This window comes from Sinorhizobium alkalisoli (genome assembly GCF_008932245.1).
GTDB lineage: Bacteria > Pseudomonadota > Alphaproteobacteria > Rhizobiales > Rhizobiaceae > Sinorhizobium > Sinorhizobium alkalisoli.
In genome coordinates this window covers 1308982-1763463 of the sequence record NZ_CP034910.1, presented here as the reverse complement: position 1 = coordinate 1763463, position 454482 = coordinate 1308982, and the positions used below count along the sequence as shown (strand labels likewise).

General features: G+C 62.2%; 416 protein-coding genes, 10 pseudogenes and 1 riboswitch (2 of these 427 cut by a window edge). Of the genes and pseudogenes, 203 read left to right on the top strand and 223 right to left on the bottom strand.

Features of this window, described 5'->3' with window-relative positions; all coding sequences use genetic code 11:
* The 4 genes from ppk2 to EKH55_RS26005 form a co-directional block, all read right to left on the bottom strand.
* On the bottom strand, window positions 1–363 hold the beginning of the coding sequence (gene ppk2 / locus EKH55_RS26020; protein ID WP_151613718.1) for a polyphosphate kinase 2. It extends 486 nt beyond the left edge of the window; the window shows 363 of its 849 coding nt (coding positions 1–363); its start codon is at window positions 361–363; the stop codon falls past the left edge of the window.
* A 67-nt stretch (window positions 364–430) separates the two neighbouring features.
* Window positions 431–2125, bottom strand: coding sequence for a SulP family inorganic anion transporter (locus EKH55_RS26015; RefSeq protein WP_151613717.1), 1695 nt, complete (start codon window positions 2123–2125; stop codon window positions 431–433).
* A gap of 16 nt (window positions 2126–2141) precedes the next feature.
* A complete protein-coding gene (locus EKH55_RS26010) occupies window positions 2142–3371 on the bottom strand; it encodes an HlyD family secretion protein (protein ID WP_151613716.1) in 1230 nt (409 codons plus the stop codon).
* A gap of 3 nt (window positions 3372–3374) precedes the next feature.
* A complete protein-coding gene (locus tag EKH55_RS26005; RefSeq protein WP_151613715.1) occupies window positions 3375–3872 on the bottom strand; it encodes a hypothetical protein in 498 nt (165 codons plus the stop codon).
* Between the two features lie 212 nt (window positions 3873–4084).
* Between EKH55_RS26005 and EKH55_RS26000 the strand changes: the two genes are divergently transcribed.
* The gene (locus EKH55_RS26000; RefSeq protein WP_151613714.1) at window positions 4085–5233 is read left to right on the top strand and encodes an AI-2E family transporter; all 1149 of its coding nucleotides are present in this window, start codon (window positions 4085–4087) and stop codon (window positions 5231–5233) included.
* An 85-nt stretch (window positions 5234–5318) separates the two neighbouring features.
* Here EKH55_RS26000 and EKH55_RS25995 read toward each other — a convergent pair whose 3' ends face one another.
* Window positions 5319–7073, bottom strand: coding sequence for a hypothetical protein (locus EKH55_RS25995; protein ID WP_151613713.1), 1755 nt, complete (start codon window positions 7071–7073; stop codon window positions 5319–5321).
* Between the two features lie 138 nt (window positions 7074–7211).
* Between EKH55_RS25995 and EKH55_RS25990 the strand changes: the two genes are divergently transcribed.
* From EKH55_RS25990 to EKH55_RS25980, 3 genes are all read left to right on the top strand, one after another.
* Entirely contained in the window at window positions 7212–7472 is a 261-nt protein-coding gene (locus tag EKH55_RS25990) for a hypothetical protein (RefSeq protein ID WP_151613712.1), read from the top strand.
* A gap of 61 nt (window positions 7473–7533) precedes the next feature.
* Entirely contained in the window at window positions 7534–8178 is a 645-nt protein-coding gene (locus EKH55_RS25985; protein ID WP_246231896.1) for a helix-turn-helix domain-containing protein, read from the top strand.
* Between the two features lie 47 nt (window positions 8179–8225).
* Window positions 8226–9674: a CYTH and CHAD domain-containing protein gene (locus EKH55_RS25980; RefSeq protein ID WP_069456435.1), complete on the top strand. Its 1449-nt coding sequence runs from the start codon at window positions 8226–8228 to the stop codon at window positions 9672–9674.
* A gap of 106 nt (window positions 9675–9780) precedes the next feature.
* On the opposite strand, the gene cax is transcribed toward EKH55_RS25980, so the two are convergent.
* From cax to EKH55_RS25945, 8 genes are all read right to left on the bottom strand, one after another.
* Window positions 9781–10926, bottom strand: a complete 1146-nt coding sequence (cax, locus tag EKH55_RS25975) for a calcium/proton exchanger (protein ID WP_069456436.1) — start codon at window positions 10924–10926, stop codon at window positions 9781–9783.
* A gap of 617 nt (window positions 10927–11543) precedes the next feature.
* The gene (locus EKH55_RS25970; RefSeq protein WP_246231894.1) at window positions 11544–13667 is read right to left on the bottom strand and encodes a copper-transporting P-type ATPase; all 2124 of its coding nucleotides are present in this window, start codon (window positions 13665–13667) and stop codon (window positions 11544–11546) included.
* Window positions 13668–13696: 29 nt separating this feature from the next.
* Window positions 13697–13864: a hypothetical protein gene (locus EKH55_RS29540; protein ID WP_192803828.1), complete on the bottom strand. Its 168-nt coding sequence runs from the start codon at window positions 13862–13864 to the stop codon at window positions 13697–13699.
* Window positions 13861–15327 (bottom strand): multicopper oxidase family protein, encoded by a 1467-nt coding sequence (locus EKH55_RS25965; protein ID WP_151613710.1) that lies wholly within the window; start codon window positions 15325–15327, stop codon window positions 13861–13863. The genes EKH55_RS29540 and EKH55_RS25965 overlap by 4 nt, the downstream gene beginning before the upstream one ends.
* 100 nt (window positions 15328–15427) lie before the next feature.
* On the bottom strand, window positions 15428–15787 hold the full coding sequence (locus EKH55_RS25960; RefSeq protein WP_151613709.1) for a hypothetical protein: 360 nt from the start codon (window positions 15785–15787) through the stop codon (window positions 15428–15430).
* Window positions 15788–15875: 88 nt separating this feature from the next.
* Complete coding sequence (locus EKH55_RS25955) at window positions 15876–16097, bottom strand: heavy-metal-associated domain-containing protein (RefSeq protein WP_151613708.1); 222 nt, start codon at window positions 16095–16097, stop codon at window positions 15876–15878.
* 265 nt (window positions 16098–16362) lie between these two features.
* Entirely contained in the window at window positions 16363–17379 is a 1017-nt protein-coding gene (locus tag EKH55_RS25950) for a 2-hydroxyacid dehydrogenase (RefSeq protein WP_151613966.1), read from the bottom strand.
* A 138-nt stretch (window positions 17380–17517) separates the two neighbouring features.
* Complete coding sequence (locus EKH55_RS25945; protein ID WP_151613707.1) at window positions 17518–18825, bottom strand: glucoamylase family protein; 1308 nt, start codon at window positions 18823–18825, stop codon at window positions 17518–17520.
* A gap of 359 nt (window positions 18826–19184) precedes the next feature.
* Here EKH55_RS25945 and EKH55_RS25940 point away from each other — a divergent pair, with 359 nt between their 5' ends.
* On the top strand, window positions 19185–19826 hold the full coding sequence (locus EKH55_RS25940) for a Spy/CpxP family protein refolding chaperone (protein WP_151613706.1): 642 nt from the start codon (window positions 19185–19187) through the stop codon (window positions 19824–19826).
* Window positions 19827–19857: 31 nt separating this feature from the next.
* On the opposite strand, the gene EKH55_RS25935 is transcribed toward EKH55_RS25940, so the two are convergent.
* Window positions 19858–20757 (bottom strand): LysR family transcriptional regulator ArgP, encoded by a 900-nt coding sequence (locus EKH55_RS25935; RefSeq protein WP_151613705.1) that lies wholly within the window; start codon window positions 20755–20757, stop codon window positions 19858–19860.
* A gap of 98 nt (window positions 20758–20855) precedes the next feature.
* Between EKH55_RS25935 and EKH55_RS25930 the strand changes: the two genes are divergently transcribed.
* Both EKH55_RS25930 and EKH55_RS25925 read left to right on the top strand, forming a co-directional pair.
* Complete coding sequence (locus EKH55_RS25930) at window positions 20856–21464, top strand: LysE/ArgO family amino acid transporter (RefSeq protein ID WP_151613704.1); 609 nt, start codon at window positions 20856–20858, stop codon at window positions 21462–21464.
* A 110-nt stretch (window positions 21465–21574) separates the two neighbouring features.
* On the top strand, window positions 21575–22210 hold the full coding sequence (locus EKH55_RS25925; RefSeq protein ID WP_069456991.1) for a LysE family translocator: 636 nt from the start codon (window positions 21575–21577) through the stop codon (window positions 22208–22210).
* A gap of 38 nt (window positions 22211–22248) precedes the next feature.
* On the opposite strand, the gene EKH55_RS25920 is transcribed toward EKH55_RS25925, so the two are convergent.
* The gene (locus EKH55_RS25920) at window positions 22249–23199 is read right to left on the bottom strand and encodes a LysR family transcriptional regulator (RefSeq protein ID WP_151613703.1); all 951 of its coding nucleotides are present in this window, start codon (window positions 23197–23199) and stop codon (window positions 22249–22251) included.
* A gap of 253 nt (window positions 23200–23452) precedes the next feature.
* Between EKH55_RS25920 and EKH55_RS25915 the strand changes: the two genes are divergently transcribed.
* A complete protein-coding gene (locus tag EKH55_RS25915) occupies window positions 23453–24691 on the top strand; it encodes a urate hydroxylase PuuD (RefSeq protein WP_151613702.1) in 1239 nt (412 codons plus the stop codon).
* Window positions 24688–26031: a guanine deaminase gene (gene guaD, locus EKH55_RS25910; RefSeq protein WP_151613701.1), complete on the top strand. Its 1344-nt coding sequence runs from the start codon at window positions 24688–24690 to the stop codon at window positions 26029–26031. Before EKH55_RS25915 ends, guaD begins: the two co-directional genes overlap by 4 nt.
* A gap of 46 nt (window positions 26032–26077) precedes the next feature.
* On the opposite strand, the gene groL (EKH55_RS25905) is transcribed toward guaD, so the two are convergent.
* From groL (EKH55_RS25905) to EKH55_RS25890, 4 genes are all read right to left on the bottom strand, one after another.
* Window positions 26078–27703 carry a chaperonin GroEL gene (gene groL / locus EKH55_RS25905; RefSeq protein WP_151613700.1) on the bottom strand — a complete coding sequence of 542 codons (1626 nt, stop codon included), beginning with the start codon at window positions 27701–27703 and terminating at the stop codon, window positions 26078–26080.
* 95 nt (window positions 27704–27798) lie between these two features.
* Entirely contained in the window at window positions 27799–28113 is a 315-nt protein-coding gene (locus EKH55_RS25900) for a co-chaperone GroES (RefSeq protein ID WP_069456963.1), read from the bottom strand.
* A 295-nt stretch (window positions 28114–28408) separates the two neighbouring features.
* Window positions 28409–28909, bottom strand: coding sequence for an Hsp20/alpha crystallin family protein (locus tag EKH55_RS25895; RefSeq protein WP_151613699.1), 501 nt, complete (start codon window positions 28907–28909; stop codon window positions 28409–28411).
* Window positions 28910–29019: 110 nt separating this feature from the next.
* Window positions 29020–29493, bottom strand: coding sequence for an Hsp20 family protein (locus tag EKH55_RS25890; protein WP_106407751.1), 474 nt, complete (start codon window positions 29491–29493; stop codon window positions 29020–29022).
* A gap of 299 nt (window positions 29494–29792) precedes the next feature.
* On the opposite strand from EKH55_RS25890, the gene EKH55_RS25885 reads away from it, so the two are divergent.
* On the top strand, window positions 29793–30098 hold the full coding sequence (locus EKH55_RS25885) for a DUF982 domain-containing protein (RefSeq protein ID WP_069456960.1): 306 nt from the start codon (window positions 29793–29795) through the stop codon (window positions 30096–30098).
* A gap of 77 nt (window positions 30099–30175) precedes the next feature.
* Here EKH55_RS25885 and pbpC read toward each other — a convergent pair whose 3' ends face one another.
* From pbpC to EKH55_RS25850, 7 genes are all read right to left on the bottom strand, one after another.
* Window positions 30176–32227, bottom strand: a complete 2052-nt coding sequence (gene pbpC / locus EKH55_RS25880; RefSeq protein WP_151613965.1) for a penicillin-binding protein 1C — start codon at window positions 32225–32227, stop codon at window positions 30176–30178.
* A gap of 125 nt (window positions 32228–32352) precedes the next feature.
* A complete protein-coding gene (locus EKH55_RS25875) occupies window positions 32353–37806 on the bottom strand; it encodes an alpha-2-macroglobulin family protein (RefSeq protein WP_486669408.1) in 5454 nt (1817 codons plus the stop codon).
* 120 nt (window positions 37807–37926) lie between these two features.
* Entirely contained in the window at window positions 37927–38664 is a 738-nt protein-coding gene (locus tag EKH55_RS25870; protein ID WP_151613698.1) for an aspartate/glutamate racemase family protein, read from the bottom strand.
* A gap of 5 nt (window positions 38665–38669) precedes the next feature.
* A complete protein-coding gene (locus EKH55_RS25865; RefSeq protein ID WP_069456958.1) occupies window positions 38670–39491 on the bottom strand; it encodes an ABC transporter permease in 822 nt (273 codons plus the stop codon).
* 1 nt (window position 39492) lies between these two features.
* Window positions 39493–40401: an ABC transporter permease gene (locus tag EKH55_RS25860; RefSeq protein ID WP_106407745.1), complete on the bottom strand. Its 909-nt coding sequence runs from the start codon at window positions 40399–40401 to the stop codon at window positions 39493–39495.
* A 93-nt stretch (window positions 40402–40494) separates the two neighbouring features.
* The gene (locus EKH55_RS25855) at window positions 40495–41793 is read right to left on the bottom strand and encodes an ABC transporter substrate-binding protein (protein ID WP_151613697.1); all 1299 of its coding nucleotides are present in this window, start codon (window positions 41791–41793) and stop codon (window positions 40495–40497) included.
* 75 nt (window positions 41794–41868) lie between these two features.
* Window positions 41869–42957, bottom strand: coding sequence for an ABC transporter ATP-binding protein (locus tag EKH55_RS25850; RefSeq protein ID WP_151613696.1), 1089 nt, complete (start codon window positions 42955–42957; stop codon window positions 41869–41871).
* Window positions 42958–43221: 264 nt separating this feature from the next.
* Here EKH55_RS25850 and EKH55_RS25845 point away from each other — a divergent pair, with 264 nt between their 5' ends.
* From EKH55_RS25845 to EKH55_RS25815, 7 genes are all read left to right on the top strand, one after another.
* The gene (locus EKH55_RS25845) at window positions 43222–43932 is read left to right on the top strand and encodes a GntR family transcriptional regulator (protein ID WP_151613695.1); all 711 of its coding nucleotides are present in this window, start codon (window positions 43222–43224) and stop codon (window positions 43930–43932) included.
* 168 nt (window positions 43933–44100) lie between these two features.
* Entirely contained in the window at window positions 44101–44832 is a 732-nt protein-coding gene (locus EKH55_RS25840) for a DeoR family transcriptional regulator (protein ID WP_069456987.1), read from the top strand.
* A 143-nt stretch (window positions 44833–44975) separates the two neighbouring features.
* Window positions 44976–45983: a deoxyribose-phosphate aldolase gene (gene deoC / locus EKH55_RS25835; protein ID WP_151613694.1), complete on the top strand. Its 1008-nt coding sequence runs from the start codon at window positions 44976–44978 to the stop codon at window positions 45981–45983.
* A gap of 4 nt (window positions 45984–45987) precedes the next feature.
* Window positions 45988–48372, top strand: coding sequence for an aldehyde dehydrogenase family protein (locus EKH55_RS25830; protein ID WP_151613693.1), 2385 nt, complete (start codon window positions 45988–45990; stop codon window positions 48370–48372).
* A 120-nt stretch (window positions 48373–48492) separates the two neighbouring features.
* A complete protein-coding gene (locus EKH55_RS25825) occupies window positions 48493–48948 on the top strand; it encodes an RbsD/FucU family protein (RefSeq protein WP_151613692.1) in 456 nt (151 codons plus the stop codon).
* A gap of 94 nt (window positions 48949–49042) precedes the next feature.
* Window positions 49043–49471: an OsmC family protein gene (locus EKH55_RS25820; protein WP_151613691.1), complete on the top strand. Its 429-nt coding sequence runs from the start codon at window positions 49043–49045 to the stop codon at window positions 49469–49471.
* A gap of 90 nt (window positions 49472–49561) precedes the next feature.
* Window positions 49562–50374 carry a dimethylarginine dimethylaminohydrolase family protein gene (locus EKH55_RS25815; protein WP_151613690.1) on the top strand — a complete coding sequence of 271 codons (813 nt, stop codon included), beginning with the start codon at window positions 49562–49564 and terminating at the stop codon, window positions 50372–50374.
* An 11-nt stretch (window positions 50375–50385) separates the two neighbouring features.
* Here EKH55_RS25815 and EKH55_RS25810 read toward each other — a convergent pair whose 3' ends face one another.
* Entirely contained in the window at window positions 50386–51444 is a 1059-nt protein-coding gene (locus EKH55_RS25810) for an adenylate/guanylate cyclase domain-containing protein (RefSeq protein WP_151613689.1), read from the bottom strand.
* Between the two features lie 245 nt (window positions 51445–51689).
* Between EKH55_RS25810 and EKH55_RS25805 the strand changes: the two genes are divergently transcribed.
* The gene (locus tag EKH55_RS25805; RefSeq protein ID WP_151613688.1) at window positions 51690–52145 is read left to right on the top strand and encodes an SRPBCC family protein; all 456 of its coding nucleotides are present in this window, start codon (window positions 51690–51692) and stop codon (window positions 52143–52145) included.
* Between the two features lie 113 nt (window positions 52146–52258).
* Here EKH55_RS25805 and EKH55_RS25800 read toward each other — a convergent pair whose 3' ends face one another.
* Together EKH55_RS25800 and EKH55_RS25795 are read right to left on the bottom strand one after the other, a co-directional pair.
* The gene (locus EKH55_RS25800) at window positions 52259–53635 is read right to left on the bottom strand and encodes an FAD-containing oxidoreductase (RefSeq protein ID WP_151613687.1); all 1377 of its coding nucleotides are present in this window, start codon (window positions 53633–53635) and stop codon (window positions 52259–52261) included.
* Complete coding sequence (locus tag EKH55_RS25795) at window positions 53632–54090, bottom strand: DUF4126 domain-containing protein (RefSeq protein ID WP_151613686.1); 459 nt, start codon at window positions 54088–54090, stop codon at window positions 53632–53634. The genes EKH55_RS25800 and EKH55_RS25795 overlap by 4 nt, the downstream gene beginning before the upstream one ends.
* A gap of 336 nt (window positions 54091–54426) precedes the next feature.
* Between EKH55_RS25795 and osmF the strand changes: the two genes are divergently transcribed.
* Window positions 54427–55344 (top strand): glycine betaine ABC transporter substrate-binding protein OsmF, encoded by a 918-nt coding sequence (gene osmF, locus EKH55_RS25790; RefSeq protein ID WP_151613685.1) that lies wholly within the window; start codon window positions 54427–54429, stop codon window positions 55342–55344.
* Window positions 55345–55691: 347 nt separating this feature from the next.
* On the opposite strand, the gene EKH55_RS25780 is transcribed toward osmF, so the two are convergent.
* Together EKH55_RS25780 and dmeF are read right to left on the bottom strand one after the other, a co-directional pair.
* Entirely contained in the window at window positions 55692–55967 is a 276-nt protein-coding gene (locus EKH55_RS25780; RefSeq protein WP_015886866.1) for a metal/formaldehyde-sensitive transcriptional repressor, read from the bottom strand.
* Window positions 55968–55990: 23 nt separating this feature from the next.
* On the bottom strand, window positions 55991–56989 hold the full coding sequence (gene dmeF, locus EKH55_RS25775) for a CDF family Co(II)/Ni(II) efflux transporter DmeF (RefSeq protein ID WP_151613684.1): 999 nt from the start codon (window positions 56987–56989) through the stop codon (window positions 55991–55993).
* 433 nt (window positions 56990–57422) lie between these two features.
* Between dmeF and EKH55_RS25770 the strand changes: the two genes are divergently transcribed.
* Window positions 57423–58091, top strand: coding sequence for a FadR/GntR family transcriptional regulator (locus tag EKH55_RS25770; RefSeq protein ID WP_069456943.1), 669 nt, complete (start codon window positions 57423–57425; stop codon window positions 58089–58091).
* A 572-nt stretch (window positions 58092–58663) separates the two neighbouring features.
* On the opposite strand, the gene EKH55_RS25765 is transcribed toward EKH55_RS25770, so the two are convergent.
* Window positions 58664–58912, bottom strand: coding sequence for a heavy-metal-associated domain-containing protein (locus EKH55_RS25765; RefSeq protein WP_069456985.1), 249 nt, complete (start codon window positions 58910–58912; stop codon window positions 58664–58666).
* A 174-nt stretch (window positions 58913–59086) separates the two neighbouring features.
* Between EKH55_RS25765 and EKH55_RS25755 the strand changes: the two genes are divergently transcribed.
* The 19 genes from EKH55_RS25755 (at window position 59087) to EKH55_RS25655 (ending at window position 81680) form a co-directional block, all read left to right on the top strand.
* Window positions 59087–61609: a heavy metal translocating P-type ATPase gene (locus tag EKH55_RS25755; RefSeq protein ID WP_151613683.1), complete on the top strand. Its 2523-nt coding sequence runs from the start codon at window positions 59087–59089 to the stop codon at window positions 61607–61609.
* A 2-nt stretch (window positions 61610–61611) separates the two neighbouring features.
* Entirely contained in the window at window positions 61612–62676 is a 1065-nt protein-coding gene (locus EKH55_RS25750) for a 2Fe-2S iron-sulfur cluster-binding protein (RefSeq protein WP_255642789.1), read from the top strand.
* The gene (gene cueR / locus EKH55_RS25745; protein ID WP_151613681.1) at window positions 62673–63146 is read left to right on the top strand and encodes a Cu(I)-responsive transcriptional regulator; all 474 of its coding nucleotides are present in this window, start codon (window positions 62673–62675) and stop codon (window positions 63144–63146) included. The genes EKH55_RS25750 and cueR overlap by 4 nt, the downstream gene beginning before the upstream one ends.
* Before the next feature lie 32 nt (window positions 63147–63178).
* Complete coding sequence (locus tag EKH55_RS25740) at window positions 63179–64684, top strand: multicopper oxidase family protein (RefSeq protein ID WP_151613680.1); 1506 nt, start codon at window positions 63179–63181, stop codon at window positions 64682–64684.
* A 442-nt stretch (window positions 64685–65126) separates the two neighbouring features.
* On the top strand, window positions 65127–66071 hold the full coding sequence (locus EKH55_RS25735) for an ABC transporter permease (RefSeq protein ID WP_069456938.1): 945 nt from the start codon (window positions 65127–65129) through the stop codon (window positions 66069–66071).
* Entirely contained in the window at window positions 66061–66975 is a 915-nt protein-coding gene (locus tag EKH55_RS25730; RefSeq protein WP_106407743.1) for an ABC transporter permease, read from the top strand. Before EKH55_RS25735 ends, EKH55_RS25730 begins: the two co-directional genes overlap by 11 nt.
* Window positions 66968–67972, top strand: a complete 1005-nt coding sequence (locus tag EKH55_RS25725; protein WP_151613679.1) for an ABC transporter ATP-binding protein — start codon at window positions 66968–66970, stop codon at window positions 67970–67972. Before EKH55_RS25730 ends, EKH55_RS25725 begins: the two co-directional genes overlap by 8 nt.
* Complete coding sequence (locus EKH55_RS25720; RefSeq protein ID WP_151613678.1) at window positions 67969–69036, top strand: ABC transporter ATP-binding protein; 1068 nt, start codon at window positions 67969–67971, stop codon at window positions 69034–69036. Before EKH55_RS25725 ends, EKH55_RS25720 begins: the two co-directional genes overlap by 4 nt.
* Before the next feature lie 107 nt (window positions 69037–69143).
* Complete coding sequence (locus EKH55_RS25715) at window positions 69144–70637, top strand: ABC transporter substrate-binding protein (protein WP_069456935.1); 1494 nt, start codon at window positions 69144–69146, stop codon at window positions 70635–70637.
* A gap of 150 nt (window positions 70638–70787) precedes the next feature.
* A complete protein-coding gene (locus EKH55_RS25710) occupies window positions 70788–72011 on the top strand; it encodes an MFS transporter (protein WP_151613677.1) in 1224 nt (407 codons plus the stop codon).
* A gap of 722 nt (window positions 72012–72733) precedes the next feature.
* The gene (locus EKH55_RS25695) at window positions 72734–73936 is read left to right on the top strand and encodes an ABC transporter permease (RefSeq protein WP_151613676.1); all 1203 of its coding nucleotides are present in this window, start codon (window positions 72734–72736) and stop codon (window positions 73934–73936) included.
* Entirely contained in the window at window positions 73933–74871 is a 939-nt protein-coding gene (locus EKH55_RS25690) for an ABC transporter ATP-binding protein (protein ID WP_151613675.1), read from the top strand. Before EKH55_RS25695 ends, EKH55_RS25690 begins: the two co-directional genes overlap by 4 nt.
* A complete protein-coding gene (locus EKH55_RS25685) occupies window positions 74871–75608 on the top strand; it encodes an ABC transporter permease (protein WP_151613963.1) in 738 nt (245 codons plus the stop codon). The genes EKH55_RS25690 and EKH55_RS25685 overlap by 1 nt, the downstream gene beginning before the upstream one ends.
* Window positions 75609–75797: 189 nt before the next feature.
* The gene (locus EKH55_RS25680) at window positions 75798–76958 is read left to right on the top strand and encodes a Gfo/Idh/MocA family protein (protein ID WP_151613674.1); all 1161 of its coding nucleotides are present in this window, start codon (window positions 75798–75800) and stop codon (window positions 76956–76958) included.
* 14 nt (window positions 76959–76972) lie between these two features.
* Entirely contained in the window at window positions 76973–77857 is an 885-nt protein-coding gene (locus EKH55_RS25675) for a carbohydrate ABC transporter permease (protein ID WP_151613673.1), read from the top strand.
* Window positions 77854–78711, top strand: coding sequence for a carbohydrate ABC transporter permease (locus EKH55_RS25670; protein ID WP_151613672.1), 858 nt, complete (start codon window positions 77854–77856; stop codon window positions 78709–78711). Before EKH55_RS25675 ends, EKH55_RS25670 begins: the two co-directional genes overlap by 4 nt.
* A 35-nt stretch (window positions 78712–78746) precedes the next feature.
* Window positions 78747–79970: an ABC transporter substrate-binding protein gene (locus EKH55_RS25665; protein WP_427915879.1), complete on the top strand. Its 1224-nt coding sequence runs from the start codon at window positions 78747–78749 to the stop codon at window positions 79968–79970.
* A 74-nt stretch (window positions 79971–80044) separates the two neighbouring features.
* Window positions 80045–81178: an ABC transporter ATP-binding protein gene (locus tag EKH55_RS25660; protein WP_069456780.1), complete on the top strand. Its 1134-nt coding sequence runs from the start codon at window positions 80045–80047 to the stop codon at window positions 81176–81178.
* A gap of 1 nt (window position 81179) precedes the next feature.
* A complete protein-coding gene (locus EKH55_RS25655) occupies window positions 81180–81680 on the top strand; it encodes a GNAT family N-acetyltransferase (protein ID WP_069456781.1) in 501 nt (166 codons plus the stop codon).
* Between the two features lie 27 nt (window positions 81681–81707).
* Here the strand turns inward: EKH55_RS25655 and EKH55_RS25650 are convergent, their stop codons facing one another.
* The 3 genes from EKH55_RS25650 to EKH55_RS25640 form a co-directional block, all read right to left on the bottom strand.
* A complete protein-coding gene (locus EKH55_RS25650; protein WP_151613670.1) occupies window positions 81708–82487 on the bottom strand; it encodes an SDR family oxidoreductase in 780 nt (259 codons plus the stop codon).
* 88 nt (window positions 82488–82575) lie between these two features.
* The gene (locus tag EKH55_RS25645; RefSeq protein ID WP_151613669.1) at window positions 82576–83763 is read right to left on the bottom strand and encodes an aminotransferase class V-fold PLP-dependent enzyme; all 1188 of its coding nucleotides are present in this window, start codon (window positions 83761–83763) and stop codon (window positions 82576–82578) included.
* Window positions 83760–84233 (bottom strand): RidA family protein, encoded by a 474-nt coding sequence (locus EKH55_RS25640; RefSeq protein ID WP_151613668.1) that lies wholly within the window; start codon window positions 84231–84233, stop codon window positions 83760–83762. The genes EKH55_RS25645 and EKH55_RS25640 overlap by 4 nt, the downstream gene beginning before the upstream one ends.
* 106 nt (window positions 84234–84339) lie before the next feature.
* Here EKH55_RS25640 and gcvA point away from each other — a divergent pair, with 106 nt between their 5' ends.
* Window positions 84340–85242: a transcriptional regulator GcvA gene (gene gcvA, locus EKH55_RS25635; protein WP_151613667.1), complete on the top strand. Its 903-nt coding sequence runs from the start codon at window positions 84340–84342 to the stop codon at window positions 85240–85242.
* A 181-nt stretch (window positions 85243–85423) separates the two neighbouring features.
* Here the strand turns inward: gcvA and EKH55_RS25630 are convergent, their stop codons facing one another.
* Both EKH55_RS25630 and EKH55_RS25625 read right to left on the bottom strand, forming a co-directional pair.
* On the bottom strand, window positions 85424–86896 hold the full coding sequence (locus tag EKH55_RS25630; protein ID WP_151613666.1) for a M81 family metallopeptidase: 1473 nt from the start codon (window positions 86894–86896) through the stop codon (window positions 85424–85426).
* A gap of 15 nt (window positions 86897–86911) precedes the next feature.
* The gene (locus EKH55_RS25625; RefSeq protein ID WP_069456787.1) at window positions 86912–87403 is read right to left on the bottom strand and encodes a hypothetical protein; all 492 of its coding nucleotides are present in this window, start codon (window positions 87401–87403) and stop codon (window positions 86912–86914) included.
* Between the two features lie 305 nt (window positions 87404–87708).
* On the opposite strand from EKH55_RS25625, the gene EKH55_RS25620 reads away from it, so the two are divergent.
* From EKH55_RS25620 to EKH55_RS25605, 4 genes are read left to right on the top strand one after another with little or no spacing between them, the layout of a single operon-like run.
* Complete coding sequence (locus EKH55_RS25620) at window positions 87709–88572, top strand: MurR/RpiR family transcriptional regulator (RefSeq protein WP_069456788.1); 864 nt, start codon at window positions 87709–87711, stop codon at window positions 88570–88572.
* Entirely contained in the window at window positions 88541–89365 is an 825-nt protein-coding gene (locus EKH55_RS25615; protein WP_192803825.1) for an SDR family oxidoreductase, read from the top strand. The genes EKH55_RS25620 and EKH55_RS25615 overlap by 32 nt, the downstream gene beginning before the upstream one ends.
* An 18-nt stretch (window positions 89366–89383) precedes the next feature.
* Window positions 89384–91303 carry a beta-N-acetylhexosaminidase gene (locus tag EKH55_RS25610; protein ID WP_151613664.1) on the top strand — a complete coding sequence of 640 codons (1920 nt, stop codon included), beginning with the start codon at window positions 89384–89386 and terminating at the stop codon, window positions 91301–91303.
* Window positions 91304–91310: 7 nt separating this feature from the next.
* Window positions 91311–92750 (top strand): M81 family metallopeptidase, encoded by a 1440-nt coding sequence (locus EKH55_RS25605; RefSeq protein WP_151613663.1) that lies wholly within the window; start codon window positions 91311–91313, stop codon window positions 92748–92750.
* 13 nt (window positions 92751–92763) lie between these two features.
* On the opposite strand, the gene EKH55_RS25600 is transcribed toward EKH55_RS25605, so the two are convergent.
* The 13 genes from EKH55_RS25600 to EKH55_RS25540 form a co-directional block, all read right to left on the bottom strand.
* Window positions 92764–92925, bottom strand: coding sequence for a Thivi_2564 family membrane protein (locus EKH55_RS25600; RefSeq protein WP_151613662.1), 162 nt, complete (start codon window positions 92923–92925; stop codon window positions 92764–92766).
* Between the two features lie 159 nt (window positions 92926–93084).
* Window positions 93085–94758 (bottom strand): urocanate hydratase, encoded by a 1674-nt coding sequence (gene hutU, locus EKH55_RS25595; protein ID WP_192803890.1) that lies wholly within the window; start codon window positions 94756–94758, stop codon window positions 93085–93087.
* Window positions 94759–94760: 2 nt separating this feature from the next.
* Window positions 94761–95576 carry an N-formylglutamate deformylase gene (hutG, locus tag EKH55_RS25590; protein ID WP_151613660.1) on the bottom strand — a complete coding sequence of 272 codons (816 nt, stop codon included), beginning with the start codon at window positions 95574–95576 and terminating at the stop codon, window positions 94761–94763.
* A gap of 1 nt (window position 95577) precedes the next feature.
* Entirely contained in the window at window positions 95578–97113 is a 1536-nt protein-coding gene (gene hutH, locus EKH55_RS25585) for a histidine ammonia-lyase (protein ID WP_151613659.1), read from the bottom strand.
* Complete coding sequence (hutI, locus tag EKH55_RS25580) at window positions 97110–98357, bottom strand: imidazolonepropionase (RefSeq protein WP_151613658.1); 1248 nt, start codon at window positions 98355–98357, stop codon at window positions 97110–97112. The genes hutH and hutI overlap by 4 nt, the downstream gene beginning before the upstream one ends.
* Window positions 98358–98570: 213 nt before the next feature.
* Entirely contained in the window at window positions 98571–99158 is a 588-nt protein-coding gene (gene phnN, locus EKH55_RS25575) for a phosphonate metabolism protein/1,5-bisphosphokinase (PRPP-forming) PhnN (RefSeq protein ID WP_151613657.1), read from the bottom strand.
* Complete coding sequence (locus EKH55_RS25570) at window positions 99155–100294, bottom strand: alpha-D-ribose 1-methylphosphonate 5-triphosphate diphosphatase (RefSeq protein ID WP_069456796.1); 1140 nt, start codon at window positions 100292–100294, stop codon at window positions 99155–99157. The genes phnN and EKH55_RS25570 overlap by 4 nt, the downstream gene beginning before the upstream one ends.
* A gap of 1 nt (window position 100295) precedes the next feature.
* On the bottom strand, window positions 100296–101003 hold the full coding sequence (locus tag EKH55_RS25565) for a DUF1045 domain-containing protein (protein ID WP_069456797.1): 708 nt from the start codon (window positions 101001–101003) through the stop codon (window positions 100296–100298).
* Window positions 101004–101120: 117 nt separating this feature from the next.
* On the bottom strand, window positions 101121–102632 hold the full coding sequence (gene phnE, locus EKH55_RS25560; protein ID WP_151613656.1) for a phosphonate ABC transporter, permease protein PhnE: 1512 nt from the start codon (window positions 102630–102632) through the stop codon (window positions 101121–101123).
* Window positions 102633–102641: 9 nt separating this feature from the next.
* Complete coding sequence (phnE, locus tag EKH55_RS25555; protein WP_151613655.1) at window positions 102642–103604, bottom strand: phosphonate ABC transporter, permease protein PhnE; 963 nt, start codon at window positions 103602–103604, stop codon at window positions 102642–102644.
* A 167-nt stretch (window positions 103605–103771) separates the two neighbouring features.
* Complete coding sequence (phnD, locus tag EKH55_RS25550) at window positions 103772–104677, bottom strand: phosphonate ABC transporter substrate-binding protein (RefSeq protein WP_151613654.1); 906 nt, start codon at window positions 104675–104677, stop codon at window positions 103772–103774.
* A gap of 89 nt (window positions 104678–104766) precedes the next feature.
* A complete protein-coding gene (gene phnC / locus EKH55_RS25545) occupies window positions 104767–105609 on the bottom strand; it encodes a phosphonate ABC transporter ATP-binding protein (RefSeq protein ID WP_151613653.1) in 843 nt (280 codons plus the stop codon).
* 274 nt (window positions 105610–105883) lie between these two features.
* On the bottom strand, window positions 105884–107374 hold the full coding sequence (locus EKH55_RS25540; protein ID WP_345790254.1) for a hypothetical protein: 1491 nt from the start codon (window positions 107372–107374) through the stop codon (window positions 105884–105886).
* Between the two features lie 434 nt (window positions 107375–107808).
* Here EKH55_RS25540 and EKH55_RS25535 point away from each other — a divergent pair, with 434 nt between their 5' ends.
* Window positions 107809–109248 (top strand): DUF4214 domain-containing protein, encoded by a 1440-nt coding sequence (locus EKH55_RS25535; RefSeq protein WP_151613652.1) that lies wholly within the window; start codon window positions 107809–107811, stop codon window positions 109246–109248.
* 162 nt (window positions 109249–109410) lie between these two features.
* Here EKH55_RS25535 and htpG read toward each other — a convergent pair whose 3' ends face one another.
* From htpG to EKH55_RS25520, 3 genes are all read right to left on the bottom strand, one after another.
* Window positions 109411–111297 carry a molecular chaperone HtpG gene (htpG, locus tag EKH55_RS25530; RefSeq protein ID WP_151613651.1) on the bottom strand — a complete coding sequence of 629 codons (1887 nt, stop codon included), beginning with the start codon at window positions 111295–111297 and terminating at the stop codon, window positions 109411–109413.
* Between the two features lie 137 nt (window positions 111298–111434).
* The gene (locus tag EKH55_RS25525; protein ID WP_151613650.1) at window positions 111435–112910 is read right to left on the bottom strand and encodes an NAD-dependent succinate-semialdehyde dehydrogenase; all 1476 of its coding nucleotides are present in this window, start codon (window positions 112908–112910) and stop codon (window positions 111435–111437) included.
* A 181-nt stretch (window positions 112911–113091) separates the two neighbouring features.
* The gene (locus EKH55_RS25520) at window positions 113092–114360 is read right to left on the bottom strand and encodes a 4-aminobutyrate--2-oxoglutarate transaminase (protein ID WP_151613649.1); all 1269 of its coding nucleotides are present in this window, start codon (window positions 114358–114360) and stop codon (window positions 113092–113094) included.
* A gap of 188 nt (window positions 114361–114548) precedes the next feature.
* Between EKH55_RS25520 and EKH55_RS25515 the strand changes: the two genes are divergently transcribed.
* The 5 genes from EKH55_RS25515 (at window position 114549) to EKH55_RS25495 (ending at window position 120898) form a co-directional block, all read left to right on the top strand.
* A complete protein-coding gene (locus EKH55_RS25515; protein WP_151613648.1) occupies window positions 114549–115376 on the top strand; it encodes a MerR family transcriptional regulator in 828 nt (275 codons plus the stop codon).
* Window positions 115377–115799: 423 nt separating this feature from the next.
* Complete coding sequence (locus EKH55_RS25510) at window positions 115800–116966, top strand: acyltransferase family protein (protein WP_151613647.1); 1167 nt, start codon at window positions 115800–115802, stop codon at window positions 116964–116966.
* Window positions 116963–118078 (top strand): glycosyltransferase family 2 protein, encoded by a 1116-nt coding sequence (locus EKH55_RS25505; protein ID WP_151613646.1) that lies wholly within the window; start codon window positions 116963–116965, stop codon window positions 118076–118078. The genes EKH55_RS25510 and EKH55_RS25505 overlap by 4 nt, the downstream gene beginning before the upstream one ends.
* A 28-nt stretch (window positions 118079–118106) precedes the next feature.
* Complete coding sequence (locus EKH55_RS25500) at window positions 118107–119111, top strand: glycosyltransferase family 2 protein (RefSeq protein WP_246232007.1); 1005 nt, start codon at window positions 118107–118109, stop codon at window positions 119109–119111.
* Window positions 119111–120898 (top strand): ABC transporter ATP-binding protein, encoded by a 1788-nt coding sequence (locus EKH55_RS25495; RefSeq protein WP_151613644.1) that lies wholly within the window; start codon window positions 119111–119113, stop codon window positions 120896–120898. The genes EKH55_RS25500 and EKH55_RS25495 overlap by 1 nt, the downstream gene beginning before the upstream one ends.
* Window positions 120899–121066: 168 nt before the next feature.
* On the opposite strand, the gene fba is transcribed toward EKH55_RS25495, so the two are convergent.
* Window positions 121067–122110, bottom strand: a complete 1044-nt coding sequence (gene fba / locus EKH55_RS25490) for a class II fructose-bisphosphate aldolase (protein ID WP_069456810.1) — start codon at window positions 122108–122110, stop codon at window positions 121067–121069.
* A gap of 828 nt (window positions 122111–122938) precedes the next feature.
* Between fba and EKH55_RS25485 the strand changes: the two genes are divergently transcribed.
* Genes EKH55_RS25485 through EKH55_RS25470 form a run of 4 tightly spaced genes read left to right on the top strand, consistent with a single transcriptional unit; the run spans window position 122939 to window position 128237 of the window.
* On the top strand, window positions 122939–124537 hold the full coding sequence (locus tag EKH55_RS25485; protein ID WP_151613643.1) for a peptide ABC transporter substrate-binding protein: 1599 nt from the start codon (window positions 122939–122941) through the stop codon (window positions 124535–124537).
* 50 nt (window positions 124538–124587) lie between these two features.
* Complete coding sequence (oppB, locus tag EKH55_RS25480) at window positions 124588–125511, top strand: oligopeptide ABC transporter permease OppB (protein WP_151613642.1); 924 nt, start codon at window positions 124588–124590, stop codon at window positions 125509–125511.
* Window positions 125504–126634 (top strand): ABC transporter permease, encoded by a 1131-nt coding sequence (locus EKH55_RS25475; RefSeq protein WP_069456813.1) that lies wholly within the window; start codon window positions 125504–125506, stop codon window positions 126632–126634. Before oppB ends, EKH55_RS25475 begins: the two co-directional genes overlap by 8 nt.
* A gap of 1 nt (window position 126635) precedes the next feature.
* On the top strand, window positions 126636–128237 hold the full coding sequence (locus EKH55_RS25470) for an ABC transporter ATP-binding protein (RefSeq protein ID WP_151613641.1): 1602 nt from the start codon (window positions 126636–126638) through the stop codon (window positions 128235–128237).
* 553 nt (window positions 128238–128790) lie between these two features.
* On the opposite strand, the gene EKH55_RS25465 is transcribed toward EKH55_RS25470, so the two are convergent.
* The 5 genes from EKH55_RS25465 to EKH55_RS25445 all read right to left on the bottom strand — a co-directional run bounded on the left by EKH55_RS25465 (window position 128791) and on the right by EKH55_RS25445 (window position 133348).
* Window positions 128791–129369, bottom strand: a complete 579-nt coding sequence (locus EKH55_RS25465; protein ID WP_151613640.1) for a helicase-related protein — start codon at window positions 129367–129369, stop codon at window positions 128791–128793.
* A gap of 263 nt (window positions 129370–129632) precedes the next feature.
* The gene (locus EKH55_RS25460; protein ID WP_069458496.1) at window positions 129633–130655 is read right to left on the bottom strand and encodes an IS110 family RNA-guided transposase; all 1023 of its coding nucleotides are present in this window, start codon (window positions 130653–130655) and stop codon (window positions 129633–129635) included.
* Window positions 130656–130972: 317 nt separating this feature from the next.
* Window positions 130973–132232, bottom strand: coding sequence for an extracellular catalytic domain type 1 short-chain-length polyhydroxyalkanoate depolymerase (locus EKH55_RS25455; protein ID WP_151613639.1), 1260 nt, complete (start codon window positions 132230–132232; stop codon window positions 130973–130975).
* A 30-nt stretch (window positions 132233–132262) separates the two neighbouring features.
* Window positions 132263–132682: a CopG family transcriptional regulator gene (locus tag EKH55_RS25450; RefSeq protein WP_151613638.1), complete on the bottom strand. Its 420-nt coding sequence runs from the start codon at window positions 132680–132682 to the stop codon at window positions 132263–132265.
* Between the two features lie 390 nt (window positions 132683–133072).
* Complete coding sequence (locus EKH55_RS25445) at window positions 133073–133348, bottom strand: hypothetical protein (protein WP_151613637.1); 276 nt, start codon at window positions 133346–133348, stop codon at window positions 133073–133075.
* Between the two features lie 687 nt (window positions 133349–134035).
* On the opposite strand from EKH55_RS25445, the gene EKH55_RS25440 reads away from it, so the two are divergent.
* Window positions 134036–134245, top strand: coding sequence for a cold-shock protein (locus EKH55_RS25440; RefSeq protein ID WP_069457508.1), 210 nt, complete (start codon window positions 134036–134038; stop codon window positions 134243–134245).
* 255 nt (window positions 134246–134500) lie between these two features.
* Here the strand turns inward: EKH55_RS25440 and EKH55_RS25435 are convergent, their stop codons facing one another.
* Window positions 134501–134881: a hypothetical protein gene (locus EKH55_RS25435; RefSeq protein ID WP_069457507.1), complete on the bottom strand. Its 381-nt coding sequence runs from the start codon at window positions 134879–134881 to the stop codon at window positions 134501–134503.
* A gap of 734 nt (window positions 134882–135615) precedes the next feature.
* Between EKH55_RS25435 and EKH55_RS25430 the strand changes: the two genes are divergently transcribed.
* The 4 genes and pseudogenes from EKH55_RS25430 to EKH55_RS25415 all read left to right on the top strand — a co-directional run.
* Window positions 135616–135843: a hypothetical protein gene (locus tag EKH55_RS25430; RefSeq protein WP_425353222.1), complete on the top strand. Its 228-nt coding sequence runs from the start codon at window positions 135616–135618 to the stop codon at window positions 135841–135843.
* 36 nt (window positions 135844–135879) lie between these two features.
* The gene (locus EKH55_RS25425; RefSeq protein WP_151613962.1) at window positions 135880–136122 is read left to right on the top strand and encodes a hypothetical protein; all 243 of its coding nucleotides are present in this window, start codon (window positions 135880–135882) and stop codon (window positions 136120–136122) included.
* Window positions 136119–136388, top strand: a complete 270-nt coding sequence (locus EKH55_RS25420; protein WP_151613636.1) for a hypothetical protein — start codon at window positions 136119–136121, stop codon at window positions 136386–136388. Before EKH55_RS25425 ends, EKH55_RS25420 begins: the two co-directional genes overlap by 4 nt.
* Before the next feature lie 2 nt (window positions 136389–136390).
* A pseudogene (locus EKH55_RS25415) lies at window positions 136391–136582 on the top strand (DUF1488 family protein); the annotation flags it as partial.
* A 5-nt stretch (window positions 136583–136587) separates the two neighbouring features.
* Here the strand turns inward: EKH55_RS25415 and EKH55_RS25410 are convergent.
* The 3 genes and pseudogenes from EKH55_RS25410 to EKH55_RS25400 form a co-directional block, all read right to left on the bottom strand.
* A pseudogene (locus EKH55_RS25410) lies at window positions 136588–137013 on the bottom strand (SLC13 family permease); the annotation flags it as partial.
* A 166-nt stretch (window positions 137014–137179) separates the two neighbouring features.
* A complete protein-coding gene (locus tag EKH55_RS30080; protein ID WP_106407803.1) occupies window positions 137180–137302 on the bottom strand; it encodes a hypothetical protein in 123 nt (40 codons plus the stop codon).
* 51 nt (window positions 137303–137353) lie between these two features.
* Window positions 137354–137695 (bottom strand): hypothetical protein, encoded by a 342-nt coding sequence (locus EKH55_RS25400; RefSeq protein ID WP_192803824.1) that lies wholly within the window; start codon window positions 137693–137695, stop codon window positions 137354–137356.
* 486 nt (window positions 137696–138181) lie between these two features.
* Between EKH55_RS25400 and EKH55_RS25395 the strand changes: the two genes are divergently transcribed.
* The 4 genes from EKH55_RS25395 to EKH55_RS25380 all read left to right on the top strand — a co-directional run bounded on the left by EKH55_RS25395 (window position 138182) and on the right by EKH55_RS25380 (window position 139305).
* Window positions 138182–138472 carry a hypothetical protein gene (locus EKH55_RS25395; RefSeq protein WP_151613634.1) on the top strand — a complete coding sequence of 97 codons (291 nt, stop codon included), beginning with the start codon at window positions 138182–138184 and terminating at the stop codon, window positions 138470–138472.
* A gap of 11 nt (window positions 138473–138483) precedes the next feature.
* Window positions 138484–138699, top strand: a complete 216-nt coding sequence (locus EKH55_RS25390; protein WP_151613633.1) for a hypothetical protein — start codon at window positions 138484–138486, stop codon at window positions 138697–138699.
* Window positions 138700–138746: 47 nt separating this feature from the next.
* A complete protein-coding gene (locus EKH55_RS25385; protein ID WP_151613632.1) occupies window positions 138747–138983 on the top strand; it encodes a hypothetical protein in 237 nt (78 codons plus the stop codon).
* A 118-nt stretch (window positions 138984–139101) separates the two neighbouring features.
* Window positions 139102–139305, top strand: coding sequence for a hypothetical protein (locus EKH55_RS25380; RefSeq protein WP_069456628.1), 204 nt, complete (start codon window positions 139102–139104; stop codon window positions 139303–139305).
* Between the two features lie 176 nt (window positions 139306–139481).
* Here the strand turns inward: EKH55_RS25380 and EKH55_RS29535 are convergent, their stop codons facing one another.
* Window positions 139482–139652: a Thivi_2564 family membrane protein gene (locus EKH55_RS29535; RefSeq protein WP_192803823.1), complete on the bottom strand. Its 171-nt coding sequence runs from the start codon at window positions 139650–139652 to the stop codon at window positions 139482–139484.
* A gap of 91 nt (window positions 139653–139743) precedes the next feature.
* Window positions 139744–140043 (bottom strand): hypothetical protein, encoded by a 300-nt coding sequence (locus tag EKH55_RS25375; RefSeq protein ID WP_131820454.1) that lies wholly within the window; start codon window positions 140041–140043, stop codon window positions 139744–139746.
* A 450-nt stretch (window positions 140044–140493) separates the two neighbouring features.
* Between EKH55_RS25375 and EKH55_RS29860 the strand changes: the two are divergent.
* Window positions 140494–140740 (top strand): annotated as a pseudogene (locus EKH55_RS29860) (hypothetical protein).
* Between the two features lie 768 nt (window positions 140741–141508).
* Here the strand turns inward: EKH55_RS29860 and EKH55_RS25365 are convergent.
* From EKH55_RS25365 to EKH55_RS25355, 3 genes are all read right to left on the bottom strand, one after another.
* A complete protein-coding gene (locus tag EKH55_RS25365; protein WP_151613631.1) occupies window positions 141509–142717 on the bottom strand; it encodes an MFS transporter in 1209 nt (402 codons plus the stop codon).
* A 58-nt stretch (window positions 142718–142775) separates the two neighbouring features.
* On the bottom strand, window positions 142776–143762 hold the full coding sequence (locus EKH55_RS25360) for an AraC family transcriptional regulator (RefSeq protein ID WP_151613630.1): 987 nt from the start codon (window positions 143760–143762) through the stop codon (window positions 142776–142778).
* Window positions 143763–143972: 210 nt separating this feature from the next.
* Window positions 143973–145163, bottom strand: a complete 1191-nt coding sequence (locus EKH55_RS25355) for an aminotransferase class I/II-fold pyridoxal phosphate-dependent enzyme (protein WP_210249918.1) — start codon at window positions 145161–145163, stop codon at window positions 143973–143975.
* 562 nt (window positions 145164–145725) lie between these two features.
* On the opposite strand from EKH55_RS25355, the gene ku (EKH55_RS25350) reads away from it, so the two are divergent.
* Window positions 145726–146568: a non-homologous end joining protein Ku gene (gene ku, locus EKH55_RS25350; RefSeq protein ID WP_151613629.1), complete on the top strand. Its 843-nt coding sequence runs from the start codon at window positions 145726–145728 to the stop codon at window positions 146566–146568.
* Window positions 146568–149045 (top strand): DNA ligase D, encoded by a 2478-nt coding sequence (gene ligD, locus EKH55_RS25345; protein WP_151613628.1) that lies wholly within the window; start codon window positions 146568–146570, stop codon window positions 149043–149045. The genes ku (EKH55_RS25350) and ligD overlap by 1 nt, the downstream gene beginning before the upstream one ends.
* Before the next feature lie 100 nt (window positions 149046–149145).
* Here the strand turns inward: ligD and ku (EKH55_RS25340) are convergent, their stop codons facing one another.
* On the bottom strand, window positions 149146–149958 hold the full coding sequence (ku, locus tag EKH55_RS25340) for a non-homologous end joining protein Ku (protein WP_151613627.1): 813 nt from the start codon (window positions 149956–149958) through the stop codon (window positions 149146–149148).
* 246 nt (window positions 149959–150204) lie between these two features.
* On the opposite strand from ku (EKH55_RS25340), the gene EKH55_RS25335 reads away from it, so the two are divergent.
* A complete protein-coding gene (locus tag EKH55_RS25335; RefSeq protein WP_151613626.1) occupies window positions 150205–151137 on the top strand; it encodes a VOC family protein in 933 nt (310 codons plus the stop codon).
* Window positions 151138–151257: 120 nt separating this feature from the next.
* Window positions 151258–151860 (top strand): alpha/beta hydrolase, encoded by a 603-nt coding sequence (locus tag EKH55_RS25330; protein WP_151613625.1) that lies wholly within the window; start codon window positions 151258–151260, stop codon window positions 151858–151860.
* Window positions 151861–151927: 67 nt separating this feature from the next.
* Here the strand turns inward: EKH55_RS25330 and EKH55_RS25325 are convergent, their stop codons facing one another.
* On the bottom strand, window positions 151928–152509 hold the full coding sequence (locus EKH55_RS25325) for a dienelactone hydrolase family protein (RefSeq protein WP_151613624.1): 582 nt from the start codon (window positions 152507–152509) through the stop codon (window positions 151928–151930).
* A gap of 304 nt (window positions 152510–152813) precedes the next feature.
* Here EKH55_RS25325 and EKH55_RS25320 point away from each other — a divergent pair, with 304 nt between their 5' ends.
* Both EKH55_RS25320 and EKH55_RS25315 read left to right on the top strand, forming a co-directional pair.
* Window positions 152814–153053 (top strand): type II toxin-antitoxin system Phd/YefM family antitoxin, encoded by a 240-nt coding sequence (locus tag EKH55_RS25320; RefSeq protein WP_151613623.1) that lies wholly within the window; start codon window positions 152814–152816, stop codon window positions 153051–153053.
* Window positions 153050–153436 carry a type II toxin-antitoxin system VapC family toxin gene (locus tag EKH55_RS25315; RefSeq protein ID WP_151613622.1) on the top strand — a complete coding sequence of 129 codons (387 nt, stop codon included), beginning with the start codon at window positions 153050–153052 and terminating at the stop codon, window positions 153434–153436. The genes EKH55_RS25320 and EKH55_RS25315 overlap by 4 nt, the downstream gene beginning before the upstream one ends.
* Window positions 153437–153439: 3 nt before the next feature.
* On the opposite strand, the gene EKH55_RS25310 is transcribed toward EKH55_RS25315, so the two are convergent.
* The 7 genes and pseudogenes from EKH55_RS25310 to EKH55_RS25280 all read right to left on the bottom strand — a co-directional run bounded on the left by EKH55_RS25310 (window position 153440) and on the right by EKH55_RS25280 (window position 160616).
* Window positions 153440–153670: a hypothetical protein gene (locus EKH55_RS25310; RefSeq protein ID WP_151613621.1), complete on the bottom strand. Its 231-nt coding sequence runs from the start codon at window positions 153668–153670 to the stop codon at window positions 153440–153442.
* Window positions 153607–153829: pseudogene (locus EKH55_RS25305) on the bottom strand (transposase); the annotation flags it as partial. The pseudogene EKH55_RS25305 and the gene EKH55_RS25310, both read right to left, overlap by 64 nt.
* Window positions 153830–154513: 684 nt before the next feature.
* Window positions 154514–155923, bottom strand: coding sequence for a hypothetical protein (locus tag EKH55_RS25300; RefSeq protein ID WP_210249917.1), 1410 nt, complete (start codon window positions 155921–155923; stop codon window positions 154514–154516).
* Window positions 155920–156930 (bottom strand): ABC transporter permease, encoded by a 1011-nt coding sequence (locus tag EKH55_RS25295; protein ID WP_151613620.1) that lies wholly within the window; start codon window positions 156928–156930, stop codon window positions 155920–155922. Before EKH55_RS25295 ends, EKH55_RS25300 begins: the two co-directional genes overlap by 4 nt.
* Window positions 156924–158450 (bottom strand): sugar ABC transporter ATP-binding protein, encoded by a 1527-nt coding sequence (locus EKH55_RS25290; RefSeq protein ID WP_151613619.1) that lies wholly within the window; start codon window positions 158448–158450, stop codon window positions 156924–156926. The genes EKH55_RS25295 and EKH55_RS25290 overlap by 7 nt, the downstream gene beginning before the upstream one ends.
* Before the next feature lie 63 nt (window positions 158451–158513).
* The gene (locus EKH55_RS25285; protein ID WP_151613618.1) at window positions 158514–159458 is read right to left on the bottom strand and encodes an ABC transporter substrate-binding protein; all 945 of its coding nucleotides are present in this window, start codon (window positions 159456–159458) and stop codon (window positions 158514–158516) included.
* 78 nt (window positions 159459–159536) lie between these two features.
* On the bottom strand, window positions 159537–160616 hold the full coding sequence (locus tag EKH55_RS25280; protein ID WP_151613617.1) for a LacI family DNA-binding transcriptional regulator: 1080 nt from the start codon (window positions 160614–160616) through the stop codon (window positions 159537–159539).
* 282 nt (window positions 160617–160898) lie between these two features.
* Between EKH55_RS25280 and EKH55_RS25275 the strand changes: the two genes are divergently transcribed.
* On the top strand, window positions 160899–161987 hold the full coding sequence (locus tag EKH55_RS25275) for a nucleotidyltransferase family protein (RefSeq protein ID WP_151613616.1): 1089 nt from the start codon (window positions 160899–160901) through the stop codon (window positions 161985–161987).
* A gap of 56 nt (window positions 161988–162043) precedes the next feature.
* On the opposite strand, the gene EKH55_RS25270 is transcribed toward EKH55_RS25275, so the two are convergent.
* The 10 genes from EKH55_RS25270 to EKH55_RS25225 form a co-directional block, all read right to left on the bottom strand.
* Window positions 162044–163156 carry an ABC transporter permease gene (locus tag EKH55_RS25270; RefSeq protein WP_151613615.1) on the bottom strand — a complete coding sequence of 371 codons (1113 nt, stop codon included), beginning with the start codon at window positions 163154–163156 and terminating at the stop codon, window positions 162044–162046.
* 1 nt (window position 163157) lies between these two features.
* Window positions 163158–164306 carry an ABC transporter permease gene (locus tag EKH55_RS25265; protein ID WP_151613614.1) on the bottom strand — a complete coding sequence of 383 codons (1149 nt, stop codon included), beginning with the start codon at window positions 164304–164306 and terminating at the stop codon, window positions 163158–163160.
* Window positions 164303–166045, bottom strand: a complete 1743-nt coding sequence (locus EKH55_RS25260) for an ATP-binding cassette domain-containing protein (RefSeq protein WP_151613613.1) — start codon at window positions 166043–166045, stop codon at window positions 164303–164305. The genes EKH55_RS25265 and EKH55_RS25260 overlap by 4 nt, the downstream gene beginning before the upstream one ends.
* On the bottom strand, window positions 166042–167049 hold the full coding sequence (hlyD, locus tag EKH55_RS25255) for a secretion protein HlyD (protein ID WP_151613612.1): 1008 nt from the start codon (window positions 167047–167049) through the stop codon (window positions 166042–166044). The genes EKH55_RS25260 and hlyD overlap by 4 nt, the downstream gene beginning before the upstream one ends.
* The gene (locus EKH55_RS25250; protein ID WP_151613611.1) at window positions 167046–167738 is read right to left on the bottom strand and encodes a CerR family C-terminal domain-containing protein; all 693 of its coding nucleotides are present in this window, start codon (window positions 167736–167738) and stop codon (window positions 167046–167048) included. The genes hlyD and EKH55_RS25250 overlap by 4 nt, the downstream gene beginning before the upstream one ends.
* A 118-nt stretch (window positions 167739–167856) precedes the next feature.
* A complete protein-coding gene (locus EKH55_RS25245; protein ID WP_151613610.1) occupies window positions 167857–169035 on the bottom strand; it encodes an HPP family protein in 1179 nt (392 codons plus the stop codon).
* Between the two features lie 271 nt (window positions 169036–169306).
* Complete coding sequence (locus EKH55_RS25240) at window positions 169307–170659, bottom strand: ATP-binding protein (protein ID WP_151613609.1); 1353 nt, start codon at window positions 170657–170659, stop codon at window positions 169307–169309.
* Window positions 170656–171330, bottom strand: coding sequence for a response regulator (locus EKH55_RS25235; protein ID WP_151613608.1), 675 nt, complete (start codon window positions 171328–171330; stop codon window positions 170656–170658). The genes EKH55_RS25240 and EKH55_RS25235 overlap by 4 nt, the downstream gene beginning before the upstream one ends.
* A 14-nt stretch (window positions 171331–171344) precedes the next feature.
* A complete protein-coding gene (locus EKH55_RS25230; RefSeq protein ID WP_151613607.1) occupies window positions 171345–171905 on the bottom strand; it encodes a cytochrome b/b6 domain-containing protein in 561 nt (186 codons plus the stop codon).
* Window positions 171905–172201 carry a PepSY domain-containing protein gene (locus tag EKH55_RS25225; RefSeq protein WP_069456604.1) on the bottom strand — a complete coding sequence of 99 codons (297 nt, stop codon included), beginning with the start codon at window positions 172199–172201 and terminating at the stop codon, window positions 171905–171907. Before EKH55_RS25225 ends, EKH55_RS25230 begins: the two co-directional genes overlap by 1 nt.
* Window positions 172202–172466: 265 nt before the next feature.
* Between EKH55_RS25225 and EKH55_RS25220 the strand changes: the two genes are divergently transcribed.
* The gene (locus tag EKH55_RS25220) at window positions 172467–174170 is read left to right on the top strand and encodes a phosphoethanolamine transferase (RefSeq protein ID WP_151613606.1); all 1704 of its coding nucleotides are present in this window, start codon (window positions 172467–172469) and stop codon (window positions 174168–174170) included.
* 73 nt (window positions 174171–174243) lie between these two features.
* Here EKH55_RS25220 and EKH55_RS25215 read toward each other — a convergent pair whose 3' ends face one another.
* Window positions 174244–175299 (bottom strand): chemotaxis protein CheB, encoded by a 1056-nt coding sequence (locus EKH55_RS25215; protein ID WP_151613605.1) that lies wholly within the window; start codon window positions 175297–175299, stop codon window positions 174244–174246.
* 228 nt (window positions 175300–175527) lie between these two features.
* On the opposite strand from EKH55_RS25215, the gene EKH55_RS25210 reads away from it, so the two are divergent.
* The 4 genes from EKH55_RS25210 to EKH55_RS25195 all read left to right on the top strand — a co-directional run bounded on the left by EKH55_RS25210 (window position 175528) and on the right by EKH55_RS25195 (window position 177948).
* A complete protein-coding gene (locus EKH55_RS25210) occupies window positions 175528–175908 on the top strand; it encodes a hypothetical protein (RefSeq protein ID WP_069456405.1) in 381 nt (126 codons plus the stop codon).
* Between the two features lie 271 nt (window positions 175909–176179).
* A complete protein-coding gene (locus EKH55_RS25205; protein ID WP_069456404.1) occupies window positions 176180–176845 on the top strand; it encodes a metallophosphoesterase family protein in 666 nt (221 codons plus the stop codon).
* A 96-nt stretch (window positions 176846–176941) separates the two neighbouring features.
* Window positions 176942–177646 carry an HAD family hydrolase gene (locus tag EKH55_RS25200; RefSeq protein WP_069456403.1) on the top strand — a complete coding sequence of 235 codons (705 nt, stop codon included), beginning with the start codon at window positions 176942–176944 and terminating at the stop codon, window positions 177644–177646.
* Between the two features lie 89 nt (window positions 177647–177735).
* Complete coding sequence (locus tag EKH55_RS25195; RefSeq protein ID WP_069456402.1) at window positions 177736–177948, top strand: hypothetical protein; 213 nt, start codon at window positions 177736–177738, stop codon at window positions 177946–177948.
* Between the two features lie 312 nt (window positions 177949–178260).
* On the opposite strand, the gene EKH55_RS25190 is transcribed toward EKH55_RS25195, so the two are convergent.
* The 14 genes from EKH55_RS25190 to EKH55_RS25125 form a co-directional block, all read right to left on the bottom strand.
* The gene (locus EKH55_RS25190) at window positions 178261–178941 is read right to left on the bottom strand and encodes a peroxiredoxin-like family protein (protein ID WP_069456525.1); all 681 of its coding nucleotides are present in this window, start codon (window positions 178939–178941) and stop codon (window positions 178261–178263) included.
* Between the two features lie 370 nt (window positions 178942–179311).
* Window positions 179312–180307: a dihydroxyacetone kinase subunit DhaK gene (gene dhaK, locus EKH55_RS25185; protein WP_151613604.1), complete on the bottom strand. Its 996-nt coding sequence runs from the start codon at window positions 180305–180307 to the stop codon at window positions 179312–179314.
* A gap of 143 nt (window positions 180308–180450) precedes the next feature.
* Complete coding sequence (locus tag EKH55_RS25180; protein WP_069456523.1) at window positions 180451–180861, bottom strand: hypothetical protein; 411 nt, start codon at window positions 180859–180861, stop codon at window positions 180451–180453.
* Window positions 180862–182484: a putative PEP-binding protein gene (locus EKH55_RS25175; RefSeq protein WP_151613603.1), complete on the bottom strand. Its 1623-nt coding sequence runs from the start codon at window positions 182482–182484 to the stop codon at window positions 180862–180864.
* Window positions 182468–182812: an HPr family phosphocarrier protein gene (locus EKH55_RS25170; protein ID WP_069456521.1), complete on the bottom strand. Its 345-nt coding sequence runs from the start codon at window positions 182810–182812 to the stop codon at window positions 182468–182470. The genes EKH55_RS25175 and EKH55_RS25170 overlap by 17 nt, the downstream gene beginning before the upstream one ends.
* Window positions 182812–183210 (bottom strand): dihydroxyacetone kinase phosphoryl donor subunit DhaM, encoded by a 399-nt coding sequence (gene dhaM / locus EKH55_RS25165; RefSeq protein WP_151613602.1) that lies wholly within the window; start codon window positions 183208–183210, stop codon window positions 182812–182814. The genes EKH55_RS25170 and dhaM overlap by 1 nt, the downstream gene beginning before the upstream one ends.
* Window positions 183207–183818 carry a dihydroxyacetone kinase subunit DhaL gene (dhaL, locus tag EKH55_RS25160; RefSeq protein ID WP_255642796.1) on the bottom strand — a complete coding sequence of 204 codons (612 nt, stop codon included), beginning with the start codon at window positions 183816–183818 and terminating at the stop codon, window positions 183207–183209. The genes dhaM and dhaL overlap by 4 nt, the downstream gene beginning before the upstream one ends.
* A 243-nt stretch (window positions 183819–184061) precedes the next feature.
* Window positions 184062–185696, bottom strand: a complete 1635-nt coding sequence (locus EKH55_RS25155; RefSeq protein ID WP_151613601.1) for a dihydroxyacetone kinase subunit DhaK — start codon at window positions 185694–185696, stop codon at window positions 184062–184064.
* 39 nt (window positions 185697–185735) lie between these two features.
* Window positions 185736–186743 carry an ABC transporter ATP-binding protein gene (locus EKH55_RS25150; protein WP_069456517.1) on the bottom strand — a complete coding sequence of 336 codons (1008 nt, stop codon included), beginning with the start codon at window positions 186741–186743 and terminating at the stop codon, window positions 185736–185738.
* Window positions 186736–187833 carry an ABC transporter ATP-binding protein gene (locus EKH55_RS25145; protein ID WP_069456516.1) on the bottom strand — a complete coding sequence of 366 codons (1098 nt, stop codon included), beginning with the start codon at window positions 187831–187833 and terminating at the stop codon, window positions 186736–186738. The genes EKH55_RS25150 and EKH55_RS25145 overlap by 8 nt, the downstream gene beginning before the upstream one ends.
* Window positions 187834–187836: 3 nt before the next feature.
* The gene (locus EKH55_RS25140; RefSeq protein WP_069456515.1) at window positions 187837–188049 is read right to left on the bottom strand and encodes a hypothetical protein; all 213 of its coding nucleotides are present in this window, start codon (window positions 188047–188049) and stop codon (window positions 187837–187839) included.
* Complete coding sequence (locus EKH55_RS25135) at window positions 188046–189002, bottom strand: carbohydrate ABC transporter permease (protein ID WP_069456514.1); 957 nt, start codon at window positions 189000–189002, stop codon at window positions 188046–188048. The genes EKH55_RS25140 and EKH55_RS25135 overlap by 4 nt, the downstream gene beginning before the upstream one ends.
* Complete coding sequence (locus tag EKH55_RS25130) at window positions 188999–189925, bottom strand: carbohydrate ABC transporter permease (protein WP_116288759.1); 927 nt, start codon at window positions 189923–189925, stop codon at window positions 188999–189001. Before EKH55_RS25130 ends, EKH55_RS25135 begins: the two co-directional genes overlap by 4 nt.
* 121 nt (window positions 189926–190046) lie before the next feature.
* Window positions 190047–191372: an ABC transporter substrate-binding protein gene (locus tag EKH55_RS25125; RefSeq protein WP_192803821.1), complete on the bottom strand. Its 1326-nt coding sequence runs from the start codon at window positions 191370–191372 to the stop codon at window positions 190047–190049.
* Between the two features lie 529 nt (window positions 191373–191901).
* Between EKH55_RS25125 and ytfQ the strand changes: the two genes are divergently transcribed.
* From ytfQ to EKH55_RS25100, 5 genes are all read left to right on the top strand, one after another.
* Window positions 191902–192864, top strand: coding sequence for a galactofuranose ABC transporter, galactofuranose-binding protein YtfQ (gene ytfQ / locus EKH55_RS25120; protein WP_151613600.1), 963 nt, complete (start codon window positions 191902–191904; stop codon window positions 192862–192864).
* 84 nt (window positions 192865–192948) lie between these two features.
* On the top strand, window positions 192949–194478 hold the full coding sequence (gene ytfR, locus EKH55_RS25115) for a galactofuranose ABC transporter, ATP-binding protein YtfR (RefSeq protein ID WP_151613599.1): 1530 nt from the start codon (window positions 192949–192951) through the stop codon (window positions 194476–194478).
* Entirely contained in the window at window positions 194465–195487 is a 1023-nt protein-coding gene (locus EKH55_RS25110) for an ABC transporter permease (RefSeq protein ID WP_069456526.1), read from the top strand. Before ytfR ends, EKH55_RS25110 begins: the two co-directional genes overlap by 14 nt.
* Window positions 195484–196452, top strand: coding sequence for a galactofuranose ABC transporter, permease protein YjfF (gene yjfF / locus EKH55_RS25105; RefSeq protein WP_151613598.1), 969 nt, complete (start codon window positions 195484–195486; stop codon window positions 196450–196452). The genes EKH55_RS25110 and yjfF overlap by 4 nt, the downstream gene beginning before the upstream one ends.
* 21 nt (window positions 196453–196473) lie before the next feature.
* Window positions 196474–197226 carry a FadR/GntR family transcriptional regulator gene (locus EKH55_RS25100; protein WP_151613597.1) on the top strand — a complete coding sequence of 251 codons (753 nt, stop codon included), beginning with the start codon at window positions 196474–196476 and terminating at the stop codon, window positions 197224–197226.
* Between the two features lie 108 nt (window positions 197227–197334).
* Here EKH55_RS25100 and EKH55_RS25095 read toward each other — a convergent pair whose 3' ends face one another.
* The 5 genes from EKH55_RS25095 to mctS all read right to left on the bottom strand — a co-directional run bounded on the left by EKH55_RS25095 (window position 197335) and on the right by mctS (window position 202889).
* Window positions 197335–198450 carry a TRAP transporter substrate-binding protein gene (locus tag EKH55_RS25095; RefSeq protein WP_069456509.1) on the bottom strand — a complete coding sequence of 372 codons (1116 nt, stop codon included), beginning with the start codon at window positions 198448–198450 and terminating at the stop codon, window positions 197335–197337.
* Window positions 198451–198535: 85 nt separating this feature from the next.
* Window positions 198536–200083 carry a TRAP transporter large permease gene (locus tag EKH55_RS25090; RefSeq protein WP_069456508.1) on the bottom strand — a complete coding sequence of 516 codons (1548 nt, stop codon included), beginning with the start codon at window positions 200081–200083 and terminating at the stop codon, window positions 198536–198538.
* Window positions 200084–200201: 118 nt separating this feature from the next.
* Entirely contained in the window at window positions 200202–200750 is a 549-nt protein-coding gene (locus EKH55_RS25085; protein WP_151613596.1) for a TRAP transporter small permease subunit, read from the bottom strand.
* Window positions 200751–200880: 130 nt separating this feature from the next.
* Window positions 200881–201513, bottom strand: a complete 633-nt coding sequence (gene mctR, locus EKH55_RS25080; protein ID WP_151613595.1) for a two-component system response regulator MctR — start codon at window positions 201511–201513, stop codon at window positions 200881–200883.
* Complete coding sequence (gene mctS / locus EKH55_RS25075; protein WP_151613594.1) at window positions 201510–202889, bottom strand: two-component system sensor histidine kinase MctS; 1380 nt, start codon at window positions 202887–202889, stop codon at window positions 201510–201512. Before mctS ends, mctR begins: the two co-directional genes overlap by 4 nt.
* Before the next feature lie 353 nt (window positions 202890–203242).
* Here mctS and EKH55_RS25070 point away from each other — a divergent pair, with 353 nt between their 5' ends.
* The 3 genes from EKH55_RS25070 to EKH55_RS25060 all read left to right on the top strand — a co-directional run bounded on the left by EKH55_RS25070 (window position 203243) and on the right by EKH55_RS25060 (window position 205615).
* Window positions 203243–204616, top strand: coding sequence for an ISNCY family transposase (locus EKH55_RS25070; RefSeq protein ID WP_151611216.1), 1374 nt, complete (start codon window positions 203243–203245; stop codon window positions 204614–204616).
* 457 nt (window positions 204617–205073) lie between these two features.
* Window positions 205074–205322, top strand: a complete 249-nt coding sequence (locus EKH55_RS25065; protein ID WP_151613593.1) for a CopG family ribbon-helix-helix protein — start codon at window positions 205074–205076, stop codon at window positions 205320–205322.
* Window positions 205319–205615 carry a type II toxin-antitoxin system RelE/ParE family toxin gene (locus EKH55_RS25060; protein WP_151613592.1) on the top strand — a complete coding sequence of 99 codons (297 nt, stop codon included), beginning with the start codon at window positions 205319–205321 and terminating at the stop codon, window positions 205613–205615. Before EKH55_RS25065 ends, EKH55_RS25060 begins: the two co-directional genes overlap by 4 nt.
* A 120-nt stretch (window positions 205616–205735) precedes the next feature.
* Here the strand turns inward: EKH55_RS25060 and EKH55_RS29855 are convergent, their stop codons facing one another.
* The 4 genes from EKH55_RS29855 to EKH55_RS25040 all read right to left on the bottom strand — a co-directional run bounded on the left by EKH55_RS29855 (window position 205736) and on the right by EKH55_RS25040 (window position 209900).
* The gene (locus tag EKH55_RS29855) at window positions 205736–205924 is read right to left on the bottom strand and encodes a hypothetical protein (RefSeq protein WP_151613957.1); all 189 of its coding nucleotides are present in this window, start codon (window positions 205922–205924) and stop codon (window positions 205736–205738) included.
* Window positions 205925–205958: 34 nt separating this feature from the next.
* The gene (locus tag EKH55_RS25050) at window positions 205959–207029 is read right to left on the bottom strand and encodes an acyltransferase family protein (protein ID WP_246231889.1); all 1071 of its coding nucleotides are present in this window, start codon (window positions 207027–207029) and stop codon (window positions 205959–205961) included.
* Between the two features lie 124 nt (window positions 207030–207153).
* Window positions 207154–208455: a polysaccharide pyruvyl transferase family protein gene (locus tag EKH55_RS25045; protein WP_151613591.1), complete on the bottom strand. Its 1302-nt coding sequence runs from the start codon at window positions 208453–208455 to the stop codon at window positions 207154–207156.
* Window positions 208452–209900, bottom strand: coding sequence for a glycoside hydrolase family 140 protein (locus EKH55_RS25040; protein WP_246231887.1), 1449 nt, complete (start codon window positions 209898–209900; stop codon window positions 208452–208454). Before EKH55_RS25040 ends, EKH55_RS25045 begins: the two co-directional genes overlap by 4 nt.
* A 242-nt stretch (window positions 209901–210142) precedes the next feature.
* Between EKH55_RS25040 and EKH55_RS25035 the strand changes: the two genes are divergently transcribed.
* Window positions 210143–211609 (top strand): lipopolysaccharide biosynthesis protein, encoded by a 1467-nt coding sequence (locus EKH55_RS25035; RefSeq protein WP_151613590.1) that lies wholly within the window; start codon window positions 210143–210145, stop codon window positions 211607–211609.
* Between the two features lie 27 nt (window positions 211610–211636).
* Here EKH55_RS25035 and EKH55_RS25030 read toward each other — a convergent pair whose 3' ends face one another.
* Both EKH55_RS25030 and EKH55_RS25025 read right to left on the bottom strand, forming a co-directional pair.
* Window positions 211637–212623 (bottom strand): glycosyltransferase family 2 protein, encoded by a 987-nt coding sequence (locus EKH55_RS25030; RefSeq protein WP_151613589.1) that lies wholly within the window; start codon window positions 212621–212623, stop codon window positions 211637–211639.
* Between the two features lie 27 nt (window positions 212624–212650).
* On the bottom strand, window positions 212651–213685 hold the full coding sequence (locus EKH55_RS25025; protein ID WP_246231884.1) for a glycosyltransferase family 2 protein: 1035 nt from the start codon (window positions 213683–213685) through the stop codon (window positions 212651–212653).
* 617 nt (window positions 213686–214302) lie between these two features.
* Here EKH55_RS25025 and EKH55_RS25020 point away from each other — a divergent pair.
* Both EKH55_RS25020 and EKH55_RS25015 read left to right on the top strand, forming a co-directional pair.
* A complete protein-coding gene (locus EKH55_RS25020) occupies window positions 214303–215364 on the top strand; it encodes an NAD-dependent epimerase/dehydratase family protein (protein WP_151613588.1) in 1062 nt (353 codons plus the stop codon).
* 6 nt (window positions 215365–215370) lie between these two features.
* Complete coding sequence (locus tag EKH55_RS25015; protein WP_192803820.1) at window positions 215371–216693, top strand: DUF4910 domain-containing protein; 1323 nt, start codon at window positions 215371–215373, stop codon at window positions 216691–216693.
* A 122-nt stretch (window positions 216694–216815) separates the two neighbouring features.
* On the opposite strand, the pseudogene EKH55_RS25010 reads toward EKH55_RS25015, so the two are convergent.
* From EKH55_RS25010 to EKH55_RS25000, 3 pseudogenes are all read right to left on the bottom strand, one after another.
* A pseudogene (locus EKH55_RS25010) lies at window positions 216816–217501 on the bottom strand (IS5 family transposase).
* A gap of 402 nt (window positions 217502–217903) precedes the next feature.
* Window positions 217904–218878 (bottom strand): annotated as a pseudogene (locus EKH55_RS25005) (IS91 family transposase); the annotation flags it as partial.
* Window positions 218823–219753, bottom strand: a pseudogene (locus EKH55_RS25000) (tyrosine-type recombinase/integrase). The pseudogenes EKH55_RS25005 and EKH55_RS25000, both read right to left, overlap by 56 nt.
* A 371-nt stretch (window positions 219754–220124) precedes the next feature.
* Between EKH55_RS25000 and EKH55_RS24995 the strand changes: the two are divergent.
* The 3 genes from EKH55_RS24995 (at window position 220125) to EKH55_RS24985 (ending at window position 223072) form a co-directional block, all read left to right on the top strand.
* Window positions 220125–220589, top strand: coding sequence for a nuclear transport factor 2 family protein (locus EKH55_RS24995; protein ID WP_151613952.1), 465 nt, complete (start codon window positions 220125–220127; stop codon window positions 220587–220589).
* 2 nt (window positions 220590–220591) lie between these two features.
* Complete coding sequence (locus EKH55_RS24990) at window positions 220592–221179, top strand: TetR/AcrR family transcriptional regulator (RefSeq protein WP_151613586.1); 588 nt, start codon at window positions 220592–220594, stop codon at window positions 221177–221179.
* Between the two features lie 480 nt (window positions 221180–221659).
* Window positions 221660–223072: a glutamate-1-semialdehyde 2,1-aminomutase gene (locus EKH55_RS24985; protein WP_151613585.1), complete on the top strand. Its 1413-nt coding sequence runs from the start codon at window positions 221660–221662 to the stop codon at window positions 223070–223072.
* Window positions 223073–223209: 137 nt separating this feature from the next.
* Here EKH55_RS24985 and rfbC read toward each other — a convergent pair whose 3' ends face one another.
* Window positions 223210–223749, bottom strand: a complete 540-nt coding sequence (rfbC, locus tag EKH55_RS24980) for a dTDP-4-dehydrorhamnose 3,5-epimerase (RefSeq protein ID WP_151613584.1) — start codon at window positions 223747–223749, stop codon at window positions 223210–223212.
* 318 nt (window positions 223750–224067) lie between these two features.
* Between rfbC and EKH55_RS24975 the strand changes: the two genes are divergently transcribed.
* Genes EKH55_RS24975 through EKH55_RS24965 form a run of 3 tightly spaced genes read left to right on the top strand, consistent with a single transcriptional unit; the run spans window position 224068 to window position 226825 of the window.
* Window positions 224068–225363, top strand: a complete 1296-nt coding sequence (locus EKH55_RS24975) for a class I SAM-dependent methyltransferase (RefSeq protein WP_151613583.1) — start codon at window positions 224068–224070, stop codon at window positions 225361–225363.
* On the top strand, window positions 225360–226175 hold the full coding sequence (locus tag EKH55_RS24970) for a sugar phosphate nucleotidyltransferase (RefSeq protein ID WP_151613582.1): 816 nt from the start codon (window positions 225360–225362) through the stop codon (window positions 226173–226175). Before EKH55_RS24975 ends, EKH55_RS24970 begins: the two co-directional genes overlap by 4 nt.
* Window positions 226172–226825: a PIG-L deacetylase family protein gene (locus EKH55_RS24965; protein ID WP_151613581.1), complete on the top strand. Its 654-nt coding sequence runs from the start codon at window positions 226172–226174 to the stop codon at window positions 226823–226825. The genes EKH55_RS24970 and EKH55_RS24965 overlap by 4 nt, the downstream gene beginning before the upstream one ends.
* A gap of 191 nt (window positions 226826–227016) precedes the next feature.
* Here EKH55_RS24965 and EKH55_RS24960 read toward each other — a convergent pair whose 3' ends face one another.
* The 3 genes from EKH55_RS24960 to treZ form a co-directional block, all read right to left on the bottom strand.
* Window positions 227017–227844, bottom strand: a complete 828-nt coding sequence (locus tag EKH55_RS24960; protein WP_151613580.1) for an alpha/beta fold hydrolase — start codon at window positions 227842–227844, stop codon at window positions 227017–227019.
* 102 nt (window positions 227845–227946) lie between these two features.
* Window positions 227947–228579: a UdgX family uracil-DNA binding protein gene (locus EKH55_RS24955; protein ID WP_151613579.1), complete on the bottom strand. Its 633-nt coding sequence runs from the start codon at window positions 228577–228579 to the stop codon at window positions 227947–227949.
* A 28-nt stretch (window positions 228580–228607) separates the two neighbouring features.
* On the bottom strand, window positions 228608–230377 hold the full coding sequence (gene treZ, locus EKH55_RS24950) for a malto-oligosyltrehalose trehalohydrolase (RefSeq protein ID WP_192803819.1): 1770 nt from the start codon (window positions 230375–230377) through the stop codon (window positions 228608–228610).
* Between the two features lie 170 nt (window positions 230378–230547).
* Between treZ and glgX the strand changes: the two genes are divergently transcribed.
* The 8 genes from glgX to EKH55_RS29530 all read left to right on the top strand — a co-directional run bounded on the left by glgX (window position 230548) and on the right by EKH55_RS29530 (window position 235911).
* Complete coding sequence (gene glgX, locus EKH55_RS24945) at window positions 230548–232617, top strand: glycogen debranching protein GlgX (protein ID WP_151613577.1); 2070 nt, start codon at window positions 230548–230550, stop codon at window positions 232615–232617.
* Window positions 232614–232898 (top strand): DUF2934 domain-containing protein, encoded by a 285-nt coding sequence (locus EKH55_RS24940; protein ID WP_151613576.1) that lies wholly within the window; start codon window positions 232614–232616, stop codon window positions 232896–232898. The genes glgX and EKH55_RS24940 overlap by 4 nt, the downstream gene beginning before the upstream one ends.
* A gap of 20 nt (window positions 232899–232918) precedes the next feature.
* On the top strand, window positions 232919–233341 hold the full coding sequence (locus tag EKH55_RS24935; protein WP_151613575.1) for a CBS domain-containing protein: 423 nt from the start codon (window positions 232919–232921) through the stop codon (window positions 233339–233341).
* Between the two features lie 364 nt (window positions 233342–233705).
* On the top strand, window positions 233706–234176 hold the full coding sequence (locus EKH55_RS24925; RefSeq protein WP_069456543.1) for a CBS domain-containing protein: 471 nt from the start codon (window positions 233706–233708) through the stop codon (window positions 234174–234176).
* On the top strand, window positions 234164–234433 hold the full coding sequence (locus EKH55_RS24920; RefSeq protein ID WP_069456544.1) for a DUF982 domain-containing protein: 270 nt from the start codon (window positions 234164–234166) through the stop codon (window positions 234431–234433). The genes EKH55_RS24925 and EKH55_RS24920 overlap by 13 nt, the downstream gene beginning before the upstream one ends.
* A 69-nt stretch (window positions 234434–234502) precedes the next feature.
* On the top strand, window positions 234503–235291 hold the full coding sequence (locus tag EKH55_RS24915) for an SDR family oxidoreductase (RefSeq protein ID WP_151613574.1): 789 nt from the start codon (window positions 234503–234505) through the stop codon (window positions 235289–235291).
* Between the two features lie 170 nt (window positions 235292–235461).
* Window positions 235462–235650, top strand: coding sequence for a DUF3008 family protein (locus EKH55_RS24910; protein ID WP_151613951.1), 189 nt, complete (start codon window positions 235462–235464; stop codon window positions 235648–235650).
* Window positions 235651–235749: 99 nt separating this feature from the next.
* Window positions 235750–235911 (top strand): hypothetical protein, encoded by a 162-nt coding sequence (locus EKH55_RS29530; RefSeq protein ID WP_192803818.1) that lies wholly within the window; start codon window positions 235750–235752, stop codon window positions 235909–235911.
* 19 nt (window positions 235912–235930) lie between these two features.
* Here EKH55_RS29530 and EKH55_RS24905 read toward each other — a convergent pair whose 3' ends face one another.
* On the bottom strand, window positions 235931–236452 hold the full coding sequence (locus EKH55_RS24905; RefSeq protein WP_151613573.1) for a sigma-70 family RNA polymerase sigma factor: 522 nt from the start codon (window positions 236450–236452) through the stop codon (window positions 235931–235933).
* 128 nt (window positions 236453–236580) lie between these two features.
* Entirely contained in the window at window positions 236581–236952 is a 372-nt protein-coding gene (locus tag EKH55_RS24900) for a hypothetical protein (protein ID WP_151613572.1), read from the bottom strand.
* Between the two features lie 211 nt (window positions 236953–237163).
* Between EKH55_RS24900 and EKH55_RS24895 the strand changes: the two genes are divergently transcribed.
* Complete coding sequence (locus EKH55_RS24895) at window positions 237164–237367, top strand: CsbD family protein (RefSeq protein WP_151613571.1); 204 nt, start codon at window positions 237164–237166, stop codon at window positions 237365–237367.
* A gap of 516 nt (window positions 237368–237883) precedes the next feature.
* Here the strand turns inward: EKH55_RS24895 and EKH55_RS24890 are convergent.
* Window positions 237884–238858, bottom strand: a complete 975-nt coding sequence (locus EKH55_RS24890; protein WP_151613570.1) for an SDR family oxidoreductase — start codon at window positions 238856–238858, stop codon at window positions 237884–237886.
* 200 nt (window positions 238859–239058) lie between these two features.
* On the opposite strand from EKH55_RS24890, the gene EKH55_RS24885 reads away from it, so the two are divergent.
* The gene (locus EKH55_RS24885; RefSeq protein ID WP_151613569.1) at window positions 239059–240213 is read left to right on the top strand and encodes a DNA topoisomerase IB; all 1155 of its coding nucleotides are present in this window, start codon (window positions 239059–239061) and stop codon (window positions 240211–240213) included.
* A 157-nt stretch (window positions 240214–240370) separates the two neighbouring features.
* Here EKH55_RS24885 and EKH55_RS24880 read toward each other — a convergent pair.
* The 3 genes and pseudogenes from EKH55_RS24880 to EKH55_RS24870 form a co-directional block, all read right to left on the bottom strand.
* Window positions 240371–240606 (bottom strand): annotated as a pseudogene (locus EKH55_RS24880) (glycine betaine ABC transporter substrate-binding protein); the annotation flags it as partial.
* 110 nt (window positions 240607–240716) lie between these two features.
* Window positions 240717–243230: a CoA transferase gene (locus EKH55_RS24875; protein WP_151613568.1), complete on the bottom strand. Its 2514-nt coding sequence runs from the start codon at window positions 243228–243230 to the stop codon at window positions 240717–240719.
* A gap of 27 nt (window positions 243231–243257) precedes the next feature.
* Window positions 243258–244952, bottom strand: a complete 1695-nt coding sequence (locus tag EKH55_RS24870; RefSeq protein WP_151613567.1) for a GMC family oxidoreductase — start codon at window positions 244950–244952, stop codon at window positions 243258–243260.
* Window positions 244953–245137: 185 nt separating this feature from the next.
* On the opposite strand from EKH55_RS24870, the gene EKH55_RS24865 reads away from it, so the two are divergent.
* Both EKH55_RS24865 and EKH55_RS24860 read left to right on the top strand, forming a co-directional pair.
* A complete protein-coding gene (locus EKH55_RS24865; protein WP_246231882.1) occupies window positions 245138–246037 on the top strand; it encodes a LysR family transcriptional regulator in 900 nt (299 codons plus the stop codon).
* Between the two features lie 33 nt (window positions 246038–246070).
* On the top strand, window positions 246071–246403 hold the full coding sequence (locus tag EKH55_RS24860) for a recombinase family protein (RefSeq protein ID WP_151613565.1): 333 nt from the start codon (window positions 246071–246073) through the stop codon (window positions 246401–246403).
* 42 nt (window positions 246404–246445) lie between these two features.
* Here EKH55_RS24860 and EKH55_RS24855 read toward each other — a convergent pair whose 3' ends face one another.
* The 3 genes from EKH55_RS24855 to EKH55_RS24845 form a co-directional block, all read right to left on the bottom strand.
* Window positions 246446–247174, bottom strand: coding sequence for a BON domain-containing protein (locus EKH55_RS24855; protein WP_069457547.1), 729 nt, complete (start codon window positions 247172–247174; stop codon window positions 246446–246448).
* A gap of 152 nt (window positions 247175–247326) precedes the next feature.
* Entirely contained in the window at window positions 247327–247524 is a 198-nt protein-coding gene (locus EKH55_RS24850) for a hypothetical protein (RefSeq protein ID WP_151613564.1), read from the bottom strand.
* A 16-nt stretch (window positions 247525–247540) separates the two neighbouring features.
* Window positions 247541–247735 carry a hypothetical protein gene (locus EKH55_RS24845; RefSeq protein WP_151613950.1) on the bottom strand — a complete coding sequence of 65 codons (195 nt, stop codon included), beginning with the start codon at window positions 247733–247735 and terminating at the stop codon, window positions 247541–247543.
* A 266-nt stretch (window positions 247736–248001) separates the two neighbouring features.
* On the opposite strand from EKH55_RS24845, the gene EKH55_RS24840 reads away from it, so the two are divergent.
* Window positions 248002–249972 (top strand): protein-L-isoaspartate(D-aspartate) O-methyltransferase, encoded by a 1971-nt coding sequence (locus EKH55_RS24840; RefSeq protein ID WP_151613949.1) that lies wholly within the window; start codon window positions 248002–248004, stop codon window positions 249970–249972.
* A gap of 11 nt (window positions 249973–249983) precedes the next feature.
* Here EKH55_RS24840 and EKH55_RS24835 read toward each other — a convergent pair whose 3' ends face one another.
* Entirely contained in the window at window positions 249984–250307 is a 324-nt protein-coding gene (locus EKH55_RS24835; protein WP_069457545.1) for a hypothetical protein, read from the bottom strand.
* Between the two features lie 142 nt (window positions 250308–250449).
* On the opposite strand from EKH55_RS24835, the gene EKH55_RS24830 reads away from it, so the two are divergent.
* From EKH55_RS24830 to EKH55_RS24815, 5 genes are all read left to right on the top strand, one after another.
* Window positions 250450–250734: a hypothetical protein gene (locus tag EKH55_RS24830; protein WP_151613563.1), complete on the top strand. Its 285-nt coding sequence runs from the start codon at window positions 250450–250452 to the stop codon at window positions 250732–250734.
* A 16-nt stretch (window positions 250735–250750) separates the two neighbouring features.
* On the top strand, window positions 250751–250924 hold the full coding sequence (locus tag EKH55_RS29525) for a hypothetical protein (protein ID WP_192803817.1): 174 nt from the start codon (window positions 250751–250753) through the stop codon (window positions 250922–250924).
* Between the two features lie 16 nt (window positions 250925–250940).
* Window positions 250941–251720, top strand: a complete 780-nt coding sequence (locus EKH55_RS24825; RefSeq protein WP_069457544.1) for a ZIP family metal transporter — start codon at window positions 250941–250943, stop codon at window positions 251718–251720.
* A gap of 103 nt (window positions 251721–251823) precedes the next feature.
* Window positions 251824–252171 (top strand): hypothetical protein, encoded by a 348-nt coding sequence (locus EKH55_RS24820; protein ID WP_151613562.1) that lies wholly within the window; start codon window positions 251824–251826, stop codon window positions 252169–252171.
* Window positions 252172–252218: 47 nt separating this feature from the next.
* The gene (locus tag EKH55_RS24815; protein WP_151613561.1) at window positions 252219–252410 is read left to right on the top strand and encodes a hypothetical protein; all 192 of its coding nucleotides are present in this window, start codon (window positions 252219–252221) and stop codon (window positions 252408–252410) included.
* 10 nt (window positions 252411–252420) lie between these two features.
* Here the strand turns inward: EKH55_RS24815 and EKH55_RS24810 are convergent, their stop codons facing one another.
* From EKH55_RS24810 to EKH55_RS24775, 8 genes are read right to left on the bottom strand one after another with little or no spacing between them, the layout of a single operon-like run.
* Window positions 252421–253191 (bottom strand): TIGR04290 family methyltransferase, encoded by a 771-nt coding sequence (locus EKH55_RS24810; RefSeq protein WP_151613560.1) that lies wholly within the window; start codon window positions 253189–253191, stop codon window positions 252421–252423.
* A gap of 2 nt (window positions 253192–253193) precedes the next feature.
* A complete protein-coding gene (locus tag EKH55_RS24805; RefSeq protein ID WP_151613559.1) occupies window positions 253194–254234 on the bottom strand; it encodes a UDP-glucuronic acid decarboxylase family protein in 1041 nt (346 codons plus the stop codon).
* Window positions 254235–254255: 21 nt separating this feature from the next.
* Entirely contained in the window at window positions 254256–255374 is a 1119-nt protein-coding gene (locus EKH55_RS24800) for a CgeB family protein (RefSeq protein ID WP_151613558.1), read from the bottom strand.
* Window positions 255371–256459, bottom strand: a complete 1089-nt coding sequence (locus EKH55_RS24795; RefSeq protein WP_151613557.1) for a CgeB family protein — start codon at window positions 256457–256459, stop codon at window positions 255371–255373. Before EKH55_RS24795 ends, EKH55_RS24800 begins: the two co-directional genes overlap by 4 nt.
* Entirely contained in the window at window positions 256456–257586 is a 1131-nt protein-coding gene (locus tag EKH55_RS24790) for a CgeB family protein (RefSeq protein WP_151613556.1), read from the bottom strand. The genes EKH55_RS24795 and EKH55_RS24790 overlap by 4 nt, the downstream gene beginning before the upstream one ends.
* A 2-nt stretch (window positions 257587–257588) precedes the next feature.
* Entirely contained in the window at window positions 257589–258740 is a 1152-nt protein-coding gene (locus EKH55_RS24785) for a glycosyltransferase family 4 protein (protein ID WP_246231878.1), read from the bottom strand.
* Entirely contained in the window at window positions 258737–259858 is a 1122-nt protein-coding gene (locus EKH55_RS24780; RefSeq protein WP_151613555.1) for an NAD-dependent epimerase/dehydratase family protein, read from the bottom strand. The genes EKH55_RS24785 and EKH55_RS24780 overlap by 4 nt, the downstream gene beginning before the upstream one ends.
* Window positions 259855–260961, bottom strand: a complete 1107-nt coding sequence (locus tag EKH55_RS24775; RefSeq protein ID WP_151613554.1) for an NAD-dependent epimerase/dehydratase family protein — start codon at window positions 260959–260961, stop codon at window positions 259855–259857. The genes EKH55_RS24780 and EKH55_RS24775 overlap by 4 nt, the downstream gene beginning before the upstream one ends.
* Window positions 260962–261297: 336 nt before the next feature.
* Here EKH55_RS24775 and EKH55_RS24770 point away from each other — a divergent pair, with 336 nt between their 5' ends.
* Complete coding sequence (locus tag EKH55_RS24770) at window positions 261298–262290, top strand: MDR/zinc-dependent alcohol dehydrogenase-like family protein (protein ID WP_151613553.1); 993 nt, start codon at window positions 261298–261300, stop codon at window positions 262288–262290.
* Window positions 262283–263290: a Gfo/Idh/MocA family protein gene (locus tag EKH55_RS24765; RefSeq protein ID WP_151613552.1), complete on the top strand. Its 1008-nt coding sequence runs from the start codon at window positions 262283–262285 to the stop codon at window positions 263288–263290. The genes EKH55_RS24770 and EKH55_RS24765 overlap by 8 nt, the downstream gene beginning before the upstream one ends.
* Window positions 263291–263309: 19 nt before the next feature.
* Here the strand turns inward: EKH55_RS24765 and EKH55_RS24760 are convergent, their stop codons facing one another.
* Window positions 263310–265133 (bottom strand): hypothetical protein, encoded by a 1824-nt coding sequence (locus tag EKH55_RS24760; RefSeq protein WP_246231876.1) that lies wholly within the window; start codon window positions 265131–265133, stop codon window positions 263310–263312.
* 66 nt (window positions 265134–265199) lie between these two features.
* On the opposite strand from EKH55_RS24760, the gene EKH55_RS24755 reads away from it, so the two are divergent.
* From EKH55_RS24755 to EKH55_RS24745, 3 genes are read left to right on the top strand one after another with little or no spacing between them, the layout of a single operon-like run.
* Window positions 265200–266303, top strand: a complete 1104-nt coding sequence (locus EKH55_RS24755) for an inositol-3-phosphate synthase (protein WP_151613551.1) — start codon at window positions 265200–265202, stop codon at window positions 266301–266303.
* A complete protein-coding gene (locus EKH55_RS24750) occupies window positions 266300–266938 on the top strand; it encodes a histidine phosphatase family protein (protein ID WP_151613550.1) in 639 nt (212 codons plus the stop codon). Before EKH55_RS24755 ends, EKH55_RS24750 begins: the two co-directional genes overlap by 4 nt.
* Window positions 266939–266940: 2 nt before the next feature.
* A complete protein-coding gene (locus tag EKH55_RS24745) occupies window positions 266941–267915 on the top strand; it encodes a glycoside hydrolase 5 family protein (RefSeq protein WP_151613549.1) in 975 nt (324 codons plus the stop codon).
* Here the strand turns inward: EKH55_RS24745 and EKH55_RS24740 are convergent.
* The 3 genes from EKH55_RS24740 to EKH55_RS24730 form a co-directional block, all read right to left on the bottom strand.
* Window positions 267852–269261, bottom strand: a complete 1410-nt coding sequence (locus EKH55_RS24740) for a Coenzyme F420 hydrogenase/dehydrogenase, beta subunit C-terminal domain (RefSeq protein ID WP_246231874.1) — start codon at window positions 269259–269261, stop codon at window positions 267852–267854. The genes EKH55_RS24745 and EKH55_RS24740 overlap by 64 nt on opposite strands.
* Window positions 269248–270312, bottom strand: coding sequence for a polysaccharide pyruvyl transferase family protein (locus EKH55_RS24735; protein WP_151613548.1), 1065 nt, complete (start codon window positions 270310–270312; stop codon window positions 269248–269250). Before EKH55_RS24735 ends, EKH55_RS24740 begins: the two co-directional genes overlap by 14 nt.
* Before the next feature lie 61 nt (window positions 270313–270373).
* Window positions 270374–270649 (bottom strand): hypothetical protein, encoded by a 276-nt coding sequence (locus tag EKH55_RS24730; protein WP_151613547.1) that lies wholly within the window; start codon window positions 270647–270649, stop codon window positions 270374–270376.
* A gap of 388 nt (window positions 270650–271037) precedes the next feature.
* Here EKH55_RS24730 and EKH55_RS29520 point away from each other — a divergent pair, with 388 nt between their 5' ends.
* Together EKH55_RS29520 and EKH55_RS24725 are read left to right on the top strand one after the other, a co-directional pair.
* On the top strand, window positions 271038–271202 hold the full coding sequence (locus EKH55_RS29520) for a hypothetical protein (RefSeq protein ID WP_192803816.1): 165 nt from the start codon (window positions 271038–271040) through the stop codon (window positions 271200–271202).
* Window positions 271203–271329: 127 nt separating this feature from the next.
* Complete coding sequence (locus tag EKH55_RS24725; RefSeq protein ID WP_151613945.1) at window positions 271330–272217, top strand: universal stress protein; 888 nt, start codon at window positions 271330–271332, stop codon at window positions 272215–272217.
* Here EKH55_RS24725 and EKH55_RS24720 read toward each other — a convergent pair.
* Complete coding sequence (locus tag EKH55_RS24720; RefSeq protein WP_151613546.1) at window positions 272214–272459, bottom strand: universal stress protein; 246 nt, start codon at window positions 272457–272459, stop codon at window positions 272214–272216. The genes EKH55_RS24725 and EKH55_RS24720 overlap by 4 nt on opposite strands.
* 187 nt (window positions 272460–272646) lie before the next feature.
* Here EKH55_RS24720 and EKH55_RS24715 point away from each other — a divergent pair, with 187 nt between their 5' ends.
* The 6 genes from EKH55_RS24715 to EKH55_RS24690 are packed head-to-tail and all read left to right on the top strand — an operon-like array spanning window position 272647 to window position 279319.
* Window positions 272647–273228, top strand: a complete 582-nt coding sequence (locus EKH55_RS24715) for a cytochrome c oxidase assembly protein (RefSeq protein ID WP_151613545.1) — start codon at window positions 272647–272649, stop codon at window positions 273226–273228.
* Entirely contained in the window at window positions 273219–274349 is a 1131-nt protein-coding gene (locus EKH55_RS24710) for a c-type cytochrome (RefSeq protein WP_151613544.1), read from the top strand. Before EKH55_RS24715 ends, EKH55_RS24710 begins: the two co-directional genes overlap by 10 nt.
* A complete protein-coding gene (locus EKH55_RS24705) occupies window positions 274346–275332 on the top strand; it encodes a cytochrome c oxidase subunit II (RefSeq protein WP_151613543.1) in 987 nt (328 codons plus the stop codon). The genes EKH55_RS24710 and EKH55_RS24705 overlap by 4 nt, the downstream gene beginning before the upstream one ends.
* A gap of 6 nt (window positions 275333–275338) precedes the next feature.
* Entirely contained in the window at window positions 275339–276409 is a 1071-nt protein-coding gene (locus EKH55_RS24700) for a sodium:calcium antiporter (protein ID WP_151613542.1), read from the top strand.
* A complete protein-coding gene (gene ctaD, locus EKH55_RS24695; protein ID WP_151613944.1) occupies window positions 276409–278931 on the top strand; it encodes a cytochrome c oxidase subunit I in 2523 nt (840 codons plus the stop codon). The genes EKH55_RS24700 and ctaD overlap by 1 nt, the downstream gene beginning before the upstream one ends.
* Window positions 278932–278938: 7 nt before the next feature.
* Window positions 278939–279319 (top strand): hypothetical protein, encoded by a 381-nt coding sequence (locus EKH55_RS24690; protein WP_151613541.1) that lies wholly within the window; start codon window positions 278939–278941, stop codon window positions 279317–279319.
* Between the two features lie 36 nt (window positions 279320–279355).
* Here EKH55_RS24690 and EKH55_RS24685 read toward each other — a convergent pair whose 3' ends face one another.
* From EKH55_RS24685 to EKH55_RS24675, 3 genes are all read right to left on the bottom strand, one after another.
* Window positions 279356–279907: a DUF1003 domain-containing protein gene (locus EKH55_RS24685; protein ID WP_151613540.1), complete on the bottom strand. Its 552-nt coding sequence runs from the start codon at window positions 279905–279907 to the stop codon at window positions 279356–279358.
* Between the two features lie 3 nt (window positions 279908–279910).
* Window positions 279911–280174 (bottom strand): hypothetical protein, encoded by a 264-nt coding sequence (locus tag EKH55_RS24680; protein WP_069457520.1) that lies wholly within the window; start codon window positions 280172–280174, stop codon window positions 279911–279913.
* 215 nt (window positions 280175–280389) lie between these two features.
* Window positions 280390–280884 (bottom strand): YciE/YciF ferroxidase family protein, encoded by a 495-nt coding sequence (locus EKH55_RS24675; RefSeq protein WP_069457519.1) that lies wholly within the window; start codon window positions 280882–280884, stop codon window positions 280390–280392.
* A gap of 188 nt (window positions 280885–281072) precedes the next feature.
* Between EKH55_RS24675 and EKH55_RS24670 the strand changes: the two genes are divergently transcribed.
* The 6 genes from EKH55_RS24670 to EKH55_RS24645 all read left to right on the top strand — a co-directional run bounded on the left by EKH55_RS24670 (window position 281073) and on the right by EKH55_RS24645 (window position 287338).
* On the top strand, window positions 281073–281246 hold the full coding sequence (locus EKH55_RS24670) for a DUF1328 domain-containing protein (RefSeq protein ID WP_069457518.1): 174 nt from the start codon (window positions 281073–281075) through the stop codon (window positions 281244–281246).
* 242 nt (window positions 281247–281488) lie between these two features.
* Entirely contained in the window at window positions 281489–281644 is a 156-nt protein-coding gene (locus tag EKH55_RS24665) for a DUF3309 family protein (protein ID WP_069457517.1), read from the top strand.
* A gap of 489 nt (window positions 281645–282133) precedes the next feature.
* Window positions 282134–283429, top strand: a complete 1296-nt coding sequence (locus EKH55_RS24660; RefSeq protein WP_151613539.1) for a cytochrome c — start codon at window positions 282134–282136, stop codon at window positions 283427–283429.
* 4 nt (window positions 283430–283433) lie between these two features.
* Window positions 283434–283925, top strand: coding sequence for a (2Fe-2S)-binding protein (locus EKH55_RS24655; protein WP_151613538.1), 492 nt, complete (start codon window positions 283434–283436; stop codon window positions 283923–283925).
* Entirely contained in the window at window positions 283922–286171 is a 2250-nt protein-coding gene (locus EKH55_RS24650; protein WP_151613537.1) for a xanthine dehydrogenase family protein molybdopterin-binding subunit, read from the top strand. The genes EKH55_RS24655 and EKH55_RS24650 overlap by 4 nt, the downstream gene beginning before the upstream one ends.
* A 99-nt stretch (window positions 286172–286270) precedes the next feature.
* Complete coding sequence (locus tag EKH55_RS24645; RefSeq protein WP_151613536.1) at window positions 286271–287338, top strand: AI-2E family transporter; 1068 nt, start codon at window positions 286271–286273, stop codon at window positions 287336–287338.
* 117 nt (window positions 287339–287455) lie between these two features.
* Here EKH55_RS24645 and EKH55_RS24640 read toward each other — a convergent pair whose 3' ends face one another.
* Complete coding sequence (locus EKH55_RS24640) at window positions 287456–288211, bottom strand: PRC-barrel domain containing protein (protein ID WP_151613535.1); 756 nt, start codon at window positions 288209–288211, stop codon at window positions 287456–287458.
* Between the two features lie 114 nt (window positions 288212–288325).
* Entirely contained in the window at window positions 288326–288637 is a 312-nt protein-coding gene (locus EKH55_RS24635; protein WP_151613534.1) for a hypothetical protein, read from the bottom strand.
* Between the two features lie 180 nt (window positions 288638–288817).
* Here EKH55_RS24635 and EKH55_RS24630 point away from each other — a divergent pair, with 180 nt between their 5' ends.
* A complete protein-coding gene (locus EKH55_RS24630; protein ID WP_246231870.1) occupies window positions 288818–289018 on the top strand; it encodes a hypothetical protein in 201 nt (66 codons plus the stop codon).
* 112 nt (window positions 289019–289130) lie between these two features.
* Here EKH55_RS24630 and EKH55_RS24625 read toward each other — a convergent pair whose 3' ends face one another.
* From EKH55_RS24625 to EKH55_RS24595, 7 genes are all read right to left on the bottom strand, one after another.
* Window positions 289131–291194, bottom strand: coding sequence for a recombinase family protein (locus EKH55_RS24625; protein WP_069456400.1), 2064 nt, complete (start codon window positions 291192–291194; stop codon window positions 289131–289133).
* Window positions 291184–291381: a hypothetical protein gene (locus tag EKH55_RS24620; RefSeq protein ID WP_069456401.1), complete on the bottom strand. Its 198-nt coding sequence runs from the start codon at window positions 291379–291381 to the stop codon at window positions 291184–291186. The genes EKH55_RS24625 and EKH55_RS24620 overlap by 11 nt, the downstream gene beginning before the upstream one ends.
* Before the next feature lie 474 nt (window positions 291382–291855).
* A complete protein-coding gene (locus tag EKH55_RS24615) occupies window positions 291856–294156 on the bottom strand; it encodes an AGE family epimerase/isomerase (protein ID WP_151613533.1) in 2301 nt (766 codons plus the stop codon).
* Between the two features lie 63 nt (window positions 294157–294219).
* Window positions 294220–295713, bottom strand: coding sequence for a phosphomannomutase/phosphoglucomutase (locus tag EKH55_RS24610; protein ID WP_192803815.1), 1494 nt, complete (start codon window positions 295711–295713; stop codon window positions 294220–294222).
* Window positions 295714–295831: 118 nt separating this feature from the next.
* Window positions 295832–296602 (bottom strand): response regulator transcription factor, encoded by a 771-nt coding sequence (locus EKH55_RS24605; RefSeq protein ID WP_151613531.1) that lies wholly within the window; start codon window positions 296600–296602, stop codon window positions 295832–295834.
* 337 nt (window positions 296603–296939) lie between these two features.
* Window positions 296940–297665 carry a Crp/Fnr family transcriptional regulator gene (locus EKH55_RS24600; RefSeq protein ID WP_151613530.1) on the bottom strand — a complete coding sequence of 242 codons (726 nt, stop codon included), beginning with the start codon at window positions 297663–297665 and terminating at the stop codon, window positions 296940–296942.
* Between the two features lie 662 nt (window positions 297666–298327).
* The gene (locus EKH55_RS24595; protein WP_246231868.1) at window positions 298328–299338 is read right to left on the bottom strand and encodes a glycosyltransferase family 4 protein; all 1011 of its coding nucleotides are present in this window, start codon (window positions 299336–299338) and stop codon (window positions 298328–298330) included.
* A 631-nt stretch (window positions 299339–299969) separates the two neighbouring features.
* On the opposite strand from EKH55_RS24595, the gene EKH55_RS24590 reads away from it, so the two are divergent.
* On the top strand, window positions 299970–301097 hold the full coding sequence (locus EKH55_RS24590) for a glycosyltransferase family 4 protein (protein WP_151613528.1): 1128 nt from the start codon (window positions 299970–299972) through the stop codon (window positions 301095–301097).
* On the opposite strand, the gene EKH55_RS24585 is transcribed toward EKH55_RS24590, so the two are convergent.
* Window positions 301087–302322: a glycosyltransferase family 4 protein gene (locus EKH55_RS24585; RefSeq protein ID WP_151613527.1), complete on the bottom strand. Its 1236-nt coding sequence runs from the start codon at window positions 302320–302322 to the stop codon at window positions 301087–301089. The genes EKH55_RS24590 and EKH55_RS24585 overlap by 11 nt on opposite strands.
* Window positions 302323–302821: 499 nt before the next feature.
* Here EKH55_RS24585 and EKH55_RS24575 point away from each other — a divergent pair, with 499 nt between their 5' ends.
* The 3 genes from EKH55_RS24575 (at window position 302822) to EKH55_RS24565 (ending at window position 305653) form a co-directional block, all read left to right on the top strand.
* On the top strand, window positions 302822–303712 hold the full coding sequence (locus tag EKH55_RS24575; protein WP_151613525.1) for a glycosyltransferase family 2 protein: 891 nt from the start codon (window positions 302822–302824) through the stop codon (window positions 303710–303712).
* Window positions 303713–303795: 83 nt separating this feature from the next.
* Window positions 303796–305160, top strand: coding sequence for a polysaccharide biosynthesis/export family protein (locus EKH55_RS24570; RefSeq protein WP_151613943.1), 1365 nt, complete (start codon window positions 303796–303798; stop codon window positions 305158–305160).
* A 226-nt stretch (window positions 305161–305386) separates the two neighbouring features.
* Complete coding sequence (locus EKH55_RS24565) at window positions 305387–305653, top strand: hypothetical protein (RefSeq protein WP_151613524.1); 267 nt, start codon at window positions 305387–305389, stop codon at window positions 305651–305653.
* A gap of 29 nt (window positions 305654–305682) precedes the next feature.
* Here the strand turns inward: EKH55_RS24565 and EKH55_RS24560 are convergent, their stop codons facing one another.
* On the bottom strand, window positions 305683–306555 hold the full coding sequence (locus EKH55_RS24560) for a sugar transferase (protein ID WP_427915855.1): 873 nt from the start codon (window positions 306553–306555) through the stop codon (window positions 305683–305685).
* A gap of 260 nt (window positions 306556–306815) precedes the next feature.
* Window positions 306816–308714, bottom strand: a complete 1899-nt coding sequence (locus tag EKH55_RS24555) for a Wzz/FepE/Etk N-terminal domain-containing protein (RefSeq protein WP_151613941.1) — start codon at window positions 308712–308714, stop codon at window positions 306816–306818.
* Window positions 308715–308976: 262 nt separating this feature from the next.
* Here EKH55_RS24555 and EKH55_RS24550 point away from each other — a divergent pair, with 262 nt between their 5' ends.
* The 3 genes from EKH55_RS24550 to EKH55_RS24540 are packed head-to-tail and all read left to right on the top strand — an operon-like array spanning window position 308977 to window position 312703.
* Window positions 308977–310473 carry a sugar ABC transporter ATP-binding protein gene (locus EKH55_RS24550; RefSeq protein ID WP_151613523.1) on the top strand — a complete coding sequence of 499 codons (1497 nt, stop codon included), beginning with the start codon at window positions 308977–308979 and terminating at the stop codon, window positions 310471–310473.
* Window positions 310474–310491: 18 nt separating this feature from the next.
* Window positions 310492–311556 carry an ABC transporter permease gene (locus EKH55_RS24545; RefSeq protein ID WP_151613522.1) on the top strand — a complete coding sequence of 355 codons (1065 nt, stop codon included), beginning with the start codon at window positions 310492–310494 and terminating at the stop codon, window positions 311554–311556.
* A gap of 46 nt (window positions 311557–311602) precedes the next feature.
* Window positions 311603–312703 (top strand): ABC transporter substrate-binding protein, encoded by a 1101-nt coding sequence (locus tag EKH55_RS24540; protein WP_151613521.1) that lies wholly within the window; start codon window positions 311603–311605, stop codon window positions 312701–312703.
* Between the two features lie 41 nt (window positions 312704–312744).
* On the opposite strand, the gene EKH55_RS24535 is transcribed toward EKH55_RS24540, so the two are convergent.
* Window positions 312745–313767, bottom strand: coding sequence for a LacI family DNA-binding transcriptional regulator (locus tag EKH55_RS24535; RefSeq protein ID WP_151613520.1), 1023 nt, complete (start codon window positions 313765–313767; stop codon window positions 312745–312747).
* Window positions 313768–313908: 141 nt separating this feature from the next.
* On the opposite strand from EKH55_RS24535, the gene EKH55_RS24530 reads away from it, so the two are divergent.
* From EKH55_RS24530 to EKH55_RS24520, 3 genes are read left to right on the top strand one after another with little or no spacing between them, the layout of a single operon-like run.
* Window positions 313909–314397, top strand: coding sequence for a TRAP transporter small permease (locus EKH55_RS24530; protein WP_151613519.1), 489 nt, complete (start codon window positions 313909–313911; stop codon window positions 314395–314397).
* Entirely contained in the window at window positions 314394–315674 is a 1281-nt protein-coding gene (locus EKH55_RS24525) for a TRAP transporter large permease subunit (RefSeq protein WP_151613518.1), read from the top strand. Before EKH55_RS24530 ends, EKH55_RS24525 begins: the two co-directional genes overlap by 4 nt.
* Before the next feature lie 16 nt (window positions 315675–315690).
* Window positions 315691–316668, top strand: a complete 978-nt coding sequence (locus EKH55_RS24520) for a TRAP transporter substrate-binding protein (protein ID WP_151613517.1) — start codon at window positions 315691–315693, stop codon at window positions 316666–316668.
* Between the two features lie 136 nt (window positions 316669–316804).
* Here EKH55_RS24520 and EKH55_RS24515 read toward each other — a convergent pair whose 3' ends face one another.
* The 5 genes from EKH55_RS24515 to EKH55_RS24495 all read right to left on the bottom strand — a co-directional run bounded on the left by EKH55_RS24515 (window position 316805) and on the right by EKH55_RS24495 (window position 320398).
* A complete protein-coding gene (locus EKH55_RS24515) occupies window positions 316805–317821 on the bottom strand; it encodes a LacI family DNA-binding transcriptional regulator (RefSeq protein ID WP_192803814.1) in 1017 nt (338 codons plus the stop codon).
* Window positions 317822–317927: 106 nt separating this feature from the next.
* Entirely contained in the window at window positions 317928–318260 is a 333-nt protein-coding gene (locus EKH55_RS24510) for a hypothetical protein (RefSeq protein ID WP_151613515.1), read from the bottom strand.
* Window positions 318257–319141: an NAD(P)-dependent oxidoreductase gene (locus tag EKH55_RS24505; protein ID WP_151613514.1), complete on the bottom strand. Its 885-nt coding sequence runs from the start codon at window positions 319139–319141 to the stop codon at window positions 318257–318259. The genes EKH55_RS24510 and EKH55_RS24505 overlap by 4 nt, the downstream gene beginning before the upstream one ends.
* Complete coding sequence (locus EKH55_RS24500) at window positions 319138–319674, bottom strand: gluconokinase (RefSeq protein WP_151613513.1); 537 nt, start codon at window positions 319672–319674, stop codon at window positions 319138–319140. Before EKH55_RS24500 ends, EKH55_RS24505 begins: the two co-directional genes overlap by 4 nt.
* Window positions 319643–320398, bottom strand: a complete 756-nt coding sequence (locus EKH55_RS24495) for an SDR family oxidoreductase (RefSeq protein ID WP_069460217.1) — start codon at window positions 320396–320398, stop codon at window positions 319643–319645. Before EKH55_RS24495 ends, EKH55_RS24500 begins: the two co-directional genes overlap by 32 nt.
* An 86-nt stretch (window positions 320399–320484) precedes the next feature.
* Here EKH55_RS24495 and EKH55_RS24490 point away from each other — a divergent pair, with 86 nt between their 5' ends.
* From EKH55_RS24490 to EKH55_RS24480, 3 genes are all read left to right on the top strand, one after another.
* The gene (locus EKH55_RS24490; protein ID WP_192803813.1) at window positions 320485–321432 is read left to right on the top strand and encodes a 2-hydroxyacid dehydrogenase; all 948 of its coding nucleotides are present in this window, start codon (window positions 320485–320487) and stop codon (window positions 321430–321432) included.
* A gap of 12 nt (window positions 321433–321444) precedes the next feature.
* On the top strand, window positions 321445–322476 hold the full coding sequence (locus tag EKH55_RS24485; RefSeq protein ID WP_151613511.1) for an L-idonate 5-dehydrogenase: 1032 nt from the start codon (window positions 321445–321447) through the stop codon (window positions 322474–322476).
* A 156-nt stretch (window positions 322477–322632) separates the two neighbouring features.
* Window positions 322633–323529: an SMP-30/gluconolactonase/LRE family protein gene (locus EKH55_RS24480; protein WP_151613510.1), complete on the top strand. Its 897-nt coding sequence runs from the start codon at window positions 322633–322635 to the stop codon at window positions 323527–323529.
* Window positions 323530–323556: 27 nt separating this feature from the next.
* Here EKH55_RS24480 and EKH55_RS24475 read toward each other — a convergent pair whose 3' ends face one another.
* Window positions 323557–324459: a GNAT family N-acetyltransferase gene (locus tag EKH55_RS24475; protein ID WP_151613509.1), complete on the bottom strand. Its 903-nt coding sequence runs from the start codon at window positions 324457–324459 to the stop codon at window positions 323557–323559.
* A 415-nt stretch (window positions 324460–324874) separates the two neighbouring features.
* Between EKH55_RS24475 and argE the strand changes: the two genes are divergently transcribed.
* From argE to EKH55_RS24440, 7 genes are all read left to right on the top strand, one after another.
* The gene (gene argE, locus EKH55_RS24470) at window positions 324875–326005 is read left to right on the top strand and encodes an acetylornithine deacetylase (RefSeq protein WP_151613508.1); all 1131 of its coding nucleotides are present in this window, start codon (window positions 324875–324877) and stop codon (window positions 326003–326005) included.
* Window positions 326006–326018: 13 nt separating this feature from the next.
* Window positions 326019–326942: a 2-hydroxyacid dehydrogenase gene (locus tag EKH55_RS24465; protein ID WP_151613507.1), complete on the top strand. Its 924-nt coding sequence runs from the start codon at window positions 326019–326021 to the stop codon at window positions 326940–326942.
* A gap of 23 nt (window positions 326943–326965) precedes the next feature.
* On the top strand, window positions 326966–327319 hold the full coding sequence (locus EKH55_RS24460; protein WP_151613506.1) for a cupin domain-containing protein: 354 nt from the start codon (window positions 326966–326968) through the stop codon (window positions 327317–327319).
* 329 nt (window positions 327320–327648) lie between these two features.
* Window positions 327649–328134 (top strand): bacterioferritin, encoded by a 486-nt coding sequence (gene bfr, locus EKH55_RS24455; protein ID WP_151613505.1) that lies wholly within the window; start codon window positions 327649–327651, stop codon window positions 328132–328134.
* A 362-nt stretch (window positions 328135–328496) separates the two neighbouring features.
* Entirely contained in the window at window positions 328497–329960 is a 1464-nt protein-coding gene (locus tag EKH55_RS24450) for an aldehyde dehydrogenase family protein (RefSeq protein WP_151613504.1), read from the top strand.
* A gap of 105 nt (window positions 329961–330065) precedes the next feature.
* On the top strand, window positions 330066–331109 hold the full coding sequence (locus tag EKH55_RS24445; protein WP_151613503.1) for a tartrate dehydrogenase: 1044 nt from the start codon (window positions 330066–330068) through the stop codon (window positions 331107–331109).
* 16 nt (window positions 331110–331125) lie between these two features.
* Entirely contained in the window at window positions 331126–332583 is a 1458-nt protein-coding gene (locus EKH55_RS24440; RefSeq protein ID WP_151613502.1) for an NAD-dependent succinate-semialdehyde dehydrogenase, read from the top strand.
* Between the two features lie 7 nt (window positions 332584–332590).
* Here the strand turns inward: EKH55_RS24440 and EKH55_RS24435 are convergent, their stop codons facing one another.
* Together EKH55_RS24435 and EKH55_RS24430 are read right to left on the bottom strand one after the other, a co-directional pair.
* Entirely contained in the window at window positions 332591–333538 is a 948-nt protein-coding gene (locus tag EKH55_RS24435) for a pyridoxamine 5'-phosphate oxidase family protein (RefSeq protein WP_151613501.1), read from the bottom strand.
* A 16-nt stretch (window positions 333539–333554) separates the two neighbouring features.
* Complete coding sequence (locus EKH55_RS24430) at window positions 333555–334166, bottom strand: glutathione S-transferase family protein (RefSeq protein WP_151613500.1); 612 nt, start codon at window positions 334164–334166, stop codon at window positions 333555–333557.
* Between the two features lie 120 nt (window positions 334167–334286).
* Between EKH55_RS24430 and EKH55_RS24425 the strand changes: the two genes are divergently transcribed.
* Window positions 334287–335222: a LysR family transcriptional regulator gene (locus EKH55_RS24425; RefSeq protein WP_151613499.1), complete on the top strand. Its 936-nt coding sequence runs from the start codon at window positions 334287–334289 to the stop codon at window positions 335220–335222.
* Here EKH55_RS24425 and EKH55_RS24420 read toward each other — a convergent pair.
* A complete protein-coding gene (locus EKH55_RS24420; protein WP_151613498.1) occupies window positions 335216–336490 on the bottom strand; it encodes an NAD(P)/FAD-dependent oxidoreductase in 1275 nt (424 codons plus the stop codon). The genes EKH55_RS24425 and EKH55_RS24420 overlap by 7 nt on opposite strands.
* Window positions 336491–336513: 23 nt before the next feature.
* Entirely contained in the window at window positions 336514–337182 is a 669-nt protein-coding gene (locus tag EKH55_RS24415) for a haloacid dehalogenase type II (RefSeq protein ID WP_151613497.1), read from the bottom strand.
* A 311-nt stretch (window positions 337183–337493) separates the two neighbouring features.
* Between EKH55_RS24415 and EKH55_RS24410 the strand changes: the two genes are divergently transcribed.
* The 8 genes from EKH55_RS24410 to EKH55_RS24375 all read left to right on the top strand — a co-directional run bounded on the left by EKH55_RS24410 (window position 337494) and on the right by EKH55_RS24375 (window position 346574).
* Window positions 337494–338330 (top strand): GNAT family N-acetyltransferase, encoded by an 837-nt coding sequence (locus EKH55_RS24410; RefSeq protein ID WP_069460195.1) that lies wholly within the window; start codon window positions 337494–337496, stop codon window positions 338328–338330.
* A 14-nt stretch (window positions 338331–338344) separates the two neighbouring features.
* The gene (locus tag EKH55_RS24405) at window positions 338345–339721 is read left to right on the top strand and encodes an aspartate aminotransferase family protein (RefSeq protein WP_151613496.1); all 1377 of its coding nucleotides are present in this window, start codon (window positions 338345–338347) and stop codon (window positions 339719–339721) included.
* Between the two features lie 256 nt (window positions 339722–339977).
* Window positions 339978–340661 (top strand): HAD-IA family hydrolase, encoded by a 684-nt coding sequence (locus EKH55_RS24400; RefSeq protein ID WP_192803812.1) that lies wholly within the window; start codon window positions 339978–339980, stop codon window positions 340659–340661.
* Between the two features lie 67 nt (window positions 340662–340728).
* Complete coding sequence (locus EKH55_RS24395; RefSeq protein WP_151613495.1) at window positions 340729–342339, top strand: ABC transporter substrate-binding protein; 1611 nt, start codon at window positions 340729–340731, stop codon at window positions 342337–342339.
* An 80-nt stretch (window positions 342340–342419) separates the two neighbouring features.
* Window positions 342420–343370, top strand: a complete 951-nt coding sequence (locus tag EKH55_RS24390; protein WP_151613494.1) for an ABC transporter permease — start codon at window positions 342420–342422, stop codon at window positions 343368–343370.
* A complete protein-coding gene (locus tag EKH55_RS24385; RefSeq protein WP_151613493.1) occupies window positions 343367–344230 on the top strand; it encodes an ABC transporter permease in 864 nt (287 codons plus the stop codon). The genes EKH55_RS24390 and EKH55_RS24385 overlap by 4 nt, the downstream gene beginning before the upstream one ends.
* A complete protein-coding gene (locus EKH55_RS24380; protein ID WP_151613492.1) occupies window positions 344230–345882 on the top strand; it encodes an ABC transporter ATP-binding protein in 1653 nt (550 codons plus the stop codon). The genes EKH55_RS24385 and EKH55_RS24380 overlap by 1 nt, the downstream gene beginning before the upstream one ends.
* Window positions 345883–346271: 389 nt before the next feature.
* The gene (locus tag EKH55_RS24375; protein WP_427915878.1) at window positions 346272–346574 is read left to right on the top strand and encodes a DUF982 domain-containing protein; all 303 of its coding nucleotides are present in this window, start codon (window positions 346272–346274) and stop codon (window positions 346572–346574) included.
* A gap of 517 nt (window positions 346575–347091) precedes the next feature.
* Here EKH55_RS24375 and EKH55_RS24370 read toward each other — a convergent pair.
* On the bottom strand, window positions 347092–347568 hold the full coding sequence (locus tag EKH55_RS24370; protein WP_069460188.1) for an Lrp/AsnC family transcriptional regulator: 477 nt from the start codon (window positions 347566–347568) through the stop codon (window positions 347092–347094).
* Between the two features lie 234 nt (window positions 347569–347802).
* Between EKH55_RS24370 and EKH55_RS24365 the strand changes: the two genes are divergently transcribed.
* On the top strand, window positions 347803–349128 hold the full coding sequence (locus EKH55_RS24365) for an NAD(P)/FAD-dependent oxidoreductase (protein WP_151613491.1): 1326 nt from the start codon (window positions 347803–347805) through the stop codon (window positions 349126–349128).
* A 6-nt stretch (window positions 349129–349134) separates the two neighbouring features.
* Here the strand turns inward: EKH55_RS24365 and EKH55_RS24360 are convergent, their stop codons facing one another.
* The 7 genes and pseudogenes from EKH55_RS24360 to EKH55_RS24330 form a co-directional block, all read right to left on the bottom strand.
* Window positions 349135–350193: an L-idonate 5-dehydrogenase gene (locus tag EKH55_RS24360; protein WP_151613490.1), complete on the bottom strand. Its 1059-nt coding sequence runs from the start codon at window positions 350191–350193 to the stop codon at window positions 349135–349137.
* Window positions 350193–351599, bottom strand: coding sequence for a TRAP transporter large permease (locus tag EKH55_RS24355; protein WP_069460185.1), 1407 nt, complete (start codon window positions 351597–351599; stop codon window positions 350193–350195). Before EKH55_RS24355 ends, EKH55_RS24360 begins: the two co-directional genes overlap by 1 nt.
* Before the next feature lie 3 nt (window positions 351600–351602).
* Window positions 351603–352175 carry a TRAP transporter small permease gene (locus EKH55_RS24350; RefSeq protein WP_151613489.1) on the bottom strand — a complete coding sequence of 191 codons (573 nt, stop codon included), beginning with the start codon at window positions 352173–352175 and terminating at the stop codon, window positions 351603–351605.
* 63 nt (window positions 352176–352238) lie between these two features.
* Complete coding sequence (locus EKH55_RS24345; protein WP_151613488.1) at window positions 352239–353207, bottom strand: sialic acid TRAP transporter substrate-binding protein SiaP; 969 nt, start codon at window positions 353205–353207, stop codon at window positions 352239–352241.
* A 91-nt stretch (window positions 353208–353298) separates the two neighbouring features.
* Complete coding sequence (locus tag EKH55_RS24340) at window positions 353299–354048, bottom strand: FadR/GntR family transcriptional regulator (protein ID WP_069460250.1); 750 nt, start codon at window positions 354046–354048, stop codon at window positions 353299–353301.
* A gap of 226 nt (window positions 354049–354274) precedes the next feature.
* A pseudogene (locus EKH55_RS24335) lies at window positions 354275–354406 on the bottom strand (IS630 family transposase); the annotation flags it as partial.
* 198 nt (window positions 354407–354604) lie between these two features.
* The gene (locus tag EKH55_RS24330; protein WP_151613487.1) at window positions 354605–355396 is read right to left on the bottom strand and encodes an adenylate/guanylate cyclase domain-containing protein; all 792 of its coding nucleotides are present in this window, start codon (window positions 355394–355396) and stop codon (window positions 354605–354607) included.
* 38 nt (window positions 355397–355434) lie between these two features.
* On the opposite strand from EKH55_RS24330, the gene EKH55_RS24325 reads away from it, so the two are divergent.
* Window positions 355435–355755, top strand: a complete 321-nt coding sequence (locus tag EKH55_RS24325) for a hypothetical protein (protein ID WP_151613486.1) — start codon at window positions 355435–355437, stop codon at window positions 355753–355755.
* Window positions 355756–355848: 93 nt separating this feature from the next.
* Here EKH55_RS24325 and EKH55_RS24320 read toward each other — a convergent pair whose 3' ends face one another.
* Together EKH55_RS24320 and EKH55_RS24315 are read right to left on the bottom strand one after the other, a co-directional pair.
* A complete protein-coding gene (locus tag EKH55_RS24320; RefSeq protein WP_210249916.1) occupies window positions 355849–356214 on the bottom strand; it encodes an SHOCT domain-containing protein in 366 nt (121 codons plus the stop codon).
* A gap of 100 nt (window positions 356215–356314) precedes the next feature.
* Window positions 356315–356824, bottom strand: coding sequence for a carboxymuconolactone decarboxylase family protein (locus tag EKH55_RS24315; RefSeq protein WP_427915854.1), 510 nt, complete (start codon window positions 356822–356824; stop codon window positions 356315–356317).
* A 238-nt stretch (window positions 356825–357062) separates the two neighbouring features.
* Between EKH55_RS24315 and EKH55_RS24310 the strand changes: the two genes are divergently transcribed.
* The 6 genes from EKH55_RS24310 (at window position 357063) to arsH (ending at window position 360552) form a co-directional block, all read left to right on the top strand.
* Complete coding sequence (locus EKH55_RS24310; protein WP_192803811.1) at window positions 357063–357503, top strand: transposase; 441 nt, start codon at window positions 357063–357065, stop codon at window positions 357501–357503.
* A gap of 330 nt (window positions 357504–357833) precedes the next feature.
* Window positions 357834–358193: an ArsR/SmtB family transcription factor gene (locus EKH55_RS24305; protein ID WP_151613483.1), complete on the top strand. Its 360-nt coding sequence runs from the start codon at window positions 357834–357836 to the stop codon at window positions 358191–358193.
* 19 nt (window positions 358194–358212) lie between these two features.
* Window positions 358213–358722 (top strand): arsenate reductase ArsC, encoded by a 510-nt coding sequence (locus EKH55_RS24300; RefSeq protein ID WP_151613482.1) that lies wholly within the window; start codon window positions 358213–358215, stop codon window positions 358720–358722.
* Between the two features lie 3 nt (window positions 358723–358725).
* Window positions 358726–359424, top strand: a complete 699-nt coding sequence (locus EKH55_RS24295; protein ID WP_151613481.1) for an aquaporin — start codon at window positions 358726–358728, stop codon at window positions 359422–359424.
* A 2-nt stretch (window positions 359425–359426) separates the two neighbouring features.
* Window positions 359427–359852, top strand: a complete 426-nt coding sequence (gene arsC, locus EKH55_RS24290) for an arsenate reductase (glutaredoxin) (protein ID WP_192803888.1) — start codon at window positions 359427–359429, stop codon at window positions 359850–359852.
* Window positions 359827–360552, top strand: a complete 726-nt coding sequence (gene arsH / locus EKH55_RS24285) for an arsenical resistance protein ArsH (RefSeq protein WP_192803810.1) — start codon at window positions 359827–359829, stop codon at window positions 360550–360552. The genes arsC and arsH overlap by 26 nt, the downstream gene beginning before the upstream one ends.
* Before the next feature lie 591 nt (window positions 360553–361143).
* Here the strand turns inward: arsH and EKH55_RS24280 are convergent.
* Window positions 361144–363678 (bottom strand): arsenate reductase (azurin) large subunit, encoded by a 2535-nt coding sequence (locus EKH55_RS24280; protein WP_151613479.1) that lies wholly within the window; start codon window positions 363676–363678, stop codon window positions 361144–361146.
* An 11-nt stretch (window positions 363679–363689) separates the two neighbouring features.
* On the bottom strand, window positions 363690–364208 hold the full coding sequence (locus EKH55_RS24275) for an arsenate reductase (azurin) small subunit (RefSeq protein WP_151613478.1): 519 nt from the start codon (window positions 364206–364208) through the stop codon (window positions 363690–363692).
* Window positions 364209–364427: 219 nt separating this feature from the next.
* Between EKH55_RS24275 and EKH55_RS24270 the strand changes: the two genes are divergently transcribed.
* Both EKH55_RS24270 and EKH55_RS30370 read left to right on the top strand, forming a co-directional pair.
* Window positions 364428–364847 (top strand): ArsR/SmtB family transcription factor, encoded by a 420-nt coding sequence (locus tag EKH55_RS24270; protein ID WP_151613477.1) that lies wholly within the window; start codon window positions 364428–364430, stop codon window positions 364845–364847.
* Between the two features lie 68 nt (window positions 364848–364915).
* Window positions 364916–365263: pseudogene (locus EKH55_RS30370) on the top strand (DUF4158 domain-containing protein); the annotation flags it as partial.
* A gap of 30 nt (window positions 365264–365293) precedes the next feature.
* On the opposite strand, the gene EKH55_RS29850 reads toward EKH55_RS30370, so the two are convergent.
* The gene (locus EKH55_RS29850; protein WP_246231862.1) at window positions 365294–365680 is read right to left on the bottom strand and encodes a hypothetical protein; all 387 of its coding nucleotides are present in this window, start codon (window positions 365678–365680) and stop codon (window positions 365294–365296) included.
* On the opposite strand from EKH55_RS29850, the gene EKH55_RS24260 reads away from it, so the two are divergent.
* Both EKH55_RS24260 and EKH55_RS24255 read left to right on the top strand, forming a co-directional pair.
* Window positions 365679–366632, top strand: a complete 954-nt coding sequence (locus EKH55_RS24260) for a hypothetical protein (RefSeq protein ID WP_151613476.1) — start codon at window positions 365679–365681, stop codon at window positions 366630–366632. The two genes, EKH55_RS29850 and EKH55_RS24260, sit on opposite strands and share 2 nt — an antisense overlap.
* Window positions 366632–367720, top strand: coding sequence for a Tn3 family transposase (locus EKH55_RS24255; protein ID WP_151613475.1), 1089 nt, complete (start codon window positions 366632–366634; stop codon window positions 367718–367720). Before EKH55_RS24260 ends, EKH55_RS24255 begins: the two co-directional genes overlap by 1 nt.
* 266 nt (window positions 367721–367986) lie before the next feature.
* On the opposite strand, the gene EKH55_RS24250 is transcribed toward EKH55_RS24255, so the two are convergent.
* Window positions 367987–368886, bottom strand: a complete 900-nt coding sequence (locus EKH55_RS24250; RefSeq protein ID WP_069460181.1) for a LysR family transcriptional regulator — start codon at window positions 368884–368886, stop codon at window positions 367987–367989.
* Window positions 368887–369000: 114 nt separating this feature from the next.
* On the opposite strand from EKH55_RS24250, the gene EKH55_RS24245 reads away from it, so the two are divergent.
* The 4 genes from EKH55_RS24245 to EKH55_RS24230 are packed head-to-tail and all read left to right on the top strand — an operon-like array spanning window position 369001 to window position 372731.
* Window positions 369001–370083: a 4-oxalomesaconate tautomerase gene (locus EKH55_RS24245; protein WP_151613474.1), complete on the top strand. Its 1083-nt coding sequence runs from the start codon at window positions 369001–369003 to the stop codon at window positions 370081–370083.
* 46 nt (window positions 370084–370129) lie between these two features.
* Window positions 370130–371131: an ABC transporter substrate-binding protein gene (locus EKH55_RS24240; RefSeq protein WP_151613473.1), complete on the top strand. Its 1002-nt coding sequence runs from the start codon at window positions 370130–370132 to the stop codon at window positions 371129–371131.
* Window positions 371132–371143: 12 nt separating this feature from the next.
* A complete protein-coding gene (locus EKH55_RS24235) occupies window positions 371144–371974 on the top strand; it encodes an ABC transporter ATP-binding protein (protein WP_069460178.1) in 831 nt (276 codons plus the stop codon).
* Window positions 371958–372731 carry an ABC transporter permease gene (locus tag EKH55_RS24230; protein ID WP_069460177.1) on the top strand — a complete coding sequence of 258 codons (774 nt, stop codon included), beginning with the start codon at window positions 371958–371960 and terminating at the stop codon, window positions 372729–372731. Before EKH55_RS24235 ends, EKH55_RS24230 begins: the two co-directional genes overlap by 17 nt.
* A 177-nt stretch (window positions 372732–372908) precedes the next feature.
* Here EKH55_RS24230 and EKH55_RS24225 read toward each other — a convergent pair whose 3' ends face one another.
* The 3 genes from EKH55_RS24225 to EKH55_RS24215 all read right to left on the bottom strand — a co-directional run bounded on the left by EKH55_RS24225 (window position 372909) and on the right by EKH55_RS24215 (window position 383042).
* Entirely contained in the window at window positions 372909–374099 is a 1191-nt protein-coding gene (locus tag EKH55_RS24225; protein ID WP_151613472.1) for an ABC transporter substrate-binding protein, read from the bottom strand.
* Window positions 374100–374119: 20 nt separating this feature from the next.
* Window positions 374120–374485: a hypothetical protein gene (locus EKH55_RS24220; RefSeq protein WP_151613471.1), complete on the bottom strand. Its 366-nt coding sequence runs from the start codon at window positions 374483–374485 to the stop codon at window positions 374120–374122.
* Between the two features lie 70 nt (window positions 374486–374555).
* Window positions 374556–383042, bottom strand: coding sequence for a type I secretion C-terminal target domain-containing protein (locus EKH55_RS24215; RefSeq protein WP_151613470.1), 8487 nt, complete (start codon window positions 383040–383042; stop codon window positions 374556–374558).
* A gap of 426 nt (window positions 383043–383468) precedes the next feature.
* Here EKH55_RS24215 and EKH55_RS24210 point away from each other — a divergent pair, with 426 nt between their 5' ends.
* Entirely contained in the window at window positions 383469–384377 is a 909-nt protein-coding gene (locus EKH55_RS24210) for a transglutaminase-like cysteine peptidase (RefSeq protein WP_246231860.1), read from the top strand.
* Window positions 384378–384393: 16 nt separating this feature from the next.
* Here the strand turns inward: EKH55_RS24210 and EKH55_RS24205 are convergent, their stop codons facing one another.
* The 16 genes from EKH55_RS24205 to EKH55_RS24130 all read right to left on the bottom strand — a co-directional run bounded on the left by EKH55_RS24205 (window position 384394) and on the right by EKH55_RS24130 (window position 402600).
* On the bottom strand, window positions 384394–385002 hold the full coding sequence (locus EKH55_RS24205; protein ID WP_151613469.1) for a ribbon-helix-helix domain-containing protein: 609 nt from the start codon (window positions 385000–385002) through the stop codon (window positions 384394–384396).
* A 3-nt stretch (window positions 385003–385005) separates the two neighbouring features.
* Entirely contained in the window at window positions 385006–386298 is a 1293-nt protein-coding gene (locus tag EKH55_RS24200) for an HlyD family type I secretion periplasmic adaptor subunit (protein WP_151613468.1), read from the bottom strand.
* Window positions 386295–388469 (bottom strand): type I secretion system permease/ATPase, encoded by a 2175-nt coding sequence (locus tag EKH55_RS24195; RefSeq protein WP_151613467.1) that lies wholly within the window; start codon window positions 388467–388469, stop codon window positions 386295–386297. The genes EKH55_RS24200 and EKH55_RS24195 overlap by 4 nt, the downstream gene beginning before the upstream one ends.
* A gap of 34 nt (window positions 388470–388503) precedes the next feature.
* Window positions 388504–389865 (bottom strand): TolC family outer membrane protein, encoded by a 1362-nt coding sequence (locus tag EKH55_RS24190; RefSeq protein ID WP_192803886.1) that lies wholly within the window; start codon window positions 389863–389865, stop codon window positions 388504–388506.
* A 294-nt stretch (window positions 389866–390159) separates the two neighbouring features.
* Complete coding sequence (locus EKH55_RS24185; protein WP_192803808.1) at window positions 390160–390921, bottom strand: GGDEF domain-containing protein; 762 nt, start codon at window positions 390919–390921, stop codon at window positions 390160–390162.
* Window positions 390922–391049: 128 nt separating this feature from the next.
* Window positions 391050–392039 carry a beta-ketoacyl-ACP synthase III gene (locus EKH55_RS24180; RefSeq protein ID WP_151613465.1) on the bottom strand — a complete coding sequence of 330 codons (990 nt, stop codon included), beginning with the start codon at window positions 392037–392039 and terminating at the stop codon, window positions 391050–391052.
* Window positions 392036–393304, bottom strand: coding sequence for an adenosylmethionine--8-amino-7-oxononanoate transaminase (locus tag EKH55_RS24175; RefSeq protein WP_151613464.1), 1269 nt, complete (start codon window positions 393302–393304; stop codon window positions 392036–392038). Before EKH55_RS24175 ends, EKH55_RS24180 begins: the two co-directional genes overlap by 4 nt.
* The gene (gene bioD / locus EKH55_RS24170) at window positions 393301–393939 is read right to left on the bottom strand and encodes a dethiobiotin synthase (RefSeq protein WP_151613463.1); all 639 of its coding nucleotides are present in this window, start codon (window positions 393937–393939) and stop codon (window positions 393301–393303) included. The genes EKH55_RS24175 and bioD overlap by 4 nt, the downstream gene beginning before the upstream one ends.
* Window positions 393936–395081: an 8-amino-7-oxononanoate synthase gene (locus tag EKH55_RS24165; protein WP_151613462.1), complete on the bottom strand. Its 1146-nt coding sequence runs from the start codon at window positions 395079–395081 to the stop codon at window positions 393936–393938. Before EKH55_RS24165 ends, bioD begins: the two co-directional genes overlap by 4 nt.
* Entirely contained in the window at window positions 395078–396091 is a 1014-nt protein-coding gene (gene bioB / locus EKH55_RS24160; RefSeq protein ID WP_225191002.1) for a biotin synthase BioB, read from the bottom strand. Before bioB ends, EKH55_RS24165 begins: the two co-directional genes overlap by 4 nt.
* A 282-nt stretch (window positions 396092–396373) precedes the next feature.
* A complete protein-coding gene (locus EKH55_RS24155; RefSeq protein ID WP_151613461.1) occupies window positions 396374–397507 on the bottom strand; it encodes an ABC transporter ATP-binding protein in 1134 nt (377 codons plus the stop codon).
* Window positions 397504–398331, bottom strand: coding sequence for a carbohydrate ABC transporter permease (locus EKH55_RS24150; protein ID WP_151613460.1), 828 nt, complete (start codon window positions 398329–398331; stop codon window positions 397504–397506). Before EKH55_RS24150 ends, EKH55_RS24155 begins: the two co-directional genes overlap by 4 nt.
* Window positions 398328–399230 carry a carbohydrate ABC transporter permease gene (locus EKH55_RS24145; protein ID WP_069460163.1) on the bottom strand — a complete coding sequence of 301 codons (903 nt, stop codon included), beginning with the start codon at window positions 399228–399230 and terminating at the stop codon, window positions 398328–398330. Before EKH55_RS24145 ends, EKH55_RS24150 begins: the two co-directional genes overlap by 4 nt.
* Before the next feature lie 132 nt (window positions 399231–399362).
* Window positions 399363–400595, bottom strand: coding sequence for an ABC transporter substrate-binding protein (locus EKH55_RS24140; RefSeq protein ID WP_151613459.1), 1233 nt, complete (start codon window positions 400593–400595; stop codon window positions 399363–399365).
* A 62-nt stretch (window positions 400596–400657) separates the two neighbouring features.
* Window positions 400658–401560 carry a sugar phosphate isomerase/epimerase family protein gene (locus EKH55_RS24135; protein WP_151613458.1) on the bottom strand — a complete coding sequence of 301 codons (903 nt, stop codon included), beginning with the start codon at window positions 401558–401560 and terminating at the stop codon, window positions 400658–400660.
* Between the two features lie 8 nt (window positions 401561–401568).
* On the bottom strand, window positions 401569–402600 hold the full coding sequence (locus EKH55_RS24130) for a Gfo/Idh/MocA family protein (RefSeq protein ID WP_151613457.1): 1032 nt from the start codon (window positions 402598–402600) through the stop codon (window positions 401569–401571).
* A gap of 133 nt (window positions 402601–402733) precedes the next feature.
* Here EKH55_RS24130 and EKH55_RS24125 point away from each other — a divergent pair, with 133 nt between their 5' ends.
* The 4 genes from EKH55_RS24125 (at window position 402734) to EKH55_RS24110 (ending at window position 407143) form a co-directional block, all read left to right on the top strand.
* The gene (locus EKH55_RS24125) at window positions 402734–403771 is read left to right on the top strand and encodes a LacI family DNA-binding transcriptional regulator (RefSeq protein WP_069460159.1); all 1038 of its coding nucleotides are present in this window, start codon (window positions 402734–402736) and stop codon (window positions 403769–403771) included.
* A 292-nt stretch (window positions 403772–404063) separates the two neighbouring features.
* Window positions 404064–404363 (top strand): hypothetical protein, encoded by a 300-nt coding sequence (locus EKH55_RS24120; protein ID WP_151613456.1) that lies wholly within the window; start codon window positions 404064–404066, stop codon window positions 404361–404363.
* Between the two features lie 105 nt (window positions 404364–404468).
* Complete coding sequence (locus tag EKH55_RS24115; protein ID WP_151613455.1) at window positions 404469–405596, top strand: site-2 protease family protein; 1128 nt, start codon at window positions 404469–404471, stop codon at window positions 405594–405596.
* A gap of 344 nt (window positions 405597–405940) precedes the next feature.
* Window positions 405941–407143 (top strand): S41 family peptidase, encoded by a 1203-nt coding sequence (locus EKH55_RS24110; protein WP_192803884.1) that lies wholly within the window; start codon window positions 405941–405943, stop codon window positions 407141–407143.
* Window positions 407144–407170: 27 nt separating this feature from the next.
* On the opposite strand, the gene EKH55_RS24105 is transcribed toward EKH55_RS24110, so the two are convergent.
* Window positions 407171–408169 carry an ABC transporter permease gene (locus EKH55_RS24105; protein ID WP_151613453.1) on the bottom strand — a complete coding sequence of 333 codons (999 nt, stop codon included), beginning with the start codon at window positions 408167–408169 and terminating at the stop codon, window positions 407171–407173.
* Between the two features lie 60 nt (window positions 408170–408229).
* The gene (locus EKH55_RS24100) at window positions 408230–409003 is read right to left on the bottom strand and encodes an ATP-binding cassette domain-containing protein (RefSeq protein WP_225191013.1); all 774 of its coding nucleotides are present in this window, start codon (window positions 409001–409003) and stop codon (window positions 408230–408232) included.
* 176 nt (window positions 409004–409179) lie between these two features.
* On the opposite strand from EKH55_RS24100, the gene EKH55_RS24095 reads away from it, so the two are divergent.
* Window positions 409180–410160: an NAD-dependent epimerase/dehydratase family protein gene (locus EKH55_RS24095; protein ID WP_069460153.1), complete on the top strand. Its 981-nt coding sequence runs from the start codon at window positions 409180–409182 to the stop codon at window positions 410158–410160.
* A gap of 45 nt (window positions 410161–410205) precedes the next feature.
* Window positions 410206–411195 (top strand): sugar-binding protein, encoded by a 990-nt coding sequence (locus EKH55_RS24090; protein WP_069460152.1) that lies wholly within the window; start codon window positions 410206–410208, stop codon window positions 411193–411195.
* 152 nt (window positions 411196–411347) lie between these two features.
* Here EKH55_RS24090 and eglC read toward each other — a convergent pair whose 3' ends face one another.
* Entirely contained in the window at window positions 411348–412745 is a 1398-nt protein-coding gene (eglC, locus tag EKH55_RS24085; protein ID WP_151613452.1) for an endo-1,3-1,4-beta-glycanase EglC, read from the bottom strand.
* Between the two features lie 206 nt (window positions 412746–412951).
* Here eglC and EKH55_RS24080 point away from each other — a divergent pair, with 206 nt between their 5' ends.
* Both EKH55_RS24080 and EKH55_RS24075 read left to right on the top strand, forming a co-directional pair.
* On the top strand, window positions 412952–415672 hold the full coding sequence (locus EKH55_RS24080) for a PAS domain S-box protein (protein ID WP_151613451.1): 2721 nt from the start codon (window positions 412952–412954) through the stop codon (window positions 415670–415672).
* Between the two features lies 1 nt (window position 415673).
* Complete coding sequence (locus EKH55_RS24075) at window positions 415674–416039, top strand: response regulator (protein ID WP_151613450.1); 366 nt, start codon at window positions 415674–415676, stop codon at window positions 416037–416039.
* 168 nt (window positions 416040–416207) lie between these two features.
* Here the strand turns inward: EKH55_RS24075 and EKH55_RS24070 are convergent, their stop codons facing one another.
* The 4 genes from EKH55_RS24070 to queC form a co-directional block, all read right to left on the bottom strand.
* The gene (locus tag EKH55_RS24070; RefSeq protein WP_151613449.1) at window positions 416208–416456 is read right to left on the bottom strand and encodes a helix-turn-helix domain-containing protein; all 249 of its coding nucleotides are present in this window, start codon (window positions 416454–416456) and stop codon (window positions 416208–416210) included.
* A 192-nt stretch (window positions 416457–416648) separates the two neighbouring features.
* Window positions 416649–417386, bottom strand: coding sequence for a 7-carboxy-7-deazaguanine synthase QueE (gene queE, locus EKH55_RS24065; RefSeq protein WP_151613448.1), 738 nt, complete (start codon window positions 417384–417386; stop codon window positions 416649–416651).
* On the bottom strand, window positions 417383–417739 hold the full coding sequence (queD, locus tag EKH55_RS24060; RefSeq protein WP_151613932.1) for a 6-carboxytetrahydropterin synthase QueD: 357 nt from the start codon (window positions 417737–417739) through the stop codon (window positions 417383–417385). Before queD ends, queE begins: the two co-directional genes overlap by 4 nt.
* The gene (gene queC, locus EKH55_RS24055) at window positions 417739–418449 is read right to left on the bottom strand and encodes a 7-cyano-7-deazaguanine synthase QueC (RefSeq protein WP_151613447.1); all 711 of its coding nucleotides are present in this window, start codon (window positions 418447–418449) and stop codon (window positions 417739–417741) included. The genes queD and queC overlap by 1 nt, the downstream gene beginning before the upstream one ends.
* A gap of 226 nt (window positions 418450–418675) precedes the next feature.
* Here queC and galE point away from each other — a divergent pair, with 226 nt between their 5' ends.
* Window positions 418676–419656 carry a UDP-glucose 4-epimerase GalE gene (gene galE / locus EKH55_RS24050; RefSeq protein WP_151613446.1) on the top strand — a complete coding sequence of 327 codons (981 nt, stop codon included), beginning with the start codon at window positions 418676–418678 and terminating at the stop codon, window positions 419654–419656.
* A gap of 33 nt (window positions 419657–419689) precedes the next feature.
* Here the strand turns inward: galE and EKH55_RS24045 are convergent, their stop codons facing one another.
* The 4 genes from EKH55_RS24045 to EKH55_RS24030 are packed head-to-tail and all read right to left on the bottom strand — an operon-like array spanning window position 419690 to window position 424007.
* Entirely contained in the window at window positions 419690–420697 is a 1008-nt protein-coding gene (locus EKH55_RS24045; protein ID WP_151613445.1) for an acyltransferase family protein, read from the bottom strand.
* Window positions 420698–420720: 23 nt separating this feature from the next.
* Entirely contained in the window at window positions 420721–422001 is a 1281-nt protein-coding gene (locus tag EKH55_RS24040) for an O-antigen ligase family protein (RefSeq protein WP_151613931.1), read from the bottom strand.
* A gap of 8 nt (window positions 422002–422009) precedes the next feature.
* The gene (locus EKH55_RS24035) at window positions 422010–423272 is read right to left on the bottom strand and encodes a polysaccharide biosynthesis/export family protein (protein ID WP_151613444.1); all 1263 of its coding nucleotides are present in this window, start codon (window positions 423270–423272) and stop codon (window positions 422010–422012) included.
* Between the two features lie 54 nt (window positions 423273–423326).
* Window positions 423327–424007: a sugar transferase gene (locus tag EKH55_RS24030; protein ID WP_151613443.1), complete on the bottom strand. Its 681-nt coding sequence runs from the start codon at window positions 424005–424007 to the stop codon at window positions 423327–423329.
* 768 nt (window positions 424008–424775) lie between these two features.
* Between EKH55_RS24030 and exoX the strand changes: the two genes are divergently transcribed.
* The 10 genes from exoX (at window position 424776) to EKH55_RS23980 (ending at window position 436224) form a co-directional block, all read left to right on the top strand.
* Window positions 424776–425072, top strand: coding sequence for an exopolysaccharide production repressor ExoX (exoX, locus tag EKH55_RS24025; RefSeq protein WP_151613442.1), 297 nt, complete (start codon window positions 424776–424778; stop codon window positions 425070–425072).
* A 144-nt stretch (window positions 425073–425216) separates the two neighbouring features.
* Complete coding sequence (locus EKH55_RS24020) at window positions 425217–426242, top strand: glycosyltransferase family 2 protein (protein WP_151613441.1); 1026 nt, start codon at window positions 425217–425219, stop codon at window positions 426240–426242.
* 240 nt (window positions 426243–426482) lie between these two features.
* Window positions 426483–426977: a thermonuclease family protein gene (locus EKH55_RS24015; RefSeq protein WP_246231856.1), complete on the top strand. Its 495-nt coding sequence runs from the start codon at window positions 426483–426485 to the stop codon at window positions 426975–426977.
* A gap of 884 nt (window positions 426978–427861) precedes the next feature.
* Window positions 427862–428656 (top strand): endo-1,3-1,4-beta-glycanase ExoK, encoded by a 795-nt coding sequence (gene exoK, locus EKH55_RS24010; RefSeq protein WP_151613440.1) that lies wholly within the window; start codon window positions 427862–427864, stop codon window positions 428654–428656.
* A gap of 100 nt (window positions 428657–428756) precedes the next feature.
* On the top strand, window positions 428757–429965 hold the full coding sequence (locus EKH55_RS24005; RefSeq protein WP_151613439.1) for a glycosyltransferase family protein: 1209 nt from the start codon (window positions 428757–428759) through the stop codon (window positions 429963–429965).
* Window positions 429962–430951: a glycosyltransferase family 2 protein gene (locus tag EKH55_RS24000; protein ID WP_151613438.1), complete on the top strand. Its 990-nt coding sequence runs from the start codon at window positions 429962–429964 to the stop codon at window positions 430949–430951. The genes EKH55_RS24005 and EKH55_RS24000 overlap by 4 nt, the downstream gene beginning before the upstream one ends.
* A complete protein-coding gene (locus EKH55_RS23995; protein WP_151613437.1) occupies window positions 430948–431874 on the top strand; it encodes a glycosyltransferase family 2 protein in 927 nt (308 codons plus the stop codon). The genes EKH55_RS24000 and EKH55_RS23995 overlap by 4 nt, the downstream gene beginning before the upstream one ends.
* Window positions 431871–432893, top strand: coding sequence for a glycosyltransferase family 2 protein (locus EKH55_RS23990; RefSeq protein ID WP_151613436.1), 1023 nt, complete (start codon window positions 431871–431873; stop codon window positions 432891–432893). Before EKH55_RS23995 ends, EKH55_RS23990 begins: the two co-directional genes overlap by 4 nt.
* Before the next feature lie 4 nt (window positions 432894–432897).
* Complete coding sequence (locus EKH55_RS23985) at window positions 432898–433803, top strand: UTP--glucose-1-phosphate uridylyltransferase (RefSeq protein WP_151613435.1); 906 nt, start codon at window positions 432898–432900, stop codon at window positions 433801–433803.
* 51 nt (window positions 433804–433854) lie between these two features.
* Window positions 433855–436224 carry a polysaccharide biosynthesis tyrosine autokinase gene (locus EKH55_RS23980; protein ID WP_151613434.1) on the top strand — a complete coding sequence of 790 codons (2370 nt, stop codon included), beginning with the start codon at window positions 433855–433857 and terminating at the stop codon, window positions 436222–436224.
* Between the two features lie 176 nt (window positions 436225–436400).
* On the opposite strand, the gene EKH55_RS23975 is transcribed toward EKH55_RS23980, so the two are convergent.
* A complete protein-coding gene (locus tag EKH55_RS23975) occupies window positions 436401–436637 on the bottom strand; it encodes a hypothetical protein (protein WP_246231854.1) in 237 nt (78 codons plus the stop codon).
* A 247-nt stretch (window positions 436638–436884) separates the two neighbouring features.
* Between EKH55_RS23975 and EKH55_RS23970 the strand changes: the two genes are divergently transcribed.
* The 3 genes from EKH55_RS23970 to EKH55_RS30360 all read left to right on the top strand — a co-directional run bounded on the left by EKH55_RS23970 (window position 436885) and on the right by EKH55_RS30360 (window position 438421).
* Window positions 436885–437622, top strand: coding sequence for a tetratricopeptide repeat protein (locus tag EKH55_RS23970; protein WP_427915877.1), 738 nt, complete (start codon window positions 436885–436887; stop codon window positions 437620–437622).
* 137 nt (window positions 437623–437759) lie between these two features.
* Complete coding sequence (locus EKH55_RS30365; protein WP_427915853.1) at window positions 437760–438152, top strand: hypothetical protein; 393 nt, start codon at window positions 437760–437762, stop codon at window positions 438150–438152.
* On the top strand, window positions 438149–438421 hold the full coding sequence (locus EKH55_RS30360) for a L,D-transpeptidase (RefSeq protein WP_427915852.1): 273 nt from the start codon (window positions 438149–438151) through the stop codon (window positions 438419–438421). The genes EKH55_RS30365 and EKH55_RS30360 overlap by 4 nt, the downstream gene beginning before the upstream one ends.
* A gap of 101 nt (window positions 438422–438522) precedes the next feature.
* Here the strand turns inward: EKH55_RS30360 and EKH55_RS23955 are convergent, their stop codons facing one another.
* The 3 genes from EKH55_RS23955 to thiD all read right to left on the bottom strand — a co-directional run bounded on the left by EKH55_RS23955 (window position 438523) and on the right by thiD (window position 443217).
* Window positions 438523–441615 carry a LysM peptidoglycan-binding domain-containing protein gene (locus EKH55_RS23955; protein ID WP_151613433.1) on the bottom strand — a complete coding sequence of 1031 codons (3093 nt, stop codon included), beginning with the start codon at window positions 441613–441615 and terminating at the stop codon, window positions 438523–438525.
* A gap of 471 nt (window positions 441616–442086) precedes the next feature.
* On the bottom strand, window positions 442087–442299 hold the full coding sequence (locus tag EKH55_RS23950) for a hypothetical protein (RefSeq protein ID WP_069460112.1): 213 nt from the start codon (window positions 442297–442299) through the stop codon (window positions 442087–442089).
* 102 nt (window positions 442300–442401) lie between these two features.
* Window positions 442402–443217 carry a bifunctional hydroxymethylpyrimidine kinase/phosphomethylpyrimidine kinase gene (gene thiD, locus EKH55_RS23945; RefSeq protein ID WP_427915876.1) on the bottom strand — a complete coding sequence of 272 codons (816 nt, stop codon included), beginning with the start codon at window positions 443215–443217 and terminating at the stop codon, window positions 442402–442404.
* Window positions 443218–443282: 65 nt separating this feature from the next.
* A riboswitch (TPP riboswitch) is annotated at window positions 443283–443385 on the bottom strand.
* A 184-nt stretch (window positions 443386–443569) separates the two neighbouring features.
* Between thiD and EKH55_RS23940 the strand changes: the two genes are divergently transcribed.
* Complete coding sequence (locus EKH55_RS23940) at window positions 443570–444229, top strand: peroxiredoxin (RefSeq protein ID WP_151613432.1); 660 nt, start codon at window positions 443570–443572, stop codon at window positions 444227–444229.
* Between the two features lie 117 nt (window positions 444230–444346).
* On the opposite strand, the gene EKH55_RS23935 is transcribed toward EKH55_RS23940, so the two are convergent.
* Entirely contained in the window at window positions 444347–445354 is a 1008-nt protein-coding gene (locus EKH55_RS23935; RefSeq protein ID WP_151613431.1) for a serine hydrolase domain-containing protein, read from the bottom strand.
* Between the two features lie 208 nt (window positions 445355–445562).
* On the opposite strand from EKH55_RS23935, the gene EKH55_RS23930 reads away from it, so the two are divergent.
* Complete coding sequence (locus EKH55_RS23930; protein ID WP_427915851.1) at window positions 445563–447848, top strand: heavy metal translocating P-type ATPase; 2286 nt, start codon at window positions 445563–445565, stop codon at window positions 447846–447848.
* Between the two features lie 55 nt (window positions 447849–447903).
* Here the strand turns inward: EKH55_RS23930 and EKH55_RS23925 are convergent, their stop codons facing one another.
* Window positions 447904–448848: a 1-phosphofructokinase family hexose kinase gene (locus EKH55_RS23925; protein WP_151613430.1), complete on the bottom strand. Its 945-nt coding sequence runs from the start codon at window positions 448846–448848 to the stop codon at window positions 447904–447906.
* A 9-nt stretch (window positions 448849–448857) separates the two neighbouring features.
* Window positions 448858–449517 (bottom strand): CBS domain-containing protein, encoded by a 660-nt coding sequence (locus EKH55_RS23920; protein ID WP_151613429.1) that lies wholly within the window; start codon window positions 449515–449517, stop codon window positions 448858–448860.
* A gap of 109 nt (window positions 449518–449626) precedes the next feature.
* On the opposite strand from EKH55_RS23920, the gene EKH55_RS23915 reads away from it, so the two are divergent.
* Entirely contained in the window at window positions 449627–450604 is a 978-nt protein-coding gene (locus EKH55_RS23915; protein WP_151613428.1) for a ribose-phosphate diphosphokinase, read from the top strand.
* On the opposite strand, the gene EKH55_RS23910 is transcribed toward EKH55_RS23915, so the two are convergent.
* On the bottom strand, window positions 450587–451594 hold the full coding sequence (locus EKH55_RS23910; RefSeq protein WP_192803807.1) for a hypothetical protein: 1008 nt from the start codon (window positions 451592–451594) through the stop codon (window positions 450587–450589). The genes EKH55_RS23915 and EKH55_RS23910 overlap by 18 nt on opposite strands.
* A 53-nt stretch (window positions 451595–451647) precedes the next feature.
* A complete protein-coding gene (locus EKH55_RS23905; RefSeq protein WP_151613427.1) occupies window positions 451648–452475 on the bottom strand; it encodes a universal stress protein in 828 nt (275 codons plus the stop codon).
* A gap of 223 nt (window positions 452476–452698) precedes the next feature.
* Between EKH55_RS23905 and groL (EKH55_RS23900) the strand changes: the two genes are divergently transcribed.
* Window positions 452699–454321 carry a chaperonin GroEL gene (gene groL / locus EKH55_RS23900; RefSeq protein ID WP_151613426.1) on the top strand — a complete coding sequence of 541 codons (1623 nt, stop codon included), beginning with the start codon at window positions 452699–452701 and terminating at the stop codon, window positions 454319–454321.
* A gap of 89 nt (window positions 454322–454410) precedes the next feature.
* Here the strand turns inward: groL (EKH55_RS23900) and ppsA are convergent, their stop codons facing one another.
* Window positions 454411–454482, bottom strand: the final stretch of a protein-coding gene (ppsA, locus tag EKH55_RS23895; protein WP_151613425.1) for a phosphoenolpyruvate synthase. Its footprint extends 2319 nt past the window's final position; 72 of the gene's 2391 nt are visible here — the last part of the coding sequence; its start codon lies off the right edge, out of view; its stop codon occupies window positions 454411–454413.

Sequence of the window (454482 nt, the reverse complement as noted above, 5' to 3'; positions counted from 1 at the left end):
GCGGTCGAATATCACGACCTCGCCTCCGGCCGGCAGATGTGCGACGTAGCGCTGCATATAGATCTGGCTCTTCTCGCGGTCCGTTGGCGCCGGTAGTGCCACGATGCGGAAAACGCGCGGGCTGACCCGCTCGGTGATGCGCTTGATCACGCCACCTTTTCCCGCCGCATCGCGGCCCTCGAAGATGACGACGATGCGCGCTCCCGACTTCTTCACCCACGCCTGCAGGTGGGCGATTTCGACCTGCAATCGTGCGAGTTCCTTGGCATAGTCGCGGCCCGATGCGCCGCCGGCGAAATCCGCAACGGCGCCATTCTTGTTCTTTTCCTTGTCTCTACCCTTGTCCTTGCCGTTCTTGGCCATGGCTCTTCCTCCCTCCTTGCCCCGGATCTCGAGGTCCAAAACCGCGCGCACTCTTGGTCGACATTTGCTAAGCCGCGTTCACGGAGCGCTGCTCGAAGTCGTCGAGTGCGTCCTCCATGCCCGTGAAAACCATATCGACACCGATCCTGTCGATGACGCCTGCTCGATGGAGCATGGCGCGCGCATCACCGTGCAGTTCCGCCAGGCCCAGCGCGATGCCGCGCCTTTTCAACTCCTCGCAAAGCTCTTCGAGCATCGCTGTCGCCGTGCTGTCGATTTGCGGAATCGCGCTTGCATCGATCACCAGCCAACGCGTTCCCATAGGCAATGCCTCGGCGATCTTGAGCAGGCGCGCCTGTACGTAGTCGGTATTGAAGAAGAGCAGGCTCCCCTGGATCATGCACGCCCCAAAGCCCGGCACCGGGCGTGCTTGCGGTTCGCGATGCAGCTTGTAGAAGCCGTCGCGGCCGGGAATGCGGCCAAGCAGCGCGTCATGCGGGTACATGCTCTTGCGAAGGATGTAGATCAGCGTCGCGGCGATCGCGATGACGACGCCGTTGAGGACGCCAAGTCCGATCGGTCCCCACATGGCGATCAATGCAAAGATGAATTCCATACGGCTGACGCGCCAGATCTGCTTCAAGGCGCCAAGATCGATCAGGCTGAGTGCCGTGGCCGCCAGGATCGCGCCAAGCGCCGGGATCGGCAAGATACGGAGAACGCCTCCCAGGAACATGAGTACCGCCATAAGAGTCGCCGCCGCGACCAGACCGGCGATCTGCGAACGGCCACCTACGGCGAAGTTCACCGCCGTGCGCGAATCGGAGGCCGTGACCGGGAATGTACCGAAGAGACCGGCGGCGATATTCGCGGCACCGAAGCCGGAGAGTTCCCGGTTTGGATCGACCTGATAGCCACCGAGCGCCCCGAAGCTGCGAGTGGTTATGATACCCGCGCCGAAGCTGACGAGAAAGATCGCGGCACCGCCGACGAGCAATGTGTCCAAGGGCATGCTTCCCATCTGTGGCAATGACATCGACGGCAGGCCCTCGGGGATGTTGCCGACCACGGCGATCCCGCGCCCTTCGAAATTGAACAAGAATGAAAGCAGCACGGAGAGGACGACGACGATTACCGGACCGGGAATAGGGGAGTTCACCGCCCGGGCGACCTGCAGCAGCACAAAGCAGCCGAGTGCGAGCACAAGCGACGGCCAGTGGATCGATGCCGCCTCCCGCGCAAGCTCGAGCACGGGCGCGACAAGACCCTCCGTGTCGATATCGACTCCGGTGAAACGCTTGATCTGGCCGATCAGGATGGAAAGCGAAATGCCCGCGAAGAAGCCGGTCAGGATCGGGCGCGAAAGAAAGGTCGCAAGCACGCCAAGGCGGACCAGCCGTGCGACAAGACACAGCGCCCCCACTGTAAGTGCCAGGAGTGCTGCCACCGCGACCCGGTCGGCCGTGACGCCCGGCGTGGCGAGAATTGTCGTCAGAACAGCGGCAAGCACGGTCATTGTTGCCGCATCCGGCCCGACGATGAGTTTCCGCGAGGGACCAAAAAGCGCATAGGCGACCAGGGGTGTGATGCTTGCGTAAATTCCGGTTTCCGGCGGAAGACCTGCAATTGCCGGATAGGCGATGGCGCTCGGCAGGCCGACCGCGGCGATTGCCAGACCGGCGGAGACATCGCTGCGCAGAGCCTTCCCATCATAGCCGTCGAGACTGGCGAGAAGTGGAAGGCGAGGGATGGTCGCAGTCATCCGGCGGCCCTCCGGTTCAATGTCCGGTCAGGACAAGCGTCTGCACCGGCAGGAGCAGCGCCTGCAGCCTGAGGATCATGGCATGCACCAGGCCCACGGCATCGACCATGTGCAGGAACATCCAGCGCGACGTGCTGATGCCGGGCGAATGCAGTTCGTCATGATTGCTGGTATAGGCATTGGCGATGCAGCTGCTGCCGGGCGGAATGCCGGTGAATTGCCCCTCGTAGAGCGGCTCCAGGAACGTCGTCAGGGTCCCGGGGCGGGCGAACTGCTGCGCGTCGGCGAGCTGATCCGTCGGGCGCACCTGGCCGGTGGCGATCACCTCCTGGACCTCGGTGACGACCATCGGGATGACGGCGAAGGGTTTGCCGACGCAGGTCGCCTCGGCGATCATGCCGGGCTTCATGACTTGCGCCTCGATCTGGCCGAAGCCGGCGACCAGCCCGATGCGGCGATCGTCCGGCACGAGGATGCCGGCCGAGCGGATCATCGGGTTGACGATGTCGCCGGGCCTGAGCGAAAACTGCTGGACCATGCCGTCGGTGCCGGCGCGGATGACGGTCTTGTCGAGCTCGACCTTGGCCTGGGCGAGCGCCGCTTCGGCGCTCGCCTTCTGCGCCGGCAGCAGCGAGGCGATCTTCGCCTCGAGCGTCTGCTTGTTGGAGACGGCGGCGTCGCGCGCACCCTTGCGGCCGTCGGCCGCCACCTGGCGCCGCTCGATCTCGCGCCTGGCCACCACGTTCGGATTGAGGCGGTTGAGTTCGACCTGCGTCTCGAGCTCGTCCACCGCCTGCCGATAGGCGCCCTCGGCCTGGGCGATCAGCCCGTCGGCGGCCGCCAGTTCGGTCTCGGCCACCGCCGTTTCGGCGTCGATCTCGGCGACGCGGCGGCGGGCGGTCTCGAGCGCGGCCCGCTGTTCGGTGTCGTCCAGCCGGAACAGCGGATCGCCCGCCGCGACCTTGTCGTTCATGCCGACGAACACCTCGGCCACCCGCCCGGTTGCCTCGGGCAGGATGGTGACGGTGCGGAAGGCGGCCGTGACCGTCTTCGTCGAGGGGTGGAAGTAGAAGATCAGGGTGATCAGCGACAGCGTGAGGATGACGCAGGCGGTGATGCCCCAGCGGAGCTCGAACCACATGGAATAGAGATTGATCTCCCGGCCGATCCGCTTACCCTGGACGTAGCGGCGGAAGAGGAAGTCCGGAAAGATCGTCAGCAGCGAGCAGATCATGAATTCGAGCATGGCTCAGCCCCTCCGCTCCGACCGGGTTTCGCCGGCCGGCACCTCCGGCGCGACTGCTGCCCATGGCGGCTCGGTCTCGACCGGCTGCGGCTTCGCCGCGACCACATGAATATCGTCATGAATGTCGTCCGGCGCCGGTTCGGGGAGCGGCCGCTCCTCCCGATCGGCAATCTTGCGCAGCGAGTCGGCCATCGAACTCACCGGCGTGGAAAAGTCCGGGAACTCGATCAGCGCCAGCAGCAGGGCCGCGATCCAGAAGAGATGATTGTGGGTGAAGAGCGCGATCAGCGACAGCACCGCCACCAGCTGCAGCTGAACCTTGCTGGCGCCGTGCGCCATATGCTCCGGCAGGGCGTGCAGGCGCAGATAGAGAACGCCGACGAGCAGGACGAGGAGCAGCACGAAGACGATCATGACGTTCATCAGAACGTCCGTCTCCCCCGGGGCCGTGATGAACGCCGGCACGTGGGCAATTGCGGCCGGATGCAAGGATTCTGCCATCTCCGCCTACCTTCAAAGAGCGGCCAGACATACCTGCGGCTCGCTCCCCGTAGGTTATCAGAAGAAATCTCCCGGAGTTGTATGCTACGGTATTTTACTGGGGATCGCCGGTAGCCGGCCGTACAGTGCCTGAAACGCAATCGGTCCCTTTCAACCGGCATCGTCGAGAATAGTGGCGCTGGCGAACGATCGGCGCCGCGGAGTTCGCGAGAATGGATGACGACAGTCTGCTCAAGAATGCCTCCATCGAACTCGCCAAGATCGACCGTTCCTCCATCGAGGCCAGGATCACAGATGCGGCACGCCTGGGGATTGTCGCACTTTTTGCATACTGGTCCCTGACACTGGTCGCTCCCTTCGCGATCATCGTCATTTGGGCCGTCATCCTCGCCGTCGCCCTCTATCCCGCGTATCAGGCGCTGAGCGCGGCACTCGGCAATCGGCCGCGTTTGGCAGCAATAGTCCTCACGCTGGCGTGCCTTGCGATCATCGCCGGCCCATTGGCGGCCGTCGTCTTCAGCTTCGCCGACGGCGCGCAGGCCCTTTTCAACAAGCTGAACGCAGGTTCGGTGCTGGTACCGGCGCCTGCAGAAAGTGTTCGGGACTGGCCGTTTGTCGGCGAGCGCGTCTATGCCGCCTGGAGTCTGGCCGCCAGTAACCTCGAGGACACGCTGAAAAGGCTGGAGCCATCGCTGCTCCAGGTGACGAGCAGGGCCCTGACCAAGGTCGCCAGCATCGGCGTCGACCTGTTGAGCTTCGTCGTTTCGGTGATCGTAGCCGGCTTCCTCTTCGGGCCGGGGGCGCGACTGGCGGAGATCCTGCAAGGCTTCGCCCGCCGGATGGCCAGCGATAGAGGCGTCGGATTTGTGCGGCTCGCCACGGCCACGATCCGCAATGTGGCCCGGGGTGTTATCGGCGTTGCTGTGTTGCAGGCGCTATTATGCGCGTTGGTTCTCCGCGCCTTCGATGCTCCTTTCCCCGGTGTCATCGCCTTCCTCGTCCTCATCCTGTGCATCATCCAGATCGGGCCTCTGCTCGTGGTGTTGCCGGTGGTGATCTGGGCGTGGACCGAAATGGAAGCCGGTGCCGCCACGCTGTTCACCATTCTCCTGGTGCCGCTCGTCGTAATCGACAACGTCATGAAGCCTGTGCTCGTCGCGCGCGGCCTGTCGACGCCGACGCTCGTCATACTGATCGGTGTGCTCGGTGGCACGCTTTCCTATGGTCTGATCGGCCTGTTTCTGGGGCCCATCGTTCTTAGTGTCTTCTATGAGTTGTTGATGGTGTGGATGCGAGCCGATGCGAGAGTGCCGGAAACCCGTCCTCAGCTCGATCCTGCTGGCACTCAGGAGCCGATGTAACGTCTCTTCTGCGTGCGTTTCAGACGCGGAAGCTCGCGTTTCCCGGGCTGTCTTGTCGGCGCAAAGGTCCCGTATCCCTATTAGTCTAATTTTCGGGAACAGAGACGCCTGCCTGGCGCAGCCCTTCAATGAAGTGAGATTGGTCCTCGGAGCGCTGCATGCGCATTTCGACTTCGCGCAGGACATCGCTGAGGAACTCCGGCGCGTTGCTCTCCAGCCAATGCAGTTCTCGGCGCGCCTCCTCGACCTTGCCGAGCTTGCCGAGTGTCGCAACCAATATCAGGTGAAATATCGGGTTGGCGGAGAGGTCCGCCGACCGGGACCATCGCTCAGCGCTGAGATAGTCGCCTTTCATATAGGAGCAGACCGCCAGTGCCGCTTCGAAATATCCGAGGAGCCCGGGGTTTTGCGCAATGGCGTCGGATATCAATTTGCAGCCGGGATTCCATTGACCGGAAAGAGCAAGACGGAACCCGTATTCGGCAGACAATTCCGTGTCATTGGGATTGATCGAAAGGGCGCGTTTTCCGACGGCCAGCGCCATATCCACCTCTCCCCGGAAGTAGCGGGCAAGCATTTCGGCCTGGAGGCCGCGGACATTTTGCGGATCAAGTTCCACCGCCCGCCTCGCCGCGTCCACCGCCAAGTCGAGTGCATGGGGTGACGACCGATCGTGGCCATATCGAAAGCGGAGCTGGTCAATGTAGGTGAGAGCCAGGAGCGCCCAGGCGGTTGCATATTTTGGGAATTGCTCGGTCGTTCTCTCCAAACAGCGTGCGACATTGGAATGGGCTTCAGGGTTCAGTTCGGCGCGGTATCCGTAATAGGCCAGGGTACAGGCATAGGCGTCCCAGTCGTTGGGAACCATATGCGAGACATGCGGGGCGTCCGCTTGAAAGATTATCCCGTATGGCTGAGCAATGGCGGTAGCAACGGCGGCGGCGGCGTTTGCCTGCAGATCAAGGATCGAGAGAGGATCCAAATCCTCATCATAGGTATTTGCCCATAGGACGGAGCCGTCGTCGCTGCGAATGACGCGCACTCCGAGACGGAACCGGCCACCCTCGAGCCGCACGCTCCCCTGAAGGGCGTAAAGCGGTGAGATGTCGCGCCCGCCGCCTGGTTGGGCAGAGGTTGCATCCGTCAGTACGACGATCTCCCGGAACTTCGCGACCTTGCCGATGACTTCATCGGCAAACCCCCGCGTTATCATTTTCGATTGCGGAGTTCCGGACAGGTCCTCGAAAGGCATCACAAGAAGCCTTGGAACACTTGGCTGGTCTTCGTCGGCGTTCTGATCACCGGTTCCCACCATTTTCCCGGGCTCGAGCACCGAGAATACCAGGCCGGCAACCAACGTCAGCGCGGCTGCACCGAGCCACGTCCACACATGCCGGCCCTGTGTGAACAGGCGGCGCGCGGTGTGGCTTGGCGATGATGCGCGCACCCCCGTCGCCGCCGCCTGGGCACGCGGTGCGAATGCCGGAACGTAACCGCCCTTGGGTATGGTTATCACCAGCTGGTCGTCTCCCCCTGCAAGCAGATAGTAGCGCTCGAGGGCGCGACGAACGCGACCCGCCTCGATGCGCACGACAGGATCCAGCTGCGCATCGAAGGATGCATCCCTGCCGAAGACTTCGGTTGCTATGGAATAAGCCTTGATGCGGTCGGCACGGCCGGCGATCGTCTCTTCGATGACATATGTCAGGAACTTCCGGGCGCGTTCCGGCGCGTCGAATTCCGCGCTCGACCGGATGCGGTCGAGTTGAGCACGTATCTCCGCAGCGGTTTGCAGCATCTCTGCATCTGGGCCGAGACGCTTCTCACTTGTGATTGTCATGTCGGCGCCCCCTATGGCCTCAGGAGTCGCATGCAGTTTACGCGCTACTGTAAGCTTCCGTATTTTACGTCCCGCTGCGTGCCCGTTGCAATCTATACATTAGAAATATCTTCATTCTCGACCCGTGGGGAGGATGGGATGCGCATAGGATCCGAGGGGGCAGAAGAGGGAGACGGCCTGTCGGCGGCATTGCGCCGGTTTCCGGAACTATCGTTACAGATCAAAGAGCGACTGATGCGGGACGAGAGTTTCAGGGGCATGTGCGAGGATCTCGCTGCCGCCGAGTACGCCCTCGCCTGTGCCGATCAACTCCCGCCGCATATTCGCGAGGAGCGCCGCGACGAGTTCAGAGGCCTTATTGAGAGCCTTGCCGCGGAGATCGAGCAGGCACTCGGGTAGCCACGATACCTCTCGATCGACGGTGGAGGAGAGCCGGAGGCGCTGCGATTGGAGTGAAGCCATGAACATGCCTGCATTCGAATTTTCACAAGGGCAGATGAAGCCTATGCTCGTGACGTCGGCCGCACTCGGCGTCGTCGAGTCAAAGCCAGTCAGTAACTTCGTTGACGGACAGAGCATCTACTCCGACGGAGAGCGGGCCGGCCAAGTCTACCGGGTGGAGTTCGGCGCCGTGCGCGTCTATCGAGTGCTTGCCAGCGGCCGGCGGCAAATTCTCGATTTCCATCTCGGTGGAAACTGGTTCGGTCTGCAGAATGAGGACTTTCGCCGCTCTTCGGCCGAAGCGATTGGGACCACCGGCATAAAGAGTATCAGCCTTCGGGAGACGCGATATATCTGGCAGGGATTGCTGCCGGTCGTTCTCGAAAACTTCTCATCGGCGCAGGAGCACCAATTGGTGATTGGCCGCCAGAGCGCGCTCGAGCGTGTGGCTGCATTTCTTCTCGAAATGTCGAACCGCTCCGGCGGCGCCTGCAGGTTCGATCTGTTCATGCCCCGCATCGACATTGCCGATTATCTCGGGCTCACGATCGAAACCGTTTCCCGCGCGCTCACCAAACTGAAGAACGGCAGCATCATCCGGTTGCAGGGCACTCGTGGCGTGGAAATCGTCAATTACAGGGCCTTGCAGAACCTGTGTCTGTAGTCGGTTGATCGAAATCCGCCGCGACACGGTGCCTTGCGGAGAAACCGATGCAAGAGGCGGAACTGAAGCTCGAGCTTTCCCAATCGGGGGCGAGGTCGCTCCTGAAGACCAATCCCTTCGTATCGCCGCCCACCATTCTTCAGCAGAAATCGGTCTACTTCGATACGAATGCGTGGGACCTGACGAAGCGGGGGCTGTCATTGCGCATCCGCCAATCGGGAAACGAGCGGATCCAGACCGTCAAAGCAGGCGACGGCGCTGCGGCCGGTTCGTTCGTGCGTGAGGAATGGGAGCGGCCGGTCACCGCCGATGCGCCGGTTATCGACGATCCGCAGATTGTCGCCTTGCTGGCGGGAGCCGGGCCGGAACTGGCGCCCCTGTTCGAGGTGCATGTCACGCGGCACCGTTGGAACGTAACGGCCGGTGAGGCGCAGATCGAGGTTTGCCTCGACGTCGGCAAGGTCGTGGCTGCCGATCGCGAGGCGCCGCTTTGCGAAATCGAGCTGGAAAGAAAAGCCGGCCAGCCGGCGGCGCTCTTTGATCTCGCGCGCAAGGTCGACCTGATCACCCCCGCCCGTCTAGGCGTGCTGAGCAAGGCGGAGCGAGGTTACCGGCTACTTGCGGCCGCGCAGGGCGCCGTCAAGGCTAGTCCGGCGCCACTCACGTCCGAAATGAGCGCGGCCACTGCATTCGCCCGCAGCGCCGCCGTGTGCCTCAGGCAGTTTCGGCTCAACGAAATGGCACTGTCCTGGTCCCGTGACGCGGAAGTCCTGCATCAGGCCCGCGTCGCGCTCAGACGGCTGCGCTCGCTGTTCTCCATCTGCACGTCCCTGTTTCAGGACAGCCGCTTCGATCATCTGCGCGAAGAATTGTCCTGGCTCGCCGCGGAGACAGGGCAGGCGCGCAATATCGACGTCCTGATCGGCCGCGCGAGGGATGAAGAGCTTGCAGGGCGCCTGAAAGCGATGCGCGGCGACGCCTATCGGACACTGGAAGCCACTCTTTCGTCCGCGCGCGTCCGCTCCCTCATGATCGACATTGACGAGTTCATTTCCGGCTCGATGGCCGATGCATCAGCCATGCCGATGCACGGTCGATCCGCCCGAGATTTCGCCTCGACGGCGCTCGACCGGCTCTGGAAGAAAGTGGCACGTGGTCGCCGTCTCATCGATGCGGATGACGCGGCGCGTCACAGGTTGCGTATTGCGGCAAAGAAGCTGCGATACGCGGCCGAGTTCTTCGAGCCGCTTTTCCGGAGCAAGATCGAAACGAAACGTCATCGCCGCTTCATCGCGGCAATGGCAGGCCTTCAGGACCAACTCGGCGACCTCAACGACCTCGCGGTTGCGCCCGGCATGTTATCGTCGCTCGGCCTACTGGGAGTGGCTGGCACGCAGGATCTGTTCCGAGCCTACGACAAGGCGGAGCTTTTGCGCCGGGCGGCTGAAGCACACGACGGCTTGGTCGACATCAAGCGCTTCTGGCGAAGTCGCTGATGGAGCGGGCCGCATTCGGTCAAAAGATGGTGCGCCGAGCGGCAAACGGGGTTGCGGACACCGCGGAACAGGCGTCATGCGCCTGCTTCCGCGGTCGGGATATGGCTTATTGCCCCGCGCCGGGCGGCAGGATAAACAGCGTGAACCCGAAGATGGCATAAACCGCCAGCGCCATGACGCCCGCATACCAGGCTGCATGCCCGCCATTGGACAGCAATGTTGCCGCCATTGTCGCGATCAGCATCATCGCGACCGCGCCCGGCCAGAACTGCAGGGACATCGGTTCCGGACCAATGAAATAGCTGAGAAGCACCAGCACAGGCGCGACGAAGAGAGCGATTTGCGCCGCGCTGCCCAATGCGATGCCGACGCTCAGGTCGAGGCGATTTGCGCGTGCCGCCGAGAAGGCGCTGGTCATCTCGGCTGCTCCTCCGACCAAGGCGACGACGATGAAGCCGACGAAGGCGGGCGTCATCCCGAGATGTTGCGCGGCGACTTGCACCGAGCCGACGAATATCTCGCTGACCATCGCGACGAGCAGCGTGACGACAATCAGCACGGCGACGCCCACCGAGAGCGGCCACGATGTCTCGGCGTCCTCGCCGTGCGCCACACTGGCAAAGAGCTCTCGGTGCGTCCTCAGGGAAAACAACATTCCCAGTGCATAGACGGCGATAAGAAGCACAGCCAGCCCCAGGCTCAGCTGCTGCGAGAAGGCGCCGGTCGGCGTCTGATCCGCTTCGCTGACGAGTGAAGGAACCAGGATTGCGATCGTCGCCAGGAACAACAGGCTCGCCTGAAAACGCGCGTTCACCCTGTTGAACTCCTGCAGGTGGTGTTTCAGCCCACCGACGAGGAAGGCGCCGCCCAACATGAAGAGGGTGTTGGTGACGATGGCGCCTGCGATCGACGCCTTGACCAGCAGGTATTGCCCGGCCTGCAGGGCCGCGAGTGAAATTACGAGCTCGGTGAGATTGCCAAGTGTGGCGTTAAGCAAACCTCCGACGGCATCGCCGGTCTTCGCAGCCACCGACTCGGTCGCGCGGCTGAGCATCGCCGCGAGGGGGACGATCGCCACAATCGACAGGAGGAAAAGCCAAGTGTGCGCCTCGGGCGATATCTGCTCCAGGAGAATAACTACGGGCACGAAGACAATGAGCACGAAAAGAGGTGTTCGCCGAGCCTCTGTGAGGATCGTTCCAACAGCGGAACGCGGCAACGCACCGGTGCTCGTTTCCTCGAGATTGCGCATCGAATCGTCCTCAGTGGCGGACAGCATCCTGCGTGTCCTGGCCGCTTTGTGGGAATTAACGACAGATTCACACGGAGCGTTTAACTGGCCGCGCCGAGGACACCCGAATCCGGCTGTATCGACGTTAAGCAGGAATTCCTTGCCTGGTTTGCGCTATGCCTCGATAGAGCGCTGGTTTAATTTGATGCTCCCAAAGCAGGTTTCGCAGAAGTGTCTCCCCGGTTTGGCGATCAGAACCTGCGGCAATGGTAAGCCATATTCGCTTAGAGCATCTCGCCTCAACCACCACCGTCTCTCCGTCATGACTTTGAAGCTTACGCTCTACACCGTCTTGCGTCGTTGATTGTGATCAAGGGCCCCATCTTTGCGGTCCATCGAGACGGACCGAGCGTCTTGCATCCCTTGCTGTGATCAAAAGGAGGCGCCGTGGCGAATCTCTTTCCCCAAATCCCGGCCATCATGCCTCCGGGCTGGCTGGAACTTCGCCGGATATCCGAAGGATCGAACTTGGCAGACTGAGACAGGCGATTGGCAGACACTGATCGGCGACGGCACCGCGAGAAGTCTGCGGCTGACGGTCGGCGAGGTGGCGAACAATGTCCATCTGCGATCCCAGGTTATATCCGAGCACTCCGCAACCTGAGAGCATTGCCGATCACGCTGACTGACGAGAGCGCCATGGCGGCTGCCGCGATGATCGGCGACAGCAAAAGTCCGAGGGCGGGATAGAGCACGCCCGCCGCAATCGGGACGCCAGCCGCGTTGTAGATGAAGGCGAAGAACAGATTTTGACGGATGTTCCGCATTGTCGCGTGACTGAGCTGCCGCGCCCGCGCAATGCCCTGCAGATCGCCCTTGAGCAGCGTCACGCCAGCGCTCTCGATTGCCACGTCTGTCCCCGTTCCCATGGCAATCCCGACGTCGGCGGCGGCAAGCGCCGGGGCGTCGTTGACGCCGTCGCCCGCCATGGCGACGATCCTGCCGTCTTTGCGCAGGCGCGCGACGATCTCGCTCTTGTGTTCCGGCAATACCTCCGCCTCGACCTCCTTGATACCGAGCTTCCGGGCGACTGCATTGGCGGTGGTTTGGTTATCTCCAGTGAGCATTACCACCCGCACGCCGTCCTTCAGCAATGCATCCACTGCGGCCGGCGTCGTCGCCTTGATCGGATCGGCTATTGCGAACAGTCCGGCCAGACGACCGTCGATGGCGGCGAAGATGACGGTCGCTCCTTCACTGCGCAGTTCTTCCGCTTCTCGCGAGAGGACTGAGATGTCCACCTTTTCCTCGGACATGATCCGGTGGCTGCCGATGATGAGGCTGCGTCCCTCCACGGTCCCGGTCACTCCCTTGCCGACGGGGCTGTCGAAGTTCTCTGCCGTGGCGAGCGCCACGCGGCGTTCCCCGGCCGCCTCGACGATGGCCGCCGCGAGGGGATGTTCGCTCGACCGTTCCAGCGTCCCGGCCAGCCGAAGGAGCTCGTTTTCCGAAACGCCATCTACCGCGACGATAGACGTCACCTTCGGCTTGCCCTCGGTCAGGGTGCCGGTCTTGTCGACCACCAGCGTGTCGACCTTTTCGAAGCGTTCCAGCGCTTCTGCGTTCTTGATCAGCACGCCTAGGCTTGCACCCTTGCCGACGCCGACCATGATGGACATCGGGGTTGCGAGGCCGAGCGCGCAGGGACAGGCGATTATGAGCACCGCGACTGCGGCGACGAGTCCGTGCGTGAAGCGGGGTTCCGGGCCGACCGTCATCCATGTCGCGAAGGCAATGATGGCTATGAGGATGACGGCGGGCACGAACCAGCCCGACACTTCGTCGGCGAGGCGTTGAATTGGGGCGCGAGAGCGCTGAGCCTCGGCGACCATGCGGACGATCTGCGACAGCATGGTGTCGCGGCCGACCTTTCCTGCTTCCATGACGAAGCCGCCGGTCCTGTTCATGGTGCCGCCGATTAGTGTCGCGCCAACCTCCTTCGTAACCGGCATCGACTCCCCGGTGACCATCGATTCATCGACCGAGCTGCGGCCTTCCACGAGGGTACCGTCAACCGGAACCTTCTCGCCCGGGCGGACGCGCAGCCGGTCGCCGACGGCAACGGCTTCCAGCGGCACGTCCTCGTCGGCGCCATCGCTGCCAATGCGACGGGCGGTCTTCGGTGCCAGGTCCAGGAGGGCACGGATGGCGCCTCCGGTCTGCTCCCGCGCCCGCAGTTCGAGGACCTGCCCAAGCAGCACAAGCACTGTGATAACGGCCGCCGCCTCGAAGTAGACCGCAACGGTCCCCTCGTCGGATCGGAACGTCGCCGGAAACAGGCCGGGGGCAACCGTTGCGACCACGCTGTAGGCCCAGGCGACGCCTGTGCCCATGGCGATCAGTGTGAACATGTTCAGCTTCCGGGTGAGGATCGACTGCCAGGCCCTCTCAAAGAAGGGAGCGCCGGCCCAAAGGACGACCGGGGTCGCGAAGACAAGCTGCAGCCAATTTGACACCTGGGGACCCAACAGCATGTGAAGGTTGGTGAGGTGCCCGCCCATCTCAATCGCCAGCACGGGGAACGTCAGAACCAGCCCGATCCAGAACCGCCGCCGCATATCGACAAGTTCCGGGCCGGGACCGGTATCGGCGGATATGATCTCCGGTTCAAGCGCCATGCCGCAGATCGGGCAGTTTCCGGGACCGATCTGTCGTACCTGCGGATGCATCGGGCAGGTGTAAACCACGCCCTGCTGCTGCATGTCCCCTTCGTCCTCGTCGCGAGGGGGGTTCACATGTCCATGGTGGTGATCGTGCCGGTGATCCTCGGGTCGGTGATGATGTTCATGCTCTTCCATTGGGGAATGTCTCCATAATGGTATTCGTCGACGACGAAGTTCGCCCGCCCGGCATCTCCGGACCAACAGGTCGCGTCTTTGCCGGGCAAAGTCTCCGTCATGTATAGGCGACGAAAGACATCATTCCCGATGCCATGTGATAGAGGTGATGGCAGTGCAGCGGCCAACGCCCCGGATTGTTGGCGTCGAAGGCGAAGGTCGCGCTTCCCATTGGCGGCACGAGGACCGTATCGCGCAACGCACCCGGGAAAGCCCTCCCATCAATGGCGGAAACCTGGAAGTGATGCCCATGCAAATGCATGGGGTGGGCCATCATCGACATGTTTCGCATGACGATCTCGACCCTTTCTCCTTCTCGGACATTGAGACTATCAGCGCCGTCGATCCTCCATTCATAGCCGCTCATGCCGCCCGTCAGGGTCAATTCGAAACGCCTGTCAACCCGACGCGCGGCAAGCGATGCGGTGGCTGCCAGTTGCTGCTCGAGATCCAGGCCAACGACCGGACCGACTTCTGCTCCGCGGGTTGCAAGCTTGCCCACCCTGGCTCCAGACGGAGCAAGGATGATGCCGGTGCGATGATCCGAGCCTTCTCGCAATGCAAGAACCGGACTGGCCACGGCAGTCTTGGGGAGTTCCAGACGGACATCCAGCCGTTGTCCCATGGAGATCGGAAAGCGCGTTGCGGAAACCGGCCGGATCAATTGCCCATCGACGGCGACCAGCTGCCCGGTCAGCGCACCCGTATCAATCGTAAAGGCGGTCGCCGTCGCCCCGTTGATAATGCGCAGGCGAACGCGGCCCCCATTTTCGACCGCAACCACTTCCGGATCGTCAAGGGTGCGGTCATTGGCGAGATAAGCGTCGTATTCGATGTCGTTCAGGTCCATGGGGACCATGCCTGGCGTCGCCATGCCGGACATGTGGCCTCCGTGCATATTGGCTGCCATGCCCGACATCGCATTGTGATCCATTGCGTGCCCGCCTGCCGGACTTTTCAGCCTGGCGAACAACTCCTCGGCCGGTGTGAAGGAGAAGTCATGAAGAAGAATAACCACGTCCTGCTCATCGCGCTTCTTGTCTTCGGCGGTTTGCACGATCAAGGGCGCGGCAAGCAGGTTCTGCTCCTGGAGCGTATGGGCGTGCATCCAATGGGTGCCGCCCGAGCCGACCGGAAATGTGTAGTGCCTTGATTTCTTTGGCTCCAGAAGTGCGGCCGGGTTGTCCGGCACGCCGTCCATATCCCACGGCGGAACAAGCCCGTGCCAATGGATGAGCGTCGGCTCACCGCCTTCATTCGAAAGGGCGACGTCGAACAGGGTGTCCGCGTCGAGGGTCAGGCCCACGGTGCCATCCGGTTGAACGAGCCCGAAGACCTCTGCGGCTCTCCCGTTCACCTCTATCACGCGCTTCTTTATCGACAGGGGCCTGGTCCCGGGCAGCGGAGTGAGTCCCTTATTGCCGGGCATCGTCTCCGGCCATGCGGCGGTGGGAAAAAGCAGAGCACCTGAGGCGGCGACTGCGACGCCTGACATCAGTCCGCACAAGAATTCACGACGTTTCATTTGTTTGACCTCTCGTTCAGCGCCGGCCGTTGCCGGCGAATGCCGCTTCCCTGGGATGCGACCATGGTAGGGCTGCCGTTCTGATGGCAGCCGCGTTTCATCAGGCAGATCGGGGAGGGCCAATGTCGGGGCGCGAGTCGACGCCGATGATGGCGCCCTGCGGGTCGAGGTCTTGGTGACCGTTGGACTTCAGGGCAATTTCGAAAAGGACTGGTGCCGGGAAAAGCGCGTTGCACAGGCTGCAGTCGCTTTTGCAGCACGCCTTCTGGTCGGCGGGCTCGAAGTCGCCATGATGTGCCGGATCACCTTCCGGAGAGACGATATGTTCGCTGCTAGCGATGTGTGGTTCACACTTGACGAGGGCGGCCTCAGCCGTCGGCGCGAACAGAAACATGAGTACGGCCATGATGCCCAGCAATTCTGTTGCGCGTTTCCGGACGATCTGGCTGGCGGCGATCATGTTTCGCTCGACCCTTCGTGCTTTATTCAAGCACATTGCTCAGTGGTTGCAGGCTGTGCCTTGATCTTGATCAAACGGCCGCCGACGGTCACGCGAACGAGCCGCAGCAGGAATTCTTGGAAGACGCATGATAGCCAGCGTCTTTAATCGCTACAATGAACGTGTCAGAGCCGACTTCAGAGTCGATGGATGCGGTCTTCGCCTCGAGATCCACTGTGACCTCGGCATGAGGATCGATCGCTTTTGCTGCCCTCTCCACCGCCGCGGCGCAGTGCCCGCAGGTCATGTCGGGGATATTGAAAAGATGCATCTGGAGGTCTCCATTGATCCGACTTAAGTCAATATGGACCTTCCAACAATGGCAGGGTCAAGAAGCTCTCCGCGAGATTTTTTCGACGATGTCGACGTCTTCGCCTGCGGCGTTGTCGTTACTGTCGCGGCTGCTGCCGAGGACTCTGGCATGGTGAAGTGCGGCCCGCCACCGCAATCTCACGGCCCGATCTATGGCGACGACCCTCGCGTGTCCCGCAATGTCTTCGCGGTGAACGCGAACGGGTTGAGCACGGCGGCTGCCGTCAGCGGCCTTGACCGGCGATCTTCTCGATGGAAACTTCGTGATTTGCGCAGCCACATGCTACGAACGCACTGATATTCGCGATGGTCGTCTCGGCGATATTGGTGAGGGCCTCTCTCGTGAAAAAAGCCTGATGGCCTGTCACGAGGACGTTTGGGAAAGTTAGCAGACGCGCGAAGATGTCATCCGGAATGAAACGGTCGGAAAGATTTTCATAGAACAAATCGCCTTCCTCTTCGTACACGTCGAGCCCGAGGCTGCCGATCGTTCCGTCCTTTAATCCCCGGATGACGGCGCGCGTTTCCACCACGGCGCCGCGGCTCGTGTTGATCAACATCACGCCGCGCTTGAGACACGGCAGCGTCTCGCTCCTGATCATGTAATGAGTCTCCGGCGTGAGGGGGCAGTGCAGGCTGACAATGTCGGATCGCCTGAAGAGCTCCTCTCGCGAAACGTAGGTCGCCCCCAGGGCCTCGCAGGCCGGATCCGGCCTGAGGTCGTTTGCAAGCAACGAGCAGCCGAATCCTGCCATGATCCGCGTGAATGCCTGGCCGATCTTTCCGGTGCCGACTATGCCGACCGTCTTGCCTTGAAGGTCGAACCCCAACAATCCGTCAAGGGCAAAGTTGCCTTCGCGAACCCGGTTGTAAGCTCGATGGATTTTGCGGTTCAGGGCGAGGATCAAGGTCGCCGTATGCTCTGCGACGGCGTAGGGGGAATAGGCAGGGACACGCGCGACTCTGATGCCTAGATTACAGGCGGCTTCAAGGTCGACGTTGTTGAAGCCGGCGCAGCGGAGGGCAACGAGCTTCACACCGCGTTTTGCGAGCTCCTGAAGGACAGGCTCGCCGAGATCGTCGTTGACGAAGGCGCACACGGCCTCGGTACCCGTTGCCAAGGTCGCCGTTTCGGGGGAAAGCCGAACATCGAGAAACCGTAGCTCGTGCGCGGCGCTGCTGTTCGCTGCGCAGAGGAATTCGCGGTCATAAGACTTGCTGCTGTAAACTGCGACTTTCATGGTCTTCGCGTCCGACACCTACTCCGGGGCGAGCCGCGCCAACGAAAACGCGACTGCCGCTCATGTCGTCGTCGGAAAAAACGCGTTGCAAGCGGCCTCTTCGAAATCGTACCGCAGAATTCCTTTCACAGGAACCGATCAGGGCAGTTCATCCAGCCAGCCTCCGTCGAAGCCGGCGCGCCGCAGTCCCGTGACCACATAGGGGCACGCGCGCATCAAACGCCACAACAGGCCGCTCCAATGATTCTCGATCATCAGCACGATCGGCCCCTGATTGAGTCCGAAGTGCCAGGGTGACACCCACCAGCCGTAGGGGTTGCCTGGTTCACCTGGGTGGGTCGGATTGAAGGCTGCCTTGAAGCCGTATCTGTTGAACTTCGTCAGCTTCGCCTGGTGGACGCAGTAGTCAACCGCCTGCAGGACTATTTCAGGCGCGAACGGCAAGGAGGCGACCACCGACCAAGGCGCGAGCGTGCCATCGTCCGGACCGTAAGGAACGCCGCGTCCGACATAGTCGTAGAACTTGCGCTCGACGCCCTTCAGTTTGAGCGTCGCGGGGCCGGGACCCTCGCTGGCGGTGATCCCCCAGCAGCATTCCCGGTATCCATCGAACTTGCGGGGGTTGTCGATCGCATAGGCTCGCTGTACCTGAGTCGCCCGGCGGCTGTTCTCGAAATAATCGATGCCCTTCTCGCGCATGTAAGCGTCCTGTATGCCGCGAAAGTCGATCCAGACATGGGATAATTGGTGGGTGAACAGCGGTCCCGCGTAGAGGTACTCGTAACCGTAGCAACTCTCCCAATGATAAGTGGAGGTCCAGGCGGAGTAGCTCGATTCCGGCAGCGGGTGGGTCGGCGACCCCAGTCCCAGAATATAAAGAAGCAGCGCCTCGTTGTAGCCCTCCCAATGGTACTTGAGGAAGCCGGCCTCCGGTGTCCACCCGTGTGTTACCGTCGCTGCGCCATTCAGCGCCCACTGCCAATCCACCCGGCGGTAGAGCGCGTCTGCGATCTCCGTTATCTCCCGTTCGCGAGCATCCGACGCGTCGAAATACGCGGCGGCCGACAAGGCCCCGGCTAGGAGCAGGGCGCTGTCGATCGTCGAAAGCTCGCATTGCCAGGCGCGACGCCCGGTCGCCATATCGAGGAAATGATAGTAGAAGCCTTTGTATCCCGTGGCATCGGGTTGTGTCCCCTGAGGACTGCCCAAGAAGAACCGGAGTGTGGTCAACGTTCGATCGACTGCGGCTGCGCGACGCATCAGTCCACGCTTCACGGCGACGGGATAGCAGGCGAGCGCAAGACCTGTCGCGGCGATGCTGGACGGCCAGTTGGTGGCCGTCTTGTCGAGGATGAGACCGTTGGCGGGGCTCACTTCGTTGAGAAAGTAATCAAACGTCTGCCGCTGAAGTTGCTGCAGCTCGTCCAAAGAACTGGCCGCTTTCATGGCTTCCTCCTGCTTTCTGCTGCCGGGCGCAATGGCTGTGCATTCGGCAAAAAGACACGCGTAAGGCCGGACGAATGCCCGTACTCATCTCGTTGATTTCCCGCCTTCGGCATCTCAGGGAAGCCCGTGAATCGGGCATAATATACCCGTTCAGGAGTCACGACGCCCGGAAGATCAGTTGCGCAGCTTGAATGGCCTTGTCGTCCATATTTCGCCGGGATGGCCGATCGACGTCGATTCTCCCGGACGAGACAGGTAGTTAGACCGACCCGGCTTGATCCGCATCAAGGCGATCTTTCGCCGCCGCAATATCATTTTCAATGGTTTCGACTGCTCAATTAGAGCCGGGAGATATGAAAATGACCCCTCTGCAAACAATGCTGCTGACGAGTGCACTGCTGTTGGTCGGGACGCCGGCCTTTGCCGAAGACGCACATCACCCCGCGGCCACGCCTGTGCAGGCGAGCGAAGAGAGCACGCAGCCGCAAGCATCCGCCGCAAACCCAAGCGCCATGATGCCGTCCGGCGGCATGATGCCCGGCGATATGATGGGCGGAATGATGGGAATGATGGGCGGTGGTCAAGGACCTATGGACATGATGGCCACCGAACAGGGACCAATGGCGCAGGGCGGCATGTGGGCGATGGCCCAGATGATGGCGCCTGCACACATCGAGGGACGCATCGCGTTCCTGAAGACGGAGCTCAAGATAACGACCGAGCAAGAGTCGTTGTGGAACGCCTTTGCCGAGGTTCTGCGCGCTAACGCCCGCGGCGCACGGGAAGGCATGACGCAGATGCCAGGCGCGATGGATAGCACGGGCAGGGCCGCGGCGACCCCATTGCAGCGGATCGAGTCCAGGGAAAGCGCCCTCGCCAGCCGGCTCGAGAGTGTGCGCAAGCTGAAGGCAACTCTCGCCCCTCTCTATCAGGCGCTCGACGGAGCGCAGAAACAGATGGCCGACAGGCTACTCGTGCCGCCGATGATGGGAATGATATGAGCGTCACGACGGCGTTTGTCTTGGCAGCGCGTCATGCCAACAGATGATGTGTAGCCACCGCCGTGACCTCGCGCGTCAGGTCCACCAGCCGGTCAGCGGCGAGACGGTTCATCTGCCAGTAGAGCGGAACGTCGAGCGGCGTATCGGGGATCAGCTCGACCAATCGCCCGGTTGCCAGGTGCTCGCCGACGAGGAGTGCCGGGTTCATGCCCCAGCCCATGCCGGACAGACTTGCCTCGACGAAGCCTTGCGTCGACGGAAGCCAATGGGTGGGAGGGTTGAGGTCTTCTCCAAACACCTGGTGCATCCACCGGCCTTGAAGCCTGTCCTTTTGATTGAACGTCAACAAAGGCGCCTTGCCAATGGCCTCCTTCATGACGCCCTGCGGGAAATGGCGGGCGACGAAATCGGGGCTCGCGGTGGCGTGATAGCGCAGGGCTCCGAGTGACACGCGCCGGCAGCCCTGAACCGGCTTTTCCAGGCTGGTGACGGCAGCGATGACCTGTCCTCGCCGCAGCCACTCGGCGGTATGGTCCTGGTCGTCGACCGCGATGTTCAGGAGATAGGGGGAGCGGCTGGCGAAGCGCGACATGGCCGTCAGGAACCATGTGCCGAGACTGTCGGCATTCGTCGCAATATGCAGCGTCACGCGCAGTTCGGGTTCCGTCGGATCGACAAGCGCGGGCAGATGATTGAACAGTTCGGCTTCGAGCATCCCGACATTTTCCATGTGCCGGCAGAGCCATTCTCCCTTTTCGGTGGCGGTGCAGGGATTGCCCCTCGCGATCAGCACGATGCCGAGGCGTTCCTCGAGCTGCTTCACCCGTTGCGAAACCGCCGAAGGCGTCACGTTGAGCAGGCCAGCAGCTTTCTCGAAGCTGCCGGTCTGGATGACTGAGAAGACGGCACGGAGCGCTGAATAATCGAGCATGGATTAGTTTTGCTTAATTGAAGTTAGTAGAATTAACTAGCCTGAATCCCTGAGCTGCGATAGCAAAAAAGCCCATCACCGTTCGGGAGCTTTGAGGTATGAATTTTCCGGTTTACGGCACGGGCTTGGTGATGGGGCTCAGTCTCATCGTCGCAATCGGCGCGCAGAACGCTTTCGTGCTGAGCCAGGGCCTTCGCAACGAGCATGTATTTGCCGTCTGCCTCACCTGTGCCCTGTCGGACGCCGTGCTGATCACGATGGGTGTGACCAGTTTCCAGCAGATCGCGGCGCTGCTGCCCTGGCTCGATCCGGTCATGCGCTATGGCGGCGCGGCCTTTCTGGCCTGGTACGGTGCAAAAAGCCTTTATTCCGCCTTTCACGCGTCGGGAGCGTTGACGGTGCAGGAGGCGGGCTCATCGAGCCTTCGGGCGACCCTTTTGACCTGCCTTGCTCTCACCTGGCTCAATCCGCACGTCTATCTCGACACGGTCGTACTGCTTGGTAGCATCTCGACCCGGTCTCCGGGATACGAGGCCTCCTTCGCGGCGGGCGCCGCGACCGGCTCTTTCCTGTTCTTCTTTTCGCTCGGTTACGGCGCGACCTGGCTGAGGCCGGTCTTCGCCAAGCCCGCAGCCTGGCGAATTCTGGAAACGCTCATCGCCCTGACGATGTGGTCGATTGCCTTGAGCCTGTTGGCGAAGATGTAGCTGCCGTTCATTTCCGCGACGCTTGCGTGGAAGTGATGGCGACGGCAAAGATAGAGACAGCGCGTCTCATCGGTCTATCTGCAGCAAACAACACAGAACAGGTTTTCGAATTGTCGTCCGAATTCCACCATCTCCTGATTGTCTACAGCGCCTATGTGATCGCAGCCGGAAGCCCCGGGCCCAGCACCATGCGGATCATGGGGGTGGCGATGCATAGCGGAAGGCGTGCAGCCCTCATGCTCGCGGCCGGCGTCGTCAGCGGATCGCTCTTCTGGGGGGCGATGGCCGCGACGGGCGTTTCCGCAGTCATGATCCGTTATTCGGAAATCCTGGTGCTTCTCAAGATTCTGGGCGGCCTATATCTCCTCTATCTGGCCTTCAAGGCCGGCAAATCCGCGTTCGCCCCAGAGGCAGATGCTGCGCATGCGGGAGCGAACGGTGCCGTCCTGACTGGGGCAGAGCTCTATCGGCGCGGATTGCTCATGCATCTCAGCAATCCGAAATCGATCCTTGGCTGGATTGCCCTGGTCACTCTTGGACTTGGACCGGATTCGTCATGGCAGACACTTGCAGCGATCCTGGGCGGCTGTGCGGTGCTGAGCGTCGCGATCTTCGGCGGCTACGCGATCATCTTCTCGACGGCACCGATGGTTCGCCTGTACCGCCGGGCGAGGCGCTGGATCGAGGGGCTTCTCGCCATATGCTTTGGTCTTGCCGGACTGCGGCTGGTGCTGTCGCGCGCATAGACAGGCAGGCTTTCGAAGAGTCCTTGTTCCGGCGCCGACTATTCCACGGGCTCCTGCACCTGTGCCGTCGCCGGCTCGGCGAGAACCTTGCCGATCAGTCGCTGGCAGCGTTCGGCCATGAAGTCGATGATTAGTCGGACTTTCGGGTCCTGGAAGCGTTTGTGCGGATAGATCGCGGCAAGCTGGGCGCCGAGCGGCGGGGTCTCTTGGAGGATCGACAGCAGCCTGCCCTCGTCGATATGGTGCTTCACCTCGAAGAGCGGCTTGTTGATGATGCCGCGCCCGTCGAGCGCCCATTCGGTGAGCACGTCGCCGTCGTCGGAATCATAGGGGCCGGCCACTTCGAATTTGCGCACGCCCTCCGGCGTCTGCAGCGTCCAGTAATATTCCTTGGAGCCGGGATAGCGCAGCAGCAGGCAATCGTGGCGCCCGGTGATGAGTTCGTCCGGTGTCGCCGGCACGCCGCGCTTCTCGAAATACCGGGGCGAGCCGCAGAGCACCCGGTCGCAATTCATGATCCCGCGCATGCGCAGGTTGGAGTCTTCGAGTATGCCGAGCCGGAAAGCGACGTCGACGCCCTCCGCCAGGATGTCGACATTGCGGTCGGAAAGGCGCAGCCGCACCTCGATATCCGGATACTTGTCATGGAACTCGGGGATGCCGGAGGCGATCAGGCGGCGCCCCATGCCGAGCGGTGCGGTGATGCGAAGCGCGCCCTTGGGATTGCGGGAAAGATCGGCGACGGCGCTTTCGGCCTCGTCCACCGCTTCGAGGATCTTGACGGCGCCGTCATAGAAGACGCGGCCATGTTCCGTCGGCGTCAGCTTGCGGGTCGTGCGGTTGAAGAGGCGAACACCCAGTTGCCGCTCCAACTCCTTGATTCTGTTGCTCGCAACCGCGGGGGTCACGCGCTGGTCGCGACCGGCGGCCGACAGCGTTCCAAGTTCCACCACGCGCACGAACACGCGCACATTATCGAGATAGGACATGCTCCGCCTCAGGTTCTTAGGAACTGAAAATACCGTACCGGCACCATCTCCATTTTATAGTTTTTTTTGAAAGAGTTGGTCATCCCTTGGACGTTCCCGCTTGCTCCAGCAATGGCACATAATGCGGCCCAATGCATGTCGCTCCAACATGGGCAGCGGTTTGGGACTACGACATGCACAAAAACAAGAAATCCAAGGCGCGTCACGTGAACGCGTTGAAGGCGATGCGCTCTGGAGAAATGGGAGAACCCGCATGTACGAATATGCCATTGTCTGGGACTGGCTGACATTTGCCGTAAGATGGCTGCATGTCATCACCGGGATCGCCTGGATCGGCTCGTCCTTCTATTTCGTTGCGCTGGACCTGGGCCTGAGGCAGCGTTCGGGCATGCCTCTCGGCGCCTATGGCGAGGAGTGGCAGGTGCATGGCGGCGGGTTCTATCACATCCAGAAATATCTGGTGGCGCCGGAAAACATGCCCGAGCACCTCACCTGGTTCAAATGGGAGTCCTACGTCACCTGGCTCTCCGGCTTCGGCATGCTGGCCCTCGTCTACTATGCCGGCGCCGATCTCTATCTGATCGACCCGAGCGTGCTCGATGTCTCGAAGCCGGCCGCGATCGCCATTTCGCTTGCTTCGCTTGCCTTCGGCTGGCTTGCCTATGACGCGATCTGTCGTTCGCCGCTCGGCAGAGACAATACGCGGTTGATGGTGCTGCTCTATTTCGTGCTCGTCGCCGTCGCCTGGGGTTACACCCAGCTCTTCACCGGCCGCGCTGCTTACCTGCATCTCGGCGCCTTTACGGCCACGATCATGTCGGCCAATGTGTTCTTCATCATCATTCCCAACCAGAAGAAGGTAGTTGCCGACCTGATCGCCGGCCGAGCGCCGGAGCCGGCGCTCGGCAAACAGGCGAAGCAGCGTTCGACGCACAACAACTACCTGACGCTGCCCGTCCTGTTCCTGATGCTGTCGAACCATTATCCCCTGGCCTTCGGCACCGAATACAACTGGATCATCGCCTCGCTGGTGTTCCTGATGGGCGTCACCGTTCGTCACTGGTTCAACACCCGCCACGCCCGCCAGGGCAGCCCGACCTGGACATGGCTCGTCACGGCCCTCCTGTTCATCGTCATCATGTGGCTCTCGACGGTTCCCAAGGTTCTCTCGCAGGGTGGGGAGGCGAGGGCCTCGACCAGGGAACAGGCGGTCGTCGCGACGGCGGACTTCTCCAAAGTACGCGACACGGTGCTCGGCCGCTGTGCCATGTGCCATGCGCGCGAGCCCGGCTGGGAGGGGCTGGTCGTTCCGCCTAAGGGCGTCGTCCTCGAAACCGACGGCGACATCATCGCGCATGCCCGCGAGATCTATCTGCAGGCGGGACGGTCGCGGGCAATGCCGCCCGCCAACGTCACCGGCGTCAGCGAAGAAGAACGGCAATTGCTCGCCTCTTGGTACGAGACGGCCGTGAAGGAAGGAAAAATCCAATGAACGACCTCTTGATCCGCGGCCGGGTGCTGACTTTCGTCCGGGAGCCCCAGGGCATGGAGGACAGCGAGTCCTACCGCTTTTACGAGGATGGCGCGGTTCTCGTCGGCGGCGGCAAGATTACCGCCGTCGGACCTTACGGCGACGTGGCGGCCGCTGCCGGAGAGCGCGTGCAGTTGATCGATCATCGTCCGCATCTCGTCCTGTCCGGCCTCATCGATACGCATCTCCATTTTCCCCAGACCCAGGCGATCGCCTCCTATGGAGCGCAGCTCCTCGAGTGGCTGAACACCTATGTCTTCGTCGAGGAGCAGAAATTCAGGGAAGGCAAACACGCGGCCTTCATTGCCGGCCGGTTCATGGATGAACTGCTCTCCAACGGCACGACCACCGCCGTTGCCTATTGTTCGGTGCATCCGGAAAGCGTCGATGCCTTCTTCACCGCGGCGGAAGAGCGAAACATGCTGATGATCGGCGGCAAGGTGATGATGGATCGCAATGCGCCCGAGGCCCTGCGCGACACGCCGCAAACAGGCTATGACGAAACCAAACGGCTCATCGGCAAGTGGCATGGTCGCGGCCGCGCGCATTATGCGATCAGCCCGCGATTTGCGATCACCTCGACCCCGGAACAGATGGAGATCGCCCGGGCGCTCGTCGCCGAGCACCCGGCCTGCTACGTCCAGACGCATCTTTCCGAAAACAGGGATGAGATCGCCTTCGCCACTTCGCTCTACCCCGAAGCGCGGGACTATACCGATATTTATGCCCGCTATGACCTCCTTGGCCGCAAGACATTGCTCGGCCATTGCATCTATCTGAGCGACAGGGAAATATCCGTGCTCGCCGAGGCGGGCGCCGTCGGGGTCTTCTGCCCGACCTCCAACCTCTTCCTCGGCAGCGGCCTCTTCGATCGCGACCGCTTCGACCGGCTCGGCGGCCGCTATGCGGTAGCAACGGATGTCGGTGCAGGCACCAGCTTTTCGATGCTGGAGACCATGGACGAGGCCTACAAGATATTGCACCTGCAAGGCCAGCGGCTCTCGCCGCTCAATTCTTTCTACAGGATGACGCTCGGCAATGCCCAGGCGCTTGGTCTGGAGCATCGAATCGGTTCGCTGCATGTCGGCGCGGACGCCGACATCGTCGTGCTCGACAGCCGTGCGAAATCCGCAATGGAGCTGAGGATGCAGGTCGCGTCCTCACTTGCCGAAGAGCTCTTCGTTCTGCAGACGATGGGCGACGACCGCTGCGTCGCCGAAGTCTACGTCGCGGGCAAGCCGATGAAGCGGGCGACGGGACGGGTCGTGGCCGCGCGGGAAAGGGAACTCGAACTAATCTAAGATCCTTGGCCCGAAGCGAGCCAAGGATCTGTTCGCAGAGGCGCTATCAGAAGTCCATTCCGCCGGGTGGCATCGGGGGAGGGGCCTCCTTCTTCGGCTTCTCGGCGATCATTGCTTCGGTAGTCACCAGAAGGCCGGCAATCGACGCGGCATCCTGGAGCGCAGTGCGGACCACCTTGGCGGGGTCGATGACGCCCATTGCGAAGAGGTCGCCATATTCTCCGGTCTGGGCGTTCCAGCCCCAGGAGAAATTCGTCTTCTCGCGCAGCTTGCCGACGATGATCGACCCCTCGGCGCCGGCATTCTCGGCGATCTGCCGGACAGGAACTTCGATGGCGCGTCGAACAATCTCGACCCCGACACGCTGGTCGTCATTGGCCGTCTTGACGTTCCCGAGCACGCCGACCGAGCGCAGCAACGCCACGCCGCCACCGGGCAGGATGCCCTCCTCGACGGCCGCGCGCGTCGCATGCAACGCGTCGTCGACGCGATCCTTGCGTTCCTTGACCTCGACTTCCGTCGATCCGCCGACGCGGATCACCGCGACGCCCCCGGCAAGTTTCGCAAGCCGCTCCTGCAGCTTCTCGCGATCGTAGTCGGAGGTCGTTTCCTCGATCTGCGCCTTGATCTGGGCAATGCGGCCATCGATGTCGGCCTTTGCACCGGCGCCGTTGACGATCGTCGTGTTTTCCTTCTCGATCGAGACCTTTTTGGCGCGGCCGAGCATGTCGAGCGTCACGCTCTCCAGCTTGATGCCGAGATCTTCGGAGATGACCGAGCCGCCCGTCAGGACGGCAATGTCCTCGAGCATGGCCTTGCGGCGATCGCCAAAACCCGGCGCCTTCACGGCTGCCACCTTCAAGCCGCCGCGCAGCTTGTTGACGACCAGGGTGGCGAGCGCTTCGCCCTCGACATCTTCGGCGATGATCAGCAGCGGTTTGCCGGATTGGACGACGGCTTCGAGCACTGGCAGCATCGCTTGCAGATTGGAGAGCTTCTTCTCGTGGATGAGAATGTAGGGATCCTCGAACTCCGCCCGCATCTTGTCCTGATTTGTGACGAAGTAGGGCGAGATGTAGCCGCGGTCGAACTGCATGCCCTCGACGACTTCGAGCTCGGTTTCGGCGGTCTTGGCCTCCTCGACGGTGATGACGCCCTCGTTGCCGACCCGTTCCATCGCCTCGGCGAGATAGCGGCCGATTTCCGCGTCACCGTTGGCCGAGATCGTGCCGACCTGCGCGATCTCCTCATTCTTGGAGACCTGGCGCGCCTTGGTCCTCAACTCGGAGACGAGCGCATCGACGGCGAGATCGATGCCGCGCTTCAGATCCATCGGGTTCATGCCGGAGATAACGGCCTTGGCTCCTTCCCGAACGATGGCCTGGGCGAGGACTGTCGCGGTCGTCGTCCCGTCCCCGGCAATCTCGCTCGTCCGCGAGGCGACCTCGCGCAGCATCTGCGCCCCCATGTTCTCGAACTTGTCCTCGAGTTCGATCTCCTTGGCGACGGAGACGCCGTCCTTGGTAATCCGCGGTGCGCCGAACGACTTGTCGATCACCACGTTTCGCCCCTTGGGGCCAAGCGTCACCTTCACGGCATTGGCCAGCATGTCCACGCCGCGCAACATGCGTTCGCGGGCGTCGGAATGAAATCTAACGTCTTTGGCAGCCATGGTTCACTCCTTCTCAGACTGCAAGTTTCGATTGATGCCGGTGCCTGCAGCGCCGGGCGTTCCTCCTGGCACACAGGGCACGCTGCGCCGATGCGCTAGGCGACCTTCCGTTCAGTGCCCGAATCCTCGATGACGCCAAGTACGTCGGCTTCCTTCAGGATCAGCAGGTCCTCGCCGTCGATCTTGATCTCCGTGCCGGACCATTTGCCGAAAAGAACCCGGTCCCCGACCTTCACGTCCAAGGCGACGACCTGGCCCTGCTCGTTGCGGGCGCCGGGGCCGGCGGCGATCACTTCGCCTTCCTGCGGTTTTTCCTTGGCGGTATCGGGAATAATGATGCCGCCCTTGGTTTTTTCTTCGGACAATAGGCGGCGCACAAGAATTCGATCGTGGAGCGGTTGGAATGTCATCTCTTCCTCCTCAAGTTCCTGGTTCCCATCCACGCTGACCCGGGGAACGGCTGGTCGGCATCCATCGGGAGAGCCGAGCAAACGCGTCCGCCGGAGGAATCCGGCGGGGCAGCCCTCCTGCGAGCGCTCGGCAAAAGTGATCTGGTTTTGCCGGGAAATGATTTCAAGAGGGCTGGAGCGGGATTTTAGCACTCTTGGTATAAGAGTGCTAATGCATTGGAAATCGGGCCTGATCGCACGGCGAGCGGCCTGCCGGCGCGGGTTGGCGCCGGCAGGTACGCCATGGCATGTCCGCCTACTGGCTGTTGATGGCGATACGCTTCGCCTTGGACTGGCCTTGCTCGCTTTTGGGAAGCGTGACTGTCAGGACGCCGTTCCTGAAGTTCGCGCTCACCCTGCCTTCGTCGATCTCGTATCCTAGCGGAATGCGGCGCTCGAAGCGGCCGTAGAAGCGCTCGGAAAACTGATGCTCGGTGTCTTCTGTTTCGGCCCGTTTTTCGCCTCTTACGGTCAGCACGTCGTCGGTAAGGGTCAGTTCGACATCCTTCTCCTCGAGCCCGGGCAATTCCGCCGTCACCTTGATCTCCTTCTCGCCGTCGGTGACCTCGACGCTCGGCCAGCCGCCGCCAAAGCTGGAGAACGCGCTCTGGGGAAGGCGCGTATCGAGGCCGCGGAAGACGTCATCGAACAGCCTGTTCATTTCCCGGTGGAGTGCCAAGAACGGGTTGCGGTCTTCGTTGCGATAGGTTGCAGGGGTCTGTCCGCGACCCCAGGGGATCAGTTCACGTACATTCATCTTTCAGTTCCTTTCCGTGCCGATGAGGCGGGAAGGAGCCCCCAGCGGTTTCCATCCCGCCCTTTGTGGTTGCAATGATCGCGCTGCGACAGCAGTTGGTCCTGACCATCCTACGCAGCGTTCTTTTCGCCCTCGATCTGCTTCTTGGTCGTGGTGGGTGTGTCGGCCTGGTGGATCTCGATGCGGCGCGGCTTCATCCGTTCCGGAAGCTCGCGGACAAGATCGATCGAAAGCAAACCGTTGGCGAGTTTGGCGCCGGTGACCGTCACGTAGTCGGCGAGCTGGAAGCGGCGCTCGAAATTGCGCGTAGCAATGCCTCGGTAGAGGTATTCGGCGTCGTTCTCGCCGGCGGTTTCACCGCGGACCGTCAGCAACTGCTGCTCATGCGTGATGGTGATTTCCTCCGGTGCAAATCCGGCAACGGACATTGCGATGCGATATTCGTTTTCGCCGACGCGCATGATGTCGTAGGGCGGCCAGTTATCGTTCGGGGCCGTACGGCTTGCCGAATCCAGCAGGTCGAAGAGATGATCGAAGCCGACGCTGGAGCGCGACAGGGGTGAGAAGTCGAAGCTTGTCCTCATAGCCATATCCTCCTTGAGCAACATGGACACGAGAAGCGCCGAAGAGGCTGGCGCTCCTCGACAGGCGAGTCCCTTTAACAGGCAACTCATGCACTGGATTTAGTCAGTCCTGGAGGCGATTCAAGGGGGAGAAAGCGGCTGATGCAGGGGCAAAATGACCTGCCAAAATGCATCTCGCGGGCTAGCGAAAACCCGGCGCAGATCGCTGCGCTGCGCGATGTCCGGAGCTTCTTGAATTTGCCTTTCGGCCCCCAATATCTGTTGCGCAGCAACCCATTATGGCGTGGAAAGGAGGAAAAATGCTTCTCAACGAGATTCCCTGGACGATCCCTCTCACCGTCCGCCTTTCGAATGGCCTGACGCGCACTTTCGGCTCCGTCTACGAGGCGCTCGACTTCCTCGAGAACGAGTGGCCGCTTCGCAAGGGCGAGCGCTATGAGCGGGCCGTGCGCACCTGCCGGCGGGCGCTCAACCGCATGACGCCCGCAGCCGTGGCGCGGGAGGCCTTTATTGCCGCCTGCCTCGAAGCGGGAATGCCGCTGGTCATGGCGGCGCCGGCGCGCAAGCCACAAGGCACCGAGCCAAAGTCCATCCTGTCGGCCTGAAGGGCATCATCGGTCCGGTGTGCGGCACCGCATGCCGGCCTTCGCGCGTGTGATAAACGCGCGGCATAGGTGCTCGCCTAATCGACGAACACGCGAACGGTGGCCGCGCGTCCCAACGAGTCGATCACGGTCAGCGTCGAATAGCCGCCACCGTCCGGACTCCACTGGCTCACTCTCCGACGCGTCATCTCCGGCAGCGGCCGGCCATTCACCAGCCAGCGGAAGGGTGCGCGGCCGCCCTGCAGCTTCAGTGTGAGAGGCATGATCGTTTCGCCGGCCCTGGCGCCGAGCTCCACCCGCGCGCCCTCCGGCGGAAAGACAATCGTTGGGGCCGCTTCCCGGATCGATGATTGAGGCAATCCGCTTGCGGTTGTCGAAAAGCGCCGCTGGCCGACCGGCAGCTCGGCCTGAGAGATGCGAAGGGCGCCGGCCGGCGGGTCTGGCAACGGAGTCACCGGAATGCCGGCTTTGGCGAAGGCCGCAAACAGGATCGGCGCCGCTGCACCATAACCGGTTAGTCCGGGCACGGCACCATTGTCGGGCCGGCCGACCCAAACCCCGAGCACGTAGCGGCCGTCGAAGCCGATGGACCAGGCATCGCGATAGCCATAGCTGGTGCCCGTCTTATAGGCGATGCCCCGTTGACGATTGCCCGCCGGCGGCAGTACGCCGGAGAGAATGTCGGCAACATGCCACGCGGCGACGTTGGACAGCAGCGGCTCGCCGTCGATCAGGCCTGCCTTGCCCTCGACGCCGTCGCCGAGGCGAACCGGCCAGCCGCGATTGGCAAGCCCCGCATAGAGCTGGACGAGGTCGCGAAGCGTGATGCCGGCGCCGCCGAGGCCGATTGCGAGCCCCGGTGCTTCGTTTGGCGGAAGGGCGAGACGCACATCCGCCCTGCGGAAACGCACCATCAGCCGCGCAGGGCCGATGGCGTCGAGGAGCCGGATTGCCGGCACGTTGAGGGAGAGCTGCAGCGCCTGGCGAATGCTGACATCGCCCTGGTAGCTCATGTCGAAATTGCGCGGCCGATAGCCGAAGAAATCCGCCGGCCGGTCCTCGATGATCGTTTCCTGGGCAACCAGCCCCTCTTCGAAGGCAAGTCCGTAAATGAAAGGCTTCAAGGTCGAGCCCGGCGAGCGCGTGATCCGCGACATGTCGATCCAGCCGGAGCGACTGGCGTCGAAATAATCGGCCGAGCCGACTTCTCCGACGATCTCACCGGTTCGGATATCGGCCATGACCATTGCGACCGAGACCTTCGGGCCCAGTCTCGTTGCACCCTCGCGAGCGACGCTTTCCAGCCCGTGCTGGATGTCGCGGCGAAGCGTCGTGTGATGCCGAAGTGCCTTCGGTTCCTTTCGAAGTGCCGCCTCGGCCAGATGCGCCGCATAGGCCGGAAGCTGGAGGCGGCGGTTTGGAAGGGGCGCCGATGCGGCGCGCTCGGCCTCGCCTTCGCCAAGGACCTTGGCGACGGCCATGCGGGTCAGCACCCGTTGGCGAGCCGCTTCAGCGGCCGCGACGTTGCGGTCCGGCCGGCGTTTTTCCGGAAGCTGGGGCAGGGCGACGAGGAGCGCGGATTCGGCGACCGAAAGCCGGCGCGGCTCCTTGCCGAACCAGGCGAGGCTTGCCGCGCGCGCGCCCTCGAGATTGCCGCCATAGGGCGCATGGGTGAGATAGAGATCGAGAATTTGATCCTTGCTGAGCCGTCGCTCGATCTGGATTGCACGGGCGACCTGCCTGAGCTTAGCCGCAAGCGTGCGGCTCTCGCGCGGTTCGATCAGCCGCGCCACCTGCATGGAGAGCGTCGAGGCCCCGGATACGATCCGGCCGTTCGTTAAGAATTGCAACGCCGCCCGCCCAAGCGCCAGGAGGTCGACGCCGCGGTGTTCGCGAAAACGCTGGTCCTCATAGGCGATCAGCATCTCGACGAAACGCGGGTCGACATCCTGGACGGTGGTCTTCAGCCGCCAGAGGCCGTCCTTGGTGGCAAAGGCGCGCAGCAAATGTCCGTCTTTGTCGAGCACCTCGCGCGAAAAGACCCGAGCCTGCTCAATTGGCGGTGGAAAAGCCCTGTCCGCCCAGGTGAGCACGAGGACCGCCAATGCAACGACGAGGCTGCTTGGCAGCACGATCAGGGCGAGCGCTCGAAAAAGTCGGGGGCGCCGCGAAATGGCGAATGTCGCGCGCCATCGCCGACGCAACCGCCTTGTCAAGCTAACAAAGTGCCTCCACAAGAGCGACATCTCGCTTCCTACCGGGCTGCCAGAACCTCCATGCGACCGGTCGCCGTGCGCGCCGAGAATTGTGGTCGATACATGTCCTCGACGCTTGCGGCGGGGTGGTCATAGATACCGGGCGTCACGGCGCGTACGACATAGGCAAGCGTGATTTCCCGATTGTCACCGGCCGCGCGATCAAAGGCCGCCAAGAAGCGGTCGCTGCGGAACTCCGTATGGGCGGCTTCCACCGCGCCGATCCACTCAAAGTTCGAAAGCTGCGCGCTGTCGACGAGGCTCGGATTGTCGATCTCGAATCCGGCCGGCAGCAGGTCGGTGATCAGCACGCGCGACGGCCACGCATTGCTTTCGGTGACTTTGAGCACGGCCACGTAGCGCTCGTTCTGCCGAGCCTCGCTGACATTCGCCTCCGCCCCGTCGAGCGTGTAATAGGTTCGCTCGATGGAGAAGCCGTCGCCGCCCGCCGAAAGCGGTTGGGCGGGGGCCGCCACGGTCGTCACCACGGCGGAAACGGCATCGGATCCATTGTTTCGGATCACCACCGGATGGGTCATCAGGGCATCTCCGCCGATGCGGGCGGCATAGCTGCCGGAGCGTTGGGCGCCGTTCACTTCCAACCGCATGTCTTCGTCGCCGCCCTCGATGGCGCGCGCGGCGAGCAGCATCCAGGTCTGCTCCTGCGTGCTGGTATATTTCGCCTCTTGCCATTTTCTGGCGACGATCCTCGAAAGCTCGGGAATGATCGGCGGGACTGGCCGGCTTTCGGCCGCAAGCGCCAGCACCGCAGCATCGTCGCGCAATGAGGAGCCGTAGTCCGAGCGGGCGAGGCTGACATTGATGAGGCCAGTCGACATGTTGACGGCCGCCGCGAAGATGTCCTGCGAGCGCTGGGCATCGCCATAGAGCGCAAGCGCCGCGGCGATATGGGCCTTGGCAAGCGGCGTCGGGAAGTCGTTCAGCATCGTGTCGGCGTAATAGCGCAGATCGCTGATCGCTGCCTTGCGGTTGCGCGCAAGCACATAGAGGGCATAGGCGATCTCGTTTCCACGCTCCTGGACATTGGTCTCGTAGCTCAAGGCGTTCTGCAGGTTTTCCAGCGCCTGAACCATCGCCTGCTCGGGGACTTCGTATTTCTGCTCGCGCGCGCGGGTCAAGAAGTCGGTGACATAAGCGTCGAGCCACAGGTCGCCGTAACCCGGACCCCACAGCCCGAAGCTCCCCGAAGAGGACTGATAGGACAACACCCGGTATATTGCTTCCTGAACGCGCTTGCCCACGCCTTCGTCCTCAGGGAGGCCGGACTGTTTCGAAAGCTCGCTCAAATAGAGGAGCGGCAGGGCGCGGCTCGTGGTCTGCTCGGCGCAGCCATAGGGGTAGCGGTCGAGCGTCATTAGGAGCGCAGGGATGTCGAAAGTAGCCGAGCGGGTCACATTGAGGCTGACGGAGGCGCCCTGCAGCACGCTGTCTGCGAGCAGCTGATCGTCTATGGTCAAGCTGCTGCCGGCGGCGATCGACACCACCTGCCGCTGGGCGACGGGTAACGCAGCCGGGCGAACCGGAACATGCAGAACCTGTTCGAGCGATTGGCCTGCAGCGTCCTTGAGCGCCACCGTGACAAGGCCCTCGCCTGGATATTGGCCCTCGATCGGCAGGGTGAGGGTGGATCGGCCTCCGGCCTCGAGCCGGAGGGTGTCGGCTGTCAGCTGCTCGACGGTGAGCGGTCCGTTTGTCGCCACCTGCAACTGATAATCGCCGGGCAGTCCGTCCGTATTGGCGACGTCGAGTCTGAGTTCCGCCCGGTCTCCGGGTGCAAGGAATTTCGGCAGGCTGGCAGTCACGACCACCGGGTCGCGGATCACTACGTCCGTTGACGCGTGCCCGACGCCGGCCTTCGTCCAGGCGACGGCCATGACACGCGCGGTACCGTTGAACTGCGGAATGTCGAAGCTGACGTCTGCCCTGCCATCCGCATCGAGTTTCACCGGTCCGGAGAAGAAAGCGACGAGCTTTTCAGTGGGTGGACTCGCCTGCAGCGCCATTTGTCCGCCGTCGCCGCCGGTGCGCAGTCGTCCGGTCGCGCCAAGGGATCCGTCGATCAGCCGGCCGTAGAAATCGCGGATTTCCAGGCCGAGCCGCCTCTGGCCGAAATACCAGCCATCGGGATCGGGCGTCTCGTAGCGCGTGAGATTGAGAATGCCGACGTCGACGGCGGCGACCGTGACATAGGCGTCTTCCCCGGCGCCGGCACCTTCGACCTTGAGGCCGATACCGAGCGGCCGGCGCGGCATCGCCTTCTCGGGCGTGTCGAGGCTGACTGCGAGCTTGCGCCCGGCCGGATCGACGGCGAGCCACTTGATGCCGATTGCGCGCATCGGCATCCGGCTTTCCTGAGCATCGCCCGGCCGATAGAGGGTCGCGGTGACATAGGCGCCTGCACCCCATTCGGCGGTGACCGGCAGGTCCACCTCGCCACCCGCCCCGGCAATCGTCGCCGACTTTGTCGCGATCAGCCTTTCCGTGCCGACGGTTACCAGCAATTCGCCGGCAAAGCGTGGCGAGACCTTGAGCTTTGCGGTCTCGCCGATCGCATAATTCTCCTTGTCGAGGGCGATCTCGAGCCCGTCAGGGGTCTCGGTCGAGGCGGCCTCGACATACCAGCCGGCGTCGAACTCGACGCTCGAAGCGGGTCCATCAACGGCTGCCGCTTCGATCTCGAGCCTGTAGCGGCCCCAGCCGACCGGTACCGAGATCTCGCCGCCGTTCTCGGTCGCGTCGAGCGTGCCGTTCGCCACCTGCTTGGTGGAGATGATCGGCTCGTATTTCCAGGCGGTGCCCTCGCGATACCACTGATAGTTCCGCTCGACGCTAAACAACCGCCAGAGGAGGCCAGGCATTGCGATCTTGGCGCCATCCGGACCAACCGCGATTACGTGGAATTTGCCGACCGAATTTTCGGCAAGGTCACCGGTAAATTCCGGCATGATGCCGATCATCGCGCCCTGCGGCCTCACCGGCAGCGTGAGCGAGCGCTCGATTGCCCGTCCACCGCCCTCGCGCATGCGCACGGTGACTTTGGCGTTCAGCAGCTGGGTTGTCGCGGGCACTTCGCCAAGATCGACGTCGAAGACGGCTCGCCCGTCAGCGTCGAGCGGTTCGAGCCCCTCGATCGGCGCGCGTGCTTCTTCGCCCGTCTCCTCATCGGCAAAGCCGAAGAAATATCCCTTGAAGGCCTCGCTTTCCCGCGTCGGCTTGACCGACACCTCGCCCTCGAGCGTGAGGCCCGCGGCCGGCGCGCCGTAGAGGAAACGGCCGTCGACGGCGACCTCTATCGGTGTTCCGAGTTCGATCTCCCTGGCGTCGCTCGTCAGGTCGAATTCGGTCCGGTCCGGCACGAAATCGTCGACGAGAAACTGCTTTTCGCCCATGGCCGAACCCTTGGGATCGGTGAAGATCTGCATGGTCCAGGTGCCGCGCATGGCGTTTTCGGTGAGCGGCAGGTCGAGCGTGTGGCCTCCAAGCTTGCCGCCATTGCTGACCAGTCGCCGGTCCTCGACCCCATCGGGCCGCAGGAAGACGAAGGTGAGCGGCAGATCCTCGATCGCCTGGGCATCGACGTCGCGCGCAAGCGCTGCGGCATGCACCGTCTCGCCGGCGCGATAGATGCCGCGTTCGGTCCAGGCGAATATGTCGATCGCCCCCGGTGCCGGCCTGCCGGTAACGCCGCGGTCGGAAAGATCGAAGCCGGCGCGCGTCATGTCCAGGAAGACATAGTCGCCATCACCTTTGCGGGCGGTGATGACGGCCGGCACCATGCTGGCGGTGCCGCGGATCAGCCCGGCGTCGAAGGCAGCGCGCCCATCCGCATCGGTGACGGCGGTTCCGAGCACCTCGTTGTTCCTTGCGACGAGCTGCAGTTCGACGCCGGCGAGCGGCTTGGCGCTGGCCAGCGAACGCACGAAGACCGAGAGCCCATCTGTGCCGGCGAAGGTGGAGACGCCGATGTCGGAGACGATGAACCATTGCGTGGCGCGGGCATCCCATTCCTGGGTCAGGCCCGTGGCGGAGACTGCGGTGAGCACATAGACGCCCGGCTTGCGTTCGGGCAGCACCTCGTCGACCGGCAAACTCGTCACCACTTCTCTGTTGAGGTCGGTCTCGACGTCGATGCTGCCCTGCCAGACGAGTTCGCCATTGTCGGCCGCGATGCGGTCTGCGCTATAACCGTCGAGCTGGACCAGGAATTGAGAACCGGCAAGCAGCGACGCGATGCTGCGGTCGCCGATGCGGTAAAGCTTGAGATTGGCGCTTTCAGTATTCACCGACACGATCGGAATGCCGCGCCGCGCCGTCGACGGCAGCACGAAGCTGTCGCCGGTAAAGCGCACCATCGGTGCCCGATCCTTCACATAGATGTCGAGGCTCACGGGGGTTTCGATGATCTCGTCGACGGCGGAGGGCAGGCCGGTGCGGAGCGCCAGCTTGTACCGCTTGCCATGCGCCAGACCCTCGACGCAAATCTCGCTGCCCTTGGCCTCTACGGCCTTCGGCGTGGTGCCGTCGAGCGTCACGAAGGAGGCGTAGTCCGGACCGTTCTTCAACAGCTGTTCGGAAAATTGAACGCAGGCGCGCGGGCTGGCGCTGTCCGCGTCGATGGTGTGGCCGGTGACCCGGAAACCCTGCCTTGCCCTGAGATCGAGATAGGCTGTCTCGACGGTCTTCGCCTGCACGAGCTCGAGGCTCGCCTTGTAGGCGCCGAGCGCGGCGCGGTAGTTCTGCAGGTTCTCGAGCGCCTGGGCGAGAACGGCGAGTGCATCGGCGCGGCTTTCCGTCGTGCGCGTCAGCTGATAGCCGTTGAGCGCGGCGAGCGCCGCCTCGCTCGCCAGGTCCATGCCGCCGGTGAAGCGGTTCGCGGCGCGGGCCGTTTCGAGCCACAGCTGAGCATCGTCCGGGCTGATCGCCAGGGCGCCGCGAAAGGCTTTGAGGGCGCCCATGAAGTTGCCAGCTGTCAACTCGCCGCGCGCCGTTTCGATCAGGCCATTGACGCCGAAACCGAGTTGATCGTCGGTCAAGGCGAGGCCCGCCTTGACCTCGCGCGCCTGCCGCAAGAGGTCGTCAGAGACGAAGGAGAGGCGTGGCGGGGCGCCGATATCGCGCTCGCCGCTCGCGGTCTCCAGGATTTTTCCGGCGATCGCACCCTGGAACGCGTTCAACTGATTGAAGTCGGACTTGAGGAAGCACCACTTCGCCTTGGGATTGTAGGTGAAGGCGCGGCAGGAGCGGTCGGCGATGCAGGCGCTCTGGCATTCGTCGAGAGAGACGTTCTGCTCCGTGCGCAGGTCGAAGCCGAAATAGTCGGCGTCGTTGACAATTTCGATCTCGCGTTCCGTCTCAGCCGCCGCTGCGGGCGTTCCAAGCGAGACAAGCGCGAGAAGAAGGGTGGAAAGGCCGAGAAACGCGCGCACAGACATGATGTCCTCCCAAGGCTGCCCGCTTCGAGTGAGCATCACTCTTCCAACCTTCCCCGAGCCTTGTCAACCGAGCATTAAGCCAGCCGGCTGTTGCAACCATAGGCACGCGTCGGCGGGGGTTCAGGAGCCGCTCGGTGCGAAACCGCGCATGGTGCCGGTATAGAGTTTGTGAAGCGGTGCGGCATAGGAGCTGCGCTTGCTGGTTTTGAGCCCTTGCGCGACCAGTGCTTCCGCTTGTTTGACCGCCGCCGCCACGCCGTCGATGACAGGCACGCCATAGTCCCGCTGGAGGGAACGGGCGAGGTCGGCCATGCCGGCGCAGCCGAGCACGATCGCCTCGGCGCCGTCTTCCTCCAGCGCGCGCTCGATCTGGCGTCTGAGTTTCTGGATCGCGCCGGAGGCTTCATCCTCCAGTTCCAGAACCGGAATATCGGCAGCGCGAACCTTCGCCCGGCCGCCCATGCCGTAGTGGCGGATGAGGTTTTCTATCAGGACGCGGGAGCGCTCGAGTGTGGTGACGACGGTGAAGCGCTGGGCGAGGAGGGCGGCGGTCATCACCGCGGATTCGCAAAGCCCGAGGACCGGAATGTCGGCAAGCGCGCGCGCGGCGTCGAGCCCCGTATCGTCGAAACAGGCGATAATCGCGGCATGCGCCCCTGCCGCCTCGCCGTCGCGGATCTCCGTGAGGAGGCCGGGCACGGCAATCGCCCCGTCATAGTGCCCCTCGATCGAGGTCGGCCCGGTCTTCGATGTGGCGGCGATGATCTCCGTGCCGTGGCCGGCGACTGCCCGTGCGGCTTCTGCTGCCTTCTCGGTCATCGAGACGGTGGTGTTGGGGTTGACGATCAGGATGCGCATGGATGTCAGCCTGACTTTGCTTGCCGGCGCCGCAGCAGAAGGATGACTGTGACGGTGAGGAGGATAACGGTGAAGGAGAAGAGCGTCGTGACCGTGCCCAGCGCATAGAGCACCGGCGTGGTCACATTGGTTGTCATGGCGTAGATTTCGAGCGGCAGGGTATTGTAGGTGCCGGACGTCATCAGGGTGCGGGCGAATTCGTCATAGGAGAGGGTGAAACCGAAAAGGCCGACGCCGATGAGGCTCGGCGCGATCATCGGCAGCACCACGTGGCGGAAGGTCTGCCAGGGCGTGGCGCCCAGATCGCGCGCGGCCTCCTCATAGGCCGGCGAGAAACGGTTGAAGACGGCGAACATGATCAGCACACCGAAGGGCAGCGTCCAGGTCAGGTGCGCACCGAAGCCGGACGAATACCAGGCGGGTTTGAGCCCGAACTGCTGGAAGACGACGCCGATGCCGAGCGAGATGATGATCGAGGGTACGACGAGGCTTGCGACCGTCAGATAGAAGAGAGCGGTGGAGCCGCGAAACCTGTTTCGAAAGGCGAGGCCCGCGAGCAGTGCGACGACCACATTCGCGACCATGACCATAAGCCCGAGCGTGAAGGATCGACGGAACGAAGCGCCGAAATCCCCGACCGCCTGCTTCTCGAAGAGATTGTAGAACCAGTGCAGCGAAACGCCGTTCAGCGGAAAGGTGAGGCCGCCATCCGGCCCCTGGAAGGAGAGGATGAGGATCGCCGACAGCGGACCGTAGAGGAACAGGACGAACAGCGCGAAGAAGATCGCGAGAATGTAGAATTCCTTGGTGCGCGATTCACGGTTCATCTCAGAGCTCCTTGCGGATATCGACGACCCTGAGGATCGCGGCGACCATAAGCAGCACGACGATCAGGAGGACGACCGCATTGGCGGCTGCAGCCGGATATTGCAGCAGCGACATCTGGTTCTTCATCATCAGCGCGACGGATGCGCTCTGTCCGCCCGACATCACCTGGACCGTCGAAAAATCGGCCATCACCAGCGTCACCACGAAAATCGAGCCGATCGCCATGCCGGGCTTGGCGAGCGGCAGGACGACGTTCCAGAGGACCTGCCAGCCGGAGGCGCCGCAGTCGCGCGCCGCCTCGATCAGCGATCGGTCGATGCGCATCAGCGTGTTGAAGATCGGCGTCACCATGAAGAGCGTGTTCAGGTGCACCATGGCAAGCACGACGGCGAAGTCGGAATAGAGCAGCCACTCGACCGGTTCGGGAACGATGCCGAGCTCGATCAGCGCGGAGTTCACGAGACCGTTACGGCCAAGGACCGGGATCCAGGAGATCATCCGGATGATATTGGAGGTGAGAAAGGGCACGGTGCAGACGAGAAAGAGCACCATCTGCATCGTCGTCGTACGGACGTGAAAGGCAAGAAAATAGGCGACCCAGAAGCCGATAACGAGCGTCAGCGCCCAGGTGAGGACCGTGAATTTCAGCGTGTTGAGATAGGTCTTCCAGGTGACCCAGGAGCCGAGTGTGTCGGTATAGTTCATTGTCAGGAAGTCGGGATAGAGGCCGGCAAAGTCATAATCCCAGAAGCTGACGACAATGATCATCAGGATCGGCAGGACGAAGAAGAAACCGAGGATCAGCAGGAGGGGCGTGGCCTGGAGATAGGTGGTGAGCCGACCAAGCGCAGCGAGGGAGCGGCGGGGATTGCCGGTCCTGATCTCTCCTGAGGTTGCGACTGCCGTCATTCTCAATCCTCTTTCAGTATTGCCTTGGAAACTGCCCCTCTCCTCGGGTTGAAGCCGAGGAGAGGGGCAAAAGGCCCGTGCCGAGGGCGCTCATTACGCCGCGATGAACTCGTTCCAGCGGCGGACCATGTAGCGGTCTTCGTCCATCACCGAGTTCCAGCAGGCGACCTTGCCCATGCGCTCCTCGAAGGAGCCGCCGTCGCGAACGGCGCCGGCCTTTTCCATGATCTTGCCTTCCGGCGAGAGGATGTCGCCCTTGGCGGGCTTGCCTTCGACCCAGAAGCCCCATTCGTCCTCCGACATGTGGGCCTTGGCAGTTTCCATGGCGGCGGAGTAGTAGCCTTGGCGGTTGAGGTAGGCGCCGACCCAACCGGAAAGATACCAGTTGATATATTCATAGGCCGCATCGAGCTGTGCGCCCTCAAGGTGGGCGGCGAGGCCGAGGCCGCCGCCCCAGGCACGGTAGCCCTCTTTGAGCGGCTGGTATTTGCAGGCGATACCCTTCGACCGCACGGCGGCGACGGCCGGCGACCACATGGACTGGATGACGACCTCGCCGGAGGCCATGAGATTGACGCTCTCGTCGAAGGACTTCCAGAAGGCGCGGAACTGGCCGTCCTGCTTGGCCTTAATGAGGAAGTCGATCGTCTGGTCGATTTCCTCCTTGGTCATGTTGCCCTTGTCGGCATATTTGATGTTGCCCAGGGCCTCCATGATCATCGCGGCGTCCATGATGCCGATCGACGGGATGTTGAGGATCGCCGTCTTGCCCTTGAAGGCCGGGTCCATGATGTCGGCCCAACTGCTGATCTCCCGGCCGACGAGGTCCGGGCGGATGCCGAGCGTATCGGCATTGTAGATGGTCGGGATCAGCGTCATCCACTGCGTCGGTTCCTTGGCGAAGGCCTTGGAGTCCTGCGCCTCGACGAAGCCGACCGTGTGCGGGGCGGTGCCTTGCGCGATCACGCTGTCCGGCTTGAGCTTGCCGTCGATGAAGAGCGGCACGATCTTGTCGTAATACTTGATCTTCGAGACATCCATCGGCTGCATGACGCCGGTTGGGAAGACCTTCTTGGCGATCCAGTATTCGATGTCGGCGATGTCGTAGGAGTCCGGCTGGGTGACGGCGCGCTGGGCGGCGGCGTCGGAATCGGTCGCCGTCATTTCCAGCGTGATGCCGAGGTCTTCCTTGCACTTCTCGGCAATCGCGTTGATGTTGGAAACGCCGGTGCCGAACTGGCGGAGCGTAATCGGGTTTTGCGCCCAAATCGTCGGGAAGCCGGTGATCGCGCCCGAGCCGGCGATCGCACCGACGGCGGCCGCTCCGGTCTTCAGTAGCGAACGCCGCGAAATGCCTTTTGCGGGCGTGGCAGTCTTCGTTTCAGTCGTCATGCTTTCGTTCCCCTTTGGTGGTGCATGGATCGGATGGAGCGGGACAGGCGCAATTCGCAGCTTCTTGTCCCCGCATCAGGCTGACACGCGGCCGAGGGGGATTGCATCCTCCAGGGCCCAGCTCAAGGAAACCGCATCGCCTGTCGATACGGGCTTCCTGAAATAGTCGGCATCGGAGACGACCACGGTGAAGTCGTCGCTGCCGGCGCCGATGACGGTGATCTTTACGGATGCGCCGCGATACTCGACATTCGAGACGGCGCCCTCGAAGCCGAGCGACTTGTTCGACGCCAGCTCGAGACGCACGCGGTCGGTGCGGATGCCGATATCGATCGATTTTCCGACTTCCTGGGCGGTGTTGCGGACCGTGAAGCTCTGGCCCTCCGGCCCTGTCAGCGTCACGATTCCGTCATCGATCGAGGTTACGCGACCGGAGAGCACGTTGTGGTCGCCCATGAAGCGGGCAACGAAGGCGGTGGCGGGCTTTTCGAAGACAGTCCGCGGGGCCGCCGCTTGCTCGATGCGCCCGTTGTTCATGATGACGATCAGGTCGGCGAGGGCCATCGCCTCCTCCTGACTGTGCGTCACATGCACGAAGGTGATGCCGAGGGTCTTCTGCAGCTTCTTGAGCTCCGCGCGCATGCGGATCTTGAGGAACGGATCGAGGGCGGAGAGCGGTTCGTCGAGCAGCAGCGCTTCCGGGTCGGTGATAAGCGCTCGGGCGAGCGCCACGCGCTGTTGTTGTCCGCCCGAAAGCTGCGCCGGGCGGCGCGCCGCATAGGCCTCCATCTGCATCAACTTCAGCATCTCCAGCGCCTTGGCGCGGCGCTCGTCTTTCGCGACTCCCTTCATTTTCAGGCTGAAGGCGACATTGTCGACCAGGTCAAGATGCGGAAACAGCGCGTAGGACTGGAACATCATGGCCGTGCCGCGCCTGGCGGGCGGGAAATCGGTGACGACGACATTGCCAAGGCGGACATCACCGGAGGTGATGCTTTCATGTCCGGCGATCATGCGCAGCGTCGAGGTTTTGCCACAGCCGGACGGGCCAAGGAAGCAGCAATAGCTGCCCGCCGGAATCTTCAGGCTGATCTCGTGGACGGCGGTCGTTGCGCCGTAGACCTTCGAAACGGAAGCAATATCGATTTCTGCTGCCTTGGACATGGGGCCCCTTTCGTTACAGCAGGGCAGAAGCATCAAGCGTGCCAGTTTGCAAAAGGCCCGAATTCGCGGGCAAGTTCATCCCGCCTCGGCTCGGTCCCCGGAAAAGGCGACATTGGTTGCACATTTAATAGGCGTTTGTCGCCAGCGAGCGCTTATATTGTATACAAAACAAAATGCGGATTGCGCGCAGTTTGCGGTTAACTTCCATGCGACCACGCGCTAGGGTCGAATGCCCGCAATTGTATCGGTCGGATTCGCAGCCTTATGACTCCACCCAATTCGTCTCCGGCGGAAACCGCCATCGATGTCGACGCCCACCATATTCGCGATGCGATTCGCGAGGCGATCGTCGAGCGCCGGCTAGCGCCGGGAACGAAGCTGTCGGAGACCGACGTCGGCAGCCTCTTCAATGTCAGCCGCACTCTTGTTCGCGCCGCCCTTCAGGCGCTCTCCTATGAGGGGCTGGTCAATGTCGAGAAGAACCGCGGCGCATTTGTTGCCCATCCGTCGATCCTGGAGGCGCAACAGATCTTCGCGGCGCGTCGGCTCGTCGAGCCCGTGATCCTGCGCGAGGCGGCGCAACGCATCGGCCAGGCCGAGATCAGGCACCTGCAGCTGCATTTGGCGGAGGAGGAAAGACTGCGAAACGAGCGCGGTGCCGCCGCCCGCCGCGCCGAGATCAAGGCCTCCGGCGATGTTCACCTGGCGATCGCCGAAATCAGCGGCAACGCCATCCTCAAGAGGTTCATGGACGAGCTCGTCGCCCGATCCTCTCTCGTCATCGCACTCTATGGTCGCTCGGTGGCTTCAAGCTGCGGCCACGACGAGCATCAGCAGATCGTCGACGCGCTGGAGAGAAGGGACGTCGACGCGGCCTGCGCGCTGATGGTCGAGCACATTAATCACATCGAGGCCGATCTTGACCTCAGGTCGGCAGAGAAGGGAACCGATTTGCGCTCTGCCTTGCGCCTGTGACGGGCAGCGCAGGCGCGCCGAGACTCCGCGACCAGCGGCAGGCCTCAGCCGTTCCAATCGACAGCGCCGCCTCCGCTCTTGCCGCTGGAGCACGATTTGTGATAATTATAACAGAATCTGACGAGGCCATTTGTAAGGGATCTGGCGCTGCCTGCACCACGAGGGATGATGACCAATCGCAAGACGAAGCGCATTGCCACCTTGGCGGATGCCGTCACTGCGCGGCGGGTGCTGCATCTGAAGGAGGCGGCCGCACTTCTCGGCGTATCGGAGATGACCGTCCGCCGCGATATCGCCGACAATCCCGGCCTTTTCGGCTATCTCGGCGGTCACATCGTTTCGGCCGCGGATATCGAGGGCGATGCGCCTTACGAGCTTGCACGCGCGGCCGACAGCCACGCCGCGGCCAAACGGAATGCCTGCGCCCACGCGGCCAGACATATTCGCCCAGAGGAGACGATCTTCATCGATTGCGGCACCACGCTCGAATATCTGGTCGACCTGATCCCGGAAAATTATCCAGTAACAGCCGTGTGTTACTCGATGAACACGGCGGAACGGCTGACGCGAAAGCCAAATGTCCGCATGGTCATGCTGGGCGGCGTCTATTATCCATCCTCGGCTTCATTTTCGGGCGGGGCCGGACTGGAGACGCTGGAGCAGCTCGGCATCAACGTCGCCTTTCTCTCGGCCGCCGGCGTCGATAGGGCAAGGGGCGCAAGCTGCGTGCATTTTCATGAGGTGCCGGTCAAGCGGAAGGTGATTTCGCTCGCCCGCGAGAATTACCTTGTGGTCGACAAGAGCAAGATCGGCAAGTTGAAGCCGGCCTTCTTTGCGCCGATGGAAGCGTTCCGGTCGGTGATCACCGAGGATGGCGAGTCCGCGCTTCGCGCGAACTGATGTATGCTGGGCGGCAGACCGGCCGAACCGTCTCTTGACTCGGGCGAAAAATGATGGAAATCTAACAAAAGGTAGAAACGTAACAATGCCGGTGCGTGCCGAGAGCGGCTGCCCGGCGAACCTCGGCACCAGGGAGTAGTCGCTTGGAAGAGCTTGCTGTGAGGGGCGCCGCTGCCGCCCCTCCCGTGGGCGCGGGCCATAATTGGCCGCGCAATGACGGGGTCGACCTTGATCTGGGCTGGGTGCTCGACCAGCGCGTCAATCTCTCGGCGGCGGAGCGGCGCGTGGCGACGTTGCCCGGCCGACGCACGGTCAAGAAGGACGCGCAGGCCGCGTGGCTGTTGAAGGCGGTGACCTGCATCGACCTCACCACGCTCAATGGCGACGATACGACGGAGCGCGTCAAGCGCCTCTGCGCCAAGGCGCGTCACCCCATACGTCTGGACCTCCTCGATGCACTCGGCATGGGCGATCGCGACATAACGACGGGTGCCGTCTGCGTCTACCATCGCTTCGTCTCGACGGCGGTGGAAGCGCTCGAAGGCTCCGGCATTCCGGTCGCCGCCGTTTCGACCGGCTTTCCGGCGGGGCTCGTGCCGCATGACGTCAAGCTTCGCGAAATCGAAGCATCGGTCGCGGATGGCGCGCGGGAGATCGACATCGTGATCACCCGCGAGCATGTGCTGACCGGCAATTGGCAGGCGCTTTATGACGAGATGCGCGATTTCCGGGCCGCCTGCGGCGATGCCCATGTGAAGGCGATCCTCGCGACCGGCGATCTCAAGACGCTTCGCAACGTCGCCCGCGCCTCGCTCGTCTCAATGATGGCCGGCGCCGACTTCATCAAGACCTCGACTGGCAAGGAAGGCGTCAACGCCACCCTGCTTGTCACCCTCGTTATGCTGAGGATGATCCGCGCCTATCAGGAGCGGACGGGGATCAAGGTCGGCTACAAGCCGGCCGGCGGCATCTCGGCGGCGAAGGACGTGCTGAACTACCAGTTCCTGATGAAGGAGGAGCTCGGGCGGGAATGGCTCGAGCCGGATCTCTTCCGCATCGGAGCATCAAGCCTGCTGGCCGACATCGAGCGCCAGCTCGAACACCATGTCAGCGGCGCCTATTCGGCCCTCCACAGACACCCGATTGGATAAAGCGATGAGCGTCGCCAGGTTTTTTGACGAAATGTCCTACGGTCCCGCACCCGAAGCCGACGCCGAGGCGCGCCAATGGCTGGCGCGGCACGACGGCGAATTCGGCCACTTCATCAATGGCGCATTCGTCGCCGCAGCGTCGGGCAAGACCTTCGACAGCTTTGAGCCCGCGACAGGCACGCTGCTGGCAAAGGTGGCGCTCGGCGGATCGGAGGACGTGAACGCCGCGGTTGCCGCCGCCCGCAAGGCGCAAGCGCCTTGGGCGAAGCTGCCCGGCCACGCCCGTGCGCGGCATCTTTACGCGCTTGCCCGCATGATCCAGCGTCATGCGCGCCTGATTGCAGTGGTCGAGGCGCTCGACAACGGCAAGCCGATCCGCGAGACGCGCGACATCGACATTCCGCTGGCAGCCAGGCACTTCTATCACCATGCCGGCTGGGCGCAGCTGCAGGAAACGGAATTCGCCGACCACGTTCCCGTCGGAGTCGTTGGCCAGGTGATCCCCTGGAACTTCCCGTTCCTGATGCTGGCCTGGAAAGTCGCGCCGGCACTGGCCCTCGGCAACACGGTTATCCTGAAGCCGGCAGAGTTCACGCCGCTGACGGCGCTGCTCTTCGCCGAGCTGGCGGGTGCGGCCGGGCTGCCGCCGGGCGTTTTGAACGTCGTGACGGGCGAGGGCGAGACCGGCGCGCTGATCGTCGAACACGAGGACATCGACAAGATCGCCTTCACCGGCTCGACGGAGGTTGGCCGGCTTATCAGAGAGAAGACCGCCGGCAGCGGCAAGTCGCTGACGTTGGAGCTCGGGGGCAAGTCGCCCTTCATCGTCTTCGACGACGCCGACATCGACGCGGCCGTCGAAGGCGTGGTGGATGCGATATGGTTCAATCAGGGCCAGGTCTGCTGCGCCGGCTCCCGTCTGCTCGTGCAGGAAGGCGTGGCGCCGCTCTTCCATGAGCGCTTGAAGCGACGTATGGCGATGTTGCGCGTCGGCCTTCCACTCGACAAGGCGATCGACATGGCGGCGATCATTGCGCCGGTACAATTGCAGCGGATCGAAACTCTGGTCGCAAAGGGTGTTTCCGAGGGGGCGTCCATGCACCAGCCGAGGATCGAACTGCCCAAGGGCGGCAGCTTCTACCCGCCGACGCTGCTGACGGACGTCCAGCCGACCTCCGTCGTGGCTACGGAGGAGATTTTCGGGCCGGTGGTTGTGTCCATGACCTTCCGCACGCCGGAGGAGGCGATCCAGCTCGCCAACCATTCCCGCTACGGCCTTGCCGCCAGCGTCTGGAGCGAAACGATCGGGCTTGCCCTGCACGTGGCGGCCAAGCTCGCGGCCGGCGTCGTCTGGGTCAACGCCACCAATCTCTTCGACGCCTCGAGCGGCTTTGGCGGTAAACGCGAATCCGGCTTCGGCCGCGAGGGTGGCAAGGAGGGCTGCTACGAATATCTGAAGCCGAAAGCCTGGCTCGGCCGCAAGCTGAGACTGGAGCCGGTTCAACCGGCTCTGAAACCGGTCGCCGGCGATTTCGGCTTGCCGGCGCTCGACCGCACCGCCAAGCTCTTCATCGGCGGCAAGCAGGCGCGGCCGGACGGAAACTATTCGCGCCCGATATTGTCGCCCAAGGGCAAGCCGGTCGGCGAGGTCGGTGAGGGCAATCGCAAGGATATCCGCAACGCCGTCGTCGCCGCGCGAGCGGCATCCGCCTGGAGCTCGGCAACCGCGCACAACCGGGCGCAGATCCTCTATTACATTGCCGAGAACCTGAGCTCCCGGGTGGCGGAGTTTGCCGATCGCATCGTCGCGATGACCGGTGCATCCGCAGCCAACGCGAAAGCCGAGGTCGAAGCGTCAATTGCGCGGCTCTTCAGCTATGGCGCCTGGGCGGACAAATACGAGGGTACCGTGCACCAGCCGCCCTTGCGGGGCGTTGCGCTGGCCATGCCGGAGCCGCAGGGCGTCGTCGGCGTCATCTGCCCGCCAGAGGCGCCGCTCTTGGGCTTCATCAGCCTGGTTGCGCCGCTGATCGCCGTCGGCAATCGTGTTATTGCCGTTCCGAGCGAACCGCATCCGCTTGCCGCGACCGATTTCTACTCGGTCCTCGAAACCTCCGACGTCCCGGCCGGCGTCGTCAACATCGTCACCGGCTCGGCGGTGGAACTCGCAAAGACGCTTGCTGCGCATAACGACGTCGACGCGCTCTGGGCTTGCGGCTCGTCGGAACTGTCGACGCTCGTCGAGAAGCTCTCGACCGGCAATCTGAAGCGCACCTTCGTCGACTACGGCAAGGCAATCGACTGGATGGATCGATCCGCCGCCGAAGGCCCGGCATTTCTGCGCAGGGCCGTGGACGTGAAGAACATCTGGATTCCCTACGGCGAGTAGCGCCGAAGCTCGCAGCAGTGGAGAAAGCGGAAAGGCCGTTGACGACGGGCGGCGGAAACGGCCTGATGCCGCGAGGCTGCCGTCGGCTTCCGCCCGCGGCGCATTGGCAGGAGGACAGGAATGCTCAAGAATATCGACCCGGCTCTAAACGCGGATGTGCTGCATGCCCTGCGCTCGATGGGGCATGCCGACACACTGGTGATTTCCGACACGAATTTCCCGTCGGATGCGATTGCCCGCCAGACGACGCTCGGCAAATTGCTGCACATCGACAATGTCTCGGCCGCCCGGGCGATGAGGGCCGTGCTTTCGGTTCTCCCGCTCGACACGCCGCTTCAGCCCTCGGTCGGTCGGATGGAAGTGATGGGAGCACCCGGCGAGATCCCGCCGGTCCAGGGCGAGGTACAGGCCGAGATCGACCGTGCCGAGGGAAAACCGGCGCCCATGTACGGCATCGAGCGTTTCGCTTTCTACGAAGCTGCCAAGAAAGCCTATTGCGTCATTACAACGGGCGAAACCCGTTTCTACGGCTGCTTCCTTCTCACGAAGGGTGTCATTCCTCCGGAGTCGGACTGAAAACACAATCGGCTGAAGGTACATGCCAGCAGGACGCTGGTGGAACCGCGTCTTTGCTGGAATACTGTCTTCGTTTCGAGGATGGGAGCCGACCATGATGGAGCTGAATCTTACGAGCCGGCATACGGGCGCCACCGCCGTGGTGGGGCGAACGGGTTTCCCGAATGTGGCCTCGATGTCGGGCGGGGTGCTCGACGTCGTCACCAGCCCGTCGCAGCCGGGCTTCGATCCGCTCGACCTTCTCTATGCTTCGCTTGCGAGTTGTCTTGTCCTCGGCGCTCGTGACGCTGCAAGCCGATTCGGCGTCCTCGACCGGCTGGACGAGGTCTCTGCCAGGGTCACCGGCGAGAAGGCCCACGATGAGCCCTCTCGCATTGCGCGCTTCGATATCGAGTTGACCATCAAGGGCGAACTCGATGATGTGGTTCGTCAAGCCATCGCCGTGGCGGCGGAAAACGAGATCTGCACGATCAGCAATAGCCTGCGGGGCAACCCCGAATTCGTGAGCAGGGTTTCGGGCTGAACGGGGAAGAGGGCGTCCCACGGCATTCCGACAAAACAAAAGGTGAGCAGGACGTCGGCGAAGCCGCGCAATCTGCTTGGGAAACAAACCATGGAGGGAACAGATTTGATTCCGGCTGCCGTCTTCGAGTTCAATTCGGTCATTGTCCGTGAACCTTCGCTCAGCGTCGTCAATGGGTTGCGTGCGGAGGATCGCGGCAGCCCAACTTACGAGGGCGTCAAGGCGGAGCACGAAGCCTATATCGAGGCGATGCGCGGTGCCGGCGCAAAGGTCACCGTCCTGCCGCCGCTCCCCGCTTTCCCCGACTCCGTTTTCGTCGAGGATCCGGCGCTTGTTTTCTCGGAAGGCGCAATCCTCCTGCGACCGGGCGCTCCGACGCGCCTGAAGGAGGTCGACGCGATAGCGCCGACCCTGCACGACATGTTCGATGTGGTTCTCAGACTAGCGGACGGTTATGCGGACGGCGGCGATGTGCTGACAACGGCGCGTGGGGTCATGATCGGCCTTTCCGCCCGCACTGACAGGGTCGGCGCCGAGGCGCTCAAGGCCAGTCTCGAAAAGCTTGGTCGCAAGAGCGAGGTCGTCGCGACGCCCGAGGGCGTGCTGCATTTCAAGACCGATTGCTCGCTCCTCGACGAGGAGACGGTACTTACGACCAGCCGCCTCACGCGTTCGGGCGTATTCAAGGCATTCCGGCAGATGATCGTTCCGGAGGGCGAGGAGGCGGCGGCGAATGCGCTCCGCGTCAACGATGTCGTCATGGTCGGTTCGGATTTTCCGCGCACGATCGAGATGCTCGACAACGCGGGCTATCGGGTCGCGCCGTTGAAGACCACGGATATCGGCAAGATCGATGCCGGGCTCTCCTGCATGTCGTTGCGGTGGTTCAATGACAAGATGTGAGTGTGCGCCGTTCATGCATCCGGCAGGGTGAAGACGGCGCAGGGGGATGAGATGCCGCGCAGCGCATGCTCGCCGAGCGGCAGCAGCGGCGTGGCTGTTTCGGCGGCGACCGCCCCCGAAATCAGCACCGATCGGCCGAGAGGCCGGCACAGGCCCTCCAGCCGGCTGACAAGGTTGACCGCGGGGCCGATGGCGGTGAAATCCAGCCGGTCTACCGCGCCGATATTCCCCCACAGGATATCGCCGAGATGCAGCGCCGTGCCATAGGGGAGCGGCGGCAGGCCCCGCGCCTGCCGCCGCTCATCGAGATGGGCCATGCCGGCGCGGGCGGCGACGACCGCACGCAATGCCGCCTCGCAGGCTTCGGCCGGCCCATGCGTGACGGGGAAGATTGCCAGCACGCCATCGCCGATAAACTTCAATACCTCGCCGCCGAAAGCATGTATCGCTCCGGCGACCCGGTCGAACCAGGCGTCGAGGTCGGCGATCATCGCAGCCGGTTCGCTCGCCTCCGAAAGGGCGGTGAAGTTGCGCATGTCGGCGTAAAGCAGGGCGGCCCGGATCATCTCTCCCGTGCCGCGGTTGAGCGCGCCGGCTTGCACCCGGGCGGCACTGCGCTTTCCGAGATAGGCCTCCAGCAGCCCCGTCAGTGCCGCCCGCTCGGTCAAGGCGGCCAAGGGCGCTGCGGCAAAGCGCGCGGCCTGGCGCAATTGACCGGCTTCGGCAGGGGCGAATGGTCGTGTTCCGGCCCAGCCCAGAACCGGCCCGTCCGGCGTCCGGCCGATCGCAACCTCCTCAACCGGACCAAGCCCGGTCAGCCAGTTTCGCCCATCCTCAGTGGGTAGAGCACCGGCAAAGCCGAGCGCCTCGATGACCGCCCCGGTCTCCGCCCGCCACAGCCAGGTGCGGCGGGCAATGATCGGATGCGGCACCGCCAGCGTCAGGGCCCCGCCGGCCAAAGGAAGTCCGTCGGCCAATAGTCGTTCGCCGAGCTCGGCCAGAAACCGGTCGGGGCCGATCGAGCCACTGGCCTCGTCCAGGAGCCAGGCGAGAGGTGCGGGCAGATCCATGCCGGCGATCATAGCGTGACGGGCACAGGCCTGTCATCCGCGCGAGGTGGTGGAGCGTTCGGCTCCGGCGGTCTGGATCGATGCGGGTTTCGCTGCGGAGCTCGGCGCGGCGCCTGCTGCCCGTCTCCTTAAATTGACCTCGTTTTTAGGACAATGACAGGCAACAAATCGAAGCGCTGCAGCGACCATCACAGGTCAGGTCGGCTGAAGTCGTTCATTGCCGTCATCACCATAGGGGGAGACCGATGCAAGAAGCCCTCGTCGTCCGCCGCGAGACGCACATTCCGGCGCCGCCCGCCGCGGTGTTCGCCCTGCTGACCGATCCGGAGAAGATCCTGCGTTGGATGGGAACGGAGGCCGAGGTCGAGCCGCATCCCGGCGGTCTCTATCTCGTTAATGTTACCGGCGCACGCTGTGCCCGTGGCTCCTTCCGCGAAGTGGTGCCGGTGCACCGGCTGGTATACAGCTTCGGCTGGGACGACAGCGATATCGTGCCGCCGGCCTCGAGCCTGGTCGAGATCGACCTCGTCGAGCAGCCGGACGGCACACTTTTGCGCCTGACCCATTCGGGCCTGCCCACTGCCGAGCAATGCGCCGGTCATGCGGAAGGCTGGGCCCATTATCTCGACCGGCTGGCCGAGGTCGCTGCTGGACGCGATCCCGGCCCGGACCCCTGGCACGGTCGGACCGGCAGGGAATGATCGGGCCGATGCGCTAAAGCGCGTCGCGTTTAATCGTGTTCGTGCAACGCGCTTTAGTTTGTTTTCATGCACGTCGTTGTCCAAAACCGCTGCATACCTTTGGGCGACGTGCACTAGGTCGCCGGCGAAAGCTCGCCCAACACCGTCGGGATCAGCTCCGTGACTGTCGGGTGGATGTGCATGGCCCGTTTGATCGTGGTGTAGGGCTCCTTTGCATACATCACGTCAAGCACGCTGTGGACCGCCTCGTCGCCGCCGGTTCCGAGAATGGCGGCCCCGAGGATCTCCTCGGTGTCGGCGTCGACAATCACCTTCATAAACCCTTCCGTCTCGCCTTTCTCGACCGCGCGGGCGACCCGCGTCATCGGCCTCGTGCCGATCAGCAGCTTACGGCCGCTCTTGCGAGCCTCGCTCTCCGTCATGCCGGCCCGGCCAAGCGGCGGATCGATGTAGAGCGCATAGGTCTGGATGCGATCGCTGACTTTGCGCGGGTCGTTGTCGAGGAGGTTGGCCGCGACGATCTCGAAATCGTTATAGGCAGTGTGGGTGAAAACGCCGCGGCCATTGCAGTCGCCCAGCGCGAAGATATGCGGCACATTGGTTTGCAGGACGTCATCGACCTCGATATAGCCGCGCTCATCGGTCTTGACCCCTGCCTTGTCGAGGCGGAGATCGTCGGTGTTGGGGCGGCGGCCGGTGGCCAGCAGCACGTCCGAGCCGACGACTTCCGGCGCGCCCGAGGTGCAGTCGACGCCCGCGGAAATGCCGTCTGCCTGTTTGGCGAAGCGGATGCATTCCGCATTGAGGCGGATATGGATGCCCTCCTTCTCGAGAATGGCACGGATTGCGTCGGAGACCTCCGGGTCTTCCCGCGAAATCAGGCGCGGCCCCTTCTCGATGACGGTGACGTCGGATCCGAAGCGGCGGAACATTTGCGCGAATTCCAGCCCGACATAGCTGCCGCCGATGATGACGAGATGTTTCGGCAGATGATTGAGCTCCATGAGCGAGCTGTTGGTGAGATAGGGGATGTCGTTGATGCCGGGGAGATCGGGGACCGCGGCGCGGCCACCGACATTCAAGAAGATCCGCTCGCCGGAAATTTCTTCGTCGGCGACGCGCATTTCTCGCGGGCCCTCGAATTGCGCATGGCCTTCAAAGACGGTGCAGTTCGTCATGCCCTTGAGCCATTTCTCCACGCTGGAGCGGGAATCGAGCCGGATCTTATCTTTTCGCGCCATCACGCGGTCGAAGTCCACGGACACGGGCGCGGTCGTCATCCCGTACTCCGCGCCGCGTCGGGCCGTATGGATCGCATAGGCGCTGGCGACCATGGCCTTGGTCGGCGTGCAGCCGGTATTGACGCAGGTGCCGCCGAAGAACTTGCGCTCGACGAGCGCCACGGTTTTGCCGGCTTCCGTCAGCCGGCCGGCGAGGGACGGCCCGGCCTGGCCGGCGCCGACGATGATTGCGTCGAAATGCGTGCTCATGACGATACCACCCAGAATGCCAGGAGAATGGCGACCAGATCTTCGAGGAGGGCGACGGGGAGGTCCCTGCCTCCAAGCCTCGCAGCCAGGCGCTTGCGGAACTCAAAGCCGCCGAACGTACCAATGACGGCGCCGATCACGCCGGCAACCGCGCCGCCAAAGAGTGAGCCGTCGACGGTGGCCATCGCCGCCCCGCAGAAGCCGCCGCTCACGATCCGCGCCCCGAACTGCTGCGGAACCGTGCGGCTCGGCGTGTTCGGGAGCTGGTCGGTGACATATTCGATAATAGCGAGAAGGCCGAACATGTAGGGTGCAAAGCGGAACCCCATGAAGGCGGCCCAGCTATTGGCAAGGGGCAGCCAGCCGGCCGTTGCCGCGATACTCACGGCCGCCGGTGCTGTCATCGTACGAAGACCCGCCACAATGCCGATGAGAAGAGCAAGAGTATAGAGCATCTTTGAGCCTCCACGCGGGCTTCGAGCGGACCATGCGAACGCTTCAGAAATTGCGTGGCTTTTCAGCCGTCCCGTATCATGCTTGCCTTGCAAGAGCAGGAATGGACCGGCTCGTTGCGGCCGGGAGATCGCCGCGACGGCGGACCCCGCAAGAGTGACCGACTTCAACGGCGTTTGCAACCTTGCTGAAGGGGGGATCGTCGGGCAAATTCAACCTCAGGTCCGGAGGGGAAGCTTACTCTATTTTTCGCCGAACGCTGACCTATATGGCAGCTCGAACGGACGCAGCCGAGAATCCATAATCAACACCGTGGGATCAAATCGAGGGAGACAATCATGCGCCTGACTTTGGTGAAAACGCTTATCGGTACTGCTCTAGCCCTTGCGCTCACCTCCGCCGCGGCCAAGTCCGACGTCGTGGTCTCCTCCAAGATCGACACGGAGGGCGGCGTGCTCGGCAATATCATTCTCGCCGTCTTGAATGCCAATGGCATCGAGACGACGGACCGTGTCCAACTCGGCGCCACGCCCGTCGTGCGCAAGGCGATCACCGCGGGCGAGATCGACATCTATCCGGAATATACCGGTAACGCCGCCTTCTTCTTCGAGAAGGCGGACGACCCGATCTGGAAGGATGCAGCCAAGGCGTATGAAGAGGCCAAGAAGCTCGACTATGAAGCCAACAAGATCGTCTGGCTGACGCCGTCGCCGGCCAACAACACCTGGGCGATCGCACTGCGCAAGGAGGTTGCCGACGAGAACAACCTCAAGACCCTGTCGGACTTCGGTAAATATGTGAGCGAAGGTGGCGAGGTCGTGCTTGCAGCCTCCGCCGAATTCGTGAACTCGGCCGCCGCGTTACCCGCCTTTCAGACCGCCTACAATTTCACGCTGAAGCCGGAACAGCTCATCACGCTTTCGGGCGGCGATACGGCGGCGACGATTTCGGCGGCCGCGAACCAGACGAACGGCGCCAATGCGGCAATGGTCTACGGCACCGACGGCGGCATCGCCCCCTCGGGCCTCGTCGTTCTCGAGGACGACAAGAACGTGCAGCCGGTCTATCAGCCGGCGCCGATCATTCGCGAAGCGGTCCTGAAGGAGAACCCGGAAATCGAGACGCTCCTGAAACCCGTGTTCGAGAAGCTCGATCTGGTGACGCTGCAGGAACTCAATGGCCGCGTGCAGGTCGGCGGCGAGCCCGCCAAAGCTGTCGCAGAGGATTTTCTGAAGAAGAACGGTTTCCTGAAGTAATACCAAGTCTCGATGATAGGATCATAGTGGTGAAAATCTGATGCTTGGTACCGAGTGCGAATTACCTGTTCCGACCCATTGCGGACCTCGCTAGCATTCAGTCAGAACGGCCGGCTCCCGAACCGGAAACGGCTATTGACCGCGACCGCGCATTTCGCGGACATTTGCACCCGCGCTTTACTTTAGTTCTCGCCGCGACAGGCGAAGATCCGAGGCTGCGCGCGGCGAACCGACCGGGGGCCACAGGCTAGCCGGAGCCGCCTTCGACGGCCACGAACGTCAGTCTGACGGAAGCTCGCGGTCGAACCGGCGCCGAAGCCTGTACCGCAGGCCCGCAAAACCGACCGCTACTTTAGGTAGGCGCGCAGAACATCGATCAGTTCGGCAGCGCCCTCGTCGCGTTCCTTCTGGGATAGCCCCTCGGCGGCGACGTGCATCAGGACATGGTCCTCGATCACCTCGCCCATGAGGCCGTTGACGGCGCCACGCACCCCGGCGAGCACCTGCATGACTTCGGCGCAGTCCTTCTCGTCGATGAGCATACGCTCGACAGCCTCCATCTGGCCGCGAATGCGGCGCACGCGATTAATCAGCTTTTGTTTTTCGCGGATGGTGTGGCTCATGTGCAGTTCCTTGTCGCCCCGGTTTAAGCCGCGCGAGCTTCAATCTCGACGGTCACATGCGACAAATCCTGAATAGCTGCAAGCTTATCCCGATAATAGGAGGGCGCACGGGGCTTGTCCGTTACGATCGAAACGATGGCGCCGTGATGGCCCGGTCCGAGTTGCCATACGTGCAGATCAACGATGTCCGCACCTTCGCGCGTGATGATCCCCTCGATTTCGTCCGGCAGGTCCTCGTCTTCCGGAATGTAGTCGATCAGCACCGAGCCGGCATCGCGAATGAGCCCCCATGACCAGCGCGCGATGACCAAGCCGCCGACGATGCCCATGGCGGGGTCCAGCCAGGTCCAACCATAAAGGCTACCACAGGCCAGCCCTGCGATCGCCAGTACCGACGTCAGTGCATCGGCCAGGACATGGAGATAGGCTGCCCGAAGGTTCTTGTCCTCGCCCGCATGGTCATGATGCGTGTGATGACCGGGATCGTGCCCGTGGTGGTGATGATCGTCTTTCAGAAGCCATGCGCAAAGGAGATTGACAGCCAAACCCACGACAGCAACGGAAATCGCTTCATTGAAGTCGATGGCGACAGGACTTCTGAGACGCATGAGGCTTTCCCAGCCGATCAGCAGAGCAATCAGGGCGAGCACGACGGCGCTGGCAAAGCCGGCAAGATCACCGAGCTTGCCGGTGCCAAAAGAAAAACGCCGGTTATGGGCGTGTTTGCGAGCATAGAGGTAGGCGAGCGCCGTAATAAGCAGGGCGGCGGCATGTGTCGACATGTGCCAACCATCGGCCACAAGCGCCATCGACCCAAACAGGTTTCCTGCGACGATCTCCACCACCATCATAGTGGCGGTGATGGCAATGACGAGCCAGGTCCGCCGCTCGTTGCGAGCGTGGCTGTCGCCGAGGAAAAGATGATCATGAGCCGCGTTGAGCGCCCGACTGGACTCGTGGCGATGGCCGTGATCCTGGCTGTGAGGGTCGGAATGACCATGCAGGTTGCGGGATGGCATCATGAAGTTCCCAAACTACCCGGATAATGATATAGGGGGATATACTATCATGGACGACAGAGGGCAACGCCTGTCTGCTGAATGCAAGCTAAGAATGCCCGTGACGAATGCCGTCGTCGGTGTCTGATCAAGCCGCCGACGAGAATGCTGCGGCAATTGCTCCCAGCTGGGCGGAAAGCGTACATAGAACAGTTTGCTCAGCAGCTACCCGAGTGTTTGGGTCACGATCACGGCGGGGATGAACAACTGGGCAGGAGCATCGCCGACTACTGCTAAGCCGAGGCCGAGAGACAAGGGGTTGGTTTGTTGCGCGGGAGCTGGCCCAGGTTCAGCACCCTTCGCTACCAATCAGGTTTGACACGCGGTTAGAGGATTGGTGTTGAAATTGGTGTCAATGTAGATCAATTTGGTTGCGGAAAATATTTGGCGAGGGCCCATGAGCGCGGTCTTGAAGGATTTCATCGAGGCGGAAGGTCTGGAGCCGGGGGACCGGTTACCGCCTGAGCGCGACCTAGCGCTCAAACTCGGGCTGCCGCGCACCGCACTTCGACGGATGCTTGCTTCTCTGGAGAAGGAGGGCCGGCTCATCAGGCATGTGGGCAGGGGAACATTCATCGCCGGCAGCGGGGTTACCTCGACGGCGCTGCGTCGCCCGCCAGGCAGCACGGGAGATGCGTTGCGCACCTATCCGGCCGAAGTTTTCGAGGTTCGGCTGATCATGGAGCCCAAGATCGCGGCGTTGGCGGCGTTACGGGCTACCAGGCAGGAGATCGACGAAATGCAGAAGTCGATCGATCGGGGCAGCGCGGCGGAAACCCTGGTCGAATTCGAGAAATGGGACGCTGTCTTTCACCGCATCATTGTCGGAGCCGCCCGCAATGGTCTTCTCGCCTCGCTCTATGAAGGCATTCACACGGTACGGGCGGGAAACCTGTGGGGGAAAATGAAGGAGCAGTCCCTAACCCCTGAGCGCATGAAGGCCTATATCGCAAAGCATCAGGCCACTCTTGACGCCATCAAAGATCGCGACAGCAGAGAGGCCGAGCGAAACATGTACGACCACATTGTCGAAGCCAGAACAAACATGCTTGGCCCGAACACCTGAGCACCTGATTTGAGCGGTCTATTTCGAGCGTGTTGTCCGTTACGGTCGACAGCGATTCGCTCGACGATGACCGCTCCGGCAAGACTGCCGCCGAGCTGCGCGAGACTGTTGCATGCGGGTGGCGCCAGAAGGTCCCGCATCCGGCAGGATGAACTCGTACAGGAAGCTCTCGCCGGGCCTGATCGGCGGCTGCGTCAGTCTGGTACCCCGCCCACGGCGTTGGGGAAGTCTGATGCCGCGGCAGAGAACACTCGTCTCCTGGTCGAGTCCTCAACCATCAGACTTGCGGGCTCACCCTGGCAGCCGCACGACTCCATTCGATTATACGTCCCGACCCTTGGTTTCCACCGATCGGGTTCAGATAAAAAGGAGACTTCCAAGTGCACCACATCGACGTCCCCGACATGACCTGGGGGCATTGCGTTAGTGCAGTGGAAAGCCGTGAAAGCCGTCGATCCGAATACCAGGTCCCGTGAGACACGGCCGCTCCCCAGGCGCACGCCTCCGAGACCCTTCGATGTCGGAGCCTCAGAGGTTTGCCTTGATCACTGCCGAGCGGCTGCTCTCGTGGTTCAGCCGATCGGCTGGGGCTCGTAGCCGGCTGTCCGAAGGGTCTCTGCGGCTGCGGCCGCGTCTCCCGCTACCGTAACCTCCCGAGACGCCAGATCAATGGAGATCTCGGTCCCCGGCATGGTCGTCGCGAAGGCCTTGCGTATCGTACCCGCGCAATGGTCGCAGGTCATGTCGGCTACCTTGAAGCGGACCCCCGAAACGGCAGGTTCGCTGGCGCTGGAAGCATGATGCTGATGTTCTCCGCACATAAATTTCATCTCCTGGGTAATCATTGATGCACACGCATCCTGCCGTTTCCAACGGTTGGAAGGTCAAGAACTTTTTTCACCCTTATGCGGCCGAAATAAATTTTTTTGGGGGCTTGACCTTCCGACCGTTGTAAGCCTTACAAACAGATGCAGTCGATTTTTCGGAGGAGCAACATGAGCCCGGCGACTGCTACAAATCCTGCTCTTCTCGGCATCTATGTCGAAGGAATGAGCTGCGCTTCCTGCGTCAATCGAATCGAGAAGGCTATTCGAACCGTACCTGGTGTGAAGTCCGCCGCCGTGAACCTGGCGACGGATCGCGCCGATGTGGCGTTCGCAGGCCCGGCGGATTTGGGTGCCATTTTAAAGGCGGTTCAGAACGCCGGCTATTCCACGAAAACGGACAGCATAGAACTCGCAGTCGAAGGCGCTACGTGCGCCTCCTGCGTCAATCGCATTGAAGCGGCGCTAAGAAGGGTGCCGGGTGTCCTCGACGCCACGATGAACCTTGCCACCGAGAGGGCCTTCCTGCACGTGGTTAGCGGCGCTGCCAGTATCCAGGACCTGATGGCGGCCGTCGAGCGGGCGGGTTACACCGCCCGGGCAGTCGCTGCCGAAAACCCCGAGGATGCACAGGCAGAGGCTCGCGATCGCGAGGCGCGCAGTCTCGCGGGTGCCTTGAGCCTCTCGGCCGTGTTGACGCTTCCCATTTTCGTGCTTGAGATGGGGTCGCATTTCGTGCCGGCGATCCATGACTTTGTCATGACCAGTATTGGCATGCAGGAGAGCTGGTATTTGCAGTTCCTGCTGGCGACGATCGTGCTCTTCGGACCCGGCCTCCGCTTCTTCCGCAAGGGCGTGCCCGCTCTCTTGCGTGGGGCCCCCGACATGAACAGCCTCGTGGCCCTCGGCACGGCAGCGGCATGGAGCTACTCCGTCGTCGCCACCTTCGCATCTTCGCTCCTGCCCAACGGCACGGCCAATATTTATTACGAGGCTGCTGCGGTGATCGTTACCCTCATCCTGCTCGGCCGCTATCTGGAAAACCGCGCCAAGGGCCGCACTTCGGAAGCGATCAAGCGCCTCGTCGGCCTGCAGGCCAAGACTGCCAGAGTTGTGCGCGATGGCGAGACGGTCGAGGTCCCGCTCGATCAGGTGCAGATGGGAGACCTCATTCTCGTGCGACCGGGCGACAAGGTGCCAGTCGATGGCGAGGTGGTGGACGGCTCGTCCTATGTCGACGAATCGATGATCACCGGAGAGCCCGTGCCCGTTGCAAAGGGCTTGGGGGCAAGCGTGGTCGGCGGCACGATTAATAAGACAGGCGCCTTCACCTTCCGCGCCACCAAGGTCGGCGCCGATACGGTGCTCGCCCAGATCATCCGCATGGTTGAGCAGGCGCAGGGCGCCAAGTTGCCGATCCAGGCGCTTGTCGACAAGGTCACGGCATGGTTCGTTCCGGCAGTGATGCTGGCAGCCGCCGCCACCTTCCTCGTCTGGCTTTTCTTTGGTCCGACGCCGGCGCTCAGCTTCGCGCTCGTTAACGCGGTGGCCGTGCTCATCATCGCCTGCCCGTGCGCCATGGGCCTTGCTACTCCAACCTCCATCATGGTCGGTATGGGTCGCGCCGCCGAAATGGGTATTCTTTTCCGCAAGGGCGAGGCGCTCCAAACGCTTAAAAGCGCTGATGTGATCGCCATGGACAAGACAGGCACCCTGACCAAGGGCCGTCCCGAACTCACGGATCTCATCCCCGCCGGGGGGTTCGACAGGGACGAGGTGCTAGCCGCTGTGGCCGCCGTCGAGACACGGTCGGAGCACCCCATCGGAGAAGCCATCATCGCGGCGGCGAACCGTGCAGGTCTTACTCTGCCTGAAGTGGAAGGGTTCGACGCCATTCCCGGATTCGGCGCCAAGGCGCTGGTGTCGGGACGCACCGTCCAGGTGGGCGCTGACCGGCTGATGACGAAACTCGGCCTCGATGTCTCAGCCTTCGCAGGCGAAGTCAATCGGCTTGGCGATGAAGGCAAGAGCCCGCTGTTCGCGGCCATCGACGGCAAGATCGCCGCGGTGATCGCCGTATCGGACCCGATCAAGCAGACAACCGTCGAGGCCGTCAACGCGCTGCACAAGCTCGGGCTTAGAGTTGCGATGATCACCGGCGATAACCGAAAAACCGCCGAGGCGATTGCTCGCCGGCTGAAGATCGACGAGGTGGTGGCCGAGGTGCTTCCGGACGGAAAAGTCCAGGCGCTGGAAAACTTGCGCGCCGCTGACCGCAAGGTGGCGTTCGTGGGGGACGGCATCAACGATGCCCCTGCTTTGGCGGCCGCTGATGTCGGCATTGCTATCGGCACGGGGACCGACGTGGCCATCGAAAGTGCCAATGTCGTGCTGATGTCCGGCGATTTGCGCGGCGTGCCGAATGCCATCGCCCTTTCGAAGGCGACGATCCGCAACATCAAGGAGAACCTGTTCTGGGCCTTCGCCTATAACACAGTGCTAGTACCCGTTGCGGCCGGAGCGCTGTTTCCCGCCTATGGGCTGCTGCTCTCGCCCATGATCGCAGCCGGCGCGATGGCGCTGTCCAGTGTCTTTGTCTTGGGCAACGCGCTGCGGCTCAAGCGCTTCCGGGCTCCCATGAAATTCGACGCAGTGCAGGCTGACGTGAATGGCCGCCTCGCGGCAGCGCAATAGCAATGGGCAAGGGAGGAGTACTCGTGGGAAAGTCAGTCCATATCCGCCAGGTGGACCGGGAGATTGCGGTAGCGGACGAGCGCACCATCCTGGAAGCGGCCCTGGAGCAGGGTATCGCCTATCCCCATGGCTGCCGCTCAGGTCGCTGCGGCTCCTGCAAGTCGCGCCTGATAACAGGTGAGGTTGAGTTGTTGCCGCACACGCCCTTCGCTCTGACGCCCGAAGAGCGGGCCATGGGGCTGATCCTTGCCTGCCGGGCGCAGCCGAAGACGGACGCGACGGTCGCCTGGCTGGGCAGAGAGGAAGACCGGGCGGACCATCCGGTTGAGACGTTCCAGGCACGAGTCATTTCGCTGGACAACGCCACGCATGATATAAAGCGCGTGAGGATCATGCCGGAAAGCGGCCTGCCGCTCTCCTTCAGCGCAGGGCAATATGCGCAGCTTTCCTTTCCGGGAGCGCCGACGCGTGACTATTCCATGGCAAACAGGCCTGGCGAAAGGGAACTCGAGTTCCACATACGCCGCATCCCCAATGGCGCGGCAAGCGAACGGGTAGCCAGCACGCTGGCCGTCGGAGACGAGGTGACGGTGCGCGGCCCCTTTGGGAGCGCTTTCCTGCGCCACCGCCATACCGGGCCGATATTGGCCGTTGCCGGCGGGTCCGGCATGGCGCCGATGAAGGCTGTCGTGGAGACGGCGCTGAACCACGGATTCCGCCAGCCTATCCGCTTGTACTTCGGCGTGCGCCAGGAGCGGGACCTCTATCTGGTCGATCACTTCGCGGCCGCTTGCGAGCGCCATCCGAACCTGACCTTTATTCCGGTTCTTTCGCAGGTCGAGCGCTCCGCTGCTTACCGCACGGGCACCGTTACCCAAGCCATTGCGGAGGATCTGCAGGATCTCGATGGTTGGCAAGCCTACATGGCGGGCCCGCCGGCAATGACCGACAGCGCGACACCGATCCTGCTCGAACGCGGACTTCAGCGCGACGAACTTCATGTCGATGTGTTTTTCACACCGGAAGCGGCGTTCGAGCCGGAGCAGAAACTGGAGGATGTGAAATGAATATCGGTGATGTTTCCCGAGAGTCGGGCGTTTCCACAAAGATGATCCGCTACTATGAAGAGATCGGGCTCATTCCGGCCGCTCATAGGACTGAGGCGGGCTACCGCATCTACTGCGAGAAGGATGTGCACAAGCTGCGCTTTATCCGGCGGGCGCGGGATCTCGGCTTCTCCGTGACGCAACTGACCGAGTTGCTGGCCCTTTGGTCGGATGGCCATCGCGCCAGCGCAGACGTCAAGCGTATAGCCCGCCAGCACATCGCGGAACTGGAACACAAGGTCCAGGAACTCCGGGCGATGACAGACGCACTGAAACACCTGGCCGAACATTGTCATGGCGACCACCGCCCGGAGTGTCCGATCCTCGAGGACTTGGCCGGCGCGATTGAGGTTGAAGCCAGGCACATGGACCTCACGCGCTTTGGGGCGGGCGGTGTCGACCCCGTGCGCCGAAAGAAAGAAATCCTGTGAGCGGCCGCTAGGGAAAAGAGTTGGAGACGAGAATGCCAGACCTCTCACGTCGTCAGTTTCTCACTTCCTGCGCCGCCGCCGCTATGGCTGTAGCCAGTCCGTCATTGCTGGTCCCCGCGCGCCACGCTTCCGCAGCGCCGGCAACGTCGATCAGGGCCGGAACCAGAACGATCGAGGTCAACGGCCGGGCCGCCACGGTTTACGGTCTGATGCAGGCTAACGGCACGCACGGGCTTATCGCGGAGGCAGGCGGTCCATTCAGGGTGCGGTTGGAAAACGGGCTCGACGAGGAGACGCTGATTCATTGGCACGGGCTTACCCCTCCGTGGAAGCAAGACGGTGTTCCGAATGTCTCTCAGGCGCTGCTTTCCCCCGGCGCCGCGCACGACTATGACTTCTTGCTGAAGCAGGCCGGCACCAACTGGATGCACTCCCATCACGGTCTGCAGGAACAGCGCCTGCTTGCCGCCCCGCTTGTCGTGCGCGACCCGGCCGAAGCTCGGGAAGACGTGCAGGAAGTGGTCGTGCTCTTCCACGACTTCACCTTCCGCGATCCGGCCGAGGTGCTGGCCGGCTTGCAGGGTGGCGGGCAGGCTGCCCAAGCAGCTGCCCAAGCACAGGCTGCGCCCATGGATCATGCCGCAATGGGCCACGCCGCGATGGGTCATGGGGCTCCGGCGCCCGCAGCAGGCGGGCATTCTGGCGGAGGTGGTGTAGCTGCGCCCGCAGGTGCGCACCTGAACGACGTCGAATACGACGCATTCCTCGCCAATGACCGTACGCTTGACGATCCCGAAGTCTTCCGGGTGGAGCGCGGTGGGCGGGTGCGCCTACGGCTGATCAACGGCGCTGCCGCGACTAACTTCTGGATCGACCTTGGCGGGCTCGAGGGGCGGCTGATCGCGGTCGACGGAATGCCGGTCGAGCCGGTCCGCGGACGGCGTTTCGAATTCGCCATCGCGCAACGCCTCGATATCGCGCTGGAATTGCCGAAGAACGAAGGCGCATGGCCGATCTTTGCCATCCGCGAGGGAGAGCGTGCGCGCACCGGTTTCATACTGGCCACCTCGGCCGGCGCCGTAGAACGGACCGGCGGAGAGACAGACGAAGCCGCCGACGCGGTAGGGCTCGCCCTCGAAGGAAAGCTGCGCGCTGTGCAGCCACTGGCGGGACGACCGGCCGACCGCGAGCACACGGTCACCATCACCGAGGCGCCCGGCTATGTCTGGATGCTGAACGGCAAGAGGAGCGGCGAAGACGCACCGCTCTCTGTGTCCGAGGGAGAGCGCGTCGAGATCACCTTCCGCGATCAGACCACGATGGCGCACCCCATGCATCTGCACGGCCATCACTTTCAGGTGGTCGCCATCAACGGCAAGCGGATCGCGGGAGCGGTGCGCGACACCGTGCTCGTCCCGTCGCAGGGCAGCGTGACAGTCGCTTTCGATGCAATGAACCCAGGCAAGTGGCCGCTTCACTGCCACCACCTCTACCATATGACTGGAGGAATGATGACCACGGTTGAGTATCAAACCTAGGTTCTTCTACCACTTTCCAGGTGCGTTTATGTTAATTCAGTATCTCGATGAATATTTCTCGGGAGGTTGTTACACTTGGTATTCGGACTATGCTTCGAATACCCGAAAAATGTCTTAGAAACGATAGCAAATGCTTTTAGTGTTCGTAATTTAGCATATTCTTCTTTTTGAAATGCAGTACACTTTATTTGACCGAAGTGACGAGAGATGAAGGAATGAACGGAAGCGAAGGTCCAGTGTGACCTTTGCGACAGCCAACCGCGGTGGGGAGCGCAATAAGCCAGAGGGGGCAGGCGCTCGCCGGAAATGGGAGGACTGAGATGTCCGCATCTTGTTCGAGCTCTGCAGAAGTGGAGCCTCGGCGGAGCTTAGACTCCCTCTGCACGGCGTCCTGTGGTGGCGAGGCGACTCGCGGCCGCGGCGCGAAAATGGGAGAACGGGCATGTGGACGACGTGGCTTCAACGTTTCTTGATCTTAGGCCTGATGCTTCTTGGCGTCTCGCTCATGGCTTTCCTCGTGCCGTATGTGAGCGGTGGCGATCCAGCGCGGACGATACTGATGTCACGGGTTCGCGACCTTGCTGTCGATCCTGCCGCCGTTGAGGCGATGCGCGTCAATTTAGGTCTCGACCGGCCACTGCCGGTGCAATATGGCGCCTGGCTGTGGCAGGCGGTCCAGGGCGATCTGGGCTATTCGTTCGCGAGCGGCAGGCCCGTTGCCTCCGAGATCGGACGGGCGCTCGGCGTGTCGATAACCTTGGCGCTGACGGCGCTCGGCATTGCCGCTGCCGTCGCCATACCGCTAGGAACCTTGGCGGCAACGCGGCCGGGCGGGAAGGTCGACAGCGCCACGACGCTGATGGTCCAGACCTTCGTGGCAACGCCGGAATATTGGCTGGCGCCGATGGGCATCCTCGTTTTCGCACTTTACCTCGGATGGCTACCGTCCGCTGGCTGGACGAGCTGGACCGCATTAGTGCTGCCGGCCACAGTGCTGTCGCTGCGCCCGATGGCCTATTTCACGCAGGTGACCCGGGCCGCCATGATGGATGTGCTACAGGCCCCTTATATCACCGCAGCGCGCAGCCGTGGCCTCAGCATGCGCCAGACGGTAATGCGCCACGGCCTGCGCAACGGCTCTTTGCCGATCGTCACCTTCTTTGCACTGTGGCTGGCCGGGCTCCTCGGCGGGTCGGTCGTGATCGAGGTTATCTTCGCGATCCCCGGCATGGGGCGGCTGCTCTATGAGGCTGTCATCAATCGCGACGTCCCGATGCTGCAAGGCGGTTTCGTGTCCATCGTGGCGCTGTCGATCCTGATCAACACAATCGCCGACATGCTCTATGTCGTGCTTAACCCGGCAGTGAGGTCCGGCCATGCGCATTGACAACACTTCACAAGGTGTGTCTGCCAGCTCGCTTGCGCCGATGCGGCTTAGGTATACGGCCGCACCGCGGCTGTGGCAGTTCCTCCGCCGGCGCCATTGGACGTTCCGCACAGGGATCGTGATCCTGGTGGCGCTCGTGATTACACTCATCCTGGCGCCGTGGATCGCTCCTTATGATCCGGCCGTGCAGAACCTGATTGCACGGCTGTCGCCGCCGAGCGCGGAGCACTGGCTGGGTACGGATCATCTCGGGCGCGACCTCTTCAGCCGCCTCCTTGTCGGCGGTCGCTTCACCGTAACCATCGCCATGGTCACAGTTTTGCTGTCTTTTGCCATTGGCACGCTGATCGGCGTCGTCGCCGGACGCGTCCAAGGCAGTCTGGTCGATGAGATATCAATGCGCGTCATCGACGTTCTGATCTCAATCCCGGACGTCGTGGTGGCAATCTTCCTGGTTGCCATTTTCGGCCCCGGCTATGCGACGCTGATCGCCTCTCTCACGGTTATCGGCTGGACACCGTTTGCGCGGCTCGCCCGCGGGCTGACCCTGGCAATCAATGCTCAGGGTTATATTAGGGCGGCGGAGGTGCTGGGATGCAGCCGGTCCTTCATCATCCTCCGCCACGTCATTCCGAACATCATCCGTCCGATCGCGGCCGTCAGCTTCCTGCGCTTCGGCCACAAGCTGATCACGGTCGGAGCGCTCTCCTTCCTCGGGCTCGGCGTACAGCCGCCAGCGGCCGACTGGGCACTGATGCTCGCCGATGCACAGCCCTATGTGGAGCGGCTGCCGATCTTGATGATCGCGCCGGGCCTGGCGATCTTCGTGGCGGCGCTCAGCGTCACCTGGATCGGGCACGGGCTGGAGATCGAAGCCAGAGATGGAGACTCAGGCGATGAATAAAAATAACGAACCGTTGCTGGTGATCGAGAACCTCAAGGTCGCCTTTCCGGGCCAATCGGCGCCGGTGATCGACGGGCTCAGCCTGACACTCGACCGTGGCGAGGTTCTGGCGCTGGTCGGCGAATCGGGCTCGGGCAAGAGCATGACGGCGCTGTCGCTCATGCGGCTGCTGCCAGCTGGCGGCGCGATTACCGGCGGGCGCATCCGCTTCGACGGCGAGGATGTCCTGTCGCTGGCTGACCGGCAGATGAATCGGTTGCGCGGCGGGCGCATGGCGATGCTGTTCCAGCAGCCACAGGCGATGCTCGATCCAACCTCGCGGGTCGGCGCCCAGATCGCCGAACCGATGCGGCTGCATCGTGGCCTCGGGTACCGGGCGGCCATGAGTCGGGTGCTCGACCTTCTGCGCGACGTTGGAATCCCTGACCCCGCGGTGCGGGCGCGGTGCTTTTCGCACGAACTCTCCGGCGGGATGGCGCAGCGCGTGATGATGGCGGCAGCACTGAGCGGCGATCCGGATATGCTGATCGCAGACGAGCCGACGACCGCGCTCGACGTCACCGTGCAGGCGCAGATCCTGCGGCTTATCGACGAGGAGAGACGCAAGCGCAACCTGGCGACGCTGCTCATCACCCACGACCTCGCCGTCGTCGCGGCGCTCGCCGACCGGGTCGCGGTTATGTATGCCGGGCGGATCGTCGAGGAGGGACCGGCGAAGGCGGTTCTCGAGTCGCCGCAACACCCGTATACGCAGGCGCTAATGCGCTGCTCATTGCTTGTTCCCGATCCAAGGGGGCAATTGCTGTCAATCCCCGGCTCGGGGACACACGCACGAGAACTGACCTGCGGCTGCCGCTTCCATCCGCGTTGCAGTGCGGCGTCGCAGCACGGCCTCACCGGCCGGTGCATGCGGTCCGAGCCGGCGCTCAAACCCGATCCGGATGGCCATGTAACGCGCTGCTGGGCCGTCGAAGCCGAAAAGGAGACGGCAGCATGAACAGCCACACGCTTTTGCAGGCCGTGACGAGGAATGCCCAGCCGCCCGCCCGCCAGGCCATTCAACCACCACTGGTGGAGGTCGAGCACCTTGCGAAGTATTACTTCCTCAGCCGGTCGTTCTCGATCAAATCGGTCGACGGTGTCTCTTTCGCTATAGGACAAGGGGAAGTGCTTGGCCTTGTCGGCGAGTCGGGCTGCGGCAAGAGTACGATCGCTCGCCTATTGACACGCCAGACAACGCCAACGAGCGGCGAGGTAAAGATAGCGGGGCATGAGATTGCCGAGGCAAGCGGGAAGGATCTGAAGCGCCTGCGCCGCACCGTGCAGCTCGTCTTCCAGGACCCGTTCGGGGCGCTCGACCCGCGTATGCGGATCGGCACGAGCATGGAGGCGCCGCTGGCGCAGCATCGCATCGGAACGCGCGAGGAGCGCCGTGTGAAAGTCATGCGCATGCTCGCGGAAGTCGGCCTGGACGAAAGCTTCTATGAACGCTACCCCAGGCAATGCTCGGGCGGACAATTGCAGCGCGTCGTCATCGGTCGGGCACTTCTCCTCGAGCCGCGCTTCCTGATCTGCGACGAGCCGACATCGGCGCTAGACGCCTCGATGCGCACGCAGATCCTCAATCTGTTGACGGATCTGAAGCGCCGCCACGGCCTGACCATGCTGATGATCTCTCACGATCTCAGGGTGGTACGCCACATCTGCGACCGCATTGCCGTGATGTATCTGGGTCGGATCGTTGAGGTCGCCGACCGTGATGCGCTCTTCAAGACGCCGCGCCACCCCTACACGAAAGCACTGATTGCCGCTTCCATGCTCGATCGGACCGGGCTCTATGCGCCGGAGATTCAGTTGCGCGGCGACCTTCCGAGCCCCCTCAACCCGCCCCGCGGCTGCCGCTTCCACACCCGCTGCGCCCACGCGCAAGCGAAGTGCTCACAGGCCGAGCCGGAATTCGAAGCGGCGAGCGAGAGCCATCAGGTACGCTGCCACTTCTGGCGGGAATTGCAGCCCGGAAAGTCACCAGAGGCGGGCCCAGCCCAAGGGAGGGCGAAATGAAGGGAGGTGCGCTGTCATGCCGAATGGCAGCGCATTGCTGGCTGCCCGTCACGTTCGACATGACGGTTACAGGTCGATACGAAACAAAATAGGAGGAGGAACAGGAAATGAAGAGATATGCACTTGCGGCGTTATGCGCGACGACATTGACCGCCAGCGCCATTGCCCAGGAAGACAAAACGCTCACCTATGCCGATTTCCAGCCGGTTCAGACGAATTGGCAGATGGCCAGCGACGATTCTTACCTTGGTAGCCGCGCCGGCTGTTTCGAGACGCTTGTGCGCCTCAATTGGCAACTGCAGCTTGAACCGGGTCTCGCCACGTCGTGGGAGCAGGTCGAACCGACGATATGGGAGTTCACGCTGCGCGATGGCGTACAATTCCAAGACGGTTCGCCTCTGACAGCCGAGGCCGTGACCGGCGCGCTAAAACATCTGCTCGCCGCAGAGATGCCGGCGCGGCCCTTCTCGCCGAAACTGATCAAGTCCGTGGAACCGGTCGGGGAGAAGGTCGTCCGCATCACCACCCATACCCCTTCGGTCCTGCTTCCGGCGCAGCTCGCTGCACCCAACACGACAATCCTGTCGCCGGCCGCCTACCAGGGCGCATCGATTGATCCTGTCGGCCGATGCACCGGCCCCTTCGAGATCGTCGAAGTCAAACCCAAGGAGTATCTGAAATTCAAGCGCAATGACAATTATTGGGGCGGCAAGCCCACGCTCGAGGGAGGCATGGTGGTGTTCATTCCCGATGCGAATACCCGCATGACTCAGGTTCGCAGCGGTGAAGCCGATATCGCTCGTCTGATCCCGCCCCATGGCGTCAAGCAAATGGAAGGGGCGCAGGGGATCGAACTGATACAGCTGAAAACTCCGCGCGTAACCGAATTGCTGCTCAACAACAAGAAGGAACCGCTCAACGATGTCCGCGTTCGCCAGGCCATTCAGGCCGCAATCGACGGCGAGGCGATTGCGGCAAGCGTCTATGAAGGCACGGTGACGGCTGCGGCTTCTGCCTTCTCGCCTGACGATCCCTGGGCGCCAAAGGGCATCAAGCCGATCTACGATCCGGCTCGTGCGAAGGCGTTGCTGGAGGAGGCCGGAATCCGGCCCGGGCAATTGCAGCTCGAACTTCTGGCCTATACGTCAAGAACCGAACTGAGGGACATTGGTGCCATCATCCAGGCACAACTTGGTGAGATCGGCATCAAGGTCAATCTGCGCGTGGCCGAGTATACGGCGATCGAACCCCAGATGATCTCCGGCGACTATGACATGGCGCTGATGTCGCGTGGATATCTCACCGACATTGCCGATCCCTTCGGCTTTCTGACGGCGGATTATTCCTGCGGTGGCAGCTACAACATGTCACACTACTGCTCGGAAGAAGTCGATGCGCAGATTGAGAAGGCATCTTCGCTCATCGATTCGAAGGCGCGGTACGAGATCTATGCGCAGCTTGCCAAGAAATTGTTCGATGAGGCAGTTACCGTCTATCTGGTGAATGAGACGTCCTTCGATGCTCGTAGTGAGCGGGTGAAGAACTACGATATGCATCCTCTGGTCTATTACCTGATGACCAAGGATCTTTCCGTCGAATAACTGTCATCTCGGGATCGCGCGGGCTTCTGTTCCGAGCGATCCCACAGCGACGCAATCTCTCCCCGCGCATTTCAGTCCAGGCGTCGGCAGGCGCAGCCATGCGCGTGAACCCTCGGAACGGCCGGATTCCAGAACCTGCAGGCGCGTCAGATGCTCAGTGTCCTCTCCAATCCAACCTTCCGTGCCTTCTACCTGGCACAGATCGCCTCGCTCGTCGGGGCGGGGCTGGCGACCGTGGCGCTCGGGCTCATGGCCTTCGAGCTGGCCGGCAGTGCGGCCGGCGCTGTGCTCGGCACGGCGCTTGCCCTGAAGACGCTGACCACGGTCGGACTTTCTCCCTTCGTCACCGCCTGGCTTGAGCGGTTCTCCCGACGCAGCGTCCTGATTGGGCTCGAAATCGCCCGCGGGGCGGTGATTTTCCTCTTCCCATTCGTCACGGAAGTCTGGCAGGTCTACGTACTGATCGTGCTGCTGCATTCGGTCTCTGCCGGACTCGTGCCGAGCGTGCGGGCCACCATTCCCGACATCCTGCCCGACGAGAAGGATTACACCCGGGCCCTCGTACTCACCCAGCTCTCCTACGATATGGAAACCGTGGCGAGTCCCCTGCTTGCCCTCCTCCTCCTGAGCCTCGTCCCGCTCGATGGGCTCTTCATCGTTGCTGTGGCAGGGTTTTTCGTTTCGGCGGCCCTGATAGCGTCCGTGTCTCTCCCGGCGCAGAATCCCGCCGTCGGCCTCGGCGTGGGCGCGCGCGCGGTGAAAGGTCTTCGGATTTATCTCGGCACGCCGATGCTGCGATGTCTTCTCGCCCTAACCTTCTGCGCGGCTACCGCCAGCGCCATGGTGCTCGTCAACACGGTTGTCCTCGTCCAGTCGGAACTGGGACTCGAGCCGAAAGCCACTGTTCTGGCAATCGGTGTGTTCGGCGTTGGATCCATGTCGGCGGCCGTCCTCATACCGAGGCTGCTTGACCGCTTTCCGGAGCGTGTCGTGATGCTGGCGGGCGCGTGTCTCTGCTCGGGCGGCTTGGGGGCCGGGGCTGCGATCACCGGCTATGCAACTATGCTGCTGCTCTGGTTGAGCCTTGGATCGGGTTATGCACTGATCCTCACGCCGGCCGGCCGATTGGTCGCGCGGGCGGCAGGCAGGTCGGACCGGTCCGTTCTCTTTGCCGCCCAGTTTGCCCTGACCCATGCCTGCTGGTTCATTGCCTATCTGACGGCCGGGATGGCGGGTGCGACTGTCGGCATCGCATTCACCTTCGCAATTCTCGCCGCCATGTCCGCGGCCGGGCTGCTCGTCGCCGCGCTCGTCTGGCCCGCTGATCATGCCGCCGTCGCGGCTGTCGTTAGCGACGATCGCCGCGAGCAATGAGGTGTCGCTTTTTTGAACGCACTCTCTCCCCAAATGTTCGAAGTGAACGGGCTCAGCGTTAAGGTGAAGGAAGGAGCGGCCGGATGCCCGCGCCGGCCACATGACGCCTCCAGTCACACGTAGCATCGACCGTGTACTCTGCCCTCTGACCACGGGGGCAGGCGCGATTGTGGCCGGGGAACGACATTCCAGGCTTCAGTGAGGTCCTCAGCGACGAAAAACGGCCGATCCGCTCCAAACGCATTCCACTCGAGCGTGCGTCAGACGCTGGTGAATTCAGCCTAAAAAGACCGCGGCGGCACAAGAGACATATCGCTCGGGAGCGAACCTTACTCGGTTGCATGCATACATGAAACTCGCCATCCGGAGACGATTTCACTCTAGAATCGCGGTAACGTATGACCTCGCCCGTTTCCTCCACCACATATCCTTCCGGTCCTTCCGTGATGGCGGCACCATGGACCGGTTGGCAGTCCCGATCGCTACAGCACAATACCGTCCCGACGGGGAGCTGTGCGCCGACGTTTGAGAAAAGCAGCCATCTGGCACTTTCGCTGCGAATTTCCGGATCCCACCCTGAGCGGGCTTACGACTCCGGTACCAAGCGTCAGACCTTGAACACTGGCGGTTCCCATCATCGAGACTTGGTATAAGCTCGCAAAAAGAGCGTTACCCGACTTCGGGCGACGCTCGCCGGCTTTCGGCATTGAGCGGACGAGTTTATGGCGATCGATACCATTCCCGATACAGAGCAGCGCAGGGCCCTTGCTCTCGACAAGCTCGGCGTGATCATTGCGGCTCTCGCGGTCTACGGCGCTTTCCTTGCGCCCTTTGCAACGTTCCGCGCCAACCGTATCGTGCAGGGCGAAACGAGGGCGATCCTCGAGGCATTGCCGCCATTGCTCGGCTATGGGCTGCTCTTCGTCCTGATAGCCGGCGCCGCCATCGCGCTCTTGAAAACCCCCGCGGCGGTTCGCATGGCTGCCGCCGTTGCGGTTCTGGTTGCGCTCGCACTTCTCGTCGGGATCTCCGCCGACCACCTGATGCCGGCTGACAATGCCTATGCCCGCATCTCGCCGGCCTCCGGATTCTGGATACTGATCTTCGCGTTCGCGCTGCTTATCGCCGATGCGCTGACGCGGCTCGCCCCGGGGCCGGGTATCCGGCTCCTTTTCCTCGCCGGGGTTCTGGCGCTCATCGGTGCAATGCTGGTGACCGGCCGCTGGGACGGGCTCTCTATCCTCAAGGAATATGCAAGCCGCGCCGACACGTTCTGGGCGGAAGCAGGCCGACATCTGACGCTGGCGCTCGGCTCCCTCGCTGCCGCGGCTCTCGTCGGGCTGCCGCTCGGCATTCTCTGCCATCGCGTCGATCGACTGCGCAACGCTGTTTTGAGCGTGCTCAACGCCATCCAGACGATCCCGTCGATCGCCCTCTTCGGCATCCTGATCGGCCCGCTCGGCTGGATTGCCGCTCATGTCCCGGGGGCGATGGCGATCGGGGTGCGCGGCATCGGCTTCGCTCCGGCGTTCGTCGCGCTGTTTCTCTATTCCCTCCTTCCCATGGTCGCCAACACGGTCGTCGGTCTCGCCGGCGTACCGCGCGCCGCCAATGATGCCGCACGCGGGATCGGCATGACGGACCGGCAGCGGCTTTTCGCAATCGAATTGCCACTGGCCCTTCCGGTGATCCTGGCCGGCATCCGCATCGTGCTGGTGCAGAATATCGGCCTTGCGACGATCGCCGCCCTCATCGGCGGAGGCGGCTTCGGCGTTTTCGTCTTCCAGGGCATCGGCCAGACGGCGATGGATCTCGTATTGCTCGGAGCGGCCCCGACCGTGCTTCTGGCCTTTGTGGCGGCGATCGTGCTCGATTGCCTGATCGAAATGATCGCCGCGGATCGCGGCCGGAGCCAGGCGCCATGATCGAATTCGAGCATATCAGCAAGTTCTACGGTGATGCCGAGGTGGTGAGCGACGTCTCGCTCGCCGTCGCACCGCACACGGTCACCGTCGTCGTCGGGACCTCCGGCTCCGGCAAGACCACCCTCATCAGAATGGTCAATCGCCTGGTCGAGCCCTCATCCGGCATGATCCGGATTGACGGCGAGGACAATCGGTCCGTGCCCGCTTTCGAGTTGCGCCGCCGCATCGGCTACGCGATCCAGGGCCACGGCCTCTTTCCGCATCGGACGGTCGCGGAGAACATCGCCACGGTCCCGACACTGCTCGGCTGGAAGAAGGCGCGGATCAAGGCCAAGGTCGAGGAACTGCTGGAGCTCTTCCAGCTCGACCCGGACTTCTTCGGCGCGCGGTATCCGCACGAACTCTCCGGAGGACAGCAGCAAAGGGTCGGCGTCGCGCGGGCGCTGGCAGCCGAGCCCAACCTGCTCCTGATGGATGAGCCCTTCGGCGCGCTCGACCCGATCATCCGCGCAAAGGCGCAGGACGATCTGGTGGCAATCCAGAAGCATTTCGGCACGACGATCATCCTCGTGACGCACGACATGGAGGAGGCTTTCCGTCTCGCCGACAGGATCGCGGTCATGGACAAGGGTGAGGTCGTGCAATATGCGTCGCCGGCCGAGATGCTGGTCCGGCCGGCCACCCCCTTTGTGCAGGCGTTGATCGGTGCCAGTGAACGGCCCTTCCGCCTGCTTGCGATCGAGACGGCCGGCGATGCGCTCGAGCCCGGTCACGCCGAGGGCGAACCTATACCGGCGACGCTCAACCAGCGCGATGCGCTTTCCGAACTCCTCTGGTCCGGCCGTGCCGCGCTGCCCGTCGCCGCAGCGGACGGCAGGATTATCGGCAGGATCAGTCTCGAAAGTCTCGTGCGGCGCGCGGCGAGGCCGGCGTGATGGTTTCCCCCGCCAATCTCCTGCGGTTCGGCGGCGCTGTCATCCTGCTGGCATTCCTGCTGCAGCCCGGCTGGTTCGAAGCGCTGCTGAAGCCGCTGGTTCAGGAAAACGCGCCGGCGATCTACAATCGCGGCAGCCTCCTCTGGCTGACGGTCCTGCATCTGAGGACCGTGCTCGTCGCGACGCTCGCCGCCATCATTGTCGCCGTGTCACTGGCGATCCTCGTCACCCGCGAGGCGGGGGCGGAGTTTTTGCCGCTTTCGCGCAGCCTCGTGAATATCGGCCAGACCTTCCCGCCGGTTGCGGTCCTGGCGCTGTCCGTTCCGATCTTCGGCTTCGGCGAGAAGCCGACGCTGATCGCCCTCTTTCTCTACGGCCTGCTGCCGATTTTCGAGAATGCCCTGACCGGGCTAACGACCCTGCCGCCGGCAGTGATCGAGGCGGCGCGCGGCGCCGGGATGACCGAGCGCCAGCGCCTCCTGAGGGTCGAACTTCCGCTGGCGCTGCCGGTGATCCTGACCGGCGTTCGGCTGTCCGTCGTGATCAGCCTGGCCACCGCGACGATCGGCTCGACGGTGGCGGCAAAGACGCTTGGCGAAGTCATCATCGCCGGGCTGCAGGCGAACAACCTCGCCTTCGTGCTGCAGGGAGGGCTTATAGTGGCGGTCCTTGCCGTGCTCATCCATGATGCGCTTCAGGCCGTGGAGCACGCACTCGCGCAGCGCTCCCACATCTGAAGCACCACGGATCAGGGCATCCCATTCCCACGAAAGATCAGCGTTTTGCTGCCTATCTCTCAAATCGGATAAACGCTGCTGCTTATGAAAATGAATTTCACTAATTCATCGATTTCGTGATTTGCGGTTGACGGAATGGAGTTTCTATCTCAGTCTAAGAAAATAAATTACGAAAGAACAGGGGACAGCATGAAGGTCGGAATGATCGGACTCGGATTCCGTCTCGGTTACCTCGGCTATGTCTTCCGGGCGATCGACGAGAGCTTCGAGATCGCCGGTTATGTTGATCCCGACCCTGCGGGACTTGCGGGTATCGAGGAAAAGGGCATTTCCGCCGGCAAGGCCTATGCCACTCCCGAGGAACTGATCGCCAGCGAGAAGCTCGATCTCCTGATGATCGGCTCTCCGAACCACCTGCATCTCGGCCATATCCGCATCGGCCTCGAGGCCGGCCTCAAGGTCTTTTGCGAGAAACCGATCGTCAGCACAGTGGAGCAGAGCCTCGAGCTTGCGGCGCTGCTGGCGAAATATGGCCATGACCGGCTGATGGTTGGTCTCGTGCTGCGCTACGCGCCGATGTATCGCGACCTTCGTGCCGCGCAGGCTGCCGGCTCGCTCGGCGAGATCGTCTCGATCGAAGCGTGCGAGCATATAGAGCCCTGTCATGGTGCGTTCTTCATGCGCGACTGGCGGCGCTATGGGCGCTATTCGGGCAGCTTCATGCTCGAGAAATGCTGCCACGACCTCGACCTCTATAACGGCGTGGTCGGTGTCCGGCCGGAGCGCGTCGCAAGCTTTGGCGGTCGCAAGAGCTTCGTGCCGGTCAACGATCCTGCCCGCGAGGGCGTCAACGACCTGCAACTCTTTCATCGCAAGCCGAGCGGCTGGCTCGGCTCCGACAAGGTCTTCGACAGCGACGGCGATATCATCGACTACCAGGTCGCGATCGTCGAATATGCCAACGGCGTCGCCATGAATTTCCACACTAACCTGAACGTGCCGGACCAGTTCCGCCGTTTCTGCGTCATCGGTTCGCGCGGCATGGCGGAGGGTGATTTCATCCGCGGCTATCTCGACGTGCACGAGGTGCTTTCGGGCAAGAAGGTCGTCGAGAAGCGCTATGCAAAGGAGACGGAGCTCTCGCAGCATTACGGCGCCGACGAGCAGATGGCGGCCGAGATCATTGCCCATGTGAGGAATGGCGGGCCGCTGCCGGTCTCGCCGCTCGATGCACTGGAAGCGGGCATCCTGGCGCTTTCCATGGACGAAGCGCGAACGAGGCGCACGGTCGTTGACCTGAGGCCGTTGTGGGATCGCTTCGACGAAGCCCTGCAAGCCCGCGCGGCCTGAGCGGAGAAAGAGGCATGAGCGTCCGCCGCAGCACCCTGATCTTCGCCTGGACCCTGCTGCTTCCGGCCGTGCTCTATGTGACGGTGATCGTCGCCTATCCGCTGGTGGATACCTTCATCCTGTCCTTCACCGATGCCTCGCTGAAGAAGACGACCAACTGGGTCGGCGCTGCCAATTACGAGAAGATCTTCAACGGTACCTTCGCCGAGGTGATCATCCGCACCTTCGTGTGGACCGCCTTCTCGGTGGCGATCAAAATGATCATAGGCACCTTCGGCGCGGTGATGCTGAATGCGGCCGTGCCGGGACGGGCGCTCTTCCGCGTGCTCACCATGCCGCCCTGGATCGTGCCGATGGCGATCGGCATCTTCATGTGGGGCTGGATGTATAACGGCCAGTTCGGAATGATCTCCGGCCTCCTGCAGAACTGGGGCCTGATCGACGGGCCAGTCGCCTTTCTCGCGCACGGCTCCACCGCCTTCTGGGCGACGATCGTCACCGATGTCTGGATCGGCGTGCCGATGGTGACGCTCTATATGCTCGCCTCGATGCAGGCGGTTCCGCAGGACCTCTACGAAGCGGCATGGACCGACGGCGCGGGTCGCTTCTACCGCTTCCGCCGCATCACCCTGCCGCTCCTCGTCCCGGCGATGATCACCATGTCGATGCTGTCGCTGATCGCCACCTTCAACTCCTTCGACATCATCTGGATCCTCACCCAGGGGGGCCCGAACGGCGATACGACGACGATGATCATCGACACCTATCGTACCGCAATCGGCTCCAAGAAATACGGGGAAGGGGCGGCGCGCGCCGTGCTCATCTGCATCTTCCTGTCGATCTTCTGCATCGCCTATTTCCGTGTCACCCATCGCCTCGCCTCGGAGGAGCACCGATGAGCCAACCGACCATGATCCACCGCTATCGCTGGTACGAGCTCGTCGGCATCTATGCGGGCATTCTCCTCTTCCTGACCTTCATCCTCGCGCCGTTCGTCGAAGGGTTTCTGGTGTCGCTGAAGCCGCTCGCGCTCCTGTTTTCGTCGCCCTATCGATTTTGGCCGGAGAACGGCTCCCTCGCGGCCTATCGCACGATGTGGGTGAGCGTGCCGGGCTTTGCCCGTTATATCTTCAATTCCTTCTTCATCTCCACGATCATCACGGTCGCGGTGCTTCTGCTGGTGGTGCCGTCGGCCTATGCATTCGCCCGCTTCAAATTCCGCGGCAGCGGCGCCCTGCTGGCGGCCTTCCTCGCGGTCAACATGTTCTCGGGCGCCGTGCTCCTGATCCCGCTCTTCCGGCTGATGCGCAGTTTCGGCGTGCTCAACACCTATTTCGCCATGATCGTGCCGGGCGTCGCCTTTCTCATCCCTTCGGCCATCTGGCTCCTGCGCACCTATATGATGCGCATCCCGCGCGAACTCGACGAGGCCGCCTTCGTCGACGGGGCCAGCCATGTCTACACCCTTCGCCGGGTGATCCTGCCGATCGCCATGCCGGGCATCGCGGTCGTCGCGATCACCACCTTCATCGGTTCCTATGCCCAGCAGTTCATCTTCGCCCTGACCTTCAATTCGAAGACCGAATACATGCCGTTGCCGATCGGTCTCTACGCCTATTTCGGCCGGCAGGAAGTCGTCTGGAACGAGTTGATGGCGGCGAGCTTCGTCGGCATTGCACCGGCCGTGATCGTGATTTTCTTTCTCCAACGTTATCTCGTCAGCGGCCTGACCGCCGGCGCGGTGAAGCAATGAGCAACCATCAAAAAAGGGGAGTTCCATCAGTGACCATGGCCAGTAAAGCTGCACTTCTTACGCTTGCCCTCGTCGGATCGACCGCGCTCGGCAGCGTTGCCGCACAGGCCGCCGACCAGGAGATCGCCTGGATCTATTGCGGCGACAAGATCGATCCCATCCACGAGAAATACATCAAGGAGTGGGAAGGCCGGAACCCCGGCTGGAAGGTCTTGCCGGAAGTCGTCGGCTGGGCGCAGTGCCAGGACAAGGCGACGACGCTCGCGGCTGCCGGGACACCGGTCGCCATGGCCTATGTGGGGTCCCGCACGCTCAAGGAGTTCGCCGAGAACGATCTGATCGTTCCGGTCCCTATGACCGAAGAGGAAAAGAAGAGCTATTACCCGAATATCGTCGACACGGTGACATTTGGAGGCACGCAATGGGGCGTTCCGATCGCTTTCTCGACGAAGGCGCTTTATTGGAACAAGGATCTCTTCAAGCAGGCTGGCCTCGATCCTGAAACCCCGCCGAAGACCTGGGCCGAAGAAGTCGCCTTTGCCAAGCAGATCAAGGAAAAGACCGGCGTCGCCGGCTATGGTCTGCCGGCCAAAACCTTCGACAACACGATGCATCAGTTCATGCACTGGGTTTACACCAACAACGGCAAGGTGATCGATGGCGATAAGATCGTCATGGACAGTCCCGAGGTGTTGGCCGCGCTGCAGGCCTACAAGGATATCGTGCCCTACTCCGTCGAGGGGGCGACGGCCTACGAGCAGAACGAGATTCGTGCCATCTTCCTCGATGGCAAGGCTGGCATGATCCAGTCGGGCTCCGGGGCGGCTGCGCTGCTCAAGGATACAAAGATCGACTGGGGCATCGCGCCGCTGCCGCTCGGCCCTTCGGCCAAGGGGGAAGGCACGCTGCTGATCACCGACAGTCTTGCGATCTTCAAAGACACGGGAGTCGAGGAAAAGGCGATCGAATTCGCCAAGTTCATTACATCTCCCGGTCCCCAGGGCGAATACGAGTTGCAGGGCGGCGCAGGGCTGACGCCGCTACGCCCGTCCCCGAAGGTCGACGAATTCGTCAAGGCTGACCCGGCCTGGAAGCCATTGATCGACGGCATCGGCTATGGCGGTCCGGAGCCGCTCTTCACCGATTACAAAGGCTTTCAGAACGCAATGATCGAAATGGTGCAGTCGGTCGTCACCGGCAAGGCGGAGCCAGCCGATGCCTTGAAAAAGGCTGCCGGCGAACTCGAACAGTACAAGTAAGCTCATCGTGGACCGCGGGTTCTTCCCGCGGTCCTTCCTATTTCGGAAGCGCTGCGGCGGCTGGAGACAGAGTTTTGGGACAGCTCAATCTCGACGGAGTTCGAAAATTCTACGGTACGTATGAGGTACTGAAGAGCATTCAGCTTGAGGTGAAGAACGGCGAATTCGTGGTCTTCGTCGGACCGTCCGGCTGCGGCAAGTCTACGCTTCTCCGGATGATTGCCGGTCTCGACGAGACGACGGCCGGCGACATCCTGATCGACGGCAAGCGGGTCAACGATCTGCCGCCGGTCAAGCGCGGCATAGCCATGGTCTTCCAGTCCTATGCGCTTTATCCGCACATGACGGTCTTCGAGAACATCGCCTTTCCGCTGCGCGTCGAGAAGATGCCCGAGGACAAGCTGAAGGCGAAGGTGGAGCATGCGGCCCGCATCCTTCACCTCGAGCAGCGGCTTGAGCAGAAGCCCGGCATGCTCTCGGGTGGGCAGCGGCAGCGCGTCGCGATCGGCCGGGCGATCGTGCGCGAGCCGAAGATATTCCTCTTCGACGAGCCGCTGTCGAACCTTGACGCGGCGCTGCGCGCCGACATGCGCATCGAACTTGCGAAGCTTCACCGGCAATTGAAGGCGACGATGATCTACGTCACGCACGACCAGGTCGAGGCGATGACGATGGCGGACCGGATCGTCGTACTGAATGCCGGCCGGATCGCACAGACCGGGGCACCACTCGAGCTTTATCATAAGCCGGCCAACATGTTCGTGGCCGGCTTCATCGGCCATCCCAGGATGAACTTCCTCCCGGTCACCTGCAAGGGCGTGAGCGATGCCGGTGTCGAGGTGGACTACAGGGGCGAGAGGGCGACGATACCCGTGGAGCCGCGCGACGGGATCGTCGGCGGGACGTTGACACTCGGCGTTCGGCCGGAGCACATTCACACCGTTCCAGGAGACCTGACGTTGACGATCACGCCTTCCGTCATCGAGCGCCTCGGCGCTCATACCGTTGCCTATGCTTCGCTCGGGGGCGAGGGCGAGAACTATTGCGCCATGCTCCCCGGAACCGTCTCCCTGCGGACGGACGAACAGGTGAGGACCGGCATCAAGGCTGCCGACTGCCATCTCTTCGACGAGAACGGCATTGCCTTCGAGCGTCGGGTCGAGATGACCGACATCGACGCGGCGCTCTTCAATCCGGCAGCGGCCTGACATGCCCGTCGGCATCCGGCTGCTCGTCCCCGACGACATCGAAATCTTCCAGCGTATTCGGCTGGAGGCACTGCGTGCCGAGCCCGATTGCTTCGCCAGCAGCGTCGAGGACTGGGAGAAGTTGAGCGACGACGAGTGGCGGAGGCGACTGGTCGACGGTTCCGTATTCGCCGGTTTTCGTGGCGAGGATCCGGTCGGCATCATGGGTTTGCTGCGCGAACGGGCGAAAAACATGGCGCATCGCGCAACGCTGGTGATGGTCTATGTGCGCCAGGATTCCCGCGGGACGGGGCTCGCGACCAGCCTTCTCAAGGCCGTGACCGATCACGCGCTCGCCCAGGGAATCCGCCAATTGGAACTGGCGGTCAGCGCCGAGAATCCGAAGGCGATCGGCTTCTACCGCCGGAACGGCTTTGCACAGATCGGCTGCATTCCCGGCGGTTGCATCCGCAACGGCCGGGAAGTGGATGACATCCTCATGGCGCGACGCATCGTGGCGTGAACCGAGCAGATATTTGCGGGCGGCCGCTCAGAAGGTCGAGTTGAACGCTCCGCCATCGATCAGCAGGTTCTGCCCGACGATATAGCCGGCATATTGACTGCAGAGAAATGCCGCCGCGGCGCCGAATTCTTCCGGGGTGCCGACGCGTCCCGTCGGATTGTGCGCATATTCCTCGGCGCGCGCCTCGTCGAGCGATATTCCCCGCGCCTTGGCCGTCTTCTCGAGCAGTTTTTCCAGCCGTTCCGTGTCGTGCGAGCCCGGGAGCAGGTTGTTGATGACGACGCCGTGACGGGCCACCTGGCGCGCGGTGCCGGCGACAAAACCGGTCAAGCCGCTGCGGGCGCCGTTCGAGAGACAGAGCTGCGGGATCGGCGATTTGACCGAGGCGGAGGTGATATTGACGATCCGGCCCCATTTCCGCGCGATCATGCCCGGGAGCACCGCTTTCATCAACAGGATCGGGGCGAGCATATTGGACCTTATCGCCTCCTGCCAATTGGCCTCGGTGACGCTCGACCAATCGCCGGGCGGCGGGCCGCCGGCATTGGTGATGAGAATGTCGGGCTTCGGCTCCTGGCGAAGGAGCGCATTGCGGCCTTCCTCCGTCGTCACGTCTGCAGCGACGATCTCCACCTGCGTGCCGTAGGTTTCGCTGATGGCCCGGGCCGTCTCGCGAAGCTGCTTCGGCTCGCGGGCATTGAGCGTCAGGATGACGCCCGCCTCGGCGAGCTTCTCCGCCACGCCTCGCCCCAAGCCCTTTGAACCAGCGCAAACGAGTGCTCGTTTTCCTTTGATACCCAAGTCCATTATTGCGTGCTCCACTAAATTCTTTGCCAATCTGGAAGCCCGGACGAGCCGACAGCGCATGCGAGCCTGTCCGATGAAGATGGCGGCCTCATGCTCTTGCGGCCAGCGCTGCGACTGCATCGGAAAGCAGGGCCACCTCGGATGGAGTGTTGAGATAGCTGACCGACGCGCGCGCGACCTGGTCCAGCCGGCGTGCCGTCATGTCGAGCGGCGTGTAGGGGACGCCGTTGGCGCCGGTCGCAATCTGTCTTTCGGCAAGCGCTACGCGGATTTCGCTCGCCGGTACGCCATCAATAGTGAAGGAGACGATGCCGGAAAGATCCGTGCCGAGATCGCGGACGGTCACTTTCGGAATGCTGCGCAGGTTGTCCCGCAGCGTGCCTGCGAGCGTTGTGATCCTCTCGTGAATTATGTTGATCCCGATTGCCTTTGCCTGACGGATTGCAGTGCCGAGGCCGAGAAGCAGGGCTGGTGAATTCTCGCTGGCTTCGAAGCGGCGCGCATCGTTGCGCATGGCCACTACGCCGTCGACGATCGGGCCGGAAACGACGTCCAGATAAGACGGAGTCAATCGCTGCAGGAATGCTCGCCGAACATAAAGGATCGCCGTGCCACGAGGACCGCGCAGGAACTTCCGCCCGGCCGCCGTCAGGGCGTCGCAGCCGAGGGCGCCGACGTGGATGGGGATCTGGCCAAGAGCCTGCGCCGCGTCGATGAAGTAGGGAATGCCTGCCGCCTTGGTGACACATCCGACCGCTGCGGCATCGTTGATCAAGCCACCATTCGCCGGAAGCCATGTCAACGAGACGAGACGCACGCGATCATCGATCAGGTTTGCGAGCGCGGAGGCGTCGATGCCCCCGTCTTCGCGCGCCGGAATGGTCTCGACGCGTGCTCCGGTGCGCGCGGCGGCTGCCTGCATCGTGGCAAGATTGCCACCCCATTCCTGACGACCAACCAGGATACGATCGCCGGCGGCAAGCGGCGGCAGCGCCGCGAAAGCAGCGCCCCAGGCGGCACTTCCGCTGCCCATGAAGGCCATCTCGTCTGGTGTGGCGCCGATTAAACTAGCCGCATCGGCTCGAACATCCTCCAATAGCGGACCCGCATCGATCGCAGTTTCCATCGGTCCATCGACCGCTTCCCTGTGCAGGTAACGCCAGATCGTCTCGAGGGTCGGCCGGGAAGGCAGCGAGGCGCCGGAGTGATTGAAGTGCACGCCAAACTCGCAGCCAGGCGTTTCGGAGCGGAGCTCTTCCACGTCGAATGTGTTCATGCCGCGGGCTCCAGTTCCACAAGCGCGTCGACCTCCACGGTCGCGCCGGCCGGCAAGGACGCGACGCCGACCGCGGCGCGGGCGTGCCGCCCCGCTTCCCCGAAGACACCGACGAACACGTCTGAAGCACCATTGGCGACTTGCGAATGGTCCGAGAAGTCCGGGGCCGACGCGATGAAGACACCGAGGCGAGCGATGCGCCGGACGCTTGCGAGCGATCCGTCGGTTGCGGCGGCGATCTGCGCGATGACACCGACCGCTGCGCATTCTGCAGCGAGGCGACCCTGCTCCGGCGAAACGCCTGCTCCGACCGCTCCCGTCAGCACCGCGTCATTCCTCACGCTGATCTGACCCGAGACGATCAGCAAGTTACCCGCTCTGACCGCAGAGACGTAGTTGGCCACGGGGGACGAAGGCTCCGGCAAGGAATGGCCGAGTGCTGCAAGTCTGGATGCAAATGTGTCTGACATGGCGATCTCCCTTAGAAGTAGCGGGAGAATGCACGGCTGAGCGCGTTGCTTCCAATTCAAACTTCGCTATGGTGCGATCGAACTGGCTAATGTCTCCGGGGAGACCATGCGTGCATCGACTACCATGCCGCCGCTGCAGGCGCTGCGCGTCTTCGAGGCGGTAGGCCGACTATCGAGTTTCCGTCGCGCCGGTGAGGAGTTGCTCATTACGCAAAGCGCCGTGAGCCACCACATCAAACAACTCGAGGACACGCTCGGCTTGCGCCTGTTCATCCGAAGGGCCAAGAGCATAGAATTGACGCCCGAGGGTGCCGCCTACCTCGCGCGTACGAACGAAGCATTCGGAATCATCACGAGCGCCACCTACCAGATGCGCCGGCAGGCGGGAAGGAGGAGGGTGCGCGTCAGCGTTCTGCCGTCCTTTGCGGCCAACTGGCTCGTTTCCCGCTTATCGCGATTCATGCACGAGTATCCCGATATCGAGGTCGAACTCGAGCCGACGTTGCGCCTCACCGATTTCGCTGCCGACGAGGTTGATCTCGCCATCCGCTTCGGCGCCGGCAGATGGCAGGGGGTGAGGGCCGAGCGATTGATGAACGAAGAATTGAGCCCGGTGCTCAGCCCGGATCTTTTCGGTGACGGTTCGCGCTTCGCCGACCCGGCGGACCTGCTATCCGAGACATTGCTCGACTCCATGAATCCGTTTGAATGGGAGCTCTGGTTGGACGAGGCCGGCCTCGATCACCGGCAGGCCCGCGTGCTGCAGTTGACGGATTACAACATCGCTCTCCAGGCAGCTCTCAATGGTCAGGGCGTGGCGATCGGCCGTTTGCTCCTCGTTGGCGATCATATCGCGGCGGGGCGGTTGCTGCGCCCATTCCCGCTGATCGTCCGATCCGAGAATACGGCCTATTGGCTGGTCATCCCCGAAAACGGCCGGCTTAGCGCTGCGGCGGAAGTCTTCGCATTATGGCTGAAGGGAGAGGCCGGCTATCAGCCCCAAAAATAAACGATGGGACCTGTTCCTCCAGATTGGTGTTAAAGCGTCTCGACATCCGTCCGCGAGAAGTCCTCTCCGAGGTTGAGCAGCAAAGAGGCATGCTCTTTAGCAACTGCATGGGCAAGGCGATCGCGCAAATTCAGCGAGGCAGGATTCACAGGGTCCATTCCAGTAGAGGTCAACCACGCCCTCAAGCCGCGCCTCGCTTCGCATGAGGATCGCTGGCGATCGGCCAAATGTCGCGGGGTGCGCGGCGGTAGGGCGTTCTGGTCGGGTCGTTGGGGTAGGGACTTCCCGCCGAGCAATAAAGGATCTTCGCGGCGATCTTCGAAAACGAGGCGTAGAAATGGTTCGTGGACTTGATGACGAGTACTTTCTTCGATCGCGGATCGATGCCCATGACCGAGAAGAGGCTGGGGTCGAAACCCTGGGCGCGGGTCGAATTCAGGATGATGTCGATGCCGCGATAGCGGATGTGCGCGGCGTCCCCGAAGGGCGCCAAGCTCTCGCCGAAGCGCATTTCAGCGTTGCGGACTAGACGCACGACGTTCACGATACCGTCGATCGGATTGCCGGTTCCCGGCGCGGATTTTGCCCCGAAGCGCAACGGAATCTCCGCCCCTTCGCCGGCGGCCATGCAGATCCGCACCGCCATCGGATCCCAGATGGTGCCAATCGCCGCATCGGTGACGCCGCTGGCGAGCAGTTCCTGAAGCACGACAGTGGCATCGCCGGCCGTGCCGCCACCGGGATTATCCCACATGTCGGCGATCACCACCGGTCCGACGGGCGTTGCGATTGCCTCGGCGACCGCCTGGCGCGCGTCGATCTCGGGCATGCGGAACATTCCGCGCTTGGCGAAGAGCTCGAGACCAAGGTTCCTGGCAAGTTCCTGGCCCTTGTCCGGGCGGGCATTCGTCACCGCAACTATTTTCGTGCCCATCTCCGGCACATCTCCGGCCATGAAGCCGTGCACCACCGAAAGCGACAGCACCTCCGGATCCTCCTTCTCGATCCGCATGAGCTTGTCGACGAAGCTGCGCATCGGTTCGCGGGACGTCGGAAAGACGTCGATCATCCGGCAGTCGAAAACCGACATGACCGGCCGCACACGGCCTTCGAGCGTGTCGACGGCAATGCGCCAGAGATCCTCGGCGCGGTCGACGAAATCCGTGTGCGGGAACTCCTTGAAGAAGACGAAGAAGTCGGCCGCCGCAACACGGCTTCCCGTCAGGTGGCTGTGCGGGTCGAGCTCGGCGCAGACGAGCACGTCGGGGCCGACGATCTCGCGCACGCGGGCAAGAAGATCGCCCTCCGTGTCCTCGTAGCCGTCGGCGACCATTGCGCCGTGCAGACCGAGCACGACGGCGTCGACGGGTTGTGCTGCGCGCAGCTGCCCGAGAATTTCGTCACGCAACGTCTCATAGGTGACACGGTTGACCAGACCGGCGGGATCCGCCCAGGCGGCCGTTCCCTCGATCAGGCGCCAGCCCCTTTCCGCGGCCACGCGTCGACCGACGGTGATCGGCGCCGTGCAGAGCGTCGGCGTCTCGGGATGCTTGCCGGGCGGCGCATAGAGCGAGGCTTCAAAGGCGCGCCTGTCGATGCAGATGGGGGAGAAGGTGTTCGTTTCGGTCGCAAGCGCCGCCGTGAAGATCCGCAATGCCGTCGCCTTCCCTCAATCCACGCCCATGGGGTTCGGCAGGTAGCCGGTGAAGCCGCAGATCTTCCAGCGGCTCTCTTGCCGGCGGCAATAATAGACCGTTTGCCACCTCAACACATCGAATTGGCCGTCCGCCCTCCTGATGCGCCCGTCGAACTTCTTGCGGGCAAGCGCCAGATCGCCATTTATCTCGATGTCCTCGAGCGTCGTGGCGGAAAAAATCGCCGCGCGCGGATCCTCGACAAAGGATTGCCCGGCAAAATCCCGTGCCTGCCGCAGCCACTCGTGCCGGTAGGCGGCGAGAGTGGGGAAGGCGAGGCGCCATTCGTCCGGGTTCGCTTTCCGTTGCCCGTCGATGGCGATGAATTCCTTCTCAAGGAAATCGTCGGCCACCATCGACCAGTCGGCGGCAAGGAAGGCGTCGATGTCCCGGCTGACCAGCATTTCCCAGATCGAATGTCGGGCGTGGTCGCTCGGCGCGAACGGATTCTCAACAGGATTCCGCATCTTCCTCCTCATTATTGAAATAATTTTCATAAGTTGCGTTTTCTGCTAGCCAAAATCCCCGTTGTGTGGTGATTTGTCAATCAATGACGAAAATAATTTGCATAAAGAGATGTCGCGCCGCCTTGCCGCGATGCGGGCCGCGCCGGTTGAATGAGGGTCGACCTCCGCCTAGCATGCCTGCTTCTTCCTTTGGTTCCCGTTCGAGGATAAAAACATGTAGAAATTCAAAGCACTACAGCGCCTTCGCCGTGTCAGAAACAGGCGTGGCGCTGTGGGACGCCGGAACCGGGGAGTGGCCGTTCGGGATGGACATTTTTGCGACATTGCAGGAGGAAAAGGAGCGGCTGTCCCAGTCGGAAAGCCGCATCGCCGAAATCCTGTTCACGGATTTCGAGTTCGCCGTAAACGCATCGATCATCGAGCTGGCGGGCCGGGCGGACGTCTCGCCGCCGACCGTCACGCGTTTTTGCCGGCGTTTGGGCTGCGAGAGCTTTTCCGATTTCAAGGTTCAGCTCGCCCGTACCGCCTATGTCGGCATGAGGTATCTCAAGCCCGAGCCGAAGAGCCAGGAGCCGGCCGATGTCGCGCAGGATATCATCGGCAAGGCGCAGAACGCGCTGTTCCTCTTGCACCGGTCGCTCGACGTGGCGGCGGTCGCCGAGGCGGCCGACCGGATGGCCGCCGCCGAGATGATCTATGCCTTCGGTTCCGGAGGCAATTCCTCGATGATCGCGGGCGAGTTGCAGAACCGCCTCTTCCGCCTCGGCCTGCGCATCACGTCGAGTTCCGACCACAGCATGCAATTGATGATGGCGGCAGCGGCGAAGCCGAGAGACGTGATTATCGGCTCTTCCTTTTCGGGGCGAAATGCGGAACTTGTGCGCGCCTTCACGCTCGCCCGCGAGGCGAAGGTTTTGACGATCGCGCTGACGCAGAGCGACAGTCCGGTTGCCGCTTCCGCCGATATCGCCGTTCCGGTCGATCTGCCGGAGGGCAACAACATCTATCGTCCGACATCCACCCGCATCGCCTATCTGGCGCTGGTCGACATCCTCGCAAGCCTCGTCGCCTACCGGGTGCAGCCGCAGGCGACCGAGACGCTCAGACGCATCAAGCAGCAATTGGTGACGCACAGGGATGGCGACGACCGCCAACTTCTTGGAGATTGATATGCCAGGGCAAGCCCGCTCGACTAGATCCGTTGCGATCGTCACCGGCGCCGCCGGCGACATCGGGCGTGCCATCAGTTTGCGGCTGAGCGACGGCCACGATGTTATCGTGCTCGCCGACCTTGACGGCGAAGCCGCCGGTGGGCTTGCCCGTGATCTCGGCGAGGGCCGTTTCGTGGCGATCGCCTGCGATGTCACCGAGGCCGCGAGCGTAGCGGCCATGGCGACAGCGGCCGCGGGTCTCGGTACGGTGACAACGCTCGTCAACAATGCGGGCGGCGCCCGCGCCGTCAGCCTGCAGGAGACGACGCCGGAAGTCTGGCGGGGCGATAATGCGCTCAATCTGGAGGCCGCCTTCCTCTGCTTCCGAGCGGTCGAGGACATGCTGAAGGAGAGCCGCGGCTCCGTCGTCAACATCGCCTCGGTGAACGCTGTCGGCGTCTTCGGCCATCCGGCCTATAGCGCCGCCAAGGCGGGCCTTCTGCACCTTACGAGGCTGATCGCCGTCGAATATGGAAAATTCGGCATACGGGCGAATGCCGTGGCGCCGGGCACGGTGCGCACGCACGCGTGGGAGGCGCGTGCCCGGGCCAACCCGCAAGTCTTCGAAGAGGCGCAGCGCTGGTATCCGCTGCAGCGCATCGTCAATCCCGAGGACGTCGCCAATGCCGTGCACTTCCTGGCAGGACCGCAGGCGAGTGCCATCACGGGCGTCTGCCTGCCGGTCGATTGCGGGCTCACCGCCGGGCAGGCCGAGCTTGCCCGCACATTTTCGCAGTCCAGCCACTATTGAACCTACTGGAGGATGCGCATGCAGCCGGTCTCTTATCGCCTCGAATCTGCCTGGCAGCCGGAAGGCGGCGCCAATGGACGCTTCACCTTCACCTTTTTCAATCTGTCGGAGGCGCCGCTCAGCGGCTTTCGTCTGGTCTATACCTCACTCACCCGCGTCATCGATCCGAGCGCTTGCGAGAATGCGATTTTCCTGCGCCGCAATGCCAATTTCCATGAATTCGCGCCGCCGGACGATCTGACGCTGCAGCCGGGAGAAGCCTGGTTCTTCACCGTCGGCGGCCTGCACCGGCAGGCGAAACATTGCGTGGACGGGGCGAAGTCGGCCTATCTGACGCTTTCGGATGGCCGGCATCTGCCGGTCGCGGTTTCGGATCTGCAATTGGACGGAGCGAAAAGCGAGCCCCCGCCTGCACGGCTGCCGGAAGGGCGGTTGGAGCTCCCGTTTTCGCTGCAGCCCTGGCCGGCCGCAATCGACGCGGAGCCGGGGGAGGGACTGCCGGTGGTTCTCTTTCCGGCGGAGGGCAGCCGCTCGCAGGACATCGCGGCGATGTCGGACGTTCTCGCTCTCTTCCATCGGCTGTTTCCCGCAGGGCATGCCCCCTTCAGTCTCGCGCCCTCGGCACAGGGGCGGTCGGTTGCGTTTGCGCAGAAAGAACATCTGGGACAGGAGGCCTATGACCTTGAGTTCTCCGGTGGGGAGATCCGGCTCGGCTACGGCTCACCCGCAGGCCGCCAATACGGGTTGACGACACTGGCGCAGCTTCTCGACGGCGCGCGCCATCACCCGGGGACGTTCCGTTTTCCGGCTTCCGGCACGATCCGCGACGCTCCGCGCTATGGCTGGCGCGGTTGCCATCTCGATGTCTCCAGGCAATTCTATCCGACGGCAGACGTGCTGCGGCTGATCGACATTCTCGCCTGGTTCAAGCTCAACATCTTCCATTGGCACCTGACGGACGACGAGGCCTGGCGGCTGGAGATCAAGGCCTTTCCGACTTTGACGACACTCGGGGTCTTGCGCGGGCCGGACGAGCCGCTGCTGCCGCAACTCGGCAACGGCGCCGAACCGGTCGGCGGCTATTATGGCCAGGAGGATGTCCGGGAAATCGTCGCCCATGCGGCGGCGCTGAATGTCGAGGTCGTTCCGGAGATCGACATTCCCGGCCACAGCACCGCCGTGCTCGCCGCGCTTCCGGAACTCGCCGACGGGCAGGAGGCACCGGAAAGCTACCACTCCGTCCAGGGTTACCCGAACAATGCGCTCAACCCTGCGGTCCCGCTGACCTACGAGTTCCTCGCGAAAGTCTTCGATGAAATGGTCGATCTCTTTCCGAGCCGCTATATCCATATCGGCGGTGACGAGGTAGCGGACGGATCCTGGCTAGCCTCCCCGAAAGCCCGCAGGCTGATGGAAGAGGAGGGCATTTCCGGCACTTTTTCGCTGCAGTCCTTTTTCCTGAAGAAAGTGAAACAGATGCTGACGGCGCGCGGCCGTAGCCTCGTTGGCTGGAACGAGGTCGCCCATGGCGGCGGCGTCGGTGCCGAGGACACGCTCTTGATGGCCTGGGAAAATCCGAAGGTCGGCATCGATCTGGCGCGCGACGGCTATGATGTCGTCATGACCCCGGGCCAGGCCTACTACCTCGATATGGCGCAGGCGGACGCCTGGCAGGAGCCAGGTGCAAGTTGGGCGGGAACGTCAACGCCGGAACACACATATGCCTACGAAGCCGAGGGCGAATTTCCCAAGGAACTGAGGAGCCGGATGAGGGGCGTGCAGGCCTGCATCTGGTCCGAGCACTTTCTTTCGCGCGGCTATTTCAACCGGCTGGTCTTCCCGCGCCTGCCGGCGATTGCCGAGGCGGCCTGGACGCCGAAGGACAAAAAAGACTGGCTGCGTTTCGCGGCGATCGCGCCCTTGAGCCCAATGCTGTGAGGCGGCCATGCGGATCGCCGTCGGTGGTATTCATACGGAGTGCAGCACCTACTCGCCGGTTCTGATGACCGTCGACGATTTCCGGATCCTGAGGGGTGAAGAATTGCTGCAGGTCGGTGCCTTCAGCTTTGTCGAGGCGGATGGCGTGGAGCCTCTTCCACTCCTCCATGCGCGGGCCGTGCCCGGCGGCCCGGTATCCCAACCGGCCTATAACGTTCTCAAGAGGGAGTTTCTGGACCGGCTTCGCTCTGCCCTGCCGATCGACGGGCTCTATCTCGCCATGCATGGCGCAATGAACGTCGACGGCATGGACGATGCCGAGGGCGACTGGATCACTTCCGCTCGCGCGATCGTTGGCCCCGATTGCCCGGTCGCGGTCAGCTACGACCTGCACGGCAATGTCAGTCAGCGGGTCGTCGATGCGATCGACATTTTCGCAGCCTACCGGACCGCGCCGCATATCGACACGGTCGAAACCATGGTCAGGGCCTGGTCGATGCTGGTCAAGGCGTGCGGCAAGGGAATGCGTCCCGGCGTTGCCTGGGCGCCGGTGCCGGTGCTGCTGCCGGGCGAGCGCACCTCGACAGAAGACGAGCCGGCGGCAAATCTCTATCGTGCGCTGGCGGAAATCGACAGGCGTCCTGGCATCCTCGATGCCAACCTGATGGTCGGCTACGTCTGGGCGGACGAGCCGCGGGCGACCGCCTGCGCCGTCATCACCGGTCTCGAGAGGGTCGCGGCCTCGAAAGCGGCGGAAGAAATCGCCGCAAGCTATTGGAATGCACGGAAGAAGTTTCGTTTTGGGCCTGTCACAGGCCCGCTCGAGGATATGCTCGCCATCGCCGAAAGGTCGACCAACAGACCCGTCATTCTCGCCGATTCCGGCGACAACCCGACCGGGGGCGGCGTCGGTGACCGCACCGATGTGCTGAAGGCGCTTCTGGCTCGCGACTGGACGGACGCCTTGATCGCCGGCATTGCGGATCGGCCGGCCGTAGACGCCTGTTTCGCAGCCGGCGAGGGTGACTGCCTGAACCTGAGCATCGGCGGCAGTCTCGATCGATCGAGCGCGAGCGTTGCGGTGACGGCCGAGGTCGTGCGGCTTGATAATCCGGGCGCTTCGGCGGAGCGGCAGGCGGTGATCCGGGTCGGGGGAATCATGGCCGTCCTGTCGGCGCGGCGCCGGCCTTATCACGCGCTGGAGGATTTCCGGCGTCTCGGCCTCGAGCCGGAGGCCATGCGGCTGCTCGTCGTGAAGTCCGGTTATCTCTCGCCGGAACTGGCGCCGATTGCCAAGCCCAACCTGATGGCGCTGACGGACGGCGTCGTCAATCAGGACATAGCGAGCCTCGCCTGCGAACGCCGCCGACGCCCGATGTTCCCTTTCGATTCCGAATTCGAGTTCGTGCCGAGGTCGCGCCTGTCGAGACGGTGGAGCGAGAGCTGATTCCCGCCGGCCGTCAGAACACGGCGAGATATCTCAGCAAGGAAAGAATTCCGATGATGATCACGATGGCCTGGACGATCTGCTTGGTGCGGCCGTCCAGCGCCAGCCGGTTGACAAGGTAGAGCACCAGGACGACGACGAGAAACGTAATCAGAATGCTGATCAACACGGACATCTTACCCCCGCTTCCATGGATGAATGCTTTGCGGCCATAAGGCTTTAACTATGGAGCGTATGTCGAAAGGGAAGATCCTCCCGCAAGAATTGCATTGAACCGCCGGTGGTTCCGCCAGGCCGCAGAGAAGGAGGCCGCTGCGGCGGCCTCCTTCTTCCGTCAGTTCCCGAGAATGGCGGGCAGGCGCAGTCCCTGTTCCTTGGCGCAGTCGATCGCGATGTCGTAGCCCGCATCCGCGTGACGCATGACGCCGGTCGCCGGATCGTTCCAGAGTACCCGCGCGATGCGGCGCTCCGCCTCCTCGCTGCCGTCGCAGCAGATCACCATGCCGGAATGCTGTGAGAAGCCCATGCCGACGCCGCCGCCATGGTGCAGCGACACCCAGGTTGCCCCGGAGGCGGTGTTGAGAAGCGCGTTGAGCAGAGGCCAGTCTGACACCGCATCGGATCCATCCCTCATCGCTTCGGTCTCGCGGTTCGGCGATGCCACCGAGCCGGAATCGAGGTGGTCGCGGCCGATGACGACCGGGGCCTTCAATTCGCCCGTGCGCACCATCTCGTTGAAGGTGAGACCGAGGCGATGGCGGTCACCGAGTCCGACCCAGCAGATGCGCGCCGGAAGCCCCTGAAAGGCGATGCGTTCGCGCGCCATGTCGAGCCAATTGTGCAGGTGCTCGTCGTCCGGCAGCAGTTCCTTGACTTTTTGATCCGTCCTGTAGATGTCCTCCGGATCGCCGGAAAGGGCAGCCCAGCGGAACGGTCCGATGCCCTTGCAGAAGAGCGGGCGAATATAGGCGGGCACGAAGCCGGGGAAGTCGAAGGCACGCGCCAGGCCCTCGTCCTTCGCGACCTGACGGATATTGTTGCCGTAGTCGAGCGTCGGGATACCGGCGTCCCAGAAGGCGAGCATGGCTTCGACATGCTCCCTCATCGAGGCGCGGGCCGCCTTTTCGACTGCCTTCGGGTCGCTTTCGCGCCGGGCCTTCCATTCGGCCATGGTCCAGCCCTTCGGCAGATAGCCGTTGATCGGATCATGCGCCGAGGTCTGGTCGGTGACCATATCGGGACGAATGCCGCGGCGGACCATTTCGGGCAGGATTTCCGAAGCATTGCCGAGCAACCCGACGGACTTCGCCTCGCCGGCCTTCGTCCAGCGCTCAATCATCGTCATTGCGTCCTCGAGCGTCTCCGCCTTCTCGTCGAGATAGCGGGTGCGCAGGCGGAAATCGATCGAGTCCGGATTGCATTCGACCGCGAGGCATGAGGCACCGGCCATGACGGCCGCCAGCGGCTGCGCGCCACCCATGCCGCCGAGGCCGCCGGTCAGGATCCACTTGCCCTTGAGATTGCCGCCATAATGCTGGCGCCCGGCCTCGGCAAAAGTCTCGTAGGTGCCCTGTACGATGCCTTGCGTGCCGATATAGATCCACGAGCCGGCCGTCATCTGGCCGTACATCGCAAGGCCCTTCTTATCCAGGTCGTTGAAATGATCCCAGTTGGCCCAGTGCGGCACGAGGTTGGAATTGGCGATCAGCACGCGCGGCGCATCCTTGTGGGTGCGGAAGACGCCGACGGGCTTGCCGGACTGCACGAGCAGGGTCTCGTCCTCGTTCAGGTCCTTGAGCGTCGCGACGATGCGGTCGAAATCGGCCCAGGTCCGGGCAGCGCGGCCGATGCCGCCATAGACGACGAGTTCGTGCGGGTTTTCCGCAACGTCCGGGTCGAGATTGTTCATCAGCATCCGGAGCGGCGCCTCCGTGAGCCAGCTCTTCGCGTTGAGTTCGGTTCCGCGCGGACTGCGCACCTCGCGGATATTGTGGCGCGGATTGTTGATGTTCATGCCTCACTCCTTGAGCGTTTGAGGTCGAATGCCTTTGTCTCGATGCGTTCCAGTATGGCCTTGAGATGGGCGCGAAGCCGTTCGGCCTTGGCCGCGTCGAGCGCGAAGGGCGGCGCCTCCATTGCAAGATGCGTCGACTGCGCCAGTTCCATCTGGATCGCGTGTACACCGTCTTCCGGTCTGCCATAGTGTCGGGTCGTCCAGCCGCCCTTGAAGCGTCCATTCAGGACATGGTTGTAACCGATTGCGTTTGCAGCACATTCGTCTGCCGCAGTCTCGATTGCCGGGTCACAGGTCCGGCCCATATCCGTGCCGATATTGAAGTCCGGCAGCTTGCCCTCGAAGAGGAAAGGAATATGCGAGCGGATCGAGTGGCAGTCGTAGAGGACAGCGATGCCGTGGATCGCCTTGACGCGGGCGACCTCTGCCGCAAGGGCCGCATGATAGGGCGCGTGAAAGTCGCGCAGCCGCGCGGCGATGTCCGCGTCTCGCGGGCCTTCGCCTTTCTTCCAGATCGCCGCACCGTCGAAATCGGTCTCCGGCACAAGGCCGGTCGTGTTCTGTCCCGGATAGAGGCTGACGCCTTGCGGATCGCGATTGGCGTCGACGACGTAGCGATGGAAGGTCGCCCGCACTGTCGTCGCTTCCGGCAGCAGGCCCTCGTAGAGCTCGTGAATATGCCAGTCGGTGTCGGCAAGAAGCCGGCCGTTGTCGTTCAACCGCTGCCAGATCGGCGGCGGCACGTCTGTGCCCGTATGGGGAAAGCCGAGGATGACGGGCGAGGTGCCGCGCCGGACTTCGAAGACGGCCATGTCAGCTCTCCAGGTCCGGCAGGATGCCGTCGGAGACGGCGGCGGCGAGCCGGCCGGTGGCGACGAGTTCGCCGGCCGCCCGCAAGTCATCGGCCATGTAGCGATCCTCGGCGATCGTCGGCGAAACGGCGCGCACGGCAGCGGCGGCCTTCTGCAGTTCGGGGCTGGTCGTCAGAGGCGCCCGGAACTCGATGCCCTGCACGGCGGTAAGGGCCTCGATGCCGATGATCGAGAAGAGGTTGTCGGTCATCTGCCCGAGACGGCGGGCGCCGTGGCAGGCCATGGAGACATGGTCTTCCTGGTTGGCGGAGGTCGGCGTCGAGTCGACCGATGCGGGATGAGAGAGCTGCTTGTTCTCCGACATCAGCGCGGCCGAGGTGACCTCGGCAATCATCAGGCCGGAATTGAGCCCGGGGTTTCTGGCAAGGAACGCGGGCAGGCCGTAGCTCAGCGCGGGATCGACGAGAAGCGCGATCCGCCGCTGCGAAATGGCACCGATCTCGCAGACCGCAAGCGCGATCTGGTCGGCGGCGAAAGCCACCGGCTCGGCGTGGAAATTGCCACCGGAGACGACGGAATCGTCCGAGAGCACCAGCGGATTATCGGTCACGGCATTTGCCTCGACCGTCAGCGTGGCGGCAACGGAGCGCAGGAGATCGAGACAGGCGCCGTCAACCTGCGGCTGGCAGCGGATGCAGTATGGATCCTGCACACGCTCGTCGCCTTCGACATGGCTCTGGCGGATGGCGGAGCCTTCGAGCAGGCGGCGAAGCGCGGCGGCGGTGTCGATCTGACCGCGATGGCCGCGTAGCGTGTGGATGTCCGGGTGGAAGGGGGCGGATGAACCCATCGCGGCATCCGTCGAGAGCGCGCCCGTGATGAGCGCTGCCTGCGCGGCGCGATGGGTGCGGAAGAGGCCGGCGAGTGCCAGCGCCGTCGAGACCTGTGTGCCGTTGATCAGCGCCAGGCCTTCCTTGGCGACGAGCGTGACGGCGGAAAGCCCGGCTGCCCGCAGCGCCGCCATCGCCGTCATGCGCTCGCCCTGGAAGAAGGCTTCGCCTTCGCCCATCATCACTGCGGCCATGTGGGCGAGCGGCGCGAGATCGCCCGAGGCGCCGACCGACCCCTTTTCGGGGATCAGGGGAACGACGCCGCGCTCCAGCATCGACTCGATAAGACGCACGAGTTCCAGCCGCACGCCGGAGGCGCCGCGCCCGAGCGAGATCAGCTTGAGCGCCATGATCAGGCGCACGATGTTCTCCGGCAGCGGCTCCCCCACGCCGCAGCAATGCGACAGGATGAGGTTGCGCTGCAGGGTCGCCACGTCGGCGCTGTCGATCTTGATCGATGCCAGTTTGCCGAAGCCGGTATTGATGCCATAGACCGGGGCCTCGCCGGCAGCGATCTCGGCAATCCGGGCGGCTGCCTTCTCTATCGGGGCGTCGGAGGCGCGATCGAGCCGCGCCGGCTCGCCGGTCCAGAAGATCGTCTGCAGGTCCCTGAGCGGAACCGAACCGGGTTTGAGGATGATGCTCATCGGAGGGTCCTTTCACCCTTGAATACGCGCTCGTGCAGGGGATTGAAGCCGATGCGGTAGATCAGTTCCGCCGGTTCATCGATGTTCCAGATTGCAAGGTCGGCGGACTTTCCGGCTTCGATCGTGCCGGTCTCATCCAGAATGCCGAGTGCACGCGCCGCTTCGCGGGTGGTACCCGCCAGGCACTCTTCGACAGTCAGTTGGAAGAGGGTGGCCGACATGTTCATCGTCAGCAACAACGAGGTCAGCGGTGAGGTGCCCGGATTGCAGTCCGTGGCGACGGCAATGCGTGCGCCGGCAGCGCGAAGCGCTTCGATCGGCGGCAACTGCCTTTCGCGGAGCGTGTAGAAAGCGCCTGGCAACAGGACCGCGACGGTTCCCGCCTCCGCCATGGCGGCGGCCCCTTCGGCATCGAGATACTCGAGGTGATCCGCCGAGAGGGCGCCATAGGAGGCGGCAAGCTTGGCTCCTCCGAGATCGGAAAGCTGCTCAGCATGGAGCTTGACCGGGAGTCCGAGCGCCGTCGCCCGGGAGAAGACGCGTGCGATTTCCGCCGGTGTGAAGGCAATGCCCTCGCAGAACCCGTCGACCGCGTCGACGAGGCCCTCGGATTGGGCACGGTCGAGACCGGGCAGGACGACCTCATCTATGTAGGCACCGTTCCGGCCCTTGTATTCCAGGGGCGTGGCGTGAGCGGCGAGATAGCTGGTGACGATGCGTACGGGACGGCGTTTCTCCAATTGCCGCGCCGCACGCAACATCTTCAGCTCGGCATCGATATTGAGGCCGTAACCGGATTTGACCTCGACCGTCGAAACGCCTTCGCAGAGCAGGGCGTCGAGCCGTGGAAGCGCCACGTCGACGAGTTCGTCGACCGAGAGTGCATTCGTCGCCAATACGGTGGAAGCGATGCCGCCGCCGGCCTTTGCGATCTCCTCGTAGGTCGCGCCCTCCAGCCGCAGCTGAAACTCGCGGGCGCGGTTGCCGCCGTGAACGATATGCGTGTGGCAGTCGATGAGGGCCGGCGTCATCCAGCGGCGATCGCAATCGACGACGTCGTCGGCTTTGAAAAGGTCCGATGGCAGCTCGCCTTCGGCGCCCGCAAAGACGATCCGGCCTTCCCGAACAGCGACGGCGCCATCTTCTACAACGCCAAGCGGACCTAGATCCTCACGAAACGTCGCCAGGCGCAGATTGCGCCACAGGCTCGTCCGTTTCGTGCCGGCGATTTCGCTTGCATTCATCCGTTCCGCCTCCCTGATGCAGCATAATGTATATACATAACGCGAGGGCTGCAAGAAGAAAATCGCGCCCTCGGACCGGAGGTAGGATGGCGCGGGGCAGGCGAGGAGCCAAAAGGAAAAGCCCCGGAACCGCTTGGGTCCGGGGCTTCGAAATCAGACTTGTTGCGGCGAGCGTCGGAGACGGCGCGGCGCCGTCGAGGGCCGACGCATTTCTCAGGCGGGATGATGCATCTCGGACAAGCAGCGCTCGATAAGTGCGACGAAGCGGTTTCCGGCGACCTCAAGCCGGCCGCTATTGTCGATCACCGTCACGTCTGGGCCAGCGATGATTTCGGGCGCCTGGCGCGTCAGGCGGCGCAGCACGTCCGCCTCGCTTTCGCGTCCCCTCTCTGCGAGGCGCCGGGCGAGAACCGGCGGCTCCGCCGTAACGAGCACCACCGAAATCTCACCGAATGCGGCGCGGAAGGCCGGCAAGGCCGTGCGGCTGCCGTTGACGATCGCGATCATGCCGCTTGCGACCTTGGCGGCGATCTCCCGCGGAACGCCATAGCTCAAGCCATGCGCCTGCCACGAGACGGCGAATGCGCCGCATCGGTGCATCTCCTCGAACTCCGCGGCAGAGACGCTTTCATGCACTTCGCCGCCGGCGTCCGAAGGCCGCGTGATCACCCGCCGGACGAAGAGGATATCCGGCCGATTTGCGAAATGGCTGGCGGCAAAACCCATGACGCTGTCCTTGCCGGCCCCGCTCGGACCGACTACGGCAATGAGAGTCCCGCGACTTTTTTCTTGTCCAATCATGCGACACGCCTCCCTTCACGCCAGACGGAGCGGACCACCGGAACACCCTCGCGCCGATGGACGCGGGCGATGTCGGCCCGCAGCCCGATCGCAATCCGGCCGCGGTCGTCGAGCCCCACGGTACGCGCCGGCGTTGCGGTGACCATGGCGATCGCCTTCGGCAGGTCGATCGTCTCGATCTCGTCGGCGAGCACGAAGGGCGCATGGATCAGGCTGAACGGCACATAATCCGAAGACAACACGTCGAGCACGCCGCACTCGGCCAGGTCTCGTGCGGCAATGTTGCCCGAATGCGACTTGCCCCGTACGACATTCGGCGCGCCCATCAGCACGCTGAGGCCGGCGCGGTGCGAGGCTTCCGCCGCCTCGAAACTCGTCGGAAACTCCGCCAGGCGGACGCCATAGCCGATCGACTCCTCGACATGATCGGTCGTCGCGTCGTCATGACTGGCGATGGCGATCCCGCGGAGTATACAGGCCTCGGCAAGCGCCGTGCGGTGGGGTGTGGCATAGCGGGCGGAGAGCGCCAGCTGGCGCTCGACGAAGGCGGCAAATGCCTCGTCGGACAGTCCGCGCTTGGTTTTGTAATAGAGCGTGTATTGATCCATCGTCTGGAATTGGCGCTGGCCGGGCGCGTGGTCCATCAGCGATACCAGCCTGACCTGCGGATCGTTCTGGAAGTCCTCGAACTGATCGAGAACATCGGCGGTCGACACCTCGCAGCGCAGGTGGATCAGGTGGTCGGCTCTGAGGCGCCCCTCGTCCTTGGCCTTTGCCAGCGCATCGGCCATGCTGCGCATCTCGCCCTTCGGGAAACCGTTGTCCTCGTCGGTGCCGAGCCGCAGGCAGTCGAATACCGTGGTAATGCCGGAGGTGACGACCTGCGCGTCATGGGCCTGGAGGGCGGCGATCTTGAGCCATCGCACGCCCGGCCGCGGCGAATAGTGCGCCTCCAGATGGTCCGTGTGGAGCTCGATCAGGCCGGGCAGCAGATAATCGCCCTCGAAATCCTCGCCGGCGCGGCTTGCACCTTCCGAAATGTCGGCAATCCGACCGTCTCGGATCTGCACCGAACCGTCGACGATGCGATCTTCCAGGACGATGCGGGCATTGGTCAGAACCTGTTCATTGCTCATGTCATGCGATCTTTCGTGTGGATGCGCTGCCGAGCGGCAGCAGGGAATGAACGGTAAAGGGCGTGCCGCGGCTGGTCTCGGCAAAAAGCGCAATCGTGTCGATGGCAAGCGGCCTGCCGATGAATTCGGCGAAAGCGGCTTCGAGCGTTTCCCGCACGAGATCCTGCATCTCCTCCGGCACCGGTCCGGTGAGCGTGAGATGAAACTGGAACTCCTCGAAAACATATGGGTAACCCCAGGCAGCGAGGTATTCCCGCTGGCGCGGTGTCAAGCTCTCCGGGTTCCGCCGCGCGATATCCGCTTCCGAAAGCCGCGCCCTGAAGGGCTCGAAGCGCCGCACGGCCTGTGCAGCCAGGTTGCGGAGCGGCGGGCAATCCTCCTTTGCGATCAAGGCGAAAAAAGGCCCGAGCTGGTGAAGCGCGATTTCCGGCACGACGAAGGACTCGGTCTCGGCGGCAAATTCGTCGAAAGCGGCAATCAGCTCGGCCTCGCTGCGGCCCGGCGCGAGTGCGAAAGGCGCCTTCAACGTGCCGTGGAAACCGTAGCGGCGCGGTTCGGCCGTCAGGGCAAGCTGCCGCTCGGGCGTGAAAACAGGGTCTTCCGGCCATGCCAGGGCGCCACCGGTGAAGGCGTCTCGGCCGAGCCAATGGGCTGCCGTCAGCGACAGCCGGTCATCGGCCGGCGGCGCGAAGTAGATTGCGTAACGCACGGGCTTCACTTTCCGTATCGAATTGCCGCGACCTGCGGCAATGAGCTATTCGCGGGGTGAGTTGCGCAGCTAGCTGATTTGCGTGACAACATCCTGATGCCAAAGCGCGAAAGCCTATCAGTGCACCTTGCCTCCCACCAGCCGCGAGCGGCACGCGTTCGAGATGCTGTCGAAAAAGAAGACAACCATCAAGATCAAAAGCACCATATAGGCGACATTTTCCCAATCCGAATTGGTGCGCATCGCTTCCCAGAGCTTGAGCCCGATTCCCCCGGCGCCGACGGCGCCGATGATCGTGGCCGAACGCGTGTTCGACTCCCAGAAATAGAGCGCCTGGCTGGCAAACACAGGCAGAACCTGCGGCAGTACCCCGAAGCGCTGCACCGCAATCGGCGCGGCGCCGACGGATTTGACTCCTTCGCGCTGCCTGTCGTCGATGTTTTCGAGGGCCTCGGAGTAGAGCTTGCCGAGGGTGCCGGTGTCGGTGAAGAAGATCGCCGAGATGCCGGCGAGCGGTCCGGGTCCGAAGGCGCGGGTGAAGAAGAGCGCCCAGATGAACATGTCGACCGAGCGCTGGAAGTCGAAGAAGCGTTTGACGAGTTGATTGGTGACGCGGTTTGGCGTGATGTTGCGCGCCGCCAGGAAGCAGAGCGGAAAGGCGACCAGCGAGGCGAAAAGGGTGCCGACGAAGGCCATGACGATCGTCTGAAGGAGCTTGGTCCAGACGTCGAGATGCTGCCATTCGGCATTATAAAGAATGTTGTCCCAGGCGAGCCCGAGATTGGAGCGCGTCGGGTCGATCCGGTCGCCCGACAGGATCAGTGATACCACTTCGCCGTAGGGCTTCCCGAAGAACGGCGACTCGGTGTCGAACAGGAAGTTCGCCCAGCCGAAAAAGCGGTTGCGGATCGAGACCTCGCCGCCTTCGACCTCCGCCCAACCGGTCAGACCGAAGGAGAGCGTGATCTTTTCGCCCGGCCGCTTCTGTTTCGCCCAGCCTGGTAGTGGATCTTGCGGCGTCACTACGTCGGCGCCGTCGACCGCCATGGTGAAGGTCTCTCCGGCATGGGTGGCCCGCACCAGCCTGTCGGCGACCTCGATTCGCGTCGAGCGGTCATAGGTTATGACCGCTCGTGTAACGACCTCTTCGGTGCGGGTCGTTTCAACAGGCTGCTCGGCATCGTTCTGGCTTCCGCCAAGCGACGCGTTCGGCGCCATGAAACTGAAGGAGGAAGTTGTCTTCGGCTTTGGCGCCTGCGGCACGGCCGCCGGCGTCTCGACGCTGCGCGTCACCGTCTGCTTGTCGAGCGAGACCCATTCCGGGTTCGGATTCTTTCCGAGCGGCGAATTGCGCTGATACGAGACGCTCATCGTACCGTCACGCGCTATCGTGATATCCGGGCGAATCTCGTAGGATACCCAGTCGGCGAGATAGGTTCCGGCGATACCCCAGTTCGCGTTGGCAAGCACGTGGCCGATCGAGAAGAACCACCAGCTGAGAACCAGATACAGTACCAGGCCGGCACCGATCAGAATGGCTTTCCAACGGGTAGTCGGCCGCAAGAGATGCGGGTGACGGGCCGCAATTGCTTCCATTTCACGCGCGCCGGGCTTGGTCGAGGCAATCATGGCGCGCTCCTATTGCGTAAGCTGGAAGGCCTGGTCGCCAACGAGGCGGCGGCGAAACCATGCGGAAAACTGATCGACGGCGCAGATCGTCGCGAAGAGCAGGATGACGATCGCCAGTGTCTTTGCCTGATGCCCCTGGCCGATCGACAGACGCAGGACTTCGCCGATGCCGCCCCCACCGACCGCACCGATGATCGTCGAGGCTCGAACATTGATCTCGAGGCGCAGCAGAAAGTAGCTCATGAAATTCGGGAGAACCTGCGGCACGATGCCGAACCAGACGCGCTCTATCCAGTTGCCGCCGACGGCACGCAGACCCTCCTCCGCCTTCATGTCGGCATTCTCGACCACCTCGAAGAACAGCTTGCCGAGTGCACCGATCGTATGGATCGAAACCGCGGCGATGGCGGGAATGGGTCCGAGCGAAAGGATTGCCAGGAAAAAGCCGGCGATCACCACCTCGGGAAAGGCGCGCAGCACCTCCATTATCCGGCGCACCGCGCCGCGGATCCATGGATTGGGCATGAGGTTTCGCGCGGCCAGAAAGCACAGGATGAAGCCGAAGAAGGCCCCGATCACCGTCGAGAAGATGGCGATGTTCACCGTCTCGAGCATCTTGTGGAAGTATTCAGGGATGTAGATGCTGTCGGTCAGATAGAGCCGGCCGTCCGGATAGTTGTATTTGAAGCTGCCGTCGTCATAGGGCGACGGCAGATCGAACATGGCCCGGACGACCTCCATTCCGTCGCGCGGCATCAGATCGCCAACGAAATCGAAGAAATGCGGCAGGCGTTCGAAGAACTTGCCGGCATTCGAGCCGTTGGCGAACCAGAGTGAGGCAAAGAGCGCCACCGCAAGCGCTGCAAGGCCGGCCCAGGTGTAAAGGCGCCGACGGGCGTTGAGCTCTTGCCAGTGACGGTCCACAAGAGCGCCGTTTTCGCTTAACTGGCTGGATAGCATGGAGGTGGCCATCGGATTCTCGGCGAACGCCGGCCTCTGGATAAGTTGAGACGCGGAAGGCTGGGCGAAGAAACCGCCCGCACTCCCTCTTGCCCCGCGTTGAGCGGGATCCCCAAGGCCGGCTGGATAATCGACTGCCGGCCGCAGATGCGGCCGGCCCGGCGTGGAAGGATTGACGATCAGCCGCCGATCGTCGCCTTGCGAGCGTCGATGATCGGCTTGTAGAAGTCGCTATTGACTTCGACAAAACCGGTGAAGTCGCCGCCCTGGATGGCGGAGAAGCAGGCGGCGTCCGTCTTCGGCAGGTTCATCATGAACTGCTTGAACTTCGCCTTCATGTCGTCGTTCATCGAGGAGCGCACGACGATCGGGCCGTTCGGGATCAGCGGGGACTTCCAGAGCTCGACGAGGTCGTTCATATCGAGAATGCCCTTCTCGACCATCTTGTGCAGGTTGCCCGAAGTATAGCCGTCCTTGAATTCGCCGACGCCCGAACCCCAGGTCGTGCCGGCATCGAAATTGCCCTTGACGACTTCGAGGACGAGGTTCTCATGGCCGCCGCCGAAACCGGTCTCGCCGAAGAATTCCTTCACCGGCGCGCCGATGGCTTCCGGCAGGGTGACGAGGGGAACGAGGTAGCCCGAGGTGGAATCCGGATCGGCGAAGCCGAGCTTCTTGCCCTTGAGGTCCTCGAGCTTGGTGATGCCGGAATCCTTGCGGGCGACCATGATCGAGTGATAGCCGGTCGAGCCGTCGGTCTGGACCGTCGTCAGGATCGGCTCGACGGCATCGGCCTTGGCCAGGTAGATCTTGGCATAGCCGGACGCGCCGAGTTCGGCATAGTCTAGCGTGCCGCCGAGCAGACCCTGGATGACGCCGTCATAATCGGCGGCCGGGAACAGCGAAACCTTTTCGACGCCGATTGCCGCCGGCAGCTTGTCGATCATGCATTGGAAGTTGCGCAGGCGGTCCGCTTCGTTTTCGCCGCCGAGTATGCCGATGCGGAATTCCTTGAGATCTTCGGCCCGGGCATGGCCGACGAGGGCAAAGAGCGCTACGGCGCCAAGAAGAGCTTTCTTCAACATGAGGTTCGTCTCCCGTTTTTCCGGCCGCGCCGGATGACTATCGGTTTTATTGAGGTGCCCTTGACGCGGGCGCTCGATCCTGGCGGGCGTCAGGTGCCGGCCAGTGCCAGCGGCTTGAAGCCGGCCGATGCCGTTTGTTCCTGCGGAACCGCCGCGGGAATATTGATGCTGGTCGAAGTCATCGACTCCTCGATCGGGGTGTCTGCGCCATAGATCTCTGCGACGGCCGCGGCGGTCAGATCGTTCGGTTGCCCGTCGAACACGACGCGACCCTGCGCCATGCCGATGATGCGCTCGCAATAGTTCCGCGCCGTATCGAGCGTGTGCAGATTGGTGACGACGGTAATGCCGTCCCGTTCGCTGATGTCGCGCAGCGCGTCCATGACGATCTTGGCATTGAGCGGGTCGAGCGAAGCGATCGGCTCGTCGGCGAGCAGCACCCTCGGCTGCTGCATTAGCGCACGGGCGATCGCCACGCGTTGCTGCTGCCCGCCGGAAAGGGTGCCGGCCTGCTGCAGAGCCGTCTGTTCGATGCCGAGCCGCTCGAGCGCGCCGATCGCCATGATGCGTTCTTCGCGGCTGAACAGGTTGAGAATGCTCGATACCGTCGAGCGGTGATTGAGCCGGCCGAGCAGCACGTTGGTCAGCACGTCGAGGCGCGGCACGAGGTTGAACTGCTGGAAGATCATCGCGCAATCGCGCTGCCAATTGCGCAGGGCCGCACCCTTGAGCGAGGACACCTCGACGCCGCCGAATACGATCGAGCCCGAAGAGAGGTCGACGAGACGATTGATCATGCGCAAGAGCGTCGACTTGCCCGCACCGGAACGACCGATAATGCCGACCATTTGGCCTTGGGGGATGTCGAAACTGACCGAACTGACGGCGGTTTTCTTGCCGAACCGGCGAGTGACATCCTTCAACTGAAACATGGGCGTGCAGGTCCTCTTGTGGGGAGACCGATGATCGGTACGACCCTGCGATAGCCGCGTTTCGTGAAGGCGAAATGTCAGTTTGGTGTAGGTTCTGTTAAAGTACGGGAAATCCCTTCGACGCGTGGGGGGCTGACCGTGCGGTTGGCCACATTACAGCGCCGCGCGTCTTTTCAGACGGTTTCAGACGGGCAAAGGTCGCTGTAACTCTTTGAATCTGCGCATCGAGCTTTCCGATAATCGGGTACGATTTTCGGGCCGATGCGTTAACGTTTCACGGTCGGTAAAGCGCGCTGGCTGCGCGCGTGTTCGGCGATGAGCGGCCGGCTGGCCCGGCGGGTGCGGCAGGCGCAGGGCGGCTAAGCTGCGGAACGCGCAAGCGTGCATCTCTCTCCCTGCGCGCATGAACCTTGCTCACCGAGATGACCGCAAAAGCAATAAAGAAGAACATGCCTGGATCGGCAGTCCCGGAAATCAATGTGCCAGAGAGGGCAGACGCCAAAGCGGAAGCCCGTACGCCTGAGACGACGGCGTTCGTCTCGGGATCGAGGTAAGGCTTGAGACGGCCCATGCCCCGCACCAAGATCATCAGCAGCGTGGCCATCATCACCCCGCCGACGAGGCCCAGTTGCGAAACCACCGCGATCGGCCAGCTCGACGCGCGCGAACTGCCAAGGCCGACGCCGAAACCGCCGGTGTCCGCGAAGGCTTGCAGACTCTTGATGTTCCAGTAGGCCCGTTCCTGGCCGGAGGCAGAACTAGCCTTGTTGAGAACCATGGAATCAATGAGGCGGACGAACAGAGCAAAAAATTCACTGTGGTAAAGGATGACTGCCAGGATTGTGACAATAGCAACACCAAGCAACGCGATGATCAGGATCTCGTCGCTGTCGATGCGGTCCGACAGGAAGGACCGGAGGATGGAAAGCGCAACGGGCATGGCCAAAATCGTCAATCCCACATAGGCGGTGGACGACGTGGAGAGGAGGGCGAGGACGAGCAGCAGCGCGGCCAGTCCCTGCGCCAGTCGCGATTTGGTTTCGCGCCAGTAGACGTAACAGAAGGCAAGGCAGATGAGCGAGACCCCTGCGAAGGACGACGCCTCCGAATTGGCGCCTGTGATGCGCCAGAAACCACCCTCCATGACCTCGGTAAGCATGGCGTAATTGGCGGTACGGATGGGCCAAAGAATATCGCCGGCGCCTGCGACTTTGCCGATCAAATCGAGCAACCCCATCCCGGCGTGAAAACCACACAAGAGAAGAAAGCTGCGCCGAACAGCGTCCATCCTGTCTTCCTTCAGAAGCAGGACGCACAGAGCGATGGCGGTGAGCCCCCCCAGAACGAAATATCCGGTTTGCGTGATGTTGCCCGAAACAGGCGCAAGCGAAGCCTCGACGATGCCACGACGCATCGTGGACTGAACGAAGACGCTCGTCTGTCCCGCGAAAAGGCGTGGAAACAACCACGCACCGACCACGGAATATGTCATCAGACCGCAAAGCACCCAGAGCGGTCGAATCTTTCCGAATGTGTTGCCGATCTCCCGCGGAAACCGCCGTCTGGTAATGACGGCGGTTATCAGAAGGGCAGCAAAGAAGGTATAGATCAGCGGCGACGACCCCCCGATTGCGACGAGCGTCACAAATGCTGTCGCGCCGAAAGCCAGCGAAACGATCAGTCCGATGATCAGGGGGGACCGGCAATAAGCTCCGATTAGCAATATCCCCACGCAGATCAAAATACCGACGATCGAGATATGCATGGGGCCATGGTTCCAAATACGCGGAGCAAAACACTCTATAGGCAGTGCCGGATGGTAACCATGTACCCAAAGGCGGTGATCGTGCCGGGCTCCGGCGGAAAATTGGATAGGAATGACCAACGAAAGAGGTAGCGGGGCGGCCCGTTCGGCCATTTCGGCAAACTGCCGCAGATGGGCGGCAAGCTGTGCCGCAGCGTACACGATGCCCCGCTTGGTCAACGCCGCTACGGTCGTCGAGCGGCGGCGATATGGCAGAGGCTGCGCTGCGGAACCCCGCAGTGATGCCGATAAAATGATCCGGCAGTCACTGTCCGTACGAGCTATCCAATGGGTCGAAAGTGGTAGCAAAAGCGGTCGGATTCTCAATTCCGGCAAATTGCCGCGCCGGGTGAGAGGCGGCATGCTCCAGGCTGCGCAGCGAGAGGGAGACGAGTATGTTCGCTCGACTGGCAGTCGGAACAGTGTGTCTGTTGGCTACGATCGCCCCGGCCTCCGCGGACATTCTCTGGGGCGTCAACGGTCATCCGTTCACCGCCTATCCCGGCGTCGGAATTGAACGGCAGCTCGATATTGTCAGGGATCTCGGGATGAAGTCCTACCGCGTGAACATTCCCGATGTTGGGAAGGCGCGGGACTTGGGCCGACTTGTGAAGGAAGGAAAGGCCCGCGGGATAGATATTCTTCCTGTGATCACCCCGAGCAATGTCGATCTCGCTAAGGACAGCGCCGACGAGCTCTACAATAAGGCCCGCGCGTTCGCCGTCACACTCGCCTCACAGTTCAAGGACGACATCCGCGTCTGGGAGCTCGGCAACGAGATGGAAAACCATGCCATCATCAAACCTTGCGAAAAGCGCGACGACGGCAGCCAGTATCCCTGCGAGTGGGGCCCTGCCGGCGGCGTGGCACCCCTGGACTACTATGGGCCGCGCTGGGCGAAGGTCAGTGCGGTACTGAAGGGTTTGTCGGACGGCATGACGGAGGTCGATCCACAGATCCGCAAAGCGATCGGCACGGCCGGTTGGGGACATCTCGGCGCCTTTGAACGGATGCGGCAGGACGGAATCAAATGGGATATTTCCGTCTGGCATATGTATGGCGAAGACCCGGAATGGGCCTTCAAGGAACTCGCACGTTACGGCCACCCGATCTGGGTCACCGAGTTCAACAATCCCTATGGAAGCCAGCGCAGCGAACAGCAGCAAGCCGACGGACTGAAACAGGCGATGATGCGCATCCGGGAGCTTGAGGGAAAGTACAAGGTGGAGGCCGCGCATATTTACGAACTGCTGGACGAGACCTATTGGGCTCCCGGCTTCGAGGCCTACATGGGCCTGGTACGCCTGGTCGCGAAGGGCGATGGTGGCTGGACACTAGGGGAACCAAAGCCGGCCTACATTGCGGTCAGGGATCTTATCCGCGGGAAACGCCCGATACCGGTTCCGCGCAGAGACTGTGACATGGCGGAAAGCAGGACGTCCGATCCGCTGGCGGTCCGACAGGCGCGTTTTGCCTTCTGCCTTGTGCTTGGGCGGCAGGGCGACCCGGAAGAGATGGAGCGCTGGGTGGACGCATTGGAGAAGAGCGAAACAACTGTCGCGGCCATGACCATCGCCTTGATGAAATCCGACGAGTTCAACGGGCGATATGCAACCTTCGGTCTGACCGACCGATCCTACGTCAGCTTCCTATATCTCCTGATTCTGGGCCGCGCGGCCGACCCAGACGGCCTCGACAGCTACGCCAAGACGCTAAGCGGAGGCACGATAACCCGGGAAAGCGTGGCCTTGGGCATGATACTCTCGAGCGAGTTCCAGCTCAAATACGCGTCCCACCTCGGCTCCGATACCGGGACAGCAGAGCCGCCCGGCTAGCGGATCGGCCCGAAAATCGTACTCGATTTTCGGAAAGCTCGATGCCAGATTCAAAGAGTTACAGCGACCTTTGCGCGTCCGAGAGGACGCGCGGCGCTGTAGAGCGATAGCCAGGCAGAGATGAATCGTTGAGTGCGGGCGGAATTCGCCCGCATTTCCGCATCAATGCTTCAAAGCCCGATCGAACACGCGCGACAACCGCTCGGCGAAGGCGCGCGGATCTTCCGGTTTGTCGCCGTCGAGTACACGTGCCTGATCGAAGAGCAGCTTGACAGCGTCTTCACGGAAGGTCTGGTCGTCCGACGGGCCGGCGGCGAGGGCGGCAATCAAGGCATGGCCGGGATTGATTTCGAGAATGGGCTTTGCCGTATCGTCGATGCGACCGGCGCCCTGCAGCATCTTCTGCAACTGGCGGTCCGGTCCATGTTCCGGCGCCACGAGGCAGACGGCGCTCTCCGTCAGGCGGTCGGAGATCCTGACATCCGAGACAGCCTCGCCGAGCGTCGCCTTGGCGAAAGCCACGAAATCGGTGACCGACGGGCTCGCCGCAGGCGAGGCGGCGGTTGTGTTCTCCTTGGCCACGGCTGCGAGGTCGGCCGCGCCCTGCGTGATCGACTTGAAGGGTCTGCCGTCGAAGTCGGGCGCCGTCGTCACCCAGAAGCTGTCGACCGGATCGGTCAGGAGCAGCACCTCGATGCCGCGGGCGCGGAAACCTTCGAGCTGAGGCGATGCCTTCAGTTGCGCGAGGTTTTCCCCGGTCAGGTAATAGATTGCCGCCTGGCCGTCCTTCATGTCCTTGACATAGTCGCTCAAGGCGCGCGGCTTGTCCTCGGCAGCGGTCGTCAGGAAGCGGGAAAGCGCCAGCAGTTGGGCTCGTCGCTCGAAATCCTCGTAGATGCCTTCCTTGATGACGCTGCCGAAGTTTTCCCACAGCTTGGCGAAGGCGTCCGGATCGCTGTCGATGAGCTTTTCGATGCTCGTCAGCACCCGGTTCGTCAGGCCCTTGCGGATATTGGCGAGCAGCGGGCTTTCCTGGATCATTTCACGCGAGACATTGAGCGGCAGATCGGCCGTGTCGACCAGTCCTCGCACGAAGCGCAGGTAGCGCGGCAGCAGATCCGCCTCGTCGGTGATGAACACGCGCTTGACGTAAAGCTTCATGCGGCCCTTGCGGTCCGGGTCGAAGAGATCGAAGGGCTTCGAGCCCGGCACGAAGGCAAGCGCTGTATATTCGTGGCGGCCCTCGGCGCGGAAGTGCACGGTCAGCGCCGGCTCGTCATACTGCCCGGCGACGCCCCGGTAGAAGTCCGTATAGTCTTCCTTGGAAATCTCGCTCTTCTGCTTCGTCCAGAGCGCCGTGCCGTCGGCGACCTGCGCCGGCTCCGCACCGGGCTTCTCCATGATCGAGATCGGCACCGGCACGTGACCCGATTGATCCTTGACGATGCGCTCCACCGTCCAACGCGAGGTATAGGTCTTGGCGTCATCCTTCAGGTGCAGGGTGATCCGCGTGCCGCGGGCCGGCGCATCTGCGAGGTCGACGGCGGAAACCGTGTAGCTGCCCTTGCCGTCCGATGCCCAGTGCCAGGCTTTGTCCGAGCCGGCGCGGCGGGAGACGACGTCGACATTGTCGGCGACCATGAAGGCGGAATAAAAGCCGACGCCGAATTGGCCGATCAGCTGGGCGCCATCCCTGCTCTGGGCGGCTTCGATGCGCTCCATGAAGGCGCGCGTGCCGGAGCGGGCGATGGTGCCGAGGGACTCGACGAGTTCGTCGCGGCTCATTCCGATGCCGTTGTCCTCGACGATCAGGCGGGCGTTCTCCTCGTCAAGGGTCAATGCGATGCGCGGAGCCGGATCGCTGCCGAGGAGGTCGGGTGCGACGATCGCTTCGTAGCGCAGCTTCTCGCAGGCGTCCGCCGCGTTCGAAATCAGTTCGCGGAGAAAGACATTCTTGTCGGAGTAGACGGAGTGCACCATCAGGTGCAGCAGTTTCGCCACGTCGGCTTCGAAGACGTGCTTCTCTACGGACATTTCGACTTCACTCATCGCGTTGCGGACCTCCGGAAATTGCGTTTGAAGTTGCGAGGGCGGCATTCAGCTGGCTGATCCCGCTCCATCGTTTGCGGCCCCAATTGGCAAGCCGCAGCAAGAATTTCAAGGGGGCGTGCGAGAGGATCGCCGGCTCAGATATTGCCCATGCAGAGATACTTCATCTCGAGATAATCCTCGAGCCCATGGCGTGAGCCTTCGCGGCCGATGCCGGACTGCTTGATGCCGCCGAAGGGGGCGGCCTCGGAGGACATGCGACCGGTATTGATGCCGACCATGCCGTATTCCAGCGCCTCGGCCACATGCCAGACGCGCTTCAGGTTCTCCGCGTAGAAATAGGCGGCGAGGCCATAGATCGTATCGTTCGCCTCGGCCACCACCTGCTCGGCACTTTCGAAGCGGATGATCGGGGCGATCGGACCGAAGGTCTCTTCCTCCGCCACGCGCATGTCGTGCGAAATGCCGGTCAGCACCGTCGGCTTGAAGAAAGTTCCCGTCGTGCCGATCCGTTTGCCGCCGCAGCGCAGTTCGGCGCCCTTGGCGAGCGCATCGGCGACATGCGCCTCGATCTTCTCGATCGCGTGGCTGTCGATCATCGGGCCGATCGTGACGCCGGCGGAAAAACCGTCGCCGACGGTCAGCTCGCGCACCTGTGCGACGAATTTCTCGGCGAAGGCGTCATGTACCGCCGCCTGCACATAGATGCGGTTCGCCGAGACGCAGGTCTGGCCGGCATTGCGGAACTTCGCCTGGATGGCGCCATCGACCGCCGCGTCGATATCCGCATCGTCGAAGACGATGAACGGAGCATTGCCTCCGAGTTCGAGGCTGACCTTCTTGATCTGGTCGGAACACTGCCGCATCAGCAGCCGTCCGACCTCGGTCGAGCCGGTGAAGCTGATCTTTCGGACCTTCGGATTGCTGCAGAGCTCGCGGCCGATCGGCGCACCCTCGGCGGCATAGACGAGGTTGAGGACGCCTTCGGGGAAGCCCGCCTTCTCGGCGAGCAGGAACATCGCACCGGCGACGAGCGGCGTCTGTTCCGCCGGCTTCAGGACAATGGCGCAGCCGGCGGCGAGCGCTGGCGAGATCTTCCGGGCGACCATCGAGGCCGGGAAGTTCCAGGGCGTAATGGTGCCGACGACGCCGACCGGCTGCTTGATGACAAGCATGCGGCGGTCGTTGGCGGGCGCGGGAAAGGTTTCGCCATAGACGCGCTTGGCTTCCTCCGCATACCATTCGACATAGGAGGCGGCATGCAGGACCTCGCCCTTCGCCTCGGCGAGCGGCTTGCCCATTTCGGCGGTGAGGATCGACGCGAGATCATCGGCGTGCTCGACGATCAGATCGTGCCAGCGCCGCAGGAGGGCACTCCTGTCCTTGGCTGGCTTGGACGCCCAGAGCGCCTGCGCCGACTGGGCCGCGTCGATTGCGGCGCGCGCCTCGTCGGTGCTCATGTCCGGCAAAGTGGCAAGCAATTCGCCCGTCGATGGGTTGAGGACATCGAAGGTCGGGCCAGTCCACGGCTCCAAAGGGCAGGCTAGATGGTCGAGCCTAGCGAACAGGTCTGACGCGTGGAGGTGTTTGGTAAGTGCAGGTGTCAGGGCCATGACGTATCCTCCCGCGTGCCTGCCGCCGCCACAAGCGCGCTGTTGTTCTGCTTCCGGGCAAGCCGATGGCCCACGCCTTAAAGCGCCGCGTACTTTTCAGACGCGCGGCGCCGTAAGGAAAGCGCAAGTGGCCGCCGCTTTGCCAGCCGGACGACCGCGATAGCGGTCGCCCGGCGTCAGGTCAACTGCGCGCTTCGAGGATCGAAGCTTCGAGAATATCCAGAGCCTCGGCGAAGACCTCATCCTGGATCGTGATCGGCGCCAGGAAACGAATGACATTGCCGTGGACGCCGCAGGTGAGCAGGATCAGACCCTTCGCAAGGGCATTGAGCCGAACCTTGTTGGCGAAGTCTGCGCTCGGCTGATTGGTATTCGTGTCGTTGAATTCGACCGCGTTCATGAAGCCCGGGCCGCGGATATCGACGATTTCCGGGACTTTTTCCCGGATCGCGGCAAGCCGCTGCTTCAGCCGGTTGCCGAGCTGGTTGGCCCGGTCGCACAGATCTTCCTCCTCGATCACGTCGAGGACCGCATGGGCTGCGGCGATGCCGATCGGGCTGCCGCCATAGGTTCCGCCGAGCCCGCCGGGGCCCGGCGCGTCCATGATCTCGGCGCGGCCGGTGACGGCGGCAAGCGGAAAGCCGCCGGCCAGGCTTTTCGCCATGGTCATGAGGTCCGGCGCGACGTCGTGATGCTCCATTGCGAAGAGCTTGCCTGTGCGGGCAAAGCCGGTCTGGACTTCATCGGCAATCAGGAGAATACCATGCTGGTCGCAGATTTCGCGAAGCGCCTTCATGAAGGCCGTCGGCGCCGGATAGAACCCCCCTTCGCCCTGGACCGGCTCGATGATGATCGCGGCAACGCGGCCCGGATCGACATCGGCGGCGAAGAGCTTTTTCAGCGCCGCGAGCGATTGCTCGACGCCGACGCCGTGCAGTTCGATCGGGAAGGGGGCGTGGAAGACGTCGGCGGGCATCGCACCGAAGCCGACCTTATAGGGAACGACCTTGCCGGTGAGCGCCATGCCCATGAAGGTGCGGCCGTGAAAGCCGCCGCCAAAGGCGATGATCGCCTGGCGTCCGGTCGCGGCGCGGGCGATCTTGATGGCATTTTCCACCGCCTCGGCGCCGGTGGTGACGAAGATCGTCTTCTTTTCGAAGTCACCGGGGGCCAGCGCGTTCAGCCGTTCGGCGAGATGCACGTAGTTTTCATAGGGCACGACCTGATGACAGGTGTGGGTGAAGCGATCGAGCTGCGCCTTGACGGCGGCGATGATCTTCGGGTGACGGTGGCCCGTATTGACGACGGCGATGCCGGCGGCGAAATCGATGTAACGATTGCCTTCCTTATCCCAGATCTCGGCATTTTCCGCGCGATCGGCATAGATCTGCGTGGTCATTCCCACGCCACGGGATATGGCGGCATTCTTGCGGTCTGTCAGGCTGGTCATTGCAGTCGTCCCTTGGCTTTGTGAGATAAATTGCATTTTTTCTGCAACTTCGGTCGGGAAGTGGTACATCTTTTGAAAGGGAATGCAAATCAAATTTGCTGATAAAGAGAACACGGCGCCTGATGGGCGCTTTGGCAGCCCCCGGGTCAACTGTGGGATTGCCGCTGGCGACGCGACACGAGGGAAAGATGAACGGAGACAACGACATCCGCTACAAAGTTGCCGAGGCGGCAAGGCTCGCCGGCGTTTCGGCGTCGACGCTGAGGCTCTGGGAAACGCAAGGCCTCGTCGTGCCGGAGCGGTCGCCGACAGGCCATCGTCAATATACGGAGGCCGACCTTCAGCGCTTGAAACGCATTTCCTGGTTTCGCTCCGAGCGCGGTCTGAACCCGGCGGCGATCCGCGAGGCACTGGAGGCGGAGGCTCCCGGCGAAGAGGTGGCCGTTTCAGCAGGTGCCCAGGAGAGAAATGTCGATTTGCAAGTCGGCCGCAAATTGCGCAGCCTCAGGCACGCGGCGGGAAAAACGCTCGAAGAGGTGGCAGGCGATATAGGAATCGCAGCGTCCGTGCTGTCGACACTCGAGCGAACGTCGCAAGGCGTGTCGATCGCGGTGCTGCACAACCTGGCAGAATATTTCGGGACCACAATCTCGAGCCTCGCCGGTGAAGATGAACTGCGCGACAGGACGCTCGTCAGGGCCGGAGAGTGGCGCACGTGGCCGCGGACCACCCCCGGTGTGACGATCCAGGTCCTCGCCGAGGGGCAGAACCAAATGGACTGTCATCGCTTCGTGCTGGCACCCGGTGCATCGAGCGAGGGCGCCTATGGGCATGAGGGCGAGGAATTCGTCTACGTTCTCTCCGGCCGTGTCGAGTTCGTGTTGGAGGGGGACCAATTCTACGATCTGAACCCGGGCGACTCGCTCTATTTCGCGAGCCGTCGCCGCCATGCATGGTCGAACCGGCACGATGGTGAAACCGTCCTGCTCTGGATCAATACGCCGCCAACCTTCTAGGGTCCTGGCCCTAAGCCCAAGAATTGAGCGCCGATTTCCTGCGGCATGGTGACTCCTGGCGCAGTCATATCGCGCATTGCCAAAATTAATACAACTAGAAATGTATAAATCTGAAGTGGCGATAAATGCAACTGTTGCGTTTACTCGTTGTTCCGAGAACAACGCCGGCGATTTCTCTTGCTCGGCCAGGACAAGTCTTTGCACCGGGAGCCAAAATTTGGCCTGATTCGACCATACATTTGCCCCGACCGTTTTTTACTGTTCAGCGTTGCGCCTTATCAGGCCCGCAACGCTCTCTATAGCAGCCTGAATCAACTCCCGAGGTCGATTCAAGGAGACGCAAGCCCACCGCCCGGTAGCGTTCTTGACAAAGCCGGCGACGACGCCGGGAGCCGGAAAAGGTCAGACTCGAAGGGGATGTGCATGCGGATTGCGCGCGACCAGCAGCTCGACGGAATTCGAGCCGTCGCGGTCCTGATGGTGGTTTACGCGCATTTCTATGCGACGGACGGATCCCATTGGGGCCATATCGGCGTCAGACTGTTCTTCGTGCTGAGCGGGTTTCTGATCACGCGGCTGCTCCTGGACGCACGAGACGACCAGCGCTTCGAACCGGCAACGGCGCTGAAGTCCTTCTATGCGCGTCGGGCGCTGCGCATCTTTCCGCCCTATTTCGCAGTTCTCGGAGCCGTGTGGCTTACCGGCCTGGAGACCTCCGGAAAGGTGCTCGGCTGGCACGCGCTCTACCTGTCGAACTTCTGGTATGCTCATCAGGATGCATGGACGCCCTGGGTTCTCTGCCACACCTGGAGCCTGAGCATCGAGGAGCAGTTCTATATCGTCTGGCCGCTGGTCGTGCTTGTGGCGCCGCGACGCTCGATCGCGACGATCTGCGTCGGTGTCGTCCTCTGCTCGCTCGCTTTCCGCTTCTATTGGCCCGTGACCGGGACGCCAACGCTGGCGCGCGATCTGTTGCCGCCTGCCTCGATGGATGCCTTGGCGGCGGGTGCGCTGCTGGCGGCCCATCGAGCGGGCGGCGCAGCCCTGCCGCGATGGGCGGAGCGCTCTTGGAAGCCACTCCTGGTCGTGTCACTGATCCTGTTCCCGCTCAAGAGCGTGGCGACGACGCCGGTGCTCGAATGGTTTGTCTGGATCGGACTTGAGGTGTTCCCGCTTCTGCCGCTGACGCTGCTCGTCGGCGCGTGCTCGCGCGGCATTGGCGGCTATGTCGGACGTTTGGTCCAAGCTCCGCCCGTCACCGCACTCGGGCGCATCAGCTATGGTATCTATCTCTACCACGCCATCGCGCTTGCACTGGTCGTCAAGGCGCAAGCTTTCATTCCGGTCAATGTCTCGGAGCAGGGCGCCGGGCGATTGGCAGTCGCCGGCACCGCCACTTTGCTCCTCGCCTGGATCTCCTGGATCGCCTTCGAAAGTCCGCTGAATGCGCTGAAGCGCCATTTCCCTTATGCGCGGCAAGCCGGCAGCGCCCCGGCCATCGCAGGGGCGGATGCCGCAAGCGCGGCCTACCCAGGCGCAACGGTCGAGCGTGGAGGGACCCTCCAGGTTTCGGACACGCGATGGACATGAGTCAAGCAACGTTCACCCCATTGGTTTCCGTGCTGCTTCCCGTTTACAATGCGGAGGCCTATCTCCCGCTGGCGCTCGAAAGCCTTCTGCGCCAGGACTACAAGAACCTTGAGATCATCGCGATCGATGACGGATCGACCGACCGTTCGCTTGAGATCATCGAGCGATATCGACAGGCCGATCGGCGGATTTCTATTGTCTCGCGGGAAAACCGCGGCCTCATTGCTACCCTGAACGAAGGGCTGGGGCTTGCCACCGGCGAGTTCGTCGCCCGCATGGATGCCGATGATATCGCCTATTCCATGCGCCTTTCGCGCCAGATGGCGCTGTTCGACGCTGAGCCTGGCTTGGCCATGTGCGGTACGGGTGTCGACAGGCTGATCGGCAGCCGACTGCTTCGCGGCAAGCCCGACCCGATCTATCGGGCAGCGAGCCTGCCCATTCTTTCGGCGTTTTTCACGATCTTCATCCATTCGACGGTGGTCTTCAATCGCCGCGTAATTCCGGACGACATGCTCGTCTACGATCCGGCCTATCCGCATGCCGAAGATTTCGATCTGTTCCGGCGCATCGCCGGGCGCTTTCCCTTGGCGATGATCGATGAGGCCCTGATTGCCTATCGCATTCATGGGGGCAGCGTCACGAGCAAACACCAGCGGCAGATGCGTCGGACGCATCTGAAGATCGTTGCCGAAAACCTTGAACGCCAGGGATTTTCCGTCGATACGAGCGCCCTTCGCGATATCGCGCTCTCCGTCACGTCAAGCGGCATTCGATCGCTCGCGCTGTTCATCCTCGAGGTCGAGCGGGCGATCGCCGCCCAGCCGACGGAGACGCGAGGCGCCTACGAGGACGGCCTTCTCTGCTTCTTTTACTTCCTTTACCAGCTCATCGCCGATGAGAACCGTCCCGAGCTCACGCATGAGTTCCTGACGCGAACGGGGAAGTGGGGGCTGATCCGCCGCCGCGAGCGCTACGGGTTGCTGCCCGCCTCCCGAGCACCCTGGTGCAGCCGCCTCTCGCTCGCCGCCAGCCGCAAGGCGGACGATCTAGCGCAATATCTGCGGTCGGTGCCGGCCGCAACGGTCCTTCCTCGATTTGGTTGTCTGTGAGATGGCATTCGGACGTTCCGACATTGAGATGAAGCAGTGCGAGGCCGTGAGCACGGCGTCGCGGGCCCCGACCGGTCGGGCACCATTTGCAAGCTTCATCGTCTGCACGCGCGATCGGGCGAAGGCGCTTGCCTCATGCATTCGCTCCATCGAAGAAACCTGCCGCGCTCATCCCGCGATCACAACGGAGATCGTGGTGGTCGACAATTGCTCGACGGACGCAACGCAGGACGAGCTCCGCCGCATGGCTGCCGCCTCGCGAGTGACGATCACCATCGTCGTGGAAGGCCGACCGGGGCTTGCCTTTGCCCGCAATGCCGGCATGCAACGGGCGCGCGGACGCGTCCTCGTCTTCATCGACGACGACTGCGAGGTCGGTCGGCCCTATCTCGGCGATTTGCAGCGGCACTACGCCAAGGGTGACCGTGTCGTCCGGGGCGGGCGCGTCGAGCTCGGCAATCATTGCGATCTGCCCTTCACGGTCAAACGATCGCCGGTGCCGGCGGTGTTTACCCCGGACGTCCATCCCGGCGGCTTCGTGCTTGGTTGCAACATGACCATGCATAGCGAAGTGGCTGCCCGCATCGGCCGTTTCGACGAACGCTTCGGCGCGGGGGCGCCGCTGCAGTCCGCGGAGGACACCGATTATCTCGTGCGTGCCTACGTGCTCGGCATCCCCGTCGAATACGTGCCGGATATGACGGTATACCATCATCATGGCCGGCGCGACCGTGCGGAGATCGAGAGGCTTCACCGAAACTATAGCCTGGGCAACGGCGCCCTGTGCCTGAAGCATCTCTTCAAGGCGCCATGGCTGGTGAAGCATTTCTTCTGGACAGTGCGATCGGCTTTGGCCGAGACTTTCTTCGGCCCGAGATTCGATCCCGATCTGCAGCTTTCCCACTGGCCGATCGTGCTGATGAACCTCACCGGGGCTGCGAGGTTCGCACGACTCTGGCTTGCCGGCCGCGCGACGCCTACCGAACTGCACGACGTCGGCGAGGCGGTGTCGAGGCTGGAGCGAGGTCCGTAATGCTACGAATGTTTGTGCCCGGCTTTCAGCTGTTGCGCGATGCCCTCGGGCGGCAATGGCGACTGCTGCCGGCGGTCGTTCTTCTTGGTCTTGCGAGTGCCACGCTCGAGGGCGCCGGCATCGGCCTCATAATCCCGATGCTCGGCATCATCGCGGGGAACGACGATAGCTCCGGGCTCAGTGGGATCTCCGCTTTCTTTCAGCAGGTGGGGGAGGGCCTTGACGACGGCGAAAGGCTGCTGGTCATTGCAGCCGCGGTGCTGGCGCTGATCTGCCTCAAGAACGTGCTCGCCTTCGGGAATACGATTCTGACGACCTTCCTCTATGGCAAGGCGAGCCACGCCATTCGCAGCGCACTCTCCGACCAGTTGCTTCGGATCGGATATCCCTTCTTCCTCCAGGAAAATCCCGGTCGTCTGCTCAACATCATTTCCAATGAATCGTGGCGTGCGTCCGATGCCGTCCAAACTGCACTTTCGGCCATCGTGAATGCCTGCGCCGCGGTGATCCTGCTCGCCTTCCTTCTGCTTCTGTCCTGGCAGATGACCCTGTTCGTGGCGATCGGCCTCGTCCTCGTCCAGCTTGCGCATGCGGCGCTCTCCGCGACGCTCAAGGGGCCAAGCCGCGATGTGACCTCCTTCAACAGCGAGCTCGCGGCCCGAATGCTTCATCTCGTGCATGCGGGACGGCTGATCCGCGTCTTCGGCCAGGAGGATCGTGAGAAGTCCGCCTTCGATGCCGCCTCCGACGCCGTCCGCCGCGCCGGTTTCGTGCTGCAAGCCCGTCAGGGCGCGTTGCCGCCGCTCACCGAAGTGCTCCATTCCGCCTTGTTCCTGGCGGCGGTCGTCAGCGCCTGGCTCGTCGGCGTGAGCTTTCCGGTGATCGTCGCCTTCGTCGTTCTCCTTTACCGGCTGCAGCCGCATGTGCGGGCGCTGCAGATGTCCTGGAGTCAGTTCCAGGGCTGGAGCGGCTCGCTGGAAGAGGTGCGTTGGCTGCTCGACTCCTCCGACAAGCCAAGGCCGCCGTCCGGGAGTCGGCCGGTCGAGGGTCTCGGCGAGCGCATCGAATTCGATAAGGTGACTTTCAGGTATCCGGGCTCCGGCGGCCGAACCACGGTTTTGCACGCGGCGAATTTCGAAATCCGCAGCGGATGCTCGACCGCGATCATCGGCCGTTCCGGCGCCGGCAAGACCACGATTGTCAATCTCCTGTGCCGGTTCGTGGAACCGGATGAGGGGCGCATTCTCGTCGATGGCGTGCCGCTTGGCGAAATCGACCCGGGGCAGTGGCGACGCCAGATTGCCGTCGCCAGCCAGGACCTGGAACTCGTGGACGGAACGATCCTCGAAAACATCTGCTATGGCCAGCCGGCCGCTTTCACCGAGGTGGAGCGTGCGGCAAGGCTGGCGGAGGCGCATGGCTTCATCGAAGAGTTTCCGGAAGGCTATGGAACGACTGTCGGCTATCGGGGGGCCAGCCTTTCGGCCGGACAGCGACAGCGCATCGCCCTCGCCAGGGCCCTGTTGCGCGACCCGGCCGTCCTGATCCTCGACGAAGCGACGAATGCGGTCGACGGCCTCTCGGAGGCGGCAATCGTCGAGACCCTGAAATTGCGGGCCGGGCGGCGCACGACGATCGTCATCAGCCACCACCGCAGCACGATCTCCTTCTGCGACGATATCGTGGTACTCGGCAGTGGTCGGGTGAAGAGCCAGTCACGGCTTTCGGAGGTGGCCTCGCTCACCATGGACCAGCTCTATGAACACGAGGCGCCGGCAATGAAGTGACACAAAGGCAAAACCGCGCCCTTTCGGGAACGCGGCTTTATCGTGTTTTCTGCCCGACTGCATGTCATCGTAAATCGCGTCGGTTTAAGGTGACATGCAGAAATTCAAAGCGTTCGAGCGATTTTTGCGCGTCTGATGCGCCTGATCAGACGCGGTGCTGTGGGGCCGTCAGGCGGCCGCGTAGCGCTTTGCCATTTCCGGCAGCCGAAGGACGCGGATCTTCGAAGCCTGGCCGGCCGCGCGGAACGCTTCGAAACGCTCCTTGCAGACTTCCGTCATGTGCGCGATCGCCGGCTTCAGATAGTTGCGCGGGTCGAAATTGTCCGGATGCTGCAGGTGATGCTTGCGGATCTCGCCGGTGAAGGCAAGGCGCAGGTCGGTGTCGATATTGACCTTGCGGACCCCGAGCGGAATAGCCTTCTGAATTTCCGAGACGGGCACGCCCCAGGTTTTCTTCATCTCGCCGCCATAGGCGTTGAAAAGCTCCTGCAGATCGGCCGGAACGGAAGAGGATCCGTGCATCACGAGATGCGTGTTCGGCAGCTTCTTGTTGATCCTGGCGATCGTGTCGATCGACAGGATGTCGCCGTCCGGTGCGCGGGTGAACTTGTAGGCGCCATGGCTCGTGCCGATCGCAACGGCCAGCGCATCGACTCCTGTCCTCGACACGAAATCGAACGCCTGGTCGGGATCGGTCAGCAGTTCCTCGCGCGACAGCTTGCCTTCGAAGCCATGTCCGTCTTCCTTGTCGCCCGCGCCGGTCTCCAGATTGCCGAGGCAGCCGAGCTCGCCCTCGACGGAAACGCCGGCCGCATGGGCGATCTTCACCACCTCGGCGGTCACGGCGACATTGTATTCATAGCTCGCAACCGTCTTGCCGTCCTTCTCGAGCGAGCCGTCCATCATCACCGAGGTGAAGCCGTTGGTGATCGCTGAAATGCAGGTCGACGGCTGGTCGCCGTGGTCGAGATGGAGACAGATCGGAATATGGGGGTATTCCTCTGCCGCGCCGAGGATCAGGTGCCGCAGGAAGGCGTCGCCCGCATAGGCGCGCGCGCCGCGGCTTGCCTGCAGGATAACGGGAGAGTCCGTCGCATCGGCGGCGCGCATTACCGCCTGAATGTATTCGAGATTGTTCACATTGAAGGCTGGCAGCGCATAATCGTTCTCCGCCGCATGGTCGAGCAATTGCCGCAACGTGATCAATGCCATTCGAATCTCCCTGATGACCGGCACCTCACTCCGGGCGCCGCGATATGGATGGGCGAAAGTCTCGCCCGCGAAAGCGCGTTCGGGCTCTTCCCCGGTCCGTTTCGGATGCCCGGCGAAAGACGATCCGGCACCGCGAAACCGGCGTGAAGAGCGCCACTGCATGCCTTCTACCTCTATTCAAGGACAAAGACATGCAGCACCTCAAAGTGCTGCAGCGACCTTTGCGCGTCCAACCAAGACGCGCGGCGCTGTAGTGACCGGCACAATAATTGATGCCGGTCATTTGGCAACGGGCCCGGCGGCCGCGTCGCCCATTTGATTTACGTGCGTCAGCCATTTTTACTGTGGATGAAGAATGGCACCGCCGGAAATCGCGGAATTCGCCCTCTGGTGGTGGTCTGGGTCCGTGGCCGTGGTCATCGCCCCGCGCGAGCCGAATGCTTCCGCGAGCAAAAGTGCCCCAAGGCGTGTGAGACGGCGACGCGCAATAAGATTGCGGAAATGCGGCGGAATTTTTCGGCATATTACGTAAAGTGCGGTCTCGTTTCATGAAGTTTGCATGGCAGTCGGTTCGCGGCAATCTCGCCGGCGGCAGCTGCGAATCTAAAACGTTGCAGTTGGCATTACCGGGCGCATAATTCGGCTGGCCGTCCACGTCGCAAAAGCGATGGAATCCATCGCAGGTGAAATACAACCAGGGAGATCATCAGGTTTTTCTTTTATAAAAGTGAGTGCAATGGTCCCACACAAATCGCCTTGCCTTTGGTGAGAATTTGCACTTCTCTCCTGCGATCGACACAACCCAAAAAGAGGGGAAGGAGCAGACAAATGGCTTCAATGAAACTCAAACTTGGTGCCGCCGCGCTCATCGGCTCGCTGCTCGTCGGCGCAAGCCCGGTGCTTGCCGAGGCGGTACTCCACCGCGGTAATGCCGGCGAGCCGCAGACGCTCGATCAGGCGCACACCTCCATCAATATCGAGGCATTCATCGTCAAGGACCTCTATGAAGGCCTGACGATCTACGACGCCGCCGGCAACATCGTGCCGGGTGCCGCCGAAACCTGGGATCTGTCGGATGACGGCACCGTCTATACTTTCAAGCTGCGCGCCGACGCCAAATGGTCGGACGGCTCGCCGGTGACGGCCGAGGACTTCGCCTTCTCGTTCCGCCGCGTCGAGGATCCGAAGACGGCCGCCGAATACGCCAACATTCTCTTCCCGATCAAGAACGCCGAAAAGGTCAACAAGGGTGAATTGCCGGTCGACCAGCTCGGGGTGAAGGTCGTGGACGAAAAGACGCTCGAAATCACCCTCGAGCGACCGACCCCCTTCTTCCTCGAGCTGCTGGCGCACCAGACCGCGCTTCCGGTCAGCAAGGCGAGCGTCGAAAAGAACGGGACCGATTTCGTGAAGCCGGGCGTGATGGTTTCGAACGGCGCCTTCCGGCTGACCGCACACGTGCCAAACGACAGCCTGACGGTGGAGAAGAACACGAACTACTGGGATGCGGCAAACGTCAAGCTCGACAAGGTGATCTTCTATCCGATCGACGACCAGGCGGCCTCCGTCCGCCGATTCGAGGCCAAGGAAATGGACCTCGTCTACAACTTCTCCGCCGACCAGATCGACCGCCTGCGTCAGTCCTACGGTGATCAGGTCCATGTCTCGCCGACGCTGGCGACCTACTATTATGCCTTCGACACGCGCCAGGAACCCTACAGCGACGTCCGCGTGCGGCGAGCCCTGTCGATGGCCGTCGATCGCGATTTCATCGCCAAGGAAATCTATAGTGGTTCACAGATCCCGGCCTATTCCATGGTGCCGCCGGGCATCGAGAGCTATGGCGAGCCTTCCAAGGCCGATTTTGCCGACATGTCGCAGCTGGACCGCGAAGACCAGGCCGTTGCGCTGATGAAGGAGGCGGGTTACGGCGAGGGTGGCAAGCCGCTCGATATCGAAATCCGCTACAACACCAACCCGAACCACGAGCGCGTCGCAACCGCCGTTGCCGACATGTGGAAGAACACCTTCGGCGCCAAGGTCTCGCTCGTGAACCTCGACGTTTCGTCGCACTATGCGTACCTGCAGGAAGGCGGCAAGTTCAACGTCGCCCGCGCCGGCTGGGTCGCGGACTATGCCGACGCGGAAAACTTCCTTGCTCTCAGCATCAGCACGAACAAGACGTTCAACTACGGCAAGTTCGATAACGCGGAATACGACGCACTGATGAAGAAGTCCTATGAGGAGCAGGATCCGGCCGAACGTTCGAAGATCCTCCACGAGGCCGAAGCGCTGTTGATGAAGGAACAGCCGATCGCGCCGCTTCTGACCCAGGCGGATCTCTGGCTCGTCTCGGATCGTGTTCAAGGCTGGCAGGACAACGCGCCGAACGAACACCTGAGCCGGTTCCTGAGCGTCGCCGAATAACGAACTGAGGCGACGCGCGGTCCCCCGCGCGTCGCCTCCGGAGCAAGTCCATGATCCCCTTCATCCTTCGCCGACTGGCGAGTGCGGTGCCGACGCTGTTCATCGTCGTCACCATATCCTTCTTCCTGATGCGGTTTGCCCCCGGCGGCCCCTTCAATCTCGAGCGTCCTCTCCCGCCGCAGACGATGGCGAACCTGATGAGGACCTATCAGCTCGATCAGCCGCTCTGGCGCCAATATGTTCACTATCTCAGCAATGCGGTGACGGGCGACTTCGGTCCGAGCTACATCTATAAGGACAACAACGTCGCGCAGCTGATCGGCAAGGGCCTGCCCTATTCGATGGAACTCGGCTTCTACGCCTTGCTCCTGGCGGTGATCGGCGGTGTGCTTGCCGGCACGATTGCAGCCCTCAGGCAGAACAGCATCCTCGACTTCGGGATCATGGCGGTCTCGACGATCGGCGTTACGGTCCCGAACTTCGTCGTCGGCCCGGTGCTGACGCTCATCTTTGCGATCAGCCTTTCGTGGCTGCCTGCCGGAGGCTGGGGCGACGGATCGTTGCGCTTCCTGATCCTGCCGATGATCGCGCTCGCACTGCCGCAACTCGCCGTCTTCGCCAGGCTCACGCGGGGCTCGATGATCGAGGCGCTCCACACCGACCATATCCGCACGGCGAAGGCCTACGGTCTTCCGTCCCGCACGGTCGTGGTCACGCATGCGATGCGCGGCGCCATGTTGCCGGTCGTTTCCTATCTCGCGCCCTGCGCGGCGGCGTTGCTGACCGGCTCGGCAGTCGTGGAAACGATCTTCACCATTCCCGGCGTCGGCCGCTATTTCGTTCTCGGTGCGATCAACCGCGATTATACGCTTGTCATGGGCACCGTGATCCTCGTGGCGATCTTCGTCATCGTCTTCAATATTCTGGTCGACATTCTCTACGGCCTTCTCGATCCGAGGGTCCGCCATGACTGATATCCTCCAGACCCCGGCTGCTTCGCCGGAGACCAAGGGCCGCAGCCTCTTCCAGCTCGCGGCGATCCGCTTCCGCCGCAACCGCGCCGCCATGGCCGGCTCAGTCATGCTGGTGCTGATTGCGCTCTTCTCCTTCGTCGGCCCCCTGTTCTCGCCGCACAGCTACGATCAGGTCTTTCCGTCCTATGTGTCGATCGGCCCTAGCCTTGAGCCGCGGCCGGACGTTTCGACGCTTCAGGGAGTGATGGAAGGTGTCGCGACCCGTGCCCGCGTCACGCTCGAGGAATTCGTGGTGGAAGGGGGAACCTTTTCGGCCACGGTCACGTCGGACGAGCCGATCGATCCGCGCGCGACGCGCTATTTCGACCGGACGAACGAGTTCGAGGGCACACAGGTTGTCGCGACCGAGGACGACGGCCGCACGCTGAAGGTCGAAGGTCGCGTGGACCGTGAATATTTCCTCTTCGGCACGGATTCCAACGGCCGCGACCTGCTCGTGCGTGTCATGCTCGGCGGCCAGATCTCGATCGCCGTCGGCCTGCTCGCCAGCCTCGTCTCGCTCGGCATTGGCGTCGTCTACGGAGCGACGTCCGGCTATATCGGCGGGCGCGTCGATAATGTGATGATGCGTCTCGTCGAGATCCTCTACTCGCTACCCTTCGTCTTTCTCGTCGTCGTGCTCGTCGTCTTCTTCGGCCGCAGCTTCATCCTGATCTTCCTGGTGATCGGGGCGGTCGAATGGCTGGACATGGCCCGTATCGTGCGTGGCCAGACGCTGGCTTTGAAGCGCCGGGAATTCGTCGGCGCCGCACAGGCCCTCGGCCTCAGTGATTGGCAGATCATCCGCCGTCACATCATCCCGAACACGATCGGGCCGGTGATCGTCTTCGTCACCGTCGTGGTGCCGAAGGTCATCCTGCTCGAAAGCTTCCTGTCCTTCCTCGGCCTCGGGGTGCAGGCGCCGCTGACGAGTTGGGGCGCGCTGATCTCCGAAGGAGCGAACAACATCCAATCGGCGCCCTGGCTGCTGATCTTCCCGGCCACATTCTTCGTCATCACCCTGTTCTCGCTGAATTTCGTCGGCGATGGCCTGCGCGATGCGCTCGATCCGAAGGACCGCTGATATGGCAGACATGAAGGAAACCATTCTTGCCGTGCGCGGCCTCGAGGTGGATTTCGACACACCCGATGGTACCGTCCAGGCGGTGAAGGGCATCGACCTCGACGTAAACGCCGGCGAAACGCTCGCCGTGGTCGGCGAGTCCGGTTCGGGCAAGAGCCAGACCATGATGGGGATCATGGGGCTGCTTGCAAGGAACGGCAGGGTCACCGGCTCGGCGCGCTATCGTGGCCAGGAACTCATCGGCCTGTCGCCGAAAAGGCTCAACGGCGTGCGCGGCTCGAAGATCACCATGATCTTCCAGGAGCCGATGACGTCGCTCGATCCGCTTTATACGATCGGCCGGCAGATCGCCGAACCGATCGTTCATCATCGCGGTGGTAGCTTCAAGGAGGCGCGCAAGCGCGCGCTCGAGCTCCTGGAACTCGTTGGCATCCCCGAGCCGGCACGCCGCATCGACAGCTACCCGCACGAACTCTCCGGCGGGCAGCGCCAGCGCGTCATGATCGCCATGGCGCTCGCCAACGAGCCGGACATCCTGATCGCCGACGAGCCGACGACGGCGCTCGACGTGACCATCCAGGCGCAGATCCTCGATCTCTTGAAATCGCTGCAGCAGCGCTTCGGCATGGCGATCGTGCTGATCACCCACGATCTCGGCATCGTCAAGCATTTCGCCGACCGCGTCGCGGTGATGCGGCGGGGCGAGGTGGTGGAGCAGGGGACGACGGCGGAAATCTTCGAACGGCCGAAGGCCGACTACACGAAGATGCTGCTCGCCGCCGAGCCGAGCGGCCGCAAGGCGGCGCCGCCGGACCATGCGCCGATCATCCTGGAGGGCCGCGACGTTGCGGTCGACTACACGATCGGCGGCGGCCTTTTTCTCGGCGGCTCCTCCGTGTTCCGCGCCGTCGACGGCGTCAATCTGCGCCTGCGGCAGGGGCAGACGATCGGCATCGTCGGCGAGTCCGGCTCGGGCAAGTCGACCCTCGGGCGGGCCCTCCTGAGGCTTCTGCCGAGCAGCGGCTATTACCGTTTCGGCACGACCGACATTTCCGGCTTCGACCGAGGCGCGATGCGGCCTTTGCGCCGCGAGCTGCAGCTCGTCTTCCAGGACCCTTACGGCTCGCTGTCGCCGCGGCGCACGGTGGGCGAGATCATCACGGAAGGCCTTTACGTGCATGAGCCGGACCTCAGCCGGGCGGAGCGCGACCGCCGCGCGATCGCGGCGCTGAAGGAGGTCGGGCTCGACCCGGCTTCGCGCAACCGCTATCCGCACGAGTTCTCCGGCGGCCAACGCCAGCGCATCGCGATCGCCCGCGCGATGATCCTGAAGCCGAAGGTGGTGATCCTCGACGAGCCGACCTCGGCGCTCGACCGGTCGGTGCAGGGGCAGGTAATCGAACTCCTGCGCGACCTGCAGACGAAGCATGCTCTCTCCTACATCTTCATCAGCCATGATCTTTCCGTGGTGAAGGCGATGTCCGACTACGTCATCGTCATGAAGAACGGACGCATCGTCGAGGAAGGGGAAACGGACGCGATCTTCGAGGCGCCGATGGAGACCTACACCAAGACCTTGATCGGGGCGGCGTTCAACGTGTGAGCCGGCAAACGGCGCCTGCCGTTTTCGCCTGCGACTGTCACTCACCTGGCCGCAGCAGCTGCGGACAATATTCTCCCGCAGCAAATTTACACCTGTGGAAAGAGCGCGGTCGGGATTTCGGGCGATGAATTTTTATGTACCAGCTGTCATCTTGGCGTCGTTGGCTGCTGAGCGTCCCTTTTCGGGGGTAAGATTACCGTTTCTGCGTCGATACACTTCGGAGATGCCGGTCGCGGCGTGGCGAGGAACGCCCATTATCGAAGCCATCACCGCTTCCGGAGAATTCACACCGTACTGTAATCGCCGTTCCGCAGAACCGGATCCCTTGCGATCGATGCATACAGCTCGTCGAAACTGAACGAAGCCAGACCGGTCTGGTCGGCGACCTTCATGTACCCCTGATCCTTGCTCGCCACATCTGCAAGATACTTCCGAGCAAGCCTCGTCAGGGCGGCGCGCGTCTGAGGAAACCTGCCGGCGAGCTGGCCGTGACGAGACGATCGAGATCGCTAGTGGTCTGTCGCACTCCGAGACTTGCTACCGCATGTCCGAGTTATTGAATGAACGGCCTAATGCCTTCGTGGATTTTGTAGGTCCACTTGACGGAGTCCGTCTCGTTGATCTTGCCGATCGCATCTTTCAGGGCGGAATCCACCCGCTCGGACAGATATTGCGTGTACCGCTCCCAGTGGGCCCGGTGGCCGGGATTGGCGAACACGATGACCTCTTTTTCGGAAAGACGCACGCGACCTGCGCGCCCAGCGATGTTCCAGAATTCCGCAGGCGTCAGAGGCGTGGCCGGCATACCTTTAGTCACCGAGTGGATCACAACGCTCGAAACCTGGAAGTTCATGCCCTGAGCCAGTGTTGTCGTGGCCGCGATGTAGTCGAGCGTACCGAGGCTGGCGAGCCGTTCGACGAGGTAGCGCAGTTCGCTGTTGAGAGTTGAGTGATGGAATGCCACGCCTTTGGATAGGCATCTGGCCAAATCGCTGCCTTCGCCATACTCGCTTATAGCAAGGGCCAGCGCGACGCGGAACTCGGGCGGCGCCGTATTCGGGTCGATATCGGCTTTCGCCTCCGCCACTTCGAGCACGGCTGTTTCGGCATCCGTCCGGGATGCTGTGAACATCTGTGGACACCCCCGTAAGTGCAAGAGGATTTTCCAGGCACGGTACTTGCGCGTAGTCGGGTGCTGACATCTGTCCGGCCTCTGTTGCGACCATCTGGATGCCGCGGGCCCGTATGGGAGTTCGCGGATCGGGTCCAAATCATAAAAGCGTGCTCTGGGCACTCCGTTCAGGCCTGGTTTTCCGATCCCGTCTCTTATCGACTGTGCGCCATACCTTCCTTTCGACCCTCCTACACCTTCGACGCCTCCTGTTTGCGGCCGGTTTATCCGGCCGCTACTGGAGCTCCATAGACCCCGCCTTTCGCTAGCAGCGCCCAAACGATGCGCGCCAGCTTGTTGGCGAGGGCGACGATCACAAGCATACGTGGCTTACGGACGAGCATGCGCCCGAGCCACGATCCCTCTGGCAGACCACGATGAGCGGCTTGCCGGACCACGGAGCTGGCTCCAAGAATAAGGAGGCGCCGCAATGTTCGCTCGCCCATTTTCGATGTCGCGCCAAGTTTCTGTTTTCCGCCAGTAGATCGCTGAAGTGGCGTCAGGCCGAGCCAGGCGGCAAAATCACGTCCTCTTTTGAAGGTCGATGCCGCTGGAGCCAATGCTGTCAATGCCGTCGCTGTTATCGGTCCTACACCTGGGATCGTCGCAAGCCGCCGAGCGTCCGCGTCTTCTCGGGCGCGACGTGCGATCTCGTGGTCGAGCTGCCTGATCCGGTCCTCCAGCGATCGCAGAGTATCGACCAACATGGCGAGCGCCAGACGAGCTGCGTCCGGCAGAGTGTTCTTATCATCCGTCACGTATTCTATGAGCCCGGCGACATGCGATGGACCCTGAGCGGTGACGAAGCCGTATTCGGCGAGGTGACCGCGGAGCGAGTTGATAACTTGCGTTCGCTGTCGCACCAGCAAGTCCCGAGCCCGAAACACAACGGCGCTTGCCTGAGCATCCTCACTCTTTACAGCGACGAAACGCATCGTCGGACGCTGGGCAGCCTCGCAAATTGCCTCGGCGTCGGCCGCGTCGTTCTTCTGTCGCTTCACGAACGGCTTGACGTAGGCCGGCGGGATCAATCTAACAGTGTGACCAAATCTACCAATCTCCCTCGCCCAATAATGCGCACCGGCACATGCCTCCATGGCAACCATGCACACGGGCTGCTTGGCGAAGAATTCGAGCACGTTCTTCCGGCGCAATTGCTTGCGGAAAACGACGCAACCAGACGCGTCCGCCCCATGGGCCTGAAACACATTCTTCGCCAAATCCAGGCCGATCGTGCTAACTTCCATCGTGGACACTCCTTCTCTCCGGTGGCTGCAACAACCACCATTCTGGCACATCGATGCCGTCGAGGGGGGTGTCCACCCCATCATACCGAGCGACGGCCCCACCGCCGCGCAGCGAAACTCGCGGCGGGAGTGGCAATGACACGGATCGCACACGGCGACGGGCGAAAGCGACCAACGACCGAAATGAGCTGCTCTAGCACGGCTCTAGCAAGTGCCCATCTAGAGTTGAACGTTTCACAAGGCGTGTTGACCGCGGCAATATCTCGCGCCGTGCGGACAGCGCAACATAGGTGTATTCGTCAGGCCGCCCATCGGCTTCACTCCAGCCCATCGAGGAAGAACCGCACCATTTGGGAAGAGGCGTCCGGACCATACGGGTCTGTATACGATCCAGCGGACTTGCCGCCGGACCAGGCATGGCCGGCACCGTCCACCAGCCAATATTCAACCGCCGGCCTTCCCGCGGGGTCCGCGACAATGGTTCTTGCATAGGTCCGGCCGCTGGCGGACCGGCCGGTTTCCTTCCGGACGGGCCATCCCGCGCCAGTTGGCGTTGCCGCAGCGACGATCCGATCGGCGTTGGAGGGATGTACCGTCCGATCCGCATTTCCTTGGAAGACTATCGTCCGGAGCCGGTGCCCATCGGCGTGCCGCTTCGGACTGGATGCAACACCGGCTTCGCCGCGCATCGCGGAGAAAGCTGACAGGACGTCGTTGGCCGACCCGTAGGCCAGGCCGGAATGAATCCCCGCGGCTGAATAGAGATCGGGATAGGTCTCGCCCATGACCGCCGCCATTGCGCCCCCTGCTGATAGGCCTGCCACGAAGACGCGGCTGCGATCGAGGCCGAATTCCGACATGACCTCCATCGTGATTCCCGCAATGATCGAAGGTTCCCCCACTTCGCGCATCTGGTCGGCGGGTTTGAACCAGTTCCAGCAGGACGACGCATTGTTAGCCCCGCTTTGACGCGGATAGGCAACCACCAGGCCGTGCGTCTCGGCGACCGCGTTCATGCCGGTTCCTGCAGCAAAGTCTTCGGGATCCTGGTTGCAGCCATGAAGCATGATGACAAGGCCGCGCGGCCGATCGGGTGCGGACGCGGGAATGTAGAGCCTGTAGCTTCGCGCACCGGCGGGGCAGGTGAAGGATCGCGCCAGGAACTGTGCCCCATCCGGCATGATGGGCTGGGGAACCTGTTTGGCGGTTCCCGGCAGGCCGGCGCCGTGTAGCGATCCGAAAAGACCGGATGCCAACCGGCCCTCGCGCAAGATCCGTATCGTTTCTGCCAAGGATTTCCGGAACCTTCGCGACGCAGTGCCGTCGCCGACCTTTTCGGCCGGTTCTTCGGCCTCAGGCTTTGCCGATGGCTCGATGATTTCCGCATCCGGATCGACCGGAAAGGGGGTGGAACGCTGGATTGGCGGCGGTGGTGTGATGTCTAGTGTCGGGGTGCGAATAGCGGAGCCCGATCGACCGGCCAGCGCATCCTGGATCACGCGCGTCGCCTCGGCGATGTTCAAGGCGCGCGTGGACCGTAGCGCGCGCCGCATGGCCGTCGCAAAATCGTTGTTCATGGAGTTGTCCTTGTTGGTCGGGCCGCAGTTCTATCGGATGCGTTCGGCCAGCGCTGCTTTCAGCTCGGTGCTGGCTTGGAGGGCGCCGAGCACGGTGATCGATTCAATTGTTGCCAGAGCAAGTTCCGGTGTGACGTCTGGCGCGATGCGGGCAAGTCCGACCACTTTGATGTGAAGTCTTTCGCCGGCCGCCTTCAACGATTCCAGATCGGCTCTGCTATAGTCACGCAATCCCAACTCAAGCGTGTGCCGAACGACCGACTGCCTCACGGCCTCGGCCTCGGCCGCAAGCTGGTTGCGGATCGCTGTGCGGATGAAGTCGGCGCGATTGGAATAGAAGCCTTCCTGCACGAGAAGGTCTATGCGACCAAGATCGACATAACCGAGATTGATGGTGATCTTCTCCGATTCACCGCCCTTGTCGCGTAACTTATGTACATTGTCTTTCATGTGCCCGTCGAGTTCCATCCACATGGATGGTATATGGATGGAGTGTTGATCCATTGCAAGGGCGATGCTTTTGCTGGCGATGTAATTGCGCATTGATCAAACGGCACCGCACGATGCAAAACCCACATGTCGACTTCTCGATAACAGAGAATCCGTATCCGGCCCCCTGGGCATAGAAATGGCGTGCAGTCTCGGCGGGTGAGGAGTCATTGAGGCTACTGCCGCTCGACGCCACATGGGCCGAAAGTATCGCGGCGGCACTTGCGGTCAGAGGCTTGTCGAATCTGCTCGGCGCGTACGCTGTACGACTGGCGGTAGTCGGTACGCAAAGCCGGAACGCAATCGCCTGCATTTTATCAGTCGGCCCGCAGGAGACCAGCTCGGCTTCGGTCACTCCTTTTCGGGAAAATCAGCTTTGGGATTCTCGTCGCTGGTTGATTCTCCTTCGAGACGAATGTCGAGCAGAGCTTCGCGGAGAGCCTGGCCTTGAGGATGATCGCCGGCGACCTCCAAAAAGCTGCGTACCGACCATCTCGTCTCGGCACCACCAGAGGCGGTGTTAGCGCGATGGATGACAATATGCTCGCCGGTAATTCGATCATGCTCGAGAAGCCACTTGTCGCCATTCGAGCTCGCTGCAAATTCCTTCAGTCCTCCATGTGGCATTCCCGGATCCTCATATAGCGCTGAGATTCGTCATCGCGGCATTATGCGTGATAAGGCTAAATCTCCTGTCTCGGTCACTAGGAGAGGCTGTTTCGACGCCCGCCTGAACGATAGAAGCATCGGAAGAACTCCTTTGTTCCCGATCACGTCCCCCGATGGTAATCGTGCTTGCCAGCCGTTCCGACGTAGACCATTCAATCAGGCACAATGCTCCCTCTGCATGCACTGAATGAAGAAGCGGCAAAGTCGCCCAATCGGCGGCACTCGCCCGAGGATATGCTGGTCTGGATGCTTCGCGGCTCCGTTCTGGAGGTCGAGGAAAGCCGCTACGAAGGGTCAACAGATGCGGAGGCTTTAAGAAACTTATGCATCCCCTTTACCGCGGCGGGGCATGTGATGTCGCGACCTTCACGCGGTCCCGGCGTCCCCCTTGCGTGTGATGGCCAAGGCGGCAGGCGCGGTCGACCTTGCCTGCCGATTGCTAGTCACGGTAGTAAATCTGCGAAACTCAAAACAAGAAATTGACGCACCGATCAAAGAGCTGTACTGAAGACCATCGATACTTTGTTTGCCGATATTTGTTTTTGCTGGCCTCGCGCCTCGTGACGAACTTCTCCTTTCAAAAGTCGAAAAAATGCCGCTGTGCGCCGCGCAGCGGTGATCAATGTTGCTAAGAAAGGGTTCGTTATGACCACTGGCACAGTAAAATGGTTCAATTCCACCAAAGGCTTCGGCTTCATCCAGCCTGACGACGGCAGCGCCGATGTGTTCGTTCACATCTCTGCTGTTGAACGCGCGGGCCTGAATTCGATCGTCGAAGGTCAGAAACTCGGCTTCGAGCTCGAGCGCGACAACAAGTCGGGCAAGATGTCCGCAGGCCAGCTCCGCGCTGCCTAAAGCTTTTCGCCGTCGATGACCACGGATGTACTGGCATGGCGGCAAGAAGTTCGAAAAGGCCAGGCGGATGTCTGGCCTTTTTCTGTTCTGAGGCTATCGCCCGTATTTGTTTCGGCCGACGCCCCCGCCGGTACTTGAAAACGGAATGGAACGATTGGGTCCTGCTCTTGCGCAGGCATCACCGGGACTGCGCGCCCAGCTGGCGTTGAAGTTTCGCGAAAGGTCCAATGGTCAAACTGCTAAACTAGAGCCGTGCTAGAGCAGCTCATTTCGGTCCTTGGTCGCTTTCGCCCGTCGCCGTGTGCCATCCGTGTCATTGCCACTGCCGCCGCGAGTTTCGCTGCGCGGCGGTTTGCCGACTGCGCCGCCTTCATTATCCCATTCTTCAAGCGAATCCCTCATCCGCGCCGCGGAAGCAGGATCCGGGGTGTCTACGTCGAAACCCGCCATGGATGCTTCGCTGATGATGGCATCCATCAGGTCGGGATCTGAAATATCCAGATCAGGGAAAGCGCGCCGCACTGCGCCAAGGGCTTCAGAGGTCGCAAGCGGCCGGGCTTCTTTCTGACACGCGCTCAGAAACGCGCTGATCGCCGCGCGGACTTCAGGCGGCATCTTGCGGGAGTGCTTTCTCATCATCACCTCCCAGTCCAGGCTCTGAATCTAAACGCTGCCTGCGTCTCGATGTTCCTGGTTGCTCGCGAACTGGCCGCCGTCTGTGATCTTGGCGCCTTCAGACATAGGTTGGATCAGTTCGGCGGCCTCGGCGGACGGGAGGCCTTCTCGCAGTCAAAACCGCGAATTCACGGAGTCGATTTATTCAATTGAGATCTCCCTTCCTGTCAGCCGAAAACAAAGACGCCGGGACCTTGTTTAAATCCGATTTGAGACCCACATATAAGAAACTCATTAATTTGGCTGGACTAGCCAATTTGGCTTCGCGGCGTCAGAGGACCCGCCATTCACCACGAACTTTGATGCGAATGCCTTACGCCGATCGGACGCGCAGCGTCGCTTCGTTCGAACCTCGCACGGACACTCGAGCGCGATCACGGGATGACAGAGAATGCGGGCCGCCTCGTGTGCTTCTGCGGAGCGCCGCCATGACCAGCCGCACTACGCAGACGCCTCGCATCGGCGGGGCGACGTCCTTCATCCATATGCCCGCGCGGTATGCAAGGTCGACGTCATACATGATGCCGATCAATCCGGCTGAGCTCGATTGCCGCACTCGAAAAGGATCACCAACAATCATGACCGCTACAAGAATTCTCCAACACAGTCCTCGTCCGACCCGCCGCGACGCAGCAACACATCTCTTTACCGTTGGTCAAGCTGTTTGGCTGAAGGGCGGGGATCGGAGATCGGCTGTGCCGGTCTATCACATCACCGGCACGCTGCCGCCGAGCGGCGGTTCGCCGCAATACCGCATTCGAAACGACGACGAACATCATGAGCGGGTGACGACGCAGGACAGGCTCGAACCGGTGCGCATGTCCTCCGCCGATGAAGGCGCCATACTCATCGAAAGGACGTTTGGCAACCGGATCAACCCCGCTGCGAACGGCAGCGCCTCGCTCGCCAAGGGCAAGCACTGACAATTACCACCCTTCTGTCCAACGGAGAGGATGGCGATGAAGATCGCGATTGCGTTCTATCGTATCCGGGAGGTGGACGACGCGCATGCGATCGTCGGCCGCGAAACCGCGGAAGCTGCCGATCTCGACGAGGCGATAGCGATTGCGCGGGAGCTCTTGCGGACGCTCGACATGCCGCAGCGTCCGGACGCCATGACCATCACCGACGAAGATGGAAACACCATCCATTCAAGCAGGCTCGACACCATCGAAAATCTTGATGAAAGGCCACAACCATGAACGCCCACAGCAATGAAACTGAAGCCCGGCGAAATACGCTTGCGATCAGCATCTGGGAAAATGAAGGTGGGACGCCGGCGCCCGACACAATGGATCATCAATACGGCCGCCGCATCGATGCGGATCGCTCCTGGGCGGTCTATCACGTGTTCACAGGCGCACCGGCGCGTGTCGGCGGCAACCTTCGCAATATTGAGCGCCTGATAAAACGGATCAGGCTATCGTTACCCGCGCGGTCCGCGTCGCGTGAAACAGAGGCACGCTGATAATGACGCTGTCATTTCCGAATCCCAGCCGCAGCTTCGATGAAAAAAGGAACGCCGTCCGTTTCCTCGTCCATGACGGTATGTTCGAGGTGCGGTTCTTCGTCGAGGCCGGCGCGCTCGCGATAGCGGGTGCCGAATTGGGCAGGTCGGAAGCCTCGGAATCGAAGCTCCTTTCCGCTTTCGACGCGTTGCGCCCGTAGGAACCGAACGCCATCTGCATGAGAAAAGACGAAGGAGACGCTTTCGACCGCCGCGCCATCTGGAATGCGACCGGGATCATCATCGCCAGCGCGCCGATGTTCTTGATGAAAGACGGACAGAAGCGAGACAGTCGTCACGAGCATAACAACCTGCCCCTGCACAGAGGCCACGCTGGGTGCCAGGCGATGGAGGAATGCCTCTATGACACCACTGCGCTCAATCGCGGCGCTGACGACCAGCGCGCTGGCTACAATGATGACGATGTCGTCGCCGAAGCCGGAGAACGCTGCGTTGTTCGGCACGATGCGAAAACCGCGGCAAGCAACGCGAGAACTGCAATGAGGTCGTAGCGGAGCCGTCCCCATATGAAAGCGACCATCAGGCCGATCAGAATGGCGAAGGCGAAAGCCTGAGCCTGTGTCATGGATAAAGTCCCGACCACTCTTCGCAATGGCAGGTCCATTTTTTTACGCGCCTGAAAGAGCTAATGTCGGGATAACTTACCAGCTTCATTCAACGGCGCTGCACCCCGAACGTCCGTCCAGGATGTTTTCCAACGTCGTAGAGCGGATGCAAGCTTGATCAGACGACTACAGGATGCTTCCGAACAGGACCGAATAGACAATCACAGCAATCGCCAGCGTAAACGCAAGCGATACGAACAGGCGCGTGAAGTCGTAGGTATAGAAGCGGGCGGGGATGAGGTTTTTCATAGCGATCTCCTAAGTTTCGTCGAGATGCCCAAAGCGCCGCGTTAGCGCGCTTCAGGATAGCGAGCGACTGCAAGTCGTGCTGACCTTGCCGAGGATGTCCGCTGGAACTTGAATATCGGCCATAATGGTCGCCACCAGTTCGTCACGTCTCGCACGATTGTCGTAGCCCTTAAGCGTTGCGAGATCCGTGCTGTTGGCCGTAGCCATTCGCCCTGCCGCACTCGAGCAAATGCCGGCAAGCGCGTCCACGCTGGCCGTTTCTGCCGCCAGAGTGCTGGCAGTCGTGGTGGTGAGCCATCCCGCATTGAAGCCGATGATCGGCGCCGCGAACAGTCCGACGACCAGGCCGATCGCATAGGGTTTTGTCCGCTCGAGGATTTGATCGAATGTCATGATTTCATTCCCTTTAATCAGGTTGATTATCGGGATCGTTGCAGGCCGTGCTCGGACCAGGAGCCGATGGCAATCCAGATTTTTTATCTTTGCGCCATAAAATATTTAAAGTAAACAACTAATTGAGATTCTCATTCACAAATACGTTTCAGCCGGAGTTTGTAGAAAATTTCGGCATCCATACGAAAAATAGCGCCGCGTCTGGCACGTCTATATTTGCGCAATTCAAATTTTATTTTCTATAAAAACTGCTTTCATCTCAGAAAACACGGTAATGCCACATTCAATGGATAGAGGTTCTTACTTGCCTTTTCGCTTCATCAGAGGCACTAAACCAAGCTCACCGCTCCGCATATCCAAAGTGTGGGCCGCCGATTGCGCCCTGCTCCAATGCGGCAGTCCAGAGCGTTAGCGGTGCGCTCTCAAGTGGCGCCAAACGGGCTGGTTTAATCTCACGACGACGAAGCCACAGAACAGGAGGGCAGAATGTTTGCCCGGACGACGACGCATCGAACAGTCCATTTCGACCAACCGTTCTGGATGCCAGACCTCGGTGAAACGGTTCCGGCTGGCGACTACGAGGTAGATGAGGACGAGGAATTGATCGAAGGCATCTCCTGGCTCGCCTATCGCCGTGTGGCGACCTTTATCAAGCTACCAGCTACGGCCGAGAACAAATACCGAATGCGGCTGATAGCGATCGATCCTGAGGAGCTTGAACGCCTGATGCAAGTCGATCGCAACGCAGCCGCAATCTTCCCGTCACTTTCACCATAAGGCAACTCCCAATGCGCCATCATCTATTCCCGATCGGGCTGTCAGTGCGACTTAAGAATCGCGCAAATATTTCCCCTCGTGCGGCGGAAAGCTATCAGATCACCGCTAAACTCCCTCTGAGAGACAATTCGCCTCAGTATCGCATGCGCAATGATGAACTCGGCCAAGAGCGCGTGAGCAACGAAGATAATCTGGAGCCGATTGACGAGCTGACGTCCGATAACTGATCAGCGTTCAGCTGTCGCGCAGGCGACTGTGGGGAGGAGAGCTGCAGATGAAAAGTAAACACGAAGAACACGCGCTCGCCATCAGCACATGGGAATCCGAAGGGGGCGCGCCGAACCGATCCGGACAGCGCGATGAGTATGGCCGCCGTTTCGTAGGCGACGGAACCTATACCATATATCACCTCTTCACCGGAGAAACTGCAGAGATCGGCCCCTGGAAGATGGAAGGGCTTAACCCGAAAAATGCAGCGAGAGCGCTGTTGGTTCTCAATAACCCAACCTAACCGTGATCATACACCTGTGGAACACACCAGCACGGCTGCCCTCGCAGGGCACACCGCGCTGGTGAAGAATATTGACCGCGCGATAGCGCGGCGTTTAAGGGTGCGCTAAGATGCCAGCATGACCCAGCGATACGAATTGCATGATGACAGCAACGGCTTGTGGAGCGTGATTGATCGCTTCACCGGCTGGCCTGCTCGATGGCAAGGCATACCGCAAGCCGGCCTGGACTATTTCGATGCGGATGATCGAACGGACTTGCTGAATCTGCTAGACGAACGCAGGCGGGCGAAAGGCAAGCCGGAAAGCGGCGGGCTAACGTGACCGAAACGTTGCTGCTAAGATGGCCCCCTCAGGAGCGGCTCAACAGGTTGACAGTTGGCCCTTCCGCCCACTGGGTGGATGCTGCCCAGTTGCTGCCCGCATAGACGGCGCATGCAACGTTCCATTTCGATTTCAAGAACCGCCTGAGAGAAGTGCAGGCAAGCCCCCGGCGCTTTTTAGAACACGTCCAGATAGCTGAGCAACGAAACTACGCCGACGACTACAACAACGACCTGAGCCATCTGCTTCATCGTTGAGTCAATCGGTAGTTTTTGCACGAGGTAGAGCACCAGGAAGGCAAGGGCTGTAATCAGGATGCTTGTGATGATGCTGATTATTATGCTCATACCCCGGCCCCTTGAGCGGAGTGCCTTCCGGCAGTAACGGGTAAATGCGTCTGAGTTCTACAACGGGAGGCATGTCACGCCGTAATGCATCCTATCTCTCCGCGATTGAGCTCGCGGCCATTGGCCCATTTCCATCGGGCGAACGGGCGTATTTGAGCTTGACGAACTGTTTGCGGTCTCCGGCAACCAGCATGTAGAGCCTCGAGGTCCAGGTTCCTTCCGATTCTTCGGAAAGTTTCTCCGCATCGGTACTGTCGGAGAATGCCTTGAGAAATGGCTCAATGGGCACCTTCGTGAAGGCGACGGTGCAGGTCTCGACGGGCCTTCCGTCCCGTCGAGCCTTGGTGACTCCGATTACAACGGGTTCCGGAAGGGCTCGATCAGTGGCCATCCATCCACTTGAGAAATCAACGTCCTCGAGAGGAGCGAGACGCTCGAAGTCGCCTCCTGGCAAAGGTTTCCATCCCTTAGCGGCGGCGGCGGATGCGATCGCGTCGAAACTTGAACCTTGTGCAAGGCACGTTCGCCGGAATACTTCGACTGCCCCTGAACCGTCGCCGGCAGCGAGCGCGATCACACTCGGAGAAACAGCGGCCAGAAACGCGATGAGGTACCGGCAGCGCATCATAAGCTCCATTCGGTATTGATCGAACTGCTGAGCTAAGAGGTTTGTTCCAACGGATGCCGCCGGCTGACCTCGGTGCTACGCCGTTCATCGCGCAATCGCCCTCGAAAGGGCAAGAGCGGGTCTGGGCCACTAGTCGCTACCGCCTCCTCGGCGAATGAAAATACCTTATTGCTAACAGTTACGAGATTTAGCTCCTGCTTATGAGCTGCGGGTGTGTCAGTTTTAGACGAAGCTGGCTATCGCGCGGATGTCCTTGTCGATGATCCGACATTTTTTGAGACTGCCTCATTGTTGGTTACTAGGTTGTTCCTTGCAGGGTGTTGAATCCCCGTCGGGGCTAGCGGCGAAGCTCGAATGTCAATTGGGCATCGCCGGCAAGCACAGGCAACCGCCCGGATCGCGGTTGGGCCGCTACGCTATCCAAGGTCTGCCAGTCGAGCTGCAATGCCTCACGAGATGAGGGACGTTCCTCGCGCTCCTGTCATCCTGATGTCTTCGACAACCGCGACACTCGCCTTTAGACTAGCCCTGTATGAAGAGATCTATCGTGCCTGATCTGAACGTCGCACATTGGGAACTGCTGGCAAGCTTACCGTTGAGGACGTGGTAACGACCCCGGCCATCAAGGGGGCCTCCAAAGCCGTCTACGTGAGGGACGGTCACTTCCCTGCGTTCTCCACATCATGCAACCGCTTGAGGAGAACTCTTATATTCTTTGGGAGTTTGGGTCTCACTCTGAACACTGGAAGTGATCGCAGAAATGCGACGTTGTAATCGGTTGCCATCACCTGCCGGATATGCGTCGGCCGCGTCCCTATGGGGCTTCTCATGTCGCCGTTCCTAAAGAGGAAAAACACCACGACTGAGAGAATGTTCCTTAAAAGGGCTCGTGGCGGACCGGAGACATAAATGTCCACTTGGGGGGCAACACCGGTAATTCGGGTCGCTGTGAATGAATGACCTCAAACGGTCGAAACGCGTCGATCGCAGCTTCAGAGGGTAAGGTCTGGAAGTGGTGCAAACTTTCAGCTCGGCGGCATGTATGCATGTCCGCTTCTGGGATACCACCGTGCTCTGCTCAGTGTCTGACTTGGGGGCGCAAACCTGCCGTCGCCCACGCGCGCCGGCTCCTTGCGAGGATGTTCAAGTTCTGGGCCGCATCGACTGGAACGCTGCGGCCCCGATTGGAGTCTGGTGAACGCCTCGGCACACATACCTGAAGCAAAGCTCAACTGCGGGGCTGCAGCAGCGCCAGGGCGACTGTCGATGCGGCTAGCGCGGCGGTAAGGGTCAGGGGCCCCAGAGCGCCGTAGTGATCCACTACGTAGCCGCCGAATACTGCGCCGATACTGATGGCGACCTGAAAAGACACGACCATCAGGCTGCCCGCTGGCTCGAGAGCGTCCGGTGCCGCGCGGGACAGATTGGTAGGGAGCACCACCGGTCCCATGCCGAAGGCGAAGCCCCAAAATGTGACGAAGCCGAAGGCAACGCCGATGTGTGCGCCCCAAAGCACCAAGGCGAGTGCCGCAAACGCCATCAACGCGGCGGTGACAGCGAGTGCCATGCGGATATTAGCGTCGGCCATTCGGCCACCGGCGATATTGCCGATCACGGAGGCAATGCCGAACCCGAGCAGCGCCAGGGCGATCGGCGCGGTCTGAAGGAGCGTCACCTGTTCAAGGAAGGGACGCACATAAACCGAGCCGGCAAAATGCCCTGTCATCAGCAAAAGGATGGCAAGCATTCCCAATTGAACACCACGCCGCCGTGTCAGTTGGAAAACATCGGCCAGACTGTTGCTTGTGCTTGCAGGCAGAGTCGGCAGGCTCAGCACCTGCAGCAGCATGGCAAGCGCGGCAAAGCCCGCCGTCATGGCCATTGCGCTGCGCCAACCCAGCCAGTCGCTGATCAAAGCCCCCATCGATGGCGCAGCTATGGTGGCGAGCGAGACGCCGAGGGTGACGATGGCCATGCCTCGACCTGCGGCATTGGCGCCGACCAGCCTCGCCACGACGGCGACCGAAAGCGCCCAGAAAGCGCTGAGGGCGATGCCCAACCCGGCTCGGCCCAACAACAATAGCCAAAAATCGGTCGCCAACGCCGCAAGAATATTGGAGCCGACCGCCAACGCACTGAGACCGACCAGCACCGTCTTGCGGTTCAACCTGCCGATGAGAACATTGCTCAACAAGGCCGTCACGGCGCCGACGGAAGCAGTGGCGGTTACGACCTGTCCGGCTGTTCCCTCGCTAATGCCGAGATCTCGCGCCATTGGCGTCAACAGTCCTGCCGGCAGGAACTCAGCCGATACCAGCGCGAAGCTCGTGGCCGCCATTGAAAAAACGGCGAACCAGGTGGCCGCGCTCCACGCGGCTGGCTCGGCAGCTTCAAAGTCGATCACCGAGTCGTCAAGCTGTGATGTCGTGTCCGTCATTGAAATATCTCCTGGTTTCGGAGATTTCATAGACGAATTTTTCCGGATGATATGTGTCTTATAATCCGAAATCCATGTCCGTTCGTCCGGAAATTGTGCGACGCACAACGCCCGGTGAGACGCCGGTCATGCGTTTGAAAGCGCGAGCGAAGGATGCCTCGGATTCATAACCCAGGCGGGAAGCGACTTCGGCAACCGATATGCCGCTTTGCCCCAACAATTCGCGGGCAAGCTGCATGCGCAGACGGGCGAGATAGCGTGCCGCGCCTTCGCCGAGGACAGCGCTGAAACGTTCAGCGAAGATCGAGCGGGATTGGCCCGCCACGCCAGCGAGGCTTTCGAGAGTCCATTTATGACCGGGGTCTCGGTGCATCGCCGCCAGAACGCGACCGATATGGGGGTCGCGAATGGCGGCGAGCCAACCGGTGGTCGAGGCTCCGCTGCAATTGACCCAGCAGCGGATGAGCCGCGCGGTGAGCAAGTCCGCCATCCGCGATAAGACGGTTGCGCTACCTAGCTGGGGTCGTGCAGCCTCCGCCGTCATGGCCGCCAAGAGGGGGCCGATGACCGGGTCATTGCCGGCCACATCGCAGCCCTTGATGATTGGCGGCATCAAAGCGATCAAGGGGTTGAGGGCATAGGCGCCCAAAGCCATGGAGCCGCAGAAAAGGGTGCTGATTGCACCCGTACCTTCCTGCACGACGTCGCTGACGTTGCTCCCCAACTTTGTCACCTGGCAGCCCTTGAGCGAGTCGCCCACAACATCCGGCGCGCTGGCCAATCGATGTGCGATGCCTTGCGGCAGCAGCACCAGATCGCCATGGTGCAACTCCTGCCATCCCTGAGCTTCGGTATTGATCCAGCACGGACCCTGGCTGACAAAGTGAAAACGAAGCAGCTGTTGCTGTGGAAAGGCAATGCTCCATGGATGCCGGAGTTCGCAGCGGCCATAATTGACCCCGCTTAAGCGAAAGTCTTGCAGGACTTCGCTTAGGGCATCCATCGGGATATGCGGCGGCGACGGTCGAGACGAATAGTCAAGCATCCGGCCAATTTAGATGTCGAGCGTCCGACGAACAAGTGCATACGCTCGATTTCACAGTCGCCTTTTCGCCACTTTGACTACGAAGGCGTCGCGAGGCGGCTGTCTGCGGCATTCGCCGCGGCGGAACGCAGGAGGAGAAGCCCACGCTTCCACCCGTGTCGGGAGAACGTCACAACGGCGGCGGCCGGTGTGAGCTCTGCTCACCAGGAGTTAACCCGCGACTTCCCCGATCGCGCGCGCAAAGACGGGCAAAGAGCGCTCCACCATGTCGTCGTTTGCGGTCAAACTGATCCGCAGACGTCCAGGCAATTGGGCGACGCTGCCGGGCAGCACCCAGACACCGTCAGTTGCGAGACGTGCCGCGAAGGCCATGTCGTCCGGTATCGGTGACCGTGGAATGAGATAGAAGGTACCTTCAGGCACCGGCAGGTCGTATCCCGCTGCCCTCAAGCCTTCGACCATGCGGTCGCGGCGCCGCGCGAGGGCTGCTACATCTATACTGAGCTTCTCGAGATCAGGCAATGCCCGCTGCAGGGTACGGCCGGCGAAAGCCCAACCGTGCGAAACCTGCGCCATATCGACAGCCTCGCGCAGTCTTATCCGGTCGGCCTCGGGCATATCCGCCCCGAGTGCGAGCCACCCCAGGCGCTCGCCGGGCGCGAGCAAGGTCTTGCCGAATGAATAGGCGATCAGCGTGTGCGGGTAGCTCTCGGCCGGACTGATATGCGCATGGCCGTCAAACACCAGTCGAGCATAGGGCTCGTCGGCAAGGAGATATATCACCTTGCCGAATCTTTCGGACGCCGCCGCGAGCTTGTCTGCGAGTGCGTCCAGTTGAGCGCGGGGAAAGATGCGGCCGGTCGGGTTGTGCGGCGTGTTGACCACCACCACGCGGGTGCGCGCGGTGATCGCTGCCTCGATCCTTTCGAGATCGAGGTCATAGGTTCCCGGGGCCAGGTCGACGGCGATGGGGGTCCCTGCCGCGCCGCGAATCTGAGCACCATAGGCGAACCAGCCGGGGCGCGGATAGATGACCTCGTCTCCCACTTCGAGCACGGCAAGCAGCGCAGCCGCTATCGCGCCGAACCCTCCCGCGGTGATCGCAATGTCGTCTGGCTTGTAGTGCCGGCTTCGCGCTTGGCTGAGCGAACGGGCCACCGACTCGCGCGCCGGCGCTTCGTACTTTTTGTAACCGAACCAGTGCACATCCTGTGGCTCGACGTGGCGGATCAAGGCATCGACAAGTCCACGCAACGGCGTTTCTTGCGGATTGCCGAACATAAAATCGCAGGCATCGGGCCCCAGGCCGTCGCCCTCCAGGACCTTTCGCGCAAAATCCATGACCGTGCGCATTTCCTCGGTGACGGCAAGCATTCGGCTGGACACGGTGGCGATTGGCACGACGCACCTCCCTGCTGCAGGCGGCGCATGTCCCCTCGACTAAACCGCCCCCCTGCCTTCATACCATTTTTGCCGACATGCACGTAGCAGATAGTTCTGGTGCATTCCGCATGGATAAGGAGGTTTTCCTTGGAGTAGGCACAGCACCAATCGCCACGCCCATAAAGGTCCGTAACGGGTTGATTTTTCACGTTCCCGAAAGACGCAGAAGGGTGGCGAGGCGAACTTCGGCCACGCCTCGGTTAAGCTCTGGATCGCGCCAGTGAGCGGTCCTTTGCGGTGGCCCCCCTTAGGCGGAGCGCTCGGCGGATCCACCACTCGCACTGAGCCGCGGGTCGATCAAACCGGACCTCGCTCGACTTGCCCTGCAGAATCCTCCGATTCGGGCCGTCTCCCACCGAGGGGACGCCGAGGGGCGTGGCTCGGCGGTAGCCTCCCGCTCGCTCGCGCTACACCAATCCCTGAGACACGGTCTGGAAACCAGGTTTGAGCCCGGCGCCTGCACCAGTGTGGAACAGCCCTGCCTGCACTGCGTTTCACTCGACAGCGTGAGGAGAAGGTTTTGGCGCTACGGGCAACATGGAAGGGGCACATCAAGCTGGCCGAGCTCACGTTTCCGGTTGCCCTGTACGCGGGGGCAACAACCTCCAAGCGCGTCTCGTTCCATGTGCTCAACCGCAAGACCGGCCACCGCGTCCATCGCCAGTATATCGACGAGCAAACGGAAAAGCCGGTCGAGAAGGAAGAGCAGGTCAAGGGCTACGAACTCGATGACGACCGGTTCGTCATTCTCGAGCCGGACGAGATCGCCGAAGCAGTCCCCGAGAGCGACAAGACGCTGCGCATCGAAGCGTTCATCGATTGCCCGCAGGTCGATACCGTCTATTTCGACAAACCCTATTTCATTGCCCCCTCCGGCTCCATCGCCACCGATCCGTTCAGCCTGCTGCGCGAGGGTATGCGCCGCAAGAAAGTGGCGGCCCTGGCAAGGGCCGTGCTGTTCAGGAGGGTGCGAACGGTGATGCTGCGGGCCCAAGGCCCCGGCCTTGTCGCCCATACCCTGAACTTTGACTATGAAGTGCGCTCGGCCGAGGAGGCCTTCAAAGACATCCCCGAGATCAAGATCGAGGGAGAAATGCTCGATCTCGCCAAGCACATCATCGATACCAAGAAGGGCGAGTTCAACCCGCGCGAGTTCGATGACCGTTACGATGAAGCGCTGGCCGAACTGGTCAAGGCCAAGATGGAGGGCCGCGCGATCAAGGCGCCCAAGCGGCCCAAGGAGGAGAAGGTCACCAGTCTCCTCGAGGCGCTGCGGCAGAGTGCGGGCGCTACCAAGGCGAAACCGCCGGCGCCGAGCAAGCGCAGGAAGGCCACATCCGAGAAGCGGCGCAAGGCGAGCTGATGTCGCTTACCGCCTATCGAAAGAAGCGCGACTTCGAGGCGACGCCAGAGCCAAAGGGCGGCTCGCGCAAGACGCCGGCCGGCGACAGCTTCGTCATCCAGAAGCATGCGGCAACCCGTCTTCACTATGACCTGCGGCTCGAGATGGATGGTGTGCTCAAGAGCTGGGCGGTAACCAGGGGACCAAGCCTTGTGCCGGGCGAAAAGCGCCTGGCCGTGCATGTCGAGGACCATCCGCTCGAATATGGCGACTTCGAGGGGACGATCCCGAAGAAGGAGTATGGCGGGGGCACGGTGATCGTCTGGGACCGTGGCCGCTGGGCGGCGGTCGGCGACGCCAGGAAAGCCTATGCCAAGGGCAATCTCGTCTTTGAACTCCATGGAGAAAAACTCGGCGGACGCTGGCACCTTGTGCGCATGGCCAAAAAGCCGCGCGACAAGAAGGAGAACTGGCTGCTGATCAAAAGCGACGACGACTTCGCCCGCACTCAGGATGAACCGGACATACTCGAGGAGCGGCCGGAATCGGTCAAAACCGGAAGGGTGATCAGCGAGGTCGAAGGAGAGGACCCCGGCTGGTCTTCCAAAGCCGGCAAGATCGAGTGGAAAGAAGCGCAGCCGCCGGCGATGCCGAAGCGCGCCAGGAAGGCCGCGTTCCCCGGCTTCATCGATCCGGCGCTCGCAACCCTCAAGGCGTCGCCACCGAGCAGCAGCAACTGGCTGCATGAGATCAAGTTCGACGGATACCGCCTCCAGGCGCATGTGCGCAACGGAAAGGCGAGCCTGCTGACGAGGAGCGGGCTGGACTGGACCAGCAAGTTCGGCACGGCGATCGCCACGGCGCTGACGAAGCTGCCGGTGGAAGATGCCATCCTCGACGGCGAAGCCATTGTCGAAGGCGCGGCCGGAGCCTCCGATTTTTCCGCCTTGCAGGCGGATCTTGCGGCCGGCAGGACCGATCGGCTGGTGCTGTTCCTCTTCGATCTCCTCTATTTCAATGGACACGATCTGCGACCCGTTCCGCTCACTGAGCGCAAGGCAACCCTTGAGCGGCTCCTCAGGCAAGCGCCGGCAGTGCTGCGCTACAGCGAACATTTCGACGAGGATGGAGATCTGATCCTTCGCCACGCCTGCCGGCTGAGCCTGGAGGGTGTCGTTTCGAAGAACAGGACCGCGCCCTATCGCTCCGGGCGCGGCAATGACTGGATCAAGGCAAAATGCTCACAGCGCCAGGAGTTCGTCGTCGCCGGCTTCGTCCCATCGACCACGTCCCCAAAGGCCATCGGTTCTCTCGTTCTCGGCTACTACGACGGCGGCGATCTCGTCTATGCCGGCAAGGTCGGGACCGGCTTTACCAGCAAGCTCGCCCATGACCTCCGCAAACGCCTCGAAAAGCTGGAGGTGCAAAAGACCCCGTTCGCCACAAAGCTCGCGGCCGCGGACGCCCGGCAGGTTCGTTTCGTCTCGCCCGAGCTTGTCGCCGAAGTCGAGTTCAGGGCGTGGACCGCGGACGGCGTCGTGCGGCACGCGTCGTTCCGGGGCTTACGCGAAGACAAGAAGCCGAAAGATGTCGTTCGGGAAACGGCCGGCGCCGGTCCGGCTATCAAAGCGACGCCCGCGGTGCGGCTGACGCACCCTGACCGCCTCTATTGGAAAGATGCCGGCGTCACCAAACAGGGACTTGCCGATTACTACTGCGATGTCTGGCCCTTCATCGGTCCCTATATCGTCAACCGTCCGCTCGCTCTGGTGCGCTGTCCGGATGGCGTCGGAGGCAGTTGCTTTTTCCAGAAGCACGCCTGGCGCGGCCAGGCCAAGGAGATCCTCAAGGCCGTCGATCCCGAGGACGACGAGCCGATCATTGCCATCGACGACCTTCCCGGACTGATCGGGCTCGTTCAGGGCGGGGTGCTGGAGATCCATCCCTGGGGATCGCAGCTTAACGAGCTCGATCGGCCCGACATGATCATCATGGACCTGGATCCCGGGCCAGGTGTGGAGTGGGCGGCGGTGATCGAGGCGGCCCATGACGTGCGCGCGCGTCTTGCCGACGCGGGACTTTCGAGCTTCGTCAAGACCTCGGGAGGCAAGGGGCTGCATGTCGTCGCGCCACTCACACCAAAGGCGAACTGGCAGGAGGTCAAGGCGTTCACCAAGAGCATCGCCGACGCGATGGCGGCCGATGATCCCGCCCGGTACGTCGCGACGGTCACCAAGGCGAAGCGAAAGGGCAAGATTCTCGTCGACTACCTGCGAAATGCCCGCGGATCGACAGCCGTTGCCCCCTATTCGACGCGGGCCCGGGAGGGAGCGGCAGTGTCGATGCCGTTGGGCTGGGACGAGCTCAGCCCCGCCGTCGGACCGGACTACTTCACGGTTGAGAATGCGCTGCCGCGACTGAACGCGCTCGACGCTGATCCCTGGGAGGATTTCTGGAAGTCGGCGGTAATCCCTTCGGTCAGGCAAAAACGAGCCTAAAGCGCGTCGCATTTAATCGCATTCGTGCAACGCGCTTTAGGTCTTTGTTTTCATGCACGTCGTTGCCCCAAAACCGCTGCACACTTTTGGACGACGTGCATTAGCTCTTGCCCTTCTTCTTTTCCTGCGAGATCGACCGCTTCAAGGCGTCCATGATGTTCACCACGTTGCTCGGCGGCTCAGGCTCGTCCCCCTTCGCGGTCTTTCGCGGCTTCTTCGCCTGCTTCTTGCGCTTGGATTCGATGATCTCCTGGAGCCGCTCCTGCACCGGATCGCGCACCAGCGATGCGGACCAGGGCGTCGTCATGCCTTCAATGACGGTGGTGATCATGGAGAGGAGCTTGGGGTCCGACTTTGCCCCGTCGATGTCCTTGAATGCGTCCTCCGGATCGCGCACCTCGTCACCATACCGGAGTGTCCACAGGACGATGCCCTTGCCGCGGGCTTCAAGCATCACGGCCCGTTCGCGCCGCGAAAGCACCAGCCGCGACATGCCGACAGTTCCCGTTTTCGCCATCGCCTCGCGAATGACGGCGAAGGCTTCCTGGGCGACTTCATCGTCCGGCATCAGGTAGTACGGGCTGTCGTACCAGATCCATTCGATGCTGTCGGCGGGAACGAACCGGTCGATGTCGATGGTGCGAGTGCTTTCGAGGGCAACAGCCTCAAGTTCCTCGTCCTCGATGATCACATGCTTGTCTGGTTCGGTCTCGTATCCCCTGACCTCATCCTCGTCCTCTACGGGCTTGTTGGTCTCCGCATCGACATACCGGCTGCGCACGGGATTTCCGGTGGCCTTGTTGATGGTCTGGAAGCGCACCTTGTTCGCCTCGCTCGTCGCCGGCGTCAGCGACACCGGGCAGGTCACGAGGGAAAGCTTCAGGTAGCCTTTCCAGTACGGGCGCGGCGCCATGTCATCTCCCTTCGCGTGGTGAGATCAACGTTTCGAGCCGCTGTTTGTTTCCATAATCTCCCGCTGGTGTGCATACTGGCGTGGGTTCCGGCACCAGATACAGCCGCCTATGGCAAACGACCGGGATTTCGCGTCAACGCTGCGTTGACAATGCGTCTGTTTGCGCGGCCTTTTCTGACATGGTCAAAGGGCGCATCTGTTCGTCACCAAAGCGCCCGGTCCAGACGGGCAGAAAGGCAGCGAGACATGCTCGACCAGATCAGAGGCCTGCATCACGTCACGTCGATGGCGGAGGATGCCCGCACCAACAATCACTTCTTCACGCAGGTGCTTGGGCTGCGCCGCGTCAAGAAGACGGTGAATTTCGACGCGCCCGATGTCTACCATCTCTATTACGGCGACGAGATCGGCACGCCCGGCACGGTAATGACCTATTTCCCGTTTCCTCAGATGCCGCGCGGCCGTGCCGGCACCGGCGAGGTCGGGACGACGGTCTTCGCCGTGCCGCAAGGGTCGCTCGGCTTCTGGCAGGATCGACTGGCAACGCTCGGCGTCACCGGGCTCAAGGAAGAGGAAAACTTCGGCGAGAAGCGGCTGAACTTCGCCGGCCCGGATGGCGATGGCTTTGCCCTGGTCGAGGTCAAGGACGATCCGCGCACACCCTGGACCGTGGGTGGGATTTCCGAAGATCATGCGATCCGCGGCTTCCATTCCGTCGCCATGCGGCTGCGCGACGAAGGCGCGACGGCCGAACTGCTCAAGTTCATGGGATACGAGGAGCTTGATCGCAAGGACGGTGTCACGCGGCTGATCGTGCCGGGCGGCAACGGCGCGCGCCTTGTCGACATCGAGACGATGCCGAACGTCAACCGGGCCGCGCAGGGCGCGGGCTCGGTGCATCACGTCGCCTTTGCCGTCGACAACCGCGAAAAGCAGCTCGAGGTGCGCAAGGCGCTGATCGATACCGGCTATCAGGTGACGCCGGTCATCGACCGCGACTATTTCTGGGCGATCTACTTCCGCACCCCGGGCGGCGTGCTTTTCGAGGTCGCGACCAACGAGCCCGGCTTCGATCGCGACGAGGATACCGCCCATCTCGGCGAGGCCTTGAAGCTGCCGCAGCAGCACAAGCACCTGCGGCCGATCCTCGAGAGCCATCTGCAGAAGCTCGAGGACTAAACGGAAATCCCGTCCCGCCCCGAGTTTTTGCCTGGGGCGGGGAAGGAAAAGAACGTCAAGACCCTGCAGCGTCCATCGTTCTAAAGGACGCACCGCGCTGTCGCGGCAAAGGAGATATCAATGCCCGATCACGGCTATGTGCATAAATTGAAGTCCGGCGCGCCCGGCAGCCCGATCCTTTTCGTCCTCCATGGTACCGGCGGCGACGAGAACCAGTTCTTCGGCTTCGGCACCGAGCTGTTGCCGGCTGCCACCATCGTGTCGCCGCGCGGCGATGTTTCGGAACATGGCGCCGCCCGCTTCTTCAAGCGAACCGGCGAGGGCGTCTACGACATGGCGGACCTCGCCCGTGCGACAGGGAAGATGGCGGGCTTCGTCAAGGCGCTGGCGGCCGAGCATAATGCCTCGGAAATCATCGGCCTCGGCTATTCGAACGGCGCCAATATTCTTGCCAATGTCATGATCGAGGAGGGTATCTTCGACAGGGCGGTTCTCATGCATCCGTTGATCCCGTTCCGGCCGAAGGACAATCCGGCGCTCGAGGGCCGGAGAGTGTTGATCACCGCCGGCGAACGCGACCCGATCTGCCCGGCGCCGCTGACGCAGGCGCTCGCCGATTATTTTATGGCGCAGAAGGCGACCCTTGAACTCGAGTGGCATTCCGGCGGCCACGACATCCGCCAGAACGAGATCGCCGCGATCGGGCGGTTCATGACGACGTGATACGGAGATTAACGAAAGCGCTGTTGCGGGACCACCGACTGAGCTCAAGCAAAGACGCCGCCATGCATCAGACGCGATCCAGGAAGTCAAGAACTCGGATGGTCAGCAGCGCGGTTGCATCCGCGTCGTACGACGGGAGCGAGCTGTCGGCGAAGTAATGCTGATCGCCGGGGTACAGGAAAAGCTCCGCATCCACGGCCTTCTCCACAATCTCGCGGGCGGCGTCGATGTCGCCCTCGCCGACGAAGATCGGGTCGTTGTCCATGCCGTGAATCTGGACCGCGACGCCGTCCGGCCAGGGTCCAAAGGCCCACTCGCCACTGATCGGCAGGCAAGAGTGGAAGAGTAGGGCTCCGCGGGCTCCGGGCCGTGTCTGTGCAAGCTTCTGTGCCGGCAGCACGCCGAACGAGAACCCGGCATAGACGAGCTCGGGAGGCAGTTCGTCGGCGACGCGGACGCCGCACTCACGAATGCCGTCGAATCCGATCTCACCGATGTAGGCGAGACCCTCGTCGATACTTTTAAACGTGCGTCCGTCGAACAGGTCCGGCGTGTGCACGATGTGACCGCTGGCGCGCAAGTCGTCGACGAATGCGCGGACGCCGGGGGTCAGCCCCTGTGCGTGGTGGAACAGCAAGACCTCAGCCATAAGGAGCCTCCGGGTGGGATGGTCGGGCGCACGTTCGATAACTCTACAGCGCCGTCGCCTCGACGGGAAGAATGTACACACGTTTCAGGAAACGTTTGCGGCCCAAGGTCAACGCAAGATAGATCGAGTTCGGTGAATTAGAGCCGTTCACGAACACCGGCGAAGCCGCGGCCCCCGATCCGGCTACAGGGTCGAATTTTTGACCGGGTCAGCGACGACTACCTGGACCAACCGGCTGGCTTGAACAACAAGTGGTAGTAGACTAAGTTTACTAAACTAAGTTTATTATGCTCGGAGATCATCGGTGGAAACGATCAATATCCACGAGGCGAAAACCCACCTGTCACGTCTGGTTGAGAAGGCTGCGCGCGGTGAGCCCTTCATTATTGCCAAGGCGGGAAAACCAATGGTGAAGGTCGTGCCGATCGAGCAGCCGCCGCAGGGTGAAAAGCGTCGCCTTGGCTTTCTCGCGGGCCAGATCCGTGTTCCGGACGATTTTGACGGGATGGCCACTGACGAGATAGAGAAGCTTTTCGGCGAATGAACCTTCTTCTCGACACGCATATCCTCCTCTGGGCAGCCGGTGATCCAAGCCGGTTGCCGGCGGAGGCGCGACACCTTATCGAGAACCGCGAAAACCTCCTGTATTTCAGTGCCGCGAGTCTTTGGGAGATCGCCATCAAACGTCGGCTCGGGCGGGCGGACCTCGAAGTGGAGCCCCGGATCCTGCGTCGCAGCCTGCTCGACAACGGCTATGAGGAACTGGCCGTGAATGGCGCCCATGCGGTTGCGATCGATCAACTGCCCCCGATCCACAAGGACCCCTTCGACCGCATCCTGGTCGCCCAGTCGATGGTCGATGGTTTGCTGTTGCTCACATCAGATGAAATCGTCGGACGCTATCCGGGGCCGATCCGGCTCGTCTGAGCTTCACTCCAGCCGCCGGCGGAAGAGCCAGGCGGCGGCGGAGAGGGTGACGACGGAAATCAGGCAGAGCGGGGCCGTCTGGCGCGCGACCTCGGCAAGCGGCAGGTCCTTGAGAGTCGGACTCGAAAAGAGCTCAATGGTAGCAATACCTTGAGAAACGTCGGGTGATGTCGCCGTTTCCGCTTGTCGCCCGTATAGCCGCCATCGGCAAAGACGTGCAGCAACCAGGGCCATCGTGGCGGATGGGTTTCAACCGGTCCGGCAACCGTCCCGGTCCTGAATGTCAGCGCTATCGACCATGAGACCGACCATCAGGCCGAGCATCTCGGCAATGATGTGGCGCTTGCGCCCCTTGATCTTTTTTCCGGCATGATACCCCCGAGTGCCGGTGGAGGCGTTCATCCAGACCGGCGAACGCGCGGCGCTTTCCTATCTGATCAGGCCGCTCGCCGATCAGATTGCCCAGGAAAGGGAGCGTTAGAAATCTCCGCCTAACAGCTCAGAGCTTAGGAGGACCTGGGCATTTCCAATGTCGCTGGGGTCGTCATACGACTGGAGCGCGAGAAGTGCATATTCCTGGACGCTTAATCGATCCTAGTCGACCGACTTTTCAGCAAGGGATACACAATTGACAACAAGGTTGTCATTGCCTTTCGCGGCACCGATCAAATCATCGGCGATGCCCTAAGCAGATACTCAAACGCTATCGGCTTCGTCACTTCAGCCCAGTCATTGCTTGCACTACAATTCCACGATCAAGTTGCCAGCGTTCTGTCGATCAAGGAGAACATCCTGAAGACGGGGTCGTCGGCGCGGTTGGCGAAATCGTTTTTCGGTAATCGCAGAAACGTTACAAGCGACCGACCGGTTGCAGTCCCCGCCGCATATGTCGGTCCGTACGGGGGGAGAACAAGAACTGTTCCCCCGGACACGCTAAGGCCGAACGGATTGTGAACATCATGCGTTCCAGAGCACATGTCCGGGGAACCCCAACGGCCTGATTGTTCTGACCCAGGCCACTCTGATCTGGCAGGAGGGGAGGGGATAAACGTGGCGAAGCGGGATCGGCCTGGACACTCAATTCGCAGATCCATTCACCGCGACATGTGGAGGCTGTTCGAGTTGGTCAGCCACGACCTTCCAGTTTTCTGCGAACGTGCCATAGGCGGTCTTGATGTCCACTCCGACCGGGAGCTCCGGACATTCGTTTTCGCCGTTGCTGCCCCAGTTCACCCAGCCCGATTGTTTACGCTGCACGATCTGGAACGCGCCGGAGGGTTCCGAGGTCCACCAGACCATCGCACGACCGCTCGCCTCGTGGAGCTCCGCCGTCTTGTTCGCGGCACCCTGAAAGATCGTCTCATGAGGCATGGCCGAGACGTTCACCGGCTCGGATGAAATCTCCCAAACGCGCGAGGTCAGGTCGGCCTTCATATGAGACTCTGCCCGCACTCGGCCAAGACGCTCGCGGATCTCGTCATCGCTGAGCACGCCCTCCCAGGTGCAGAACATACGCCAGTAGAGATCCCAATGCGCGGCCTCGATGTCCTTAAGTTCACGCCGGAACTCGGCGAATTTGGGGTTATCCTCAGTCGAGGTTTCCAGGGTATCGCGCACCATCTCGACTAATTCGCCCGCATAGGGATCGCCTGACCGATAGACCGTGCCCTGATAAGCGGCGAAACGGTCAAAGACCAGCTCGCCTTGCCCGCCTTCGAACTCGTCGCCGACGGTAATCTTGTTGTCTACCGACCGTCCGTTGATCACAGTGCGGAAGGGATCGACCAGGTAGCGACGCTGGAAAAACGGCGTACCGTGGGTGAATATCCAGTCAATGGTAAAGGACTTGCCTTTGAGTTCATCGAGCAGCCCGTCGGGGATAGTGCCCTTCATTCGGTAATGATGCATTACCGGCCCCTTCTCGATGGTCTCGATCTCGACGACGGTGTGCTCTGGTGGGTTGATTAGGCCGTTCTCAGGCGTAAAGAACGGGCCGTAGAAGCCGCCGATGGCGTTGTTTCCAGAGGGGAGCAGCTCGAGTCCGTCTTCGGTACCACGGAAATGCCGGAGCCCCCACTTCGACGCGCCGGTGCCCTGCGCGGTACCAGAACACATTTCAAGGTCGAAGGCTCCGGTGTCAAGCCGGACGAAGCAATCCGCCTCCTTGCCGGGAAGCTCGGCGATGCCCGTGGGCGACGCCTCCTCGCAGGGGCCGGTAAGCCGCAGGCTCGCGCTTCCCTCGAAGCTTAGGGTAACGACGAGGGCGGTGCTGTCCGTACTCGAGCGGGTGGCGAGCCGCTGGCAAAGCACGCGCTCGCCGGTCGCAGTCTCTGCCCACCAGAGCGGGGCGTCCACCCGGACCGGCACTTCGAAGATTATGGGTTCGGACCGGCGCATGCCCGGAACGGGGTCGGTAATCGTCACTACGGTTCCTGCGAGGTCGGCAGCGTCGGTCAGCGTGCTGGCGGTTGCGTTGGCCGGGGTCATTTCTTTCTCCAAACCGTGAAGAGCTGCGGGCGTTGCTTAAGGCTGTCGATGGAAACCGCAAAGATGATAACCATCCCTTTGATCAGAAGCTGGGTGAAGAAGGGTACATTGAGCAGGATCAAGCCCGTGGTCAGCACGCCGAGGATGACGCTGCCGATGAGCGTGCCGATGATCCGCCCGCGGCCGCCAGCAAGCGCGGTGCCACCAAGGACGACCGCCGCGATTGCGTCGAGTTCATAGCCCTCGCCCGCCGTCGGCTGGGCCGAGATGACGCGGGCCGCGAAGATCAACCCCGCAAGCCCGGCACAGGTTCCCGCGATCACGTAGACCGAGGTGAGGATGCGGCTGACCTTGATCCCGGCGAGCCGCGCGGCCTTGGGATTGCCGCCCACAGCATAGACGTGACGGCCAAAGCGGGTGCGTTCGAGCAGATACCAGGCGACGAGGTAGACGGCGATCATCACGTAGACCGGGATTGGGATGCCGACGAAATAGCCGCTGCCGAGCGCCTTGAAGCTCAGGCTCGACGAAACGATCGGCTGTCCCGCGGTCAGCGTATAGGCGAGCCCACGCAGGAAGGTCATCGTCCCGAGGGAGACGATGAAAGGCGCGAGCGCGAGATATGCCGAAAGCGCGCCGTTCACCAGACCGCAGAGCGCTCCGGTGCCGACTCCGATGAGGATGGCGAGCGGTGCAGGTATGCCCCCGATGGCAGCGAGCACCGCGACGACTCCCGAAACCGCGACAGTGGAGCCGACTGACAGGTCGATCCCCCCGGTCAGGATGACGAAGGTCATTCCCGCGGCAAGGATCGCGTTGATCGAGATCGCCCGCAGGATGTTGAGCAGGTTGTCCACCCGCGTGAAGTTCGGCGCGACCAGCGCCATGAAGATCACGAGTCCGGCGAGCACCACGAGGATGCCCACGCGGTCCCACCACCTGGCAAAATCGAAGGGGGCCCGGGCGTTCTGGGTCTGGGATTGCTGTTTGTCGATAGCGGTTAGCATTTTGTCACCTCCTCCTCTGCGGTAGCGTCATATTTGATTGCACCGGTCGCGTGGAGCATCACGATTTCCTCCGTCGCCTCCCGCGATGGCATTTGATGAACGATCCGGCCGTTGCGCATCACTAGCAGCCGGTCGCCGATGCCGATGGCTTCCGGCAGGTCGGAAGAGATCACTAGGATCGCCTTGCCGCTGCGGGCGAGCCTGTCGATCAAGTCATAGATTTCCCGCTTGGCACCGATGTCCACGCCCCGCGTGGGTTCGTCGAAGATCAGGACCTCGCAGTCGCGCATCAGCCAGCGCGCCACCGCCACCTTTTGCTGGTTGCCGCCAGACAACGCATCGACTGCTAAGTCGATAGCGTTCCGGCGCAGGTGGAGCTGATCCATCCTCTCGAACACCTCGGCGCGGCGCTCTGCCCGGCGGATCCGGCCAAAACTCGACAGCCGATCGAGGCTGGAAACCGCGATGTTGTCGAGGACCGAGTGTTCGAGGAAAAGGCCCTCGTACTTGCGGTCCTCCGGCACCATGCCGATCCCGTCGAGGATCGCATCCGAGGGATCACGCGGCCTGCTCGGGCGGCCCGCGATCAGGACCTCGCCGGCGTTGCGCTGGTCCGCCCCAAAGATCATGCGCGCGGTCTCGGTTCGACCCGAACCTATGAGGCCGGCCATGCAGACGACCTCGCCGGCATGGACCGTCAGGTCGACCGGGCCAACTCCATTTCCAGCCAGACCGCGTACTTCAAGAAGCTGCGCGCCAGGAGTGCGGAGTTCGTGGTGATAGAGATCCTCGATGTTGCGCCCGACCATCATCGAGACGACCTCGGCCTCGGTCAGTTCCCTGGCGTCACCGGTTCCAATATGGGCTCCGTCGCGCAGCACCGATATGCGGTCGGCCAGTCGCCAAACCTCTTCCATTCGGTGCGAAATGTAGATGAGGCCTACACCTTCTCGGCGCATCTTTTCGATGAGAACGTAGAGCTCCTGCGATTCCTGCCGCGACAGTGCGGCGGTGGGTTCGTCGAGCACGAGGATGCGCGCGTTTTCGCTCACCGCGCGCGCAATTTCGACCATCTGCTGCATGCCCACGCTGAGCGACCCGAGTTCGCGGGTTGGGTCAATGTCGGCGTGAATTCGAGCGAGCTTATCGCGCGCATCGCTCAGCATTTTCCGTCGATCAAGAATCCCGAACCGTCCTTTGGGTTCCTTGCCCAGGGCGAGATTTTCGGCCACCGTCATGTAGGGGACGGTGTTGAGTTCCTGGTGGATGATGGCGATGCCGTTGCTGCTCGCGTCCGCTGGTGTCCGCACCTCGACGTCCTGCCCGTCGATCAAAATGCGGCCCGTGTCGGCGGGAACGTTACCTGCAAGTATCTTCATCAGCGTCGACTTGCCCGCGCCGTTTTCGCCCATAAGGGCGTGGACTTCGCCAGCGAAGAGGTCCAGTGACACGTCGTTCAGGGCCAGCGTGCCACCATAGCGCTTGGAAACGCGATCGAGTTGTAGAAGGGGAGCAGTCATCGTCTGACCTCCAGTTCGGGGGTGCGGGCAATGGAGCCGCCCGCACCATCCTTGTTATGCGAATTACCAGCCCGAATATTCGCCCACGTTGTCACGCGTGACGAGTTCGCTGGGGATCAGGATGGTGGTCTCGGCGGGCAGTTTCCCTGCGACCATATCCTGCGCAAGCCGTACGGCTTCCGTCACCATCTTGCCTGGGTTCTGGGTGGCAGTGCCGATGAAGGGCGAACCTTCCCGGGTCAGTTCGGCCACCGCCTCGGGACTGCCATCGACGCCGGTCACGATGATCTGCTTGGCTTTGCCCGCCTGTTCCACGGCAAGCACGGCCCCGAGCGCCGAGGGGTCGTTCATTCCGAAGATGCCGGTCACGTCCGGGTTCGCCGTGAGCATGTCGGTGGTTACGAGAAGGCCTGAAGCGCGGTCGTTCTTCGACGACTGCTGACCGACGATCTTGATACCCGGATAGTCCTCTGCGACCTTCTTGCAACCGTCGATCCGGTCGATGATCGTCTGAATCGGCGTGCCGTCGACCAGCAGGACCTGGCCTTTGCCGCCCATCTGGTCGAAGAGGTATTTGCAGGATTTCATCCCCGCCTGCACGGCGTCGGTCATGATGACCGCGTCGGCACCTTTCGCAGGCGTATCCACGGCAATCACGATGATCCCGGCCTCTTTCGCCTTAATGATCGCAGGCTCGATCCCGCCTCCGTCAACCGCGGAGACGATGATCAGGTCAACGCCCTGTTGAATGAAGGCGTCGATCTGATTGTATTGCGCCGAAAGGTCGAGTTGGGCGTCCTGTACGTTAAGCTCGGCGCCAATTTCCTCGGCTGCGCCGCGGCCACCACGGTCCATCGCCGAGAAGAAAGGATTGGACATGTCCTGCACCATAAGGCCGATCTTTTCGATCTTGTCGGGCATCGATTGTGCCGTCGCGGTGCTTGCCAGCAGGCCGCACGTAACCATTGCGCCGACATAGCCGGCGCGGCGGAAAGCGTTAAATCGCATAGGTTCTCCTCCAGTGATTCCAGCTTGGATTGCCGAGATTGGGTCGCTGGTGTCCCGTCCCGGTTGGCTTTTGGCGCGTCAGGTGTCGCTCGCCTCCTCTGCGCCACAACCGCAGGACCGTCGGACGATAAGCCCGACCGGCACTTGCTGTTTGAATTCGTCGCGATAGCTGGGGGCGGCGGTTTCGCCGCTTTTGCCCGCTTCGATCTGCTCGCCGATGATCCGGATCAGAGTTTCCGCTGCCCGCCGGCCAATTTCCTCGGAACGTTCGTCGAGGACCGTGAGTGGCGGTTCGATAAAGGGAGCCCAAGAAAAATCGTCATAGCTCACGATAGGCATATCATGCGGTACGATGATTCCGCGCTCGCGCATTGTGGTCAACGCGCCGAGTAGCAGTGGGCTATTTCCTGCGATTAAGACCTCGGGCAGTTTTCCGCCGCGCGCATCAAACGCGTCAGAAAGGATCTGTCTTGCGGAGGCCGCGTCGTTTGCGCTCTCAATGACTTGCACCTCGGCCCCGCACCGCCGCGCGGCCTCGCGCAAGCCCCGTTCGCGGTCCTCCCGACTAGACCAGATGCCTGGATAGACAAGAAAAAGCCAATCCATGTAGCCGTGTTCGGCAAGGTGCTCACCGACCAATAGGCTGGCGTTGTAATTGTCGGTCGTTACGCTCGGCAGATGCGCCATGCCCTCGGGTGGCGATGAGTCGACAAAGACAACCGGGATGTCCCACTGTGCGAGCCGCTCAATGCTCTCGGGCTTGAGCGTCAAGGTCGAGATCACTCCGGACATCCGCGCTTCCAGCAAACGCTGGATCGTACGGTCCTCAAGACCCTCGTCATACACACCGTTTATCGCGATATCCATCAGGACCACCGACTGGTTCGTGTCCTGCATGGCCCGCTGTATGCCGTTCATCATGTCGAGGTAATAGGCGTTGGTAGTTCCCGCCGTGATGACGGCGACGGAGGATCTGACGGACCCGCGCAGTTCCTGCGCCGCGAGGTTAGCGACGTAGCCTAGACTGCGCGCGACCGCGAGTACGTGATCACGGCTCTTCGCGGACACGCCCTTGCCGCCGTTAAGCGCCTTCGAAACGGTAAATGTCGACAGCCCTGCCTCGTTGGCAATATCGTGCAATGTCACCCGGGGTGGCACGTTCAGCTCCTCACCTAAACGTTTATGTTCTCCTCAAGCCGATACATAAACGTTTAGGCTCCCTTGTGTCAATAGGTGTCTTGGCAGTGTTCCAATCGACGTAGACCATTGCGGCTTCCCGGAAGAATCCTGCGCGCCGCGTGATGTTCATGTTCCGTACGGCCTTAGCGTGTCTGGGAGAACAGATCTTGTTCTGACCCCCATATGACGGCCCTCTTGCAACCACTGCCTCGCCAGCTATATCTTTTCCCAAAAAAGGTATAACACCGACAGGTGAGCGGCGTGAAGCAGATCGATCTCGTGTACCAGACGATGCTCGCCGAGCTCGGCCAGCGCTCGCTCGACGCGGCTTGGACAGCCGACTTCCCTCCGGAAGGCCGCTTCACGCCAGTCACTGTGAAGGGGAGGACGTACTGGTACTTCGACATCCCGGATGGGCAAGGCGGCAAGACACGTCGTTACGTCGGTCCTGCCGACGATCAGGACATCGCGCAGCGAGTGGAGACCCATAAGCGGGAGAAGGACGACCTCCGCGCCCGTAGGCGCATGGTCAGCAGCCTGACGCGCGAGGGAGGGATGATCGCTCCCGACAGCATGTCCGGCGATGTCATCGAGGCGCTGGCTGCAGGCGGCTTTTTCCGGCTCCGGGGCGTCCTCATAGGGACGGTCGCCTTTCAGACCTACTCCGGAATCCTCGGGGTGCGCCTGCCAATGGCGGCGATCCTGACCGGGGATGCTGACGTCGCCCAGGACTACGCCGTCTCGTCCGAGGTCGACGACAGCCTGCCTCCTATCCTCGAACTGGTGCAGTCGGTCGATCCGACATTCCGCCCCGTCCCGCATAGATCGGGGGCCGCGGCTTCGTCGGCGTTCGTGAACGGCTCCGGCTACAGGGTCGAATTCTTGACCACCAACCGAGGCAGCGACGACTGCCTGGATCAGCCGGCGAAGATGCCCGCTCTCGGCGGGGCTAGCGCCGATCCGCTTCGCTTTCTCGACTTCCTCACCCGGGATCCCGTCAGGACGATGCTGCTGCACAAGAGCGGCGTCCCTGTAACGGTCCCTGATCCGTCCCGGTACGCTGTCCACAAGCTTATCGTGGCGAGCCGTCGGCAATACGGCGGGCAAGGGTCCGTGAAGCGCAACAAGGACATCCGACAAGCTGCGCTCCTGTTCGAAGCCCTCCAGCAGACGAGGAGGACATCCGATCTGGCGCTTGTCTACAATGAAGCGTGGGAACGCGGGCACGCGTGGCAGGAAGGCATCAGGGCAGGGGCGGGGATGCTCACCGACGAGGATAGGAACCGTCTTGGAGACTGTCTCAGGGCAGGGGCCATGCAGATCGGCGAAGACATCACCATGCCGTTCTAGCGGGACGGGCGGAAGCGTCGGGCGCTATCCCGGTCCCATCCGGCTCGTCTGAACCTTCACTCCAGCCGCCGGCGGAAGAGCCAGGCGGCGGCGGAGAGGGTGACGAGGGCGATCAGGCAGAGCGGGGCCGTCTGGCGCGCAACCTCGGCAAGCGGCAGGTCCTTGAGGAATACGCCCTTCACGATCACCAGGAAGTAGCGCAGCGGATTGATGAATGTCACCGGCTGCAGCCAGCCTGGCATGTTCTCGATCGGGGTGGCGAAGCCGGAAAGCAGCATCGCAGGCACCATGAACAGAAAGGCGCCGAGGATGGCCTGCTGCTGCGTCATCGAGAGCGCGGATATGAACAGACCGATGCCGACGACGGCGGCGAGATAGAAGACGGCACTGCCGTAAAGCAGGAACAGCGAGCCGCGTAATGGCACACCGAAGATGAAGACGGCCGCCAGAATATAGATCGTGATATGGAAGAGCCCGATCATCATCGGCGGGATGAGTTTGCCGAGGAGGATCTCATGCGTGCGCAGCGGCGAGACGATCAGCTGGTCGAAGGTGCCGAGCTCGCGCTCGCGGGCGACCGATAGCGCCGTGACGATGAGACCGATCAGAAGCGCGATGCTCGCCACCAGGTTCGGCACCATGAACCATTGATAGGTGAGGTTGGGGTTGAACCAATTGCGTGCCTCGACCCTGACCGAATCGGAAACGGCGCGCTCGCCCGCTGGCGTCCTGGCTGCAAGCGTTCCGACAATGCGGCCGAGATAGCCGGAAACGATTTGCGAAGCATTGGAGCGCCTTCCGTCGAGGATCACCTGCACTTTCGCCGGCCGCCCCGCTTCTATGTCGCGCGAGAAGCCGGGACCGATCTCGATCGCCGCGAGAGCGCGTTGCGCATCGATCGCCTGGCGGACCTCCCCCGGGCTCAACGCAAAGCTGATCGTGCGGAAGGTCGGGGACCCGCCGATCTCCTGCACCAATTCCTGGCTCCAATGGCCCGCATCACGGTTCAGCACGATGAGATCGACATTCTTCACTTCGAGCGTTGCCGCATAGGAGAAGACGAGGAGCTGGATGATAGGGGGGCCGATGAGAATGGTCCGGCCCTTCGGGTCGCGCAGGACGGCCAGCAGCTCCTTGACGATCAGCGCTTTCAGTCTTGCCCACCACATGTCAGCTGATCCTCTTCCTGGTATTGCGGGCGGCAAGTGCGAAGAAGATGGAGCCGATCAGCAGCATGACTGCGATCGCCTGTGCGAACATCGGCCAGATGTCGCCGGCCAGAAACACGGTCTGCAGGCTCGGGATCAGATAGCGCGCCGGCACCACATAGGTGATCCATTGTATGGCCGCCGGCATCGAATTGATCTCGAAGAGAAAGCCGGAGAGCAGGAAGGCTGGCAGGAAACCGGAGATCAGGGCGAGCTGCGAGGCGAGGAACTGGTTCTTGGTGACGGCTGAGATCAGCAGGCCTTGCCCGAGGGCGGGCATGAGGAAGGCGGCGGAGAGCACGTAAAGGGCGACGACCGAGCCGCGGAACGGCACGTCGAAGAGGAAGACCGCGATCAGCACGCAGAGCGTCATGGAGGTGAGCCCGAGAATGAAGTAGGGCAGGAGCTTGCCGGCGAGCAGTTCTGCGGCCGAAACCGGCGTCGCCATCATCGCCTCCATCGTGCCGCGCTCCCATTCTCGGGCGACGACGAGCGACGTCAGCAACGTGCCGACAAGCGTCATGACGATGGCGATCGAACCGGGAACGAGGAAGTTGCGGCTCGTCAGCTCGGGATTGAACCAGAAGCGCTGTTCGGCGGCGATCGACGGAGGGCGCGCCAGGCCTTCGTTGGTGCGCTGGCGTTCCCAGTTGGCAATGGCGCCCTGCGCATAGTTCTGGACGAAGTTGGCCGTATTCGGATCGGTGCCATCGACGAGCACCTGGACGGTCGGCTCGCGCCCTGCCGCAAGATCGGCGGCGAAGCTTGCCGGGATCACCACGAGGCCGCGCACGCGCCCGAGCACGAGGTCATCCTCGAAATCGCGGCGGTGCCGTCCCTCGACGACGGCAAAATAGCGCGAAGCCGCAAAGCTCGCGGCGAGATCGCGCGTGAGCGGCGTCTCGTCTTCGACGACGAGGCCGATCCGCGTGCGGGTCGTGTCCAGGGAAACACCATAGCCGAACAGGAAGAGGAGGATCATCGGCAGCACGAAGGCGATGAGGATGCTGCTTGGATCGCGGATGATCTGGTAGATTTCCTTGCGCACGAGGGCAGCGAAGCGGCGGCTGGCGCCGGCGCGTGCCTTTCGGCTTGGGGGCGCAACGATCATGCCGCCTGCTCCGACGCCTGGATCAGGGCAATGAAGGCGTCTTCCATGGAGGGATCCGGGAGGTTTTCGCTCGCGGCGCGCGTCTTCATCTCGTCGGGCGAGCCGAGCGCGATCGAGCGGCCGCGATAAATCAGGGAAATCCGGTCGCAATATTCTGCCTCGTCCATGAAATGGGTGGTGACGAGCACCGTCACGCCCTTTTCGACGAGGCCGTTGATATGGGTCCAGAATTCTCGGCGCGTGATCGGATCGACGCCGGAGGTCGGCTCGTCGAGGAAGAGCACTTCCGGCTCGTGCAGCACGGCACAGGCAAGCGCCAGCCGTTGCTTGAGGCCGAGCGGCAGATTCTTCGCCGACATGTCGGCGACTGGCCGGAAATCGAAGATATCCGTCATCAGGTCGATGCGTTCGCGTTTCCTGGCGCCCGACAGGCCATAGACGCCGGCGAAGAAATTCAGATTCTGACCGACGCTCAGATCGCCATAGAGGGAGAATTTCTGGGCCATATAGCCGAGCCGATTGCGCGCCGCCGGCGCATCGCGCCGCAAGTCGAAGCCGGCAACGCGGCCTTCCCCGGCGGTCGGCTTCAAGAGACCGCACAGCATCTTGAATGTGGTCGACTTGCCGGCGCCATTCGGCCCCAGCAGGCCGAAAATCTCGCCGCGGGGTATGTCGAAGGTGATGTCGGCGGCGGCGGTAAAATCGCCGAAGCGCTTTGTAAGCCCATGCGCCTCGATGACGGGCTGGTGATCTTCGGCGACGAAGGAGCGCTGGGCTTCCGCCAGCCGGGATCGGCCGCCGGGTCCGCCCCCGAGCATGTCGACGAATGCGTCCTCGAAACGCGGCGGCGCGGCGGTCGTGCGCGCCGAGGCTTCGTCGTCTGTCAAGCGCCGGGGAGGGGGAACGCCGGGCTTCATCACAAGGCGAATGGCTTCACCCTGGATCACCCCGTCGACGACGCCTTCATCGCCGAGCAGGCGCGCGAGCCGGTCGCGGCGCCGGCCATCGACGCCGGTGAGGCGGTAGACGCGGTCTTCGACGCGTGCGGTCATTTCCCGAGGCGGACCGGAAAACATGAGCCTGCCGCGGTTCAGCAAAAGGACGTGGTCACATGCTTCCGCCTCTTCGAGATAGGCAGTCGACCAGACGACGCCGATGCCTTCCTCCGTCAGCTTTCGGACCATCTGCCACAGGTCGCGCCGCGATATCGGATCGACGCCGACGCCCGGTTCATCGAGGAGCAGCAATTGCGGCTTGCGCAACAGCGCGCAGGCGAGGCCGAGCTTCTGCTTCATGCCGCCGGAAAGCCGGCCGGCAAGACGCGTCGTGAAGCGGCCGAGGTCGGTGAAATCGAGCAGTTCGGCGAAGGTGCGGGCGCGCTCCGGCGTGGGCAGCCCGCGCAGATCGGCGTAAAGGTCGAGGTTCTCCCGCACCGAAAGGTCCTCATAGAGGCCGAAGCGTTGTGGCATATAGCCGATGGCCGCCTGTATCTCGGCGGGATTCCGGCGGGTGTCATGGCCAAGCACCTCGACGCTCCCTTCGTCGGGCAGCATCAGCCCCGTCATCAGCCGGATCAGGGTCGTCTTGCCGGCGCCGTCCGGACCGACGAGACCGGTGATCTCCCCGCCACGGATGGTCGCTTCGATGCCGTCGAGCGCCGGCGGCGCCTGAGCGAAGCGCTTGGTGACTGCCGTCAGCCGCGCAAAGGGCGCGGGGCTCGGCTCGTTGCGGCGCGTCATCGCGACGCCTCCTCCTCGGGCCGGAGGTGGATCGTCACCGGCATGCCCTGGCGCAGGTCGGGACCGGGGTCCGTGACGACGATCCTGAGCCTGTAGACAAGGTCGGTTCTGAGTTCCGGCGTCTCGACCGATTTCGGCGTGAATTCCGCCACGGGTGAGATGAAGCCGACCGTGCCCCGATAGGGCTGCTCGGGACCGGTGTCCGAGGCAACCGTCACCTTCATGCCGGGATGGACGCGCCCGAGATCGGTTTCGGGGACATAGGCGCGGACCCAGACCGGCTTTGTGAGCGACAGGACATAAACCGTGTCGGCGGGGGAAACGATCGCCCCGGTTTCGCGCACGCGTGACAGAACGATCCCGTCGTTGGGCGCAAGCAATGCCGCGTCCTCGACCGCGGTACGGGCGCTTGCGACCTTGGCCTCCGCCGCAGCAAGCTGCGCTTCCGCCGCCGCGATGTCCTCCGGGCGGCTGCCCTCCTCGATGAGGGCGAGGGCCTCGCGTGCCGATGCGGCGCGCGCGGCGGCGGCGGCGCGGGTGGCACTCGCCTGGTCGAGTTCGGCCTGCGAGATCGTGCCGGCCGGCCGCAATCGCTCGGCACGCTCGTGGGCAAGCCTGGCATTTTCCAGTTCCGCAAGCCGCTCCTCATGGGTGGCCCGTGCCTGGGCAATCTCGCTCTCTCGGGCACCGGCCTTCAGCTTCGCGAGCGCGGCCCGCAGGGCGTCGGCTTCCGCTTTCGCCGCGTCCAAAGCCTGCTGGAGCGGCGCGGCATCCAGGCGGGCGATCAGATCGCCGGCCTTGACGGCGTCGCCCTCGTCGACGAGCAGTTCGGCGATGCGGCCGCTGACGCGAAAACCGAGCGACACCTGACGGATGTCGACATTGCCATAGAGAATTCCGTTCCGGCGCGTCTCCACCCAGCCAAGCCGCTCCGGTGCGTCGAACCACCAGCCGCCGGCGAGGACTGCCGCGAGAAGAAGCACGATCAGGACGACTCTTCTCATGGCCGGTCGCTCTTCTCGGCGCCAAGCACGGCCACGAGTTCGGCGGCGTGGCGCTGCAGGATTTCAAGCTCCCGCGGCCCGGCCGTCTTCCATTCGAGCTGGGTGAAGACAGCCGCATGGGCGGTGCGGAAGACCAGTACGCTCCCGACGAAGGACAGCGTCCTGAGCCTAATGTGTTCCGATGCCGGATTCTCCCCCAGAATGGCGCCGATCAAACGGCGCGCCATCTCTATCATGGGCCGCATGATCTGACCGTAGATGCGTTGGAAGGCCTCCGTCGGCTCCATCTGCTCGCGGATGATGAACCGTGCCCAGCTTTCCGATTGCTTGCTGACGAAGAGCGTCATCATTCTTTGAGCCATCTGCGTGAGAAGGCCACGCGCTTCGGTGGACGTCATCTGCCTGCCCTCGACGTCGAGTTCGGCGAAACGGTTCTGCAGCGCAGCCCGCAGCTCGCCGACATGGGCTCCGATGAGCGAAGCCAGGTGCTCGGCTGCGGCGACATAGAGGCCTTCCTTGCCGCCGAAATAATAGGGAATCGCCTGGAGGTTGACGCCTGCCGCATCGGCAAGTTTGCGCGTCGTCGCAGCCTCGAAGCCATAGCGCCCGAAGACGCCAATGGAGGAATTGAGGAGCTTCTCGCGGGTTGCGTCGCCGCGCGGCGGTATCGTCAGATCGGCTTTCGTCATGACAGGCATCCTGCTTCAATCAAGCGATTAAGTCAATCGAATGAATTCGAATAGCCGGCGAGAATCGCCGGTATATAGGCGATTCAATTCGCTGAAGAAGGCCGGCGAGTCGCCGCGCTCAGGCGACGTCGCGCATGCGCGCATCGGCCTCGATCCGCCTCTGGAACAGGGCGGCGATCAGGTCGGATTGCGTGACGATGCCGACGATGCGGTTATCCGCATCCACGATCGGCATGTGATGCAGGCCCATATCCGCCATCGGCGGCACGAGCTTGGCAATCATCGTTTCGGGCAAGGCGGATTGCACGCGCCGTGTCATGATTTCGGAGACGAGGCGAGGGGACTTCGGCGGAAGACCGATGACGTTGCCGACGCGCTCGCGGAGCCCGGTTTGTAGCCGCCCCTCCGGCGTCAGCACCGCGTGCTTCATGAAGTCGGTCTGGGTGATGATGCCGACAAGGCCATCCTTTTCGGTAACGACCGGCAAAGCGCTGATGCGGTGTTCGACGAGCATCCGCCAGGCGTGCCGCAAGGCGGTATCCGGTGAGACGGTCGCCACGTCGCGCGACATGATCTCGCCGCAGGTGATTTCACCGGATCGGCGGGTAAAGGCGCGAATCTGGGCCTGATGAATGAACCCATCCAGTTCCTCGGGGCTGACATCGACGACCTCGCCATATTGCGCCAGCACCGCATGCAGATCTTCCGGCACGACGCCGAGGCGCTGGCTTGGCAGCGGATCGTCGGTGCTGTGCGGATTGGCGGCGGGTGCGAGATGCGGATAGCGCCGACCGGTCAGATTGTTGAAAACGAGTGCGACGACGAGGATGAGCAGCGAGTTGATGGCGACCGGCGAAAACACGAAGGCATAGCCCGCCTCTCGAATGGCCGGCCCGCCGAGCACGGCCGTGAGCGCAACCGCGCCGCTTGGCGGATGCAGGCAGCCGAGAAGCAGCATAACCCCGATCGCAACCGCGACGGCGATGGCCGCGGCGACGACCGGGTCCGGGATGAGAAGCGCACAGGTGACCCCGACCGCCGAAGAGACGATGTTGCCGCCGAGGATCGACCAGGGCTGCGCCAGCGGGCTCGACGGCGCGGCGAAGAGCAATACGGCGGAGGCGCCCATCGGCGCGATGAGGAGCGGCAGGCTCGCATCGTCGCCAACCGCGAGCGTGCTGATGAATCCGGTCAATAGTATCCCCAGGAGCGCGCCGCATGACGAGCGAAGCCGTTCGACCTGGCTGATCGGCGCGAGGGAGGGAATCAGGCGAAGCAGGAATGTAGCCTTGGACATGGATGCTCGGGACTATGGGGTGCGAACTATGAGGCTGCTCTGGGCTGCGGGGCAAATATGCACGGCTCAATAGCATGTGACGTTAGTTTGGGCACGAAATTCGCATCCAAGAAAACTTGCCGGATTAAAAAATATGCATCGTGCCTGTTAAATGTCACACGAGGATACGCGCCGCGCATCTGAAAGACGCGCTGGACTCTTTGAACCTGCGCAGGGAGCTTTCCGAAAATCGGGTACGGGTTTCGGGCCGACGCACTGAAGAGCGAGGAGTTTACTCGGATGCCGTGAAGACGATCGCGATTTTCGTGCCGCGGTCGCGCGCCGTGTCGATTGCGATTTTCGCCTTGTGGAGTTCGGCGATGCGGTGAACGATTTTCAGGCCCAGCCCAAGCTGGCCCGAGCGCTTGACGTAGCCCAGATCCTCGTTGTGCTCCGGCAGGTCGACGAGACCGCGGCCATTATCCTCGACGGTCACCTGCGGACCGGGCCCGCAGGTGACGATGATGGCGGTGCCCGCGGGGTTATGCTTGACCGCGTTTTCGATCAGATTTCTGAGCATGTTCTCGACCAGCCCGGGGATTACGGTCACCGGCGCCGTGCCGTGGTCGATGAACTCGATCGACTTGCCCTGATCGAAGACGAAGGGTGCCGTTGCTTCCGCGACCGCGGCGCCGATTTCGGAGAGGCTGGCGCGCCGGTAGGCGGAAGGGTCGACGACATCGGCGCGGGCAAGCGAGGTCAGTTGCTCCAGGATATGGGTGAGCGCGTCGAGGTCGCGTTCGGCATTGCGCGCACGGGGATCGGCGATACGGCCCAGTTCCATCTTGGCGATCGCGACCGGCGTGCGGATTTCATGCGCGATCGAGGAGGAGAAGAGTTTCTGCGATTGGATGAGATCGCCGAGGCGCGCGAGCAGCCGGTTGACGGCGCTCACGAGGCGTTCGATCTCCTGCGGCATGCGGGCTGCCGGCAGGCGCGCGCCGCTGTCGCGCGGGTCGATGGCGTCGGCCGCCCTGACAGCCATCGCCACGGGCTTGAGCGCACTGCGGATCGACCAGATCGTCGCCCCGATGACGAGGCAGAACATCAGCGTCATCGGCACGATCATCGAATCGAACATCTCGTGCAGCAGGGCATCGTACATGAAGCCGTTCGGGTCCTTGATGATCGCCAGTTCGACGAGAACCGGCATGCCGTTGCGATCGAAGGATTGCCCGCCGGCGATGCTGAAGGGCTTACCCGGCTTGATCACGCGCTTCCAGAAACTCGGCACGTCGACGCTCAAAGGCAGAAAGTGCTCGGCGCATTCGGTCGCACAGTTGGAAAAGAGCACCGAGCCGGAACCGGTACGCACCCGGACATAAATGGCGCCCTCGTCACCGGGGCGCACCCGGTAGCGCTCCTGCAAGTCGTGACCCGGCCTAAAGGTGAGACGTCCGTCGTGCCTGGTGATCGCCCGCGAAAATGTCGCTGTCTCCTGCTGCAGCATCAGAATGCTGAGCTTGTAGTCGTCGAACCAATAATCGGCGAAGACGACGCCGATCTGCAGCACCATCGCGAGCAGCGAAAACGCGATGATGCGTCGCGCGACGATGCCGATCAGCGACGGGTTTTCTTCTTTCATGCGGCGGTCCTCAGGAGATAGCCGATGCCGCGCACGGTTTCGATCGATACGCCGGTGTCGAGCGGCTGCAATCGCTTTCGTACCCGGGACACGGCGAGTTCCAGCGCATTGGCGCTGAGTTCCTGTCCATACTCGGAGAGGGCGACCTCGAGCCGGCGTTTTGGAACGACGCGTCCGACCTCACGCATCAGGATCTCGATCAGGGACCGTTCGCGCGGCGGCAGCGGCACGACGGACCCGTCGCAGCAAAGTTCCGCCGTGGCAGGATCGAAGCGCAGGGCACCGGCTTCCAGCACCGGCTGGATTGCGAGCGGGTTACGCCGAAGCATGGCCCTGCAGCGCGACAGTAATTCGCGGTGGTGGAACGGCTTCACCAGATAATCGTCGGCGCCGGCGTCCAGTCCCTGAACGCGCTCGTCGACCGAGCCGCGCGCCGTGATGATCAATACGGGCAAGCCGGCATGCTCTTGCCTTATCCATCTCAACAGGTCGAGCCCGTCGCCATCCGGCAGTCCGAGATCAAGGAGTACAAGATCGTGCTCCCGATCTGCGATTGCGGCCTCTGCCGCGCGCACGCTTGAAACCGCATCGAGCCGCCAGCCGGCCTCACGCATGGTCTCGCCCACCAGTTCGATGAGGCGTGGGCTGTCTTCGACGAGCAGCAGGCGCATGCTTTTCCTTGACTTCAAGCCTTCTTACGGCCGGTGACCATCGACCATATGAGGTTTTCTCTAAAGTGCCAACTTTCGACAACTGCGGCGAAAGCATGCACCCCGGCAAGGACCAGGATAAGGTTCGCCAGCACCTCGTGACCTTCCTCGAGCAGCTTGTTGCCCCAGAAGGCATCGAGCGTCGTCAGCCAGCCGGATGCGCCGACCGCCGCCAGCAGAACCATCAGCAGCACCATCATCCAGCCTGCGGCAGGATTATGCCCGATGTGGCGCTCGGCTTTGCCCGCGGCAAAGACACGCAGATATCGCAGGACGGCGGCCGGTCCGCGGACGAAGTCGGAGAAACGGGCATGTCTCGTGCCGAGGAAGCCCCAGACAAAGCGCAAGCCGAGCAGCGTCAGCGCCGTATAGCCCACGTAACGGTGCGCCATCTTGCCCGGGGACAGGAGAAACAGGTTGAGGGCACAGCACGTCACTACACCCCAATGAAAGAGGCGAACCAGCGGGTCCCAGACACGGAGGCCGCCGCCGCGGGAGGCGATTGCCTCCCGCTTTGCAACTGTCGACTCCGGCATCAGTCGTCAATCTCCGCCCTGACGATTTCGGCGTTCACGGGGTTCATATAGACCTCGGCTCGCTCGTGCTTCGTCGTGAAGGCGTAGATCTCATAGCACGTGCCGGCCACCTTGACGGTTCGCACGTCGGAATAGCCGGCCTCCTGAAGCTTCGAGGCCGCCTCCTCCGGTTTCATCCAGGCCGATTTGGGCGCTTTCGTGCAGACAGCATCGTCGTCGTCGGCCAAAGCCGAGCCGGGGAGGGCCAAGCCGGGAAGGGCGACGGCCGCCAACGCACAGAGAAACATCGATTTCATAAAATGCTCCTTTGACCAAGAGGCCGCCCTCGGGAACGGCCATGCGGAACCTGACGTCGCAAAGCTGTCGAAACCCTGTCGGTGGCCAAAATCAGCGGTGCGCCTCCGCCTCCTCGGCCGGTCCCTGACAGGAATTCGACGGTTTGCCCGGATTACTGGCGAATGGCTCGAGGGTGCCGGCGGTCGGTTGCATTCACGCAATCGATGGCGACCCCGTGATGCTGCGACGCGATTGAGCGAGCAGCTTCCGCTTGGAGAGATTGTTTTGGCTGTTTTCAGAATTCGCCCACCCGAAATCGGTAGCGTGGCCCTGAGTGCCCTCGTCACGCTCTACTTGCTGCTGGCAGCCAACAGGGCCTTCTGGAGCCATGCCGTGGTCTATTTCGACGGCGCATGGCCAGGATTGCTGGCACTCGGCGTGGCGCTCTGGCTCACGACCTTTTCAGTCCTGACGGCATTATCCATGAAGTACGTCGCGAAGCCGGTCCTGATCTTCTCCATTCTCGTCTCGGTTTCCGCCTCCTATTTCGTCGACACGTTCGGCGTCATCATCGACAAGGACATGATCGGCAATGTCACGGCCACCACCGGAGCCGAGGCGGGCCATCTGCTGACCGGCAGCCTTGCGCTTCATCTCGCTCTTTATGCTCTCGTGCCCGCACTTCTGATCGCCTGGATCAAAATCACGCACAGGCGGTTCTTCGCCAAAGCAGGCGTCAATTTCCTCTTCATCGGCCCATCGCTCATCCTGAGCGGTCTGCTCATCTACGGCAATTTCGCCACCATCGCCTATGCGTTGCGGGAGCACAGGGACTTGATGCCCCGCTTCAATCCGGCGGGACCGATCACGTCGGCGGTGCGTTACGGTCTTTCGACCTATCGCGAGCGCAACCTGGTGGTTCAGCCACTCGGAACCGATGCACATGTCGGGCAGCGACTCGCGAGAGCCGGAAAGCCCGTGGTCGTCGTCGTGGTCGCCGGCGAAACGGCCCGGGCGATGAACTTTTCACTGAATGGTTACAAGCGGGACACGAATCCAGAACTCGGGGCGCTCGGAGGGACCATCAACTATCGAAATGTGACGAGTTGCGGCACGGCGACCGCCGTTTCACTGCCCTGCATGTTTTCCGTCTATACGCACAAGCAGTACAGCGACTGGAAGGCCCGCTCCACCGAAAACCTGGTGAACGTGCTGACCCATGCCGGCGTTCCCGTGACCTGGTGGGACAACAACACCGGCAGCAAGGGCATTGCCGACCTCATCAGCTTTGCCAGAATGACCCACAGTAAGGAAAGCCCACTTTGCAACAATGGCGAATGCCTCGATGAAATCTTCCTCGACGAACTGGACCGAAAGCTCGGCGCGACGACGAAGAACAGCGTCATCGTGCTGCACCAGCTCGGCAGCCATGGGCCCTCCTATTACCTGCGCTACCCGGAGGCTTATCGCCGCTTTCGGCCGGATTGCCGGACAGCCGAGTTGATGAACTGCACGACCGACGAAATCGTCAATGCCTATGACAATACGATCCTCTACACCGACCATATCCTCGCGAGCGTTGCCCGACTCATCGAAAAGCACCATGATCACGTTTCCGGGGCGATGATCTACATGTCGGATCACGGAGAGTCGCTCGGCGAAAACGGCATCTACCTGCACGGCGCGCCCTATGCGATCGCCCCGAAGGAGCAGACGCAGGTGCCTTTCATCGCCTGGTTCTCCAAAGTCTATCAGGAGGAAATGGGGGTCGATATCGCTTGCTTGGCGAAAGACGCCAATTTACCGAAGTCGCACGACAACCTTTTCCACACGGTGCTCGGCATGATGGATGTGCAAACGGGCGTCTATGACCGGTCCCTTGACGCCTTCGCCGCCTGTACGCCGTCTCCGGACGGAGAAAGAAACGGAGCGCCGGGATACCACGCGGCGGGCGAAGCCAAGGCTGCGACTTTGGCCAATGCTCTCTGAATTTGGCCGAAGCGGCTTGAAGTCATCGCACTTTCCGACCTGGAGCATGAGTAGGGGGTACTCCCTGATCGCGTCAAAGCTCGCCACTTGGCTTTGTTGCCGCCGATGTCAGACCCGAACCCGACATGCGGGGCTCGGGCTCTACGAGTCCGACCATCAAATGCAGCCACTCGGAAACCTGATTCGCCTCGCGGTCCAATGAACTGATCCTTTCGTCCAGGCCCTCGGAAGCGTCCCCGGAAAAAGTCGGCTCATGCCTCAGTCGTTTTGCGAGCGTGGCTTCTTCTATGAGGGCGCCGAAGAGCGACGACAGAAGCGCCTCACGAGTGTCCGCTTGTCCGCTCAAGAGGCTCTCCGCCGAATAGGCATGGCCCGACCGGCAGCGATAGCGTAGCACGCGGTGGTCTTTCAGCTCGTAGAGCGCGCTGTGGCAATAGGGGCAGTTCAGTCCAGACGGTGTACTCATTCGTTCCAGTTCCCACCAGTCCTCGACCCTGAATATCCCTCCAGCAATACGGTTTTCGATCTGCATCAACCTTTGCAGAGTTTGGTCGTCCGGTGGCGGCGCGTCATTGGCAAGCTCAACGAAGAGGCGTGCCATCTCGTCCAGCTTACACACCCTGTCAACCGAGACGTGGCGAATGGCGCTCAACGGCATGGAGCGAGACGTTGCCTCGCCAGGCTCCTGCACGATTGTGAATCCTCCACGGTCCTTGATGGCAAGCAATCCGGAGGTCCCGTCGTTCAATTGTCCAGTGAGAACCACCCCGACCGCAGCCGAGCCATAGGCGATTGCTGCCGATCGGAATAACGGGTCAATTGCCGGTCGGGCCAGATTCTCACGAGGGCCGTGCGACAGCCGGATGTAGCCCCTCTCGAGGAGCATGTGACGGTCCGGTGGCGCGACATAGATCGCGCCGGGTTCAAACAACTCCGCGGTCTTTGGATGGATGGCGGGAAGCGGCCCGGCGTTGCTGAGCAGGTAAGGCAGCATACCGGGGCTATGGGGTGCAACGTGCTGGGCAACGAAGATCGGGGCCGGAAATCCCGCTGGCAGTTTGGACACCAGGTCGCACAAGGCATCAATGCCGCTGAGCGATGCGCCGATTACGAAAATCCGGTCCTTCATACAAAATCTTTAGGCTCCAATTGCCCGATCCGCCTTGAGGCAAATCAACTGAGAGGCCGACATTGCTGGCCGGCACCGATACGGGCGGTTTTCACCGCCCGACCGCTTGACCGGCGCAGGGCAAAACTGTCGGTCATGCGGCAAATCTGATAGACTTGGCTTCGGAGCCGCGGCCCTGTTTTATTCTCTCACGGTGAACGTGGCGTTGCCCAACCAAGGAGGGAACCGATGAAATTCGTTGGGATTCAGATTCTTCCCGAACGCGGCGGCAAGGCGGGCTACACCGTCGAATTCGTCGGCGCGGACGGCGAGATCGTGACGGTCCTATGTCCGCAAAATGCCGAAGGCACGCTCAACCGGTTGAATGCCGTTTCCCGTGCAAAGGAAATCCTGGCCGCTGCTGCAGAGGCCGAGGAGATCCCGCCCGGCATCACCGCCACGAGGCGATCCGCATCGGTGCCGGCAGGCACCCTGGCAAGCGCGCGCCAGGCGCATGACCAGCAGGCGATGGAAGAGCAATTGGAGGAGGGGCTCGAGGATACGTTTCCGGCAAGCGATCCCGTCTCCATCACCAGTTCGACGATCCCGCGGGGCACGCCGCGGCGGTGAGCGCGCCACAATCGGAGCGAGCTTTGGTCTTGCAAGGCCGGGGCACTTGGCCGTCCCCTCCCAACGCGTCAGCGCTGTGCCGCTCGTTTACCTTAACCTCTTGAGTTTCTATATCTTGTGCGGAAATCGATTCCGATGCGGAAGAGAATGCGCTAGACCTCTTCGAAAGGTCTTCGTAATGGAAGCACCTATGCGCCTTCAGCCCGCCGGCGCCGATTGATCAATTGCAAGTGGAGAATGCCGGGTTTCGCGGGCAGAGGAGTACCAGTTCATGAATGGCCGGCGTCTCACCTTTGCGGTCGGCGACATTCACGGTTGCCTCGCGCAACTCGATACGCTCCTGGCAAGCATCGAGTCCGCCGCCCCTGGCGGCAGGGTCATCTTTCTCGGTGACCTCGTCGACCGGGGGCCGGACAGTCGCGGCGTCGTCGAACGGATCATGGCCGGGCCGACCCGTCCCGGCTGGCAATGGGTCACCCTCAAGGGCAATCACGAGGAAATGCTGGTGGCGGCGCGCAAGGGCATGGCCGAGATGAGCATGTGGCTGATGAACGGCGGCTATGAGACGCTGGAGTCCTATGGCGGCGCCATACCGCTCAGCCATCTGGTCTGGATGGCCGATCTGCCGTCGATCCTCGTCGACCGCTTTCGAATTTACGCCCATGCCGGCGTCGATGAAGCCGTTCCGCTGGAGGAGCAGAGCGACGAGGTTCTGCTTTGGATCCGCACGGATCCGGATTATTCGGGGCGCTACTGGGGCCGGCATCTCTGCCACGGACATACGCCGAGCCGCAGCAATCCGCGGACGGTCGGCAACAGGACCAATGTCGACTCCGGTGCGGTTTTCGGCGGCATGCTCTCTTGTGCCGTCTTCGACGACGATGCGCCGGGCGGGCCGATCGAGTTTCTTGTGGCCGCCGGAGAAGACGCCTATTAGGGTGAGGAGCCAGCCGGGGAGGGGCAAGGACTCGCGCGCCCGCCGCCCCAGGTCGTCGAAACTGCCCTTGAGCACGAGGGGCCAAAAGGAGCCAAATTGGATCTCCCGTCTTCAGCGATATTCCCCAATGATTTCGCAGCCCTCCTGTTCGACATGGACGGGACGCTGCTCAATTCCATGGCCGTCGTCGAACGGGTCTGGGGTGCATGGGCCATTCGCAACGGGATAGATCCGGCCCGATTGATGAAGACGGTGCACGGCGTCAGGGCGGCCGACGTGATCCGCAAGCTCGGCCTGCCGGTCGATCCGGAGCGCGAGGCCCGCGACCTTGCGGCGGTCGAGATCGCCGATGTCGAGGGTGTCGTCGAAATTCCCGGCGCGATCGCCTTCCTCGGCTCTCTGCCGCCGGAGCGTTGGGCAATCGTGACGTCGGCGCCGCTCGAACTCGCAACGCGCCGGCTCGCCGCGGCCGGTATTCCGGTCCCACGCCATATGGTGACCGGCGAGGACGTGACGATCGGCAAACCCGACCCGCAGGGCTACCGCCTGGCGGCCGAGAGGCTTGGCGTGCGTGCCGAGGACTGCCTCGTTTTCGAGGACGCTCCGGCGGGGATCCTCGCCGGCAGGGCGGCCGGGGCCGAGATCGTGGTCATCACCGGAGCGCATGCGGCTGCGGGTGAAACGCCGCATGTGAGTTTCGCGCATTACGCCCATATCGAAGTCCGTCTCGGCGGGAGCGGATGGCTGTCACTGCACCGGCGCCCGGTCGAACCTCGCATCGGTGAGGCAAAACGCGTATAACAATACCCATTGCATGGTCCCGGGACGTCCGGATCGGGGTTCGTACCGATGTGCAGCAAGGCGTCCGGGACGAGATCTGGAGGACAGCCATGGAACTGACAAACGCGCGCAGACTGGCCGATGAGTATCTGCGTCTCGGCGGACACCGTCGGGTCGTCATCGACGATAACCAGACATCGGTTCGCGAATGGGAGTCCGAGCCGCACGAGGCGGAGGCGTTCTGGAAACGCCATGTCGAGACCTTGAGCCCCGAGTGCCAACGCGAAGTGCAGCTGCTACTGCCGACCATCAATCGAGCGTGAGGCGCGGGCACCGGCGGCGTTAGTCGCATGCGAAATGCCACAAGCGACAGGGCGGGTTACCTTGCCCCCGTGAGCGGCCGTGACGACTTTCACGCGAGGATGGTGGCGGGTTTTCGGCCACACACGCCAGCAGATTGCCAAGTTCGACCTACTACGGTCACTGGTGAAGGGCAAAGTGCATCTGGTCCGATTTGACTCCAACCGACAGCGCCCTGCGATTGTCTGCGCTGTAGTCTTCCTAACCATCCCCCGTCAAACTCATCGCCGCCCCGGCGACGTGATGCAGGCCAGACGAATTTCGAAGATGCGGCCTCAGTGAGGGAGACTGTTGGCAGCTGCGAGCATCTCCGCCGCGCTTGGAAAGACGGAGAGGCTGTTCGGCCCGTCGCGCGCTTCAATTTGCACCCAGCGAACGATGCCGTCGGCGTCGATGAGGAAGTGCCCGACAAGCTGTGTGGGGTGACTTACGAGGATAGCACGATCAACTTCATTAAGCTCGAAGCCGTCCTGGGCGTTGAGTATGGTATTGGCCGCCATTGGATGTAGGGCTTCCGGCAATTCGCCCGTCGGGTTAATGCGAGCGGTCTCGAATTGCTCCATGCTTGCCAGATAGGGCCACACAGGCTGCTCGCGGCTGTCCTCGGGCAGGAACTCGGCGCGCGGTACGCCAAAGGCACGGTGCGTGGAGCAATCCTGGTCACATAGGAGCACGGCCGGCGTCGGCCGGTGCCCGAAATATATGCGGGCGCGCTCCACCGGCGTGTTGATCACGGCAATAGTTTCCACCCCTGCGGCGCGCAGGGCAGGCTGTAGGCCACCGAGCTGTGCCAGTTGACGCCGACAAAACGGGCAGTGCAACCCGCGGAAGAAGGCGATCAGAAACGGGTGACCGTGGAGGCTGGCGAGAGAGACCGTTCCTTCTTGATTTGCCGACGGAAGCGCGAATGCGGGCGCGTATTCCCCCGGTTGCAGCGGGCGTATCTGGTCTCCCATGGCATCTGTCCTCTGCCGGGCGTTCAGGTGGATGCTGGACTTGATCCAAGTCCAACACCTATCACGCCACGTCACCACTCGCTATGTTCACGGTGCAAATCAGCTCGGGGTGAACGGCGAGCCCGATAATCGCGGTCGAGATCGTACGCATGGTTCTCTCCTCTCATTCGAGCAGAACGCCAAGTGTAGAAAAGGCGAGCTTTCCGGCAATTCGCCGATTGACTTAACCCGCACCGACGGGGGTAGACTCGCTGCACCAGATTTAGTGATGTCCACGCCCCGGCTGCCGGCTCCCGCAAACGCGCCCAAGAAGTGCTTTCCTCACGAAGACCTAAAATTCCATAGGCCGTGCGCAGACCGATATATGCGATCAGCTTCTCCAGCGCAGCGCCGCGGTGTCGACTGGTGCGTCCCACAAGGAAAGCTCTCGTTCATCGAGGCGCGCTACGGTGATTGAGAGGCCCGCCATGTCCAAGGAGGTGACATAGGTTCCGACCAGCGACCGGGCGACTGTGACGCCGAGGCGCGCAAACCGCGCCCGGGCGGCATTGTAAGCGAGATAGAGCTCCGACACCGGCGTGCCACCGAAGCCGTTGATGAAGAGAAGCAGCTTGTCGCCCCCGTCCGGCGCCAGATCGCTCAAGATCGCCTCGAGCATCGTTTCCACGATCTGGTCGGCGGTCGCGAAGTTGACCCGTGCGCGGCCCGGCTCTCCGTGAATCCCGACGCCCATCTCCATTTCGTCTTCATCGAGCACGAACGTCTCCCGCTCGGTGTCAGGTACGGTCACGCCGCCAAGCGCCACTCCCATGGTGCGGATGCGGGCGTTCAGGTCGTCGCCAAGCGCACTCAGTTCCTCAAGCCGCCAGCCTGCCTCCGCCGCCGCTCCGAGCAGCTTCTCGACCACGAGGGTTCCGGCAACGCCTCTTCTGCCTTGGCTGCGCTTCGACCCGCTGGGATTTACGTCATCGCGCACGACCACGGTGGCGATCCGGTGCTCGGCCGCCGCGAGCTCCGCGGCCATCTCGAAATTCATGACGTCCCCGTCGTAATTCTTGACGATGAGCAGACACCCCTCGCCACCGTCGGTTTCCCGGATCGCGGCAATGATCTGGTCCGGTGTCGGAGAGGTGAAGACATGTCCGGTGCAGGCGGCGTCCAGCATGCCTTTCCCGACAAAACCGACATGCATCGGCTCGTGCCCGGCGCCACCGCCCGAAATGAGCGCGACCTTGCCCCGACGAAGGGTCCGCCGGCGAACGAATTTCCGCTCGGCGCCGAAGGCCACCAGGCGTTCGTGTGCTGCGACAAAGCCGGCGAGGCTTTCGGCAACCAGCGTTTCGGCCCTGTTCATGAATTTCTTCATAATGCCCCTCCTCGACGCCACGCTTCCTCGCGCTCAGCAACAAGCGCCGCAATATCCCCAACTTGGCACAAGCTCCCCTCGATCGGTGCAGATTTTCAAGGGGCATGCCGCAGGTAGCATTCACTGAACCGCATCGGGCCTGGCTAATCCACCGTTCCAATCAGTTTCGCCATGTTTTGGACGAGTTCCTCGATCGCCTCGTCGAACAGGCGGTTCTTCTTTTCATCGCCCAGATCGGGAACGATCAGCGAGAGCTGGCGCAGTTTCTCTGCACCTCCGAGATCCGGCAGCTTGCCGGGATGCGCCGATTGATAGGCCTGGAGAAACCGCTCCTGCTCGCCGGGGCTGAAGTGACAGACCTGGAAGATCGTGGCGAGGTGGCGCGCCGGCAGAGGGGTCGAATAAGCCGGGCTTGTCACTTGCGTCACGAAGCTGCGATGCTTGCCGAGAGCCACGGCGAGCCGCTGACGAGTCCCCGACGGCCGATTGTCGATGATCTGCGCCAGGATCGTCTTATAGGCCATGATGGCGTCTTCAACCGTCTCGCGAGTCATTCAGCTCTTCTCCGCCGCGGCCAGTCCGTCCGAGTACAAGCCGCCGATAGCCGATCGTATGTCCGCTAAACGATTGGGCGCCACCGAAAAGTTGCGAAGGCCGGCGGCCAGCAGGGCCGGGATGTGGCGGGGCTCGGAGGCCATCTCGCCGCAGATGCCGACCGGCCTTTTCATCGCGTCGGCAAGCGCCACGCCCCCGGCGATGAGACGGCAGATAGCCGGCGCGGCGGCATCGTAGAGTTCAGCCACGCTCCGGTCGTCTCTTGCCGCCGCCGCCAGATACTGTGCCAGGTCGTTCGTTCCGAAGGAGAAGAAGGCCGAACGCGAAAAGCGGTCGAGCATCAGCGCCGCCGCCGGGACTTCCACCATCATACCGATCTCCGGCATGCGCGTTTGCACCCCGCGCCTGACGAGAACGGCCGATTCCTCTTCGAAGATCGTCGACATCGCATCAAGCTCGTCCGGGACCGTCACCATCGGCAGCAGGACGCCGAGCCTGCCGTGCGCAGTTGCGCGCAACAGCGCGCGTGCCTGGAGACGGGCAAGCTCCGGCCGCGCCAGGAGCAACCGTATGCCGCGCAAGCCCATGAATGACTCGCTCTTCCTGGCTCCGAGGTCCGGCAATGTCTTGTCACCGCCGAGATCCAGCATGCGGACGATAACGGGCGCGTCGCCGGCCCAGCGCAGCGCCTGCCGATAGATCTCGTAATGCCTTTCCTCGTTGAAGGCATCCGTGGGTGACGTCATCAGAAACTCGGTGCGCATCAGGCCGATACCGGCGAACAGCGAAGGATCGATGGACCCGAACTCGAGTGGATCGTTGATGATCGCCGACAGGCGGATCGCGACGCCATCGGCGGTCTCGATCGTTCCGCCCGCGCGAGGCGGCTCAGCCGGCCTTGCTTCAGCCATTCTGGATTTCGCCTCGCGAATGCGCGCCTCTTCCGGCGCGATGACGACTCGCCCCTCCTTCGCATCGACGAGCAGGCGCGCGCCATCGGCGACTTCAAAACGTCCCGTCGCAACGATCATAGGCACCGAACGGCTACGGGCGAGCATCGCAACGTGGCTGGCGATGCTGCCGTCGAAGAGGACGATGCCGCCACCGGCGGTCCAGTCATGCGCAAGGAAGAGACTAGGCTGCAGGTCCTTGCCGACGAAGACCGAACCCGGCGCGAAATCCTCCGGCGCGCGGCCGGTCAATGCGCCGAGGACGCGATTGCGGATATCGACGACATCGGCCGCGCGGGCGCGGAGCTGCTCGTCGGGCGCCTCCTCGATACCGGCGATATAGTGGTCCAGCGCCGCGACCCAGGCGAGCGCGGCGCCATCTCCTGCGAGGATCCGCTCCTCGGCCATTTCGACGAGTACCGGGTCCAGCAGCATCTCGATCTGGAAATCGAGAATGCCGGCGCTCTCCTCGTCCGACCGGCCTACCAGCGCCTTCAACTCCGCGATAGCGGCGGCGACGGCCCGACGCAGCTTTTCGCGGTCCGCGGCCGGGCTATCGCCCGGCGGCAGCGCATCGGCGGCAACTTCCACGGCGAGATGGACGGTCCCGACTGCAACGCCCGGAGACGCGCAGAGCCCTTGTATTTCCTGTATTTCAAGCGCTCCGGCCATGTTTCTTTTCTTCATCGAAGTCGCGCTCGACAAGCGCCTGGAGGGCATGGATCGCTTCTGCCGCACGCAGCCCACGGGTTCGAATCTTCAGAATCGATCCCCTGCGAATCCGGGCTCCCATGATCTTGACGATGCTCTTGCCGTTCAGCCACACCTGGCTGCCATTGACCTCGATCTCGACGGTGCAGGGGAACGACTTCGCCAGCCGCGTGAAGGTGACCGACGGGCGGGCGTGCAGCCCGAAGCCGTGCGTCACCTCGATCTCCGTCTGGCAGTAGCCCTGTGCATCACCTGCCGCCGGGGCTTGCTGTCGCGACCTGTTGTCCATCACGGCGAAAGCTCCTCCGCGGTCGCCACCACGCGGGCGAGCGCCGCGCCGCCGGAGGCCTCGGCCGCGGCCATCACCGCACCCTCCACCAATGGCGCATTGCAAATGACAACCCGGCCGGAGCGCGCTTGGCCGAGCATTTCGATCGCCATCTCGCTGTTGGTCTCCGCGCCGCCGAGATCGACGAAGACGGCGACGCCCGCATCCGACCAGGCCCGTTCGATCGCCGCCAGGATGCTGCCCGAGTTCGTTCCGAGCCCGCCATCGGCGTTGCCCCCCGCCCAGGCGAGAGGCACGCCGTCGCCGACCATCTGCCGTACCATGTCGGCGGTACCTTCGGCGACAAGCGGGGAATGCGATACGATGACGATGCCGACATTTGCGGATTTCGAGTTCATGCCGGACCTTGCTCCTCCAGGAAACGACAGATCGCTGCCGTCAACAATGCACAGCTCTTCGCGCCTGGATCGACATGTCCGATCGACCGTTCGCCAAGGAACGCGGCGCGCCCGCGCATCGCTTTCATGGCGAAAGTGAGGCTTGCCGCGCGTTCCGCCTCTTCAGCAATGCCTGCGAGACCCGCGCGCCTTACCACTTCGGCATGCACCGGGTAAAGCACGTCGAGCAGCGTCTTGTCGCCGGCGCTTGCGCGGCCGCGCCGCGCTACGGCGTCGATCGCGCGTTCGAGCACGCGCGCAAAGTCGGCGTCCCCGGCCATCTGCCGGCCGATCTCCATCAGGAGCGTCCCATAGAGCGGACCGGCCGCACCGCCGATGCTCATGACAAGGGTGAGGCCGATCTCCTCCAGCGCCTTCGGCATCGGCAGATGCACGAGCCGGTCCCGCTCGGCATAGACCGCCTCGGAGCCGCGGCGCATGTTGGTCCCATGGTCTCCGTCGCCGATCGCCCTGTCGAGTTCCGAAAGATGATCGGCATTGGCGGCAATCGTCTGACGGCAGGCTTCGATCAACCCGCCTATGAGCGCTGCATTTGCCGGCACGACCAACACCCTTCTGCCACCCCTTGCGCGATCATACACGCGATCGGCTAGCGCATCGGCCCGAAAATCGTACCCGATTTTCGGGCCGATGCGCAGATTCAAAGCGTTACCGCGACCTTTGCGCGTCTGAAAAGATGCGCGGCGCTGTAAAGCGCGTTGCCATTAACCAGTCCTGCAACGCGCTTAAGGCTCTTGCCCTTCTGCATATCGTTGCCCCAAGACCATTGCGCACGTTTGGGGGGACCTGCATTAACGAAGACCCGCTGCAACTTCGAAGACGGCGGCGACGGCCATCGCGCCCGGATCCGGCACGCCGTCGAGATCCCGCTCTCCGACATAGGAGGCGCGCCCGGCCTTTGCCTTCTTCATGGCCGAGGTCGCATCGGCGCCGGCACGCGCTGCCGACGCGGCGGCGGCAAGTCCGCCGGTCTTGAGAGCGCGGAGCGCCGGGTCCAAGGCATCCACCATCGTTCGGTCGCCGACCGCAGCCCCGCCGTAGAACGTCATCCGTTCGAGCCCGGCCAGCAGCGCGCTCGCCATGTCCTTCGTATCGGAGTGGGCCTTGGCGGCGGCCGTGAAGAAGATCGAGAGCAGCACGCCGCTGGACCCACCCATGCTGGTGCTGAGAATGCTTCCGATCGATGAAAGCGTCGCGCCGATGTCTTTCAGCGGCAGCCGTTCGATCTGGGAGAGCACGCTACGCGAGCCGGTCGCCACGGTTGAACCCGTATCGCCGTCGCCAGCCCTCGCGTCGAGATGATTAAGCTCTGCTTCGAGCGAGAGGAGATGATCGCAAATCGCCGCGATCAGCCGATCGACGGCCGGGTCGTAACTGGCCGGCAGCGCTTCTCCGGCAGGCGCGGCGGCGATCGGCAGAACGACGATTTCGCGCCGGTCGACCGCAGGCATCCATGCATGCGGCGCAACCGGTGACTTCAGCGCCGCCTCGCGCTCGGGATCGAGCCTGATAAGCGAAAGCGAAAAGCCGTTCATGTTGAGCGCCGTCATCATCGGTGCCGGACCGATTGTCAGTTTCACGCGATCGGCCAGCGAAGAGGCAAACACCGTGTGGGCGATCAGGCCCATCTCGATCGGCGGCACGGCGCCGAGATTGTTGAGGAGCAGCGCATAGTCGCCATCCTCGGGCAGAGCTCTGGAAAGCCGCTCGGACATGGTCGCGACGATGCTTCGCGCCTCCTGCAGCGCGATCCGCTCAGCACCCGGTTCACCATGGATGCCGAGCCCCAGTTCCCCTTCGTCAGCCGCGAGCCGCTCCGCATGGGCCTGGCCGGGAATGGAGCAGGACGAGAGCGAGACGCCGAGCGAGACGATGCTGCCCGCCGCCGAACGGGCTGCCGCCGCGACGGTCTCGAGGTCGGCGCCGCGCTCGGCGAGATGCCCGGCGATCTTGTGCACGAAGAGCGTTCCCGCAACGCCGCGCGGCTGGGCAATGTCGGGCAACGCGATATCGTCCGCGACGATCACCATCTCGACGCGAAAACCCTCGACTCGCGCCTTCTCCGCCGCAAGCCCGAAGTTGAGGCGGTCGCCAGTGTAGTTCTTGACGATCAGCAGGCAGCCCATCGGGCCCGTGACGGTCCGGATCGCGGTCAGCACCGCATCGACGCTCGGCGAGGCGAAGATCTCACCCGATACGGCTGCGGTCAACATTCCGCGCCCGACGAAACCAGCATGCGAGGGCTCATGGCCCGCCCCGCCGCCCGAGATGACGGCAACCTTCGCTTTGTCCCAGTCGCCGCGCAGGACGATCTTGATGTCGGGATAGGAGTCAAGCCGCGCGAGGCTTCCGGCCGGCGCCGTCTGCAGCAGGCCGTCCAGCGCTTCGGTGACGATATCTTCCCTGCGGTTGAAAAAGTGCTTCATCGTTTGTCATCCAATTGCTTCGTCGAATGCTCGGCGGCGTCAGCGCAGGCGTTCGCCGTCCGCCCCGAAATAGAGGGGCTGTCTCAGCGTGAGATCGATCCGGTCTCCCGGCCTGATGGAGAGATAGGGGTCGGCAAGCGTCACGATCCTGTGACCCTTGACCCGGATATGCAGGTGGTTTTGGTCGCCGAGGTGCTCTATCCAGTCGACCTCGGCATTGCCCGACACATTCGCTGCAATCTCCAGATGCTCGGTGCGCGCGCCGATCGTACGCGCGCCTGATGGCGGCGCCGCACCCGGCAGGAGATCGACCGGCAGCATGTTTATGTGCGGCTGGCCGAGGCGCGCCGCGACATGCAGGTTGGCGGGATCACCGTAAATCTCCCGCGGCGTTCCGATCTGCACGAGGCGGCCTTCGGACAGGATGCCGATGCGGTCGGCCATCGTCATCGCCTCGACCTGGTCGTGGGTCACGTAGAGGAGCGTGGAGTTCAACTCGTTCTGGATCCGCTTCAGCTCCAGCCGAAGTTCGGCGCGCAGCTTTGCATCGAGCGACGACAGCGGCTCGTCCATCAGGTAGATGGCCGGCCGGCGCACGAGCGCGCGGCCGATCGCGACACGCTGCATCTCGCCGCCCGAAAGCCGCGTCGAGCGGTTTTCCAGCTTGTGCTCGATGCGAACCATGCGCGCCACTTCGCGCACGCGGCGGTCGATCTCCTCGGCTGCGAGCCGGCGGGCCGGCGAACGCAGCGGAAAGGCGAGATTGTCGTAGACGCTCAAATGTGGATAGAGCGAATATTGCTGGAAGACGAAGGCCACGTCCCGCTCCGCCGGCGAATGACTGCCGACATCGCGACCGCCAATCGTCATCCGCCCGCGATCCGGCCTTTCGAGGCCGGCGATCAGGCGCAGCGTGGTGGTCTTGCCTGCACCGGTCGGCCCGAGGAGGACGACGAGTTCCCCGTCCCGGATGGTCAGTGACAGATCGTCGACCGCGACCGCCTCGCCGAACGTCTTGCGGACACCTTGGAGTACGACCTCAGCCATGGCGGGCCTCCTGATAGAGGGACGAGGCGATCGCCCTGCCCGAAGCGCAGTCGAAGAGGGCGAGCTTTGCCGGATTGAACTCGAGCCCGACGGTCTCTCCGAGCCTGAAGCTGCGGTCGGCCGGGATTCTCGCCTTGACGATGCCGGAGGCGGTTTCGACGGCAACGACCTGGTTCGTGCCGAGATACTCGCTGCCGTAGACGGCGCCGCGAAGGCGTGATGCGTCGTTGAAGCGGATATGTTCGGGACGCACGCCGAGCGCCAGTTCACCGGGCCGCACATCCTCGCTCACCTGCGGCACGGGGATCTCGATACCGTCGAGAAGGATAGACTGCGTCCCCCTGTGCAGGCCCGAACGGAATCGCATGAAATTCATCGGCGGCGAGCCGATAAAGTCGGCGACATACATCGAGGCCGGCCTATTGTAGATTTCCTGCGGCGTACCGTACTGCTCGATCACGCCATGGTTCATCACCGCGATCTTGTCGGCCATCGCCATGGCTTCATGCTGGTCGTGGGTCACGTAGACCGTCGTCGCATGGATGCGATTATGCAGTTCGCGCAGTTCGTGGACCATCACCTCGCGGAACTCCGCATCAAGCGTGCCGAGCGGTTCGTCCATCAGGAAGCATTTCGGCCGCCGGACGATCGCACGGCCGAGCGCAACACGCTGCCGGTCGCCGCCGGCGAGCCCCGAAACCGATCGGTCGAGGATGTGGTCGATGCGCAGGAGCTTCGCGGTTTCCTCGACACGGGCGCGGATCTCGGCCTTGGGCACGCCCTGCGACAGGAGCGGGAAGCCGATGTTCCGGCGCACGTTCATATGCGGATAGAGTGCGAAGAGCTGGAAGACGAAGGCTATGTCGCGGGCGCTCGCGCGGTTGAAGGTGACGTCCTCGCCATCGAGATGGATCTTTCCGCTGGTCGGCAGTTCAAGCCCGGCGATCATCCTGAGCGTCGTCGTCTTGCCGCAGCCCGAAGGGCCGAGCAGCGCCAGGAATTCGCCATCCTCGACGGTGAAGGACGAATCCTCGACGGCAGCGAAATCGCCGAACTGTTTGCGGAGGTTCACGATCTTGATCTCGGACATTGCTCACTCCGGAAACTTCGAAACGATGATGAACAGGACGGTTCCAGTCAGAAGCATGGCGAGCGAATAGGTGTAGAGCGTCAGCAGGAACGGCTGGAACAGCATCAGGAAGCCGCTGGCGATCAGTACCGTCGCGATATTTTCCATCGGGCCGCGCCGCAGGAAGAACGGCCGCTTCTGCCGGGATGCACGGGTCATTTCTTGCGGGCTCGTCATTTGCGTACAGCTCCGAAGGTGATGCCGCGCAGCAACTGCTTGCGCAGGATGATGGTGAAGACGAGGATTGGCACCAGGAAGATCGTCGTCCCCGCGGCAACCGCCGGCCAGTCCTGGCCGCCCTCGCCGATGATCGTCGGTATGAATGGCGGCGCGGTCTGCGCAGAACCCGAGGTCAGGAGCACCGCGAAGGCATATTCGTTCCAGGCGAAGATCAGGCAGAAGATCGCGGTGGCGGCGATGCCGGTCGTCGCCTGTGGCAGCACGACCTTCCAGAAGGCGTGCAGGCGGGTATAGCCGTCGATCATCGCGGCTTCCTCGTATTCGCGCGGGATCTCGTCGATGAAGCCCTTGAGAAGCCAGACCGCGAGGGAGACGTTGACGGCGGTGTAGAGCAGGATCATGCCGAGCGCCGTGTCGGATAGGCCGAACTGGCGGTACATGAGGTAGATCGGGATCGCGACCGCGATTGGCGGCATCATCCGGGTCGAGAGGATGAAGAACAGGAGATCGTCGGCAAGCGGCACGCGGAACCGCGAGAAGCCATAGGCGGCAAGCGTTCCAAGCGACACCGCGAGGAAGGTCGAGCCGAAGGCGATGATCAGCGAATTGCCGAAGCGCGGCCAGTAATTCGACGGCCCGGCGATCACCATGTTGCGGCTGCGCGTGATCTCGTCGCAGGTGCCGGTCGCCGGCGGCAAGGACTGGATATAATCCGGCGTCTGCCGTGTACGCGTGGTGAAAAGGTTGCAATAGCCCTCGAGTGTCGGCGTGAACACGATCTTCGGCGGGTAGCTGATCGAGTCCGGCGGAGACTTTATGCTCGTGAGAAAGATCCAGGCGAGCGGTATCATCGTCACGAGCGCATAGAGGATGACGATCACGCCGGCGATGCGCTTGACGGTCGGCGTCGGCTCGACCACGGAATGGGCGGTGGTGTTGACCGAACTCATCTCTGTTTCACCTTGTTGAGCGCCTTGACGTAGATGTTGGCGAGGCCGAACACCGCGACGAAAAGTATGATTGCGAAGGCGGAAGATCGCCCGGTGAGCCAGCTTTCGAAGGCCTCGCGCTTCAGCGTGATCGATGCCACCTCGGTCGTCGAGCCGGGTCCGCCGCCGGTCAGCAGCATCACCATGTCGAACATCTTGAAGTTCTCGATGCCGCGGAAGAGCACTGCCAGCATGATGAAGGGCAGGGCCATCGGCACGGTGATCGACCAGAATTGCCGCCAGGCCGAGGCGCGATCGACTTCCGCCGCCTCGTAGATGTAATCGGGAATGGATCTGAGGCCTGCGAGGCAGATCAGCATCACGTAAGGGGTCCACATCCAGGTATCGACGACGATGATCGCCCAGGGTGCGAGCGTCACCGAGCCGAGCATCTCGAAGGAGGACGGCGGGATGCCTGAGAAGAACGAGACGATATAATTGAAGAGGCCGATCTGGGGCTGGTACAGGAAGCGCCAGAAGTTGCCGACCACCGCCGGCGACAGCATCATCGGAATGAGGATGACCGTCGTCCAGAAGGCGTGGCCACGGAATTTGCGGTCGATGAGGTAGGCGAGCGCGAAGCCGATGACCGTCTGGAAGAGAATCGTCCAGAAGACGAAATGCGCCGTCGTCTGCATGGCGATCCAGATGTCCGGATCGTTCAGCACCCGCTGGTAGTTGCGCAAACCGACACCGACGACTTCGGCATTGGGACGGTTCGCACGGAAATTCGTGAAGGAGAGATAAACCGCCCAGATCAGCGGAAAGATATTGATCGCCAGCAGCAAGGCGATGGTCGGCGTGATGAACAGCCAGGCGATTGCGCGATCGGAAAGGCCGCGCACCCGGGCCGCGATCGTCGTCGGCGTGGAGCGGGCGAGCATTTCGGCGGATCGCTCCGCGATGGTGGAAGGGGCATCGGTCACTGACGTCACCTGAATTGGGAAAGGTTCGGGGCGCGGCCAAGACGGCCCGGACTTCGCAGCCGGGCCGTTCAAGATGAGGCTAGAGCTTGCCTTCGTCCTCGAAGATTTCCTTCCAGTCGTTGACCAGGGCGTCGAGCGCCTCCTGCGCCGTCCCCTTGTCGGCCACGACATAGTCATGCAGACGCTTCTGCATGGCCTGCAGGAGAATCGCGTAGGACGGCTCCTGCCAGAAGTCCTGCACCTGGTTCATCGCCATGAGGAAGTCGGCCGCGAAGGGCTGGCTATCCTTGAAGGACGGATCGTTCAGGACGGCTTTATGCACGGCGTAGCCGCCGAGCGCCCACCACTTCTTCTGGACGTCAGGCTGGGCGAACCATTTGATGTAGGCGAGCGCGCCGTCCATGTTGTCGGTGTTGGCGACAACCGAGATGCCCTGGCCGCCGAGTGTCGAGGCGGCGACCTTCTGCTTGGGATTGACGAAGAAGCCGATCTTGTCTCCGCCCACGTTCTCGTCCTTGTAGAGGCCGGGAAAGAAGGCGAACCAGTTCATCGCCATAGCCACCTGGCCGGATTTGAAAGCGTCAAGTCCCTCGCCCATGTAGCTGTCGGTATAGCCGGGCGGCTGGCAGCATTTGTAGAGCGCCTTGTAGGCCTCGAGGCCTGCGACGGAGTCAGGCGAATTGACCGCGCCGTCCATGTCGTATTTTCCCGGCGTCTGCTCATATTTGAAGCCGTAGGGATAGAGCGCCGAGGTTGCGCCCATGGTGATGCCTTCGGAGGCGCGCTCGGTGAAGATTGCGGCACCATAGACCTTCTGGCCATCGATCTCCCGGCCGGTGAAGAATTCGGCAACCTGCTTCAACTCATCCCAGGTCTGCGGCGGGCCGAGATCGTGACTGTATTTCGCCTTGAACTCGGCCTGCAATTCCGGCTTTGTGAACCAGTCCTTGCGATAGAACCAGCCATTGGCGTCGCCCATGGCCGGCAATGCCCAATAATTCGGGGTCCCTTTCGGCCAGGTGGAATAGGCGTTGACTGCTGCTTCGGCGAAATCGCTCATCTTGATTCCTTCCCTGTCGAAGAAATCGTTGAGCTTCACGTAGTAACCGTTCTCGGCGGAACCGCCGATCCACTGGCTGTCGCCGATCAGAAGATCACAGAGCTTACCGCCTGAATTGAGCTCGTTGAGAATACGGTCGGCGAAGTTCGGCCACGGCACGAACTCGAACTTCATCGTCGTGCCTGCCTGTGCGGTGAAATCCTTGGAGAGTTCGACCAGTGCGTTGGCCGGATCCCAGGCAGCCCAGCACAGCGTCAATTCATCGGCCTTCGCCATTCCCGGTATCGCCGTCGACAGTATGAGTGCCGACGACATGCCCGTCAGGGCCTTCGTCATCTTCCGCATGTATTCCTCCCAGATACAGTATCGACCGGTCGCCGGCCTCGGAAAAATTCTCCCTTGCTCACATGCCCAAGCGGTACTCCCTCATGTTAAGCAATATGTTTAGTGATATACGTTTTACTAAACAGATCAAGTGCAATTCGTCGCTGCAACGCAGCATGCGCGCAGTGAAGGTTCAAAGGGAGCGCAGCAGCGCCGTGAGGCGTTATCCAGCAACGCCGGCACAGGCCGGCCATCGGCCGCAGCGACCCCACGGGCGGAGCCGAAGGCAATTTGCGCCGGTCGCTGGCAAACAGTCTCTTCGTTTTCTGATTGCCGCTCCGCGACGAAACGGGATGTTTTTTGATTGTTGCGTAGGAGGCTGGCCTTCCGTGTTGACGGTTCGGCTCGAGAGCGGATCGTGCCTAGCGCTCTCTCCCGCAAGCGCTGCCGAGAAGTGTGTTCCTGATTACAAATGGGAGTTTACAAAAGTAATATTATATGATTTTTTATCCCCGAGCTGCACGGAGGCAGCTTTCTTTGGGAGGAAATCATGAATTTTCGTAAAGCACTCGCGAGTGCCACGATCCTTGCTGCATGCATGGTCGGCAGCGCTTCGGCCGCCGACCTCGTCGTCGGCTTTTCCCAGATTGGATCGGAGTCCGGCTGGCGCGCGGCTGAGACGACCCTGACGAAACAGCAGGCAGAGCAGCGCGGCGTCGACCTTAAATTCGCCGATGCGCAGCAGAAGCAGGAAAACCAGATCAAGGCGATCCGGTCCTTCATCGCGCAGGGCGTCAACGCCATTCTGCTCGCGCCGGTCGTCGCCACCGGCTGGGACGAAGTGCTGCAGGAGGCAAAGGACGCCGAAATCCCGGTCATCCTGCTCGACCGCACGGTGGATGCTTCCGATGATCTCTATCTGACGGCGGTTACCTCGGATCTCGTTCACGAGGGCAGTGTCGCGGGCAAGTGGCTCGTCGACACCGTTGCCGGCAAGGACTGCAATGTCGTCGAGCTCCAGGGCACGACCGGGTCCTCTCCGGCAATCGACCGCAAGAAGGGCTTTGAAGAGGCGCTTGCCGGTCATGACAATCTGAAGATCATCCGCAGCCAGACCGGCGACTTCACCCGCACCAAGGGCAAGGAAGTCATGGAGAGCTTCCTGAAGGCAGAAAACGGCGGCAAGAACATCTGCGCCCTCTATGCCCATAACGACGACATGGCCGTCGGGGCGATCCAGGCGATCAAGGAGGCCGGCCTGAAGCCGGGCACGGATATTCTCGTCGTCTCGATCGACGCCGTTCCGGATATCTTCCAGGCCATGGCCGCAGGCGAAGCCAACGCGACGGTCGAACTGACCCCGAACATGGCGGGCCCCGCCTTCGACGCCCTCGACGCTTACCTCAAGGACGGCAAGGAGCCCCCGAAGTGGATCCAGACGGAATCGAAGCTCTACACCCAGGCGGACGATCCGATGAAGGTCTATGAGGAGAAGAAAGGGCTCGGTTACTGATCTCGCCAATCGCCCGCGCCGTATTTCGGCGCGGGCTTTCCCATCCCGTCCACCCCGGCGGGCGGTCCTGACGAGACGGTATCCATGCACAGCATCAGCGAAAATATTCTTTCGGCAGTCCGGATCGAGAAGGGCTTCCCAGGTACGAAGGCGCTCGACAAGGTCGATTTCCAGCTGCGGCGCGGCGAAGTCCATGCGCTTCTCGGAGAAAATGGCGCCGGCAAATCCACGCTCATCAAATGCTTGACCGGCGCCTATCGACGCGACGGCGGCAGCATCCTGCTCGACGGGGTCGAAGTCGACCCGCGCGACACCTTCGACGCCCAGAGGCTGGGGATTGGCACCGTTTACCAGGAAGTCAATCTGCTGCCGAACCTCACGGTTGCCGAGAACCTCTTCCTCGGGCGGCAGCCACGCCGCATCGGCATGATCGACACCGGCGCAATGAACCGAATGGCGCGCGAACTGCTTTCCGAATACGAGCTCGATCTGGACGTCACGCGCGACCTCGCCAGCTTTTCGGTGGCGATCCAGCAGGTTGTGGCGATCGCCCGCGCCGTCGATCTTTCCGGCAAGGTGCTTATCCTCGACGAGCCGACCGCGAGCCTCGACGCGCATGAAGTGGCGATGCTCTTCCGCATCGTCCGGCGCTTGAAGGCGCGCGGACTGGGCATCATCTTCATCACCCATTTTCTCGAGCAGGTCTACGAGATATCCGATCGCATCACCGTGCTTCGCAACGGTCAATTGGTCGGCACCCGCGAGACCGCCGATCTCGACCGGCGCGAACTGATCGCAATGATGATCGGCCGCGAACTCGCGGATGAGATACACAGCCATCACGCATCCGCGAGCGAGGGGCGGCTACGCTACCGCTTTCGCAATTACGGACGCCGCGGACACATAGATCCCTTCGACCTCGACGTGCGGGCTGGTGAAGTTGTCGGAATTGCCGGCCTGCTCGGATCGGGGCGGACGGAAACGGCGGAGGTGCTTTTCGGCGCCAGCCGCGCCGATAGCGGTACAGCTGAGATCGACGGGCGCGCGGTCGATCTGTTGTCGCCGCGGGCCGCCATCCGCCGGAAATTCGGCTTTTGCCCCGAGGACCGCAAGACCGCCGGCATCGTCGGCGACCTTTCGGTGCGCGAGAACATCGTGTTGGCGCTGCAGGCAAGACGCGGTTGGACCCGGCCGATCTCCCGCTCGGAGCAGAATCGCCTCGCAGACCACTATATCCGCGTGCTCGATATCCGCACCGCCGACCGTGAAAAGCCGATCAAGCTGCTATCGGGCGGCAATCAGCAGAAGGCTATTCTTGCCCGTTGGCTCGCAACCGAGCCGGAATTCCTGATTCTCGACGAACCGACGCGGGGCATCGATGTCGGCGCGCATGCGGAGATCGTCAGGCTCATCGAAAGCCTCCGTGAAAAGGGCCTGTCGCTGATCGTCATATCATCCGAGATCGAAGAGCTGGTCGCCTACAGCACGCGGGTGATCGTCCTGCGCGATCGTGCCCATGTCGCCGAACTCGATGGCGACCGAATTACCGCGCATCACATCGTCGAAGCGATCGCGGCAGCGAATGAAGGGGGCCATCGTGATGGCGACCGCTAAAACCTATCTCGGCCGACTGCTGCCGCAATTGATTGCGCTGACCGCGATTGTGATCGCTATTTCAATGGTTTTCCCTGGTTTTCTCAACCTACAAATCCAGAATGGTCGCCTCTATGGAAGCCTGATAGACATCCTCAACCGCGGTGCCCCCGTGGTGCTGCTGGCGATCGGCATGACGGTGGTCATCGCCACCAAGGGCATCGATCTCTCGGTCGGTGCCGTCATGGCGATCTGCGGCGCTGTTGCCGCCTCGCTGATCACCTCCGGCCACTCGCTTACCGAAACCCTCCTGGCAACGCTCGTGGTTGGTATCCTTTGCGGCGTCTGGAACGGACTTCTCGTCGCCATCCTCGACATCCAGCCGATCATCGCGACCCTTGTGCTGATGGTGGCCGGCCGCGGCATCGCGCAGCTCATCACCGAGGGCGCGATCCTGACCTTCAACCACCCTGGCCTTATCTTCATCGGTAGCGGTTCCTTTGCCGGCCTGCCGATGCCGGTCATCATCTGGCTGGTCTTCGGTATCCTCGTCGCGCTACTCGTTCGTCAGACGGCACTTGGCATGCTGATCGAAGCGATCGGCGTCAATCGTCAGGCGAGCACGCTGTCCGGCGTCCTCACCCCCGTTCTCCTGATCGCTGCCTACGTGCTTTCCGGCCTCTGTGCGGCGACGGCCGGCATCATCGCTGCCGCCGACATCCGGGGAGCGGACGCCAACAATGCCGGTCTCTGGCTGGAGCTCGATGCGATCCTCGCCGTCGTGGTCGGCGGGACGTCGCTTCTCGGCGGGCGCTTCAGCATCGCGGCCTCGGTGCTCGGCGCCATCATCATCCAGGCAATCAACACGGGCATTCTCCTGTCCGGCTTCCCCCCTGAGTTCAACCTCATCATCAAGGCGGCGATCATCGTGTTCATCCTCGTGCTGCAATCGCCGCGCTTCAGGACCGCCTTCACTTTCGTCAGGCTGCCGCGCGCCACCGGAAAACCGACCGAGCGAGAAGCAAAATGAAGCAGAAATATCTTCCGCTTACGGCAACGATCCTCATCTTCGTACTGAGCTATGCGCTCTGCGTCATGCAGTTCCCGAACATGCTTTCGACGCGGGTGATCGGCAATCTGCTGACGGATAACGCCTTCCTCGGCATTGCTGCCGTCGGCATGACCTTCGTCATCCTGTCCGGCGGCATCGACCTCTCGGTCGGTGCGGTCATCGCCTTTACCGGCGTGTTTCTCGCCGTCGTTCTGGAGCAGGGCGGTATGCACCCGCTCGTCGCCTTCGCGCTGGTGCTTGTTATCACCACGGCGTTCGGGGCGCTCATGGGAGCGATCATCCATTACCTCGAAATGCCTGCCTTCATCGTCACGCTCGCCGGCATGTTCCTCGCCCGCGGCATGGCCTTCGTGCTCTCGATCGATTCCGTTCCGATCAAGCATCCGTTCTATGCCACCTTGAAAGGGTTCTATTACAAGCTGCCCGGCGGCGGTCGGATTACGCTGATCGGCGGTTTGATGCTGCTCGTCTTCGCCGTCGGCATTGTGATTGCGCACAGAACCCGCTTCGGCACCAATGTCTATGCGCTAGGCGGCGGCGCCGCGACGGCGCAACTGATGGGCGTGCCGGTCGCGAGAACGACCATGGGCATCTACGCCCTCTCGGGGCTGCTGGCGGGGCTCTCCGGCATCGTCTTCTCGCTCTATACCTCGGCCGGCTATTCGCTCGCTGCGGTCGGCGTCGAACTCGACGCGATCACGGCCGTCGTCATTGGCGGGACGCTTTTGACCGGCGGCTCGGGCTTCGTCGCCGGGACCCTCGTCGGTATCCTGATCCAGGGGCTGATCCAGACCTACATCACCTTCGACGGCACGCTGTCGAGCTGGTGGACGAAGATCCTGATCGGTCTGCTGCTCTTCGCCTTCATCCTGTTGCAGAAGGGGATCATCCGGCTGACGCGGGCTGAGAGGCAGCACGCATGACGAGGGGGAGGGCCGGGTGAAATGCCGTCACGCTTCGGCAGGCCTGCGGGCAAAAGGACGAGCCATCGCCTCGTCGTGGACGAACTGGGACAAGCCGTCGTCGGCGGCGAGTTTGCGGTGGGCGAGATACTGCCCGGAGACCTCGAACTTGCAGCCCGTTTCAATGTCTCCCGAACGGTCCTGCGCGAAGCGATGAAGACCCTTGCCGCCAAAGGCCTGGTGCTCGCCCGGGCCCGCATCGGCACGCGCGTGCTGCCGCGAGCCAGCTGGAATCTCTTCGACAGCGACGTGCTCACATGGCGTTTCAATGCCGGCGTCGACGAGGATTTTCTGCGCCATGTCTGCGAGGTGCGGCTGGCACTCGAGCCCTATGCCGCGGGTCTCGCGGCGCGGCGGGCGACTGATGCGGACATTGCCCGGATGATGCGGCTCGCCGTTGCCATGGGGAAAGCCGGCCACGACGGGCAGACGCTCGCCCAGGCCGATCTGGAATTTCACCTGAGCCTGCTCGAATCCTCTCTCAATCCATTCATGCATACGGTGGGAAGCCTGATCGAAGCGGCATTGGTGGGGGTCTTCAGGCGAACGAGCCCCCGCGCCGACGCGACCGAGATCGATCGCGTCGCCATGGCCCATATCCGTATCGTCGAGGAAATCCGGCGCCGGAACGAGGAGGGCGCCCGCGGTGCGATGGAGCATGTGATCCGCGTCGGTCAGGAACGGTTGCTCCACGACCTGCGGGCACAGCGAACCCCGGCCGTGCCGCACGTTTAGATGAAGCCGAGCCCCTTCCAATTCGGATGAGCTAGCGGCTCTACTGCTCTGACTATATGGAGTAATCTCGCTCCAGGCCGAGGGCCTGGAGCGAGATTTGCATTCTGCTTACTTGCCGGCCGCCTGTGCCGCGTAGTTGTAGCTGTCATAGCTGTATTCGGCGACGCGGAACCATTGGAAGGATTCGTCGCGGAACTTCTTCCACTGCGGATAGATTTTCGCCCAGGCGGGATGTTTGTCCTCGAATTCGCCGTAGAGCTCGAAGGTGGCCTGGTAGGCCGCATCGAGGATGTCGCGCGGCATCGGCCTGAGCTTTACGCCCTTGCCGACGAGCGTACGGATCGCCGTCGTGTTCTTGACGTCGTACATGGCCTGCATGTTGAGGTTCGCCGCCTTGCAGGCGGTGTCGAGCGCGACCTTGTAGGCTTCCGGCAGCGCCTCGTATTGCGCCTTGTTGACGAAGAAGTGCACGGTCAACCCGCCTTCCCAATAGGCCGGATAATAATAGTTCGGCGCGATCTGGTAGAAGCCGAGGCGCTCGTCGTCATAGGGGCCGATCCATTCGGCCGCGTCGATCGTGCCGCGCTCGAGCGCCGGATAGATGTCGCCGCCCGGCAATTGCTGCGGCACGACGCCAAGTTTCGCCATGACTTGGCCGGCAATACCGGCGATGCGCATCTTGACGCCCTTAAGATCGGCGAGGCTCTTGATCTCGTTGCGGAACCAGCCGCCCATCTGGGCGCCGGTCGCGCCGCCAGGAATGCCGACGACGCCATAGTCGGCGAGAAACGCGTTGTAGAGCTCGTTGCCGCCGCCATGATAGAGCCAGGCATTCTGCTGGCGCGCGTTCATGCCGAAGGGAATGGTCGAGCCGATCGCGAATGTCGGATCCTTGCCGGTGAAATAGTAGCCGCAAGTATGGGCGATTTCGACCGTGTTGGCGTTCACTGCGTCGAGGGCCTGTGGTCCGGGCACGATCTCGCCGGCCTGGAATACCTGGATCTGGAATTTGCCTTCGGTGATCTTCGACAGAGCCTCGGCCATCACCACGGCGCCGCCGTAAATCGTGTCGAGATTATTCGGGAAACCCGAGGTCAGGCGCCAGCGAAGGGTCGGCAATTCCGCGCCGATCGCAGGAGCGGCGAGCGTCGAACCGGCGGCTGTTGCAACGCCGGCCAGCACGCCTTTCGACAGGAAGTTTCGTCTGTTGAGAGTATGAGTCACGCGTGGTCCTCCTCAGTTTTGGATGGGTGATTCCGGGCGGCTGTCGGGGCGAAGCGGCAGCCGGACTAGGGTCGTTGGGTGCTTACTATTGCGGCGCGCCGAAATCTGGCGTGGGCGAACCGAAGTCCACGGACGAGAGGTCGGGGCTCGTCCCGCCGTCTTCCGTGCCGAAGGGCGCGGCCGGGGTGCCGAAGGGATTGCTTTCCGCGTCTCCCGGCATCGGGACATCCAGCTGGATTTCTGACGGGTCCACCTCCACCTGGCCGGACTTGTAGTGGGTGACGAGGCCGGGGAACGACATGACGAGTACGACCATTGCCAGCTGGATGCCGAGGAACGGCAGCGCGCCCCTATAGATCTGGCCGGAAGTAACCGGTTGGATAGTCTCGCCGGTCACCTTGTCGCGATAGGCGCGAGCCGGTGCCACCGAGCGGAGATAGAAGAGCGAGAAGCCGAAGGGCGGGTGCATGAAGCTCGTCTGCATATTGATCGCCAGCATCACGCCAAACCAGATGAGGTCGATACCGAGACTATCCGCGACCGGCGCCAGCAGCGGGATGATGATGAAGGCCAGCTCGAAATAGTCGAGGAAGAAGGCGAGGAAGAAGACGAGCAGGTTGGCGGCGATCAGGAAGCCAAGCTCGCCTCCGGGTATGGACGTCATCAGGTGCTCGACCCAGATATGGCCGTTCACGCCGTAGAAGGTGAGCGAGAAGACGCGCGCGCCGAGCAGGATGAAGATCACGAAGGAGGAGAGCTTTGCCGTTGCATAGAGCGCCGAACGCAGGATCGTCAGATCGAGGCGGCGGTTGAATGCGGCCAGCATCAGCGCCCCGACCGCGCCCATGGCGCCGCCTTCCGTCGGCGTAGCAAGGCCGATGAAGATGGTGCCGAGCACGAGGAAGATGAGGGCGAGGGGCGGGATGAGGGACGTCATCACCTTGCGTGCGAGCTTGAGGCCGCGGAGCGACCGGGCTTCGGGCGGCAGCGCCGGCACGCTCTTCGGCTGCAGCAGCGACATGACCGCGATGAAGCCGGCATAGACGGCGACGAGCAGCAGACCCGGCACTAGTGCGCCCTTGTACATGTCGCCCACGGAGCGGCCGAGCTGGTCGGCGAGGATGATCAGCACCAGGCTCGGCGGGACGATCTGCGCAAGCGTTCCCGAGGCGGCGATGGTGCCGGCAGCTATCCTCCGGTCGTAGCCGTAGCGCAGCATGATCGGCAGCGAGATCAAACCCATGGAGATGACCGAGGCCGCAACGACGCCCGTAGTCGCCGCCAGGATCGCGCCGACGAAGACGACGGCGAAGGCGAGCCCGCCACGAACCGGTCCGAAGAGTTGCCCGATCGTGTCGAGCAGATCCTCCGCCATCCCACTTCGCTCCAGGATGAGGCCCATGAAGGTGAAGAAGGGGATCGCAAGCAGAGTCTCGTTCGACATCTGCCCGAAGATCCGGTCGGGAATGGCCCCGAAGAGGCTCGCGGGCAGGAGGCCCATTTCGATGCCGATGAAGCCGAAAACGAAGCCGACGAAGGCGAGGGCAAAGGCGACCGGATAGCCGATCAGCAGCACGACGATCAGCGACAGAAACATGATCGGCGCGAGATTTTCCGCGAAGAAAGCGAACATGTGACGAGATCCTGATTTAGAGCATTTTGCAGTCAGGTGGAATCACCTGAAGTCGCACAAATGCGGCAAAAACAAACAGATAGAGCGGTTGTGCGAACGCATGTGAGCGCATACCGCTCTAGAGGGCGTTGGCTTCGGCGTCGGCGAGCGCAATCGCATCGGGCAGGTCACCGCGAAGGATGGCGATGCGCTTGATCAGTTCCGAAAGCCCCTGCAGCGCCAGCAGTCCGAATCCGATCGGGATCAGCATCCAGACGGGCCAGAGAACCAGGCCGCCGGTATTGTTGGAGATCTCGCCGCTCGAGAACTTCGCAAAGAAGATCGGCGTCGCCAGATAGATCGTGATCAGACAGAAGGGCATGAGGAAAAGGAACGTTCCCATCGCCTCGATCCAGAGCTGCGCACGGCGCGGCAGGTGACCATAGAAGAGGTCGACCTTGACATGCTCGTTGTTGAGCAGGGTGAAACCGGCTGCGACCAGGAAGACAGCCGAGAACAGATACCACTGCGCCTCGAGCCAAGCGTTCGAGCTGAGGTCGAAAAGCTTGCGCGAGATCGCATTGAGGGCGCTGATCAGCACATCAGCCAGAAGCAGCCAAGAGACCGCCTTGCCCGCATGGGTATTCATCGCGTCGATGACGCGAGACAGCGACAATAGAATAGGCATCGAACTTCCTCCCCGATGACGGGTGGCTGGGACCACCGGTCGTCGCGGCAATTGGTATGCCCGCGCTTTCCTGGCTGCAAGGAGGAATATTGAGGAGATTCAATAACATACCCAGAAGTGGGTAGGCCGCTCACGTCAACCCGTGCTCGATGACATACCGCGTCAGCCCGGCGGTCGTCGCAATGCCGAGCTTCCTTTTCAGGTTCTTGCGATGCGTTTCCACCGTGGCAGCCGAAATGCCGAGGGTCTGTGCGATATCGCGATTGCTCTGGCCGGACGCCAAGAGACGCAGCACCTCCTGCTCACGAAGGGTAAGCGGCACGGCGTTGTCGTCGGCATTGCGTTCCATCAGCACGTCCGAGACCCCGGAGGAGAAGTAGGTCTCGCCGCGCGCGACCGCCTCGATCGCCGCAACGATCTCCTCGGTCGAGACATCCTTGAGGATATAGCCGCGGGCGCCTTTGAGAACCGACGTCGAGATGTATTCTCGGCTGTCATGCATGGAAAGCATGAGCACGCGTATGCCGGGCAGTTGCTGCTTGAAGAGCTCGATCGCGTCGATGCCGTTCACTTGCGGCATGTTGATGTCCATCAGCACGACGTCCGGCTGCGCGCGCAGGGCAATCTCGAGCCCCGCGCGCGCCAGCCCCGCGGTGCCAACCACCTCCACCTGGCCGTAGGTTTCGAGCAGCGCCTTGAGGCCGTCGAGCACCAGTGGATGGTTGTCTATCAGGAGGACCTTGATGGGTTGCTGTCTGCTCATGCTGCCTCCCGCCGTCTTTCAGGCTCGTGGTTTGCCGATTTCGGCAGCATAGCGGTCAGCCGCGTCCCCTCCGGGCCTGATTTGACGAGCAGGAGACCGCCGAAATGCGCCATGCGTTCCTGCATGTTGCGCAGGCCAAGCCCGCCTCGGCCATCCTTGAGTTCGTCCTCCACAAAACCATTGCCATTGTCGGCAATCGTCATCCTGACGCGCTCTTTTTCGCTCCAGAGCCTGATTTCCACCCGGCTTGCCCCGGAATGCCGCTCGATATTGTTGAGGGCTTCCTGGGCGATGCGGTAAAGGGCCGTGCTCGCCTCCGGCCTCAGCATGTCCCGCCACGCGGCTTCCATGTCCACCTCAATCCCGGTGCGCTCGGTGAAATTCTCGCTCAGCGCCTTCAGCGCCGGCGTCAGGCCGAGATCGTCGAGCACCCGCGGCCGCAATTCGTGCGAAAGCCGTCGCACCTCCTTGATCGCGCCGTTCAAGGCCTCGACGCCGACGTCGATCGCCCTGGAAGCGTCCTCGCTACGGTTCTTGACCTGGCGGCTCGCAAGGTCGATCGCATAGCGCACGCCGACGAGGTTCTGCGATATCCCGTCGTGCAGTTCGCGCGCGAGCCGCGCCCGTTCCTCCTCCTGCGTGTCGATGATGCGCTGCGTCAGCTGCTTCAGCTTGCCGTCCGCCATTCGCCGTTCGCGCAGCGTCACCAGCATGCAGGTGGCGAAGACGAGCAGCACGGCCGGTACGGCGATCAGCGTCACGACCAGAAAGGTCGTGCGGATATTCTCGCGGAGATCCGCCTTGGCGGCTGCGGTTTGCGCAAAGACGTCGTCGAGATAGACCCCCGTTCCGATCATCCAGTTCCATTTGTCGAGGCCGGCGGCGAAGGAGAGCTTGTCGGCAAGCTTGCCGGAGGAGGGCTTTTCCCATTTGTACTGATGGAGCCCGCCGCCTTCCTTGGCCTTGGCGATCAGATTGGCGATGACGCGGTCGCCATCGGGATCGACCAGGCCGAGCCAGTTGCGTCCCGGACGGAACTCCTGTCGGGGATGGACGAGATTGTTGCCGTCGTAGTCGTAGACGAAGAAATAGCCGTCCCGGCCGTAGTCGAGGCTCTTGAGGATCGCCTTGACCTTTTCCTTCGCTGCCTCGTCGTCGGGACCCGCCTTGCCATAGACCTCGTTGATTGCCGAGAGGGCGAGATTGGTGAGGTTCAGAAGCTCATTCTCCTTCGCCTTCAGCATGTTTTTCTCGAAGGTATCGATGCTGCTTTGAACGAGTGTCGTCGACTGCAATGTGATGAAGGCGGTAATGGTCAGGATCGCGACGATCAGAGGGACGATGGCCAGGGCGACGATCTGATGACGAAGATGCAAGTGCGTTCCTCCAATCCATGCTCGCCGGTTCGCTGGAAGCGCGGTCGTTTTCTCCGCTCGCCGACGGTGAACCTTGAAAAGGCTAGCCCACAGGATGATGTGGAAGTCAACTCGGGCTTGCCTGTCTCGGGGCTTTTCTCAGGCGGAACGCGGACGTTCGTGCGCTTGCCGCAGGTGCCGCTTCGCGCGAACGCCTTGCGCACACATTATTGCCATCCGCTTGGGCAAGTCAGGTAAAGTTCCATAACATAGATTATCTGATTTTCTGTTGTAGCCGCAAAGTTAAAGTGTCCTGTTCCTGCAAAGTAAGAATGTCACTCTCCCCGCGTTTTCAATGACGTGGGAGATTGCGGATGGGATTGATTGCGATGAGCGAGCGCGACCTGCAGCGGATCGAGGTTTTGTCGAAGGTGGTCGACGGCCGCATGACGCTGGTTTCGGCGGCGCATGTCCTGGGCTTGAGCACGCGTCAGGTGCGTCGACTGCTGGAGCGGATCCGGACGGATGGAGCGGCGGCGATCCGGCACAGGGCGATCGGCCGACCGTCGAACAACCGGATTAGCGACGGCGTGCGCGATTACGCCATGGCGATCGTGCGCGAGCGCTATGCCGATTTCGGCCCGACGCTGGCGGCCGAGAAGCTGGCCGAGCGCGATGGGCTGACGGTGTCGCGCGAGACCTTGCGCCAATGGATGTCGGAGGCCGGCCTGTGGCTGTCGCGCAAGCAGCGCCGGACGTTTCACCAGCCGCGGCTGCGCCGCGAAGCCTATGGCGAGCTGGTGCAGATCGACGGGTCCGAGCATCGCTGGTTCGAGGATCGTGGTGATCCCTGTTCGCTGCTGGTGTTCATCGACGATGCGACCGGCAAGCTGATGCAGTTGCGCTTCGTACGCTCGGAAAGCGCGTTTACGTATTTCGAGGCGCTGGAACTCTATCTGAAGGCGCATGGTGCGCCGGTCGCCTTCTATTCCGACAAGCATTCGGTGTTCCGGGTGGCGAAGAAGGACGCCAAGGGCGGCCAGGGCATGACCCAGTTCGGGCGTGCGCTGTCAGAGCTAAACATCGAGATTCTTTGCGCAAACTCGAGCCAGGCGAAGGGCCGGGTCGAGCGGATGAACCGGACGCTGCAGGACCGTTTGATCAAGGATCTGCGCCTGGAGGGCATCTGCGGCATGGACGACGGCAACGCTTTCCTGCCTCGGTTCATGGAGCGCTATAACCGGCAGTTTGCCATTACCCCTGCCCGACCGGATGATCTGCATCGGCCGATGAATCTCGCGTCGGACCGGCTGAAGGAGATCCTCTGCAAACGTGAGCAGCGTTATGTCGGTGCCCAGTTGACGTTCTCCTACGAGCGCCAGCGGATCATGCTGGAAGAGACCGAGGTGACGCGCGGACTGGTCGGCCGCTATGTCGAGACCTACGCTTATGCCGATGGCCGGCTCGATGTGCGCTGGAAGGGGCATTCCCTGTCCTACCGGGTGTTCGACAAGGACCAGCGCGTGACGCATGCGGCGATCACCGAGAACAAGCGTCTTTCCGATGTGCTGGCCTACATCAAGGACCGTCAGGACCAGCAAGAGAAGCCGGTTGTGAAGACCAACAGCGAGAAGAATGGCTACAGGCCGCGGGGACGCAGGCCGGGCAAGCGGACGGATTTCATGAACGATCCGGCGGTCGTTGCTCGGCGGCGGCAAGCGCTCTCTGAGCTCGATGCGGCGGAATGATCCGCCATCGCAAGGTCTCAAAGCTAAAGCCGGTTGGTGCCATTCACCCGCCCCCTCCCTTCCCTTGCAACCCGGCCCAGCCGGTCCGGTCGGGGGCTTGCCTCAGCGCAAGTGGAGATGCCGAGTGTCGCATTTCTAAATGGCTGAAGACGTATCCAAAGTGACATTTTAACTTTGCGCCACGCCGGACATTTCAACCTGGCCGCCACATGTGTAGGATTTTAGAGATGCGACATATGAGCCAGTTAGAGATGCGACAGTCGTCGCCTCTTGGGATGCTGACCAAACGTCAACGTTGAGAGCAAGGATGGCGGCCTTCAGCTTGGTTGAGACTATGAGCGGTCGAAGCCGGTTATGTCCTGTTTGATCACCGTGTAGACGACCGGCCGCGTTGTCCTACCCTTGACGAACCAAGATGGTTCACCAATATTAGCCGTGAACCAATGAGGTTAAGACAATGACCGCTGCTTTCACTGTGCGCGTGCAAGACGAAATTGCTGAAAAGCTTGACAGGATAGCCGTGCTTTCTGATCGCTCCCGTGCCTATTTAGCCGCCCAGGCGATTGAGGACTATGTCGCAAGAGAGGAATGGCAGTTGGCCGAGATCCAAGCTGGGATAGATGAGGCCGATCGCGGCGAGTTTGCCAGCGCGAACGAGTTGGCCAGTGTGGTGGCAAAGTACGTAAAGGCCGCTCGCCAAGCATGAGCAGCCACGCGTTGCGCTGGACTCGCAGAGCTGCCCAAAGGCTCGACCAAATCGGTAGCTATATCGCGAAGGACGATCCCGAGGCTGCCGCCCGCGTCGTCGCACGCATCGTTTCGGCCGTAGACAGTCTAGCGAGGCAGCCGGCCATGGGACGTGTCGGACGTATTAAGAGTACCCGCGAGTATGTCTTTGCGGATATTCCCTATATTGTCGCCTACCGGGTGAGGCCTGACGTCGTCGAAATCTTGACCGTTCTTCATGGGGCTCAGCGATGGCCACTTAAGTTGGACTAAGCGGCCATCGCGATCACTCTCCTGCTTCGATCAGTTGCCGTGTGGCGGCCGTCGAGTCCGGCTACGACTTCAACACGGCGCGGGGCCGACGCTCCTGAACGTGACGGCATCCGAAGGTGGTCAAATGGCTTGGTCGATATCTGGCAGCTTGCAATGCCAACTCTTCACCCGCAACGCCGGGTGCTGCTCGGACCATGCGGCAATGTGCATGACGGATCGGAACATGCATTGGGTCACCGAACCTGTGTCTTCGAGGCGCAATGCCTCTTCGCGACACCTTTCGGGCGCCGAGAGGAGGTAGACTGTCAGTAGAAGCGTTACCGCCTCCCCTCAAAGCATCCCGTCAGGCCCTCCCCCCTGTCGCAATGCGCAACAGTGACGGCGCAATGCGGCTGGCAATCAGTTGGGTGACGATACATGTGCCAATGGTCAAGGGTCCTGAGAGTATAAAAAATATGTAGAATTCGTCGATATAAAATATCTGCGAAAATACATGAAAGAGTATTATTTCGATATAATAGTGAGACAGAAACATAAAGAAACTGTATTGAGAATATTTTGATATTTTTCCAAATACTGTCTTGCTCAGATATCCGATCAATGGCCACGCCGCGAGGAAGCCCAATAGCCTGTGCCCCATCCACCAGAGAGATTCATAATCCACCTTGAAATAGAAGATAACGAATGCCGATGTCAGATAGATCGGCATCGTTATTGGAAGCAAAAAATCTATAACCCTGGCATCGATACGCATCGATGCGACGAGAGCCCCAAGGAAGAATCCGATTAGAATATCGTTACGTATCACAATATATGAATCAAGGTTATAAATTCCCACGATTAATATTATTGCAAACGAATAAAGTGGGTATTTGCGAAATGGCATCGCAATGCACAGAGCGATCAGGTTGCAGGCGATCAGGTTTCTCAGGAAGTGGAGGGGCTCATTCGCCGGCTGCTCCGTAAGGCCAAGGATTGCATTGCTCCAATTGAGAATGTCGCCGCTGATTAGTTTGTCATACTTGTCGAGATATTGACCATGCCACTGAAAAGCCAAAATCGAAATAGCCATCGGAATATTCCATAACAGCATCGGTACGAAGAGCGTCTTATATTTGTTGCACAAGAACCAAATCGGCCTCCGATCGAAACTCGATGAGAAGCACAGATATCCGGATATGACTGTCAAAGTACTCGCTGCTGTCTTCAGCAATCCGATCTGGATATATCCGCGAACATAGCCAAGGTTGTCCCAAGAATAGAGACTGAGCTCCGACGGTATCCTTGTGTGGTGAAGAACAATGGCCGCGATCAGGATTATTCTTGATAGCTCGATCCTCCTTCTCAATTCTGCGCTCACAGCAACTGCGTTTTGTGGGCTGTCGACAGGCTGATGAACAATTGCTGCAGTCATGGCACAAGAGCCTTGTCGCTAGCCTCACGGGTGCCGTTCCCATTGGGCGCGAGGCTTTCTGCCGGCGGTCGGGATTCGGTTGTCATGGCTGCTCCAAAACCTGGAACGCACGGGCTTCTGCAATTCAGACCAGCGTCAGAAGGTGGGCGTCCTGTCGGTCGAGGTCGTCTTCGAACTGTCGGACCCGCTCAGTGATCCTCCGGCGGTAAGCCTCGCGCGACAGAACAATCGTTGCGAACTGCTCGATCAGGCTCTCGACGTCAAACCGTTCCACATGCTGGCACAGTGCGCCCAGCCCCATTTCTTCCATCAGCACGTCGTTCTTGCGGGCATATCCCAGGGAAATGGTTGGCCGACCGAGTTTCAGCGCGCAAACGACGTTATGGAAACGCGTCGCAACCACGATGTCGACTGCCGAGATCTGAAGCATCAGGTCGTGCAGCGACAAGGACGGTTCTGCGATCACCCTGGAGGACGGCAGGTCGGGCCGGGCGCGGCCCAGCTCTGCGACAAGAGCGTCCACGGCTGTCTTGTCTGTCAGTTCTCCGGTCAGGAGGCGGACGTCGTGGCCGTTGTCGAGGAGATGGACGACGAATGTCGCCAGTTTCTTGATGTAGGCGGCGAATATTGCCTCGCCGCCGCGCGCGAAGCCATACCACCCGTAATAGCTCATCACCCCGACGCCAACGGTCAAGCGTTCTGCGCCTGCGGATCCTGGCGGCGGGTTTGGAGGCGCCTGCAGCTTGAATGCGATATCGGGAAAGACGAGATCCCGGCCCGTGTCCAAACCGACGCTCTCCATGAATTCCTTCGACTGGCTGTCCCGGTAGGACCGGTAGTGCGCCATGCGTGCGGCCGCCGTCATCAGCCGCCGACTGAGGCCGTGCCGGATAGGGCCTGCACCTATGCTGACGAGCGCGATCCTGGCGCCGACCACCCTTGCGCCGAGACACCACCTGAAGATATCGAACGGCATGCCGTAGGGCCGCTCGCCGAAGTCGTCGAGAATGCCTGTGCCGGGAACGATCACGAGATCAACCTTGCGGATATGTCTGAGCGTTTGCGCCAGGTCGACCATCTTGCCCGGGATTTTCAGAAAGAGCCGGTCGAGCTTGCGCGCCACGCCGGTCAAATGCCGCGACCAGCTGATCGGCCGGGTGGCAATGCCAAACTTGCGCGTCACCTCGTCCGGATTGTCACATATGCAGACAAGTTCCGCATCCGTCCGACGATGCCTGAGGAACTCGATCATCGCTTCGAGCGACCCGTCATTGCCGAGATTGCCGCAACCAAAAAGCCCGAACAGGGCGATCCTGGCGCGCCTTCCGCGCATGGTGGGGGAAGCAAGTCCCGCCTGCCCCGGCGCTGGCGCTGCGTCGACTTGCGCCCTTGCGAAGCGGCTTGCACTGCTGTCGTCGGCGGTCATTGGCTGCGGTCCGTGGCTTGCGAACGCAGCTCGAGAACCCAATCGGCGAAACCGGCCTCGTTCGTCGGTGCCGGCCGCAAGCTCTGCCGGCTTGCTGCGAATGGAGAACCCTCTGCGGGGAGTGATCGACCGCTGGATGGATCAATCCATCTTGCCTCGATTCCTGGACCTGCAAGCCGGGACAGATCCAGCGTGACGCGCCGGCTTGTCGGCAGGTAGACAAGGGCAAACGAGCCGTCGCCTGCTCGCGCGGCGACTGCACGCGCCTCTTCGCTTCCGCGCCCCTCGACCAGAAGTGTGTTCGCGACATCCGGTTCCAACAGCCACCATTTGAGCGACGACATCACCTTCAGGAGAATGGTCATGCTTCGGGCGCCCCGGCTGTCGAGGGCCTGTTGCCAGCTCACCGGCGTCGGATAGAGGCCCGGCCCGTCGAAATGCCAGATCGGATTGTTTCCGAAAATGTGTCCCATGGCCCCCGAAAGAACGGCCTGATAGGCCTGCATTCGGAGGCGATGTTCGCTCGCGTCGTGCTCGTTCTCGTAGGCGCTCTCCATCAGGAAGAACGGCATGGCTTCCTTGCGGCCGTACTCCGACAGTGCGGCGCTGTACACCGATCCGTAGGTATAGACATTGTTTATCGCCAGCCATGGCTCGCCACTCCAGTGCTCGAGAGCGGGACTGCCCGGCGAACCATGGGCTGTCTGGAGCGCGTCGGGATCGTCTTCCTTTATACCCTCTACCAGCGCACGGATCAGGTCCTTGTCCGGAGGGTTGTAGTCGCCGCCCTGCACCCAGACGACATTGTTGTAGCCTCCGTAGCGTTTTCCCAGGAAGCGGCCATAATCGCGCATGCTTTCGGCTCCGGCATCCTCCATCTCTTGATACCAGCCTTCCGGGCCACCTCCGTTGCCGACATAGGATGGCGTGAGCAGCACCAGAAAACCAAGCTCGCATGCTTTTTCCAGAACCCAGTCGGCGTGGTCGAAATAGGCCTCATTGGGCGCGGCGTAGTCGCCGTCACGCAGGAACGGGCGCTCGCCATAGGCGTTGGCGGGGGCGCCGGTGGCAAAGCGATGTTCGATCAGATTGACCAATATCGTGTTGAATCCGCGGGCCTTCCGGTCCCGCAAGTATCGTTCGGCATCTTCACGGGTCAGCTGGACGACAAGCGACCAGGCGGTGTCTCCCTGCATGAAGAACGGGCGGCCCGAGGCGTCCTCAAGATAGCGATTTCCGGATCGGGCGCTGAGTGGGAAGGAAGTGCCGTCACCATTCACCGATGCGGTTTCGCAGGCTTGTCCGGCGACGGTCCCGGCAACCAGCAGGCAAACGGCCAAGGCAAAGCGTTTTGACGCCCGCCGCGCGCCCTGGCGCCTCGGCAGCCGGCCGAACCGCGTGGAAGCTCCTTCGGCGTCGTTTTCAAATGTTGATCGATAAGGCACGTTCGATCTCTTTTCGTGTGACCAGGGGAGCCACCTTCCTGGCCGGCGCATACGAGGCGCCTGCTCTTGCATTCGCCATCAGGTTAGCCGTGCAGCACCTTGCGGCAATCCTGCCATAATGGGGATACGGCGGCTTTTCGTACCCCTTTCGGGGCATTCCTCACCATAATGTCCGGCATGACGCGGCGACGAGATTGCCGGAGAAATGGTGGTCGGCAAGGCAATCTGGGGACCCCGAACGCATGGCGGCTGTCAAACGCGCACTCCTTCTGAGTACTGGGGAACGCTATTTCGCGCTGGTCAGCAATTTCGTGACGGTAGCGGCTGTTTCCAGAATTCTCACGCCGGCCGAGATTGGCGTTTCAGTGATTGGAATGGCCATTGTCGGCATCGCCATGTCGGCTCGTGAATTTGCGAGCGCGAATTTCCTCATCCAGCATCCGCACCTGACCCGCGCCGATGTGCGCGGCGCGTTCACCGTCATGGTGCTCTTCACCTCGACCGTCACCATCGCTCTGGCCTTTTCGGCCCCGTTGCTGGCGGGCGCTTACGACGACGAGCGGCTGGCTCCGTATCTGCGGGTCATCGCCGCCGCCTTTTTTCTCGATCTGATGGCCGCCCCGATCATCACGCTCCTGCGTCGCGACATGGACTTCGGCAAGGTCGCGGCCATCAATATCTCCGGCGCAGTTGCCGCGACGGCCGTGACCATTTCGCTTGCGCTGCTCGGCTTCAGCTATATGAGCTTTGCCTGGGCATGGGTCGCGAGCGCCGTTGTCACAGGTCTCCTAGCTGTCGGGCTCAGCCGTCAGTTCTGGATCTTCAGGCCTTCTTTGGTCGGCTGGCGCGGCATGGTTGCTTTCGGCGGCTACAATGGTGCGACAAACCTTCTATACAAGACCTACGAAGCCGTTCCCTACCTCCTTCTTGGAAGAATCCTCTCCCTCGACGCGGCAGCGCTATACAGCCGCGGCCTGATGATTTGCCAGCTCCCCGACAAGGTCATACTGGGCGGCGCCATATCGGTGATCCTGCCGGCCTTCTCGGCCGAAGCGCGGCAGGGCAGAAGCTTGAAGCAGCCTTATCTCAAAGCGCTTGGACTGATCACGGCTCTGCAATGGCCAGCGCTCCTGGTGCTCGCGGTACTAGCCTATCCGATCGTCGACCTGCTGCTCGGAGATCAATGGCATGGCGTCGTACCCATTGTTCAGATCGTCGCGATTGCCTCGCTGTTCTCCTTCAGCTTCGAACTGAACTATCCAGTGCTGGTCTCGCTAGGCGCCGTGCATGACATCTTCCGACGCGCGCTAATCATCTGTCCCGTGTCCGTCGTCATCATCACTGCAGCAGCCTTCTTCGGTCTTCGGGCGGTGGCGTTCAGCTTGCTCCTGGTGATTCCGTTCCAGGCTTTTGTTTCGCTGACATTTGTGCGCCGGCATGTAGTGATTGGCTGGCTGGAAATCTGGAGCGCCGTGTGGCGCAGCGCCGTCGTAGCAGCCATCACCGTTGTGGGCCCGTTGGCCGTTGTGATCTCTACGGGATCGGGCCTTGAGATTTCCCTCGTCAGGGCTCTGATCGCGGCCGCTCTCGCTGCGGCCGGATGGCTGCTCGGCCTATGGCTGACCGGTCATGCCCTTCTCGCCGAAATCCTGGGAGGGGTTGCAGTTTTCCGGGGCGGCGGGTTGAAGGCGCCAGGGGTCCTCGAGTGATCGCCCCTGCGATGCCAGCAAATCGGTTCAACTCTTCGTTGACGGGCGGGCGGTCTTATGCGTTCCGCGGACGGTATCGAGGAGGCTGCGATCCATCCGGGATAAATATCGGAAAGGCGGGATCAGCGCCACGCGCGGATCGAGCCGAACGGCGAGCCTGAACAGCGCGATCGCACTTCCACTGCCACGCGTGAGATCCTTGACTGCGCACCAATAGGCACGCTCGGCGATGCTGCGCCTGCCCAGGCGCAACAGCCGGTCGGCGTCGGCCATGGCGCGTCCCTCGCGGCTGAAGAAGCTGTCGAGCGCCGCCACCCGTTCGACGAGGTCGCGGGTTCGCTCGGCCAGGAAATCACGCGTTCTGTTGTGGCCGTGCATGCGTTTGACGCCGAGGACCGCGGGGGTATCGGCCACGCTGCCCAGTCGGGCCAGGCGCAGCAGCATTTCGAAATCGTCGGTGTGCGGGAGTTCGGTGCGGTAATGGCCCGCAGCCTTATGCGCGGAGGTGCGCGCCAGCACCATGCCTGCGGCGATGTATGCTTCCGGATTGCGGCAGCGCTCGACGATGAAATCCGTTCCGTCACGGACGCGCCATGGCGCGGGATGGCCCGCGTCGTTCTGCTCGGGAAACGGCTCTCCTTCGTGCCAGTGAATGTCGGCGCCGTAGGCGAAGCTGGTCCGCGGATGCTGTTCCATGACGGAAACCATGCGCGCCAGACTGCCAGGCGCCAGGAGGTCGTCCGAGCACAAGACCATAAAGTAGTCGGCCTTTGCCCAGTCCACGCCTTCATTGAACGAGGCATGGGGACCGAGATTGCGGGTGCGCAGTACGATCTCGATGCGGTTGTCTCTGGCGGCGAGTTCACGCGCGACCAGGGGACTGCAGTCCGTCGAGGCATTGTCGATGATCAGAATCCGCAACTCATTTAGCTGCTGACCAAGGACGCTGTCGACGCAGTCGCGCAGGAAATGCCCGTGCTCATAGCAGGGGATGACGATATCGACGCTTGCCATCGCGGTACTTTCGCTCTGCCCTGCCCGTTACCTTGCCGCAGAAATATCGGGACCGCCCGATCCGTCCCTGCCGGCGGCGATCCTCCTGCGGAAGGGCGGCATTTCGGAAACGACTTCGGCGGCGCGTTCGAGTGGGCGATCCATCTTCAAAAGCCACTGGAAGGGAGGCAGCAGTGCGGCGTTGGGCCGCCACCGATGCGACAGCCGCAAAAGCTCGGCACCGGCGCGGCCATGGCCCCTGCAAAAGTGAGAGATCGCCGACCAATAGGCGTGTTCGCCCAGTCCCCTCCTAGCCTTTGCCATCAAATGCTCAGCATCGGGGATCGCCCTCCCCTCATGGGCAAAAAAGCTTTCGAACGCCGCCTCGCGTTCGGTGAAGTCGCGCAACTGCCGGTAATCAACGGACATGCGCGAGGCATGATACCTGCGGATCGCCTGGGGGATTTTGATGCTGGCGACGTCACCGAGGGTCGCAAGGCGTAGCCACATTTCCAGATCGTCTGTATAGGGCAGCGACGCGCGATAGTATCCTGCCTGCTTTTGCACCGACGTCCGCCGAATGACTGTGTTCGCCCCGATATTGTTGACGGGTTTCCGGCAAAGCCTCTGGATGAATTCCTCTCCCCTGGTCACCTCGACTTGAGGGCCCTTCGGTCTTGCCGCCAGCGCGCGCTCGGCGCCGTTCTCCTCGAGCCGCGTTTCGATCCCGTGCGTGAAACTGAGGCCGGGGGCGCTGTCGAGGACCGCCGCCGCACGCGCCAGCGCGCCCGGCGCCAGCGCGTCGTCGGCGTCGAGAATGAGAAAATATTCCGACGAACCCCAGTCGATTCCTTCATTGTAGCTGAACGTGGCGCCCTGGTTGGTCGCGTGCGTCAGGATCTCGACCCTGCGATCCCGGGCCGCCAGGTCTCTCGCAACCGCGACGCTGTCGTCCGTCGACGCGTTATCGATGATGAGCACCCGAAGGTCGACGCCCTTCTGCGCCAGGATGCTGGCGACGCAATCGCCGAGGAAACGTCCGTAATTGTAACAGGGGACGACAACGTCAACGCTGGCCATCATGGAAAGACCTGTCTCCGTTTGGACCGCGATCTTGCACGTATTGGACGCCAATCCGTCAAGAATATCCGGCCCGCTGCCGGTTGCGACGGGAACCGTAGCATTTTCGAAAGGCTGGTTGTCTCCACACGTTAGAGGTATATGTCTACGCCTTCGCGTGAATCCGGATGAAGGCAGGCTTAGCGCTTAAGTAGTCGGTCCGCCTCGGGAGCGACCAATGGCCTGGTTTTGAACCCTCCTTAGGCGCCGGTGCCCTGTGGACCCGGACAATGGTTCCATCGACGATCACGCAGCCTCGATGATGCGGACGCCCCCGCGCGCTGGCTGCGGCTATCTGTCGGCCTGCCGCCACCTGCCGCCCACAGCAGCAAGAGGCGCATTTACGGCCATCGGATCGGACCTGGCCGAGGTGTGGAACACAGGAGGTGCCCGGATCGCAAGGAAGAAATCCTGCCTTCGACGCTTATCCGAAAGCATGAGTGGCCACACGCCCGAAAGCGGTAGCGCATGGCAAGGTTTTGTCCAAGGGGGCATCCTGCTCGCCAATTGGCGTTCTCGCCCAACCCTTCGGGTCCAAGTAGCCTCTGCGAGATCAGAGTCCGCTCGACGAGAGGTGCGCGATGAAAGTTCTGGTGACGGGCCATCAAGGCTATATCGGTTCGGTCATGGTGCCGATGCTGCTCCAGGCGGGGCATTCGGTGACCGGCTACGACAGCGATCTCTACCGACGCTGCAGCTTCGACGCGGGGGGCGACCAGGCCTCCGTCCCTTCGATCCGGAAGGACGTCAGGGACGTGCAGCCACAGGACCTAGAAGGATTCGACGCCGTCATCCACCTGGCGGCGCTTTCCAACGATCCGCTGTCCGACCTCGATCCCGACATCACCTACGAGATAAACCACAAGGGAAGCGTCCGCCTCGCGAAGGCTGCAAAGGAGGCAGGCGTGTCGCGCTTCCTGCTCGCTTCATCGTGCAGCAATTACGGCCAGGCGGGCGACGGCATGGTCGACGAAACCGGCGAGTTGAACCCCGTCACCGCCTATGGCTGGTCCAAGGTGCTTTCGGAAAGGGATATTTCCGAGTTGGCCGACAGCAGCTTCTCACCGGTCTACTTCCGGCCCGCTACAGCCTACGGCCTGTCGCCGCGGCTGCGGTTCGACATTGTGCTCAACAACCTCGTCGCCTGGGCTGTGACCAAGGGGGTGATCCTCCTGAAGTCGGACGGAACGCCGTGGCGGCCGATCGTCCACATCGAGGACATTTCCAGAGCCTTCATCGCAGGGTTGGAAGCGCCGCGGGACGCCGTCCACAACGAGGCCTTCAACGTCGGGCAGACGGACCACAACTACAGGATCCGCGAAATCGCACAGATCGTCGCCGACGTCGTGCCGGGCTGCCGGCTCGAATTCGCGTCCGACGCCGGGCCGGACAAACGCTCCTACCGCGTCAGCTTCGACAAGATCGCGCGCGCTCTTCCTGCCTTCAAGCCGCAATGGGATGCCCGCAAGGGTGCCGAGCAGCTCTACAAGGCCTACAGGAAGTCGAACGTGACGCTCGAGGACTTCGAGGGACCGCGGTTCCAGCGCATCGGCCATATCAGGCATCTCCTCGCCAACGGGCTTCTGGACGAGCGAATGAGGGTTGTCGAACCGGCGCAGCCCCCGGTAGCCGCGGCGGAGTGACCCGCTATGGAGCATGTCAAGCTGGACGGCCTCGAACAGTCGCCTCCCATGGGTGTCGGCGACGAAATCCATGAATTGGCCGCACGGCTGTTTCCGATCTGCCGGAGCATCACGGGAGACGGTGTGCGCCAAACGCTGGATATCCTGTCCGATCATGTTCCGCTGGACCGGCACGAGGTGCCCTCGGGAACCCAGGTGTTCGACTGGACCGTCCCGCAGGAATGGAACATCCGGTCGGCCAGGATCACAGGACCGGACGGGCAGACGGTCGTGGATTTTGCCGATTGCAACCTGCACGTCGTGAACTACAGCGTGCCCTTCAAGGGAATCCTGCCGCTCGACGAGTTGAGGCCGCATATCCACACGCTGCCCGGACAGCCTGATGCGATCCCCTACCGCACCGCCTATTACACCCCGACATGGGGTTTCTGCATGTCCTGGAACAGAGCGTCCGAATTGCCCGAAGGTTTCTACCGGGTGGAGATCGACTCCGATCTCAAGGACGGCAGCCTGAGCTATGGCGAATACCTGCACCGTGGACAGACGGAGCGGGAGTTCCTTCTGTCGGCGCATATCTGCCATCCCTCGCTGGCCAACGACAACTGTTCGGGCCTCGCCCTGCTGGCAATCCTTGCGAGTCATCTTGCGACCAGGGAAACCCGATACAGCTATCGCTTTCTGTTCGCTCCGGGTACGATCGGCGCGATTACGTGGCTGGCCCGCAACGAGGACCGGACGCATCTCGTCGACCATGGCCTCGTGCTCTCCTGCGTGGGGGACGCGGGAAGTCCCTCGTACAAGCGAAGCCGCCGCGGCGACGCCTTCATCGACGGCGCCATGGCGCACGTGCTCGGGCATGAAGCCGGCGCGAAATTTCTGGATTTCTCGCCCTACGGCTATGACGAACGGCAATATTGCTCGCCGGGCTTCAATCTGCCGGTAGGCATGTTCCAGCGGAGCGTCCACGGCACCTTTCCCGAATACCATACGTCGGCGGACAATCTCGACTTCATCAGTCCCAGGCACCTGGCGGACTCCTTCCGCATCCTGACGGACGTAATCGATATCGTCGAACGGGACTGGACGCCTGTGAACCTCTTCCCGAAATGCGAACCGCAACTCGGCAGGCGCGGGCTCTACGCTGCCCTCGGGGGGCAGAAGTCCCAGGAGGCGACCTCCATGTCGCTGCTATGGGTTCTGAACCTTGCCGACGGGAAGCATTCGCTGCTCTCGATCGCGCAGCGCTCGGGCCTGCCGTTCAGGGAAGTGGCCGCTGCAGCTGCCATGCTGTCGGATCACGGCCTCCTGGGCGAGGCATCCGGCCTTTGATGCTCTCCTACTGCATATCTCCTTGAATCGAACTCGACATGCAGCAATTCAAAGTACTACAGCGTCCTTTGCGCGTCTGATAAGACGTGCGGCACCTGTTGCGCGCGTCGCCCCGCACCGCACTAGGGCCTGTTGACAAAGTATGGCAGCCATATCTTGGCGGCGGCGAGTGCGAGGAATGCGGCGAAGGATTTTCGGGTCTTGTCGTAACGGGTCGCAACGCGACGGAACTGTTTGAGGCGGTTGAACATCCGTTCGATGCGGTTTCGATCGCCCGGAAATCGCAAGCAGGCGGGTTCTTCCGGTTTGCTTTCGGCGGAATGACCGGCCTGATCCCGTGGATCAGGAGTTCTTCACGCAGGAAATCGCCGTCATAGCCTTTGTCGGCAAGAAACAATGTCGGTTTGCTGGCCGGTATCGCCAGCAGATCAGGAACGGCATTGTAATCCGAGGCCTCGCCACCGGTCAGGACAAAGCCGAGAGGACGTCCCAGACCGTCTGCGCGAGCGTGGATTTTCGTCGTAAAGCCGCCGCGTGAACGACCAAAAGCCTCCTTATGAGTCCCCCTTTAGCGCCCGCAGCCTGCGAGTGGCCGCGAACCGTGGTGCTGTCGATCATGTGCTGCCGAATTCCACTTTCCGTAGCGCTCATGCATGTCGCGCCAAGGGCAGCCGACCCTAAGAACATGCAGCATACCGTTCAGATATTGCCGATTATCGTGCGAGGGCCGAGACTTCCTCCCGCGTTCGGTTGGCAACAGCCCCTCGATGATCCGCCACTCCATATCAGTCAGGTCGCCACGAGCCAAAACCGCCTCCTAAAAGGCAGTTTTGAATCAGGCTTCCGCTGATTTGGGAATCTGGAGGGTTCTGTGAGGTCGCGCAGGGATGGGCTGGCGAACTGACGCCAGGCGCGACCTCATTGAAGCCGGATTGAACTGGCCCGCTGACGCTGGCACGGCGCTATGGATTTAGTGCTGCGGCGTTTGATCTTGGCGCGCCGATATTGATGGCGCGCGCCGCTGCGGCGGGGGCAATGGCCCGGTGCGGCGGCGTCCGGCGCTGGTGTTGTGGGGAACACTGGGGTCTTGAGCGCGGCTTTGGCAGCACCAGAACCGCAGCGGGATGACGCAGGGGGCACAGATCCGCATCGCACCGACCTGGGCCGATACGGCAAGGCTGTCGGGACCAATGGGCGCGGCGGCAGGCACTCATGACGTGTCGGGCCATGCCCGCGCCCGCGGCAGCCTGGCGGTGATGCGCAGGATGCCGCCGCAGCAGGGACAGACGGTCGGATCGAAGCGGGCGCGCTGGTGCCCGGACTGACTGCCTTCGGCCCGGCGGCGTTGCGGCGGGGCATTGGCCAGCAACCGCCTGATGACGGCGAGGCGGGCGCGGCGGATGCCGTTGGCGAGGAAGCCGTAGTGGCGGATGCGGTGGAAGCCATCGGGCAGACAGTGGAGCAGGAAACGGCGGATGAACTCGTGCGGCGCCAGCGTCATCGAGCGCGGTGCGTTGCCGTGGCGGTAGTCGCGCCAGCGGAAGGTCACGCCCGTGTCGTCGGCGCTGACGAGGCGGCTGTTGGCGATGGCAACGCGATGGGTGTAGCGGCCGAGATAGGCGAGCACCCGTTCGGGCGATCCGAACGGCGGCTTGGCATAAACGACCCAGCGCTTTTTGCGCAGCGGACGCAGCGCCCGGGCCATGGCATTGCCGTCGCCAAGCGGTTCAAGGACGCCGAAGAAACGCAGGCCTCCGGCCGCCTGCGCCGCCAGCAAGCGCTCGAGGAACAGGCGGCGGAACAGCCGGGAGAGCACCCGGACCGGCAGGAAGAAACGGCGCCGGCGACAGGCGATCCAGCGTCCGCCATCGGCGGCCAGCACGCCGCCGGGGACGAGGCAGTGGAGATGCGGGTGATGGGTCAGCGTCTGCCCCCCGGTGTGGAGGATGGCGAGGAAGCCGAGTTCGCCGCCGAGATGCCGGGGATCGGCGGCAATGGTCTTGAGCGTCTCGGCGGCCGCCTCGAACAGGATCGCATAGAGCTGCCGCTTGTTCTGATAGGCGATCGCGGCGATCTCGGCCGGTACGGTGAACACGACATGGAAGTACGGTACCGGCAACAGATCGGCCTCACGGTCGGTAAGCCAGCGATCGCGCGTGGCACCCTGGCATTTGGGGCAATGGCGGCGGAAGATGTCCGCCACCTCCAGCGCCGGCCGCATGGCGTGATCTCAGGCCGGCGGCACGGGCGATCGTCGTTGTCGCCACCTGCGTGTAGCGCGCCGTCGTCGACAGGTGGGTGTGTCCGAGCAGCACCTGGATGATGCGGATATCGACGCCGCTCTCGAGCAAATGGGTGGCAAAGCTGTGCCGCAGCGTGTGCACGCTGACCCGCTTGGTCAATCCTGTCGCCTTGGTCGCCGAACGGCAGGCGGCATAAAGCACCTGCACATCGATCGGCTTGTCGCCCCGTCCGGGATAGCCAGTTCCTCGGGCGTGCCAGCCGCCAATAGGTGCGCAGGATGCCAAGCAGCTGCGGCGACAGCATCACCGTGCGATCCTTGGCGCCCTTGCCGTGACGGACCTGGATCACCATGCGCTGACTGTCGATGTCGGCGATCTTCAGGCTCACCGCCTCCGAGGCGCGCAGTCCGGCGGCATAGGCGGCTGTCAGCGCCGTGCGCGCCTTCAGCGACGGCACCGCTTCGAGAAACCGCACGACCTCGTCGGCGCTCAAGATCGCCGGCAGCTTGCGCGGCGTGCGCGCATAGGCAATCCGCTCGGGTATCTCCGCCCGGTCCAGCGTCACGCCGTAAAAGAACCGCAGCGCGCAAACCGTCTGGTTGAGTGCTGGCCAGGAGATGCCCTGCGACACCAGGTACACCTGGAAAGCGCGCACATCCTCCAGCCCCAGCCGATCCGGCGAGCGGCCGAAATAACGGCTGAACTTTGTCACGGCATGCAGGTAGGATCGTGGTGTGGCCGGCGACAGGTTGCGGAGCGTCATGTCGTCGATCATGCGGCGGCGCAGCGGGTTCACCGCTGCTGGGGCGTCGGTCATCGGTCGGTCTCCAGGTCAAGGGTTGGTTCTCAACACCCCAACATCCCATCAGGAGACCGCGCATCCAAACCCGACCTCTCCCGCGTCAGCGGGTTAGTTCAATCCACTTGGTCACGGTACCTAAGCCACATTAACTCCATCTTGAAGACAATACGCTGACGCGTACTGCCTCCCAAGCGATGGCACCAGAGTGCGAACGCTCAGGCCTGGTCCGCAGCCACCGCCAACGAGGCTACCAGGCGCCGCTTCAAATCGATCTCAAGCAACCAGACGGAAATGCCACTTGACAACGATATAATTAAGCGTGAGTGTACCAATCGGTAAAGTCATTACCAAACGGTACAAACTCTCAACAAAACAAGGAACTGAAGATGTCACGTCCCCCGCTTCCACCTTTCACCCGCGAAACCGCCATCGAAAAGGTCCGGTTGGCCGAAGACGGCTGGAATACCCGCGATGCCGCCAGGGTCGCTCTGGCCTATACGCTCGACACCCGCTGGCGGAACCGCGTCGAATTCGCGAGCAATCGCGAAGAAGCCCAGGCATTTCTGACACGTAAATGGAACAAGGAGCACGAGTATCGCCTCATCAAGGAGCTTTGGGCTTTCACCGGTAATCGCATCGCGGTACGTTACGCATATGAATATCGCGACGACGGCGGCCACTGGTACCGCGCCTATGGTAATGAGAACTGGGAATTCGCAGAGGACGGTCTGATGGCGCACAGGCACGCGAGCATCAATGAAATGCCGATTGCTGAAAGCGATCGCTTGTTCCACTGGCCTCTCGGCCGTCGGCCGGATGATCATCCTAGCCTCAGCGATCTGGGCCTCTAATCATGGCCCGCATGGTCGCTGAAAGAGCCGACGCTATAGCCCCGTTGGCCGAAGTTTTCCGCGAACATGGCTATGAAGGCGCAAGCCTTGCCTTGATCGGCAAGGCTACCGGTCTCGGCAAGGGCAGCCTCTACCACTTCTTCCCGAACGGAAAGGAAGAGATGGTGCGGGCTGTTCTCGACGAAATCGGCCAATGGTTTGAGGATGCGGTTTATTCCCCGTTGCGTGACGCGACCGATGTTAACAGCGCCATTGGCGCAATGCTCGACTCGACGGATCAATATTTCAGGTCCGGCAGGCGCGTCTGCCTCGTTGGGGCTCTGGCAGTCGCCAATACACGCGACCTGTTCGCACAAGCCATCCGGGCGTATTTCGTAGCCTGGGTAGACGCATTGCAGTCAGCACTTATTCGGCAGGGCCGCGGCAGCGACCAATCGCGCATCCTCGCGGAAGAGGCCGTTCTTGCTATTCAAGGAGCAATTGTACTTTCTCGGGCAATGGACGATCCGGCCGTTTTTCAACGTGCTATCGACCAACTCCGGGGCCGATTGGTGATTGAACACGACACCTCTAACAACACAGGCAATTGACGATTCACCGCATAATGAAGGCCGGCTTGTCCGAGATTAACGGAGATATCAACACACCGCCGGAGCAGCAGGATTTCGGGCATTCTCGCCACTTCACGAGCGGTCAAAGGCCAGCGGCAGGAGTCTCAGCAAAGCGTCCGTGGGGAGACGGAACAGAACTTTGTCAACAGAGCGGCCCGCACTAACCTCCATGGTAAGTCGCCATCCGGCCCGGCCGCGCCATCGGCTCGAGCAAGCGTCCGGTCTCCGCTCCCCGGGATATCGGCAAAGCGCCCGTTGCATCGCCAGCGTCTCTCCGTTTCGACGACTGATCTCCTCCCCGACGACAGGGAACTGCCACCGCGGCCGGAAAGCAAAGCCATCAATCCGGAGACGGTCCGTTGCCGCGCATCCCCTATAAGTGCTAACCGATAACCTTCTGGAGAACGCGAAAATCCGTGACCGCGCCTGTAGACTTGCTCAACAATTGGAGTGGCCAGGATGTCCGAGCAAAGCATTCGATTCCAGAAATCCGTCCTCCTGCAGCAACGAGCCCGAGAATTGATTCCAGGCGGCTGCCACACCTACGCGAAAGGTGAGGACCAGTATCCCGTCCTCGCGCCGGGATTCATCGAGCGCGGTTCGGGGTGCCATGTCTGGGACGTCGACGGAAACAGATACATCGAATTCGGCATGGGCAATCGTGCCGTCGGACTTGGCCACGCCTACCCGGCAGTGGTCCGGGCGGTCGAGTCCGTCCTCGGCGGCGGCTCCAATTTCACCCGGCCGGCCAAGATCGAAGTCGAGTGCGCCGAGGCCTTCCTGGAAGTCATCGATGCGGAGATGGTGAAGTTCTGCAAGGACGGCTCGGATGCGACTTCGGGGGCCGTCAGGCTCGCCCGAGCCTACACCGGGCGCGATCTCGTCGCCTGTTGCGCCGACCATCCATTCTTCTCCACCGACGACTGGTTCATCGGGACCACGCCGATGAACTCGGGCATCCCCGAGGCCGTCCGGAAACTGACCGTGACCTTCCGGTATAACGATATCGCCAGTGTGAAGGAATTGTTCGACAGGCACCCGGGCAATCTGGCCGCCCTCATCCTGGAGCCGTCGCGCGGCGACGACCCCCGTGACGGTTTCCTGCACGACGTCCAGCGCCTCTGCAGGCAAAACGGCGCGCTGCTCATTCTCGACGAGATGATCACCGGGTTCCGGTGGCACATTGGCGGCGCGCAGAAACTCTACGGCATCAAGCCGGACCTGACGACCTTCGGCAAGGCGTTGGGCAACGGGTTCTCCGTATCCGCGCTCGCCGGAAAACGCGAATACATGCGTCTCGGAGGACTGGAATACAGCGACCGCCCGAGGGTGTTCCTCCTGTCGACCACCCATGGCGCGGAGACCCATGCGCTCGCCGCGGCGATCGCCACCATGCGGGTATATCGCGACGAGCCCGTGATCGGTCATCTTCACCGTCAGGGGGAGAAACTCAGGGAAGGCATCGGAGAAGCCGCCAAGCGGCATGGGGTGGACGCGCACTTCAAGGTAGTCGGCCGGCCCAGCTGCCTGGCATTCGCCACCCTCGACCGCAACGGCGATCCGTCACAGGCATACAGGACTCTGTTCATGCAGGAGACGATCAGGCGCGGAGTGCTGATGCCGTCGCTTGTGGTCAGTTATACCCACGATGACGAGGCTGTCTCACAGACGATCGAGGCCGTCGACGGCGCCCTGGCTGTGTATGCGCATGCGCTTGAATCGGGAACTGACCGCCTATTGGTCGGCCGCCCCTCGCAGGTCGTTTTCCGCCGATACAACAAACGCGACGAACAAGCTGAATCATCACTACGATCGCCGGAAATCCCGGCCCAAGCCTGTGACCAGAACGGTCTCAGCGCGGCAAATGCCTGACCTGCACCAGGCCGGAATCTGACGTCCGCGATCGACTGACTTGCGGCGGTTTTCCCGTGGACCCCGCTCAGCAGCTCGAAGCCAATCCCAGGAACCACTTCCCCTTCGGGGCGATGGACTTTAAATGGGTCCTGACCCTAGTTGACCAGCTTCTTGAGCAGAGGCCACGTCCTGTCCCTTTCCGACATCGCGGTCGGCATCAGTGGCCAGTTTATCGAAAAGACCGGGTCGTTGAAGCGCACGCCCGTCGCCGCGTGGGGTGTGTAGAACTGCGAAATGAGATACGAGACCTCGGCGTCGTGGGTCAGCGTCTGAAATCCGTGGGCGAAGCCTGTGGGGATGTAGACCTGCTTCATGTTCTCGGGCGTGAGCTCGAAGCCCAGCCAGCGATTACGGGTCGGCGAGTCGGGGCGAAGGTCTACCACGACATCAAAGATTGCACCGCGGGCGCAGGAAACGAGCTTCACCTCTGTATACGGTTCCTGTTGGAAATGCAGTCCCCGCAGGGTTCCCTTCCTGACCGAATGCGACCTGCTATGCTGGACAAAGCGAGTCGCAAGCCCGCACTCTGCCATTTCCTTTTCGCAGAAGACGCGCGTGAAGGAGCCGCGGTCGTCAATCACGGGTGTCGGCTCGATCAGCCAGACACCCTTCAATTCCGTTTCGGTAAACTGCATCTCTCCCTCAATGCTGGTGGCTGGGTAAGCACCGGGGGCCGATTGTCGGGCAACATCAGCCGGAACAGGAAGAGCTACCTAGGCCTTAGGCTGGCTTCTCCTATAGCGGTATGCCGCGCGCACGCAGTCCCCGTTCGGCGGTTTTGGAGTGGCCATCGCCCGCGCCCGTTTCACTATAGGAATTAAGGTGCGTACCGGATTGGGAAATCGAATCCGGGTCGCCGACGTCCTAACCTGCCTCTGTCGAAAAAGACGCTCTCTTTTCGAGGCGCGGCAGGCAGGTTCAGCGCCAGCCACCGCGTCCAGCGGGGACCCGGTATGAACATTCAGACTGTCGAAATCGCTGGCGACCACCACACCGCACGCCGGGATGTCGGCTGCAGGCTTTGCGGCTCGCGCTTGCGCCACACCCTCGTAGACCTTGGGATGTCGCCTCCGTGCGAGAGTTACCTGCAGGCCGACGAGCTCGACCAGATGGAACCTTACTATCCGCTCAACGTCCTGGTCTGCGAGACCTGCTATCTGGTGCAGCTAAAGGAGTACATGAGCGCCGAGTCCATCTTCAGCGAATACGCGTATTTCTCCTCCTTCTCGACGAGCTGGGTCGCCCACGCCAAGGCCTATTGCGAGGCAATCACGAAGCGCCTTGGCCTTGGTTCCGAGAGCCTGGCCGTTGAACTGGCCAGCAATGACGGCTACCTGCTGCAGCACTTCCTGCCGCTCGGCGTTCCGGTGCTCGGAATAGAACCTGCCGCCAACGTGGCCCGCGCCGCCGAAGAAAAGGGCGTGAGGACCCGCGTCGACTTTTTCGGCGTCCGGCTGGCGAAGCAGATGATAGCCGAGGGGCTGGATGCCGACCTCATCATCGGCAACAACGTCCTGGCGCAGGTTCCCGACCTCAACGACTTCGTCGCGGGCATGAAGATCCTGCTCAAGCCGGAAGGCATCATCACCCTTGAATTCCCGCATGTCGAGCGGCTGATGGCCGAGAACCAGTTCGACACGATCTACCACGAGCACTTCTCGTACTTTTCGCTGCTGACCATTGACTTCATGGCCACCCGCCACGGGTTGCGGGTGATCGACGTCGAGGAACTGCCCACCCATGGGGGGTCTCTCCGCGTCTATCTCGCCCACGAGGGCGGAAGCCGGGCTAGCAAAGACAGCGTGACGGAACTTCTCGACCGCGAAAGGCGGCAGGGTCTGACGGAGATGTCGACCTACGAGTCGTTCGGCCACAAGGCACAGCGCGCGAAACGTGATCTCCTTGCGTTCCTGATCGCAGCCAAGAACGAAGGCAAGAAAATCTGCGGCTATGGCGCGCCGGGCAAGGGCAACACGCTCCTCAATTACTGCGCGATCGGCCGCGACTTCCTCGAGTTTACCGTCGACCGGAACCCCTACAAGCACGGCCGCTTCACGCCGGGCATGCACATCCCGATCAAGCCCGTCGAAGCGATCGACCAGGCCAAGCCCGACTACATACTCATCCTTCCGTGGAATTTGAAGGACGAGATCATCCAGCAGATGCACCATGTCGCCGCCTGGGGCGCGAAATTCGTGGTGCCGATTCCCTTCGTGACAGTCATCGATCCAACGGAGTTGCGGAAATGAAGGTCGTTCTTTTCTGTGGCGGGCGCGGAACCCGAATCCGCGATTATTCCGAAAGCATTCCAAAGCCGATGATCCCGCTCGGCCATCAGCCTATCCTGCGGCACGTCATGCAGTGGTACAGCGATTACGGGCACGACGATTTCGTCTTGTGTCTGGGGTATAAGGCGAACGTCATCAAGGAGTTCTTCCTGAACACCCGTCCGCAGACATTCGCCGACTGCGTCGTGTCCGGCGGCGGCAGGGACGTCCAACTGCTCAATGAGGCCGACAAGGACTGGCGCGTGACGCTGCTTGACACGGGCATCTGGCGAAACATCGGCGAGCGCCTCTGGGCCGCGAGGGATCACGTCAGGCACGAGAAGATGTTCCTGGCGAATTACAGCGACGGGCTGACTGACGTCGACCTTGAGGACGTCATCGCCAAGTTCGAAGCCAGCGGCAAGATCGGCTGCTTCCTCGCGGTGCGCGCGCCGCTGACCTATCACCTTGCCGACATCGCCGAGGATGGCCGCGTCCGCGAGTTTCGCACGACGGACACGTCGGAGATCTGGATCAACGGCGGCTATTTCGTGTTCCGCCCCGAAATCTTCGACTATATGCGCGAGGGGGAGGAACTCGTGCTCGAACCCTTCGCGCGCCTGATCGCAGACAACATGCTGATGGCGTACAAGCACGAGGGTTTCTGGCGCTCAATGGACACGCTGCGCGACTGGCAGTCGCTCGAAGACATGGTCGAAAAGGGCGACATGCCCTGGAACGCGAAGGTCACCGCCGAAAAGAACAGGCGCAACGTAGTCGCGACGGCATCATGATGGGGCTCGCCCTCGCGCGTCGCGGGGAGGAACTCTCGGTCCTCTGCCTTGGTGCCCACTCCGACGACATAGAAATCGGTGCGGGAGGCACGATCCTCAGCCTGATCGCGTCAGGGGTGAGGCTGACTGTCAGCTGGTGCGTACTGAGCGGCGGCGGCCAGCGGAGGGCGGAAGCCAGTGCCTCGGCCGAAGCGTTCCTCGAAGGCGCGCAGTCTTCCACTGTCGACGTGGCGGAATTCGAGGACAGCTACTTCCCCTCGCAGAGCCGGGACATCAAGCGTTGGCTGATCGATGTCAGGGCTCGGTTCCGGCCGGATGTAGTGTTCACCCACGCGCGGCTCGACGCCCACCAGGACCATCGCGAAGTAAACAAGCTGACCTGGAACGTTTTCCGTGACCATCTGGTGCTCGAGTACGAGATTCCCAAGTGGGACGGCGACCTCGGCCAGCCAAATGCCTATTCGCCGCTTACGGCCGAGGTCATGGAAAGGAAGATTGCTCTCCTGCACCAACACTTCGGAACGCAGCGCTCGAAAGACTGGTTTGACCGGGAGACGTTCGCGGGGCTTGCGCGGCTGCGGGGAATGGAGTGCCGGGCACCCGAGCATTTCGCAGAGGCTTTCATGCTCCGGAAGGCGAAAATCCTTTAGCCGTACGAAGCGCTGCCACCTCTTCTCATGTCAATTGACAGGTGCCTGAAAAGAAGCCGTCTGCGAGTTGTTCCTGAAAAACGGAAACAGCTACAGCGCCGCGCGTCTTATTAGACGCGCAAAGGTCACTGTAGCACTTTGTATTACTGCATGTCAGGTCAATTAAAGGAGCCATGCAGTAGCATGAGCGGTTACCGCTCTGCACCCAACAGAAATGAACGCAATCGTCCGAGTACAAGATCCGGCTGTTCAAGCTGGGGCAAATGGCCGATACCCGGAAGTGCTTCGAAAGAGGCGTGCGGGATCAGCGCGTGAAGCGCTCTGCCCCTTTCGATCGGGATCCAGGGATCGTCCTCGCCCCAGATTATCTGCACCGGACAGCGAATCTCCGCGAATGATGGTTCGACCTCGGCGGTATACCTCTCGTCGGCCTGTGCGAACTGGCGGTAGAAGCTTGCCCGCCCCTCCTCGGATATCCAGGGTTTGACGAGCATCTCGACGTCGGCGGAATCGATGTCGTTGATGATCGCCCCTTTGATGTAGGCCTCGACGACGGCTCTGTGGATATGTGGCGGCAGCCCCATGAAGGCATCCACGTGGCGTCCGACGTGAGCGAAGAACTCCGAGCCCCAGGGACGCATCGCGACGACATTCATCAGAACATACCGCTCGAAATTGCAGCCATGCAGCAGATGGGCGCGCAGGGTCGTCGCTCCGCCCATGTCATGGGCAATGACCATCGGTCGATCGAGGCCCCAGTGAGCCAGCATCTCGGCGAATATCGTTCCTTGCACGTCGAGGGAGGTGCGCTGCTCCGCGTCCTTGTCGGATCGTCCGTATCCGGGCATGTCATACCAATGGACGCGAAATCGCTCGGAAAGGTCCGGAATGATCCGGTGCCATGAGAAAGAGGACCATGGCCACCCGTGAGCGAGCACAAGCGGAGGTCCGTTACCGGCACGGCCTGCCGCCACTGTGCCCGCAGACGTTCGCACGGTCTCATCGAGATTCCACGACATCCAACATTCTCCCTCTGTCCATATGAGTTCGTGGCGGCCGTGGGCCCTGCCGGACCCCGAGTCGCGTTTTCGTCGCAATCCTGTCACGCCGCCAGGGGGCACTCAATGTTGCGACCGAAGGGATGCTGCTGTTTTAAGGTCTTCGATGAAGTGCTCGCGTTCGCGTTGTGCCGTGTCGCGTTCGCGAATGCGCAACAGATAGGAGGGGTGAATTGTCACGACGACGTCGAAGTCCTGTCCGGCGTGGAACGCCCTGCCGCGGTCTCGTGTGACTTTAACCGAGCTGCCAAGCAGCGTTCTTGCTGCTGTTGCGCCAAGCGCGACAACGACTTCCGGCTGGATTTTCTCGATTTCCGCCCCGAGCCACCAGGCACAGCTCTGGATCTCGCCGGCATTCGGCTTCGAGTGAATTCGGCGCTTGCCTCGCTGCTCGTACTTGAAATGCTTGACCGCGTTGGTGACGTAGCACTCCGTCCGTTCGATGCCGGCCTCTTCGAGGCACCGGGCGAGCAGATTGCCCGCCGGCCCGACGAAAGGCCGGCCCTCGATGTCCTCGCGGTCGCCCGGCTGTTCGCCGACCAGAATAAGCCTGGCGTCGCGAGGTCCTTCACCGAAGACGAGCTGCTTGGCGTACCTGTAGAGGTCGCAGCGCCGGCAGCCGTCGGCCTGCCGGCTGATAGCGTCGAGCGAAGCGCCGTGTGCATGGTCGCCGACAAGAGCTGGACCCAGCTTCATTTCCCTGCTCTGCTCGTGTCTGATCTTCTCACCATTCGTCCGGCTCCTCAGCCACGGCAACGAGAATTCCGGGAGCCATGAGCACCGGCGCCTCGGCCGGACGGCCGATAGACCAGATGACCTCGCCCTCCACACCGGGAAAAGCCTGCTGCTCCTTTGAGAAATTGGCTCTCAATTGAAGTGTAGCCTGGCTGAAATGCCAGTCGATTGCGATCAGCCCTTCGGGTGACGGGTGAACGACGACCCGTTTCGGCGGAGCGAGGATCGGAACGATGTGGCGCATCCGCAGGGCGATGAGATTGCTAAGCTTGCTGCGTTCGCGTTCCCCTTCCCCACTTCCGGCCCGGCTCCAGTTCAACCTGCAGGAAGCGAGAGTTCGCGGGTCCAGGGCGTCGGGAATGTGCCCCGCGTCCTCCGGCTTCCCGCCAAAGCGCACCGCTTCTTCCGGTCGGTTTCTCCGGATCGCATCGGCGATCTCGCCTTCATAGTCGGCGAAGAAATGAAAAGGCCGGGTTTCGCCGTAGTCATCTCCCATAAACAACAGTGGGATTTGCGGCGAGAGTATAAGGAGGGACATCAGCACGTCGAGAAGGTCCGGCGGGACCAGCGTTCGCAACCGCTCGCCGAGCGCCCGGTTCCCGATTTGATCGTGGTTCTGCAGAAATGCGACCCGGGACAACGGCGTGGTTTGCCCGACGTTTCGATTTCCGCCAACCGAACGGGACCAAAAGCCCGTAGCGAGAATTTCTTTCAGGATCATCGAAGGGGCGTGCTCGTAAGGCTGGTAGTGGCCGCTGGTCTCCCCGGTCGCAATGACGTGGGCCGCGTGATGAAAGTCGTCGTTCCAGCTCGCGGAAAAGCGCAAAGGCTCTCCATCGCCCGAATAGGCAACAAGCTCCGGCCGTCGCTCGTCATCCTCCACCGTCAGATGGATGTGACGATCGGGTATGGCCCGGCGCGCGGTTCGGGCGAGCTCCTGAAGAAACGAAGGCTCCTGCGTGTCCTTGATCTGATCTACGGCGTCGAGGCGCAGGCCGTCGAAACGGAAGTCCTGAAGCCAATAGAGGGCATTCTCGATGAAATACCATCTTACGGCGGGGTGGTCGAAGTCGATCGCCGCACCCCAGGGGGTCTCTCGTCTGCTGTTGAAGAAGGGCGATGCATAGCGCGCCAGCGCATTGCCTACCGGGCCAAAGTGGTTGTAGACGACATCCAGAATGGCCATCATTCCATGTCCATGGGCCGCGTCGACTAGGGCCTTCAGATCGTCGGGCGTGCCATAGGCATTGTGTGGTGCGAAATGAAGCACGCCGTCATAGCCCCACCCGCGGCGGCCGGGAAACTGGGCCAACGGCATGAGTTCCACTGTCGTGACGCCCACGCGCGCCAATTCTCCAATGCGCGTGCTGGCGGCCCGGAACGTTCCTTCCTCGGTGAAGGTGCCGACATGCAGCTCGTAAACGACGGCTTCGTTCCATGGGCGTCCGTCCCAGTCGGGATGTTTCCAGCGATATCGATCCTGATCGACCAGAACTGACGGCCCCTCGACCCCATCGGCTTGAGCCCGGGAAGCAGGATCGCTTACTCGCGTTCCGTCAGAAAGGGCGAATTGGTACAGGCTGCCGGTATCGGCTGCCGCCACAGCTGAGAACCAGCCGCCCTCCTCCTCCGCCATCTCGATCGTCCGGTCCCCGACGACGACAGCCATGTTGCCCTGATCCGGTGCCCAGATGCGGAATTCGGCCTTGCCGGGCTCGAGAAGCCTCGCTCCCCATGTTCTCGCTTCGCGTGTCAGCATTTTTCGATGGCCCATGCGAGCTTAGAACCCCACCGCTGTCGCAAAGTTCCCAACCAACCGTTGCGCAAGCCCTGCCGCAGGAACAAACTTGCTTCGCAGCGCGTTGGCACGCTGCCGCATTCTCGGCCACCGATCGTGCTCGACTGAAAGCGAAAGGGTGAAAAACGCCTATGAATCTCTCCTTCTCGAAGCTGGATTTCCTCAAACCGGAGCTTGGAGCCGAGTACATAGGCGATGGCACGCATTTCGCAGTCTTCTCGGCACATGCCGAAAAGGTCGAGCTCTGCCTCTTTTCCAGCGACGGCGAAACGGAAATCGCCCGCCTTCCGCTGCCCAGCCGCGAAGGGGATGTCTGGTCCGGCTTCATCGGGGGAATCGGACCTGGCACGCTCTACGGCTATCGTGTTTACGGCCCCTACGATCCCGAAAACGGTTATCGCTTCAACCCCAACAAGCTCCTGCTCGATCCCTATGCCAAGCAGATATTCGGAGAACTGAGATGGGACGATGCTCTCTTTGGCTATCGTGTCGGCCATGCGGAGGCGGATCTCAGCTTCGATGAACGCGACAGTGCTCCCTTTATGGTGAAGGCGGTCGTGCAGGATCCGGAATTCGACTGGGAGGGCGAGCAGGCCATTCGGCGCCCCTGGACGGACACCGTGATCTACGAGGCGCATATCCGGGGACTGACGATGACGTGTCCGGGCATACCGGAGCAGGAACGCGGCACATTCCGTGCAATGGCGCACCCAGCGATCATGGAACATCTCACGAAGCTTGGCGTGACCGTGGTCGAACTCTTGCCGGTGCAGTATTTCCTCGACGATCGCCACCTGATTGAACGAGGATTGCGCAACTACTGGGGATACCAGCCGCTGGGCTATTTTGCTCCGGCTCGCCGCTATTTGTCGAATGGCAACATTCAGGAATTCAAATCCATGGTGAAGGCCTTCCATGCCGCTGGCATCGAAGTCGTCATGGACGTGGTCTACAACCATACAGGTGAAGGTTCCGAACTGGGGCCGACGCTCAGCTTTCGCGGCTTCGATAACCTGAGCTACTATCGCCAATCGCCCGACGGCAGGCACACATATGACATGACCGGCACCGGCAACACCCTCAATGTCGCGCATCCCATGGTGCTTCGCATGGTGCTGGACAGCCTGCGCTATTGGGTGACCGCGATGCATGTCGACGGCTTCCGTTTCGATCTCGCGAGTGCGCTCGGAAGAGAGCAGATCGAATTCGACCGCGAGGGCGGCTTTTTCGACGCTATACGCCAGGATCCCGTGCTCGCCGGCGTGAAGCTGATCGCCGAGCCCTGGGACATTGGCGACGACGGATATCAGCTCGGCGGCTTTCCCCCGCCATTTCGCGAATGGAACGACCGCTTTCGCGACGACGTGAGGCGCTACTGGAGGCGCGATCCCGGGCAGGTTCCGTGCCTCGCACAGCGCCTTGTGGGCTCTCCCACGGAATTCAATCATTCCGGCCGTGTGGCGACATCATCAATCAATCTGGTCAGCGCCCATGATGGTTTGACGCTCGCCGACACGGTCTCCTTCAGCGAGCGGCACAACGAGGCAAATGGCGAGGAAAATCGTGACGGGCACGCGGACAACTGCTCGGATAATCTCGGCGTGGAAGGCCAAACCGGCAATGCTGATGTCCTTGCGGCCCGCGTGCGCCGGCGCAGGGCCATTTTGGCTACCCTGATGCTTAGTCGCGGGGTGCCCATGATGCTCGGCGGAGACGAACTCGGCAACAGCCAGGGCGGCAACAATAACAGCTACTGCCAGGACAACGAAATCGGCTGGGTCGACTGGAGCGCAAGCGATGAGGATTTCCTTTGCTTTTGCAGGGGGCTCATCGCCTTTCGGCTCGATCACCCCCTCCTTCGAGAGGATGGATTCCTGGATTCGGAGCTGATCACGTGGCTTCGTCCCGACGGCCAGCCCATGACGCATGAGGACTGGCATCGAATGGAGCAGCAGGCCATCGGTGTGCACCTGCACGCCGGCGATAGCGCGGACGGCGATCTCATCATCATGCTCAACTCCGGAGCCGATTGTCGGTTCTCTCTGCCTGGATCCCGGGACGGCTGGCAATGGTGGCGCACGCTGGACAGCGTGGAGGCAAGCTTCGAAGTCCGTCCCGCCGACGATAGCGAACTGATACCGGAACAGAGCGTCGTCGTCTTCATTGCGGCTCCCACGAGCCACGCGCAGCGGAACAAATGAAAGGCTCAGTCGTTGGCAATCCGCATCTATTCTTTAACGGGAGAGCGGTGATGGATGAAAGAGAAGAACTCATCCGACGGCGGGCCTATGCAATTTGGGAAAAGGAAGGCCGTCCGGACGGTCAGGACAAGCGACACTGGGAGCAGGCCAGCCGCGAGATGGCCCGCGGCAACGGGCCAGATCCGATGGAAGAGACGGAAGGCACCACCGGCGCGCTGAATGCGCCGGCAGCCCCCGCCTCCCTTGGAACCGAACGAACCCCGGATGCCAACAAGGCCTGAATCAGTAAGGAGTATCAATCATGCGCGTTGCAGACGTCATGACGAAGAATGTCCATGTGGTAAACCCGGACGATACGGTTGCGGCAGTTGCTCGGCACATGGCCGATAATGACATCGGCTTCCTCCCGGTTGGCGACCATGATCGGCTGGTCGGGATGATAACGGATCGCGATATCGTGGTTCGCTGCGTGGCCGATGGCCGCGACGCCAACACGCGCGTTTCCGACGTCATGACCACCGACGTCAAATATTGCTTCGACGATGAGGAGCTATCTGACGTCGCCCACAATATGGGCGATCAGCAGGTTCGCCGGCTGCCGGTGGTCAACAGGGCGAAGCGCCTGGTCGGGGTCGTGTCGCTCGCCGACGCTGCCCGGTCGGATCCCTCGGTCGCGGGTGTTGGCCTTCAAGGCGTGACAGAGCCGGGAGGCGCTCACAAATGATTCGGTCAGGCTGGGGCAAGCGGCGGCTGGCGGCGGTTCAGCCGCCGTTATCGAGCGGATCCGCATGAGAACGTACGCAACCCCTCGAAAATTCGACGGCGGGGGGAACCTATCCGCTTGTCGGCACGTTGGGCTAAATGGACCAAATCGGAACCGCAAAAGGAGGCCGAAGCGATGATGCGACGTAAGCTCAGGCGCAGCAAACCGAGGGTGACCCAACCGGAGTCGCCGGAAGCGAGGCGCCCTCGAAAGAACGCGCAGGAGCCGCAGGTGCTCGTGCCGCAAAAGGTGGATTTGCCTTTACCGACGTCTCCCCTCGACGAGGTTCGAGTGCCAGCATCGATCGACGGCAGGAGTTTGAGCAATGGCCGAGAGTGAGGGGCAGATAACCGTGGCATCGGTGATGACCCCCACGGTCTACACGGTTTCGCCGGACGACTCGGCACAGTCGGCGGCTCGCCTGATGGAGGAGACAGGGGTGGGCTTTCTACCGGTCGAGTTCCCGCCTGTCGGGGCAATCCTCGGCTCAATCTCCGACAGGGACATCGTCGTCTCCGTGCTTGCGCAAGGCCTCTCCACCACCGCAGCGGTTCGCGAATTCATGGTGGTCTCACCGGAGACGTGCTCCCCTGGAGATAGCGTACTCGCCGCGGCGCAGAAGATGGCAAGCAGCCGGTCACGGCGACTTGTGGTCGTGAACGACGAACGTCGCGCAATCGGGGTCCTCGCGCTCGCGGATATCGCTCGGGTATATCCGGATTTCGGCGCTTTCGTGCTGGCTTCGGTTGCCGATCAAGCGCGCAATGCAGGGGGGACACAGGGATGGTCGAGCTGAATATTGATCGGCAGTGGGACGAGCCGGTGATCCTCGAGGCCGGCGAGCGAGTGCTGCGTGTGCAGAGCACGCGCGATGCGCTTCTCTGCCTCAAGAACCATTGGCGCTCGCCGGGCCCGGCGCGGCAGGCTGCCATGTCCGGTTGCGAGGCCGCACTGGCCGGCGATGCTTCCCCGGATGCGGCTCTGGAGGCCTTTCTGGACGCGGCGAGTGAAGCAGGCTTCCGCGTCAGCCGCTGGCCCCGTGAGGACGCATGATAGCATGCGAGTGTCGCGTACGATGATTGGCTTGCGCGGCGGCAGGGCCGTTCGGTGGAGGGCCTTTTGATGAATGTGGCGGCATCGAAGCGCGTGGCGCTGATCACTGGCGCCGGGTCAGGTATCGGCAAGGCGATTGCTTTGCGGCTCGCTGGGGACGATATCGCCGTGGCCGCGCTCGGGCACACGCCGGAGGAGACCGCGACGACCGTCGATGAAATTCGCGCGCGGGGCGGCGACGCTCTCGCTCTTAATGCCGATATCCGCCACGAGGCTGATATGCGCGAGGCGGTTGAAGAACTGATCGGAAAATTCGGCCGCCTCGACGTCGTCGTGGCGAATGCCGGCATCAACGGCGTCTGGGCGCCCGTCGAAGACCTGAAGCCGCAAGAATGGGACGAAACGATCGCAACCAATCTTCGCGGTACCTACCTCACCCTGCACTTTTGCGTTCCGCATCTAAAGGCGGCCGGTGGCGGCGCGATCGTGGTCGTGTCGTCGATCAACGGCACACGTACCTTCACGACCCCGGGGGCCACCGCCTATAGCGCCACGAAGGCGGCGCAGGTGGCGATGGTAAAGCAGTTGGCACTGGAGCTTGGGAAGCACCGGATCCGCGTCAATGCCGTTTGTCCCGGCGCCATTGAGACCAATATTTCCGACAATACGAGCCAGCGCGGCCGAGACGAAGCGGCGGTTCCGGTAAAGTGGCCGGAAGGCGACATTCCGCTGACCGAAGGAAAACCGGGAGAGCCGGAGGATGTGGCCGACGTCGTGTGTTTCCTGGTCTCCGATGCTGCGCGTCATGTCACGGGAAGTCCGGTCTGGGTAGATGGCGGGCAAGGTCTCCTTCGCTGAAGGTGGCGTCAACTCATCCGCCCTGGCAGAGACGCTATCATCCGCCTGCCGCCCCTCTTCACAGCCGCGGTTCCATACACAATTAATGCGTCTTCTCCGATGAATCGGCGGAACATAATCCCTACTGGCCGGTTCCATTGCCGCTTCTGCAGCGTGCAAAGGAGAGAGCAATGCCTGCGAAATCGAAAGCGCAGCAGATGGCTGCCGGCGCAGCCCTTTCTGCCAAGCGTGGTGAAAAAAAGAAAAGCGAACTCAAGGGCGCTTCGAAGGAAATGGTTGAATCGATGACAGAAAGGGAGCTTGAGGAGCTCGCGTCGACGAAGCGCAAGGGCAAGCCGCAGCACGCTTCGAAGTCGTGAGCCTATACCGGCACCGCGCCATTTGTCGGCCATTTGGAATTTACAGAGGCTGAGGAATGATATTTTATCTTCTGGTCCTGCCACGGATAGGAAGTGCGGATGAGCGAAACAAAAGTCCCGGCGGAACCGGTCGGAGAAGACAGGGCCGTCGACGAGCAAATCGCCTTGCTGATGGAGGAAATCCAAAAGGAGACCGTGCCGGAGCGGCTTTTGCAACTGGCGCAACGGCTGCAGAACGCCCTTGCCGCGCGAATGAAGTAACTGGTTCGTGGCGGAAACGTCAGTTCAGAGGATTGCCATGCATCTGGGTGACCAATTCCTCGCGCGCCCGGTTAAGGCGGCTCTTGATCGTCCCGATCGCGCAATCGCAGATATCGGCGGCTTCCTTGTAGCTCATCCCGAATCCGGCCACCAGCACAAGAACCTCGCGGTGTTCCGGAGTCAGCAACTCAAGCGCATGGCGAAGCTCACCATTGAGGACCGACCATTCCTGGGCAGGAGCCGCAGGTATCGACAATTCCGCGGTATCCATCGCCCCCGGACTTTCCCGTTTCCTGAGTTTATATTGCGTCCGGAACACATTGCGCATGATCGTGAACAGCCAAGACTTGAGACTCGTACCTGGCGCGAACTGGTCGATGCTTCTGAGCGCCCGCAGTAAAGTTTCCTGTACGAGATCATCCGCTTCAAAGGACGACGATGTGAACGTCCGCGCGAATGCCCGCAACGCCGGTATCAGATCGACGACCTGTTGTTCTACTCGCGATGACGGCTGACGCGCTTCGCTGATGATGGCAGGCATATCGACCATTGTCCTTCTGCCCGAGATTTTTGGTAACGCGAGGGAAAATGCCTGTGCAGCATTTTGGTTCCTGAGAGCCCGGATATTCTCCCGAGATCGAAGAAAGGCTGAGCGATCAGCCCTCCCCTCTACTCCCGCCGTCGGACACGGTCAGTTGGTACGGTGGATGTGGTGATGGAAACCGGATCGCTCGCCGGAAAGCTGTCCTCCAGCCCTTCGTCCAGCTGCTCTTCCAATGCGTCGGCATCCTTTGTCGAACGGGCACTGCGCCGCGCGTGCGGTTCTCCATCGCCTCCGTTCTCAAGCGCGTCAAGATTCGCGGTTGCAAGCTCTGAAAAGAGCTCTTTTGCTCTTTCTGCAGCGTTCAACCGGTTGAGATTGCGGGCGGCGTCGTTGGGCAGGCAGACCGATACGACCTCTCCCTCCTTCCCCACGAATTCAACGGTAAAGCCAGCTCGACCGCCCTGTTCGGGTATGACCTGTACACCAATTAGATGCATTTGACGTCCTCCATGATGGCATTCCGCAAGCTAAACGGCCATGGGCTGTCATGGTTCCGGGCACCACTCCCTAGTGCAGCTTTTGTCACTTGTGCGGCGGCAAACTTGCAGCTTTCTTTCCGGGTTCAGGAAATTTCCCGTTCACAAGTCGAACCAAAAGCCCGCCCCATGCATTATTGCGATGGACGATGTCTCTTGAAGGAGTATTCCCATGGACTGGAATCGGATCGAAGGAAACTGGAAGCAACTCAAGGGAAGGGTAAAGGAGCAGTGGGGGCGCCTCACCGACGATGATCTTGACGAGATCGATGGAAGCCGCGAACAGCTCGAAGGCAAGATCCAGGAACGCTACGGAATAGCGAGAGATCGTGTAAGGCAAGACATCGATGATTGGTACGGTCGCCAGACCTGGTGAGGGCCTCGCCTCGAGCTGCGACAATCCCGCAAGTTTGTGGTTGACCCTTTGATCTTTGCCGCAATCGCCCCGGCGGCTTCGCCGGGGTTCCGCTCAACACGCCATCCCGTATTGCCTATTCTTCACAATATTCACGCATTGGAGCCGGAACCTTCGTGTTTCTTGGGCGTTGCTTTGTCATGACAAAGTTATCATCCAATGTGTTTGAAGAAAGAGCTGAGCGCCAGCGGGAATGCGAACGGGCGCTGAACAGCGAGTTCGAAACATTGACGAGGTGGGCGGAAAGCGCCGGCTGGTCCTGGGAGGAGATAGCGCTGGCGCTGATGGAATTGGTCGAGCAATACGTTCTGGCCACTGCCTGTACAAGCACGATCGCACAGGACTCCGCAGCAGTGCGCCCCTCGAAGTCCAAGACGCTCCATTAAGCCCCATCGCTGTCCTGCAACGCTACTTCCCGAACAAAGAGGAAAAAACGGGTGCGCGCCCGGATGGCCCAGTGCGCTGCAGTCAGGCGGCTTAGGTCCGTCGGTGCGGAACGCCCCGGACCGCGACCCCGAGCGCCAGACCGGCGATTGCGGCGGCTGCGATGGCAGCAACCGGCACCCGGTGCTGCGACCGCCAACCGCCCTCGACACCACCCGGCTGCGCGGGAGGACGGAACAGGTTGCCGTTGCTCTTGTCCGCTCGCGGCGCCCTTCTCAGATACATAGAGGTCAGCCGGGCAAGCAGCCGCGACATTGTGTTGGGCGCAAGAAAATGCGCCAGGCGCGTCAAATCGGCGATTGCGCCGACGGTAACGGAGTGACGCGGGCGCTGAGCGAGGCGCAGGACGGCCCGCGCGACGCGGCGTGGATCGTAAACCAGAGGCGGCACGGTCAACCGGCGCCCCGTATAGTTTGCACCATGCGCGACGCCGGGCGTATCAAGGAACGTAGGGTAGACGTCACAGACATGGATATCGCGCTGATCGGCAAGTTCGGCGCGGAGCGCTTCGGAAAAGCCCCTCAGGCCGAACTTGCTGGCGCTGTAGGCGGCCGCATATGGGGTGGAAGCGAAGCCGCCAAGCGAAATCATGTTGATGAAGGTGCCATGGCCCTGCCTCAGAAAAATGGGGATTGCCGCATGCGCATCGTTGAAATGCCCGATGAGGTTCGTGCGCACGACGCGCTCATGCGCTTCGATCGGCGTCTGTTCAAATCGCCCAACCGCGCCGACGCCGACATTGCTGAACCAGACGTCAATCCTGCCGAAGCTCATGGCCTTTCTCGCCAGTTCCTTGACGGCATCGGCATCGGTGACATCGGTCGGCACGACCAGAACGACCGCACCAAGCGCGCGGCACGTCTTGGCCACGCTTTGCAGCGCCGCTGCGTCGCGCGCGGCAAGCACTAGGTTCGACCCGCGGCTGGCGAACGCTTCGGCCGTTGCCTGTCCGACACCGGAAGAGGCACCTGTGATGACGACCACGGCGTCTTTCAGAGATTTTCGCATCGCAGCTCTCCCGCTTCGGCCAATGCCGGAGGAACATTCTGCGCCTGAATATGTTCCCCTGCGCCAACGCGGGTCTTTGCGCATCTGAAATGACACGCGGCGGCGGCGCAGCCCGCTTTTAGTGCTCGCCCGAGGATCCGATCGAGCAGCGCGCGCGTTACTTGCGATGCGGACTTCACGCTCGAAGAAAGAAGAAGCGGATGCAATTGCAACTCGATGCGAGGCAGCAGAAGTATGGAACCCGGCGGTCCGCGGGGGAGCCGCCCTTTGCGGATCAGCAGGGGATCTCGGCAGCGGATCTGGTCTTTGTCAGCGATTGCGAGCCGGGCATCACAAGGCGACGGTGCGGCAAGGGCTTCGTCTACAGAATGCCGGATGGTTCAATCTTGTCCGACCCCGAGACCAAGGCACGCATTGCGTCCCTCGGCTTGCCGCCAGCCTACGAGAATGTCTGGATCTGTCTTGAGGAGAACGGCTACCTGCAAGCGACCGGCTACGATGCGCGCGGCCGCAAGCAATATCGCTACCACCAAGCTTGGCAAGCGCTGAGAAGTGCCGACAAGTTCGCGCAATTAATCCCTTTCGGGAAAGCATTGCCCCGGATAAGGCGGACGATACGACGCCATATGGACGGCCGGCCCGAAAGTATCCAAACCGTGCTTGCAGCTATGGTGGCGCTTCTCGACGAAATGCATTTGCGACCGGGAAACCGCACATATGTGGAAGAAAACGGGACCTACGGTGCAACGACGCTCTTGAAGCGGCATCTCAAGCTTGGAAGTGAGTTCATCGAATTGAGCTTCACCGCCAAGGGCGGAAAACGTGTGAGGCGGCGGCTACGCCGGCCCAAGCTGCAGCGGCTGCTGGAGGAGATTGCGGACCTGCCGGGCCGTCAGTTGTTCGTCTGGAAGGACGAGAGTGACGCCTTGCGTGCCGTCGACTCCGGTCGCCTCAACCGGTACCTCGCGGAGATCGCCGGATTCTCTGTATCAGCGAAGACATTCCGTACCTGGGCGGGCAGTGTGGCGGCCTTCGCGGCGGCACGGGCGGCGATCGAAGAAGATCGGCGCCCGACGGTCAAAGAGATGAGCGAGGCTGCGGCCGCGGTCCTCTGCAATACGCCCGCGATCTGCCGCAAGAGCTACATCCATCCGGACATCATCGCCCTGGGCAGCGGCGCCTCCGCTTCCTCGGCCGGGCGTTTGCACGCGCGCAGCCGGGGGAAGTCGGAACTGCGTTTGGAGGAGGCTCGGATGCTGAAGTTCCTGTCCCGCACCAGCCGTGACCGGGAGCAGGCGCGACCAGCGCCAATGAATGGCGCCCGTCGTCTACTGCCGTCGACAGGCCCGGTCTGAGCAGGTGCCGGAAAAGTATCACATGGTGCGATGGGTTCCGGCCCGGTCGCCGTTGGCCCCGCCTCGGTGCGGGCAAACCAAGGTTTTGCTGTCGACCCAGAAATAGAGTTGACTTTCAACTACGGTTTTCCATCAGAGGCAGCTTACTCGTCCCCCGATCCTGTCGGCCCTTTTCGGTCATGGACGTGATCGTCGGGACCGTGTCTCCCTGTATGATCGAGACGTTGCATCCGTAGCCTTCGTCAGGATGAACTTGTCGAGACTGGCAAGCACCTCGGCCGATTGCCAGTTCATGCTGGCAATCGTGTCCTCGCCGCAATCGGCGGCCCAGGCGCTATTGCCAATGGTCAATATGGCCGCTGCAAGGCATGTCGACGCGAACATTTCTTTCATAGCATTTCCTCCCAATGCGATGCTGGACTTCCTCAGCCGCCGACGACATCGCACACGTCAACGGACTGCCTCCGGCGCCCTCCTCAGAGCTCCGTCTCCGCCGTCGTCGGTCAGCTTGGCAGATATTGCGAGCTCCATGTCTCGCTGATCGTTCCGGAGGCGATCAGCTTGTCGATCTCGGCGTCGGTATAGTTCAGGGACTTCAGAACGGAGCGCGTGGAGGCACCGTATTTTTCCGCCGGCGCGACCGCCGTGACCTTGCCGACGGCCGGACGAATGGCAAAGGGATCGAGTTGGGTCACGGTGTGCCCGCTGGGATGATCCGGGAAGATCGAGAAGGAATAGCTGCCGCGGTCGGTCCCCGGCCTGCCGTCCGCGATTCGTGCGCTTCGGCTTCTGATCGTTTCGATGTTCTCGCAGAGCGAGACACCGATATCGGCCTGTAGCAGTCTCTGCTGCCAGGTTTCAGCGGGCGCGGTCATGAACGCCTGCGCGAGATAGATTTCGCGATCGGATGCGGGCATCGAGGGAAGCCCTCTCAATCCCTCGACCTTTTCGAACCGCGGGAGATCCGCTTCCGATGCGCAAAGCAGAAGATAATCGCCGGATGCCGTTTGGTAGAGACGCGACATCGCGTCATAGCCCCTGGTCTCGCGCCCGGCCGGTTCGTCGAACGGCCGGCGGCCTTGATAATCGTAGCAGAACGGAATCTGGGCGAGCCCGGTCAGTGCCGACAGCGAGGTGCGGGGCCGACCGACGATGCCCGTCCTCGATTTCTGGTAAAGGGCGGCCGCCACACCAAGGGCTGCGCCGAAGCCGCACATGACATCGATGGTGCCGACATGCGCATGTTCTTCCGGCGTCTGCATCGATCCGCCGAAGCGCAACATAATGCCCGTCGCCGACTGAACCAGATCGTCATAACCGAGATAGTCGGTGCGCGGCCCGGTGCGGACGCCACCGAAGCAATCGAGCTGGCAGAAGATCGCCTGCGGATTGAGCGCCTTCAAGTTCTCGGCATCGAGCCCCATCGCCTTGACCTGGCGGTCGGTGGCATTCCAGACCACGATGTCCACGGACCGCACCAGTTCCTCGAAAATCACCCGACCGTCGGGTGAACCGATGTTCAGCAGCGCCGACTGCTTGCCCCGCATATGCGACATGCCGAAGATCACAGTATTCCAGCAATCGTAAAGCGGCTTGGCGGGGTCGATCTTGATCACCTCGGCGCCGAAACGGGCGAGATAGGCGACCGAGTGCGGACCGGCGATCACGTTGCAGAGATCGAGCACCTTGACACCATCAAGCCAACCGCCAGGGACATTGGTCGTCGGAGCAAACAACGTTGGACCTTTGCTCTCTGACAGTTTTGCCAATGCGTCCGGAAATCTTCCCCATGTGCGCGGCTGCGGCGTCAGCATGGCTTCGCCGCTTTCCTGTAACCAGGCCATCGGTCCCGGCTGGATCATGCGGCCGAGAATCGGATCCTCCACCTCGATCATCAGGCCCGCGGCTTTCGCGTGATCGTCGGCGATCCATTCCTTCAGCCAGCGCTGCGGCGCGCCCGGAAACTGCCCCTCCCCGAAAATGCGTTCCCACTCCGCCGCCGTCTTGGTCAAGAAGACTTCTTTCATGCGGCCCGCGATCTTGTCGGCCCAATATTTCGGAAGGGGATAGACGCCGAGCGAGACGTCCGATGACCACTCCGAGACCGGCAGGTAGGTGTCTTCCTCCTCGCGAAGCCCTTCTGCCACGAGTTCGTCATAAAGGCCGAGTGTTTGCAGGCAACGCTTTGCATGGTTCTTGTGGCTAGGGCAGACGACGTAGAACATCCGCCCGTCGCTGCACATGTAGCTGCGATAGAAGGGGTCGAGGAACTCCTGGAGTTCGTCATAGGACATATCCATCGGCAGGCCTTCGCGCCGCCGTCGTTCGATCTCCCGTTCGCGCTGGGTCTTATAGCGCAGCGGATACTCATCGATCTGGATCGAATTGTAGGACAGGCCCTCCATGACTGCGCTTGCCAGCGGCACCTCGATATGGTCGCCATGCCCGGTGCGTTCCCGGGCTTGGAGCGCCAGGACCGTGGCCGAGGCCGCCAGCATCGTCCCATAGGCGGACGCGAGCGGCAGCGGCGAGAAGGACGGGTTGATGCCCATCAGCACCCGGTTCAGGCCCATGTCGGTGAACACGCCGGAGGAGGCCGCGATCACCGTCTCGAAGGCACGCCAGTCGCGGCGCAACTGATCGTTGGAAGCAAAACCGGGGATCGACAGGGTGATCAGCTCCGGCCGGGCCTTGCGCAGTGCCGCAAAATCGATACCGAGCCGAGCGAGCACGCCGGGGCGGAAATTCTCGACGATTATGTCCGCCTGCGCCACCAGCGCCTTCGCCTGTTCCAGCCCTTCTTCGGTCTTGAGATCGATGGAAACGATCAGCTTGTTGCGGTTGAGGATCGCATTGGCGGGATTGTCCCAGAGGGGGCCCGCCGGCGGATCGACATGCACGACGGTCGCGCCGAGATCGCCGAGGATCATTGCCACCGCCGGCCCGGCGATGTACTGGCCGAAATCGAGGACCCTGACGCCGGAAAGAGGAAGGGCGGAGCGTGAGATCGATGTCATGTGGGGTTCCTCCGGACTATATTGTTCTTATCCGCGCCGCCGCGCGTCATTCACGATCCATCCTGCAGCCTTTTCGGCGATCATCAGCGTCGGCGAATTGGTGTTGCCGCTGGTGATCTTCGGCATGATGCCGGCATCGACGACGCGCAGACCCGCTATACCCCTGACCCGCAAGCGGCTGTCCACGACGGACGTCGGATCGTCGTCGCGCCCCATCCTCGTCGTCCCGACCGGATGGAAGATGGTGTTGGCGATGTCGCCGGCGAGCCGGGCAAGCTCCTCGTCGCTCTGGAATTGCCGGCCGGGTTTCCATTCCTCCGGCCGGTACTTCGCCAGCGCCGGCTGCGATACGATCTTGCGCACCTGCCGGAGGCTTTGAGCGGCAATCTTCCGGTCCTCCTCCGTGCTCAGATAGTTCGGCGCGATCGCCGGCGCATCGGCGGCGCTGTTGGATCGAATCCGCACGCTACCGACACTCGTCGGGTTTAGGTTGCAGACACTCGCGGTGAAGGCGGGGATGCTGTGCAGCGGCTCGCCGAAGGTGTCGAGGCTCAGAGGCTGGACGTGATATTCCAGATTGGCGTGGGCCTGGCTGTCGTCCGAGCGGGTGAAGGCGCCGAGCTGTGACGGCGACATGCTCATCGGGCCGCTGCGTTTCAGCACATATTCGAGCCCGATCATCGCCTTGCCAAGGAGGTTATTGGCGAGCGTGTTCAGTGTCTTCGCGTTGCCGACCTTGAAAACCGCCCGGATCTGCAAATGGTCCTGAAGGTTTTCCCCGACTCCGGGCAGATCGTGTATCACAGCGATTCCGTGGCGCTTCAGCAGGCCGGCCGGCCCGATGCCCGACAATTGCAGGATGTGCGGCGAACCGATCGCGCCGGCGCAGAGAATGACCTCCCTGTCAGCGCGGACCTCCACTCTCCGGCCCTGCCGCTGAAGCACGACGCCGGTGCAGCGCTTGGGGTCCGGGGCCTCAGTTTCGAGTACCAGCCTTTCGACATGGGACTGCGTCCAGACAGAGAGATTGGGCCGGTTCTTCGCCGGGCGCAGAAAGGCCTTGGAGGTGTTCCAGCGCCAGCCGGACCTCTGGTTGACCTCGAAATAGCCGACCCCCTCATTGTCGCCGCTGTTAAAATCGTCGGAGCGCGGAATGCCGGCCTCGACGGCAGCCTCGGCAAAGGATTCGAGAATATCCCATTTCAGCCGCTGCTTTTCGATTCGCCACTCGCCGCCGTGCCCGTGCATGTCGGAAAAGCGGCTGTTGCCGCCGGTCTCGGGGTCGTTGCCATTGTCGAGCCGATAGTGATCCTCATGCGCCTTGAAATCGGGCAGGCAGTTCTGCCAGGTCCAGGCATCGTCCCCGGTCTCCGCCGCCCAGCCGTCATAGTCGCGGGCCTGCCCTCGCATGTAGATCATCCCGTTGATCGAGGAGCAGCCACCGAGCGTCTTGCCGCGTGGATAGCGCAGCGACCGCCCGTTCAGGCCAGCATCCGGTTCGGTCTTGAACAACCAGTCGGTTCGCGGGTTGCCAATGCAGTAGAGATAGCCGACCGGGATGTGGATCCAGGGATAGTCGTCCTTCCCTCCGGCTTCGAGCAGCAACACGCGCATCGAGGGATCGCGGCTGAGACGGTTGGCCAGCAGGCAGCCGGCGGAGCCGCCCCCGACGACGATGTAGTCGAAGCGATCGTCGGATTGCCGAGTGTCCCGGCGCGTCATCGGCTTACGCGCCCGTCGCGAAGAGACAGTTCACACTTATAAAGCCTTACTGTTAGGCACGGCATTCAATCGTCCTCCTCGAATTTTCCAAGCAATAGCCGACGATCAGCGGGGAAATCCAATGACAAATGACGCAAAGCATTATAAGTGAAATTAATATGATGCACTCGGTCGACCTTAGAACATTGAAAGCCTTCGTGACCGTCGCGCGCGAGGGCAATGTCACGCGCGCCGCAGAACAACTGCACCTCACGCAGCCGGCCGTCACCCTGCAACTGAAGCGCCTTGCGGCCGATACCGGCATCACCCTGTTCCGGCGAACGTCAACAGGTCTGGAACTGACCCATGAAGGCGCCCTGCTGGCCGCCAAGGCCGAGCAGGTGCTCGCCGCGCTGGTGGATTTCGGACAGACGGCCGGGCATCTCGCCACCCGCGTCCGGGGAAAACTAAGGATTGGCACGATCATCGACCCGGAGTTCACGCGGTTGGGCGCGTTCCTGAAGGCGCTGATCGAAAGCGGGCCTGGCATCGAAACGACGCTGCGCCACGGCATGAGCGGTGACGTGCCCGAAGGGCTCCGGCGAAACGAACTCGATGCCGGCTTCTTCCTTGGAGACCCGAACGACTTCGAACCCGTATCCGAACTTTGCGGCGAAGGCGCAGCCAAGCTGTTCCACGGCAGGGAGCTGGCGCGATTGACTTACCGCGTCGTCGCACCACCCTCCCTCGCCAGCTTCGTGCGTGATGCGGATTGGACACAGCTTGCCGCCCTGCCATGGATTGGCACTCCGCCTGCTTCGGTACACAATCGCCTTCTGACGCGCCTGTTCATGGATCTCGGCTTACGGCAGAATTTCGTCGCCCAAGTGGATCAGGAAGCATCGATGGTCGCCATGGTTCGGACGGGCGTGGGTTTAAGCCTTTGCCGCGAATCGATAGCCCTTCACGAGCAGCAAGCGCATGGGCTTATCGTCGCCGATGCGGTAACGATCGGGACGACCTTGAGTTTCCTTTGTCTAGAGGCTAGCAGGGATAATCCCACCATCGCCGCTGCGTTCGATGCGATTCGTCGCGTTTGGGGATAAAAAGGTCGATTTAAGGGGTCGAGCCAAAAAGTCATGGCTCTTGTCCAAGCTCGAAGGATCGACGTGATATTGGCCACGGAGTTGTCTCGCTGGGACCGCTCGACCGTCGATCTTCTCCACACGCTGCGCGAGTTGGAAGGATGGAAGGTCTCAGTGATCGCCATGAACGGCATGGCATTCGATCTGTCCTCGCCGCACGGCCGGATGCTCGCGACATTCCTATCCGGCATTACGGAATTCGAACGTGATCTGATCAGCGAGCGCGTCAGGTCCGGCTTCGCCGCCGCGAAGGCACGCGATAAAATGATCGCTGTAGCAGATAGTCGTGGGTTTACCCACGACTATCTGCTTATATCAGGCCCTTAGGCTTGCGGCAGGTTCTGATCGCAAAGCGGTTGCTGAACTTGCTTAGGTCTCGCTTTCCGCGCTGCTCCATTCGGACGAACTCTCTGCCCGAACACGGATATTGTTCTGGACATTGGTCACGCCGGAGACGTCTTCGGCGCAGTCCTCCGCTCTCCGTTTGGCCCATTTCGAATTGACGAAACCGCCGAGTTGCACCTCCCCATTGGAGACGGACACCTCGATATCCGAAGCGTCGAGCGCTCCATCATCGCTCAAGCGATCGCTGACGTCTTCCTGGATGCGGCTGTCGGACCGCGTATATCCCTTGGGTCCCTTGCCACGGTATTCGTCCATCCTGCGCCTACGTTCGGCATCCTCATCGCCGAACCAGGAAGCGACCTCATCGCTGGCGCGCTCCATGAACCCGCGTTCGCCATAATCCCGATCCCGATCATAGTCGCGATAGGGATAGCGGCGGGCGTAACCGTAGTCCGGGTAATAGTCGCCGCTGGGGTAATAGCCACCACGTGCGCCGAAGCCGGGCCCGTAATAGTCGCGGAATGCGCGTTCGCGATCTCTGGCCTCGTAGTCCTGGCCCCATCCACGGTATCGAGCGGCGCGACCCGGCTCGGCATCCGGATAGTACTCCGCATTCTCCCAATCTGCCCCGCGTGCGCCGGTCTCTTCGAAACGGCGGGCTCGGCGTCGGTCCTCGTCGTTCGGTGTGCCATACCAGTCCCTGCGGTGACGCCGTTCGGGATCGTTGCGCCTCCATTCGTGCCTGCTAGCCATTCCGTTCTCCTTTCAAGATTGGACCCCAGCCAAACCGCCGGACCGCCGCTCGGTTCCGAGACCGTGCAGATATTCCTGTCCACGATTATCCGGAGGGTTTGCCGCTGCTCCTGATCGCAAGACCGCTGCATTGACGATCCGGCAAGCGACCCTCACTCGTCTTTCTGCTTGAGGGCGTCGCTCAGCTTGCCGCGATGGGGATCCTTCAAATTTTCGCCGACCGCGTCCCTGTCCTGTTCCGGGTCGTCTTTGGCGGGCATGTAACCTCTGGGCCGGGTTTCCTTCGGACCCTCCCATCTCGGCCACTGTTCCGTAGTACCCGGCGCTCCCGGTTTCGGCTTCTTCTTCATGGCTCTTCTCCTTGAGTCACTCCTGCTCTTTCATATTCGGCAGAGGAAAACGCTCATCCGCATCTTCCAAGTCGGTTTCAACGAGATATTCATCCCTTTTGATGCGTGCCGCCTCCCGCGCGGCCCGCTGTTTCATCAGGTCATCGGGCTCGAGCGGCCGCGTGTCGGATTCACGGTGCAGCTCACTGTCCGTCTCGATGTGTTTGCTCATCGGGATCGTGGTGTCTTTGCTTTCGCTCCTCGGCGCTTTCTTTCGCGTGACCATCTCGCTCTCCTCGCGGTTCCTGGTGAATCAACGTCAGGGACACGGGCAGGTTCCATGTCCTTCCCGCCTTCGGCCGGGCGAAAGGCCCTCCAGAGTGAGGCAGCGGACGCCGCACGAACCGGTGCCTTCGCGTGATGGGGAACAATGCGGTCCATGCGCGGTTCCTGATCGGCAACACCGGAACGTCCAACCGAGGCTGGAGGCCGTCCGACATCGTCGATTTTTCACGCGCCAGGGACCGGATGATCGCGTCGCAGCTCTCCCGCCGCGGAATCAATGATCCAGATGTGCTCGACGCAATGCGAAACGTCCCGCGGGAGGCTTTTGTAGATCCAGGCTTCGAGGAGTTCGCCTATGAGGACTCAGCCCTCGCGATCGGTCACGGCCAGACTATTTCGCAGCCCTATATCGTCGCACTGATGATCGAACGCGCTGGGCCTGAACCGGGCGACATCGTTCTCGAAATAGGAACGGGTTCCGGCTATGCGGCGGCAGTTCTCAGCCGGATTGCAGGGCATGTCTGTACCATCGAGCGGCACCCCGGACTGGCGAAGGCGGCACGGAATCGGTTCGCCGATCTCGGCTACGACAATATCGATGTGCGCATCGGTGACGGCACCGCTGGCTGGCCCGAGGCCGGGCCTTTCGACGCCATCCTTGTGGCGGCCGGTGGCCCGAATGTGCCGCATGCGCTGAAAGAGCAGCTCGATCTTGGCGGCCGGTTAATCATTCCGGTCGGCTCCGCCGAGGAACAGCGCCTGATGCAGATCACGCGCGTGAACGCCACCACGTTCGAGGAACAGGATCTTGGTGGCGTGCGCTTTGTGCCGCTCGTCTCGGAGCAGGGCCGGGCCGCCGATCAACAGGGCGCGAAAGGGCGACCGCCCGCCATGTCCCTCTCCGAACTGATTGCCGCCGCCGCCGAACCCCTGCCCGATTTCGACGACCCGGCCTTCGGCCGTCTGTTCGACCGCTTCGCGGACCGCCGTCTCGTGCTTCTGGGCGAAGCCAGCCACGGCACCTCTGAATTCTACCGGGCACGCGCGGCGATCACCCGCCGGCTGATCGAGGCGCATGGCTTCACGATTGTCGCCGTCGAAGCGGACTGGCCCGATGCGGCAGCCGTCGACCGCTACGTGCGGCAGCGGCAGGCTGCGCGACCGCGGACCGCGTTCGAACGCTTCCCGACCTGGATGTGGCGAAATCGCGAAGTCGTCGAATTCGTCGAGTGGTTGCGCGCTTACAATCAACAGAAAGCCGAGGCGGACCGCGCCGGTTTCCATGGGCTGGATATATACAACATGCGCGGTTCGATCGCGGCGGTTCTCGACTATCTCGACAGGACCGACCCCGAGGCGGCAGCTGTTGCTCGTGAGCGCTACGGGCGCCTGACCCCATGGCAGAACGAGCCCTCGACCTACGGCCGAGCGGCGTTGTCGAAGGGCTTCCGTGACTGCGAGCAAGCGGTCGTCAGCCAATGCCAGGAGCTATTGGAGCAGCAATTGCGCGCCGGACTTGCGGCTGGAGACGAACTCATGGACGCGGCGCAGAACGCCCGCCTGGTCGCCTCGGCCGAGCGATATTATCGTATCATGTATTATGCCGGGCCAGAATCCTGGAACATGCGCGACACCCACATGTTCGGGACACTGGAGCATCTGCTGACGGCGCGTGGCCCCAGCGCCAAGGCGGTGGTCTGGGCTCACAATTCCCACATCGGCGATGCGCGCCACACCGACATGGGAATGGCACGGGACGAGGTGAACATCGGCCAGCTGTGCCGCGAGCGATTTCCCGGCGAGACGGCGCTGATCGGCTTCGGCACCCATGGCGGCAAGGTCGCAGCCGCGAGCGATTGGGGAGGCGACATGGAAGTGAAGCCGATCCGCGCCTCGCTTGAGGGCAGCTATGAGCGGCTGTGCCACGATTCGCAGGTCCGACACTTTCTTCTCGAGTTTTCGCGCGACCCCGCGCTTCGCCGGCGTCTTCTGGAGCCGAAGCTCGAGCGTTTCATAGGCGTCATCTACCGTCCGGAAACGGAGCGCCTGAGCCACTATGCCTATGCGTCGCTGCCCCGGCAGTTCGATGCCTTCGTCTGGTTCGACGAGACGACACCGGTCACACCGCTTGGTGCGGACCACGTCGGCGAGGGGATACCGGAGACATTCCCCTTCGGCCTATAAGAACGAACGCGTTAGAGTTGCGTCGATACGATGTTGTCGACCCTGACTGTGCCGCCGACCACACCGCGCTTCAATCCAACTGGCGCCGGCCCCTCCTCTATGACGCTGTAGAGCTTGTCGCTGCGAAAGGCGCTGGCCATTTCCGTCGTGACTCCCTCCGCCGGTTTGGCGTCGATCTCGAGAAAGTCGAGTTCCGCCTCCGCGGCGACGATACGCGCGTCGCCACTTGATCTAGCGGCGACGATCACTTCGCCTTGGTACGTCGCATTTTGCCAGTTCGGGTCGTCGAGTGCGGCGAGCGGCGACAGCCGATATATCCTCAGCTCTTCCTGCATGTTTTCCTATCCCGTGTGTTCCTGGGCAACTCAATCGCCAGAGGTTGGAATTGTTCCGTGCGGCATGCGCGGCGGCACGACCATGATTGAAGCCGGAACAAATGGCGGATCTCGGCTTTCCCTTGTCGAAGGGAGAAATCCGATGCCAAGACACAGCCCCGAACAGTACGAGCGAGCAAAGCCCGGTCCTGCCAAAGAGGATGTACTCTCTCCCGAATGGGAAGAGAAAGTGCCCGAAAGCGCCCGGAACACGGAGGAGGCGGAGCCCCTGGACCAGGGGCGGGTTCCTCCGGTTCGCAGTCGCGATGAAGCCAACATCGACACGGATGATGCTCTCCCGAGCGACGACGAGGAGGAGGCGATCGCCGACAATCCCGAGCGTGAAGAGGTGCGCTTTGGCGACGTGAAGACGCCGCGGAGCGAATGAAACTGGAGGGAAGGCTATGGTGATGGATTACCTGTGGCTGCTGGCGACCGCGGGCGGAGCTTTTGCGCTCGGTGCCGCGGTGGTTTATGCGATCATGAGACAGAAGCCGCTCCCGCCTGCCGACAAGGAAGCGCAGAACCAAAAAGTCGAGGAGCTGTACGACCGCTCGCCCGAGGGAAAGTTGCGCTGAATTTAGCGGGTGATCGATGGATCACGATCTCCTTATGATCTTCGGCGTGGCGGCTGCAGCCGCCCTTGCGTCACCGCTCGGCGGTTTGGCCGCGATTGTCACCCGCCCGTCGAGCCTCGTCCTTTCGATCGCGGTCGGCTTTGCCGCCGGCGTCCTGATGGGCACCTTCGCATTCGAAATGATGCCGAAGTCGTTGGAGCTGGCATCCGTTCCGCTCATCGTTGCTGGCTTCCTGATTGGCCTTGGGGCTGTCTACGGCCTCGACCTATACGTAAACCGTTGGCATATGGCGGGGAATGCGGCAGACGAGAAACCGGCCGTCGACCGCCTGCACAAGCGCAGGAGGCCACGAGGAAGCGGTGTTTCCGTCCTTGCCGGAGGCACCAGCGCGGAGGAGGTGATCGAAGGCATCACCATTGGCATTGGAGCCGCCTTCGAACCGAAGACCGCCGTCATCGTGGCGCTCGCCATTTGCATCGACAACTTCAGCGAGGGAATGAGTATCGGCGAGTTGAGCCTGTCCGAAACGCAGAAGAACGCAAAGTGGCGCATCATCGGCTGGACCTCGCTTATCGGCCTCGCTGTATTCGTTGCCGCGCTTGCAGGCTGGTACTTCCTGAGCGGCCTTTCAGAGACAGTGATCGGCATCCTCTTTGCGGCGGGGACGGGTGGAATGTTCTATCTGACGATTACCGATCTGGTGCCGGAAGCGGAGGCGCACCACTTCCAGCAATCTGCCGCGATCGCCAACGCTGCAGGCTTTCTGCTGATGATGACGCTTTCGCGGATGACCTAAGCAGGTTCAGACCGCAAGACCGTGGGTTAACTCTTGCGGAATCTGCATACACCGGAACAAAGGGTGCAAAAGCCGGTTGTTGCTTGAGGAGACAGGAGCGAGCATGACCAGACAGCCTCGAACGAATCCGGCGCAGGTGCGCGGCGACGTCCAGCATGGACGCACCGGGGACAAGACGCGCGGCTTCGATCCATCAGCAGCGCCGCTTGAGACCGATGACGAAGCGGGCGGAGTGCCCGTCACCCGGCAAGCTGCGCAAGACGCGCGCAACGACCAGCTTTCCGGAACCCCGGTGGACACGTCAACCGAGTATGCCGATGCGATGCGGCCGCTCTCCGAAGGGGAAAAGGCGAAATCGACCCGGCAGTGGTTTATCATAGCGTTGCCGCTTGCCGGCCTCGCGCTTCTGATCGGCGCATTGGTGTATGCCGGGAGCGCGGGACTGCCGTGACCGGCCGTACATAGCCTCAGCGCATACGGGATCGAAAGGAGCCCCCCATGTCCGATCAACGCCCCGATCCCAGGGACCGTCTTTCCGAACTGAGCGCATCGGAGCAGGCACTCTATCTGCGTCGATCTTCATTGCGTTTTCTCGAATGCGCGATCCATCTCTGCGCGACTCATATGACGCTCGAAGAAGTGGCAGAGCTGCTTGAACAGGAGGCGGAGCAGCTTCGCCGCTTCGGCTGATCGCACCCGCCTACGGGTGTGCCGCGCCGCCGATCACCCGCAATGTCGGCTCATCCAGGTAGGGCCGCTCGCCGAGCCGCACCAGATAAACCTCCCGTTCGGGATTGGCCTCGATAACGAAGCCGGAACTGCGCAGCATGGCTTCGACGCAGGCCCGGTTCGGAATGAACCAGTTGGTCGGATCGTCCGCGAAGCGATGTTCCACGAAGAACAGCTTCGGATAGTCCGGACGATCGAAAATCCCCCACTCCTTGAAATCGTAGTCGGGATCGAGCTGCGCCACCGATCTCGTGCCGCGCTGCATGCATTGGAACAGCATGCTTTCCCCGACGACATGCTCGTAAAGAAGATCGAGCGCGAGCAGCGGATGGCGAAGATGGTAGAGAACGCCCATGAACAGGACGAGGTCGAATCTTTCGCGCAGTGAGGCGACGTCGTAGACCGACATGAGCCTGAACTCGATCTCCACTCCCGCCTGTTCGGCGGCGAATTTCGCCTGCCGCAGATAATGCGGATCTGAATCGATACCAAGCACGCGCCCCGCATTGCGCCGCTTCATTTCCTGTGCATAGAAGCCGGCGTTGCAGCCGATGTCGAGCACACTCCTGCCGGCGAGGTCTTCCGGGACCACATGCTTGAAGCTATTCCATTTCACGGCGGGATAATCGCCGAGAAAGTGGTTCGGCGACGTCTCGATGCCTTGGATACGCATATTGTGGAACCAGGGTCCGAGCGCCGCGATGTCTTCCTTGAGCGCCATGCGTTCCGTCTCCTCCGACATCGTCAGACTGGCTGCGATGAAACAGACGTTTGCGGCTGCTGGCCGCGGCGATTGCGGCGTGGGGCGGGCCGACGCTGTGGAAGTGCCGCCTGGAACCAGCGGATCGTATGGGAAAGGCCGTCGGTAAGCGGTACCCTCGGCTCCCAGCCGAGCAGTGCCTTCGCGCGGGAGATGTCGGGACGGCGGCGCGAGGGGTCATCCTGGGGCAGCGGCGCATAGACGATGCTCGAGGTCGTTCGGATCTTCGACAGGACCAGCTCGGCGAGCTCGTTGACCGTGAACTCGCCGGGATTGCCGAGATTGACCGCTCCACCCGGATTTGGACCGCAGTTCATGAGCCTGATTAGCCCCTCGACGAGATCCGTTACATAGCAGAAGGAGCGTGTTTGCTCGCCGCTTCCATAGACCGTCAGCGGCTCGTTGCTCAGCGCCTGAACGACGAAGTTCGAGACGATGCGTCCATCGTTCGGGCGCATATGTGGCCCGTAGGTATTGAAGATACGTGCCACCCTCGCATCCACGTTCCCGGCTCTCAGGCTGTCGAAGCACAGGGCCTCGGCTGCTCGTTTGCCTTCGTCATAACAAGCTCTTGGCCCGGTGCAGTTGACGTGGCCCCAGTAATCCTCCTGTTGCGGGTGTTCCTCCGGATCACCGTAGATCTCGCTGGTGGAGGCCTGCAGGAAGGTCGCCCCATGGCGCGCCGCCGCCCGCAACAGGTTGCCCGTTCCCGTTACGCTGGTCAGCATCGTGTGGATCGGATCGGCCTGATAGTCTTTTGGTGAGGCCGGGCATGCAAGGTTATAGATCTGATCGATGGGGCCATCGATCTGGATTTCGTCGCAGACATCCTGCTCGACCATCGTGAAATAGGGATTGCTCTGCAAAGCATTGACGTTGACGGGAGAGCCAGTGAGATAGCTGTCGAGGCAGATCACCCGATTGCCGCGGTCGACAAGCACCGAGCAAAGGTGCGAACCGACGAAACCCGCGCCGCCGGCAACCAGGACGACCTTTCCGTCGTTCAATCTGTTTCGCTTTACCATTGGGCCGTTCTCCTTTCGGTGTTAGGCCTGAAGCCGCCGCATGGAATGGGTCGCCGGAAGCTCGCCCCTGGGCGGGACGTTTTCGACTACCTCGACGAAGGCTCGCGCGCGCACCTCAGCGCTGTGCGCGCTGGCCACACGTCGATAGGCGGCGTCCGCAATCGCCTCACGTCGCCGATCGTCCAGTTCCACCAGTGCCGTGACGACGTCGCCGCCGGTGCGCGCAATGACAAGGGCTTCGCCGGGCGGGAAGAAGCTCTCAATGCCCTGCCACCAGTCGCTGATCAGGGGCGTGCGGCAAGCCGCCGCCTCGAAGAGCCGTACGCTCGGCGACCAGCCGGCTGCGATCATGTCACTGCGCGTGACGTTTAGCGTGAAGCGCTGGCGGCTGTAGAAATCGGCGTGCTCGGATGGAGGTAGATGCTCTATGCGCTCCACATTCTCCGGCCACCGGATGTCCGCGGGATAGCTTGGCCCTGCGACGACGAAACGCTTCTCCGGCAATTGCCGCGCCGGTTCGATCAGCAGCCGTTCGAGAGCGGGCTGCCGATCCGGGCTATAGGTCCCGAGATAGCCGAGATCCCATGTCGTTCGCGCACCGCTATTGCGGTACGCTTGGAGATCGACGGCACAATAGAGCGGCAGGGGACGGTTCGCCCCGAACTCCTGACGAAGCCGGGCAATCGTCCCGCCTCCCGAGAAGGAAAAATAGAGGTCGAAGACTGGTATCTGGCGACGTGCCAGATATTCCTCGTCGCCGTGCGACAGCTTCGAAAGCGTCACCGGCGTGTCGATGTCGTAAAAGCAAAGCCGCTTCGGCAGGAGACGGGAGACGGCGTCGATCACCTCGACGCCCTGTGGCACGTAGGAGCCGATGACGACGGCATCCGCCGCAGCCAGCCTGTTCGCGTGGCAGGCAAGCAGTTCATCGACGCTGGTGTAGAAGATCAGGTCGCAGAAATCCGGGTCGGCCAAATCGCGGCGCGCGGCGTACCATGGAACGTCGCGCTCCAGGAAGGTCACTCGGTGCCCCGCGGCGTGGACACCGCGAAGCAGTGCCCGGAACGTCGTTGCGTGGCCGTTGCCCCAGGAGGAGGAAAGCGAGAGGCCGAGAACGACGATGTCGAGGGCGCATCTCATTCCGCGGCCTCCGGACGCTTGAACCACCGGCGGAATGTTTGGTCCACCTCCGAAGCGCGATGCGCATAGGTGTGCTCGCCGAGGACGCGGCTGAGAGCCCTTTGCCCGATTTGCTTCGCCTGGCCCGCAGTCAGGCTGCACATCAGTTCGGCAACGTCCCGGCCATCTCTGGCGACCAGCACCTCTTCTTGAGGTTTCAGGAAAAGGTCGATGCCCTCCCAGGCATCCGTGATCAGACACGCTCCGGCGCCTGCCGCCTCGAACACGCGGGTCGCCGGCGAGAAACCATTCGCCGCCATACTGGAGCGCGAGATGTTGAGGACCGCTTTGGGGGTTGCATTGAAGGCATTGTGATCGGCGGTCGGAACATGACCGATATAGGCCACACTCTCCGGCAGCGGCTTGTCGTGCCATCCTGCTCCTCCAAGCAGGAAGTGGCGCTCTGGAAGCCTCGACGCGGGCTCGAGGAAAAAGGTTTCGACGCGTGATTCCCGATCCGGCAACCGGTTGCCAAGGAAAGCGAGATCAGCGTTAAAGCGGGGCTCCGGGGCCACAGGGTGGTGGGTCTCAGGGTCGAGCGCATTGTAGACGGGAATACATTCCCGTGCCCCAATGGCCCGGTACGATCGGACAACGGGATCGCCTCCCCCATAGGTCAAGACGAGATCCAGCGAAGGGAGTGCGCTCCGGAGCGGATGGTCCTCAGCGGCCTTGAGCACCGCCAGAGTCGCGGGTGCGTCGACGTCCCAGAAGATTTTCAGCGCCGTCGGCCTGGCCGCCCTCAACACCTCTTCGAGCAGCAGATCGTCCTCGAACCCCACCCCGCTTGCCTTGACGACGATGTCGGCGCCGGCCGCTTCAGCCGCGGCCCGCTTCATGGCGGCAACCGATCCCTCGTAGACGACGACGCGGCACCATGTCGGCGGGTCGATGTCCCGGTGTTTCTGCCGATCGTAGACATCCGGCTCGTAGAATGTGATCTCGTAGCCAAGCGATGCAAGCGCCCGCAACAGCCCTCGATAGTAGGTGGCAGCACCGTTCCAATAGGCTGAAACGAGGCTGGAGCCGTAGAATGCAATTCTCATAGCGTCGCCTCCTCCCGCGCAGTGTGAGCCGCGGCCTTGCCCGGCCTGTAGGGCGCTACGATCCGAAGGAGTTCGTCGACTCGGTGGGCGCAGGTATGGCGGGCGTGGATGGTCGCAAGACCAGAGGCCGCCATTTCTCGCGCGAAATCCGGCTCATGGAGTACCTGGCGCAACAGTCGCTTCATCTCCTCGCTGCCTCGAGCAAAGACGAAATCCTTGCCGGAACGGAACAGGCCCTCCACGTCGTCCCAAGGCGCCGAAACCAGCGGAATGCCGCAGGCGAGCGCTTCGAACACGCGAATGGTCGGAATGCCCGGCAGCGCCCCGACATAGGGGCGTCGTGGAATGTGCACCGTCGCGCGGTGTTCGGCGAAGGCACAGGGAACTGCCGCATTCGCAATCCAACCGCCATAGGCAATGCCCGCCTCGCGCAGTTTCCCCAGGGCTGCCTCGGGGTATCTGACGCCACGGACCGTCGCCTTGAGCTGCAATTCCCGCGCGGGCTCCACAAAGAGCGAGACAATCTCGGCGCTGCGCTCTTCGTCGCCCCAATTGCCGATCCAGACGAGATCGCCGCGCTTATCGACGCCGGGCAGCGGCTGGAACAGGGACGTGTCGGCGGCCTCGTGCCACGTGTAGACGTGCCTCCCCCAGCCAGAACGGAGATATCGCTCCCGCAGTGCCTCGCCGAATGCCAGCACGAGGTCGTAGTTCGACAGGTCAAGCCGGGCGATGTCTGCTTTGGCCGTGACGGCACGATGATGCGTATCGTGGAAGACCAGCGTGAACCGTCCGCCCTCACGACGGATCCGGCCGAGTTGTTTAACGATCTTCGGATCAGTCCATTCGTGGACCACGACGACGTCGGCGGTACTCACCGCCGCCTCGTGATCGAAATCATCTTCGTAAATTGCGGTCCTCAACTCGGGAAAGTTCTTGAGGAACGCCATGATCGGGCCGACCCCCTGATCGTCGATCAGGTTCCGTCTGCTCCAGGAATCGCCGGGTTCGAGAGCGGTCGCTTCGTGACGGCGCCGGAGAAGTTCGCGCATCACGCCGCGCAAGAAATGGGCGTTGCCATGGTTCCAATCGGAAATCAGGGAATGGGTGTAGAACAGAAATCGCATGGTCACTCCGCTGCCGTCAGTCGGCCAGAGGCACGCATCGCCCGCCGATAAACATCGAGCATTGCGTCGCGCTGAGCCTCGAGCGTGAATTGGCTCGAGCGCTGCCGCGCGCCGTGCCCCAGTTCAGCCCTGAGATCGGCATCCCGCGCCAGCCGATCGAGTGAATCCGCAAGTGCTTCCGGATCGCGGGGATCGGCGAAAAGCGCGGAGCCATCCCAGAGCTCGCGATAGGTGTCGATATCTGAAAGGACGAGGGCTGCACCGCATCTCGCCGCCTCGAGGGCGGCCAGGCCGAAGGGTTCGTAAAGAGACGGCGAGACGACGATCGCGGCCCTCGACATCAGTGCCATCGTCCGGTCATGGCTGAGTTCGCCAAGATGTTCCGCATGCTCGATCGCCAGCCATTCGCCGCCCGGGCCTTCGCACGCGCCGGCCATGACGACAGGCCAACGGATCCGGCTGGCAGCGCGGTCGAGCAGGACGCCGTTCTTGCCTTCATCCCACCATCTGCCGGCGGCGAAGACGAAGCATTCCTTGACCGGTCGCAGGCAAGGCGCGCTGCTCGCATTATGCACAACGGAGAGATTGTCGATCGTACCGTAACAGCGAGTCAGTGCCGCCGCGTGGCTACGGCTTGGCGCCAGCACCATGTCGGCGCGGTCGAAACCTCGCCGGTTTCGGGTTTTTTGCCAGAGCCAGTACTCTGGCAGTCCGCAGGCCCGCACCGCTTCAAACCAAGTCGTTACACACGAATGCGAGACCACCACGATCGGTATTTGCAACTGGAGGCCGACGGCCTGCGACGGCAGGTTGAGATGCAGGAGTTCGACCGCGTGCTTGTGCGCTAATTCGGTCAGACGGTCCGAAATCGGATCGAGGTCTGCTTCATCGTCCGCCATCCAGTCCGGCGGCACGGGCAACCATTCGAGCACGCCTATGCGGTTCGCCTCGCGCCGTTGGTTTGGCGAGGGAGCGGGGCCGAAGCCGACGAAGACGGTCTCGACGCCGGTCTCGCGCAGGGCGCCGGCAAGGTCCATCGCATAACGCCAGATGCCGCCTACCGCATCGACGCTCATCAGGAGCCGACGCGGCACTTTCGTGCGGGCGCTGGCCTGAGCCGCGGCTGGACGCGGAGATGCGGCGCGATAGCTCATGCAGTGACCCTCCTCGGCCTATGCTTCACCGGACCGGCTGCGGACCATTCTTCAATGAGCCAGGCATGCAGGTCGCGCAGGCCCGTGCGCCAGTCCATGCGGGCCCTCCAACCGACCGCCTTCTCAAGAGCCCGTGTGTCGGCCACGAAGTACAGTTGATCGCCTGCACGCCAGTCGCTGCCGACCGTCGTCACCGGACGGCTCGTCAACAGCTCGATCTCGCGAAGGACTTCATCGAGGCTGACGGCATTGGAGGGTCCGCCACCGAGGTTGAAAGCGCAGCCGCCGAGCCGATCGATGGACTTCAGCACCGCCCGGTAGGCGGCGACAGCATCGCCGACATGCAGGATGTCGCGAACCTGCTTGCCGTCGCCGTAGATCGATATCGGTTCGCCCGCCAGCGCCCGAATGAGGAAATGCGCCACCCACCCCTGGTCTTCGGTACCGAATTGCCGGGGGCCGTAGACGCAGCTCATCCGCAGCACCGCCGTCGCGAGGCCATAGGATCGGGCGTAGTCAAGCACATATTGATCCGCGACCCCTTTCGAGCAGCCATAGGGTGTTCGGAAGTCGAGCGGCTGTGCCTCGCTTACTCCGAGGCTTGCTATGGATTCGTCGGCCGGCACATAACGGTTTCCCGCCTCACGCAGCCTCATGCCATCGAGCGTTCCGTATACCTTGTTCGTGCTGGCGAAGATGACGGGCGGCCGACCGGAGCGACGCGCAGCCTCGAGTATGTTGATCGTGCCCCTGGCATTCGTCTCGAAATCGTCGATCGGCCGCTGCAGACTGGTCGTGACCGCGGTCTGCGCCGCGAGATGAAACACCGCCTTGGCGTCCTTGAAAGCGTCCTCCATCGCTGCAAGGTCGCGGATATCCGCAATCGCGGCATGCACGCGACGCCCATGCTTTCTAACCAGCCAGTCGAGGTTACGCTCGACGCCGGCGCGGCTCAGATTGTCGAGTATGACGACGTCCTCGCCGTCCTGCAGGAAGCTATCTGCCAAATTGCAGCCGATAAAGCCGCTGCCGCCTACGACAAGGATCGCCTTCGCTTTGCGCGCCAAAGCGGGCGCTGCGGGACCCGGCCTTCCGTTGTCCGGAGATCTATCGCTCATATCACCAGCCCTCGCGTCTCCAGGTGCCGCTTCATCTCGGCACCACGGTCGACGGCGCCGACGCTACGAACCCAGTCGACGAAGTCGGCAAGCGAATTCTCCAGCTTTCGGCGAGGCTCGAAGCCGATGAGGTCATGCGCCTTGGCGATGTCGGCGAAGCAGTGGCGGATGTCGCCGGAACGGCCCTTGTTCATGATCTCGGGTTCGAGTTCGGGCACGCCCATGGCGTCTGCGAGCATCCGCGCAACATCGGCGACCGCGTAGGCCTGTCCGCTGCCGATGTTGATCACGTGGCCCGTCGCCTGCGGCTGCTCCAGCGCCAGACGAAAGCCACGCGCCACGTCGCGGACGTGAACGAAATCCCGCCTTTGCCGCCCGTCTTCGAAGACCATCGGCGCCTGTCCGTTGGCTAGACGCGAAGCGAAATTGGCGAGCACACCTGTGTAGGGATTGGAGAGTGCCTGGCCGGCACCGAAAACGTTGAAGAGCCGCAGGGCCACGGCTTCCCTTTCATAAGCTTCGCCGAAGATCAGCACCTGTCGTTCCTGGGCATATTTCGTCAGCGCATAGATCGACGCGAGATCGACCGGCTTCTGCTCGTCCGTCGGCATGGGGCTCAAAGGCTCTCCTTTCGGCCCGACCGGGTCCCAGGCGCCGCCCTTGACGCGGTACTGCGACCGACGGATATGTTGCAGTCGTTCGCCTGCCGCCGTCTGGTAGAGCCCCTCTCCATAGACGCTCATGGACGATGCGACGACAATTCGTCGGACGGGCATCTCGATCATGGCCTCAAGCAGGACCGCCGTGCCGAGATCGTTGACGCCGACATAGCGGGCGATCTCGTACATCGATTGGCCGACACCGACTTCGGCGGCAAGATGAATGACGGAGTCGACGCCCCTCAGTGCGCTCCTGACTGCAGCCGCATCGCGAATGTCGGCACGTCGCATATCGACCCCGGCGGGCAGGGCAACATGCGCATCCGCATGGACCTGCTCGTTGAGTGCGTCCAGGACGCGCACGTCATACTGTCCTGAAAGAAGCTCCTCGACCACATGGCGGCCGATGAATCCGCAACCGCCAGTAACTAGCACTTTTGCCATATCGCACCTGATTAGGACTCATCAGAGATGGTGGAACAAAGCTTCCAACCAACGTGCGCGGCAAATGTTCCTTCTTCTATGACTTCTTCTGAGGCTTCTACTTAGCTTTGGCGGATTCTCGTTTTGGCATTCCAACGGAGGGAACGGTCTTCTCGTGCTGGATGTTCCATGGCGGCTGAGTCCAGGCAGGAACAAAAGCCGGAAAGATGAAGTTAACGGCGCGAGGGCGACCGAATGCCAACTTACAGCATGATGCGGCACGCACGCGATCGGGCTTCCATTTCGCCACGCACCGTCCCGCCGGTCTGCCGAGTTCAACCGCAGGAGGAGGTAGGGATGAACATCTCCATGAAGGCGGAGGCGGATGCGATGTCGGCTGCCGTCGTGACCGCCCCGGGCACGGTTCGGATCGAGACGCTTCCGTTGCCGCAGCCAGGCCCCGGACAGGTCCGCGTCAGGCTGGAGGGCTGCGGCGTTTGCGCGTCCAACCTCGTACCCTGGTCCGGGCCCGAATGGATGCGCTTTCCCACCGAACCAGGTGCGCTCGGACACGAGGGATGGGGTGTGATCGATGCAATCGGCGAGGAGGTCGACGGCTTCAGGATCGGGGATCGGGTCGCCGCCCTCTCCTACCATGCCTATGCAACGCACGACATCGCCGAACAAACGGCGATCGCCCGCTTGCCCGTGGAACTTTCAAATGTCCCTTTTCCCGGTGAACCGCTCGGCTGCGCCTTCAACATCTTCCGCCGAAGCGGGATCGAACCGGGGGAGACGGTGGCGATCATCGGCATCGGCTTTCTCGGCATTCTCCTCACGGAGCTCGCAAGTGCGGCGGGCGCGCGGGTAATCGCCGTCTCCCGCCGGCCATTTTCGCTTGCTTCGGCCATGCGAGCCGGCGCCAGTGAGGCAATCCCCATGGACGATCACTGGCGGATCATCGAGAAGGTGAAGGACCTGACTGCGGGGCAGTTCTGCGACTGCGTCATCGAGGCGACGGGCAAGCAGTGGCCGCTCGATCTTGCCGGAGAACTGACGAAGGAACGCGGCCGCCTGATCGTGGCCGGATATCACCAGGACGGCCCACGCCAGGTGAATATGCAGCTCTGGAACTGGCGCGGCCTCGATGTGATCAACGCGCATGAGCGCGATCCGGCCGTCTATATGCGCGGCATATCCGAAGCGATCGAGGCGACCGCTGCCGGCCGTCTGTCGCCCTCACCGCTCTTCACCCACCGTTTCCCGCTCCGGGATCTCGGCGCAGCACTGGACATGACCCGGGATCGTCCCGAAGGCTTCGTCAAGGCGCTGGTGATCTGCGATGCATGACGCGCTCCTTGAACGGACCCGTCCCCGCATCGGCTTCTTGGGCGTTGGCTGGATCGGGCTCGACCGTATGAGAGCGATCGTCGAATGCGGCGCCGCCGAGCCGGCCGCCATTGCCGATCCCTCCCCCGAAATGGTGGCGGCGGCGCGCGAACTTGCGCCGCAAGCGAAGATCGCAGCGACGCTCGAAGCGCTGCTCGATCAGGAACTGGACGGCGTCGTGATCGCCACGCCGAGCGCCCTCCACGCCGCGCAATCGATCATGGCCCTTGAGCGGGGCCTTGCCGTTTTCTGTCAGAAGCCGCTCGGCCGTTCACACGACGAGTGTGTCGCAGTCGTCGAGGCAGCGCGACGCAACGACCGGCTGCTTGGCGTCGACCTGTCCTATCGTCATACGGAAGGCATTCGACGCGTTCGCGATCTGATCGTCGCGGGCGAACTCGGCACAGTTTATGCCGTCGATCTCGTCTTCCACAATGCCTACGGTCCCGGCAAGCCCTGGTTCTACGACAAGGCGTTGTCGGGCGGAGGCTGTGTGATGGATCTCGGCGTACACCTCGTGGACCTCGTTCTTTGGGTTCTCGGTTTCCCGAACGTCGTCCGCGTCGATAGCCGGTTATATTCGAAGGGATCGCCGATTTTTCAGGACGGCGATGAGGTCGAGGACTACGCCGTCGCAACGCTCGAACTCGACAACGGTGTCGTCGCCCGGATCGCTTGCTCGTGGCAATTGCATGCGGGCTGCGATGCCGTGATCGGCGCCGACTTCCATGGTACCCGAGGGGGAGCAGGCTTCCGTAACGTGAACGGCTCGTTCCTCGACTTCACGGCTGAACTTCACCGCGGAACGCAACGGCAGGTCCTGGCATCGCCACCGGATGCCTGGGGCGGGCGCGCAGCCGCCGCCTGGGCTGAGCGCCTCGCCGCAGGCGATGCATTCGACCCGGATTGCGAACGGTTTGCGACTGTCGCCGAAGTGCTAGACAGAATTTACGGACGATAGAGGCGCTCGGCCTTTGAGCTCAGGCCGCGACTTCCAGAGTACGCTGCCGCAGACAATTTACGTAACGTGAAGCGACCACCTCCAGCTGTAATGCTTCGTCCGCCGGCGCAAACTTCCTGGCAGTCGTCCAAAGACCGACCTGGAAAGCCAGGTAGCAGATCTCGAAGACCGCCTGCAGTTCCGCGTTCACGGCACGCAAGCACCCGTCGGAAACAGCCGCGCGCAGCTTTGCCGTTTCGTCCGGTGACAGATCGAACTCGATTGCCGCGCCCGCTATGTCCCATGCCACGTCCTGTGCGCCGACAAGGTCGTGGCCTTCGCTGTGGTCGAGCGCATCCGTCTTGAGGAAGCCGCGTTCCCCGGCAGGAAGCCATTCCCAGGCGTGCAGCCGATTGTCGGTATCGATCGGCACAGGGAGGTCGGCGTAGCGTAAAGAATCGTCGACGCGCTCTCTCACGGCCCGGCCGGCCGCCGCCCCCAACGCTTCTTCCGTGTTCATTACGGTCATCTCGCAGAGCTTGGAAAGCGAGGCGCCGCCGGTTGCCGGCGCAGGCAGGCGGCGAGCCCGGAACGCCAGGTACTCGCCGAGATGTGCGACGAAATCCCCGCGGTGCAGATCTCGCGGGGCCAAGTGTGCCGGCACCCATTTCTGAACCAGAAAGCCGTGGCAGAGCCCCGCAACCGGTGGCGTGAAACCAGCCGCCGCGAGCAGGCGCGCCTTGGCGTATTTGCGCTCGCCGATATTGCCAAGGCCGGCGAACTTGACGAGCCAGAGCCCGTTTGCCGTGTGCGCCAGGAATTTTCGCCGCTCGAACCTGCGATCCGCGGGAGGCCATGCCTGCCGATCACCGGCAGTGGCGCGCCGCCAGGTGCCGCAGGAAATATCTTCTAGGGGCCGCTCCAGCGGGCCGACAAGGTCGCTTACCCAGGACGCCAGCCGGTGAGTGGGAGGGGCGCCACCAAGGAGGAGCTCGTCCATGTCGACAACGTGCCGCGGGCTCGCTTTCCACCGGACACGGTGGCGGCGAGAGGCCTCGGGCCCAAGACGTCCTTTGTGTCCTGGGAAGAAGTGAAGGCGCCTGTCACGGCCGGCGTGCTCCTCGAGCCAGTCGGCCACACTGCCGAACGAACTGCCGGAAAGGCCGGGGCCCTCGTCGACGATCGCGAATTCGGCGTCGGGGTGGCGCAGCAAGTGCCGGGAAAGCTTGGGCGCGATGACAGTTCGCTTTCGGTAAGGCGGCCCGACCGGGCGCACCGTCTCCGGTGGCGCGGCCCCGATTGCCGCGGAAACGACGGCCGAAAGAGTGGTGCCGATGGACCGGATACCGATCACGACGTTGTTCGAAGAAAGCTTCGAACGTATCGCCGCCTCGATGTAGCTTTCCGGATAGAGACCGTAAAAGGCGAAGCCCTCCCCTTCCCTTATCGATAGCGCCTCAGGTTTCCGAAGCTCCCGCAGAAGGGCAGACATGCGGACGGGGTCGGCCGGATCCCAGGCGAAATCGTGAAGCCAGGATTGGACCACGAGGTCCGCGATCTGGATAAGCAGGCCTCCGGCCGCTTTCCGCACGGGCGAGACTTCGTCGGCGCCAATGCTCTTGAACTCGAGATCCGACAATCCCTGTGCCAGTTCGCCGGCGTTCAGCAGGACGCCAACCAGACCCATGTGCCTTGCGATCCCTGGTGGCTGATGCTCAACCTTCGCCAGCCTTTCGGCAATTGCCTCGCAGAGAGCGTCAGCGCATTCCGAGCGCTTGGAGTCGCCGTACACCAGCATCTGATCGCCTTTCCCGTTCGCCTTCAACGCGTGGCCCGGGAATTCGATCCGCGCGGTGCGTGTCATTTCAAGGAACCAATCCAGCGCGCATGGGTTTGACAAGCATTGTAGATGCTATGCGGGAGTGCGGAGATGCGATCGAAATCCATTCGGATCGGCCTGGCGGGGGTGGGCAATTGTGCCTCGTCGCTGGTCCAGGGGCTCACCTTCTATCGTAATGCCAGAGAGGGCGAACCGGTTCCCGGGCTGATGCATGTCGCTCTCGGCGGCTATCATGTGAGCGACATCGAGATCGCCGCGGCATTCGACGTCGCCGCCTCGAAGGTGGGCCGGGATGTTGCCGATGCGATCTACGCCAAACCCAACAACACCTTTCGCTTCGCCGATGTCGCTCCGACGGGTGTGACCGTTCAACGCGGCCGGACGCTTGACGGCATCGGCCGATATCTCCGCGAGAACATAGAAGAAGCCGACCAGCCCGCGGTCGATGTCGCCGAAGTGCTGCGGGAAAGCGAAACGGATGTACTCGTTTCTTATCTGCCCGTCGGCTCGGAGGCGGCTACGCGCTGGTATGCGGAACAGGCGCTGGCCGCCGGTTGCGGTTTCATCAATTGCATCCCCGTCTTCATCGCGTCCGACGGCGCCTGGCAGAGGCGCTTTGCCGAACGCGGTCTGCCGCTCATCGGCGACGATATTAAAAGCCAGGTCGGCGCCACCATCGTGCATCGCCTGCTCGCCAATCTCTTCCGCGACCGCGGCGTACGGATCGACCGGACCTATCAGCTCAATTTCGGCGGCAATACCGACTTCCTCAATATGCTCGAGCGGGAGCGGCTGGAATCGAAGAAGATTTCGAAGACCCAATCGGTCCTTAGCCAATTGGATGTCCCGCTCGCTGCCGACGACATCCATATCGGCCCAAGCGACCATGTTCCCTGGCTTGCCGACCGGAAATTCGCCTATATCCGCGTCGAGGGTACCACCTTCGGCAATGTCCCGCTCAGTGTCGAGTTGAAGCTCGAAGTCTGGGATTCACCCAATTCCGCGGGCGTCGTCATCGATGCAGTGCGCTGCGCCAAGCTTGCGCTCGACCGCAAGATGGGTGGGCCGCTGATCGCCCCATCGAGCTATTTCATGAAGTCTCCGCCGCGGCAGTTCACCGATGCAGAAGCACGCCGACGCCTGGAGGAGTTCATCGCCAGCGACGAAGAAGGACTCCTGGGAGCGGCTGAGTGACGACCACGTTCATTCTGGTGCGGCACGCCGCTCACGACCGGATCGGTCAGTTCCTCGCCGGGCGAACGACCGACGTTTCCCTCGGCGTAGCCGGGAGAAAACAGGCAGAGCGGCTCGCGGCGCAACTCGCCGGCGAGGGAATTGCCTCGATCTATGCGAGCCCCCGCAAGCGGACCAACGAGACCGCCGGTGCCATTGCCGCAGCCGCCGGACTTGGCCAGGTGACCAGGGCGGAAGCGCTCGACGAGGTCGACTTTGGCGCCTGGTCCGGCAAAACCTTCGAGACGCTTCACAGCGATTCGCTATGGCGGCAATGGAACTCTATGAGAAGCCGCGTGCGCGCGCCCGGGGGCGAGACCATGTCCGACGTGCAGCGGCGCGTGACGCAGTTCGTCGAGACTCTGGCAAAGGACCATGACGGCAGGAAAGTCGCTCTTGTCAGTCACGCCGATGTCATCAAGGCGCTCGTCTGCCACGTGCTCGGTCTTTCGCTGGATGCCTGGCCCCGTTTCGAGATTGCGCCGGCCTCTGTTTCCGCGGTGGCGGCAAGCGGCGGCGACATGAAACTCCTGATGCTGAACCGCGAAGTGCCCGAGCATGACGAGACAGCCCATCTTCTGACAGCGCGGAGGTAATTATGATCGAAGCCGCCATGATCTGGAACGAACCGAACAACAAGTCGCATTGGGACCCGGACCTAGACCCCGACTGGAGCCGATTTGCCCATATGGCGAAACTGGCCGGAGATGCGATCCGCGGTGTGAATCCCCGCCTCACGCGCGTGCTTGGCGGCATTTCGCCGATCGATCCGAATTTCATGGCGCTGATGAAATCCTATGGCGTGCTCGATCATGTCGATGTCGTCGCAGTTCATGGCTTTCCCCTCGATTGGAACCTGTGGCAGATCGACGAATGGCCGCAGAAGATCGAGGAAATTCGGCACGTCACCGATCTGCCCCTATGGGTGAGCGAGGTCGGCGTTTCGACTTTTGGAGCCGAGGAGGTGCAGGCTTGGGGATTGAAAAGGACGGTTGAATTGCTCAAGGGCAGGATTGACCGGATCCAGTGGTACAGCCTCTACGACCTGCCAAGCGCCTGGGGCGCAACCACCCGCCATCGCGAAGCGGAGGGTTCCTCCTATTATCGGCATTTCTACATGGGACTGCTGCGCGAGGACGGCACGCCGAAACCGTCCATCGATGAATTCGCCAGGCACACGCCCGAGCTCGGGCTGATGCAGTGGTTCCATTTCGAGGACCCGCGTCTGGACGAAGCAGTCGCATGGATGAAGCGGCTTGGCGTCACCTATATGCGGACAGGCCTTTCCTGGGCCGATCGCTTCCGGCCTAACGCACTGGACTGGTTCGATCGCCAGATGGAGGCGCTGGAAGACTTCGACGTGACCGTCACCTTCTGCTTCACGCCGGCCCACAGGGGGCTCGCTGCCCATCACACCAGCACGCCGATCGTACCGGAAGAGTTCGCCGAATTCTGCGCCGAAATGACCGAACGCTATGCAACCACCTCCTCAACCCTGGATTTCGTCGATCAGTCGCCTTTCTCCCGGGGGACGATGCGGTCGACGAACCTTCCGACCCAGCCGCGCGAATAGGTGACGCCCTGATAGAACGCGAGCATCGCGGAGGCCCAGCGGAGATAGAGCGCGGGCAGATGCAAGGCGCGGGCGCACCAGAAGACATGATGGCTCTGGGCGCTGATCACGCTTCGCAGCCAATAGACCAGCATGCGCCGCAGCGGCAGGCCGGTGAACTTCGGTGGAACGCGCTTTGAAGGCCTGACGCCGCGCCGCGGCCAGCTTAGACGAAAGGCAAGGCCCTCGCGCCGCTGCCTGAATCCGGCTGCCTGGGTTCGCACCACAAAGGCGCTGTCGACTTCCCGCAGTTCAAGCCGCCCTTCCTCTGCGGCTCGACCGATCAGCCGGTGAAGCTCCGGCGATCGGACAATGACGACATTGGTGCCGCGACCGTCCGACGCATAGGGCTCCACCCAGGCGTCGCCGAAGGAAATATCGGCCGTTTCGGCGACCACGTCATCGCAGAAATTGCAAGCGGAGTTCTGGAAGAAGCCGGCGCCCCAATCGCCATCGACAAGGTGCCACCAGTCCCGACTCCGGCTGCTGCCGTCCCGCATCTCAAGATGCGCGGTGTACCAGTTGGCCGGTCTGTTCTCATCCTTCAGCCGGTAATCGACACCGGTCACCGCGTCGATCCTCTCACCCATCTGCCAGGCGAAGCTCTCGACGAAACGGGCGCTTTTCATATGGCCGCAAAAGAGGCCAAGCATGAACGCGAGCCGCTCCTGTAGCACCGGGTCCCGCCGCCTGAGTAGATGCACGGCCTTGACGAAGCAGGGAATGCCGACGACCGCATAGCGGCCGGGTTGCCGCCGGACTTCTTCGACGATGCCGGATAGCTCGACCGGATGATATCGCGACTTGGCGCCTCTGCGGACGTCCTCTGCCTTTCGCGAGATTTGATAGCGGAAGAAGGGTTGATCGCCGGAAGATGGGACGACATGCGCGACGCCGTCGACCAGCCGCTTTGCCAGGAGCTCGACCGCCGTCCAGGTCGCCATCCCGCCGGAACTCCCTTCGGCGCGAAATATCCCTTCGCGGACATGGCCGACATAGCAGGCCTCGTATCGTCCAATGCGCGGGTCGAGGTACTTGCTCGAGGCAAAACGCTCGGCGGCGATCGCATCTTCATTGGCGGAGCTGGGAGAGAAGGGGCAGATTTCCGCAAAGGCTGAGCTGCCGTTCCTTTCTCCGGAGGTAAGTGGCTTGAGCTGACCAAACCGGTCGGTATGCATTCTGGCAGTGCTTTCGCCGGCCTGCGCTACACAGGCGCCGCAGCCGATGCAGAGGCCGGCCCTGTTCATCTGCGCCGGCGTCAGCACGGCTCGCCTGGCATGATCGGGGGTTCTTTCATTGGAGGACATCGGCCAGATACGTCCCGGATTGCAGGCGGAGTTTTGCGATCCGGGCTGCGATGCCCGGATCGAGCGGTTCCCCGAGCATGGCTTCATAGGTCGCTAGTGGCGTCTCTTCCGAGACGAGGTGATCTTCGGCACCGACCGTTCGCGTGAGATCGCCTATCTTGTTGGAGCGGTAATCCGACAGGGTACAGACGAAAGGCTTCGCATTGATCAGCGAGAACACGCAGCCGTGAAAGAAGTTCGTGGCGACTGCGGCGGAGCCGGCAATGAATCCGGCGAATTCGTACGGCCCTGCGTCGAGCCACTGTCGGTCGGTCCAATCGTTTCGGTAGCCGATACTGACGATATCGAGCGAACAGGATTCCGCCCATCGACGGATGCCGGCCTGGAACCAGTCCGGAAAGGAGTGGCCATACACGGCCAGGTAAGGGGGCATTGGTCCGTTCCCCTGGCTTCGCGCAGGCGATGCGGGAAACTGGAGGCAAGGATCGAGCACGAGCGTGGCGTGACGCTTGAGATCCTTCGCGATGATTGCCCTCGAATTGGCGTCGCGTACGGAAATACCATCGAATTCCCGCAGTTTGTCAGCCCAGTAGGCTTCGATCCCCTGTGCTGCAGGCAAGTTCCCGAAGGTGGCCGCATAGGAGACGAGGCGGCGCGCCGGCACGCCTTCTCCGTAAAAGAGCGGACGGCCCCCATACCAGGGGTGGCTGAGATTCCAGACCTCGTCGCTCCCGACAAGCACAAGGCCGAAGGTTTCGATGCCAGCTGGACTGTCGATCTCGAACGCTCCGCTTAGCGGATAGGACGCGATGGCTTCCGCAAATTTTCTGACCTTCGAAGCATAGAGCGGAAAGTCCGCTCGTGCCGATCTGGCCGGCAGCAGCGGCTGAAAGGCGCAGCGCAATTCGGCGCGGCGGATATGGGCGGAGCGATGGTCGAGTATCACCGGATCGGCTCCGAGCGACCGGAGACCGTCGACCAGACAGCGCGCCTGCCAGAATGATCCGTAGTTGATGCAACGATGGAAGGTGAGGATACCCACTTTCGGCAACGGCTTTGACCTTCTCGGTTGACGGTCGACCGGCTCGAGCGAGATCGACGCTCGCTTCCGCTCAGTCGAAGATCGTCCCCTTGGCACCCTCGTACTCGCGCGCAAGTTTCTCGATGGCTTCGCGAGCCTCGTCGAAGCTCCAACCTGCCCCTTGAGCTTCGTGGGCGAGCGTCAGCAACTCACCGGTCATCTCTCCGCCCATGGCGGCGACGACGCTGTCCTGAGAGCTTGCCGCCAGATCCGCGACGGCGGGCCGCAGCGCGGCGAGGCAGTCCGCCTGTCGACCGGGATAACCGGAAGTATGCCTGGGCGCAGAAATGATATGTGACTCCACCATTGTTTACCCTCCATCTCCGACGATCTCGTGAACGAGAGGAGTAATCGCGGGCTCAGGCGATTGTTCCGTCGATCCGAGGGGCAGAACAAGAACCGCTCGAATTCGTACTCTAAGCGCGAACAAAGCTTGAACTTTCGTGCCTAACCACCTCGGCCATCAACGAGCTGATCTCCACGCGTTTGGTGCCATCGCTTGACCTTGCTGTCTGAGGGCATAACTCTGAATATCGGCACGGTGGTGGAGTTCACCGCATAAGAGCCGCCCGGCAAATGACTGCTGTTTGATGAAGAGCAGGAGTATGTGAAATGGGCAATTCCAGGACAGACTTGACCCCCGATAGCCGCAACAGCGCCGCGGAGCACTCGCTCATACGCGTTTCGGACGAAGATTGTCGGCAGCCTACGAATTCGCCAACGGCTTCGCTGAGGAAGCCCGGCGGGACGTCGCGTTCCTGCGCGCCGAAGGGCGGCAGGACGGGACGCGGACCTTCAAGCTGATCGAGGCCGAGCCGCTGCGCACGAGCTTCGGCGAGAACCTCGACCGCCCCGTCTAAATCGCGACAATTCCTGCGCCGTTGCTGGCGACCCTATGCGGCGGTAATATTGGCATTCCTGTGACAAGTCGTCCGGGAGTGGGCCAGGAGCGATGTGGGAGCATCGCGGAAGGAGGTCCCGGTGAACATGGCGTCAGCGAATGGCGAGAGGAGAGAGCGGCCGGCAGCGCCGGTCTCGGCCGAAGAGGGCTACGCCGCGGCCATTCATGCGGATGTGCTTGCATTGCTGCCCGATCCGGCGAGCGCCCGCGCCTGTCTGGACATCGCCGAAGACGCTGCACGGGCCATCGGTGGCCGCATGGCCGCCGCCCATGTCGGAGCCGATCCCGAAGCGATGATCGCCGCGCCGGAGGAGATCGACCTGCAGATGCTGCGTGAGCTCGAGGAAGGGTCCCCGCACGAGCGTCTCGAGCACGTCGAGCAATCGTTCGAGGAATGGAAACGGGCCAGAACAGATCGCGAAGAGATCCTGCTGGACGACTGCCGCGGCGATCTCGTTCGCTGTGTGACGAGCCTATGCCACGACACAGCGCTGGTCGTCGCCCCGACCCATGGAAACATGGACGCGCGCGACGCTTTCCATGACATTCTTTTCAACGAAGGCAACCTGGTGCTCGTGCCGCCGGCGGCCGGATATTCCGGCCATCTCCTGAGACATGTCGTGATCGGCTGGAAGCCGCATGCCCATGCGCGCGATGCCGTCGTGGCGGCAAGGCGCTGGCTGGCAGCGGCCGAGCGCGTCACGGTCCTCTGCGTCAACGACAAACCCGACGGTAGGTACCAGCACACGGCAAGCGAACTTCTCGCCCAGCTTGGCCTCAAGGGCGGCGTCGTGGCGATCAGTTCGGAAAACCGCTCTGTCGGGGAAGCCATCCTCGACTTCGCCGGTTCAGCCAACGCGACCTGCCTGCTGATCGGGGCATTCAAGCATGGATACTTTCTCGAACTGCTTCTCGGCCGCGTCACCCGTTACCTGCTGTCGTATGCGGCGCTTCCCTTGATGATGAAGCATTAAGCGGGTTCCGGAAAAGTGTCACACGCCTTGAACTGCGCGTGGGCGATCACCTGTGCGTAGCGCTGCTGCTCTTCGCGCTCCTCCTCCACCACCTCGTCGATCGTGCTAGGCGCGCCCGTCAGTTCCTCGACCGAGATCATGTGCAGCTTCGCCCACAGGCGATGCGCGAGCTTGATCGCCACGTCGAGGGCCCTTGCAGCACCTTCCGAGCCATCGTTGGCGATCAGGGTTTTGTCGGACATCTCACCCCCCTCCTTCGCAAACGGCAAGCGTCGTTCCGCCGGATCCTCACCTCCACGGGAACCATAGGCGTTCAGACCCGTTAGGAAAAATGCTGTAACGGCGCGGCCGCGAGGGACGCATCAGGCCGCCAGTCGACTGGCAAATCGCGAACGTATAGCGCGCCGTTCCAAAGGAGAGGTGGACGCAATGGAACCGCTGGCGAGCCATATGGTCGTGCATATCCTGCTTATGAACGTCCTCGCCCCGCTCGCGGCCATGAGCGCGTGCGCTTTCTGGCAGCAAGGACGAGAACCCGCAGGCGGCGCGCTGGCCTTCGCGACGGCAGCGCAACTCCTCAGCCTTTGGCTGTGGCACGCACCGCCTTTGCTCACGCGCGCCCTCGCCTCCGCTCCGCTTCACCTGCTCATGTACGGGAGCCTTCTTCTCACCGCCTTTCTGTTCTGGTGGGTGGTCCTTCGTTTCCGCGGAAATCAAAGCTGGAAACCGATCCTCTCGCTGCTCGTGACCAGCAAGCTTTATTGCGTGCTGGGTGTGCTCTTCCTGTTCGCGCCGAGAGTGCTCTTTACCGGCATAGCCGGTGATCCCGGCACCGGTGCCCCCACTCCTGAGGCTGTTCTGGCCGATCAGCAGCTTGCGGGATTGCTCATGCTGACTGCCTGCCCGGCAACTTACGTTCTCGGCGGGGTCGTCCTTGGCGCACGATGGCTGTTCGCCATGGAAACCGAGGAAATTGACCGGTCAAGTGCGGGTGGAGAAGCGTGGACCTGAAGGAACTGCACTGGACGACGATTGCAAAGGTACTCGCCCTGGCGGGTGCCGGCGTGATTGCCGCGGGTGCGGTCGTCGTCCTGTCCGGTGTCTACAATGTCGCGGCCTCGCGGGATCACCTGCGAATCACAACGTGGCTCTTCGAAGTGATCCGCGAACGTTCGATCACCGTCCGCAGCTATCCGGTCGAGGTGCCGCCGCTCGACGACGAAGGCATGGTTCGCCTCGGCGCCAGCCATTATGAGGGCGGCTGCGCACCCTGCCACAGCCGGCCGGGCGAAGAAATAGATCCGATCGTCAGAGGGATGCTGCCTCCGCCTCCTGATCTGAGGACCATCGGTGAGCGACGCCCTCCCGAGGAAATTTTCTGGATCGTCAAACATGGAATGAAATATACCGGCATGCCCGCCTGGCCGAGCTCGCAACGAGACGACGAAGTCTGGGCCGTGACGGCGTTCCTCGCCCGCCTTCCAGATGCGACAGACGACTATAGAGAGCTTTCCGGCCTCACCCGCGGCGGTGTTGGTGATACGCGTGGACAGCTGGCGAGCGGGAGAGCGCTGACACAATGTGCGCGCTGCCATGAAAGTGGGAGCAACGGTACGAACGGCGACCGCGTGCCGCGGCTTGCGGGGCAAACCGAAGCCTATCTGTTGCGCAGCCTTCGGGAATATGCCGAGCAGATGCGTCCGAGCGGCGCAATGGAACCCGTAGCCGATCTCCTGGACGAGCGAGAACGACAGAGGCTGGCGTCCTACTACTCGGCCCTGCGCCCGGCCGCGGAGGCGGAGCGGGCCGCACCGGACGTGGAGCAGCTTCGGCGCGGCCAATCCATCGCGCTTCGCGGCATTCCTGAGCAGCAGGTACCCGCATGCATGAGTTGTCACGCGGGGCGGCAGTCGTCCCAATTCCCATTGATCGCCGGCCAACATGCTGACTATATCAAGACACAATTGCACCTCTGGCGGCAGGGCGGACGCAGGGGATCGGCCTATGGGCGGATCATGGCCGTCGTCGCCGGGGCCCTCGAGCCGGCACAGATCGAAGATGTTGCCGCCTATCTTGCCTCGCAACCTCATGGGTTGGCGTCTCCAAGCCCAATGGCGGAGGCGCATCAATGAACCCCGTCAGATCGATCACGCCGCTTGCTCTCCTCGCTTTGCATGGCTGCGCCGGCGTTCAGTCGGCCCTCGAACCGGCTGGTACCGAGGCGGAGCGGATCAATGTCCTCGGCTGGGTGCTGATACTGTTCTCTGCCGCCGTGCTGGTGGGGGTCTGTGCGATCGCGGCTGCGGCATTGTTTGGCGGCGATGCCCTGCGTGCTCGATTATCCGGAGAACGGCTGGTGATCGGAGGCGGCATTATCTTTCCGTTTCTCTCCCTCAGTGTTCTGTTGAGCTACGGCTTCTACCTGATGGGATCGAACGCGCCGGCTATGGACACGGACGGCCGGCTGCGCGTCGAAGTCGTGGGAGAGCGCTGGTGGTGGCGGGTGACTTATATCGACGAAGACGGTCGACGGATCGAGAGCGCCAACGAAATCCGGCTGCCCGTTGGACGGCAGGTGGAGATCGAACTTACGTCGGCGGACGTGATCCACAGCTTCTGGGTGCCGAAACTTGCCGGCAAGCTCGACATGATTCCGGGCCGCACCAACCGGATGACGCTTCATGTGACGGAGACCGGGATCAGTCGTGGGCAGTGCGCCGAGTATTGCGGCGGCCCGCATGCCCTCATGGCATTTTTCGTCGTCGCGTTACCGGAAGTCGAGTTCGCCGCCTGGCTCGAGCGCGAAGCTGCCGATGCTCTGCCGCCCACCAGCGCCGAGGCGGTGACCGGACAGGCGCTGTTCCAGTCTTCCGGCTGCGTCGCATGCCACAGGGTACGGGGGTCCGTGGCGCAGGGGACGATCGGCCCAGATCTGACGCATGTCGGCAGCAGGCACTCGCTCGCCGCGGCCACCCTCGAAAACGACCCGGCAGCCTTCGCCCGTTGGATCCGGGACAGTCAACATGTGAAGCCCGAAAACCTCATGCCTTCCTTCGAAATTTTCACCGAGAGCGAGCTCGATCAGCTTGCACTCTATCTGGATCAGTTGAGGTGACGACCGATGCTTGATTTCACAGCCCTCGGACTGTGGCTGAACCTCGCGATTTTCGCCGGAGCGGCTGCGACTGTCTGGATGGCGGGCGTCCGCATCACGCGTTACGCCAACATCATCAGCGTCAGGACAGGCGTCGGACAGGCATTCGTCGGCGTCGTGCTTCTCGGCGGGATCACCTCCCTGCCGGAGCTGGCGGTGGCGGTGAGTTCGTCGCTGGCCGGAAACGCGAGCCTCGCGGTCAACAGCATGCTCGGCGGCATCGCGATGCAGGTGGCGATCCTTGCGCTTGCCGACATGCTGATCGGCAAACGGGCGCTGACCTCCGTCGTCCCCGATCCGGTCGTGATGCTCCAGGGCTGTTTCAAGATTCTGCTTTTGTCGATCGTCGCTGCCTCGATCGTGGTCGGTGACGTGCCGGTGCTCTTCACCGGTCTTTGGATGTGGCTCTTGGCCGCTGTTACCGGCCTCGGCCTGTGGGCCCTCTCGCGTGCACAGCACCGCAAGGCGTGGGTCGCCAATGACGAAGATGTGACGCAGGAGCGCGAACAATCAAAAGCGCGCGAGGAGGCGAAAGAGAGTGATGAGTCCCTCAGCGCGGCTGGCTGGGCCGCGGCCGCCACAGGAGCCGTCATCATTGCCGCTGGTTATCTGCTGTCGCGCACGGCGGAGGCGATCGCTGAGGAAACCGGCCTCGGCCAGAGCTTCGTCGGGGCTGTACTCGTCGCGATCGCAACCTCTCTTCCGGAAGCGAGCACGGTGTTCGCCGCTGCGCGGGCCGGGCTCTACACCATGGCGATGTCGGATATTTTCGGCACGAATCTGTTCGACATTTTCTTTCTATTCCTCATCGATCTTACCGGAGGGGCCGATGCGGTCATGAACAGCGTCGGCCGCTTCGAGACCTTTGCGGCGCTGATCGCCATCACCGTCACGGCGACCTTTCTCATCGGCTTGGTCGAGCGGCGAGACCGGACAATTTTCAAGATGGGCTACGATGCCTTCGCCGTCCTGACGGTATACCTTTCCGGACTGGTCATACTCTACTTCCTGCGCGACGCTGGTGGAGGAGGTGGATGATGGAACTGCCCAATCCCGATCCGCGCCCCGAAGGCGAGGTCAGAGAACTGGAACGCATCTGGGCGACGCCACGGGGATGGCGACTGGTCACCGCCGTCAACAATACGGTGATCGGGCTGCTCTATATCGGCGTCGCCTTTCTCTTTTTCCTGATGGCGGGCGTGCTGGCGCTCATCATGCGGGCGCAGCTGGCCGTCGGCGACAGTCGCCTGATCGATCAGGACCTCTATAATCAGATGTTCACCGTTCACGGCACGACGATGATGTTCCTCTTCGCGGTGCCGGCCGTCGAGGCGCTTGGGGTCATGCTGCTGCCGCAGATGCTCGCCGCCCGCGACCTGCCTTTTCCCCGACTCAGCGCCTTCGCCATCTGGGCCTATGTGGTTGGCGGGCTGGTCTTCTTCTCGACGATTTTCTACGATCTTTCGCCCAAGGGCGGCTGGTTCATGTATCCGCCGCTGACGCTGATGGAGTTTTCACCGGGCGATAATGCCGACTTCTGGCTGCTTGGCATCGGTTTCATCGAGATCTCGGCCATCGCCGGCGCGATCGAGATCGTCGTCGGGACGCTCCGGACCCGCCCTCCGGGCATGTCGCTCGCACAGATGCCGATCTTCGCCTGGACCATGTTGATCTTCGCCAGCATGATCATGTTCGCTTTTCCCGCGGTCATCCTGGCGACGATGATGCTCGAAATAGAGAGGGCGTTCGGCTGGCCGTTCTTCACGGCCGCACTCGGAGGCGATCCGCTGCTCTGGCAGCATCTCTTCTGGTTCTTCGGCCATCCGGAGGTCTACATCATCTTCCTGCCGGCCGCAGGTCTCGTCTCTATGATCGTGCCGACCATGGCCCGTACGCCGCTCGTCGGCTACCACCTGATCGTGGTGGCGCTGATCGCGACCGGCTTTTTCAGCTTCGGGCTTTGGGTGCACCACATGTTCACGACGGGCATACCGGCACTCAGCCTTGCCTTCTTTTCGGCCGCCAGCATGGCCGTCGCCGTACCGTCCGGCATTCAGGTCTTCGCCTGGATCGCCACCATCGCCGCCGGGCGAGAACGATTTCGCATGACGACCCCGTCGCTGTTCATCCTGGGATTCCTCTTCATCTTCACGCTCGGCGGTCTCACCGGCGTGATGGTGGCCATGGTGCCCTTCGACTATCAGGTGCACGATACCTATTTCGTCGTCGCGCATTTCCACTACGTGCTGATCGGTGGCTTCGTGTTCCCGCTGTTTGCGGCGTTCTACTACTGGATACCACTCTTCAGCAGGCGCCCGCTTTCGGAGCGGCTCGGCCGCTGGGTTTTCTGGCTGATGTTCATCGGCTTCAACGTGGCGTTCCTGCCAATGCACCTGACGGGGCTCAAAGGCATGCCCCGGCGCGTCTGGACCTACCCCGGCGACATGGGCTGGAACCTGCTGAACACCATTTCCACCGTCGGGGCCTTCGTGCTCGGCGCCGGCGTGCTGGTGTTCCTGGTCGACCTCGTCGCGAAGTTCCGAGCCGGCAATGCCGAGGTCGAGAATCCATGGGGAGCGGGCACGCTCGAATGGCTGCCGAACGACGTCTATTCCACCCGCAGCATTCCGCACATCACCAGCCGCGAACCGCTGTGGGACAGGCCGACCCTTCCCCGGGAGGTGCGGGACGGCCATCACTATCTTCCCAACGCCCCAACGGGCGGGCGAGAAACCATTGTCACCTCGCCGATCCACGCCCGACCGCAATACATCATCCAGATGCCGGGTCCCGGCTGGCCGCCTTTCCTCGCAGCGGTCTTTACGGCGGCCTTCTTCCTGCTGCTGACGGTCAAGATCGTGACCGTCGCCGCAGTCTGCGGCGTGCTTGCCATAGCCTTCGTGCTCATCTGGACCTGGGGCCTTGATCCCGGTCCATCCAAGGGCACGATCGACATAGCCAAGGGCGTTCGCCTGCCCACCTACATGACCGGTCCGGCCTCGCATTCCTGGTGGGCGATGGTGGTACTGATGATCGTTGCCGGCTCCCTCTACTTCGCCTACGTCTTCTCCTATCTGTTTCTCTGGCTCGTGTCGCCCGAAGTCTGGGCGCCGGCCGGATCTCCGGCGCCGCCGCCCGGCCTCTGGCCGGCTTCAACCGCGACGCTGTTGCTCTCCGGTTCGGCCCTCATCTGGATCATCAGCCGCAGACTCGGGAAACTCGCCACGTCACCATTCGCCATGACGGCGGCTCTGCTGCTATCGCTCGCCTCTCTGATCGGCGCGCTTGCGCTCGAACTTTCAGGCCATCTGATGACCGGCCTCAGCCCCGGCGACAACGCCTACGGCGCCATGGTCTATCTCGGCGTGGTGCTCTTCGGCCAGCTTGCCTTCGCGCTTGCAATACTGGGGTTGTATACGCTCGCGCGATACCTCACAGGCAAGCTCGACGGCGTGCGCCGCGTGACATTCGACAACTACATGCTGTTGTATCACTACGCCGTGGCGCAGTCGCTGCTCGGGCTTGGGCTCGTGCACGGTTTCCCGCGGCTGATCGGGTAGGTTGGCGATGATCGAGCCTGGAAAGGAAGCACCAATCGCCAGCGCAATCCTCTTCCTGCTGGCCGGACCAATTCTGTGGGCGACACACCTCCTTCTCGTCTATGGCGTTCAGTCGGCAGCCTGCGCCGTCGGAAACAGCGCAATGGCCCCATCGGTTCTGATCCAGGCGTCGGTGATTCTGGCGACGCTCGGGGCCATTCTGTTGCTATGTTTCAGCCTCTTCTTCCCCGGCCGCCTTGCCCATATGCTGCGCTACGAGATGCCGGAGCCGCACAACCGCACCTTTTCGGTCCGCGTTGAACGACTGTTGAGCTTGCTGTCGCTCATGGGGGTCGTCTGGAGCGGCGCATCGGTCTTCCAGATCGACGTGTGCGGACTGTTGAGGTGACGGGCCAAGGTGAGGCGAGCAATTCGCCGCCCGTCTCTATTCGCGCGGTTCTGCTTCGCGCTCGTCCAGCCTGTGAAGCACCTGCTCAGGCGTGATCTCCGTTGCAAGTTCGTCAAGGGTGGCATCGGCGTCCGTCTTTACGTCCAGGCGCTCGGCGATGGTGGAAACGAGTGCCAGGAGCCGTGTCGCCTCCTGCTCCGCAAGCAGGGATATCTGCAGGTTCAGATCCGCCCGCCTGGCATCATCCCGGGCCATGCGGTTCTGGGAGATCAGCACAAAAGTGGTGACGAAGATGGCTTCCACGGAGGCGATCATGGCGAGCATGGCGAAGGTGGGATCGAAAACAGGCACTTTGGGCACCAGCCCGAGATTCGCGATGATCCAAGCCCCGAAGGCGAGCACGTGCAGGCAGACAAAGTTCAGAGAGCCCGCGAAGTTCGTGATGCGCTGCGAAATCTGTTCCTGCGCCGTTTTGCTCCGTTCATCATCCTCGCGCTGTTTCAGCACCGCACGAATGTTGCGATCGAGCCGCGGCGTGGCCTGTGCAGGCGGTGCGGTCCGATAAGTTGCCTCGTGCGGGTCTTGCATTCCTCACCGGCGGTCGATGAATTTGTTGAAGCGGCTGAGACTGCCATCCGCGGTCTTGTCCTGGTGCAGGAACAGCAGTCTGTTTTCATCGAAGACACGAAAAAATTCTTCCCAGGAAATCGGCTCGAGGGATTCCTCCGGCTCACCGAAATCAATGCGGAGCAGGCCGCCGTTCGAAGTGGCCTTCACTCTCGCCGGGCGACCATTGCGTTCCTCGACCCAGCGTCTGATTTCCTCATGCTTGTCAGTTGCGGTGGCTTCACTCATGAGACCTTCCTCTTCGCTGCTTCGCCGGATTGATCATCACAACCACGCAGAACATCACCATGTTCCATGGAAGCACATCTCTCTGGGAATGATACGCTGGCGATCAGTTTGGCCCGCAGCAGGAGCCGGTGACCGGTACCGAGGGAAGGCGCAAATTCGGTGCGCCGTTCTCGTGCGTAGGTCACCGGCGTTTTTGAGAGCGCGCGGCCCTCCGTTCAGGCCGCTTTCGCCTTCTGGTTCGCCGCTTCTACGGCAAGCTTAGTGAGCTTCTTGTCCGTTTCACCCTCTTCTTGGAGGGTGGCGTCGAGGAGCGACACCGCTTCCTTGAGGCCAAGCTGCTGTGCCCAGGTCTTCAGCGTGCCATAGCGGGCGATCTCGTAATGCTCAACCGCTTGCGCGGCGGCAATCAGCCCCGCATCCACGGCGGGCGATCCCTTGAACTCCTCGGCTACGTCCTCGCCTTCGGCAATAAGGCCGTCCATCGCTTCACATGTCTTACCCTGGGCCCGCTTGCCGATGATCTCGAACACCTTCTGAAGCCGCTCGACATGCGTCTCGGTCTCTTCCTTGTGCTTTTCGAACGCCTCTTTGCAGTTCTGGGATTTCGCTGCCCTGGCCATCTTCGGCAGCGCCTTCAGGATCTGTCGCTCGGCATAATAGATGTCCCTGAGCGTCTCGTGGAACAGGTTCTCAAGTGTTTTTTCTGGCATGGCTTACCCTCCTTCGTGACGAGCCCGTCTAACGCCGTCCCATGAAATTGGTTCCGTCAGAATGGCAGCGATTGCATCTTTCTCCGGCGATCTGCATGACCGCGGGTAGCCGCCGTAAAACGAAAGTGGTCGTGCCGGATTGATGCCCTATCTTCCCCCGGATCACTCCTTCCACCATAGGTGCAGCAATGTTGAAATGGGCCTTGATCTTCTTTGTGATTTCGCTGGTTGCGGGCTTCCTCGGCTTCTCCGGCGTTTCGGCTGCAACCGCCGGAATTGCCAAGATCCTGTTCTTCATCGCCGTGGCCATATTCCTTATCTTTCTCGTCCTCGCGATCATGGCCGGCGGAATCGTGCTCTGAATCCCTGGGAATTGGCACTCTCAGATCGGGGGTAGCCCAGACCGGCAAGCGGCATAGCATCAGTGACCGGCAGGAACATCATCAGAGGTTTGCGAGTGGCGGCGGAACATCTGGGCGCCTTTCGGGTTAGGAGTGCAAATCTTATCGAGGCTTGGGCCCCGGCTCGATCGAAATTCTCAAAGAGCCGCCTTTCGACGCCCAAACCCAAGCGTAAACGATCTTTTGGCTAAGGAGAGCGCAGCATGCTAGGCACCATACTCCTGATCATCCTGATCGTGTTACTCATCGCAGCGGTCCCAACATGGCCCTACTCTTCGGGTTGGGGCTATGGCCCTTCGGGCTTCCTCGGACTGCTGGTCGTCGTGCTCCTAATCCTTGTCCTGATGGGACGGATCTAGAGGCGTCTCGAGGAGACCACTCTAACGGCCAATGGAGACGACCGCGGGCGAGCCCGTCAGCATTTGGAGCTGGCCCTGGGCAAATGGCAGTAACGATGCGCTCCAGAGTTGCAGTCGGCGATCTGCGCGGTGGCCCATCCGAATAGCGCGGCGGCGGGAATTGCCGCTCGAATTCTGCGCCGAGTTCGCCATTTCCGGCGGTAGAAAGGAAGCAGTGCGCGGTTGCGTCACGAAGGAGATTCCCGCCTCGCCCAGCAGCGTCCGCTTTCGACAAAGGCATGGAACAAATTGCCAGATCGCGAATTGGATATTGCATCGCTCCCGGTAGCGGGAGCGACAAATCTAGTCCCCCTTTTGCTCATTGGCGGTGCCTGAAATCCAGGCGCCGCCATTTTACATCCGGAGACTGCTCGACGCTCCCGACAAATGGAACCATTTGGGGTGCCACAGGTTGGGTTTCACTGAAATCTTCTTGAGGAAGGAGCACCGGTGAAGGTTCTCTACGGCCTCGCCATCGCGCTGATCGTGCTTGCGGCGGCGGCCGTCGCCTATGCCGTGAGCCCGCGTGCGCTCGACGCCGTCGATCGTCCAGATCCGCAGAGCTTCGACCGCGCCACGGTTGCACATGGCGAGCGCCTGGCGCTGATTGGAAACTGCGCGGAATGCCATACGGCCGAGCGAGGCGGAGCCTATGCAGGCGGCCGGCCGATCCCCACCCCACTCGGCACCATCTATTCGACGAACATCACGCCGGACCCGGAGACCGGCATAGGCACCTGGTCACACGAAGCCTTCCGCCGCGCGATGCATGAGGGGCTCGACAGAGAAGGGCGGCACCTCTACCCCGCCTTTCCGTATCATCATTTTACCAAGGTGATGCCGGAGGACGTCGATGCCCTCTATGCCTATCTCATGTCCCGCGAACCGGTGCGCAACCAGCCGCTTGAAAACGAGCTGAGATTTCCGTTCAACCTCCGCCCGCTGCTGGCCGGCTGGAAGCTTCTTTATCTGGACAATGAACGCTTTGCCGGTCTGCCCGATGCGGACGAGAAGGTGAACCGGGGCGCATATCTGGTGCAGGGGCTGGGACATTGCGGCGGATGCCACACCCCGCGCAACGCTCTTCAGGCCGAAAAAGCGGACGAGTTCCTGCGGGGCGAGGTCACCGAAAACTGGTATGCGCCCGCAATCGCAGGCGACGTTCCGGCAGCGGTAAAGTGGAACGAGGCGCAACTGGCCGACTACCTAGCGGGCCGGTGGGTTGAAGAGCACGGCGTCGCTCTCGGCGCAATGGCGCCTGTCGCTCACAATCTCTCGCGCGTTCCCGACGAGGACGTCGCAGCGATCTCAGCCTACATCGCGTTGCTCATGGAGGGCGACGAAGCCGAGACCGATGCCGAGATCACCGGCGCCGTCGGCGAACCGCGTGATGGCGAGGATATCGGCGCGTTGATCTATGCCGGCGCTTGCGCGATCTGCCACGAAGCGAGCCCCTCGCCTTTCGCCGCCGGTTTGCCTTTGGCCCATAGCACGTCGATCCGCATACCCACGCCCTTGAATTCGGTCCGGATCATAGAGGACGGCGTCAAGCCACCCGAAGGTCGGCCGGGCCGCCATATGCCGGGATTTGCCGGCGCCTTGACAGACGACCAGATGGTGGCGCTCGCCACCTATCTGCGCGGGCGGTTCACCGGGCTCGAGCCCTGGACGGACGTCGACGACGTCGTCGCCAGGAGAATGCGGTTCGGGTCACGTGCGGGGGAACAAACAGCCGAAGCGGAGTGAGAGAATGATCACGCTTAATGTGAACGGCAGCACGTTCGATACCGACAGCGCGCCGGAGACGCCACTCCTTTACGTTCTGCGAAACGAGATGGAACTTAACGGTGCGAAGTTCGGCTGCGGGCTGGGCCAGTGCGGCTCCTGCACGGTGCTCGCCGACGGCCACCCCATCTTTTCTTGCCTGACGCCCATCGCCGTGCTTGCCGGGCGGGAGGTCACGACGCTCGAAGGCCTCGGCTCTATCGACAGCCCCGGCCCGGTGCAAAAGGCTTTCATCGACGAACAGGCCGCGCAATGTGGCTACTGCATTCCCGGCATGATCATGCGGGCGCATGCCCTTCTCTTGGAGAATTCCGCGCCCGACGAAACGACCATCCGCGCGGCCCTCGAGCCCTCTCTCTGCCGCTGCGGAACGCATATGCGGATCCTGCGCGCCGTGCACCGGGCGAGCGAAAGCTTTCAGCAACAAACATCCTCCGCAGGGGAGCCTGGCCAATGACCGCCCTTGATCACCTGGAACTGTCGCGCCGCTCGCTTCTCAAGGGCGGCGGTGCGCTGGTCCTCTATTTCTCGATTTCGCCCGGCCGGCTCACGGCCCAGGAAGGCGCGCCGACCGCTGCTCCCTCGCCCGCCAAGCTTCCAGGAAGCCTTTCCGATTTTCCTTTCCTCGATTCCTGGATACGCATCGACAACGACGAAAGCATCACGGTCTTCACCGGCAAGGCCGAACTCGGTCAGGGCATCCGCACAGCCCTCAGCCAGATCGCGGCGGAACAGCTCAAGGTCGACTTTTCGCATATCAGGCTCCTCACCGCCGATACGGCGCAAACGCCCGACGAAGGCTACACGGCCGGCAGCCAATCCATGCAACATAGCGGCACCGCTATTTTGCATGCCGCAGCACATCTGCGCCGGATGATGATCGGTCTGGCGGCCGAGGAGATGGGTGTCGCGGCCGGCGATCTCGAGGTTGAGGACGGTGCTGTCGTCAGCAGTTCCGGCGAAAGGCGAAGCTACGGGCAACTGGTCAGCGGGCAGTCGCTTCATGTGACGGTGAACGATCAGACCGGCTTCTTCGAACCGGGGAATTACACGATTATGGGGCAGCCGGTGCCGCGCGTCGATATTCCGGGCAAAGTCACCGGCGAGCCGTCCTATGTGCACGACCTGAGACTTGAGGGCATGGTGCATGCCCGCATCGTGCGTCCGCCGAGACGCGGCATGCGTCTTGCCGACCTCGATACGTCGCAGATAGACGACATGCCGGGCGTGATCAGGGTGGTGCGGGACGGCAACTATCTCGGCGTAATCGCGGAAGGAGAGTTCCAGGCGATTAAGGCGATGCAGGCGCTTCAAACGGCCGCGCAGTGGGAAGGTGGCGCCTCGTTGCCCTCCGAAAGCGACATCTATGATCATCTGATGCAGTTGCCGGCGGAGAGCAGCGTGATCAGCGGACCGGAAACCGCCGTGCCGCCGCCTGACGGCGCGAAGCTCGTTGAGGCTACTTATACACGGCCCTACCAGATGCACGGATCGATAGGCCCGTCCTGTGCGGTGGGGCTCTTCCAGAATGGTCAGCTCACCATCTGGAGCCATACCCAAGGCGTCTACCCGGATCGTGCGGCGATCGCCGAGATGGTCGGCATGGAGGAGGCAGCCGTGCGGCTTATCCATATGGAGGGCGCGGGTTGCTACGGTCATAATGGCGCGGACGATGCGGCAGCCGATGCGGCCCTGCTGGCACGCGCCGTGCCCGATCGCCCGGTCCGCATCCAATGGATGCGTGATCACGAGCATCAATGGGAACCCTATGGCTCGGCCATGATCGTGCGTGCGAATGGCTCCGTTTCTGCGACAGGCGACATATCGAGCTGGAACTACGAAGTCTGGAGCAATCCGCATACCACGAGGCCGGGCCCGGCAGGCAACCTTTTGCCGGCCCAGCTCATATCCAACGCCTTCGAGCCGGAAGCGCCCACCAACATCCCGCAACCGGCCGGCGGAGCCGACCGAAATGCGATTCCACCCTATAGAATTCCGAACGCGCGCGTGGTCGAACACTTCATCAGCGAGATGCCGCTGCGCACATCGGCCCTGCGCTCCCTCGGGGCCTATATGAACGTCTTCGCGCTGGAGAGCTTCATGGACGAACTGGCGCTTGCCGCCGCGGTGGATCCGGTGGAGTTCCGGCTTGCCCGGCTCGAGGATCCGCGGGCGCGCGAAGTCGTGACGACGGCCGTACAGGCGTTCGATTGGGATGGTTGGGAGCGGAGACCCGGGCGCGGGCGCGGCCTTGCCTACGCCCGCTACAAGAATCTCGCCGCCTATTGCGCCGTTGCCATCGACGTGGAAGTGGATCGCGCAACCGGGCACATCAGGCTTGGCCGGGCGGTTGCCGCCTGCGACAGCGGCCAGGTGGTCAATCCGGACGGCATTCGCAACCAGATCGAAGGCGGGCTCGTGCAGTCGGCGAGCTGGACGCTTTTCGAGCAGGTGCTTTTCAATTCGGAAGGAGTCCGATCGGCCGACTGGGCAGGCTATCCGATCATGCGTTTCCCGTCGGTGCCGGAGACGGTGGAAGTCCATGTCATCGACCGGCCGGGCGAGCCTTTTCTCGGCACCGGCGAGGCCTCCCAGGGGCCCGCAGCAGCAGCGATCGCCAATGCCGTGGCGGACGCGATCGGTGTCCGAATCCGAGACCTGCCGCTCCAGCCCGAGCGCGTGCGTGCCGCTACGCAGGCCTGAACGGCAATCCGTCTGCCTCGCGGTTCCGCAAATCCGGAACATCGGAGAGAGATTTCGATTCGACCAAGTATGGCGACACGAGCGAAGCAGGTGATCCGGATGTCAGCGAACCCAAGACCTACGGATTTTTCGGTCCGGCCCGTCCTCGTCGGGGCAGCACTGGTCGTTGGCGGTCTGCTGATTTGGGAACTGCGGCATTTCCTCATGCTTGTCTTCGCCGCTGTCCTGCTGGCCATCGCGCTCAGCGCCTTCTCGCAATTCATCAGGACCTGGCTCGGGACCGGCTGGAACCTGTCTCTGTTCGTCTCCGCGGCCGTGATCGTTGCGGCCATCGCGGGTTTCAGCTTCCTTCTCGGCTCTCAGATCGGCGGCGAAATAACGCAGTTAGCAGAGCGCGCTCCGGAGTTGGCCGTTTCGGCCGGCAACTGGCTTGGTCTTGAAGACCCGCTGGAATGGCTCGAGCAGCAAGCGCGCGGCGTTTTTCGGAACTTCAGCCTATTGAGCGGTATATCGGGGCTTTCGACTGTCATTTATTCGTCCCTGGTCGAGACGCTTTTGGTCGTGGCCGGGGCGATATATCTCGCCGCCCGGCCCAGGAGCTATCGTGAAGGCTTTCTCAAGCTGCTACCGGGTAGGTGGCGAAACAGGGCCGGCAAGACCATCGCTTCGGCCGAGGACGCTCTCCGGGTATGGTTGCTCGGGCAGTTCCTCGCCATGGCCGCGGTGGGCCTCGCAACGACGCTGGGGCTGCTGGCTCTCGGTATTCCCTCGGCGGTGGCTCTCGGATTCCTGGCCGGGGTGCTCGAATTCGTGCCGTATGTCGGTCCGGTCCTCAGCGCAGTACCGGCGGTTGCACTCGGGCTGGTAGAGGGGCCGACCAAGGCGCTGCTCGTGTTCGCGCTCTACTTCGCTATCCAGCAGGCAGAGGGCCTGCTGCTTGCCCCACTGATCCAGCGCAAGGCCGTCGATCTCGCGCCTGCTCTGGCCATTTTCGCGATCGTCGCCTTCGGAATCGTCCTTGGCCCGATGGGGGTGGTTCTTGCCGCCCCGCTGACCGTTTTGTCGGTGGTCCTGGTGAAGACGCTTTGGTTACGCGAGGACGACGACCGTTCTCGCGCCGAGGCACCATCTGAGCAAGCGGAGCTTGAAAGGTCGGCGGGAAGTTAAATTTGCCGGCACAGGCTTCCGATACAAAAGCAGTTGCCGTGAATTTCCGACTACCGCCCATCCGCAGCGATCACCGCGGAGGTACGCGTACTGCGGCAGCGCCTGCTCGCGACCGGGTCATTTCCAATAATAGGGATAGCCGTAGTAGTCGTGGTAGCGCGTTTCATAGGCGCGATCGATCGATTCACCCGGGAGATACTCCGGCGCATTGCGTATCTGGTCGCGCGTAAGGTTGATGTCCACGGTCTGGGTGGCCCAGATCACGTCGGTCAAGGACGCCGGCGAAATCAACACCTTCTTGCCAGGCCACCAATTCACCGTATCCACGGCGATGTAACGGATCGCCCAGGCATCGGTGTCGACGACCAGGTCCTCCACATGACCGATGTCGCCATCCGTTGCGTTGACGTAATAGCCGGTGACTTCGTTCGCGGATCGCAGATGCGGATCGCCCTCTCCTCGCACATCGGCCGCCTGTTCTTCCTCGTATTCGGGAGTCGGCGCCGGCACGACCGGAGCCCTGGCGCCGGGCGCAAAATAGGTGTGAGGCCCCCAATAGGGGTGCCAGCCATAGTGATCGTAGACGCTGCTTTCCTGCTGGCGCGAGACGGGTGCATCGACATCGATCTCAGGACTGTCCTTGACCTGTTGCTTCGTCACGTTGACGGACAGAAGCCGTCCAATGGAGTCTGACGATAGAATCGCCGATGGCGGCAAGAGCACCTTTCGCCCGGTGAACACCAAGCCCGTCTCGACGACGAACCAGCGAACGGTCCAGTTCTGGTCGTTGAATAGAAGATCGCCGATGGTACCGATCGAGCCGTCGGTGGCATCGATGCCACAGCCCTTCATGTCGGATGCGCTCCATAGCATTGTCTTGCTCCTCGATGTTCTGGCGCCGTGCACCGCTTCAGGCGCTCAAGAGTCGCATTTTGAATCGGCGCATCGAACTTTCCGGAAACCGGTTTCGATTTTCGGGTCGATGCGCTAGCGCCTCTTTGTCGTCGTGGGGCGATTCCGGTCCGTCTGCTTTGCGACGCGATCGGCTTGCACCTCGGTCTCGTAGGGCGAGGGCTCCCCGTCTTGGAGGTCGCCCGCGTCCGCGACGCGCTTTCTACCGATCTCCGATTTGGGTTTCGGGATTGGCTGCGGGGTTGCTTCGGATTCCTTCCACACCTCTTTCGGCTCGGTCAGTTCCTCGCTGTTGGGGCGCGCCTTCTGGCGCTCACGCCTGGTTTCGGTCCCTGTCGATTTGGTGAGGTCCGGCTGGTGCTGTTGCGTTTTTCCCTGGCGCGGCATGGTCCACTCCCATTCTCAAAGCGCTAACGAACTTGGTTGCCAATAGTTCCGGTCCCTGGCCGTGGCGATCTCTCGGAGTGAAGGAACAGAACGGTCTGGCGTCGGTTGGAAGTCACGACGCCGGTTCCGGGAGATCAGGACAACCAGACTGCGAGAGCGGTCGCCGCGAAGGAGATAATCATGACATCCCAGTACGTCGAGGGTTGGCCGCAGCTATCCCGCGAGGCTGCCCAGTTGGTGATCGATCGTTATGGAGAACCGGACGAGGCGACGGAGACCCAACTCGTTTGGCACCAGCCTGGGCCGTGGAAGCGGGTCGTCGCGACTCGGGTGTTCTTTGACCACGATTTCCCGGCTCCGCAGATTCGGTGGAATCCGTGATCGACTACCGCGTTCCGCCGTAGAAGGTCTCGGACCTTGCTGCTTTCGATGGCAGCTTGATCGTGGATGATTGGGTCGAGTTCTACAATCCTGTTTCATAACGCCCATCTTTCTATGTTGTTGAAGGGAATAGATTTTCCTGATCTGGAGGCGATCCCGTGGGGTATCTAGGGTTCTGTCGGGCGCGATGAACGATTTGTTGCGCTCGCGAAGTGGCGAGTTTTGACCGGCTGAAGATCCACGGACCGTCCGGCAAGGGATGAACGCCTTCGATCTCGCCGGCCTCTGCGGCTAGCCTCAACGTCTTTGGCGCGACCCCGAGCAACCGCGCCGCATCGCCCAGATTAAGCCAGGGCTCGATCCCGTCTGACTGCGGGCGAAAGACCGGAATCTTGCGGTATGACCGCAGTGCGGTGACCCGCTCGCGGGTCCAGCGATTGCCATTGCCGGTCATCAATCCATTGCGGTTGAGGACCCCGGCAATCACATCGTCGTTGGCGATGAGGACGAGTTGCCGCACCGCCTCAATGATGTCGTCGGGCGTGGCGTTTCGTTGCCCGCGATGCCGCTTCGGCAAGCGCAGTTCCGTGTGGATCCCGCCAACCCAATGGATGACGAGGACGATCTCCGAGGTCATATCGTCGAGATCGGCGATCACTTCATGAATAACCGTGCGCACGATGCGTTTCTTGAGCCTTGCATCGGTCGCTGGCGCTGCCCAGACGGTGCGAAGGCTCCCCGCAAGCGCTGCCATCTCCAATGTCGACATAGGCGTTGATTGTGGCGTCGCGGCTTGGTGGCTGGCGATCTTACTCTCCATCTCGCTGACGCGCGTGAGCGCCTTGTTCCAGCGCGCCTCAAGCTCCGACGTCACCAGCCGGTTCTCAGGATCAGCCGCGTCGTATTGCCGGAATGCCCGGTCGGCGGCGTAGCGTGCTGCCTCAAGATCGCGTAGGAGGGCGTCCTGGACCTGGTCGCGTTGGCTGGCCCTATTGCGCTCTGCTTCGACGGCGGCCGCGATGGCTCCCGGTTCGACCACCCCGAGCAGCGCCTCTTCGATCGCGTCATCGACCCGCAGGCCGCCGAAAGCGATGCAACGTGGCTCGCCATTGTCGAGCAGCCCTCGCCAGCAGGAGTAGCGCGGGATGTTATGGTTGGCCCCTGTGTATCGGACCGTCAGCTTCCGGCCGCATCTTTTGCAGCGGAAAAGACCGGCAAGCAGAGCGTCGCCATGCTTGGGCGCTCCATGATGGCGGCTGGCCGGTACATTGTCGCTGACCATCTTGCGGATCGCCTCCGCCCGTTCCCAACTGACGTAACCTTCGTGCGCATCCGGGATCAAGGCCAGCCATTCATCACGCGCCTTGCGACGAATTCCAGATCGGCCACCGTATCCCGGCACGGAACGACTCTTACCATAAGCATAAGCGCCGCCGTAGATCGGGTTCGCAATCATCCGGTGGATGGTCGCATAGTTGGGTCTGCGCCAGATGGCATCACCATTGGCGCGCCTGACCGGCAGATCCAACCCATGTTCGAGGAACCACAGCAGCGCCTGTCGTGCACTGCCGAGTTCGGCGACCTTGTTGAAGACGAGTGCAATGGCTTCCTGGATGCGCCGATCGGGATCTTTCTCGATCCTGTCGCCAACCTTCAAAAAGCCGACCGGGACCGTGACGACAAGCTCTCCGCGGCGGGCCTTCTCGTAGCGGGCGGAAAGGGAACGCTGACGCAAGAGATCGAGCTCATACTCGTTGAGGCTGCCCTTCAGGCCCAAGAGCAGCCGGTCATTGCCCTGGCGTGGGGCGTAAACCGCTTCCTGGTCGATCAGAACGGTATCAACGACGCGGCACATCTCGATGAGCTGCTGCCAATCGCGGCTGTTGCGGGCAAATCGCGACACCTCTCGTGCGGCCACAGCGCCCACCTTGCCGAGGCAGACCTCGGCGACCATTCGGTCGAAACCGGCACGGGTCACGCCTCCGGCCGCCGAACGACCAAGATCGTCATCCACCGTCTCAATGCGCGACCACCCAAGTGCTGTCAGCCGGTCGCGCATGGCGTATTGAAGAGCGCTGCTTTCGCGATTGTGCAGAACCTGAGAAACAGACGACTGTCGGACGTACAGGATGGCCTTGCGCTCCAGATGGTGTGGCCCGATCTTCTCATGCATCATGACCGGCCTCCTTCCGTTGAGAGGCGCGTCCGCCGTTTGCGTGGTCGATGAGCAGGCGCACCATGAGCGCCGTCAGGGCCTGGCGCGTCCCTTCCGGCAACTCCTGCCATTGCGGCATCGCCGCTGTCCTCCCGCTGTGTAGACCCGAGAACAGATCGAACTGATATGTCATGAACTGGCGTGGCATGGACATCTCTCCGACTCGCTTCGTGAGAGACCGATGCTGCGCTCATCTTGGCCGATTGTGATGGGCCGCCTGCCTCTTCAAGCAACCCGGCCAAAGATTGCAGGCAGGCAAGTTCAACATGCGCAAACGGCATGGTGCGCCAATTCGCACTCAGAGACCGATCGAACATCCATGCTGGTACTTCCAGAGATCTGCCAGAGGAAGCGCCGGAAAGGCTGCAACGGAAAACAGCGGTTCCCTTCGCGAGCACCTCATGAATATGAACGGGCCGCCCAAACCAGGGATGCCACGGATATAACAGCTCGCGAACTTCCGTCCCGTGGGTGTTCCGTTGTTTCGTTGTAAGACAATGTCTTACCTGAAGAATTGAAAAATCGCCCGGCCACGTGTCCTCCGAAGCCGGGCGATTTTCCTTCTCGCGCATCAGTGGCGCCCTGTTGGCGAAGCGGCGCCAGTGCCTTCAAACGACGCAAGTCACGCCGATGCCTTGATAAAGGACGCCTCCGAAGTGGATTTTCCATCGGATGCCGGCAACTGGTAAACGGTGGCCGCTCCTTCCGTCTTGTCGAGATATTGCATGAGCGCGGTGACGAGGTGATAGAAGATGGAGGCCGGGACTTCGGTTGCGACGCTTCTGCCCTTTTCGTCGATGCGGTCGATCCACATGCCGAGCGGCGCTGGATCGATATGCCAGCGGAACAGGTGGCCGACACGAGCCTCGATCTCTGGCTTGAGGTCCGGTCCCCCGGTGCCGTCGAGGGCAACAGCGGCCTTTACCGCCTCAGCCTGCGGCCAACTCCGTGAGCCGAGATCGAGCGGCAGGCCGGAGCGCGACACGGCACCATAGGCCAACCCCGTCGAGCGGTTGAGCCCGTTGGCAATCGCGGAGGCGTAGAGCTTTCTGGCGAAAGCGATCAGATCCGCCTGGCCGCTCTTGCCGGCAAACTCGACCAGTAGCGACGCCCATTCGAAATGATGGCCCGGCTCCGTCCATTGTCCCTGCTCGCCTGCCGCCGGCTTCCAGGCGTTGTCGAAATATTCGCCGATGGTCCAGCTTTCGGCATCGAAGAAGTGGCTGCGGAACAGGTCGATGATACGTGCGGCCCGGCGCAAGTAGCCGCGCTCGCCGGTGGCCGTGTACCAGGCCAGGAAAGCCTCGAGCAGATGCATATGAGGGTTGGTCCGGCGCAGTTCGGTGCCGTCGGAAGTTTCCAGAAAACCGGTGAGGCGCTCATCCTCCAGATGCGCATCGAGAAAGGCCAAGGTCTCCTGGCCGAGCCGCAGCGCGTCCGGATTGCCTGCCTGATGAGCATGCGCCAGCGCCAGGAGTACGCAGGCGTGGTCATAGGCATCTTCGCAAGCGTCGGCGATGGCGCCGTCGACATGAAGCACCCGAGCCCAACCTCCGCTTTCGGTGCGCCCTTTGCCCATGAATGCGAGGCCGTGGGCAATCAGCCGGTCCGCGTCTCCATCCCAGCCGCGCAATTTCGCCACGGAAAAGGCATAGACCTGTCGGGCCATGGTGCGCATGCGTTTTGGCTTCGTCAAAGGCGCAGCCTCGAAGCTCAATGCCTCATGGAAGCCGCCATGGCGCTCGTCGACGCCCATGGTCGACCAGAGCGGCAGCGTCTCCTCCAACAGCCAATGCGCGACACGCTGCCGCCAGGCGCCCGGCAGCATTACCCGGTCATGCGCTGGTGTGAACTTGGTCTCCAGGCGACCGCACTTTTCCAACTGCTCGACGATCCGCTTGACCTCCTGGCTCTTCGCCACCGGTGCCACGAACGTCGCGTCGGCCGTTGCCACGATCGCAATGTCCCTAAGTCCGATCACCGAAAGCAGGCGTCCCTGGCTGCGCAGGTAAGCGTGCTCGCAATCGATGGCCACCACATCGCCAACCGCCACATTGCCATTCGCGTCCGTCGGGCTGACGTCGAGGAGGGATTGCCAGGAGCCGAGATCGCTCCAGCGGAAGCCGGCCGGCACCATCGCGATGCCGCTGGCGTTCTCCATGATCGCATAGTCGATCGAGACCGAAGGAATTGCAGAATAGAGCCCGTGCGGCAGATATGTACCCGAAACTTCTCTCGCCGCCGCCGCGAAGGCACGCACAGCCGCTTCCCAGATTTCGGGCCGGTGGCTACGGAACGCTGCGCGCATGGCGCCGGCGCGGAACAGGAAAATGCCCGCGTTCCAGAAGAAGGTTCCAGACTCCACATAGGCTTTTGCGGTCTCGAGGTCCGGCTTTTCGACGAAGCGCGCGACATCGCGGACATCACCCTCCCCTCTCGCCTCGATATAGCCGTAGCCGGTCTCCGGCTGGCTGGGCGTGATTCCGAAGACGACGAGCCTACCGGCGTTTGCAGCCGACGTGCCCTTTTCCACGGTTTCCCAAAACTGCTTTTCGGTCGCGATCTCGTGGTCAGAGGGAACAACCAGGACGAGACCGTCGCCGTAGGTTGCGATCGTTTCGATGGTCGCCACCGCCACTGCCGCCGCCGTATTGCGGCCGACCGGCTCGAAGATCGCCCGGCCGCCCGCGAGATCTATGCCAGCCATGTCCGCCCGCACCCGCTCGGCATGGCGTTCGGAGGCGATCAGGTGGATTGGCGTTTCGCCCTCTGGCCGGGCCTTCAGGCGCTGGACAGTGCTGACCAGCATCGAACCGTGTCCGGCCAGATCATGGAATTGCTTCGGATTATCCTCGCGCGACAGCGGCCAAAGCCGCGAGCCGACGCCACCGCTCATCACGAAACAGGAGATCCGTTCCGCCATTTACCCGTCTCCTTCGCTTTGCTGCCGGCCTGGGCCGAACCACGCGCGATTTCCTCGTCCGCTCTAAATTGTCTGGTTATAGGCGCCGACCTCCGCATGCTCCCGGAGCACGCCATCGACCGCCTCGAACATGGCCCGCTGGCGCGCTTCCGAGACCGGGCTTTCCACCACCACGACGAGTTCCGGTTTGTTGGATGAAGCCCGGACCAATCCCCAGGTGCCGTCCTCGGCCACCACGCGCACGCCGTTGACGGTCACGAGGTCGACGATCTTCTGCCCGGCGACCGGCAACCCGTCGCGCTGCATCGTGCGAAACCGCTCCACAATGCGCTCGACGACGGCGTATTTCACGTCATCGCCGCAGTGCGGTGACATGGTCGGCGAGCCCCAGGTCATCGGCAGCGCCCGGTAGAGCTCAGCCATGCTCTTGTCCGGACTGCGGTCGAGCATCTCGCAGACAGCGATCGCCGTGATCAGCCCGTCGTCGTATCCGCGTCCCAGCGGCGGATTGAAGAAGAAGTGCCCCGACTTCTCGAAGCCCGCGATGGCGCCAAGTTCGGCGACCCGGCGTTTGATGTAGGAATGACCTGTCTTCCAGTAGTCAGTGCGAGCGCCGCTTGCATTCAGCACCGGATCGGTGGCGAACAGTCCGGTCGACTTGACGTCGACCACGAAATTCGAGCCGGGATGCAAGGCGGAGATATCCCTCGCCAGCATCACGCCGACCTTATCGGCGAAGATCTCGTTACCCTCATTGTCGACCACGCCGCAGCGGTCCCCGTCGCCATCGAAACCCAGCCCGACATCGGCGCCGCTCTCCAGCACTTTGTCCCGGATGGCATGAAGCATCGCCATGTCCTCGGGATTGGGATTGTAGCGCGGAAAGGAGTAGTCGAGTTCGCAGTCGAGCGGGATCACCTCGCAGCCGATCCGCTCCAGCACATCAGGTGCAAAGGCGCCGGCTGTACCGTTGCCGCAGGCAGCCACGACCTTGAGCGGCCGGCCGATGCGCCTGCCGCGGGTGAGATCGTCGATGTAGCGCCGGCGGAAGTCCGCAATGCATGTATAGGCGCCGCCGCCGATCAGGTCGAAGTCGCCCTCCAGGACGATCCTTCTGAGTTCCGCCATCTCGTCCGGGCCGAATGTGAGCGGCCGGGCCATCCCCATCTTGACCCCGGTCCAGCCATTTTCATTGTGCGAGGCTGTCACCATCGCGACCGATGGCACATCGAGGGCGAACTGTGCAAAATACGCCATCGGCGATAGCGCTAGACCGATGTCGTTGACCCGGGCGCCCGCCGCCATGAGTCCGCAGACCAAGGCCAGCTTGATGCCAAGCGAATAGGCGCGGAAATCATGCCCCGTCACGATATCCGGTCCAATGCCTGAGCGCCGGATGAAGGTGCCGAGCCCCATGCCCAGTGCCTGTACCCCCATGAGGTTCAATTCCGACGGCTTACCGTCGTCCGGACGGCCGAACCACCATCGCGCATCATATTCCCGAAAGCCGCTCGCCTTGATCAGTGGACTGGTCTCAACGGCAAATCTGTCGGGCATGGCTTCAGCCTCTGGCTCAGACACCCGTTCTGGTTCGATACGAAGAAAATTCACCTGCACACCTCGCGACCGTCGGCTGCTGGGAACGATTGGAAGATCGTGGTTGCGGCAGTCCCGGTTAATCCCGGGCTCCGAGCTCGACAGGAAACATCTCGCTGAGCTTGTAAGCCACCTCGGTCCGGTTGGTGGCCTTCAGCTTTTTCATGATATTGCGAATGTGGACCTTGACTGTGCTCTCGCGCAGATTGAGCTTATAGGCGATGATCTTGTTGGCCTTGCCGCATCGGAGTTCGCGGATGACCTCTTCCTGGCGCTGCGTGAACATCCCAGCCATGGGCCGTCGCGCCAGTGTTCCGCCTGAGTCCATGACCTTGTGGGTGGCAAGCACGCTACTCGCGGGAACGAAGATACCTCCGGCGCGTGCCAACTTGACCGCTTCCACGCAGACGTCGAAACCAATCGTGGTTGGAATATAGCCCTTCACCCCGCACTCCAGTGCCTTGAGAATCTGAGCCAATTCGTCGGTGTCGGCGAGGACCACGACAGGTGTGGGTCGAAACTCCACGACCAGGCCGGCAATCTCTGCGGCGATATTTGGATCGGTGACCTTCCGGCCGCCTATATTCACGAGGACTGCCGCAATGGGGGGGTGGACAGCCCCGTCTTTTCGCCATTCTTCCGTCGATCCGAAGGCCAGGACCTCCAGACCCACGCCGTACGATACGAGGCATTGGGCCAGGCATTCCCTATCGAGCGTGCGGTGGTCGAGGAGGAGCAGAACCGCATCGGTTACCGCCCTGTCGCATGTTTCACCGGCGGCATCGTCAGATATGGATCCATTTAACGCGCTAATCGCGGAATTCTCGTAAGTTGGGGCAATTGAATGCATGATAAGACTCCCCGCCACGCTACGCAGGCGCAAACAACCGAGGGGACTGAACCGAACGGCGAGTCGGGTCACCGTTTCATAATAAAATTTTTGTGAATGGCGCCGAAGCGGAGCCATTTACGAATATCAGATCGAACGATAGTGCCTAAACGAGGGTGGTGTATTAACCTATGTTAAGAATGCCGAATCTTAATATCGATGCTTTATGTCGATTTTGTCTCGGTTTCATCGAAATAGTACGTTGTAATTATAGATTAGTATTCTCTATCGGGGGGTGCTGATAATATAACCCCTTTGGTTTAGCTCAAGCTATTGGGCTCTTACTCCGACCCCATGATTAGCCGGGCAATCGGAGGTACCCCGGATCGAAACCTGCGAAACACTCGAGGCCCTGTCTGTTCAGGTAATGAACGGCACCGTGTCGAAATTCAAGATAGCCCCGCTCCCTCAGTTCGCGCAGCATGCGGTTGACGTGGATCGCGGTGAGCCCGAGCGCATCTGCAAGGTCGTACTGGGTCAGCGGACATTCGAACCCAAGCCGCTTTGCGGCATTCGCCATTTCAAGGCGCGTGCCCAACTCGAGGAGCAGGTGAGCCGTCCGGATCAAAGCGCTTCTCCGGCCGAGATTGGTCAAGTGCTGGACCAGAATCGCCCTTTGACGGGCAATCGCTCCCAGAAGGACGGCAGCGAGTTTGGGAGAACGGGCGAGCCCCGCAAGCAATGCCTTGGCAGGCGCCTCGAACGCGGTCAGTTCCGTCTGCGAAATAAATGATTCGGCGGCTTCGCCCTCGAAGGGCCGAGAGGCGACGATCTCTCCCTTCAGCGGAAAATCCAGGATCTGCCGCTCCCCATCTGGAAGCTCGGTGCAGATACAGCCCCAACCGGAATGCACGACGAAGATGCGATCCTGCTCGTCTCCCTGCCGGGCGATTACGGCATGCGACGGGTAGCGCCTCAGAACGAAGCCGAGCGAGCTCAGATAGGCCTTGTCGCAATCGTCGAGTCCTACGCGGAAGACCTGGGCCTCCTGCACCGCAGGAAATGCGTGAGAGGCAAATGTCATTTCCGATGCACCTCTTTCTCTGGGGCATGCATGATACATCGAGTGGAGATCGACGTAAGATTGCCAATCGGGGCTAATGCAAATTCGGTATCTCCCTCCTCTTGGGAGTCTCCATGTAAATGGCTAATATCAACGGCGGACCGAGCCAATCAGTCGATACGAAGCGCCCGGTCTCATCCGCCCCGTTTCGCGTTTACCTTCAAGGAGTTCTGAGGTCGGCTGAACAAAGTTTGACCTGAGGACATGGAGCGCCTGCGCCGGCTCGAAAGGCCAGATGTCGTCTCTCCCGGCAGCGCCCGCGCTATTGCAACTCAGTGATGCCCGACGATGGCGAGAAAAAAGTCCACCAACGGCCACTCGGCGCGGCGCCGGCCCAAGGTCCTCAAGGCCAAGCCGAAAGCGATCGCACTTGCCGCATTGCACATTACGGAATCGCTCTTGCTCGAATTGGAAGCGTCCGAACTGCTGTCATCCAAGGAAATAAGGGGGCTACTCAAAGACGCCATGACGACCCTGCAGAAGGCAGGCCGGCAGGAAGGAATGCGCACTTGCACTGTGGCGAGCGATATCGTGGGATCAATTCGGGACCAATACGCACGATCGCGGCCCTGAACGGCCGTCAACCCCGCGTGGCAGCGCCGTTGCGCGGCGCCCGCTCGGATTTACGAGTCGATATCCGCCATCAGGCGCAGATATGTCTCGGCCACGGCACGCCATGAAAAGGCCTTTGCCCTCTCTCTGCCTTTTTCCACCAGTCGGCAACGGATATCGTCCTCGGTGAGAAGCTGAGAGATTAAATGGACCCAAGCCTCGACGTCATCCGGGTCAGCATAGAAAGCAGCATCGCCGCAAATCTCCGGAAGACAAGGTGACGCCGAGGCGATAAGCGGACATCCAAGCGCCATCGCTTCGACGGCGGGCAAACCAAAGCCTTCGATACGGGAAGGGAAGAGGAAGCACAGCGCTCGCGAAAGCGCCTTGGCCAAGTCGTCGTCACTGACACGCCCCAGCAAACGCAGGTTCGAAGATCCCCGTGGGAGAAATCGCTCCACGAGGGCGGTGTCCAAGTCCCCTGCCATATAGAGGTCAAGGCCCATCCGATCCAATGCCGGAGCGAGCTTCAACAGAAGTTCTACGTTTTTGTATGCCTGGCTCTGGCCGAGGCAAAAGACGAAAGGTCGCCGCCCGACTTCGAGCAAGGACCTCGCCGGTTCCCAGCGCGCCACGTGGTCGCTTCCGTTATAGGTGACAGCGACCTTTTCGAACGGCGCCAAGTGGAAGCCGACGATGTGGTCTCGCGAGAAGTTCGATACGGTGGTGATAGCAGCAGCTCTGCGACCGAGCAGGGGAAGTATCAGCCGGTGCGCCCAACGGAACCCTCGCCCATAGCTCTGAGGCATCAGCCGCGTGTGGAGGTCGTGAATACAGACGATCTGCCGCCTCACCGCCACCGGCGCGAGATTGCAGAAGCTCAGCAGTCCGCCGCTCACGTCAAACGGCAATTGCACCTGCACCCAGAACTGCGGCAATCGCGGTCGGCGGTATTCGCTTACGACGCGCACCGGGATCGACTTCAGGCCGAATTCTCCAGTCGGCTCGCTTGGCGCCACGACAGTAAGCTCAAGCCCATGCGCAAGTGGATGACGTTCAGTGACCAGCGCGTCGAGCGCCATTGTAACTTCTCGCGCATATCGGGCAACACCGGTCGGCCTCAAGGCGAGAAAATCTCCGTTTATCGTCCAGATACGATGCCGGTCGGCGTCGAGTGTCGCCAGTCCATGCGGCGTCCGAGGCAAAGGCGCCGCGGTCATGATTGCGTGGTCAACAGGGTCTGAGCCCCTGACGTCGGTCATGTTTGCCACTCCCCCTCCGAAGACGGCGCGCCGCTCCAACGCAAGAGACAGGTAGAGCTTGGAAGGTAAGGCCGGGGCCTCTCGCTCCGCATGGGCCCCCGGCGAGGGCGGTTCGTCTTCAAAGTGAACCCTTTCACGCGGTCGGGTCCCGTTCACTCTTGATCCCTGCCAAATTAGTTCCATAGGCGCCCACCCGAAACCGACCCATTCGAGGTGCGCCCGGATGGAGACCGCAGCCTGCTCACCGGAAAGTTTAGCGAGGCAATTAGGAGGTTCACCCGAAGGATGGTGGCACGGTGAGCCTTTCGGCTAATCGCCACTCGCCCGACCGCTGCGGACACGATCGACCAGACATCGATGGCTCCCCCAAGGGCTGAAGGAGGACAGGAGGCGCGGACGGGTGCTTTGCGCTAGGCTTGGGCTACTATCTGTAATCCATGCGATGACGACGATGGAACGCTCATGGACGATCAATGGACGCTTTCTGGCGCAGCCTCTCACGGGCGTCCAGAGATACGCATTCGAGATCGTACGCGCACTCGACGAGTTGCTTGTCGAGCGACCTTTCCTCGCGCGCGGCCTCAAGGTTGATCTGCTCGCCCCTGCGGAGGCCAAAATTCCTTCGCTGAAGGCAATTCGCACACACGTCATCACGCCGATGCGCGGTCACCTCTGGGAGCAGACTGCGCTTGCGACTCACGTTAGAGGTGGCTTGTTAAGCCTCTGCAACACCGGCCCACTCGGCATTCGCAAGCAGATCCTGTGCATCCACGACGTGAACACACGAATCTATCCGCAGAGCTATTCGCTGCCGTTCCGGCTGCTTTACGGCACAATGCTCCCTGTGCTCGGCCGAAGGGTCGCGACCGTCGCCACCGTCTCCCACTACTCGGCAGGCGAACTCGTGCGTCACCGGATATGCAAGCCGGCCAAGGTCGTCGTGATCCCGAACGGCCACGAGCATGCGGCGTCCTGGAGGCCGAGGCACTCTCACCGTACCGCGGCCGTGGCGGGACGGGATACGATCGTCGTCATCGGGAGCGCAATTCCCCACAAGAACACCGCATTGATCATCGGTATGGCCGACAGGCTCGCAGCCGTGGGGCTGCGAATAGCTGTCGTGGGCATGTCCGATGCCCGCGTCTTCAGGGCAACGGGCCGAGAGGTCGCGGCGAGCAACGTCACGTGGCTCGGTAGGCTCTCGGACGATGAACTCGCGGCGCTGCTGCAGGACTGCCTGTGCCTTGCCTTTCCCTCTTTCGTCGAAGGCTTCGGCCTGCCTCCCCTCGAAGCCATGGCCAACGGGTGCCCCGTGATCGTGTCGAACCGGGCGAGCCTGCCGGAAATCTGCGCCGGCGCGGCTCTCTACGCGTCTCCTGACGACGCGGAAGCCTGGTTCGACCGTTTCATGCGCGTGCGCAACATGCCCGATGTGCGCGAAACGATGATCGGTCTTGGCAGGGCGAGAGCGTCGAGTTTCCAGTGGAGGACTTCGGCAGTCCGATACCTCGAAGCAATGGCCGCCTTGGACGGGCTCACTGCGCCGTCCAGCGAGCGAATTGCCGGATTTATCGCCTGAAGTGTGCGGCGTTCGTGGCGGCAAGAGCCTCCAGGATCGCGGCGTCGAAGCGATCCTCCGAGAACCGCTCCGCATTGGAGCGGCACGCCTGCGGCGCCATCGCCGACTGCTTCTGCTCGAAGAGCTCAACGGCTTGAGTGAGGGATGCGACTGTCTGGCGGTCGAAGAGAATGCCGGTGGCGTCCGTCGCTTGGCCGAGTGGCCGCACGATATCACATGCCCCGCCGCGGCCGAATGCGATCAAGGGCGTGCCGCATGCCTGCGCTTCGGCCAGGGCAATGCCGAAATCCTCGCAACCGGCGAACACCATGGCCTTGGCCCTTGCGACGGTGTTCACATATTCCTGTCGCGGCAGATAGCCTGTGAAGACGACGTTGGAACGTGCCAGGGCACGAAGGCTCTGCGATTGTTGCCCTTCTCCCACCACTACCAACCGACGGCCCGGCATTTCATTGAATGCCTGGATCACGAGATCGGTGCGCTTGTAGGGTGCGAGGAAAGACGCCGTCACATAGTAGTCGTCCTTCCGTTCGATGTATTCGAGCTCATCGAGCGCAACCGGCGGATACACGACCTCGGACTGCCGGCCGTAGATCCGCTGGATGCGCGAGCGCACATAGGTCGAATTCGCCAACATGAGGTCGGGCCCGTGGGCGGTGCGCGTATCCCAGGTTCTCAGATGATGCAACATGTAGCGGAAGAGCAGACCCTTTGGACCAAATCCGAGACGGCCCTGCTCCAGATAGGAAAACTGTTCGTCCCACGCGTAGCGGATGGGGCTGTGCACATAGCACAGATGCGGTTGATCGGGCCGCGTCAGGACACCGCGGGCAAAGGCCGCCGAGGACGAGATGACGGCATCATAGCCGGTGATGTCGAACTGCTCGATCAGAAAGGGACAGAGGAAAAACAAGGAGCGGTAGTATCGCTGTACCATCGGCAATCGGTTGGCGGCCGAAGAATGGAATGCCACATCACGAAAATATTGCTCTTTTATGTCTTGCGGCAGGAAGTCGAAGAGGGTGAATACCTCTGCACCTGGAAACAGCTTGCATAGGCGCGCGAGGACACGTTCCCCCCCGCGGAAATTCGGGCACCAATCATGTACGATGGCGATTCTTGCGTCGTGATCCACCAAGGGGAGCGGAAATTCCGGCGAAACGCGCCTGTCAGGGTGCTTCAGGCGAGCAATCGTTGCCAATTCGTCCCGGCGCGCATGATGCATATGGAAATCCCGCTTGACCGTTACGGCGCCACAGCATCCTTTCGGACGCAAGAGAACGCGCTCACTATTACAGCGCCATGCGTCTTTTCAGACGCGCAAAGGTCGCTCTTTAAATCTGCGCATCGCGCTTTCCGAAAATCGGTCCCGATTGTCGTGCCGACGCGTTGGAACAGCTGCATATACCGCCGCCGGATCGGATGGACGTGCGGAAACAGCATTGGTCTCCGCTCTTTCCGGACGACTCCAATCCTGGAGCAGTGCCAGTCAGTCTGTGTCCGGCGACCGGTGCGGACAAGCTGACAATCGGGTGTACCGGATTTTGTGCTCTGCGGCAGGCGCAGCCCAAATGCGTATGGCCCTACGTCCGATGGGTCAGTCTCGTCCACCCCGATAGCCTTATTCTCAAGCTGTATCGCCGCCGCCCTCGGCCTAGGATGGCGAAGTGCCAAGGGTCGCCAGCGGGCCCGTGCTTTGTCAGGTGTTGGAGGCCGGGTTATCGATGAAAATGGTCGTGATCATTGCGACCTTCGGACGGAAAGAGCAACTCGCCCGTCTCCTGAAGCACCTTGAACGGCAGGAAAGACTGCCGGACGAGGTGATCGTGTCGGTGCCCGACGAGACGGATATCGTGGCCCATGAGACCACGCGCTTTCCATTTTCGATCGTCGCTGGAAAGCGTGGGCTGTGCGCACAACGCAACCAGGCTCTCGACCTTGCGCTGGGGCGTTCTGACGTGATCACCTTCTTTGACGACGACTTCATTCCTCAGCACAACTATCTCCGACTTCTCGAGGCCGCCTTTCAGAAGAATCACGAATGGGCGGTGGTCATGGGACACGTTGTAAAAGACGGCGCAAAAACCGCAGGCCTCACCTGGACGGAGGGGATCGAGGCGCTGGCAGCGGACGCAGAGCTGCCCCCCCGAGAGCCCAAGGTGGCCGATCACATCGGCGCCTATGGCTGCAACATGTCGATACGCGCGCGACTGATCGGCCGCCTGCGCTTCGATGAGCGGTTGGTGCTTTACGGCTGGCAGGAAGACATCGACTTCACGAGCCAGCTGAGGCGGCTTGGGCGGGTCGTTGAACTGAGCACATTGCGCGGCGTGCATCTCGGGCTCAAGGCCGGTCGGGTCAGCGGCGAGCGCTTCGGCTACTCCCAGGTCGCCAACCCCATCTACTTGATCAGGAAAGGCACGGTGCCCGCGAGCTTCGCACTGCCGCTGATGGGACGCAATATCACCGCCAATCTCGTGCGCAGCCTCTGGCCGGAGCCACATGTCGACAGGCGCGGGCGTCTGCGCGGCAATTTTACCGCTCTGGCGCATGTGCTGAGGGGGCGCATTGAACCGGAATACATTCAGAAGATCGCACCATCGGAGGCGAGATGATGCCCACGTCATTGCGCGTATCAGGTTCGAACAGGCGCCAGCAAAGCCTGGGGCGCCGCACTCTTCAAATACCGCTTTCGGGGATGTTGCGCGTTTTCTCTCGTTGCATCCGGCGCCTCGCGGGCTTCATCATTTGGTCGGCTGTACTTTCCGGCCTAGTCGTAGGCGGACCGACTGCCGCCGTCGCCAACAACGAATATATCCTCGGTCCCCAGGACAAGATTCGCATCAAGGTTTACGAGTGGCGGGCCTCGCGCGATATAATATTCGAATGGACAGCATTGAACGACGTATTCACGGTCAGCGCCGCAGGGTCGTTATCGCTGCCCTTTGCCGGCGAAATTCCGGCCGCCGGTCTTACGCCGAACAGTCTCGCATACGCCATCAGCGATCAGCTGATGCGCAACATGGGCCTCGGAAGGCGCCCCGACGCAGCCGTCGAAGTTGTCCAGTATCGCCCCTTCTACATCGTCGGCCACGTTGTGACGCCGGGGGAATATCCCTATAGACCGGAACTCACCGTTCTACAGGCGCTCAGCATCGCCGGCGGTCTCAGACGGAGAGAGGAAGGCATCGCAAGGTTCGAACGAGAGGTGATCCAGGGACGAGGGGATGTGAGCCTTCTCGGCCTGGAGAACATCAATCTGCTGGCGCGCAGGTCGCGCTTGCAGGCTGAGCTAGCGGACGCCGTTGAGATTCAGTTTCCCACGAGCCTCGCGTCACGCCGCGCGGATCCTACGATCGCGCTTCTCCTTGAGCAGGAAAAGTCGATATTCAAGGCCCGCCGCGAGGGCCAGCACACGCAGATCCGCGCCCTCGAGAATCTGCGGGCGTTTCTGGAAAAGGAGCTCGCGTCTCTGGAAGCACAGCTGGTCTTTCGCGACAAACAGATCGCATCCATCCAGAAGGAGTTGTCTGATGTATCGTCGCTGGTGTCCAAGGGGCTGGCGGCAGCTCCGCGCGAGATGTCGCTCGACCGCACGCTCGCGCAATACCAAAGCGATCGCCTCACGGCCGAGACGAGCCTGCTTCGCGCGCGCCAGGAGATCAGCAAGACGGAAGTCACCATCCTGGAACTGCGCAACCGCTATAAGAACGAAGTCACCTTGATGCTGCGTGAAACGCAAGCGCAGATCGAAGCTCTGGAACGCAGGGCAGACACCGCGTTTCGATTGCTCCACGAGTCGGAGACCGCGGCTCCACGGCTACTCGCACGACAGGCACAGGCCGCCCAGGCCAAGCCGGTCTACACCATCGTGCGCAGCACGAATGACGGCAGCGAGGAACTTCCCGCCACCGAAGCGACCTTGATCAAACCGGGCGATACGCTGACGGTGGAAATTCCGATGCCCGCTCCCGAGAGTTTCGCGCATACTGAACCGGAAGATCCCGACGTCACCACCTTCGCAATCGGTCAGGCGAAGCCCCCCGAGGCCAGCGCCCAGTAGGGCGGCACGCACAAAGATCGCCGCGTCGCTTTGAACTGCGGCATGTTCGCTGGCTCGTGACGCAAATGCGCGCCTTCGGCCCGTCAAAGGCTGCCCTCGCTGTTCGCCAACGCGGCTATCCTAAAGGCATGGGATAACTTGGTTCGGCACGTTCACAATGCCGGGCGACTCTGCTCTTCTGAGGCTGATGAAACTTTCCCTTCGGACAACAGCCGAGGAGGTTGCCTTGCCTTGGATCTTCCTTGCACTCGGAGCGGCCGGCGTGCTCATCGGCGTCCGCTTCAAGGTGTCCACGCTGCTCGCAACGTGCTTCGCAACCATTGTTGTGAGCGTTACCACAATGAAGTTATTGGGGTTTTCAGGCCAACATACCTTGTCGAAGACGTTGTTGCTCCTACTCACGCTGCAAGGCACCTATTTGATCGGCCTTACGCTTGCGAGTCTGCGGCACCGCTCGGTTTTGCACGACGGCTGCGACAACCAGGATGGATAAAGGCTTTACCGGCTCCGTCCCCACGGTCTCTACGATGCCTGATCGAACCTCATGACCACGAGGGCCGTCCATGCCAGAATGCTGAGATCGGACCGGATCGACCAGTTCCGCACATAGTCTGCATCGAGACCGACGCGGCGCTTATAGTCGATGTCGTTCCGGCCGCTAATCTGCCATAGGCCCGTAACGCCGGGGCGGGTTTTCAGATAATCATCTGCAAGGGATCCATAGCGCGACAGCTCGCTGGTAACGATGGGTCGAGGGCCGACGCAGCTCATTTCGCCTCGCAGCACATTGACGAGTTGCGGAAGTTCATCGATGCTGGATTTTCGCAGAACATGGCCAAGAAGGGTGATCCGTGGATCGTGTTTGAGCTTTTGGGCCTCCCGCCACGACTGGGCGGCCTGCGGATTGCGGGCAAGATACTCCTCGAGCACCTGCTCCGCGTTCGGCACCATGGTGCGGAATTTGTAACAATCAAATGGTCTGCCGTTGAAGCCAATGCGGCGGTGGGCGAAGAGCACCGGGCCGCCCATTGTGGCTTTGATGAGGATCGCCGCTACGAGCATCAAAGGCAGCGCCAAAATCAGGGCGACTGATGCCACGGTGATGTCCAGGGATCTCTTACGCCATCCACCAAGCGGATGGTTGTTTCGCCCGAGCGCCTTTCCCGTCGGCAGGGCCTGGGTTTCTGCCTCCGCTGCAGTGCCGTTGAACCCGGAATCAGCCCGATGAGGCTTCCATCGGGCACGCAGCCAATCCTGTGCCGTAGCGCGCGAATGGGAAGGCTGGCGCTCGCCGACCGGCGAGCCCCTGAATCTGGTGAAAATTCCACTACGGACCGGCCGGATATCCTGTGTGTTGATTGTCATGAGCGATCTCCACGACATCTCAGCAACCATTTTTCAGCCGCCGCAACCGCACCGCAAGAAATGCAATGGGTGTAGCACCTATCGCGATTGCCGCTTTCACCTACTACCAAGTTGCTATCCGCATACCCGCTTCGGAGGCGCTCGGTGCCTGCGCTCAAGCCAAAGCGCGGAACGCTCCGCCTTCAGCCGGCGCATGTCTCCTCGAAAGCTCAAAGGTGTTGCAGCGACCCTTGTGCGGCCACGCGGCAATTCGAGCCGCTACTTTGGCATCACGTGAACGGCGCTTCCGCTCAGTACGCAGTTTGTGCTGCTCGTTTGCGATATTGTCGTGTCGACAAGCGGCGGACCTTCGTCATGATCACTCCGATCACCGAGGCCTTCGTGACCTGCAGGATCCGCGACAGTTCGGCTGCGAGATCGACGGGCGTCTTTGCCCATTCCGCAACGATGAGGATGCCGTCGAGTACGGAAGCTGCCGCCATACCATGTAGTCCGGAGGTGAAGGGTGGCAGGTCGACAATGATCACTTCGTAGCTCTCAAGCTGCTGGATCGCAGCCTTCATATTGCTGGCTATGAGCAGGCGCTGCGCGTCCGATGCTGCGCTTGGTAGGAGATCGAACGGCATCCCCGGTACGCGCATGATTTGCCCTTCTATCTGCTCGGCACTATGGTCCTCTTCTCCAGTGGGCGCGGGGGAGTTCGGGAGGCGCTTGGTCAGGGTAGAGTGGGCTCCATCGGCATCGATAACGAGAGTGCGCACACCGGACGTCGCATAGAGAGCCGCGAGATTGCTCGCAACCGTGCTTTTGCCGTCCCCCGGGGTGGCCGAGGTGATGCCGATACATCGCAGCCGATGCGCGCTCTCGGCAAGTCCGATCGCGGCCTTCGCGCTTCTGAGATTTCGGCTGAAGAGAGACGCCGGACGTCTCAATACGTCATCCAGTCGTCCATAGCTTCGTAGCCAGCCCACCGGCGGTAGTTCCCCGATGCATTCGAGGCCCAGTTCGTCCCTGATCTGGTGTGGTGTCCGTATCGTCCGATCAAGTGTGTGGCGTGCAAAAGCAATGCCGACACCAGCCATCAGTCCCGCCAGACCGCCCAAGGCAAGTACGAGCTTTTCCCGTGGATGGCTGGCGACGAGCGGTCGCGTGGCCGGCGTTATGACGCGCGCGTCGGCGATCAGGTAAGGTTGCTGGTTCACGGAACTCGTGAAGGCTGCCAAGAGGCTTTCATACATTTTGCGATACGTGTCCGCGGTAACCTCGAGCTCCTCGAGGGTCGGGCCGCCTCGTGTGACGCCCTCCCCTTCCCCCGACGCCACGACTTCGCCGTCGACGATCGCTGCGCCCAATTGGCGACCGACGCGGTAGTCGTGCTTGGCGCGAAACTCCTGGGTCATCTGCGTCGCCAGATTCATTTGTGTACGCACTTCCTCAATGCGTTTCTCCAGCCATGCCACGCCTTCGCGGGCGGCCGCGGCTCTTGTCTCCAGTTGTTCGCGAACGAACGCCGCAGCCGTGGCGTTGGCGATCTCGGCCGCCAGCTCCGGGTCGACATATTTGAAGGTGATGTCAATCGCGTAAGAGACGCCGACACGCTGGACAGCCAGGCTCGCCTGGAACGTTTCAACGACACGGCGCCTGCGCTCGAATTCCGAAAGCTTTGGGATTGGGTCCCTTGTTTCCAGGGCCCTTTCGGCAGGGGCAAGGGGCGGCTGCAGCGGCTCATCTGGCGCAGCTTCCCCGGAGGCGGTCGCATCGCCCATCACCCTCAACAGCCGATCGAAGCGTTCGCGAATGCTCGGGCTGTTCATGTGCTTGAATTTCGGATTGTCTATAAGGTCCAATTCGTCGATCACCATCAAAGCAATCTTTTCCGACCTGATTACTGCAAGCTGGGTTTCGACCTGGGAGGTGTCGAGCGAGAGGTTGATCTCGCTCGATTGCTGTTGCAGCAATTGGGGAATCTTGGGTTCAATGAGGATCTGGGTCCGCGCCGTGAAGACCGAATCCGTAGTGGCAACGTAAAATGCCGCGATGAGCAGCCCGAGCAACGGAAACGTCATGATCAGAACGATGCGCTGCCGGATGAACGAAATGATGTCGGCAATGCCGATGAACTCGGAGTCCTGTTCCGATCCATGCAAATCGCGTTGGTTTGCCGCAACCGACCACTGACGTTCTAGCATTGCGCGCCGCCCGCACTTCGTGAATCGTGATGATATGCCGGGCAATCCGGAGACGCATGTCGACTTGCGTCCTGATGCGATCCGCGTTGTCCCGGAATTCAGATTAGCCCCAGGGGGCGGGTACGGAAACGCCACCAAATGGCGTAGTCGGCCCTCCCCCCCCCCCCCGCTCGAGCCGGTCACAGCCACACAGGGCCACTTGACGGGCATGTTATCGATAACATAAGGTTTCTTCCAATCGCCGAGCTTTGGGAGGAGCGCAGTGGTTGGTGAAAAGCTTCTGGAGTTTCACTCCATCACAAAAATCTTTGGCGGCACGCGGGCTCTATCCGAGGTGTCGCTCGATCTGGAAGCCGGCGAAATCCTTGCGCTTCTCGGAGAGAACGGCGCGGGCAAGTCGACGCTGATCAAAACGCTTGCCGGCATCCACCGGCCCGATGGCGGAGAGATCCGGTTTCGCGGCGAACTCTACGTCAATCAGCCGCCGAAGCCAAACAGGCGCCAGCCGGTCGCATTCATTCATCAGGACCTCGGCCTGATCGAGTGGATGACCGTCGCGGAGAATGTCGGCCTGGCGCAGGGCTTCTCGATGACGTCGCGCCTGATCGACTGGCAACAAACGGAGGACCGGGCCCGCGAGGCGCTGCGACTCGTCGGCTGCGACTTCGATCCCTCCACTCGCGTTCACGACCTGACGCGCACGGAGAAATCCCTGGTGGCGATTGCGCGAGCTTTGGCCGTGGAGGCGGATGTGCTGGTGCTGGACGAACCGACGGCGAGCCTTCCGGCCGACGAGGTGGAGCGCCTGTTCGAAGCCATCCGGCCGCTCAAAGCGCGTGGCGTTGCGATGATCTATGTCTCGCATCGCCTCGATGAGATCTTCAGGATCGCCGACCGCGTTGTAGTCCTGCGCGACGGCCGCCTCGTTGGGCAGAAACCAGTCCGAGAGACGACACCGGAGGAATTGATCGAAATGATCGTCGGGCGAAAGGCCGACCAGCTTTTCCTGAAGGCGGAATGCGCGCCGGGCGAGGCGGTCGTCAGCGTCCGCAACCTCGCATGCGGGGGCGCCGGGCCCGTTTCCTTCGACGTGTTAAAGGGCGAGTTGCTCGGCCTCGTCGGTCTGCGCGGCGCGGGGCAGGAACTGGTCGGCCGTGCCCTGTTCGGGTGCGAACCCTTTGCGGGCAACGTCACGCTCGCGGGTGTCCGCCCCGATCTCTCGAGCCCGGTTGCCGCCATGCGCTCGGGCATCGGCCTGATTGCCAGGGATCGCACCGAGGAATCGGTCGCCATGTCGCTTTCGCTGCGGGAGAACACCTTCCTCAATCCGCAAGCAACCGGCCGCAGGCTGCTTTCCTTCCTCTCCCCCTCCCGAGAAGCGGAGATGGCCCATGCCATCGGGGAGCGGGTCGGACTGAGGCCGAACGACCAGAGCCTGCCGATCGAGGCGCTTTCCGGCGGCAACCAGCAGAAGGTCGTGGTCGGAAGATGGCTGGCGACCGGCCGCCGTCTGCTCATTGCCGAGGATCCGACGGCCGGCGTCGATGTCGGCGCAAAGGCGGAGATCTACCGGTTGATCGCCCGCGCGATCGAAGCTGGCCTCGCGGTCATCGTCGTATCGACGGATTTCGAGGAAATCGCCCATATCTGCCATCGCGCCCTTGTCTTTTCACGCGGACGCATCCTCCGCGAGTTGCGGGGGGCCGACCTGACGACTTCGGCGGTGATCGCCGCCGCTTCGGCCTCCGAAGCCGCTTGAAAATTCCGGGAGAGAAAAATGCAGTCGATCGAATCCACCGCGCTTGAACCGACCCGAGGCGAACTGGCGGGACTGAGCCTGCTTCAGAAGCTCCTGCGCTTTCTGCCGGCCTATGGGCTCGTGGTCCTGACGCTCTTCCTGATCATCCTCTTCTCGATCCTGTTGCCCCAGACCTTTCCGACCGTGCTCAATCTGCGCTCGATCATCTCCGATAAGGCGATCATCGCAATGCTGTCGCTGGCTGCGATGATCCCGATGGCAGCTGGTCGCATCGACCTGACCGTCGGCTACGGCATCGTGCTTTGGCATATCCTGGCGATCAGCCTGCAGACGATGTTCGGCGTGCCCTGGCCTCTGGCGGTGGCGATCGTACTGACGCTCGGTGCGCTTTCCGGCTTCTTGAATGGACTGCTCGTCGAAGTGGCGCGGATCGATTCCTTCATCGCCACGCTCGGCACAGGCACAATTCTTTATGCGCTGGCGCTCTGGCATACCGGCGGGCGGCAGGTTGTCGGCGTCCTGCCGGACGGCTTCTATGCGCTGAACGGAACCATGGTCCTCGGCTTGCCGATCACCGGTCTCTACGTATTGCTCCTCGCTTTCGCGCTTTGGCTCGTGCTCGAATATCTGCCGGTCGGCCGCTACGTCTATGCGATCGGCGCAAACCCGAAGGCCGCGGCACTCAACGGCATTCCGGTTCGCCGCTTCGTCATCGCGGCCTTCGTGTCCTCGGGAACGCTGACGGCACTTGCCGGCATTCTACTCGCCTCGAAGCTCCGGATCGGTCAGGCAAGCGTCGGTCTCGAGTACCTGCTGCCGGCCCTCGTCGGCGCCTTCCTCGGCTCGACCACGATCAAGCCCGGCCGCGTCAATGTCTGGGGCACGATGATCGGCGTGATCATCCTGGCGGTCGGCATATCCGGCATCCAGCAAATCGGCGGCTCGTTCTTTGTCGAACCGCTCTTCAATGGCGTTACGCTGCTCGTCGCGATCGGCATTGCCGGCTACGCCCAACGCAGGAGGGGGGTAGTCGCCCGCAAGGCACCGGCGCTGGTGACCCCGGAACCTACCGGGAAGAAGTGAATCCAAAGATCTGCACGAATAAACGAACCCAAGGGAGGGAAGGGTAATGAAACGCAGGAATTTCATGACAGGCACGGTTGCGGCAATCGCACTGATGGGCGCCGATGTCGCGCTCGCCGATCCGATGGCCGATGCCCAGGCGATCGTCACCAAATACGCGAACAAGGTGAGCGCCTGGGACGGGCCAACGGCTGGCCCGAAGGCCCAGGAGGGCAAGACCATCGTCGTGCTCGCCGGCGACCTGAAGAACGGCGGCATCCTCGGGGTCACCACTGGCGTCGAAGAGGCTGCGGCGACGATCGGTTGGGAAGTGAAGGTGATCGACGGTGCCGGTTCGATTGGCGGTCGCACGGCGGCGTTCGGTCAGGCCATGGCGCTGCAGCCGGCCGGCATCATCATCAATGGCTTCGACGCCGTCGAGCAGGCGCCGGCGCTCGAACAGGCGAAAGCCGCCGGCATCCCACTTGTCGCCTGGCACGCCGGTCCGGTGATCGGCCCGGACGAGAAGACAGGGCTGTTCGCCAATGTCAGCACCGATGCGATGGAAGTCTCGAAGGCTGCCGCCAATTGGGCATTCGTCGACGCCAAGGGCAAGCCCGGCGTGGTCATCTTCACTGACTCGACCTATGCGATCGCCATCGCCAAGGCCGACAAGATGAAGGCTGAGATCGAGGCGCTCGGCGGCAAGGTGCTCGAATATGTCGACACGCCGATCTCGGAAACATCGCAGCGCATGCCGCAGCTGACCACCTCGCTCCTGCAGAAATACGGCGACGAGTGGACCCATTCGCTGGCGATCAACGACCTCTATTTTGACTTCATGGGACCGTCGCTCGCCGCCGCCGGCAAGGGCGGGACCGACGCGCCGATCAACGTCGCCGCCGGCGACGGCTCCGAATCCGCCTATCAGCGCATTCGCGCGGGGCAATTCCAGAAGGTGACCGTCGCCGAGCCGTTGAACCTGCAGGGCTGGCAACTGGTCGACGAACTGAACCGCGCGCTCGCCGGTGAGAAATGGTCTGGCTACCTCTCGCCGCTGCACGTGGTGACCGCCGATAATGTCGAGTTCGACGGCGGGCCGAAGAACAGCTTCGACCCGGATAACGGCTACCGCCACGAATACAAGAAGATCTGGGGCAAGATGTGATCTCCCGAGCTGGGGCGCCGCGAATGGCGCCCTACTTTTTTTCAGATTTTCGGCGTCGTGTTGCCTTGAACCACGCGCAAGGGCGCCTGCCATCGGCGGTCCACGAGCTCTCCCGACAGCATCTGCAATAGCGCCCGGGCCGCCACCGACCCGATTTCCGTTCGCGGCATATCAATCGTCGTCAGACGGGTGCGCACGGCATTCGCCAAGGATGTTCCGTTAAACCCGACGACAGATACGTTTTCCGGCACTCGAATGCCTGCCTCGTGCAAATGGGACAGGCCGCCGAGCGCCATGGCATCGTTCAGGAAATGGATGGCCTCGATCTGCGGATGCGTTTCCATCAGCTTTTCGGTCAGGACACGGCCGGTTTCGGCCTGCCGCGGCATGGACTCGCTGGTCACGTCGACAAGATCGATTGCTCTGGCGCGAAGGGCGGAGTGGAGCGCCAGGTAACGACGGCGCGCGCACAGATCCCGGCCAAGCTCCGCGCCAATATAGGCGATGCGCCGCAGATTCCGTTCAAGAAAATGCGCTGCAACCAGCCTCCCCGCCTCTTCGTGGGAGAGCCCGGCACTGAAATCGTGCTCTGCATGGTCGCTGTCCCACAGGTGAATTGCAGGACAGTTCCGCCGTTCCAGAAGACCTTCGGCATCCGGGCTGCGCACCATGCCGCCGTTGAGGAGAAGCCCGGCCGGACGAAGGGAGAGCATCTCTCGCAAAAGATCCGTCTCGATCTCGGGATCGAAAAGCGACTCTCCGATAAAGGTTTGAAAGCCGCGAGGTCGCAAGACGGAATTCACCCCGCTCAGCACCTCGGAAAAGACGACATCGGCGATCGAGGGAATGATGACCGCGACCATGCGGCTCTTGCGCGAGCTGAGCGAGCCGGCAAGGCTGTTGGGCAGATAGCCGAGATCGTCGGCGGCCTGCCGGACCTTTTGGCGCGTCTTTTCCGAGATGCTCCCGGCGCCGCGCAGCACCTTGGACGCGGTCATCGTGCTGACGCCCGCCCGTTGAGCCACGTCGCGCAGCGTCACGAGTCTTCGATGTTTCTCCTCCACCCTCTCCTCCGGCTCTTCACACACAGTCGCTTGACGATCACCATTGTTATCGATAACATCTGGCTGAGGTTAGCGATAACCCTCGCGAAATGCAACCGCAGCGATGGGTTTCCGCAGAATGTTCATTCGGGAGGAATGTCGATGGGACGACTCGTGTCGATCCTGTGGGGGTGGATCGATGCGATCATGGCAACGTTGCTTGCCGCCATGATCGCGCTGGTCTTTGCCAATGTCGTATTGAGATATGGATTCTCGTCGGGAATTCGCAGTTCCGTCGAGTTGTCGCGGCTCGGTTTCGTCTGGGTGGTGATGTTCGGCGCAGCCGTGGCGCTGCGGCGGGGCGAGCACCTGGCGGTGACGGAGTTTTCGGCAGCTTTCTTGCCGCGCGCCGTCCCAGTGTTGCAGCGGCTTTGCTGGCTCGTCATCCTCGTGGCGGTCGGGATGCTTTTCTGGGGTGCGGCCCGCCAGACCCTCGCCAACTGGCATAATATTTCGCCGCTCACCGGATTGCCGACGGGGTTGATGTATTTGTCCGGCGCCATATCGGGTGGGCTGATGGCCGCCATCGCAATCGCGCGCCTGATCCATCCGGCTGAAACAAAGACCGACACCGGTGGAGAGGGACGATGACGCTGGCGCTCTTCCTTTCCGTTCTCATCATCAGCATTCTTGCCGGTTTGCCGGTCGCCTTCGCGCTGCTTCTGGCGGCGATGGTGCTGATGCTGCATCTCGATCTCTTCAGCGCCGACGTTCTGGCGCAGTCGCTGATCAACGGCGTCGACAGTTTTCCGCTGCTCGCCGTGCCGTTCTTTCTCGTCGCCGGTGAAGTGATGTCGCAAGGCGGCCTCTCGACCCGGATCGTGAAACTGGCGATGACGCTTGTCGGCCATCGCCAGGGCGGTCTCGGCTATGTAGCCATCGTCACCTCGGTCTTGCTTGCTGGCCTCTCCGGCTCGGCGGTCGCGGACGCAGCTGCGCTCGTTTCGATCCTCTACCCGATGATGCTGAAATCCGGCTATCCGGGCGCGCGGTCGCTAGGGCTTCTCGCCGCCGGCGGGATTATCGCGCCGGTCATTCCGCCGTCCTTGCCGCTCATCATCATCGGTGTCGCGGGCAATATCTCGATCGCAAAGCTCTTTCTCGGCGGCATCGCGCCGGGGCTGATGATGGGCGCGGCGCTGATGGTCGTCTGGTCCATGATGATGCGCAACGAGACGGTGGAAACCACGCCCAAGGCAAGCGCAAGCGAGCGGCTTCAGGCTTTGCGCGAAGGCATCTGGGCGCTGCTGCTTCCGATCATCATCATCGGCGGCATCCGCTTCGGCATCTTCACTCCGACCGAGGCCGCCGTGGTCGCGGCCGTCTATGCGATCGTCGTATCCGCCCTCATCTATCGCGAACTCAGCCTGCGCAGCTTCTTCGACATCCTCGTCAGCAGCGCGCGCTCGACGGCGATGGTGATGTTCCTGGTCGGCGCGGCGATGGTCGCGGCATGGCTAATCACCGTGGCGCAGCTGCCGCAGCAACTGGCGGAACTTCTCGGGCCGCTCGTCGACCATCCGCGCCTGCTTATGGCCGTGATCATGATCATCGTGCTCCTTGTCGGCATGGTCATGGACCTGAGCCCGACGATCCTGATCCTGGTGCCGCTCTTCATGCCGATCGTCAAGCTCGCCGGCATCGACCCGGTCTATTTCGGGCTGCTGTTCGTCATCAATACATCGATCGGTCTGATCACGCCGCCGGTCGGCACTGTGCTGAACGTCGTCTGCGGCGTGGGGAAAAAGCCAATGAGTGCCGTCGTTGGCGGAACCATGCCCTTCGTCATCGCCTATCTCGTGCTTCTGGCACTGTTCATCGCCTTCCCGGCCTTGATCACCGTGCCCATGCGTTTCTTTGCAGGCTAACCAGGGAGGAATAGCCATGAATACACTGATGAAAACAGTTAGTCTTGCGGCGGCTCTGACGCTTTCCGCCGTCCCAGCCTTGGCGGAGACCGTGCTCAAGCTTGCCCACGCGGCGCCGGAGACGGACCTCCAGCAGACGATGTCGATCTACTTCAAAGAACAGGTCGAGGCACGCTCGGGCGGTTCGATCACGGTGAACGTCTTCCCGCACGGCCAGCTCGGAAACGATGCCCAGATGATCGACGGCGCCCGCTCCGGCATTGTCGACATCGCGATCTCGGGGCTCAACAACTTCACCGGCCTCATCCCCGAGGCCGGCGCCTTCGAGCTGCCCTTCATGTTCCCCTCCCGCGACCTCGCCTACAACGTCCTCGACGGCGAAATCGGGCAAGGTGTTGCCGCCAAGTTCGAACCGGTCGGTCTCAAGCTGCTTGGCTTCCCCGAAAACGGCTATCGGAACATCACGAACAACCGCGGGCCGGTTCGCACACCGGAAGATCTCGACGGGCTGCAGATGCGCGTGAATAATTCCAAAGCGCTCAATGACATGTTCGCGCTTCTTGGAGCAAATCCGCAGCAGCTTCCCGTAGCGGAACTCTACACGGCGCTAGAGACCGGCGTGGTCGATGCCCAGGATCATCCGATCGGCATCGTCGTCTCGTTCAAGTTCAACGAGGTGCAGAAATATCTGTCGCTCACGCAGCACGCCTATTCGGCGCTCGCTATGGTGATGAACAATGAAAAGTTGAAGGGCCTCAGCGATGCGGAGCAGAAAATCATCATGGAGGTCGCGGCCGAGGCCGTCGCCAAGCAGCGTGAATTGAGCCTCGCCAAGGAGGAGGAGATGATTGCGCAACTGGAATCCGAAGGCATGAGCGTCAACCGCGATGTCGACGCTGCAGCCTTCCAGGCTGCCGTGAAACCGGTCTGGGAAGGCTTCATCGACGAGAACGGCGACGCTCTCGTCAACGCGATCGTTTCCGCCTCGAAGTGACGCATGCCCGGGGTGGATGCTCCTGCCTCCGCCCCGATTTCTGCCCGGTCGAGCAACCCAGCGAAAGCGACGCTCGCTCAGTGGGTTGCAGCGGGTTCTTCACATGAACGAGGGAGGATAAGCCGCCTTGGCGGCGTCAGAGGCTGCTTTGCCTGAGGATCAGATCGGGGCGGATGGTGACCCGGCCCTGGTCGGCGAGCTTGCCGTCGAGCACATCCAGGATCAGTTCTGCCGTTTTCGCGCCGATCTCGCCCGCGAAGGCATTGATCGTCGTCAGGCTCGGCACGCAGATGGCGCCGATCTCATAGTCCCCGAATCCGCCGATGGCGATTTTTTCGGGCACCGCAATGCCGCGCCGCTGGCATTCGGTGAGCGCCCCGAATGCGGAAAGATCGGAAACGCAGATCACCGCATCCGTATCGGGAAAGCGCTCGAGGAGTTGGCCCATCGCATTGGCGCCCTCCCGCATCGAGATCGGCGGCGGCCCCGCCGCGATCAGGCGCGACGTATCGAGGCCTTGATCCTTCATCGCCGCGACGAAGCCCGCCCGTCTGTCAGCGCCGCGCGTGTCCCGGGAGGCGTCGCCGCCGATGAAGGCAATGTTGCGGTAGCCGACGCCAATGAAGTGATCGACCATCTCGCGCACGGCTTGGGCGTTGGAAAAGCCGACGACGTGGCCGATCGGTTCTTCCGGAAGATCCCAAGTCTCGATGACCGGAATGCCGGCATTCGTCAGGAGCTTGCGCGTGCGCGGCGTATGTTTCCCGCCCGTGACGACGATCGCTTCGGGTTTGCGCCGCAAGAGCTGCTCGACGAGCCGCTCCTCCTCCTGGACATCGTAATTGGTATAGCCGAGCAAGATCTGCAGGCCCCGCTCGGAGACGCCATCGGAGAGCGCCCGGACCGTGTCGGCGAAGTTCGCATTGTTGATCGACGGGATCGTCACGGCGATGAAATCGGTGCGTTGCGAGCGCAGATTGGATGCGGTGCTGTCGAAGACATAGCCGAGCTCCTCTGCTGCGCGCAGGACCGCCTCACGGGTTTCCTGGCTGACCGAGGCGTCACGCTTGAAGGCGCGGGAAACCGTCATCGGCGAAACGCCGGTTCGGCGCGCGACATCCGCCATCGTCGGGGGTTTGCGGAAATTGTGCATGCTCGTCCATGTTATCGTTACCAGTGCAAGTACACCGACATTGAGGACGGAATGCAAGCCAAAAGGAGTGGCGGCGACGGTTTAGACTCCGTCCACCGCCAAACGCTCAGAGGCGGAATTCGTTCGCCTGAGTGACGTGGTGATGGATGCGGCCTTCGAAGAAGCGCGCCAGCACCTCTTCCGTTGCGGCCTTGGCCGCTGCACGTGCCGGGCTCGCCAACGCCTTTTCAACGGTATCGAGATCGGGGTAATTGATCGCCAGGATCATCGGGATCTCCGGCGCCCCTTCGTCGCGGGCTTCGGCAAAGGTGACGCGCACGTCGAGCGCGCCGGGAAAAGCCTTCCATTTGGGTACGATGTTTTCCAGGACGGCTGCGCGAAAGGCATCCGTCTCACCTTCCTTCACCTTTCCTTCGAACAGCGCATAACGTGTGATCATCCGAAATTCTCCTTGTTCGGTCCCTTGAAGTATTCCATCAGCGCGGCCTGGTCCTCGCCGCCGAGGCCGGCGGCGGTCAGCATCCGGTGTACTTCGGCGCAGACCGCCGTCAGCGGCATGGTCGTATTGGTCCGGCGTGCAAGATCCTGGGCGCCGTTCAGGTCCTTGACCATGTTGTCGATGCGGCCGGTGCGGCGGTAATCCCTGGCGACGAAGCGCGGCATGTATTCCTGCAGGATCGCGCTGTCGGCACGCCCGCCTTTTAGCGCTTGCGGAATCTTGGCCGCGTCGACGCCGGCGTCGAGCGCAAGTTGGGTGGCCTCGGCCACCGCAAGGAAATTGAGTCCGCAGAGGACCTGGTTGATCAGCTTGGTCGTCTGGCCGGCGCCTGACGGACCCATGTGGGTGTAGTTCGAGGCGACATGTTTCAGCACCTGATGGGCATCCGCCACATCCTGCCCGTGGCCGCCCGCCATCAGCGTCAACTCACCAATCAGCGCCTTGGGGGCGCCGCCGGAAAGTGGGCTATCGACCCAGCGCAGGCGCGCCTCGGCCGCTTTCGACGCCATCGCCTTCGTCGACTCCGGGTCGATGGAGGACATGTCGATGATGAGCGTTCCTGGTTCGGCGCCCTCCGCCACGCCGCCCGGGCCGAAAACCACTGCATGGACGATCTTTGCCGAATTGAGGCTGAGAACGACATAGTCGGAGCGGGACGCCGCCTGCGCCGCGCTTGTCGCCGCGGTGGCGCCCTTGTCCACCAATTGCCGCACCTTTTCGGCGTCGAGATCGAAGACCGTCAATTCATTCCCGGTCTCAATGAGGCGCGTGCCGATGGCACCGCCCATGGCGCCGGCGCCGATCAAGGCGACTCTGTTCATCTTTCCGTTCCTCCAAGTTGGGTGGCGATGCTGTCGACGATCGCTTCGAGCGGTTGGTCGATGTCGACGCTGATCGCATTCTCGTCGGCCCCCGGCGGTTCGAGCGCCGCGAACTGACTCGCAAGCAGCGCCGTCGGCATGAAATGGCCCTGCCGGACCCTCATTCGCTTTTCGATGACTTCGACCGAGCCGACGAGATGGATGAAGGTCACTGGTGCACCCCCCACGCTGGTAATGTGGTCGCGGTAGGCGCGTTTCAGAGCGGAACAGCCAATGATCGTCGGACCGGCGCCGGCCGCAAGTGCCTCGCCGACGCGCGTCAGCCAGGGCCAGCGGTCCTCGTCGCTCAAGGGAACGCCCCGGCTCATCTTCGCGATATTTGCCGCGGGGTGCAGATCGTCGCCGTCGAGATAGACGGCACCGATGCGCCTGGCGAGTGCGGCCCCGACCGAGGATTTGCCGCAGCCGGCGACCCCCATCAGCACCATGCGCTGCGGGAGGTCAAAGCGATGCTGTGATGCCGCCGTCAACATAGAGCACGTGTCCGTTCACGAATGAGGATGCAGTCGAGGCAAGGAAGATACAGGCACCGACCAGTTCCTCCACCTTGCCCCAGCGACCGGCGGGCGTTCGCTTTTCCAGCCAGGCCGAAAAGGCCGGATCGGCGACGAGGGCCGCATTGAGCGGCGTGTCGAAATAGCCGGGTGCGATCGCATTGCATTGAAGTCCGTACTTCGCCCAATCCGTCGCCATGCCCTTCGTCAGATTGCCGACAGCCCCCTTGGTTGCCGTATAGGGCGCAATGCCAGGGCGGGCCAGCGCCGTCTGCACGCTGGCTATGTTGATGATCTTGCCCGCGCCGCGCTTGATCATGTGCCGCGCGACCGCCTGGCCGACGTTGAACACCGTCGAAATATTGGTGCGCAGCAATCTCTCGAAGGCCTCGGCGGGGAAATCCTCGAGCGGGGTCCGATGCTGCATGCCGGCATTGTTGACCAGAATATCGATGGCGCCGACCTCGGCTTCGAAGCGGTCGACCGCTGCGCGCACCGCTTCGTGGTCGGTGGCGTCGAAGGCAAGCTGCTCAGAGCCGGGGATCTGCGCCGCTGCGGCGGCAAGCTTCTCCTCATCGCGCCCGTTAAGGATGACGTCGGCACCAGCATCGGCAAGACCGCGGGCGAGCGCATAGCCTATACCTTGCGAGGAGCCGGTGACGAGCGCCCGGCGCCCTTTCAAGTCGAACAGTTCGAGGCTCATTTTTCCTCCCGCAATCATCTCGACAAGCTCGGATGATCTGTTTATGTTATCGATAACATTCAATGTCAAGGGATGGAGAATCTGAATTGAACAAACCCCATATTCTTCAGGTCGGACCCTATCCGGAATGGGATGAGGTTCCCCTGAACGCCGCCTTTACCGTGCATCGGTATTTCAATGCGGCCGACAAGGACAGCTTTCTTTCGAGGATTGGACCGGAGATCCGCGCGATCGCCACACGTGGCGAGCTCGGCGCCAGCCGGGCGATGATCGATGCCTGCCCAGGGTTGGAACTGGTTTCCGTCTATGGCGTCGGCTTCGATGCTGTCGACCTCCCGGCCTGCCGCGAACGCGGCATTCGCGTCACCAACACGCCGGACGTGCTGACCAATGATGTCGCCGATCTCGGCGTCGCCATGATGCTCTGCCTCTCTCGCGGCATGATCGGTGCGGAAAGCTGGGTCAGGGACGGCAGCTGGGCCAAGAAGGGCCTCTACCCGCTGAAGCGCCGCGTCTGGGGCCGGCGCGCTGGCGTCCTCGGTCTCGGCCGGATTGGTTATGAAGTGGCGAAGCGCCTGCAGGGCTTCGACATGGACATCGCCTATAGTGATGTCGAAACGAAGCCCTATGCATCCGAATGGACGTTCGTTGCCGATCCTATCGCGCTCGCCGAGCGTTCCGACTTCCTCTTCGTCACGCTTGCGGCCTCCGCCGCCACGCGCCACATCGTCGGGCGCGATGTGATCTCTGCTCTCGGCGGCGAGGGTATGCTGGTCAATATCTCCCGCGCCTCCAACATCGACGAAGAGGCGCTGCTCGACGCGCTGGAAAATGGGAAACTCGGCTCCGCGGCACTCGATGTGTTCGAAGGCGAACCGGCGCTGAACCCGCGGTTTCTCGCACTGGACAATGTGCTCCTCCAGCCACACCATGCGTCCGGCACCGTGGAAACGCGCAAAGCCATGGGCCAACTGGTGCGCGACAATCTTGCCGCGCATTTCGCCGGCAAACCGCTGCTCACGCCGGTCGTTTGAGGAGGACGTAACATGAGAGCCATCGTCGTTCATGGCGCCAAGGACCTTCGCATTGAAGAGCGGCCCGTCGAAATGCCGGGCGCGGGCGAAGTGCGGCTTCGCCTTGCCGTCGGCGGGGTCTGCGGCAGCGACCTTCACTATTACAATCACGGCGGCTTCGGCGCCGTGCGGCTGCGCGAGCCGATGATCCTCGGCCACGAGGTTTCGGCTCATGTGGAAGCTCTCGGTCCCGGGGTAGACGGCATATCCGTCGGTGACCTTGTCGCCGTTTCCCCGTCGCGGCCGTGCCGGGGCTGCCGCTACTGCCGGGAGGGGCTCCCCAATCAGTGCCTGAACATGCGTTTTTACGGCAGTGCCATGCCCTTCCCTCATATACAGGGAGCATTCCGCGAGGTGTTGGTCGCCGATGCCCTGCAATGCGTGCCGGCCGAAGGCCTGACGCCGGGCGAAGCGGCTCTGGCCGAACCGCTGGCGGTGGCGCTCCATGCCACACGCCGGGCCGGCGAAATACTCGGCAAGCGCGTACTGGTCACGGGCTGCGGCCCGATCGGCATGCTGGCGATCCTGGCGGCGCGTCGCGCCGGCGCAGCCGAGATCGTCGCGACGGATCTTTCCGACTTCACCCTCTCGCTTGCAAGGACGGTCGGGGCGGATCGCGTCATCAACATGCGCGACGAGCCGGACGCCCTCGCCCCCTATTTGGAGGACAAGGGCAGCTTCGACGTCCTTTACGAATGCTCCGGTGCGGCGCCGGCACTCGCGGCAGGGATAGCGGCGCTGCGGCCGCGCGGCGTCATCGTGCAACTGGGGCTCGGCGGCGACATGAGCCTGCCGATGATGGCGATCACCGCCAAGGAACTCGAACTGCGCGGCTCCTTCCGCTTCCACGAGGAATTCGCAACCGGCGTCGGCCTGATGCAGAAGGGGCTGATCGACGTCAAGCCTCTGATCACCCACACGTTGCCGCTTGCTGATGCCGTCGCCGCCTTCGAGCTGGCAAGCGACCGCAGCCAGGCGATGAAGGCGCAGATCGCTTTCTCCTGAGCGACAGGCGAGACCGACCACGTCCAAAAGATCGGGTGCCGCGGCAAGCCGCGTCGCTCGCCCCACGGCGGCCGGGCTTGCATTCGCGCCTGCCGCCCTGCAGTCATGCTCTTTGCACGCAATCGCGACAGGCGGTCTGAAAAGGAGGAAGCCCAGATGTCGTTCTTCGAGGTGGTCGACGATCGTTTCCGATCATTCGTCATGGGCAATGCGCCACTCAAGCAGATCGCAACCGGCTTCGACTGGGTCGAGGGGCCGGTCTGGTTCGGCGATGCCGGCTGCCTGCTCTTCTCCGACATTCCGAACAACCGTATCCTGCGCTGGATTCCGGACGCCGGCATCTCGACATTCAGGAGCCCCTCCAACTATGCCAACGGCAATACGCGCGACCGGGAGGGCAGGCTCATCACCTGCGAGCACGGCACGCGGCGGGTGACGCGCACCGAGCATGACGGCTCGATTACGGTAGTCGCCGATGCCTACGAAGGAAAGCGGTTGAACTCACCCAATGATGTGGTGGTGACCTCCGATGGCTCAATCTGGTTCACCGACCCGCATTACGGCATCATGACGGACTATGAAGGTTTCCGGGCCGAACAGGAGCTCCCCTGTTACGTCTACCGCGTACGGCCTTCCGGCGCCATCGACGCGGTCCTCACCGATTTCGCCTGCCCGAACGGACTCGCATTCAGCCCTGACGAGAGCCGGCTTTATGTCGCCGACACCGGCCGAATGTTCTCGTCCGACCCCCAGTATATCCGCATCTTCGACGTCCGTGCCGATGGAAGCCTCTCCGGCGGCGAGGTCTTTCACGCGATCGCGCCAGGTTGTGCCGACGGCTTCCGCCTCGACAGCGAAGGCAACCTCTGGTCGTCCGCCGCCGACGGCGTGCATTGCATTGCCCCCGACGGCCAGCTGATGGGCAAAGTACTGGTGCCGGAGCTCGTTTCCAATCTCTGCTTCGGCGGCCGCGCAAAACACCAGCTCTTCATGACGGCCACGACGAGCGTCTACATGATCACGCTCAATCGCAGCGGCGTGCAGCGTCCGTAGGCTCCATTTTCCTGCTGATCTGCAGACTCAGCCGAGCGCCTGACTCACCAAACCGTAGGTGACCGTCCCTTCGGTCGCGGCGGGTTTCTCCTCGACGCCCTCTCGCGCCAGAGACATGGTGAGGACGGTATCGAATACCGACATTCCCACACGGGCGAGAAACCCGGCAAAGGCACCGCCCTCGCGATGGGTATCGAGCCGCAGGAAGCTTCCCGCGTGATGAAGGACGTGCGGACGAACGACGGCGATGGCTTCGGCGTCGTCTGCAGCGACGACCGGGCCGACAACATGTCCACGTCCGAAGGGGCGGCAGAGTGCAAATGCGGCGAGCGCTCCGTCGCGAAACAATCCGTAACCGACGGACTGTGGGAAGAGTTTCCCGATCAAAACGTCGCGCGCGACGCCGAAGGCTCGCGCATCCAGTTCAACCACGGCTGGGAGGTCTGCGGCGCCCAGCGGCCTAACGGTCGTCCCCTCCGGAACCATCGCGGTTTCCGCCGGCAGATGGACGACACCCTGGCACTGATACACGGTCTTGATCGGCTGGAATCCGATCGAATCGTAGAGACGACGCGCGGCCCGGGTCGAATTGAGCCTGAGGGCGCGCCCTTGGCAATCGGCAAGCACTTGGTGCATCAGCCATTGGCCCGTGCCGTTCGCCTGCAACCGCGGCGAGGTGATCACCATGCCGACCGTCGCGAAGCCTTCGCCGTGCGGGAACCACATCGCCGAACCGGCCACCCTTCCGATTTCATCCAGCGCGACATAGCCGCGACCGAACTCGCGCAGGAACTTCAGGTCTTCGGCACGCAAGGGCCAGCCGACGGAAATCGACAGCGCATGCAACTGTTCGATGTCTACGCTGTCCACGTCCTCAATACGAAGTTCGAAGCTGTCGATGACCTTGGAGTCTGATACGTGTCCGCCCACTCCTTCTCTCCCCGTCTTTCGCAACCTCAAATCGGCAGCACCGGAATCCTTCGCCTCCACCTTAGCTCAAGACTCCCGACAGAATTTGCTTGAGGGATCCTCCTATACACAACATTCCTCCGTATTCGTCGCGCTTTCGGCACGCAAACCCTGGTACGCACTCTAGACTGATCGGAATGATGCGAACCGGCGGTCGTTGCCGGTAGATTCAAGAGCCCGTACATGCCGCCGGCGCGGCCGCAAACACCGCGATAATTCCATCTCGCGCTAATGCAGTCGCCATCGGTGGCGGAATGGCGGACATCGCCACGGCTTACGAGTTCACGCGTCGAGGGACCGCCCTGGCCGTCAGAGAGAAAAGTGTGGTGGAAATCGCACCGGGTCTCGGCAAGCCGGCCATCTTGTGAGGGAAGCGATGCAGGCAACTGAAATTCTTGAAGCATTGATCGCCTTCCCTTCCGTCGTCGGCACGCCGAACGACAGTATCGTGGCTTGGATTCGCGACTATCTGGAGCGGCATGGCATCGCCGCCACCGTACTTCCCGGCCCCGAAGGCGACCGTTCGAACCTATTCGCCACGATCGGGGCCAAGGATCTGCCCGGTTACGTTCTGTCTGGCCATATGGACGTCGTTCCGGCCAATGAGGACGGCTGGTCGAGCGACCCCTTCCGCCTGCGTGCCGATGCGGACCGGCTCTACGGCCGGGGCACGACAGACATGAAGGGCTTTCTTGCGGCCGTCCTCGCCGCCGCGCCAAAACTCGCCAAGATGCCGCTCCGCCGGCCGATCCATATTGCGTTTTCCTATGACGAAGAAGCCGGCTGCCGCGGGGTGCCGCACATGATCGCTCGGCTGCCGGAGCTTTGCGAGAAGCCCCTGGGTGCCATCATCGGCGAGCCGAGCGCGATGCGAGCGATCCGAGCTCACAAGGGCAAGGCGGCTGCGCGGCTGACGGTGAGGGGGCGGTCCGGCCATTCGTCACGGCCGGACCAAGGCCTGAATGCCGTTCATGCAATAACCGATGTTCTCGCCTTGGCAGTGGCGGAAGCGGACCGCCTGAGCCGCGGCCCCTTCGAAAGCACCTTCGAGCCGCCCTTTTCTTCGCTCCAAATCGGCACTTTGAAGGGTGGCCAGGCGGTCAACATCATTCCCGAGTCCTGTGAGGCGGAATTCGAGGCACGCGCCATCTCCGGCGTCGAACCCCGCGGCCTGCTTGATCCCGTGCGGCAGGCGGCCGAGCGGTTGACCGAACGCGGCTTTGCCGTGGAATGGCAGGAACTCAGCGCCTATCCTGCCCTGTCGCTTCCCGACGATGCCCCGCTCGCGGCGCTTCTTGAGGAACTGACGAGCAAGAAGCCGCTTGCTGCCGTCAGCTACGGCACCGAGGCCGGCCTCTTCCAACAGGTTGGCATCGATTCGATCATCTGCGGTCCCGGCGAGATCGGTCGCGCCCACAAGGCGAACGAATACATCCTCGTGGATGAACTTGAGGCCTGCGAGACAATGATCGCGGCGCTCGGCGCAACTTGTGCGACAGACTCGTGAAGGAGCCCCGGCGATGACTTTCCTCTTCAACTCCGACGCGAAGCGAGGCGCAATCTTCGCCGAGGCCTTCGCGCGCGACCTGCCTGACATCCCCTTCTCGATGGACCCGGCGAAGGTCGATCCGGAGGACGTACGGTATCTGATCACCTGGACCGTGCCGGCCGATCTCGCCCGGTATCGCAATCTCGAAATATTGTTCTCGATCGGCGCCGGCGTCGATCAGTTCCAGATCGATGCCGTGCCGGCGCATGTGAAGGTCGTGCGCATGGTCGAGGACGGCATTGTCCGGATGATGCAGGAATATGTGACGCTCGCCGTGCTGGCACTCCATCGCAACCTGCCCGCCTATCTCGACCAGCAGCGCCGCGGAAATTGGCAGCCGATTTCCCAGAGGCAGGCGGTGGAGCGGCGCATTGGCGTTCTCGGCCTCGGCATGCTCGGCACAGCGGTGCTTGAACGCTTGAAGCCTTTCGGCTTTCCGCTTTCCGGCTGGAGCCGCAGCCCGCGCGACATCGCAGGTGTCAAATGCCTGTACGGCGAGGACAGACTCGATACCTTTCTCGGCTCGACAGACATCCTTGTCTGTCTGCTACCGCTGACGGACGAGACTCACGGCTTTCTGAACGCCGATCTCTTCGCCAGACTTCCGGCCGGTGCGGCATTGGTGCATGTCGGGCGCGGGCCGCAACTCGATCATGACGGACTTCTCGAAGCCCTGGACAACGGTCATCTTTCGGGCGCCGTGATCGACGTCACCGAACCGGAGCCGCTGCCGGAAACGCATCCTTTCTGGCGCCATCCCAAGATCCTGCTGACCCCGCATGTGGCGAGCGTCACCCAACCCGAAACTGCCGCGCTCGCGGTGATCGACAACATCAAGCGCCATCAGGAAGGCCTCGACCCGATTGGCCTGGTGGACCGCGACCGTGGCTATTAATTCCAATCCACATGAGGAAAAACATGTCCCTGCTGAAGACGATCGATCCGAACCCCGCCTTCGCCCCGCGCGAGAACTCTCCGCTTCCCGAACGCCTCATCGCCGGCAACCCGGCGTTCAAGACCTGGGCGCAAGATGTGGCCCGCGGCGAGATGATCCATACGGGCGTTTGGGAAGCGACACCCGGCGAAACACGATCGATAAAAGGCGAGACGTTCGAATTCTGCCACATTCTCGCGGGCGCCGTCGAAATTACCCCGGAGGACGGCGAACCGGTCGTTTACAAGGCAGGCGATAGCTTCGTGATGAAGCCAGGTTTCGTCGGCATCTGGAAGACGATCGAGACCGTTCGCAAGATTTACGTGACCGTTATGTGAGCACCGAAGCCGCGCGCCGCTATCGTCTTCGGCGCCCGGTATGAAGGCAGTCTGCTCAGCACGGGTCGCGCTCGTCTCGCAGTCGTCTTTCAATCCCCAACGAAAGAGTCCCCTGGGGCGCGGCATAACCATACAAGTTTCGGCGGGAGCGGGTGGCCGTCGGCTTAGTGCCGCACCCGGCAAACGCGCGGGCGCTCCCGCTGAATAGGCGCATTCAGCTCTTTGTATCCACTGTGCAAATGTTAGAATCATTCTAAAACAGCACTCGACAAGCGCTATGGTTGAGTCTATTTGCTCTAGCGCTCAACCTCGCAAGAAGGACCTATTTCATGAAGGGTGATCCCCAAGTCATCGAGCGGCTCAACGAAGCGCTATTCCTGGAACTCGGAGCGGTAAACCAATATTGGCTGCATTACCGGCTGCTCGAAGACTGGGGTTACACGAAGCTCGCCAAGAAAGAGCGCGCCGAATCGATCGAAGAAATGCAGCATGCCGACAAGCTCGTCGCACGCATCATCTTCCTAGAAGGGCATCCGAACCTGCAGACCGTCGCACCCCTGCGCATCGGCCAGAACATCAAGGAGGTTCTGGAGGCGGACCTAGCCGGTGAATACGACGCCCGCACCTCCTACAAGGCTTCACGCGACATCTGCAACCAGGTCGGTGACTACGTGTCGATGAAGCTGTTCGAAGAGTTGCTCGCCGACGAGGAAGGCCACATCGACTTTCTGGAGACGCAGCTCGAGCTCATCGACAAGCTCGGCGTGGAAAAATACGGCCAGCTCAACGCGGATTCCGCCGACAACGCCGCATGAGCCAGCCGCGCGGCCGATTCGACGCTCGATCGGCCGCGCATCTTCATGGGTTTCGCGGCCTCGCCGGATCATCAAGTGGGCGAAAACGCATCGGGGTCGAGGCCGCTCCTTCAAGCCTCCAGAACGATATCCTTCGGCGATCCCGAAACTGCACCCCATAGTCACCCTTAGCCGTGGTCGGCGCGCCTTCGCTGACACGTCCCGCTGATAGACGGCAGGATCCGCGGTCAGCTTGCCCGACAAAAGAATTCGCTGCCGATCCGGCCCAAAACGCAATTTTTGGCCGTCCGGATACCGCCACTCAAAGCACGCTGCTCGTGCCTGTCGGCTAGTCTCGCACTACTCTCTTGCGAGGAAAAGCGATGACCCTCAGTTTCGATCCGGACACCGTTTCACTGCCCGTCGGCCACTTCATCGGTGACCGGCTGGTGCCGGCCGAAGGCGCCATCGAGATGTACCGACCGTCCGACGGCAAGGCCTATGCAGGCTGTCCGCTTGCCGACGAGGTTGTCGTCGACCGCGCTGTGGAGACAGCAAAGCAGGCGCTCAAGGCCAGCAACTGGGGCAGCGTTCGGCCACGCGAACGCACGGTAGCGCTGCAGCGCTGGGCCGACCTGATCGAAAAGGAAGCGGACAATCTCGCAAGGCTCGAAGCGCTCTCCTCGACCCGCCCGGTCGGGCATTTGATCGCCGGCGATATTGCCGTCAGCGCCGAGCAGATCCGCTTCTTCGCCGAATTCGCCGACAAGGAGGGGAGTGACCTCGTTCCGACCGACGACGCCAATCTCGGCATGATCATGACCGAGCCCTATGGCGTCGTCGGCGCGATTACGCCGTGGAACTTTCCTGTTTCCATGGCCGCCTGGAAGCTCGGACCGGCGCTTGCTGCCGGCAATGCGGTGGTCCTGAAGCCGTCGGAAATGACGCCGTTTTCGACTATATTCCTGGCCGAACTTGCCATCCGCGCTGGCATTCCGGCAGGCCTCATCAATATCGTGCTCGGCGATGGACCAGTAACCGGCAACGCGATCACCGGCCATCCGGACATCGCCAAGGTGAGCTTCACCGGCTCGACTGCGGCTGGCTCGGCGATCATGACGAATATCGCCCGCACAGGCGTCAAGCCGATGACGCTGGAACTTGGCGGAAAGAGCCCGCAATTGGTTTTTGCCGATGCGGATCTCGACAAGGCGGCGGCAGCGATCGCCCAGAGCATGCTTTCCAATGCCGGTCAGGCCTGCGTCGCCGGATCGCGACTGATCGTCGAGGAGAGCGTCGCCGCGCCGCTCGCCGAGGCGATCGTTGCGCGCATGCAGGTTGCGAAGGCCGGCCCGACCTGGGACGAGGCGTCTGAATACTCGCCGATCATTTCCAGGCGGCAACTGAACCGCATTCACGGCATCGTCGAGGCTGCCGTTTCGGCAGGCGGCGAATGCCTGTTCGGCGGCCGCCAAATGGATGCGCCGGGCTATTTCTATCAGCCGACGTTGATGGCCGTGCGCGAAAGCTCCTCCCCGGCTGTCACCGAGGAGATCTTCGGACCGGTGCTCACTCTGCAAACCTTCGCCGACGAAGAGGAGGCGCTGGCGCTTGCCGACCACCCGACCTACGGCCTTGCCGCCGGCCTTTTCACCCGCGACCTGTCGCGCGCCGTACGTCTTACGCGCAAGCTGCAGGCCGGCACCGTATGGGTCAATCGCTACAGCCGCTCCCGCGACCACATCCTGCCGACCGGCGGCTACAAGCGCTCCGGCATCGGCAAGGATCTTGGGCGAGAAGCCTACCACGCCAATCGCAAGAGCAAGAGCGTGCTCATCAGCCTCTAAGCGGACTTGTGTGGCTCCAGCCACGCTTCGTCTGGTTAGGTTTTGTTTTTATCGCAGGTTTTCGGTCTGAACATCGACCTTCGGAAGCCTGCCTAGGGAGAAACAATGAAGTCCTATTCGATCGCTCTCATCCCCGGCGACGGCATCGGCGGCGACGTGACCGAGGCGGCCTGGCAGGTACTCTCGACCGTCGCCAGGTATTCCGGGTTTACGCTCACCGGCACGCGCTTTCCATGGTCCTGCGCCTTCTACAAGGAGACCGGTGCAATGATGCCGCCGGACGGCATCGAAACGCTCCGCCGGTTCGACGCGATCCTGCTCGGCGCTGTCGGCTGGCCCGCCGAAGTGCCGGACTCCGTTTCCTTGCATGGCCTGCTGCTGCCAATCCGCAAGGCCTTCGTGCAATATGCCAATATCCGGCCGCACCGGCTGCTTCCGGGCGTTGAGGGACCGCTCAAGGCTCGGAACTTCGACATACTCTGCATCCGCGAAAACACCGAAGGCGAATATTCCGGCGCCGGTGGGCGTGTGCATCAGGGAACAGCGGATGAGGTAGCCGTCGAGACTTCGATCTTTACCCGCACCGGCGTCGAAAGGATCCTCCGCTTCGGCTTCGAACGGGCGCGGGCGCGGCGCGGGAAGCTGGCCTCTGTCACCAAGTCGAATGCGCAGAAATATTCAATGGTATTCTGGGACGAGATCACGCAAAAGCTCGCTTCCGAATACCCGGACGTAGAGGTGACAAGCTACCATATCGACGCCATGGCCGCGCGCATGGTCATGGCGCCGGAAAGCCTCGACGTCGTCGTCGCCTCGAACCTTTTCGGCGACATCCTGACGGATCTCGGCGCGGCCATCCAGGGTGGCCTGGGCTTTGCCGCCTCCGCCAACATCAACCCGGATCGGACAGCTCCATCGATGTTCGAGCCGGTCCACGGCTCCGCTCCCGATATCGCCCATCTCCGCATCGCCAATCCCATCGCTGCGATCTGGTCCGGTGCACTGATGCTGGAGCATCTCGGAGAGACGAGCGCCGCACAGGCGATCATGGGGGCGATCGAGGAAGCCACCGCACGCGGCATCGGGACAGTGCCGGGCAAGGACAAGACAGAAGCCATAACCGCCGCGGTGCTCGCCGCGCTCGACTGATCATGAGGGAAACACCATGGACAATTTGAGGGATAGCAATCTCTTCCGCCAGACGGGCCTGATCGCCGGAAATTGGGCAAAGGCCAGGTCGGGCGAGGTCGTCGAGGTGATCGATCCGGCCAGTCAGGCGGTCCTCGGGACCGTCCCGGACATGGGGAAGGCCGAAACTCGCGCGGCGATCGAGGCGGCGAACACTGCCTTCGGCCCCTGGAAGAAGAAGACGCATGCCGAACGGGCCGCCCTGCTCGAGCGCTGGCATGCGCTGATGATCGAAAATCTCGAGGACCTGGCACTGCTCCTGACCCTCGAGCAGGGTAAACCGCTCGATGAGTCGCGCGCCGAGATCCGGTATGGCGCATCCTTCGTCAAGTGGTTCGCCGAGGAAGCGCGCCGCATCGGCGGCCACACGATCCCCTCGCCCACACCGGACCGCCGCATCGTCGTGCTCAAGGAAGCTGTCGGCGTCTGCGCCATCATCACGCCCTGGAATTTCCCGAACGCGATGATCACCCGCAAGGTGGCGCCTGCCTTGGCGGCCGGTTGCACCGTAGTGATCAAGCCGTCGGAATTCACGCCGTTTTCGGCGCTTGCCCTTGGCGTTCTTGCCGAGCGCGCCGGCATTCCGGCCGGCGTCATCAACATCGTTACCGGCATGCCGACGGCGATCGGCAACGAGTTCATGGCGAACGAGACGGTACGCAAGATCTCCTTCACCGGCTCGACGCGCGTCGGGTCGCTGTTGATGCGCGGCGCTGCCGACAGCGTCAAGCGTCTCTCCCTCGAACTCGGCGGTAACGCCCCGTTCATCGTCTTCGACGATGCCGATCTCGACCTCGCCGTCGAAGGCGCGATCGCCTCGAAGTTCCGCAATGGCGGCCAGACCTGCGTCTGCGCCAACCGCATCCTGGTGCAGGCCGGCGTCTACGACGCCTTCGCCGAGAAGCTCGGCGCTCGCGTCAACGCCATGAAGGTCGGCCCGGGCACCCAGCCCGGAATTGCGATCGGCCCGATGATCAACACGGCAGCGATCGAGAAGATCGACCGCCACGTCGAGGACGCTCTCGCCAAGGGCGCGAAGGTTACGGCGCGCGGCAACGCTGTACCGGACGGCAGGCAGTATACGGCTCCGATTGTCTTGACCGGCGCAACGACGGACATGCTGCTCGCAAGCGAAGAGACCTTCGGCCCCGTCGCCCCGCTCTTCCGCTTCGAAACGGAAGAAGAGGCAATCGCCATTGCCAACGGCACACCCTACGGTCTCGCCGCCTATTTCTTCACGGAGAGCCTGAAGCGCTCCTGGCGCGTTGGGGAAGCGCTCGAATTTGGCATGATCGGCCTCAACACCGGCGCGATCTCGACCGAAGTCGCGCCCTTCGGCGGCGTCAAGCAGTCGGGGCTCGGGCGCGAGGGCGCCCAGGCCGGCATCGAGGAATATCTCGAAATGAAGAGCTTCCATATCGGCGGGCTGGATTAACCGCCATCTACCAGATCCCGGTCGCCAGCGTGTATGGCGACCATTCGGCAAAATCGTAGCGGATCGGCACCGCGTCGGCCCGCCACACGATGCGACGGGGACGAAAGCGCCAGTAGCGTTCGGCACCCTCCAATGGTTCGTCATCAGGGTGCTCGAACAGGAGCTCCGCCTCGCCGGTCATCTGCAGGAGCCCGCCGGTCTGGAAATCCGGAAAGGCCAGCCCGGCGCGCCCGTTCAGTACGATATTGCCGAGCGTATTGAAGAAGTGGTTGCCGGGGAAATCCGGGATTGTCAGCCACCCGTCCTTGCCGAGGCGGATGAATCCGGAGCGGCCGCCGCGATGGGAGACGTCCACTTGGCGCCCGACATCGGGATCGGCGTAGGTGGCCACGAAAAACGTGTCTGCTCGTGCAATGACGCCGCGGGCTGTCTCGTCAAGCCGGAAGCTCCATCTGGGTGGCAGCGCCGGCGGATCCGCCGGATCCCGGGTGAAGCGGGCCTGTCTGAGCTGGATATATTTGGGACAATTGCCGAAGCTCTGCCCGACGGCGAGTTCGAAGCCTCGGCCCTGACGCGCAATGGTTCCGTTCAGCCGATTGCGGCGACGCGTGCCGAGATCGATCCCAAGCAGGCCGAGCGCGGCACCATCTTCCATGCCCGGCTCGGCGGGATCCGCTGGCTCCCTGGCGAGTTCGACGTTCAGGGTATGGGCGTCCGGCGCCCGGAGGAAACCCGGGTAGCCGAACCGCAGTGTTGCCCAGACGTCGCCGTTGGGCTCGACGGCACCGAGTACCACCATCGGCAGAAGCGAGTAGAATTCACGATGCTGATCGATCAGGTGATCGCGCACGACCCGGCGCCCGACCTCGTTCATACGGGTTTCCACACCGACGAGGCGCTGCAGGGCGATCTCCCCTTTATGCCAGGGAGAAGGTGCGAGGGCGGGGTTCTGCATGACCATTTGCCTCCATTCAAGCTGTCAGGCCCACCGGCGTTTTCTGGAAATCGACAAAACCTGGCAGGGCCTCGACGCGCTCGAGCCAGGTGCGGATATTCGAATAGGGTTGAAGGTCCACGCCGCCTTCGGGTGCTCGCGCGACGTAGCTGAAGAGCGCAACGTCGGCGATGGTCGGCCGATCGGCGGCTATCCAGGCCCTGCCGTCGAGCTCCGAGTCGACCAGGGATAGAATGGCGTGCGACCGCTGCATGGCCTCGTCGGCCCGATACGGCGCCTTGAACACGTTGATGAGGCGCGCCTGCGCCGGGCCATGGGCAATCTGCCCGGCCGCGACGGAAAGCCAGCGCTGGATGGCGGCCGCACCTGCAGGGTCTTCCGGCAGCCAGTCGGCGCGCCCGGTCTTCTTGGCGAGATAGACGAGAATGGCGTTGGAATCGCACACGATCGTACCGCCGTCATCGAGCACCGGAACCTGGCCAAAGGGATTGAGTTTCAGGAAATCCGGCTCCTTGTGCTCTTTCCTGGCGAGATCAACCAACACGAGCTCATGTTCGATGCCGAGCAGCGAGAGGAAAAGCCGGGCGCGATGAGCATGGCCGGAGAGTGGATGGTAAAAGAGCTTCATGACTGCCTCCTGAAAGAAATTGGGGAACAGACGGAAACATGATTATTGTTCTCCGCGTTGATAAGTCTTTTCCGAGGCACTAAACAATTTCATTTAGAGCAATAATTGGAGAGATGGACGATGGACCGTTGGCAGGCTATGCGGATCTTCGTCCAGGTGGTCGATAGCGGCGGATTCGCCCAAGCCGCCAAGATGCTGCATATGAGCCCGCCATCGGTGACGCGGGCGATCGCCGCACTGGAACAACAAATCGGCACGAGGCTGCTGGTTCGCACGACGCGGTCGGTGAAGCTGACAGCGGCCGGCGAGGGCTATGTGGCCGACTGCCGCCGCATCCTCGCAGAAATCGCCGAAGCCGAAGCCAATGCGGCGGGCAGCTTCACGCATCCGGCAGGGCTGCTCACGGTCACGGCGCCGGCGCTCTTCGGGCGCATCCATGTCCTGCCGGTCGTCCTCGACTTTCTCGATCACTATCCTGCGATGCAGGTGAAGACGGTCTTCGTCGACCGGGTGACCAATCTCGTCGAGGAGGGATTGGATGTGGCGATCCGCATCGCCGCGCTGCCCTCTTCCGGCCTCATCGCGCGCCGCATCGGCTCGGTGCGGCAGGTCGTCTGCGGCTCGCCAGACTACTTCGCCCGCTTCGGAAAGCCCCAAAGTCCGGAGGATCTCACACGCCACCGGATGATCGGCCGCGATGGTCTTTTTGGAAATTCCGAATGGCTGTTTGGACGCGACAGCAGCATACGGGTCCCGATCGGCGCTCGCCTCGTCGTCAATACCAATGACGCGGCGATCGCCGCCGCCGTTGCAGGCTGGGGATTATCCCGCTTTCAGTCCTACCAGGTAGCGTCGGAAATCGAGGCCGGCCGGCTCGATGTCGTGCTTGCCGATTACGAGCGCGAGCCGGTGCCGATTCACATCGTGCACGCGGAAGGCCGCAGAGTCTCGGCTCGCATACGTGCCTTCGTGGATTTCGCGGCGGAGCGTTTCCGCCGCCGCGCGGGCCTCGATGCGCGGCGGCCGCCGGAAGCGCCGCCTCGGTACGGCTACTGAATCCGGTCCAGCATCCTGTAGTACATGCCAACCAGCGGCAGGAACCACGGCTTGCCGAAATGTCCCGGTACAGCCGGCCAATCGAGGCCCTTCAGTGGATTGCGGTCCGGCCGATCGAGAATGGCGTCGGCAATGATCATGCCGAGATGGGTCGAAAGCTGCGCGCCATGGCCGGAATAGCCCATGGCATACCAGACTCCATCTTGATAGCCGGCGCGCGGATATCGGTCCTTGGTCACGTCGACAAGCCCGCCCCAGCAATAATCGACCTCGACATTGGCGAGTTGCGGAAAGATCTCCGCAAGGCTCGCCTTCAGGATCGCACCGCTCCTTGCATCTGACCGCTGGTCCGATGTGGCAGAAAACCTGGCGCGACCGCCAAAGATCAGTCGATTGTCCGGGGAAAGCCGAAAATAATTTCCGATATTCTTCGACGTGACGCAGGTGCGGTTACCGGGCATCGTCGCTTCGACCTCCGCCGCCGTCAGCGGCCGGGTGGCGATGATGAAGCTGCCAATCGCGATGATGCGGCGCCGGAAATAACCGAAAGCCGAGGGCGTATAGGCGCCGGTGGCGACCAGCACCTGGTCGGCGGTCACGCTCCCCCGTGCGGTCTTCAGTTCATGGCGGCCGCCGGCGCGCCGATGATCGGTAACCGCCGCGTGCTCGAAGATCGTCGCGCCATGACGGCTCGCCGCGTCGGCGAGACCGACGACATAGCGGCCCATATGCATCATCGCGCTCTTCTTCGAAAGCATCGCCCCGAAGAAGGGGGCGCCCACCTCATCTTTGAGTTCATGCGCTCTGAGCAGAGCAGTATCGGCGTCCACCTCAGCGTTCACCGCTTCAAAATTACGGGCAATCGTCTCGAAGTGTTGGGGCTTCGAAGCGAGCTTCAGCTTGCCGGCCCGCCGGAAATTGCACTCTATTCCCTCTTCGGCAATCAACGCCTCGATCGTGTCGATCGAATCGTCGAGCGCTTTGTAGAGGGCGATCGCCCGCTCCTTTCCGAGCTCCTTCTTTGCCGTCAGATAGCTGTGTGCGAGGCCATTGTTCAGATGCCCGCCATTGCGGCCGGAGGCGCCCCAACCGACCCTTTCCGCCTCCAGCACGACTACCTTCGCGCCGGCCTTGGCGAGTTGACGGGCCGCGCCCAGGCCGGTGAAGCCGCCGCCGATTATGGCGACGTCGTAATGGCCTTCGACCAGGCCCTGCACGGCCCCGGCAAAGGCCGGGGCGGTGTCGTGCCAATAGGAAACGTATTTCATGGCGTACCGCCCCTTTTTCTTGTTCAGAGACCGACGACGCCCGGCAGTTCCGAGATGTTGGCGATCTCGGTATAGCCGTAATAGGGATTGGCCGGCTCGTGACCGCGGTTCACCCACACCTTGTTCTTGATGCCGAGGTCATGGGCCGACATCAGGTCGTAGCGGAAGGAGGAAGAGCAGTGCAGAATGTCCTCCGGGCCGCAACCCAGCATGTCCAGCATGTATTCGAAGGCTTTGAACCGCGGCTTGTAGGCCTGCGCCTGTTCGGCGGTATAGACCTTGTGGAACGGCGCGCCGAGCTTCTCGACATTGGACATGATCTGCGAGTTCATTGCGTTTGACAGGATGACCAGCGGAATCTCCTTGGCGACTTTGGCAAGGCCAGCCGGAACGTCCGGATGCGGCCCCCAGGTCGGTACGCGCTCATAGACCATACGCGCGGCCTCGTCGCGGAATTTTATGCCGTTGCGCTTGCAGGTGCGTTCGAGCGAATTGTGCACGACCTCTGCATACGGCTTCCAATCACCCAGGATCTCATCGAGGCGATAGGCGGCAAAATTCTTGATGAACTCCGCCATCCGCGGCTCGTCCAGTTGCTCGCTATAAAGGTCACGAGCGGCCTCCGCCATCTGGAAGTTGGTCAGCGTGCCGTAGCAGTCGAAGGTGATGTATTTCGGGCGGAAGGTCGTCATGTGCATATCCTTCATAGACGGGTTCGGATGCCATAATCATAGGCCCTGGCCAACGCCTCGGCTCACCTGATTTCGCGAGCACCGAAGCAGAATCTACCGTATCGAAAGTCGCCTTTGGCAGAAGGTTGCGAGCCTCGCCCGCCCGCGCCGACCGAGGCCCCCATTTCCCGCAGCCCATCGCAGCATGCCAGCATAAGATGCGGCGGCGCGCGCGCGCAAAGCCATAAGATACCGCGCGGAAGCTGTCCTTCAGCCGATTTGCCGGATCCAAATCCTCCAGACTTCGAGGTCAGAAATGAGGAAGATTCGCAATGCAGACACGTCAGATCGATCTCATAACCTTCAGCCCCGAACACCTGGATGCAGCGGTCGGACTGTCACGCCAGGCCGGTTGGCCGCACCGGCCCGAGGATTGGCAGATGGTGCTCGCCTTAAGTGAGGGCATCGTCGCGCTCGAGGACGATCGTATCGTCGGCACCGTGCTCGTGACCTCTTACAAAGAGGACTGCGCGACGATCAACATGGTTATCGTCGACGAAGCGATGCGCGGCCGCGGGCTGGGGCGCCGGCTGATGGACGCCGCCTTGCGCATTGCCGGCAATCGCCCCTTGCGACTGGTGGCTACCGCGGAAGGTTTGCCGCTTTACGAGAAGGTTGGCTTCCGGGAGACGGGTCGCGTGCTGCAGCAGCAGGGCGTCGTTGGTGAAATGACCGCTCCGGCAGGCGTGGAGCCCGCAAACGCATCCGACGTCGCAGCGATTGCCGATCTCGACCGCGGCGCCTTCGGCGCGGACCGTGGCGACCTCATCGCCTCTATCGAGGCGGTCGGCGAATTCGCGGTGATGCGCCGCGATGGACGCGTTTGCGGCTTCGCTGCCCTGAGGCCTTTTGGCCGTGGCGAGGTCATCGGGCCGGTTGTTGCCGCCGATCTCAACGACGCCAAGGCATTGATCGCACATTTCATCGCCCGGCGGCCCGGGCGATTTTTGCGGATTGATACAATCGCAGATACCGGCCTCGGGCCATGGCTCGCCGAACAGGGTCTTGCCCATGTCGGCGACGCTATCGCTATGAGGACGTCGGTCAGTGAACGCGCTGCCGACGCCACCGCGACAACCTTCGCCCTCGCCAACCAGGCGTTTGGCTGACCCGGAGAGTCCCCATGTACAGCAATTCCCTCATCGAACTGGACCGTGCTCATCTCGTGCATCCGGTCGCCTCCTATCGCGGCCATGAAAAGCTGGGCGTGCGCGTGCTCGCCTCGGCTTCAGGTGCGACAGTCACCGACGCTTCAGGCAAGCAGCTGATCGACGGATTTGCCGGCCTCTGGTGCGTCAATGCCGGCTACGGCCATGAGAGCATCGTCGAGGTGGCAACGCGGCAGATGCGCGATCTGCCCTATGCGACCGCCTATTTCGGTCTCGGATCGGAGCCGGCGATCCGGCTTGCCTCGGAACTCGCCGAACGGGCGCCGGGCAATCTCGACCACGTCTATTTCACGCTCGGCGGCTCCGATGCGGTCGACAGCACGATCCGGTTTATCCGCTATTACTGGATCGCCCGGGGTGAACCGCAGCGCGACCAGTTCATCTCCATCGAGCAGGGCTATCACGGCTCCTCGACGGTTGGTGCGGGCCTGACGGCCTTGCCTTTGTTCCATGCGGGCTTTGGCATACCCTTTGACTGGCAGCACAAGATTCCATCGCACTATGCTTACCGTAATCCGGTCGGCGACGATCCGCAGGCGATCATTGATGCGTCGCTTGCAGCGCTGCGGCGCAAGGTCGAGGAGATCGGTTCCGAGCGGGTCGCGGCCTTCTATGCCGAGCCGATCCAGGGCTCCGGCGGAGTGCTGGTACCGCCCAAAGGCTGGATGAAGGCAATGCGCAATCTTTGCCATGAACTCGGCATTCTCTTCGTTGCCGACGAGGTGATCACCGGCTTCGGCCGCACCGGACCGCTCTTTGCCTGCGAGGAAGATGAGATCGTTCCGGACCTCATGACCGTGGCGAAGGGCTTGACTTCCGGCTACGTGCCGATGGGCGCGGTTTTCATGGGCGATCATATCTACCAGACGATCGCCGACAGCGCCGGTGCCGCAGCCGTCGGCCACGGCTACACCTATTCGGCCCATCCGGTCAGCGCCGCGGTCGGCCTTGAAGTGCTGAAGCTCTACGAGAACGGGTTGCTGGACAACGGCCGCAAAGCCGGCGCACGGCTGATGGCGGGGCTTGAAGGCCTCAAGGACCATCCGCTCGTCGGCGATGTCCGCGGCCGCGGCATGCTGGCGGCCGTTGAGCTCGTAACCGACAAGGAGAAGAAGACCCCGTTGCCGGCCGCAGCCGACCCGGCACGGCGCATCTTCGACCGCGCCTGGGAGAACGGCCTCGTCATCCGCGCCTTCGCCAACGGCGTCCTCGGCTATGCGCCGCCGCTCTGCTGCACCGACGCCGACATCGACGCCATCGTCGAGCGCACCCGGAAGGTGCTGGACGAGACCTTGGCGGACCCGGACGTACGCGCGGCCGTGAGGGCCTGAGAGCGACCATCCGCTTATTTCGCGGAATGGACATATTCGAAATTTTGTGCCGCGTCACCGTATCTTTTCGGAAACTTCCGCGCGGCACAGCAGCCAAACTGAAATCGCGAAATGGCGGCATTACAGTAAATGCGGTCGTCGATCGGCGGGGCGGAGATCCCGCGACGGGAACAGAATATTCTTCTTCCATCAAGCCGCTCCTTGTGAGCCCGAAAACTGGGGACTGAAGTTGAAGAGCCTTCCGGAATTCAAATATATGACCTTCGACGTAGTCGGCACGCTGATCGACTTCGAGAGCGGCCTCAAGGACTGCCTCGCCGGCATCGCGGCCGAGGCGGGCGTCGATATCGACGGCGAAGAGGCGCTGACGCTCTATCGCGCCGCCCGCTATTCCGAGGACGCGGACCTCTTTCCCGACGATCTCGTGCGGGTCTACCTCCAGATCGCGCCGAAGCTTGGCCTGCCAGCAGACCGAAGCTATGGCGAGCGCCTGCGGGACTCGGCAAGGAACTGGAAAGGCTTCGCGGACAGCGCCGATGCCCTGGCGCGGCTTGCGAAGGATTACCGGCTCATCGCCATGACCAACGCCCGCCGCTGGGCCTTCGAGTGTTTCGCGCGCGAGCTCGGTAACCCCTTTTACGCCGCCTTCACCGCGGACGACACCGGCACCGAAAAGCCGGACCCCGCCTTCTTTGAAAAGGTGTTCGACTTCGTCGCGTCCGAAGGCCATTCCAAGGACGACATCCTGCATGTCGCCCAGAGCCAGTATCACGACATCGGCATCTCGCGGGAGCTCGGCATGACCAATTGCTGGATCGAGCGCCGCCATGCCCAGAAGGGCTACGGCGGCACCATCGAGCCAGCCGAATTCACGAAGCCGGACTATCACTTCACCTCGATGGCAGCCCTCGCCGACGCCGTGGCTGAAGAACGCAAGTGATCCATTCAACGGATCGGGTCGAAGCCCACAAGAGAAGGGCAGCCCGCCAATTGAGAAGGGGAATGTCATGACAGACAAGATCACCAACTGGACCAGGTCGGACGACGCCATGGTCGAAACCGCCATCCGTCGTGGCGCCACACGCCGCGAACTGTTGCAGATGCTGCTTGCGGGCGGCGTCGCCATGTCGGCCGGCGGCGTCCTGCTCGGCCGCGCCGGTCAGGCGGTTGCCGCGACGCCGGTCGCCGGCGGCACGCTGAAGGCTGCCGGATGGTCGTCCTCGACCGCCGACACGCTCGACCCGGCCAAGGCATCGCTCTCGACCGACTACGTCCGCTGCTGCTCCTTCTACAACCGCCTCACCTTCCTCGATAAGTCCGGCACGCCGCAGATGGAGCTTGCCGAAGCAATCGAGACCAAGGATGCCCAGACCTGGACCGTCAAACTGAAAAGCGACATCACCTTCCATGACGGCAAGCCGCTCACCGCTGACGACGTGATCTTCTCGCTGAAGCGCCATCTCGACCCGTCGGTCGGTTCCAAGGTTGCGAAGATCGCCGCGCAGATGACCGGCTTCAAAGCGATCGACAAGCAGACCGTCGAGATCACCCTTGCCGACCCGAACGCCGACCTGCCGACGATCCTGTCGCTGCACCACTTCATGATCGTCGCCGATGGCACCACCGACTTCTCAAAGGGGAACGGCACCGGCGCCTTCGTCAGGGAGCTCTTCGAGCCGGGTGTGCGCTCGATCGGCGTCAAGAACAAAAACTACTGGAAGTCCGGCCCGCACGTCGATTCCTTCGAGTATTTCGCGATCAGCGACGACAGCTCGCGCGTCAATGCGCTCTTGTCCGGCGACATCCACCTGGCAGCCACGATCAATCCGCGTTCAATGCGCCTTGTCGAGAGCCAGGGTGACGGCTTCGTGCTCTCCAAGTCGACTTCAGGCAACTACACGAATCTCAACATGCGCCTGGACATGGAGCCCGGCAGCAAGCGCGATTTCGTCGAGGGCATGAAGTCCCTCGTCAACCGCGAGCAGATCGTCAAATCGGCGCTCCGCGGCCTCGGCGAGCTCGGCAATGACCAGCCGGTCTCGCCGGCCAACTTCTATCACAATGCCGACCTGAAGCCGCGGGCCTTCGATCCGGAAAAGGCGAAATTCCACTTCGAGAAGGCCGGCGTGTTCGGCCAATCAATCCCAGTGGTTGCTTCCGAAGCGGCCACCGCCTCCATCGATATGGCAATGATCATTCAGGCTTCCGCGGCCGAGATCGGCCTGAAGCTTGATGTCCAGCGCGTGCCTTCGGACGGGTATTGGGACAATTACTGGCTCAAGGCGCCGGTTCATTTCGGCAACATCAACCCGCGTCCGACGCCGGACATCCTGTTCTCGCTGCTGTACGCCTCCAGTGCTCCCTGGAACGAGAGCCAATACAAATCGGAGAAATTCGACAAGATGCTGATCGAGGCGCGCGGCTTGCTCGACCAGGAGAAGCGCAGGGAGATCTACAACGAGATGCAGGTGATGGTCTCCAACGAAGCCGGGGCCATCATCCCGGCCTACATCTCCAACGTCGATGCGCTCACGGCCAAGCTCAAGGGCCTGGAACCGAACCCGCTTGGTGGGCAGATGGGCTATGCCTTCGCGGAGTATGTCTGGCTCGAAGCCTGAAGAATGGAAAAGGGTCGGGCTGCAGCTGCACCGCTGCAGCCTACCCCACGGATTTTAGCCTTATGCGAAAGGGAACACGCGTGAACAACCGGGTTCTTTCCCTTGTCCTGAGCAGATTGCTCATTGCCCTGATCACGCTGGTGATCGTCTCGTTCGCCGTCTTCTTCGCGACGACGCTGCTGCCAGGCGACACGGCAACCATCCTGCTCGGCCAAGCTGCCACGCCGGAGGCCGTCGAGGGCCTGCGCAAGGCCATGCATCTCGACGATCCGGCGATCTTCCGCTTCCTGCGCTGGATCGTCGGTCTTCTGCAGGGCGATCTCGGCACCTCCTACGCCAACGAGATGCCGGTTGCCGATCTGATCGGCGGGCGCTTCATCAATACCTTGAAGCTTGCGGGCGTCACCGCGCTCTTCTCGGTGCCGATCGCGTTGACACTCGGCGTCAGCGCCGCGATGCTGCGCGGCTCGCTATACGATCGCATTGTCACTGTGATGACGATCGGCGTTATCTCCGTGCCGGAATTCATGATCGCGACCTCCGCCGTACTGATCTTCGCAGTCTATCTGAAATGGCTTCCGGCGCTCTCCTTCGCCAACGAGATCCATAGCCTTTCCGATATGCTGCGCATCTATGCGATGCCGGTGATCACGCTGACCTTCGGTGTCTCGGCTCAGATGATCCGGATGACGCGGGCGGCGGTGATCGAGACGCTGAATACGCCCTATGTCGAGATGGCTCTGCTCAAGGGCGCCTCTCGCCCGCGAATGGTGCTGCGCCATGCACTTCCGAACGCATTGGGGCCGATCGTCAATGCGGTTGCCCTTTCGCTTTCCTATCTCCTCGGCGGCGTCATCATCGTCGAGACGATCTTCAACTATCCGGGCATCGCCAAACTGATGGTCGACGCCGTGGCGACCCGCGACCTGCCGCTGATCCAGAGCTGCGCCATGATCTTCTGCCTCGGCTACCTGCTCCTGATCACGACGGCCGACATCATCGCCATCCTTTCCAATCCGAGGCTCCGATGACCATGACCAGTTCCGAGACCACTTCCGAGCGGATGACCGGATCCCGGTTTGGATACCGCTTCAACATCGTCGGCATGATCGGTCTTTCGGTCATCCTCTTCTGGGCGATCGTTGCGATCTTCGCACCGCTGATCATCCCCTACCCGGTCGGCGAGATCGTCGACCTCGACTACTTCGGTCCGATGAGCGCCGACTTCTGGCTGGGCTCCGACTATCTCGGGCGCGACATGTTTTCGCGGATCCTGATGGGCGCCCGTTATACCGTTGGCATTTCGCTCGCCGCGGTGACGATCGCCTGCTTCAGCGGCGTCGTGCTCGGCATGATCGCGGCGGTCGCCGGTGGCTGGCTCGACACCGTGCTGAGCCGTTTCCTCGACGCGCTCAACTCCATACCGAGCAAGCTCTTCGGCCTCGTGGTTGTCGCCGCTGTCGGCTCTTCCATCCCCGTGCTGATCCTGACCCTGTCGGTGATCTACATTCCGGGTTCCTATCGCTTCGCCCGGGCACTTGCGGTGAATATCAATGCCATGGATTTCGTCACGGTCGCCCGTATCCGCGGTGAAAGCACCTGGTATCTCATCCGCTCGGAGATCCTGCCCAACATCGTCGGGCCGGTACTGGCGGATTTCGGCATCCGCTTCGTGTTCATCGTGCTCCTGCTCTCCGGCCTCTCCTTCCTCGGCCTCGGCGTGCAGCCGCCCTATGCCGACTGGGGAGCGCTGGTGCGCGAAAACATCGGCGGCCTGCCCTTCGGCGCACCGGCGGTGATGGCACCCTCCTTTGCAATCGCCAGCCTCACGATCAGCGTCAATCTGCTGATCGACAACCTGCCCAAGAAGATCCGCGATCGGAGCGAATGATGGCCAAGCTCGTAGAAATCCGCGACCTCAAAGTCGAAGCCACCACCGATTCCGGCCGCCGCGTCGAGATCATCAAGGGCGTCAGCATCGATATCGCCGAGGGTGAGATTGTTGCCCTGATCGGTGAGAGCGGCTCGGGCAAGACGACGATCGCGCTAACGCTGATGGGCTATGCCCGCCCGGGCTGCCGCATCGCCGGGGGCCGCGTGTCGCTCGCCGGCAGGGACATGATCACACTCTCCGAAAAGCAGCGTGCAAAGGTCCGCGGCACTGAGGTTGCCTATGTGCCGCAATCCGCCGCCGCTGCTTTCAACCCGGCCGCCACCATCATGGACCAGGTGATCGAGGTCACCCGTATCCATGGGCTCATGCCGCCGGAGGAGGCGCGCAGCCGCGCGGTGGATCTTTTCCGGGCCCTGTCCTTGCCGGAGCCGGAGACGATCGGCAGCCGTTATCCGCACCAGGTGTCCGGTGGACAATTGCAGCGCCTTTCCGCCGCCATGGCACTCATCGGCAATCCCAAACTTGTCATCTTCGACGAGCCGACGACTGCCCTTGACGTGACGACGCAGATCGAGGTGTTACGGGCCTTCAAGTCGGTCATGAAGCAGGGAGGCATCGGCGGCGTCTATGTCTCGCACGATCTTGCTGTCGTTGCCCAGATCGCCGACCGTATCGTTGTCCTCAAGGGCGGCGAGGTCCAGGAAGCCGGCACCACCGAAGACATCCTCTCGAACGCCAAACATCCCTATACGCGCGAACTGCTCTCCGCCTTCGAGCCGAAACCGCGCCAGGCCGCCCAACCGGCTACCGCTCCGGCACCGCTCCTCGAGATCGACGGCCTCGTTGCGGGCTATGGACAGATACAGGCTGACGGCCTGCCGCTCGTCCGTGCGGTCGAGAATGTCAGCCTCAAGGTCGAGAAGGGCCGTAATCTTGGCATTATCGGCGAGTCCGGTTGTGGCAAGTCCACGCTTGCCCGCGCCATCGCCGGCATCCTGCCGGCGGCAGCGGGCAACATCGTCTTCGATGGGGTTACGCTCGACCAAAGCGCCCGCCAGCGCTCGCGCGAACAGTTGCGCGAGATGCAGATCGTTTTCCAATACGCCGACACCGCGCTCAACCCGGCAAAGTCCGTCGAGGAAATACTTGCGCGACCGCTGACCTTCTACCATGGCATGGGCGCAAAGGCGCGAAGCGCCCGCATCGACCAGTTGCTCGACATGGTGCGCCTGCCACGCAACCTGCGCCATCGCCAACCGCGCGAGCTGTCCGGCGGCCAGAAGCAGCGCGTGAACTTCGCAAGGGCGCTCGCGGCCGATCCGAAGCTGATCCTCTGCGACGAGATCACCTCGGCACTCGACACCGTGGTTGCCGCCGCGGTCATCGAGTTGCTGAAGGAACTACAGCGCGAACTCGGCCTTTCCTACGTCTTCATCAGCCACGATCTTTCCGTGGTGGAGGCAATCTGCGACGAGATTGTCGTCATGTATGGTGGAAAAAAGGTCGAGGAAATCACTCCCGCCAAGGTGAAGGCGCCACAGCACCCCTATTCGCAATTGCTTTTCTCGTCCGTGCCGAAACTCGACCCGACCTGGCTTGACGGGCTCGAGCAGGACCCGGAACTTGTACGGGCCTATTGCCGGCGTTAGAGCGTTTTGCAGGCAGGTGGAATCACCTGACGTCGCACAGATGCGGCAAAAAAACGGACAGAGCGGTAGCGCGAACATACGTGAGCGAATGCCGCTCTACTGCATGTATCCTTCTGAGGTTGCCGCCCTTTATCCAAGTAGTTTCTGACCTTTTGAACGTGTGATCGAGTGCGGTCTTCTGTCAGGCCTTTGTGTGCGACCTATCAGAAGCCGCTGGCCGGTATGGTGATCTGCGGATCGGGTCCAAATCTTAATCCGAGCTTCATGGCTCGAATGGTAGGTCGACCTCAAGCATACGGAGGATCGTGGAAGTCTTGAAATTCCCTCCGCGGTCACCGATATTTCTTTCACTTCTTTTTCATCCGGTGTGTATGCGAAAGGAGGACATCATGCTCAACCCGGAATTGGTCTGGATGACGCCCGTCACCGTCCGCATGAAGGACGGTCCGCCTCAGATGTTCGCTTCTGTCAACGACGTGCTCGATTTCCTGGAGGGCGATTGGGCAATCCATCGAGGCAGTAAACACAATCGGGCGGTTCAAACTTGCCGTCGCGCTCTAAACCGAATGACGCCAGTCGCCATCGCGCGTGAAGCCTTCATTGACGCGTGCCGAGATGCCGGCATGTCGACGGTTGCGGATGGACTGCTCGAGAGGAAAACCGGCGCTGGCGGTCAACATTCGCTTGCCTAGCCCGCATTTCTCACACTCCTTGCGCCCTGTATTGGATTGTGGCGAGCAGGATACGGGCGAGAGCCGCGAAAAGCGTAGCCCGTTCTACGATTGAGCGGTTTTCGCTGGAGACAGCCTCCACAATCCAACCTGCGGGCCGGTAGAAAATGGCGACAGTGTGCGTCGAATGACGTGCCCGATGAGCCACATCGGGCCGCGCCATTCCCCTACCCTGTCGCCATTTTAAACCGGCGCAGGGCACAAGGTGTGTCAGAAATGTGGGCTTGAATGGCTGGGCTGGCCCTTCGAAGGTGCCCAGCCTTTCGCGGCTTCGCCCGCGGCCGCCTGAGCATTCGCTGTTCGGCCAAACGCGTTCTGGTCGGATCGCCAGGCGCCACGTTCGGTTGGTCACTTTCGTCCTGGTTCCTACCCATCACCGGCGGCGGAGCGGAACTCGTGGCGGCCCTCACACTGCTTACAGGATAGGCCGGTCCTCGGGTTAAACCCTTGGTGCCGAGGAGAGGGAATAGCTGAGAATCTAAAGCCGGAACAGGCTGGTCAGCGGCATGTGCGCCTTGACGATGGGCGACTTCAGCACGACGAAGCTGAAATATTTGTCGATGCCGACATCCATATCGGTCAGACGCTCCATGATGGTCTGGTATTCGCCGATGCCGGCGGCGACGAATTTCACCAGATAGTCATAGCCGCCCGAAACCAAATGGCACTCGATCACCTGGTCGACCTTCTCGATTGCCGCCAGGAAACGGGCGAAGTCGATCTGCCGATGGTTCTTCAGCGTGATTTCGGTAAAGACGGTCAACGTCTGGCCAAGCTTGCCCACATTGATCTGCGCGGAATAGCCCTCAATATAACCCTCTGACTGCAGTTTCTTCACCCTCATCAGGCACGGGCTCGGCGAGAGGTTGACCAGTTCGGCAAGCTCCACATTGGTGATGCGGCCATTCTTCTGCAATTCGTAGAGAATTTTTATGTCGATCCGGTCGAGCTTCATCCGTGTGCCTCCGCCTGGCAATAGGGGTCAACGTCGCAGCACATTATGCTGCCCTACTTCCCACGCTGACCTTAACACGTTGGTGTCACATGTCGATTTTGTTTCTTGCAATGTGCCGAAGCAGAAAGGACTGCAGCCTCTCTGCAAGACGGAATTTTCTGCTGTCTAGGTCCAGCTCTCCAGCAACGTCTTAGGCGCATAATGACTAGGCTGAACGCAAATGGAGACAATGCAATGCCCGCGCCGCTGAAACTCGTCGACACGACGCCCACCCTGCCTGCAGTTGCCGATGCGGTGGTGATCGGTGGCGGAATTGTCGGTGTTTTCACGGCCTACTATCTTGCCCGGCGGGGATTGAAGGTGGCCCTCGTCGAGAAGGGGCGGATCGGCGCCGAGCAATCCAGCCGGAATTGGGGCTGGTGCAGACAGCAGAACCGCGACGCCCGCGAACTGCCGATGTCGACGAAAAGCCTGGACCTGTGGGAGCGTTTCGCGGAAGAGAGCGGCGAGGACACCGGCTTTCGGCGCTGCGGCCTCTTCTATCTGAGCGACAGCGAGGAGGAACTGGCCGGTTGGGCACGCTGGCGCGACTTTGCTCGCACCGTCGGCGTCACGACGCACATGCTGGATAGCGCCGAGGCAAGCGAACGCGGTCGCGCGACCGGCAAGCCCTGGAAGGGCGGCGTCTTTTCGCCGACCGATGGCACCGCCGACCCGGCAAGCGCCGCACCTGCGGTCGCGCGAGCGCTCCTGAAGCTCGGCGGCACGGTACATCAATCCTGTGCGGCCCGCGGCATCGAGCTCGAAGGCGGACGCCTGTCCGGTGTCGTCACCGAACACGGAACCATCCGCACAAACACGGCCGTGCTCGCCGGCGGCGCCTGGGCCTCCTCCTTTTGCCGGCAGCTCGGCGTTCGCTTCCCTCAGGCCTCCGTCCGCTCGTCGATCCTGTCCGTCTCCCCGGGCGCGGCGAACCTGCCGGACGCGCTGCACACGGCCGCCGTCTCGGTAACACGTCGCGCCGATGGCGGTTACACATTGGCCATTAGCGGCCGCGGCCGCGTCGATCCCACGCCGCAGCAAATGCGCTTCGCTCCGCAATTCCTGCCGATGTTCCTGCGTCGTTGGCGCAGTCTCGCACCCGGTGGCCTGGAGGGTATCCGATCCGGTCACGAGGGCCCCGCCCGCTGGCAACTCGACCAGCCGACGCCGATGGAGCGCATGCGCATACTCGATCCGGCAGTGGACAAACGCACGATACGCCTGACCCATGCGCGCGCGCTCGAACTGCTCCCCCCCTTGAAGAACACCCATGTCACCGCGGCCTGGGCCGGTTATATCGACAGCACTCCAGACGGTGTCCCCGGCATTGGGGAGATTTCCAGCATACCGGGTTTCATTCTTGCGGCCGGCTTCAGCGGCCACGGCTTCGGCATCGGACCCGGCGCCGGCCACCTGATCGCGGACATGATCACCGGCGGCGAGCCGATCGTCGATCCCCGCCCCTATCACCCGGACCGCTTCCGCAAATCCGCCTGGGGCAAGGTCGCCGACTTTTGACAGCCATCAAGCGGGAAAGACCAGTTGCACCTTGCAGGCTACCGAGCGATCGCCGGCCTGCTCGAAGGCGCTGGCCGCCTGTTCTATCGGAAACTCGTGGGAAATGATCGGTCTGACGTCGATGCGACGCGTCGCGATCAGGTCGACGGCGCGAGCGAATTCTACATCGAAACGCTGCGAACCGACAAGCCGCAATTCCTTGCCGACCAACGCGCTGAGCGGGAGCACGATTTCGCCGGTTACGCCAACCTGGACGATCAGACCGCGCGGCTTGACCGTGGCGATCGCGCTCCGAAGCGCCGGCTCCGCGGCGGAACACTCGAAGGCGAGATCGAACTGGCCCTTTTCCGCCTCGAAGGGCGCAAGCGCCAACGGATCACGCCGGATGTTGAGGACGGTCGTCGCGCCCATTGCCATCGCTCGTTCGAGCGCGCCATCGGCGAGATCGCAGACGACGATCGTCTCGGCCCCGGCATGGCGGGCGGCGGCAATCACCAGCACTCCGATCGGCCCTGCGCCGGTGACGAGCACATGCTTGCCGACGAGATCGCCGGCCTGCGCGACCGCGTGAAGGCAGACGGCCAGTGGCTCCGAACAGGCGGCTTCGCCCGCGCCGGCCAGGGTGCCAGCCGGAAAGCACTGGCTGGCCGGAACGACCAGCCAATCGCGAAACATCCCCTGCGCATGCGGCAGACGCATGGCGCTCCCCATGAACCGCATGTTCAGGCAATGAATGGGAGTATCCTCCCGGCAGAAGCGGCAGTTTCCGCAAGGCTGGCTCGGATTGACCGCCACGAGGGCGCCGATCGCAAGGCCGGACACGTTTGTCCCGAGCGCCTCGACATAGCCCGACGCCTCATGGCCCGGAATGATCGGTTCGCACACCCGGACGGGGCCAAAGCCGCCGTCCTGATAATAGTGCAGATCCGAACCGCAGATGCCGCCAGCCGCCATCTTCAGCAGCACCTCGCCTTCTCCTGGTTCGGCGAGGTCGGCGGTCTCCACCCGGAGATCGCGCTGGCCGTAGAGCCGCGCGAAGCGCGTGCGGATCGTCGCTCTCCCCATCAGCGCACGAGTCCCACCATGCCCGGCAGCCACAGGGTCACCGCCGGCACGAAGGTGATCAGCAATAGCGCGATGAAGAGCGGCAGGAGCCAGGGCAGGATCGCCATCGTCGTCCGTTCGACCGAGAGTTTGGCCACGCGCGACAGCACGAAGAGCACCATGCCAAGCGGCGGGTGAAGCAGCCCGATCATCAGGTTTAAAGTCATGATCAGCCCGAAATGGACCGGGTCGATGCCGAACTGCGCCACGAGCGGCAAGAGGATCGGCACCAGAATGGTGATCGCCGCGATCGTATCCAGGAAACAGCCGACGAACAGCATCAGCAGGTTGACCAGGATCAGGAAGACCCATTTGTTGTCCGTGATCGTCAGGATCGCCCCGGAGAGCATCTGCGCTGCCTGGCTCACCGTCAGCAGCCAGGCAAAGATGGAGGCGGCCGTGACGATGAACAGCACCGAAGCGGTTGTCTCGATCGTGTCGAACGTTGCCCGGGCGAGCGTCGACATGGTCATGCTCCGGTATCGCACCAGGCCGAGAAACAGCGACCAGAGGACCGCGGCAACAGCGGCTTCGGTCGGCGTGAACCAGCCCATAGTCATGCCGCCGATCAGGATCACCGGTGTCATCAACGCCATGACGGCGGAAAAGTCGAAATACCAATCGAGCGCGAGAAGCACCACGAGAGCGAGGCCGACCGCGACATTCATCGACAGGCCCGCTGACATCAAGAGGTAGATGGCAAGCGGCACCGAAAGAACGACGATGACCTCGAGAGAAGCCGACAACAATCGCTTGATCTCGAACGGCGTGTCCGACCCCCAGCCGCGTCGATAGGCAAAGATGGCGACCGTCAGCATCATCAGAGCGGTCATCACCACGCCCGGCACGATTCCGGCCATGAACAGCGCCCCGATCGAGACATTCGCCATCATGCCGTAGATGACAAACGGTAGGGACGGCGGAAATATCGGGCCCAGGGTCGCCGATGCGGCGGTAACGCCGACCGCCGCCTCAACCGGATAGCCGTGATCCTTCATCGCCTTGATCTCGATCGTGCCGATGCCGGCCGCATCCGCCAGCGCCGTGCCCGACATGCCGGAAAAGATCACCGAGCCGATGATGTTGACCTGCGCGAGCCCGCCCTTCATCCAGCCGACGAGCGCCACGGCGAAGGAATAGATGCGTCCGGTGACGCCGGCGGAGTTCATCAGGTTTCCGGCGAGAATGAAGAAGGGCACCGCGAGCAGCGGGAAGCTCTCGACGCCCGCGATCATCCGCTGTGCGGCGATGATGTCCGGCGCGACGTTGAAGAAAACGAGATAGAGAACGGATGCCACGGCCATGGAGATGGCGACGGGCACACCGATCACCATCAGCACCACAAAGGAACCGACAAGCAGAAGCATGGATCAGCCCTCGACTTTCTGAAATTCCTCCGGCTTCTCGAGAACCGAATAGCCGCGGCGTTGATTGGCGATGAAAACCTGGATGGAGCGGATCAGCATCAGCACGAATCCGGCCATGACGCTGAAAAAGACGATGTTGCGCGGCAGGTCGACGGTCACCATCCGTTCATGGGCGACGATCTCGACATAGCGCCACATCAGCCAGCAGGCATAGGCGAAGAAGCCGATCCGAACGAGATCGACGAAGATCGCCAAGCCACGCGCCAGTGGGCGCGGCAGATAATGATAAAGCACGTCGACCTGAATGTGCCGCGAGACGCGAACGCACATGACCGAGCCCAGGAAGACCACGCTGATCAGGCAATTGGTGGCGATCTCCTCTGTCCAGGCATAGGAGTCGTTCAAAACGTAGCGCGTGAAAAACTGCAGGAATACGCAAGCCGTCATAACCCAGAAGATGACGAATGTGATCCAATCCTCGAAGGCATAGTTCGAAATGTCGGCGGCTGGCGGCGCCTCGTCGAAGGAATGGGCAATCTCCTCCGGTGTCGTCTGCAAATGGATTTCTTGTGACATGGGCGATCATCCGGCGAGGGTGGACGGAATGCCGGCGGCGCCTACGGACCGCCGGCAAGCGGTTCACTTGACGGCGCGGATCGCTTCCCAGTCTTCCTTCCGGTAGCCGAAGTCCTCGAGCGCCACCTTGTCCACGACGTTCGCCTCGAAATCGGCCTTGTCGACTTCGGTCACTTCAAGGCCGCGCTCCTTGAACGTCGCGACGAGCCCGTCTTCGCGCTCCCCGATGATCTTTGTGGCGCGCTCGGCGGCTTCCTGCATGACCTCGGTGAAGATCTGCTTGTCCGCATTGGAGAGCTGCGACCAGACGGATTTGGAGACGACCGTGTTCAGGTGATCGACGATATGACCCGTCAGCACGATATGCTTCTGCACCTCGAAAAACTTCTTTGCCTCGATCGTCGTCAACGGATTCTCCTGTGCCTCGACGGTGCCGTTCTGCAGCGCAAGATAGACCTCGGCAAAGGCGATCGGTGTTGTATTGGCGCCGCAGGCACGCGGCATGGCCAGGTAGGCCGGAACATCCGGAACACGCATCTTCAGGCCCTGCATGTCGGAACATTTGGAAATGGGCCTATTCGACGTGGTGTGGCGCGTGCCATAATAGGTGACGGCGGTGATGTGGTTGCCGGAGGCGTCCTCATAGCCCTTGGCAAGATTCTTGAAGACATCGCTCTTCGTATAGGCGAGCAGATGCCCCGGATCGCGAAAGGTGTAGGGAAAATAGGTGACGCCGATTGGCGCATATTCGCGCGCGGCGAAGCTCGAGCCTGAAATGATGATATCGACCGTACCGAGCTTCAGGCCCTGGTTGAGATCGGCCTCCTTGCCGAGCTGCGAGGCCGGGAAGACGTCGATCTTATAGCGCCCCTCGGTGCGCTTGCCGATCTCCTCGGCCGCCCAGACGGATTCGGTGTGGAACGGCTCGGAGGTCTCGTAGACATGCGCCCATTTAAGCGCCGTCTGGGCCTGGGCGGTGATGGCTGAAGCCAGAATAATCGCAGTCGCACCCAATAGCAGTCTGACCTTCATCTTCCTTCTCCTCCAAAGTGAAGTCATTCGCGCAGACCGGGATGAGGAAAAGTGTACGCGGTCTTCCGCCTGCATCCCGCAATTCAAAGTGTCAGTGCTGTTTCCCCCCGGCACGCCTCCAGGCGGCGGGTACCTTGCTGTCGGCAGCTTCCTCTCCGAAACTGGCCGACAGGCGAAGTTGAGATTGGTCGAGATGTGCGCGCATGGCGGCGCGTGCTGCGGTCGGATCACCGGCGGCGATCGCGTCGCGGATCACGCGATGTTCCTCCATTGCGGCCCGCCATGTCTCCGTGTTCTCGAAATAGCTGGCGAGCTTCTCGAAATAGGGCGTCATGCGCATGTCATGGATGCTGCCGACGAAACGGTTCAGCGTTTGGTTGGCGATGATGCCTGATATGAGAATGTGGAACTCCCGGTCGATCGCCAGCGCCAGGCGACGATCCTCCAGGGCCGCGGCCATTCGCGTCAGATTGTCGTCGAGAATGGCGATATGCTCGGGCCGCGCCAGACGGGCTGCCTCCTCGGCGATCGCACACTCGACGACCGCCCTCGCCCTGAGCAATTCGAACGGGCCCTCGAAATCTTCCGGCGGCACATCGGGAGCCGGCGCCTGCCGGCCTGTGACATAGATGCCCGAGCCCATGCGAATATCGATGAAGCCTTCGACCTCGAGCACGATCAAGGCTTCCCGTATTGTCGGGCGGGAAACGCCGAATTTCTGCGCCAGATCACGTTCGGCCGGAAGCCGCGAACCGGGCGCGAGTTCGCCCCGTTCGATCAGGCCTCGCATCTGATCCGCCACCTGACGATAGAGGCGGCGCGATTCCACGGCAGAGAACATCATCGCTTCTCCGAGGCAGCCTTAGGCACAAAGCGGCTACGTGGCCAGGTGGTCATACCAATCGACGCAAGAATACTGTTCACTGGGTCTGTGTCAATCAGTCAATTGTTAAAAGAGGGGTCGTTTGCGGGAGGGGGCGAAATACTACCTTAAGCGATCGGGCGCGTTACCTAAGCGACCATGACATCTTTCACACGATAGGGATTTTGGCCGGTTTCGCCACACAACGGCGTTGAATAGGCGTCATGGTGCCGAGCCGGCCCCTCTTCAGGGGCAGGCCGGGCTGGGTGCGATCGAGCGCCTGGATCTGGCTCTTCTCATCGGCCGACAGCACGATGGCGTGGGCCGGGGTGGCCAGCGCCTCGGCCTCAGGGCGGCAATCTCTTCGCCCGCGAGCGAGGTGCTGAGCGCGGCTATTGCCGTCAGAAATTCCTCATCGTCGCCCGCGGCGAAGGTCGATGCCCGCTGCTCCAGCCGAGCAACCTGCTCTCGGACCGGTGCAAGCTCAGCTTCCAGCGCGGCGGTCTGAGCGCCCAGTCTGTTGTTCAGAACTGCCTCACGGGCGCGGTCGCTTGCATATATCGGATGCACTGCACTCGATCTCGCCGACCCCGGTTGAAGAACCCGGTCGCGGCGCCTGCTTCTGCTCCAGGTTGAGCGAAGCCTTGTCGTCGTCAATGAGCGTGAAGATCTCCTGGGGCGTTTCGACACCACGCATAAGATGGTGGCCGAGTGATATCAACTGGCCCGGGAAGCAACGCCGAAACCTCGACGAAACGAGAACCCAGCGGTGTAGGTCCTTGCACATCCCAGCCAAGCGCGCGGCTTCATTGGCCGCCGCGCCGATAACGGTGAATTGCATGCGCTGGGGAACCCCGAGGTTCCCGTACATCACGTCGCCAACGTGTAAGGCAAGACCGAAGTTCAGCCGTGGCTCCCCCCTCGTCTCTCGCCGGTCGTTGAGGGCATCGACGCGCGACCGCGCGGCCCGGGCCGCTGCTAACGCGGCCGCGCAGGCGCCCTCTTCGGGGAAGCACGCTTCGCGCAGCGGCCTCTCGGTCCCGCCGATGGCAAAGATCGCGAGCACTGCATCGCCGATATAGCTGAGGATCTCCCCGCCATGGTCCAGTACGGCTCCGGCAGTGCAGTCGAAGAATTCGTTCAGGGTGCGAAAGAAGTCTTCCACAGGAATCGATTCGGAAAGTCGGGTCGAATCCCGCAGGTCGCACAGCCAGATAACCGCGTGGATCTTTTCACCTTCGCCCCGCTTCGTCCGGCCCGCCAGAACGCGCTCGCCAGTCCGTTGGCCGAGATAGGTCTTCAGTAGCTTCTCTGCTGAGGCCTGCATGTCAGGTTCCCACCGCTAGCCGCTCGGAAAAACGGCGCATGTCCGACTATTATGGGCTGGCTTGGGGGGGTCTGAGCCGGGCGCCGACCCCACGCATGAATTTGGCCATCATCAGCATGGCGCCACCCGCCAGGATGAAAGCGGCGGCCACGAGCCATGGTAAGACAGATGGCCAAACAGCGATCAATACGCCGAGGCTTATGAACGCAATCCCTGGCATCACCATTACCAGGCCGGAAAGCGGTTTTTCCATCATGCCCTTACAGGTTTCTGCCATCGGGCACTTCGGCATGGGGGCTGATTGTGCCATTTTCCACTCCTCCAGTCTGTCGTCGTATCTGCGCATCAATGCTGCCTAAAGCAAGGCTTCACAGCCGTCCCTTCTTCGACTTTCCGAACACGCCTCCGCCGCAAGGACACTTTCGTGCCATCAGCCGTTCGGCAAACACGACTTATTCGCCGAGCACGCGGCGGCGCTCCTCGAACTCCTCCTTGTCGATCTCGCCGCGCGCAAAGCGCTCCTTGAGAATATCAAGCGGCGTGCGGCCGGACGGCGTGGCGTGTGGCGTAGCTGATCCCTGCCATGGTCCACCAGCCCAGCGGGAGAGAAAAACCACGGCTGCAATCAGCACGGCCAGAAAGAGGATCATGAAGAGCGGGCCGAAAATCATCATCATCCAGCCTCCACCCCACCCCATCATGCCCGGACCATAAGCGTACCTTTCGGCGTCTGACGGTGCCTGCGCCAACACCGCGCTCGGCGCGAGGAACAGGGCCGCAATTGCCGCAGTGCAAATCGCAATCAGAACCTTTTGCATTGGCGGTCTCGCTTCATCTTTTCGGTCCTCCCAGGGCAACGCCGCTTACACAGCGGGCTGGTACCCGCATCCCGCGAGTTTATCCGGAGGCGATCCAAGGTCAGCAGCAAGCGCTTACCTGCTGCTCATAAACCACCTCGGGCTTCTTCAGGCTTTCGGCCAAGTGCTCCACATGTGAGGCCGCTTTCCCCTTGATAAACGCAGAAAGCTTTACGATCGTCTCTATTTCTTCGTGCGATATCCCCGCTTTCTCGGCCGCATCCAGATGCAATTTGAGGCTCGACACGCAGTTGACGCCATAAGCTGCACCTATGCACACGAGTTCGTGCACGCGGTCGGTCCCCCGCGCGTCCTCTGGATCGGCCGCTGACTTGCGTTCACCAAGATGAGTCAGCCCGTAGGCCTCCATGATGTCAGTGGCGCTGCGTCGCACAGACAAAGCGTCGTTTATCGCCTGCCTGATTTCCGCGTCTGATGCGCCAGACTCACGCACCTTCTTCACATGAAAATCGGTGCACGGCTTACAACCGGCGGCGATGGAAATACCAAGGGCAGCGAGTTCCTTCTCTTTCAATGTGATCGCCATGTCACACCTCCAAAACAAGTCCAACTTAACTTTATAACAGCCTTCAGGAAGGTCTCGCTTGATCCGGATCAAAAGAAAGGGAGGCTGTCTCAAAAAGGGTTAAGTGGTCGGCGCGGTCGTGTTTCCGAACGGTCGTCGAAACCGAGTTTGGTGTAGCGAGTCGCCCCCTCTCCACCAGCGTGGGTCTTGTGCAAGAAGAACCGCAGCGACCAATGTCGGCCGCTCGCGCGGTGGGCTGACGATCCGTATCGATGGCAAAGGATTGCCGCTCCACCTTGCGCTCAGCGCCGGACAGGACCACTACAACGGCCTTGCGACCAACCTCATCGACGGATTGAAAGAGGATTGCCTGGCGGAGCGCGCCTACGACAGCGAAGCCATTCGGGACTTCGTCAGACTCCGGGGCGCATGGGCGAATATCCCACCGAAGCGAAACCGCAGGAACCCCATCTGCTTTAGCCCCGACCTGTACAACGAGCCCAATTGCGTCGAGAGGCTCTGGCTCCTGATGAAGGAGGAGCCAGACGGCCTCGCTGCCGGCGCGATTGCCGAGGCGATCGGATGCCCTCACAACACGCTCTCCTCTCATCGGGGCATTCTGACCTGCGCCGGCCTGCATCCGCATGCTCATCGGCTTTTCTGGTCAACGACTGCTGTCACGGTCACCCGGAACTTTGCGATGTTCAGGAGGCAGTGCGGCTGACGGATTGTGGCTGTTCCCGGCGACGATAAGCTGACGCCATACTGGCTCGCACAACGGTCATAGGGCGTCCCCTTCTTTCGCAACCGGGGCCGAATGCTTGTCGTGGGCCGGGCTGCTGCGCTGAGATCTGTCGGCGGGAAACCAACGCTGTCCCTCTAATTGGGAGATGTCTTCTCGGACGCGCGAATTGCCAGACGAGAGCCGCCATTTAGCAAGGACCACGCGAGGACCGCTCTCCTGAAGGTTTTTCCACCCAGAGCGACCGGAAGGTCCCATCCACCGGGCGCGGCCAGCCATTGACTTGTCAGATATATCCATTATTCTGGATTGATGGATGAAAAACAGACGATTGCCGCCTTGGCCGCCCTTGCCCAAGCCACACGCCTGAGAACGTTCCGCCTGCTGGTCGAACGGGAACCCGAAGGCGTGCCGGCGGGCGAACTGGCCAGACTGGTCGACGTGCCGCAGAACACCATGTCGGCGCATCTTGCGACGCTCTCGCAGGCGGGATTGGTTCGGGGCGAGCGGCAAAGCCGCTCGATCATCTACCGCGTCGATCTCGATCGGTTCCGGGCGGTGATGCTCTACCTCCTGCAGGACTGCTGCGGCGGCAATGCCAGTCTCTGCGCGCCATTGATCTCCGATCTGACCCCCTGCTGCGCTACCAGTGAGGAGGCGCAGACTCTATGAACGAAACTGGAGAGCGCCCATGAGCGACAAAGTCTACAACGTCCTGTTTCTGTGCACGGGCAACTCGGCCCGCTCGATCATAGCCGAAGCCATCCTCAACAGGCTCGGCATGGGCAGGTTCAAGGCCTATTCCGCGGGATCGCAGCCGAAGGGAGAAGTGCATCCATTTGCCTTGCAGCTCCTCAAGGGGCTGAACTACGACACGTCCTTCGCCCGCTCGAAGGCCTGGGACGAGTTCGCCGCTCCCGGTGCGCCGCAAATGGATTTCGTCTTCACCGTCTGCGACAACGCCGCCGCCGAGGTCTGTCCCGTCTGGCCGGGGCAGCCGATGACGGCGCACTGGGGCGTACCTGATCCGGCCGCGGCCGAGGGCAGTGATACCGAGCAGCACTTTGCCTTCACCGAAACCTACCGCATGCTCAACAACCGCATCTCGATCTTCATCAGCCTGCCGATGACGAGCCTCGACAAGCTCGCCCTGCAGAGAAGGCTCGACGAGATCGGCCGCAACATTCCGAAGGCGGGCTGACGCATGGCGTTTGACCTGAACCGCCGCCTCGCTGCGGAAGCCCTGGGCACGGCCATCCTGGTCGCGACCGTCGTCGGCTCCGGTATCATGGCCGACCGTCTCTCCAACGACGTGGCGGTCTCGTTGCTCGGCAACACCATACCGACGGGCGCGATCCTCGTTGTGCTGATCAGCATTCTCGGACCGATCTCCGGCGCACACTTCAACCCGGCGGTTACCCTGGTGTTCGCAGCAAAGCGAGAGATCGACGCAACCGCGGCCTCGCTCTATGTCCTCGCGCAGATTGCCGGGGGCATTGCCGGGACGCTGATTGCGCATGCGATGTTCGACCTGCCCCTGTTGCAGGTGTCGGAAACGGTCCGCACGGGAACGGGCCAGTGGCTCGCCGAGGCGGTCGCGACCTTCGGGCTCGTTCTCACGATTCTGGCGGGATTGCGCTTCCGCGCCGACACCATTCCGTGGCTGGTCGGCCTCTACATCACGGCCGCTTATTGGTTTACCGCCTCGACGTCCTTCGCGAACCCTGCCGTCGCCGTCGCCCGCGCCTTCTCGAACACCTTTGCGGGCATCCGTCCGGCGGACGTCCCGGCGTTCATCGCCGCCGAGCTTTTCGGCGCGCTCGTCGCCGCGGCCGTCGTAGGGTGGATGCACACCGAACGAAACACCTCAACTTTCCCGATAACCGTCAAGGGAACCGAATGACCATGGACGTCACCATCTACCACAACCCCGCATGCGGCACGTCTCGCAACACCTTGGCGCTGATCCGCCATGCCGGCATCGAGCCGACGGTGATCGAATATCTCAAGACTCCGCCGAGCCGGGACGAACTTGCCCGAATGATCCACGACTCCGGTCTCTCCGTCCGCGAGGCGATCCGGGAGAAGGGAACGCCCTTTGCGGAGCTTGGTCTCGACGATCCGGTACTCTCCGACGACCAGTTGCTGAAGGCAATGCTCGAGCATCCGATCCTCATCAACCGGCCGTTCGTCGTCACCCCGATCGGCACCCGGCTGGCGCGGCCATCGGAGGCGGTTCTCGATATCCTACCCGCCGATGCCTTCAAGGGACCGTTCGTCAAGGAAGACGGCGAGAAGGTTCTTGATGAAGAGGGCGGCCGCATTGTCTGATCTTCCCGCCGCCGATCCGCGTCATCTCCGCAAGCCCGATATCGATGCGCTGCGGCCGCCGTTCTCGACCCACCCGCCGCGCATCCTGATCCTCTACGGATCGCTGCGCCAGGTGTCCTATTCCCGGCTTCTTGCTCAGGAGGCTGGGCGGTTGCTGGAACGCTTCGGGGCGGAAGTGCGCTTCTTCGATCCTTCCGGGTTGCCGTTGCCGGACGACGCGCCCGCCAGCCACCCCAAGGTGCAGGAACTCCGGGAACTCTCGGAATGGTCGGAAGGCCAGGTCTGGGTGAGTCCGGAACGGCATGGGGCGATCACCGGGGTGATGAAGGCACAGATCGACTGGATACCGCTGTCGATCGGATCCATCCGGCCGACGCAGGGTAAGACCCTCGCCGTCATGCAGGTTTCGGGCGGCTCGCAATCCTTCAATGCGGTGAACACGCTCCGTCTGCTCGGCCGCTGGATGCGCATGATAACGATCCCGAACCAGTCGTCGGTCGCCAAGGCGTACCAGGAGTTCGATGCGAACGGTCGGATGAAGCCGTCGTCCTATTACGACCGCGTCGTCGACGTCTGCGAGGAGCTCGTGAAGTTCACGCTGCTCACTCGCGACGTGTCGGCCTATCTCGTCGACCGATACAGCGAGCGCAAGGAAGACGAGGAGAAGCTTGAACAGCGGGTCAAGCTCAGGTCGATCTGAGCATACTTCTGCCCGCGAAGGAGCGGCATCGGCCGACAATTCGATCTGAGGCAATTTGTGAATGCAGAGACCCGAGGCCGATTGGACAAAACCCTGGTGGAAGCCGATCCTGTTCGTTGTCTGCGTTGTGCTCGCACTCGTTCAGGTGATAGGCAGCGTTGTTTTGTATTTCGTTCATTGATGACTTGCACGCGGCGACAGGCCAGCGGGGAGACATATCGCCGACGACGTCGATTTCTGTGAAAATTGCGAATCGAAGCGCCCGGCTTTGGCTTGCCGAAGAGCGCTTCCCAGAGCAGGCTCGACCCCGAGCAGGATCACCAGAAGGGAAGCCAGGGGCCACTGCAAACCGAGAGAGAATCTTCCCAGGTGCCTCCGGCCAGAAAGACCGCCTCGCCCATGAGCCAAATGCCCTCGATCTTCTCGCCTGCAATCCGCAGGGACGCCTGAGCCACGAGAATGATGATGAAAACGCGCCGCCTTGCCTTCTTGGGCTCGTTTGGGGCACACCTCCTCTGAGGCGGTGCGCAACAAAATCAGGGTGCCCTCGTCGGACACCCCGAAAGATGCGACCCTTACTGGCGAGCACGATCAGACTGCGTATTCCTGCGATTTGAACGACAGGTGTTTTGCATTCCCCGGAATATCGGAGATCTTGCGGATCGCCGCCCAAGTCTGCTTGTAGTTCGGGATGATGAGCTCGTTCGTCCCAGGGCTCACGACATTGCCCTGAACGCCCTTCGGATAGCCGAACTGCATGAACGCTTCTTTGCGCTTCATGGCCGCCTTCGGATAGACCATCGCCTGGGTCGAACCGTTGTCGTTATAGACCTCGACGAGATCGCCTTCCTTGAGGCTCAATTCCGCCATGTCCTCCGGATTGATTTCGATGAACGGATAGGGCCAGCGGTCAACGACCAGTTCCTCCTGCTGGTCGAGATAGGCGCTTTGCCAGACATGGTTGGTGCGGCCGTTGTTGATGAGGAACGGCCATTTGGCCTTCTCCTCTTCCTTGCCCGACGCCTGAAGACCGCGCCAAGGGGCATCCATGAAGCGCGCCTTGCCGTCATCCGTGGAGAAGACGCCGTCCTCATAAAGTCGTTGCGTACCCACGATCTTGCCGTCGGCAAAGGCGGTTGCGGGCTCCTGGAAGCCGTTGGTGCCCATGGCGCGCAGCCGCTCGTAAGTGACGAACTCGCCCCCCTTGGCGTTCTTGGCGTAACCGTCCATGAAGGCATCTTCTTCCGTCTGCCAGTCGAAGCCCTTGAACATGTCGGCCACGTCGCCCTTTCCCGTCTCACGGAACACCCGTTCCAGATTGTTGGCAAGCCGCGCGGCGATCAGGCAGTCGGGCATCGCCTGACCGGGCGGGTCCATATAGCGCTCGGTGATCCGCATCCGCCGCTCGCCGTTCATGGACGTCAGGTTCATCTCGCCCGAGGTCGCCGCAGGGAGCCACACATGGCAGGCCTGCCCGATCTTGGTCGGGATGATGTCGACATCGACGGCGAAGAGGCCGCCCTGGCGGATCGCCGAAACGATCGCGTCGACCATCGCACTGCGGTCGCCATAGGCGACGCTCGACATCGCGTCCTTCACCTTGTCGGTCCGCTCCTTGTAGACCCGCTTGAACTCAAAGGCGTTCAGCGTGGTCTTGTAGTGATCGCAGCCCCAGATGTGGTGGACGCCGCCCTTGCCGCTGATCAGAAGCTCGTCGACATAGGCCGCGGGCCGCCCGACATGCGCGTCGCTCGGCCGGACATAGCCCTCCTGGTGACCGCCGAGGCGGACGACGCCACCACCCATCCGGCCGACATTGCCGGTCGCGAGCGCGATATTCACCAGCGCGCCATTGGTGCGGTAATTGTCGTTGCCCCAGATCAGACCTTTCTCGTAGCCGAACATCGTGCGCCGGCGCTTGCCGCCTTCCTTCGGCATGGCGATCCACTCGGCCGCCTTGACGATGTCCTCCGGTTTGAGGCCGGTGATCTTGGCTGCGTCCTCGACCGACATGCGGCAGCCTTCGACGGCGGCCTCAAAGCCGGTGAGGTGGCCGGGGTTCGCTTCCGAAACGCCACGCGCCGGATAAAGCGGCGGCCGCGCGGGCGCCTCGCGCAGCGTGCTCTTCTCGATCAGTTCCCTGTCGACCCAGCCCTTCTCGGCGATGTAGGTGAAAAGGGCGTTGAAGAGCGCAAGGTCTGTGCCCGAATTGATCGCCAGGTGCAGCACGTTCTCCTTGCCCGCCTCCACCTCGCAGGCGTTGATGGTGACCGTGCGGCGCGGATCGACGATGACGATGCGGGCGGCGTCATGCGGCTCGTCCGGCATCAGTTGCTTCTTCTTGTCGAGCGACGCGCCGCGCAGGTTCGGGACCCAGTGGTTGAGGAAATAGTTGGTCTGGGTTTCGAGAGCGTTGGTACCGACCGCAACGATCGTATCGGCGAGTTCCGCGTCCTCATAGCAGTTGTTCAGCTCCCCGACGCCCATATCGCGCGTGCCGTGCACCTCGGAATTATAGGCCGGACGGTTGTGGATGCGGATGTTCTTCACCTTCATGGCACCGAAATAGAGCTTGCCGGTGCCCCAGGTGTTTTCATATCCGCCGCCGGCGCCGCCATGGTCGAAGGCGGAGACGAAGAGCCCGTCTTCGCCCTGTTCGTCAATGATGGCGGCAGTGACGCGGGCGACGAGGTCGAGCGCGTCGTCCCAGCTCGTCGGCTGCATCTCGCCGTAACGCCAAACCATCGGATCGGTGAGGCGCTGAAGCTGAGTGTTGCGGGCGCGGCTGTAGCTCATCTCGGCGATGCGCGCCCCGCGGATGGAAGCGAGACCTGAATTCACCACGCACTCCTTGTCCGGCTTGATGACGAGATGGACGTCACGTCCGTTCTGCTTGACGATGTTGTACATAGCCGGGGCGTACCACGCGTCGGCTTCCGCCTCCTGCTGCTTGGAAAGGTCGACACCGAAGATATTGTCTGATGGCGCCGGGCCGCCCTCTGTGTTCACGTCCCAGCTATAGGCGTGGTAGCCACAACCGACGATGCAGTAATGGCAGACGACGGTCTGGACCCTCGCATTTGGTGGGATGATGGGCAATTGCCCGATTTGACGTTTGTAAGCCATCTTACCCTCCCTCAAAGCACGTTGGAAAGGCGGCCATAGAGAAGCTCGTCGAGCCCCTCGGCATAGATGTCGCCCTTGTCGTCGATGCGCAGCATGTATTGCGGCAGGTTTTGGGTCGCTTGGCCCCAGATCTCCAGGCCTCCGCGCTCAGCGTCGAAGCGCGAATAGTGACCCGAACAATTGAATGTCCTGTCGTCGGCCTTGTAGGTGAGCGGGAATCCCTTGTGGGGACAGATGGTGGTAAACCCGACGATGTCGCCGTCGGAACCGGCGCCGCCCTCCACTTTCGTGCCGAGCTTGAGGAGCACGCCGGGCGCATCTTGATCGGGATAGCTCACATCGAGCGGTTCGTTCACCTTGAGATCGGCCACATTAGCAAGGCGGTTCGATGGATATTGCATTCGCGCCGGCGCGGCGGCTACCGCCTCAGACGGCGCAACGGTCGAGGCGACCGCGCCTGCGGCGACGACGCCGGCGCCGGTCAGGAATTGACGGCGCCCGATATCGACCATGGCATGGCATCGTTTCATGGGTTCTCCTCCCTCTATTTGACGCCCATTCTGGCTGCGGTCTGTTTTGACAGAACCCACAGGCTCGATGACGTCCCAAGAGGGAGACGTTCAAAGAGACCCATGAACGTCGGATTCATATTTTGTTATTTCTAGAATTCCCGACACGAACGATAATAGAAAAAGATGGATTTGTCATCCGTCCTCGGCGGGTGACCAAAGCGACGATCTGGAGGATTCATGGAGAAAACCACGCTTGCCGTCATTGGCCACGCAGGCCCAGAGGAAAGCGGCGGCACGATGTCAAGCACGCACGGTCTTGTCGCGCTCGCAGCCCTCGGCCAGCCGACCCGGATGGAGATCTTCCGGCTCCTGATGAAGGAGGAGCCCGATGGCTTGGCTGCAGGTGCGATTGCCGAGGCGATCGGATGCCCGCACAACACGCTCTCCTCTCATCTGGGCATTCTGGCCCGCGCCGGCCTCGTGCGCGCGACGCGCTCCGGCCGCTCGATCATGTATCGCGCCGACGTCGACAGCATCCGCATGCTCATCGGCTTTCTGGTCAACGACTGCTGTCACGGTCACCCCGAACTTTGCGATCTCCAGGAGGCGATGCGGCTGACGGATTGCGGCTGTTGCGGCGACGATAAGGACTGTTGACGCCATTACTGGCTCGCACAACGGTCATTGGGCGTCCCCTTCTTTCGCAACCGGGCCGGACGCCTGTCGTGGGTTCGGGTTGCTGCGCCGAGATTTGTCATCTTGCGGGAAGACCAACGCTGTCCCTCGAAATTGGGAGACGTCTTCTCGCACGCGCGGATTGCCAGACGAGAGCCGCCATTCAGTCAGGACCACGCGACGACGCTCACCATCCGCTACAGCCATCTGCATCTGACCGCGCCGAGTATGGGGCGAGATCGGAAACGCGATATCAGCATTCGGCGGCATTGCAGCAGCTCTACGGCTATCGACCGTTCGAAGGCCAAGCGCCCACGGATATGCTCACATGGCTCGAGGAGGCCGCCGAGAGATCAAGAACGAATGACCTGTTGGCGGCCGAGTTTCTGGAGGAACTGCGCAGTCGCAATGTGATTGTCCCGGCGATCTCAACCGTCGAACGATGCTGTGCCGATGCCCTGGTCGCCGCCGAACGGGCGATCGCGTCCCGTATTGCAGGGCGTCTGGACGCGCAGAGCCGCGCTCGGCTTCTGTCCCTGCTTTCCGAAACTGCCGATGGCCGAATGACGCGCTTTGTGTGGTTGCGTCAGTTCGAAGTCGGCTCCAACTCCAACGATATGAATGGCCTGCTCGACAGGCTGGAATTTCTGCGCAAGCTCGCCGTCGATGTTGGCATTCTCGACGGCATCCCACCTCACCGCGTGGCCGGTCTGCGCCGCCAGGGCGAACGCTATTCCGCCGATGGAATGCGGGATCTGTCGGAAAATCGACGATTTGGCGATCTTGGCGGCATGCGCCGTCGAATGGTCGGCCATGCTGGCGGATGTCGCCGTCGAGACGCATGACCGCGTTGTCGGAAAACTCTATCGTACCTGTGAACGCAAACGGGATGATCTGCTGCAGGCCGAGCGCGCCTCGATCGGCGATACTCTGAAAATGCTTTGTCGCTTCGGCGAGGTACTGATCACCGCGCATAAAGTGCAGGACGAATTAGGAATGGCCATCGCGGAAGGTGGTGGCTGGGAGCTGCTCCGCCAGACTGTCGCACAGGCGGCTGCGCTCACAGGCAAGGTCTCAGCGGACCCGTTGGAATTTGTGACCGACGGATATGCCCGTTTCCGGAGGTATGCGCCTCGGTTTCTGGAAGTCCTGGCGTTCCGCGGTGGACGCGGCGCAGATTCGCTGCTCGAAGCATTGGAATTTCTGCGCCGCCTCAATCGCCGCGGCCATCGCACTTTGCCAGTGAATGCACCGCTCGACTTTGCCCGAGCAAGATGGCGCAAAAGGATTCTGAAGGATGGGAAGCCAGATCGGCTAGCTTGGGAAATCGGGCTGTTGTTCGAACTTCGCAATGCTCTGCGTTCGGGCGACATCTGGCTGGCGGACAGCAGGCGGTATCGCGAGATCAGCACGGCGCTGGTCCCAATCGAAACGGTATCCGAAACTGCACGGCTGGCCGTTCCTCTGGAGGCGGACGACTGGCTTCGCCATCGAAGCCACATTCTCAAACGCGGCATGGCGCAGATCTCATGTGCCAATGAGGCTGGCGTTCTCGCAGGTGGGGCCGTCGCAGATGGCAAGCTTCAGATCGACCGGCTCGAAAGGGCGGCGCCGGAGGAGGCTGCCGCGCTCGTCCTGAAACTCTATGAAAGTATGCCGTCCGTTCGGATCACGGACATCCTCATCGAGGTCGACGAAAAGCTGCGCTTCACGGACGCCTTCACTGATCTCCGCACGGGTATTGCTGCGGCGATCGGATCGGCGTGATGACCGTTCTGCTCGCCGATGGCGTCAACCTCGGTCTCAGGAAGATGGCCGACGCCTGCGACACCCACACCTTCTGGGAGTTGCTCCGGATCGGCAAATGGCACGTCAGAGAGGAGACGACGGCACGCGCCCTTGCGATGATCGTCGAGGCGCAGTCGAAATTACCGATGGCCCGCTTCTGGGGCGACGGAAAGACTTCGTCCTCGGATGGCCAGCACTTTCCGGCAGGTTCGACCGGGGAAGCACTGAATATCGTCAATGCCCGGTATGGCAATGAGCCGGGTCTTTCGGCGTACAGCCATGTCTCTGATCGGTATGCTCCCTATTCGACTCAGATCATTCCCGCGACCGCGCACGAGGCACCTTACATTCTCGATGGTCTGCTGCAGAACGACACCGGAAGGCAAATCCGCGAGCATTATGCCGATACCGGCGGTTTCACGGATCATGTTTTTGCCATCTGCTCCGTTCTCGGCTTCCGGTTTGCGCCGAGAATCCGCGATCTGCCGGACAAGCGGCTTTACGTTCCCGCTCTTGACCAGGTGCCTCCTGCGCTCCAGCCGCTGATCGGCGGCCGCATCAACATTCGGCTGATCCGTGAAAATTGGCCTGATATTCTGCGGCTCGCTGCCAGCATGGCCGCCGGGACCGTCGTGCCAAGTCAGATACTTCGAAAACTCGCCGCCTATCCACGTAAGAACAGCCTGGCACTGGCACTTAGAGAGGTCGGGCGTCTGGAGCGTTCGATCTTCATGCTCGACTGGTTGAGCGACATTGATTTGCAGCGTCGAGCACAGATCGGATTGAACAAGGGCGAGGCCCATCATGCCCTCAAGCGCGCGGTCAACTTCAACAGGCGTGGCGAAATCCGCGACCGGTCGTCCGAGGGACAGCAACATCGAATTGCCGGTCTCAACCTCCTCACCGCAATCATCATTTATTGGAACACATGGACGCTCGGCGAAATCGTCGCCGAGCAAATCGCCAGCGGCCAACAAATCGACCTCGGGCTCCTGCCTCACGTCTCACCGCTCGGATGGGAGCATATAACGCTCACTGGAGAATATCGATGGCCGCCCTTAAGGTAGTATTTCGCCCCCTCCCACAAACGACCCCAAAGAGACGAAGCTCTCCCGCCGGGGCAAGTTTGGTTGCATATCCAAGACAGACGTCTTGGCCCTGTTCCAGACGACGCCGCTGAACGGGAAAGGAACCTTAATTTGAGCCAGTTCCCAAGTGCCGGCGAGAGCCCCCTCGGGCTCGGCTTTCCCGCAATCCCTGGCACGCGGATGGGTGGCGGCGGCTATGGTCGTGAGGCTTTCTGGCTTTGCGGCTGTTGATTTCTTAGCGCCTCTCAATCACCTCCCCATACACCTATCAGCATCTTGAGAAATCGCTCTGCCGCCGGCGACAAGGTGCCGCCGCGACGGCGAACCACGCCGATGGTACGCGATATCTCGGGATCGCCAATCGGGCGTGTGATCAAGAACGGATGGGCGCCCTGCGGGGTCGCCATGCGCGGTAGCACTGAAATCCCGAGGCCGGCCTCCACCAGACCGAGGGAGGTGGACAGATGGGTCACTTCGTAGAACCAACGCAGTTTGATACTCGATTTTGCTAGCGCTGCGTCGAGCAGGGTTCTGTTGCCGCTCGACCGGTGAACCGTAATCAGATGGTAGGGCTCGAGGTCTGCCCAGTCGACTGAGGGTTTGGCTGCAAGAGGGTGATCCTTGCGCGCTGCAAGCACGAATGGGTCTTCCGCGAGCCGCTCAAAGGTCAGGTCCGGATCCGACGTGCCCATGATATTTATGCCGAACTCCACCTCCCCGCGTGCCACGGCTTGAAGACCGTCGGTCGCCGGCAAGTCGAGAATTCGAAAGCGGATGTTCGGATACTCCTCATTGAACTGGCGGATGACGGTAGGCAGGAAGTAGAACGCCGCGGTAGGGAGGCATGCGATCGTCACCAATCCGCCGCGATTAGGTCCAACGTCACGGACAGCAAACAGGGAGCCATCGAACTCCTCCAGCATGCGTCGGACAAGCGGCACGAGCTCTGTTCCGAGAGCCGTCGCGGAGACATGCCGGGTTGTCCGTTCCAAGAGGGGCGCTCCTATAACCTGCTCCAGTTTTTGAATGCGACGGCTCAACGCGGGCTGTGACAGATGCAGCGCATCGGCGGCGCGATGAAAGCTCTCCAATTCGACGACGCTCAGGAAGGCTCGAAGGTCAAGGATCTCGCAATTAATGCTCATCGTGCATCAATTCCCCGAATCTAAGCATTTCACAGATCAACGCTTCTTCCGATAAGTGGATCAACGAACATCGATTGATACGTCGATGACATAATTCCGGTGGAAGCACAAGCGATGAACGACCTGCTGGCGATCCCTTGCGTTCTGATGAGAGGCGGCACCTCAAAGGGTCCGTTCTTCCTGGCGAGCGATCTTCCTGCGAATGCCAGCGAGCGGGACAAGATCCTGCTCTCCGTCATGGGGTCGGGTCACCCGTTGCAGATCGATGGCATCGGCGGCGGCAACCCGGTCACGAGCAAGGTGGCCATCGTCGGACCTGCCAGCCTTCCTGGCGCCGACGTGGATTATCTCTTTGCCCAGGTGCGGGTCGAGCAACAGATTGTCGACACCTCCCCGAACTGCGGCAATATGCTGGCTGCGGTGGGCCCGTTTGCCATCGAAGCCGGACTTGTTCCAGTCCGTGGAGAAACGACGCTCGTCCGGATCCATAACGTCAACACCGGCAAGCTGATCGAGGCCGAAGTTCCCACGCCGAACGGCAGCGTCTCCTATCTCGGTGAAGCTGCAATTGACGGCGTGCCCGGCGGTGCAGCCCCGATCGCGCTGACCTTCATGGACGCAGCGGGGGCTCGCACCGGACAGCTCTTTCCCACTGGCAAGCCAATCGACGTGATCGACGGTGTGGCTGTCACCTGCATCGACTGTGCGATGCCGATGATGTTGATCGAGGCGGACTCGATCGGCGCAAGCGGCTTCGAGTCAGCGGCTGAACTCAATGCTGATAGGGAATTGCTTGAACGGTTGGAAAAACTGCGCATCGCGGCCGGCAAACGGATGGGCCTTGGAGACGTGCGCGATCAGGTAACGCCGAAGCCGGTGCTCATTTCCCGGCCAACGTCGGAAGGCGACATCAGCGTGCGGTATTTCATGCCGCATCAATGTCACCCGTCGCTGGCAACCACGGGCGCTGTAGGGATCGCCACGGCCTGTATCAGCCAGGATACAGTCGCCTCGCTACTGATCGGCCGGCGTGCCCCTCCAGTCGTGCTTTCCATAGAGCACCCGAGCGGCCACCTGGACGTCAAGCTCTACGAAAGAGACGGCACAGTCGTCGCCGGAATCCTTCGCACCGCCCGCCGGCTGTTCGAAGGACATGTTTTCGCAAAACCTGTCACGCAAATGGGTTGCGCGGCATAATGACCGTGGCCGCCGGGAGGGCGCCACCAACACGGAGGAAAATATCATGCGCAAGCTCATGCTCGCCCTCGCGGCAACCGTCGCCTTTGCCGGTTCGGCTCACGCGGATGCGGTCCGCATCAGCGTCGGCTCTTACAACCTCAACAATCTCCCGTTTCCGGTCGCCCAGGGGCTCGGCCTTTATGAGAAGGAAGGCCTGGAGGTAACCGTCGAAAACTTCGCATCGGGCGGGTCGAAGACGCTTCAGGCGCTTGTTGCCGGCTCGACGGATATCGCCGTCGGTTTCTACGATCATACGATCCAAATGCAGTCGCAGAAGAAGGCCGTGGTGGCGTTCGTGCAACTCGCCCGCAATTCCGGGCTCGTGCTGGCGGGCGGTTCGGGGAGCACTTTCGACCCGGCAAAACCAGAAACGATCAAGGGCGCGAAAGTCGGGATCACCTCGCCAGGCTCGTCTTCCGATTTCTTCGTCCGCTACTACCTGCAGCGCAACGGCTTGCCCGCGGACGCCGTCTCTCTGATCGGCGTCGGCTCCGGGTCTGCCGCCGTCGCGGCCCTTGAACAGGGCAAGGTCGACCTCCTCGTCAACTACGACCCGGCAGCGACCTTCATCGAGGCCAAGGGCGTCGGCAACATCCTGATCGACGGGCGCAGCGACGACGGTGCCAAGGCGATCTATGGCGGGATTTACCCAACCTCCGTCCTCTATGCCACACAGAGCTATATCGAGGAAAACCCGGAGACCATCCAGAAGGTCACGAATGCGACGGTCAAAGCGCTCGAGTGGATGAACAGCCACTCCGCGGAAGAGATCGTCGACACGCTCCCGAAGGAGTTCATCTCCGGCGATCGCGACACCTACATCAAGGCGGTAGAGAACGCGAAGGCGATCTTTTCAAAGGACGGACGTATCGACGAGGAAGATATCAAGACTCCGCTCGCCGTCTTGAAGAGTTTCAACGAAAAAGTCGCGGCGGCTGAAATCGATCTTACGAAAACCTACACGAACGAGTTCGTCGGCAAAGTCCGGAACGTCGCCGCCAACTGACAGGAGGAGGTCATGGCATTGGCCGTAGTGAAAACCGCAACCCCGATGGACAGTCCACATCAGGCAAAGCCGATGGTTTCCATCGACTCGGTCACCATGTCCTTCGGCGCCTATGTGGCGGTGAAGGACGTGAACCTGAGTGTCGCCGATGGCGAGTTTCTCGCGATCGTAGGGCCGACCGGCTGCGGCAAGAGCACGATACTCAATGCGATTGCCGGGCTGCTGAAGCCCGCAAGCGGCACGGTCGCGATCGACGGCCAGCCGGTGCGCGGGGTGCAGAACGACATCGGCTATCTCTTCCAGCAGGATGCATTGCTTCCCTGGAAGACCGCGCTCGAGAACGTGGAACTCGGCCCGATGTTCAAGGGTACGGGCGCTGCCGAACGGCGCGAGCAGTCGATGAAGTGGTTGGCGAAGGTCGGCCTGAAGGGCTTCGAGCATCGCTATCCCCATCAGCTTTCCGGAGGTCAGCGCAAGCGCGTTCAGATGGCGCAGGCGCTGATCACCGGCCCCAAGGTCATCCTGATGGACGAGCCCTTTTCGGCACTCGACATTCATACCCGCCACCTGATGCAGAATGAACTGTTGCGGCTTTGGCAGGAGGAACGGCGCGCCGTGGTGATGATTACGCACGATCTCGAGGAGGCAATTGCCCTCGGAGATCGGGTCGTGGTGCTTGCCGCCGGACCGCGCTCGCGCGTGATCGACAGCTTCCCCGTCGATCTCGAACGCCCGCGCGATGTCGCGGAAATCAAGCTCGATCCACGCTTCATGGATCTTTATCGCAACATCTGGTCATCGCTGCGCGGCGAAGTGGAGAAAAGCTATGAACGCCATGACTGAACGCCTCATCCAAATCGCGCTGCTGGTGGCAATTGTCGGCGGCTGGCAGCTCGGTGTCGCGGCCGGCGCCATCGATGTCTTCTTTTTCCCGGCGCCGCTCGACATCCTGAACCAGGTGGTATCCTGGGTACTGGACGCCAGCTTCTATAACCATGTGGCCATCACCCTCACGGAAACCGTGCTCGGCTATCTGGTCGGGACGGCACTCGGCGTGGCAGCAGGCGTCTGGCTCGGCCTCAGCCGTTCGGCCGCGCGCATTCTGGACCCTTTCATCAAGGGCTTGAACGCGATCCCGCGAGTCGTGCTTGCGCCGATCTTCGTGCTCTGGCTCGGCCTCGGTCTCTGGTCGAAGGTGGCGCTCGCCGTGACGCTGGTGTTCTTCGTCACCTTCTTCAACGCCATGCAGGGTGTCCGTGAAGTGAACCCGGTGGTGCTGTCGAACGCCCGCATTCTGGGAGCCAAACGGTCGGACCTGCTGCGCCACGTCTATTTCCCGGCAGCGGCAAGCTGGATCCTGTCTTCGCTGCGCACTTCGGTCGGCTTTGCCGTCGTCGGTGCGATCATCGGCGAGTATCTCGGCTCCTCCGCCGGGCTTGGCTATCTGATCGCTCAGGCGGAAGGCAATTTTGATGCGGTCGGCGTCTTCGCAGGCATCCTGATCCTCGCGATCTTTGTCCTGATCATCGACAGCATCCTCGACGTCGCCGAGAAGCATCTCATCAAGTGGAGACCGAGCGCTTCCGAGCGGCCTGCTTGACGAACATTAGCGGCAATCGAGAAGCCTATTCACGAGCGTTCTCCCTTCAGTCCACGAGGGAGAACGCGGGCGTTCTGAACACTCGCTGTGACCTTTCCGGCCTGGCTCATCCCCCCGCACGTGGCTGCCCGGCTGCGCCACAGCTTGGCGCGTCTTCTGTCAGAAACTGAGGAGCGGTCAGAAGGAACGCGGTGCCGGATCCACCAGGCTCAGCTTTCCGTCGACAATCTGATAGACGGCACAGGTCCGGAGAACCGATCCATCCTTCTCGAAGCGGAATGCCGCCGCGGCGCCAAGGAAGCCGTTCGGCGACATGAGCGCCTGTCGGTTGATGCCGCTCTCCCCTTGCGTTCGCACGAGGCCGGCCGCGAGCGCGACGATGTCGAATCCGTAAGCCGCATCCAGATCGGCCGTCCGCTCGTAGCGCTGGCGGAAGCTTGCGGTCATCCGCGATCCGCTTTCCGGCCCGAAAAGGCAGAGGTGACTCCGCGCGAGTTCCGACCGCCCGTAGGAAGCGGTCGTCCATTGTGAACTTCCAACGACCATGGCGTCCGCCGCCAGATGACCATTCGCCCGAAGCGCCGAAAGGGATCCGACCTCGGCTTCCCCGGCGCCGATGATTACGACCGCATCGATATCCTTGAGCTTGGCTCTGGCGCTTGCATCTCCAGATACTGAGGCCGCGTCTGCCGTCAACACGGGCTTGATGCCGTGCCCGGCGAGGCCGCGGTCGAGCCGCTGCCGTTCCGCAGCGGCGATACCCGCGGGCAAGAGAACAACAAGGCGCTTGCGGCCCGCGGCTGCGGCGTAGGATGCGCCCTCGATCGCGCTGTCGATATGGTCCGAAACGAAGGAGAAGCTTCCATTGCCAGCCTCCGTCGGCGCACCACTCAGCACTAGGATCGGGACATCCTCCGCACGCATTCCTTCACGCATCCCGGTCGTCCGAACCTCTGACGAGACGGCGACAAGCTTGGCCCCCTGGTCCGCAAGCCTCTTTGCCGCCTCCCGCACCTGCTCGGCCGAGCCATCGGTGTTCTCTATCTGCAGGGACAGTTGCCCGCCGCCGAGTTCGTCCACGGCAAGCACCGCACCGTCCCGGATGTCGCGTTCGCGCTTGCTTTCGCCAACGGAGGCGAGAAGGGCTGTGATCAGACCGACCCGAACCGGGCCGGAACCGAACAACTCCTGAGGCTTCGGCTTGCTCGAGGCCGATCGGCTCGCCTGCGCCGCCTGCGGTGGCCCGACGCTGATGGCGTCCTGGCTCGCGCCCTGGCAACCGGCCAAGAGGCCGAGCAACAGGACGCCAAGTGCCCTGCCCGCATGTTGGCGTACGCCCGCCCTCGGGACAGAATGAATGCTGTTCATGCAGGACAAGCGGGCTCTCTTCAATTCATGAAGCGAATCATTTTGGCGTGGAAGCAATCGCACTTGGCGAGATAGTCCCCGTCGGCCCAGCCGGACTGCAAGTAGCCATAGGCCTTGCCGCAGGCGACCTTGGTTTCGGACGCCCAGACGAATGTCGGCCGTGTCGAAGCGATCCACCGCGGATCCTCGGCAACGGCAATCGCGTGGTCCATGCGCGACACGACTTCGCTCCTCAGGAAAGCAATGTCCTGCCCGACCGTCAGCGATGATGCGGCCAGCGTGTCGCACTGCGCGGCGACCGGCGCGTAATCGCCGATGAGATCGGCGGCATGGCCGGCCGAAGCTGAAAAGGCGATCATTGCCCCGACGCAAATTCTCTTGATCATGGAATCCCCCTCAGGAAAGCCGGTTCGCGCATGTTTGCCGCGAACCGGAAGAATGTAAAGCGTGCAGCCGTCAAACCTCGCCTGTCGTCTTGGTGCCGCTCTCGTTGAAGAGTATCTTCACGACTTCGTCGCTCACTGAGAAGTTTTCCAGCACGGCCACAGTCTGCCAGCTTGCGGAGTTCCCGCTGCCGTCCGTATCGACCTGAAGGTTGGCATTCTCGCCGTCCTGCACGATCTGCACATGCTGCTCCAGCGTGCCGGGTGCTAACTCACCAAGCAGCGCCGACAGGTCGACCACGTCGCCTTCGGCGGCATTATAGTCCGTGATGACATCATCGATGCCGAGTTGCAATTCGTCATCGGCGATCACAAAGGTATCGGCGCCGGCGCCACCAGATAGCGTGTCCGAGCCCGCGCCCCCATAGATCGTGTCATCGCCAAGCCCGCCGTAAAGGGTATCGTCTCCGGCACCACCATAGAGAATATCATGGCCGGCTCCGCCATACAGAATGTCATTGCCGTCCCCCCCGTGGATAACGTCATTGCCTGACGTGCCTGCGATGGCGTCGTCATGCGAGGTCCCCTGGATCACCGCAGCCGACGAGCTGCTGCCGAGCAGGCGGACGTCCAACGTCTGATGCGAAGAGGTGTCACCATCCCCATCGGTGCCCGAGACATCGAACTGCAGCGTCTGATCGCTGGGTAGAACGAGCTTTGAGTACTCGACTCCATCGAGTTTCGCCTTTCCTGACATGACCGTAAACGTGATCGAACTGAAGTCCGTCAGCGGATTGATCGTAAGCCACCCTGTCGACCCTGCGGATACCGTACCCGTCTCTCCGGTATTGGTCTTCCATGCCATGACGAAAGCGTCATTCCCCGACAGGTTCACATTGAATTTGATCGCATCGACGAGCGACGGGAAGCCAATCTTGAATTGCTCGTCCGGATCGAGATTGCCATTACTTACACCGAAACCGTTACTCGTCGGCTTCAGTTCCTCATTGCTCCCGATGCTTCCATTGTTGTTTGTGTCGACCGCATAGAAGGTGGCATCTCCGAGCGTGAATTGGGTCGTGCTCGCAGAGCCGTTGACGCCCCCGAAACCGAAGGTTTGGCTAATTGTCGGCCGGGCGTTGATGAGAGTGAAATCGTAGGTGCCGTCGGGCTTAATCGTCACGGAGAAGAAATCCGATCCGCCGGCCACTGCGAGAAGCGTTACCGAACCGTCCGCGTTGTGGACGGGGTTCTGGTAGGTAACACCGGAGATGCTGGACAGGGCCGAGATGTTGATCGTGCCGCCGTCCGCCCCGAGATTGAGATCGTGCAGGCCGGTCACCGTGCTGTTGCTTTGGTTGGCGACGATCGCGTCCGTTACGCTGGTGAAGGTCGGCACGTCGTCGTTGAAGGTGACGGTGAGCGTGCCGCTGGCGGTGGAATTGTCGGCGTCGGTGACGGTGTAGCCGAGATCGACCGTGACATTGTCCTCGCCGTTCGGGCCGGCGGTCTGCAGCACGTTGTCCACGAGCGCCACGGTGTAGGCGCCGGTGGCCGGGTCGGTCACGGTGACCGTGAACAGCACGCCGCGCGGGCCCGTTGCCGTCAGCGTGTTGGTCGCGCCGTTCCAGCTGTAGCTCACCGTCTCCTGCCCGACCGTGCCGGTCGTGCCGTTGAGGCCGGCGAAGGAGAAGCCGTTGGCACCGGCCCCGTCGCCGCCGACGCTGCCGCCGAGCGTGCCCGAGAAGCTTGCCAGGCCGGCATCCTGCGCCGGGTTGGCGCCGGCCAGGCCGTCATCGTCGACGGTCGCGGCCGCCGTGCCGCCGGTCGGTGTGTTGGCATCGGTGACGGTGAAGCCGAAGTCCGCCGTCGCGGTGTCGCCGTCGCCGTCGGCCACCGTATAGTTGCCGCTGACGGGCAGCGATGCTCCGGTCGTGGCGTCGTCGGCCTTGAACTCGTAGCTGCCGTCCGCCTTGACGCGGATCGCGCCCTCGCCAAGGTCAATCCAGCCGGACCAGCCGGTCGTCGCGTCGAAGGCGCCGACCGCGGTGCCGTTGACATGCGTCAGCGTCGCCCCGTCCGCGCCCGCCGCGAAGTCGAACGTGCCGGTGACCGTCGCCCCTTCCGCAACCACCTGGACCGCCTCGCTCGAGGCCGCCGGCACGTCGTCGTTGAAGGTGACGGTGAGCGTGCCGTTGGCGGTGGAGTTGTCGGCGTCGGTGACGGTGTAGCCGAGATCGACCGTGACATTGTCCTCGCCGTTCGGGCCGGCGGTCTGCAGCACGTTGTCCACGAGCGCCACGGTGTAGGCGCCGGTGACCGGGTTGGTCACGGTGACCGTGAACAGCACGCCGCGGGGACCCGTTGCCGTCAGCGTGTTGGTGGCGCCGTTCCAGCTGTAGCTCACCGTCTCCTGGCCGACCGTGCCGGTCGTGCCGTTGAGGCCGGCGAAGGAGAAGCCGTTGGCGCCGGCCCCGTCGCCGCCGACGCTGCCGCCGAGCGTGCCCGAGAAGCTTGCCAGGCCGGCATCCTGCGCCGGGTTGGCGCCGGCCAGGCCGTCATCGTCGACGGTCGCGGCCGCCGTGCCGCCGGTCGGTGTGTTGGCGTCGGTGACGGTGAAGCCGAAGTCCGCCGTCGCGGTGTCGCCGTCGCCGTCGGTCACCGTATAGCTGCCGCTGACGGGCAGCGATGCACCGGTCGTGGCGTCGTCGGCCTTGAACTCGTAGCTGCCGTCCGCCTTGACGCGGATCGCGCCCTCGCCAAGGTCAATCCAGCCGGACCAGCCGGTCGTCGCATCGAAGGCGCCGACCGCGGTGCCGTTGACGTGGGTCAGCGTCGCCCCGTCCGCGCCCGCCGCGAAGTCGAACGTGCCGGTGACCGTCGTCCCTTCCGCAGCCGCCTGCACCGCCTCGCTCGAGGCCGCCGGCACGTCGTCGTTGAAGGTGACGGTGAGCGTGCCGCTGGCGGTGGAATTGTCGGCGTCGGTGACGGTGTAGCCGAGATCGACCGTGACATTGTCCTCGCCGTTCGGGCCGGCGGTTTGCAGCACGTTGTCCACGAGCGCCACGGTGTAGGCGCCGGTGACCGGGTCGGTCACGGTGACGGTGAACAGCACGCCGCGGGGACCCGTTGCCGTCAGCGTGTTGGTCGCGCCGTTCCAGCTGTAGCTCACCGTCTCCTGCCCGACCGTGCCGGTCGTGCCGTTGAGGCCGGCGAAGGAGAAGCCGTTGGCGCCGGCCCCGTCGCCGCCGACGCTGCCGCCGAGCGTGCCCGAGAAGCTTGCCAGGCCGGCATCTTGCGCCGGGTTGGCGCCGGCCAGGCCGTCGTCGTCGACGGTCGCGGCCGCCGTGCCGCCGGTCGGCGTGTTGGCGTCGGTGACGGTGAAGCCGAAGTCCGCCGTCGCGGTGTCGCCGTCGCCGTCGGTCACCGTATAGCTGCCGCTGACGGGCAGCGATGCTCCGGTCGTGGCGTCGTCGGCCTTGAACTCGTAGCTGCCGTCCGCCTTGACGCGGATCGCACCCTCGCCAAGGTCAATCCAGCCGGACCAGCCGGTCGTCGCATCGAAGGCGCCGACCGCGGTGCCGTTGACGTGGGTCAGCGTCGCCCCGTCCGCGCCCGCCACGAAGTCGAACGTGCCGGTGACCGTCGTCCCTTCCGCAACCGCCTGCACCGCCTCGTTCGAGGCCGCCGGCACGTCGTCGTTGAAGGTGACGGTGAGCGTGCCGCTGGCGGTGGAATTGTCGGCGTCGGTGACGGTGTAGCCGAGATCGACCGTGACATTGTCCTCGCCGTTCGGACCGGCGGTCTGCAGCACGTTGTCCACGAGCGCCACGGTGTAGGCGCCGGTGACCGGGTTGGTCACGGTGACCGTGAACAGCACGCCGCGCGGGCCCGTGGCCGTCAGCGTGTTGGTCGCGCCGTTCCAGCTGTAGCTCACCGTCTCCTGGCCGACCGTGCCGGTCGTGCCGTTGAGGCCGGCAAAGGAGAAGCCGTTGGCGCCGGCCCCGTCGCCGCCGACGCTGCCGCCGAGCGTGCCCGAGAAGCTTGCCAGGCCGGCATCCTGCGCCGGGTTGGCGCCGGCCAGGCCGTCGTCGTCGACGGTCGCGGCCGCCGTGCCGCCGGTCGGTGTGTTGGCGTCGGTGACGGTGAAGCCGAAGTCCGCCGTCGCGGTGTCGCCGTCGCCGTCGGTCACCGTATAGCTGCCGCTGACGGGCAGCGATGCACCGGTCGTGGCGTCGTCGGCCTTGAACTCGTAGCTGCCGTCCGCCTTGACGCGGATCGCGCCCTCGCCAAGGTCGATCCAGCCGGACCAGCCGGTCGTCGCATCGAAGGCGCCGACCGCGGTGCCGTTGACGTGGGTCAGCGTCGCCCCGTCCGCGCCCGCCGCGAAGTCGAACGTGCCGGTGACCGTCGTCCCTTCCGCAGCCGCCTGCACCGCCTCGCTCGAGGCCGCCGGCACGTCGTCGTTGAAGGTGACGGTGAGCGTGCCGCTGGCGGTGGAATTGTCGGCGTCGGTGACGGTGTAGCCGAGATCGACCGTGACATTGTCCTCGCCGTTCGGGCCGGCGGTCTGCAGCACGTTGTCCACGAGCGCCACGGTGTAGGCGCCGGTGACCGGGTCGGTCACGGTGACCGTGAACAGCACGCCGCGCGGGCCCGTGGCCGTCAGCGTGTTGGTCGCGCCGTTCCAGCTGTAGCTCACCGTCTCCTGCCCGACCGTGCCGGTCGTGCCGTTGAGGCCGGCGAAGGAGAAGCCGTTGGCGCCGGCCCCGTCGCCGCCGACGCTGCCGCCGAGCGTGCCCGAGAAGCTTGCCAGGCCGGCATCCTGCGCCGGGTTGGCGCCGGCCAGGCCGTCATCGTCGACGGTCGCGGCCGCCGTGCCGCCGGTCGGTGTGTTGGCGTCGGTGACGGTGAAGCCGAAGTCCGCCGTCGCGGTGTCGCCGTCGCCGTCCGTCACCGTATAGCTGCCGCTGACGGGCAGCGATGCTCCCGTCGTGGCGTCGTCGGCCTTGAACTCGTAGCTGCCGTCCGCCTTGACGCGGATCGCGCCCTCGCCAAGGTCGATCCAGCCGGACCAGCCGGTCGTCGCGTCGAAGGCGCCGACCGCGGTGCCGTTGACGTGGGTCAGCGTCGCCCCGTCCGCGCCCGCCGCGAAGTCGAACGTGCCGGTGACCGTCGCCCCTTCCGCAACCACCTGGACCGCCTCGTTCGAGGCCGCCGGCACGTCGTCGTTGAAGGTGACGGTGAGCGTGCCGTTGGCGCTGGAGTTGTCGGCGTCGGTGACGGTGTAGCCGAGATCGACCGTGACATTGTCCTCGCCGTTCGGGCCGGCGGTCTGCAGCACGTTGTCCACGAGCGCCACGGTGTAGGCGCCGGTGACCGGGTTGGTCACGGTGACCGTGAACAGCACGCCGCGCGGGCCCGTGGCCGTCAGCGTGTTGGTCGCGCCGTTCCAGCTGTAGCTCACCGTCTCCTGGCCGACCGTGCCGGTCGTGCCGTTGAGGCCGGCAAAGGAGAAGCCGTTGGCGCCGGCCCCGTCGCCGCCGACGCTGCCGCCGAGCGTGCCCGAGAAGCTTGCCAGGCCGGCATCTTGCGCCGGGTTGGCGCCGGCCAGGCCGTCGTCGTCGACGGTCGCGGCCGCCGTGCCGCCGGTCGGCGTGTTGGCGTCGGTGACGGTGAAGCCGAAGTCCGCCGTCGCGGTGTCGCCGTCGCCGTCCGTCACCGTATAGCTGCCGCTGACGGGCAGCGATGCTCCCGTCGTGGCGTCGTCGGCCTTGAACTCGTAGCTGCCGTCCGCCTTGACGCGGATCGCGCCCTCGCCAAGGTCGATCCAGCCGGACCAGCCGGTCGTCGCGTCGAAGGCGCCGACCGCGGTGCCGTTGACGTGGGTCAGCGTCGCCCCGTCCGCGCCCGCCGCGAAGTCGAACGTGCCGGTGACCGTCGCCCCTTCCGCAACCACCTGGACCGCCTCGTTCGAGGCCGCCGGCACGTCGTCGTTGAAGGTGACGGTGAGCGTGCCGTTGGCGCTGGAGTTGTCGGCGTCGGTGACGGTGTAGCCGAGATCGACCGTGACATTGTCCTCGCCGTTCGGGCCGGCGGTCTGCAGCACGTTGTCCACGAGCGCCACGGTGTAGGCGCCGGTGACCGGGTTGGTCACGGTGACCGTGAACAGCACGCCGCGCGGGCCCGTGGCCGTCAGCGTGTTGGTCGCGCCGTTCCAGCTGTAGCTCACCGTCTCCTGGCCGACCGTGCCGGTCGTGCCGTTGAGGCCGGCAAAGGAGAAGCCGTTGGCGCCGGCCCCGTCGCCGCCGACGCTGCCGCCGAGCGTGCCCGAGAAGCTTGCCAGGCCGGCATCCTGCGCCGGGTTGGCGCCGGCCAGGCCGTCGTCGTCGACGGTCGCGGCCGCCGTGCCGCCGGTCGGTGTGTTGGCGTCGGTGACGGTGAAGCCGAAGTCCGCCGTCGCGGTGTCGCCGTCGCCGTCCGTCACCGTATAGCTGCCGCTGACGGGCAGCGATGCACCGGTCGTGGCGTCGTCGGCCTTGAACTCGTAGCTGCCGTCCGCCTTGACGCGGATCGCGCCCTCGCCAAGGTCGATCCAGCCGGACCAGCCGGTCGTCGCATCGAAGGCGCCGACCGCGGTGCCGTTGACGTGGGTCAGCGTCGCCCCGTCCGCGCCCGCCGCGAAGTCGAACGTGCCGGTGACCGTCGTCCCTTCCGCAGCCGCCTGCACCGCCTCGCTCGAGGCCGCCGGCACGTCGTCGTTGAAGGTGACGGTGAGCGTGCCGCTGGCGGTGGAATTGTCGGCGTCGGTGACGGTGTAGCCGAGATCGACCGTGACATTGTCCTCGCCGTTCGGGCCGGCGGTCTGCAGCACGTTGTCCACGAGCGCCACGGTGTAGGCGCCGGTGGCCGGGTCGGTCACGGTGACCGTGAACAGCACGCCGCGCGGGCCCGTTGCCGTCAGCGTGTTGGTCGCGCCGTTCCAGCTGTAGCTCACCGTCTCCTGCCCGACCGTGCCGGTCGTGCCGTTGAGGCCGGCGAAGGAGAAGCCGTTGGCACCGGCCCCGTCGCCGCCGACGCTGCCGCCGAGCGTGCCCGAGAAGCTTGCCAGGCCGGCATCCTGCGCCGGGTTGGCGCCGGCCAGGCCGTCATCGTCGACGGTCGCGGCCGCCGTGCCGCCGGTCGGTGTGTTGGCATCGGTGACGGTGAAGCCGAAGTCCGCCGTCGCGGTGTCGCCGTCGCCGTCGGCCACCGTATAGTTGCCGCTGACGGGCAGCGATGCTCCGGTCGTGGCGTCGTCGGCCTTGAACTCGTAGCTGCCGTCCGCCTTGACGCGGATCGCACCCTCGCCAAGGTCAATCCAGCCGGACCAGCCGGTCGTCGCATCGAAGGCGCCGACGGCGGTGCCGTTGACATGCGTCAGCGTCGCCCCGTCCGCGCCCGCCGCGAAGTCGAACGTGCCGGTGACCGTCGTCCCTTCCGCAACCACCTGCACCGCCTCGCTCGAGGCCGCCGGCACGTCGTCGTTCACATCAATACGAAGCGTGGCCGAGCCGCTCGCTCCACTGCTGTCGGTGACCGCGAGATCGAAGACATCGCGGTCCTGCTCAGTATTTGCGCCGTTGTCTGCTTCGGAGCCAGTGACCGGCTTCGTCAATTCATAGAGGTATTCCACCACTCCGGTGGAGGAATCATAGGAGGTAATGGTCAATGTGCCATACTGGCCAGCGATCGTCTGTCCGACGAGATCGCCGATAGCGAAAGTCTGTCCATTGATGGTCAGGCTGGCAATGTCGTCGAGGCCATCGGGATCGGAGAGGACAAAGACCCCCGTAACTGTAGCGCTGCCGTCGCCCGCACGCGATCCATCCGTAAGGCCGGCTTCATCGACCTGTCTGTCGCTCACGCCGATGCCGCCGGCACTGCCGCCATCAGGATCGGGCGAGATGGAAGGCGTCTCGTTTTGAAGCTCAGCAAATAGCCGGAGCTCCTGCTGTTCAAGCTCGGGAAACTGCAAGGCGGTCGGCGGCAAGAGATCGATTGCCGGCCCCGCATCGCCAATGCCGGCGGAAGCATCGGAGAAATTACCGCCGCTGCTCTGGCCGGAAACCACGCTGATGGTTCCGTCCGGTCCAGCCGCGACGTTGATGCCATTGCCTTCGAGGACAGCCACCAACGTTTCCCGCGGGATCTCGACATCGCCGATCACGAAAGTGGGGATATTCAGCGCGGCGTTTTCAATTCTGATTTCTGCCCCGCCGGGCTGTTCCAGCACGATGTCGTTACCGACGACCTTAATGTTTTCAAGGGAGATGCCGGCAGGAAGCCGCACGACATTGTTCGCATCTGCCTTGACGCTCTCCGGCATCCGAGCAACGGGTGCGGCTCCGCTGTTGTCGGCCGGCCCGCCGGTCGCCGGATCCAGGAGTTGCGGCTCTGACGGATCTGCCGCTTGCGCGACGAGGCGCCCGCCTTTCCCGACGAGATCGTCATGCACTGCTTCATTGCCTGCTGTCAGAGCGTCTGCGCTGGCTGAAAGAGAGAAACCTTCGGTTGCCATGGATACATCCCCCAAGAATTAAAAGAACGTAACCACAAGGTCCTTTTGAAAGCAATTCTTAGGAAACCGTCCGACCGGCGATTCATATATCATAATATGCTGTTTTCAATGATTTCGTTCTGGAATGACACCGATGCATATTCACATATATCTTTTTAGCCGCGCGTGACGCCGATAAGAGCAACACAGATTGGTGATCGCATCCCCGCAGCACTTCAGATTAATAGTAATCGCATAACGCTCCTGGATTTTTCCTGGTCAACCAGTAGATTTTTACGGATGCAAGATCTGCGATAACAATATAAATATTGCCTAAAATTTTACTCAAATTGCAATTTTGAGTATTATCGTCTGTATTCCTTGTTGCTTTACGTGAGTTTTTCTTTTTGTCCCTATGGTATTGCCAATCAACCATGAGGTGTGGCGATGGGCGGGAAGAACTGGACAGGCATCAAGGCCTATACGAAAGCGCTTGTTTTGGCGGCCGGCCTGATGAGTCCTTGCACAGCCTCGGCCGGGCAGCCCGGTTCCGCCTATCTGGGTCCGTTGCAATACAGCCTCGGGGCCCCGATTGCCGCCGCCGTCACTGCCGTCGAATACTGGCGCGCGAAAGCCTCCGCCGCGCTCGCGACGGCCGGACGGCACGATATTGCAGCCCTCGCCTCGGCCCCGCCTTCCCGCAAGCCGGCGACGCGTCAGGACGGCGGCGCCGTCTTCCAATCGGTGGCCTTCCGCGTGTCCTCGATACCGGCGGCGGAGAAATGGCGCGCGGTCTATCCCCGCATTACGGAAGCCGATTTCGAGTCGTGCGACACGCCGCGGCAATGCGAGGCAAGTGCGATCCTCCGCAAGGCGATGGCCAACGCCGCCGGATCGGGCTTTCATCAGAAGCTGAACGGCATCAACCGCACAGTGAACTGGCTTGTGCGCTACGAACCGGATGCGCAGAACTACGGCTCAAGAGATTACTGGGCGTCTCCCGCCGAGATTCTCGCGCGCGGCAAGGGCGACTGCGAGGACTATGCCATCCTCAAAATGGCTGCCCTTAAGGGGCTCGGTCTGCCGCCACGGTCAATGTCGATCGTCGTCCTTCGCGACACGCGGCGGAATCTATATCACGCCGTGCTCTCCGTCATGACAAGCCAAGGCTATTTCATCCTGGACAACCTGAGCAACGAGGTAAGGCTCGACAGCACGCTTCCCGAATACCAGCCGCTTTTCTCGGTGAGCGCGGACCGGACCTGGATCCATGGCATCAGGACCGGTAGCGACAAGATCGCCTCGGCGGCCCCGCTTTTGCCCGACGTGATGCCGGGCGAAGGAACGCAGCGGTAAACGGCGGACACGCCGATCACGCCAGGATGAAGCCGAGAATGACATCCTGGCCGAGCAAGGATGCAAGCGCGGCATTCAGGCGGCCACGGGCGACATGCTCGTTGATTCCGATCGTGAAGCCGGCCGATTGCGGTTCGCCAGGGGAGGCTTTGAGCCGTCCGACCAGTTCGGCGAACTGCACGTCGAAGGCCAGTCGCAGGCCTTGCGCCGGCGGAGAGGCCTGGAGCCCGAGAAAGCGCGACTGCACAAAGGTGAGGAAGGCCGGGTTGTAAGCGACGATGCGCCTGTTCGCCGCGAGCGCGAATGCTGGCGACGGACAGGCGTGCACCTGGCCGGTGACGACTGAAAGGCTACTGCGCTCCCGGGCGTCAGCCAGTTGCTCGCGCAGGTATCTCGCCGCCACATAGCGCAGCCTCGCCGTCAGATTTCCCCCTTCATCCAACGTCTGCTCGCATTCGGCAACGATGTCGGCAAGCTTCACCCGCCTCACGGCGGCCAAGTCCGAAAGAACCGACCAGAAAATCGCCTCGAGCTTGATGCCGCGCCGCTGCCCGCCGACCGTGACGACGCGAAAGCGCAGCGCGCTCATGTCCTCTGCAGAGTTAGTCGCCTGAACATCCCCCATGCGCTAGCGCTCCCGCAGCGCTTCCTCACGCGCCTTGTTGATGGGTTTCATCAGATAGGTAAGGATCGTCTTCTTTCCTGTCATGATGTCGACCGAGGCGATCATGCCCGGCATGATCGCATACTTGCGGCCATCCTTCTCGAGCGCCGCCTCGTCGGTCTTCACGCGCACCAGATAATAGGTTTCGCCTGTATTCGGATCGACCAGGCTGTCCGCGCCGATGGTCTCGACTTCGCCGCCAAGACCGCCATAGATCGAGAAGTCGTAGGCCGAGATCTTGATCAGGGCCGGCTGGCCGGGGCGGACGAAGGCGACGTCGCGCGGTGAGAGCCGCGCTTCCACGAGCAGCGTTTCGGACGTCGGCACGACGCCGCCGATCACCGCGCCGGGGGTCACATAGGCGCCGACCGTGTTCACGTCCAGAGTGTTGATGATCCCGTCGACCGGCGACCGGATGTCGGTGTTTGCAACCCGGCTGCTCGCGCCTCGGATCGTCTCATCTATCACGGAGAGTTGGGAGAGCGCATCGGTCTTATCGGCCAGAGCCTCCTGCCTGAGCTGCAGTGATAGTTCCATCACCTGCAGTTCGGCTTCCCGGACCGCCGCCTCCAGTCGCCCGATCGACTCCTTGGCCAGGGCGAGTTGGCCGCGCGTGTCCGTCAATTCCTTTTCGACCCTCAATAATTCCGTCTGCGCAACCAGCTTGCGCTTCACCATCGGGGCCAGCAGGTCCTGTTCGCGCTCCGTCACCTGAAGGTTTTCGGTGAGCCGCGCGATATTTGCCTGCGCTTCGGCAAGCTCCTTCTGCCGCTGACCACGACGAGCCTGCATGACCGAAAGCTTGTTGTTGAAATTGCCGGCCTTGGCGCGCAGCAACTGCTCCTCATTCGCACATACGCCCGGCGCTGCTTTAGCGATGTCGTCCGGGCACTTGTAGTCGGCGTCGTAGGCACCCGACTCCTCGAGTTCCAGGCGCGCTATCTGCGCGCGTAGCGAGCGCGCCTTGGCTTCCAATTCCCCCAGCGACGATCCGGTGACCGTGTCGTCCAATCTCAGAATAAGATCGCCGCGCCGAACGACCTGGCCGACCTGGACCGCGATTTCCTGGACGATGCCCGGCTCGCTCGACTGAATGATCCGCGTCTTCGATACAGGGATGACCTTTCCCTCACCGCGGGCGATCTCATCCACTTCGGCGATTGCTGCCCAGGCCACGAAAGAGGTCATGAGCAGAGCGATCACGAGCAGTCCCGCACGCGCGGCCAGAGGCGGCTTTTCGGTCAATCCGGCGTTCATGCGCTCGCCCCTGAGGCAGCACCGCTCGTCCCGCCTCGCTTCTGCAACTGGTCGATCACCTGCGACTTGGGTCCATCGGCAACGATGCGTCCGTGATCAAGGACCAGCAGCCGATCGACGAGATGGAGCATGCTATGCCGATGGGTGGAGATCAAGACGGTCACATCCCCGCCGAAGACGGTAGAGAGCCGGTTGATCAGGTCCCGCTCGCTGGCCAGATCCATGGCGCCGGATGGCTCGTCCAGAAAAACGATCTTCGGTTTGCGAAGGAGCAGGCGCGCAATGGCGACCGCCTGGCGCTGCCCGCCGGAAAGCTGCGAACCACGTTCGCCGACCGGCATGTCATAACCGCGCGGGTGATGCGATACGAAATCGTCCACGCCCGCAAGCTTTGCCGCCTTGACCATGTCCTCATCACTCGCGGTCGGATTGGCCATCAGCAGATTGTCCTTGACGGTGCCGGAAAACAGATCCGAGCTTTGCGAGACGAAAGACACGGCCGAGCGCACCACCGACGGGTGGAATTGCCGGATGTCGACGCCGTCGAGCAATATACGGCCTGCACTTGGGGCATAGAGCCCGGCCAGCAGCCGGCCGATCGTCGTCTTGCCGGAGCCGATGCGGCCAATGATGCCGACCCGCTCGCCCGCCTTGATGCTCGCGTTCATGCCATGGATCACCTTGTGGTCACTGCCGGGATAGGCGAAATCCACATTGGCAAGAGTGATGCTTCCGTCGCGAATGTCGCGATTGACGAAGCCGACCGTGTTCGGCCGGTCTTCGGGCTGCTCCATGACGGAATTCAATATTCTCAACGACAGAAGCGCCTGGCGAAGCCGCGCAAGCGTCAAAGCGATCTGGCCGAGCGGCGCGACCGCCCGTCCAGCCAACATGCTGGCGCCGATGATCGCACCGGTGGAGATGTTGCCCACGGTGAATTCATAGGCCCCCGCCACCACGATGCAGACGGTGACGAGTTGCTGCACGAATTGCGTGGCATGCGAGGCCCAGGAGGAAATGTGCTTGATCTGCTCGGACGTGTTCGAAGAGTGCTTCCCGAGCTCGTTCCACCGGCGAAGCAGCAACTTCTCCGAATGCAGCGTCTTGACGGTCTCGATCGCGCCGATCGTTTCCACGAGCATGGCCTGGCGCTGGGCGGATTCGTTCGAGGCCGCGGCAACGCGGTTTCCGATCTTGCGTTGCGCCACATAACCGATGAGCACGCTGCAGACGAAGGCGATCGCCGGGATGACTGCCAGCCATCCGGCGATAGCATAGACGGCGGCTATGAAGACGAAGGCGAAAAGACTATCGATGAGGGTGCTGACGGTATTCGAGGTAAAGAATTCTCGCACGAACTCGAATTGCATGACGCGGTTGGCGTATTCGCCCGTCGATTGCGGACGTGAGGCGAGCGTTGCATGCAGGATCTTCTCGAAAAGCAGGTAGGAAAGCTTCAGGTCCGCCTTGCGTCCCGCAAAGTCGATCAGCGCAGCACGCACCGTCTTCAACAGAAAATCGAAAAGAATGGCGACGCTGATGCCGAGCGCCAGGACCCAAAGGGTCGAGATCGCCTTGTTGGGGAGGATGCGGTCATAGACATTCATCGTGAACAGGGGCGTCGCCAAGGCGAGCACGTTGATGAAGAACGCCGCAAGCGCGACTTGCGCATAGGCCTGCCAGAATGGTTTGACGGTCGCGGTCAGCCAATGCCGCCGGTCGATGTCCCGTGCCTCTCCCACCCCCGGACCGCCTGTCGTATTCAGATAGGTCGCCGAAAACGAAACGGCATAGGCGACATCATCCAGACGCAAGTCCGCGAAACGGAGGAGCTCGCTATCGGGAGACGACGCATTCGAAAAGCTCAGCGCTCCACCGGGGCTCTCCTCCAGGATCGCAACCGAGCGGCCGTCGCGGAAGACGAGGAGAAGCGGGAGGTGGAAATTGCGGCCGGCGCAAGCGCGTCGGGTGACGAGTTCCGCCTCGAGGCCGGCGCGTTCCGCAAGACGCGACACGTCCTCGAAACTCGGCGAGCGGGCGTCGAACGGCACGTCCGAAAAAAGCACAGTTTCCGACGACGGCCGATTCAAGAAGATGCAGATCTCCTTGAACGCGGTCGTGAAGCCGGTCAGTACCGGTCCGGTTTTTGCTCGCGTGTCAACGCTTTGCATAAGTATGACCGATCATGTGCCTTGGCAAAGGGCATTATTTCTGCCGGATTGGCGCAAGCAGATCCAAAGGCAGATCGTTCGTTTGCCGGGAGGGCACGCGCCGGTAAGTCTCGGTCGCGGGGGGCGCAGGGACATTGAACTCGTTGCGCGCATAGGCATCGACCTGGGCCGGCGCCTTGATGTTCATCGTCGCAAGAAGCTGACCGGTGGCCGCAAGCAGGCGGTATTCCGAGAACAATGCGGCATATTGCGCCGTCTTCGCCAGGATATTCGAATTAAAGCGTGCGTTCTGCGCCCCGAGCACGTCCAGCAGCGAACGCTGGCCAACCGCAAGCTGCTCGCGATAGGAGGAGACCAGTCGGTCATTCACCTGTGCCTGCGCTCTCAGCGTGCGGGAGAGGTCGGATTGAGTTGCGCGCCGTTCCCAGGAAATGCGTACGGCCTCTTCGACTTCGCGATGCGCCTGGTGAAAGACCAGCCGCTGTTCGCTCGCGCGGCGCATCTGCTCCTGCTCGTTGGCGATGTCGATACCACCGCGATAGAGGTTCCACCTGGCAACGATCCGCGCCTGAGCGTCCCAGGTGTTGCCTGTCGAGCCATCGATGTCGTTGCCGGTGCGAACCCGCCCCTCGGCGACGATCTCAGGTAGCATGTCCGATTTCGCCGCCTTGACCTGCGAATCCGCGACATTGATATCGGCGTCCGCCGCCTTGATGCGCGGATTGTTCGAGCGTGCGATGCCGATCGCCGTCTCCAGCGTTCTCGGCAAGGCGGCCGCGACCGATTTCGGCATGGACGGGCTTGTCAGCGGCTGACCGACGAGGCGATTGAAGCTGATCTGCGCCGTATCCAGCGCTTCTTGCGCCTCTATCAGCCGCGCCTTCGCCGAGAGCAGCCGTTCGTCGACTTGTTGAAGATCGGCTTGGGTCAGTCTTCCGCCCGAAATCAGCGAATCGATGTCGGAGCGGATCGACTGATGCGCAGCGACGTTGCGGCGCGCCTCCTCGACGATCTGCTGCTGAAGAATGTATTCGAAATATTCGCGAACGATCTGCAGGCCGATCGTTTCGGATCGTTCCAGGACTCGAAATGAAGCGCTGTCGACACGCGCCGCCTGCCGCTCCAGCTCGGCACGGCGACCGCCGCCATCGAACAGTTTCTGCGTGATGGTGATGCCGACGTCCGAAGGATAAAGCGGATCATTTTCGATGGAAGCGGCCCGCCGGCTACTATCTTCGAGGTGACGGGCGCCGGTCGAAGCCTCCAGATCTACGCTCGGCAAGTAAAGTCCGCGCGCCTGCCGCAGTTCGAACTCGATCGCCTCACGATTTTCAATGGATTGGCCGATCTCGGGGTTCGATTCCATTGCGACCTGCAAGGCTTCACGCAATGTCATGGCCTGCGTAGAACCGCCGGCAAAAAAAGTCGACGAGAGCAGAATGGAAAACAGGCTGCCCTTGAGAATATTACCCGGCTTCAATCAATCCCCCTGCCAGCGAGAACGCTGCAAATCCAAATCGTCGAGCATTAAAATCTAAAACTGGCCAGATAATACATTGCGGCAAAAAGAGGGATATCGATTTCAGAACTCACGACGCATTCCCGCGGTTTTCGCCGCAGCTTGTTGCAAAAATAGAACAACCGTACCATGCAACCAGGCGCAAATTCACCTTGCCTGCAAGAGTGCGGCTCAGGCGGAGGGCAGTCGCGCCAGTTCCGGGGACGAGGAGGATTCTTCTGCAATGACGACGGTTTGCGAGGCGGCCAATCGGTGCAGCCTCTCCAGGTCGATGCTTCCCTCGAACAGGACGCCCCCTACGCTCAGGGCCAGTTCGACGGTTTTCCCGTCCGCCGCGAAATGCGAGGCCGCCAGGGCTTTGGACAGGCGGACGCAGACTTCGTTGGCATCCGACTCACTGGCGCCCGACAGCAGAACGTCGAAGCTCGCCGGCCCCGTCCGCGCAACGATATCCTCACGACGAATGGAGGTGCTGATGGTCGACGCCACGAACTGCAAAAGTTCGTCGCTCCATTGCGGCCCAAAGCCCGTCGCCATCTCGTCGAGATTGTTGACTCGCACGTGAATGAGGGCACCTTGAAACGGATCACCGGAGCGCCTGTGCCGGCGTTCCAGGCCGTTGACGTGTTGAACAAGGCCGCGCGCGGTTATGCAACCCGTGGTGCTGTCGCGGGAGACGACATGGTTCACCTGGTTGCGAAATCGTTCGGCGCGGCGGGATTGAATTGCCGCAAGCACGATCAGGGGGGCCCCCAAGAGCAATGAGACGAGGCCCACCGCCGCCACTGCGGCGATGTGGGGGCTATCGGCGAGCGCCACCAGGCTCAGATAGGTCAGCAACTGGGCCAGCACGACAAACCCCACGATGCCGGTTAGAGCATAGCGCACCACCCGCCAGTCCTTCTGCGCTTTGAACGGAATTTCCCGCTGCACGATTCCATGCTCCCGATTCGTTGACGTCGACCGGTCTAGCGCACTCTTATGCATATTCCCTTGCGCGGATACCTACAAATTTATGGGTACGGTGGAATGCATTCGGAGAGGAGGGCGTTAGCTTGCCGCTAGACGCCAAAGACCACCGCTCCGCCGACCAATCCCGCACCGGCCGCCGTCATCAGGAGTTTCTCTCCGGGGGCGAAGGGTCTCGCCCGGTGAGCCACGGAGAGCGAGAGCGGTATTGTAGCGGCCGACGAATTGCCGTGCTCCTCGATCGTCCGTACCGTCCTCGACAAGTCTATGCCGAGCTGATTGCAGACCGCGTCGAAGATCCGGACATTCGCCTGATGCGGCACGAACCGGCTGACTGCCGCCGGACGCAGGCCTGCGGCGGCGAGCGCGCGGATCGAGGAGCGGGTCATCATCTCCACGGCCCGGGAAAACACCTCCCGGCCATCGCGCATGGTCATTAGGAACTCTTCGGCAGCGATCTCCGGTGAAAACGGTCGGCTGCTGCCGCCCGCAGCGATCGAGATCAGGTCGTAGCCGCTTCCATCGCAAGCGAGGTCAACGCCAATGACGCCCGTCTCCGGATCGTCGGAAGGCGCAATCACGACGGCGCCGGCGGCGTCGGCGAAGAGCACCGCACTCGCCCTTTCCGCCGGATTGATCCGGCGGCTCAATATGTTCGCGGCGACAACGAGCACGGGCCTGCCCTGCGCGCGCACGAAACCATCGGCAAGCGTCAGCGCGTAAAGGAAGCCCGAGCAGGCGCCGGCAAGGTCGATGGCGCCGGAGCGGGTGAGCCCGAGCCGATGCGCGAGCAGCGGCGCCGAGGGCGGCAGAAGATGGTCGGGCGTGGACGTCGCGAGGAGCGTAAGAGCAATGTCGCTCGGCCCGATGCCGGCGTCGGCCAGCGCGGCTTCGCCGGCCTTGGCGGCGAGACCCGTGAGGGTGTCCGCCTCCCCGACCCAATAGCGGGTCCGGATGCCGGTCCGCCGTTCGATCCAGCCCGGCTCGAGACCGAGCTTTGTTTCGATTTCGCCATTGTCGACACGTCGTGCCGGCAGGGCATGGCCGAAGCCGGCGAGGCGCGATGACCGGACGTTCCTCACAACTGCCCCTTTGCGAGGGCCGAGGCCGCTTCGTCTATCGCGTCATAGGCCCGGTCCAGATCGGCTTCCGTGATGCAATAGGGCGGCATCAGGTAAATGACGTTGCCAAGGGGGCGGATGAGCAACTGACGCTTGCGAAAGAATGCCCGCAGACGAGGGCCGACATCGGACAGATATCCACCCGTCGGCACATCGAGTTCGAGGACGGCGATCGTGCCGGCCTGGCGGACGTCGCGAAAGCGTGGATCGGCTTCGAAGCGCTGCAAACGCCGGCGTTGGCCGCCGGCCAGTGCCGCGATGCGTTCTGCGACCGGCTCGGTCTTCCATATCCCGAGATTGGCGAGAGCTGCCGCGCAGGCGATTGGATTGGCGGTATAGGAACTCGAGTGAAAGAAAGTCCGGCTGCGATCACGCGAAAGATGCGCGTCGAAGATTGGCGCGGTGCACAGAGTAGCCGCCAGCGGCAGCGCACCTCCCGTGAGGCCTTTCGACGTGCAGAGAATATCCGGCACGATGTCCGCCTGTTCGCAAGCGAAACGCGTGCCGGTCCGGCCCCAGCCGGTCATCACCTCGTCGGCGATCAGCAGGGTGCCGTGCCGCTCGGCTATGCGCTTCAATTCGGCAAGTGTGGCGGCGGGATAGACCTTCATGCCGCCGGCACCAAGCACCAGTGGCTCGACGAGCAATGCCGCGATCTCGCCCGAGGCGCAATGGGTCTCGAAGGCGTCCAGCGTGTGTTGTTCGCGGCCGGAATCCGGAAACGGCAGCCTGTCGACGGCGAAGAGGAACGGCTCGTAGGCAGCATTGAAGACGCCGCGTTCGCCCGCCGACATCGTCCCGATCGTATCACCATGATAGCCGTGCTCCAGCACGCAGATGCGGCCGCGGAGCCTGCCGGTGTTGTGGAAGTAACCGAGCGCCATCTTCAGCGCGACTTCCACCGCCGTCGAGCCGCTGTCGGAATAGAATACGTGCTTGAGCCCGGCGGGCGCGATCTCGATCAGGCCCTTTGCGAGTTCCTCCGCCGGTTCGTGCGTATATTCGGCAAAGATGATCTGATCGTAAGCTTCCGACGCGCGCCGGATCGCTTCCATGATCGCCGGGTGGCGGTGGCCATGGGTGATGACCCACCAGGAGGAGATGGCGTCCAGTATCCGCGCACCGTCTTCATCCACGAGATAGGCGCCTTCGGTGCCGACGATGCGCTTCATCGCCGGCTCGAGCGCGTGCTGGGTGAAGGGGTGCCAGACGGGAGAATTGCTCATGCCGGCATCTCCTGGAACTGGTTGATATCGAAGTTGTCGCGGAAGGCTCGCCGCAATGCGTCGGGCGTTAACGGTTCGAGCCGCGGCAGCCGTCCGAGCACGCGGACCTGACCGAGTTTGGCAATGATGGCCTCGGTTTCTGCCTGCCGGTCGCCGATGAAAGCAACGCCGAGCACAGGGATTAAGCGGCGGCGCAGGGCCTCGAGCGACAGCAAGGTGTGGTTGATCGTACCCAGGCCGGTGCGGGCGCAGAGGATGATGGGCAGTTGCCAGCGCTCGAACAGATCGGCGAGGAGCAGGCATTCGGTAAGCGGTACCATGAGCCCGCCTGCCCCCTCGACCACCAGCGGAGCGTCGACCGCAGGCGGAGAGAGGTTCTCGGGCCGGATCGTGACGCCATCGAGCCGCGCCGCAAGATGCGGAGAGGCCGGCGTGGCGAGCCTGTAGGTTTCCGGCAGAATGCGCTCTGCGGCAATCCGGCCCAGTCGGCGGACGCTCTCGCTGTCGGTTTCGCCGTCGAGACCGGATTGCACCGGCTTCCAGTAATAGCCCGCAATGGCGTCCGTCAGCGCGGCCGCGAAGACTGTCTTGCCGATGCCCGTATCGGTCCCGGTGACGACGAGGCGCAGCGTCATGGCAGCTCCTCCGCCATCACGGCCTTCAGCCTGTCCAGCATGCCGGCGATCTCCGTTCTCCCGACATTCAGGGTGATCGCGATCCTGAGGCGCGCCGTGCCCTCCGGAATGGTCGGCGGACGGATCGCGCGGACGTCGAAGCCTTCCGCCTGCATGCGCGCCGCGATCCGCAAGGCGCGCACATTGTCTCCGATCATCACCGGCAGGATCTGCGATCCGCTGCCTTCCATGCCGAGGATGGTGGCAAGCGCCTCGTTCGAGAAGCGGCTGAGACCGTCGAGGGTTGCGCGTCGCTCGGGCTCGTCGGCGACGATCTTCAATGCCTCGCGAACGGCGGACGCCGTCAATGGCGACGGCGCAGTCGAATAGATGAAGCCGCGGGCGCGATTGACGATGTAGTCGCAAAGCGCCCGGCTCGCGCCAAGCAAGGCGCCGGAGGCTCCAAGCGCCTTGCCGCAGGTATGCAGCGCCACAATGTTTTCTCGGCCTTCGAGCGCCTCCGAAAGGCCGCGGCCGCCTGCGCCGTGGACACCGGTCGCATGCGCCTCGTCTATCACCAGAAAGCCGTCGTGCCGGTCCGCAAGTGCGGCCAGCGCTGCGAGCGGGGCACGATCGCCATCCATGGAATAGAGGCTCTCGACGGCGATCCACGGGTGGCCCCGCCCCCCTGCGCGGCGCCATCTCCCGATGGCGTCCGCAAAGGCGTCGACGTCGTTGTGCCGTGCCGCAAGCGCGTCTGCCTTGCTGGCGGCAATCCCCTCATGGGCGCTTGCATGGATCAGCGCATCGTGAACGATAAGATCGCCCCGCTGCGGCAGCACGGAGAAGAGTGCCGCATTGGCCGCATAGCCGCTGCCGAAGAACAGCACACGCTCGGCGCGGAAGAATGCCGCCGCCTCCGCCTCCAGCGCCTCGTGTTCGGCATGGTTGCCGCGCAGCAGCCGCGATCCGCCAGCACCGACCGGCACGCCCCGCTCGATCGCCGCGGTAATCACGGCCTTGAGGCGTGGGGAATCGGCGAGCGCCAGGTAATCATTCGACGTGAAGTCGATGCCACTCGGGGCAGCAAGTATGCGGCGCCGTCCCCTGCGCACGAGCCCTGCCAGGGTCTTTTCGTAGCGATCGAGCAAATCCACGCTCATTCGGCCGGTTCCTGTTCCGCGGGCGCCATGGGCCTCAGCCCCAGGCGGCGAAACAGGGCGGCATCGTGATCCTCCCCGGGATTGTCGGCGGTCAGCAGCGTCTCACCGACAAAGATCGAATTGGCGCCGGCAAGGAAACAGAGCGCCTGCATCTCGTCGCTCATCCCGGTCCGTCCTGCAGACAGGCGGACATGGCTTTCCGGCATCAGGATCCGGGCAAGCGCAATCGTGCGCACGAACTCGATCGGGTCGACCGGCGGCGCGTCCGCAAGCTTCGAGCCGGGGATCGGAATCAGCATGTTGATCGGGACGCTTTCGGGCGGGCTGGGCAGATTGGCAAGCGTGACCAGCATCGAGATGCGGTCGTCGGTGGTCTCCCCCATTCCGAGGATGCCGCCGGCGCAAACCTTGATCCCGGCCTCACGCACGTTGGCGAGCGTCTCCAGGCGGTCGGCGAAGGTCCGCGTGGTGATGATCTCGCCGTAGAAGCGCTCCGACGTGTCGACATTGTGGTTGTAATAGTCGAGGCCTGCGTCGGCGAGCCGTTCCGATTGCGCCGGCGACAGCATGCCAAGCGTCATGCAAGTCTCCATGCCGAGCGCCTTCACCCCGCGCACCATGGCGGTGATCGACTCCATATCGCGCTCTTTCGGGCTACGCCAGGCGGCGCCCATGCAGTAGCGCGTCGCGCCGCCTTGCTTGGCCTTGCGCGCCTCGGAGATGACGCGTTCGACCTCCATCAGTTTCGAGGCCTTCAGCCCGGTCGGGTAATGCGCCGACTGGCTGCAATAGCCGCAATCCTCGGCACATCCCCCGGTCTTGATGGAGAGCAGCCGGCTCATTTGCACGGCGTTCGGATCGAAATGCGCGCGATGGACGGATTGGGCCTGAAACAATAGGTCGCTAAATGGAGAATTATAGATTTTTTTCGCGTCGACGAGCGTCCACCGCTCCACGTCGGCGTCGCGTGACGCCACTTCCCCCGTATTCGCAACCCGAATCTTCGTCATCCTGCCATCCCCCTCACGCATCATAGATACTGATTCTTGATTATCTATAATTCTCGTCGAGGACAACCGGGCTCGAAGCGAGTCGGCGAGACTTGCGCAAACTCTGCGCTACTGCGATGTCTCGGGTGCGGCGGGATGTTGGCTGTTCCCGGCGAAAGCCGTCCTGCCGGACTTGGGTTTTTGCCGAGCCGGTAGCCACTGAACTACGTTCTCGCCGTGGGCCGTGGAACACACGCTGAAATGGTCAGTCGGGCGACAAGAGCACTGGGCAGGGACGGACTGTCAGACACCGATCCGCTGCGGCCGTGCGGTTTCCAAAGGCTGGAGCCGCCGAGGTCCACCGACACTGCCGTGGGTCTTTTCGATCCGCTTCCCATCGCCGTCGAACAAATGCAATTGCGCCGGGTCTATCGCCAGTCCGATAACGTCACCGCTGCGCAGCGCGCCGCGACCGTTTTCGACGACCGTCAGTTCCGGTTGCGTGGCCGAAGTGACATAGGTCGTCGAGCCGGTGGACTCGACGGTGTCGACGGGAATGTTGAAGTCGCCCTCACCGGCTGGAACCATCCTGATGTGTTCCGGGCGGATCCCGACGGTCACCGCCGTACCCGGCGCGAGCCCCTCGCCGAGCGTGAGCCGGCCGAAATCGAGGACCGCATGTCTCCCGTCTTCGCCGACCGTCGCCGGGACGAAATTCATCGCCGGCGAGCCGATAAAGCCCGCGACGAACCGATTTGCCGGCCGGTCATAAAGATCGAGCGGTCGGCCCTGCTGCTCGATGACCCCGTCGCGCATCACGACGACGTGGTCGGCCATGGTCATAGCCTCGATCTGGTCGTGCGTAACATAGACCGAAGTGGCGTGCAGCCGGTCGTGCAGCGCGCGAATTTCCTTCCGCATATGCACCCGCAGCGCGGCGTCGAGGTTTGAAAGCGGCTCATCGAAGAGGAATGCCTTCGGATGGCGGATGATGGCTCGGCTCATCGCGACCCGTTGCCGCTGACCGCCGGAGAGTTCGCGCGGGTAACGCCGCATCAAGCCGGTGAGGCCGGTGATCGCCGCTACCTCTTCCGCGGCCTTGCGTGCTTCCGCCTTCTTTACGCCGCGGATGCGCAGGCTATAGGTCAGGTTCTCTTCCACCGTCATGTGCGGATACAGCGCATAGGACTGGAAGACCATTGCGACATCTCGTTTGCGTGGTGGTACATCGTTCATGCGCTCGCCGGCAATCTTCATCTCTCCGGTCGTGATCTTTTCCAGCCCGGCAAGAGAGCGCAGCAGCGTGGACTTTCCACATCCTGACGGCCCGACGAGTGCAACGAAGCTCCCCTTCTCGATCGCAAGATCGATGTTCTTGAGCGCATGGTAGGCTCCATAGAACTTGTTGACGCCGTTGAGTTCGATCTGAAAGGTCATTTGAGGGCTCCCGAAGTGAGGCCGGCGACGATGCGGCGCTGCAAGAGAACGAAGGCGGCGAGAACCGGCGTCACATAGATCGTGGCGTAAGCCATGATGTTGTTCCACTCGTTGGTGTTCGGCCCCATGAAGGTGTTCAGACCAACACTTGCGGGCTGGAGTTCCACCGCCTGTATCAGCGACTTCGAATAGACGAATTCGCCGAACGACTGCATAAAGATCAAAATGGCGCTGACGAGAATGCCGTTTCGGGCGAGCGGCAGGACGATGTTGAAGAAGGCGCCGATACGCGAATTGCCGTCGACGAGTGCCGCCTCCTCGAGCTCCATCGGCACACTCATGAAGGCGGCCCGCACGAGGACCACGAAGAAGGGCATGCTCTTTGCCGCGATCGCCAGGACGACCGCGAGCCGCGGCGTTTCCAGGAGCCCGACCTGCGAAAAGCCGACGAAGATCGGCGTGATCATCAAGGAGGCGGGTAGAACCTGCAACATCAGGATCAGGAACAGGCCGACGTCGATCCAGACATTGCGATAGCGTGCGAGCACATAGGCGCAGCCGACTCCGAGCACCGCGATCAGCGACACAGCGCCCACGGCAATCACCAGCGAGTTCCAGAGGTAGCGCCCCATATTGCGGCTTTCCCAGACATAGGCGTAGATGCTCCATTGCGGATCGCTCGGCAGGAATTTCGGCGGCGTCGCGAACATCGCGGAGCCGGTCTTCAGCGCCGTGACGTACATCCAATAGAGCGGGAAGAGGTAGATCGCCGCGAGCACGAGCGCGACCCCCAGCAGCAGCCGGTTGCGGATTTGCTCACTCATCCTCGCACCTCATGGCGTGTGGAGCGCACGTAGACGACGGAAGCGATCATCACGAAGATGATCATGAGCACGGATATCGTCGCGCCCTTGGCAAAGTCGTACTGCCGGAACGAAAGATCCCAGGCCCAGTACTGGGTGACGTTGGACGAATTGTTCGGCCCCCCCGAGGTGATGCCGGCGAAGAGATCGAATTGCTGAAGGGTGAAGATCAGGCCGAGCGCTACGATCGCGCCGATCGTCGAGCGCATCATCGGCAGCGTGATCGTGAAGAAACGCTGAAGCATGGTGGCTCCGTCCAGTTCGGCCGCCTCGTAGAGGTCTTTCGGGATACCCGATAGCCCGACTGAAAGCAGGATCATGTTGAACGAGGTGCCGAGCCAGATATTGGCGATGACCACCGCCCAGAGCGAATAGTGCGGATCGGAGCGCCAGAAGATGTTGCCATCGATGATGCCCAACTCCCGCAAAAAGAAGTTCAGGACACCGAAATCGCCCGAGAGTATCCAGTTCCAGATGGCGCCGACGACGAGCCCAGGCATTACCCAGGAGACGAGAAAAAGCCCGCGCAGCCACGACGCACCCGGAAAATTCATCCAGAAGAACAGGGCAAGCCCGAAGCCGATGACGAATTGGCCGGCGATCGAGGCACTGACGAAAAGCGCTGTATTGAAAAGGATGGGCCGGGTCTCCGGCTGCGCGAACAGATCCACATAGTTCTTGAAGCCGACGAAGGGCCGGGCGAAGCTGCCGAGGCTGAACATGTCCACTTCCTGGAAGCTCATCACCACATTGTAGACGAGCGGCAGCCCGGACATCACGAACAGAAAGACAAGTGGCAACAGGACAAGCCCGATGTCGAAGCCTGTGCCGTCCTTCACGCTGGATAGGATCTTCTTCATATTCACCCCTCGCCCGCAGGACGACCCCCGGCCTAAGCCGGGGATCGCCGCCTCGGGAGGAAATTCGGGCGGAGCGACTGACGACGATCCGCCTGTGACTGCCTGCTGTCGCTCGAAGAGCGGCAGTTCGCCTCAGCCGAGAACGCCCTTGATCTTCTCGGCCGCCTGGTCCAGCGCGTCCTTCGAGCTCATCTGGCCCGTCAGCGCCGCCTGGATTGCATCCTGGATAGCCTTTGAGATCTTCGGCCATTGCGGATGCGGGCCGCGGGGCTTGGCGTATTTCAATTGCTCCAGGAACACCTGGAGCGCCGCGTCCTTCAGCGGTTCGCCGGTCGGCGGAATGGCAATGTCGGAACGGGCCGGCAACTGACCGAAATCCTTGAACATCCTCTCGTCCTGTGAAGCGAAGTATTCGAGAACCTTGAACGCTTCTTCCGGGTGCTTAGTGCTGGAGAAGACCGCCCAGTTGAAGTCGCCCATCGCAGAGGATCGCTCGGCACCGATTTCCGGCACCGGGAGCAGCGCCACGCCCCAGTCGAACTTCGCCTCCTGCATCATCCGGTCGAGCTCCCACGGGCCGGAAATCGCCATCGCGGCATTTCCGGAATTGAAGGTCCCCGTCGAATCCCATTGACCCCGCGTCAGACTATCGGGAGAGGCGAGCTTCTCGTCGATGATCGTTTTCCAGATGTCGAGTGCCTTGACCACGCCCTCGGCGTTGATGTTGTCGTAGCCGCCACCCGCCATCTGCGCCCAGGGCAGGAACTGGAACGTCCCCTCCTCGTTCGCCTTGGCGGAAAAGGCGAGGCCGTAGACATTCGCCGCCGGGTCGGTCAGCTTGCGCGCCGCATCCACCAGTTCGTCCCAGGTCTGCGGCGGTTTTTCCGGGTCCAGCCCTTTCGCCTTGAACATATCCTTGTTGTAGTAGAGCGCAATCGTATTGGTGGCCTTGGGAATGCCGTAGAGTTTTCCTTCCCAAGTTACGGATGCCAGAGGCCCTGGAAAATAGTTCTCCGGCTTGACGACGGAGGACGCGGCGATCATGCCGGTCAGATCGAGAAACGCCCCGCGCGACGAAAAGAGCGCGTGCTCGGGATTGTCGACGGCGATAATGTCCGGCGCCTGGCCGGTCGAATAGGCACGCATTGCCTCGCTGACCACGTCGTCGAACTGGATCTGGCGATATTCGACTTTGATTCCCGTATTGAGCTTGTTGAAATCGTTGATCAGGTTTGGCGCCGGCTGAATGTCCCGATCCAGCGACCAGACCGTGATGGTAACATCCTCCGCATGCGCGGAAAGAGCCGGCAGGGAGATACTGGCGAGGGCGATCACCCCCAGCATGGCACGTCTGCGAATACCCATGAATTCCTCCTCTCGTGTTGTCCGGCGGGCAGCGTTCCTCCATGCCAACCGCCGGATTGGGGTCAGGCCGGAAGATCGACGAAGTCGCCTCCCCGGCAGCTCTTGAGATAATTGAGCGCGCGGACCTGGCCCGTCATCTCCAACGCATCGCGATAGACCGGATCGTGCCAGCCTTCGATGTCGATCGAGCCGGTCCAGCCGGCGAGCCTCAGCTCCGAGATGATGTCGGTCCAGTTGCTGTCACCAAAGCCCGGCGTGCGCATGAATACGAATTGTTCCTTGCCGAAGATCCCGTGCTCACGAATGACGTCCCAGCGGATCGTGGCATCCTTGCCGTGCACATGGAAAATCCTGTGCGCCCACTTTCGTATCTGCGGAAGCGGGTCGATCAGATAGACCATCTGGTGGCACGGTTCCCATTCGATGCCGATGTGCTCGTCCGGGGTTTCGTTGAAGATCAGTTCCCATGCATCCGGATTGTGGGCGATGTTCCAGTCGCCGGTGGCCCAATTCCCGTCCATGGCACAGTTCTCGAAAGCGATCTTCACGCCTTTATCGGCGGCGCGCGCCGCAAGCTCGCGCCAGACCTTGCGGTAGCGCGGCAGGCTGTCGGTCAGAGGACGGTTGCGGATTCTGCCGGTGAAACCGGCAACGCAGGTCGCGCCGAAGTGATGGGCATTGTCGATGCATGCCTTCCACCCCTCGAGCGTCTCAAGATCGATCTCCGTCTCCTCGAGCGGATTGCCGAATATGCCGATCGTCGAAATCGTAATGTCGCGCTCGCCGATTGCCTCTCGGCAGCGTTTTGCGAGTTCGGCTAGATCCTGGCCACCGGTGGTTTGCCAGAAGAAAGGCTGGAAACTTTCAAAGCCCAGATCGGCGATCTCCGCAATCCGCCTGGCCGCCTCGCCCTTGGTAGCGCTGACCATGGTGCCGATGCGGATGGAGTTGGCGGGATTGTTCATCGATGGCCTCATTCGATTGTGACGCGCTGCCGGCTCCGGGCGCTCTCGATCGCCGCAAATGCCATGGCAAGGCTGTTGATGTTGTCGTCGCCTGCCGTTTCCGGCTTTCCGCCCTCTTGAATTGCCGCGACGAAATCGGCAATGACGCTGGCATGTCCCTGTGTCCGGCGGTGATCGGCAGCCGCCGGCACTTCGATCGGTGCTAGCTCGCGCAGAAAACCCTCGGTGCCGGCGACCTTGTTGGCCCGGAAATTATCGGCGCCATCCCAGAGCAGCGTGCCGCGGCTGCCGATGATGCGCCATTCGCTTTCCCAACTCGTGTTCGCGCCTTCCGCGCACCAGGAGCCGCGATAGGTGAAGGTCACGTCGCCCTCCAGCTCGAATATGGCCGTGGCGGCCGCACCATGCGCATACCAGGAGCCGCGCGGATTCTCCTCGTGGCAATAGACTGCGATCGGTTTCCTGTCCGCGAGGAATCGGGCGGCGTCGAAGGTGTGGATCGCCATATCCAGGAGCAGCACATGCTCCATCTCCTCGCGGAAACCGCCGAAATGCGCACCGATGAAGAAATCGCAATGGATCGCCGTGATATCGCCAATCGCACCGCTTTCGATGATGCTGCGGATGCGGCGTATGCCCGGGACGAAGCGGCGGTTCTGAACGATGGCGTGAAGCTTACCGGCCTCCGCGGCCAACCGCACCAGTTCACGGCCGTCTGCAAGCGAGGTCGCCATCGGCTTCTCGCTGAGCACGTGGCATCCGTGCCGCAGTCCGGCGGCGACGACCTCCAGCCGCGCCGAGGGAACAACGATGTCGAAGAGAATGTCGGGCCGCGTTTGCGAGAGCACTGCCTCGAGGTCGGAACCGATCACGACATCACGGAGGCTGAACTCTCCGGCGAACTTCCGGGCGGCGTCAAGGTTCACGTCGACGAGACCGACGATCCGGATCGCCGTCTGTAGTCCGGGGTCCGCGGCGATGGCCCTGACCCAGCCCTTGGCCATAGCTCCGCACCCGCACAGAACTGTGCGCAAGATCACGCTTCTCCTCCACTAACCTGCGATTTCGCCTTGTTTCGTCGTCCGTAAACGTTTACGGAACTATGAGCAGTTTCCGAAACATGTCAATAGGGATTTCGGAAACCGGCGGATACCGGAGGAGGATGTAATCTGCATGAAGGGAATTCGGCACCTGGCGGATCATCTGGACATCTCGATCGGAACCGTTTCGCGCGCGCTCAATGGTCGCCCCGACGTGAAGGAAGAAACGCGTAACCGGGTGCTGGAGGCCGCCCGGAAATTGGGCTACGTGCCGAACCAGTCGGGCCGCAGCCTGAGACAGGGCACGACCAACATCATCGGCTTCATGATTCAGACCGGAACGGAGATCAACGGACAGGGCGACACCTTCTTCATGAGCGTCTTCGACGGTGTCCAGGAGGTCTTTGCAAGGCACAAGCTCGACCTTGTCGCCCTACTCTGCTCTTCGCAGGAGGATCCGGCGGAATATCTGCGCCGCGCCGTTGCGCGCGGTTTTGCCGACGGACTCATACTCTCTGCAACGCAGCGCCAAGACGCCCGCGTCCAGTTGCTGGCCGAACGCAACATCCCCTTCGTCACACTCGGCCGAACCCTGACCGACGCCGGCCAGCCCTGGCTGGACCTCGATTTCGAGGGCATGGCGCAAGCATCGATCGATCGGCTTGTTGCGCGCGGACACCGCCGCATAGCGATCACAAGGCCCCACGATGACGCCAATCTTGGTTATATCTTTGTCGAGCGATGCCGCGAGGCTCTCGCCGCGCACGGACTGACGCTCGAGGAGAAGCTCGTGTTCCGTTCGACCCCGAACGAAGCCGGCGGTTATCAGATCGGCCGTGATCTTCTCGCGCTGGAAGAGCGCCCGACGGCCATCGTCTTGATAAACGAAACGATCGCAATCGGCTTATACCGGGCGCTCTCGGAGGCTGGCGTCAGACCGGGAAGCGACATTGCCGTAATCGGCCGGCACAGTCCGCATGCGCATTTTCTCTCGCCATCGCTTACCTGTTTCCGCCTGTCGCTGCATGACCTCGGCATAGCGCTGGCCGAGACCTTGCTCTCAAGCATGCCGGCTTTCACGCAGCATTATCCGGATGCGCCGGTCAATCGCCTGTGGCCGATGGAACTGGTGGACGGCGAGAGCGATGCTTTTCGGGCGCACAAGTCTTGAGCACGCTCCATGGAACCGGGGTTTGCAGGCGACACTCGGATCGGCCGCGGGACGTCAATTCGCCTGAATCAGAATATAACGGCGATTGGTGGATCATTTTCGCGGATCCTGCGATTAATAAGTCGAACGCTGTCGGTTCTGACCCTGTCTCTCGTTGGAGAATTGGCGATCGTTCCGTCGATCACCGGTACTACACAGTCATCGCATGTCGAAGTGATCGATTACAAGAGGTCAGAGCGGGGCCGGGCGAGAATTGCGTCCCATGATGTCCCCGCTGCGGAAGGAGATCACGATGCGGATTTTCTTTGCGCTGGTCGGATTGTCAGCAGCCACCGTCGCCTACGGCCATGACGCGCCCTCCGGCTGGACATACCCCTATTCATGTTGCTCGAATTTCGACTGCCGTCACGTCAGCTTCACGGCGATAAGTGAACGGCCCCAAGGCTATATCATCAATGCCACCGGCGAAGTGGTTCCCTATGCGGACAGGAGGGTGCGCATCTCGCCGGACGGTGAATATCACTGGTGCTCGGCTGCCGGCGACGACCACGGCAGGACGATTTGCCTGTTCGTACCTCCAAGAGCCTACTGAGAATGAAGGCGCGGCGAATGTTAAACCGGTTGCTATCGGCGTAAACTCGAAGCTGTGCCCGGCGTTCGGACGGAGTCTGGGCGGACAAGTCGCAGGAGCATATTGATGGCTTGGTCCTTCAAAATCGGAACGATCGGTGGCACCGCGATCCGCGTGCATGTGACCTTCGCGATCCTGCTTGCTTGGATATGGCTGATGCACTATCGCATCGGCGGCACTCCTGCGGCCATTGCAGGCATTGCGTTCGTGCTGGCGATCTTCGTCTGCGTCGTTCTGCATGAATTCGGCCATATTGCCGTTGCCCGTCACTTCGGCGTCAAAACACCCGACATCACGCTGCTGCCCATCGGCGGCGTCGCGCGCCTGGAGCGCATGCCGGAAGAACCGAAGGAGGAGTTCCTGATCGCCATTGCCGGCCCACTCGTCAATGTGGCGATCGCCGGGATTCTTCTTCTGCTGCTCGGCACGACGGCGGGCATGGAACAGATACAGGATATCGAGGACCCGCAGCTTGGCTTCCTGGCACGGCTCGCCGGAGTCAATATCTTTCTGGTCCTTTTCAATTTGATCCCGGCCTTCCCGATGGACGGCGGCCGCGTGCTGCGTGCCGCGCTCGCCTCTCGCATGAGTTGGTCCCGCGCGACCCAGGTCGCCGCCACCATCGGCCAGGGCCTTGCCTTCGTCTTCGGCTTCGTCGGCCTCTTCTACAACCCGCTGCTGATATTCATCGGCATTTTCGTCTACTTGGCCGCGACTGCGGAGGCTCAGAACGCGCAGATCCGCGATCTTTCCGACAGCGTGCTGGTCGGCGATGTGATGATCACGGAATTTGCACGGCTCGAGCGGTCGGCAAGCATCGACGAGGCGATCGAGAGCCTGCTGGCGACGACGCAACGCGAGTTCCCCGTGGTCGACGGCGCCGGACATTTCATGGGGCTCCTCACACGCGACGACATCATCCGGAACCTGAAAGAGAGCGGCTCGGCCACACCGGTCGTTCAGGCGATGCGCCAGGACGTGCCGACCGTCCATTTCCGCAAGCGTCTCGAGGAAAGCCTGCGATTGATGCAGCAGGCGAATTCGCCAGCCGTTGCAGTCGTTGACAGCCACAACCACCTCGTCGGTCTGATGACGCACGAGAATATCGGGGAGATGATGATGGTGCGCGCCGCTGCGGCAGGCGGCTTCCGCTTTGGTCATTTGCGCCGGAGCAAGCCCGACGCACGGATCTGAAACACCAGAAACAATAGGGAACCGATTGCGCTTTGAGCGGTTCGGCGCGAGAAACGGGAGTCGTGGCATGTTTCTCGCACTCCAGGTTGCGATGGTCGTGCTCGTTGCCTGTAACCACAGCTACCCGCAGTTGTTCCAAAAGGGCGCTCTTTCCTACCGTGGCGGGCGTTCCTCGGTATGATGCCGGCGGCGAACACACGCGAACACGACGTCTTCACACAATCTTGTTGTAGCGAAGCCTCAAATCCGGCCGCGGTCTTCGGCATACTGGCCGCAGCAAAAGGAATGGTTCGTGTGAAGTGAAGATTTTCGGCGTCCTATCATTCGTGCTCCTGCTGCTCGTCATGCCCGAGCCGGGCCGCGCGCTTGAGCCGCCCCGCTCCGGTCACCCGATCTTCGACCGCGCCGTCGAATTGGTGCTCGACAATTTCTACGACCCCTCTGCCCTCGAGCGGTTTGGCGCAGCGGTACGGCGGGAAGTCCAGGATGCGGACGATCCACTGACGGAAAACAGCCCGGCGGCGCGCGTCGACACCGCAATCGACACCGTATTGGCGAGTCTCGGCGCTTCGCACACCGCCCGCTTCACCAGCGATACGATCGACTATTACGAACTCTCCGACATCTTCCGCTTCGCAATCCGCAACGATATCAGGCGCGTGTTTCCGCCGAACGGCGATGTCAGCTATACCGGCATCGGGATGGTGACGCGGCTCGAAGGGGGCGGACGGTTCGTCAGCGATGTCTATGACGGCGGCCCGGCGGACCGCGCCGGCATCCGGATCGGCGACGAGATCCTGCTTGTCGACGGAGCCCCGTACAGGGAGATCGCTTCCTTCCGGAACAGAGTCGGAGAGAGCGTCGAGATCGCCTTGCGCCGCGATCGCGATGCACCACCCTCCACCGTCGCCGTGACGGTGGAGCGTATGCGCCCGCTGGAGTCGTTCGCCAAGGCGATCGACGAGAGCATAGAGATGAAGCTGCGCGAGGGGCGTCGCATCGGCTATCTGCGCCTCTGGACGCTCTCCACGTCCGATGGACTTGAGATCGTCGCCCGCGCACTTGCCACCGGGCGCCTCAAGGATGCCGAGGGCGTCGTCGTCGACCTGCGCGGGCGCTGGGGCGGCGGGCCGCCGGACGCGGCCGAACTCTTCGTCGGCGGCGTACCCAACTTCCGGCTGATCGCGCGCAGTGGGAAAGAAACGGTAGCCAATGCCCTGTGGCACCGGCCGGTCGTCGCGATCATTGATGATGGCGCGAGAAGCGGTCTCGAGCTCTTCGCCTATGCACTGAAAACAAACGGCATACCACTCGTCGGAACGCGCACGGCCGGGGCGCTGCTTGCAGGGCGTGCCTTTATCCTTCCCGACGACAGCCTGCTCGAAGTAGCCGTCTCGGACGCTGTGATCGAGAACGGCCTGCGGCTCGAAGGGCGCGGGGTCGAGCCGGATATTCCCGTGCCATTCAGCCTCCCTTTTGCCAATGGTCGCGACCCACAACTCGACGCGGCCATGGAGGAGATGCAGCGCATCCTTGCCAAGGGTTGAGTTCCCTTAGCGGAACCTGCTTAGGCTCTAGTCACTCTGGCGAAGGTTCCGGATCCGGTCGAAAAGGACAGCCAGGATCGTCGCGCCGCCAATGAACGTGCCCTGCCAGAAGGCGCTGATTCCGAGCAGGCCAAGGCTGTTTCGGATGACTTCGATCAGCGCGGCGCCGATCAGGGCTCCGGAGGCGGTACCAACGCCGCCGGCAAGATTGGCGCCGCCGATAACCGCCGCGGCAATGACCTGAAGCTCCATGCCGGCGCCGATATTGGTCGTGACGGCGCCAAGCCAGCCGGTTTGGATGATGCCGGCGACGCCGGCTGCAATCGCGGAGATCATGTAGACCGTCACCTTGATGCGATTGACCGGCACGCCGGTCAGCCGTGCGGCATGCTCGTTTCCGCCTATTGCGAATATATAGCGACCAAACCGGGTCCAGCGCAGCACGAAACCCGTGAGCACGGCCAGAACGATCATGTAGATCACCGGATTGGCTATACCGAAGAACCAGGCCCCGCCCCCGATCGACAGAAGCAGGTCGTGATCAGGACCGAACTGGAAAACCACCGTGTTGTTCGACACCACCATGGCCAGGCTGCGGGCAATGGACAGCATGCCGAGGGTGACCACGAAGGGTGGGAACCCGAGATAGGCGATCAATACGCCGTTGAACGCGCCGATAATCATCGCCGTCCCGATGGAGACGGTAATGCCTACCTCGAGGCTGTAGCCCGCATTCATGGTGACGGCGAGCACCATGCTGCACAGGCAGAGCACGGATCCGACCGAAAGGTCGATACCACCGGTGATGATCACCAATGTCATGCCGAGTGCGATGATGGCGACGAAGGTGAAGTTCCGGGTGATGTTGTAGAGATTTCGCGATGTTGCAAAAGTGTCGGTCGCAAATGAAAGGAAAATGCAGGCTGCGATGACGGCTATCAGAACCCAGAACGTCTGACTCGACAGTATCGAGCCGAGCCACGACTGCTGCCTCTGGCCGACTGCCCGATCCAAGGTGATTGCCATGGACGCCCTTCGCTTTCTTCTATGCCGGCTCTATATCGGCTTTTGCCCACACTCTTTCTGTCATGCCCTTTCGAGTGCGCCGGTGATCAGCCCCGTAACCTCTTCCGGCGAACTGGCGGCAATCGGCTTATCCGCTACCTTTCTGCCGCGACGCATCACGATGACGCGGTCCGCGACCGCAAAGACATCCGGCATGCGATGGCTGATCAGCACGACCGCGATGCCGCTGTCACGTAGGTGGCGGATCAGGTTCAGTACTTCGGCGACCTGCCGGACGGAAATCGCTGCCGTCGGCTCGTCCATAAGTACGATCTTGGCCTCCGAGAGCATAGTGCGCGCGATCGCCACGGCCTGCCGCTGCCCACCGGACATTTGTTTGACGAGATCGCGCGGCCGGGTCTCCGACTTCAGTTCCTTGAAAATTTCGCCGGCGCGACGATACATCGCCTTGTAATCGAGGATGCTTATTGGTCCGACGCCTCGGCGCAGCTCACGACCGAGAAAGACATTTGCTGCCGCAGTGAGGTTGTCGCAAAGCGCGAGATCCTGGTAGACGATTTCAATTCCGTGCTGGCGCGCTTCGACCGGACGATGAAGCACGAGTTCGACACCATTCATGCGCATCGTGCCATGACTCGGCCGGAAATTGCCGGCGATCATTTTGACAAGCGTGGACTTCCCCGCGCCGTTGTCCCCCATCAGCCCCACGACTTCGCCCGGCTGAAGCGTCAGCGAAACGTCACTGACCGCCTGGATAGCGCCGAAGTGTTTGGAAATATCGGCAAGTTCGAGAACCGCCACCGCCGTCCAGCCTCCCAGAACCAGAACGTGCACGCTATGGCCGCCACGTTCCTTCCCAACGACCACGAGCCCATTTACGCAAAAGCGAGCGATAGCGTCAATGAATTGTCCTACAAATTGAGCCGCATCTGCGGCATTTTACATATTGTAATATGAATACCCGTTGACGCGCGAAGTAAGCGCATATTAGCTATCAGCGGGAGGTCGGCATGCTGATCCTCGTCACCGGAGCAACTGGCAAGGTCGGGCGGCACTTCATCGCGGCGCTGCTTGACGATCCGCGTTTTCTCGATGCCCGCATCCGTGCGCTCTGCCACAACCGGCTGTTTGCCGAAGCGGAACGCGTCGAGGTGGCACGCGGCTCGATTGCCGACCGCGCTTCAGTCGCGCGAGCTCTGGAAGACGTTACGCATGTCGTGCATCTCGCCACCTGCAAGGAACTCCCCGACCAAGTCATGGACGTGACGGTAAAGGGCTTGTTCTGGCTCCTGGAGGGCTTCCGTGCGAGCGCGACGGCCAGCCAATTCATTCTTATCGGCGGCGACGCCGGCATCGGCCACTTCTACTATCGCCATCAGGGGCCGATCACCGAAGCGGCAGCGCACCGCGCCTATCCGGGCTGCTATGCCCTATCGAAGGTGCTCGAGGAAGTCATGCTCGAGCAATACGGCATCCAATATGGCGTGAACGGCTGCTGCCTGCGCGCGCCATGGATCATGGAGAAGGACGACTTCAAATATACCCTGTCCTTCGGCGACAACGTGTTCGGCGGTCCCGTATGGAAGGACCTCGTTCCCGAGGCAGACGCGAAGCGTTATGCGGAGGACGGCACCGTTCCGCTGCTCCGAGACGCCGACGGCCGGCCGCTTAAGCGCAATTTCGTTCATGTCGATGACCTTGTGTCGGCGATACTCGCGGCGATCGACAATCCCCGTGCGGTGCGCCAACTCTTCAACATCTCTATGGACCGGCCGGTAGATTACGGCGAAGTCGCGACCTATCTTGCCCGCACCCGCGGCCTGCGTTCCGTCGAAATACCGAGCCGGTTCCATTCAAACTGGATGGACAACAGCAAGGCCAAATACCTGCTGGGTTGGCAGCCCGGCTATGATCTCGAAAAGCTCATCGACTCGGCCTGGCAGTACGAGCGCACAGCGGATGATCGACGTATCGTCTGGTATCCGGGTTGATTTCGCCGCGGACATTGGAGGTCCGCTTGTCCAAAGGAGGAGAGAATGAGGAAGGCATTATTGCTTGCCGCAGCGGTCCTTGCGCTTGGCGCGGGAACGGCTCTGGCCCAGAAGAAGCAGCTTGTCATCGTCGTGAAGGGCCTAGACAACCCGTTCTTCGAGGCAATCAACCAAGGCTGTCAGAAGTGGAACAGCGAAAATCAGGATTCCGAATATGAGTGCTTCTACACCGGACCTGCATCGACATCGGACGAAGCGGGCGAAGCGCAAATCGTTCAGGATATGCTGAGCAAACCCGATACGGCCGCGATCGCCATTTCGCCGTCAAATGCCAAGCTGATCGCCCAGACCCTGAAGACCGCCAACCCGACAGTGCCTGTCATGACGGTCGACGCCGACCTCGCCCCCGAGGATTCGTCGCTGCGCCAGACATATCTCGGCACTGATAACTATCTGATGGGCTATCGCATCGGCGAGTATATAAAGAAGGCAAAACCGGACGGCGGCAAGATCTGCACGATCGAAGGCAATCCGGGCGCCGACAACATTCTGCGCCGGGCTCAGGGCATGCGGGATGCCCTCACCGGCCAGAAGGACCTGGGTGAGCTCAAGGGCGAAGGCGGATGGACGGAAGTGGCGGGCTGCCCGGTCTTCACCAATGACGATGGGGCGAAGGGCGTGCAGGCGATGACCGACATACTGGCAGCCAATCCCGACCTGGATGCCTTCGGCATCATGGGTGGATGGCCCCTGTTCGGAGCACCGCAGCCCTACCGCGATCTGTTCAGACCGATGGCCGACAAGATCGCCAACAACGAATTCGTCATCGGTGCGGCCGATACGATCGGTGAAGAGGTCGCCATCGCCAAGGAGGGGCTGGTGACTGCTCTCGTCGGCCAACGGCCGTTCGAAATGGGCTACAAGGCCCCGCAGGTCATGCTGGACCTCATCGCCGGCAAGCCAGTCGAGGATCCGGTCTATACCGGCCTCGACGAATGCACCAAGGACACCGCCGACACCTGCATCCAGAAGTGAATCGAATTGCGACCGGCGCATCGGCCCCAAAATCGGACCCGATAATCCGGCCGATGCGCAGTTTCAAAGTGTTAGAGCGACCTTTGCGCGTCTGAAAAGACGCACGGCGCTTGTAGAGCCGGCGGCGGCGACGCCGCCGGCCCGTCCACCGCTCAGATATGCCAATCAGCGTCGAGCGAATAGGCCCTGACGTAATCGATTTTCATTTCGGATCCGTCGGCGAGCCCGTCGTTCGGCGCGCCGGCGATGCCTCCGACGGCCAGGTTGACGATCATATACATCGGATCGTGCATGTCCGACGGTGTGTCGGCGCGGGCAATCGCTGCGTCGTCGAAATACCAGACGATCTCCTCCTCGGTCCAAAGCACCCCGTATTTATGGAAGCCGCTGGTGTCGGTCACTTTCACGGCACTTGCGACGCTGGTCTGGGAGCCGGTTTCATTGGAATGGACGGTGCCTATGATGGTATTCGGATCCTGCCCGCGCATTTCCACGATATCGAGTTCCGGCGGCCAGGAGCCGTCGGCGGGCAGCAGCCAGAAGGCCGGCCACACGCCCTGGTCATCCGGCATGTCGGCCCGGATCTCGAAATAGCCGTAGGTCTGTGCGAAGGACGAGTGCGTCGTCAGCATGCCCGACGTGTAATCGTAGCCTTCGATTTCGGTCTGGATTGCCTCGGAAGCCGGCTTTGCGGTGATCGTCAGCACTCCGTCCTTGACCGAAAACGGATTGGCGGACGCCGTCGGCTGGTAGCTCGGATTGATATACCATTGCAGTTCGCCGTTCCCCGTAAGCGTCGCACCTTTATCCGGGGCCCACCAGAACTTGGGGTCCCAGACGCCGCTCGTGCCGTCGTGCAGTTGCAGCGTGTCGAAGTCGTCGGAAAACGTCTGCGTCAGCACGGAGCGATCGAGGCTCAACCGGAATTGGTTCGCCTGCAACTGATCGGCAGTGGTGTTCCTGAACACCAGGCTCTCGCCGTCTGCGAGATTGAGCCGAAGATCCATCCCCTCCTGGGCCACGTTGGCGAGAACCTGCTGGAAGGATGTAAATCCGTAGCCGTCTAGGCGGACGATGTCATCGAAGTTGAAATCCGTGATAAGGTCGCTTCCGTTCCCGCGGGCGACGACGAAGGTGTCGGCACCTCCCCCACCGATCAGGACGTCGTCGCCGGCACCACCGTCGATCGTCTGGCGGCTTGAGCCGCCTTTGATGATGTTGTCCAGGTCGTTGCCGAAGGCGAAGCGATTGTCGCCGGTGACGGTGAGGTTCTCGAAATTTTCCGGCAAGGTGTAGCTCATCCAGGTGCTGATGGTGTCGACGCCCTCACCCGGAGCCTCATAGGCGCGGTTTATCGATGAATAGAGATAATAGATGTCGTCGCCCTTGCCGCCGATCATCGTAACGTTCACGGAGCTGTCGCCCCACATCGAGTCGTTGCCAGCCGTTCCGTAGAGCATGGGGCCGGATCCGGTGGCGGAAAACCATGCCGTGGAGCTGCCGCTGTAATAGAGCGGTTTACCTACGGCGTTCAGCACAAATCTGCTCATTCAGATCGTCTCCAGTTTGAAGTTGGATTTGCCCCCGCGCTCCTGTGACAGCTTTTCGGTTTCAACCTGGCGTCGGAGTCCGGCAACTGTAGTGCAGCCCTGTGTTGCTACTATGGCATGAAGCCGCTTTACCTCTTTTGGGGCAATCCGGAACAAAGCTGATGTTGGCCGCGTTCACCCGTGTTACGGGGCGCTCGGAGGGAACTATGAGCAGCGCGGATATACTGCCCTCGTGCCTGATGGCCGACGCGGGGGTGCTTGCCTCACCAGACTTTCGGACGGCACTGGATGCCCTTCCGGTCGCCGTTTATATGACGGACGCAGACGGATATGTCACCTATTTCAACCGCGCCGCGGTCGACCTTGCCGGGCGGGAACCGACGGTGGGAAAAGACCGCTGGTGCGTGTGTTGGAAGCTGCAGCGGCTTGACGGGACGGCGCTGCCGCACGATCAGTGCCCAATGGCGATAGCGTTGGAGACGGGTCGGCCGATCTGGGGAAAGGAGTTGCTCGCCGTCCGTCCGAACGGGACGACCGCCCTGGTTCTCCCTTATCCGACACCGACCTTCAACGAGGCCGGGGTGCTCTCGGGTGCCGTCAATCTCCTTGTCGACATGACCGAGCGCAGAAGTGCGGAAAACGACTCCCGTTATCTCGCCGCAATCGTCGAATCCTCGGATGACGCCATCGTTGCCAAGGATCTGAACGGCACGATCACAAGTTGGAACCTGGGGGCCGAAAGGCTGTTCGGATACACCGCCGATGAAGTGGTGGGCAAATCGATCACCATTCTCATGCCGCCCGGCTATCAAGACGAAGAGCCGATGATTCTCAGCCGCATCCGCAGCGGCGAGCGCATCGACCATTACGAGACTTTGCGCCGGCGGAAGGACGGGAGCCTCGTCAACATCTCCCTTACGGTTTCGCCCGTGCGCGATGCTGACGGCAGCATCATCGGGGCGTCGAAGATTGCCCGGGACATCACCGGACACAAGCGCGCAACGGAAGCATTGGCGGCGCGCCTGCGCGAACAGGCCTCCCTTTACAGCCTCGCGGAAAGGCAGCAACGGGCGCAGGACATCGAAGAAGTCTACGATGCGTCGCTGGACGCCATCCAGAGTGCCCTCTCCTGCGAGCGCGCGTCCATACTGCTTTTCGACAAGTCCGAGACGATGCGTTTCGTCGCGTGGCGCGGCCTCTCGGATCAATATCGGCAGGCGGTCGACGGGCATTCTCCCTGGGCCGCCGACGAAAAGGATCCGGAGCCGATATACATCGAAGACATTGCCGTGGCTGACATCTCGCAGGAACTGAGACGGGTCGTCGAGGCGGAGGGCATACACGCGCTCGGCTTCATCCCACTCGTCGCCGGAGGGCGGCTCATCGGCAAATTCATGACCTATTACGACCTGCCGCATGCCTTCGCAGACAGTGAAACCAGCGTGGCGATGACCATAGCCCGGCAACTCGGCTTCAGCATCCAGCGCCTCCGCGCCGAAGAGGCGAGGCAACGCGCGGAGGAGCAGTTGCGCCGGAAAGAGGCAATGGAGAGAGAGCGCGCCGCAGAATTGATGGCGATCATGCAGGCAGTGCCCGCTTTGATCTGGATCACCCGCTCGCCGGATTGTACGGAAATCGCCGGCAACCGTGCGGCCTACGACCTCCTGCGGCGGCCTTCCGGCAGCAATTTGTCGCTGTCCGCGCCAGCCGGCGAGGGACCAGACAATTTCCAAGTGTTCTCGCAGGGACGGCTATTGGCAGCCGATGAACTACCCGTTCAAAGGGCTGCGCGGGGCGAAGAGGTCCCCAATTTCGAAGAAGAAATCCGCTTCGAAGACGGTTCGATGCGCCACATTTTTGGAAACGCGACACCGTTGCGCGATGCCACCGGCGCGGTGGTCGGCGCCGTGGCAGCATCGGTGGACATAACCGAACGCAAGGTGGCGGAAGAAGCGCTGCAGGAGAGCGAGCGACGGCTTCAGATCGCACTGGAGGCGGGGCGAATGGGGGCCTGGGAATGGGATACGGGCACCGGCCACGTGATATGGTCGCCCGGCCTGGAGTCCCTTCATCATCTCGAGCCGGGAACCTTCGGCGGAACGCTTGCCGATTTCAAACGGGACATTCATCCGGCCGATCTTCCCCTTGTCGAGTTGGAGATCGCCAAGGCCCTGAAAACCCACGAAAACTATCATGTTATTTACCGGGTCAAACTTCCTGAAGGATCGATCCGATGGGTGGAGGCCTTTGGGCAGTTCTCGCTGCCGGGAACCGGGCGTGCCCCCAAGCTGGCCGGTGTCTGCATGGACATAACCGAGCGCAAGGAGGCAGAATCCCAGCGCAGCCTTCTTGTCGCCGAACTCAGCCATCGGGTGAAGAACACCCTTGCGATCGTCAGTTCGATCGCGCGTCAATCCTTCTCTACAAACCCGGAGCTGCGCGAGGCGCGCGATTCGTTCAATGCACGCATTCGGGCGTTGGCGCAAACACACACCCGTCTTGCCGAATCGAGCTGGTCCGGGGTTTCGCTTGAAACGGTCCTCTTCGACGAACTGTCCCCCTACAGCGACGCGAGCGGGAGCAACGTCTCGCTATCCGGACCAACGACAATGTTGCCGCCCAAGTATGCGCTGACCCTCGGAATGGCCGCGCATGAGCTTGCCACCAATGCGGCCAAGCACGGTGCGCTCTCTGTGAAGAGCGGCAAAGTCGCAATCGCGTGGAGTGTCGACCCAGAAGAGAGACGACTTCATGTCTCGTGGCAGGAGACCGGCGGCCCACCCGTCCCGGAACCGAAAGAAAACGGATTCGGCCGGCTGTTGTTGGAGCGGGTGGTGGCCTCGGATCTTGGCGGTGAAGTGCGGCTTGACTTTGCCTCGGAGGGTCTGAGATGCACCATCGACGTTCCCCATCCCAGGAAGCCCTGAGATGAACCCGGACGGCAAAGACCGCGTTTTCGTCGTGGAGGATGAATTTCTCGTCGCATTGCAGATCGAGGAAGATCTCGTCGCCGCCGGTTACGCCGTCATCGGCCCCTTCACAACCCTCAGCGCGTCGATCGCAGCCTCACGAACGGAACTTTTCGAGGTCGCTACACTGGATCTCAATCTGCGCGGCGAACTCGGCTATCCATTGGTCGACGAGTTGATCGAGCGGCATGTGCCGGTTCTGCTGCTGACCGGCTATGCGCGGTCGGATCTGCCGGAGCAATACAGGACGCTGCCGTGCCTGACGAAACCCTTCGATGGCACTGCGCTGATCCGAAGCATCCGGAACCTGCTTTCAACACAATGAACCTCATCAAACCCGCAAGCGCCGCGCGTCTTATCGGACACGCGGCGCTGTGGCGCATTGAATTGCTGCATGTCTCCTTAAGCCGAAGTCGATTTAAGGAGACATGCAGTCGCGGCTGTCGGCAAATCCCTCTTGTCGAATGGACTGGCAGCCGCCCGGCTCGGCCCTCTACACCTCGCCTGGCAGCAAATGCGAAATCGGGACCTGAAGAGCAGTCGCAACGCGCTTCAGTTTCACCGGATCGCTGTCGCCCCCGCTTTCGATGTCGCTTATCTCGATACTGGTAAGACCACAGGTGACGGCAAGGTCCTCGATACTGTAGCCGACTGCCTCACGGGCGGCCCTCACGCGGGCGGCAATATCGCTGGCGAGCAAGATCGGGACCTGTTCTTCGCCAAGGGTGGGGGAAATGGACATAAATGTCTCCTTCTCGTGGCATTAAAAATTCTTTCGAATCTGCTTGGAGTGTGGGTGACAGGCGCCGTTAACGCGGCGGTAACGTTTTATGTCATGACTGTAACATCGACAAGCCGAAATACCACGCTTCATCCAGCAAAGCGCCTGCGGGACCGCGATGGCCGCGCAATGCTGCGGGTATGCAGATGTGATCTACACGCCGCGCTTGTTACCCCAAAGAAGGACGTGCAACTGCGGAAGAACGCGCGCCTCGAACCATCTGTCCTCCGTGACGCGCTCGACCAGCCAGCGCATGCGCTCCGTCACGCCCTCGATGTCGATCGGCGCATCGAATTCCTCGGGTGGCGGCGGCGTGTGGTTGCCGGGCTGGAGATAAACGGGCAGTTGCGGGTAGCGTGCTGCGGCATTCCGCGCATAGGAATAATCTGCCTCGTCGAAGATCACGATCTTGAGAATCGTCTGTGGCCTACCCCCGCTCGCCTCGAGGCAGGCGCCGAACGCATCCCAATCCGTCTCCATTCCGCTCGATGGCGGTTTGGGACTGAGCACCAGCACGTCGAGATCGGCGAACCAGTCGCGTGCGATCGAGCCTTGCGTTTCGAGGGCGAAGCGATATCCCTGTGCATGGCCGCACGTGATCAGGTCTCCAAGCGGCTGAATTGCCGGGTTGCCGCCCGACAGGGAAACCATGACCGGCGTGCCGCCGGAAAGCGCCGTGACCTCCTGCCACACCTCCTCCGTCGACATAGGGCGCCACTCGTCACGATAGCGGCTGTCGACGGCGTGAAGGCTGTCGCACCAGGAACAACGGTAATCGCAGCCGCCGGTCCTGACGAACACGGTCGGCACTCCGATCAACGCGCCCTCGCCCTGGATAGTTGGCCCGAAGATCTCGCTGACGCGGATTTCGGTCGGTCGTGTGCCGATCATGGCCTGTATTCCGCCCAGGTCTTTGCCGTCTCGCTGACGCGCACGGCGGCCGTTTCCGGAAATCGCCCTTTGCACCATTCAAAGAAATGCTGCGCCAGGCACTCGGCAGTCACCCGGTCATGGCCGAGTATGTCATTCAAGTGACGGTGGTCGAAGGCTTCGTCGATATAGCGTTTCAACGGCGCGAGCTCGTGATAGTCGCGCACGAACCCATGCTCGTTCAGCGTCTCCGCCGAAAGCTCGACCTCGACGATGTAATTATGTCCGTGCAGCCGCGCGCATTGATGTTCCGGCGGCAGGCTCTTCAGCTGGTGCGAGGCGGAGAAATGGAATTCCTTGGTGATGCGGAACATCATTTAACCTCCTCTGCAGCAAAGGCGCCGATGGCCTTGGTCCAGAATTCCGGATCCAAATACTCCGTTGGGTCGGCAATGCCGGCGAGGTGAAAAGCCTCGCGCCGCTCGACACAGGTGCCGCAACGGCCGCAATGGAGCGGACCGCCCTTGTAGCATGACCATGTTTCGGCAAAGGGCGTATCGTGCTTCGCGCCGTCTGCGACGATGTCGGCTTTGGAGACATTGACGTAGGGTGCATAAAGCCTCACCTCCGCATATCCCTCGAGCGCATGGTTCTGCATCGCCCGAAAGGCATTGATGAATCCTGGGCGACAGTCCGGATAGATGAAATGATCCCCGCCGTGGACCGCTGTCGCCACTGCCTCGGCCTTGCGGGCGGCGGCGACGCCGAAGGCGATCGCAAGCATGATGGCGTTGCGGTTCGGCACGACAGTCGTCTTCATCGTCTCTTCCGCATAATGCCCATCCGGCACCTCGACGTCGTCGGTCAGGGCCGAACCGGTAAGATGCCGGCCGATTTCGCTTATGTCGATGAGCTGATGCGGCACACCGAGACGCCTGGCGCAAGCGGCGGCGAAATCCAGTTCCTTGCGGTGCCGCTGGCCGTAATCGAAGGAGACGAGCCGAACAAGCTCGTGTTCCGCGGCGACCTTGTGGGCGAGCGAAACGGAATCCAATCCGCCGGAGCAGATGACTATGGTTTTCATAACAGGTGTCCTTGTTTTGACCGGGTAGGCTGCGACCGGAGTGTTACCTGTCCGGCTTTTAGGCCAAAGGGGACGGTTTGTGAATGGCCAACCGGTTGCGCGGCATAAAAACCCGATATCCGGTAAATCGCGTCGGCGCTTTCACGATGTGTTCGAAATTCGCCGCTATTCATTGCGAGGCGTACAGGCCCACGTGCGTTTCAGACGTCATCAACCGAGGTTACCCGTGCAGAACAATACCATTCTCGTCGTCGGCGGCGCCGGCTATATTGGCTCCCATACATGTCTTCGGCTCTCCGAAAAGGGCTACCAGCCCGTCGTTTACGACAACCTCTCCAACGGTCACGAAGAGTTCGTCCGCTGGGGGGTGCTGGAGAAGGGCGACATCCGTGATCGTCCGCGCCTCGACGAGGTGATCGCGCGCCACAGGCCGCGGGCCATCCTGCACTTTGCCGCCATGATCGAGGTCGGTGAGTCCGTAAAGGATCCGGTCTCCTTCTACGATAACAACGTCATCGGCACGTTGACGCTATTGTCGGCGACGCTCGCCGCAGGCATCGACGCTTTCGTCTTCTCCTCCACCTGCGCCACTTACGGCCTTCCCGACAGCGTCCCGATGGACGAGTCGCACAAGCAGGCGCCGATCAATCCCTATGGCCGCACAAAATGGATCTGCGAACAGGCAATGAAGGATTACGGACTGTACAAAGGGCTTCGGTCCGTCATCCTGCGCTATTTCAATGCTGCCGGTGCCGATTTCGAGGGCCGGATCGGCGAATGGCACGAGCCGGAGACCCATGCGATCCCGCTGGCGATCGATGCGGCCCTCGGCCGGCGTGCGGGCTTCAAGGTTTTCGGGACGGATTACGACACGCGTGACGGCACCTGCGTGCGCGACTATATCCACGTGCTCGACCTTGCGGATGCCCATGTCCGTGCCGTCGACTACCTGCTCAAGGGGGGCGAGAGCGTCGAATTGAACCTTGGAACCGGCACGGGAACGACGGTCAAGGAACTGGTTGGAGCAATCGAGAAGGTTGCGCGGCGTCCCTTCAATGTCGGTTACGCCGGTCGCCGCGAGGGCGATTCCACGACGCTCGTCGCCAACAATGACAAGGCCCGCCGCGTGCTCGGGTGGGAACCGCAATATGATCTGGCAGCGATCACCGAGTCGGCCTGGAACTGGCATTCGCGCAAAAACGGCTAAGCAGGTTACCACCTCCTGCGGCGCCAACTGCGCCTATTCGGCGGTGCCGCCTGCCAGGCCCGGCGCAGGCGGCGGTGTCCGGTCGCGCTGCAACAGGGGGCGCTCGAGCAGCAGATAGCCGACGATCCCGACGAGCGTTCCCGTGGCTGTCGCCATCACCATCGAGAGCTTCGAATGAAGGTCGAACAGAGTGCCTGCCTTCGCCACGACGGAAATCGCAAAGGTGTGCCAGAGATAGATAGAGTAGGACGCGTTGCCGAGAAGCTTCAGTATCCGCACAGTCGGAACTCGCCCATGCGCTTCGAGCGAAAGCGCGCCGAGAACGAGAAGCACTGAAAGCGGCCCGGTCAAGCGTTCATCAAAAGGCAGGCTCAAGCCCGCAATGAGTGCAAAGCCGCCGAATGAACAGGCGGCAAGCCCGAGCCCGGCGCCGACGGGCGGCACCCTCCCCTCCAACCAAAATGCACCGATGATCATTCCGGCGACGAACTCAAGGACGAGGGGACGGGTATAGGTGAGCAAAAGAGGATTTTCGCTGGTGACGGATAAGCCCGCTACCACCAGCACGAGGAAGAATCCCGCTACCGCCGGCAAACGCCAGAACCGCGGCAGGACGAGCGAGGCCGCAAAGACCGCGTAGAAGAACATTTCATAATTCAGCGTCCAGCCTTGCACGAGAACAGGCCAGATCTCACCGGTGCTCGGCGAGCGCGCGGGAACGAAAAGCAGGGACGCAACGACGTGTTCGGCCGTGACGACCAGGTTCGGAAAAAGGCCCACCAGGCCGCCCGCGACCATGATCGCCGTCGCAAACCAGTAGATCGGCAAGATGCGCCGCGCGCGATCGGCGAGGAATTTGACCGGCGTGACCGGCCGCCGCGCGCTGATGACCCACATGATGAAGCCGCTGATGACGAAGAAGACGTCGACCCCTGCCGCACCGATCACGAAGTGATGGCCGGTCTTCTCGGCCGCATGGAAGGCGACCACCGCAAGCGCCGCCAGGGCCCGCAAGTACTGGATTGCCCGGATCGTCCCCATTGTTTGCGCCCCCTCTCCCGCCTTCAGGCCGTCCAACGGCGCCCGTAGGCGGGCTGCTCCTCCTCGCCGGGCCAAATCCAGGCCGGGGTGGGGCGCTTGCTTGCCACCGTCAGTTTGCCCGCCGTGAAATACATGAGGAAGGATCCGACGTGGTACGGGTTGAGGATGTCGATCTCCACGAAGGAGCGGATGAGGAGCAGCACCGCGACGCCAAAGAGCACCATGGCTTCCGGGTCACGGTTCGCCGAAAGCACGCGCTTCAACTGCCCCACGACGGCGGCAAACAGTACGAGACTCAAGAGCACGAGCCCGACCAGTCCCGTTTCGACGGCGGTCTCGATATAGGTGTTGTGGAAATGGAAGCCGCTGCGGGCGGTGATGTAAAATTCTTCCCACAGCCGTTCGGCCTCGGCAAAGCCTTGCACCCAATAGGCCTGATAACCCATGCCGAATATGGGGGCGGTCTTCGCCGCGTCGATGCCCTGTTGCCATAGGTAGGTGCGGCCGGTCAGCGTCGAATCCTTGCCGAAGGCACCGAGAACCAGATCGAAGGCGCCGCTGGAGATCAAGGCGAATGCAGCCACTCCAGCGAACGCGGCAATTCCCAGGAACAGGCCTTTGCGGCTGGCTGGCCTCAGCGCCGTTATCGCTCGCATGGAAAGGCAAAGCCCGAGGATCGCAGCCGTGGTGAGGACCGAGGTCGCCGATTGCGAAGCGAAGAGTGAATAGGCGGAAATCGCTCCGGTGACCGCGGCGACCGCCCGCCACACGGCCCCTTCCCCCAGGACGAATACCGCGGCAAATGCGAAGTAGATGCCGAGCGAGGCGTAGAAGCCCAACTGGTTCTTCGAGGCGAAGGCGCCGACGAAACTATAGGTGCCGTCGAGCGGATCATAGTGATAGATGCCGAACAGCAGTGAATAGACGAGCACAATGGCAACGCCGGCCATCATGCCGCGGGAAAGGGTGCGGATGTCGATCACCCGCATGGCGATCAAGGCACAGACGATTTGGCTCAGATATTGGACGCCTGTTCGCAGCGTGACACCCGGCGCTGCCGACCAGAACATCGAAAGGCAGGCGAACACGGCGAAGGCGAAGATCCAGAGAAACTTGCCGTAATTACCGAGGACCTTTTTGTAGTCGACGAGGACGAGCGGAAGCCAGAGACCGTAATAGAGCAGAATCGAAATCTGCCCAAAGCGGGTCGAATAGGCAAAGACGAAGAGCGAAAGGGCGACGGCTGCAGTCGCGTAAAGCCTGTTCGCCCCCGGGGTGATGAGGCTCGCCTTCGAGATCCTCAACCCCACGCTCACTGCATCGCCACCAGGGCATTGACCTTGATGACATCACCTGGCAGCACCTGGGTAGTCTCGTTCGCAGCGATCTCGGTCGGCTTTCCGTCCTTTTCCCGGATGATCGTGTAGGTGATGTTTGCGGCCTGCGCAGACAGATGTGCCGCCTCTGCCGATTGCGTCAGCGCCTCGGTCATCAGATCGCGGCTGGTGCCGAGCTTCAGCGTCAATGCGTCGAGTTCGGCCTCGGTATTCTGCAATTCCTGTGCAAGCTGTGCATCCCAATCGTCGCGCAGATTGGTTTCGTCCTGGGCCGCCTTGCTCATTTCCTGCTTTGCCTTGAGCGACGCCGTGTCGATGTCGAGCAGCGAAGACTGCACGTCGGCAACCCTTTGCTCGAGCGAGAGCTTGCGTTGAGCGAGTGCCAATCCCTTATCCGCCAGACTGTCAACATTATCCCGATCCTGTGTGACGAGCTCGAGCTGGTGCTGTTGGGTCTGGGACTTCTTGGCAAGCGATTCGATCTCGCTTTGCAGCAACGACTTGAGGTCGCCAAGCGCGGCGAGTTGCCGCTGCTGTCGCTTGTCGCGCGATCGCATCAGCGCCGTTTCGCTCGAAAGCAGCTTGTCGACGCCGGGAAAATTCTTCAATTGCTCAGGAAGCGCAATCTCATCCTGCTTGCCGATTTCGGCGATAAGTCTCGCGCGTCGGATGAGCAGCCGGTTGCGCTCGGCAATCTGCACGGCGGAGTCGCCCGCCGCGTTGATATAGTCGCGCGCGAAACGCTGGCCATTGTCGGCGCGCCGCAACCCGCCGCCAAGGCTGATCGCCTTGAGCACTGTCATGTTCGGCGCGTAGGGATATTCGCCTGGGTTTTGCACCTCGCCATAAAGATAGACGGGGCGATATTGCGCCATCTCGACCGAGGCTGAGGGGCGATCCCTGAGACCGAAAAGCTTCTGTATCTTGTCGCCGATATCTTCGGCGAGCTCCGCCGTCGTCCTGCCGGAAGCTGGCAGGTCACCGACGAAAGGGAGTGAAAGATTGCCCGAAGCACCCACCGTGTATTCGCCGCTGACGGCGGACCAGTCACGCACGGCACCTTCGGCGGTCTGCCATTCAGCGACGCGGACACGCAACTTGTCCATGACTCCAAGTCGATATTCCTCGGCCTGCACGACGCTCGCGCCGCAAACGACCGCTGCCACGATAGCGAGACGGACCCACTTGAAGAGCGTGCGGTGTGAGGCAGGTTTCGCTGCAATTCTGATGGAAGGCATTTCTGGATTTCCTATTACTCGACGTGATTCCGGCGGCTCGGACAGCGCCAAGTCTCAATAGCTGCCGCGACTGAAGCAGACGGCAGGGATTGTCTTGAACACAATGACAAGATCGGTGAGCAGCGACCAGTTCTCGACATAGTGCGTATCGAACGCCACGCGGGCGGCATAGGACACGTCGTTCCGGCCACTGATCTGCCAGAGACCCGTCAGGCCCGGTCGCGAGCGCAGATAATAGACCGCAGCCGCGTCATAGAGCTCGAGCTCGTCTTCCACGACCGGGCGCGGACCGACGAGGCTCATCTCGCCGCGAATCACGTTGAGCAATTGCGGCAACTCATCAAGGCTGAGCTTGCGCAGCACGCTGCCGAGAACCGTCACGCGCGGATCGTGTTGAAGCTTGCGGGTCGCACGCCATTCCTCGTAGGCGGCGGGATTCGCCCTGAAATACTCCTGCAGCACACGGTCGCCGTCTTCCCTCATCGTGCGGAACTTCAGGCATCTAAAGGCCTGACCGTTGTGACCGATCCGACGATGTCCATAAAATGCGCTTCCGCCATCCGATAACTTTACCAAAGCCATCAGAAGCAGGAAAAGCGGGCTGAGGGCGAGGAGCCCCAGGGAAGCAATCAGTATGTCGAAACTCCGTTTGGATATCCCCCCGATCGGCCGGGCTGCGCCCATGTCCGGGGAGATGAAAAATGGCGAACTGGCCGAGCGCGTCGCGGACTTCATAGAGTGGACTCCATTTACGTTTGGCGATTGTCGATCCCGGGGGACGGGAGCCATCTAAAACGAGTGTATGGTGAGAATTTGTTTTTTGAAGGCCGAAATATGGCGCCGGCCAGGCACCACGCGCCGAGCCGTTCCTGGGGTGGTTAGGCCCGAGAACATCACCCAAATCAAAATTTAGTAAATTTAAATCTTCAATCAGGTCTTCTTGTCACTATTTTGACATGACAAAGCACTGATCAGCTCTCTTACTTATTTTAGCTCCCGCTTTGTACTTTCGGCGGCGGATTTTCACTCGGATTCGAAACGAGAAGCCGCGGCGGAGTTTGACGAAATGCAATTTTGGAGAGAATTGGTGCGATGCAACATTATTTTGCGGCGCACATTTCTCAACGACACAGTCCGCGATTGTAACAAAAGTTGATCGCAGCAGGCAGACCACCCATCGCCGACAAGACGCTGCAATCAGAAGGGTTTGGCGCCTTCCCCCTTTATTTTAGGGGCGGCCGGGCGGGTCAACCGGCTGCGACAGCTTCCCAGATACGATATACATATAGATCTGGCAGACACATCACAGATTGCATTCAGGTGCGGGCGCAAGGATTTATCTAATTGATTTGGCCTCATAAAGCCGATGGAAAGATTTGCGGCATAAAATGGGCGCAGGATAGCTTTTTGCGTGTTGAAGAGACAAGCCACCACTAATATAGTGCAGGTGGGAGTAGAGGCAGATGACGGTTGCATCCGAGAGCGGGAGAGTAGGATAGCCGAATGTTCGCACCGCGTTTTTTTGTGAGCATGCTCGGCGCGTTGGTGGCGTTCGCCATCGCGACCTATTACTTGACCGGATCGTTCGCTTCCACGGCGGTTCAGACGCTGATCTGTGCCGTGCTCATCCAGGTCGGGTATTTTGTTGGCGTGCTATTTCTGATCTGGAAGGAGGCTCGCGATCGTCGCAAACTTTCCCCTACCAAACAGGCAGCAGCCACCGAGGTGGCGACTGAGGAAAAGCAGTCCGCCAGGTTTTCCCTGCGCAGGGTTGGCCGTCCGCGGCATTTCAATTCCTGACCGGGGACTGCGGGCTTCCCGAATCATTTGGAAGCAGAAAAAATTCTGCGCCTGACGCGATTGCGTCATGATCGGCCGGCATGGTCTCGCTCGCCCGTCGAGCGACGCTGCACTGCCGCGTTCAATGACCACTGGAGGCCCCATATGACCGCAGCCGCGCCGACGAATGTTTGCGTTATCATTGCCGCCAAAAACGCCGCCGATACGATCGGGAGAGCCATCAGGTCCGCCCTCGCCGAGCCAGAAGCGGCCGAAATCATCGTGATCGACGACGCCTCCGACGACGGAACCATTGCTGCGGCGCGCGCTGTCGACGACGGTAGCGGCCGCCTTGTCGTCGTCCGCTTTGAAGAGAACCGCGGGCCGGCCGCGGCACGAAACCATGCGATTGCGATCTCACAGTCGCCATTACTGGCGGTGCTCGATGCGGACGACTTCTTCCTGCCCGGGCGGCTGCGGGGGTTGCTGGCGCACGACGATTGGGATTTCATCGCCGACAACATCGCCTTCGTAGATGCAGAGCAGGTGGCAAATATCCGCAGCAAGATTCTGCGGTTTGCGGCCACCCCTCGCCCTCTCGACCTCATCGGATTCGTCGACGGCAACATATCCCAGCGGGGCGTCCGCCGCGGCGAAATCGGGTTTTTGAAGCCGCTGATGCGGCGATCCTTTCTCGATAAGCATCGACTTCGCTACAACGAGACCCTGCGCCTCGGGGAGGATTACGAACTCTATGCACGGGCACTTGCGCGCGGGGCCCGCTACAAAATCATCCACAGCTGCGGCTATGCCGCGCTGGTTCGAGGGAATTCGCTCAGCGGCCGCCACAGGACCATCGACCTGAAGCGCCTCTACGAGGCCGATCGTAACATCCTTTCCGAGCAGAACCTGACCAGCGACGAAAGAGCCGCTTTCAGGCGGCACGAGCGCCATGTCCGCGCCCGCTACGAACTCAGGCATTTCCTTGATCTCAAGAAGCAAGGCGGCCTCGCAAGCGCGCTCGCCTATGCCTTCTCCCATCCGGCCGCCCTCCCGGCGATCGCAGGCGGAATCCTTGCCGACAAGACAGAGCGTTTTCGCCCTGCCCGCTCGCCGGCGCCGGTCGCCCTCGGCGGCGCCGGTGAGGTGCGCTATCTGCTGCAAGGGCCAGCAACCGAGCGGACGGAATAGACGCCCTGCGAATATCACGTAGCGAGGCCCGAAGATGTGCAGTGCAACATAAACCCTAAGTTTTAGGGGATGCGCCGCGCCACCGCCATGCCTTACCTTATTGCCGTCAGCAACGACTCGCGGGGATGTCGCATGATGCGCATGGGGATGGCTGCAAAGACCTTCGGCTATAGGGCCCTCTCCCTCCCGCGAGCAGCAGTGCCGGCATGCGGCTGCCCTTGGTCTTGCGCCACCAGGTCGATGGTTGCATTGGCTCTGTTGATTGCCACAGGCAACGCACATGCGTCGGAACCGATCGTTGGCGACGCCATCGTGATCGACGGTGATACGATCGAAATCGCCGGGGAACGCATTCAGTTGAGCGGCGTCGACGCGCCGGAGGGCTGGCAGGTCTGCCTCGACGAAACGGGAGCGGATTATCAGTGCGGAAAGGTATCCACACGGGCCTTGAACATCTTTCTTTCCGCCTCCCGCCCGACACGCTGTGAGATCGTCGCGCGTGACCGCTACGGCCGCTTCGTTGCGACCTGCTTTCGCGCGGACGGCGAGGACGTCAATCGGTGGTTGGTCGAGACGGGCAATGCGTTGGAGCGGGCAAACCTCAACCAAGGTCTCTATACCGCGGCCCAAGCCATGGCCCAATCGGCCGGCATCGGCATTTGGCGCGGACAGCCCCAAGGCGGGCGCACGGAGCGGATCACCCGAGAGGGCTTGAGAACCGAAGACGCGCAGTGACCACAGAGCGGTGAGCGGAAGGCAAGGGCGACTCGTCAGCGGCTTTACGCCTCGTAAAGCGTGCGGATACGTCTGCGGCGAAGAAGTACACCAAACAGCGGACGTGAATCATTCGGCGCTTAAGGAACTGTAATTGCACACATAAAATTGGCCCGCCTTTGGAGGGCGGGCCTACTCTCGTGATGAAAACATTAAAGTATGCAAGCAATATGAACGCACTTTTGGCGATTTTCCAGTACCATTTTAGGGGCAATTGCAGGCGCCATTGCACCCGTAGGGTAGCGCCGTGGCACTCTTCCCATTCCTTCTGTGGTTGTGAACCGCCTCACCCGCACGCGAATCGACCGTCCATGAATCCTGCCCAAACATTGCCGCATTCCACGGTCCGCACCCCGGAAAGAGCTTCCAAATTCGACATGGACGTCAGCGCAGGCACGGGGATCGGGCGTCCCGCTGCACCGAGTCGTTACGCTCAGAGTTCCGGCCGGCACAACCTCCGCAACATGCGACGAAACAGGGATTTGGCAGGCTGGGGGTTCGGCGGTCCGCTGCGATATCGCGGCCCCTCATACCAACCAGGTGTCATGCTGCAGGGGTTTGCATCCGGTTTTCCGCCGTGATGCCATATTTTTTCTCTGCAAGTGCCCTAGCTTACCGGCTGCGGGCTCAAGTCTGCTCTGTTGAAACGGCCGCGGCTGCGGCACTGCCCAGTAGGGGAGCGACTGAAATCGTGATCGAAGCGAATGTTTCTTCGCGGTGCATCGCAAACCCGAAGACAAGCCTCCGCCCCGGGAGTCCTTCCCGGCGGCGTTCCATTCGAAGCACCGAAGGGCTTCCGCGCCATCCGCGCCGGGGAGCCGTTCGCCGCAGAAAGGTAGCGCGATATGAACATTGACCGTCTCAGGCGCCACTATCGTCTCGCTCTCGCCGCGACGTTCTCTGTCGTTGGCATCGGACATATTGCCGTGGCCCAGGAGGGCGCCAACGGCACGTCCTTCCTGGACGATTTCGATCGGCTCGACCGCAAGTTCTGGTTTATCTCGGACGGTTGGAACAATGGCACGTTTCAAAATTGCACTTGGTCGGAGAAGCAGGTGAAGGTGGTGAACGGTGTGCTGCAACTGACCTTCGAGGAGCGCAAGGAAGGGGACCGGAATTACGCCTGCGGCGAGATCCAGACGCGCAAGCGTTATGGCTACGGCACCTATGAAGCCAGGATCAAGGCGGCGGACGGATCGGGGCTGAACTCAGCCTTCTTTACCTATATAGGTCCCACCAACAAGAAGCCGCATGACGAAATCGACTTCGAGGTGCTCGGCAAGAACACTGCAAAGGTGCAGGTCAATCAATATGTCTCGGCCAAGGGCGGCAACGAGTTCCTCGCCGATGTACCGGGTGGTGCCAACCAAGGCTTCAATGACTACGCCTTCGTCTGGGAGAAAGACCGGCTTCGCTACTACGTCAATGGCGAATTGGTGCACGAAGTGAACGATCCCGCCAAGATTCCAGTCAACGCCCAGAAGATCTTTTTCAGCCTGTGGGGAACCGACACCCTGACCGATTGGATGGGCACGTTTGCCTACAAGGAGCCGACGAAGCTCGAGGTTGACCGCGTAGCCTTCACGGCCGCCGGCGACGACTGCCAATTCGCTGAGTCGGTGGCATGCCGGCTGGACTGAGATAAACCACTGATTGCTGAGCACTTGCAACATTATGTTGCGACGCACAAACAACTGGATTAAGCTCGCCCCCGGGCTGGGCAGGAAAACGGGCGTTTTCATGCTGCAGATACTTTACTTGGCACAGGATCTTGCCGACCCTGCCGTGCGGCGCAGGACCCTTGCGCTCATCAGCGGCGGGGCCAGCGTCACGCTGGCGGGTTTTCGCCGTAGCGACAACCCGCTTGCGGCGATCGAGGGCGTGATGTCGGTTGCGCTCGGCAAGACCGCCGACGGCCGCTTCCTGCAGCGCATCGGCGCCGTGGCCGGCGCATGCCTGTCGCTCAAGCGCAAGCTTGGGCACCTTCGCAAGCCTGACGTGATCATCGCCCGCAATCTTGAAATGCTCGCCGTTGCAAGACGGGCTGCGGCACTCTTCGGCGGCGACGTTCCGATCGTCTACGAATGCCTCGATATTCACCGGCTCATGCTGCGCGACGACATGATCGGGCGCGCCTTGCGCGCCGCCGAAGGCAGTCTTGGTCGTGACGCGCGCTTGCTGATCACCAGTTCGCCTGCGTTCCTCGAACACTATTTCCGCCCTCTGTCGCACCTCGAAGCAACACCGATGCTCATCGAGAACAAAGTGCTCGAAATCTCTGACGCGAAAGAAGCGGCACATGAGACAGGAACCTATCCGCCGCGCGCCACACCATGGAAAATCGGTTGGTTCGGTGCATTGCGCTGCAGCAAATCGCTCGCACTTCTTGCGGAATTTTCCAGGAGGATGGAGGGCCGCTTCGAAATCGTCCTGCGCGGCCGCCCCGCCCATTCCGAGTTCGACGATTTCGAAGGCTTCGTTCACAATGAGCCGTTCATGCGCTTCGACGGCGCCTATCGTAACCCAGAGGACCTCCCCGAAATCTATGGCGGCGCGCATTTCACTTGGGCCATCGATTTCTTCGAGGAAGGCCAGAACTCCGCCTGGCTTCTGCCGAACCGTCTCTATGAGGGTTGCCGCTACGGGCGAGTGCCGATCGCCATGCGGGGAACCGAAACCGCCCGCTTCCTTTCGGCACGCAACATCGGTCTCGTGCTCGAGGAAGCCAGTGCCGAAGGCCTTGCCTCCCTTGTCGGGGCAATGACACCGGATCGCTTCACCGATGCCGCTGCGCGCATCGAGCAGTGCCACGCAACAACCTGGATTTTCAACCGCTCCGACTGCGAGGCGCTGGTGCAGCGATTGGCGGCGCTCACGCGCGAACCGCACGCATTCGCACCGGCTGCGGCAATGACGGCGCCCCGACACAATGAAGGTGGAATGCCATGACTACGGCGCGCTCGACATCGAGCCTGATCGTCATCCCATGCCTCAACGAAGCCATGCACATAGAGGCTCTCGTCGACAAGCTTCGTCCTTCGCTCGAGCCGCTGAATGCGAGAATCGTGATTGCCGACGGCGGCAGTACCGACGGCACACGCGAAATCGCCGACGACCTCGCCACGGACGATCCGCGCGTGCTCTTCCTTGACAATCCGCAACGGATCCAGAGCGCCGCGATCAACCTTGCAGTCGCCGAGTTCGGCTCCGGCTTCGATTTTCTGATCCGCATCGATGCGCACGCCACCTATCCGGACGACTATTGCGTACGACTCGTGGAGGAAGCGATCGCCATTGAGGCCGACTCGGTCGTTGTCGCCATGGAGACCGTCGGCCACAGCACTTTCCAGAAAGCGACGGCTGTCGCCCAAAACTCCAAGCTCGGCAATGGAGGCTCGAAGCACCGGACCGGCGCAGCCGGCCACTGGGTCGAGCATGGGCACCACGCGCTGATGCGGATCGACGCCTTTCGAGCGATCGGCGGCTATGACGAAAGCTTCAGCCACAACGAAGATGCGGAGTTCGACTATCGCTTGCGACAGGCCGGCTACCGCATCTGGATGACCGACAAGACGAGCATGGTCTACTATCCGCGCACCCGGATCGGACCGCTCTTTCGCCAGTATTTCGGCTATGGCCGCGGCCGCGCCAGAAATTTCCTCAAACACCGCGCCATGCCCGGAATGCGGCAGATGGTCCCGATGGCGGTAGCGCCCGTCGCCTTCGGCGCGTTTCTCGCCATCATCAACTGGGCCGCCATCATTCCCTTTGGCGTTTGGGCGGCCGCCTGCCTCGGCTATGGCGTGTGGATCGCGATTGGTCAGCGAAATCCTTATGGCCCACTTGCCGCGGTTTCGGCGATGATCATGCATCTCGCATGGTCCACCGGCTTCTGGCGGGAGCTTCTCTCTTTCCGGCACAGGGCGGCACGATGATCGAGAAACTCCGAGTCGACATCGGCATCTGCACGTTCCGCCGGCCGGAACTCACGGAAACGCTTCGCTCTCTCGCAGCTATGAAGCAACCAGCGGATGCGCTGGTGCATATCATCCTCGCCGACAACGACGTGACGCCGAGTGCCCGCGGCCTCGTCGAAGCGCTTCGGCCCGAGCTGCCCTTTGAGGTCACGTATCTTCACTGTCCTGCATCAAACATTTCGCTCGCCCGCAATGCCTGCCTCGACAACAGCACCGCCGAATTTCTCGCTTTCATCGACGACGACGAGACCGCTTCGCAGGAGTGGCTGGCGCAGCTCCTGGAGACCGCTCGCTCCACGGGCGCCGATGCGGTGCTCGGTCCCGTGAAGGCCCATTATGGCCAATCGGCGCCGAGCTGGATGCGCCGCGGCGATTTCCATTCGACGCTGCCGGTCTGGGTCGGGGGAGATATCCGCACGGGCTATACGTGCAATGCCCTGCTCAAGCTCAAGGCACCCTCGCTCGAAGGCCGTCGTTTCAAGCTTGCGCTCGGCAGAAGCGGCGGCGAAGACACGGATTTCTTCACCGGCATGCACCGCTCTGGCGGAAGAATAGCCTTTGCGCCGGAGGCTTGGGTCCACGAGCCGGTTCCCGAAGCGCGAGCCTCGCTCTCCTGGCTCGCGAAACGGCGCTTCCGCTCCGGACAGACGCACGGCCGGCTGCTCGCCGAAAGCGCGCATGGTCTCGGTCAACTTCGCCATCTGGCGCTTGCAGCCGCGAAATTCACCTATTGCGTGCTGGCAGCTGTCGCCACCTTTCCAGCACCGGTCCCGCGCTATCGCTACGCCGTGCGCGCCCTTCTCCATGCCGGCGTCGTGAGCGGCCTTCTCGGGCATGAAGCAATCGAGCAGTATGGGGCTCGGGAGGCGCCGTCGCGATGAACAAAGCGAGCCTCGCCTTCAGCCCGGACGTGACCTTCGTCATCGCCGCCTTCAACGCCGCCGACACGATCAGGCGCGCCATCGACAGCGCCCTTGCCCAGGAGGGCGTCTCTATCGAGGTGATCGTTGTCGACGATTGCTCGTCCGACAAGACCGCTGCCGTCGTCGCAGCGATGCAGCACCCTCGGCTACGGCTGATCGCGCTTGAGCGCAACCGTGGACCTGGCGGTGCACGCAATGCCGGTCTGGCCGCGGCGCGCGGCCGGTGGATCGCCATTCTCGATGCAGACGACACGGTGGAGCCGCTGCGGCTGAGGCGAATGGTCGACCGCGCCGAGGCCGCCGGGGCGCAGGTCGTGGTCGACAATCTCGATGTGGTCTCACTCGATGGCGGCAGCGTCAGAATGTTCCCGGAAGCGGCGCTTGCGGAACTCGGGGAACTGACGCTCCCCGCCTTCATCGAGTCGAATGTGATTTTCCGCTCGGAACACAATTTCGGCTATATGAAGCCGGTCTTCGAGCGCAGGTTTCTCGAGGCGCATAGCCTGCGATTCGACGAGACGCTGCGCATCGGCGAAGACTATGTCTTACTCGCCTCCGCGCTTGCCTGCGGCGGGCGCTGCGCCGTGGAACCCTCCGCCGGCTACGCCTATCATATCCGCGAAGGTTCGATCTCGCGCGTCTTGAGGGTCGAGCATATCGACGCGATGATGGCCGCCGACGAACTCTTCCTCAGCCGCTACGCGCTCGATCCCCTCTCCCAACGGATGCAGCGCAAGCGCAAACGCGGCTTCCGCCAGGCGCGTTCGTTTCTTGTCCTCGTCGATCAATTGAAGAAGAAATCGTTGGCCGGTGCGCTGAGGACCGCGCTCGCCGACCCGCTTGCGCTTCGGCATCTAAGCATGCCGATCGCCGCCCGGCTGCGCCGCCTGACGGCGCGGCCGAAGCATCCCGCCGCCATGACGGCGGCGGCCGAACGATCCCCCTTGGGCAAAGCCCCCCATACGAGCAAAGGATGATACCATGGACCGTATCAGGACCGTCAGGAAAGCAGTGATCCCCGTGGCCGGAAGCGGAACGAGATTCCTTCCAGCCACGAAGGCTGTGCCGAAGGAGATGTTGACCATCGTGGATCGGCCGGTGGTACAATATGCCGTCGACGAAGCGCGCCAGGCCGGAATCGAGCACGTCGTCTTTGTCACCAGCCGCAACAAGCAGGCAATCGAGGATCATTTCGACGACACTCCGGAGCTCATTTCCTCACTCACGCGCTCGGGCAAGGAGGCACAGATCTCCGAGTTGGAGGCCATGCTGCCGAAGGCAGGGTCCGTCAGCTTCACCCGCCAGCAGGCGCCTCTCGGCCTCGGCCATGCGGTCTGGTGTGCCCGCGATCTCATCGGCGACGAGCCGTTCGCGCTGTTGCTACCGGACATGGTCTCCTTCGGCCAGCGCGGCTGCATGGCCGGGCTCATGGAGCTTTACCGCGAAGTCGGTGGCAACGTCGTCGGCGTGGAGCAATGCACGCCTGAAGACGCCTCAAAATACGGCATCGTCGGCAAGGGTGACGCTGTGCGGCACGGTTTCACCGTGAGCGAAATGGTCGAGAAGCCGGCGCCCGGCAAAGCGCCCTCCAACTACTATCTCAACGGCCGCTATATCCTGCAACCGGAGATATTCTCGATCCTGACGCACCAGCCGCGCGGCGCCGGCAACGAGATCCAATTGACGGACGGCATGCTCAAGCTTTCGGCCGAGCAAGCCTTCCACGCTCATCCCTATGAAGGCCGCACCTTCGATTGTGGCTCCAAGCAGGGCTTCATCGAGGCCAACGTCACCTTCGCGCTTGCCCGAGCGGATATCGGCGAAACCGTGTTCCAGTCTGTTCGCGAAATCGTCCTGTCTCACGAAAGCCGCACGCGCGCGGCATAAGAAAGTTCCCGGTGGCCGGTTACGGCCACCGGAAGAGGACCGGAGAAGAATATGAACAGAGCGGCCCCGATGAAACAGAAAAGCGTTCCATTGAGCATCATACCCCGCGAAGACCAGCCGGACGGCTTTATCGATCTCGATCGGCTTTTTGCCGCCGTCGTTCGCCGGGCGCGGTTGGTGGCGGGCTTCGTGGTGCTCTTCATCATGCTCGGGGCCGCCTATCTCCTCTTCACGACGCCGCTCTATACCTCGATGACGAGCATCCTTCTCGACGACGACCTGTCGAAATATGCCGAGGAGGAGAGAACACCCACGAACAGCCAGTTGCTGGACAACCAAATTGCGAGTGCCGTAGAAATCCTGAAGTCCGGCGAACTGGCGCTGCGTGTGGTGGACACGCTGAAACTTTCGGAGAACGAGACGATCCTCAATCCGCCGCGTTCGCCGGTCGCGATCGTCATCGGTTGGGTGAAGTCGGCAGCCGATGTCTTTTCGAGCGGACCGGCTGTCTCGGAAGAAGCTGCGCGCAACGGACGTCGGCTGAAGGCGGCCGCACTCCTCCAGCAGGCACTGAATGTCGAGCGCGTGTCACGAAGCTCGGTGGTGGCCCTTGCCTACCGCTCCAGCGATCCACAACTCGCGGCGACGGTGACCCGGGCCTATGCCGACGCCTATCTCACGGATCAGTTGAACGCCAATTTCGAAGCGACGGAGCGGGCGACGGTGTGGCTGCAGGAGCGGCTAGACGACCTGAGACAGCGGTCGCAGACGGCGGCCCTCGAGGTCGAACGTTTCCGCAGCGAGAAGGGGCTAACGGCTGCTCGCGGCGAACTGATGTCCGAGCAACAGCTCTCCGATCTCAACAGTCAGCTAATCGTCGCACAGGCGGACACGGCGAGCGCCTCCGCACGCTACAACCAGTACAAATCGATTGTCGATCAGGGACCGGAGGGCGCAGTCAACAACGCCACCATCTCCCCTAAAGAGGGCGACAATTCCGTGATAAAGGAGCTCCGCAACCGCTATCTCACCATTGGCAAGCGCGAACGCGAAGTCTCGGAGAATTTCGGGGAGGATCATCCCCAGGCCGTCTCGCTGCGCGGGGAGCGCGAGGACATCGCGCGGCAGATCTATCAGGAACTGAAGCAGCTGACCGCCAGCTACCGGAACGAATATGAAGTCGCCCGCTCGCGCGAGGCATCGCTTCGCGAGAGCATCGAAGGTATTACCGGCAAGAATTCCGATGCCAGCCAATCGCTGGTGCAATTGCGCGGCCTGGAACAGAAAGCTGCGGCGCTGAAGTCGCTCTACGAGTCCTATCTTGGGCGCTACGAGCAGGCGACACAGCAGCGCTCCTTCCCGATCGCCAAGGCTCGCGTCATTTCCGAGGCCGGTGTTCCGGTTGGACCCTCGAGCCCGAAGAAGACGATGACGCTCGCGCTTTCGGCGGTGCTCGGACTTTTGGTCGGCGGTGCCTATGCGGCATTTCTCGAATTCCGCGAACGCACGTTCCGCCTGGAAGGTGACGTACGCTCGGCCCTCGGCCACCGGTCGCTCGGTTACCTGCCCCTGGTCGGATCCCGGCACAAGAAAGCGACGGAGCTCGTGCGGGCGCGATTCGGCTCCGACCGACCACCACACGAAGCCGAGGAAACTTCTCTGCCGTTCCCGCGGCTCTCGCGCCTCGTCATCGACGCGCCACGCTCGGCTTTCGCGGAGACGTTCCGGAATGCAAAACTCGCCTGCGATCATATGCTGCCCGGCAACGAGAGCCGGGTGATCGCAATCGCCTCCGCGCTGCCCGACGAGGGCAAATCGGTCGTGGCGGCAAACTTTGCGGCGCTTCTCGCCGCGAGCGGAAAGAGAACCTTGCTGATCGACGCCGATATCCGCAAGCCCGGCCTGACCCGATTGATCACGCCTGCGCCGCGTGGAGGGCTGGTGGAAGTGTTGACGGGCGAGGCCACTTGGCCCGCGGGCATCAAGGTGGATCAGCGCTCCAAGCTCGCAATCCTGCCTGCAGGCGGCGGCACATCGAACGAAAGGCGGCATCAGAGCAATGAATTGCTCGCATCGCCTGCCATGGCGGGCCTGATCGAGAACGCCCGCAATTCCTTCGACTATGTCGTCGTGGACCTCGCAGCCCTCGCCCCCGTGGTCGATGCGAAGGCCTTCGCCCCGCTCGCCGACGGCGTTCTCTTCGTCGTCGAATGGGGCAGGACACCGACAAGGCTCGTGCGCGATCTCCTCAATTCCGAGCCGCAGATCGATGCCAAGGTTCTCGGTGTCATTCTCAACAAGACCGATATGAAGGAGCTGCAGAAATACAGTGACTTCGACGGCGCAGAGAAATACCGGCATCGTTACGGCAAATACTACATCGAACCGGATGTACCCGAGGCGCGCTACACGGCCGCTTGACCAGTGAACCCTTCAGCGGCCTCCGCCTCAGATCTGTTTCGAGGGACTTTAAGGCGGCGTCATCGCTGCCTTACCTTCCTTCCGCTTCGAGCGGGGTGTAAAGCGCGCTCGGATCGCCCGCAAGACGACCGAGCCGTGTTCCCGGCGAGCATTATGCGATTGGTTGCGATGAGATCCTAGAGACAGACGTGGTTCTCTTTGGCTATTTCCCAAAGATTGTCGCCCTTCTCGACGACGATCGCCTTTTCCGTAAGAGGATCGATCGTCTTCGACCCACCTGCCTCGGCTCGCTGGCGCACGGCCTGATTGATCTGCTCGATGAAGAACCGCTGCTGCTCTTCGGAAGGGGCGGTGGCGCGGCCGCCGCTCGCGGAATAGCGGTTCTTGCCGTCGACATCGATGCGAAAGCACATTGGTGGAGACTCCTCGTCCTATGCGGCACGCGATGGGTGCAGATCCGGCTGAAAGGCGCTTTAATCTGCAGTTCATGGCGGAGGACGAGCGGCATCTGCTCAAGGGCCGGAAAATGGGGCGGGCCATGGCGGCTTCCCGTGGCGCGCGCCGCAAAAAACTACATCGAAGGATATGGGGACGAGCGCCGCCGGCGCCGCTACGCGGCCAATGCGACGGGGGTAGAATGACTTTGCATTCGATTTCGAAATTCGCAGTCTCCGGCTTGTCACGCGCCGGGGTATCGGCGCTATCATTGCGCTTCTGGCGCTTTCCGCCTGCACTACGGTTCCGGCCGACAAGGAGAAGGACAAGCAGGGGAGTGCTCAGGCAAAGCTGTTAAGCGTTGCCGAAAGCATCGAAGCCAAAGGCAAAAGCGCGACGGCCCTGGCCCTATACGAGCGGGCCGCCGTCAATGCGCCGCACGATGCATCGATGCGCGTTCGGCTCGGCAATGCGCGCCTCAAGGCAGGCGATGCTGACGGGGCCGAGGCGGCCTTCCGCGCTGCCCTCGAGATCAATGCTAAGGATGCGGACGCCCTGCTTGGGCTGGGGACCCCCCAGATGCAGAATGGCGAGGCGGCGGCGCGAAGTCTGGGGTCGGCCGCCGAGGCGCTGAACTCGGTGGTGGCGTACAATCGGCTCGGGGAACGAGCCCTCGTCTTCGCCGGCAACGGAGCCCCGGCGAAAGGAGCCTTTTCGAGAGCGCCCGCGCTGCAGCCCTCCAATCTCGACACGACGACAAATCTTGCACTTGCCGAAGCCCTCTCGAATGGTCTTACGCAGGCGGTGACGCATATGACGAGTGTCGTGGGCTCGCCGCTTGCCGAACGGCGGCATTTTGATGTCCGCGGTGAAACGCCCGTGCCGATCGTCGTCTGTCGTTCCGTTCGCCAAGCGGCCTCCTCGATGAGGCGCAGGCGAGAAATCAGGAAATTCCCTTCCTAGCCGACGCGGAACTTTCCGCCGGGCTCAGCAAGACCCCATGGGGGCGCCGGTTCCGGACCGGCTCTTCCAGAAGGTGGCGAACGCCCTGGTCGCCAATAGTTTGATTTGAACGCCCGGAACATCCCAGAAGACTTCACATGTCTGATTTGCCGCTGCGGCTGCAGTGTTCGAGGCTGCTGCTTCTTGTCCTTCTTCTGACGCACGCTGCGCACCGGTCCGCGGACCAACCTTGGCCACCGGTCCTAGACAATAAGAACAAGCAGGTCTGGATCGACAGCGGCTATATCGATTTCCTGATGTCGCCGCCATCCTACCCGCCGCGCCATGAGCAGGGAGCGCTGATGTCTCAGCACGCGGGAGCGTTCGTGCCGAGGCATCTGGTGGGATACCGCACCGGGGAGGCGCCTGGAACAATCATAATAGATACGAGCCGCTACGCCCTTTATTACATCCTACCCGCCGGTGAGGCGCTGCGGTACAGCGTCGGGTTGGCCGCGAATGCTATGGTTGGCATGGAACCGAAGTGGTGAGCCGCAAGCGCGCCTGGCCGGAGTGGCACCCACCTGCCGAGATGCGCGCCAGGCGGCCGGAGATTCCGGCCTCCATGGCGGGCGGACTCGGTAATCCGCTTGGTGCGCGGGCCATCTATCTCGGTGACACGCTTTACCGCATCCATGGCTCGAACGAGCCGGAAAGCGTCGGCCGTTCCTCGTCATCGGGGTGTTTTCGCATGACGAATGAAGACGTCATCGACCTTTATAAGCGGGTGAAAGTCGGTGCGAAGGTCGTTGTGCTATAACGCACACGGCAAACGGCGCAAGCGCAGGCTCCTCCACTAGTCGAACCGGTGGGCCTTCGCAAGGCTGATGCCCACCGTCACGCCTTTGTGCCAGGCTTTCCTCAACTCGTCAGGATAAGATTTTCACGTGTCCATTCGGCCAATTCCGGAATCGTGCGGGGACGGCCAAGTGAAGGATCACGATAAATGGTTTCACCATCCGGCAGCTCCAAATTTTCCAGCCGCTCCGGAGCCGACCTCGGGTATATGCCATTCTTGTCCGGCTTTGTTTGGTGAACGCCCGCCACGAATTCTCGCAGCTTCGCCATGTCCACGGTCGCTCGCAGACTATCGGCGAGGGCCTCAGGAGTCATACCCAGCTCCTTGGCAAGCGGCTCAATGACGGAACCGATACTGTTCCCATCCTCATCGTGATTGGAAAGTATCTTCGCCGCTTCCCGTTCAAATCCTGCTTGAACAAGGAAGTTCTCGGTCGGACCCTCGTAGTAGCTTGCGATCTTGCTCCTGCGGTAATCGTTATAAATCGCCTCGCCGATAATACCGACCGCTGCGAGTCCCGCCCCCCAGAGGCCGGCCTTCGGTGACTTCATCATCGCGAGGAACGTGCCGACCGTGGTCGTCGCCGCAAAGGCTGAGTTCGCCCATTTGCCCTTCGCCGCATGATCGAGGGTATAGGCAATCATCAGCGCTCCGCCGGCGCGGTCAAAGTACTTGGAAAACCATCCCCACTTCGACGTGCCGCTGACTTCGGCGAACCGGGTGGCCCGGTCCAGGAAGCCGCCCTTTGCGACGGTGCCCTTTTCGATGAGGGAGCGAACGCCGCCCGCGCTCAATTGAGCCGCCTCCTGCGCAATTCCCGCCGTGAGCCAGACGCCGAAGGACTGGGTGAGCAGGCCGGGCGTGGCGAAATTGTCCTTGGCGCTTCCGAGATAGAGCAGCCCCTGAACCGCTGCCAGGCTTTTGCCGAAGCCTGACGCGGTGGTTATGCCGGCGCGGGGATCGAATTTCGATCCGTCAAAGGCCTTGCTGAGACTTTCGATTGCAGCCTTGCGCGCCCTCGGTTCGGTCGCGGCGTTCGGTCCGTTGAGAAGCAGGGATGCGCTTTGTGCGAGCTTCGGATCGTGCTGGCCGGGGCTCATCCGCGAAGCCGTAGCGATGCTGCCGGGGGTCGGCGGATTGTAGGCCTTGTTGCCGCCGAGGGCCTCATAGGCGGCCACCGTTCTGTGCATGCCGATGACGGCCCGGCCGGACCAATACAAGGTGGGTGCGGCAGGAACCGGCTCGGTTTCAGGCTTCGCGGTTGCTTCGACATAGGCCTTGCCCATTTCCGTCCAGGCCTGCTCGCTGTTGCTCACCGCAAACTGGCTTCTCTCGTCCCGTTCCAAGCGGTTGGTGGCCTCCTTGAAGCGGTCGAGACCTTCAAGTCCCTTCAGCTCTTTTAGGTCGCCTTCGGCCCCATGAAGCGCGCTCAAGGTGCGGAAGATCCGTGCACCCTGGTCGTCCATCTTGTCCTTGCTACCCTTGTTGCTGGCGATCGAATCATTGAGCCCATCGGTCAGTTGCTTGGCAGAGAGCGATGACTTCCAGTCATTGGCGACGACGAGGTGATCCTTGGCGAATTCGCCGACGACGTTCTGACTGTTCTTGGTCAGGTCGTCGGTGCCTTTGACTACGGCATCGAAGATTGCGTTCGAGCCGCTGACAATGCCGCTCTTGTTGAGCTCCTTGACGACGGCGAGGCTCAGAGTCGGATCGTTGCCACCCGCCACAGCCTTGCGGAATGGCTCCCCGGCGGCCTGTGGGTCGGCAGGTTTGATCTCGGGGTAAGGCATGCCGATTTCATTACCGATCTTCTTCTTGTCTTCGAGAGAGAACGTTCTTGCCTCTTCGGGAAGTTTGGCTTCCCAATCGGCGAACGTCTTGTCGGTCGTGTCTTTCACGGCCTTGGCGATCGATTTCGCGCTGTCATCGATGATCTTTGCGCCGCCAGGAGCTTTCGATAGCCTCCCGAGAGCTTCGGAATAATGTGCTATCGTGTCCTGCTGCGTCAAAGTCCGCGACAGATTGACTTCCGGGTTGACGTAGCGGCCGGCCAGACCGTCGGGAAGCGCACCGGAATTGATTGCCGTTTGCTGGCCGATCGTCTGCTGGATGACATCCAGAACCTTGGAGTCCTTGTTCCCGAACGCCTCGATCGGTTGATTTGCTTGCTGGACAATCAGAACCGCCGTTTCGTCGGTGACGTTCCTGGTCACCTCATCGAGTACCTTGGCGGCGCGGGCCGCACCGTCCTCCTTCTTGAACGCCGTGGCATCCTTGCCGTCGAAGCCTTTGAAGTCGTTCTTGCCATCGCGGAAGGCATCCTGCACACGTTTGGCCGGTCGATTGACCAGGATCTCCCGTCCGCTGGCATCGAGCGCCTCGAGAAAGCCCTTGTCGGCGGGCCCGAAGGCTTTCAGCGTTTCCCGAGCGCTGTTGATCGCGGCTTCGCCGCCGTCGGGCGCATCCTTGGCGAGTCTCTCGAACTGGCCCGTCAGCTCGGTTTGAACTTTCTGCCATTCCGCAGGATTTTGCTGCGCGTTCGCCACCAGCTTGCCGATCGGCTCGAAAACAGCGTTCAGATCGGTCTCGACGGATTTCCGCTCCTCCTGCACGAGCTTCTTGTAGGCATCCGTATCGGGGCCGAGCGCGATGAGGTCCACCTCTCGTTGATCGAGGGAGGACTTGAGCTTCTCGGGCGTGTGGGCCTGGTTCTGGGCAGCAGATTGGAGATCTGTCTGGATCGCGAGCTTGAGCGCCTTGCTCTTCTCGTCCTTTCCAGCAGGGCTCGAGGCCTTGTCGATGTCCGTATGCAGTTCTTTGATGGTCTCAAGGCTCGTGCGCCGCTCTTCGCTCAGGATCCGCAACGACTCGCCTTCGTTGATGACGTCCGGGTTGCGAATGGCTGGATTCGTCAGCAGGATATCGGGAATGCTCTGCTCGTAGAGCGGCGCAATGCCGGTAAGCGTCTCGTCCTTTCTGATCTTATGATCAACGCGACCGTCCTGCTCTTGCTCGGGTTTGCCCTGCGGTACCAATGACTTCCTGGCTTTTTGGACGGCGTCTGAAAACTGGCTCGCCTTTGAATCATGCAGAGCGGCCATATTGCGATGAAGCGATGTGCGCAAAAGACGATTGAAGTCGAAAATGCCCATACTTTCACCTCCCGTAAGCTGCACAAAGTCGCCGCAGAATAGACGCTCGCATGCGTGGCGAATGACATTGCTATTACAAAAGGCTTTTTTCAAGTCCTAATGGACAATTAGCCGTCGTTTTCGCAGTCTCTCTCCAACGGTATAATAGACAATGCTGATATTTGCACAGACTATTCTCGCGCGTTGCGGAGAATCATCGTAATTTCATCGAATTACATTTCTTCCTAAATGAGATTATACGCATGGAGATGGCACAATCGAGACTTGGCGAGGCTATCGGGGATCACGTTCACGGCATCCGCGCCTGCAACGAGTGCCCGCTCCAGGGAAGGAACGGGCACTCATAGCAGGTTGGGAGGTCCTGGTTTGCCGCCAGCGCGTGCACTGTCGTCAATGTCGCCGCCGATGTTCCACGTGTGAGAATTCTACCGTGCGGGACCTCAGGTCGGCAGGCGCCGCCGCGCGACTGATTCAATTGGACTTGCGGTCGAGGCCGACGATCCAGGCCGCAACCATGAAGACGATCGCCGCCATCAGGGCGCCGAACGCCAGAAGGTAAAACAGGAAATATTCGATCAGCCGGGGCGCGAACAGGAGTGCACGCCACAATAGGCTTGGCGACTGCCGCCAGTCCGGCAGTTCGTCACGATTGAAAGCCTCCAGTCGACGAGCAAGAAAGTGCATATCGCTGAACCCGCTGTCTTTCGTTAACCATAGACGATAGTCTTTTCCGGCTCAACCATGGCAATAGCAGGGCATGAGGCTGGCATGCCTCCCAATTTGACGTTAAGAGTTCCACCATTGGTGGAAATGATGCACCGGTCCCCGCCCCTGCCCGACCTTCAGGTCGTCGGCGGCGGAAATTGCTCCATGCAGATAATGTTTGGCTGCGCGGACCGCTTCGGCGAGCGGTAGCCCCGAAGCGAGGCCCGCGGCGATTGCAGCTGAAAGGGTGCAGCCGGTACCGTGATCATTGTGTGTCTCTATGCGCGATGCCGGCAGACGCAGCAACGTTTGGCCATCGAGGAAGACGTCCGTGGCGTCGCCACCGGGCAGATGTCCTCCTTTGACCAGCACGGAACGGGCTCCAGTCTTCAAGAGCGCCTCGGCCTGGCGCACCATCTCTCCTTCACTCTCGGCGGTCGGACGGCCGGTCAGAAGTGCCGCTTCGGCCAGGTTCGGGGTCGCGACGAGTGCCAGAGGCAGCAGGTCTTCGATGAGTGCTGCGATCGCTCCCGGGTGGAGCAGACGATCGCCGGAGGTTGCAACCATCACCGGGTCGACGACCGCAAGCCTGCCGTAACGGCGCAGGCCATCGGCGATGACGGCAATTGTCTCCCGTCGCGACACCATGCCGATCTTCACCGCCTTCACGTCCAGGTCGCTAAGTACAGCTTCCATCTGTGCCGCCACCATTCCGGCCGAGACGTCCTCAACGGCGGCAACACCCCTGGTGTTCTGCGCGGTGATCGCCGTAACGACGCTTGCACCGTAAACCCCGAGCGCCGAGAAGGTCTTGAGGTCGGCCTGGATGCCGGCACCGCCGCCCGAATCCGATCCGGCAATGGTGAGCGCCACCGGCGCAATGGGGCGAGGAGGCATCATCTATCGAACTCCCGACACACGTCACGGAGATCCGGTAAGGCGAAGAATTGGCTTGGCTTGCCGAGGGCGACCCATTCCGTTCCTACGCCGGCATGACCCGGATCAGGTTCAAGGGTCCGGCTCACCACCGTCTCAGCGCCGCCCGGCGCTCCCCTCGGAATGGCGGCATTCTATGCGTCAGCAGCCCCGGGGTGTCAATGCAATGCGGCCGCGGCACTGGCGCACGAGCCGGTCGACGTGAAGCCGGACGATCTTGCTCATTGCCGGGAGCGACGACGCGTTTCGCGCTCGAAAACTTTGCCGTTTGCGCTATTCTTGCGCAATTCCTCCGACACGAAAGGAGCACATCATGGCCCTGCGCATCAACGACACTGCCCCCGATTTTACCGCCGAGACAACCCACGGCACGATCAATTTCCACGAATGGATCGGTGACGGATGGGCGGTCCTCTTCTCTCACCCGAAGAATTTCACGCCCGTATGCACCACCGAACTCGGCGCCATGGCGGGGGTGGAAGACGAATTCCGCAAACGCGGCGTCAAGATCGTCGGCATCTCCGTCGATCCGGTCGAGAGCCATGCCAAGTGGAAGGGCGACATCAAGCTCGCGACGGGCTTTGACGTCGAATATCCGCTGATCGGCGATCGCGATCTCAAGGTGGCCAAGCTTTACGACATGCTGCCGGCCGACGCCGGGGACACTTCCGAGGGCCGCACGCCTGCCGATAATGCGACGGTGCGATCGGTTTACGTCATTGGTCCGGACAAGAAGATCAAGCTGATGCTGAGCTATCCGATGACCACCGGCCGCAATTTCGAAGAGATCCTGCGGGCGATCGATTCGATCCAGCTCACCGCCAAGCATCAGGTGGCAACGCCTGCCAATTGGAAACAGGGCGAGGATGTCATCATCACGGCCGCGGTGTCGAACGAGGATGCCGTCCAGCGCTTCGGCTCCTTCGAGACGGTTCTGCCCTATCTCAGGAAGACCAAGCAGCCGACGGCTTGAGACCGCCGGCCAACCGGGGATAGATACCATCATTCGCCGCGAAACCACGGGTTTCGTGGCGGTCTTTTTTGAGCCGCGCGGTACGTTCCTGCGGATGCACGAGCGCGGAGGATTTCATCAGTCGGCCTCCAGCGTGTCGATGATGTCGGCGAGGACGCCGTGCAGTGCGTCTCGATAGCCGGTACGGGCGGAAGGCCCATCCTGTTCGGAGGTCATCACGACGGTCAGCTTCAAGTCCGGCACGATATAGAGCATCTGGCCGCCGTAACCCCAGGCGAAATGCACGTCTTCGCCGCCGATCTGCCGGGTGAACCAGCCGTAGCCATAGGCGTCGCCGGAAAATCGCGAATTCGTGTGTGCCTGCCAGGAGAGATCGATCCAATTGTCCGGGATGACTTGGCGCCCATCCTCCGTCCGGCCGCGATTGCGGTAGAGCTCGCCGAAGGCGAGCAGAGAGCGGGCGGTCATGGCCATCTCGTTTCCGCCGAGATAGATCCCCTGCGGATCGCGCGACCAGGCGTCGATGCGAAACCCATCGACCGGACCCAGCCATTCGCGCGCAAGGGCCAGGGTCGACTTGCCGCCAACTTTCGTCAGGATCGCTGACAGGAGATGCGTCGACGCCGTCGAATAGAGCATCCTCCCTCCCGGCTCCGCGTCGAACGGCTGCGCAAGTGCGAAACGAACCCAATTGCGGCTTGAAACCCAGCGCCCGTAGTTCGGGCCGGACAGTCGGCCCAATCCCGCCTGCATCGACAACAGGTTGCCGATCGTGATGTCGCCGATGCGCGGGTCGGCCGGGGAAGGCAGGTCCGAGTTGAGAATGGGGGCGATCTTCTGCTCGGGTCCCGTAAGAAGACCTTTGTCGATAGCAATGCCGACGAGAGCCGAGACGATCGATTTCGACGCTGACTTGATATTGGTCGATTCCGATGGCCGATGGCCGCGATAGCCCTCTTCCGCGACCACTTCGCCGTCCTGGGCGACGATGATCGCCTTCAGGGACTTGAGATCGTCCCGGCCTGCGAGGCTCTTGAGAAGACCCGGCACAGCGGAGGTCTGCCGCGCGATCACTGGCGAAAGGCAGACCAGAAGCGATAGAATAACGGCCAAGAACCTGATCATGCCCACGACCTAGAGCCAAAGCGCAGCACAGCCATGCGGTGGGCGCCTGGCTCACGACAATTTGAGCGATTACTCGAGATGGCGGCCTAAAAAGCGCGCTTGCAGGCGACTTGCGCAGGGTCAAGGCACCTCGCATATTCTTGTCCCCTGCAAAGGAGAAAACTTGAGGCCGAACCGCTTTTCCAAACTGATTTCGCAGGGAGAGGAATTGGGCAGGCGCCTTCTCCTCGCGCTGATTGCTTCGGCGCTGCTGACGGGCGGCGCCGCCTGGTTCGCCGGCCGGCCCGAGATCAGCACAGCCGCTTGGGCTGCGGGCACCGCAGTTGTGCTGGCGAGCCTCATCACCGAGATCGCGATCAGCCTCGGCAAAAGGGAATTCGGGCTCGACATCATCGCCGCACTCGCGATGGCGGGCGCGCTTCTCCTTGGAGAATACCTGACCGGCAGCATCGTCGCGCTGATGTTCACGGGCGGGCAGGCATTGGAGGAGTTTGCGCAGCGGCGGGCGCGGCGCGAGCTGACGGCGCTGCTTGATCGGGCGCCGCGCACCGCCATGCGCTTTGCGGAAGGGCAATGGGAGGAGGTACCCGTCGGAGCGCTGGCGGCCGGCAATTGCATCCTGGTGCGTGCAGGAGAAGTCGTGGCGGTGGACGGAAATGTGGAGGACGGCAATGTCGCCGTCATCGACGAGTCGGCTCTGACCGGAGAGGCCCTGCCAGTCCGCCGGCGGTCCGGCGAACCGGTGCTGAGCGGCACGACGAATGCCGGCGATGCCTTCCAAATGACTGCATCGCACACGGCAGCCGAGAGCACCTACGCCGCGATTGCAAGACTGGTCGAGGCGGCAAGGGCCGCCAAGGCACCGATGGCGCGTCTCGCGGACCGCTACGCACTCGTTTTTCTGGCCATCACGCTACTGCTTGCCGGCGGGGCCTGGGCCGTATCCGGGGAGGCGATCCGGGCGCTCGCCGTCCTCGTTGTCGCCACGCCCTGTCCGTTGATCCTTGCCGTGCCGGTGGCAATCATCTCGGGCGTGTCGCGCTGCGCCGGCAAAGGCGTGCTCGTCAAAGGTGGCGGCGCCCTGGAGATGCTGGCCAACACGAAAACGGTGCTTCTGGACAAGACGGGCACGATCACCGACGGCCGGGCCGGGCTGATCGATGCGAGATGCCGCGGCGACCTCGACCCGATCGAGGTGCTGCGCCTTGCAGCATCGCTGGACCAGGGTTCCCACCATGTCATCGCCCGGGCGCTCGTCGCGGCGGCGCGCGAACGCGGACTTGAACTTTCCACACCCTCCGCTTCCCGCGAGACGGCGGGAGCCGGAGTGACCGGCTGCGTAGAAGGTCACGAGATTGCCGTCGGAGGGTGGGACTTCGTGAGCGCGCGAGTCGAGGCGAGTGGCTTTTCTCGAGAGATCCGAGAATGGATCGCAAGAGACGGTTTCGTCGCCGTCCTCGTCGCCGTGGACAGGTCCTTGGCAGGCGCGTTCCTGTTGGCGGACGAGGTCAGGCCCGAGGCGGGCTCGGTACTCCGGCATTTACGCGAGGCTGGGGCCCGGCGTATCGTGCTCGCTACCGGCGATCGTGCGGAAATGGCCGAGATCCTCGCATCCTTCCTCCACGTCGACAGTGTGATGGCCGAATTGACCCCGGAGGACAAGACCCGGATCGTTGAGGCGGAAAAGGCCGCGGGGAGACCAGTCATGATGGTGGGCGACGGCGTGAACGACGCGCCGGCGCTCGCCGCCGCCGATATCGGGGTGGCGATGAGTGCGCGCGGCGCCGCCGCGTCCTCCGAAGCGGCCGACGTCGTCATTCTCGTGGACAGGCTCGACCGCCTCGTCAGCGCGATCCGGATCGCCCGGCGTTCGCACCGCATCGCCCTTCAGAGCGTCTATGCCGGCATGGGCCTGTCCATTGCCGGCATGATCGCCGCGGCACTCGGCTACCTGGCCCCGGTCCAAGGCGCACTCTTGCAGGAACTCATCGACGTGGTGGCGATCCTCAATGCATTGCGCGCCCTTGCAGGGCCGGTGCAGGGCTGGAGAAAGCGACCGCGACTGCCGCATGCGGAGCTCCTGCGCTTGGAAGAGGAGCATCGTGACTTGATCGACGTCGTGGACGAAATCCGCCACACGGCCGAACGCGTCGGGCACTTGCCGGGACCTGAATTCCGCCGGCAGCTTGCGGATCTGGACGTGTTGCTCAGGCAACGTCTCCTTCAGCACGAGCGGCAGGACGATGAAGAACTTTATCCGAAACTGCGTGGTAGCACGGACACGCCGGACGCGCTTGCGGGCATGAGTCGGACGCATATGGAGATGCGGCGGCGGGTACACAGCCTCGCTTCGCTTCGCAAGGCAGTCGGCGAGGATGGGCCAAGTCCCGCGCAACGCTACGAAATCCAGCGACTGCTCCACGGCCTCGAAGCGATCACGCGGCTGCATTTCGCCCAGGAGCAGGAAATCTATCGGATGCTCGAGGACGGTTGAGAGGAATGACCCCGCGGACGGTACAGACGACCGTTCGTCTTCGGATCGCAGGCGATCAAGAACGCCCTGCCTCGGCTTCGTAGATGGCGAACACATCGTCGCGCCTGCAAAGCTCGGTGCCGGGCGTCATCGCAGCGGCCGCACCCGCGGCCACCCCCAAGCGGAACGCATCTTCCATCGGTTTGCCCTGCATCAGGAACCAGACCACCGCCCCGACGAAGCTGTCGCCGGCCCCGACGGCGGATTGGACGACGACATGTTTCGAGGGTACGCGCAGGATTCCATTCGGACCGGCCAGCCAGGCACCCTCGCGACCCATGGTGACCGCGACATATTCGGCGGCGCCATTCTTGACCAGCGTCGCCGCCGCTTCGCCGACGCCGTGTTCGTTGAGACGGCGGCCGACCAGCGTCTCCAACTCGCCGATGCTCGGCTTCACCAGCAGAATGGGAGCCCTGCCCAAGGTCTCCCGCAAGGTCGATCCCGGACAATCCAACAGAACCTTGGCGCCGTTCGCAGCCGCCGCTTCGGCCATCCGCGCGTAGGTGTCTTCCGGCGCCCCCCGAGGCAGGCTGCCGCTCGCCACGACGAAGTCGCCGTTGAAGCGCTTGACGATCTCCAAGGCATTCGCAAGGTTCTCCTTCGATACTTCCGGCCCTTCGGGAACAAAGCGATACTCGAAGCCGCTCTCCTTCTCTTGCACCATAAAGGCAATTCTCGTGGATTCGGTGATCGGCACGACGTGCAGATCGATCGGCAGTTTCCTCAGCCAATCCTCGAGCATTGCACCCGTTGCGCCACCGGTTAGGATCAGGAGTTCGGGCCGCCCGCCGAGTTCGGCAATGACTCGCGCCACGTTCACGCCGCCACCGCCGGCCTGGCGGCGCTCGTTACGCGTCCGCATCTTGCGGGTCGGCTGCACGCGGTCGACCTCGCTCGAGACGTCGATGGTGGGGTTCAGTGCGATCGCCAGTGCAGACTTCGGTCTGGGTTCCGTCATCGAATGTCCTCAACTCGAAACAACGCGAAGCCTGTTCTTGACGCAACCGACCCCGCCGATCTTCTCGGCCACGACCCGGGCCGCCTCGCGCTTTGCCTCGCTCTCGACCTCGCCCCATAGGCAGACGATACCATCGTCGACGGTGACGTCTATGCTCTCGCGATCAAGTCCGAGATCACTCGTCAGCCGCGTGAACACCGCGCGCCGCTTCGCCTGGTCCCCGGTCGCCGCCACATCCGGAACGGATGTGGCCACCGCCCTCAGGATGTCGCTGCGGGTGACGATGCCGAGGATTTCGTCGCCCTGCATTACAGGGACACGGTTGACTTGATTGGCCGCCATGATGGCAGCGACGCGGTCAAGCGGCGTGTCGCCGTCGACCGTAACGAGTTTCCGCGTCATGACATCACCGACCTGCCAGCTGTGGCTCTTGATGAAACGCTCTGCCGAGGCATGCTGTTTTTCCGTCGAACTCTTCCACGCCGCCGGCCCCAGTTCGGCGCGCCGCAGGAGGTCACCCTCCGACAATACGCCAAGTAGCTGGCCTTCATCGTCTCGGACGAGCAGACCGCTAATGTGGTTTTCGAGCATAAGGCGCGCGGCATGGCTAACGCTGTGCTCGGGGCTTATACTGATAACGCCTCGGGTCATGAAATCCTTTGCCTGCATGATTTTGCAACTCCCGCACCAGATCGACGTTTCGCGGGATTCGACTGTGCCCACGCGCCTTTGACCACGGTCAAGGAACGCATTGGGCCTTTGTTTCATGGTGTTGCCCATGCGCATCTTTGCACTGAACGGAACGAGACCTCTCGGACAGGAAATCGCCGCGAACGCCGGGGTTGCCCTCGCTGCGCACGAAGAACGCGATTTCGAGGATGGCGAACACAAGGCGCGTCCGCTCGTCAGCGTGCGGGGCGAAGATGTCTTCATCATCCATGCGCTCAACGGCAACAGGGATGGTTCGGCCAATGACAAGCTCCTGAAGCTGCTTTTCTTCATTGCCGCCTGTCGCGAAAACGGCGCCTCGCGGGTTACCGCTGTCGTTCCCTACCTTGCCTATGCGCGCAAGGACCGGCAAACCAAGGCGCGTGATCCCGTGACCACGCGCTATGTGGCCGAGCTCTTCGAGGCCGTCGGCACCGATCAGTTAGTGGCATTCGACGTGCACAATGTCGTGGCCTTTCAAAACGCTTTCCGCTCCCGCACCATACATCTGAGCGCCAAGGGCGTGTTCGCGTCACGCATTGCGCAAAAGACTTCCGATGGGCCGGTTGCGATTTTCTCTCCAGACAGCGGCGGCGTTAAGCGCGCGCAACTGCTGAAGGACGCGTACGAGCGCGTCTCCGGAAAAGCCGCGCTGTTCGGCCTGCTTGAAAAACGGCGCAGCCGAGGCATTGTTTCCGGCGAACTCTTTGCCGGAGAGGTCGAGAACGCGACCGTCTTCATCGTGGATGATATGATCAGCACCGGCGGAACGATGTTGAGGGCTGCTGAAGCGTGTCGGCAGCGGGGTGCCAAGGCCGTTTACGCGGTTGTGACGCACGGGCTCTTCGGCAAGGGCGCCGAAGCGGCGCTGGCGCATCCCGCAATCGAACGAACCATCGTGACCGATTCCGTGGCTCCCTTCCCGCTTGAGAGGGACCTCCTTCACTCCTCTGTCGAGGTAATCCCGAGCGCTCCGCTTTTTGCCGAGGCCATCCGCCGGCTCGCCGACGGCGGATCGATTGCCGCACTCCTAGGCGACGACGAGTGACATGCGTTGCCTGGCGGCATTGAGGTAGGCGAGCGCCAATGGGCGCCACTTCTCGGCTTCGCGTACCGGGTGCTCCAGCAAGTGAACAAGGCAAAGCCTTGCCCTCAGCAAGGCACGAAATCCGCCGTACAAGGCGATCAGGCGATCGTCCGGCCGATCGCCCAGCACTTTGTCAAGCGCGGACAGAAGCAGCGGCGTGATCCAAGCGGCTCCCAGCACCTCGCATTCGAGCCCCAGGTAGCTCATCTCGTCGTAAGGATCGATGATCCGCATAGCGCGATTGAACTCGAGACAGTCGATGACCTGGGGTGGGTCGATGAGGCAGACATGCTCCGGTCTGAGGTCCCCATGCCCTTCTACGATCCGACCTTGCGCTATGCGCGCCTCTATCAGGCTGCGCATGTCACTGAGCCCCGCTCCGACCCATCCGATCAATGCATCGATTCCGGCGGTCGCCAGGTCGAATTCCGGGCGCAGGAGCGTCTCCCGGTTTATCTCATGTTCTTCGAGTAGATGTCGGATATACGCCGGGCCGTCGGCGATCTCCGGCGTGCTGTCACTATAGAAGCGGGCAAGTCGGTCACCGATGCCGGCAATCTCGTCGGGCGCAATCCGGCTCGCCCCAATGCGGGCGTCCAGCATCTCGTCGGTCGGTAGCCGCCGCATCTCGACGAGCCAATCGGCAATCCGCTCGGCCGGCTTGAATGTCAGATAGCCGTCTTCGCTGCAGTAAAGCGGTCTGACGGCAAGATAGGTATCGCGGGCCAGTCGCCGGTTCAGCCGGAGTTCCTCGTTACAATAGAATTCTCGTGCTGCGATCGTGCTGAAATCCAGATAGGCTCGCTTTACTGGCTTTTTCAGCTTCAGCACCCAGCGATCGGCGATGAAAACCCAGGACATATGGGTTTCCTTCGTCATGATCCTGCCCGGAGGGTCGAAATAGGACGCCGGGTCGGCGAGGAATTGCACTTTGGCACCCAGTGCCGTCATCGCTCCAGTCCTGCTTGCCATGGCTCAACGCTCGGCACGCCGCCATCGGCATCTCAAGCCGACATGAGGCGATTCAGAGTTCCTTCCTTGAGCAGCGAACGGGTCACGCCTCCCAATAGCCACTCGCGAAACCTGGTGTGTCCATAGGCTCCGGATACGATGAGATCCGCCCCATTCTGCCTGGAAATGTCCGCCAAGGCCTCGCCATCCTGGCGATCGCCGGGGCTGAAGACATCCGCACGGGCTCTCGCTCCGTGGTTGACCAAGTATCGGACAACATCGCCGGCACTGGCCATCGCCAGATCCTGCTCGCGGTCGGCAATCGTGGCAACAAGGACTTCGCGCGCATGGACGAGGAATGGCATCGCATCCACGACTGCGCGTCTCGCCTCGCGGGCATCCTTCCACGCGACGACGACGCTGTTGGCCCGTAATGGTTCGAGATCGTCCCGCGGGATGAGAACCGGCCGGCCGGCGGAGTGAACCAGCTCACCGAGATCGACGGCGTCGCGGCCGTCGCATTCGCCGCTTCCAAGGCCCAGCCCGGCAATGACGAGATCCGCCGCCCGTGCGGCGATGGCCAGTTCCCGGGTCGGATCGCCCACCACGGTGCGGAGTGAGCCGCCGCCTTCCCGCTCACTGTCGGCCTCGAATTCAGCCTTGAGCGCCACCAGCCGCCGTTCGATCTCCCTTGTCTCGAGGCGAAGGAACTCGTCGTCCAAGATCACGCCCGGTGGCGGTGCGGTGATCGGATGGATATCGCCCGCGGCGAAGCCGATCAGATTCGCGTCGAAGCGCGAGGCGAGCTCACGGGCGAACTTCAACTGCCGTGCTGCGCCGTCATGGATGCCAAGGTGTACCAGTATTGTGTTGTAGATCATCGCAGTGACCTCAATTCTTCGTCACTCGCGAGAATAAGTCATCGACCGCGCCACCTGCCTTGACCGGGGTCAAGGTTTCGGACGAGTCGACCGCATGCCGGTTTGACGCGCGTCAAAGCGCCGTTTTCACGCTGCGTTAAAAACATTACAGCGCCGTGCGCATCGAGCCTTCTGAAAATCGAGGACGATTTTCGGTGCGCCATAGCCAACGGAGTGTGGGAACATGGCTCACAAGCAAGTGCTTTTCCATTCTGCGGCCCGAGAGAAGATCTTGAGGGGCACCACGCAACTGGCGGATGCGGTACGCGTCACGCTCGGCCCCCGCTCGAAGGCCGTCCTGATCGAAAGAAAGTGGGGAACCCCGATCGTCTGCAATGACGGCGTGACCATTGCGAAGGAGTTCGATCTCAAGGATCCGGAAGAAAATCTTGGGGCGCGGATGCTGCGGCAGGCAGCGGAAAAGACTGGGGAAATCGTTGGCGACGGGACGACCACGTCGACCATCCTCGCTCAGGCGATCTTCGCCGATGGGCTGCGAAACGTCGTCGCCGGCGCGAGCGCCATCGACATCAAGCACGGACTCGACCGGGCCCTGAAACGTGCCATCGCCGAACTGAAGAAGAATTCGCGTCCCGTCTCGGAAAAGCGCGAGAAGGAACAGGTCGCGACGATCTCCGCCCATAATGACACGCAGATCGGCGCGCTCATCGGCGAGGCCCTGGAAAAGGTCGGAGACGAGGGCGTGATCAGCGTCGAGGAATCGAAGTCGACCGAGACCGTTCTCGAGGTGGTCGAGGGCATGCAGTTCGATCGCGGTTACATCTCACCCTATTTCGTCACCGACGCCGAGCGAATGGAGGTCGTGCTCGAAGGAGCGGCGGTCCTCCTGTTCGACCGAAAGATCAACTCCCTCAAGGACTGCGTGCAATTGCTGGAGGCCGTCGCGAAATCCGGAACACCGCTGCTGATCATCGCCGAAGATGTCGAGACGGAAGCGCTGGCGACGCTCATCGTCAACCAGATGCGCGGAACGCTCAGGAATTGCGCGGTCAAGGCGCCGGGCTTCGGAGACCGCCGCAAGGCGCTGCTGCAGGACATCGCCATTCTCACGGGCGGTCAGCTCATCTCCGAGGAGCTGGGCATAACTCTCGAAACCGTCGCTTTCGAGCAGCTCGGCCGCGCCGAGCGAGTCGTCGTCACGAAAGAGACTACGACGATCATCGGCGGGGCCGGAGACAAGAAGGCGATCAGTGCGCGCACCGAGCAAATACGGCGAGAAATAGTGACGACGACCAGCAGCTACGATCGCGAGAAGCTCGAAGAGCGACTGGCCAAGCTTTCAGGCGGCGTTGCCGTGATCAAGGTGGGGGCTGCGACCGAAGCGGAGCTGAAGTCGAAGAAGGAGGCGCTCGACGATGCGATCAGCGCGACCAAGGCCGCCGTGGCCGAAGGCATTCTGCCCGGTGGGGGACTTGCCCTGCTACGCTGCATCCAGGCTGTCGAGGAAGAAGAAGAGGCCTGCGAGGGAGACGAGCGCACAGGCGTCCAGATCCTCAGGCGGGCGCTGGAGCTGCCAGCCCGGCAGATCGCCGAAAACTCGTCGACCGACGGTGGTGTAGTGGTCGCCAAGATGCTGGAGGGAAAAGGCAATTTCGGTTTTGACGCGAGTCGGAAAGTCTATGTCGACCTGGTCTCCGCGGGTATCATCGATCCCACGAAGGTCATCCGCGTTGCGCTCGAAAACGCCGTTTCCGTTGCGAGCGTGCTGTTGCTGACCGAGGCAACGATGACAGAAATCCCCGAAGCGCCGAAGGAAGGCTTGTCCGAGGCCGCAATGCAGGTGTAGTCCTTGCTCCAACAGCCTTCAAAGGAAATAGGCTACGCCGACTCGGCACGGGCGTCGACGTTGTCATGCTGGCTTTTGCCGGATGGGCGTTACCCGCCCGCTGTCTTCCTCGCCTTCTCCGCCGCTGCCACGGCCACCTTCACCGCGACGAAGCTGTCGGG

Coding starts and splice junctions, on each gene's coding strand:
- EKH55_RS24925 (WP_069456543.1), top strand. CDS start 233,706: ATGGCCGAGAGTGAGGGGCAGATAACCGTGGCATCGGTGATGACCCCC.
- EKH55_RS24395 (WP_151613495.1), top strand. CDS start 340,729: ATGACAGACAAGATCACCAACTGGACCAGGTCGGACGACGCCATGGTC.
- EKH55_RS25860 (WP_106407745.1), bottom strand. CDS start 40,401: ATGACGGCAGTCGCAACCTCAGGAGAGATCAGGACCGGCAATCCCCGC.
- EKH55_RS25690 (WP_151613675.1), top strand. CDS start 73,933: ATGATCGAATTCGAGCATATCAGCAAGTTCTACGGTGATGCCGAGGTG.
- EKH55_RS24465 (WP_151613507.1), top strand. CDS start 326,019: ATGACTTTCCTCTTCAACTCCGACGCGAAGCGAGGCGCAATCTTCGCC.
- EKH55_RS24080 (WP_151613451.1), top strand. CDS start 412,952: ATGAGCAGCGCGGATATACTGCCCTCGTGCCTGATGGCCGACGCGGGG.
- EKH55_RS25505 (WP_151613646.1), top strand. CDS start 116,963: ATGAGTCAAGCAACGTTCACCCCATTGGTTTCCGTGCTGCTTCCCGTT.
- EKH55_RS24430 (WP_151613500.1), bottom strand. CDS start 334,166: ATGAAGCTCTTTTACCATCCACTCTCCGGCCATGCTCATCGCGCCCGG.
- EKH55_RS25225 (WP_069456604.1), bottom strand. CDS start 172,201: ATGAAATCGATGTTTCTCTGTGCGTTGGCGGCCGTCGCCCTTCCCGGC.
- EKH55_RS24250 (WP_069460181.1), bottom strand. CDS start 368,886: ATGAGCATTAATTGCGAGATCCTTGACCTTCGAGCCTTCCTGAGCGTC.
- EKH55_RS25850 (WP_151613696.1), bottom strand. CDS start 42,957: ATGTCCAAGGCAGCAGAAATCGATATTGCTTCCGTTTCGAAGGTCTAC.
- EKH55_RS25780 (WP_015886866.1), bottom strand. CDS start 55,967: ATGAGCCACACCATCCGCGAAAAACAAAAGCTGATTAATCGCGTGCGC.
- EKH55_RS25205 (WP_069456404.1), top strand. CDS start 176,180: ATGAATGGCCGGCGTCTCACCTTTGCGGTCGGCGACATTCACGGTTGC.
- EKH55_RS24935 (WP_151613575.1), top strand. CDS start 232,919: ATGCGCGTTGCAGACGTCATGACGAAGAATGTCCATGTGGTAAACCCG.
- EKH55_RS23975 (WP_246231854.1), bottom strand. CDS start 436,637: ATGTGCTTTCGCATCGATGTCGACGGCAAGAACCGCTATTCCGCGAGC.
- EKH55_RS25965 (WP_151613710.1), bottom strand. CDS start 15,327: ATGAAACGTCGTGAATTCTTGTGCGGACTGATGTCAGGCGTCGCAGTC.
- EKH55_RS25435 (WP_069457507.1), bottom strand. CDS start 134,881: ATGAGAAAGCACTCCCGCAAGATGCCGCCTGAAGTCCGCGCGGCGATC.
- EKH55_RS29525 (WP_192803817.1), top strand. CDS start 250,751: ATGGTGATGGATTACCTGTGGCTGCTGGCGACCGCGGGCGGAGCTTTT.
- ctaD (WP_151613944.1), top strand. CDS start 276,409: ATGGAACTGCCCAATCCCGATCCGCGCCCCGAAGGCGAGGTCAGAGAA.
- EKH55_RS24780 (WP_151613555.1), bottom strand. CDS start 259,858: ATGAGCGATAGATCTCCGGACAACGGAAGGCCGGGTCCCGCAGCGCCC.
- EKH55_RS25995 (WP_151613713.1), bottom strand. CDS start 7,073: ATGACAATCACAAGTGAGAAGCGTCTCGGCCCAGATGCAGAGATGCTG.
- EKH55_RS24220 (WP_151613471.1), bottom strand. CDS start 374,485: ATGATCAAGAGAATTTGCGTCGGGGCAATGATCGCCTTTTCAGCTTCG.
- EKH55_RS24805 (WP_151613559.1), bottom strand. CDS start 254,234: ATGGTAAAGCGAAACAGATTGAACGACGGAAAGGTCGTCCTGGTTGCC.
- EKH55_RS24350 (WP_151613489.1), bottom strand. CDS start 352,175: ATGTCACAAGAAATCCATTTGCAGACGACACCGGAGGAGATTGCCCAT.
- EKH55_RS24895 (WP_151613571.1), top strand. CDS start 237,164: ATGGACTGGAATCGGATCGAAGGAAACTGGAAGCAACTCAAGGGAAGG.
- EKH55_RS24700 (WP_151613542.1), top strand. CDS start 275,339: ATGCTTGATTTCACAGCCCTCGGACTGTGGCTGAACCTCGCGATTTTC.
- EKH55_RS24000 (WP_151613438.1), top strand. CDS start 429,962: ATGACTACGGCGCGCTCGACATCGAGCCTGATCGTCATCCCATGCCTC.
- EKH55_RS25895 (WP_151613699.1), bottom strand. CDS start 28,909: ATGAATGTACGTGAACTGATCCCCTGGGGTCGCGGACAGACCCCTGCA.
- EKH55_RS24770 (WP_151613553.1), top strand. CDS start 261,298: ATGAACATCTCCATGAAGGCGGAGGCGGATGCGATGTCGGCTGCCGTC.
- EKH55_RS25445 (WP_151613637.1), bottom strand. CDS start 133,348: ATGCCACATGGAGGACTGAAGGAATTTGCAGCGAGCTCGAATGGCGAC.
- groL (WP_151613700.1), bottom strand. CDS start 27,703: ATGGCTGCCAAAGACGTTAGATTTCATTCCGACGCCCGCGAACGCATG.
- EKH55_RS25235 (WP_151613608.1), bottom strand. CDS start 171,330: ATGCGCCTGCTGCTCGTCGAAGACAGCCCACGCCTCATCGAACTGGTG.
- EKH55_RS24540 (WP_151613521.1), top strand. CDS start 311,603: ATGAAACGCAGGAATTTCATGACAGGCACGGTTGCGGCAATCGCACTG.
- cax (WP_069456436.1), bottom strand. CDS start 10,926: ATGCGCAATCTCGAGGAAACGAGCACCGGTGCGTTGCCGCGTTCCGCT.
- EKH55_RS24765 (WP_151613552.1), top strand. CDS start 262,283: ATGCATGACGCGCTCCTTGAACGGACCCGTCCCCGCATCGGCTTCTTG.
- treZ (WP_192803819.1), bottom strand. CDS start 230,377: ATGCTGACACGCGAAGCGAGAACATGGGGAGCGAGGCTTCTCGAGCCC.
- EKH55_RS30080 (WP_106407803.1), bottom strand. CDS start 137,302: ATGAAAAACCTCATCCCCGCCCGCTTCTATACCTACGACTTCACGCGC.
- EKH55_RS25035 (WP_151613590.1), top strand. CDS start 210,143: ATGGCGGCTGTCAAACGCGCACTCCTTCTGAGTACTGGGGAACGCTAT.
- gcvA (WP_151613667.1), top strand. CDS start 84,340: ATGCGTGCATCGACTACCATGCCGCCGCTGCAGGCGCTGCGCGTCTTC.
- EKH55_RS24740 (WP_246231874.1), bottom strand. CDS start 269,261: ATGTCCTCCAATGAAAGAACCCCCGATCATGCCAGGCGAGCCGTGCTG.
- EKH55_RS25420 (WP_151613636.1), top strand. CDS start 136,119: ATGAACGCCCACAGCAATGAAACTGAAGCCCGGCGAAATACGCTTGCG.
- EKH55_RS25770 (WP_069456943.1), top strand. CDS start 57,423: ATGAGCGCGGTCTTGAAGGATTTCATCGAGGCGGAAGGTCTGGAGCCG.
- glgX (WP_151613577.1), top strand. CDS start 230,548: ATGAATCTCTCCTTCTCGAAGCTGGATTTCCTCAAACCGGAGCTTGGA.
- EKH55_RS25265 (WP_151613614.1), bottom strand. CDS start 164,306: ATGATCGTTGCGCCCCCAAGCCGAAAGGCACGCGCCGGCGCCAGCCGC.
- EKH55_RS23955 (WP_151613433.1), bottom strand. CDS start 441,615: ATGGGCATTTTCGACTTCAATCGTCTTTTGCGCACATCGCTTCATCGC.
- exoK (WP_151613440.1), top strand. CDS start 427,862: ATGAACATTGACCGTCTCAGGCGCCACTATCGTCTCGCTCTCGCCGCG.
- EKH55_RS25800 (WP_151613687.1), bottom strand. CDS start 53,635: ATGAGCACGCATTTCGACGCAATCATCGTCGGCGCCGGCCAGGCCGGG.
- EKH55_RS24815 (WP_151613561.1), top strand. CDS start 252,219: ATGTCCGATCAACGCCCCGATCCCAGGGACCGTCTTTCCGAACTGAGC.
- arsC (WP_192803888.1), top strand. CDS start 359,427: ATGGACGTCACCATCTACCACAACCCCGCATGCGGCACGTCTCGCAAC.
- EKH55_RS24370 (WP_069460188.1), bottom strand. CDS start 347,568: ATGAAGCTCGACCGGATCGACATAAAAATTCTCTACGAATTGCAGAAG.
- EKH55_RS24095 (WP_069460153.1), top strand. CDS start 409,180: ATGCTGATCCTCGTCACCGGAGCAACTGGCAAGGTCGGGCGGCACTTC.
- phnE (WP_151613655.1), bottom strand. CDS start 103,604: ATGGCCACCTCCATGCTATCCAGCCAGTTAAGCGAAAACGGCGCTCTT.
- EKH55_RS24125 (WP_069460159.1), top strand. CDS start 402,734: ATGAAGGGAATTCGGCACCTGGCGGATCATCTGGACATCTCGATCGGA.
- EKH55_RS25100 (WP_151613597.1), top strand. CDS start 196,474: ATGCCGTCACGCTTCGGCAGGCCTGCGGGCAAAAGGACGAGCCATCGC.
- EKH55_RS25150 (WP_069456517.1), bottom strand. CDS start 186,743: ATGGCTGAGGTCGTACTCCAAGGTGTCCGCAAGACGTTCGGCGAGGCG.
- EKH55_RS25335 (WP_151613626.1), top strand. CDS start 150,205: ATGCTCGACCAGATCAGAGGCCTGCATCACGTCACGTCGATGGCGGAG.
- dhaM (WP_151613602.1), bottom strand. CDS start 183,210: ATGAACTCGAAATCCGCAAATGTCGGCATCGTCATCGTATCGCATTCC.
- EKH55_RS25315 (WP_151613622.1), top strand. CDS start 153,050: ATGAACCTTCTTCTCGACACGCATATCCTCCTCTGGGCAGCCGGTGAT.
- EKH55_RS25985 (WP_246231896.1), top strand. CDS start 7,534: ATGAACATGCCTGCATTCGAATTTTCACAAGGGCAGATGAAGCCTATG.
- EKH55_RS25730 (WP_106407743.1), top strand. CDS start 66,061: ATGCGCATTGACAACACTTCACAAGGTGTGTCTGCCAGCTCGCTTGCG.
- EKH55_RS24320 (WP_210249916.1), bottom strand. CDS start 356,214: ATGCAAAAGGTTCTGATTGCGATTTGCACTGCGGCAATTGCGGCCCTG.
- EKH55_RS25020 (WP_151613588.1), top strand. CDS start 214,303: ATGAAAGTTCTGGTGACGGGCCATCAAGGCTATATCGGTTCGGTCATG.
- EKH55_RS24270 (WP_151613477.1), top strand. CDS start 364,428: ATGGAGAAAACCACGCTTGCCGTCATTGGCCACGCAGGCCCAGAGGAA.
- EKH55_RS25130 (WP_116288759.1), bottom strand. CDS start 189,925: ATGCTCGCCCGCTCCACGCCGACGACGATCGCGGCCCGGGTGCGCGGC.
- EKH55_RS24890 (WP_151613570.1), bottom strand. CDS start 238,858: ATGCGAAAATCTCTGAAAGACGCCGTGGTCGTCATCACAGGTGCCTCT.
- EKH55_RS25520 (WP_151613649.1), bottom strand. CDS start 114,360: ATGACCAGCCTGACAGACCGCAAGAATGCCGCCATATCCCGTGGCGTG.
- EKH55_RS24885 (WP_151613569.1), top strand. CDS start 239,059: ATGCAATTGCAACTCGATGCGAGGCAGCAGAAGTATGGAACCCGGCGG.
- EKH55_RS25460 (WP_069458496.1), bottom strand. CDS start 130,655: ATGGAAGTTAGCACGATCGGCCTGGATTTGGCGAAGAATGTGTTTCAG.
- EKH55_RS23910 (WP_192803807.1), bottom strand. CDS start 451,594: ATGACGGCACTGGGTGCCAAAGTGCAATTCCTCGCCGACCCGGCGTCC.
- EKH55_RS25695 (WP_151613676.1), top strand. CDS start 72,734: ATGGCGATCGATACCATTCCCGATACAGAGCAGCGCAGGGCCCTTGCT.
- hutI (WP_151613658.1), bottom strand. CDS start 98,357: ATGAATGCAAGCGAAATCGCCGGCACGAAACGGACGAGCCTGTGGCGC.
- fba (WP_069456810.1), bottom strand. CDS start 122,110: ATGGCATTGATCACGTTGCGGCAATTGCTCGACCATGCGGCGGAGAAC.
- EKH55_RS24715 (WP_151613545.1), top strand. CDS start 272,647: ATGGAACCGCTGGCGAGCCATATGGTCGTGCATATCCTGCTTATGAAC.
- EKH55_RS24240 (WP_151613473.1), top strand. CDS start 370,130: ATGCGCAAGCTCATGCTCGCCCTCGCGGCAACCGTCGCCTTTGCCGGT.
- phnN (WP_151613657.1), bottom strand. CDS start 99,158: ATGATTGGACAAGAAAAAAGTCGCGGGACTCTCATTGCCGTAGTCGGT.
- EKH55_RS24985 (WP_151613585.1), top strand. CDS start 221,660: ATGTCCGAGCAAAGCATTCGATTCCAGAAATCCGTCCTCCTGCAGCAA.
- EKH55_RS25715 (WP_069456935.1), top strand. CDS start 69,144: ATGAAGAGATATGCACTTGCGGCGTTATGCGCGACGACATTGACCGCC.
- EKH55_RS25245 (WP_151613610.1), bottom strand. CDS start 169,035: ATGTCCAAGGCTACATTCCTGCTTCGCCTGATTCCCTCCCTCGCGCCG.
- yjfF (WP_151613598.1), top strand. CDS start 195,484: ATGAAGCAGAAATATCTTCCGCTTACGGCAACGATCCTCATCTTCGTA.
- EKH55_RS25425 (WP_151613962.1), top strand. CDS start 135,880: ATGAAGATCGCGATTGCGTTCTATCGTATCCGGGAGGTGGACGACGCG.
- queE (WP_151613448.1), bottom strand. CDS start 417,386: ATGATCGGCACACGACCGACCGAAATCCGCGTCAGCGAGATCTTCGGG.
- exoX (WP_151613442.1), top strand. CDS start 424,776: ATGTTCGCACCGCGTTTTTTTGTGAGCATGCTCGGCGCGTTGGTGGCG.
- EKH55_RS24640 (WP_151613535.1), bottom strand. CDS start 288,211: ATGCTATGGAGCGCATCCGACATGAAGGGCTGTGGCATCGATGCCACC.
- EKH55_RS25170 (WP_069456521.1), bottom strand. CDS start 182,812: ATGGACAACAGGTCGCGACAGCAAGCCCCGGCGGCAGGTGATGCACAG.
- EKH55_RS24905 (WP_151613573.1), bottom strand. CDS start 236,452: ATGCCTGCCATCATCAGCGAAGCGCGTCAGCCGTCATCGCGAGTAGAA.
- EKH55_RS24135 (WP_151613458.1), bottom strand. CDS start 401,560: ATGAACAATCCCGCCAACTCCATCCGCATCGGCACCATGGTCAGCGCT.
- EKH55_RS25685 (WP_151613963.1), top strand. CDS start 74,871: ATGGTTTCCCCCGCCAATCTCCTGCGGTTCGGCGGCGCTGTCATCCTG.
- EKH55_RS25820 (WP_151613691.1), top strand. CDS start 49,043: ATGATGGAGCTGAATCTTACGAGCCGGCATACGGGCGCCACCGCCGTG.
- EKH55_RS24690 (WP_151613541.1), top strand. CDS start 278,939: ATGATCGAGCCTGGAAAGGAAGCACCAATCGCCAGCGCAATCCTCTTC.
- EKH55_RS25485 (WP_151613643.1), top strand. CDS start 122,939: ATGGCTTCAATGAAACTCAAACTTGGTGCCGCCGCGCTCATCGGCTCG.
- bioD (WP_151613463.1), bottom strand. CDS start 393,939: ATGACGCTGCGCCTCGTCGTCACCGGGACCGATACGGGCATCGGCAAG.
- EKH55_RS24435 (WP_151613501.1), bottom strand. CDS start 333,538: ATGCAGAACCCCGCCCTCGCACCTTCTCCCTGGCATAAAGGGGAGATC.
- EKH55_RS25640 (WP_151613668.1), bottom strand. CDS start 84,233: ATGTCAGACACATTTGCATCCAGACTTGCAGCACTCGGCCATTCCTTG.
- EKH55_RS25900 (WP_069456963.1), bottom strand. CDS start 28,113: ATGACATTCCAACCGCTCCACGATCGAATTCTTGTGCGCCGCCTATTG.
- EKH55_RS29540 (WP_192803828.1), bottom strand. CDS start 13,864: ATGACGGAGACTTTGCCCGGCAAAGACGCGACCTGTTGGTCCGGAGAT.
- EKH55_RS24345 (WP_151613488.1), bottom strand. CDS start 353,207: ATGAAGGTCAGACTGCTATTGGGTGCGACTGCGATTATTCTGGCTTCA.
- EKH55_RS25395 (WP_151613634.1), top strand. CDS start 138,182: ATGTTTGCCCGGACGACGACGCATCGAACAGTCCATTTCGACCAACCG.
- EKH55_RS25870 (WP_151613698.1), bottom strand. CDS start 38,664: ATGCGCATCCTGATCGTCAACCCCAACACCACCGTCTCGATGACCGAG.
- EKH55_RS24570 (WP_151613943.1), top strand. CDS start 303,796: ATGTTGCGCGTTTTCTCTCGTTGCATCCGGCGCCTCGCGGGCTTCATC.
- EKH55_RS24650 (WP_151613537.1), top strand. CDS start 283,922: ATGACCGCCCTTGATCACCTGGAACTGTCGCGCCGCTCGCTTCTCAAG.
- argE (WP_151613508.1), top strand. CDS start 324,875: ATGCAGGCAACTGAAATTCTTGAAGCATTGATCGCCTTCCCTTCCGTC.
- EKH55_RS25885 (WP_069456960.1), top strand. CDS start 29,793: ATGCTTCTCAACGAGATTCCCTGGACGATCCCTCTCACCGTCCGCCTT.
- EKH55_RS24510 (WP_151613515.1), bottom strand. CDS start 318,260: ATGATCACACGTTATGCGCTGTTCGAAGGAAAGGTGAAGGAAGGTGAG.
- EKH55_RS24145 (WP_069460163.1), bottom strand. CDS start 399,230: ATGAAGAAGATCCTATCCAGCGTGAAGGACGGCACAGGCTTCGACATC.
- EKH55_RS24225 (WP_151613472.1), bottom strand. CDS start 374,099: ATGAACAGCATTCATTCTGTCCCGAGGGCGGGCGTACGCCAACATGCG.
- EKH55_RS24200 (WP_151613468.1), bottom strand. CDS start 386,298: ATGAACGCCGGATTGACCGAAAAGCCGCCTCTGGCCGCGCGTGCGGGA.
- osmF (WP_151613685.1), top strand. CDS start 54,427: ATGCGCCTGACTTTGGTGAAAACGCTTATCGGTACTGCTCTAGCCCTT.
- EKH55_RS25955 (WP_151613708.1), bottom strand. CDS start 16,097: ATGCATCTTTTCAATATCCCCGACATGACCTGCGGGCACTGCGCCGCG.
- EKH55_RS24775 (WP_151613554.1), bottom strand. CDS start 260,961: ATGGCAAAAGTGCTAGTTACTGGCGGTTGCGGATTCATCGGCCGCCAT.
- EKH55_RS24020 (WP_151613441.1), top strand. CDS start 425,217: ATGACCGCAGCCGCGCCGACGAATGTTTGCGTTATCATTGCCGCCAAA.
- EKH55_RS25385 (WP_151613632.1), top strand. CDS start 138,747: ATGAAAAGTAAACACGAAGAACACGCGCTCGCCATCAGCACATGGGAA.
- EKH55_RS25720 (WP_151613678.1), top strand. CDS start 67,969: ATGAACAGCCACACGCTTTTGCAGGCCGTGACGAGGAATGCCCAGCCG.
- EKH55_RS25890 (WP_106407751.1), bottom strand. CDS start 29,493: ATGAGGACAAGCTTCGACTTCTCACCCCTGTCGCGCTCCAGCGTCGGC.
- ytfQ (WP_151613600.1), top strand. CDS start 191,902: ATGAATTTTCGTAAAGCACTCGCGAGTGCCACGATCCTTGCTGCATGC.
- EKH55_RS25750 (WP_255642789.1), top strand. CDS start 61,612: ATGGGCAAGGGAGGAGTACTCGTGGGAAAGTCAGTCCATATCCGCCAG.
- EKH55_RS23925 (WP_151613430.1), bottom strand. CDS start 448,848: ATGACGGAACCCAGACCGAAGTCTGCACTGGCGATCGCACTGAACCCC.
- EKH55_RS25145 (WP_069456516.1), bottom strand. CDS start 187,833: ATGTCCGAGATCAAGATCGTGAACCTCCGCAAACAGTTCGGCGATTTC.
- EKH55_RS24785 (WP_246231878.1), bottom strand. CDS start 258,740: ATGAGCTATCGCGCCGCATCTCCGCGTCCAGCCGCGGCTCAGGCCAGC.
- EKH55_RS25375 (WP_131820454.1), bottom strand. CDS start 140,043: ATGGCCACTGATCGAGCCCTTCCGGAACCCGTTGTAATCGGAGTCACC.
- EKH55_RS24760 (WP_246231876.1), bottom strand. CDS start 265,133: ATGACACGCACCGCGCGGATCGAATTCCCGGGCCACGCGTTGAAGGCG.
- EKH55_RS24920 (WP_069456544.1), top strand. CDS start 234,164: ATGGTCGAGCTGAATATTGATCGGCAGTGGGACGAGCCGGTGATCCTC.
- EKH55_RS25920 (WP_151613703.1), bottom strand. CDS start 23,199: ATGTCCTATCTCGATAATGTGCGCGTGTTCGTGCGCGTGGTGGAACTT.
- EKH55_RS25230 (WP_151613607.1), bottom strand. CDS start 171,905: ATGCCGGAGTCGACAGTTGCAAAGCGGGAGGCAATCGCCTCCCGCGGC.
- EKH55_RS25815 (WP_151613690.1), top strand. CDS start 49,562: ATGGAGGGAACAGATTTGATTCCGGCTGCCGTCTTCGAGTTCAATTCG.
- EKH55_RS24440 (WP_151613502.1), top strand. CDS start 331,126: ATGGACAATTTGAGGGATAGCAATCTCTTCCGCCAGACGGGCCTGATC.
- EKH55_RS25260 (WP_151613613.1), bottom strand. CDS start 166,045: ATGACGCGCCGCAACGAGCCGAGCCCCGCGCCCTTTGCGCGGCTGACG.
- EKH55_RS25175 (WP_151613603.1), bottom strand. CDS start 182,484: ATGGCCGGAGCGCTTGAAATACAGGAAATACAAGGGCTCTGCGCGTCT.
- EKH55_RS24480 (WP_151613510.1), top strand. CDS start 322,633: ATGTCGTTCTTCGAGGTGGTCGACGATCGTTTCCGATCATTCGTCATG.
- EKH55_RS24585 (WP_151613527.1), bottom strand. CDS start 302,322: ATGCATCATGCGCGCCGGGACGAATTGGCAACGATTGCTCGCCTGAAG.
- EKH55_RS24850 (WP_151613564.1), bottom strand. CDS start 247,524: ATGAAGAAGAAGCCGAAACCGGGAGCGCCGGGTACTACGGAACAGTGG.
- EKH55_RS24605 (WP_151613531.1), bottom strand. CDS start 296,602: ATGCATTCAATTGCCCCAACTTACGAGAATTCCGCGATTAGCGCGTTA.
- EKH55_RS25830 (WP_151613693.1), top strand. CDS start 45,988: ATGAGCGTCGCCAGGTTTTTTGACGAAATGTCCTACGGTCCCGCACCC.
- EKH55_RS24230 (WP_069460177.1), top strand. CDS start 371,958: ATGAACGCCATGACTGAACGCCTCATCCAAATCGCGCTGCTGGTGGCA.
- EKH55_RS24245 (WP_151613474.1), top strand. CDS start 369,001: ATGAACGACCTGCTGGCGATCCCTTGCGTTCTGATGAGAGGCGGCACC.
- EKH55_RS25125 (WP_192803821.1), bottom strand. CDS start 191,372: ATGCGGAAGATGACGAAGGCCCTGACGGGCATGTCGTCGGCACTCATA.
- EKH55_RS25765 (WP_069456985.1), bottom strand. CDS start 58,912: ATGTGCGGAGAACATCAGCATCATGCTTCCAGCGCCAGCGAACCTGCC.
- EKH55_RS24305 (WP_151613483.1), top strand. CDS start 357,834: ATGGATGAAAAACAGACGATTGCCGCCTTGGCCGCCCTTGCCCAAGCC.
- EKH55_RS23905 (WP_151613427.1), bottom strand. CDS start 452,475: ATGATCTACAACACAATACTGGTACACCTTGGCATCCATGACGGCGCA.
- EKH55_RS24450 (WP_151613504.1), top strand. CDS start 328,497: ATGACCCTCAGTTTCGATCCGGACACCGTTTCACTGCCCGTCGGCCAC.
- EKH55_RS25140 (WP_069456515.1), bottom strand. CDS start 188,049: ATGACGAGCCCGCAAGAAATGACCCGTGCATCCCGGCAGAAGCGGCCG.
- EKH55_RS25735 (WP_069456938.1), top strand. CDS start 65,127: ATGTGGACGACGTGGCTTCAACGTTTCTTGATCTTAGGCCTGATGCTT.
- EKH55_RS24845 (WP_151613950.1), bottom strand. CDS start 247,735: ATGAGCAAACACATCGAGACGGACAGTGAGCTGCACCGTGAATCCGAC.
- cueR (WP_151613681.1), top strand. CDS start 62,673: ATGAATATCGGTGATGTTTCCCGAGAGTCGGGCGTTTCCACAAAGATG.
- EKH55_RS25825 (WP_151613692.1), top strand. CDS start 48,493: ATGCTCAAGAATATCGACCCGGCTCTAAACGCGGATGTGCTGCATGCC.
- dhaK (WP_151613604.1), bottom strand. CDS start 180,307: ATGAAGAAATTCATGAACAGGGCCGAAACGCTGGTTGCCGAAAGCCTC.
- bioB (WP_225191002.1), bottom strand. CDS start 396,091: ATGACGAAGATTCGGGTTGCGAATACGGGGGAAGTGGCGTCACGCGAC.
- EKH55_RS25865 (WP_069456958.1), bottom strand. CDS start 39,491: ATGAACCGTGAATCGCGCACCAAGGAATTCTACATTCTCGCGATCTTC.
- EKH55_RS24725 (WP_151613945.1), top strand. CDS start 271,330: ATGGCGTCAGCGAATGGCGAGAGGAGAGAGCGGCCGGCAGCGCCGGTC.
- EKH55_RS25970 (WP_246231894.1), bottom strand. CDS start 13,667: ATGCAGCAGCAGGGCGTGGTTTACACCTGCCCGATGCATCCGCAGGTA.
- EKH55_RS25250 (WP_151613611.1), bottom strand. CDS start 167,738: ATGACGAAAGCCGATCTGACGATACCGCCGCGCGGCGACGCAACCCGC.
- EKH55_RS25190 (WP_069456525.1), bottom strand. CDS start 178,941: ATGGGAGACCAGATACGCCCGCTGCAACCGGGGGAATACGCGCCCGCA.
- EKH55_RS25950 (WP_151613966.1), bottom strand. CDS start 17,379: ATGAAAGTCGCAGTTTACAGCAGCAAGTCTTATGACCGCGAATTCCTC.
- EKH55_RS24830 (WP_151613563.1), top strand. CDS start 250,450: ATGCCAAGACACAGCCCCGAACAGTACGAGCGAGCAAAGCCCGGTCCT.
- htpG (WP_151613651.1), bottom strand. CDS start 111,297: ATGAGTGAAGTCGAAATGTCCGTAGAGAAGCACGTCTTCGAAGCCGAC.
- thiD (WP_427915876.1), bottom strand. CDS start 443,217: ATGCCTCCTCGCCCCATTGCGCCGGTGGCGCTCACCATTGCCGGATCG.
- EKH55_RS25625 (WP_069456787.1), bottom strand. CDS start 87,403: ATGCGGAATCCTGTTGAGAATCCGTTCGCGCCGAGCGACCACGCCCGA.
- EKH55_RS29530 (WP_192803818.1), top strand. CDS start 235,750: ATGAGCGAAACAAAAGTCCCGGCGGAACCGGTCGGAGAAGACAGGGCC.
- EKH55_RS25295 (WP_151613620.1), bottom strand. CDS start 156,930: ATGCTAACCGCTATCGACAAACAGCAATCCCAGACCCAGAACGCCCGG.
- EKH55_RS25090 (WP_069456508.1), bottom strand. CDS start 200,083: ATGTTCGCTTTCTTCGCGGAAAATCTCGCGCCGATCATGTTTCTGTCG.
- EKH55_RS24745 (WP_151613549.1), top strand. CDS start 266,941: ATGATCGAAGCCGCCATGATCTGGAACGAACCGAACAACAAGTCGCAT.
- EKH55_RS24530 (WP_151613519.1), top strand. CDS start 313,909: ATGGGACGACTCGTGTCGATCCTGTGGGGGTGGATCGATGCGATCATG.
- phnC (WP_151613653.1), bottom strand. CDS start 105,609: ATGTTTCAGTTGAAGGATGTCACTCGCCGGTTCGGCAAGAAAACCGCC.
- EKH55_RS24680 (WP_069457520.1), bottom strand. CDS start 280,174: ATGAGTGAAGCCACCGCAACTGACAAGCATGAGGAAATCAGACGCTGG.
- EKH55_RS24910 (WP_151613951.1), top strand. CDS start 235,462: ATGCCTGCGAAATCGAAAGCGCAGCAGATGGCTGCCGGCGCAGCCCTT.
- EKH55_RS24800 (WP_151613558.1), bottom strand. CDS start 255,374: ATGAGATGCGCCCTCGACATCGTCGTTCTCGGCCTCTCGCTTTCCTCC.
- EKH55_RS23990 (WP_151613436.1), top strand. CDS start 431,871: ATGAACAAAGCGAGCCTCGCCTTCAGCCCGGACGTGACCTTCGTCATC.
- EKH55_RS25855 (WP_151613697.1), bottom strand. CDS start 41,793: ATGACGACTGAAACGAAGACTGCCACGCCCGCAAAAGGCATTTCGCGG.
- EKH55_RS25535 (WP_151613652.1), top strand. CDS start 107,809: ATGTTCGCTCGACTGGCAGTCGGAACAGTGTGTCTGTTGGCTACGATC.
- EKH55_RS24115 (WP_151613455.1), top strand. CDS start 404,469: ATGGCTTGGTCCTTCAAAATCGGAACGATCGGTGGCACCGCGATCCGC.
- EKH55_RS24215 (WP_151613470.1), bottom strand. CDS start 383,042: ATGGCAACCGAAGGTTTCTCTCTTTCAGCCAGCGCAGACGCTCTGACA.
- EKH55_RS24590 (WP_151613528.1), top strand. CDS start 299,970: ATGGAACGCTCATGGACGATCAATGGACGCTTTCTGGCGCAGCCTCTC.
- EKH55_RS24500 (WP_151613513.1), bottom strand. CDS start 319,674: ATGTTGACGGCGGCATCACAGCATCGCTTTGACCTCCCGCAGCGCATG.
- EKH55_RS24255 (WP_151613475.1), top strand. CDS start 366,632: ATGACCGTTCTGCTCGCCGATGGCGTCAACCTCGGTCTCAGGAAGATG.
- EKH55_RS24515 (WP_192803814.1), bottom strand. CDS start 317,821: ATGCACAATTTCCGCAAACCCCCGACGATGGCGGATGTCGCGCGCCGA.
- EKH55_RS25650 (WP_151613670.1), bottom strand. CDS start 82,487: ATGGACTTGGGTATCAAAGGAAAACGAGCACTCGTTTGCGCTGGTTCA.
- EKH55_RS24970 (WP_151613582.1), top strand. CDS start 225,360: ATGAAGGTCGTTCTTTTCTGTGGCGGGCGCGGAACCCGAATCCGCGAT.
- EKH55_RS25710 (WP_151613677.1), top strand. CDS start 70,788: ATGCTCAGTGTCCTCTCCAATCCAACCTTCCGTGCCTTCTACCTGGCA.
- EKH55_RS25665 (WP_427915879.1), top strand. CDS start 78,747: ATGGCCAGTAAAGCTGCACTTCTTACGCTTGCCCTCGTCGGATCGACC.
- EKH55_RS24705 (WP_151613543.1), top strand. CDS start 274,346: ATGAACCCCGTCAGATCGATCACGCCGCTTGCTCTCCTCGCTTTGCAT.
- EKH55_RS24120 (WP_151613456.1), top strand. CDS start 404,064: ATGCGGATTTTCTTTGCGCTGGTCGGATTGTCAGCAGCCACCGTCGCC.
- mctR (WP_151613595.1), bottom strand. CDS start 201,513: ATGAGCAGACAGCAACCCATCAAGGTCCTCCTGATAGACAACCATCCA.
- EKH55_RS25325 (WP_151613624.1), bottom strand. CDS start 152,509: ATGGCTGAGGTCTTGCTGTTCCACCACGCACAGGGGCTGACCCCCGGC.
- EKH55_RS24340 (WP_069460250.1), bottom strand. CDS start 354,048: ATGTTCTCTGCCGTGGAATCGCGCCGCCTCTATCGTCAGGTGGCGGAT.
- EKH55_RS24975 (WP_151613583.1), top strand. CDS start 224,068: ATGAACATTCAGACTGTCGAAATCGCTGGCGACCACCACACCGCACGC.
- rfbC (WP_151613584.1), bottom strand. CDS start 223,749: ATGCAGTTTACCGAAACGGAATTGAAGGGTGTCTGGCTGATCGAGCCG.
- EKH55_RS24030 (WP_151613443.1), bottom strand. CDS start 424,007: ATGAAGTCCGCGACGCGCTCGGCCAGTTCGCCATTTTTCATCTCCCCG.
- EKH55_RS25330 (WP_151613625.1), top strand. CDS start 151,258: ATGCCCGATCACGGCTATGTGCATAAATTGAAGTCCGGCGCGCCCGGC.
- EKH55_RS25680 (WP_151613674.1), top strand. CDS start 75,798: ATGAAGGTCGGAATGATCGGACTCGGATTCCGTCTCGGTTACCTCGGC.
- EKH55_RS25085 (WP_151613596.1), bottom strand. CDS start 200,750: ATGCCTATTCTATTGTCGCTGTCTCGCGTCATCGACGCGATGAATACC.
- EKH55_RS24485 (WP_151613511.1), top strand. CDS start 321,445: ATGAGAGCCATCGTCGTTCATGGCGCCAAGGACCTTCGCATTGAAGAG.
- EKH55_RS25475 (WP_069456813.1), top strand. CDS start 125,504: ATGACTGATATCCTCCAGACCCCGGCTGCTTCGCCGGAGACCAAGGGC.
- EKH55_RS24155 (WP_151613461.1), bottom strand. CDS start 397,507: ATGACCTTTCAGATCGAACTCAACGGCGTCAACAAGTTCTATGGAGCC.
- EKH55_RS24810 (WP_151613560.1), bottom strand. CDS start 253,191: ATGTCGGAGGAGACGGAACGCATGGCGCTCAAGGAAGACATCGCGGCG.
- EKH55_RS24620 (WP_069456401.1), bottom strand. CDS start 291,381: ATGCCACGCCAGTTCATGACATATCAGTTCGATCTGTTCTCGGGTCTA.
- EKH55_RS24860 (WP_151613565.1), top strand. CDS start 246,071: ATGGCTCTTGTCCAAGCTCGAAGGATCGACGTGATATTGGCCACGGAG.
- EKH55_RS24110 (WP_192803884.1), top strand. CDS start 405,941: ATGCCCGAGCCGGGCCGCGCGCTTGAGCCGCCCCGCTCCGGTCACCCG.
- EKH55_RS25470 (WP_151613641.1), top strand. CDS start 126,636: ATGGCAGACATGAAGGAAACCATTCTTGCCGTGCGCGGCCTCGAGGTG.
- EKH55_RS25605 (WP_151613663.1), top strand. CDS start 91,311: ATGCGGATCGCCGTCGGTGGTATTCATACGGAGTGCAGCACCTACTCG.
- dmeF (WP_151613684.1), bottom strand. CDS start 56,989: ATGATGCCATCCCGCAACCTGCATGGTCATTCCGACCCTCACAGCCAG.
- EKH55_RS24900 (WP_151613572.1), bottom strand. CDS start 236,952: ATGCATCTAATTGGTGTACAGGTCATACCCGAACAGGGCGGTCGAGCT.
- EKH55_RS24075 (WP_151613450.1), top strand. CDS start 415,674: ATGAACCCGGACGGCAAAGACCGCGTTTTCGTCGTGGAGGATGAATTT.
- EKH55_RS25500 (WP_246232007.1), top strand. CDS start 118,107: ATGAAGCAGTGCGAGGCCGTGAGCACGGCGTCGCGGGCCCCGACCGGT.
- EKH55_RS24495 (WP_069460217.1), bottom strand. CDS start 320,398: ATGAGCCTCGAACTGTTCGACTTGAAAGGGCGCCGGGCGCTCGTCACC.
- EKH55_RS25990 (WP_151613712.1), top strand. CDS start 7,212: ATGCGCATAGGATCCGAGGGGGCAGAAGAGGGAGACGGCCTGTCGGCG.
- EKH55_RS24610 (WP_192803815.1), bottom strand. CDS start 295,713: ATGCCCGACAGATTTGCCGTTGAGACCAGTCCACTGATCAAGGCGAGC.
- EKH55_RS29535 (WP_192803823.1), bottom strand. CDS start 139,652: ATGAGCATAATAATCAGCATCATCACAAGCATCCTGATTACAGCCCTT.
- EKH55_RS25135 (WP_069456514.1), bottom strand. CDS start 189,002: ATGAGTTCGGTCAACACCACCGCCCATTCCGTGGTCGAGCCGACGCCG.
- EKH55_RS25290 (WP_151613619.1), bottom strand. CDS start 158,450: ATGACTGCTCCCCTTCTACAACTCGATCGCGTTTCCAAGCGCTATGGT.
- EKH55_RS24090 (WP_069460152.1), top strand. CDS start 410,206: ATGAGGAAGGCATTATTGCTTGCCGCAGCGGTCCTTGCGCTTGGCGCG.
- EKH55_RS24820 (WP_151613562.1), top strand. CDS start 251,824: ATGACCAGACAGCCTCGAACGAATCCGGCGCAGGTGCGCGGCGACGTC.
- EKH55_RS24015 (WP_246231856.1), top strand. CDS start 426,483: ATGGTTGCATTGGCTCTGTTGATTGCCACAGGCAACGCACATGCGTCG.
- EKH55_RS25390 (WP_151613633.1), top strand. CDS start 138,484: ATGCGCCATCATCTATTCCCGATCGGGCTGTCAGTGCGACTTAAGAAT.
- EKH55_RS25540 (WP_345790254.1), bottom strand. CDS start 107,374: ATGCATATCTCGATCGTCGGTATTTTGATCTGCGTGGGGATATTGCTA.
- EKH55_RS25060 (WP_151613592.1), top strand. CDS start 205,319: ATGAGCAGCCACGCGTTGCGCTGGACTCGCAGAGCTGCCCAAAGGCTC.
- EKH55_RS25495 (WP_151613644.1), top strand. CDS start 119,111: ATGCTACGAATGTTTGTGCCCGGCTTTCAGCTGTTGCGCGATGCCCTC.
- EKH55_RS26015 (WP_151613717.1), bottom strand. CDS start 2,125: ATGACTGCGACCATCCCTCGCCTTCCACTTCTCGCCAGTCTCGACGGC.
- ligD (WP_151613628.1), top strand. CDS start 146,568: ATGTCGCTTACCGCCTATCGAAAGAAGCGCGACTTCGAGGCGACGCCA.
- EKH55_RS25645 (WP_151613669.1), bottom strand. CDS start 83,763: ATGAACACATTCGACGTGGAAGAGCTCCGCTCCGAAACGCCTGGCTGC.
- EKH55_RS25285 (WP_151613618.1), bottom strand. CDS start 159,458: ATGCGATTTAACGCTTTCCGCCGCGCCGGCTATGTCGGCGCAATGGTT.
- EKH55_RS25940 (WP_151613706.1), top strand. CDS start 19,185: ATGACCCCTCTGCAAACAATGCTGCTGACGAGTGCACTGCTGTTGGTC.
- EKH55_RS25795 (WP_151613686.1), bottom strand. CDS start 54,090: ATGCTCTATACTCTTGCTCTTCTCATCGGCATTGTGGCGGGTCTTCGT.
- EKH55_RS25510 (WP_151613647.1), top strand. CDS start 115,800: ATGCGGATTGCGCGCGACCAGCAGCTCGACGGAATTCGAGCCGTCGCG.
- EKH55_RS24670 (WP_069457518.1), top strand. CDS start 281,073: ATGTTGAAATGGGCCTTGATCTTCTTTGTGATTTCGCTGGTTGCGGGC.
- EKH55_RS24520 (WP_151613517.1), top strand. CDS start 315,691: ATGAATACACTGATGAAAACAGTTAGTCTTGCGGCGGCTCTGACGCTT.
- hutG (WP_151613660.1), bottom strand. CDS start 95,576: ATGGCCGTCTTCGAAGTCCGGCGCGGCACCTCGCCCGTCATCCTCGGC.
- EKH55_RS25015 (WP_192803820.1), top strand. CDS start 215,371: ATGGAGCATGTCAAGCTGGACGGCCTCGAACAGTCGCCTCCCATGGGT.
- EKH55_RS24325 (WP_151613486.1), top strand. CDS start 355,435: ATGTCCGACTATTATGGGCTGGCTTGGGGGGGTCTGAGCCGGGCGCCG.
- EKH55_RS24730 (WP_151613547.1), bottom strand. CDS start 270,649: ATGGTGGAGTCACATATCATTTCTGCGCCCAGGCATACTTCCGGTTAT.
- EKH55_RS24070 (WP_151613449.1), bottom strand. CDS start 416,456: ATGTCCATTTCCCCCACCCTTGGCGAAGAACAGGTCCCGATCTTGCTC.
- EKH55_RS24575 (WP_151613525.1), top strand. CDS start 302,822: ATGAAAATGGTCGTGATCATTGCGACCTTCGGACGGAAAGAGCAACTC.
- EKH55_RS25755 (WP_151613683.1), top strand. CDS start 59,087: ATGAGCCCGGCGACTGCTACAAATCCTGCTCTTCTCGGCATCTATGTC.
- EKH55_RS25610 (WP_151613664.1), top strand. CDS start 89,384: ATGCAGCCGGTCTCTTATCGCCTCGAATCTGCCTGGCAGCCGGAAGGC.
- EKH55_RS24400 (WP_192803812.1), top strand. CDS start 339,978: ATGACCTTCGACGTAGTCGGCACGCTGATCGACTTCGAGAGCGGCCTC.
- EKH55_RS24415 (WP_151613497.1), bottom strand. CDS start 337,182: ATGACGACCTTCCGCCCGAAATACATCACCTTCGACTGCTACGGCACG.
- EKH55_RS25365 (WP_151613631.1), bottom strand. CDS start 142,717: ATGACGGACACGACATCACAGCTTGACGACTCGGTGATCGACTTTGAA.
- EKH55_RS24295 (WP_151613481.1), top strand. CDS start 358,726: ATGGCGTTTGACCTGAACCGCCGCCTCGCTGCGGAAGCCCTGGGCACG.
- EKH55_RS24300 (WP_151613482.1), top strand. CDS start 358,213: ATGAGCGACAAAGTCTACAACGTCCTGTTTCTGTGCACGGGCAACTCG.
- oppB (WP_151613642.1), top strand. CDS start 124,588: ATGATCCCCTTCATCCTTCGCCGACTGGCGAGTGCGGTGCCGACGCTG.
- ku (WP_151613627.1), bottom strand. CDS start 149,958: ATGGCGCCGCGCCCGTACTGGAAAGGCTACCTGAAGCTTTCCCTCGTG.
- EKH55_RS25960 (WP_151613709.1), bottom strand. CDS start 15,787: ATGATCGCCGCCAGCCAGATCGTCCGGAAACGCGCAACAGAATTGCTG.
- EKH55_RS24630 (WP_246231870.1), top strand. CDS start 288,818: ATGACATCCCAGTACGTCGAGGGTTGGCCGCAGCTATCCCGCGAGGCT.
- EKH55_RS24505 (WP_151613514.1), bottom strand. CDS start 319,141: ATGAACAGAGTCGCCTTGATCGGCGCCGGCGCCATGGGCGGTGCCATC.
- EKH55_RS24595 (WP_246231868.1), bottom strand. CDS start 299,338: ATGGCGCTCGACGCGCTGGTCACTGAACGTCATCCACTTGCGCATGGG.
- EKH55_RS25360 (WP_151613630.1), bottom strand. CDS start 143,762: ATGCTTGACTATTCGTCTCGACCGTCGCCGCCGCATATCCCGATGGAT.
- EKH55_RS24260 (WP_151613476.1), top strand. CDS start 365,679: ATGCTGGCGGATGTCGCCGTCGAGACGCATGACCGCGTTGTCGGAAAA.
- EKH55_RS25945 (WP_151613707.1), bottom strand. CDS start 18,825: ATGAAAGCGGCCAGTTCTTTGGACGAGCTGCAGCAACTTCAGCGGCAG.
- EKH55_RS24665 (WP_069457517.1), top strand. CDS start 281,489: ATGCTAGGCACCATACTCCTGATCATCCTGATCGTGTTACTCATCGCA.
- EKH55_RS25025 (WP_246231884.1), bottom strand. CDS start 213,685: ATGATGGCCAGCGTTGACGTTGTCGTCCCCTGTTACAATTACGGACGT.
- EKH55_RS24655 (WP_151613538.1), top strand. CDS start 283,434: ATGATCACGCTTAATGTGAACGGCAGCACGTTCGATACCGACAGCGCG.
- EKH55_RS25455 (WP_151613639.1), bottom strand. CDS start 132,232: ATGAACAACGATTTTGCGACGGCCATGCGGCGCGCGCTACGGTCCACG.
- queC (WP_151613447.1), bottom strand. CDS start 418,449: ATGAAAACCATAGTCATCTGCTCCGGCGGATTGGATTCCGTTTCGCTC.
- EKH55_RS26000 (WP_151613714.1), top strand. CDS start 4,085: ATGGATGACGACAGTCTGCTCAAGAATGCCTCCATCGAACTCGCCAAG.
- EKH55_RS25840 (WP_069456987.1), top strand. CDS start 44,101: ATGACCAATCGCAAGACGAAGCGCATTGCCACCTTGGCGGATGCCGTC.
- EKH55_RS24545 (WP_151613522.1), top strand. CDS start 310,492: ATGCAGTCGATCGAATCCACCGCGCTTGAACCGACCCGAGGCGAACTG.
- EKH55_RS25450 (WP_151613638.1), bottom strand. CDS start 132,682: ATGAAAGACAATGTACATAAGTTACGCGACAAGGGCGGTGAATCGGAG.
- EKH55_RS25980 (WP_069456435.1), top strand. CDS start 8,226: ATGCAAGAGGCGGAACTGAAGCTCGAGCTTTCCCAATCGGGGGCGAGG.
- EKH55_RS24965 (WP_151613581.1), top strand. CDS start 226,172: ATGATGGGGCTCGCCCTCGCGCGTCGCGGGGAGGAACTCTCGGTCCTC.
- EKH55_RS24105 (WP_151613453.1), bottom strand. CDS start 408,169: ATGGCAATCACCTTGGATCGGGCAGTCGGCCAGAGGCAGCAGTCGTGG.
- hutH (WP_151613659.1), bottom strand. CDS start 97,113: ATGAGCATCATCCTCAAACCCGGTTCGGTTCCGCTCAGGGACCTGCAG.
- EKH55_RS24755 (WP_151613551.1), top strand. CDS start 265,200: ATGCGATCGAAATCCATTCGGATCGGCCTGGCGGGGGTGGGCAATTGT.
- EKH55_RS23935 (WP_151613431.1), bottom strand. CDS start 445,354: ATGATCAGGTTCTTGGCCGTTATTCTATCGCTTCTGGTCTGCCTTTCG.
- EKH55_RS24275 (WP_151613478.1), bottom strand. CDS start 364,208: ATGAAACGATGCCATGCCATGGTCGATATCGGGCGCCGTCAATTCCTG.
- EKH55_RS24790 (WP_151613556.1), bottom strand. CDS start 257,586: ATGCGATTTCTGTTCTACACCCATTCCCTGATTTCCGATTGGAACCAT.
- EKH55_RS25465 (WP_151613640.1), bottom strand. CDS start 129,369: ATGTTCACAGCATCCCGGACGGATGCCGAAACAGCCGTGCTCGAAGTG.
- EKH55_RS24150 (WP_151613460.1), bottom strand. CDS start 398,331: ATGAGTGAGCAAATCCGCAACCGGCTGCTGCTGGGGGTCGCGCTCGTG.
- EKH55_RS23920 (WP_151613429.1), bottom strand. CDS start 449,517: ATGCAGGCAAAGGATTTCATGACCCGAGGCGTTATCAGTATAAGCCCC.
- EKH55_RS25655 (WP_069456781.1), top strand. CDS start 81,180: ATGCCCGTCGGCATCCGGCTGCTCGTCCCCGACGACATCGAAATCTTC.
- EKH55_RS26005 (WP_151613715.1), bottom strand. CDS start 3,872: ATGGCAGAATCCTTGCATCCGGCCGCAATTGCCCACGTGCCGGCGTTC.
- EKH55_RS25270 (WP_151613615.1), bottom strand. CDS start 163,156: ATGTGGTGGGCAAGACTGAAAGCGCTGATCGTCAAGGAGCTGCTGGCC.
- EKH55_RS25215 (WP_151613605.1), bottom strand. CDS start 175,299: ATGAAGGACCGGATTTTCGTAATCGGCGCATCGCTCAGCGGCATTGAT.
- EKH55_RS24525 (WP_151613518.1), top strand. CDS start 314,394: ATGACGCTGGCGCTCTTCCTTTCCGTTCTCATCATCAGCATTCTTGCC.
- EKH55_RS24005 (WP_151613439.1), top strand. CDS start 428,757: ATGCTGCAGATACTTTACTTGGCACAGGATCTTGCCGACCCTGCCGTG.
- EKH55_RS25050 (WP_246231889.1), bottom strand. CDS start 207,029: ATGACTGCAGCAATTGTTCATCAGCCTGTCGACAGCCCACAAAACGCA.
- EKH55_RS24915 (WP_151613574.1), top strand. CDS start 234,503: ATGAATGTGGCGGCATCGAAGCGCGTGGCGCTGATCACTGGCGCCGGG.
- EKH55_RS25070 (WP_151611216.1), top strand. CDS start 203,243: ATGGGATTGATTGCGATGAGCGAGCGCGACCTGCAGCGGATCGAGGTT.
- EKH55_RS24045 (WP_151613445.1), bottom strand. CDS start 420,697: ATGGGGACGATCCGGGCAATCCAGTACTTGCGGGCCCTGGCGGCGCTT.
- EKH55_RS25210 (WP_069456405.1), top strand. CDS start 175,528: ATGAAATTCGTTGGGATTCAGATTCTTCCCGAACGCGGCGGCAAGGCG.
- EKH55_RS24175 (WP_151613464.1), bottom strand. CDS start 393,304: ATGAGCAATTCTCCCGTCTGGCACCCCTTCACCCAGCACGCGCTCGAG.
- bfr (WP_151613505.1), top strand. CDS start 327,649: ATGAAGGGTGATCCCCAAGTCATCGAGCGGCTCAACGAAGCGCTATTC.
- EKH55_RS24995 (WP_151613952.1), top strand. CDS start 220,125: ATGTCACGTCCCCCGCTTCCACCTTTCACCCGCGAAACCGCCATCGAA.
- EKH55_RS24870 (WP_151613567.1), bottom strand. CDS start 244,952: ATGACGCGCCGGGACACTCGGCAATCCGACGATCGCTTCGACTACATC.
- EKH55_RS24385 (WP_151613493.1), top strand. CDS start 343,367: ATGACCATGACCAGTTCCGAGACCACTTCCGAGCGGATGACCGGATCC.
- EKH55_RS24645 (WP_151613536.1), top strand. CDS start 286,271: ATGTCAGCGAACCCAAGACCTACGGATTTTTCGGTCCGGCCCGTCCTC.
- EKH55_RS24600 (WP_151613530.1), bottom strand. CDS start 297,665: ATGACATTTGCCTCTCACGCATTTCCTGCGGTGCAGGAGGCCCAGGTC.
- EKH55_RS24210 (WP_246231860.1), top strand. CDS start 383,469: ATGGGCGGGAAGAACTGGACAGGCATCAAGGCCTATACGAAAGCGCTT.
- EKH55_RS24355 (WP_069460185.1), bottom strand. CDS start 351,599: ATGCTTCTGCTTGTCGGTTCCTTTGTGGTGCTGATGGTGATCGGTGTG.
- EKH55_RS24375 (WP_427915878.1), top strand. CDS start 346,272: ATGCTCAACCCGGAATTGGTCTGGATGACGCCCGTCACCGTCCGCATG.
- queD (WP_151613932.1), bottom strand. CDS start 417,739: ATGTTCCGCATCACCAAGGAATTCCATTTCTCCGCCTCGCACCAGCTG.
- EKH55_RS24165 (WP_151613462.1), bottom strand. CDS start 395,081: ATGAGCGTGGATTTGCTCGATCGCTACGAAAAGACCCTGGCAGGGCTC.
- EKH55_RS25725 (WP_151613679.1), top strand. CDS start 66,968: ATGAATAAAAATAACGAACCGTTGCTGGTGATCGAGAACCTCAAGGTC.
- EKH55_RS24555 (WP_151613941.1), bottom strand. CDS start 308,714: ATGCTAGAACGTCAGTGGTCGGTTGCGGCAAACCAACGCGATTTGCAT.
- EKH55_RS24360 (WP_151613490.1), bottom strand. CDS start 350,193: ATGGGGAGAGCGACGATCCGCACGCGCTTCGCGCGGCTCTACGGCCAG.
- EKH55_RS24190 (WP_192803886.1), bottom strand. CDS start 389,865: ATGACATTGCGTGAAGCCTTGCAGGTCGCAATGGAATCGAACCCCGAG.
- EKH55_RS25810 (WP_151613689.1), bottom strand. CDS start 51,444: ATGGATCTGCCCGCACCTCTCGCCTGGCTCCTGGACGAGGCCAGTGGC.
- EKH55_RS24405 (WP_151613496.1), top strand. CDS start 338,345: ATGTACAGCAATTCCCTCATCGAACTGGACCGTGCTCATCTCGTGCAT.
- EKH55_RS24875 (WP_151613568.1), bottom strand. CDS start 243,230: ATGACATCGATCTCACGCTCCGCCCTTCCTCTTTCCGGCGTCAGGGTC.
- EKH55_RS25195 (WP_069456402.1), top strand. CDS start 177,736: ATGGAACTGACAAACGCGCGCAGACTGGCCGATGAGTATCTGCGTCTC.
- EKH55_RS24235 (WP_069460178.1), top strand. CDS start 371,144: ATGGCATTGGCCGTAGTGAAAACCGCAACCCCGATGGACAGTCCACAT.
- EKH55_RS23980 (WP_151613434.1), top strand. CDS start 433,855: ATGAACAGAGCGGCCCCGATGAAACAGAAAAGCGTTCCATTGAGCATC.
- EKH55_RS23915 (WP_151613428.1), top strand. CDS start 449,627: ATGCGCATCTTTGCACTGAACGGAACGAGACCTCTCGGACAGGAAATC.
- guaD (WP_151613701.1), top strand. CDS start 24,688: ATGAACGACCTCTTGATCCGCGGCCGGGTGCTGACTTTCGTCCGGGAG.
- EKH55_RS25935 (WP_151613705.1), bottom strand. CDS start 20,757: ATGCTCGATTATTCAGCGCTCCGTGCCGTCTTCTCAGTCATCCAGACC.
- EKH55_RS26010 (WP_151613716.1), bottom strand. CDS start 3,371: ATGCTCGAATTCATGATCTGCTCGCTGCTGACGATCTTTCCGGACTTC.
- EKH55_RS25180 (WP_069456523.1), bottom strand. CDS start 180,861: ATGACTCGCGAGACGGTTGAAGACGCCATCATGGCCTATAAGACGATC.
- EKH55_RS25740 (WP_151613680.1), top strand. CDS start 63,179: ATGCCAGACCTCTCACGTCGTCAGTTTCTCACTTCCTGCGCCGCCGCC.
- EKH55_RS25380 (WP_069456628.1), top strand. CDS start 139,102: ATGACCCAGCGATACGAATTGCATGATGACAGCAACGGCTTGTGGAGC.
- EKH55_RS24205 (WP_151613469.1), bottom strand. CDS start 385,002: ATGGGGGATGTTCAGGCGACTAACTCTGCAGAGGACATGAGCGCGCTG.
- EKH55_RS25570 (WP_069456796.1), bottom strand. CDS start 100,294: ATGAGCAATGAACAGGTTCTGACCAATGCCCGCATCGTCCTGGAAGAT.
- EKH55_RS24825 (WP_069457544.1), top strand. CDS start 250,941: ATGGATCACGATCTCCTTATGATCTTCGGCGTGGCGGCTGCAGCCGCC.
- EKH55_RS29850 (WP_246231862.1), bottom strand. CDS start 365,680: ATGGCCGACCATTCGACGGCGCATGCCGCCAAGATCGCCAAATCGTCG.
- EKH55_RS24615 (WP_151613533.1), bottom strand. CDS start 294,156: ATGGCGGAACGGATCTCCTGTTTCGTGATGAGCGGTGGCGTCGGCTCG.
- EKH55_RS25440 (WP_069457508.1), top strand. CDS start 134,036: ATGACCACTGGCACAGTAAAATGGTTCAATTCCACCAAAGGCTTCGGC.
- EKH55_RS24280 (WP_151613479.1), bottom strand. CDS start 363,678: ATGGCTTACAAACGTCAAATCGGGCAATTGCCCATCATCCCACCAAAT.
- EKH55_RS24445 (WP_151613503.1), top strand. CDS start 330,066: ATGAAGTCCTATTCGATCGCTCTCATCCCCGGCGACGGCATCGGCGGC.
- EKH55_RS25300 (WP_210249917.1), bottom strand. CDS start 155,923: ATGACCCCGGCCAACGCAACCGCCAGCACGCTGACCGACGCTGCCGAC.
- EKH55_RS24795 (WP_151613557.1), bottom strand. CDS start 256,459: ATGAGAATTGCATTCTACGGCTCCAGCCTCGTTTCAGCCTATTGGAAC.
- EKH55_RS25930 (WP_151613704.1), top strand. CDS start 20,856: ATGAATTTTCCGGTTTACGGCACGGGCTTGGTGATGGGGCTCAGTCTC.
- phnE (WP_151613656.1), bottom strand. CDS start 102,632: ATGATTGCCTCGACCAAGCCCGGCGCGCGTGAAATGGAAGCAATTGCG.
- EKH55_RS25805 (WP_151613688.1), top strand. CDS start 51,690: ATGCAAGAAGCCCTCGTCGTCCGCCGCGAGACGCACATTCCGGCGCCG.
- EKH55_RS24035 (WP_151613444.1), bottom strand. CDS start 423,272: ATGCCTTCCATCAGAATTGCAGCGAAACCTGCCTCACACCGCACGCTC.
- EKH55_RS24940 (WP_151613576.1), top strand. CDS start 232,614: ATGAAAGGCTCAGTCGTTGGCAATCCGCATCTATTCTTTAACGGGAGA.
- EKH55_RS24380 (WP_151613492.1), top strand. CDS start 344,230: ATGGCCAAGCTCGTAGAAATCCGCGACCTCAAAGTCGAAGCCACCACC.
- EKH55_RS25240 (WP_151613609.1), bottom strand. CDS start 170,659: ATGAAAGAAGAAAACCCGTCGCTGATCGGCATCGTCGCGCGACGCATC.
- EKH55_RS24140 (WP_151613459.1), bottom strand. CDS start 400,595: ATGGGTATTCGCAGACGTGCCATGCTGGGGGTGATCGCCCTCGCCAGT.
- EKH55_RS24560 (WP_427915855.1), bottom strand. CDS start 306,555: ATGGTTGCTGAGATGTCGTGGAGATCGCTCATGACAATCAACACACAG.
- EKH55_RS25875 (WP_486669408.1), bottom strand. CDS start 37,806: ATGTCTGTGCGCGCGTTTCTCGGCCTTTCCACCCTTCTTCTCGCGCTT.
- EKH55_RS25030 (WP_151613589.1), bottom strand. CDS start 212,623: ATGGCAAGCGTCGATATCGTCATCCCCTGCTATGAGCACGGGCATTTC.
- EKH55_RS30365 (WP_427915853.1), top strand. CDS start 437,760: ATGTCTGATTTGCCGCTGCGGCTGCAGTGTTCGAGGCTGCTGCTTCTT.
- EKH55_RS25155 (WP_151613601.1), bottom strand. CDS start 185,696: ATGAAGCACTTTTTCAACCGCAGGGAAGATATCGTCACCGAAGCGCTG.
- EKH55_RS25620 (WP_069456788.1), top strand. CDS start 87,709: ATGGACATTTTTGCGACATTGCAGGAGGAAAAGGAGCGGCTGTCCCAG.
- phnD (WP_151613654.1), bottom strand. CDS start 104,677: ATGTTGAAGAAAGCTCTTCTTGGCGCCGTAGCGCTCTTTGCCCTCGTC.
- EKH55_RS24330 (WP_151613487.1), bottom strand. CDS start 355,396: ATGCAGGCCTCAGCAGAGAAGCTACTGAAGACCTATCTCGGCCAACGG.
- EKH55_RS24195 (WP_151613467.1), bottom strand. CDS start 388,469: ATGCAAAGCGTTGACACGCGAGCAAAAACCGGACCGGTACTGACCGGC.
- EKH55_RS24955 (WP_151613579.1), bottom strand. CDS start 228,579: ATGAAGCTGGGTCCAGCTCTTGTCGGCGACCATGCACACGGCGCTTCG.
- EKH55_RS24625 (WP_069456400.1), bottom strand. CDS start 291,194: ATGATGCATGAGAAGATCGGGCCACACCATCTGGAGCGCAAGGCCATC.
- EKH55_RS24675 (WP_069457519.1), bottom strand. CDS start 280,884: ATGCCAGAAAAAACACTTGAGAACCTGTTCCACGAGACGCTCAGGGAC.
- EKH55_RS25845 (WP_151613695.1), top strand. CDS start 43,222: ATGACTCCACCCAATTCGTCTCCGGCGGAAACCGCCATCGATGTCGAC.
- EKH55_RS23985 (WP_151613435.1), top strand. CDS start 432,898: ATGGACCGTATCAGGACCGTCAGGAAAGCAGTGATCCCCGTGGCCGGA.
- groL (WP_151613426.1), top strand. CDS start 452,699: ATGGCTCACAAGCAAGTGCTTTTCCATTCTGCGGCCCGAGAGAAGATC.
- EKH55_RS24720 (WP_151613546.1), bottom strand. CDS start 272,459: ATGTCCGACAAAACCCTGATCGCCAACGATGGCTCGGAAGGTGCTGCA.
- EKH55_RS24685 (WP_151613540.1), bottom strand. CDS start 279,907: ATGCAAGACCCGCACGAGGCAACTTATCGGACCGCACCGCCTGCACAG.
- EKH55_RS25600 (WP_151613662.1), bottom strand. CDS start 92,925: ATGTCCGTGTTGATCAGCATTCTGATTACGTTTCTCGTCGTCGTCCTG.
- EKH55_RS23940 (WP_151613432.1), top strand. CDS start 443,570: ATGGCCCTGCGCATCAACGACACTGCCCCCGATTTTACCGCCGAGACA.
- EKH55_RS25615 (WP_192803825.1), top strand. CDS start 88,541: ATGGCGACGACCGCCAACTTCTTGGAGATTGATATGCCAGGGCAAGCC.
- EKH55_RS25675 (WP_151613673.1), top strand. CDS start 76,973: ATGAGCGTCCGCCGCAGCACCCTGATCTTCGCCTGGACCCTGCTGCTT.
- EKH55_RS25525 (WP_151613650.1), bottom strand. CDS start 112,910: ATGGCCCTGACACCTGCACTTACCAAACACCTCCACGCGTCAGACCTG.
- EKH55_RS25045 (WP_151613591.1), bottom strand. CDS start 208,455: ATGACCGCCGACGACAGCAGTGCAAGCCGCTTCGCAAGGGCGCAAGTC.
- EKH55_RS24635 (WP_151613534.1), bottom strand. CDS start 288,637: ATGCCGCGCCAGGGAAAAACGCAACAGCACCAGCCGGACCTCACCAAA.
- EKH55_RS24460 (WP_151613506.1), top strand. CDS start 326,966: ATGTCCCTGCTGAAGACGATCGATCCGAACCCCGCCTTCGCCCCGCGC.
- EKH55_RS24420 (WP_151613498.1), bottom strand. CDS start 336,490: ATGAAATACGTTTCCTATTGGCACGACACCGCCCCGGCCTTTGCCGGG.
- EKH55_RS24990 (WP_151613586.1), top strand. CDS start 220,592: ATGGCCCGCATGGTCGCTGAAAGAGCCGACGCTATAGCCCCGTTGGCC.
- EKH55_RS24365 (WP_151613491.1), top strand. CDS start 347,803: ATGCCCGCGCCGCTGAAACTCGTCGACACGACGCCCACCCTGCCTGCA.
- EKH55_RS25915 (WP_151613702.1), top strand. CDS start 23,453: ATGTACGAATATGCCATTGTCTGGGACTGGCTGACATTTGCCGTAAGA.
- EKH55_RS24410 (WP_069460195.1), top strand. CDS start 337,494: ATGCAGACACGTCAGATCGATCTCATAACCTTCAGCCCCGAACACCTG.
- arsH (WP_192803810.1), top strand. CDS start 359,827: ATGAAGAGGGCGGCCGCATTGTCTGATCTTCCCGCCGCCGATCCGCGT.
- EKH55_RS23950 (WP_069460112.1), bottom strand. CDS start 442,299: ATGCACTTTCTTGCTCGTCGACTGGAGGCTTTCAATCGTGACGAACTG.
- EKH55_RS25110 (WP_069456526.1), top strand. CDS start 194,465: ATGGCGACCGCTAAAACCTATCTCGGCCGACTGCTGCCGCAATTGATT.
- EKH55_RS24960 (WP_151613580.1), bottom strand. CDS start 227,844: ATGTCGTGGAATCTCGATGAGACCGTGCGAACGTCTGCGGGCACAGTG.
- hlyD (WP_151613612.1), bottom strand. CDS start 167,049: ATGAGAAGAGTCGTCCTGATCGTGCTTCTTCTCGCGGCAGTCCTCGCC.
- EKH55_RS24835 (WP_069457545.1), bottom strand. CDS start 250,307: ATGCAGGAAGAGCTGAGGATATATCGGCTGTCGCCGCTCGCCGCACTC.
- EKH55_RS25670 (WP_151613672.1), top strand. CDS start 77,854: ATGAGCCAACCGACCATGATCCACCGCTATCGCTGGTACGAGCTCGTC.
- EKH55_RS24855 (WP_069457547.1), bottom strand. CDS start 247,174: ATGGCTAGCAGGCACGAATGGAGGCGCAACGATCCCGAACGGCGTCAC.
- EKH55_RS25515 (WP_151613648.1), top strand. CDS start 114,549: ATGAACGGAGACAACGACATCCGCTACAAAGTTGCCGAGGCGGCAAGG.
- EKH55_RS23995 (WP_151613437.1), top strand. CDS start 430,948: ATGATCGAGAAACTCCGAGTCGACATCGGCATCTGCACGTTCCGCCGG.
- eglC (WP_151613452.1), bottom strand. CDS start 412,745: ATGAGCAGATTTGTGCTGAACGCCGTAGGTAAACCGCTCTATTACAGC.
- EKH55_RS25065 (WP_151613593.1), top strand. CDS start 205,074: ATGACCGCTGCTTTCACTGTGCGCGTGCAAGACGAAATTGCTGAAAAG.
- EKH55_RS25310 (WP_151613621.1), bottom strand. CDS start 153,670: ATGGCCCTGGTTGCTGCACGTCTTTGCCGATGGCGGCTATACGGGCGA.
- ytfR (WP_151613599.1), top strand. CDS start 192,949: ATGCACAGCATCAGCGAAAATATTCTTTCGGCAGTCCGGATCGAGAAG.
- EKH55_RS25400 (WP_192803824.1), bottom strand. CDS start 137,695: ATGACATTCGATCAAATCCTCGAGCGGACAAAACCCTATGCGATCGGC.
- EKH55_RS24425 (WP_151613499.1), top strand. CDS start 334,287: ATGGACCGTTGGCAGGCTATGCGGATCTTCGTCCAGGTGGTCGATAGC.